389 protein-coding genes, 3 tRNA genes and 19 pseudogenes (2 of these 411 running past the window's edge) are annotated in these 461373 nt (G+C 56.3%); 257 read left to right on the forward strand and 154 right to left on the reverse strand.

The window, feature by feature from the left end:
• Positions 1–241, forward strand: the 3' portion of a protein-coding gene (locus ACWHYZ_RS08525; protein WP_447987542.1) for a tyrosine-type recombinase/integrase. It extends 44 nt beyond the left edge of the window; 241 of the gene's 285 nt are visible here — the last part of the coding sequence; its start codon lies off the left edge, out of view; the stop codon is at positions 239–241.
• Between the two features lie 38 nt (positions 242–279).
• Here ACWHYZ_RS08525 and ACWHYZ_RS08530 read toward each other — a convergent pair.
• The 3 genes from ACWHYZ_RS08530 to ACWHYZ_RS08540 all read right to left on the reverse strand — a co-directional run bounded on the left by ACWHYZ_RS08530 (position 280) and on the right by ACWHYZ_RS08540 (position 2632).
• A tRNA-Ser gene (locus ACWHYZ_RS08530) sits at positions 280–369 on the reverse strand.
• Positions 360–1568, reverse strand: coding sequence for a tyrosine-type recombinase/integrase (locus ACWHYZ_RS08535; RefSeq protein ID WP_447986852.1), 1209 nt, complete (start codon positions 1566–1568; stop codon positions 360–362). Before ACWHYZ_RS08535 ends, ACWHYZ_RS08530 begins: the two co-directional genes overlap by 10 nt.
• Before the next feature lie 326 nt (positions 1569–1894).
• Positions 1895–2632 (reverse strand): DUF3800 domain-containing protein, encoded by a 738-nt coding sequence (locus tag ACWHYZ_RS08540; RefSeq protein ID WP_447986853.1) that lies wholly within the window; start codon positions 2630–2632, stop codon positions 1895–1897.
• 205 nt (positions 2633–2837) lie between these two features.
• Here ACWHYZ_RS08540 and ACWHYZ_RS08545 point away from each other — a divergent pair, with 205 nt between their 5' ends.
• Complete coding sequence (locus tag ACWHYZ_RS08545) at positions 2838–3986, forward strand: hypothetical protein (protein ID WP_447986854.1); 1149 nt, start codon at positions 2838–2840, stop codon at positions 3984–3986.
• Positions 3987–5120: 1134 nt separating this feature from the next.
• Complete coding sequence (locus tag ACWHYZ_RS08550; protein ID WP_447986855.1) at positions 5121–5723, forward strand: recombinase family protein; 603 nt, start codon at positions 5121–5123, stop codon at positions 5721–5723.
• 297 nt (positions 5724–6020) lie between these two features.
• Here ACWHYZ_RS08550 and ACWHYZ_RS08555 read toward each other — a convergent pair whose 3' ends face one another.
• Positions 6021–8471: a family 16 glycoside hydrolase gene (locus ACWHYZ_RS08555; protein ID WP_447986856.1), complete on the reverse strand. Its 2451-nt coding sequence runs from the start codon at positions 8469–8471 to the stop codon at positions 6021–6023.
• Between the two features lie 279 nt (positions 8472–8750).
• On the opposite strand from ACWHYZ_RS08555, the pseudogene ACWHYZ_RS08560 reads away from it, so the two are divergent.
• Together ACWHYZ_RS08560 and ACWHYZ_RS08565 are read left to right on the forward strand one after the other, a co-directional pair.
• Positions 8751–8909 (forward strand): annotated as a pseudogene (locus ACWHYZ_RS08560) (efflux RND transporter permease subunit); the annotation flags it as partial.
• A gap of 3 nt (positions 8910–8912) precedes the next feature.
• The gene (locus ACWHYZ_RS08565; RefSeq protein ID WP_447986857.1) at positions 8913–9887 is read left to right on the forward strand and encodes a cation diffusion facilitator family transporter; all 975 of its coding nucleotides are present in this window, start codon (positions 8913–8915) and stop codon (positions 9885–9887) included.
• A gap of 15 nt (positions 9888–9902) precedes the next feature.
• On the opposite strand, the gene ACWHYZ_RS08570 is transcribed toward ACWHYZ_RS08565, so the two are convergent.
• The 3 genes from ACWHYZ_RS08570 to serS all read right to left on the reverse strand — a co-directional run bounded on the left by ACWHYZ_RS08570 (position 9903) and on the right by serS (position 13617).
• Entirely contained in the window at positions 9903–10589 is a 687-nt protein-coding gene (locus tag ACWHYZ_RS08570; RefSeq protein ID WP_447986858.1) for a hypothetical protein, read from the reverse strand.
• Complete coding sequence (locus tag ACWHYZ_RS08575; protein WP_447986859.1) at positions 10586–11488, reverse strand: DUF1259 domain-containing protein; 903 nt, start codon at positions 11486–11488, stop codon at positions 10586–10588. The genes ACWHYZ_RS08570 and ACWHYZ_RS08575 overlap by 4 nt, the downstream gene beginning before the upstream one ends.
• A gap of 839 nt (positions 11489–12327) precedes the next feature.
• Positions 12328–13617, reverse strand: coding sequence for a serine--tRNA ligase (gene serS / locus ACWHYZ_RS08580; RefSeq protein ID WP_447986860.1), 1290 nt, complete (start codon positions 13615–13617; stop codon positions 12328–12330).
• A 191-nt stretch (positions 13618–13808) separates the two neighbouring features.
• Here serS and ACWHYZ_RS08585 point away from each other — a divergent pair, with 191 nt between their 5' ends.
• The 3 genes from ACWHYZ_RS08585 to ACWHYZ_RS08595 all read left to right on the forward strand — a co-directional run bounded on the left by ACWHYZ_RS08585 (position 13809) and on the right by ACWHYZ_RS08595 (position 16367).
• Positions 13809–14843: a PA0069 family radical SAM protein gene (locus ACWHYZ_RS08585; RefSeq protein WP_447986861.1), complete on the forward strand. Its 1035-nt coding sequence runs from the start codon at positions 13809–13811 to the stop codon at positions 14841–14843.
• Positions 14844–14857: 14 nt separating this feature from the next.
• The gene (locus ACWHYZ_RS08590) at positions 14858–15229 is read left to right on the forward strand and encodes a rhodanese-like domain-containing protein (RefSeq protein WP_447986862.1); all 372 of its coding nucleotides are present in this window, start codon (positions 14858–14860) and stop codon (positions 15227–15229) included.
• Positions 15230–15305: 76 nt separating this feature from the next.
• On the forward strand, positions 15306–16367 hold the full coding sequence (locus tag ACWHYZ_RS08595) for a DUF362 domain-containing protein (RefSeq protein ID WP_447986863.1): 1062 nt from the start codon (positions 15306–15308) through the stop codon (positions 16365–16367).
• Between the two features lie 23 nt (positions 16368–16390).
• Here ACWHYZ_RS08595 and ACWHYZ_RS08600 read toward each other — a convergent pair whose 3' ends face one another.
• On the reverse strand, positions 16391–16960 hold the full coding sequence (locus ACWHYZ_RS08600) for an OmpH family outer membrane protein (protein ID WP_447986864.1): 570 nt from the start codon (positions 16958–16960) through the stop codon (positions 16391–16393).
• Between the two features lie 166 nt (positions 16961–17126).
• On the opposite strand from ACWHYZ_RS08600, the gene ACWHYZ_RS08605 reads away from it, so the two are divergent.
• Positions 17127–17528 carry a hypothetical protein gene (locus tag ACWHYZ_RS08605; protein WP_447986865.1) on the forward strand — a complete coding sequence of 134 codons (402 nt, stop codon included), beginning with the start codon at positions 17127–17129 and terminating at the stop codon, positions 17526–17528.
• A gap of 221 nt (positions 17529–17749) precedes the next feature.
• Here ACWHYZ_RS08605 and ACWHYZ_RS08610 read toward each other — a convergent pair whose 3' ends face one another.
• Entirely contained in the window at positions 17750–19276 is a 1527-nt protein-coding gene (locus ACWHYZ_RS08610; protein ID WP_447986866.1) for an HD-GYP domain-containing protein, read from the reverse strand.
• Entirely contained in the window at positions 19273–20949 is a 1677-nt protein-coding gene (locus tag ACWHYZ_RS08615) for a HEAT repeat domain-containing protein (RefSeq protein WP_447986867.1), read from the reverse strand. Before ACWHYZ_RS08615 ends, ACWHYZ_RS08610 begins: the two co-directional genes overlap by 4 nt.
• Before the next feature lie 276 nt (positions 20950–21225).
• Here ACWHYZ_RS08615 and ACWHYZ_RS08620 point away from each other — a divergent pair, with 276 nt between their 5' ends.
• From ACWHYZ_RS08620 to ACWHYZ_RS08630, 3 genes are all read left to right on the forward strand, one after another.
• The gene (locus tag ACWHYZ_RS08620; protein WP_447986868.1) at positions 21226–21858 is read left to right on the forward strand and encodes an SGNH/GDSL hydrolase family protein; all 633 of its coding nucleotides are present in this window, start codon (positions 21226–21228) and stop codon (positions 21856–21858) included.
• Positions 21859–21876: 18 nt separating this feature from the next.
• The gene (locus tag ACWHYZ_RS08625) at positions 21877–22191 is read left to right on the forward strand and encodes a thioredoxin family protein (RefSeq protein ID WP_447986869.1); all 315 of its coding nucleotides are present in this window, start codon (positions 21877–21879) and stop codon (positions 22189–22191) included.
• Between the two features lie 116 nt (positions 22192–22307).
• Positions 22308–23015 carry an OmpA family protein gene (locus tag ACWHYZ_RS08630; RefSeq protein WP_447986870.1) on the forward strand — a complete coding sequence of 236 codons (708 nt, stop codon included), beginning with the start codon at positions 22308–22310 and terminating at the stop codon, positions 23013–23015.
• A gap of 19 nt (positions 23016–23034) precedes the next feature.
• Here the strand turns inward: ACWHYZ_RS08630 and zwf (ACWHYZ_RS08635) are convergent, their stop codons facing one another.
• Together zwf (ACWHYZ_RS08635) and gnd (ACWHYZ_RS08640) are read right to left on the reverse strand one after the other, a co-directional pair.
• Positions 23035–24567, reverse strand: coding sequence for a glucose-6-phosphate dehydrogenase (zwf, locus tag ACWHYZ_RS08635; RefSeq protein WP_447986871.1), 1533 nt, complete (start codon positions 24565–24567; stop codon positions 23035–23037).
• Between the two features lie 23 nt (positions 24568–24590).
• Positions 24591–25487 (reverse strand): phosphogluconate dehydrogenase (NAD(+)-dependent, decarboxylating), encoded by an 897-nt coding sequence (gnd, locus tag ACWHYZ_RS08640; RefSeq protein WP_447986872.1) that lies wholly within the window; start codon positions 25485–25487, stop codon positions 24591–24593.
• Positions 25488–25829: 342 nt separating this feature from the next.
• Between gnd (ACWHYZ_RS08640) and ACWHYZ_RS08645 the strand changes: the two genes are divergently transcribed.
• Both ACWHYZ_RS08645 and ACWHYZ_RS08650 read left to right on the forward strand, forming a co-directional pair.
• Positions 25830–26825 (forward strand): FecR family protein, encoded by a 996-nt coding sequence (locus ACWHYZ_RS08645; protein ID WP_447986873.1) that lies wholly within the window; start codon positions 25830–25832, stop codon positions 26823–26825.
• 140 nt (positions 26826–26965) lie between these two features.
• The gene (locus ACWHYZ_RS08650) at positions 26966–29125 is read left to right on the forward strand and encodes a CHASE2 domain-containing protein (RefSeq protein ID WP_447986874.1); all 2160 of its coding nucleotides are present in this window, start codon (positions 26966–26968) and stop codon (positions 29123–29125) included.
• Positions 29126–29135: 10 nt separating this feature from the next.
• On the opposite strand, the gene ACWHYZ_RS08655 is transcribed toward ACWHYZ_RS08650, so the two are convergent.
• From ACWHYZ_RS08655 to ACWHYZ_RS08675, 5 genes are all read right to left on the reverse strand, one after another.
• Entirely contained in the window at positions 29136–29906 is a 771-nt protein-coding gene (locus ACWHYZ_RS08655) for a hypothetical protein (protein WP_447986875.1), read from the reverse strand.
• Between the two features lie 177 nt (positions 29907–30083).
• Complete coding sequence (locus ACWHYZ_RS08660) at positions 30084–32738, reverse strand: CBS domain-containing protein (protein WP_447987543.1); 2655 nt, start codon at positions 32736–32738, stop codon at positions 30084–30086.
• Between the two features lie 80 nt (positions 32739–32818).
• Positions 32819–33649, reverse strand: coding sequence for a hypothetical protein (locus tag ACWHYZ_RS08665; RefSeq protein WP_447986876.1), 831 nt, complete (start codon positions 33647–33649; stop codon positions 32819–32821).
• A 192-nt stretch (positions 33650–33841) separates the two neighbouring features.
• Positions 33842–34873, reverse strand: a complete 1032-nt coding sequence (gene ltaE, locus ACWHYZ_RS08670; protein ID WP_447986877.1) for a low-specificity L-threonine aldolase — start codon at positions 34871–34873, stop codon at positions 33842–33844.
• Positions 34874–34877: 4 nt separating this feature from the next.
• The gene (locus ACWHYZ_RS08675; protein ID WP_447986878.1) at positions 34878–36125 is read right to left on the reverse strand and encodes a hypothetical protein; all 1248 of its coding nucleotides are present in this window, start codon (positions 36123–36125) and stop codon (positions 34878–34880) included.
• A gap of 159 nt (positions 36126–36284) precedes the next feature.
• On the opposite strand from ACWHYZ_RS08675, the gene ACWHYZ_RS08680 reads away from it, so the two are divergent.
• The 4 genes from ACWHYZ_RS08680 (at position 36285) to ACWHYZ_RS08695 (ending at position 43077) form a co-directional block, all read left to right on the forward strand.
• A complete protein-coding gene (locus ACWHYZ_RS08680) occupies positions 36285–37646 on the forward strand; it encodes a glutamate-5-semialdehyde dehydrogenase (protein WP_447986879.1) in 1362 nt (453 codons plus the stop codon).
• 133 nt (positions 37647–37779) lie between these two features.
• Complete coding sequence (locus ACWHYZ_RS08685; RefSeq protein WP_447986880.1) at positions 37780–38994, forward strand: class I SAM-dependent methyltransferase; 1215 nt, start codon at positions 37780–37782, stop codon at positions 38992–38994.
• 96 nt (positions 38995–39090) lie between these two features.
• Positions 39091–40992, forward strand: a complete 1902-nt coding sequence (locus tag ACWHYZ_RS08690) for a B12-binding domain-containing radical SAM protein (protein ID WP_447986881.1) — start codon at positions 39091–39093, stop codon at positions 40990–40992.
• 102 nt (positions 40993–41094) lie between these two features.
• On the forward strand, positions 41095–43077 hold the full coding sequence (locus ACWHYZ_RS08695; protein ID WP_447986882.1) for a B12-binding domain-containing radical SAM protein: 1983 nt from the start codon (positions 41095–41097) through the stop codon (positions 43075–43077).
• 2 nt (positions 43078–43079) lie between these two features.
• Here ACWHYZ_RS08695 and ACWHYZ_RS08700 read toward each other — a convergent pair whose 3' ends face one another.
• On the reverse strand, positions 43080–43331 hold the full coding sequence (locus ACWHYZ_RS08700; protein WP_447986883.1) for a hypothetical protein: 252 nt from the start codon (positions 43329–43331) through the stop codon (positions 43080–43082).
• 76 nt (positions 43332–43407) lie between these two features.
• Between ACWHYZ_RS08700 and ACWHYZ_RS08705 the strand changes: the two genes are divergently transcribed.
• The 3 genes from ACWHYZ_RS08705 to ACWHYZ_RS08715 all read left to right on the forward strand — a co-directional run bounded on the left by ACWHYZ_RS08705 (position 43408) and on the right by ACWHYZ_RS08715 (position 46156).
• The gene (locus ACWHYZ_RS08705) at positions 43408–44652 is read left to right on the forward strand and encodes a hypothetical protein (protein ID WP_447986884.1); all 1245 of its coding nucleotides are present in this window, start codon (positions 43408–43410) and stop codon (positions 44650–44652) included.
• 69 nt (positions 44653–44721) lie between these two features.
• Entirely contained in the window at positions 44722–45657 is a 936-nt protein-coding gene (locus tag ACWHYZ_RS08710) for a PhzF family phenazine biosynthesis protein (protein ID WP_447986885.1), read from the forward strand.
• A 97-nt stretch (positions 45658–45754) separates the two neighbouring features.
• On the forward strand, positions 45755–46156 hold the full coding sequence (locus ACWHYZ_RS08715; RefSeq protein WP_447986886.1) for a CBS domain-containing protein: 402 nt from the start codon (positions 45755–45757) through the stop codon (positions 46154–46156).
• Between the two features lie 146 nt (positions 46157–46302).
• Here ACWHYZ_RS08715 and ACWHYZ_RS08720 read toward each other — a convergent pair whose 3' ends face one another.
• The 3 genes from ACWHYZ_RS08720 to ACWHYZ_RS08730 all read right to left on the reverse strand — a co-directional run bounded on the left by ACWHYZ_RS08720 (position 46303) and on the right by ACWHYZ_RS08730 (position 47713).
• A complete protein-coding gene (locus ACWHYZ_RS08720) occupies positions 46303–46836 on the reverse strand; it encodes a MogA/MoaB family molybdenum cofactor biosynthesis protein (protein WP_447986887.1) in 534 nt (177 codons plus the stop codon).
• A 1-nt stretch (position 46837) separates the two neighbouring features.
• On the reverse strand, positions 46838–47167 hold the full coding sequence (locus ACWHYZ_RS08725; RefSeq protein WP_447986888.1) for a (2Fe-2S) ferredoxin domain-containing protein: 330 nt from the start codon (positions 47165–47167) through the stop codon (positions 46838–46840).
• A 102-nt stretch (positions 47168–47269) separates the two neighbouring features.
• Positions 47270–47713 (reverse strand): gamma-glutamylcyclotransferase family protein, encoded by a 444-nt coding sequence (locus ACWHYZ_RS08730; RefSeq protein WP_447986889.1) that lies wholly within the window; start codon positions 47711–47713, stop codon positions 47270–47272.
• A gap of 198 nt (positions 47714–47911) precedes the next feature.
• Here ACWHYZ_RS08730 and ACWHYZ_RS08735 point away from each other — a divergent pair, with 198 nt between their 5' ends.
• Complete coding sequence (locus ACWHYZ_RS08735; protein ID WP_447986890.1) at positions 47912–48355, forward strand: hypothetical protein; 444 nt, start codon at positions 47912–47914, stop codon at positions 48353–48355.
• Here the strand turns inward: ACWHYZ_RS08735 and ACWHYZ_RS08740 are convergent.
• On the reverse strand, positions 48343–48693 hold the full coding sequence (locus ACWHYZ_RS08740; RefSeq protein WP_447986891.1) for a Rieske (2Fe-2S) protein: 351 nt from the start codon (positions 48691–48693) through the stop codon (positions 48343–48345). The two genes, ACWHYZ_RS08735 and ACWHYZ_RS08740, sit on opposite strands and share 13 nt — an antisense overlap.
• A 162-nt stretch (positions 48694–48855) precedes the next feature.
• On the opposite strand from ACWHYZ_RS08740, the gene ACWHYZ_RS08745 reads away from it, so the two are divergent.
• Positions 48856–49401: an HNH endonuclease gene (locus ACWHYZ_RS08745; RefSeq protein ID WP_447986892.1), complete on the forward strand. Its 546-nt coding sequence runs from the start codon at positions 48856–48858 to the stop codon at positions 49399–49401.
• Here ACWHYZ_RS08745 and ACWHYZ_RS08750 read toward each other — a convergent pair.
• Positions 49398–49850, reverse strand: coding sequence for a c-type cytochrome biogenesis protein CcmI/CycH (locus ACWHYZ_RS08750; protein WP_447986893.1), 453 nt, complete (start codon positions 49848–49850; stop codon positions 49398–49400). The genes ACWHYZ_RS08745 and ACWHYZ_RS08750 overlap by 4 nt on opposite strands.
• 143 nt (positions 49851–49993) lie before the next feature.
• On the opposite strand from ACWHYZ_RS08750, the gene ACWHYZ_RS08755 reads away from it, so the two are divergent.
• Together ACWHYZ_RS08755 and ACWHYZ_RS08760 are read left to right on the forward strand one after the other, a co-directional pair.
• Positions 49994–50623 carry a precorrin-2 dehydrogenase/sirohydrochlorin ferrochelatase family protein gene (locus ACWHYZ_RS08755; RefSeq protein WP_447986894.1) on the forward strand — a complete coding sequence of 210 codons (630 nt, stop codon included), beginning with the start codon at positions 49994–49996 and terminating at the stop codon, positions 50621–50623.
• A 72-nt stretch (positions 50624–50695) separates the two neighbouring features.
• Positions 50696–51004: an MTH1187 family thiamine-binding protein gene (locus ACWHYZ_RS08760; protein ID WP_447986895.1), complete on the forward strand. Its 309-nt coding sequence runs from the start codon at positions 50696–50698 to the stop codon at positions 51002–51004.
• A 110-nt stretch (positions 51005–51114) separates the two neighbouring features.
• On the opposite strand, the gene ACWHYZ_RS08765 is transcribed toward ACWHYZ_RS08760, so the two are convergent.
• From ACWHYZ_RS08765 to ACWHYZ_RS08840, 16 genes and pseudogenes are all read right to left on the reverse strand, one after another.
• A complete protein-coding gene (locus ACWHYZ_RS08765; protein ID WP_447986896.1) occupies positions 51115–52092 on the reverse strand; it encodes an MlaD family protein in 978 nt (325 codons plus the stop codon).
• A gap of 9 nt (positions 52093–52101) precedes the next feature.
• The gene (locus ACWHYZ_RS08770) at positions 52102–52890 is read right to left on the reverse strand and encodes an ABC transporter ATP-binding protein (RefSeq protein WP_447986897.1); all 789 of its coding nucleotides are present in this window, start codon (positions 52888–52890) and stop codon (positions 52102–52104) included.
• Complete coding sequence (locus ACWHYZ_RS08775) at positions 52887–53666, reverse strand: MlaE family ABC transporter permease (protein WP_447986898.1); 780 nt, start codon at positions 53664–53666, stop codon at positions 52887–52889. Before ACWHYZ_RS08775 ends, ACWHYZ_RS08770 begins: the two co-directional genes overlap by 4 nt.
• A gap of 83 nt (positions 53667–53749) precedes the next feature.
• Positions 53750–54907: an alanine racemase gene (gene alr / locus ACWHYZ_RS08780; RefSeq protein ID WP_447986899.1), complete on the reverse strand. Its 1158-nt coding sequence runs from the start codon at positions 54905–54907 to the stop codon at positions 53750–53752.
• A gap of 6 nt (positions 54908–54913) precedes the next feature.
• On the reverse strand, positions 54914–55471 hold the full coding sequence (gene frr / locus ACWHYZ_RS08785) for a ribosome recycling factor (RefSeq protein ID WP_447986900.1): 558 nt from the start codon (positions 55469–55471) through the stop codon (positions 54914–54916).
• Between the two features lie 13 nt (positions 55472–55484).
• A complete protein-coding gene (gene pyrH, locus ACWHYZ_RS08790) occupies positions 55485–56210 on the reverse strand; it encodes a UMP kinase (protein WP_447986901.1) in 726 nt (241 codons plus the stop codon).
• The gene (gene tsf / locus ACWHYZ_RS08795; protein ID WP_447986902.1) at positions 56207–56803 is read right to left on the reverse strand and encodes a translation elongation factor Ts; all 597 of its coding nucleotides are present in this window, start codon (positions 56801–56803) and stop codon (positions 56207–56209) included. The genes pyrH and tsf overlap by 4 nt, the downstream gene beginning before the upstream one ends.
• A 44-nt stretch (positions 56804–56847) precedes the next feature.
• Positions 56848–57624, reverse strand: a complete 777-nt coding sequence (rpsB, locus tag ACWHYZ_RS08800) for a 30S ribosomal protein S2 (RefSeq protein WP_447986903.1) — start codon at positions 57622–57624, stop codon at positions 56848–56850.
• A gap of 238 nt (positions 57625–57862) precedes the next feature.
• On the reverse strand, positions 57863–59068 hold the full coding sequence (gene argJ / locus ACWHYZ_RS08805) for a bifunctional glutamate N-acetyltransferase/amino-acid acetyltransferase ArgJ (RefSeq protein ID WP_447986904.1): 1206 nt from the start codon (positions 59066–59068) through the stop codon (positions 57863–57865).
• A 37-nt stretch (positions 59069–59105) separates the two neighbouring features.
• Positions 59106–60203 (reverse strand): N-acetyl-gamma-glutamyl-phosphate reductase, encoded by a 1098-nt coding sequence (argC, locus tag ACWHYZ_RS08810; RefSeq protein WP_447986905.1) that lies wholly within the window; start codon positions 60201–60203, stop codon positions 59106–59108.
• 93 nt (positions 60204–60296) lie between these two features.
• The gene (gene rpsI, locus ACWHYZ_RS08815; RefSeq protein WP_447986906.1) at positions 60297–60689 is read right to left on the reverse strand and encodes a 30S ribosomal protein S9; all 393 of its coding nucleotides are present in this window, start codon (positions 60687–60689) and stop codon (positions 60297–60299) included.
• Between the two features lie 58 nt (positions 60690–60747).
• Positions 60748–61176 (reverse strand): 50S ribosomal protein L13, encoded by a 429-nt coding sequence (rplM, locus tag ACWHYZ_RS08820; protein WP_447986907.1) that lies wholly within the window; start codon positions 61174–61176, stop codon positions 60748–60750.
• Between the two features lie 24 nt (positions 61177–61200).
• The gene (locus tag ACWHYZ_RS08825) at positions 61201–61680 is read right to left on the reverse strand and encodes a bifunctional nuclease family protein (RefSeq protein WP_447986908.1); all 480 of its coding nucleotides are present in this window, start codon (positions 61678–61680) and stop codon (positions 61201–61203) included.
• Between the two features lie 152 nt (positions 61681–61832).
• On the reverse strand, positions 61833–62288 hold the full coding sequence (locus tag ACWHYZ_RS08830) for a bifunctional nuclease family protein (protein ID WP_447986909.1): 456 nt from the start codon (positions 62286–62288) through the stop codon (positions 61833–61835).
• A 79-nt stretch (positions 62289–62367) separates the two neighbouring features.
• Positions 62368–63135: pseudogene (locus ACWHYZ_RS08835) on the reverse strand (SDR family NAD(P)-dependent oxidoreductase); the annotation flags it as partial.
• Positions 63136–63237: 102 nt separating this feature from the next.
• Positions 63238–63522, reverse strand: a complete 285-nt coding sequence (locus tag ACWHYZ_RS08840) for a Fe(2+)-trafficking protein (RefSeq protein ID WP_447986910.1) — start codon at positions 63520–63522, stop codon at positions 63238–63240.
• A 129-nt stretch (positions 63523–63651) separates the two neighbouring features.
• On the opposite strand from ACWHYZ_RS08840, the gene ACWHYZ_RS08845 reads away from it, so the two are divergent.
• The 3 genes from ACWHYZ_RS08845 to ACWHYZ_RS08855 all read left to right on the forward strand — a co-directional run bounded on the left by ACWHYZ_RS08845 (position 63652) and on the right by ACWHYZ_RS08855 (position 65042).
• Positions 63652–63738 (forward strand) — tRNA-Leu (locus ACWHYZ_RS08845).
• A 178-nt stretch (positions 63739–63916) separates the two neighbouring features.
• Positions 63917–64639: a hypothetical protein gene (locus tag ACWHYZ_RS08850; protein WP_447986911.1), complete on the forward strand. Its 723-nt coding sequence runs from the start codon at positions 63917–63919 to the stop codon at positions 64637–64639.
• Between the two features lie 130 nt (positions 64640–64769).
• Positions 64770–65042, forward strand: coding sequence for a sulfurtransferase TusA family protein (locus ACWHYZ_RS08855; RefSeq protein WP_447986912.1), 273 nt, complete (start codon positions 64770–64772; stop codon positions 65040–65042).
• Here the strand turns inward: ACWHYZ_RS08855 and rsmI are convergent.
• Complete coding sequence (gene rsmI / locus ACWHYZ_RS08860) at positions 65039–65749, reverse strand: 16S rRNA (cytidine(1402)-2'-O)-methyltransferase (RefSeq protein WP_447986913.1); 711 nt, start codon at positions 65747–65749, stop codon at positions 65039–65041. The genes ACWHYZ_RS08855 and rsmI overlap by 4 nt on opposite strands.
• Before the next feature lie 167 nt (positions 65750–65916).
• On the opposite strand from rsmI, the gene ACWHYZ_RS08865 reads away from it, so the two are divergent.
• From ACWHYZ_RS08865 to tyrS, 22 genes are all read left to right on the forward strand, one after another.
• The gene (locus ACWHYZ_RS08865) at positions 65917–66474 is read left to right on the forward strand and encodes an NUDIX domain-containing protein (protein ID WP_447986914.1); all 558 of its coding nucleotides are present in this window, start codon (positions 65917–65919) and stop codon (positions 66472–66474) included.
• Between the two features lie 75 nt (positions 66475–66549).
• On the forward strand, positions 66550–67353 hold the full coding sequence (gene ccsA / locus ACWHYZ_RS08870) for a cytochrome c biogenesis protein CcsA (protein ID WP_447986915.1): 804 nt from the start codon (positions 66550–66552) through the stop codon (positions 67351–67353).
• Positions 67354–67357: 4 nt separating this feature from the next.
• Positions 67358–68731, forward strand: a complete 1374-nt coding sequence (gene hemA, locus ACWHYZ_RS08875; protein WP_447986916.1) for a glutamyl-tRNA reductase — start codon at positions 67358–67360, stop codon at positions 68729–68731.
• A gap of 73 nt (positions 68732–68804) precedes the next feature.
• Entirely contained in the window at positions 68805–69110 is a 306-nt protein-coding gene (locus tag ACWHYZ_RS08880) for a hypothetical protein (protein WP_447986917.1), read from the forward strand.
• Positions 69111–69133: 23 nt separating this feature from the next.
• On the forward strand, positions 69134–70066 hold the full coding sequence (gene hemC / locus ACWHYZ_RS08885) for a hydroxymethylbilane synthase (protein ID WP_447987544.1): 933 nt from the start codon (positions 69134–69136) through the stop codon (positions 70064–70066).
• A gap of 6 nt (positions 70067–70072) precedes the next feature.
• Positions 70073–71617 carry a uroporphyrinogen-III C-methyltransferase gene (gene cobA / locus ACWHYZ_RS08890; RefSeq protein ID WP_447986918.1) on the forward strand — a complete coding sequence of 515 codons (1545 nt, stop codon included), beginning with the start codon at positions 70073–70075 and terminating at the stop codon, positions 71615–71617.
• Positions 71618–71628: 11 nt separating this feature from the next.
• On the forward strand, positions 71629–72021 hold the full coding sequence (locus tag ACWHYZ_RS08895) for a CBS domain-containing protein (protein ID WP_447986919.1): 393 nt from the start codon (positions 71629–71631) through the stop codon (positions 72019–72021).
• Between the two features lies 1 nt (position 72022).
• Positions 72023–72997 carry a porphobilinogen synthase gene (hemB, locus tag ACWHYZ_RS08900; protein WP_447986920.1) on the forward strand — a complete coding sequence of 325 codons (975 nt, stop codon included), beginning with the start codon at positions 72023–72025 and terminating at the stop codon, positions 72995–72997.
• Positions 72998–73004: 7 nt separating this feature from the next.
• Entirely contained in the window at positions 73005–73961 is a 957-nt protein-coding gene (locus ACWHYZ_RS08905; RefSeq protein WP_447986921.1) for a bifunctional riboflavin kinase/FAD synthetase, read from the forward strand.
• Positions 73962–73963: 2 nt separating this feature from the next.
• Positions 73964–75421, forward strand: coding sequence for a tRNA lysidine(34) synthetase TilS (tilS, locus tag ACWHYZ_RS08910; RefSeq protein ID WP_447986922.1), 1458 nt, complete (start codon positions 73964–73966; stop codon positions 75419–75421).
• Positions 75421–75969 (forward strand): hypoxanthine phosphoribosyltransferase, encoded by a 549-nt coding sequence (gene hpt / locus ACWHYZ_RS08915; protein ID WP_447986923.1) that lies wholly within the window; start codon positions 75421–75423, stop codon positions 75967–75969. The genes tilS and hpt overlap by 1 nt, the downstream gene beginning before the upstream one ends.
• Before the next feature lie 100 nt (positions 75970–76069).
• Positions 76070–77881: an ATP-dependent zinc metalloprotease FtsH gene (ftsH, locus tag ACWHYZ_RS08920; RefSeq protein ID WP_447986924.1), complete on the forward strand. Its 1812-nt coding sequence runs from the start codon at positions 76070–76072 to the stop codon at positions 77879–77881.
• Between the two features lie 105 nt (positions 77882–77986).
• Positions 77987–78874 (forward strand): dihydropteroate synthase, encoded by an 888-nt coding sequence (gene folP, locus ACWHYZ_RS08925; protein WP_447986925.1) that lies wholly within the window; start codon positions 77987–77989, stop codon positions 78872–78874.
• A 14-nt stretch (positions 78875–78888) separates the two neighbouring features.
• Positions 78889–80238, forward strand: coding sequence for a phosphoglucosamine mutase (gene glmM / locus ACWHYZ_RS08930; RefSeq protein WP_447986926.1), 1350 nt, complete (start codon positions 78889–78891; stop codon positions 80236–80238).
• A 22-nt stretch (positions 80239–80260) separates the two neighbouring features.
• The gene (locus tag ACWHYZ_RS08935; protein ID WP_447986927.1) at positions 80261–82789 is read left to right on the forward strand and encodes a DNA internalization-related competence protein ComEC/Rec2; all 2529 of its coding nucleotides are present in this window, start codon (positions 80261–80263) and stop codon (positions 82787–82789) included.
• Positions 82790–82854: 65 nt separating this feature from the next.
• Positions 82855–83883: an S-methyl-5-thioribose-1-phosphate isomerase gene (mtnA, locus tag ACWHYZ_RS08940; protein WP_447986928.1), complete on the forward strand. Its 1029-nt coding sequence runs from the start codon at positions 82855–82857 to the stop codon at positions 83881–83883.
• Positions 83884–84007: 124 nt separating this feature from the next.
• The gene (ndk, locus tag ACWHYZ_RS08945; protein WP_447987545.1) at positions 84008–84430 is read left to right on the forward strand and encodes a nucleoside-diphosphate kinase; all 423 of its coding nucleotides are present in this window, start codon (positions 84008–84010) and stop codon (positions 84428–84430) included.
• 37 nt (positions 84431–84467) lie between these two features.
• Positions 84468–85637 carry a hypothetical protein gene (locus ACWHYZ_RS08950; RefSeq protein WP_447986929.1) on the forward strand — a complete coding sequence of 390 codons (1170 nt, stop codon included), beginning with the start codon at positions 84468–84470 and terminating at the stop codon, positions 85635–85637.
• Positions 85638–85737: 100 nt separating this feature from the next.
• Positions 85738–86115 carry a glycine cleavage system protein GcvH gene (gcvH, locus tag ACWHYZ_RS08955; protein WP_447986930.1) on the forward strand — a complete coding sequence of 126 codons (378 nt, stop codon included), beginning with the start codon at positions 85738–85740 and terminating at the stop codon, positions 86113–86115.
• Positions 86116–86186: 71 nt separating this feature from the next.
• Complete coding sequence (gene lpdA, locus ACWHYZ_RS08960; protein WP_447986931.1) at positions 86187–87605, forward strand: dihydrolipoyl dehydrogenase; 1419 nt, start codon at positions 86187–86189, stop codon at positions 87603–87605.
• A gap of 39 nt (positions 87606–87644) precedes the next feature.
• A complete protein-coding gene (locus ACWHYZ_RS08965; RefSeq protein ID WP_447986932.1) occupies positions 87645–88139 on the forward strand; it encodes a ComEA family DNA-binding protein in 495 nt (164 codons plus the stop codon).
• 33 nt (positions 88140–88172) lie between these two features.
• A complete protein-coding gene (tyrS, locus tag ACWHYZ_RS08970; RefSeq protein ID WP_447987546.1) occupies positions 88173–89369 on the forward strand; it encodes a tyrosine--tRNA ligase in 1197 nt (398 codons plus the stop codon).
• Between the two features lie 74 nt (positions 89370–89443).
• Here tyrS and ACWHYZ_RS08975 read toward each other — a convergent pair whose 3' ends face one another.
• Positions 89444–90118 carry a DUF429 domain-containing protein gene (locus ACWHYZ_RS08975; protein WP_447986933.1) on the reverse strand — a complete coding sequence of 225 codons (675 nt, stop codon included), beginning with the start codon at positions 90116–90118 and terminating at the stop codon, positions 89444–89446.
• A 755-nt stretch (positions 90119–90873) separates the two neighbouring features.
• Between ACWHYZ_RS08975 and ACWHYZ_RS08980 the strand changes: the two genes are divergently transcribed.
• Positions 90874–91464, forward strand: coding sequence for a PAS domain-containing protein (locus tag ACWHYZ_RS08980; protein WP_447986934.1), 591 nt, complete (start codon positions 90874–90876; stop codon positions 91462–91464).
• Between the two features lie 70 nt (positions 91465–91534).
• Here the strand turns inward: ACWHYZ_RS08980 and ACWHYZ_RS08985 are convergent, their stop codons facing one another.
• The gene (locus ACWHYZ_RS08985; RefSeq protein ID WP_447986935.1) at positions 91535–92212 is read right to left on the reverse strand and encodes a response regulator; all 678 of its coding nucleotides are present in this window, start codon (positions 92210–92212) and stop codon (positions 91535–91537) included.
• Between the two features lie 304 nt (positions 92213–92516).
• Between ACWHYZ_RS08985 and ACWHYZ_RS08990 the strand changes: the two genes are divergently transcribed.
• From ACWHYZ_RS08990 to ACWHYZ_RS09030, 9 genes are all read left to right on the forward strand, one after another.
• Positions 92517–92591, forward strand: a tRNA-Gly gene (locus ACWHYZ_RS08990).
• A gap of 1429 nt (positions 92592–94020) precedes the next feature.
• Positions 94021–95757 carry a long-chain-fatty-acid--CoA ligase gene (locus tag ACWHYZ_RS08995; RefSeq protein WP_447986936.1) on the forward strand — a complete coding sequence of 579 codons (1737 nt, stop codon included), beginning with the start codon at positions 94021–94023 and terminating at the stop codon, positions 95755–95757.
• Entirely contained in the window at positions 95754–96944 is a 1191-nt protein-coding gene (locus ACWHYZ_RS09000) for a thiolase family protein (RefSeq protein ID WP_447986937.1), read from the forward strand. The genes ACWHYZ_RS08995 and ACWHYZ_RS09000 overlap by 4 nt, the downstream gene beginning before the upstream one ends.
• 29 nt (positions 96945–96973) lie before the next feature.
• Entirely contained in the window at positions 96974–98185 is a 1212-nt protein-coding gene (locus tag ACWHYZ_RS09005; RefSeq protein WP_447986938.1) for a 3-hydroxyacyl-CoA dehydrogenase, read from the forward strand.
• Positions 98186–98218: 33 nt separating this feature from the next.
• Positions 98219–99004 (forward strand): enoyl-CoA hydratase-related protein, encoded by a 786-nt coding sequence (locus ACWHYZ_RS09010; protein WP_447986939.1) that lies wholly within the window; start codon positions 98219–98221, stop codon positions 99002–99004.
• A gap of 25 nt (positions 99005–99029) precedes the next feature.
• The gene (locus tag ACWHYZ_RS09015; protein ID WP_447986940.1) at positions 99030–100208 is read left to right on the forward strand and encodes a patatin-like phospholipase family protein; all 1179 of its coding nucleotides are present in this window, start codon (positions 99030–99032) and stop codon (positions 100206–100208) included.
• 52 nt (positions 100209–100260) lie between these two features.
• Entirely contained in the window at positions 100261–102123 is a 1863-nt protein-coding gene (locus ACWHYZ_RS09020; RefSeq protein ID WP_447986941.1) for an acyl-CoA dehydrogenase family protein, read from the forward strand.
• Positions 102124–102221: 98 nt separating this feature from the next.
• Complete coding sequence (lhgO, locus tag ACWHYZ_RS09025) at positions 102222–103415, forward strand: L-2-hydroxyglutarate oxidase (RefSeq protein WP_447986942.1); 1194 nt, start codon at positions 102222–102224, stop codon at positions 103413–103415.
• Between the two features lie 112 nt (positions 103416–103527).
• Positions 103528–103692, forward strand: coding sequence for a hypothetical protein (locus tag ACWHYZ_RS09030; protein WP_447986943.1), 165 nt, complete (start codon positions 103528–103530; stop codon positions 103690–103692).
• Between the two features lie 109 nt (positions 103693–103801).
• Here ACWHYZ_RS09030 and ACWHYZ_RS09035 read toward each other — a convergent pair whose 3' ends face one another.
• Complete coding sequence (locus ACWHYZ_RS09035) at positions 103802–104293, reverse strand: hypothetical protein (protein ID WP_447986944.1); 492 nt, start codon at positions 104291–104293, stop codon at positions 103802–103804.
• A gap of 212 nt (positions 104294–104505) precedes the next feature.
• On the opposite strand from ACWHYZ_RS09035, the gene ACWHYZ_RS09040 reads away from it, so the two are divergent.
• Positions 104506–105063, forward strand: a complete 558-nt coding sequence (locus tag ACWHYZ_RS09040; protein ID WP_447986945.1) for a Slp family lipoprotein — start codon at positions 104506–104508, stop codon at positions 105061–105063.
• 126 nt (positions 105064–105189) lie between these two features.
• Positions 105190–105435, forward strand: coding sequence for a hypothetical protein (locus ACWHYZ_RS09045; protein WP_447986946.1), 246 nt, complete (start codon positions 105190–105192; stop codon positions 105433–105435).
• 10 nt (positions 105436–105445) lie between these two features.
• Here the strand turns inward: ACWHYZ_RS09045 and ACWHYZ_RS09050 are convergent, their stop codons facing one another.
• Together ACWHYZ_RS09050 and rpmB are read right to left on the reverse strand one after the other, a co-directional pair.
• The gene (locus tag ACWHYZ_RS09050) at positions 105446–105775 is read right to left on the reverse strand and encodes a hypothetical protein (RefSeq protein WP_447986947.1); all 330 of its coding nucleotides are present in this window, start codon (positions 105773–105775) and stop codon (positions 105446–105448) included.
• 545 nt (positions 105776–106320) lie between these two features.
• On the reverse strand, positions 106321–106512 hold the full coding sequence (gene rpmB, locus ACWHYZ_RS09055) for a 50S ribosomal protein L28 (protein WP_447986948.1): 192 nt from the start codon (positions 106510–106512) through the stop codon (positions 106321–106323).
• Positions 106513–106618: 106 nt separating this feature from the next.
• Between rpmB and recG the strand changes: the two genes are divergently transcribed.
• The 9 genes from recG to ACWHYZ_RS09100 all read left to right on the forward strand — a co-directional run bounded on the left by recG (position 106619) and on the right by ACWHYZ_RS09100 (position 118600).
• A complete protein-coding gene (gene recG, locus ACWHYZ_RS09060; protein WP_447986949.1) occupies positions 106619–109105 on the forward strand; it encodes an ATP-dependent DNA helicase RecG in 2487 nt (828 codons plus the stop codon).
• A gap of 69 nt (positions 109106–109174) precedes the next feature.
• Positions 109175–109504, forward strand: a complete 330-nt coding sequence (locus ACWHYZ_RS09065) for a hypothetical protein (RefSeq protein WP_447986950.1) — start codon at positions 109175–109177, stop codon at positions 109502–109504.
• Positions 109505–109590: 86 nt separating this feature from the next.
• A complete protein-coding gene (locus ACWHYZ_RS09070) occupies positions 109591–110544 on the forward strand; it encodes a Ppx/GppA phosphatase family protein (RefSeq protein WP_447986951.1) in 954 nt (317 codons plus the stop codon).
• 165 nt (positions 110545–110709) lie between these two features.
• Positions 110710–115416, forward strand: coding sequence for a PAS domain-containing sensor histidine kinase (locus ACWHYZ_RS09075; protein WP_447986952.1), 4707 nt, complete (start codon positions 110710–110712; stop codon positions 115414–115416).
• A complete protein-coding gene (locus ACWHYZ_RS09080) occupies positions 115413–116042 on the forward strand; it encodes a response regulator (protein WP_447986953.1) in 630 nt (209 codons plus the stop codon). Before ACWHYZ_RS09075 ends, ACWHYZ_RS09080 begins: the two co-directional genes overlap by 4 nt.
• Positions 116043–116502: 460 nt before the next feature.
• Positions 116503–116886 carry a response regulator gene (locus ACWHYZ_RS09085; RefSeq protein ID WP_447986954.1) on the forward strand — a complete coding sequence of 128 codons (384 nt, stop codon included), beginning with the start codon at positions 116503–116505 and terminating at the stop codon, positions 116884–116886.
• A 35-nt stretch (positions 116887–116921) separates the two neighbouring features.
• A complete protein-coding gene (locus tag ACWHYZ_RS09090) occupies positions 116922–117395 on the forward strand; it encodes a response regulator (RefSeq protein ID WP_447986955.1) in 474 nt (157 codons plus the stop codon).
• A gap of 201 nt (positions 117396–117596) precedes the next feature.
• Positions 117597–118100 (forward strand): DUF1264 domain-containing protein, encoded by a 504-nt coding sequence (locus ACWHYZ_RS09095; RefSeq protein ID WP_447986956.1) that lies wholly within the window; start codon positions 117597–117599, stop codon positions 118098–118100.
• A gap of 59 nt (positions 118101–118159) precedes the next feature.
• Positions 118160–118600, forward strand: a complete 441-nt coding sequence (locus ACWHYZ_RS09100) for a c-type cytochrome (protein WP_447986957.1) — start codon at positions 118160–118162, stop codon at positions 118598–118600.
• 12 nt (positions 118601–118612) lie between these two features.
• Here ACWHYZ_RS09100 and ACWHYZ_RS09105 read toward each other — a convergent pair whose 3' ends face one another.
• The gene (locus tag ACWHYZ_RS09105; protein ID WP_447986958.1) at positions 118613–118795 is read right to left on the reverse strand and encodes a hypothetical protein; all 183 of its coding nucleotides are present in this window, start codon (positions 118793–118795) and stop codon (positions 118613–118615) included.
• 133 nt (positions 118796–118928) lie between these two features.
• Between ACWHYZ_RS09105 and ACWHYZ_RS09110 the strand changes: the two genes are divergently transcribed.
• The gene (locus tag ACWHYZ_RS09110; RefSeq protein WP_447986959.1) at positions 118929–119288 is read left to right on the forward strand and encodes a DsrE family protein; all 360 of its coding nucleotides are present in this window, start codon (positions 118929–118931) and stop codon (positions 119286–119288) included.
• A 91-nt stretch (positions 119289–119379) separates the two neighbouring features.
• Here the strand turns inward: ACWHYZ_RS09110 and ACWHYZ_RS09115 are convergent, their stop codons facing one another.
• Positions 119380–120057, reverse strand: coding sequence for a nucleotidyltransferase domain-containing protein (locus ACWHYZ_RS09115; protein ID WP_447986960.1), 678 nt, complete (start codon positions 120055–120057; stop codon positions 119380–119382).
• Between the two features lie 321 nt (positions 120058–120378).
• Here ACWHYZ_RS09115 and ACWHYZ_RS09120 point away from each other — a divergent pair, with 321 nt between their 5' ends.
• Complete coding sequence (locus tag ACWHYZ_RS09120) at positions 120379–120828, forward strand: Hsp20/alpha crystallin family protein (protein ID WP_447986961.1); 450 nt, start codon at positions 120379–120381, stop codon at positions 120826–120828.
• 391 nt (positions 120829–121219) lie between these two features.
• On the opposite strand, the gene ACWHYZ_RS09125 is transcribed toward ACWHYZ_RS09120, so the two are convergent.
• From ACWHYZ_RS09125 to mtaB, 4 genes are all read right to left on the reverse strand, one after another.
• Complete coding sequence (locus tag ACWHYZ_RS09125) at positions 121220–121531, reverse strand: hypothetical protein (RefSeq protein WP_447986962.1); 312 nt, start codon at positions 121529–121531, stop codon at positions 121220–121222.
• Positions 121532–122012: 481 nt separating this feature from the next.
• A complete protein-coding gene (locus ACWHYZ_RS09130) occupies positions 122013–122993 on the reverse strand; it encodes a trypsin-like peptidase domain-containing protein (RefSeq protein ID WP_447986963.1) in 981 nt (326 codons plus the stop codon).
• Between the two features lie 96 nt (positions 122994–123089).
• Positions 123090–124532: a tRNA (N6-isopentenyl adenosine(37)-C2)-methylthiotransferase MiaB gene (miaB, locus tag ACWHYZ_RS09135; RefSeq protein ID WP_447986964.1), complete on the reverse strand. Its 1443-nt coding sequence runs from the start codon at positions 124530–124532 to the stop codon at positions 123090–123092.
• The gene (gene mtaB / locus ACWHYZ_RS09140; RefSeq protein ID WP_447986965.1) at positions 124529–125821 is read right to left on the reverse strand and encodes a tRNA (N(6)-L-threonylcarbamoyladenosine(37)-C(2))-methylthiotransferase MtaB; all 1293 of its coding nucleotides are present in this window, start codon (positions 125819–125821) and stop codon (positions 124529–124531) included. Before mtaB ends, miaB begins: the two co-directional genes overlap by 4 nt.
• Before the next feature lie 144 nt (positions 125822–125965).
• Between mtaB and ACWHYZ_RS09145 the strand changes: the two genes are divergently transcribed.
• Complete coding sequence (locus tag ACWHYZ_RS09145; protein WP_447986966.1) at positions 125966–126373, forward strand: hypothetical protein; 408 nt, start codon at positions 125966–125968, stop codon at positions 126371–126373.
• Positions 126374–126487: 114 nt separating this feature from the next.
• Positions 126488–127765 (forward strand): AmpG family muropeptide MFS transporter, encoded by a 1278-nt coding sequence (locus ACWHYZ_RS09150; RefSeq protein ID WP_447986967.1) that lies wholly within the window; start codon positions 126488–126490, stop codon positions 127763–127765.
• Positions 127766–128094: 329 nt separating this feature from the next.
• Here the strand turns inward: ACWHYZ_RS09150 and ACWHYZ_RS09155 are convergent, their stop codons facing one another.
• Positions 128095–128388, reverse strand: coding sequence for a hypothetical protein (locus tag ACWHYZ_RS09155; RefSeq protein ID WP_447986968.1), 294 nt, complete (start codon positions 128386–128388; stop codon positions 128095–128097).
• A gap of 335 nt (positions 128389–128723) precedes the next feature.
• On the opposite strand from ACWHYZ_RS09155, the gene ACWHYZ_RS09160 reads away from it, so the two are divergent.
• Positions 128724–129095 carry a DUF4359 domain-containing protein gene (locus ACWHYZ_RS09160; RefSeq protein ID WP_447986969.1) on the forward strand — a complete coding sequence of 124 codons (372 nt, stop codon included), beginning with the start codon at positions 128724–128726 and terminating at the stop codon, positions 129093–129095.
• 257 nt (positions 129096–129352) lie between these two features.
• Complete coding sequence (locus tag ACWHYZ_RS09165) at positions 129353–134005, forward strand: LAGLIDADG family homing endonuclease (protein ID WP_447986970.1); 4653 nt, start codon at positions 129353–129355, stop codon at positions 134003–134005.
• Between the two features lie 122 nt (positions 134006–134127).
• On the opposite strand, the pseudogene ACWHYZ_RS09170 reads toward ACWHYZ_RS09165, so the two are convergent.
• Positions 134128–135279: pseudogene (locus ACWHYZ_RS09170) on the reverse strand (IS30 family transposase).
• A gap of 496 nt (positions 135280–135775) precedes the next feature.
• On the opposite strand from ACWHYZ_RS09170, the gene ACWHYZ_RS09175 reads away from it, so the two are divergent.
• Positions 135776–136822 carry an IS110 family transposase gene (locus ACWHYZ_RS09175; protein WP_447982971.1) on the forward strand — a complete coding sequence of 349 codons (1047 nt, stop codon included), beginning with the start codon at positions 135776–135778 and terminating at the stop codon, positions 136820–136822.
• 513 nt (positions 136823–137335) lie between these two features.
• Positions 137336–137461 (forward strand): hypothetical protein, encoded by a 126-nt coding sequence (locus ACWHYZ_RS09180; protein ID WP_447986971.1) that lies wholly within the window; start codon positions 137336–137338, stop codon positions 137459–137461.
• 26 nt (positions 137462–137487) lie between these two features.
• On the opposite strand, the gene ACWHYZ_RS09185 is transcribed toward ACWHYZ_RS09180, so the two are convergent.
• From ACWHYZ_RS09185 to ACWHYZ_RS09200, 4 genes are all read right to left on the reverse strand, one after another.
• On the reverse strand, positions 137488–137628 hold the full coding sequence (locus ACWHYZ_RS09185) for a DUF5681 domain-containing protein (RefSeq protein ID WP_447986972.1): 141 nt from the start codon (positions 137626–137628) through the stop codon (positions 137488–137490).
• Positions 137625–139025, reverse strand: a complete 1401-nt coding sequence (sthA, locus tag ACWHYZ_RS09190) for a Si-specific NAD(P)(+) transhydrogenase (protein WP_447986973.1) — start codon at positions 139023–139025, stop codon at positions 137625–137627. Before sthA (ACWHYZ_RS09190) ends, ACWHYZ_RS09185 begins: the two co-directional genes overlap by 4 nt.
• 594 nt (positions 139026–139619) lie before the next feature.
• The gene (locus ACWHYZ_RS09195; protein ID WP_447986974.1) at positions 139620–140240 is read right to left on the reverse strand and encodes a S24 family peptidase; all 621 of its coding nucleotides are present in this window, start codon (positions 140238–140240) and stop codon (positions 139620–139622) included.
• Between the two features lie 558 nt (positions 140241–140798).
• Positions 140799–140963 (reverse strand): hypothetical protein, encoded by a 165-nt coding sequence (locus ACWHYZ_RS09200; protein WP_447986975.1) that lies wholly within the window; start codon positions 140961–140963, stop codon positions 140799–140801.
• A 185-nt stretch (positions 140964–141148) separates the two neighbouring features.
• Between ACWHYZ_RS09200 and ACWHYZ_RS09205 the strand changes: the two genes are divergently transcribed.
• The gene (locus ACWHYZ_RS09205; RefSeq protein ID WP_447986976.1) at positions 141149–141301 is read left to right on the forward strand and encodes a hypothetical protein; all 153 of its coding nucleotides are present in this window, start codon (positions 141149–141151) and stop codon (positions 141299–141301) included.
• Positions 141302–141867: 566 nt separating this feature from the next.
• Here the strand turns inward: ACWHYZ_RS09205 and ACWHYZ_RS09210 are convergent.
• From ACWHYZ_RS09210 to ACWHYZ_RS09225, 4 genes are all read right to left on the reverse strand, one after another.
• Complete coding sequence (locus ACWHYZ_RS09210; protein WP_447986977.1) at positions 141868–142308, reverse strand: hypothetical protein; 441 nt, start codon at positions 142306–142308, stop codon at positions 141868–141870.
• A 1003-nt stretch (positions 142309–143311) separates the two neighbouring features.
• Positions 143312–143713 (reverse strand): hypothetical protein, encoded by a 402-nt coding sequence (locus ACWHYZ_RS09215; protein ID WP_447986978.1) that lies wholly within the window; start codon positions 143711–143713, stop codon positions 143312–143314.
• A gap of 192 nt (positions 143714–143905) precedes the next feature.
• Entirely contained in the window at positions 143906–146608 is a 2703-nt protein-coding gene (locus ACWHYZ_RS09220; RefSeq protein WP_447986979.1) for a glycoside hydrolase family 15 protein, read from the reverse strand.
• Between the two features lie 595 nt (positions 146609–147203).
• Complete coding sequence (locus ACWHYZ_RS09225; protein ID WP_447986980.1) at positions 147204–147770, reverse strand: hypothetical protein; 567 nt, start codon at positions 147768–147770, stop codon at positions 147204–147206.
• Between the two features lie 977 nt (positions 147771–148747).
• On the opposite strand from ACWHYZ_RS09225, the gene ACWHYZ_RS09230 reads away from it, so the two are divergent.
• Together ACWHYZ_RS09230 and ACWHYZ_RS09235 are read left to right on the forward strand one after the other, a co-directional pair.
• A complete protein-coding gene (locus ACWHYZ_RS09230) occupies positions 148748–149581 on the forward strand; it encodes a TraC family protein (RefSeq protein WP_447986981.1) in 834 nt (277 codons plus the stop codon).
• A 439-nt stretch (positions 149582–150020) separates the two neighbouring features.
• Positions 150021–151013, forward strand: coding sequence for a M48 family metallopeptidase (locus ACWHYZ_RS09235; protein WP_447986982.1), 993 nt, complete (start codon positions 150021–150023; stop codon positions 151011–151013).
• 627 nt (positions 151014–151640) lie between these two features.
• On the opposite strand, the gene ACWHYZ_RS09240 is transcribed toward ACWHYZ_RS09235, so the two are convergent.
• From ACWHYZ_RS09240 to ACWHYZ_RS09250, 3 genes are all read right to left on the reverse strand, one after another.
• Positions 151641–152797, reverse strand: a protein-coding gene (locus ACWHYZ_RS09240; protein ID WP_447985459.1) for an IS3 family transposase whose coding sequence is annotated in 2 segments (ribosomal slippage) — positions 151641–152524 and positions 152524–152797 — 1158 coding nt in all. Because the reading frame shifts where the segments join, the coding sequence is not laid out codon by codon here.
• Positions 152798–153261: 464 nt separating this feature from the next.
• Positions 153262–153462 (reverse strand): hypothetical protein, encoded by a 201-nt coding sequence (locus ACWHYZ_RS09245; RefSeq protein WP_447986983.1) that lies wholly within the window; start codon positions 153460–153462, stop codon positions 153262–153264.
• The gene (locus tag ACWHYZ_RS09250) at positions 153459–153737 is read right to left on the reverse strand and encodes a hypothetical protein (RefSeq protein WP_447986984.1); all 279 of its coding nucleotides are present in this window, start codon (positions 153735–153737) and stop codon (positions 153459–153461) included. The genes ACWHYZ_RS09245 and ACWHYZ_RS09250 overlap by 4 nt, the downstream gene beginning before the upstream one ends.
• Positions 153738–153976: 239 nt before the next feature.
• Between ACWHYZ_RS09250 and ACWHYZ_RS09255 the strand changes: the two genes are divergently transcribed.
• A complete protein-coding gene (locus ACWHYZ_RS09255) occupies positions 153977–154597 on the forward strand; it encodes a hypothetical protein (protein WP_447986985.1) in 621 nt (206 codons plus the stop codon).
• 590 nt (positions 154598–155187) lie between these two features.
• Here the strand turns inward: ACWHYZ_RS09255 and ACWHYZ_RS09260 are convergent.
• The 3 genes from ACWHYZ_RS09260 to ACWHYZ_RS09270 are packed head-to-tail and all read right to left on the reverse strand — an operon-like array spanning position 155188 to position 156133.
• Positions 155188–155541 (reverse strand): chemotaxis protein CheB, encoded by a 354-nt coding sequence (locus tag ACWHYZ_RS09260; protein WP_447986986.1) that lies wholly within the window; start codon positions 155539–155541, stop codon positions 155188–155190.
• On the reverse strand, positions 155532–155810 hold the full coding sequence (locus ACWHYZ_RS09265) for a chemotaxis protein CheB (RefSeq protein WP_447986987.1): 279 nt from the start codon (positions 155808–155810) through the stop codon (positions 155532–155534). Before ACWHYZ_RS09265 ends, ACWHYZ_RS09260 begins: the two co-directional genes overlap by 10 nt.
• Positions 155807–156133, reverse strand: coding sequence for a hypothetical protein (locus tag ACWHYZ_RS09270; protein WP_447986988.1), 327 nt, complete (start codon positions 156131–156133; stop codon positions 155807–155809). The genes ACWHYZ_RS09265 and ACWHYZ_RS09270 overlap by 4 nt, the downstream gene beginning before the upstream one ends.
• Before the next feature lie 444 nt (positions 156134–156577).
• Between ACWHYZ_RS09270 and ACWHYZ_RS09275 the strand changes: the two genes are divergently transcribed.
• From ACWHYZ_RS09275 to ACWHYZ_RS09285, 3 genes are all read left to right on the forward strand, one after another.
• Positions 156578–156793, forward strand: coding sequence for a hypothetical protein (locus ACWHYZ_RS09275; protein WP_447986989.1), 216 nt, complete (start codon positions 156578–156580; stop codon positions 156791–156793).
• A 1417-nt stretch (positions 156794–158210) separates the two neighbouring features.
• Positions 158211–158924, forward strand: coding sequence for an MEDS domain-containing protein (locus ACWHYZ_RS09280; RefSeq protein WP_447986990.1), 714 nt, complete (start codon positions 158211–158213; stop codon positions 158922–158924).
• Positions 158925–160168: 1244 nt separating this feature from the next.
• Complete coding sequence (locus tag ACWHYZ_RS09285; protein WP_447986991.1) at positions 160169–161698, forward strand: hypothetical protein; 1530 nt, start codon at positions 160169–160171, stop codon at positions 161696–161698.
• Between the two features lie 648 nt (positions 161699–162346).
• Here ACWHYZ_RS09285 and ACWHYZ_RS09290 read toward each other — a convergent pair.
• Together ACWHYZ_RS09290 and ACWHYZ_RS09295 are read right to left on the reverse strand one after the other, a co-directional pair.
• Positions 162347–162727, reverse strand: a complete 381-nt coding sequence (locus tag ACWHYZ_RS09290) for an IS3 family transposase (protein WP_447986992.1) — start codon at positions 162725–162727, stop codon at positions 162347–162349.
• Positions 162724–163212 carry a DDE-type integrase/transposase/recombinase gene (locus tag ACWHYZ_RS09295; RefSeq protein ID WP_447986993.1) on the reverse strand — a complete coding sequence of 163 codons (489 nt, stop codon included), beginning with the start codon at positions 163210–163212 and terminating at the stop codon, positions 162724–162726. The genes ACWHYZ_RS09290 and ACWHYZ_RS09295 overlap by 4 nt, the downstream gene beginning before the upstream one ends.
• A gap of 997 nt (positions 163213–164209) precedes the next feature.
• Here ACWHYZ_RS09295 and ACWHYZ_RS09300 point away from each other — a divergent pair.
• Both ACWHYZ_RS09300 and ACWHYZ_RS09305 read left to right on the forward strand, forming a co-directional pair.
• Entirely contained in the window at positions 164210–164572 is a 363-nt protein-coding gene (locus tag ACWHYZ_RS09300; protein ID WP_447986994.1) for a response regulator transcription factor, read from the forward strand.
• A gap of 361 nt (positions 164573–164933) precedes the next feature.
• Positions 164934–165458, forward strand: a complete 525-nt coding sequence (locus tag ACWHYZ_RS09305) for a hypothetical protein (protein ID WP_447986995.1) — start codon at positions 164934–164936, stop codon at positions 165456–165458.
• A 279-nt stretch (positions 165459–165737) separates the two neighbouring features.
• Here ACWHYZ_RS09305 and ACWHYZ_RS09310 read toward each other — a convergent pair whose 3' ends face one another.
• From ACWHYZ_RS09310 to pepA (ACWHYZ_RS09325), 4 genes are all read right to left on the reverse strand, one after another.
• The gene (locus tag ACWHYZ_RS09310) at positions 165738–167045 is read right to left on the reverse strand and encodes a PhoPQ-activated pathogenicity-related family protein (RefSeq protein WP_447986996.1); all 1308 of its coding nucleotides are present in this window, start codon (positions 167043–167045) and stop codon (positions 165738–165740) included.
• A gap of 293 nt (positions 167046–167338) precedes the next feature.
• A protein-coding gene (locus ACWHYZ_RS09315) for an IS3 family transposase (protein WP_447986848.1) occupies positions 167339–168492 on the reverse strand; the annotation gives its coding sequence in 2 pieces (ribosomal slippage) (positions 167339–168234 and positions 168234–168492; 1155 coding nt in all).
• A 998-nt stretch (positions 168493–169490) separates the two neighbouring features.
• The gene (locus ACWHYZ_RS09320) at positions 169491–169769 is read right to left on the reverse strand and encodes a LuxR C-terminal-related transcriptional regulator (RefSeq protein ID WP_447986997.1); all 279 of its coding nucleotides are present in this window, start codon (positions 169767–169769) and stop codon (positions 169491–169493) included.
• A gap of 93 nt (positions 169770–169862) precedes the next feature.
• A complete protein-coding gene (gene pepA, locus ACWHYZ_RS09325) occupies positions 169863–170666 on the reverse strand; it encodes a flocculation-associated PEP-CTERM protein PepA (protein WP_447986998.1) in 804 nt (267 codons plus the stop codon).
• 732 nt (positions 170667–171398) lie between these two features.
• Here pepA (ACWHYZ_RS09325) and ACWHYZ_RS09330 point away from each other — a divergent pair.
• Complete coding sequence (locus ACWHYZ_RS09330; protein ID WP_447986999.1) at positions 171399–171746, forward strand: hypothetical protein; 348 nt, start codon at positions 171399–171401, stop codon at positions 171744–171746.
• A gap of 684 nt (positions 171747–172430) precedes the next feature.
• On the opposite strand, the gene ACWHYZ_RS09335 is transcribed toward ACWHYZ_RS09330, so the two are convergent.
• The 4 genes and pseudogenes from ACWHYZ_RS09335 to ACWHYZ_RS09350 all read right to left on the reverse strand — a co-directional run.
• Positions 172431–172631, reverse strand: a complete 201-nt coding sequence (locus tag ACWHYZ_RS09335) for a hypothetical protein (protein WP_447987000.1) — start codon at positions 172629–172631, stop codon at positions 172431–172433.
• Between the two features lie 69 nt (positions 172632–172700).
• Positions 172701–172895 carry a sugar phosphate nucleotidyltransferase gene (locus ACWHYZ_RS09340; protein WP_447987001.1) on the reverse strand — a complete coding sequence of 65 codons (195 nt, stop codon included), beginning with the start codon at positions 172893–172895 and terminating at the stop codon, positions 172701–172703.
• A complete protein-coding gene (locus tag ACWHYZ_RS09345) occupies positions 172882–173046 on the reverse strand; it encodes a hypothetical protein (RefSeq protein WP_447987547.1) in 165 nt (54 codons plus the stop codon). Before ACWHYZ_RS09345 ends, ACWHYZ_RS09340 begins: the two co-directional genes overlap by 14 nt.
• Before the next feature lie 87 nt (positions 173047–173133).
• Positions 173134–173353 (reverse strand): annotated as a pseudogene (locus tag ACWHYZ_RS09350) (macro domain-containing protein); the annotation flags it as partial.
• Positions 173354–173819: 466 nt separating this feature from the next.
• Between ACWHYZ_RS09350 and katE the strand changes: the two are divergent.
• Complete coding sequence (gene katE, locus ACWHYZ_RS09355) at positions 173820–175952, forward strand: catalase (RefSeq protein WP_447987002.1); 2133 nt, start codon at positions 173820–173822, stop codon at positions 175950–175952.
• Positions 175953–176581: 629 nt separating this feature from the next.
• Here the strand turns inward: katE and ACWHYZ_RS09360 are convergent.
• The 9 genes and pseudogenes from ACWHYZ_RS09360 to ACWHYZ_RS09400 all read right to left on the reverse strand — a co-directional run bounded on the left by ACWHYZ_RS09360 (position 176582) and on the right by ACWHYZ_RS09400 (position 184473).
• Positions 176582–177535: pseudogene (locus ACWHYZ_RS09360) on the reverse strand (YbgA family protein).
• A complete protein-coding gene (locus tag ACWHYZ_RS09365) occupies positions 177532–178977 on the reverse strand; it encodes a cryptochrome/photolyase family protein (RefSeq protein ID WP_447987003.1) in 1446 nt (481 codons plus the stop codon). The pseudogene ACWHYZ_RS09360 and the gene ACWHYZ_RS09365 overlap by 4 nt, the downstream one beginning before the upstream one ends.
• Before the next feature lie 610 nt (positions 178978–179587).
• Positions 179588–180052 carry a DUF4149 domain-containing protein gene (locus tag ACWHYZ_RS09370; RefSeq protein WP_447987004.1) on the reverse strand — a complete coding sequence of 155 codons (465 nt, stop codon included), beginning with the start codon at positions 180050–180052 and terminating at the stop codon, positions 179588–179590.
• Between the two features lie 13 nt (positions 180053–180065).
• Positions 180066–180788: pseudogene (locus ACWHYZ_RS09375) on the reverse strand (TIGR01777 family oxidoreductase); the annotation flags it as partial.
• 58 nt (positions 180789–180846) lie between these two features.
• Positions 180847–180957, reverse strand: a pseudogene (locus tag ACWHYZ_RS09380) (NAD-dependent epimerase/dehydratase family protein); the annotation flags it as partial.
• A 200-nt stretch (positions 180958–181157) separates the two neighbouring features.
• The gene (locus tag ACWHYZ_RS09385; protein WP_447987005.1) at positions 181158–182003 is read right to left on the reverse strand and encodes a formylglycine-generating enzyme family protein; all 846 of its coding nucleotides are present in this window, start codon (positions 182001–182003) and stop codon (positions 181158–181160) included.
• Entirely contained in the window at positions 182000–182368 is a 369-nt protein-coding gene (locus ACWHYZ_RS09390) for a hypothetical protein (RefSeq protein ID WP_447987006.1), read from the reverse strand. Before ACWHYZ_RS09390 ends, ACWHYZ_RS09385 begins: the two co-directional genes overlap by 4 nt.
• Before the next feature lie 23 nt (positions 182369–182391).
• Positions 182392–183450, reverse strand: coding sequence for a formylglycine-generating enzyme family protein (locus tag ACWHYZ_RS09395; protein WP_447987007.1), 1059 nt, complete (start codon positions 183448–183450; stop codon positions 182392–182394).
• A gap of 54 nt (positions 183451–183504) precedes the next feature.
• The gene (locus ACWHYZ_RS09400) at positions 183505–184473 is read right to left on the reverse strand and encodes a formylglycine-generating enzyme family protein (protein WP_447987008.1); all 969 of its coding nucleotides are present in this window, start codon (positions 184471–184473) and stop codon (positions 183505–183507) included.
• Positions 184474–185078: 605 nt separating this feature from the next.
• On the opposite strand from ACWHYZ_RS09400, the gene ACWHYZ_RS09405 reads away from it, so the two are divergent.
• On the forward strand, positions 185079–185996 hold the full coding sequence (locus ACWHYZ_RS09405; protein WP_447987009.1) for a MerR family transcriptional regulator: 918 nt from the start codon (positions 185079–185081) through the stop codon (positions 185994–185996).
• 1218 nt (positions 185997–187214) lie between these two features.
• Here ACWHYZ_RS09405 and ACWHYZ_RS09410 read toward each other — a convergent pair.
• Complete coding sequence (locus tag ACWHYZ_RS09410) at positions 187215–187625, reverse strand: AAA family ATPase (protein WP_447987548.1); 411 nt, start codon at positions 187623–187625, stop codon at positions 187215–187217.
• Between the two features lie 111 nt (positions 187626–187736).
• Between ACWHYZ_RS09410 and ACWHYZ_RS09415 the strand changes: the two are divergent.
• Positions 187737–188022 (forward strand): annotated as a pseudogene (locus tag ACWHYZ_RS09415) (integrase core domain-containing protein); the annotation flags it as partial.
• A gap of 90 nt (positions 188023–188112) precedes the next feature.
• Here the strand turns inward: ACWHYZ_RS09415 and ACWHYZ_RS09420 are convergent.
• Positions 188113–188757, reverse strand: a complete 645-nt coding sequence (locus ACWHYZ_RS09420; protein WP_447987010.1) for a hypothetical protein — start codon at positions 188755–188757, stop codon at positions 188113–188115.
• 456 nt (positions 188758–189213) lie between these two features.
• On the opposite strand from ACWHYZ_RS09420, the gene bluB reads away from it, so the two are divergent.
• The 7 genes from bluB to ACWHYZ_RS09455 all read left to right on the forward strand — a co-directional run bounded on the left by bluB (position 189214) and on the right by ACWHYZ_RS09455 (position 197508).
• On the forward strand, positions 189214–189855 hold the full coding sequence (gene bluB / locus ACWHYZ_RS09425; RefSeq protein WP_447987011.1) for a 5,6-dimethylbenzimidazole synthase: 642 nt from the start codon (positions 189214–189216) through the stop codon (positions 189853–189855).
• Between the two features lie 285 nt (positions 189856–190140).
• On the forward strand, positions 190141–190482 hold the full coding sequence (locus tag ACWHYZ_RS09430) for a hypothetical protein (RefSeq protein WP_447987012.1): 342 nt from the start codon (positions 190141–190143) through the stop codon (positions 190480–190482).
• Between the two features lie 82 nt (positions 190483–190564).
• Positions 190565–191005 carry a CBS domain-containing protein gene (locus ACWHYZ_RS09435; protein ID WP_447987013.1) on the forward strand — a complete coding sequence of 147 codons (441 nt, stop codon included), beginning with the start codon at positions 190565–190567 and terminating at the stop codon, positions 191003–191005.
• Positions 191006–194227: 3222 nt separating this feature from the next.
• The gene (locus ACWHYZ_RS09440) at positions 194228–194413 is read left to right on the forward strand and encodes a hypothetical protein (RefSeq protein ID WP_447987014.1); all 186 of its coding nucleotides are present in this window, start codon (positions 194228–194230) and stop codon (positions 194411–194413) included.
• 457 nt (positions 194414–194870) lie between these two features.
• The gene (locus ACWHYZ_RS09445) at positions 194871–195602 is read left to right on the forward strand and encodes a hypothetical protein (RefSeq protein ID WP_447987015.1); all 732 of its coding nucleotides are present in this window, start codon (positions 194871–194873) and stop codon (positions 195600–195602) included.
• 266 nt (positions 195603–195868) lie between these two features.
• A complete protein-coding gene (locus tag ACWHYZ_RS09450; RefSeq protein ID WP_447987016.1) occupies positions 195869–196228 on the forward strand; it encodes a hypothetical protein in 360 nt (119 codons plus the stop codon).
• Between the two features lie 617 nt (positions 196229–196845).
• Positions 196846–197508, forward strand: a complete 663-nt coding sequence (locus ACWHYZ_RS09455) for a sensor histidine kinase (protein WP_447987017.1) — start codon at positions 196846–196848, stop codon at positions 197506–197508.
• Here ACWHYZ_RS09455 and ACWHYZ_RS09460 read toward each other — a convergent pair.
• From ACWHYZ_RS09460 to ACWHYZ_RS09480, 5 genes are all read right to left on the reverse strand, one after another.
• Entirely contained in the window at positions 197453–197851 is a 399-nt protein-coding gene (locus ACWHYZ_RS09460; protein ID WP_447987018.1) for a response regulator, read from the reverse strand. The genes ACWHYZ_RS09455 and ACWHYZ_RS09460 overlap by 56 nt on opposite strands.
• A 326-nt stretch (positions 197852–198177) precedes the next feature.
• A complete protein-coding gene (locus tag ACWHYZ_RS09465) occupies positions 198178–199224 on the reverse strand; it encodes a S1C family serine protease (protein WP_447987019.1) in 1047 nt (348 codons plus the stop codon).
• 80 nt (positions 199225–199304) lie between these two features.
• The gene (locus ACWHYZ_RS09470; RefSeq protein WP_447987020.1) at positions 199305–200144 is read right to left on the reverse strand and encodes a hypothetical protein; all 840 of its coding nucleotides are present in this window, start codon (positions 200142–200144) and stop codon (positions 199305–199307) included.
• A gap of 158 nt (positions 200145–200302) precedes the next feature.
• The gene (locus tag ACWHYZ_RS09475; protein ID WP_447987021.1) at positions 200303–200704 is read right to left on the reverse strand and encodes an alcohol dehydrogenase catalytic domain-containing protein; all 402 of its coding nucleotides are present in this window, start codon (positions 200702–200704) and stop codon (positions 200303–200305) included.
• A 936-nt stretch (positions 200705–201640) separates the two neighbouring features.
• On the reverse strand, positions 201641–202066 hold the full coding sequence (locus ACWHYZ_RS09480) for a hypothetical protein (RefSeq protein WP_447987022.1): 426 nt from the start codon (positions 202064–202066) through the stop codon (positions 201641–201643).
• A gap of 603 nt (positions 202067–202669) precedes the next feature.
• On the opposite strand from ACWHYZ_RS09480, the gene ACWHYZ_RS09485 reads away from it, so the two are divergent.
• Complete coding sequence (locus ACWHYZ_RS09485; RefSeq protein WP_447987023.1) at positions 202670–202810, forward strand: hypothetical protein; 141 nt, start codon at positions 202670–202672, stop codon at positions 202808–202810.
• Between the two features lie 559 nt (positions 202811–203369).
• Positions 203370–203525: pseudogene (locus tag ACWHYZ_RS09490) on the forward strand (IS481 family transposase); the annotation flags it as partial.
• Between the two features lie 65 nt (positions 203526–203590).
• Here the strand turns inward: ACWHYZ_RS09490 and ACWHYZ_RS09495 are convergent.
• The 8 genes from ACWHYZ_RS09495 to ACWHYZ_RS09530 form a co-directional block, all read right to left on the reverse strand.
• Positions 203591–204034, reverse strand: a complete 444-nt coding sequence (locus tag ACWHYZ_RS09495) for a VanZ family protein (protein ID WP_447987024.1) — start codon at positions 204032–204034, stop codon at positions 203591–203593.
• A gap of 128 nt (positions 204035–204162) precedes the next feature.
• Complete coding sequence (locus ACWHYZ_RS09500) at positions 204163–204750, reverse strand: SRPBCC family protein (RefSeq protein WP_447987025.1); 588 nt, start codon at positions 204748–204750, stop codon at positions 204163–204165.
• A gap of 225 nt (positions 204751–204975) precedes the next feature.
• A complete protein-coding gene (locus ACWHYZ_RS09505) occupies positions 204976–205641 on the reverse strand; it encodes a c-type cytochrome (RefSeq protein WP_447987026.1) in 666 nt (221 codons plus the stop codon).
• A gap of 25 nt (positions 205642–205666) precedes the next feature.
• Positions 205667–206509, reverse strand: coding sequence for an SHOCT domain-containing protein (locus tag ACWHYZ_RS09510; protein ID WP_447987027.1), 843 nt, complete (start codon positions 206507–206509; stop codon positions 205667–205669).
• Between the two features lie 4 nt (positions 206510–206513).
• Positions 206514–206666: a hypothetical protein gene (locus ACWHYZ_RS09515; RefSeq protein WP_447987028.1), complete on the reverse strand. Its 153-nt coding sequence runs from the start codon at positions 206664–206666 to the stop codon at positions 206514–206516.
• A gap of 100 nt (positions 206667–206766) precedes the next feature.
• Positions 206767–208227 carry a hypothetical protein gene (locus ACWHYZ_RS09520; protein WP_447987029.1) on the reverse strand — a complete coding sequence of 487 codons (1461 nt, stop codon included), beginning with the start codon at positions 208225–208227 and terminating at the stop codon, positions 206767–206769.
• Between the two features lie 84 nt (positions 208228–208311).
• The gene (locus ACWHYZ_RS09525; protein WP_447987030.1) at positions 208312–209481 is read right to left on the reverse strand and encodes a TIGR03118 family protein; all 1170 of its coding nucleotides are present in this window, start codon (positions 209479–209481) and stop codon (positions 208312–208314) included.
• A gap of 120 nt (positions 209482–209601) precedes the next feature.
• Positions 209602–210348, reverse strand: a complete 747-nt coding sequence (locus tag ACWHYZ_RS09530; protein ID WP_447987031.1) for a Crp/Fnr family transcriptional regulator — start codon at positions 210346–210348, stop codon at positions 209602–209604.
• Positions 210349–211668: 1320 nt separating this feature from the next.
• Between ACWHYZ_RS09530 and ACWHYZ_RS09535 the strand changes: the two genes are divergently transcribed.
• Positions 211669–211809, forward strand: coding sequence for a hypothetical protein (locus ACWHYZ_RS09535; protein ID WP_447987032.1), 141 nt, complete (start codon positions 211669–211671; stop codon positions 211807–211809).
• Between the two features lie 1461 nt (positions 211810–213270).
• Here the strand turns inward: ACWHYZ_RS09535 and ACWHYZ_RS09540 are convergent.
• Complete coding sequence (locus tag ACWHYZ_RS09540; RefSeq protein WP_447987033.1) at positions 213271–214224, reverse strand: endonuclease/exonuclease/phosphatase family protein; 954 nt, start codon at positions 214222–214224, stop codon at positions 213271–213273.
• A 422-nt stretch (positions 214225–214646) separates the two neighbouring features.
• Here ACWHYZ_RS09540 and pgl point away from each other — a divergent pair, with 422 nt between their 5' ends.
• From pgl to sthA (ACWHYZ_RS09655), 23 genes and pseudogenes are all read left to right on the forward strand, one after another.
• The gene (pgl, locus tag ACWHYZ_RS09545) at positions 214647–215330 is read left to right on the forward strand and encodes a 6-phosphogluconolactonase (protein WP_447987034.1); all 684 of its coding nucleotides are present in this window, start codon (positions 214647–214649) and stop codon (positions 215328–215330) included.
• A gap of 119 nt (positions 215331–215449) precedes the next feature.
• Entirely contained in the window at positions 215450–215629 is a 180-nt protein-coding gene (locus ACWHYZ_RS09550) for an RpiB/LacA/LacB family sugar-phosphate isomerase (protein WP_447987035.1), read from the forward strand.
• Positions 215630–216858: 1229 nt separating this feature from the next.
• Entirely contained in the window at positions 216859–219009 is a 2151-nt protein-coding gene (gene tkt, locus ACWHYZ_RS09555) for a transketolase (protein WP_447987036.1), read from the forward strand.
• A complete protein-coding gene (locus tag ACWHYZ_RS09560; RefSeq protein WP_447987037.1) occupies positions 219006–221888 on the forward strand; it encodes a bifunctional transaldolase/phosoglucose isomerase in 2883 nt (960 codons plus the stop codon). Before tkt ends, ACWHYZ_RS09560 begins: the two co-directional genes overlap by 4 nt.
• Positions 221889–221990: 102 nt before the next feature.
• Positions 221991–223376: a glucose-6-phosphate dehydrogenase gene (gene zwf, locus ACWHYZ_RS09565; RefSeq protein ID WP_447987549.1), complete on the forward strand. Its 1386-nt coding sequence runs from the start codon at positions 221991–221993 to the stop codon at positions 223374–223376.
• A gap of 58 nt (positions 223377–223434) precedes the next feature.
• On the forward strand, positions 223435–224091 hold the full coding sequence (locus ACWHYZ_RS09570; RefSeq protein WP_447987038.1) for an ROK family protein: 657 nt from the start codon (positions 223435–223437) through the stop codon (positions 224089–224091).
• 206 nt (positions 224092–224297) lie between these two features.
• On the forward strand, positions 224298–225278 hold the full coding sequence (gene gnd, locus ACWHYZ_RS09575) for a phosphogluconate dehydrogenase (NAD(+)-dependent, decarboxylating) (RefSeq protein ID WP_447987039.1): 981 nt from the start codon (positions 224298–224300) through the stop codon (positions 225276–225278).
• A gap of 185 nt (positions 225279–225463) precedes the next feature.
• Entirely contained in the window at positions 225464–225775 is a 312-nt protein-coding gene (gene ndhC / locus ACWHYZ_RS09580; protein WP_447987550.1) for an NADH-quinone oxidoreductase subunit A, read from the forward strand.
• Between the two features lie 12 nt (positions 225776–225787).
• Positions 225788–226429: an NADH-quinone oxidoreductase subunit NuoB gene (gene nuoB / locus ACWHYZ_RS09585; RefSeq protein ID WP_447987040.1), complete on the forward strand. Its 642-nt coding sequence runs from the start codon at positions 225788–225790 to the stop codon at positions 226427–226429.
• On the forward strand, positions 226426–228171 hold the full coding sequence (nuoC, locus tag ACWHYZ_RS09590) for an NADH-quinone oxidoreductase subunit C/D (protein WP_447987041.1): 1746 nt from the start codon (positions 226426–226428) through the stop codon (positions 228169–228171). Before nuoB ends, nuoC begins: the two co-directional genes overlap by 4 nt.
• A 10-nt stretch (positions 228172–228181) precedes the next feature.
• A complete protein-coding gene (gene nuoE, locus ACWHYZ_RS09595; protein ID WP_447987042.1) occupies positions 228182–228646 on the forward strand; it encodes an NADH-quinone oxidoreductase subunit NuoE in 465 nt (154 codons plus the stop codon).
• Positions 228643–229932, forward strand: coding sequence for an NADH-quinone oxidoreductase subunit NuoF (gene nuoF, locus ACWHYZ_RS09600; RefSeq protein WP_447987043.1), 1290 nt, complete (start codon positions 228643–228645; stop codon positions 229930–229932). Before nuoE ends, nuoF begins: the two co-directional genes overlap by 4 nt.
• A gap of 2 nt (positions 229933–229934) precedes the next feature.
• Positions 229935–232553 carry an NADH-quinone oxidoreductase subunit NuoG gene (nuoG, locus tag ACWHYZ_RS09605; RefSeq protein WP_447987044.1) on the forward strand — a complete coding sequence of 873 codons (2619 nt, stop codon included), beginning with the start codon at positions 229935–229937 and terminating at the stop codon, positions 232551–232553.
• Complete coding sequence (gene nuoH, locus ACWHYZ_RS09610) at positions 232550–233500, forward strand: NADH-quinone oxidoreductase subunit NuoH (protein WP_447987045.1); 951 nt, start codon at positions 232550–232552, stop codon at positions 233498–233500. Before nuoG ends, nuoH begins: the two co-directional genes overlap by 4 nt.
• Positions 233501–233503: 3 nt before the next feature.
• Positions 233504–234019, forward strand: a complete 516-nt coding sequence (nuoI, locus tag ACWHYZ_RS09615; RefSeq protein ID WP_447987046.1) for an NADH-quinone oxidoreductase subunit NuoI — start codon at positions 233504–233506, stop codon at positions 234017–234019.
• Between the two features lie 7 nt (positions 234020–234026).
• Complete coding sequence (gene nuoJ / locus ACWHYZ_RS09620; RefSeq protein WP_447987047.1) at positions 234027–234620, forward strand: NADH-quinone oxidoreductase subunit J; 594 nt, start codon at positions 234027–234029, stop codon at positions 234618–234620.
• Positions 234535–234843, forward strand: coding sequence for an NADH-quinone oxidoreductase subunit NuoK (gene nuoK / locus ACWHYZ_RS09625; RefSeq protein ID WP_447987048.1), 309 nt, complete (start codon positions 234535–234537; stop codon positions 234841–234843). Before nuoJ ends, nuoK begins: the two co-directional genes overlap by 86 nt.
• Before the next feature lies 1 nt (position 234844).
• Entirely contained in the window at positions 234845–236713 is a 1869-nt protein-coding gene (nuoL, locus tag ACWHYZ_RS09630; protein WP_447987049.1) for an NADH-quinone oxidoreductase subunit L, read from the forward strand.
• Entirely contained in the window at positions 236710–238215 is a 1506-nt protein-coding gene (gene nuoM, locus ACWHYZ_RS09635; RefSeq protein ID WP_447987050.1) for an NADH-quinone oxidoreductase subunit M, read from the forward strand. The genes nuoL and nuoM overlap by 4 nt, the downstream gene beginning before the upstream one ends.
• Positions 238216–238219: 4 nt before the next feature.
• Positions 238220–239626 (forward strand): annotated as a pseudogene (locus ACWHYZ_RS09640) (NADH-quinone oxidoreductase subunit N); the annotation flags it as partial.
• A gap of 125 nt (positions 239627–239751) precedes the next feature.
• A pseudogene (locus ACWHYZ_RS09645) lies at positions 239752–242439 on the forward strand (MGH1-like glycoside hydrolase domain-containing protein).
• 752 nt (positions 242440–243191) lie between these two features.
• On the forward strand, positions 243192–246044 hold the full coding sequence (locus tag ACWHYZ_RS09650) for a bifunctional transaldolase/phosoglucose isomerase (RefSeq protein ID WP_447987051.1): 2853 nt from the start codon (positions 243192–243194) through the stop codon (positions 246042–246044).
• A 149-nt stretch (positions 246045–246193) separates the two neighbouring features.
• Positions 246194–247597: a Si-specific NAD(P)(+) transhydrogenase gene (sthA, locus tag ACWHYZ_RS09655; RefSeq protein ID WP_447987052.1), complete on the forward strand. Its 1404-nt coding sequence runs from the start codon at positions 246194–246196 to the stop codon at positions 247595–247597.
• A 275-nt stretch (positions 247598–247872) separates the two neighbouring features.
• Here sthA (ACWHYZ_RS09655) and ACWHYZ_RS09660 read toward each other — a convergent pair whose 3' ends face one another.
• The 4 genes from ACWHYZ_RS09660 to ACWHYZ_RS09675 all read right to left on the reverse strand — a co-directional run bounded on the left by ACWHYZ_RS09660 (position 247873) and on the right by ACWHYZ_RS09675 (position 251755).
• Positions 247873–249198 (reverse strand): cytochrome b N-terminal domain-containing protein, encoded by a 1326-nt coding sequence (locus tag ACWHYZ_RS09660; RefSeq protein WP_447987053.1) that lies wholly within the window; start codon positions 249196–249198, stop codon positions 247873–247875.
• A 177-nt stretch (positions 249199–249375) separates the two neighbouring features.
• Complete coding sequence (locus ACWHYZ_RS09665; RefSeq protein ID WP_447987054.1) at positions 249376–249927, reverse strand: QcrA and Rieske domain-containing protein; 552 nt, start codon at positions 249925–249927, stop codon at positions 249376–249378.
• 634 nt (positions 249928–250561) lie between these two features.
• Positions 250562–250849, reverse strand: a complete 288-nt coding sequence (locus tag ACWHYZ_RS09670; protein ID WP_447987055.1) for an HU family DNA-binding protein — start codon at positions 250847–250849, stop codon at positions 250562–250564.
• Positions 250850–251551: 702 nt separating this feature from the next.
• Positions 251552–251755: a LuxR C-terminal-related transcriptional regulator gene (locus ACWHYZ_RS09675; RefSeq protein ID WP_447987056.1), complete on the reverse strand. Its 204-nt coding sequence runs from the start codon at positions 251753–251755 to the stop codon at positions 251552–251554.
• Positions 251756–253167: 1412 nt separating this feature from the next.
• Between ACWHYZ_RS09675 and ACWHYZ_RS09680 the strand changes: the two genes are divergently transcribed.
• The 3 genes from ACWHYZ_RS09680 to pfp all read left to right on the forward strand — a co-directional run bounded on the left by ACWHYZ_RS09680 (position 253168) and on the right by pfp (position 257447).
• On the forward strand, positions 253168–254556 hold the full coding sequence (locus ACWHYZ_RS09680) for a sigma-54-dependent transcriptional regulator (protein WP_447987057.1): 1389 nt from the start codon (positions 253168–253170) through the stop codon (positions 254554–254556).
• A gap of 472 nt (positions 254557–255028) precedes the next feature.
• Entirely contained in the window at positions 255029–255322 is a 294-nt protein-coding gene (locus ACWHYZ_RS09685) for a hypothetical protein (RefSeq protein ID WP_447987058.1), read from the forward strand.
• Positions 255323–256184: 862 nt separating this feature from the next.
• On the forward strand, positions 256185–257447 hold the full coding sequence (pfp, locus tag ACWHYZ_RS09690) for a diphosphate--fructose-6-phosphate 1-phosphotransferase (RefSeq protein WP_447987059.1): 1263 nt from the start codon (positions 256185–256187) through the stop codon (positions 257445–257447).
• Between the two features lie 65 nt (positions 257448–257512).
• Here the strand turns inward: pfp and ACWHYZ_RS09695 are convergent, their stop codons facing one another.
• On the reverse strand, positions 257513–257950 hold the full coding sequence (locus tag ACWHYZ_RS09695; protein ID WP_447987060.1) for a hypothetical protein: 438 nt from the start codon (positions 257948–257950) through the stop codon (positions 257513–257515).
• Positions 257951–258703: 753 nt separating this feature from the next.
• Between ACWHYZ_RS09695 and ACWHYZ_RS09700 the strand changes: the two genes are divergently transcribed.
• From ACWHYZ_RS09700 to ACWHYZ_RS09725, 6 genes are all read left to right on the forward strand, one after another.
• Positions 258704–258883 (forward strand): hypothetical protein, encoded by a 180-nt coding sequence (locus tag ACWHYZ_RS09700; RefSeq protein ID WP_447987061.1) that lies wholly within the window; start codon positions 258704–258706, stop codon positions 258881–258883.
• Positions 258884–258910: 27 nt separating this feature from the next.
• A complete protein-coding gene (locus ACWHYZ_RS09705) occupies positions 258911–260836 on the forward strand; it encodes a cytochrome ubiquinol oxidase subunit I (protein WP_447987062.1) in 1926 nt (641 codons plus the stop codon).
• Positions 260837–261058: 222 nt separating this feature from the next.
• The gene (locus tag ACWHYZ_RS09710) at positions 261059–261451 is read left to right on the forward strand and encodes a response regulator (protein WP_447987063.1); all 393 of its coding nucleotides are present in this window, start codon (positions 261059–261061) and stop codon (positions 261449–261451) included.
• Between the two features lie 530 nt (positions 261452–261981).
• Positions 261982–262137, forward strand: a complete 156-nt coding sequence (locus tag ACWHYZ_RS09715) for an NAD(P)-binding domain-containing protein (RefSeq protein WP_447987551.1) — start codon at positions 261982–261984, stop codon at positions 262135–262137.
• A 449-nt stretch (positions 262138–262586) separates the two neighbouring features.
• Positions 262587–264428 (forward strand): glycoside hydrolase family 15 protein, encoded by a 1842-nt coding sequence (locus ACWHYZ_RS09720; protein ID WP_447987064.1) that lies wholly within the window; start codon positions 262587–262589, stop codon positions 264426–264428.
• Between the two features lie 810 nt (positions 264429–265238).
• Positions 265239–266789, forward strand: coding sequence for a sigma 54-interacting transcriptional regulator (locus ACWHYZ_RS09725; protein WP_447987065.1), 1551 nt, complete (start codon positions 265239–265241; stop codon positions 266787–266789).
• Between the two features lie 371 nt (positions 266790–267160).
• Here the strand turns inward: ACWHYZ_RS09725 and ACWHYZ_RS09730 are convergent, their stop codons facing one another.
• Complete coding sequence (locus ACWHYZ_RS09730) at positions 267161–268177, reverse strand: hypothetical protein (RefSeq protein ID WP_447987066.1); 1017 nt, start codon at positions 268175–268177, stop codon at positions 267161–267163.
• 1321 nt (positions 268178–269498) lie between these two features.
• Between ACWHYZ_RS09730 and ACWHYZ_RS09735 the strand changes: the two genes are divergently transcribed.
• Positions 269499–269882, forward strand: coding sequence for a hypothetical protein (locus ACWHYZ_RS09735; protein WP_447987067.1), 384 nt, complete (start codon positions 269499–269501; stop codon positions 269880–269882).
• Between the two features lie 1856 nt (positions 269883–271738).
• The gene (locus tag ACWHYZ_RS09740) at positions 271739–272275 is read left to right on the forward strand and encodes a hypothetical protein (protein WP_447987068.1); all 537 of its coding nucleotides are present in this window, start codon (positions 271739–271741) and stop codon (positions 272273–272275) included.
• A 489-nt stretch (positions 272276–272764) separates the two neighbouring features.
• Here the strand turns inward: ACWHYZ_RS09740 and ACWHYZ_RS09745 are convergent, their stop codons facing one another.
• The 7 genes from ACWHYZ_RS09745 to ACWHYZ_RS09775 form a co-directional block, all read right to left on the reverse strand.
• Complete coding sequence (locus tag ACWHYZ_RS09745) at positions 272765–272980, reverse strand: hypothetical protein (RefSeq protein WP_447987069.1); 216 nt, start codon at positions 272978–272980, stop codon at positions 272765–272767.
• Positions 272981–273241: 261 nt separating this feature from the next.
• Positions 273242–274426: an HlyD family efflux transporter periplasmic adaptor subunit gene (locus tag ACWHYZ_RS09750; protein ID WP_447987070.1), complete on the reverse strand. Its 1185-nt coding sequence runs from the start codon at positions 274424–274426 to the stop codon at positions 273242–273244.
• Positions 274423–275994 carry an efflux transporter outer membrane subunit gene (locus ACWHYZ_RS09755; protein ID WP_447987071.1) on the reverse strand — a complete coding sequence of 524 codons (1572 nt, stop codon included), beginning with the start codon at positions 275992–275994 and terminating at the stop codon, positions 274423–274425. Before ACWHYZ_RS09755 ends, ACWHYZ_RS09750 begins: the two co-directional genes overlap by 4 nt.
• Positions 275995–276200: 206 nt before the next feature.
• Positions 276201–277073, reverse strand: a complete 873-nt coding sequence (locus ACWHYZ_RS09760) for a formate/nitrite transporter family protein (RefSeq protein ID WP_447987072.1) — start codon at positions 277071–277073, stop codon at positions 276201–276203.
• Positions 277074–277529: 456 nt separating this feature from the next.
• Positions 277530–278117: an OmpA family protein gene (locus ACWHYZ_RS09765; RefSeq protein ID WP_447987073.1), complete on the reverse strand. Its 588-nt coding sequence runs from the start codon at positions 278115–278117 to the stop codon at positions 277530–277532.
• Positions 278114–278560 carry a thermonuclease family protein gene (locus tag ACWHYZ_RS09770; protein ID WP_447987074.1) on the reverse strand — a complete coding sequence of 149 codons (447 nt, stop codon included), beginning with the start codon at positions 278558–278560 and terminating at the stop codon, positions 278114–278116. Before ACWHYZ_RS09770 ends, ACWHYZ_RS09765 begins: the two co-directional genes overlap by 4 nt.
• Positions 278561–279611: 1051 nt before the next feature.
• Positions 279612–279854, reverse strand: a complete 243-nt coding sequence (locus tag ACWHYZ_RS09775; protein WP_447987075.1) for a type II toxin-antitoxin system RelE/ParE family toxin — start codon at positions 279852–279854, stop codon at positions 279612–279614.
• An 848-nt stretch (positions 279855–280702) separates the two neighbouring features.
• On the opposite strand from ACWHYZ_RS09775, the gene ACWHYZ_RS09780 reads away from it, so the two are divergent.
• The 6 genes from ACWHYZ_RS09780 to ACWHYZ_RS09805 all read left to right on the forward strand — a co-directional run bounded on the left by ACWHYZ_RS09780 (position 280703) and on the right by ACWHYZ_RS09805 (position 287017).
• Positions 280703–281062, forward strand: a complete 360-nt coding sequence (locus tag ACWHYZ_RS09780; protein WP_447987076.1) for a hypothetical protein — start codon at positions 280703–280705, stop codon at positions 281060–281062.
• Between the two features lie 407 nt (positions 281063–281469).
• On the forward strand, positions 281470–281853 hold the full coding sequence (locus ACWHYZ_RS09785) for an OB-fold nucleic acid binding domain-containing protein (protein WP_447987077.1): 384 nt from the start codon (positions 281470–281472) through the stop codon (positions 281851–281853).
• A gap of 913 nt (positions 281854–282766) precedes the next feature.
• Positions 282767–284119, forward strand: coding sequence for a dihydrolipoyl dehydrogenase family protein (locus ACWHYZ_RS09790; RefSeq protein WP_447987078.1), 1353 nt, complete (start codon positions 282767–282769; stop codon positions 284117–284119).
• A 637-nt stretch (positions 284120–284756) separates the two neighbouring features.
• Positions 284757–285572, forward strand: coding sequence for a flocculation-associated PEP-CTERM protein PepA (gene pepA / locus ACWHYZ_RS09795; protein WP_447987079.1), 816 nt, complete (start codon positions 284757–284759; stop codon positions 285570–285572).
• Between the two features lie 679 nt (positions 285573–286251).
• Complete coding sequence (locus ACWHYZ_RS09800; protein WP_447987080.1) at positions 286252–286458, forward strand: hypothetical protein; 207 nt, start codon at positions 286252–286254, stop codon at positions 286456–286458.
• A 13-nt stretch (positions 286459–286471) separates the two neighbouring features.
• Complete coding sequence (locus tag ACWHYZ_RS09805) at positions 286472–287017, forward strand: DUF2127 domain-containing protein (RefSeq protein WP_447987081.1); 546 nt, start codon at positions 286472–286474, stop codon at positions 287015–287017.
• Between the two features lie 492 nt (positions 287018–287509).
• Here ACWHYZ_RS09805 and ACWHYZ_RS09810 read toward each other — a convergent pair whose 3' ends face one another.
• From ACWHYZ_RS09810 to ACWHYZ_RS09825, 4 genes are all read right to left on the reverse strand, one after another.
• Positions 287510–287830 (reverse strand): hypothetical protein, encoded by a 321-nt coding sequence (locus tag ACWHYZ_RS09810; RefSeq protein ID WP_447987082.1) that lies wholly within the window; start codon positions 287828–287830, stop codon positions 287510–287512.
• A gap of 700 nt (positions 287831–288530) precedes the next feature.
• Positions 288531–289067 (reverse strand): TonB-dependent receptor domain-containing protein, encoded by a 537-nt coding sequence (locus ACWHYZ_RS09815; RefSeq protein ID WP_447987083.1) that lies wholly within the window; start codon positions 289065–289067, stop codon positions 288531–288533.
• A 242-nt stretch (positions 289068–289309) separates the two neighbouring features.
• Entirely contained in the window at positions 289310–289699 is a 390-nt protein-coding gene (locus ACWHYZ_RS09820) for a hypothetical protein (RefSeq protein WP_447987084.1), read from the reverse strand.
• A 361-nt stretch (positions 289700–290060) separates the two neighbouring features.
• Positions 290061–290318 (reverse strand): hypothetical protein, encoded by a 258-nt coding sequence (locus ACWHYZ_RS09825; protein ID WP_447987085.1) that lies wholly within the window; start codon positions 290316–290318, stop codon positions 290061–290063.
• A gap of 1724 nt (positions 290319–292042) precedes the next feature.
• Here ACWHYZ_RS09825 and ACWHYZ_RS09830 point away from each other — a divergent pair.
• Both ACWHYZ_RS09830 and ACWHYZ_RS09835 read left to right on the forward strand, forming a co-directional pair.
• On the forward strand, positions 292043–293104 hold the full coding sequence (locus ACWHYZ_RS09830) for an endonuclease/exonuclease/phosphatase family protein (RefSeq protein WP_447987086.1): 1062 nt from the start codon (positions 292043–292045) through the stop codon (positions 293102–293104).
• 1021 nt (positions 293105–294125) lie between these two features.
• Entirely contained in the window at positions 294126–294728 is a 603-nt protein-coding gene (locus tag ACWHYZ_RS09835; protein WP_447987087.1) for an MEDS domain-containing protein, read from the forward strand.
• A 525-nt stretch (positions 294729–295253) separates the two neighbouring features.
• Here the strand turns inward: ACWHYZ_RS09835 and ACWHYZ_RS09840 are convergent.
• Both ACWHYZ_RS09840 and ACWHYZ_RS09845 read right to left on the reverse strand, forming a co-directional pair.
• A complete protein-coding gene (locus tag ACWHYZ_RS09840) occupies positions 295254–295727 on the reverse strand; it encodes a hemerythrin domain-containing protein (protein ID WP_447987088.1) in 474 nt (157 codons plus the stop codon).
• 388 nt (positions 295728–296115) lie between these two features.
• Positions 296116–296445: a winged helix-turn-helix transcriptional regulator gene (locus tag ACWHYZ_RS09845; RefSeq protein ID WP_447987089.1), complete on the reverse strand. Its 330-nt coding sequence runs from the start codon at positions 296443–296445 to the stop codon at positions 296116–296118.
• Positions 296446–296605: 160 nt separating this feature from the next.
• On the opposite strand from ACWHYZ_RS09845, the gene ACWHYZ_RS09850 reads away from it, so the two are divergent.
• The 5 genes from ACWHYZ_RS09850 to ACWHYZ_RS09870 all read left to right on the forward strand — a co-directional run bounded on the left by ACWHYZ_RS09850 (position 296606) and on the right by ACWHYZ_RS09870 (position 301860).
• Positions 296606–297343 carry a pirin family protein gene (locus ACWHYZ_RS09850; RefSeq protein WP_447987090.1) on the forward strand — a complete coding sequence of 246 codons (738 nt, stop codon included), beginning with the start codon at positions 296606–296608 and terminating at the stop codon, positions 297341–297343.
• A gap of 38 nt (positions 297344–297381) precedes the next feature.
• Positions 297382–298446, forward strand: a complete 1065-nt coding sequence (locus ACWHYZ_RS09855; protein WP_447987091.1) for a maleylacetate reductase — start codon at positions 297382–297384, stop codon at positions 298444–298446.
• Positions 298447–298496: 50 nt separating this feature from the next.
• Positions 298497–299759, forward strand: a complete 1263-nt coding sequence (locus ACWHYZ_RS09860; RefSeq protein WP_447987092.1) for a dioxygenase family protein — start codon at positions 298497–298499, stop codon at positions 299757–299759.
• A 1244-nt stretch (positions 299760–301003) separates the two neighbouring features.
• Positions 301004–301498 (forward strand): NmrA family NAD(P)-binding protein, encoded by a 495-nt coding sequence (locus ACWHYZ_RS09865; protein ID WP_447987093.1) that lies wholly within the window; start codon positions 301004–301006, stop codon positions 301496–301498.
• Positions 301498–301860 (forward strand): NmrA family NAD(P)-binding protein, encoded by a 363-nt coding sequence (locus ACWHYZ_RS09870; RefSeq protein WP_447987094.1) that lies wholly within the window; start codon positions 301498–301500, stop codon positions 301858–301860. Before ACWHYZ_RS09865 ends, ACWHYZ_RS09870 begins: the two co-directional genes overlap by 1 nt.
• A 258-nt stretch (positions 301861–302118) precedes the next feature.
• On the opposite strand, the pseudogene ACWHYZ_RS09875 reads toward ACWHYZ_RS09870, so the two are convergent.
• A pseudogene (locus tag ACWHYZ_RS09875) lies at positions 302119–303286 on the reverse strand (IS3 family transposase).
• Between the two features lie 983 nt (positions 303287–304269).
• Between ACWHYZ_RS09875 and ACWHYZ_RS09880 the strand changes: the two are divergent.
• The 19 genes and pseudogenes from ACWHYZ_RS09880 (at position 304270) to ACWHYZ_RS09970 (ending at position 327090) form a co-directional block, all read left to right on the forward strand.
• Positions 304270–304632, forward strand: coding sequence for a hypothetical protein (locus ACWHYZ_RS09880; protein ID WP_447987095.1), 363 nt, complete (start codon positions 304270–304272; stop codon positions 304630–304632).
• Positions 304633–304863: 231 nt separating this feature from the next.
• Positions 304864–305097 (forward strand): hypothetical protein, encoded by a 234-nt coding sequence (locus tag ACWHYZ_RS09885; protein ID WP_447987096.1) that lies wholly within the window; start codon positions 304864–304866, stop codon positions 305095–305097.
• A gap of 961 nt (positions 305098–306058) precedes the next feature.
• A complete protein-coding gene (locus tag ACWHYZ_RS09890) occupies positions 306059–306742 on the forward strand; it encodes a response regulator (RefSeq protein WP_447987552.1) in 684 nt (227 codons plus the stop codon).
• Complete coding sequence (locus ACWHYZ_RS09895; RefSeq protein ID WP_447987097.1) at positions 306739–308184, forward strand: sensor histidine kinase; 1446 nt, start codon at positions 306739–306741, stop codon at positions 308182–308184. The genes ACWHYZ_RS09890 and ACWHYZ_RS09895 overlap by 4 nt, the downstream gene beginning before the upstream one ends.
• A gap of 1622 nt (positions 308185–309806) precedes the next feature.
• Positions 309807–310148, forward strand: coding sequence for a hypothetical protein (locus ACWHYZ_RS09900; protein WP_447987098.1), 342 nt, complete (start codon positions 309807–309809; stop codon positions 310146–310148).
• Between the two features lie 704 nt (positions 310149–310852).
• Positions 310853–311182 (forward strand): hypothetical protein, encoded by a 330-nt coding sequence (locus ACWHYZ_RS09905; protein WP_447987099.1) that lies wholly within the window; start codon positions 310853–310855, stop codon positions 311180–311182.
• A 181-nt stretch (positions 311183–311363) separates the two neighbouring features.
• A complete protein-coding gene (locus tag ACWHYZ_RS09910; RefSeq protein WP_447987100.1) occupies positions 311364–311765 on the forward strand; it encodes a response regulator in 402 nt (133 codons plus the stop codon).
• Between the two features lie 449 nt (positions 311766–312214).
• Positions 312215–314464: a response regulator gene (locus ACWHYZ_RS09915; protein ID WP_447987101.1), complete on the forward strand. Its 2250-nt coding sequence runs from the start codon at positions 312215–312217 to the stop codon at positions 314462–314464.
• 606 nt (positions 314465–315070) lie between these two features.
• Entirely contained in the window at positions 315071–317968 is a 2898-nt protein-coding gene (locus tag ACWHYZ_RS09920) for a cbb3-type cytochrome c oxidase subunit I (RefSeq protein WP_447987102.1), read from the forward strand.
• Complete coding sequence (locus ACWHYZ_RS09925; protein ID WP_447987103.1) at positions 317940–318137, forward strand: hypothetical protein; 198 nt, start codon at positions 317940–317942, stop codon at positions 318135–318137. The genes ACWHYZ_RS09920 and ACWHYZ_RS09925 overlap by 29 nt, the downstream gene beginning before the upstream one ends.
• Before the next feature lie 44 nt (positions 318138–318181).
• Entirely contained in the window at positions 318182–318541 is a 360-nt protein-coding gene (locus tag ACWHYZ_RS09930; protein ID WP_447987104.1) for a c-type cytochrome, read from the forward strand.
• Positions 318542–318669: 128 nt separating this feature from the next.
• Positions 318670–319308, forward strand: coding sequence for an HdeD family acid-resistance protein (locus ACWHYZ_RS09935; RefSeq protein ID WP_447987105.1), 639 nt, complete (start codon positions 318670–318672; stop codon positions 319306–319308).
• Positions 319309–319340: 32 nt separating this feature from the next.
• Entirely contained in the window at positions 319341–319907 is a 567-nt protein-coding gene (locus tag ACWHYZ_RS09940; RefSeq protein ID WP_447987106.1) for an NADPH-dependent FMN reductase, read from the forward strand.
• Between the two features lie 51 nt (positions 319908–319958).
• A complete protein-coding gene (locus ACWHYZ_RS09945; RefSeq protein WP_447987107.1) occupies positions 319959–320300 on the forward strand; it encodes a c-type cytochrome in 342 nt (113 codons plus the stop codon).
• A 14-nt stretch (positions 320301–320314) separates the two neighbouring features.
• Positions 320315–321184, forward strand: coding sequence for a hypothetical protein (locus ACWHYZ_RS09950; RefSeq protein ID WP_447987108.1), 870 nt, complete (start codon positions 320315–320317; stop codon positions 321182–321184).
• Positions 321185–321201: 17 nt separating this feature from the next.
• Positions 321202–322752: an FAD-binding oxidoreductase gene (locus ACWHYZ_RS09955; protein WP_447987109.1), complete on the forward strand. Its 1551-nt coding sequence runs from the start codon at positions 321202–321204 to the stop codon at positions 322750–322752.
• A 329-nt stretch (positions 322753–323081) separates the two neighbouring features.
• Positions 323082–324212, forward strand: a complete 1131-nt coding sequence (locus tag ACWHYZ_RS09960; protein ID WP_447987110.1) for an NAD(P)-dependent alcohol dehydrogenase — start codon at positions 323082–323084, stop codon at positions 324210–324212.
• A 34-nt stretch (positions 324213–324246) separates the two neighbouring features.
• Positions 324247–325748: pseudogene (locus ACWHYZ_RS09965) on the forward strand (aldehyde dehydrogenase family protein).
• Positions 325749–325878: 130 nt separating this feature from the next.
• Entirely contained in the window at positions 325879–327090 is a 1212-nt protein-coding gene (locus ACWHYZ_RS09970; protein ID WP_447987111.1) for a 4-hydroxybenzoate 3-monooxygenase, read from the forward strand.
• 299 nt (positions 327091–327389) lie between these two features.
• On the opposite strand, the gene pcaC is transcribed toward ACWHYZ_RS09970, so the two are convergent.
• From pcaC to pcaH, 5 genes are read right to left on the reverse strand one after another with little or no spacing between them, the layout of a single operon-like run.
• Complete coding sequence (pcaC, locus tag ACWHYZ_RS09975) at positions 327390–327794, reverse strand: 4-carboxymuconolactone decarboxylase (RefSeq protein WP_447987112.1); 405 nt, start codon at positions 327792–327794, stop codon at positions 327390–327392.
• The gene (locus ACWHYZ_RS09980; RefSeq protein WP_447987113.1) at positions 327781–328581 is read right to left on the reverse strand and encodes an alpha/beta fold hydrolase; all 801 of its coding nucleotides are present in this window, start codon (positions 328579–328581) and stop codon (positions 327781–327783) included. Before ACWHYZ_RS09980 ends, pcaC begins: the two co-directional genes overlap by 14 nt.
• On the reverse strand, positions 328578–329966 hold the full coding sequence (locus ACWHYZ_RS09985; RefSeq protein WP_447987114.1) for a lyase family protein: 1389 nt from the start codon (positions 329964–329966) through the stop codon (positions 328578–328580). The genes ACWHYZ_RS09980 and ACWHYZ_RS09985 overlap by 4 nt, the downstream gene beginning before the upstream one ends.
• Positions 329932–330513 carry a protocatechuate 3,4-dioxygenase subunit alpha gene (pcaG, locus tag ACWHYZ_RS09990; RefSeq protein ID WP_447987115.1) on the reverse strand — a complete coding sequence of 194 codons (582 nt, stop codon included), beginning with the start codon at positions 330511–330513 and terminating at the stop codon, positions 329932–329934. Before pcaG ends, ACWHYZ_RS09985 begins: the two co-directional genes overlap by 35 nt.
• A gap of 12 nt (positions 330514–330525) precedes the next feature.
• A complete protein-coding gene (gene pcaH, locus ACWHYZ_RS09995; protein ID WP_447987116.1) occupies positions 330526–331380 on the reverse strand; it encodes a protocatechuate 3,4-dioxygenase subunit beta in 855 nt (284 codons plus the stop codon).
• Between the two features lie 431 nt (positions 331381–331811).
• On the opposite strand from pcaH, the gene ACWHYZ_RS10000 reads away from it, so the two are divergent.
• The 19 genes from ACWHYZ_RS10000 to ACWHYZ_RS10090 all read left to right on the forward strand — a co-directional run bounded on the left by ACWHYZ_RS10000 (position 331812) and on the right by ACWHYZ_RS10090 (position 349139).
• Positions 331812–332753, forward strand: a complete 942-nt coding sequence (locus ACWHYZ_RS10000; RefSeq protein WP_447987117.1) for a 3-hydroxyacyl-CoA dehydrogenase NAD-binding domain-containing protein — start codon at positions 331812–331814, stop codon at positions 332751–332753.
• A 217-nt stretch (positions 332754–332970) separates the two neighbouring features.
• Positions 332971–333390, forward strand: coding sequence for a hypothetical protein (locus ACWHYZ_RS10005; RefSeq protein ID WP_447987118.1), 420 nt, complete (start codon positions 332971–332973; stop codon positions 333388–333390).
• 67 nt (positions 333391–333457) lie between these two features.
• Positions 333458–334606: an MlaE family lipid ABC transporter permease subunit gene (locus tag ACWHYZ_RS10010; protein ID WP_447987119.1), complete on the forward strand. Its 1149-nt coding sequence runs from the start codon at positions 333458–333460 to the stop codon at positions 334604–334606.
• Positions 334607–334610: 4 nt separating this feature from the next.
• Positions 334611–335402 carry an ABC transporter ATP-binding protein gene (locus tag ACWHYZ_RS10015; RefSeq protein ID WP_447987120.1) on the forward strand — a complete coding sequence of 264 codons (792 nt, stop codon included), beginning with the start codon at positions 334611–334613 and terminating at the stop codon, positions 335400–335402.
• Complete coding sequence (locus ACWHYZ_RS10020; protein WP_447987121.1) at positions 335399–336433, forward strand: MlaD family protein; 1035 nt, start codon at positions 335399–335401, stop codon at positions 336431–336433. The genes ACWHYZ_RS10015 and ACWHYZ_RS10020 overlap by 4 nt, the downstream gene beginning before the upstream one ends.
• A 23-nt stretch (positions 336434–336456) precedes the next feature.
• On the forward strand, positions 336457–337068 hold the full coding sequence (locus tag ACWHYZ_RS10025; protein WP_447987122.1) for an ABC-type transport auxiliary lipoprotein family protein: 612 nt from the start codon (positions 336457–336459) through the stop codon (positions 337066–337068).
• Between the two features lie 604 nt (positions 337069–337672).
• On the forward strand, positions 337673–338206 hold the full coding sequence (locus ACWHYZ_RS10030; protein ID WP_447987123.1) for a hypothetical protein: 534 nt from the start codon (positions 337673–337675) through the stop codon (positions 338204–338206).
• 237 nt (positions 338207–338443) lie between these two features.
• Positions 338444–339286: a hypothetical protein gene (locus ACWHYZ_RS10035; protein ID WP_447987124.1), complete on the forward strand. Its 843-nt coding sequence runs from the start codon at positions 338444–338446 to the stop codon at positions 339284–339286.
• Between the two features lie 497 nt (positions 339287–339783).
• Complete coding sequence (locus ACWHYZ_RS10040) at positions 339784–340302, forward strand: hypothetical protein (RefSeq protein ID WP_447987125.1); 519 nt, start codon at positions 339784–339786, stop codon at positions 340300–340302.
• A 229-nt stretch (positions 340303–340531) separates the two neighbouring features.
• Positions 340532–340876, forward strand: a complete 345-nt coding sequence (locus ACWHYZ_RS10045; RefSeq protein WP_447987126.1) for a hypothetical protein — start codon at positions 340532–340534, stop codon at positions 340874–340876.
• Between the two features lie 135 nt (positions 340877–341011).
• Positions 341012–341788 (forward strand): DUF1269 domain-containing protein, encoded by a 777-nt coding sequence (locus ACWHYZ_RS10050; RefSeq protein ID WP_447987127.1) that lies wholly within the window; start codon positions 341012–341014, stop codon positions 341786–341788.
• A gap of 247 nt (positions 341789–342035) precedes the next feature.
• On the forward strand, positions 342036–344453 hold the full coding sequence (locus ACWHYZ_RS10055; protein ID WP_447987128.1) for a glycoside hydrolase family 65 protein: 2418 nt from the start codon (positions 342036–342038) through the stop codon (positions 344451–344453).
• Entirely contained in the window at positions 344450–345340 is an 891-nt protein-coding gene (locus ACWHYZ_RS10060; RefSeq protein WP_447987129.1) for a universal stress protein, read from the forward strand. The genes ACWHYZ_RS10055 and ACWHYZ_RS10060 overlap by 4 nt, the downstream gene beginning before the upstream one ends.
• Positions 345341–345476: 136 nt before the next feature.
• Positions 345477–345848: a rhodanese-like domain-containing protein gene (locus ACWHYZ_RS10065; RefSeq protein ID WP_447987130.1), complete on the forward strand. Its 372-nt coding sequence runs from the start codon at positions 345477–345479 to the stop codon at positions 345846–345848.
• Between the two features lie 115 nt (positions 345849–345963).
• On the forward strand, positions 345964–346905 hold the full coding sequence (locus tag ACWHYZ_RS10070; protein WP_447987131.1) for an NADP-dependent oxidoreductase: 942 nt from the start codon (positions 345964–345966) through the stop codon (positions 346903–346905).
• 304 nt (positions 346906–347209) lie between these two features.
• Entirely contained in the window at positions 347210–347848 is a 639-nt protein-coding gene (locus ACWHYZ_RS10075) for an NADPH-dependent FMN reductase (RefSeq protein WP_447987132.1), read from the forward strand.
• A 31-nt stretch (positions 347849–347879) separates the two neighbouring features.
• Entirely contained in the window at positions 347880–348326 is a 447-nt protein-coding gene (locus tag ACWHYZ_RS10080) for a VOC family protein (RefSeq protein ID WP_447987133.1), read from the forward strand.
• Between the two features lie 31 nt (positions 348327–348357).
• Positions 348358–348594 (forward strand): hypothetical protein, encoded by a 237-nt coding sequence (locus ACWHYZ_RS10085; protein WP_447987134.1) that lies wholly within the window; start codon positions 348358–348360, stop codon positions 348592–348594.
• Between the two features lie 101 nt (positions 348595–348695).
• On the forward strand, positions 348696–349139 hold the full coding sequence (locus ACWHYZ_RS10090) for a glycoside hydrolase family 15 protein (RefSeq protein ID WP_447987135.1): 444 nt from the start codon (positions 348696–348698) through the stop codon (positions 349137–349139).
• 106 nt (positions 349140–349245) lie between these two features.
• On the opposite strand, the gene ACWHYZ_RS10095 is transcribed toward ACWHYZ_RS10090, so the two are convergent.
• The 3 genes from ACWHYZ_RS10095 to ACWHYZ_RS10105 all read right to left on the reverse strand — a co-directional run bounded on the left by ACWHYZ_RS10095 (position 349246) and on the right by ACWHYZ_RS10105 (position 351563).
• Positions 349246–350136 carry a pirin family protein gene (locus tag ACWHYZ_RS10095; RefSeq protein ID WP_447987553.1) on the reverse strand — a complete coding sequence of 297 codons (891 nt, stop codon included), beginning with the start codon at positions 350134–350136 and terminating at the stop codon, positions 349246–349248.
• A gap of 531 nt (positions 350137–350667) precedes the next feature.
• Positions 350668–351369 carry a 2OG-Fe(II) oxygenase gene (locus ACWHYZ_RS10100; protein ID WP_447987554.1) on the reverse strand — a complete coding sequence of 234 codons (702 nt, stop codon included), beginning with the start codon at positions 351367–351369 and terminating at the stop codon, positions 350668–350670.
• A 44-nt stretch (positions 351370–351413) separates the two neighbouring features.
• Entirely contained in the window at positions 351414–351563 is a 150-nt protein-coding gene (locus ACWHYZ_RS10105) for a hypothetical protein (protein WP_447987136.1), read from the reverse strand.
• A 679-nt stretch (positions 351564–352242) separates the two neighbouring features.
• Here ACWHYZ_RS10105 and ACWHYZ_RS10110 point away from each other — a divergent pair.
• The 3 genes from ACWHYZ_RS10110 (at position 352243) to ACWHYZ_RS10120 (ending at position 355097) form a co-directional block, all read left to right on the forward strand.
• Entirely contained in the window at positions 352243–352383 is a 141-nt protein-coding gene (locus tag ACWHYZ_RS10110) for a DUF1499 domain-containing protein (protein WP_447987555.1), read from the forward strand.
• A gap of 87 nt (positions 352384–352470) precedes the next feature.
• Entirely contained in the window at positions 352471–352641 is a 171-nt protein-coding gene (locus tag ACWHYZ_RS10115; RefSeq protein ID WP_447987137.1) for a hypothetical protein, read from the forward strand.
• Between the two features lie 59 nt (positions 352642–352700).
• Complete coding sequence (locus ACWHYZ_RS10120) at positions 352701–355097, forward strand: phosphoketolase family protein (RefSeq protein WP_447987138.1); 2397 nt, start codon at positions 352701–352703, stop codon at positions 355095–355097.
• A 108-nt stretch (positions 355098–355205) separates the two neighbouring features.
• Here ACWHYZ_RS10120 and ACWHYZ_RS10125 read toward each other — a convergent pair whose 3' ends face one another.
• Positions 355206–355649: a response regulator gene (locus ACWHYZ_RS10125; RefSeq protein ID WP_447987139.1), complete on the reverse strand. Its 444-nt coding sequence runs from the start codon at positions 355647–355649 to the stop codon at positions 355206–355208.
• A 659-nt stretch (positions 355650–356308) separates the two neighbouring features.
• Between ACWHYZ_RS10125 and ACWHYZ_RS10130 the strand changes: the two genes are divergently transcribed.
• The 5 genes and pseudogenes from ACWHYZ_RS10130 to ACWHYZ_RS10150 all read left to right on the forward strand — a co-directional run bounded on the left by ACWHYZ_RS10130 (position 356309) and on the right by ACWHYZ_RS10150 (position 360895).
• Positions 356309–356998: a helix-turn-helix transcriptional regulator gene (locus ACWHYZ_RS10130; protein WP_447987140.1), complete on the forward strand. Its 690-nt coding sequence runs from the start codon at positions 356309–356311 to the stop codon at positions 356996–356998.
• Between the two features lie 515 nt (positions 356999–357513).
• The gene (locus ACWHYZ_RS10135) at positions 357514–358182 is read left to right on the forward strand and encodes an HAD family hydrolase (RefSeq protein WP_447987141.1); all 669 of its coding nucleotides are present in this window, start codon (positions 357514–357516) and stop codon (positions 358180–358182) included.
• A 498-nt stretch (positions 358183–358680) separates the two neighbouring features.
• Positions 358681–359517 (forward strand): annotated as a pseudogene (locus ACWHYZ_RS10140) (SDR family oxidoreductase).
• A gap of 303 nt (positions 359518–359820) precedes the next feature.
• Positions 359821–360399, forward strand: a complete 579-nt coding sequence (locus ACWHYZ_RS10145; RefSeq protein ID WP_447987142.1) for a hypothetical protein — start codon at positions 359821–359823, stop codon at positions 360397–360399.
• Between the two features lie 133 nt (positions 360400–360532).
• Positions 360533–360895 (forward strand): TraR/DksA family transcriptional regulator, encoded by a 363-nt coding sequence (locus ACWHYZ_RS10150; RefSeq protein ID WP_447987143.1) that lies wholly within the window; start codon positions 360533–360535, stop codon positions 360893–360895.
• Positions 360896–361331: 436 nt separating this feature from the next.
• On the opposite strand, the gene ACWHYZ_RS10155 is transcribed toward ACWHYZ_RS10150, so the two are convergent.
• The 3 genes and pseudogenes from ACWHYZ_RS10155 to ACWHYZ_RS10165 form a co-directional block, all read right to left on the reverse strand.
• The gene (locus ACWHYZ_RS10155; RefSeq protein ID WP_447987144.1) at positions 361332–361667 is read right to left on the reverse strand and encodes a lipocalin-like domain-containing protein; all 336 of its coding nucleotides are present in this window, start codon (positions 361665–361667) and stop codon (positions 361332–361334) included.
• A gap of 219 nt (positions 361668–361886) precedes the next feature.
• Complete coding sequence (locus tag ACWHYZ_RS10160) at positions 361887–362246, reverse strand: hypothetical protein (RefSeq protein WP_447987145.1); 360 nt, start codon at positions 362244–362246, stop codon at positions 361887–361889.
• Between the two features lie 553 nt (positions 362247–362799).
• Positions 362800–364397: pseudogene (locus ACWHYZ_RS10165) on the reverse strand (MFS transporter).
• A gap of 446 nt (positions 364398–364843) precedes the next feature.
• Between ACWHYZ_RS10165 and ACWHYZ_RS10170 the strand changes: the two are divergent.
• The 45 genes and pseudogenes from ACWHYZ_RS10170 (at position 364844) to ACWHYZ_RS10390 (ending at position 416069) form a co-directional block, all read left to right on the forward strand.
• Entirely contained in the window at positions 364844–365689 is an 846-nt protein-coding gene (locus ACWHYZ_RS10170) for a RibD family protein (RefSeq protein ID WP_447987146.1), read from the forward strand.
• A 442-nt stretch (positions 365690–366131) separates the two neighbouring features.
• The gene (locus ACWHYZ_RS10175) at positions 366132–366731 is read left to right on the forward strand and encodes a Dps family protein (RefSeq protein ID WP_447987147.1); all 600 of its coding nucleotides are present in this window, start codon (positions 366132–366134) and stop codon (positions 366729–366731) included.
• 327 nt (positions 366732–367058) lie between these two features.
• Positions 367059–367322, forward strand: a complete 264-nt coding sequence (locus tag ACWHYZ_RS10180; RefSeq protein ID WP_447987148.1) for a ubiquitin carboxyl-terminal hydrolase 14 — start codon at positions 367059–367061, stop codon at positions 367320–367322.
• Between the two features lie 296 nt (positions 367323–367618).
• Entirely contained in the window at positions 367619–369454 is a 1836-nt protein-coding gene (locus tag ACWHYZ_RS10185; RefSeq protein ID WP_447987149.1) for a glycoside hydrolase family 15 protein, read from the forward strand.
• A gap of 107 nt (positions 369455–369561) precedes the next feature.
• Positions 369562–370122, forward strand: coding sequence for a hypothetical protein (locus ACWHYZ_RS10190; protein ID WP_447987150.1), 561 nt, complete (start codon positions 369562–369564; stop codon positions 370120–370122).
• A gap of 812 nt (positions 370123–370934) precedes the next feature.
• Positions 370935–372365, forward strand: coding sequence for a cardiolipin synthase (gene cls, locus ACWHYZ_RS10195; RefSeq protein WP_447987151.1), 1431 nt, complete (start codon positions 370935–370937; stop codon positions 372363–372365).
• A 244-nt stretch (positions 372366–372609) separates the two neighbouring features.
• A complete protein-coding gene (locus ACWHYZ_RS10200) occupies positions 372610–373014 on the forward strand; it encodes a PRC-barrel domain-containing protein (protein WP_447987152.1) in 405 nt (134 codons plus the stop codon).
• A 172-nt stretch (positions 373015–373186) separates the two neighbouring features.
• On the forward strand, positions 373187–373375 hold the full coding sequence (locus ACWHYZ_RS10205) for a hypothetical protein (RefSeq protein WP_447987153.1): 189 nt from the start codon (positions 373187–373189) through the stop codon (positions 373373–373375).
• Positions 373368–374932: pseudogene (locus ACWHYZ_RS10210) on the forward strand (phospholipase D family protein). Before ACWHYZ_RS10205 ends, ACWHYZ_RS10210 begins: the two are co-directional and overlap by 8 nt.
• A 19-nt stretch (positions 374933–374951) precedes the next feature.
• A pseudogene (locus tag ACWHYZ_RS10215) lies at positions 374952–375281 on the forward strand (LLM class flavin-dependent oxidoreductase); the annotation flags it as partial.
• Positions 375282–375591: 310 nt separating this feature from the next.
• Positions 375592–377685 (forward strand): VTT domain-containing protein, encoded by a 2094-nt coding sequence (locus ACWHYZ_RS10220; RefSeq protein WP_447987154.1) that lies wholly within the window; start codon positions 375592–375594, stop codon positions 377683–377685.
• Positions 377686–378369: 684 nt separating this feature from the next.
• Positions 378370–379140: a hypothetical protein gene (locus ACWHYZ_RS10225; protein WP_447987155.1), complete on the forward strand. Its 771-nt coding sequence runs from the start codon at positions 378370–378372 to the stop codon at positions 379138–379140.
• Positions 379141–379209: 69 nt separating this feature from the next.
• The gene (speB, locus tag ACWHYZ_RS10230; RefSeq protein ID WP_447987156.1) at positions 379210–380466 is read left to right on the forward strand and encodes an agmatinase; all 1257 of its coding nucleotides are present in this window, start codon (positions 379210–379212) and stop codon (positions 380464–380466) included.
• A gap of 631 nt (positions 380467–381097) precedes the next feature.
• Complete coding sequence (locus ACWHYZ_RS10235; protein WP_447987157.1) at positions 381098–382354, forward strand: agmatinase family protein; 1257 nt, start codon at positions 381098–381100, stop codon at positions 382352–382354.
• A 182-nt stretch (positions 382355–382536) separates the two neighbouring features.
• On the forward strand, positions 382537–382677 hold the full coding sequence (locus ACWHYZ_RS10240; protein WP_447987158.1) for a BON domain-containing protein: 141 nt from the start codon (positions 382537–382539) through the stop codon (positions 382675–382677).
• A 131-nt stretch (positions 382678–382808) separates the two neighbouring features.
• Complete coding sequence (locus ACWHYZ_RS10245) at positions 382809–384173, forward strand: alginate export family protein (RefSeq protein WP_447987556.1); 1365 nt, start codon at positions 382809–382811, stop codon at positions 384171–384173.
• Positions 384174–384301: 128 nt separating this feature from the next.
• A complete protein-coding gene (locus ACWHYZ_RS10250; RefSeq protein ID WP_447987557.1) occupies positions 384302–385924 on the forward strand; it encodes an arylsulfatase in 1623 nt (540 codons plus the stop codon).
• 423 nt (positions 385925–386347) lie between these two features.
• Positions 386348–386530 (forward strand): annotated as a pseudogene (locus tag ACWHYZ_RS10255) (SDR family NAD(P)-dependent oxidoreductase); the annotation flags it as partial.
• A 1158-nt stretch (positions 386531–387688) separates the two neighbouring features.
• Positions 387689–387967: a hypothetical protein gene (locus ACWHYZ_RS10260; protein WP_447987159.1), complete on the forward strand. Its 279-nt coding sequence runs from the start codon at positions 387689–387691 to the stop codon at positions 387965–387967.
• Positions 387968–388127: 160 nt separating this feature from the next.
• On the forward strand, positions 388128–389339 hold the full coding sequence (locus ACWHYZ_RS10265; protein ID WP_447987160.1) for an endonuclease/exonuclease/phosphatase family protein: 1212 nt from the start codon (positions 388128–388130) through the stop codon (positions 389337–389339).
• Between the two features lie 528 nt (positions 389340–389867).
• Positions 389868–391763 carry a Na+/H+ antiporter NhaA gene (gene nhaA, locus ACWHYZ_RS10270; RefSeq protein WP_447987161.1) on the forward strand — a complete coding sequence of 632 codons (1896 nt, stop codon included), beginning with the start codon at positions 389868–389870 and terminating at the stop codon, positions 391761–391763.
• A 204-nt stretch (positions 391764–391967) separates the two neighbouring features.
• Entirely contained in the window at positions 391968–392678 is a 711-nt protein-coding gene (locus tag ACWHYZ_RS10275; RefSeq protein WP_447987558.1) for an MgtC/SapB family protein, read from the forward strand.
• Positions 392679–393180: 502 nt separating this feature from the next.
• Entirely contained in the window at positions 393181–393579 is a 399-nt protein-coding gene (locus tag ACWHYZ_RS10280; RefSeq protein ID WP_447987162.1) for a GlcG/HbpS family heme-binding protein, read from the forward strand.
• A 24-nt stretch (positions 393580–393603) separates the two neighbouring features.
• Positions 393604–394794, forward strand: coding sequence for a formaldehyde dehydrogenase, glutathione-independent (fdhA, locus tag ACWHYZ_RS10285; RefSeq protein ID WP_447987163.1), 1191 nt, complete (start codon positions 393604–393606; stop codon positions 394792–394794).
• A gap of 190 nt (positions 394795–394984) precedes the next feature.
• Positions 394985–395614 (forward strand): aldo/keto reductase, encoded by a 630-nt coding sequence (locus ACWHYZ_RS10290; RefSeq protein WP_447987164.1) that lies wholly within the window; start codon positions 394985–394987, stop codon positions 395612–395614.
• Between the two features lie 128 nt (positions 395615–395742).
• On the forward strand, positions 395743–396345 hold the full coding sequence (locus tag ACWHYZ_RS10295; RefSeq protein WP_447987165.1) for a redoxin domain-containing protein: 603 nt from the start codon (positions 395743–395745) through the stop codon (positions 396343–396345).
• Between the two features lie 53 nt (positions 396346–396398).
• Complete coding sequence (locus tag ACWHYZ_RS10300; protein ID WP_447987559.1) at positions 396399–396983, forward strand: sugar O-acetyltransferase; 585 nt, start codon at positions 396399–396401, stop codon at positions 396981–396983.
• Positions 396984–397029: 46 nt separating this feature from the next.
• Positions 397030–397671, forward strand: a complete 642-nt coding sequence (locus ACWHYZ_RS10305; RefSeq protein ID WP_447987166.1) for an NAD(P)-dependent oxidoreductase — start codon at positions 397030–397032, stop codon at positions 397669–397671.
• A gap of 421 nt (positions 397672–398092) precedes the next feature.
• The gene (locus ACWHYZ_RS10310) at positions 398093–399115 is read left to right on the forward strand and encodes an SDR family oxidoreductase (RefSeq protein ID WP_447987167.1); all 1023 of its coding nucleotides are present in this window, start codon (positions 398093–398095) and stop codon (positions 399113–399115) included.
• A gap of 51 nt (positions 399116–399166) precedes the next feature.
• Complete coding sequence (gene uidA, locus ACWHYZ_RS10315; protein ID WP_447987168.1) at positions 399167–401152, forward strand: beta-glucuronidase; 1986 nt, start codon at positions 399167–399169, stop codon at positions 401150–401152.
• Positions 401153–401188: 36 nt separating this feature from the next.
• Complete coding sequence (locus ACWHYZ_RS10320; protein ID WP_447987169.1) at positions 401189–402208, forward strand: lactonase family protein; 1020 nt, start codon at positions 401189–401191, stop codon at positions 402206–402208.
• 125 nt (positions 402209–402333) lie between these two features.
• Positions 402334–402759 carry a CBS domain-containing protein gene (locus ACWHYZ_RS10325; protein WP_447987170.1) on the forward strand — a complete coding sequence of 142 codons (426 nt, stop codon included), beginning with the start codon at positions 402334–402336 and terminating at the stop codon, positions 402757–402759.
• Between the two features lie 272 nt (positions 402760–403031).
• Entirely contained in the window at positions 403032–404300 is a 1269-nt protein-coding gene (soxC, locus tag ACWHYZ_RS10330) for a sulfite dehydrogenase (RefSeq protein WP_447987171.1), read from the forward strand.
• A 7-nt stretch (positions 404301–404307) separates the two neighbouring features.
• A complete protein-coding gene (locus tag ACWHYZ_RS10335; RefSeq protein ID WP_447987560.1) occupies positions 404308–404838 on the forward strand; it encodes a c-type cytochrome in 531 nt (176 codons plus the stop codon).
• 157 nt (positions 404839–404995) lie between these two features.
• Positions 404996–406255: a hypothetical protein gene (locus ACWHYZ_RS10340; RefSeq protein ID WP_447987172.1), complete on the forward strand. Its 1260-nt coding sequence runs from the start codon at positions 404996–404998 to the stop codon at positions 406253–406255.
• Positions 406256–406482: 227 nt separating this feature from the next.
• Positions 406483–406749 carry a hypothetical protein gene (locus ACWHYZ_RS10345; protein ID WP_447987173.1) on the forward strand — a complete coding sequence of 89 codons (267 nt, stop codon included), beginning with the start codon at positions 406483–406485 and terminating at the stop codon, positions 406747–406749.
• A 340-nt stretch (positions 406750–407089) separates the two neighbouring features.
• Positions 407090–407515, forward strand: a complete 426-nt coding sequence (locus ACWHYZ_RS10350) for an OsmC family protein (RefSeq protein WP_447987174.1) — start codon at positions 407090–407092, stop codon at positions 407513–407515.
• A gap of 29 nt (positions 407516–407544) precedes the next feature.
• Positions 407545–408027 carry a hypothetical protein gene (locus ACWHYZ_RS10355; RefSeq protein ID WP_447987175.1) on the forward strand — a complete coding sequence of 161 codons (483 nt, stop codon included), beginning with the start codon at positions 407545–407547 and terminating at the stop codon, positions 408025–408027.
• 136 nt (positions 408028–408163) lie between these two features.
• Positions 408164–408622: a hypothetical protein gene (locus ACWHYZ_RS10360; protein WP_447987176.1), complete on the forward strand. Its 459-nt coding sequence runs from the start codon at positions 408164–408166 to the stop codon at positions 408620–408622.
• Between the two features lie 1053 nt (positions 408623–409675).
• On the forward strand, positions 409676–410932 hold the full coding sequence (locus tag ACWHYZ_RS10365; RefSeq protein ID WP_447987177.1) for an amidohydrolase: 1257 nt from the start codon (positions 409676–409678) through the stop codon (positions 410930–410932).
• Between the two features lie 105 nt (positions 410933–411037).
• The gene (locus ACWHYZ_RS10370; RefSeq protein WP_447987178.1) at positions 411038–411472 is read left to right on the forward strand and encodes an ester cyclase; all 435 of its coding nucleotides are present in this window, start codon (positions 411038–411040) and stop codon (positions 411470–411472) included.
• A 246-nt stretch (positions 411473–411718) separates the two neighbouring features.
• Positions 411719–412785, forward strand: a pseudogene (locus tag ACWHYZ_RS10375) (metal-dependent hydrolase family protein).
• A gap of 113 nt (positions 412786–412898) precedes the next feature.
• On the forward strand, positions 412899–413510 hold the full coding sequence (locus ACWHYZ_RS10380) for a trimeric intracellular cation channel family protein (RefSeq protein ID WP_447987179.1): 612 nt from the start codon (positions 412899–412901) through the stop codon (positions 413508–413510).
• Positions 413511–413530: 20 nt separating this feature from the next.
• Positions 413531–414550 carry a hypothetical protein gene (locus ACWHYZ_RS10385; protein WP_447987180.1) on the forward strand — a complete coding sequence of 340 codons (1020 nt, stop codon included), beginning with the start codon at positions 413531–413533 and terminating at the stop codon, positions 414548–414550.
• A 622-nt stretch (positions 414551–415172) separates the two neighbouring features.
• Positions 415173–416069: an alpha/beta hydrolase gene (locus ACWHYZ_RS10390; RefSeq protein ID WP_447987181.1), complete on the forward strand. Its 897-nt coding sequence runs from the start codon at positions 415173–415175 to the stop codon at positions 416067–416069.
• Between the two features lie 951 nt (positions 416070–417020).
• Here ACWHYZ_RS10390 and ACWHYZ_RS10395 read toward each other — a convergent pair.
• On the reverse strand, positions 417021–417272 hold the full coding sequence (locus ACWHYZ_RS10395) for a sensor histidine kinase (protein WP_447987182.1): 252 nt from the start codon (positions 417270–417272) through the stop codon (positions 417021–417023).
• A 370-nt stretch (positions 417273–417642) separates the two neighbouring features.
• On the opposite strand from ACWHYZ_RS10395, the gene ACWHYZ_RS10400 reads away from it, so the two are divergent.
• On the forward strand, positions 417643–418125 hold the full coding sequence (locus tag ACWHYZ_RS10400) for a DUF2231 domain-containing protein (protein WP_447987183.1): 483 nt from the start codon (positions 417643–417645) through the stop codon (positions 418123–418125).
• Between the two features lie 1040 nt (positions 418126–419165).
• Entirely contained in the window at positions 419166–420692 is a 1527-nt protein-coding gene (locus ACWHYZ_RS10405) for a hypothetical protein (protein WP_447987184.1), read from the forward strand.
• Positions 420693–421093: 401 nt separating this feature from the next.
• Here the strand turns inward: ACWHYZ_RS10405 and ACWHYZ_RS10410 are convergent, their stop codons facing one another.
• From ACWHYZ_RS10410 to ACWHYZ_RS10425, 4 genes are all read right to left on the reverse strand, one after another.
• Entirely contained in the window at positions 421094–421762 is a 669-nt protein-coding gene (locus tag ACWHYZ_RS10410; protein ID WP_447987185.1) for a hypothetical protein, read from the reverse strand.
• A 17-nt stretch (positions 421763–421779) separates the two neighbouring features.
• Positions 421780–422268 (reverse strand): universal stress protein, encoded by a 489-nt coding sequence (locus tag ACWHYZ_RS10415; RefSeq protein ID WP_447987186.1) that lies wholly within the window; start codon positions 422266–422268, stop codon positions 421780–421782.
• A gap of 338 nt (positions 422269–422606) precedes the next feature.
• The gene (locus tag ACWHYZ_RS10420) at positions 422607–422786 is read right to left on the reverse strand and encodes a hypothetical protein (protein ID WP_447987187.1); all 180 of its coding nucleotides are present in this window, start codon (positions 422784–422786) and stop codon (positions 422607–422609) included.
• A gap of 238 nt (positions 422787–423024) precedes the next feature.
• The gene (locus ACWHYZ_RS10425) at positions 423025–423573 is read right to left on the reverse strand and encodes a hypothetical protein (RefSeq protein ID WP_447987188.1); all 549 of its coding nucleotides are present in this window, start codon (positions 423571–423573) and stop codon (positions 423025–423027) included.
• A 317-nt stretch (positions 423574–423890) separates the two neighbouring features.
• Here ACWHYZ_RS10425 and ACWHYZ_RS10430 point away from each other — a divergent pair, with 317 nt between their 5' ends.
• Both ACWHYZ_RS10430 and ACWHYZ_RS10435 read left to right on the forward strand, forming a co-directional pair.
• Entirely contained in the window at positions 423891–424916 is a 1026-nt protein-coding gene (locus tag ACWHYZ_RS10430) for a glycosyltransferase family 4 protein (RefSeq protein WP_447987189.1), read from the forward strand.
• Between the two features lie 33 nt (positions 424917–424949).
• Entirely contained in the window at positions 424950–425204 is a 255-nt protein-coding gene (locus ACWHYZ_RS10435; protein WP_447987190.1) for a SemiSWEET transporter, read from the forward strand.
• A gap of 17 nt (positions 425205–425221) precedes the next feature.
• Here the strand turns inward: ACWHYZ_RS10435 and ACWHYZ_RS10440 are convergent, their stop codons facing one another.
• On the reverse strand, positions 425222–427387 hold the full coding sequence (locus ACWHYZ_RS10440) for an amylo-alpha-1,6-glucosidase (RefSeq protein ID WP_447987191.1): 2166 nt from the start codon (positions 427385–427387) through the stop codon (positions 425222–425224).
• 502 nt (positions 427388–427889) lie between these two features.
• Here ACWHYZ_RS10440 and ACWHYZ_RS10445 point away from each other — a divergent pair.
• The gene (locus ACWHYZ_RS10445; protein ID WP_447987192.1) at positions 427890–428078 is read left to right on the forward strand and encodes a hypothetical protein; all 189 of its coding nucleotides are present in this window, start codon (positions 427890–427892) and stop codon (positions 428076–428078) included.
• A gap of 37 nt (positions 428079–428115) precedes the next feature.
• Entirely contained in the window at positions 428116–428562 is a 447-nt protein-coding gene (locus tag ACWHYZ_RS10450) for a ribonuclease HI family protein (protein ID WP_447987193.1), read from the forward strand.
• Positions 428563–429200: 638 nt separating this feature from the next.
• Here the strand turns inward: ACWHYZ_RS10450 and ACWHYZ_RS10455 are convergent.
• Positions 429201–430268: a DsbA family protein gene (locus ACWHYZ_RS10455; protein ID WP_447987194.1), complete on the reverse strand. Its 1068-nt coding sequence runs from the start codon at positions 430266–430268 to the stop codon at positions 429201–429203.
• A 479-nt stretch (positions 430269–430747) separates the two neighbouring features.
• Here ACWHYZ_RS10455 and ACWHYZ_RS10460 point away from each other — a divergent pair, with 479 nt between their 5' ends.
• From ACWHYZ_RS10460 to ACWHYZ_RS10500, 9 genes are all read left to right on the forward strand, one after another.
• Positions 430748–432646 (forward strand): hypothetical protein, encoded by a 1899-nt coding sequence (locus ACWHYZ_RS10460; RefSeq protein ID WP_447987195.1) that lies wholly within the window; start codon positions 430748–430750, stop codon positions 432644–432646.
• The gene (locus ACWHYZ_RS10465; RefSeq protein WP_447987196.1) at positions 432643–434466 is read left to right on the forward strand and encodes a hypothetical protein; all 1824 of its coding nucleotides are present in this window, start codon (positions 432643–432645) and stop codon (positions 434464–434466) included. The genes ACWHYZ_RS10460 and ACWHYZ_RS10465 overlap by 4 nt, the downstream gene beginning before the upstream one ends.
• A gap of 26 nt (positions 434467–434492) precedes the next feature.
• Positions 434493–436439, forward strand: a complete 1947-nt coding sequence (locus ACWHYZ_RS10470; protein WP_447987197.1) for a hypothetical protein — start codon at positions 434493–434495, stop codon at positions 436437–436439.
• 28 nt (positions 436440–436467) lie between these two features.
• Entirely contained in the window at positions 436468–438489 is a 2022-nt protein-coding gene (locus ACWHYZ_RS10475; RefSeq protein WP_447987198.1) for a hypothetical protein, read from the forward strand.
• A 27-nt stretch (positions 438490–438516) separates the two neighbouring features.
• The gene (locus tag ACWHYZ_RS10480) at positions 438517–439203 is read left to right on the forward strand and encodes a hypothetical protein (RefSeq protein ID WP_447987199.1); all 687 of its coding nucleotides are present in this window, start codon (positions 438517–438519) and stop codon (positions 439201–439203) included.
• Positions 439204–439265: 62 nt separating this feature from the next.
• Positions 439266–440768: a hypothetical protein gene (locus ACWHYZ_RS10485; protein WP_447987200.1), complete on the forward strand. Its 1503-nt coding sequence runs from the start codon at positions 439266–439268 to the stop codon at positions 440766–440768.
• A gap of 18 nt (positions 440769–440786) precedes the next feature.
• Positions 440787–441428 carry a hypothetical protein gene (locus tag ACWHYZ_RS10490; RefSeq protein WP_447987201.1) on the forward strand — a complete coding sequence of 214 codons (642 nt, stop codon included), beginning with the start codon at positions 440787–440789 and terminating at the stop codon, positions 441426–441428.
• Between the two features lie 90 nt (positions 441429–441518).
• Positions 441519–443078: a hemopexin repeat-containing protein gene (locus tag ACWHYZ_RS10495; RefSeq protein ID WP_447987202.1), complete on the forward strand. Its 1560-nt coding sequence runs from the start codon at positions 441519–441521 to the stop codon at positions 443076–443078.
• Positions 443079–443149: 71 nt separating this feature from the next.
• A complete protein-coding gene (locus tag ACWHYZ_RS10500) occupies positions 443150–444349 on the forward strand; it encodes a hypothetical protein (protein ID WP_447987203.1) in 1200 nt (399 codons plus the stop codon).
• Between the two features lie 30 nt (positions 444350–444379).
• On the opposite strand, the gene ACWHYZ_RS10505 is transcribed toward ACWHYZ_RS10500, so the two are convergent.
• Positions 444380–445066 (reverse strand): response regulator, encoded by a 687-nt coding sequence (locus ACWHYZ_RS10505; RefSeq protein ID WP_447987204.1) that lies wholly within the window; start codon positions 445064–445066, stop codon positions 444380–444382.
• Positions 445067–445564: 498 nt separating this feature from the next.
• Here ACWHYZ_RS10505 and ACWHYZ_RS10510 point away from each other — a divergent pair, with 498 nt between their 5' ends.
• Positions 445565–446740, forward strand: a complete 1176-nt coding sequence (locus ACWHYZ_RS10510; protein WP_447987205.1) for a hypothetical protein — start codon at positions 445565–445567, stop codon at positions 446738–446740.
• A 226-nt stretch (positions 446741–446966) separates the two neighbouring features.
• Complete coding sequence (locus tag ACWHYZ_RS10515) at positions 446967–448070, forward strand: hypothetical protein (RefSeq protein WP_447987206.1); 1104 nt, start codon at positions 446967–446969, stop codon at positions 448068–448070.
• Between the two features lie 329 nt (positions 448071–448399).
• Here the strand turns inward: ACWHYZ_RS10515 and ACWHYZ_RS10520 are convergent, their stop codons facing one another.
• The 12 genes from ACWHYZ_RS10520 to ACWHYZ_RS10575 form a co-directional block, all read right to left on the reverse strand.
• Positions 448400–450361, reverse strand: coding sequence for an acyl-CoA dehydrogenase family protein (locus tag ACWHYZ_RS10520; RefSeq protein WP_447987207.1), 1962 nt, complete (start codon positions 450359–450361; stop codon positions 448400–448402).
• Positions 450362–450386: 25 nt separating this feature from the next.
• Positions 450387–452108, reverse strand: coding sequence for a class I adenylate-forming enzyme family protein (locus tag ACWHYZ_RS10525; protein ID WP_447987208.1), 1722 nt, complete (start codon positions 452106–452108; stop codon positions 450387–450389).
• Entirely contained in the window at positions 452083–453231 is a 1149-nt protein-coding gene (locus tag ACWHYZ_RS10530; RefSeq protein ID WP_447987209.1) for a citrate/2-methylcitrate synthase, read from the reverse strand. The genes ACWHYZ_RS10525 and ACWHYZ_RS10530 overlap by 26 nt, the downstream gene beginning before the upstream one ends.
• 16 nt (positions 453232–453247) lie before the next feature.
• Entirely contained in the window at positions 453248–454111 is an 864-nt protein-coding gene (prpB, locus tag ACWHYZ_RS10535; protein WP_447987210.1) for a methylisocitrate lyase, read from the reverse strand.
• A gap of 1 nt (position 454112) precedes the next feature.
• Positions 454113–455513 (reverse strand): MmgE/PrpD family protein, encoded by a 1401-nt coding sequence (locus ACWHYZ_RS10540; protein ID WP_447987211.1) that lies wholly within the window; start codon positions 455511–455513, stop codon positions 454113–454115.
• Positions 455514–455581: 68 nt separating this feature from the next.
• Entirely contained in the window at positions 455582–456349 is a 768-nt protein-coding gene (gene meaB / locus ACWHYZ_RS10545; protein ID WP_447987212.1) for a methylmalonyl Co-A mutase-associated GTPase MeaB, read from the reverse strand.
• 39 nt (positions 456350–456388) lie between these two features.
• On the reverse strand, positions 456389–457336 hold the full coding sequence (locus ACWHYZ_RS10550) for a hydroxymethylglutaryl-CoA lyase (RefSeq protein ID WP_447987213.1): 948 nt from the start codon (positions 457334–457336) through the stop codon (positions 456389–456391).
• Between the two features lie 9 nt (positions 457337–457345).
• A complete protein-coding gene (locus tag ACWHYZ_RS10555) occupies positions 457346–458161 on the reverse strand; it encodes an enoyl-CoA hydratase-related protein (protein WP_447987214.1) in 816 nt (271 codons plus the stop codon).
• A 6-nt stretch (positions 458162–458167) separates the two neighbouring features.
• A complete protein-coding gene (locus ACWHYZ_RS10560) occupies positions 458168–459772 on the reverse strand; it encodes a carboxyl transferase domain-containing protein (protein WP_447987215.1) in 1605 nt (534 codons plus the stop codon).
• A gap of 22 nt (positions 459773–459794) precedes the next feature.
• Entirely contained in the window at positions 459795–460190 is a 396-nt protein-coding gene (locus tag ACWHYZ_RS10565) for a cobalamin B12-binding domain-containing protein (RefSeq protein WP_447987216.1), read from the reverse strand.
• Positions 460187–461029 (reverse strand): MBL fold metallo-hydrolase, encoded by an 843-nt coding sequence (locus ACWHYZ_RS10570; protein ID WP_447987217.1) that lies wholly within the window; start codon positions 461027–461029, stop codon positions 460187–460189. The genes ACWHYZ_RS10565 and ACWHYZ_RS10570 overlap by 4 nt, the downstream gene beginning before the upstream one ends.
• Before the next feature lie 9 nt (positions 461030–461038).
• Positions 461039–461373, reverse strand: partial view of an acyl-CoA mutase large subunit family protein gene (locus ACWHYZ_RS10575; protein WP_447987218.1) — the end only. The gene runs 1261 nt beyond the window's last position; the window shows 335 of its 1596 coding nt (coding positions 1262–1596); its start codon lies off the right edge, out of view; its stop codon occupies positions 461039–461041.

Raw genomic sequence — 461373 nt, forward strand, 5'->3', positions numbered from 1 at the left:
GGCGGCCGGTATACCCGAACGGATTCCACATGACTTCCGGCGTACTGCCGCTCGGAACCTGAAGCGGGCCGCGGCGCCGCGTTCGGTGGCGATGAAGCTTACTGGGCACAAAAAGGAGGCGGTGTACCGGCGCTACGCGATTGTTTGTGAGGCGGACCTGACGGAGGGTCTCAAGAAGTTCATTGCACTAGAGGAAAACAGACAGGTGTGTGATACACCAACAGCCTTAGCCACAGTTTAGCCAGAATTCCAGAAAACCTCAAATTGTGCCGGAGAATATGGCGGAGGGGGCGAGATTTGAACTCGCGGTCCCCTTACGAGGACTCCGGTTTTCAAGACCGGCACGTTCGGCCGCTCCGTCACCCCTCCGCTACGGTTTTCAATGGCTTAAGTTCCACCACCTGGCCGAAAGATGGGGGATTCATACTGGGACTCATACCTTCGATTCGACGTTGCATGTAGGCAGCGACTTGTTGCCCGGCTTTCTCTAGGTTCTCTTCGTTCACGATGTTGTACCGGGAGAAGACAGAATCGGTCAGGTGGCCGCTGATGCTCTTCGCCGTATCCCGATCGACGCCCGCACTGATGAGATTGCGCAGGCCTGTGCGCCGCAGGTCGTGAAAGATGGGCCCGCGATACTGCTGCCATTCAAGGCGGTCCTCGTTCCAGGTGGCGGTACCCAAACCCATGCGCATACACGTCGTATTCCAAATCTTTTGCATGACCCCCATTGGGCGCCCGTGATACTGGCAGACGGACCGACAAGCGACCGCGCGGGTGTGTTCCCGCCAGGCCTTCAGCGTCTCATACAGGTCACCCGGCATGATCACTTGTCTGGGGTGGCCGTTCTTGGTGTTTCCTGTGAGCTGAATGCGGACCGTGCCGCGCCGCTCGTCGAACGTCACTTGGGACCACAGCAGCGCGACGATTTCACTATACCGCATGCCGGTCCAAAACCCGATGGTTGCCGGGATGCGGGCATAGGCGGGGAGTTCGCGCCGGATGAGCGCGAAGGTGTCCCATTCGAGAAACCCTGAGCGGGGGTCCGATTCTTTGAGCTTGGTCCACTTCGGCGCGGTGAACACAATCGGCGGATCCTGCTCCTTGCCGAGTCGATAGCCTTTCAGCAATTTACTCATCCGTCGATTCACGGTGGCGGCGCTGGTGCCCTTCGCCATCCATTCATCAGCCCAACTCCTGAGCATCGCCCCCGTGACGGTTGCCGCTTTCGTGTTGCCCTTGTAGCTCGTCCAAAAGCGGAGAAAGGCCTTGGCATCGTCCTGATGTTTGCGCCCATTGCGTCGATAGTCCTCGACGACGAGTCGCAAGAGATGGGCAATGGACGTGGCTTTCGCCTGCTTCGCTCGATACTTTTCGGAAAAAAAGGTCGCCTCATGCCCCTCATACCGCTCACCCCGGATCTTATCGCGAAGGGCGCGGGCGGCTGATTTCGTCTTGAAGCCTTGGCGCTGCCAAAGTCGTCCTTTAATCCGTAGTTTTACGCCGTAACGGGGGCCGTTGCGCGTGGGATAGGGACCGATGATGCCGAAGTCTTCCACCTTTTTCATTGGAGGGGTAGCTTAGGGGGCGTGAGGCGGGATGTCAACGGGCGGCATTCCGTACAATACCGAGAAGAATGGGCCCACGAATATTGTGTGACGGTCAATATTCTTTCTTTCTCTACGGCAATCAGGTGGCGCGGTGGTGGGGAAACCCAAATCAGGCGTCGCCCAGCTTTGGCTATAAGGTGAAAGATGATGAAACAGTAAGGCGAGGGGTCTCAAGGGGATACGTGGCCTCGGTGAGCATTGACAAGAGCCAGTGAGTGAAGTACTATATCGACATATTATTCGTCCTCATGGGCTGGGAGCTGCGTAGCGGACCCCGGCCCTTTTTATTTTCCGGGCAAAATAACCAACCCGATCCCCTCATAGACACCATTGCTGTTTTGCCTGAGCTTGGATTTCACTATTTCAAAATCTTCATGGGTTCGACGTCCCAGGACATGCCTACCAATCGGATTAACCACAAGATCGGCTAATTGTAACCCTGCAAGATTGTCTTTCTTCGGACGCGTTGTGAGTCCTATTATTTTTCTCTCTATTTCTCTTGCTGCTACGTAATGGGTACCTTTGATCCGAAGATTAAGCCATGCGATCTCAAGCTCATGGTCAAGCTCCGGGTTGCGTTTCTCCGCGATGATACTTCCTGATGTCGGCCTGTTGCCTATCTCAAAACAAAATCGCTCCACCAAAATGTCGAGGCTCAACATGTACGGGTCGAGTGCCGCCAAACCATATTCCTTTAGATGATCTTCCTTCATTATGACGCACGCGAGCACTCGGTACTCTAGCGATCGCATCAGCCTATTGAGCTCGACATAAAACTTGGCGCGGAATTCCCCTTCCTGGAGTCGTTCAAACCCGTTTCTGTTTCTATTGATGTCACTGGTATGGAGAATAATGTTGTCACGGCCGAATAAATCGATTTTAAATTGCCTGATACGTTGTTCCATCTCATTTTCGGCGTAGCTCTTCTTCACAATAACACCACCGAGCACGAAAACCGGGTAGTCGGGGTCTGAGCTTGAAAGATTATGCGTACCGGATTCATCTAGGAACATTACGTACATAGGGCTATTACCCCAATGATGTTAATTAAGCATTAAATTTAAACGTATTTATATCGCACCCAAATGAAACCAAGCAACTGACGTATGGGTGCGTTGCCATCATTCCCTCGCTCTTGCCTAGCCCCCTTTAGGGAATGACGGGCATCTCGGCCGCTAATTAAGCATTAAACCGGTTCCATAGCATTCTTGATTGAGATAAGGCTGTTTGCTACCGTCGTCGGGAATGGCCGGCAATTTCTTTATCGTTTCATATCCGGTTCTACGGAACATTGCTCGACAGACGCAGTGGGCTGAATGTCTCCTCGCCTATTTGGTGTTGGCCAAACACAAACAGTGGAACCGCAATATCACCTCCGCGGGAGCCTGGGCCATCGCGCAGAAGCTCCAAATGACGCGAGCGAAGGCAGACGAAATCGTTGAAACCCTGAAACGCGTATCGATCGGCGATAACGGGGAAAATGCCGTCATGGAGCCTGGTGATTGGTCGAAGATTAGCCGGGAGGAGGTAGCTTCGCGCGTTCGGACGTTTCCGGCAAAAGTGCTGCCGCCTTGCGGTGACGATACGGATATGGTTGCGTTACCCAACGTGTTAATCGATGGTCTTGGCAAAGGGATGAGTCAGCCGCCCGTCGTGAAAATGATCAAAATGGACAGGGATCACCGTCTTGATGCCGTCTCGCTCCTGCTTGCACTTTACCGGCATAACCGATACGCGGACTATGGTGGCATTAATCCGGCATGTCTCAGTGAGACATGGAATGCCGAAGGTGACGCCATCGATGGCTTGGTTTATCTCGGATTGAAGGGACGAAAGCGGGATAACGGGATAGATTGGCGATTTTGGGTGGTGTCACCAGAGGGTCGACTCCGTGCCAGCGATTCCTTCATTGAAGAAGCTACCCGTGGAAACGGCGACGCATTGGTACGAGCCCTCGAACATCTCAAAGACCTCAATTTGATCTACCGCGTTGCCATGGTTTATGACGGTGACCCATTGAAGTCGCCGCAAGTCGAACCCCTATACCCCCTGTTTGTCTATGACCGCCATATCCGTGAAAAAGCGAGGCAAGAAGGGTCTGGGCGGGGCGGTCTCGCATCGGAGGCACTAAACTGTCTTAATAGGTCTTGTATTGCCTCTGACGAAGACCCTAATTATGCAATTTTTAGTGAGCATCAAATTACAGGGTCGGGGAGCGGCCTTTTTGTCTATGCCGGGCAATGCGATGACTGCCACGTCTCTACTGTTTATCGCCTCCGCTATCAGCCACACACGCGAGATATTGTGATGGGAACCGAGGCCGAGCACGATCGACTTAGCGTATGGAAACAAAGGCTGCACAATGCGTTTCGTTAGCGAGAACACGGCGAGGATGAGCCTAAAAGCAATGCCTTAACGGATTATCGGCTACTTCAATGTTTCAAGTATTCAAGTATTCAAGGGTTCAAAGTTTTCACATAGCATCAGCCAGCGTGCGCTAGCCGATGCACAACCCGACCTTGTCGACATCACGAGGACTCGAAGACCCTCAGATTCGTAGGGTTTTTCTATCTGATGGTTGGGGGTTGTAATGCGGCCGTCATGAAAGGCGTAAAGTCCTAAAGGCCTGAAGTATCTGTGCCGACATCTAAGAGTGATCGGTACCACAGGGCTACGCGACGACCGCCACGGCGTGGCTTGGGAATTTCGATTTCTTTGCATTCCACCAAGCCATGGCTTTTGAGCACTCCTATCCCCCTGCGCAACCACCATGCGCATGTGTCTGCTCCAACGGAACGCAGTAGATCCTGATGGCTGACCGAAGGGCATTTATGCAGCACCCGACTAACCTCTACGATGTGCGGCCAAAGTCGATCCGGAGAAGGGTCCCGCGCGTGAGAACCTGCAAATAAGTCACGTCGAACGCCCTCTAGACGTGAAACGGACTTGGGTGCCTTCAAATACAACCGAAATGTAGCCAGATCAATTCCCAATCGCCTCACTATTGTGTTCCGGATGACAAGATCCGGCCCCTGTTCGTTGAACCAATCGGCGGCAAACTCAATAATCGTCGCCACGTCCGCAATCGGGGAGTCCGGTCTTAAAGTCTCTCGAATCAATACAAGGAACCCATGGGTGACGCTGTCTACGGGACATGCATTTAAGGCATGTGTTTCGGATGGCGAGAAGATAGGAAGGGGACCTGCGGGAAACATGCTTCTAACATCGTAAAGTGACGGGTCCGCACAAAACTTGTCTTGCATCACGTTGTCATCCGATTGAACGAGAGTCAGTACGCCCTACCATCCAAGGAGGCACTGGCGATTAGATATCACAATCGGCAACTGTGATCCATCGCGTTCCTGCCTATACGGAAATCCCCGCGGCGATCGGCTCTTTAATACGTTGAAAACAGGTGTTGTTATTTTCAGTCTTTTGCCATTCAGAAAACAATTGATTTCCGTATATCAGTGTGTCATCTTGCAGCAGGTCAATTACAGGAGGAAATACATGAAGTCCAAACGGGTCGCGATCTATGCAAGGGTCAGTACCGACGGACAAACAACGGAGAACCAGTTGAGGGAACTTCGGACTGCCGCGAAGCGATCAGGATGGGAGGTAGTAGAGGAGTATATCGACAAAGGAATCAGTGGAGCGAAGAAACTTGAAGCCCGGCCAGCCTTCGATGCTATGTGCAAGGCCATGGCCAGACGAGAGATTGATATTGTTGCTGCCTGGTCCGTTGATCGATTAGGGAGGTCGCTACAAGACCTAGTAGGCTTCCTTGGAGAAGCGCATGCAAAGCGTGTAGACCTGTATCTTCATCAGCAAGGCCTTGACACAACGACGCCAGCCGGGAAGGCCTTGTTCCAAATGATGGGCGTCTTCGCCGAGTTTGAACGGGCGATGATCGTGGAGCGCGTCAAGTCCGGCCTTGCCACGGCCATAGCGCAAGGGAAACGCCTTGGCAGGCCGCCAATCGATCAAAAAATGGAAGCGAAGATTAGTGCGCTACGAGGCGAAGGAAAGGGGATTATAAAAATTGCGAAGGAATTGGGCATTGGCGTGGGGACCGTTCAGAGGATTGTAGGTCAGGGCAGGAAAGCCGCGTAAGAATCTCCAATTTGACCCAACACCTACTCGGATTAGCAATCAGGAACCATCACATAGTCGCTGTTCCCGACCTCTTCTTAAATACGGTTTAAAATCCCTCGCCGAAAAGTCGTTCCACCCATTAATTTTATCTACCAATTGCATTTGCAGTCAGGTAGTACCGTTCACTCTCCCAAAAAAAGACATAGCATGGTCCCCGTGCTGATCACCATGCCGCCTAAGGGACTGGCGGCATGGTGGCATTGCAGTGAACTTGCCTCGTAAATTTACACCGCGTCCGACGCGCCTCGATTTTTGTCAGATCTCTCTCCACTGAATATGCCGAAACAGTACGTTCCCCGTGTGGGTTTGTAGGCCGATGAACCGGGGTTCTGCTGCACTTGACGGTAGACCGCGTTTCGGTGACTGCGCGTCGCCAGTGAAGTGAAATCGATTGATGACCTGTCCGTTCAGTGCGACTGTGAAATCGGGATGGCTAACAGTAATTTCGTACTGATTCCACTCTCCGAGCGGTCGGACCGTCACGGGTCCATCGCTTGGTCCCTTGAAGGCGTAGATTGCTCCGGTACGGTGAATGGGCGCATTATCCGGACGGCCAAGTTCATCGATCTGTATCTCGAAGCCGAGGTTAACGCCTACGTATGCTGTGTTATCGTAGCCTTGATTCTCCGGATTAGGGAAGGCAATGAACACACCCGAATTGTCGTCGGGCGACGTCGTCATCCACTGTAACCTCAGCACGAACCGCGGCGGGGTCGGACGGTCGAGCCATAGAAGGCCGAGATCGGTGCCTGGAAGCGCCTCAAAGGCACCTCGTCTAATGCGAAAAGTACCAGGATTGTCGCGTCCCGGCTGGTTTCGGATCGTCGACATCCTCCAATTCCCCACCGTTCTTCCGTCGAAAAGAGCCTCAAATTTATCATCGGCTATGAAGGGTGGGGGATTCATGATATGGTCGCCTGTGCGTCGGGCCAGCGCGATGCCAGTGAGCATAGGATTAGGCGATCCAATCCTGGGCAACAGACACGGGCCGGCGGCGTAAAGATTCTCGGTATGATGGAATCGGCCAGCATGATCAGTCACACTCTTGGTGGCGTCGGTTCCCATCCACAGCGTGCCGGTTTCGTGATGTGTTGAGCCCAAGCCATCGCGGTTCCTCTGTATCTCTTGCATTGGCTGCCCATCGGCGAAGATTGCAGCCACCTTGGCCATTGTGGTGTCCATCACGTCCCATAGGTCGTTATCGCGTTGACCCGTCGCAATTGTCACGGATGCACGGCGGACGCCGTACTCATCCGTGCGCGCGTCGAGTTCAACGCGGCTGGGATGCGCACCCGGATTATTGAAATCGGCTGGAGCCATTTCCCCAATGCCTCGGATCGCGATCGCAACGTGCGTATCGGTGGACGTCCGTAGTTGCTCAAAAAAATCGATGTCCGGCACTTTTCTGAAAAGCTCGTCTTCGGCCCCAGCCGTGTTGCCCCCCCCTGTCGCCGAAATCTGAAGATGAAAATACCCAAAGATGTTACCGTTTTTTTTGGCAGCGCACTTGAGGAACAGCGCAGAAGTCTGCAGTTCATTCGTGATCGGGGGCAGGTCCTTAATGGCCGCGCGTGGCACACGCACTACCAAATTAGACCGCAGATGAGCCATAAGGTTCTTCCCCATCAGGGGATACGTGGGGATGCCCGTGCCATCGAACGAGGCCAGTGCCAGCCGAGCACTTTCAATTGTGCCAAGCGCAACGACTGCCACTCCACCCGGGGCTAGCTCGATGAAGCCGTTGCTCGTGTCGACCCCGGTGACACGCCATGTGTTGGACGCCGTTGGTGTTTTGCGCAGTGATAACACGTGAGTGTTCGGCAGGACCATAAACTCTTTCGTCGCGTCATTACCGTTTGAATCGGAGAACGCCGTGCGGGCTGCCTTGATCAACAGCGGGATGGTGCTGAACTTATTCATTGGGAAAAAGCCCGCATGAGGCGGGCGCGCCTGCACTCCCAGTGGCGCTTCGAGCTTCAACATGTTTTTGAGGACGTCCTCCGAGAGGCCAGTCTTCGGATCTAAGCCGAGGAGTTTTGCCGGATCCTCTCCGGACTTTAGCAGCGGCGACGGGGGCAGCTTGTCCAACGGAATCGCGTCGGCTGCCGTGCCAAGCCCTTCAAATAGCTGCTTACGTAAGGCGGTATGTAACTCCCCGAAGATGAAGTCGTTGGTCGCATCTACTCCGATCTGCTTGGAACTTTCCTCAAAGTAAGTGTTGTCCAAGTCGGTCACGGTGTCAGGCGGCCAGGTCGTGAGCTCCTCTGGGAGGAGCTGTGGCGACCATCCGCCCCAATACACAGAACGGCCCCCGATGGCGTATGCGAGTCCCTTAAATGCAGTGGACGACTTCCATGGGACGCCCCATACCTCGTTGCGTGGAGGCTCAGGCTGCGGTGCGTTTTCGTTAAGAAAGAACCCATTTGCTGGGTCAGAGAACCCTTGAATGCCTGTATTCTGTACGTGTTCCGGGAGTGTGAAGGGGCCCGCTTCGATGACCAGCGTGCGAAGCCCGCCGCCCGTCTGCTTTTGCCTGAACCAAATATGTTCGGCAATCGCCGCCCCAAAGGTGCCTCCGCCGATCACGATCACGTCAAAGGGACGTCCACCGCTATTCTTCCACGCTTTTACCTCAGTGATATCGTTACAGAGGTAGCGACCTTGAATATCTTTCGTGAACGAAGTTGTCTCGGTGGTCTTTACCATGTGCACCTCCGGTATTGTGGTTTGACGTTACTATCAGCTGCGAAGCCGGTTATATCGTTGTACAAAGATTATTTCGTCAACATAACCGTGACTCTTCTAACATGCGAGCCCAAGATGGAATGTAGGACTCGGAAAACGGTTCCATTTGTAAACGGATCTAGTGCAAACACTTACATTATGCATACATATGCGAGGCTACATTTTCAACATGGCCTGTGCTACCTTCGAGATACTCAAATTGTCCGCCCCAGGCCACGTAATAGCGCGGCGGCACGGTACCCCCTTCCCCTGGCCACTGTAGTCATAGGAGGGCTAATCTCGTCGACGCTGCTCACCTTGTTCGTATTGCCGGCCCTGTACGCTCGGTCGCGATCCACGTCCCGTGATGCGCTAGACGTCACGATGCCCGGAACCACCATGGTGCCGAAGGAATCATGAACGATGCGTGATCATGTCCACGACCATACTCACGGAACGATCGATCCGGCGCTTCTCACCACCGAGCAGGGCATTGCGGCCATCAAGTGGTCTGCGGTCGCCTTAGTCGTAACCGCCCTGATTCAGGCTGCGGTCGTGCTCCTGTCCGGCAGCGTGGCGTTGCTCGCTGACACGCTTCATAATATGGCAGACGCCGCCTCTGGGCTGCCTTTGTGGCTAGCCTTTATCCTCGCACGCCAATCACCAACAAGTCGGTTTACGTATGGCTATGGTCGGGCGGAGGATTTCGCCGGCCTCCTCATCGTCCTCATGATTGTCGGAAGCGGGATTGTGGTGGCCTATGAATCGATGAGGCATCTGTGGGATCCAGCAACCGTTCAGCATTTGTGGGCTGTCGGAGTCGCCTCAGTGATTGGCTTTCTCGGCAATGAAGCGGTGGCCCGGTACCGCCTCAAAGTAGGTCATGAGATGGGCAGTGCGGCTCTCATTGCCGATGGACATCATGCGAGGACCGATGCCTTGTCCAGCTTGTCAGTCCTAGCCGCGACCCTTGGGGTCGGGCTAGGCATCCCCGTTGCCGATCCCCTGGTCGGCTTACTGATAGCCGCGGTGATCCTGAAGATCGGATGGGAGTCGGGTGCCTCGATCGTGATGCGCATGCTCGACGGCGTGGATCCAGAGGTCACTGGCGAAGTCATCCATGGGATTCATCACGTCCTCGGCGTGCAGGATGTAACCGAAGTCAGGATTCGATGGCTTGGCCATCGTCTCTTGGCAGAGGTCAATATCGGAGTGGATCCGTCGCTGTCGGTCGAAGCAGGCCATAACATTGCCGCGGAGGTGCAGCATCAGTTGTTACATCAGCTACGATACTTGTCCAATGTTGTGGTGCATGTTGACCCGTTGACGGCATCAGGAGAGCACCATCACCGGATCCCCGCGCATACCCACGGCGAATTCCCGACCCATTCCCATTAAGCTTGATGGTCGACCTTACTTCTGTATCACCAGCTGAAGATCATCGAAATAGCTGACCGCATCCGATTTTGTCCAGAGACCGATCTTGCCGACGGTCAGCGACTGGTCGCACTGATCAAAGACGTGTGCGTCATCGTAAAAGACTTGAATGTGGCAGCCGTGCATGAGCACTCGAAGGCGATGCCACTTTCTGACGTCAATGATCTGATCCTGATTCGCGATCATCTTCCGAACGCCTTTGTCGACTCGATACAAGCGGATGTTTTGTTCAAGGGGGTTCGCACGGGTGAGGTAGTAATTGCGATCATCCACGGCTCGCCATATGAGGCCCCCGCCCATGTCTCCTTTCCCACCGACGGCGCGAAAACTGACCGACAAGTCGACGTTGGAAGATTCGGTGCCGTCGATCAGGAACATCTTATAGGCGTGTTCAGCGCCTTTATCCGAGAGTTGCGCGAGGACATGCGGAGCACTGACCGCATCAGTCGTTTCAATCACCTGCCAATCACCGGCTGGACGCCCATCGTAAAGTCGGCCGAGCTTGAATCCGTCGGGCAACGTGCCCGGTGAGACCGTGTCAAAGTTCCAGCCTTTAGAGGTGTCACTGCCGGCGGCGGCGCAGGGAACGCCAGCGAACAGGAGCCCTAACGCGAGGATCATCTGAGCCAAAGAAATGGGCTGCGGCGATTGAAGCGTGATCATGGTGTTCCGTTCATGGCGTCAAGCCCAGCCCTCAGTCCCCGTGCGATACGATCGGGAGCATCATGTGCCCAAAAGTGCATAAAGTACAGGTCTGGAGAGGAATGGACCAGGTGATTGTGAAGCGCGGTAACTTGAATGCCATGCCGAGTTAATGCCGACGTCACGCGACTCACTTCCGGAGCCGCCAAAACAAAATCTCCTGTCGCGGCCACCTTACCGGGTCCGCCACCTTGAAGGTTGATAGCCGTGGCCATCCCCATACTTGGGGGCAGTTCCAGGTTGTGCATTGTGATCGTCTCCTTGCGCGGAACCGCAATTGATAACACGCCGTCCTTGACCGTGCCTTTCTCCCCGAGCACTTCCTGAATCCGGTGCGCCGGGAGGTCTTCTTCATTCTTCACCTCGCTGTTTTCTGCTCTGTTCGGTTTCCCGATGGGCGTCTTCGTTAGGGTAAGGGCCCGCCGTAAATTGATGGCCACTTGTTCCGCATCACCTTCCGCCCAAAAATGCAGGTACATGACTTTGGGACTTTCGCGAATAAGGTGATTGTGAAGCGCCGTCACGGTGATGTCATCCTGTTCGAGCCTCCGTATTACTGGCCCGACTTCATCCCCCACCAAGACGAGATCGCCGTGGGCGACGGCGGCGTCACCACGCGCCTTGAATGCGATCCAGCTGCCGAGGGCAAATCTTGGCTTCAATCTGACGTCGTCGACAAAAACAGACAGATCTGTGCGTGGCAGTGAAATCTTGTAAAGGTCTCCTTGCGCTTGCCCAGCGGTGCCCATCGCGGCGTCAATGGCGCTGGTGTTGAGACCGGAGTCGGCGTGCACCCTATCGATCCCGATTAGTAGTACGAAAGCCACCACCAATCTTCGAAACGTCATGAGATATGCCATAACGGTTCTCCTGGTTCACAGGTTAGGCTGCTATGCAAATCGTTGTTTGTTCAGTGCAGCAGGGTAGGAGGGACTGAGGGATAACGGGTCAGGCATTAGTGACCCTAGTCAGTTCAATAGTCAAAAATCAGATATCTGGAAATCGACTCATACTAACACTCATACTTCCAGTGGTTCTACGGACGCCCATAGGGACCGTTTATATATAACGAGGTGGCGTATTATCAATGGTTTAGATATATTGCTTGTGGGGTTGGGCGCCATGCGAAATCATTATTTAGGTTAAATTCGGGTTTTCAAGACCGGCACGTTCGGCCGCTCCGTCACCCCTCCCTAGGCTCATCCTTCTCATAAACCAATAACCTTTAGCAACCCCTTCTTGGGAGTGCCATTCTGGATTGCACCACGTGAACGATCCGAACGGATTTACCGAAACCATTCAGTTCTTTTCCGTAACCAATTCGCCATTGACGTCAGTCATTACCACTGCTCCATCGTCCGGGAGTTCTCCGCTGGCCTATACGGTAGCGGGTAATACAATACCCAGACGATTACGTTTCCCGACATTCGGTCTATCATTACCACGGACCCTTTCTACGTGAAACTGGTATTTGCATCAAAAGAGACATATTCGGGAACATACACGAACGCTTGAATATTTGACGCTGTCCCCTTTTTGCGGCGGATTATCGAGTGGTGTTCAATGCAAGACATGCCAAACAAGGCTTGCGTGCCGTCGCAGATCTTACTCTGCCCGTGCGCAGCGCTGCGTGGTCGGTCCGGGATCTCAAACCGGTTGGAAGTACTCTTCGGAAACGGCAATCGGTCGTTTTGATGGCTTATGATGCCTTCGTGATGTATTCCATGCCGCCAAGGTATGGTTTCAACGCATTAGGTATTCGCACGGACCCATCTGCCTGCTGGTAGTTCTCCAAGATCGCGACTACGGTACGTCCGACCGCGAGTCCAGAGCCGTTTAGTGTGTGGACGAAGTCGGTTTTGTGATCCGCCTTCCCTCCGGCACGTCTGTAGCGTATGTTGGCGCGTCGCGCCTGAAAACTTTCAAAATTGCTGCATGATGAAATTTCACGGAAATGCTGCTGCCCCGGCAGCCACACCTCCAAATCGTACGTCTTCGCTGCGGAGAACCCCAAATCTCCGGTGCAGAGCGCCGTCACACGATAGGGGAGTTCCAGCCCTTGCAAGACGGCCTCGGCTGCTCCCGTAAGAGTTTCCAATTCAGCATATGACTCGTCAGGTCGTACGAACGTCACCAGTTCCACCTTGTTGAATTGATGGAGTCGGATCAGTCCGCGCGTGTCTTTTCCGTATGAGCCGGCTTCGCGTCGGAAGCACGGCGTGTGGGCCGTATAGCGGATGGGAAGCTGCTCGTCCCGGATGATCTCTTCGCGGTGCAAATTCGTAATCGGCACTTCGGCTGTGGGGATGAGAAAATAATCATCGTCGCGAAGGCGGAAGAGATCTTCCTCAAATTTTGGAAGCTGTCCCGTACCCGTCATGGCGGCTCGATTCACCAGAGACGGTGGAAGCACTTCGCGATATCCATGTCGCACTGTATGCATATCGAGCATGTAATTGATCAGCGCGCGTTCGAGTCGCGCACCGATGCCCATCATGACGACAAATCGAGCGCCGGCAATTTTTGTGGCCCGCTCGAAGTCCAAGATGCCAAGCGACTCTCCCAGTTCCCAATGAGGTTTGGGGACAAAGGACATCGTTGGAGCGTCTCCCCATCGACGCACTTCCTTATTATCTTCCGAATCAGCGCCGACAGGAACGGACTCATGCGGAATGTTGGGAATGCGTAACGCTAATTCGACCAGGCGCTCCTCGAGTGTTCGGACCTGTGCGTCCATATCGCTGATACGGTCGCCGACGGCTTTCATCGTGGCCATCGCCTCTTCGGCCGGCTGCTTTTCACGCTTCAGTCGGGCAACTTCGGCGGAGCCGGTTTTTAACTGATGTCGAAGTTCATCGACCTGTGCCGTGAGGCCGCGTCGTTCTTGCAGCAGCTTATTCAGTTCATCCCAGGGAACATCCGCACCGCGAGGACCGAGTCGGTTTCGAACCGCATCCAGATTGTCTCGTAAATATCGCAGGTCGTGCATAGTCCCTATGGCCACAGGTGGATAGATGGGCGGGAATCTAGCACCTGACCTTGACCGAGTCAATCATGTCGAGCATTGCAATCAGCGATGTCGTAGCCACTCACCACTTGACGGAACGGCGCAGGGATGGTGCGAGAGGCGGTATTTCAACCTGACTTGACAATGTCGGAGAGGAATTGGACCATACGCGCATGCAAGCGATTTCCAATCCCCCGAATCCATTTGAGTCACGGCATCGCGAACTGCTCGAGCCCGCGGCCCAGACCAGAGTGGACGTGTTCGAGGATGCGACACGCGAGATTCTGAGTCGCAATGAAAGTCCCGATCTGCCGTTTCGGTGGAGCGTGAATCCCTACCGTGGCTGTTTTCACGCTTGCGCCTACTGCTATGCGCGGTCGTCCCATGAATATTGGGGCTTCGGTGCCGGAACTGATTTTGAATCGAAACTTATCGTCAAGCCGAATGCGGCTGATTTGCTTCGAAAGGCCTTTTTGAAACCATCCTGGAAAGGGGAAGTCATTCTCTTTTCCGGGAATACGGATTGTTATCAACCGTTGGAAGCGACCTATGGTCTGACGCGGGCGTGCCTTGAGGTCTGTGCGGAGTTTTGTAATCCTGTCCGGATCATCACGAAGTCGGTGCTCGTGATCAAAGATATCGATCTTCTGGTGGCGCTTCATCGGCAGGCGTCGGTCCGTGTCTTTTTCAGCATTCCCTTTTCAGATGCCGGGATGGCCCGTAAGGTCGAACCGCACGTGCCGTCCCCCGAGAAGCGATTTGCAGCGATGAAAACACTGGCTGATGCCGGCATTCCTACCGGCATTTCTATTGCGCCCGTCATTCCCGGCCTGAATGAGGACGATATTCCAGACTTGCTGATGCGGGCCAGGACGGCCGGGGCGGTGGACGCCGTGTACGTGTTGCTTCGGCTCTCCGGAAATGTGCAATCCGTCTTTCTAGAGCGTATGGCCGTCGCCTTTCCTGACCGCATCGGCAAGATCACGAATCGCACGCGTGAAGTTCGGGGCGGTCGTCTCTCGGAAGGTCAATTCTTCAAGCGGTACGAAGGACAAGGATCCCACTGGGAGCTCATTCAGCAGCTGTTCGAGGTGGGTCGGCGGAAAGCGGGGTTTCCGGATTCTCATGACGAGACTGCGGCCTCATCCACGTTCCGTCGGCCCGAGTCGTTGCCCCCGCTGCCCGTACAAACTATGTTATTTGAGTAAGGAGGAGAGGCAGGATGAAGCACAACCCAGGGTTCTTGAAACTCGTAGAAGAGGCCCGGCGACAGGTCAAGGAGTGCACGATTGAGCAGGTCAAAAGCAAGCTCGATCGCGGAGAAGTGTTCGAATTCCTCGACGTGCGAGAGGACAATGAATATGAAAAGGGTCATGCTCGCGGTGCGAGACATCTTGGACGAGGTGTTTTAGAGCGCGATATTGAGACGATCGTTCCGAACAAGCGGGCCGACATTGTGCTGTATTGTGGTGGCGGCTACCGATCGGCTCTTGCGGCCGACAGTCTTCGGCAGATGGGATATTCCAATGTCACATCGATGATCGGCGGCATCAAAGCCTGGCGGGACGGCGGCTATCCGATGGATCTGCAGTGAAGGCCAATGCAACAATTCATGCAATGGGCGGCAGTAAGTTTTCTATGTCCAGTGTTGCGTTGCGCCTGATGTTTCCATGACCCGCCGGGAACTCTTCAGCCGTTTGACATTCGGTGTGGCGTTTCTGTCCGCACTGGCTTTTGCGCCTCGTGCGCTCTTGTGGAATCTATTGTTCGAACCTGAGGCTTTGCTGGTTCCTCCCAAGCCGCTCCCTCCCAACCCGTTTCATCGGGATGGTAAGGCACTGGTGGCCATGATACATGGACGCGACCCGGCGGTCATGTTGAGCGAGGGGGTGGCTTTGCTTGGTGGACTCACGTCTCTTGCGGTCGCCGGGAAGCATGTGTTCATCAAGCCCAATGTCTTGAATAACCGCCCCCCGCCGAGTACGACCAGTTCAAGGCTCGTCTCGGCCGTGGTGCAATTAATCAGGGAGGCGGGAGGAGTCGTGACCGTCGGAGATAGTTCGGGCATGATTAGATTTCCGACCTCCGAGAACTTAGCAGAGACCGGTGTGCGACACGCTGCGGAATCGGCCGGAGCCGGCGTGCTGGCATTAGAAGAGCAAGCATGGGTCCGGGTGGAACCGTCCTTGGCAGTCGCGTCTCCGAGCTATCTGATCTCAAAGCCGGTCTACGATGCCGACATACTCGTCAATCTTCCGGTCGTGAAAACGCATCAGTTTGCCCATTATTCGTGCGGCTTAAAGAATCTGGTGGGCATTGTTCATCCGCGCTATCGGCCATCTATTCGATTTTTGTCAGGGCAGTGGCATGAGCAGATTGCGGACCTAAACCTTGCCGTTCATCCTCATCTGACGATTGCCGATGCGACGACGATGATGATTGCGGGAGGTCCAACCAGCGGGACGCCTGTTCAAGCGGATGTCTTATTGTTAAGCGGGGATCGGGTCGCATTGGATGCGGTCGCCGTGGCACTGATCCGATCGTACGGGGCGTGGCCCAAAGTACAGGGCACGCCGATTTGGGCTCAGCGGCAAATCAAAAGGGCCGGCGAACTCGGTCTTGGCGTGAAGGGACCAAGTGAGATGGAACTACTGGTCAAGTCGCTTGAACCGGAGGATGCTGAATTTGCCCGGCGAGCCGAGTTGGTTCGCCGGGACGTCATGATGCTCTAAAGGCGGTGGCGCACATTTGCCGCCTATTTATTCTGGCGATCGAATTCTTTGATGACCTGATCGGTCAGATCGAGGGTGTCCCGATGGTACAAGACGATTTTGAGGGTGCTTTCGCTGCCCTTATCGACGACGAGTGTGAAGCCACCCTTTTCCGCCACTGATTTCGTGGCCGTGCCGATCTTTTTCATGTACTCGTCGACTAATTCTTTTTGTTTTGCACCCAATTCCTGATTGAACTCTTGGGCGCGCCGCTGATAGTCCTGCAGTTTCGTGCGGAACTGGTTCTGCTTGTCGCGCTTCTGCTGTTCATTCAGAGAGGCATCTTGTTCCTTCAATTGCTTCTCGAGATTCTTCAGCTCTTCTTCATCACCGGCCAATAGCTTCTGGCGCGTGGCGGCGTACTCTTTCAAGGTATCCAGCGCCCGCTTGCCGGCCTTCGATTTTTCCAGGACGGTTTGAGGATCGACCACACCCATTTTAAAAGAGTCCGCCGCGCCTGATAAGGACGGTGTCACCGTGAGGACGACTGCCGCCAAGAGGGTCAATATCATTCCCTTTCGTGAAGCAGTGGTCCTCTCTTGTCTCACTTGCATAACCTCTCCTTTCGCATCGTGGAATTCATGCTCCTGAAGCGTGGGGAGGATAGGCCGTAGACCGTATGGCTGTCAAGCAATCCTCATCTGAGTTGTTCGTATGAAAGTGGGAGCGTAGAATATCCCTGCCGGCTGACACGGCAGGCTTTTGACCAGGAGGAGCGCGATGACGGATGACACGCGAAGCGATCATCTCCGGTTCGTGAAAGCACTACAGCACGAATCGCTCCTGTGTGGGAACGCTGGGTGTCCAGGCCCTGTCGAGGTGATCGACCAATCCCGACTCCGGGATCGCATCCGCACGTTTGAGGCCACCTGTTCCCGATGTCAATGGTATCGGCGGCTCAGCGGGTCGGAGTCATTAAGCCCACCCTGGGATGACGCCTCATTGCTGGCCATGGCGAATGAGCATTTGATGCACCAGCAGGCGATCTGTCCGTTTGATGAGACCCCCGTCATCTTTACGTCTCTTCCGAATCCTCGCCGAAAAGCCCGCTATCGTCTTTCTTGCTTTTATTGCGGCCGGCAGGCCGAAATGGACTGGCTTCCCTCGGAATGGAAACGATAGCCGACGTGCTGGCATGAATTCGTGAACGCCTGCTGCGGCAGCCGATCCTCGTTGCCCGGCGAAGGCTTTCTCGTTTGGACTCGTCATCGGACCCGGAGGACGTCTGAGTTGCCCTACATGGAAGAACCCGGGCTTCGGTCTCAACTGCCCCGACGTGTTTCTGAGGAATGCACGTGAGGTGTGTGCACAGGACAATGTGGCGAGCTATGAACCCTCTGGAACTAGACGAAATAACGGCCGGTGTCGAAGCGATATTCCGTATTGTCGACGAGCCTGACAACCCATCGCAGGTATTGACCGGATCCGTCCGTTTCAGCGAGATCTAATTCGGCTCCTTCTTCAAGAGGATTCCCTTGCGTATCGCTGATCACTTTCACGATCGGTTGGTTAGCAGCGGTCTTGTCGGGATTGGGCTGAAGCACGACGGCCAGCTCATTCGTATTCAGTAACACGAGACTGCCGATTGGAATGATACCGACACAATTGACAAACAATTTCAACAGAGTCGAATCGAAAGACTGGCCGCTCTTCGCAAACATAATTTTCAAGACCTTTTCCGGAGGGATCGGTTCACGTCGATACACCCGTGCGGAGGTCATGGCATCGTAACAATCGGCAATCGTGAGAATCCGTCCCGTCAGAGACTGCGACCATGGCACGGTCAACTTGGGGTACCCTGAAAAATCGAAATTCATATGATGCTCAAAGGATGCCGCCGCCATTCGTCCAGGCAGATTGGTAATGCCGCGTAAGCGAATTAAATTAACGACGCCTTCTGTGGGATGGCTTCGCATCATGCGCCAGTCGTCCTCCGTGAGCTCCGAGGGTTTATTCAGCACGTCCAGGGGAATAGAGGATTTTCCCGAATCATGGAAGAGCGCCGCCAGTCCTAGGTCGGCTAGGTCGACTTTCGAATAACCGGCACGGTTGGCTAACGCCAATGAGAGGACGCAGACATTGACGGAGTGGTTGTGCGTATATTCATCGTGACAGCGGAGGGTTGTGAGACCGAGAAGAATCGATTCATCATATTTCATGAGATCGACAAGGTTTTCGATGGCGCGTTTTGCCTGCTTGAAGTTGGGGGCCCGGCCGTCGCGCAAGCTGTTGGATAGGTTTTGAACGGCCCCTGCCGCTTGGGCATATCCGCTTTTTGCCAGGGACCGTGTCGCTGAGTGGCGGTCCGTCCGTTTTGGGCCGGCCGTTTTCGCCTCTTGCAATGTAATATTCTGGACGCCCCGCTCGTTCAACTGCAGTACGAAATCTTGAATAGTGATGGCGTTTGGATCGAGCGTGGCGAGCAGATACGCGAGTTCCCGCAGATCGTTGGCCTGCGTGGCGGGGGAGAATGAGATCGCGCCGATCTTCCAGGCGGCAAAGATATCCATTAATCCGGTGAAAACGGAGATTTGCTGGGCGTTCATTTTTAAATGCATGTCACCGAGGAAAAAGAAATCGTTTTGGAACCGGAGTGTGACTGCGCCGTCATGGGCCAGGGTCTTCACAATGGCTAAAATGGCATTGACGGGCTGGTTCAGGGCAGCATTGCCGCGATCATGGATACGCGCGGTTCTGAGTAACGAATACAGTTGGCTGACACACTGAGCGCCGAGCCAGAGAATCTGTTGATCCAGAATATCTCGTGCTTCGGATCCCATGGCGACTTTGGCAGACAAGGATTTTTCATGGGTAAGGAACGGTTGGTCTGCCGAAGGGGTCGATTCGAGGGCGAGCTTTACATCACTCATGAAGGTTGGTTTCCTATGGTGGCTCGTTTCATAGCTGACGCCAATGCCTCGGTACAGGCTTTCCGGATAGCTCGGTTCAAGCGGCGTTGGCCCGCCTTCAACACGACGATGGCTGCCGATGTTCCCAGGGCGCCGAGTGCTTCAGCGGCGAGGACACCGACTTCTTGGCGCTTTTTTCGATTCGTCCAGGAAGATTGCGTGACTAAGCGATTCCAGTATGGAATATTCTCTTCACCGGCAGTCTGGCGCATCGCCCGGAAGATGGCTTTTTTCTCGGGCACCGATCGGTCATGGAACGACTTGTGGTCTACGACCGGCATCCAGGCGTTGAATGTCGCAGTGTAGGTATCGTTCAGGAGCACTTTGAGCGCTAGTTGGCGTATGGATCCCTCGGCATCGTTGACAAACGGGATGAAGGGATCTGCGTTTCCTGAAGGCCGAATGATTCTCAGCGTCCGCAGGATTTCTTTGCGGACTCGGACGTCTTCATGAGAATGGATCGGTTCCAAATGTTTGACGAACTGCTCGTGTCCCAGTTTGCCAATGATATAAATCAGGTTGCGTACCACGTACCATCGTGAATCCGCCAGACCCCGTATTAAGAGAAGGGGATTCTGTTTCGCGTGGGTGGTCAGCACATCGCAGACCATCATGCGATGTGACTTGTGCTTCAAGTTCGCCATCAGTGTGCACAGCGGTTGAGCGGTACTGGGATTCAGCATCAGAAGCAGCGCTTGAACATCATCGATGCTCGTGCTCGAAGACGCATTCAACGCCGTTTCCATCGCGGTGATATTGCGCGGGTGTCCGAGTGAAGTGAAGAGGTCTGCCAGCTTGGCTTTATGTTGATTGGAGAGATTCGGGCACAATTCTTGTGCCTCATGCAGGAGACTGACAAACGTATTGAGCAATTTCCAGTTGCCGTCCCGTATGAGGGTTGCGAGGATGTCGCCAAAAAGTTCCAACAGTCTATTGAGCAAAGTGTCCGACGTTTCACTGGCCAGGATGGCCGTTAACATGTCGAGGAGATAGGTCGTATTGTCTCTGGCCGACTCGGAGTCGATTTCTTGGCGCAGTAGTTTCTGCTCCTCCGGAGAAATCTCATAGACGGCCTGTCCTCCTGCCCCTTGGCTTCCGGCAGAGCGAGGTGGCCCTTCTTGGGGGCGTGCGGACTCAGTGCGGGCAATATGACGAAGCTCTGAAGGAGGACTATTGAATGTGCCTGACTCTTGTGGGGTCAGCACGGTCATGACGTCTGATGATTTCACAATTTCTTCGGCCGTCACAAAGGAAATCGTGGATAAGTTCTTCTCCCACAAGCGCGTGACGATATCGTCATCTGAAGTATCGGAGTCGTATGTACCCCAGAGTGCTTCGAGGAAGTAGGCGAGGTCTTCCTGGCTCAACCCCTTATGAAAAGACAGTTCGCGGATTCCATCTGCGTGTAATTTGAGGGCGAGATTTTCGCTCGAGGAGGTTGATTGATAGACGGGCACACCTTTATAGAGGAGTTCCGAGCGCTGTGCCAGGAACTGCAACACATCATGTGCCGCTAATTGAATGGTCAGATATTCATAAAATTGTTGAAAGAATTTTTGCGCAACGGGATTATTGGGACCATACGTTCGCGTCGTTTTAAAGGTCTTGTCCAGCAATGCTAGGAGATGTTTCACGGCATGAAGCTCAGACGCTGCAACTCCGCCAAGGGAGTTTGAGGGGAACGCTAAGGGTGTAGGGTTGATCTCTGTCATGAGTTTGAAGCACTGTAAGGAGTCATCGAAAACGCTGCAGGCGCATTGTGTTGGTCATGAACAATACCTGGGCGGCTTAATGAGCCATAGCAATCCATGCCTGGACCAGACTTTGCTACAGTGAAAAGTGTCCTTGGTCTGGCACACTTTGTCAATTTTATACACGCCACTAGCTCATTAGAAATCTACGGTGACTTGATGCGGAACTCAAGTTCGACATCCATTGTTTGCTTTGGAGATAGCCTTACGGCTGGTTACCAATCTCCGACCCACAAGGTTCCCTACATTCGGGAAACCCCATACGGCTCGTTTCTCCAAGCGCGGTTAGGCTCACAGGCGATCGTGATGACTTCCGGGATGTGCGGGGAGCTGACCCGCGATATGGTGTTACGGTTCCGGCAAGACGTTCTGGTTCACCGCCCTCACTATGTCGTGATTCTGGGCGGCACCAACGATCTTGGATGGCATGTCACACCGGCCGAGATTTTTAGCAACCTCATATGCATGTATGAACAGGCCCTTGGCGCAGGAATACAGCCGGTGGCTGTCACCATCCCCTCGATCAGAATGGAGGTAGATCCTGCCGCCGGGCAGTGGCTGAAGGAGCTTGTGACGCAGCGGCAGCAGTTGAATAAATTGATTGCCGAGTATTGCGCCAAGAATGAGATCGCCTGTGTCGATCTGTTTGCCGCGACGGCGGAGGCAAATACGTTACTGCTCGCCGGCCCGTACTCTAACGATGGATTGCATCTTACCACGGAGGGATATCGGAAAATGGCGGATCTTCTCTATGAGCAGGTCTTTCAATCGGGCGTTCCCGGACAAAACTAAAGGACTCATGGCCGTCTCATGATTCAGGACATTCACGATCACAATTTTGACCGTACCGTTGAATGTGCAGGCGTCCCAGTGCTGGTGGAATTCTGGCAGCCCGGATGTGGAAGCTGTCGGGCGCTCATGCACGAGCTGGAGAAGCTTGATGCGGAATGCGGTGAACGCCTCCTGATTTTAAAAATGAATGTCCAAGAAAATTACCAAATACCGGCAGAACTTGAGGTTTCATCCCTTCCGGCCCTTGCTCTGTACATAAATGGACAATTTGAGCGTTTCATCGGCGGGCTAGGAAAAAAAGAAGAGCTTCGGAAACAACTCCCGCCTCTGTAGCCGCCCCCGGGACACTTCTGCCTGTCTTTGTCTCCAAACTGTTGTTTGACACCTCAGTAGTTTTTGTTACGGTTTGAACTGATGTTTCAATCAATCATTTCTATCGGGGTGGGCCTATGAATGCCAAAGCAAGGGCGCGGGCTGGAATACTATGCTGTGTCGGTCTCATGCTGCTGTTGGAATCAGGGTGCGCGCGCTGGATCGATGGTCATGCCGTGGAAAAAGGCATGCAATCGGGACGTGGAGAACACGGTGTGGAAGTCGAAGTGCCGTTGGAGCACGGGCAACGCAAAGCGGCAGAGGAGATGCCTTCTCTTTCTCGGTTTCAGCCATCGGATCCACTCAGCTTAGGCAGCAACCTAAGCGAAGAACGGATTCCAAATGATGTCGTCGTTATCTCGCCTCCAATGTCCTCCGCCAGCCGAGGAGGCGCGTATGGCGAAGGGTTGAGCGGTCAGGAGCGGCAACAGGGAGAACGGTTGGCGGCTCTCGCGGGGTTGGAGGACATCTTTTTTGGCTACGACAGTTCCACCGTGTCCAGCGCTGCCCGTGAACGATTGCTCTACGCTGCTCAGTGGCTGCAACGAGATCCAAGGAATAAGCTCACGATAGAAGGGCATTGCGACGAGCGGGGGTCGAATGACTACAACCTTGTCCTAGGAGAAAAGCGCGCACGTGCGGTGCTGAATTTCCTGCGGGATCAACATCTCGATGGGAGCCGGCTAATGGTCGTGTCTTATGGGAAGGAACGACCGTTTTGCCGTGCCCACGATGAAACGTGCTACCAGCAAAATCGACGAGGGCATCTGGTCGTTCGGCACTAACGTAAAAGTGACACCAACACTACATGGTGCGCCAAGCCCGGCCGTCCGCCTGAATTAAGCGGTCAGCTTCTGCGGGTCCCCAACTACCCGCCGGGTATTCAGGCAAGCGTCTTAACTTTTCTTCCTTCCAGCCGTGCAAAATGAGCGTGATCCAGGCCCACGATGCTTCGACGGCGTCACGACGCATAAAGAGGGAGGCGTCTCCGATCATGACATCGAGCAAAAGCCGTTCGTACGCTTCAGGGGTGCCTCCCGAAAAGGCATCATCGTAGTTGAAATTCATCTCGACGGGATGAGTCTGGGCTTTTGTGCCGGGCACTTTCGAGATCACTCTCAACGAGAACCCTTCCTTGGGCTGAATCCGCAGTGCCAAGACATTGGGGGCCTGTGGAACGGTCGGATCGGCATTGAACAGAATTTGTGGGATATCTTTAAACTGCACCGCGACTTCGCTTGCTCGTTTTGGCATAGCCTTTCCGGTTCTCAAGTAGAAGGGTACACCCGCCCAACGCCAATTCTCCACGAATAGCTTGAGCGCCACATAGGTCTCGGTTGTAGAATCCGGGTTCACTCCCGGCTCCTGGCGATATCCAGGCACTTCCGCCCCGCCGATTTTGCCGTGCCCGTACTGTGCCCGGACGGTCATCCGCTTCACATCTTCTCCATTAATAGGGCGGAGGCACCGCAACACGTTCATGCGTGCATCGCGGACGACATCGGCATCAAGCGAGTGGGGCGGCTCCATTGCCACGAGGCAGAGCAATTGCAAGATATGGTTTTGCATCATATCTCTTAGGGCGCCGATCTTGTCATAATATGCGGCGCGGGTGCCGACTCCTTCCGTTTCGCTGACCGCAATTTGGACATGGTCGATGTATTTGCTGTTCCAGATCGGCTCGAAAATGCTGTTGGCAAAACGCAGGACCATGAGATTCTGGACAGTCTCTTTGCCCAGATAATGATCGATCCGAAAGATCTGCGATTCATCGAAAACTTCTGCAAGCGCGGCATTGATCTGTCTTGCCGACTCAAGGTCGTGCCCAATCGGCTTTTCCACGATGATTCGACAGAGGGGCTTGTTGAGATCTGCCCGGTACGCCAATCCTGCCTGCTGCAAGCCTTGGCAGATGGGAGCAAATGCATCAGGAGGCACGGCCAGATAAAAAATACGGTTGCCAGGCAGGTGTTGATCGGCTTCCACCTGCGCTAACAGTACCTTCAACCCCTCATAGGTCCCCGGTTCCCAGATGGAGCCCCGATGATAGAAGAGCCGGGATTCGAAGGCAGACCATTTTGAAGGGTCCACGGGCCGGCGTGAATATGTCCCCACGCCTGCACGCATACCGGCGCGGAAGTCTTCATGCCGTAGCGCCTTACGGCCGTTCCCAACAACGGCAAAGCCAGAGGGCAGCATGCCGTCGAGCAACAAGTTATAGAGGGCTGGAATGAGTTTTCGTCGTGTCAGGTCGCCCGATGCACCGAAAATCACCACGGTACACGGCTCAATCGCAGTTTGTCGCCCGCGGTCTGAAGGCCGGCTGACTTGGACCATGGAACGCTTCTCCTCTTCGGTTTTCAGCGTTTGACCGCGTGTCCGCCGAACGCGTTACGCAATGCCGCCAGCATCTTTTCGGCAAATGACTCCGATTGTCGAGAACGGAACCGTGTGAATAAGGCGCTGGTCAGCGCCGGGACCGGGACATCTTTCTCAATGGCTTCGGCGATCATCCATCGCCCCTCACCGGAATCTTCGACATAGCCCTTCAGCTTCTCTAAACGAGGATCCTGAGCGAGGGCATCGGCTGCCAGTTCAAGCAGCCACGACCGCACGACGCTGCCATGCATCCACAGGTCGGCGATCTTTGGAAGGTTCAATTGATACTCGCTCTTTGCCATGAGTTCGAAGCCCTCCGCATAGGACTGCATCAGGCTGTATTCGATGCCATTGTGAACCATTTTCACATAATGACCGGATCCATGGGCGCCGACATGCGCCCATCCGGACGGGGGGGCCAGCGTCTCGAAGATTGGCGCCAGGCGTTTCACGGTACGCTCGTTGCCACCAACCATCAAGCAGTAGCCGACTTTTAGTCCCCATACACCGCCGCTGGTTCCTGCGTCGATGTACTCAATGCCTTTTTGGCGCAAGGTCGTCGCACGACGCACATCATCATGAAAGAGTGTGTTGCCTCCGTCAATCACGATATCATCCGATTGAAGGTGCTCGGCTAGGTTCCACACGGTTTCCTCTGTCGGATTTCCAGAAGGGACCATAATCCAAGCCGCTCGCGGCGGAGTCAGCTTGGCGGCCAAATCGGCGAGCGACATGGCCGCGATGCATCCCTGCTGTTGTTGGGCCCGCTGGACAAGTTCGGGGTTTCGATCGTACACCACCACTCGATGGCTGCCTTGGCGCAACCGTGTCACCATGTTCATGCCCATTTTGCCTAAGCCGACGAATCCGATCTCCATCACGACCTCTTCGAGAGTAGGTGAGCTGGTCTCTAATAGTGGATTGTAGCATAGTGCCGTTGCGGTATTGCCGTATTGTTCTGCACTGTCAGGTATACCGCCTTTCCACGTCGCACATCGACAAACGCCATCTGTCATTGTCATCATTGCTTATGATGCGCTCACTCGATGAGTAACTGATGTCTATTTCCTCAGTGGGATCCGACTTAGTTCACTCCTAACCCTTTGGGCGTGCCCGCTCGGCAGTTCACTATGAAACCGTTTTGACAGGACCTGTCCTGCTGAAATACACTTACGCCGCTCATAACCAACGTTTTCACTGCTGCCGACAAGAGAGGCCGGATGATTTCGACACAGCATGGTGTCACGCTCGCAGTCGGGATCATCGGCGTACTTCTTACGGTCACGGTCCAGGACACGCTGGCGGGAGAAATCGGTGTCATTACATTCGTGCAAGGATCGGTGACGCTCTCCCATCCCCGGGCGCCTGCCGCACCAGCCAAGTTTCGCGATGATGTACGCTTTCATGACGTCATCGAAACTCAGAAAGCATCCAGAACAAAAGCGCTGTTCCGGGATGACAGCATTCTGACGGTCGGAGAGCGCAGTCGGATTGAAATCACGGAATACGTGTTTAACCCCCATGAAAACGTCAGAAGTGTCATCATCAATCTGGTTACCGGCAAGTTGCGAGCCCTGGTGGGAAAGGTCTTTGCCGAATCGGGCTCACGCTTTGAAATCCACACGCCGTCGGCAGTGGCGGCCGCGCGAGGGACGTATTTTATCGTGTGGCTTGATGACACGGGGCGGACGGGGGTCGCGAACATCGGCGAGCATGGTCGTGTCGACTTTACGAGCCACGGCGTCACAGTTATTCTGGAATCAGGAGAATTCTCTGAGGAGAGGGAAGACGGTCCAGCCATGCCGATTCCGTTTAGTACGAATGGAGGCAACGTGTTCGCGAAGCGCCCAGCCGATATCAATACGCTCGTCTTCCTGCAGCGCACGATTCTGGATACAGATGTAAGAGAACTCCTGAGGGTGGAGGCCCATGGTGAATCAATTTCATCTGCTGGTGCCGGCCGGGCGTTAGGGCTGTTGACGTCACCACCGTCATTGCCCGGCGGCGGTACGCTGACGCCTCCTGCGGTTATTTCAGGGGCGGCCGCGCTAAGAGGCGGCGGGATACTGCTCGAAGGAGGCACCCTATCCGCAATTGGAGCGAGTGGAAACATTCCAGGTGGTGGCGGAGTGTCACCGCCTGCAGGTCCCCCGATCGTCACAAGTCCCATCGTGATTCCGACCCCGGGTACTCCTCGAAGCCAAGGAAGTCCATAGAAGTTGGAGCCTTTTTGCGCTCCCTCGCATGATTGCAGGAGGCGCATACCAGACGCCTGATGTATGCTGTCAATTACCTAATCCTGTCTCCCTCGCCAGACCCATTCAACATGTTTACGCCTCGGCATTTATAAGACCACATGTCTCACGTATGGCTTGGTAAAACACGCCTTATTCAGACAATCAGCGCCGGGGTGGCCGCAGGCACGACGGCCGTGATGCTGTTGCTCGGGTTGATCGAACCGGAGGTGTTGCGCCGGCTAGAGAATGCATCCGTGGATGGTCGGTTTATCTTGCGAGGGGCATGGCCGCCTGGTGCCGAGATTGTCCTCGTCGCGGTGGACGAACAGAGCTTGCATGAAGTTGGTCGCTGGCCATGGCCACGTGACACCCAGGCACGCTTGGTTCAAGCTATTAGTGCCGGCGGCGCCAAAGTCATCGGTCTCGATATTATCTATGCCGAGCCCGAGTCTGCCGATGCACGACGTGTCCTCGACGATGTCTATCGTGCTGCGATGGTGCCCGGCGCCGCCTCACCGGCTCTTCGAGGATTGTTAGAGCAGACGCTGACTCATGTCGACACGGACGGGCAATTTGCCGAAAGTCTGAGAACAGCCGGCAATACAATCTTAGCGCTGCCGTTCGTCGTGCCTGAAACCGACAGGCGAGACAATCCCAGCCATCCGGCTCCAGTCACCGGGGCGGTGTCTGTCCCGGAGTATCTCCAACGCAGTGCATTCATGCTGATTAGGCACAGTAGGAGCGGGTCAGCCTTGGAGCCATACATCGCGATCAATCAACATGGCCCCCTGAAGACATTTGCGCAGGAGGCGGTCGGCCTGGGACACGTCTACAGTGTTCCGGAAAAGGACGGCATCACGCGGTATGAAGCCCTTGTGATACGGTATGGGGACGAGTATTACCCTTGCTTCCCATTGGAAATAGTCCGCGCCTATCTCGAGATACACCGGGATCATATGGCCTTCATGCTGGGCGAGGGCGTGCAGCTTGGCGATCGGTTCATTCCCACCGACCAGAAAGCTCGTATCCTGATCAATTATCTTGGCCCCGAACGACACTTCCGCTACGTCTCTGCCACGGACGTGCTTCAACAGAGGGTCCCCCCCGGGACGTTTCGCGACAAGATCGTGATCGTCGGCACGGCCGCGCTCGGAACCTACGACCAGAAGGCGACCCCATTTTCCGCCAATGTCCCGGGAATCGAGAAAAATGCAACCGTCGTTGACAATATCCTTCGCGGAGCCTTCGTGCAGAAACCATGGTGGTCCAGGCCCCTGGACCTCGCCATGATTCTCGGGTTGGGGCTCGGATTGGGCTATGCCTTGCCGAAGATGCGAGCCATTCCTGCCGCCCTGCTCACCGGAGGTCTCGGGCTGGTGTACGCGGTGGCCGCGCACATGGTCTTTGTCTCGTATGGATTGTGGCTCGATATGGTCGCACCGGTTCTAACCATCGTGATCATTTTCATCTGCGTCACCGTGCTGCGGTTCATGATCGAAGAAAACCAAGCGAAGGAGGTGCGAGCTCTATTCTCGAGCTATGTGAGCCCGCAGATCGTCGACGAGTTGATTAAAGATCCGGGGAAGGCCACTGTCGGCGGGGATCGGCGGGAGTTGACAATGCTCTTTTCCGATGTGGTCGGCTTTACGAGCTTCAGCGAAAAGCATGCGGCAGAAGTGGTGGTGGCTCAATTGAATGAATATCTTGAAGCAATGACGGAAGTGATTTTTCGCTGGAACGGAACCCTGGATAAATTCGTGGGCGATTCCATTGTTGTGTTCTGGAACGCGCCGGTCGAACAGCCCGATCATGTCGAGTTGGCGGTGAAGTGCGCGCTGCACATGCGCAAGCGCCTGGAAGAATTACAGTCAAAGTGGAGAGCCGAGGGCCGGACGCCATTTGAAAACGGGATCGGGATCAATACGGGCGTGGCCGTGGTGGGCAACATCGGCGCGCAAGGCAAAAAAATGGACTATACGATGATCGGCGATTACGTGAACTTGACCGCGCGGGTGGAAGGCCTGACGCGCCATTTCAGCACGGGAATTGTGCTCACGGAATATACGGCCGCGCGCCTGAAAAGTTTGATTGCCGACGGAGAGCGCGTTGATAATCGAGGATGCCTGGGACACGTCGCGCTGCACAGGCTGGGGGCCGTGAAAGTCAAGGGCAAAGAGCTCGTCGTGGTGGTGTACGGCTTGAAATCGTTGGGACGGCATGAACCGTCGACGGTGAGTGAATCGCCATCCGTCGGCAGTTTGGAGATATTGGAGAAGTAGGCGCCGTGTCTTAAAGGCAGTGCGTCAAGCGTGCTTTCGTCTGGTCGATCGATGGTTTGACCCGCAGAGTCTGTTCCTTCTGCTTTTTACACGCGCGTTGTGCGATCGTCTCGGTCAGTCGCTTCACAGGAGGCGGCGATGGGGCGTACATCGCCGTTGCCGTGCCCGGGCTGGACTCCAGATTCGTTGTTTCCACGATCTCGCTGACGAACGGCTTGGCCACTTCTATCGCGATGGCCGGGACGGGCGTATGGTCGGGCGCCGTGGCGGACAGATTGCCTGGGGGAATGACCACGCTTCGTCCCATCGCACCGAAGGTCGCTTCGCCCCGGCTTCCGTGATTGATGACGCCAACCGACCGTATGATCGCACTACCCGGTTCTGCTGCCTCTTGTCCGTCGAAGTCTTCTTGAACCCAGAGCGTGACTTCTCCATGATGCGTTGTCGTGCTGGACCCGGCCGCACGAATTTCGACGGTCCATAGGTCTTCGTCATCTGAGGTCATCACGTTCATCCGAAGCGTGCCTCGTTCCAAGCCGATGATCGTACGCCGATCGTCGGCCGGCTGCTGAACTGTGAGCCGGGTGTTGGGTCCCAGCATAAGCCTTCCGTAGGGTAAAGAGATGCGCGCGCCCGATTGTGCCTGGGTTTCGATCACGTCGTCGGCGAAAATTGGATAGGACTGAATCACGGGTTCAGGATGCGTCAATTCAGCTCGTGCCAGAAAGACGTTTCCTTTGACGAGAGTAATCTCCCCCACCGGCTGCGGCCGCAATTCCATCAGGCATGCGGGCAAGGTCAATGCAATGCAGGATGCACATACGCCTAAAGTCAGGCGGAGGAAAGTCCGTTGGAAGCTAGCGGGCCGTCCGGCTTCAAGCATCATCACGCCGGAAGGGTAGCAGGACATAAGAGAAGGCGCTGTCAGGATGGAGAGGAAAGCGCGTAGGTAAAATGACTACCTACTTGGCTTGCGGACGGGGGCTCGTTGAGCCTCCTTGATCATCTGCATCACCAGAGTTCTCTCGTCGGCCTCTGATGTCAGATCCCCGTTCAACCGGCCGTCTAAGAGCCGGCTGAGAATAGTGGTGTAGATCGGTCCCGGCTTCACGCCAAGCGCTTGCAAATCGGTCCCCGTAATCGTGGATTTGACCTGCTGATACGTCGTAAAAAAGGCCGTGACTTGGCGCTTCACGGTCTCTGATCCGCTTTTCGCAAGCAAGAACAGCAGCGCTTCGTCCGGCAGTGTTTTCAGCATTCGGTACGATTCCGAAGGCCTGGGCGCAGGACGCCGTTCCAGCCGGCGGAGGAGTTCGGGCGCTTGAGCACGGGCCATGCGTACCCTTGTTGCATGACGTTCCGGGACGGTGAGACGTGTGAGTGTCTCTTCCATCGCATCAGCGGGCAAGACATCCATCAGCGCTATGAAGTACACCAGCCAGGCTTCGAGAGGACGATCCAGGTACAGCAGCCGGTACCAATTCAACGCGTCTTCAATCTGCTTGAGCATCGCGGTGGTTTGCGGCGTCGGCCTCAGCTTGGGATGTATAAACCGAAGGAGATCGAGTTGGCCGAGACGCGCAATCGCATGTCGAGGCTCTTCCTCCGACAGCAGCAAGACCAGTTCGGTCAACAACCGCGATCCTGAGAGGCGGTGAAATAAATCCATCTTCACCGCTCCCTTGATAAGGCTCAGCGTTTCCTTTCCCAGTCGATACCCGAAACGATGCTCAAATCGGACGGCCCGAAAGACGCGTGTCGGGTCTTCCACGAAACTCAGGCTATGCAAGACGCGGATGATGCCGTCTTTCAGATCGCGCTGCCCACCGTAAAAATCCAGCAGGACGCCGAATCGTTGCGGGTTGAGGGAAATGGCTAGCGTATTGATCGTGAAGTCACGGCGATACAGATCTTTTTTAATCGAGCTCCGTTCGACGGTCGGAAGAGCGGTCGGGTATTCGTAGTATTCGGTTCTGGCGGTCGCAATATCCAGTTTGCGGCCGCCTGGCAATGTGATCACCGCCGTTCCGAACCGGTTATGCGCCTCGACGGCGCCGTGTAGTTCACGGCTCAGCGCGCGAGCATAGGCGATCGCGTCGCCTTCAATCACCAGGTCGAGGTCCAAATTCGGTCGACCCAACAACAGATCCCGCACAAAACCACCGACCACATAGGCGGAAACATTCCGACGCTCAGCCAGTTCGCCGGCGGACGTCAAGAGTCTGTATGATTCGTCAGAGACGAGGGCTTTAAGCCGGCTTCGGACATTCCGTGTGTGCCGACTTACAGGCGGTTCATCGCCCCTTGAGCGCGCATGTGCGGCCGTGAGCACGTCGCGGTGGAGGGCGCGAAGAAGATCGGTCCGCGTAATCACGCCGATGACTTTGCTCCGATTCAAAATTGGCACAAATCGCTGGTTCCGCTCGAGCATATGAGATTCGACATCGCGAAAGGGCGTCTCTGACGACGCGATGTAGGCATCGGTCTGCATTAGGTCTTTGACCGGTGTATCGTGCAGATGGTGGAAGAGCGCTTTTTGGATCGTCTCACGGGTGATCAATCCGCGATAGCGCCGCCGGCCGTCAATCACCGGCATGGCGTTCACGCCATACTTGGTCAGGGCTGTTTCGACTTCAGCGGCGGTTGACGTGTCGGTCACTACTTTTGCCGGCACCGTCATGACATGAGCGGCAAGCAGATGCGGCTTCACATGTGCTGTGAGCCACTCCGTGAGCTGTTCTCGTATTTCGATTAACGTTTTGCCTTTCACCGTGGCCGCGGAGGCGACGGCATGCCCGCCGCCGCCGAACCGGCGTGCCAACTGTCCCACATCGATGTCAGCGCGGCGGCTCCGGCCGATCACTTGCACTTTGTCGTCCAACGCAATGGCGGCGATGACGGCATCAAGACCCTCAAGGTCAGCCAATTTATGAACGACCTCGGCATAGTCACCGCGATATCGATCATAGGTGCTCGTCGCCAGCAGGATTTTGCGTCCATCCACATACAGGGTCTCGCTGTTGTGAAGAAGATCGTTGAGCAGCGTGATTTGTTCGGGATCGAGCGGGCGTTTCAGTGTGTCGGTGACTGCGGTGAGGTCCGCTCCCATGCGAAGCACATAGGCGGCCGCCTCGAGGTCGCGAGGGGTAGTCGAGGAAAAGGCCATGAAGCCCGTTTCTTCATACAGTCCAGTCGCCAGGACCGTCGCTTCGAATGGACTGAGAGCCAGCCCTTTGGCCTTCAACTGCTCGATCAGGAGCGTGACGGTCGCACCGACCGAATCGGTGTGGGTGTATTCTGCTCGCGCTAGCCCCTCGCTCAGGGGATGATGATCGTAGATATGGACGAGTACCTTTCGATTGTCCCATAAGGTTTTCAATGGTCCAAGACGATCGGGTTCATGAGCGTCCATGACAATCAAGCGGGTGACCTGTGTGAGATCGAGGTCCTTGAGCCGGGTGATGCCTACATCATGGAGGGCGAGGAAGCTCCGGACCGGTTCTTGCGCACCCGCGGGCAAGACCAGTCTGGCGCCAGGGTAGAGTTTGCGACCCGCCACCATTGAAGCCAATCCGTCAAAGTCGGCATTGAGATGAGTCGTAATGACATCCATAGCGAACAAGGGCCGGTCGTCGGGATCATGATTCTATTCGATTGTAGCAGGCTGACGCGATGGAAAGAAAAAGGGATCGGCTAATCAACACGAGCGGGATTGGGGATGTCTTTAAAAATCAGCTGGCTCAATTCCTGACCCAAGGCCAGGCGTTCGGCGAGAGTAGGCGCTGTCATTGCGCGGTCGAATAATTCCCCGACGGCCGCATCGCGCGTCATGGTGAATCGAAGCAAGTCCGCCGGCGCCGTGAGCCAAAATCCCCTGAGGCGGAAAAACGCGTTCAGCAAGTGATCGAGAAACACGCCCAGCAGATACTGGGCGGTGGCAGGCTGATGCAGCATGTCCTGCGCCTTTCCGAGTCGATGCAGACAATCGGCCTTCAGTCGTATTCGTTCATTCATGCTGGCCGGTTTCGGACCCTGCCGAAAGCGCTGCGCAGCCTTTTCGACGAGTTTGGCGCCGATCATGTCATGATCGAACAGGACGCGCCCTTTGCGAAGCAGCGGGGGGAGTCGGGAGGCATGCGGCATTTCCTGCTCGACGGCCTTGTGGCTACGGTACCGGACATCAATTAACCGGTCGGCCACGCGGACGATTTCTTCCCCTTCATCCTGTCCCTTCACCAGCGCGATGAAATTGAGATCGCTGTGTAGCGTCAGACTCCGGCGCGCGCCGGAACCAACCAGGATAATGGACACCAGATCCGCGCCCCGCTTGCCACGTATGTACGTCAAGGCTTCAGCAATAATGCGATCGGTGCCCGGCGGCTGTGGCGGCAAAATCGCTTCGGGCGGTTCGGGTACCGGCAGCAGTTCGGCCTCGAGTTCTTCTCTGGTGGGGAGCGACGAAGTCGGGTCCAGCGAAGATGACGAATTGGGTTCCATGGGTTCCGTCGGGTCCATCAGATTCATGAGCGCCCGTCGCGCCCGGTCAGGAAGGTCCGGATCGGCATGTTAAGGAGTGCGGGGGACAAGGAGCGTGTCAGGCTGTGCAAATCATCCTCTTCGTCATCGTCCGTACGGCAGCAATCGCGCATTCTAGAGGTCACCACCGGGAACGTCAACTCGCGAGTGAAACGGGGCCCTTGATCTGCCTCACCGGCATTAGCGGGTGAGGACGGCCGCAAATAGGCGTCCGGCTTCTTCAATATCATCCGCGCTAATGTCCAGGTGAGTGACTGCTCGAAACTTGCGTCCGCCAATCGCATTGATCAGCAGGCCCTCTTGTTTCAACTCGCTGACGAGCTGGGCCGGAGAGCGCCCATTGTCCTTCACCTCAAACACGATGATATTGGTTTCGACGTGAGTCGGGTTCACCGATACGGACGGGATCGTGTGGAGGATTTGTGCCAGACGTTTGGCATGGTCGTGGTCTTCCTTGATCCGTGCAATGTTATGCTCCAACGCGTAAATGCCCGCCGCGGCCAAGATGCCGGCCTGACGCATAGCCCCCCCATACATACGCCGGAATCGACGCAACCTGCCGAGGAGTGCCGGATCGTTGGTGGCTATCAGCGATCCGACCGGCGCGCCCAGTCCCTTGGAGAGACACACGGAAACCGTTTCAAAGTGCCGGGCATAGTCTGCCGCCGGTATGCCGGTGGCCACCACGGCATTAAACAACCGGGCGCCATCCAGATGCAGCGGTATGCTGTGGCGTCGAGCGACAGACCGGATCGCTTCAATAGTGACAAGCGGGTAGATTGAGCCACCGCCGCTGTTGTGGGTGTTCTCAAGACAGATGAGCGCCGTGGGGATCGTATGAGGATCGTTGGGACGGATGGCCGTTTCGATCTGCTCGGGCGTCACAAGCCCACGTTCTCCACAGACCCAGTGAAGCTGCACGCCTGATAGGGCTGCAGCGGCTCCCTGTTCATATCGCACGATATGGGCCGTGCTCTCGACAATGACTTCTTGGCCGGGCTGAGTCTGCACACGAATGGAGAGCTGATTGGCCATCGTGCCGGAGGGAACAAAGATGGCATCCGTTTTCCCCAGTAGGGCGGCCGCTATTTCTTGTAACCGATTGACCGTCGGATCCTCGCCATAAACGTCATCACCCACCGGAGCGCCCGCCATCGCATCGCGCATGGCTTGAGACGGTTTCGTGACAGTGTCGCTGCGCAGGTCGATCATCGCCTCAACGCCCTTGTTCCAGTTTTCGCGCGTCTTCGAAGCGAAAGCCTTGCCAATTGAGCACGGGATAGACTGAGAAGATCGGGGTGTTATAAGGCACGACGGCTGCTTCAACACCCGGAAGGAGTTGCAGATGCATATTGATGAAATTAAAGCTGAGCCCGTCCTGCCACGGACGATGAGACGATGGCGCGTACGCCTGGACTCTTTCAGTCGCATAGGTGCGGGTCAGAAGCCCGGCCGCGCCTTCGAGGCCGTACTCATGGAGATCGGGCGCGCCTTGAATCAGGACAGACATCATCGACGCATCGAACCAGATTTTGAAATTGCAGACGATCTGAGCGTATGGTCCGAGCGTATTGATCCCATCAAGGAAGGCTCGAGCCAGCCCGATCTCTTGCGGGGCATCATCGGGGAGCGGGCGTTCAACTCGCCCCATGTCCGCTTCTTTCACCGGCGACGCTGAAACGAACAGGAGGTGAGGATCGTCCATCGGGATATCCAACACCTCATCATCGTAATAGCTGATGAGCTTGCCAAGGTCATAGCGTAGGGGGAAGGAGTAGCCCATCCTGGCGTACCAGATCCGTAATCCGGCCTCCAACGGATCATCCGGACGGCGACTGATTTTAAGATCGAATGGCAGCATGAGATGCAGTGCGCCCGTCCGCGCGCTCATGAACGGCGCACAGGCGCCGGCGAATTCTTTGTGCACGCTGGGATTGTCCGGTTCGAACTTCCGTCCGGGTCCGGCGAAGTGTTGTGCGGTCTTGGCTTCTTTTGTCAGCTTGAATTTCTGTTGATAATAGGACGACGCGCGTTTTTGCGCGGTCGTGAGAAAATAATCGGGGAGATCCGTCTCGACAATAATGTATTGTTTGTCGAGGCCGGCTGGTGCAACACCAGTGCGGGTCGCCCGCATGGCTTCGTTGTAGAGATCCCATTCGACGGATGTTTTCTGAATTTCGTGCATGAGCTGCCGGGCCAGCTCGGGATTCGCGTATTGGGTTCGGCGAAGAATATGGCTGGCCCTTTGCAGGCACTCCAACTTATGAATGTATCGTTTGGGCTCTGCCGCGAAGACCTCCGCCGTGGCCATGTAGAGATTGAACTGCTCCTCCGGCGTGAGTTCGATCTGGTCAAGGTCGTGTTCCTTCAGAAATGCAAATGCGAGCGGGCCGAAAGATTCCTCTTTGCGAATGCAGAGCGTGAGTAAATAGTTGTATTGGGCCCGAGCTTCCTCTGAAGTCATGTCGCATTCTAAGGGAATGACCGTGACAACGACAAGCTATGGCCTTTATAATTGGATGCTCCGATTTGACGCTGGCGGCGATGAATAATAAATGGTGCCCTTTCGTCCACTCGTAGGAAATCAACAAGACACCACGACTACAGAATAAGGACCGACAACATGGTTGAAGTTCCCGTCAAGCTGTACATGGATAGAGTGCTGAAAGCCGCCCGTCAGGCCGTCCGCCCGATGGCGCAGTTTTCGACCGTTGCAAAGAACAAGGTGTTGCTGGCAGTGGCTGACCGTTTGGCTGAACAGGAACAGGAAATTTTTGAAATCAACGAGCGCGATGTCAAGGCTGTCGGCAAGAGCCTGGAAGGGGAAAAGGATCGGATGAAAGAGGCGGTCGATCGCGTTCGCCTGAAGACAGACGATCTGAAGCAGATGTGTGAGGATCTGCGCCGCATTGCGGACCTGCCTGACCCCGTCGGGGAAGTGACGGCCATGCAACAGCGACCCAATGGTATGCAGGTTAGTCGCGTGCGGGGCCCTATCGGCGTCATCGCCATCATTTCCGAGTTCGGGCCGTCCATCATGACCGAATCCGTCGCTTTGTGCCTAAAGTCCGGCAACGTCTGTGTGTACCGTGGTGGGCCGGAGTGGTTACAGACAACGACCAAGCTGGCGGCCTTGTGGAGAGAAGCCGCAAAAGAGGCCGGACTTCCAGCAGATGGCCTGACTTTCGTCGAACGGTCGGAGAAAGAGGCCGCGATTGAAATGTTCCGGCAATCGAAATGGATCGACGGGCTTGTCGTGAAGGGGTATGCGTCGTTGCGCAAAGCGATTATCGAGCAAAGCCGAATCCCGATTCTCTGCCATGATTTCGGGGTGAGTGTCATGTACATTGATGCCGAGGCCGACCTTCCCTTGGCACAGAATCTCGTGGTGAATTCCAAAGTGCAGCAGGTGACGGCAGACAATTCGATTGATACACTGCTTGTGCATCAGGCTACCGCCCGTTCGCTGGTGCCCGCGCTGATTCGCCGGCTCTTGGATGAATTCAAAGTCGAAGTGCGGGCGTGTCCCAAGACAGTGTCGTTGATCGGTGCCCAGTCCTTTACGTCCTATAAAGTCGTACAGGAGGCGACGGACGAAGATTATGTGCAGCAGTTTCTCTCCCCCCTATTGGCCATTAAGGTGGTCAACACCTTCGATGAAGCACTGGACCACATTGCATACCATAGCCCGACACACACGGCCGCCATTGTCACGCGGGATTATGTGAACGCCATGCGATTTACGAGGGAAACCGATGCGGCGGCCGTTGTGGTGAACGCGTCGACACGATTGCATGACGGAGAGGAATTCGGCATGGGTGGGCAAATTGGCGTCAGCACCGGGCGGATGCATGCTCGTGGACCGCTGGCGCTGGAGCAACTGACGTGTGAAAAATGTGTTGTGATGGGGACGGGACAGCTGAAACACCCGCATCCGGTGCCGGTCACCTACGAAGACGCCATCATGCTCAAACGCCCTTCGTAGAATGTTGAAAATGGCCTTCAACTTCGTTCTCAGTCGTGAAACCCCTCAACGTACTTGTCCAGTACGCCTCGGGACCTTCACTCCCTGCGGCCTCGTTGGCCGACCTTTTTGAGCATCCTACACAGCTATTCCAGTGTCCGCTAATTTACTTCACGACGCTCTTGCCGAACACCTTGCCTGGTGGGGATTGCGCCGCTTTGACTCCGATCAGGCGTATTTCCAATGGCAGCGGGACATTATTCCAGCCGCCGATTTGGCTCGCCTCATCGAATTGGCTCAGAAAAAGTCTGCCAATGAAGGCGACGTCGCCGCTGAAGTCGCTTTTTATGACTTTTCGGTTGAATCGGGCGTGCTTCCTGCCCTGTATAGCCAACGCTATGATTACTACACGGCTGTAGGTCCTCTCATTGCGGATCGTATCGGGACTCCGCGAGTCGTCTTGGATTTCGGGTGTGGTCCCGGGATCCTGACGACCTTCTATGCTCGCCAGTTTCCACACGTTGACTTTGTGGGTCTTGACCGATCCGCTGCATCGGTCTCAACGGCTCAGGAACGTGCCAAAGAACTCGGCCTGAAAAATATTCGATTTGAGTGGGGTGATATCGATGTCACCACACCGGTCGGTTCGTACGACCTCATCGTCGCGACGCACGCCTTGTTACAAGCTGAGCACGATCCTGGTATTCCGAGCGCCGATTGGCAGAGCTTTGAGCGGCCCAAAGACGCCCGCCTGCAAAGTGAGTTCGAACGTCGGACCGGTCTGAGCCCAAGACTCGACCATCTCGTTTCGGCGCTAGCGCCGAAGGGCCGCTTGCTTGTTTTTGAAAAAACCAGGCCGCTAGCGAGACGGATTCCCTTCCAGCGTGCCCTTGCCGCACGCGGATGCATCCTTCTCGAGCCTTCGATGCCGATCGGTTACACCATCGTTGAAGAGGTAGCCGATGACGGTCCATTCTATGTCCTCGGTCCGGCCTCGATCGGCAGTACATCCAGCTGTGAATGGGATGAGTCGCCTGAAGGGGTGGGACGTCCGACGGTCGACATTCCACAACTCGGCCAACTGACCACGAGAATCGATGAACCGCTCTACGAGAATCATGACGCATCCGCGCACATTGTATGGGCACACCTCTCTGGCCGTCAGATCGTGCACGAGACGACCCGCGACGGTCCAGATGGTAAACAGTTGCACGTGGAGACAGGGCAGGCCCAAGGACTGTACTATCTGTTTTGTGCCAATACCTTCGACCAACGTCAATTAGTTCTCGTCAGGCCGGAACAGGCTGGAATGCTGGATGAGTATTACGAGGAAATAGTCCGGTCTATCGATGACCGGATGACCGGGTAGAACAGGCACCCCGGAGGTTGCTTGACCTTCCTCGGTGAGTCCACATAGAATGACCGATGCCGTGATTTTGAGGACTTCCTAAGGGGGACCGCGCTCATGAGAGTCGAGTATTCTAAGGGGGAACGGGCGAGCCGCGAGCTGATCCAACTCCACCGCCGAGAGTCGGAAGCGACGAGTGGGCGCAAGATGAAGGTCATGTTGGTCTTCCCACCCGACTGGTATCCTTCCGAACCGTACCTCAGTCTTCCCTCGCTCACCTCAGTCCTCAGGGCGGCCGGCCACCAGGTCATCCAAAAAGACATCAATCTGGAAATGTACGACTGGTATTTCAGTGAGGATTTTCTCAAGCGAGTCCTCCGGCGAGTACCGCAGCAACTTGATCGTCTGCGCAAGCTGTCCAAGAAACGGGAATTGGCGGATTGGGAGCGGGATGTTCAGCTCGCCTTGTGTGACCTGACTCGAGACTATGTTGCAGAACTTATCAAGAAAGCGGAGACCGCCAAGCATATCGTCAGAAGCCAGGAGTTCTACGAGGCCGATAAGCTCGAGTGGGCCATCAACGTGTTCCGCGAGGTGACCGGCGCGATCTCGCTCGTGTATGCACCGGCTCGCATTTGCATGCCGCCGATGGAGACCGATCTCTCATACAAGGTATTTGTCTCTTCGGAACTGCTGGATGCCGTCCAGGACACTCAGGTCAATGTGTACCGTGACGTATTCGAGCATCTTTTGAAGCCGGCCATCGAGGCTGCGCGTCCGGAGGTCATTGGTATTTCAATCGTGCTGCAGCAGCAATTGTTCTCCACGATGACCTTTTGCGCGCTCATTAAACAGTATTTCCCTCATATTCATGTCACGATCGGTGGGAATACCGTGACGCGGTTGCGCGATGTGCTGCCGGACAAGCCGGAAGTGTTTGCGCTCTTCGATAGCGCGGTGGTGTATGAAGGGGAGACGGCGTTCCTTCAGTTAGTCGAGGCAGTTGGGGCCGGCCGTTCGCTCACCAATGTGCCGAATGTGATCTATCGCGATGCGGCGGGTATCCATACGTCCCCCTTGAGCTTTGCCGAGGATATGGCGTCCTTACCTCCGCCCGATTTTGACGGCCTCCCCTTGGAAAAGTATTTCTTGCCGGAACGCATTCTGCCGTATCTGGCCACCCGAGGGTGCTATTGGGGACGTTGCGAATTTTGCGACCACGGCGAAGGCTATACGGCCGGATACCGTACCAAGAAAATCGATGAGATCATGCAAGAGATCCGGGGTCTGAGAGACAAGTATCAGACGCGTCATTTTCACTTCACGGACGAGTCATACCCTCCGGCGCTCTTTCGCAAGCTCACGCGTAAGTTGATCGAAACCAATATGGACATTGCCTGGACGACTCACATGCGGTTTGAAAAGAGCTTGCTCGACGACGCGGTGTGGAAAGATGCCGTCGACTCCGGGTGCCGGTACCTGCACTTCGGATACGAGTCCGGCAACGAGCGCGTATTGAAGCTCATGGATAAGGCGACAACCACCGAGGTCATCCATCGGAGTCTCGAGTTATCCGCAGGCGTCGGCATTTGGAACCATGTCATGGGATTTTTTGGTTTCCCTGGCGAGCGGCGTGAAGATGCGCTGGATTCGATTCGATTCCTGGAAGAGAATAAAGACCTCGTGCACTCCATTGGATTTGGAACCTTCGACTTGAGCAGACATACACCGGTCGCCAAGAACCCTGAAAAATTTGGTGTGACGGCGTACAAGAATCCGGAGTGGGACTTGGCCCTCGACTATTACTTCACGGTCAAGGACGGTCTCAGCGTGGAAGACGCCGAACGGGTATTTGAAGAGTTTGAGCGCAATCACCATCCAGGGTGGGACCTGCGGGTGTTCATCCGCGAATACATCTTCCTCTATGTCGCCCGCTTTGGCACGAATCGGCTGCCCGAACTGCAGTTCAAGCCGCGCTTCGATGATCCGGTTGGTTCCATCGCAGAAAAGGTGTGCTGACCTTGAAAGAAGCTAAGCAGCCATCAGCGGCGGCTTTCAGGGTGCCGTCTTCGGTTTTCTCTGGACTGACGGCTGAATGCTATAGCAGGCATCGATTACGCAATGGCTAGTGACCTTATTCATATTCGAAAAGCCGGTGACCCAGTAGCCGCCCTGCAACCCTCCGGTCGCAAGCTGAAGGCCATGCTGCTGTTTCCGCCGGAGTGGGTCCCTACGGCGCCCTATTTGGCCTTGCCCAGTCTCACGGCGGTGTTGCGTCAGAACGGGCATGCGGTCATACAAAAAGATGTGAACATCGAAATGTATGATCTATTTTTCACCGACACGTTTCTGATTTGGGTGAAAGCCAGGATGGGCATGCAGCTGCGTGCGCTGGAGGCCAAGGAAGCGGCCGGACTCCTGACTGAACAGGAAGTGGATCAAAAGGCTGTGCTCGCTCAAAAGGCCGATGTTGATGTGTTCGAGCTGGCTGATCACGCCATGGAAGCCAAACGCATCACTCGAAGCGAAGATTTTTACGCAGCCGATAAACTGGAATGGGCGCTCAACACCTTCCGTGAGGTGATGCAATACATTTCGGCGGCGTACTATCCCGCCTCCCTCGTCTTTTATCCCATGGAAAGCAATCTGGGATATCGGCCCGGGGTATCACATGAGGTGTTCGCGTGCCTCGAGGACGAGCAGGTGAATGTCTATCGCGATGTGTGTCGACAACTCGTATTGCCGGCCGTGAGCAAGGAGCGCCCGGATGTCGTCGGCGTGTCCATCGGCACGCAGATGCAGCTGATGGCAGGCCTAACCTTCTGCCGGATGATCAAGGAGGCGTTTCCCGAGATTCATATCACTGTCGGGGGCAACATCATCACGCGACTCCAAGAAGAGCTGCCCAAGCACGAGCGATTCTTCACCGAGATTTTCGATACGGCGATCATGTATGAGGGCGAGCATGCCTTACTGTGGCTCCTCGAAGCGGTCGCCGGCGATCGAGCCATCACGTCCATTCCAAATCTGATCTACCGGAATGAAGACGGTATTCATATGAACCCGGAGATCCACACGGAAAAGATGGCGTCCTTACCGCTGCCCGACTTCGAAGGTTTTCCACTGGACAGCTATTTTGTGCCGGTCAGGATTCTGCCGTATCTCGCGACCCGCGGCTGCTATTGGGGCCGTTGCACCTTTTGCGACCACGGGCAGGGCTACTTTGATCAATATCGCGGTCTGACCGCACAACAGGTCGTCCAACAAGTGAGGACGCTCAAAGAGAAGTACCAGGTGGAACATTTCCTATTCGCCGATGAATCGTATCCACCGGCCCTCCTTAAAAAAGTCGTCCCGCTGCTCATCGATCAGCAGGTCGGCATCAAATGGACGACGTTGATTCGATTCGAGGAAAGCTTGCAGGATCCGGCGCTCTGGCGTGACATCAAAAAGGCCGGCTGTTGCACGCTCTATTATGGGATGGAATCGGCGAACGAGCGCGTGTTGAATTTGATGGATAAGCACGTGAAACAACCGGTCATCGCGAGCAATCTCAAGCTCGCTTCTGAGGCCGACATTTGGAACCACGTGATGGCGTTTTATGGGTTCCCCGGAGAGACGCGGGACGAGGCGGAAGAGACGAGACAATTCCTACTCGACAACAAGGCCCATATCCATTCCGTGGAGTTGTTCTACTTCGTCGCCTATCGCCATACGCCGATGGTCCGTCATCCAGAAAAGTTCGGCATAACGATTCACAAGCAGGAAGAGTACGACCTTCCGTTGGACTACTATTACACGCTCAATGAGCCTGGAGGGGTCACCTGCCTGGAGGCCATGCAGCTCTGCGAAGAGTTCTACCAGAACAATTTCGAACCGTGGGCGGTGCGTGTGAATGCCCGCGAACATGTGTTTCTGTATATTTCCAAATTCGGGACCAATCGGTTGCCGCAGATTTATGCCCAACCTCACGGCGGAGCCGCAGTGGGTTCGATCGACAGTGTCTCCGGATTGGTGACCTGGCCGGTGGCGAGAGGGGATGCTGAGTCGTCCAAAGAAGGTGAACCTGCAATGGCGAGAGTCGTCAGCCACAGCGTTTCGTAGCGTCAGCCGTTCTGTCCCTCCAGCCAAGCCAGCAATACGTTGTAGGCCGCCTGTATCTCCTTCGTCATGACTTCCCCTTTTTTGTACATCTGCATATATCTTCGAGGGTTATTCGTTAGATTGGCATAGCGGTGGGGATGCCACATGGCCAAGAGCTCACGGCGTTTTTCATCTAACTGCTGTCGGCTGACAGGCGCAGTGAGAGAAAAGAGTGCTAATGCTTGATCGATCTGTTCCTGGTTCATCCTCAACATGTCCGTTCGTTGAAGCGCTCGCAATGCTCGTGTTCAGTGTGGCAAACTGTACTGCTTCCGGTCAATTGAGGATGTGATGCCGATTACCACGCCGCTGCCGATTCTCCAGCCAAGAAAACTCTTTGAAGGCAAAGACTATCGTGAAGTCCTGCGCCGGGAAATGGATGCAGGAAAAATTCCGCTGAGTCTTGGAAAAACGTGTCCGGTTCAATGCGAGTTCTGTTATGAACTGGATCATAGCTATCGTGAAACCCTCGAACCGCCGAAGACAAGCCAGGAAGACTGGCAGTTCATGCTCGAGTATATTAATCAGAAGCCGACGGACCCGCAGCAGTTCTGGTGCCTTGGCGGCAATGAATACATGGAATGGACCGATCTCTTTCTGCATCCCAAGGCAATGGAGTGGGTCGAGGATTTCCTTAAATATACCGACAAAAACCTGACCTTTTTCACCGTCGGATTTGTGCATGTTCCGAAGATCCATCAACTGGTCTCGCAATATCCCGGCCGCATCAATTTCGAGCTCTCCGTCATCACTCTCGGCCGTTATCGCCAGCAGCTCATGCCGCACGCGCCGGCCGTGAAGCATCTCATGAAAGTCCTTGATGGTCCGGCGGTATCCTCTGCGAATTTTTATGCCTTCGATCGCCATACGATGTCGGATGATGCGCGGGCGATTTCTCAGGTCAATCAAAAATGCGTGCTGTGGATGGGCTGCCTGACTCCCGTGCGTGGATTGAAGGATGAGACGGCTGCGCTCATGCGGCAGGGGCGGGCGTATTTACCCCAGGAAGCCCAGCGCGTGTACGACGCCGGCCTGCCGAATCTGCAGACCATCCATACGGAGGCGCCCATTACGGCGTTTCTCAATCGCAGGCGGATCGTCAGTCTCTTCGATTCGCTCGAGCTGGAGAAGAAAGATACCATCGTCATGGGGCGAAGCGTTCATAAGGTGCTCACCATGTACCGCAAAAATCGCGCAAAGTTTCTTATGGTTCCGAACGCCACGCTGGGCGGCGATTCCGATTGCTCGGTGCTATTGACGTTCGATGACATCGCGCGTGCCCTCAACGCTCACAAAACGATTCATGTTCCGAAGTGCGTGATGCAATCGGGAAGAGGATTGTATACGGACATTGCGGGGGTGACGCTGGAAGACTTCATGAAAAAGACCGGCGTGAAGGTCAAGGTGCTGCACAAGATCGATACGAAATTTGCCAATCAACGACTGTACCGCAGCGGCCTGCTGAAAAATTACGTCGAGGACTACGTTCAAAATCCGGTCGCGCAAGCGTATGAAGCCCTTTCCGTCTCAGCGTAGCGACCGGTGAGGTCGAGGGGGCGCAGGCAAGGCTTGACCTCTGTTCTTGGTTCCCCTAGAGTAGCCGCAATGATCGAAGGCGAGCGGCGCGTCCTCACGTTTTACCAGGCCGATGTGTTCACCACCCTTCCGTTCGGCGGCAATCCCATCGCCGTTATTCCGGACGCTCAGGGTCTTGCGGACCAAGAGCTACAACGGATTGCCCGAGAAATGAACCTCTCGGAAAGTGTCTTTGTCTTTCCTCCGACGGAGAGTGCCGCGGCGGCAAAGATCCGTATTTTTACCCCGACCCAAGAAATCCCTTTTGCCGGCCATCCGGTCATCGGCGCGTTTTATGTTCTCGGGAAGCTCAAGCGCATTCCTCTCCACGAGCCGCTGACACGCGTGTTGCAAGAGTGCAATATCGGCCTGTTTCCGATCGAATTACACGTGCGAAATGGGGAGATCACCCGAGTCGTCATGTCTCAACCCAAGCCTGAGTTCATAAGCTCGGTCGATGCCATTGAAGATCTCTATGAGGTGGCCAAGGCATTGGGACTGTCCAAAAGTTTCATCAGCGGAGCGAATCTTCCAATCCAGGTCGTGTCCACGGGATTGCCGGTGATGATCGTCCCCATCCGTAGTCTCACCGCAGTGAGATCTATTCTTCCCAACGCCACAGCGATCAACGAACTATGTGCGCGCCATGGCGCAAACGGGATGATGGTTTTTACGACGATTACCGTTGAAGAGTTATCGACCGTTCATACGCGCATGTTTGCCTCTCCCATCGGAGTCATGGAGGATCCTGCCACGGGTAGCGCGAGCGGCGCCTTAGGTGCCTATTTGGTGCACCACGGTGTCGTGGAGGTCCGGCCGGTGACGGACATCATTGCAGAACAGGGGTATGAAATGGATCGGCCATCCCTGATCCACATTCAGGTCGAATCGGACGATGATGAAATTCAGAGGGTCACGGTAGGCGGGCAGGCCGTGATGATGATTGAAGGCACGTTGAGGTTTTGACGAAGAAGCCATCAGTGGTCAGCTTTAAGATGACAAGCCTTCAGAGTTAAAAGCGGAAGGTGAGACCGGCGGTTACCAGCTCATGGAAGGAGGAGCAATGTCCACACTAGCTCAGGTCATGCAAAAAGAACTGAAGAACGTTCGGTACGACGTGTCAGTGAAAGACGCGGCCAAGCGCATGCGTGATGAAAAAGTGAGCTCCTTATTAGTCGAAAAAAATAATGACCTGGTGGGCATTATCACGGACACTGACGTGGTGAGGCGCGCTGTGGCAGAAGGCAGTGATCTTGCTAAAACGGCCGTACATACGATTATGACAAGCCCGATTGCTACGATCGAATCTGTCAGGACGATTCAAGATGCGCATGACATGATGGGAGATCTCAGTGTCCGGCATCTGGGCGTCACAGACAAAGGAAAGCTCGTTGGCGTGGTCTCAGTCCGTGACCTGCTGGTTTACTATAAGAGAGTCTCGGAACCGAAAATCGCCCAGGATTAAACAGATTTTCCTACCGGACGCTCAAAAATGTTTTTATCCCGCCCGCCTGCCCCAGGCGCGCCAAGACGCGCTCCTTCCCGGTGGGTACATTGAGGATTTCTTTGAGTGGAGAACGAAGTAGGGGATCGTTTTCAGCGCCCCCACGTTTATTTGGTGAGCTGCTGCACGATGTGGCCCAACTCAGGCAAGATGAGTGATTCCATGGCCAGACGGACCGCGCCTTCTGATCCCGGTGTAGAGAACACGATCCGTCCGCGAAAAACGCCGGCCGTCGCCCTCGTCATGATGGCGGACGAGCCGATATCCTTGTAGGTCAGATAGCGGAAGATCTCGCCGAAGCCGACCAATCGTTTTTCCAACATGCCATCGACCGCTTCGAATGTCGAATCCCGACTGGAAATTCCCGTCCCACCGTTCACGAGAATCGCCTGGACGGCTTCATCGGCGGTCGCCTCTTCGATCAGTCTTTGGATATGGTCCGGCTCATCCTTAATCACGTGGTAACCGGCTACGTCATGGCCGTGTTCTTTCAACAGGCGCATCATCAATTGGCCGCTGGTGTCGGTTTGAGCGTTGCGGGTATCGCTGCAGGTAATGACGACGCACGTCACGGTCTGGGGCGCATGAGCCTTGTGCTCTTCATGCGCATGACCTGACTGATGAGAGGGGTGCTTCAGCACCTTATCCCCACACGGAATTGGGTTTGAGCCGTTCAACTGGAGTGCCTTTGCCGATGTGCTCGTCCAGAATAGCGGGAACGTCCGCTTCCTTCACTTGGGAGTACCATGTTGCGTCGGGATAGACGACGACTGTCGGTCCTTGTTCACATGGACCCAAACAGGCCGAACTCGTGACGAGCACGTTGCCCGGCATAATGCCTCGTTCCATCAGACCCATGTTGAACGCCTGGAGAAGACCGGCGGAGCCGGCTGCGCCGCACGAAGGTTTGGGGTGGCCCGGGGGACGAGAATTCGTGCAGACCAGAATGTGGTATTTCGGCTTCGGCATCATGTCTCCTTAGGTTAAGCGGAACGTTCTCCGCCGTCAGCTACGGTATTCGGTTTCTTTATGAAAAGAACTAGAGCCTGATAACTGAGAGCTGACTGCTCACAGCTATTTCGGCGTAAATGATTTCCAGGTCTCCAGGCACTCCTGCGGCAACTTCCAATGGGCGACCCCTTTCATCACCCACTCAAGGTAATGGTCCTTAGGTTTGAACTTGCCGATCGGCGTCGCGACATGTGTCGTGACAAGTTCTTTTTCGCCATCTTCTTTGATGACGGTCACTTGAACGTGACGAAACGCATTTGGCGGCACCTCGTCTTCGAACGTGTCCAGAATCTTCAGGTCTTCATCAGTGACGTCGGCAATGATTCCCCAGACTCGTTCGCCAGGAGATGGGGTAACACTGGCGAGCCCGGACCTCCATTGGGAAGACCATCGGCAAAAGTGTATGGCATGATCAGGGAGATACGCCTTGGCGATGAATTGATGTTCAGGCGCACGGCGCTTGAATTGTGTCGGATTTAAGTTGTCCCCATAAAAGAAAAATTTCATAAAACTCACGCTGCATATGGTTGTGCGAGGGGTACTTGTACCATAGGGGATTGCCGCCTTGTCAAGGACCATGACCAGCTGAGGGCGCTTCACATTGACAGTGCTTCACTACGGCGGCTATGCTCCCTTCATGAGACTGCGTGCTTCATGGAGTCAATCTTCTGCTAGTTCTAGTGCTCCTCGCTGACTTTCCTCACTATGCCGGCCGAAACGAAATCGCTACCCTGGGTTAAGATCGCCCATTACGTCGTGTTTGGACTACTCGGAATCGGAGCCATAGCGTATGTGCTCTTCAGGCCTTCGTTTCTGGATCCCATGTCGGATCCTGAAGCGGCCGAAGCCATGGCGTTGGTCCAGACGCACCGTGCTCAGCAGTCGCCCACGATCCGACAAGCCATCACCGACCGCGTAAAAGGGCTCTCTGACAAAGGGCGCGGAGTGAATCTCAGGGAATGGCGAGTGGAACGTGAACCGTCAGGGACGTATCTCGTACGAGTCTCGATTCGGGAACAGGTGACTGTGGAATGGTTCGAACGAAACTACCTCTGGCGCGTCGATGTCGCGAAGCGGACAGTCGTGCCCTTAACCATCCCGGCGTCCACGCTGATGCCGCCAGAGGAAACCGGAAATCAACCGATGTAAGAGGGGTTGTGTGCCGAATGACCCGTGTCATCGTTCGGGAGAAGGACGTGAATGATGTCGTTCTCAACGTGGACTTGAAAGCAGCTCACCCTGATTTCAGGGTTTTCCGGTCGTTTGCCGGTTCGCACATTGTAACGCCAGCCATGCCAGGGACATTCGATCAGCTCCCCATCCAATGACCCTTCGCCCAGGGGGCCGCCGGCATGGGGGCAGGTGTTATCTACGATATACACGGTTCCGCCAACATTACAGACAGCCACACCAATTCCATCTGCTTCGACTGAACGGCATATTCCCGGCGGAACATCTGCCAATTTGGCGACAGGGACGATCTTCACCAGAGACTCCCGAAAAATCGAACAGCCAGTGTACTGAGAATAACGGGTGGCTTCAAGCCCCAGGCCGGGTCACAAGAATTTGAATTTATGTGATAAATGTGGCATATGTACGGGGACTCGGATGATAGAACTAAGCTATGCTAGGCTTATGAGAGAGGGGATATGGAGCTGACCTTACTCTTGAATTCGACCTACGAGCCGTTGAGGGTGCTGCATTGGCAAAAAGCGATCACGCTGCTGTGGCAAGGAAAGGTAGAGGTACTGGAGGTCTATGATCGTGAGATCCATGGCATCTCGATCTCTATCAAACTTCCGGCAGTCATGCGTCTGCTCAAAATGGTCAAGCTCAAAGACAGCCATCGCGCGGTCAAGTTTTCACGGATCAATATCTTCACCAGAGACGGCTACGCCTGTCAGTATTGCAATCACAAGTTCAAGACCGAAGATCTGACCTTCGATCATGTCGTTCCGATCGCCAAGGGTGGCAAAAAGACATGGGAAAATATTGTCACGGCGTGTTGGCGCTGCAATAACCGGAAAAGCGGACGCACCCCGGAGGAAGCGAACATGCGACTGGCCAGAAAACCGGTCAAGCCGCGCTGGAATCCGGTTATCACAATTACCATCGGGATCCGGAATGCGCCCGAAAGCTGGCGGGACTATCTTTATTGGAACATGGAGTTGGACACCGATCCGGCTGACGGCTAGAGTGCCTTATTAATGACGATCTCCACGTCCGTGGCTCCCGGCAGCGTCGGATTCTTTTCAAACCGACCTTCTAAATCTCCTGGTTGAGCCGGACCGGCCATCCCATCCTTATCCAGACGGGCAATGACGTCGACCATTCCCCTCAGTTCCGATCCTTCGACCATCATATCCTTATTCGTGATTTCAAATGCCACGGGGAACTGTGGATGATCAATCCGTTTGGCCGCAAGCGGGCGGGGTGCGCTTCCAGGACGTCTCACGATGATAAACAAGACATCGGTGGGTCCCACTTTGGAGGCCAATTCAGGATCAATGTTCACATGCCCGGCAATGACCCCGCTGCCTTGTGGTTGCTCACATCCATGCGCCAACCCCATCCATGCCGCAATTCCAGCGAGCAGAATAATTCCTCCAGCCATACTGAGCGTCCGAACCGTCTCCTGTGTCATGCAAACCTCTTTTTCAACAATTCAATCGCCCCGGTTGTAAGCGCCTGGCATTATACAGGGAGACCTGGCATGTTTGGAAAGAGCGTTTACGTGGAAAATCCTGGTGCTGTATGATACGGCCTGCTTTTAAGGAAAGGGGAACGATGGCAACCAATCCTGGGTTTCAAGTATCGATCGATGTGAAGGGCCGTCCATGCCTGGTGCTGGGAGGGGATGACGAAGCAGCGGACAAGGTGCAGCGGCTCCTCGATGCCGGTGCGAAGGTGACGGTGATTCACCCCACGTTGAACGACGCACTACGCCGATTGACGGCATCAGGCAAAATCATTCACCGTGTCAGGACGTTTCGAGCGCCCGATGCCGAAGGCGCCATGCTGGTCATCAATACGCTGAAAGGTGATCAACAATACACGCGATCCCTGTATGAATTGGCGCAGAAGGACAAGTTTCTCCTGTGCTCGGTCGATCAGCCGGAACTGTCAACCTGTATGATGCCGGCCCTGGTCAATCGCGGCCATCTTCGTCTCGCGGTCAGCACCAGCGGCGTGGCCCCTGCGTTAGCGAGCCGGCTTCGCCAAGATTTGGAAACGGTGTTCGATGCCGAGTTTCAATCGTTCTTGGAATGGCTCAGGCGGGTCCGTGAAGACGCTCAAGCGACAGAGGCGGAGGAAGAATGCCGGCGCGCGCTCCTACGCGAGGCGGTCGAGGGCTTCAAATTGTCGGCATCGGTGACCTATCCAAAGGCGTGGCTAGAGGAGCGCGGGAAGCGATGATAGGCGTGAAGTCACCTCCCGCGGTGTCATTCAGATCGAGTAATCACCGAATCATTTTGGGAAGGAGTGGCCATGGTTTTGCTGGAGTTCAGTATGTCGCCACTAGGCAAAGGGGAGAGCGTCGGGAAATACGTCTCACGATCGTTGGATATCATCGACAAGAGCGGTGTGGACTATCGGCTCAATCCCATGGGTACCGTCTTGGAAGGAGAGTGGGAGGACGTGATGGACATCGTCCGCCAATGCTACGACCGCATGAGGAAAGACTGTAACCGCGTCTCGTGCACGATTAAGATCGACTACCGTAAAAACCACAAGGGGCGCCTTGCAGGGAAAACGGCTAGCGTGGAGAAGCGACTGAAGAGGAAATTGAAGACGTGAACTCACTAAACTTTCAGGTCAGCTATCACTACACAGCTCCGGCAAGGGTTGAGGAACTTTTGCCATTCCATATGCTAAAAGCTGATGGCTGATCGCTGAGAGCGATTGCTTCAAAACAACGATAATTTCAAATACTTCCCCGGGTGCTGCTTGACATCGGCTACCAGCACTTCCAGTTCAGTGAGCAACTTATCGGCACGAGTGTAGAGTTCGTCCTGGTTGACGAGTTTACCGATCGTTCCTTCTCCATTTTGAATCTTGTTCAGCAGTTGTTCGCCGCGCGTCGTGAAGTCATCGAGGCGGCGATAGAGCGTCGGATCCGCGAGCTTCGCCAGCGTGCCATTTTGGTTATTCAATCTGCCGACAAGGTGCGAGAGATCATCCAATGCGCGATCGGCGCGCCGATAGAAATCTTCGCTTGAGACCAACTTGCCAACCGTCCCTTCACCCTTTTCCACTTTGCTCAAGACACCGATGCTTTTGTCGGCCACCGTCTCGAGCTTCTCCAGAGCTCTCTGCGAATGTTCGTATAAACTCGTGTCGCTGAGTAATTTCCCTGCCGTACCTTGGCCTTCGCCGACCTGAACGAGAATGCGCTGGAGGTCGCCGATGGCCCTATTCAGATGCTCCAACGTGTTCTCGGCACCGGATGCTAAGCCTGTCAGATCCGCTTCAGCCTGGCCATAGAGCACCTGATTTAATGGCAGCAGTGGCTTCGAAGCTGAACCGGGGGACAGATCCAGATATTTGTCGCCGAGGAGCCCCAATGGCCGAATGTGGACCCCGGCGTCTTGATGCAGGTGGCCGAGGACCGACCGCTGAATAGAAAAGAGGATTTCGACAGCATTGGAATCGTTCGCAATGTCGATGCGGCGGACATTTCCCACATCGACGCCGTTCAATCGCACCGGTCCTCCGACTTTCAAGCCATGTGTATGGTCCACCATCGCGCGAAGTTCGGCTTGGCGGCTAATGAAGCTCAGACCATGGCCCATGTTCAAGATGGCCATGATCAACATCACGAGTGCTACGGAGACGACGAGCCCAACTTTCAGTTCCGACCATTTCAGTTGGCTATAGCGTGTCATCCGTTTCTCCTACTCAACCGGGTGAGGGCCGCGTGAGTCCGTCGGGTTCTTCTTCATGTATGCCAGACAGTCAGGGTCGATGAATGCGCGGACGGCAGGATCATGTGAGCGCTTCAACGCTTCCGGGGTGCCTTCAAACACGACGCGGCCGCGTTGGATCATTAGGACGCTGTCCCCGACGCGTTCGGCCGTCGGGAGATCATGTGTCACGACAATCTGAGTGACCTGTTTGGCTTTGAGCTTCAGAATGAGCCGCGTGACCAGGCATGTGTTGATCGGGTCAAGCCCCGCGGTAGGCTCGTCATAGAGAATCACTTCGGCGCCGCTGGCCAGTGCTCTCGCGATTCCGACCCGCTTTCTCATGCCGCCGCTCAATTCAGCCGGCATCTTGTCGAGCACATCTTCGAGGCCGACGAAGGCAAGGCTTTCCTCGACAATCTTCTCGATGTCCGCGTCCGGTATGGTGCCGCGTTCCCAGAGGCGGTAGCCGACATTCTCACGCACCGTCAACGAATCGAACAGGGCGGCGTTTTGAAAAACCATGGCCATCCGCTCGCGGCAACAACGTTGCAGCTCATGTTCACTGAGTCGCGCAATGTTGCGTCCATCGATAAGGATCGATCCTCGATCGGGCCGAGTCAAGCCGAGTACCAACTTGAGAATGGTGGTCTTGCCCGATCCACTGGCCCCAAGAATCACTTTCGTCTCGCCTCGTTGTACGGGAAATGAGACGTCGTGAAGGACTTCACGGCCGCCCAATGTCAATGTGACGCCTGCAAGTTCCAGCAAGAGGGTCATGACCAGACCATGGAAAGCTTCGTCAGGAGAAAATCTGAGCCGAGCACGAGAATTGACGACGTCACCATCGACTGGGTCGTTGACCGGCCGACACCGACAGTCCCCCCTTTTGTTCGCAATCCGGTATAGCACGCGACCATGGCAATGAGAAATGCGAAGACCACCGGTTTGACTAAGCCGAGGGTCAGGTCTCGTGGCAGCAGCGCCTCTAGCGCCCAGGTCCAATAGAAGTAGGAATCAATGCTCAGCGTGACTGTCGCGATCAACCACCCGCCCACCATGCCGATTCCATCGGTCAGAATCGTCAGGATTGGGATCATCAGAATGCACGCGATCAGGCGAGTGCTGACCAGTTTCTGGATCGGATCGGTCCCTTCCGCGCGCATCGCATCGATCTGCTCGGTCACCTGCATGGAGGCCAGTTCAGAGGCAATGCCGGTGCCGACGCGGCCGGCGATCATGAGGGCGGCCAATACGGGCCCCAGTTCGCGGACGACCGACGTGCTCACCAGCCGTGAGACATAGATGGTCGCGCCATAAGGCTCCAATTGAATGGCTCCCTGAATCGTGAGCACCATACCGGTGAACAGCCCGGTAAGGATGACAATGAAGAGCGAGCCCACGCCGACGCGTTCGATTTGCAAGATGATTTCGGGGAGGTAGCTGCGGGACCCCGCCAGACCGGCGATAGCATGCGCACTGAGCAGCGTAAATTCCTGTATGACTAGGAGTGCGCCGATGACGGTATCTCGAAGTGCAAAGGATGGTGCGACCATTAGTGATGTACACAGAGGTGAACCGCTCCCGTCATTATAAGTGACGGATCCTGATCGAACAATCAGCGATTGCCTGATGGGACTTAGCGGTAGACTCGGCGTACTCGAGGACCAATGGCGCAAAGTACTTCGTAGGGGATCGTCTGGGACCATGCCGCGAGATGGGCTGCCGTAATTCGTAACCCCGCCTGTTGTCCTATCAAGACTGCTTCATCGCCGGCCACGACATTCGGGATGTCCGTGACGTCCACCATGGTCATATCCATACAGATGCGTCCGACGATTGGTGCACGGCGGCCTCTGATCAGCACCGCCCCTCGATCCGACAGAAGGCGGCTATAGCCGTCTGCATAGCCGATCCGGAGGACTGCAATCCGGGAAGGGCGGCAAGCGGTAAAGACGCGGTTATAGCTGACGCTTTCACCGGGAGCGATTGCCCGCACCTGCACGACACGGGTCACGAGGCTGAGAATGGGTCGAAGGTCGGGAGGACTGTTAAAATGCGTGACCGTATGATAGCCGTAGAGCATAATTCCCGGCCGCACCATTGTAAAATGGGCTGACGGGTGGAGCAAAATGGCTGCACTATTCGCGGCATGGATGAGGGGAATGTGTATGCCGGACGCCTTCAATCGATCGATGAGTGTGCGAAACAGTTCTATCTGCAGGGTTGTGAAGGCGGGGTCTTCACTGTCTGCGTCTGCGAGGTGAGTCATGAACCCTTCCGCCAACAACGTCTCGGGAAACGGGGAAGACTGAAGAAACGGAAGGACATCATTGTGGCACAGGCCCAGGCGCCCCATCCCTGTATCAACTTTTACATGGACCGGGTAGGGCCGGGCAGCGGAGGGTACCTCCTTCGCGAATTGTTCCGCGATATGACGATCATGGATGATTGGAGTGAGCCGATGGCCGATGACGGCTGCGTTGTGCTCCGGTCTCAGTGCTCCCATCACTAAAATGGGGTGTGGAAGACCGGACTGGCGAAGTTGAATGCCTTCCTCGACAGTCGCGACGCCGAACCGGCGGACGCCCATTCCGGCCAGTGCAGAGGCGATGGCGGCGTCACCATGGCCATAGGCATCAGCCTTGACGACGGCGAGGATGTCGCACCCCTTCGGGATCCGTTGGCGGACTTGGTCCAGATTGTGGCCTAGCGCGGAAAGGTCAATAATGGCGACTGATGAGGGTTCTACGGAATCGGCGTAAGAAGGGCTTTGAGGAAAAGGTGGATTGGACACGCGGGGTCAGATCTCGAGAATCTCCTCTTCCTTTTTCTTAAGAATCTGGTCGACCTTTTGCACGTATTGGTCCGTCAATTTCTGAATGTCGGCTTCTGCTTTTCGCAGATCGTCTTCCGTCAGTTTGGCGTCTTTCTGAAGACGCTTCAGCTCGTCATTCGTCTCGCGCCGAATGGTTCGCAGAGAGATCTTTGATTCTTCACCGTGTTTCTTCGCAAGTTTGATGATATCCTTGCGGCGTTCCTCGCTCAAGGGAGGGACGGGAATTCGAATCATTTTGCCGTCATTAGCGGGATTCAGTCCGAGCCCGGCTGCCGTGATAGCCTTCTCGATTTCTTTGATGAGTTGAGGTTCCCAAGGCTGGACGGTAATCAGGCGGCTTTCGGGAACTGCGACGTTGGCGATTTGCTTCAGCGGAGTTTGATTGCCGTAGTAATCCACCCTGATGCCATCCAGCAGGGCGGTGGAAGCGCGCCCCGTTCGGAGGCCGCCGAGTTCCCGCTTCAAATGGTCCATGGCGGCTTCCATCCGTTCCGTCGCTTTCTGTTTCATCGCAGTTGGCATGAGAGCACCTGTCTTAACGGCCTGAGGCGGTCACCAATGTTCCGATTTTATCGCCTTGCACGACGCGAAGCAAATTTCCCGCTTGTTTTAAATTAAAGACGATTAACGGCAGCTTGTTATCCATGCAGAGGGTAATGGCCGTCGAATCCATGACCTTGAGATTTTGATTCAAAATGGAGAGAAACGGCAATTCGGTGAATTTCTTTGCAGTTGGATGGGTGACAGGGTCCGCCTCGTAGATGCCGTCGACTTTCGTCCCCTTCATCACGACTTCAGCGCCGATCTCCATGGCGCGTAGGACAGCCGCCGTGTCCGTGGAGAAATAAGGGTTGCCGGTCCCGGCAGCGAAGATGACCACCCGTTTTTTTTCGAGATGGCGAATCGCGCGGCGCCGGATATACCCTTCGGCCAATTGGCGCATTTCAATCGCCGATTGCACGCGCGTGGTGATGCTTTTTCGCTCGAGGGCATTTTGCAACGCGAGAGCGTTCAAAATGGTTGCCAGCATGCCCATGTAATCTGCGGAGGCGCGCTCCATGCCGGTGGCACTAGCCGCGATGCCGCGAAAGATGTTTCCTCCGCCGATGACGACGGCAACCTCGACGCCGAGGGCCACCACGGACCCAATCTCACTGGAGACGTCATCCAGGACCTTGGGATGAATGCCATAACCCTGATCGCCGGCCAGCAGTTCACCGCTTATTTTGAGCAGTATCCGCTGGTATTTGGCAGCGGTCATTCGATCCCTAATTGGTAGCGAGTGAAGCGCCGAATGGCCATGTTTTCGCCAATCTTGGCAATCTTCTGCGTTAAGAGATCCTGAATCGTGACGGACGCGTCCCGAATGTACGGCTGCTCCAACAGGCAGGATTCTTGATAGAACCGTTCCAGCTTGCCTTCGACAATCTTCCCCAAGGCCGCTTCGGGTTTTCCCAATTCTTTGGCCTGCGCCTCATAGATGGCTTTTTCTTTCTCGATCACAGCGGCCGGAATATCTTCGCGCTTCACGTACGAGGGCTTGGACGCTGCGATTTGCAACGCGATATCTTTTACGAAGGCCTGAAATTCCTCGTTTCGCGCGACAAAATCCGTTTCGCAGTTCACCTCGACCAGGACGCCGATGCGGTTGCCGGGATGAATGTAGGCGGAGATGGTGCCTTCATTCGTTTCACGCCCGGCTTTCTTTTGCGCAGTGGCCAACCCCTTTTTCCGCAGGTGCTCGATGGCCTTTTCGACATCATTGTCGGACTCCTTTAAGGCATTCTGGCAGTCCATGATGCCGGCCCCTGTCTTTTCACGAAGCTCTTTCACCAGTGTGCTATTGCCTGCCATTCCAATCGCGCTCCTCTTCTGAAGAAAAACCTTGTCGTCAATACCTAAGCTGTAGCCGGCACGTTCTCGACCGCTGCACCGCGGGCCACGCGCATATCAGCCACAGGAAGAGCTTCCGTCTTTTCTCTCTCTTCTTGTAGAGCCCGGAGATGAGAGCCTTCAACGCATGCATCGGCCAAGCGCGAGACAATTAACTTGATGGACCGAATTGCATCATCATTCCCGGGGATCGGGTACGAGATGCCGTCCGGATCGCAGTTCGTGTCGAGGATGGCGATGACGGGGATACTCAAGCGGTTCGCTTCCTGTACCGCAATTCGCTCGATGCGCGTATCGAGGACAAAGATTGCGCCGGGAAGGCGGTTCATATTCTTGATGCCGCTGAGCGTCTTTTCGAGCTTGACGCGTTCTTTTTCCATGTGCCCGACTTCTTTTTTGGTCAAGCGTTGGTGCGTCCCGTCGGTGAGCGCATTTTCGAACTTCTTCAGTTTGTCGATGCTCTTGCGGATGGTCTGGAAGTTAGTCAGCATGCCGCCCAACCAGCGTTGGTTGACATAAAACATCTTCGCCCGTTTTGATTCTTCTTCGACGATATCGACGGCTTGACGTTTCGTGCCCACGAAGAGCACTGATTCGCCGGCCGCGACTGAATCGCGAATGAAGTCATAGGCTGCTTGAAACCGTTGGACAGTCTGCTGGAGATCGATGATATAGATGCCATTGCGCTCGCCGAAAATAAACTTCTTCATTTTCGGATTCCAGCGGTTCGTTTGATGGCCGAAGTGGACGCCTGCTTCCAGCAATTCTCGAATCGCGATCATACCGTCACCCCCCTTCCTCGGCTTGCGGAGCGCCTGCGCCAACAGGCGAGAGGTCTTACCCCTTATTCCCAAGCAAAGTGACGTGCATACACGCCAATGTGAATTTTGATAATTCGCCTGCCGATGGCAGGCGCGCTTCTAGAAAGCACCGAACGTAAAGCCTTGGGAAGTTAGCACAGCTGGACATGCAATGCAAGATGCAGAAAGCGCCGATCGTATAGGCATCGCAAAAAGTGGGTCATGAGCGATAGGAGGCGTTGATGTTGACATAGTCGTAGGACAGGTCGGTGGTCCACAGCCGAGCGAACGATGATCCTAGTCCAAGATCCAGCGTAATAGTAAATTCTTTCCGACGCACGATCCGGCTGATTTGCCGTTCGGCAGAGCGCCCGAGTCCTACGCCGTCCTTCACGATAGCCACCTTATCGAATGCCAAGGCCACACGATGGGGCTCGAGGGGAACTCCCGACCGGCCGAGCGCGGCAATGATCCGTCCCCAATTGGCGTCCTCGCCGAAGAGCGCTGTTTTGACCAGGCTCGATGTGCCGACGGTCCTGACAATCTGCTTCGCCTCCTCAGCGCTTTTTGCTCCTTTCACGACTATTTGGACGACTTTCGTAACCCCTTCGCCATCTCGGCACACTTTCATCGCCAGTGCAAAACAGATGTACTCCAACAGTCGCTGAAACGCCTTGGCGTCCGACGATCCCGCTTGGATCGGAGCATTTCCAGCCAAGCCGTTCGCAAGGCAGAGGACAGTATCGTTCGTGCTCGTATCGCCATCGACAGAAATGCAATTGAAAGACGCGTTCGTGCTTGTGACCAATGCCGCCTGCAGCGCCGGCTGTTCAATCGCCGCATCGGTCGTCAGGTAAGCGAGCATCGTCGCCATGTCGGGATGGATCATCCCTGACCCTTTGGCCATGCCCCCAACGGTGACGGTCCGACCTCCGATGCGGGTGCTGGCGGCCACTTCTTTTGTTTTCAGATCAGTGGTGAGGATGGCGCGCGCCGCCTCATGGCCGCCGGTTTGCCGCACGCGGGACATAATGGTCGGAATACCTTCTCGAATGCGTGCGATCGGAAGAGGTTGTCCGATCACGCCGGTTGAGCCGACAAAAATCTCCTGTGGATCGGCATCAAGACGGCGAGCCACGAGGGTGGCCATTTCTTCGGCATCGGCCATTCCCTGTGGGCCTGTGCAGGCATTGGCATTGCCGCTATTCACAATGATGGCCTGGCCCACACCACGTCGAAGATGCAATCGATCGAGGAGCACGGGAGCAGCGGGGAGGCGGTTGGTGGTAAAGACACCTGCGATGGGACCTGGCTGGGATGAGATTATTAGCGCGAGATCGAGGATTGACGCTTTTTTAATCCCGCAATGAATCCCGGCTGCCAGAAAACCGAGTGGAGCCGTGACACCGCCGCGAAGTAATTTCATAACGTTCGAGTGAGATGTGTCTGAACGTGCTGCCCGTTCATGGAAACACCCCTCCTCCGGTAAGTCCCATCTCTTCGGGGAATCCCAGCATGAGATTCATGGCTTGAAGCGCTTGTCCCGCCGCTCCCTTGATGAGATTATCCAATGCCGCCACTGTGACAACCCATCCAGCCCTCTTATCGACAAAGACATTCAGGTCGCAGAAGTTCGCGCCGCGTACGTGCCGTGGGTTGGGGGATGCGTCGCCTGCCGCAAATCGGATAAATCGCTCTCCTTTATAGAAGTCATGGTACACGGCACGAAGGTGCTCCTGCTCCATCGGTTCCCGCAGTCGGCAATAGGCCGTGCTCAGAATGCCACGGTTCATCGGGACGAGATGCGGCGTGAACATGACTTGAACCGCGCTGTCGTTTCCTGGGGCCACGTTCGAACCGTGCAGTGAGCGGGATCCAAGGAGCCGCAATTCCTGTTCGATCTCCGGAACGTGACGATGCCGGCCGATCTTATAGGCCTCGAGCGATTCATGGGCTTCAGGAAAATGGTACGCCAGTGCAGGACTGCGACCTGCTCCGGACACGCCCGATTTGGCATCGATGATGACGGAATCGGGATGGATCAACCCTCGTGCTGCCAGAGGCGCCAATTGAAGAATGGCCGCCGTCGGATAACAGCCGGGAGAGGCTACGAGTTTTGTTGTTTGAATGTCCTGCCGATAGACTTCGGGTAATCCATATACCGCCTCCTTCAACAATTCCTGATGCGTATGCGGGGTGCTGTACCAGCGTTCATAGTCAGCAGCGCTCTTGAGTCGGTAGTCAGCGCTGAGATCGACGACATGTTTCCCTGCTTTGGCAAAGGCTGCGACTGATGCCAAGGACTTGGTATGGGGTAAGGCTAAAAAGACGGCATCTGCGCGCGTGGCGATTTGGTCAATCTCGATGGGTTCCAACGTCAGAGGAGGCAATACCGAGGCGAGATAGGGGAAGACACTTGCGAGTGAAGCTCCAACCGATTTTTCCGCCGTCGCGGCGACAACCTCCATTCGGGGATGCCCAGCGATGAGTCGAAGCAGTTCTCCACCTGTATAACCGCTAGCCCCAAGGACGGCAATCTTGACTGTGTGGTTGGTGGACACGCGGTCCTCCTACATTCTGAACGGCAACATGAAAACGACATAAAAAAGGGAAGGCCCGACGGCCTTCCCTTTTCTGATGCACAGATTGGCCGATTACCGCTTTGAATACTGGAAGCGCTTTCTGGCGCCTTTTTGTCCGTACTTCTTCCGTTCTTTCACGCGCGAATCGCGTGTGAGGAACCCTTCCTTCTTCAAGGCCTCTCGAAAAGCCGGATTCAAGTCTATGAGGGCTTTGGCAATTGCATGCCTCAAGGCCCCCGCTTGTCCGGTGGTCCCGCCGCCGCTGACGGTCGCCAGCACGTTGCATTTGCCGGTCATGCCGGTGACTTCAACGGGAGACAAGATCAGCGTCCGGAGTGTCGGCCTCGGGAAATATTCTTCTAATGGTTTTGTATTGACCGTCATGTCGCCTGCGCCGGCTGAAACCCAAGCCCTCGCAATCGCGTATTTTCGTTTGCCGGTGGCGTAATGTGTGGCTGCTGCCATCTGGTATCTCCTTCTATCCTGCGAGTGTCGCTTTGCCGTGCTAATTAAATTGTCGAGCTTACATTGCGAGCGATTCAGGCGACTGAGCCTGATGTGGATGTTCCGATCCTGCGTATATTTTTAGCTTTCTGGCCATTTGTTTGCCCAATGGATTTTTAGGCAACATGCCTTTAATGGCTTTGTTGAGCAAATCCGTTGGATTTTTTTCGTGTAGCTGCTCCGCCGTCATGGTCTTAAACCCGCCCGGATAGCCGGTGTGGTGCGTATAGGTCTTTGTTTTCATCTTCTCGCCGGTCAAATGAATTTTCTCGGCATTGATGATGACGACGTGGTCCCCGGTGTCGACGTGGGGGGTAAACGTCGGCTTATGCTTGCCTCTCAACAAAATTGCCACGCGGGCTGCCAACCGGCCTAGCGTTTTGCCACTGGCATCGACCACATACCATTTCCGAACCACTTCCGCCGGCTTAGCCAAATACGTTTTCATACCGTTCTCCTCATGCTCCTCTGACTACACTTCATATTTGCCGAAATGCTTTGAATCGAGCTTTTCCAACCACGCATCCAACTTTCCGCCGCCGCGTTGCTTCAACACGTCTGCGGTCACATAGATCGGACTATGCGTCCGTAAGGCCAGGGCAATCGCGTCACTTGGTCGAGAGTCGACGGTCCGTTCAGAATCCTTTGAGATGAGAGAGATCGACGCATAGTAGGTGTTATGTTTGACGTCTGTAATGACCACTCGACTCACTTTCATGCCCAAATGCTCGGTAAAGCTCTTAATCAAATCGTGACTCATAGGGCGCGGTGTCACGATATCTTCCATAGCCAATCGAATCGCATTCCCTTCTGCGGTGCCGACCCAAATTGGAAGAACTTCGGTGTTCTGCTCGTCCCGCAGAATAACAATGTGCGTCTCCGTATTCGGATCCGCAACGACCCCGTGCACAGTTAGTTGAATGAGATCGTTGGATGGTTCGTTGTGTTCCATGCTGCCGCTCGATGTCGATCGAAGTCGTGCTTCATCTGCATCAACAATATAAAACCTCTGCTCGTCCCACGATGCCCCTCGAGCCGGACGGCCGAGGGGATGTGTCAAAGAGAAGAGAGATGCCGAGAGGAATGCCTATCTATGGTGCTGCGCTACGATTCGTATTTGCCGAAATCTTCCGGCTTCAAATTTTCCAACCATTGGTCAAGCTCTTCAGACGCTTGTTTACGAATGACATCCTCATTGGCAAAAATCGGCGCATTGGTTCTCAGTGCCAACGCGATGGCATCGCTAGGCCTGGAGTCGATGGAATACTCGCTGTCTTCGTACATCAGGTGGATCTTCGAGTAATACGTGTTGTCTTTCATATCGGTCACGACCACGCTGATGACTTTGGCATCCACCGTGTCCAACACGGCTTTCATGAGGTCATGGGTCATCGGCCGCGGCGTGGCGATATTTTCGAGCGCAAAACTAATGGAACTCGCCTCAGCCTTCCCCACCCAAATGGGCAACATATCAGAACGATCCTCATCGCGCAGAATAACGATATAGGCGTTATTATAGGGGTCGAACATCAGGCCCCTGACCTTCATCTGCGTAATCATAGTGGGACCCTATAGCGAAAGGTGACAGGAAAAATCACCCTAAAAAGCACGACAATCTATCATTGATTTTCTTTGTTTGTCAACGCTGACGAGAGGAATGGGCGATTACGGAAGGTTGCTCAGATCGAAGGCTACACCCAGAGAGATCAGGGGATAAATTGGCTGTTAATCGTAGAAGGGCGCGTGCGGCGTTACTGGAAGCGCGCACGGTGCCTGGATTCTCTGAAGGGTAGGCCTCGGCTCGCATCGCACTCTGCGTTACTCCAGGGTTGAACGTCACTATGCATACACCGGCGGGCCGGAGCTCATCGGCCATCACTTGACTGAGTCCTTCTGCACCGAAACTCGATGTCGCATAGGCACCCCATCGGGCTCGACCACGTCTGCCTACGGAAGAAGACAAGGTGATGATCGTACCCGCACCTTGTTCTGCCATAACAGAAGCGGCGGCCTGAGACACAAAACATGTCCCGCACAGATTGATGCGCAAGACCTGAACCCACTCTCGGTGCGGGTACTCTACAATGGGAACCGAGGTCCTAAAGATTCCGGCATTGTTGATGAGAATGTCCAGACGACCGTAGCGTTGAACGCGAGTCGCACCAGCGCCTCGGCTTCTCGTGCGATGCCAATGTCTGCTCCGCGCGCACTGGTCTGCCCGCCGGCCGATGCGATGGCCGATACGGTCTCCGCGAGCTGATCCTTTGTTCTCGAACACCGGACGACCTTCGCCCCTTCACGTGCAAACAACTCCGCGGTCGCACGGCCGATCCCGCGACCGGCGCCGGTGATCAATGCGACTTTGGAGCTCAGGCAGCCGCGTATCGGGAATTCGTCCATCGTGCAGGGTGCTCGTTCATGACTCGTGAATGAACACGGAGAGGCAAGATGCGGCGAGCATTGCAGCCCATTCAGCAACGCCAGCAACGTCGGAGAACGGGGCCATGGGCTATGATGACGGAGGTCGATAATTCTGTTCGATTTTAGCGGTATCGGCCGGCTGTCCCCCGAGATTGAGGAAAGCCTTCATCTGGTTTTTGACCAGCTCGCGACCGGTTTCCTCGCCCAGGTTGACCTGGTATTCATTGATGACCATGACTCGCATGCCTTCCCAGGCCTTCCAGCAGGTCTTGCAGACTTTTGATTTCACTTCGGCTTCCAGTCGCCCGAGAAACAACATGTCCGTGATAGCTTCTCCACTTTTTCCACATTTTACGCATTGCACTTCAGTCATCGCTCGCCTCCATCAGAAAACAGTAGCGCAATCATATCATGCATTTTTGAGTGATGAAAAGAGTAGACACGACATAATTGAAAGGTGGGGCGAAGTCGTGCTAGAAAGATCGAGTTACTTAAGAGCAGGGCCCGGATGGCGGAACTGGCAGACGCGCCGGACTCAAAATCCGGTTCTCGCAAGAGAGTGGGAGTTCGACCCTCCCTCTGGGCACCATGCTTTCTTTGTAAGAGAACGACGCAGATTTCTCTGTCCGTTACGTGCTAGAAATTGGCTTGACACGCCATACCGTTTGGCTTATATTTCGCCCGTCTATGGTAATTATTGGCTCAGTGTTCGTCTTGCAGTCTTGTTGTTCATCATCATACTTCTTCAACTTACAAGGAGGCAGCACATGCGTAAGTTCGTAGCATTGGGAGCAGGAATCCTGCTTGCAAGCTCCGTCGGAGTGGCCGGGGCTCAGGAACGCTTGCCGCAGCACTCCGGGTTCGGCACCGGAGTCGGTGAAAGCGCCGGCACTGGGACCCGTTCCCAGGTGTGGGACAAGAATGCGTTGCTGGAGCGGCTCTCGCAGCCGGAGACGATTTCAGGCCGGGTGCTGGCGATCGATCTTCCTGCCGGAAAGATTTTGTTGGAGACCGGTGGCAGTTCGCATGATGAAGGCCGGGCGGGAAGTGGAGCCATGTCGGCGCTCGTGGCGTATCTCGACGAGAAAACCAACATGGACAACGTCAAGGTCGTACAGACCGGCGATGATGTCATGATCACGGCGGTTGAGGCGACGAACGAAAAGCAGCCGTATGGAACCGGCAAAAAAATGGTTCGTGATATTACGGTCATTCGTGGAAACGAGAAGCTTGCCGGATTTGGTGGACTTGGTCAACGACCTGATCCACGGACGGAACGCGGCATCATCACGGAAAGCGGATCTAACCACGGTGGTGTCGTGGGACAGATTCTGCCTGGTGAGATCCAATCAGGCATTACCAGTTCAGTGGGAGAAATGACGGGTGCCGCACCGTGCTGGCAGTGTGAGCCTCAGCCAGGTTGGGGATTCGGCACGCAGAACCGTAGCGACTACGGGACAGGTGACAAGCCGAATCTCGTAAAGCAATAAGCGTCCCAGGACGCGTGAGTGGTGTTATAGCAGCTGAGGGCGGCCAAGCGGCCGCCCTTGGTGTTTTTGCGGTAGTGTGGGATCGCTTAGTCGATGTGATACAGTATTCATAACTCATTTTGCCGCAGCCATGGAATTGAAACAGAGCGAACAAGACAATCACAGTATACAGGCTGACGCAGAATTAGATCTGCGTGGTGTTATTTGCCCTTACAACTTTGTTAAGACGAAGCTGAAGTTGGAATCCATGGAGGCCGGGCAGACTCTTGCCGTTATTCTGGATGATGGCGACCCTATCAACAACGTCCCGCGAAGCGTGAGCGACGATGGCCATATGGTGCTAATCCAGGAACCATGGGCCAAGGCACATCGTGTCATTATTCAGAAACGCTTCGACGGTTAACGTGGCTGGCGGCTTTTCCGCTTCGGCCGTGTCGGTTTCTTTCCTTCAATAATCACTGTAACGTCTCCCTCCAACGGACTCTTGCTGAACATCTGAAGTAACTCAGGAACTCGGCCTCGAAACACTGTTTCGCGTCCGGTCGTCAGATTGCTGGCGGCGACAATCTTTCGCGTGCCGAGTACCGGACCGAACAGGTCAAGCGCCGTCCTAAGCTGCTTGACCGAAATAAAAAGGACGGCCGTGCGTGCTTCGTCGGCCAATGCCGCAACGAGTGTTCGACGCGCGGAGGATGCCTGCGGAAACAGTCCGAGGAACACGAACTCGTCGCATGGCAGACCTGATGCGGATACTGCCGCCACGACAGCGGAAGCGCCGGGCACAGGACTCACCGCAATGCCTGCCGCCAATGCTCTAGAAATGAGAAAGGCCCCCGGGTCTGCGATCACCGGTGTTCCTGCATCGCAGACTAAGGCCACATGATGGCCGTCTTGAAGACGATTGAGAATCACTGGCGTCTTCTCTTCTTTGTTGAGCTGATGATAGGTGGTTACCGGTGTGTCGATTGCATGATGATCGAGAAGCTTCCTGGTCACCTGGGGGGTTTCAGCCGCAATAAACTGCACATCACGTAAGATCTGAACGGCCCGAAACGTCAGATCGTCGAAATTTCCAATGGGGGTACTGACGAGGTAGAGTGTTCCCGGCATCAAGATTCAGCAGTGCAAGGCTAGTGGCCATGGTACAGAGGACAGACCGGAAAAGTCTATGTCGATCGGCGAGCTTCCATTAGGCTCCATGCCTCGGCGCTTTGCCCCTGCAAGCGGCTATGCTAAGATTTTGCGCCACCCTTCAGAATCGCGCCTTAGGATTGTTCATGGAATCGAATCTCGACATCAATGCCTCTTGCGAATGGACCAAGGCTGATTATTCGTTCTGTCCGAAATGCGGCGGTTCACTCTGCCGACGATCGATCAAAGCGGGTGAGCCGGATCGACTCGTGTGTCTCTCCTGTCAGTTCATCTTTTTTTTAGATCCGAAAGTCGCCGTCGGCACGATCATCCCTCATGACGGAGGGATTCTTCTGGTGAAGCGCGCGATCGAACCGGCCTACGGGAAATGGGTATTCCCCGGTGGGTTCGTAGACCGGGGCGAACGAGTGGACGAAGCGGCGGTTCGAGAAACACGAGAAGAAAGTTGTGTAGACGTGAAGATTTCGCAACTGCTCAACATCTACTCCTATACCAACCATCCAGTGATCATTATTGTCTATGTCGGCGAAATCATCGGAGGCCTCCCTGCGGCGGGCGATGAGACGTTGGATGTCGGTATTTTTCGCCCGGCCGACGTGCCGTGGGGCGAATTGGCATTCCCAAGTACGTCCCAAGCGCTGCATGACTACCTTGCGACCATACACCAAGCCAAGATTTCTTGACTGTCTTATTTTTAAGCGGCTATAATCCTCCGCTTGTCGCTTCATTTTTGATAGGAATTTTGCGAGGATAGATGAATGCCGGTCATGTTTCTTATGACCACCATCGTGCTGTATTTCGTCGGCACAGGGTTTTATCTGGCCTATCTTGTCCGTCGCTCCGAAGCGCTGTCGCGAGTGTCTTTGATCATCACGGGAGTCGGATTTCTCACTCATTCAGTGGCGCTGGCGGCAAGAATGGTTGCTGAACAGCAAGTCCCGCTCACTAGTTCGCATGATGCCATTTCATTCTTCTCATGGGCGCTGGTGCTGGTGTTTTTGATTGTCGAGCTTCGGCATGGGATCCATATCCTCGGCTCATTTATTCTTCCTTTGGCTCTGATTTCGTTAGTCTCCGCCGCGGCATTGCCTAAGGAAGTGCCGACGCTGGAGCCGGTGCTCAAAACTGTGTGGCTGCACGTGACGCTGAGCATTCTCGGTACGGTGGGCTTTGCCGTCGCGTTTGTCGCAGGGATCATGTACTTGATTCAAGATCGGCTCCTGAAGTCCAAGCGCTTCAATGTGCTGTACAGCAAATTGCCCCCATTGGATTTTCTCGACCACCTGAATCAGCAATCCATTGTACTGGGATTTCCGTTATTGACCTTGGGAATCATTGTCGGAGCAGTTTCCGCGGAGTTTGCCAAAGGATCGTTCGTGAGCTGGAATCCCGAACAAACATGGGCCTTGGTGACCTGGGTCTTTTATTTCGCTGTCCTCGTCGGTCGTTTGACCGTTGGATGGCGAGCCAAGCGTGCTGCCTATCTCACCATTATCGGATTTGCCGGGGTCATTCTGACCTTCATCGGTGTAGTAGTGAAGGGACACGGGCCGGGAGCCTGAGACCATGCATCTTATTGTGGTCGGACTCAGCCATAAAACCGCTCCCATTGAGGTGCGTGAAAAGTTAGCGGTGCCGGCCAGTCGGCTTGGAGAGGCCCTGCATCGACTTTGTGTATACCCGGGTATCAAGGAAGGCTTTTTACTCTCGACCTGTAACCGAGTCGAGGTCTATGCGGTGGTTGAAGAGATGGAGGCCGGATACGCCGGTGTGCAAAGCTTCTTGGCGGATACACATCTGGCGCTCACCTCGGATCAATTGACTCCGCATCTGTACCAGCATATTGATGATCGAGCGATCGGCCATCTTTTTCGAGTGGCGGCGAGTCTGGATTCGATGGTTGTGGGCGAACCGCAAATCCTCGGCCAACTGAAAGATGCCTTTGAAGCGGCGCTGACGCATAAAGCCAGCGGACTGATTCTGAACAAAGTGGTGAAAAAAGCCATCTCGGTCGCAAAGCGCGTGCGAACGGAAACCAAAATTGCAGAAGCCGCCGTGTCGGTCAGTTATGCCGCTGTGGAGTTGGCGAAGAAAATTTTTTCCAATCTGAGTGAAAAAACGGTTCTCCTGGTGGGGGCGGGAGAAATGGCGAAGTTGGCGGCTCAGCACCTCGTCAGCAACGGCATTAGGCGAGTCATGATCACCACTCGAGACTCCGTCAGTGCGATGGAATTGGCGAAGCGGTTCACCGGCACCGCGATTCCTTTTGAAGAGTTTCGTCATGCAATGGCGGAAGCCGACATCGTGCTCTGTTCCACGGGCGCATCGCATTACCTCATTCACACGGAGGACGTGCAGCGGGCGGTTCGCTTGCGCATGAACCGGCCCATCTTTCTGATCGATATTTCTGTGCCTCGTAATATCGATCCGGCCGTCAAGGATATCGATAATGCGTTTTTGTTCGATATCGATGACCTCGAAACGCGTGTCGAGCAGAACCGCGAAGACCGCCGGAGTGAGGCGGTGAAGGCCGAGTGCCTCGTCAATGAGGAGGTGGGTGTCATTCAACAATGGATCAAATCCCTTGAAGTCACGCCCCTCATTGTTGCCTTGCGCAAACGCGCCGATGAAATCAAGCAGGCGGAATTAGAAAAGACACTGACTAGGATGAAGCACCTCTCGCCACAGGACCGTGAAGCGATTGAAGCGCTGGCATCAGCCGTCGTGAATAAACTCTTGCACGGGTCACTCGTGACGCTCAAGGCGGAGGCGGATTCCGCAACGTGCGCCCTCTATCTAGAAGCGGCCCGGCGGTTCTTTAATCTGGTGGACAATGGAAGCACCAATCATGTGAGCGGGGCGGCGGACAGCGACGCGGACGACGAGACGAGCGACCTTATCGCCGTTCCGAAGGACCTGAGTCCCGAACACAAACACTAGAGATACAGCAGAGCGTTCCGGCACCATCGGCGACCGATGTTCAACTACTTACATTTGGTATGTGAAATAGTCAGTGCCAAAAGGCCCCAAGTTATATACCTGTCCGAAGTGCCGGCACACTTATCTCGGGCACGATCCCGTACCCGATTGTCCACGGTGCGGTTTTGACTATCGAAGCAAGGAAGGCTTTCGCTGGGACCTGCTCGCGTATTTTGCGGTCATCCTTGCATTGCTGAGCTTCTTTGTGATGTCGTTCTATTACCGGGATGTGGCGAGAATGCCGCAGCAGAATTCGAACACAAGCGGCAATGAGCACGAAAAATTGCCCGGTGCTCGAGACACCCCGTTTCAGAATCCTTATCAGGAGCGAGGCCAGTGACATTGACCGCAGCAATACCGACCATGTCCCGCTCATCCCTGGTCATTGGAACCCGGGGGAGTAGTCTCGCCATCTGGCAGGCCGAGTGGATCCAAGCTCGCCTGCGCGAAATCGCGCCCACTCTGACTGTGACATTACAGCGGATCAAGACATCGGGCGACAAGATTTTGGATGTTCCATTGGCGAAGATCGGCGGCAAAGGCCTCTTCGTTAAAGAGATTGAGGAGGCCCTGTTTCAAGGGGACATCGACCTCGCCGTCCACAGCATGAAAGATGTTCCGACCGTTCTGCCCGATCCTCTGGAAATTCTTTGTGTTCCCGCGCGCGAGGATGTACGGGATGCCTTGATCAGCCGTGAGGGGGTGACGCTGGACCGGTTGCCTCAAGGAGCACGCATCGGCACGAGTAGCCTGCGCCGCCAATCGCAATTGTTGCATTACAGGCCAGACCTGCACATTGCCATGCTCCGAGGCAACCTGGAGACTCGCCTGCGCAAATTGAAACACGGCGACTATGATGCGATTGTGTTGGCAGCGGCCGGCTTGCGCCGCATGGGGTGGGAGGGAGAGGTGACCGAATATCTCTCGTTGGATGTAAGTTTGCCGGCCATTGGGCAGGGGGCATTGGCGATCGAAGGGCGTCGGGACGATGAGTTCGTTCGCGCGCTCTTGTCCAAACTCAACGATCCGACGACCCATACAGCCGTGACCGCAGAGAGGGCGCTTTTGGATCGGCTGCAGGGCGGCTGCCAGGTCCCCATTGCAGCTCACGCGACGATTGAGCAGAATCGTCTCTCGGTGGCCGGTCTTGTCTCCAGCACGGACGGGAAGACGCTGATTCGCGATGCGATCGCCGGCGGCGTCTCCGAGCCCCGGGCCTTGGGCATTCGTTTGGCGGAGCAACTCTTAGCGGCGGGTGGCGATGTAATCTTGCGGGATATCTATAGCCAGGCGTAAACCAGGATGAAGGCGCTGGGAAAAGTCTATTTAGTGGGGGCGGGACCGGGAGATCCCGAGCTGTTGACCTTGCGCGGGAAAAGATGCTTGGAACAGGCCGATGTGGTGGTGTACGACTATCTAGCCAATCCCGCGCTGCTTGTGTATGCGCCAGAAAGAGCCGAACGTGTCTATGTCGGCCGGCGCGATCGGGGAGCCTATCAAGATCAGCAGGAGATCAATCATCTGCTGATCGGGAAAGCACGGGAAGGACACGTTGTGGTTCGCTTAAAAGGGGGCGACCCCTTTGTCTTTGGTCGCGGCGGAGAGGAAGCCGAGGCTGTGGCTGAGGCGGGGATCCCGTTTGAAGTTGTGCCCGGCGTCACGTCTGCCGTCGCGGTCCCCGCATATGCTGGCATTCCAGTGACGCATCGCACGCTGGCGTCGACGGTCGCCTTCGTGACGGGTCACGAAGACCCGACGAAAGGGACATCCAGCATGGAGTGGCCGCGCCTCGCGTCCGCGGACGGCACGCTTGTTTTTTTAATGGGAATGAAAAACCTGCCGGCTATCGTTGAGCGTTTGACAAAGGGGGGCAAGTCGATCGAGACGCCGGTCGCCTTGATTCGGTGGGGAACACGATCTCACCAGCGGACCGTGGTCGGCACCCTCGATGATATCGTCGAGAAAGCGGAACAGGCTCGAATGGAACCTCCGACGATTATTGTGGTGGGGCAGGTCGTACGGCTCAGAGACCAGTTGAACTGGTACGAGACTCGACCGCTCTTCGGGAGGCGCATTCTTGTCACGCGGGCACGCGAGCAGGCCGGAGAGTTGTCCGCGTTGCTTGCAGAATATGGCGCCGAACCCGTGGAGTATCCGGTCATCCAGATTGTTCCGCCGGAAAGTTGGCACGAACTCGATGATGCGCTCGTCGATTTGAGCCGTTATCATTGGCTGGTGTTCACCAGTGTGAACGGCATCCGTCCGTTTATGGAACGACTACAGAGTAAAGGGCAGGATGCGCGCGCGCTATCAGGTCTCCGGATCGGCTGCATCGGTCCGCGTACCGCGGAGGAATTGGCCCGCTATGGGCTGAACGCCGATCTTATTCCGGCGCAGTTTCAGGCGGAGGGACTCATTGAAGCTATGACGCGAGCAGGCGTGTCAGGCCGGCGTGTCCTCATCGCGCGTGCGGCGGTCGCGCGGGACATTTTGCCGGATGAACTGCGGGCCGCGGGTGCCGAGGTCCACGTCGTGACGGTCTATCGGACTATTCGACCTCTCGGTGAGGTGAAACAATTGAAGGACCAACTGGCAGCGCGTGACCTTCATATCATGACCTTTGCCAGTTCTTCCACCGTGCGCAATTTTTGCGCGCTGTTCTCGAACCGGGATGAGATGCGCAAACTGACATCGGGCGTGGCGGTCGCCTGCATAGGTCCGATTACAGCGCAAACCGCCGAAGAAGAAGGGTTGCCTGTGACAATTATGGCGAAAGACAATACCATTCCAGCGCTCGTCGAGGCGATCGTTCACGAGTTTCATCAATTGCCATCCAAACATACATAGGGAGATCACGTATGGTTCCTGTCAAATCATTCATGGTTCCAGCTGAAAAGTTCGTTACCGTGGACCGCGATACCGATGTCCGGAAGGCTGCTGAAATTATGCGGGACCGGAATATTGGAAGTTTGTTCGTGAGCCGCGGGAATGAAATTGTCGGTATTGTGACGGATACGGATATGGTGAGGAGAGTCGTCGCGGTGGGCGGCGACCCATCCCATAAGGTAATCGAGCAGATTATGTCGGCGCCTATCATGACTATCGAAGAAAGTAAGACTCTGCTGGATGCGAATGATTTGATGGCACGGGAGCATCTTCGTCATTTGGGCGTCACGCGGAACGGCAAATTGGTCGGCATGATATCCGTCAGGGACCTGGTGGTCTTCTTGACCAATCTTCCCAGGAAGTAGCATGGCCTTTCCTCGTCAACGATTGCGACGACTCCGGCAGAATGAGTCCTTGCGGCGGCTTGTTCGCGAGACAACGCTCTCCGTCTCGGATCTCATTTATCCGATGTTCGTGACGACCGGACGGGACCGGCGCGAGGAAATTAGCTCCATGCCAGGGCAATACCGCTGGTCGGTGGATCTGCTGGTGAAGGAAGCGACAGACGTCAAGTTGTTGGGCATCCCTGCCGTCATCCTGTTCGGCATTCCGGATCGAAAGGACGAGCGGGGCACCTCTGCGTATGATCCTCACGGGGTTGTGCAGGGCGCGATCCGGGCGATTAAGGATCACGTGCCCGACCTCCTCGTCATGACCGATGTGTGCATCGATGAATACACGTCGCATGGACACTGCGGTGTCGTGAAGGACGGGCGCATCGTGAACGATGACACGCTCGACTGTTTACGTGAAATGGCACGCACTCATGCTGAGGCGGGAGCGGACGTCGTGGCGCCGTCCGATATGATGGATGGCCGGGTGGGCGTCATTCGCGATGAACTGGATCGCCATGGGCATACCGAGATCCCGATCATGTCCTATGCGGCCAAGTACGCGTCCTGTTTTTATGCGCCGTTTCGCGAAGCCGCCGACTCGACCCCCAAGTTTGGTGATCGCCGGTCCTATCAGATGGATGTGGCGAACGCGCGGGAAGCGTTGCGCGAAATTGATCTGGATATCGAAGAGGGGGCCGATATCATCATGGTCAAGCCCGCTTTGCCGTTCCTGGACATTATTGCCGCCGCGCGCGCGCGCGGCGGGTTGCCGATCGCGGCCTATCAGGTCAGCGGGGAATACAGCATGATCAAAGCGGCGGCCCAAGCCGGATGGCTGGACGAGTCGCGAGCGATGATGGAGTCCTTGCTATCGATCAAGCGGGCCGGCGCCGATATGATTCTCACCTATTTCGCAAAAGAGGCCGCACGAGCATTGAATGATTGAGCATTGAATGAAGGTTACCAGAAGCCTGACGCATCATCACATCGCGACGTATCCTGTTCTGACGATCGGCAACTTTGACGGTCTTCATCGCGGACATCAGGCCCTTCTCAAGTCGGTCGTGCAGACGGCCGCCGACAAGAGGGGGACCGCCTCGGTCCTGACGTTTGATCCGCATCCCATCACCATCTTGTCTCCCGGTACGCCTCTCCGGCTCTTGACGACGATGGAAGACAAGTTGGCCCGTTTAGAAGAGGCGGGGGTCGAGCACGTCTTCTGTATTCCGTTCGACAAGGCGTTTGCGGCCCTCGCTCCTGAAGAGTTTGTCTTCAAGATATTGAGAGATCAGATCGGCGTGAGGGAGTTGTTCGTAGGGGAGCAGTTCGCCTTCGGCGCAGGCAGAAGTGGGCGTATGGCGGATCTGGTCCGATTGAGCCATACGGCTGGTTTTGTCGTGCATGCAGTCCCTCCCATTCGTGTCGACAGCGAAATCGTCAGCTCCACCCGCATTCGCATGATGGTGCAGGCAGGGGAGGTCTCCCGTGCGGCTCGGTTTCTTGGTCGACTGTATGATTTGGTCGGCACCGTTGTGCCCGGCGAACAACGAGGCCAATCCATGGGCTGGCCGACCGCCAACATCCGTTTACCGGACCATCGGGTGACCCCGGCGGATGGAGTCTATGCGACCACCGCAGTGTGGAAGGGCCGAAGTATCGATTCCGTCGCCTATATCGGCACGCGTCCTACATTCGGTAACGGCGAGCGTTTACTGGAAGTGTATCTGCTTGATGAGCGGATCGACCTCTACGGGCAAGAAATAGCAGTCCGCTTCGTGGAGCGACTCCGTGGGGACCGGTTATTTGCCACAGGTGAAGAGCTCTCACGGCAGATTGATGTCGATGTGCTGCGCGCGCGTGACGTGTTGAAAGCGGCCGCCAATCCGGTTGTAGATTCGCAGGTGTCTTAAGTATGGCGCCATCTGTTCATACGACTTCTCGGCAGGCAGGGTTTGTGCGCCGCGTGGCTGAGGCGGTTAAGAAACAGCGCCTCATGGAGCGTGGTGACCGGATCGTCGTCGCCGTGTCCGGCGGCCCTGACTCCGTGGCGCTGCTTTCGATCCTACATGCGCTGGCCCCGTCCTGGAACCTGTCTTTATGGGCGGCCCACTTCAATTACGGTCTTCGTGGCAGAGAGTCGGATGATGATCAGGGTTTTGTGGCGCGGCTGTGTGAACGCCATCACATCCCACTTATTTGTGAACGCCTGGCACTGACTGAAGAGGTGTGCAAGGGACGTTCATTACAAGAAGCGGCACGTGAGACGAGGTATGCGGCATTGTTGCGAGTGAGCGCATCTTGTGAGGCCAACAAGGTTGCCGTTGGCCATACGCGCGATGATCAAGCAGAGACGGTCGTCATGTGGTTGCTTCGAGGGTCGGGGGCTACAGGGCTTTCAGGCATGCCGTCCCTGCGCCTGCCGTTCATTCGCCCTTTGCTGGCTGTCGGCCGCACGGACGTACTTTCGTATTTGAGTGAGCAAGGGTTGGAGTTTCGGGATGACTCGAGTAATGCGAAGCCGATCTACCTCCGCAATCGGGTGCGACACGAAGTGCTGCCGTTGCTCAAGCAATTCAATCCGGCCATCCTCGATGTGTTGACCCGGCAGGCGGACATTCTTCGTGAGGACAGTCGCTGTCTTGATGACATGGCAGAGCAGCAGTGTGCTCGTGTAGCTCAAGAGGAGAACGACCATGGATGGGTTGTCGACCGTACCGAGCTGCTTTCCCTACATGTGGCCGTGCAGCGGCGTGTCGTTCGGAAACTCGTCCAGCGCACCACTGGGGTGACGCGCGGCCCATCCTATGCGGCCGTCTCCCTTCTCTTGGAGCGCGTGGTACACGGAGATTCCGGCTCCCGTGCAACGCTCAGACATGTAAATGTCAGCCGGGAATATGACAAAATCGTGTTTCAGCCTCTCGGCGGCATGCCGGGTGGGACGATAGGGACGCCGGCGCCATCAGCCGTGCTCCCCGTTCCCTTCACCGTGTCCTGGTCTCTCACCGGCCAAAGGCTTAAGGCGGATTTGGTACACTGCTCTCAATCGGAGCAGATGTGGTCGAGGTTATCACCGATGCAGGCCATGTTGGATGCTGATTCCTTGACGTTAAACCTTCAGGTGCGCGCGTGGAGACCGGGAGATCGTTTTCATCCCTTCGGCCTCGAAGGCCATCAGAAGAAGTTGCAAGATTTCTTGGTCGATCTTAAAGTGCCGAGGTCGGCGCGGCGGCGCATTCCGCTGGTCGTCGCTCCGGAAGGAATTGTATGGGTTGCAGGATATCGCACCGATCACCGGTTTCGCGTGATGGAGTCGACACGACGTGTCCTACGCCTCACGCTATTGGATGGCGAAGGTAGGGAGCTCGAATAATGGATCAAATATTCGGAAGGCCGATCGTCACCCAAGAACAGATGCGGATGCGCATACGGGAATTGGGTCGACAGATCACTATGGATTATGCCGGCAAGGATTTGATTCTCGTCGGGGTGCTGAAAGGGGCCTACGCATTCTATGCCGACTTGGCCAGAGCCATCCGGATCCCCATGCGCGTGGATTTTCTCGTCGTCACGAGTTATTCGGGAAAACCGAAAAGTTCGGGAAAAGTGAAAATGGTGACTGACTTAACCGAAGACATCGCGGGACGCGATGTGCTGTTGGTCGAGGACATCGTCGATTCCGGACTGACGGCTCAATATCTTGTCAGTACGCTGCTCAGGCGCAAACCGAAGTCAATTAAAATCTGCTCCCTGCTCAGCAAACCGGAACGTCGTGAAAAGAATGTGTCCATCGACTATGTGGGATTTGAGATTCCGAATAAGTATGTGGTGGGCTACGGCCTTGACTATCAACAGAAATATCGTAACCTTCCCTATTTGGCTGTGTTAGATACGGTGGATGATGACGGGGACGGTGAATAAGCCGTTCTTGTCACATTTTCAAACTGTATGTTAGAATCCTCTGTCATTTTGTCTCTAGCAAGGTTTACACCAGTCTGATAGGGCGTCGAGGAGGAGTTGGATGAATTCTCGGGTAAAAAATCTCCTATTCTGGGTGGTTGTAGGGCTCTTCATGATTTTGCTCTTCAACCTGTTTAGCGTCCCGACCCATGCACCCGAGGAAGAGGTGATTTTCAGCGATTTTATGGCGCAACTCGACAAGGGTGAGATCACCAAGGTCATCATTAAGGCCAGCCACATCAGTGGGATCCTGAAAGACGGGACACGGATCCGTACCTATTCGGCCGAATATCCTGACCTCGTCAAAGTGCTGCGCGAGCGGAACGTTCAAATTGAAGCGAAGCCGCCGGATGAAAGCCCCTGGTACATCACGTTTCTTGTGACGTGGGGACCGTTTATTTTGTTCTTGGGTCTATGGTTTTTCCTCATGCGGCAGATGCAAATCGGCGGAAACAAGGCGCTGTCGTTCGGCAAGAGTCGCGCTCGGATGCTGACGGAGGAGCGCAAGAAGATCACGTTTTCGGATGTAGCCGGAATCGACGAAGCGAAAGAAGAAGTGTCCGAGATCATCGATTTTCTCAAGGACCCGAGAAAGTTTCAGAAGCTCGGAGGGCGGATTCCGAAAGGAGTTCTCATTGTAGGACCTCCGGGAACAGGCAAGACATTGCTGGCGAAGGCGATTGCCGGTGAGGCCGGCGTACCTTTTTTCAGCATCAGCGGCTCTGATTTTGTGGAAATGTTCGTCGGCGTCGGAGCGTCTCGCGTCAGGGATCTCTTCGAGCAGGGGAAGAAACATGCCCCCTGCATCATCTTCATTGACGAAATCGACGCCGTCGGTCGGCTGCGCGGTGCCGGCCTTGGCGGAGGGCACGATGAGCGTGAGCAGACATTGAACCAGCTCCTAGTGGAGATGGATGGCTTCGATACGACCGAGGGGGTAATCCTGATAGCCGCCACTAATCGTCCGGACGTGCTCGATCCGGCGCTGCTGCGGCCTGGTCGTTTCGACCGTCAGATCGTCGTCAATCGCCCGGATCTCAAAGGGCGCACGGAAATTCTGAAAGTGCACACGAAGAAAGTGCCGGTGGCCGGCGACGTCGAACTCGAGAAGATCGCCCGCGGGACCCCCGGTTTTTCCGGAGCGGATCTTGAAAATCTGGTGAACGAGGCGGCTCTCTGGGCAGCCCGACATGATAAAAAGGTCGTCGAGATTGCCGACTTTGAAAATGCAAAAGACAAAGTGTTGATGGGCGCAGAGCGGAAAAGCATGGTGCTGACGGACGAGGAGAAACGGACCACGGCCTATCATGAGGCGGGCCATGCCCTAATGGCCAAACTGCTGCCCGGGACGGATCCCGTGCATAAAGTGACGATCATTCCGCGCGGCCGCGCGCTCGGCGTAACCATGCAATTACCGACCGATGATCGACACAACTATTCCAAAGACTTTCTCTATAACAATCTTGCCATTCTGCTGGGCGGCCGAGTAGCAGAAGAACTGGTTCTAAACCACGTCACGACAGGGGCCGGTAACGATATCGAGCGGGCAACCGATCTGGCCAGGAAGATGGTCTGTGAATGGGGAATGAGCGAGAAGCTCGGTCCACTGACGTTCGGCAAGAAAGATGAAGAGATTTTTCTGGGCCGTGAGATTGCCACACGACGCGATTTCAGCGAGCAGGTGGCGATTGAAATCGATCACGAAGTCAAACGATTGGTCGTCGAGAACTATGAGCGCGCTAAAAAGATGCTCACCGACCACATGGCGACTCTCAGGGCGCTGGCCGAGGCGCTGCTTGAAAAAGAAGTGCTTGATTCACCGGAGATTGACCTGATTATCAAGCAACACGCTCCACAAGTTGTTCCTATTTAAGAGTCTGAGTCACCGGGGCATTGAACGTTCCTGTTCTCTGCCAACGCTTCTCCATTATGCTTGCCCGGATGCACAGCGTCCGCACTCTCCTGCCATAGGACCGCCATGCCTACGGATACATCCGCTTCAGGAACCTTTGTGCTCAGTGGGCGCGTGTTGCCGCTTGCCGACCGCGTCCACATTATGGGCGTATTGAATGTGACCCCTGATTCTTTTTCTGATGGCGGGCGGTATGTCAATCTCGACGCCGCCGTCGCTCATGCATTCAGCATGGTCGAGCAAGGGGCGGACGTGCTTGACATTGGTGCAGAATCTACGAAGCCGGGTGCTGTACCGATCGATGAGGAAGAAGAACGCCGCCGATTGATTCCTATCGTACGGGCCATTTGTCGGCAGACAACCGTTCCCGTGTCGGTCGACACTACAAAAGCCTCAATTGCTCGGCAGGCGCTGGACGTGGGTGCCGCGTTGATCAACGATATTAGTGCCTTGCGTTTCGACGCGCGTATGGGCGACGTGGTGGCTAAATCCAGCGCGGGTCTGATCTTGATGCACATGCAGGGAAATCCTCAGACCATGCAGGACGCCGCGCAGTATACCAACGTGGTTGAGGAAGTCCGGCAGTTTTTGAAGACACGTTTGGATGCGGCGGAAGAAGCGGGCATTCATCCGAACAGAATTCTGCTTGACCCCGGCATTGGTTTCGGAAAGAATTGTCAGCATAACCTCGTATTGCTGGAGCGACTCCGCGCGTTCCACGCGCTCGGTCGTCCTCTTGTGGTTGGCGTCTCCCGCAAAGCGTTTATTGGAAAGATTCTAGGCCGACCAATCGAGGAACGGCTTATGGGCACGGCAGGCGCCGTGGCCGTCGCCGTGATGAACGGGGCACGGATGGTGAGGGTGCATGATGTCGCCCCAATTCGTGATGTCATCAAAATGATCGAAGCGATTCGAGAGCACCGGCAATCAGCCGGCGCGGACACTGAACGCTGACAGCCAGGAGAAACATGCGCAAACTATTTGGAACTGATGGGGTCCGGGGCGTCGCGAATCTCGAACCGATGACCAGCGAGACGGCGATGAAGTTGGGGCGAGCTGCCGCGCATCTCTTCAAGCGCCGTTCGGGCCGGCATCAAATTGTGATCGGGAAGGACACGCGGCTCTCGGGGTACATGTTGGAGTCGGCGTTGACCTCCGGAATCTGTTCTATGGGTGTTGACGTTCTCCTGGTCGGGCCGCTTCCTACACCTGCGATTGCATTCCTCACTCGAAGTCTACGAGCCGACGCCGGAGTCATGATTTCCGCATCCCACAATGCCTATCAGGATAACGGCATCAAGTTTTTTGCCAATGATGGATCGAAACTTCCAGACGACATTGAACTGCGCATCGAAGACCTCATCACATCAAATGAGATCGAACACCTGCGCCCCACGGCCGACGAAGTCGGAAAAGCGTTCCGTATTGATGATGCCGAAGGCCGGTATATAGAGTTTGTCAAGCGGTCGCTTCCCCGACAACTGGACTTCCAAGGATTGCGTGTCGTCGTTGATTGCGCGAACGGGGCGGCCTATAAGGTCGCACCCAAAGTGCTGCGCGAGCTCGGTGCCACAGTCTGGGTCATTGGCGATAAGCCGGATGGGACCAACATCAATGCCAAATGCGGCGCCGTCGACCCGCAATGTCTTCAGGAAGCCGTGGTTGAGCATGAGGCGCATATTGGCATTGCCCATGACGGCGATGCCGATCGTTCCGTCTTTGTCTGTGAACAGGGCAAAGTGATTGACGGTGATCATGCCATCGCGGCGCTTGCGTTGGATTTGCATCAATGCGGTCAACTCAAACGGCACACGTTGGTGGGGACCGTGATGAGCAATTTCGGCCTGGAATTGGCGATGGCCAAGGCGGGTATTACGTTGGTCCGGACTCCGGTCGGCGATCGATATATTTTAGAGCGGATGATGGCAGAAGGCTACAACCTCGGTGGCGAACAGTCCGGGCATCTCATCTTTCTTGACCACAACACCACCGGAGACGGTTTGATTTCCGCACTACAAGTGCTGTCGCTGATGAAACGGACCGGTCGTGCTCTATCCGATCTCGCCCGGTGCATGTCTGCTGTGCCCCAAGTATTGCTGGGGGTGCCGGTTAAGCAAAAGCCGGATCTTTCTACATTGCCGGACGTCCAGAATGCCATCAAGGCAGCGGAACTTAAACTCAATGGCACCGGCCGTGTCCTCGTCCGCTATTCCGGAACTGAGCCCCTGCTCCGAATCATGGTGGAAGGCGAACAAGATGCAATGATCCGGTCAGTAGCGGACGATCTCGTCGGAATCGTTCGCACTCATCTCGGCTGAGTCCACGGCTCGCCGACGCACCATGCTGCCTCCGCTCACTGCGGCTTTTCTCTCCGGACTGTTGTTAGGATCCTTCGTTCGTTACCTTCCTCTTCTGATCGTCTTCGTTCTCATGGTTGCCGGCGGTGTCTTGACGTACCTCGAAGGGAAAGGAAGGCTATCGTGCCGCCATGGGGCGCTGCTATATGGCAGTCTCTTAGGCGGAATCGTGTATTGGTCCGTCTTTCTGTGGCTGACGTCTCCTGGGTCCGTCGCACAGGTTGCCTCGAGCGATCCGATTGCGTATCAAGGCACCATTTGCGAACCCGTTCGCCATGGACCCAATCGGGCCGTCATCGTTCTGTGCGTGCCCGTACACGACGCGAATCAATTTCATGGGCGTGTGCGTCTCACGTGGAGAGACCCGGACCATTCTCTGGTTCAGGGAGAAAAGATTTCCGTCATCACCCGGCTCCGTGCTCCATCCGGAATGATGAATCCCGGCGGATTCGATTATGGCGCTTACCTGGAACGGGAGGGGATCGATGCCGTCGCGTCGGTATCCGGACCGGGCCGCATCACAGTGCTGGCTTCAACGACGGACGATCCACCTTGGGTGCCATGGCGAACGATCGATGAGTGGCGGGACCGGATTCGGCAAGGGGCGGTGGGTTCACTTCACGGCGCGGCGTTAGGATTGTACCTCGGCATGATTATTGGCGAACCCGATTATATTTCTCCAGAGATCCGCGATATCTTCATGGCGACCGGTACGGTACATATCTTGTCGATCTCGGGATCGCATCTAGGTCTCATTGCGCTGGGATCTTTCTTTGTCATTCGTCGTGGCTGTCGCTTGTTACCCTCGACCTGGCTGCTCAGTCTTTCTCGCTACACAACGCCGACTCGCTTGGCGGCTGCGCTCACCGTCCCACCCGTTGTCTTCTACACGCTCTTAGCAGGAGCACAGGTCGCCACCGTCCGATCACTGGTGATGATTCTGCTGTTTTTATTGGCGGTGTGGTTGGGCCGCGACAGCAACATGCTCCTGACATTGGCCGTCGCCGGCTGGCTCATTCTCTTGCACGATCCCCAAGCCCTCTTTGATATTTCATTCCAACTGTCGTTCCTGTCCATCTTGGCGATTGGGCTTGTTCTGCAAGGAACCCATCGCGATGAGGAAGATGATGCCGTGAGGCCTTGCCGCACCGACCGGTTCCGGAAGTGGCTACGAAGCTATTGCTGGATGACGGGCGGCGTGACGTTGGCGACGGTGCCCCTCGTCGCCTATTATTTTAACCAGGTCCCCTGGGTCGGTCTTCTTGGCAATTTCGTCGTCGTTCCGATTGCGGGATTTGTGCTGGTCCCAGTAGGATTAGCATCGGGGATCTGGTATGTGCTCACGGGTAGCGAAACCTTTCCGGCGAGCCACATCAATCAAACCATCGGAGACGTGTTATTTCGTGTGGTGGAGGTCCTGGCCGGCATTCCACACGCGGAATGGCATGTTGCTTCGCCGAGTCTTCCGGCTATGGTGATCTTTTACGTGTGCCTCGCCATAGCTATTTGGCCCCTCGCGGGTGTATGGCTGAAGCGCGTCGGTGCCGCCATGGCGGTGCTCATCTTAATCGGATGGATGTGGTCGCCACGCCCCTCGTCCGACGGGGACACCCTGCGAGTAACCTTTCTTGATGTGGGGCAAGGTGACGCCTGTCTGATTGAATTGCCGGATCGGAAGGTCATCTTAATAGACGGGGGCGCAACCTATGAGACGCTGGATATCGGGCGTGCGGTCGTCGCCCCCTATCTATGGGATCGAGGGATCACACACCTCGATCATGTCATCGGCACGCATCCACAGCTCGATCACATTGGGGGACTGGCTTGGACCGTCAGACAATTTGCCGTGAGTCGGTATTGGCACAATGGAACGGCTCGCGAGGAAGCCTTCTATGCAAGGTTGCAGGAAGAGCTTCACGCACATCATGTACCGGAACAGATTGCCGAGGAAGGACAGATGGTCGTCGACACAGGGCCGTGCCGCATGCAGGTGCTCAATCCTCCCCGATCAAGCACGCCGGTGGCGATCGCCGGCAATCCGAGCAGCGGCAGCGTGCTGAATAACCGTTCGGTCGTGACGAGATTGGATTGCGGCCCGCATTCCTTTCTCTTTACCGGTGATATTGAAACGGGTACGATTGCGCGACTGCAGCATGATCGAGCCTTCAGCGGACGAGTCATCAAGGTTCCTCACCATGGGGCGCGTAGTTCGTTACACGAGGGATGGATTGCGAGCGCGCCATCCGAGGTGGCCGTGATTTCAGTGGGCCGAGTCAATCCCTATGGCCACCCGACAGAGCCGGTATTAGATGCGTACCGGCGTCAGGGGACCCATGTGCTGCGCACCGATCGAGACGGCGCTATCCAAGTTATTGCCAGACTCTCATCGCCCGGTCTGTCTATTCGATCAGCTCGTGGAGAGGTCATTCAGCCGGTTCTATTTGGACCCTCCATGCTCGCCGCCGAGCAGAATAATCTCATTAGGTTGTGGGAGCAGTGGGCGACCATGTAACAAAGAGTCTCGTGCACAAGGAATCGGTTTACCAACATCGGAATAGCAGAGGGAAGAGGCGAACCATGATCCCAACGGTTGAATGGAAAGACGGTGCGGTCAGGCTGCTGGATCAGAGCCGATTGCCGGAGCATGTAGAATTTCTCGACTGTCGCAATTATCAGTCTGTGGCAACGGCGATTCGAGAACTGCGCGTGCGTGGCGCGCCTGCGATCGGCGTGACTGCGGCAATGGGCGTAGCCCTCGGCGCGCAAGCGATCGAGACGGCGGATTACGATGCCTTCGTCAAAGAGGTAGGCAGGATCTGCGACCACTTGGCCGCGACAAGGCCCACCGCCGTCAATCTATTCTGGGCCATCGAAAGGATGAAGCAGACCCTGGCCTCATCACGGGGACGAAGGGTCATGGAGGTGAAGTCCGCGCTGGTCAAAGAATCGCAAATCATTCTCGATGAAGACATTGCAATGAACAAGGCGATGGGCCGGCATGGCGCCGCACTGATTCAGGATGGCCAGACGATTCTCACCCATTGTAATGCCGGTGCTCTCGCGACTGCCGGGTATGGGACGGCTTTGGGTGTTGTTCGTGCTGCATGGGAGCAGGGCAAAAACATTCGCGTTATTGCCGATGAAACGCGACCCGTCCTCCAGGGTGCGCGCTTGACCGCCTGGGAACTCATGCAGGACAAGATTCCGGTCACGTTAATTACGGATAACATGGCCGGCTCGATCATGCGCCAGGGCTTGATTCATGTCTGCGTCGTGGGAGCCGATCGGATCGCGGCCAATGGCGACGTCGCGAACAAGATCGGGACGTATTCCGTAGCCGTGCTCGCCAAGGCGCACGACATTCCGTTTTATGTCGCCGCACCGTATTCGACGATTGATCTCGCCACGCCATCGGGCAAGGATATCCCGATCGAACAGCGCCGTCCGGAAGAAGTCACCGCCATCTTTAACGGACCTATGATTGCTCCCAAAGGAGTCACGGTCTTTAATCCCGCGTTCGATGTGACGCCGGCCGAATACATCACGGCCATTATTACAGAGCGAGGCATCTTCAAACCTCACGAACTGGCGCAGGGATTTTGCTAGTCGGTTCCACACAACACGGTGCGACCGCATCTGGCGCTATCGGAAACCCTTGAACCGCTACCGCCCGTGTTACTATAATGTGCGTTCTACCACCTGATTCCTTGAACATTGGAGGATGAGAAGAATCATGTCGGAACAGACACTTGCGATTATCAAGCCGGATGCGGTGAAAAAGGACGCGATCGGGGATATTATCAGTCGTTATGAGAAGGCCGGCTTAAAGCCGATCGCCATTCGAATGATGCGGATGTCGAAACCGGTTGCGGAAGGGTTCTACGCGGTCCATCGACAGAGACCGTTCTTTGATAGCCTGACCACATTCATGGCGTCCGCTCCCGTCGTTGTGCTGGTCCTTGAGGGCAAGGACGCTATTAAGCGGAACAGGGAGTTGATGGGGGCGACCGATCCGGCAAAGGCCGCTCCGGGCACTATCCGCGCTGCGCATGGAACCAATATTGAATTCAACGCTGTCCATGGTTCTGATTCGCCGGAAACCGCACGCGTCGAGATCAATTATTTCTTTTCGTCGATGGAGTTAGGAGTATAGGTTGAACGCCTTCCCGTCAGGTGGGCCCTGGCATCGTATGAGCGTGGGACTACTTGTCGGGTTGGTGATGGCATGCGAGGTCGGTTGCGCCGGCCAGGAACCGTCGACCTCACAAAATTCTTCTCATTCTCCCGCCCTCATTCGCGCACAGGCTACCCAATACGCTCCGCCCGCACCTTCTGTGGTCACGGCCGAATCGACCAAAACGTTCAGAAGCGTCACGGCTTTAACCGTTGCACCGGAGGATGTACCTCCACTAACTGAACTGGAACGGTGGGTTCAAAGCCTCATGCACGGGGATATCACCATGGTAGTGGTCGATATCGGAACCAGCGCCGGCTCCACCCGCATTGCGTCCGAAGACGGTCGCCGCGCGAGCGGCATCTATTTCCGGTCGCAATGGGCGGATACGATCAGAGATATCTTTGGCGAACTCCTCCCGCTGGCGCATCAGCAGGGACTGTCCGTGTTTGCCGCCGTGTCGCCTCGCCGGATCAACTGGATCGATCCGACGCTTGGGTGGCTGGATCGTTCCTACGACACGGTCCATCGTCAGTTGCGACTGTCACCGTATTTAGATCTGTTCCATCCTGCCTTTCAGGAATATCTGGTCGGTTTATTGACTGACCTGGCAGATACCGGTGTGGATGGCATTCTATTTCGGAACGACGTGTCGCTTGGACCCTATGATGGATTCAGCGCGTTCGCCGTTCGAGGGTTTGAGCGTGATTTTCACACTCGAATGGATCCGGGTCAGTTCTTCACCGGGACATCATCGCAGCCATTTTCCGCTGAATATTGGCGTTGGGCCGGTTGGAAAGCGCGTGAACGGGTGAAGATACTCGAACGGCTAAGCCGTGCGATGCGCTTGCACGGAAACACACGCCATGTAGCGGTAGAGGTGCATCCCGAAGCCGTCACAGACCCTCGTGCGGCGCTCGTCAGATATGGAGAAGACTTGCTCGAAGCCAAACGCCGGTTTCAGTATTTTCTGCTGCGAGCCGCTTCTCAGGCCTCATCGCCCGGAGCCAACGGACGCCAGACCTCTGTGATTGTCGAGCAGATGAAGGGACTTTTGGGGTCTTCGGACCGAATATGGACGACCATGTCAGTCTCAGCGGACGACGCGGAGCAAGTAGGCATTTCATCAAGGACGCACCGCGAGGAACTGGGTAAGGACATTGGCTTGATTTACCACAAGAACTGAAATAAGCTCCGCTCTCTAGACAGGTTGGGGCTCATGTTGGAGGCCGTGACGAAGCCCGAACCGAACCTCGCCCTGAACGTTAACCTTGAGGACATGACTTATGGAACCGACTGATCTTCGTTACCATGAGGAACACGAGTGGATTCGCATCGACGGGAAGCAAGCGACAATGGGTATTAGCAATTTTGCTCAGGACGCCCTGGGAGATATCGTCTTTATCGATATGCCGAAAGTAGGATCAACGGTGGTCGCCGGGCAACAGATCGGCGAGGTCGAATCGACGAAGACGACCTCAAGTCTTTATACTCCGGTGAGCGGAAAGATCGTGAAAATTAATACCGAGCTGAAAGATCATCCGGAAGTCGTCAATGCCGATCCCTATGGCAAGGGATGGCTTGCGGTGATCGAGTTGTCCGACCCTGGCCAGGTCAATGGTTTGATGACGGCGGAGCAGTACGAAGCCTTCTTAAAAAAATGATGGGAAGCGAGAGCCGCACTCTCGTTTCAACATCTTGTAATGACGACCATCTCTAAGTCGTTCAATCACATATGTCAAAACACATTATTATTATCGGCGCCGGCCCTGGAGGTTATGTCGCGGCGATTAGAGCGGCGCAGCTCGGCGCACGGGTTACCGTGGTCGAGAATCAGGCTCTTGGCGGCGTGTGCTTGAACTGGGGATGTATCCCGAGTAAAGCGCTCCTGTCGGTCGTCGAATTGGGCGATAAGGCTAAGAAGGCGGGGGATTTTGGCCTAACGTTCCAAGGATCCGTGGGCTATGACTTGGGACGAATGGTTGCTAGGAAAAATAAAGTTGTCGATGGACTGGTCAAAGGTATTACGAGCCTATTTAAAGCCTGGGGCATTCAGCATGCTGACGGCCGCGGAGAGATCGTCGGTCAGCGGACGGTCAAAATTACCGCGCGAGATGGAAGCGAAAGCCGACTCGAAGGGGATGCGATCATCGTCGCGACCGGATCCTCATGGCCAAATGTGCCCATGTTTCCGATTGATGGCCAACAGATTATCACAAGCAAAGAGGCGCTCGATACCACGTCCATTCCTGCCAGCTTGTTGATCGTCGGCGGTGGTGTGGAGGGCTGTGAATTCGCTGCGCTCTATAGTGGGATGGGAACACAGGTGACCATCGTTGAACTTCTTCCACGCCTTCTGCCATTGGAAGATGAAGAGATGTCATCCATGATGGCGCGTGAACTGGCGAAGCGGGGAGTCACCGTTCAGACCGGCACGACCGTAGAGAAAGTGGACCGCGGAGCCTGTGTCCGTGCGGCGTTAAAGGATGGAACGGTCGTCGAAGTCGAAAAACTTTTGGTATCGGTCGGGCGCGGGCTCAACTCAAAAGGTGTCGGGCTGGAAACGGTCGGCGTGCAGGTCGGCAGGCGAGGGGAAATTTTAGTGAATGCTCGTATGGAGACCAATGTGCCCGGCATCTATGCAATCGGCGATGTTGTGGGCAAAGGCATGCTTGCGCACGTGGCATCGGCGCAAGGCAAAGTGGCCGTGGAGAATATCCTGGAACATCCACGGCAGATCGATTACCGCGTCGTGCCGGCTGGGATTTTTACGCTGCCGGAAATCGGTCGGGTGGGGCTGACGGAGCGGCAGGCGAGGGAAGAGGCGCACGCACGCGGCGATAATCCCGAGACGGCCGTCAAGGTAGGGCGGTTCCGCTACGCCGGGTTAGGGAAGGCACAAGGAACCGGCGATACGACAGGGCTGTTTAAGATTGTGAGCGACGCCAAGACGGGTGAGATTCTCGGCGCGCATATCATGGGCGCCCATGCCACGGATGTCGTGCATGAAGTCGCACTGGCCATGCAGCTGCGAGCGAAGGCGATCGATATTGCGGATATGATCCATGCACATCCGACCTTCTCCGAAGGGATCATGGAAGCGGCCGAAGACGTGGATGGGATGGCTATTCACTTGGCGCGCAAGCGGCAATAATCGCGATCAGTTGTCAGTGAGGCTGACTGCTGAGAGCTGATGGCTGAGAGCTCTACCATGTTCAAATCCCTTGCCATCAAGGTCGGAATGCTGGTGGCCACCGTTGTCCTCGTCCTGTGGATTGGCTGGCCGATACAGCCCGAGCTAGTTGCGCCGCTCATTGTCCGGTCGGTCGAAAAAGGCGAGCAGACGGCCGTGCAACCGGTGACGTCTGTTCCCGCTCCTCAGCGCATAGTCACGACGCTGTCGACCGTTCCAACGGCTGGACACTCGCAGAGGACCCACGGGAAACTCGATCTCAACCGCGCCACGGCAGAGCAACTACAACATCTGCCCGGTATAGGACTGGTGCTGGCCCAGCGGGTGATCGAACAGCGAACGACCCATGGACGGTTTCACGCCGTTGACGATCTGAGAGAGGTGAAAGGGATCGGCAAGAAACGCATGGATCAATTGCGGCCGCTCATCATGGTAGATGAAGTCACGAAGGTGGAGACGAAACGAGATGCCGGACTCAAAGCAAAGGCGCTCTAATGAGGACAATCAGTGAGTGAACTGACTCGACAGATGGATTTGATTCTCCGCGGCGCCGTGGAGGTCATTCAACAATCTGAATTGGAATCGAAGCTGGCCCGCTCGCTCAAAGAGCAGCGTCCGTTGCGAGTGAAGGCGGGATTTGATCCCACGGCGGCCGATCTTCATCTCGGTCATACGGTATTGATCCACAAGCTGAAACATTTTCAGGATCTCGGGCACCAAGTGATCTTTCTCATTGGTGACTTTACGGGCATGATCGGCGATCCCACCGGCGTGTCGGACACTCGGGTCGCGCTGACGAAACAAAAAGTGCGCGAGAACGCCACAACCTACGAGCGACAGATTTTTAAGATTCTGGATCCGGCACGCACGACGGTGGAATTTAATAGTCGCTGGATGGGCACGATGACGGCGGAGGAATTGATTCAGGTCAGCGCCCATTACAATGTGGCGCGCATGCTGGAGCGCGAAGATTTCCACAAGCGCTATCATGAGCAGAAACCGATCAGCATCCACGAGTTTCTCTATCCGTTGATTCAAGGGTACGACTCCGTTGCGCTCAAGGCCGATGTGGAACTCGGAGGGACCGATCAAAAATTCAATCTGCTCGTCGGGCGCGATTTGCAGCGGGACTTTGGGCAGGAAGCGCAGGTCGTGCTGACGATGCCCTTGTTGGAAGGAACCGATGGCATTCGCAAGATGAGCAAGAGCCTCGGCAACTATATTGCGCTCGAAGATACCCCGGAAGATATGTTCGGAAAACTGATGTCCATCAGCGATGCGCTCATGCTGCGCTACTACGAGTTGTTGACGAGTGAGGACTTAGCTCATCTCAACGCCGTGCACCCGATGCAAGCGAAGCAGTCGTTGGCCGAACACATTGTCACGCGCTACCACGGAGCTACTGCAGGACAGCAGGCACGGACAAAATTTCAGCAAAAATTTCAAGAACGGGAATTTCCCGCCGAACCGGATGCACGCATCATCTTGCACCCGGCCGATGTGTCCGATCCCGCTTCACCAGCCATTGGATTGGTCGATCTCGTCGCCCGAACTAAACTAGTCCCCAGTAAGAGTGAAGCCCGTCGCTTAATTGTTCAAGGCGGCGTCGAGATTGATGAACAGAAACAGGCTGATCCGAATGCAAGCCTATCCCTCGAACCTAACCATCAGTATCGCGTAAGGATTGGCCGTCGCAAGTTCGCCGTGGTGCAATTCCAGCCCTAATAGGTATCTACTCCTAGCCGCCCTTCATGTATGCCGGCTCATGGTCAACATATAGCATTCGTTGCTATGTCACACTAGACGACGATCTCCGCTTTCAAGCCCTTACTATCCACTTCTGTGTCGGCCGTCAGTGATACCTCCTTGCCTTCTGCGATCCGTTTCGCGGTCCACAGGCAGGCATAGGCGTCGATGATATCTGTGCTCGCCCCACGGACTTCCCGCACATGCATCGGGATGTCGGGGAAGTGACGAAGAAGGAGGGTTAGCCGCTCCTTCTGACCTTGTTTCGTTCTCTTGTTGAATCTCATTGGCTTTCCCTGGTTCATCATGGCGAAGCACAGCTCTGGATGCGCTTCGCGCACCCGATGTTGACTCGACGGCGTCATTCCTTCATCGACCTCGCGGATCTTTGGCAGGATGCCGGCGACCTGTTTAGAGCATTTCTTGCCTTCCTGTGCAAACCGTCTACGGCATGCTTCTTCCCAGGTGCCGGCGTCCAGCATGCTACGGATGGGGGAGGGAAAGATACTGGTTCCCCGAGCGCGGCCTAAGAGACGGCGTGCCTCCACATCGCAGGTGCGGGCTCCATGGTCCAGGACCCCGATGGGGATATCGATGATGACCAATGCGAGCCTGCTATCATCTAGAAGGGCACTAAAGTTTGGATATGCTCTCACCACAGTTTTGCCGCGCCTTACTTCAATGGCCGCAACCCATCCGTTTTTGTACCCATCAATTCCAGCTAGCATGGTGTTTAGTCAATGCGTCTTCAGTGACCCGCTCATTTCTCATCCTCAGAACGAACAAAATGGTGTAACTCTTGCCGGCGGGCTACCAGTATCGTTTTCGCCTCGTTCCAACCGATTACTCAATTTGCCGTTCATTTGAATTCGGTTCTATTTGTCGCTCGTCTTTCCGTTTTGTCCCTTTCCTTAACACCCTAATAACACCGACGTTAGCACCTGTGCCACCCCCCAAAATGCTTCCTCGCTTGTCGCTTGGGATTCGTCCTAAAAGCGGACATGGATTTCCGGATGTTTGATGATTTAGGCCAGGGGGAGTGTACCGAATCGGTTTGATAGTTCCATCGCTGCATGGAGAAAGCCTTCGATCGCCATAGTCAGCCATCATTGTCGAAAGCCATGACAGGGCTCTTTACTGCTCATTGACAGATATAACAATTCGCATGAGGATCAACCGAGGTGTCGATTGGCGGGGCACGGGTGTGTCGGATTTGGATCGGCTGTTTCTTACGCAACCATTGCCAGAGACGTTGATCCTCGACAAGGGTCCCGAATTCGCGGGGACGGCCGCTTGAAACGCTTGGCGAGTAGACCGTTTTGGCAACCGTTCACCTTCCAATTGCTCAGGTATGGTGTTTTATTTCCTCTCTTTCTCCTTTAGAACGAGTCTGAAGGACACGAATCGTTTCCGCCTCCGTCTTACGGCACACCCGCCCTCATCCTGATATCCAGCTGGACCACAAGCGAATAACTATGGACGCATGGATGACATGGAGCTGCGCGGCAATTCAGAACTGTTTGATCTGCTCGTCAAGAACGTCAATGGGTTGGCGATTTTCACACTTGATGCTGAAGGCCGCGTAGCGAGCTGGAACGAATCTGCCGAACAGCTTCTAGGATATCAGGACAACGAAATTGTGGGCCAAAGGGCGGACCTGTTTTTTACCGCTGAAGACCGGGCGAAGCAGGAACCAGAGAAGGAACTGGCGACGGCTGTCGCAGTCGGGCAGGCCAGCGATGATCGCTGGATCGTACGAAAGGATCACTCGCAGTTTTGGTGCAGCGGCTTAACCATAGCGTTACAAGGGGGGACGCTTCGGGGATTCGCGAAGGTGATGCGCGATCAGACGGACATGAAGCAGGCACTCGACGAAGTCACCCGTTTAAACCACCAGCTACAGGACACGATACGTACCCTCAATCGGGCGCAAGAGACTCTTTACGACAAAGTCCGAGACTTGGAGAAGTTTGAAGAGGCCGTGGTGGGACGGGAGCTGGAAATGATTAAAATTAAGAAACGGCTTCATGATACCGAAACCGAATTAGAACGGCTCCAGAGAAAGGATTCGTAATCTCCTTTCTGCCCACCGTTCCTGTCCGCACGCGATGCCCCTCAGTGACAGCCTGTCGGCGATTCACCTATTAGCGGGAAGCCAGGCGCTTTAACACACCTTCACGGGACTCTTGTTGCTTCACCATTAAGCGATGGTGAGCGACGTCCAGACGCGCGTGGGCCATATTGGCATGTTTCCAGAGCCTGTCCAGCGAGCTTTCCAGGCTGGCGAGGCTCTTGTTGTTGAGTTGCCGCGATGTTGCTACGAGGCCTTCAATGCGCTTGATCGTGTTGGGCCGTAGATGACTGTCCGCGATGAGCCGCTTCAACTCTTCCACGCGCCGGCTGAGACGTTCGGTCATTAACCGACGTATTCGTACCTCTCTCGCGAGATCATAGGTGTTTAAGGCGAGCGTGAGGGCGGTCACCAACTCTTCACGATGAAACGGCTTCCCCAGCACATCGTCTGCCCCCATATTGATGGCCTGTGATGCCAGAGCCGCATCGACATGGGCGCTAAAGAGAATGACGGGCACATGGGGACGGAGCGCCTTCGCTTCCCGTAATAGGCCAAAGCCGTCCAGCTCGTTCATGTTGAGGTCCGTTACCATCGTCGAGACTTCGTGCTTCTCCAAGTGGTACAGAGCCAAGCGAGGCGATTCAAACGGATGGAGGCGGACATCGGGCAAATGTAACTCCATCAGGCCGCTCACGGCTGTCAGCAAGGTCGGATCATCGTCGACGACCATAATGGATGGATGTGGCATGTAGGGTTTAGCTTAAAACGATGTGTGTATAAGAGCAATGCAATGAAAGGCTTAGTGTATTCAAGGGGGGTGGTGTCGCTTTCGCCAGGGGATGTATCCGAGGCAAACTCTTTGGTAGCCGTACTTGCACAGCGGCAGCGGTAAGGCCATGGCGAAGTTCGCTGCATTCAGCAATCAGAATGCCAGCGCAACGCCTGGAGTGATACAGAGCGTTGGAAACGCTTCCTGACACCAACACCGTAATAACACTTCCTCTATTGCAACGCATTCGTTCAGATGCTAAGGTAGCGAGGTTGCAGCGAGAGCGGGCGTAGCTCAGTGGTAGAGTCCTAGCTTCCCAAGCTAGTTGTCGTGGGTTCAAATCCCATCGCCCGCTCCAAATCTTCCAACTACTTGCATCTGATCCACCGTCTGACAGTCTCCCTTCCTCCAATTCCATTTAAACCTTCGTCTCTTCAGGACTTTGTCGAGACAACTTTCGGCCTTTGGATGACAAAACCAAGCGATCTGGATGCCAGTCTATCCATTCGCATGATACTGAGAGGGACTGATCGGAGAATGTTCTGAATGATCTCTATTGCGCACAGAATTCAGCGCGCAATTGAGGAATCTGGCTCTCAGGTAAAAAGCGCAACGCCTGATATTTGCTGTGCGACTCCGCCTTTCCTAACGGGGAGTGCCCATACCTGGGCTATACAGATAAAGGAGCCGCTCTTGTTCCATGTTCTGTTGGAACGTTACTTCATCTTGTGGGACATACTCAAGAGGCTGGCTCAGCTCAGAGCTAAGACATGCCCGGTATTCCTTTTCAGGTAAAGCATGTCGATTTTCCCAACAAGAAGGCATGCTAGATGTACAGCCTTCAAGTAGGAGAACAGATAGTAGCATCAGCCTAGACATCGACCGAACGTTCTTCTCCGACCTTTGACAGTCGGACTCTCGGCGCATAATCGCTATCGATACCCAGGTCACTGTCACGATCAGCAGCAGTGCAGTTAAACCTATGATGAATATAATCGTAATCATCAAATGGATTATAAGGATGGGTACGACAGGGTCAAGTCGGGCAAAGGTCTGTAATGGGATAGAGCCATGGGGACATGATGAGTCTCTTTTTCCGTTCCGAGTTCAGTCACGGTTCCGTCCAAAAAATTACGGTGACCGGTGTGCAGGGTGGTCAACCGTAGTCACGAAGCGAGAGATCCTTGATCATCAATGCCTCCTCCGACGAAAATCCCGGTAAGGCATGGTTAATCTCAAATCCGCTTCCCAATCTCGTTATTAGAGAGGCTCAAATCCCCTTGCCCGCTCCAATCTTCCATTTGATTGCCAGGCACCTTCGTATCTGCTTCGGCTTTGGTGCCCTCCAGCACGGTGTTCGCCCTTCCCCTCTCCTAACTTGATGTGTCCTTCCTCATGAAATCGTCTGGCGAACATTGTAAGATGTAGCTAGCCTAGACCAATGGAAGAAGGGAAGTGCCTGCCATGATGAGGCCTGGGACTCGTAATCGCAGGGACTTGGTACCTGTCCATGGGGACACGCAAAAAGTGATAACACCTACCGGGCTTACAGTAAGGTTACGGACCTGCTGATAACAGACTTATTCCGACTGTTTTAAGATAGTCTGGCTGTGTGATTCAGAGGCATGGAGGCATACTTCGCAACATACTTGTTCAGTGATGCATCCGGCTCTCTATCTCATATTGACCATGCACACAGAAAGGAGGTGGGCGTTTCTCGATATTAATTAGCAGCGGCATTGCTGACACCTGAACCATTTCGACCATCGTACGTTGTGGAGTGGACCATGCAAAACCCTTGGGTTTGCCGCTACGATCGAGGTGTCCCGGTCGGCTGTACATATCCTCACTGCACCCTGCCTGACTTGCTCCGTGAGTCGGTTACCAAATTTCCCAACACGACAGCCCTTTTCTTTTACGGTCATCGCATCAGTTTCTTGGAACTCTATGATCTCGCGATGCGTTTTGCCGTCTATCTGGATTCGATCGGCGTGCGCCGGGGGGATCGCGTCGCAATCATGTTGCCCAATATCCCTCAAGCCATCATTGGCTATTACGGAGCTCTCTTGGCCGGGGCCACCGTCGTTCAAACCAACCCCCTGTACGTCGAGCATGAACTGGAAACGCAACTGCGTGACTCAGGTGCGCACACGATTCTTGCCCTCGATCTCTTTTATCCCCGCATCCATGCTATCCAGGAACAGACCGCGCTACGACAGGTCATCTTCACCAGCGTGCGTGACTTTCTCCCGTGGGGAAAGCGCCTGTTCTATCCAATTAAGGCCAGGTTGAGCGGGCGCTGGTTGAGCCTCAAGGAAGGCCCCTCGCTGTCTAACTTTAGCGAGACGTTGAAATACATTCCTCCGGACTCTGCCCGAACGTACTCGCTGCCATCGCTCTCTCCTGACGATCTTGCGCTCCTTCAGTACACCGGCGGTACGACGGGTACTCCCAAAGGGGTCATGCTGACCCATCGCAACGTGATTGCCAATGCGACACAGTGCCGTGCCTGGGTGCCTGACTTACAAGAAGGGTGCGAGGTGTTCCTCGGCGTCATCCCATTCTTTCATGTCTATGGTTTGAGCACGTGTCAGCACTTGGCCATGATGACCGGTTCCACATTGGTCTTGCTCCCCCGGTTTCAAGTGGCGGAGGTGTTACGAGCGATCCAGACGCATCGCGTCACGATTATGTCGGCGATACCGATGATGTTTATGAAGATGACCGAATTCCCGAAGGTGCACCGCTACAACCTCGGGTCGCTTCGCGTCTGTCTCAGTGGGGCCAGCCCGCTCCATGCGGAGGTGCAGGAGGCCTTCGAACGTTTGATAGGTGTGCGGATTACGGAAGGATATGGACTGACGGAGGCGGGGCCGGTCACTCATTGCAATCCCGTCTATGGCGAGCACCCGCCGGGCTCAATGGGAGTGCCGTTTCCCGATACCGAGACACGCGTGGTCGACCTTGAAACAGGCGAGCGCCTCTTGTCTGTTGGCGAAGTCGGCGAATTGACCGTTCGCGGTCCACAGATCATGCAAGGCTACTGGAATAACGAACAGGAAACATGCGAGGTCCTTCGGAACGGATGGCTGCATACCGGCGACATTGTCCAACAAAACGACCACGGATTCTTTTTTCTCCTCGATCGGAAGAAAGACATGATCAAAACACGCGGGGAGAGTGTCTATCCCAGGGAAGTGGAGGAAGTGTTATTCCGACATCCTGCCGTAAAAGACGTGGTGGTCGCCGGCGTCCCGGACTACCAGTTCGGAGAGGCGGTGAAGGCGTATGTCGTGCTGCATGACGGTCAGTCGGTGACCGAGTTGGAACTGATTGCCCATTGCCGGCGGTCCTTGGCGGTCTTCAAGGCGCCTTCAAGCATCGCTTTTCGTCATGAATTGCCGAGAACCATGGTGGGCAAGGTCTTGCGGCGGGCGTTGCAACATGAAGAGGCCGCCAAGACAGGCATCGATCCACAACCCTTGAGGCCTGATAAGCAACTGGCCGTTGGAGATGTACGATGAAAGACGTAGTCGTCATCGCAGGCGTGCGTACCCCGATCGGCAACTTTGGCGGAGCCTTGAAAGATATCCCGGCGCAGAAGTTAGGAGAGTTGGTCGTGCGGGAAGTCATGACGAGAACGGCGGTGGATCCCGCGCTGATTGACGAAGTGATCGTGGGATGCGTCGGACAGTTTACCGATGCCGCCAACATCGCCCGCGTGATTGCGCTGTTGGCCGGGCTTCCTGTCCGCATACCGGCCTATTCCGTGCAGCGTAACTGTTCATCCGGCCTCCAACCCTTCGTGAACGCATGCCAGAATATCCAAAGCCAGGACGCAGACGTTCAGATTGTCGGAGGCGTGGAAAGCATGAGCCGGGCGCCCTATGTGAACCGGGATTTGCGATGGGGAAAACGGCTCCGTCATTCAGAATTCAGCGATAGTCTGTGGGAAGGGCTCACCGATCCGGTGTGCGGGCAGATGATGGGGAGAACCGCTGAAAACCTGGCCGAAGAGTTTGGAATTAGGCGCGAAGAGCAGGATCAGTTTGCGGTCGAAAGCCATCGTCGAGCCTTCCGTGCGCTACGCGAAGGTCGGTTCAAAGATGAAACCATGCCCCTCACCATTCCCAAGTCGGTAGCCGGCCGGGATGTCGCGCCGGCGGTATTGACTCAGGATGAGGGGCCGAACGTCGGGTTATCGGAACAGCAGCTTGCCCTCTATCCACCCTTATTTAAAGAAGGCGGAACCGTGACGGCCGGTAATAGTTGTCCCTTGAACGATGGTGCGGCCGCCGCTCTTGTCATGTCCGGCGAGCGGGCTCGTCAACTCGGCCTCAAGCCCATGGGACGCGTCCGAGGCTATGCCTTTATCGGCGTCGAGCCGACACGGATGGGGATCGGACCCGCCGAAGCCCTTCCGTTGGCCCTGAAACGGGCCAACGTGGCCATGAACGACCTCGAACTGATTGAGCTGAACGAGGCGTTTGCCGCGCAATATCTAGCAGTAGAACGCGCGTTGGGGCTACAGCGGGACAGGGTCAACGTGAATGGAGGGGCGATCGCGTTGGGTCATCCCGTCGGAATGACCGGTACGCGATTGGTCATCACGCTGCTTCATGAGATGAAACGACGTGATGCCGCTCTGGGTGCGGTGACGATGTGTGTGGGAGGAGGACAAGGAGCGGCGCTCGTACTCGAGCGTCTATGACACATGATCACGAACGAAGTGAGGTCCCCATGTACATCTATAGAGTCGGGGTCGTCGGGGCAGGGACCATGGGCGCGCAAATCGCTCAAGTGGTCAGCTATGCCGGGCTTCCGGTCGTGCTGACCGATGTGACCATGGACCGGGCGCAGCGGGGAATAGAGACCGTGCGCCGGATCTATCAGGCCCGGGTCGAACGAGGCAAGATGACTCCCGAGCAGGCTGAGGAAAAAATGTTATTGGTTTCGGCTGGAGGTGACTTCGGTGCCTTGCAGGATGTGGATCTCGTTATTGAGGCGGTCTCGGAGAACCTTGCGCTCAAACGGCAGGTCTTCCATGACCTTGACGCCGGCTCCGCCCCCGGAGCGATGTTCGCGAGCAATACCTCCGCTCTCTCAATTTCCGCCTTGGGTGCGGTCACCCGCCGACCCGGCAAGGTCCTCGGGCTGCACTTCTTCAACCCTGCGTATGCGATGCCGCTTGTCGAAATCATTCCCGGACTCGCAACCGATCCTGAGACCGTGAATGACATCGTCAGTTTCGCCGAAAGTATCCGAAAGGTCCCAATCGTGGTCCGGGAATGTGCAGGGTTCCTGGTGAACCGCCTGCTCATGTCGTATCTGAACGAGGCGGTCTTTTGTGTGCAGGAAGCAGCCGCCTCCTGCAAAGACATCGAACATGACATGCTCGCGTTCGGGATGCCGGTCGGGCCCTTTACTCTGCTCGATACCGTCGGGCTCGACATTTCGTACGACGTAGCACGGATTCTCTTTGAGCACTATGGGCCTCGAATGGCGCCGGCTGAGCTTCTCGCTGAACTGGTAAAGGCCGAACGGTTTGGCGTCAAGAATGGACACGGGTTTTATCAATACGACGGACCGGATACGGGGATGCTCGAGCGGCTCATCGAGAAGGTCCGGCACGAGACGGGTCATTGCAACACACCGTGGAAGCCCACACGCCTCTTATTCGCCATGGTGAATGAGGCCGTTTTGGCCTTGCAAGAGGGGGTTGCCTCGGCACGGGACATCGATCTAGCGATGGTCGCGGGAATCGGATTTCCTAAAGAGAAGGAAGGACCATTGCATTATGCGGACGCGCTAGGCATCGACACGGTCTTAGCGGAACTCGAAGCATACTCTCAGACGCTGGGCACGCGGTTTTGGCCGGCTCCCATGCTGCGTCGGATGGTCGCGGCCGGATTTAGAGGGAGCGCTGCGGGGCGAGGCTTCTTTACCTATTGAACCATGTCAGGGCCTGCGGGCCGGAGGACGCCTATGACAACGACGACCGAATACCTGTCTTGCACCGTTGAGAACGGCGTGGCCACATTGGTGCTGAATCACCCGCCTGTCAATGCACTCACGTCTTCCATACTTGCACAGATTGAAGCCACGTTCGATGGTCTGGCAAAGGACGACGGCATCAAGGTGATCATCCTGACAGGCACCGGCCGCGTCTTCATTGCAGGGGCGGACATTAAGGTAATTGCAGCGATCACCTCGTCCCGTGAAGGCAACGAGATGGCGCTCCGCGGGCAAGCCGTGTTGAACAAGATTGAGTCGTGTGACAAACCCGTCATCGCGGCCATCAACGGCACCTGTCTTGGGGGAGGGTTGGAACTCGCATTGTGCTGCCACATCCGCCTGGCCGCCGAAGCGGCGCGTTTGGGTCAGCCCGAAATCAATCTGGGGATTATTCCCGGATTCGGGGGCACGCAGCGCCTGACCCGCCTCCTGGGTCCGTCCAAAGCTCTGGAGCTGATCCTCACGGGTGATGTGATCTCCGCCTCGGAAGCGAAGGCGCTGGGACTTGTCTCGCAAGTCATTTCTGCAGACGATCTACAGAGACAAGTGCAAGGCTTAGCGCGCCGGATCGCCTCAAAAGGACAACTGGCCGTCCGTGCAGCCATTCGCTCCGTTCGTGACGGTCTTGAACTTGGACTCCGAGAGGGATTAGCCCGGGAAGCGCAGTTGTTTGGTGATCTGTGCGACTCGGAAGACAAGCGCGAAGGGGTAGGGGCTTTTTTGGAGAAACGACAGCCGCAGTTCAGAGACCGCTAATACTGAAGTTGAGGGGAGTGCGCAGATGAGTGCACGATCCAGACTCGCTCTCGCGCTGTCAGGTGGAGGGTTTACCGGTTATTTATTCGAGATCGGAGCTCTTGCGGCTCTTGATGATATCTTTGAAGACGGCTTCAACGTCAATCATTTCGACTTTTACGTGGGTGTGAGCGCCGGTTCAGCCGCTGCCGCCCTGATCGCAAATGGAGTGACGCCGGAAGAGATTCTTCGTGCCAACTTAGTCAGGGAGCGCCCCTATTATTTCGAGCGCCGAGATATTTTTGTCCCCGCAATGGGAGAGGGCTTCAAAAGCATTCCCCGGGCCGTCCGGCAATTCAGTCAAGTGGCGAGACTCTATCTCAGCAATCGCCGCGACATGGGTCTCGTTGACCTGTTAGAAACGGCTCAACAATCGCTTCCGGGCGGGTTCTATACCCTGGACCCATTTGCCCGATACTTAGAGGCGACATTCGCGTCGAAAGGCCTGAGCAATGCCTTTGGCGCGTTGCGCCATCCGCTCTACATCCCGGCTATTGATCTGGACACCGGGCAGAGTGTCATCTTCGGCGAGGAGGAATGGCGCGAGGTGCCGATTTCGAAGGCCATTACTGCCTCATCTGCGGCGCCTGTTTATTTCTGCCCGGTTCGCATTGGAGGCCGCGAGTATATCGACGCCGGAATCGGCCGTATCCCTTGCTTCGATTTGGCGACTCAGAAGGCGGCTGATTTAATGGTCATCATTCACCCCAGTTCACAGACCGGGTTGCCGTCTGAAAGAATGCCGGATCCGAATCGTGACCCCGTAAACGCTCGGCATCGCGGCTTTCTCTCGATTGCGGACGTGGCCTCACGGATCAACCTGGAAGCCCGGTTAGGCTTGGCCCTCGATCTGTACCAACGTGAACATCCCGATAAGTTCTTTGTCATTACCCCTTGCGAAAGCTTGATGTTTGAACGGAGCTTCCTGAGCTTCCGAGATCGTATTCATCTACTGCGTTGCGGTTACCTTTCTGTCGTTCAAACGATCAAGAAGCACATCACGCAAATTGGCCCGGCATTTGCTCGCCATGGCATTTCGATTTCGGTGGCAAAGATAGAGGAACGGCTGAAAACGCGGACCGAACAACTGTCTGGAATGCCACCTGCTCCCTCTCACACGTTGGCGAGTTCGCCTGTCCGAGCCGGCTGGTCATCGACATTCTGAAGGCGAAGGGCGAGGTTGATCGGCCGGTATGCCGGCCGTGAAGGAGGCGAGCATGGGGAAGGCAGAGCAAGTCTTCAAGGGATCTCTGGCAGCCGCTGAAGCATCCCGAGATGCGACTTGCTATTCAGGGTTCATGTCCGGCCTCTTCCAGGGTGTTGTGCGCCAACATCTCTTTCGCGCCTACTCGCTGTCAGCCATGAGCCAGGACGCACAAGAGTTCGAAGACAAACTCCGTCTGGTGTTGATCGAGAAGGTGGACCCCGAGCGAATCGATCAAGAAGGAGAAATTACTGAGGATGTGTTCGCGGCTCTGCGTCAGATTGGCGCCTTCGGGATCAAGATCCCCAAAGCCTACGGCGGTCTCGGCCTGTCCCAAGCCGAATATCACACGGTGGCCACGCTGCTGGGGGGGCACGATGCCTCGAGCACCGTGCTGCTCTCGGCGCATAATTCTATCGGCGTGGCGGAGCCGCTCAAACTGGTGGGCGACGCGGCACAAAAGAAGAGATGGCTGCCACGCCTTGCCAGCGGTGAGATCTCAGGATTTGCCTTAACTGAAAAGGATGCCGGCTGTGATATCTGGGATATTAAGGCCTGTGCCATTCCCGTCAGAGAGAACGGCACACTCGTCGGCTATCGTGTCTCAGCCGACAAGCTGTACACCACGAATGCTCCGCGCGGCGACCATGCCTTTCTGGCTTCCCTGCTGATCGTCATTGCGCAGATTGTCGAAGCTCCTCATGAAGTTCATCGTTTGAAGGAGCAGCGGCAGTTCGGCGCGTTTGTGGTGGAGACGAATTCTGTAGGTTGTAGTTGTGGGCGCCTTCGCTTCATGGGCGTTCGTGGCATCTACAATGGAGAAGTGCATTTGCGCGATGTGTTTGTGCCCGTGGACAACCGACTTGGAGAAGAGGGCAAGGGCCTCCGGCGTGCCTTGGAAAGTCTAACGGTCGGCCGGCTCACGCTTCCCGCCGCCTGTTTAGGAGTCTTGAAGAAATGCCTCTGGTTTGCCCGGCTCCGCGCACAGAAGAGAGTCCAGTACGACCGCCCCATCGGTGAGCACACCGACATCGGCGCGAAGCTTGTCGCCATGGCATCACGGGTGCTGGCGCTTGAAGCTCTCGTCAAGATCAGCGGGTTATGGGCCGATGCCGAGGAAGACGTTCGTCTCGAGTCGGCGGCCATCAAAATCTTATCAACGGAATGGCTGCTGGAATCGTTGCTTGATTTGTTCCGCATATACGGCGGACGCGCCTTTGAAACGCCGGACTCATTGCGGCTGCGTGGAGAAATTCCGGTGCCGATAGAACGGATGATACGGGATTCGCTGATTAACGTAATTTGGGAGGGAACCAATGGCATTTTGAGTCTCTGGATCGGGAGGGAAGGTCTTGAGGAATACTTTCAGCAGGGCAAGGGTTTCCTCAATTTCCAATTCACAGAGATGCTTCGCGCCACGCCGTTTTTCATCACTGTTGCCTCCCGCTCCATGAACGCGCTTGGTTATGAAAAGAACGGTACGGCTGCCCCGTATGGAGGCTGGGAGCGTTTTGTGGCAGAGAAGAGTAGGGAACTGGCTCGAAAAACCCTTGCGGTCACCGCACGTTATCGTCAACGGCTCGTACCAAAGCAAATCCTAATGAAACGGTTTGTCAAAGCCAGTATGAACCTCTTGGCCATTGAAGCCGCGGTCTGGTACGCATCGCAGCCGGAAATCAAAGAACATAGTCTCTCCAAAAGCCTACTGGAGCATTTCTGTTCACAGATCAGAGACGAATTTGATCCTACGCCGTTGTTAGCCATGCAGGTGTCATGTTGCAACGATGACACGGCTGTCTACCGGCTTGCGAAAGAGATTATGGCAGGAAAAGCCGACTGGCTTGAAGATGGGATCATCAAAGTGTTGCCGACGTGACGGAGGTGCTGGCAGCCACACGGAATGCGGAACTGGATGGTCATGAATCATCGTTTCCGTAGGCGGTCGCATTCGGACAGAAGGACCTGAGCCACGACATGCCCCTATACGACGTCGCGATAGTTGGTGGGGGCATCATCGGTCTCTCGGTCGGATGGGCGATTACTCAAAGGCATCCCCGAGCCAAAATTCTGGTCTTGGAGAAGGAGCGTCGCTGGGGGCATCATCAGACCGGGAACAATAGCGGTGAGATTCACTCCGGCATCCATTACGAGCCGGGAAGCCTGAAAGCCACCTATTGTAGAAATGGCAACATCGCGCTGGTGCAGTTCTGCCGGACATATGATATTCCGTATGATGTATGCGGGAAGGTCGTGGTCGCAACCGATCGGAAAGAGCTGCCTCAACTGGAAGAGCTGTACCGGCGTGCCATGCGCAACCGCATTGAGGTTAAGAAAGTCTGTCCAGAGGAGCTTCGAGCATTGGAGCCGCATTGTGCGGGCGTAGCAGCTTTGCATGTGCCCAGCACCGGCATCGTGAACTACCGCCAGGTCGCTGAAAAATTCGCCGAGCTTATCCAGAAGGGCAACGGCGATCTGCGGCTTGGGGCGGAAGTGAAGTACATACAGGTCCTGCCATTCGGGCTTCAGATCGATTGCTCTTTGGCCTCATACCAAAGCCGGTTCCTGATCAACTGTGCCGGCTTGCACTGCGATCGCATTGCCAAACTCATGGGGGTTGACACCGGCATGCGTATCGTGCCGATCAAGGGTGAATATTATCATCTGACTCCGCAAAAACGGCATCTCGTCAAGACGGTGATCTATGCCCTTCCGAACCCTCGCTATCCGTTTTTAGGTGCACATTTTAATAAGCTCATCAACGGAGAGGTCAGGGCAGGGCCGAATGCCGTGCTGACCCTGAAGCGGGAGGGTTATTTTCGCAACTTCGATCTGCATGATTCGACTGAACTGTTCGGGTCGAGGGCATTTTGGATGTTCGCGGCATGCAATTGGGTTGAGGGCGGAAAGGAACTCCTTCGTTCATTGAGCAAAACGCTTTTTGCGAGCCATCTCCAACGGCTTGTGCCCGACCTATCTTCAGAGGACCTTGTCGCTGGGCATGCGGGTGTCCGAGCCCAAGCACTCATGGATGATGGACGGTTAATGGATGATTTTCTTCTCGTACAGGGCCCGCGATCCATACATGTGTGTAACGCTCCTTCGCCGGCCGCGACGGCGTCCATCCCTATAGGGAACGCTATCGTCGATAGTCTCGGAGACGTGCTATAAGGTTCTGAAGACTCCGGAACACCCTCCTTTTGTCGTAAGACCACGGCCCAATTGTTTATGGTGACCGCTTGCCCTACGCTGCCATTCTGGTCATTTCACCAAGGAGGCGGCGATGTCATGTCCTCGTTGTGCCGGCTTAATGATTACCGTCACGCTGGAAGATCGGGAGAGCACCTATGTGAAATACCCGGCGTTGAAGTGTGTGACGTGCGGGAACGTGCTGGATCCACTTATTGCCAAGCATCATGTGGATCGTCAGCCTGTCTACCGGAAATAGCGACGTGACGAAGAATCAGGTGTCGTTATCGTCCGCGTAGAAGCTCGTCCTCTCCAATGCAGGGGCAGACCACAGCTCACCAGCGGTCGTGCGTCCCCCAGATCAATATCTATTGTAACTGCGCGGCATCCATGGGAGGCGGTGGTGTCATTGTATTTTGGCCATCCGTCGCGCATACCCACCATGAATCTGGTCCACCTGCAATAAGTCCACAATCGCCGGGAACAAATGGTGGCGCCATGGAGAGGGTTCCAGTCGGCTGAGAGGTGAGCCGTTCAGGGTCTTCCTCCATGTAGGTTCGGCCATCTCTCGATAGACGCTTGATGGTGTGGATCGGGACCGTGCGATTACTGTTATCGATAATTCGTAATCCGGTAATGGCCTTGTCTTGGATGGACGCATTCAAGCGGTTACCATCCTTGGCATAGATCGTATGGTCACCATTCGACAGTTGTGATAGGTCTACTGCTACAGGCACGGCAGGCCGAAGTTGTGATTTGACTGGTTGCATGGCTGGGTCCGTGCCGTGAGTGCCACTACAACCGGCCACCAATGATCCACAGATACTGAAGGTGAACAGAGCCACAAATCGTCCTCGCATATGCCCTCCTTGCCACGCCGCATTCGGCATGATCAGACCATAGCAACAATATTCACTTATAAAATCGTACGGGCGTATTTACGATAACGCAATCATGCGTCTTACTTAAATGATCTACATCAGCGAGTTAACAACAGGTCTGCGCCGTAGATAGTGACGCGCCAATCAAGGTGGACTCAATTCGCCGTCTCTGCATCTGCTATAGTACAAGTATGAATGAACGCTCACTCATAGCGGCATGCAGCGCGTGTCTTTTCCTGCTGACGGCTTCCTGTGCATCACGCGAGTATGTGATCCCGGAACCCATTGCAAGTCAAATCGACACTTCCCTTGCGTTTGACCAACTCCACGCAGCTCCAACGTCTCATGTCGGCAAGATCGTAGTCTTGGGAGGGGAGGTGTTGAACGCAAAACGCTCGCCCGATGGGACCTCGATGGAAGTCCTCCAACTCCCTCTGGATGGCACCGAACCGTTGACGGACATACAGCAATCTCAGGGGCGATTCCTCGCGGTGCAGAAGGAATTCTTGGATCCCGCCACATTGTCCGGCAGGCCGCGCGTTACCATCGTCGGCGAAGTAAGCGGCGCCAAAACGCAGCGGCTTGATGACATCGACTATACATATCCTGTCCTTGCCGTCAGGCATATGAAAGTGTGGCAGGACGCCTTTGCCTACGGACCTCGCCCCGGACCACAATTCGGTGTCTCCATCGGCGGGGGCACCGGCGTGGGAATTGGGGGCGGTGGCGGCATTGGAATCGGATTCTAAGACATCCCCACGACTTCGTGTCGTTCTGTCAAAAGACATCATCCTTTCTGTGTGTTTCATCTTTCTCCTCGATTAGGTATCCTTCCATAGGTATCATAATAAGAATGCGGATCGCGGGAGGAGTGTATGAAATTCATGAGAGGGATCTGCACCATGGTCATGCTCTGGGGAACGATAGGGTGTCAGTATTACGAAGAGTATCGAGTAAAGAAGGGAACTGCGGATGTTCGCGAAGAGACAGCGGAGATGATGCGAGCCTATCGTTTATGTCTGCAACGGTACGAAGAGGATCCTCCTAAAGCGAAAGCGCACTGCGCTCCGTACACCCAGTCATTACGGGAAGTTGAGATTAGACGTGAAGTCGTCCGATAGAGGGGAAGCGTCACGTATTCGGGACGTCGCGCGACGGTTCCTGATGCGACGGCCGCCACGCGTGCATGTCGAGCGCGAGCGGTGCGTTCCGTACCAGGCGCTCAATCTCTCGCTCACAGCGCGACCACTCCCATGATGTGATCAGTTTTTCGGTGGAGTAATAGAACTGGCGAGTTTGGCCAGTCCGAGCTTTGAGATAAAGCGGAAAGCCGTGATTCAGTGCTTGGCGGACCGGAGTACGCGAATTCTTCCAGTTCATCCGCCGACAAATGGCGGTCAGTCCCCAGTACTCGATGACGGGCTGATGAGGCGCTTGGCTTTCGAACAATGATTTATTCATCACAGATGCTAGAGCGATCTCAGTCTCACCTTCGTCACGCAATCCTTGGGCCAATTTGTCGTTACTGCGTAAGTAGCCTTTATTATTCAGCAATTTTACATAGCGCTCTAACAGTGAGGCAAGGAAGTCGCCCGCGACTATTAAATTTGTCGACACCTACCAAGGCACGATAGCGTCGGAGTGTCGCCAGACGGGTTTTGCGATAATTGAAAACCAATTGAAGTTTTAAGCGCTTATACCAGAGCGAGAGCGGTCGCTGCTCGCGTTTGTATTCAAAGCGAAAGGCGTTAATGGTTGTAAAGTTTTTCGACACCTCTAGGCGGAAACGTCACAGCATGAGAATAAAGCGCTACGTCAGGTCCGACACCACGGAGGAGCATGTACGAAGATTTCTGAACACGAAGGAGAAGTTCCGCGAGTGTAAAGTTTATACGGAGACGAGACTGTTAAATTTTTCGACGCCGACTATCGAAGGACGGCCTTATGGCATGAGAGCGGCAAGGCGGGACCGAGAAATCATCTGAAGCGAGGAAAAGGCTGCGGCCTTAGACGGCCTTCTTGATCATCCCGGAACGGAGGCAGCGAGTGCACACACGAATACGTTTCGCGGCGCCATTAATCAACGCTCGGACAGTTTGAAGATTGGGCCTAAAGACGCGCTTGGTCTTATTGTTGGCATGGCTGACATTGTGCCCGGATTGGTGCCGCTTGTTACAGATCTCACATGCAAATGCCACGGTCTGTACTCCTTCTCATTCGTTGTATTGAAAACAGGACGCATGCTACCATAGCCACCTCTTGTCTGACAAGCCTTCCGTCAGAATGGCTTCGGCGCGCCTCTCCATGACAAGTCCTTTGGAGAGGCTTCACCAGCTGGTGCAGCGTCTGGCCGGTCCCATTGCGTTCGCAAGCCGCGATGCCTACGCGCATCTCTCTAGCGTAAAAAATCTCGGGCCGTTTGTGTCGCATCAGGTCGTTCAAGCGTTGGCCGATCATGTGTATCTGCCGCACATCGAAACAGAACTTCTGGCCTTGCGTGAATTGTTCGTCGATTTCAACCAGCAATCGGATGCGCTGGAACAGCAACGTCGTTTGACGACTGCAAAAAGCATTCTGACTCGCCTGAGCGCGGCCGAAAAATCCCACCCTCTGCGCGGTGGTGGGGGCAAGGTGCTCCCATCGTCTGGCGTCGCTCCGTCGCGGGTGGGTTCGCTCTGGAATCTGCCGGTGCAATTTGTCCGTGGTGTCGGGCCGAAGCGCGCCGCATTGCTCCAACCTCTAGGCATTGTTACGGTTGAAGATGCACTCTGGTTTCTGCCCTGGCGCTATGAAGATCGATCGGTCCTCACACCGATCGAGCGTCTTGCTCCTGGGATTGAATCGACGATCTGCGGAATTATACGCGCGTGCAATGTGACGCGCACCCACCGGCGCAGGATGACGCTTGTCCGCGTCCGTATTCAAGATGACACGGGGACCCTTCCGGTCGTGTATTTTAATCAGCCCTATCTTGAACGCATGTTCACCCCGGGTGCTCGCGTCATGATGAGTGGCCGCGTGACGGCTGCACGGGGCGGATGGACGGATCTTCAAATGGAGAACCCTCAGTACGAAGTGATCGGCGAAGCAGACGAGGCGGTTCTGCACGTAGGACGGATCGTTCCGATCTATCACGAGAGGAAGGGACTGACCTCTCGGCAGATCCGCAGTCTGATGAAAGTGGTGCTGGATGAGTATCTTTCAGCTGTAGAAGAACTGTTGCCCGCCGGCATGGAACGTAAGTATGGCCTTCCGGGGATCCACACCGCATTTGCCGACGTGCATTTCCCTCCGACCGGGACTGATCTGCTCGCGCTCGACCGTGGCACGACGCCGGCTCACCAGCGCCTCGCATTCGAAGAATGTCTGGTGCTGGAACTGGCGCTCGCCATGCGCCAACGATCCATGAAGGAGGACGTGAAGGGCATCCGGTTTCATGTCGATACGCCGCTGACTGCTGAACTTGGCAGGCGCCTTCCCTTTCAATTGACGGCGGCTCAGGCGCGTGTCCTCTCAGACATTCGAAAGGACATGGGGAGAGCCCGTCCGATGAATCGTCTGGTGCAGGGGGACGTGGGCTGCGGAAAAACAATCGTGGCTCTCCACGCTATGCTGCTGGCTTGTGGCTCCGGCTATCAAGCCGTGTTGATGGCGCCGACCGAAATCTTAGCCGAACAACATTATCTCAACCTACGTGATCTGATCCACGACCTCGGCCTCAGGAGTGTGCTATTAAAGAGCGGCGGACCGGCCAAAGCGAAGGCTGCCGTGCTGCAACAAATTCGGACCGGCGAGGCGCAGATCGTCGTCGGCACACATGCCGTCATTCAAAAGAACGTGCAATTCAATAAATTAGGGTTGGCCGTCGTAGACGAGCAACACAAATTTGGGGTGCTGCAACGCAAGACCTTGCTCGAAAAAGGGCTGCATCCGGACGTGCTGGTCCTCACAGCAACTCCGATCCCTAGGACGTTGGCTATGACCGTATACGGCGATTTGGATGTCTCGACCATTGATGCCTTGCCGCCAGGTCGAAGACCGGTTCAAACCTGGCTCTTTACGGGACCGCAGCGCCGGCGCGCGTACCAAATTGTTCACGATCAGCTAGCTGCCGGCCATCAAGGATATATTGTCTATCCGTTGATTGAAGAATCGGAGAAAACCGATTTAGCGGCGGCCGTCCAAGCGGCGGAGCGGCTACAGGCTTTCGATTTTTCGCAGTATCACGTCGGACTGCTTCACGGGCGGATGAAGTCCGAGGAAAAAGCACAGACGATGGCCGCGTTTAAGGCAGGCGAGATACAGGTGTTGGTGTCAACGACTGTGATTGAAGTCGGGGTTGATGTGCCGACCGCCACAGTCATGCTGATAGAGCATGCCGACCGATTCGGCATGGCCCAGTTACATCAACTCCGAGGCCGCATAGGTCGCGGGACAGAGGCATCGTATTGTCTGTTTGTCGTGGAGGGCGGCTGGCGGGAAGGCGCCAACCCGTCGATTGCTCGGGAACGGTTGGAAGCTCTGGTGCGCACAACAGACGGATTCGAGATTGCCGAAGAAGATCTGCGCATCCGTGGTCCAGGGGAATTCTTTGGCATACGCCAGTCGGGCATACCTGAATTTCGTGCGGCGCACCTCATCCGCGATCGTGTGTTACTGGAGCAGGCTCGAGCGGAGGCGTTTGCATTGATTCGGCGAGACCCACATCTCACGGCTCCAACCTCTCAGGCCTTGCGTGACGCGACGCTACGGCGGTGGAAGGAGACACTTGATTTGGGCGCGATCAGCTGAAGGAATGATCCTGAGGCCGAGCAGATGAATGGTTCAGCATCGCGCTCCTACGATTGATCACGGTGCTCTATGGGATTGTTTCAACGAGTGACACATGATCTGAAGGCCGGATTAGCGAGATTACGCTATGGAGCCGTGCATGCGGCGCACCGGGCGCTTGAGGAAACGGAGCTGCTCCAGCTCAGGCTTGAATGCCGCAAGTTGGAGAGCCGAATCAGTGATCTGTATGGGGACATCGGGGAACGCGCCCTGGATCTGCATGAACGTGGTGAACCGATGGAACGGATTCTGACGGATCCCGACGTGATGCGCGGTATCGAGCAGGCCCTGGCGCTAAGAACTGAACGATCAAAGCTGATGACCGACATGGATGATGTGCGGAGCGGTGATGAGAAATAAGAGGGTGCCACGATTCGTTTGTCGTGACCGGCTCAAGGAAAGTGAATGCTCCCCATTAATCTGTCTCATATAGCACAGAGTAAGCCATGATCCTTGCCGGTGTCGATATCGGCACATTGACGTGCCGTTTGCTGATTGCCGCTATTTCGACTGATGGTCAGTTAACCCAATTACGTACGGAGCGGCAGTTATTGCGACTCGGTGAGGGCGTGGACGAACATCGGAGATTGCAGCCTGCGGCCATGGCCAGGGTGATAGAAACTCTCAAGGACTGGCGTCAAATCATCAGCACCTATCCTGTGGATCGAGAAATCGCCGTTGCGACAAGCGCTGTCCGGGATGCCGCCAACCGAAACGAGTTCCTGTCTCTGATGTGGCGGGACACCGGATTTTCGGTGGAGGTCATTTCCGGAGAAGAGGAGGCCCGTCGAACGATGGTCGGCATTCGTTCGGGTCTTCCGCACGGGACCTCGGATGTGCTCGCCCTGGACATCGGAGGAGGCAGCACCGAATTTATCGTCGATCGTCCAGGATGTCCTCCGGTCGTCCGGTCCTTTGATATAGGCGTCGTTCGGCTCGCTGAACGATTCCTGAAACATGATCCGCCGACCTCCATGGAGGTGGAGGGGCTGCGAACCATGGTCCGAGTCAGTACCGCTGAGATGGAACCGCTTCTTCGGCATGTGCCGCGAATGACATGCGTCGGTACTGCCGGGACCATCACGACCTTGGCGGCGATGGCCCAACGCCTAGATAGGTTTGAACATCTCCGAATCCACAATTATCGATTGATGCTCGACGACATTGTGCAACTCGAGGCAGAACTTTTGTCTAGAACGCAGGCGGAACGGCGAGGGATGCCGGGATTGGAATTAGGGCGCGAAGAGGTGATCGTCTCCGGCGTCATTATTCTCAGTACCGTAATGGACAGCCTCGGAAGGTTTGAATGCCTGGTCAGCAATCTCGGTCTGCGGGAGGGACTTCTCCTTCACGCTGCCGCATGTAACGGCTGGATGCCACCCTCTAAGGCCGGATCATGAAAGATGATTAGGAAACCTTCTTGACAAGTCGCATTGCCCCTTTCTACACTTCGGCAACTTTGTCAGTTAGGATTGCAGAACCTCTGCGTACTATATTGGATAGTGGCGAAACGCAGCGTCTTTTCGTCCCACATCTCACAGACTTGACCGGTCACGGAGCCGATTATGTACAGCCTGGCCGACTTTTCTCTTCAGGACATGACGGCATGTTCGATAAGGCTTCGCAGACTCGGCACGGGTGTGAGGGGCATGGAGGACGTCGCCGATCGGGTCGTGCGATATCTGTATGAACACCTGATTGACGACAAGACGCGGAAGCCGGCCTGCGCACTGGTGCGCTGTTTCAGAACACAGACGTACAGTGACCTGTCCCTTGATCGCCAAGCCAGTGTCCAAAAGATCCTCAAGTCTGAACCGGCATTGCCCGAGACGAAGTGTTTGACCCTTGCCGGGACGGCTGGGGAGCGTCTCGAATGGAATCACATCGCCCACTCACAACTCTACAAAGCCATCCCGTTGGTCAGCGCTGAATTTCTTACACAGTTTCCGATGTTCTCTCAGTTGTTCATCCAGCTTGGCGTGGACCTGGACACGACGGTACGCATCGGTTCGAACCTGTTGCGTGATGCGGATGAACATACCTTCAACGTATTTCATGTGCCGCATGCACTAGGCAGTCCATTCGTGCCGGCTCAGCAGGACTTTGTCATTCCGTTCGGCATTAAATCTGTCCTAGGGTTCGGCGGCCTGTTACCTACGGGCAATCTGTTTGCAGTGATCCTGTTCTCAAAGGTATTTCTGTCCGGTGAAACGGCGGATCTTTTCAAGCCTCTGGGGCTGAGCACAAAATTGGCGCTGTTGCCGTTCGACGGCACCCCGGTTATTCAGGAAGGCGGTCCGAAAGGAAACGGCGATGCTCTACCCGAATGTTATGTTGCACAGGTCGCCGCGTTGGATCAGTTGCTGACGGTCCATGAAGAAGTGGTGATCACGTATGCCGCACAGCGGAAACGTGCGGAGGAGGCGCTGCAAGACAGCGAAGCGAGACTGACCGCCGTGGTGCATTCCACGAAAGATGTCGCCCTGTTTATCGATCATTGCGGCGTCATCAAATCATGGAACCGTTCCGCGGAGGTGCTGTTCGGATATTCCGCCCAAGAAGGCCATGGCAAACCGTGCACGATGCTTCTTACCAAAGGAAGTGAAGACGCGTTTGAGCGCGCCTTGCGAGTGGCTGCTACGGACCCCATGGAGGGTACGACCGGGACTACCTTTGAATCGGTCGGCCGGAAAAAGGACGGCAGCACCTTTCCGTTGGAGTTGAGCTTGGCCGCCTGGAAGACCAAGAGGAATCGGATTATCTTGGCGACCATTCGCGATATCGCAGAGCGTAAACGTGCGGAAGCCGCATTGGAGAAATCCGAAGCACGTCTTCGAAATGTGATTGACCATGCGCCTGATGCTATTTTCACCCTGTCTCATGATGGGTTAATCACTTCGCTGAATCCTGCATTCGAGACGATGACGCAGTGGTCCCGCAACGATCTAGTCGGAAAGCCTTTTGACATCCTCGTCCATCCGGGTGATCTGCCGATCGTACGCGATGCGATTGACTGTGTCTTGCACAACGCACGTCCGTTCACCTGCATGTTGCATATCCGTCCACGGCATGGGGAAGTCCGGGTGGGAGAGCTTGTGACGACGCCGCTCGTTGAAGAAGGGCAGATCGTCGGGCTCCTCGGCATGGCACGAGACGTTACGGAACGGAAAGTCATTGAAGAGGCACTCCGACAGAGCGAAGAACAGTTGCGGTCGGTGATGCAATCGACGCAGGATGCCATTGTCTCGTTGGATCATCGCGGCGTGGTTGTATTCTGGAATTATGGAGCCGAGCAGATGTTCGGCTATGCGATGGAGGATATGCTCAATCAACCGCTCACTAGCATCATTCCAGAACGATTGCGCGAGCGCCACGTACGAGGCATTCGAGAGGCGAGTGATGCCGTTCGTCTGATCCGACACCGGTTTGAATCGGTCGGCTTAAGGAAAGATGGGACCGAATTTCCAATAGAATTCAGTTTGGCGACGTGGCAAACATCGTCCGGATTCTTCTTTACCGGCATCATTCGAGATATTACACAACGGAAGCGGGCGGAAGAAGCGATCGGCGCTCTGGTTCAAGGTACCGCCTCGGTGACGGGCGAAGAGTTTTTCCCTGTCTTTGTTCGCCATCTGGCGGCTGCAGTGGAAGTCTCCTATGCGTTCGTGACAGAAATTGTTCCTGGAACTACGACGAAGTTAAGGATGTTGGCCAGCTGGGAGAAAACCACGTGGGGGAAGACCTTCGAATATGAAACCGCCAATACGCCCTGTGGAATCGTGCTTCGCGATGGGAAGGCGTATTATGCCAGGCACGTTCAGCACGCCTTTCCGGACGACCAGCATTTAATCGACCTAGCGGTTACCAGCTATTTAGGAATCGCGATGCTGAGCAGTTCCGGCGACATCATCGGGCATGTCTGCGTCATGGATGTCGGTCCATTGAAGAATGAACAACAAGCGGTTGACATCATGAATGTGTTTGCCGCGCGCGCCGCTGCTGAGCTTGAGCGCCTCCATGCCACAGCGGCTCTGCGCCAAAGCGAAGCGAGACAGGGACTCATCTTAAACTCCCTTCCCATTGCATTCTATACCGCGAATGTGCCGGGCGACTTTGTCACAACATGGGTAAGTGATAATCTCGAGCGTCTGACCGGTTTTGCATCGTTCAAATTCCTCGAAGACCGTAGATTCTGGCTCACACGGGTTCATCCCGAGGATCGGGAACGAGTTCTGCACGATCTCACGCGAGCACGTGACGCCGACACGGTGTCCACCGAGTATCGATGGCAGACCGCGGACGGATCTTATCGATGGTATTTGGACAATGCCGTCTATACGCGGGATATTTACGATAATCCCAAGGAACTGATCGGGGCCTGGATCGATATTACTCGCCGGAAACAGGCCGAGGAGGCGCTGCGGGAAAGTGAAAACCGGTTCAAAGCGTTTATGGATCATAATCCGGCGCTTATCTTTATCAAAGACGGGGAAGGTCGTCATGTCTACGTGAATCGCGAGTTCGAGCGTGTGTTGCAGGTAGGGAGGGAAGGCTGGCTCGGGAAAACGGATGCTGAGCTGTGGCCCCTTGAGGTGGCCGAACAGTTCCAAACGAATGACCAGGAGGTGCTCGGATCCAATGCCACCCTAGATGTCATTGTGGCTACGGTGAGCCGATCCGGGGAACGTCAGTATTGGCGTGTGATTACGTTTCCAATGAAAGACGTGGGCGGCAACCATTCTCTTGGTGGGATCGCGGTCGATGTGACGGGGCGTAAACTCGCCGAGGAAGGTCATAGACAGGCTGAGGAACGGTATCGAAGCATTTTTGAAAATGCGGTGGAAGGCATTTTCCAAACGACTCGGGAGGGTCGCTACCTCACGGTCAATCCTGCCCTCGCGCGGATTTATGGATATGCATCTCCGGAAGAGATGATGACCAGTGTGACGGACATAGGCCGCCAGGTCTATGTCGACTCCTTTCGACGTGCGGAATTTGTTCGATTGGTGGATAAGCACGGAGCCATCACGGGATTCGAATCACAGATGATGCGCAAGGATGGTAGCGTGATTTGGACATCGGAAAGCATGCACGCGATGCGCGATGCCGACGGTCGCTTCGTTGGATACGAAGGCACGGTGGAAAACATTACCGCCCGCAAGCAGGCCGAGGAGGCGTTGCGGGAAAGCCAGGAGCGGCTGACGCTTTGCATTCAAGGTTCACAGGCCGGCATCTGGGACTGGAATATTGGCACGCAGAAGGTATATTTTTCGCCGCGATGGAAACAGATGCTCGGATATCATGATCACGAGATTGAAAATCGTTTCGAGGAGTGGGAGATTCGTCTTCACCCTGATGATCATGAACGGGCTTTGAACACGCTCCACAGTTATTGTATTAATGGACAGGACTCACATTACCAATTGGAACATCGACTGCGGCATAAGGACGGATCGTACCGCTGGATGCTAGGGCATGGGGTATGTCTCCGAGATAAGGACGGCAATCCATACCGCTTGGCAGGTTCGAACATCGATATCACCAATTTGAAAAAGACCGAAGAGCAGTTGCAGTCGGCGCTCACTCGCCTACGGACACTATCTGGTCGTTTGGAGGTTGTTCGCGAAGAAGAACGCGGACGCATCGCCCGTGAATTGCACGATGAATTCGGCGTGGGATTGACCTGCCTGAAAATCGATCTTTCCCGGCTCAAAGCCTTGATCGGCAATACTGTAGGGATGGAAAAGCGACCGCCTATCGAAGACAAAATCCGTTCAATGGAGGAATTTATCGATACAACTATCGGAGGAGTACAGCGGATTGTAAGTGAATTGCGGCCCGCGATTCTCGATGACCTCGGATTGGTAGCGGCGATTGAATGGCAGGCACAGGATTTCCAGCGTCGAACCGGTATTGCCTGTACGGTACACGTGAATGAGGAACCTCTTGACATCGATTCGGAACGTGCCACGGTCGTGTTTCGAATTTGCCAAGAGGCCCTTACGAATGTCGCCCGCCATGCCAACGCAACAATTGTAAGGATTCGGTTGGAGGCACAAAACGGATCGGCGATTTTCGAGGTCACCGACAATGGGCAGGGCATTGCGGAAGAGAAGATTGACGATCCGCACGCATTCGGACTTCTTGGGATGCGGGAACGCGCAGAGCGATTCGGAGGATTCGTCACCATCGCCAGGGGTCCGGAAGGCGGAACCGTTGTGACGCTTCATGTTCGGTGTTCTCAGCCGTCCCGTGTTGTGGAGGGTTCATGATGCATATCCTTATTGTCGATGATCATCCGTCCTTCCGTCGTGGAGTGAAAGAGATTCTGACGGAGGAGTTGGATTCGGCGAAGATCGGTGAGGCAGGGGACGCGCAAGAAATGTTGGATCTGGTTCGGCGTAAGAAGTGGGACTTGGTGATTATGGACATTAGTATGCCGGGCCAGACCGGGCCGGAAGGACTTAAGGCGCTGAAGGAAGCGCATCCCTCCCTTCCCGTCCTGGTCTTGAGCATGCATCCAGAAGATCAATATGCCATCAGGATGTTTAAAGCCGGCGCCGACGGGTATCTCACGAAAGCCAGCGCGCCGTGTGAACTGGTCAGTGCGATTAAGAAAGTCATGGCCGGAGGGCAGTATGTCAGCCCCGCGCTTGGTGAAAAGCTCGCGGTCACGGTGAAAAGCGGCCTTGAACAGGCACTCCACGAACGCCTCTCGGATCGCGAGTACCAGGTCCTGTGCATGATCGCTTCCGGCAAGACAGTCAGTGAAATCGCCGAAACGATCCATCTCAGCATCACTACGATCAGCACCTATCGCGCTCGCATTCTGGAAAAGATGAGCATGAAAAACAATGCGGAACTGACACGCTATGCCATGCAGGAAGGATTAGTGTGACCGCCGATTATCCGCCCATCCCCTTCGCCTCCCTGGACCGTTTGTAGAAGAGTCCAGGACGATCTCACCACGGAACATACGACAATAAATTCAGACCCCGGTTGATAGCCTCCCAAGGCATGCTCCGGTACAACTCCGCAGGTGTCGTTGTGTCCGGTCTTCAACCTAGGATGAATGCTAAAAGCATGCCGTGGAGGATCCATGAATGGGTTGCCTCTGAGCTGTGATCGTTGTCAGGGACTGATGTGCCCGGTGCTCCTTCATGATCGAGACAGCGGGATAGGGCAGGACAATTGTCGGGCCTTGCGCTGTCTGGTGTGCGGAGAAATCATCGATGAGCTGATCCTGCGCAACCGTCTCAAGGCGCTCGTGCATAGGCGGCTGCCTACAAGAAGCCGAGCGCGGCACTCTTCGATTCTCAGGATATGACGAGCGATTAGTTTTAGTTAAGGGAGATGCGATGCCTCACGATGTTGTAACGGCTAGAAAGCGCGTGATCATTATCAGTTATGGGGCGAAATTCGGCTTGGATTTGGCAGATTGGCTGGCCTCGGACGGATACGAAGTGGCCATTGCCCGGCAAGCCGATGAGGCAGTCGAGCAACTATCCACCATACAACCCGACCGTATCGTCTTGGATCGTCATCTCCCGATTGCGGATGGATTGGAGGCGCTCCGGCTTATCAAATTGCAATGCCCTCAGGTTCCGGTTTTCACCATCACGGAGACGACGAGCCGCGTACACTCTTGCCTTAAGGCGGGCCCGGGAGATTCATCATTTTTTCTCACGCCGCTTCAGGGGTCCGTGATGGGCACGCTGCTCGATGCCCACGTTCGACGGTAGCCTAGGGCCCTCTTGTCCAGGCTATCGCGACGTCTATGCAAAGACGGCTCTTCAAAAAACATGAGAAAGGCACAATTAAGGTCTTTCAGTCGATGAGAGACAGCGACCAAATAGGGACGGAAGATGTGTCGACCGGAACGGAAACAATTCTCTTGGTGGACGATGAGGAGCCCGTTCAGTACCTGGTCCGGGAGATCCTTGAGCGACGTGGCTATCGGGTGTTGATTGCGCCTGACGGTCCATCGGCCTTCACAGTCAGCAGCAATTTCCAGGGCGATATTCATTTACTGTTGACGGATGTCATGTTGCGTGGAATGAGTGGGCTGGAAGTGGCTAAGTGTCTGGGCGCAGCGCGTCCATTGATGAAGGTCTTGTATATGTCAGGCCATCCGGAAACAGTGGTATCCGAACCAGCTCGTATGTTCCGCGGCCGCGATTTCTTAGGGAAACCCTTCCTGGCCTTGACGCTTACACGAAAGATCAGAGAAGTACTCGATGGTATAAACTGATAAAGTACTTATTTTGTAGTGCCTTATCGATGTAAGGCAATGTATCGCTTTAATAGCTGCTATCATCATCAACCTGAGTCGCAAGTCTCCTCAATCATTTTTGAATCTTCCACGACGATCCACTGCTCTAACGGCATAGCCAGAGAGCGTGGCGTGAATTCCTGAAGCTTAGAACGTTCATTCACTTTCAAGGAGGCTTCTATGTTAGATAAGCGAGGGGTGATCTTTGCCGTAAGCATCGGCCTGATGACCGTCGGTTCTGCATATGCTGAAGAGAAGAACGCGTCTCCTGCCGATGGATTCAACATTCATGTCATGGCGCCTCACAAGTTCGAGGACGGTACGGTCCACGGCCCATACCACCATTACTGCAAGGGCATCTCTGCGGAAGTCCTGCAATGCCTCCTGTTTGAATCAACCGATCCGAACGCCGTTCTTACGGACATCGAATACTTTGTCGCCAAGCCGATTGCACGGGAACTGCCGCTGAACGTCTGGAATCAGTTCTATCATGACCATGAAGTCGAGATTGCGACGGGTCGTGTCCAAGTGCTGGATTTACCTGAAGATAAGGCAAAAGAAGTCGCTGCGGCCGCGGCGCAAACGGACGGGATCATTTTTCATTTGTGGCCGAAAGGAAAGCCGGCGCCGACGGGTGAAGTGGGACATCCGCAATCGGTCGGACACAAGCCTCGGAACGAGTAGGCCGGGCGATGCGATGAGGATGCCGACACGGGGCCTGCAGCGCACTGTGCACGAGTAACATGCGCACGATGCAGATTCACCTTGTATGGCTAGCGGTTGTGTGTGGAACGCATAGCTCAGTGTCGGCCACTGACCCGGAGATTCTCCGCCCACGCGTACCGTCGGAGCAGCTGGCCGCGATGCGTGAGGTCACGAATCCACTCCCGGCTACAACGGTACACGTTGGGAAAGGGAAAGCCATTTTTTATGGGAAGGGATTCTGTGCGGCTTGCCATGGCCGGGACGGCAAAGGATTGGGAAAAGGCCTTGATCTCAAGGGCCCGCTGCCTCGTGATTTTACCGATCCTGAGTGGCAGGCCGCCAGAGCCGACGGGGAACTTTTCTGGATCTTGAAGAACGGCAGCCAAGGGACGGCGATGGCGCCGTTCATTCCGCTGGTGCTCACAGAAGAGGAAGCCTGGCAGGTGCTACTGTACGTCCGATCGCTTGCCGGCCAGTAGAATGCTCAACAATCACACACGTTTCTTGTCGGCTTGCCGACACGCTTGATTACGTCCCCCCGCTGAGGCCTTGCGTTGAGCATCTTCCGGATTTGTCGTATACGTGACATGAACGGTTAGCTCTTGATTGTTCTCTTTCTCTTGCGATGGCGAAGTATCGGGGTATTCGGGCTGGACCCATTGCCCTGGTCCCATCAGCACTCTTTGAGGGGCTCTACGTATGCGAACAAAGCAATAGTGATCATGGGATTCGCGGATGCAGCGGTGCTTCGTGACCTCACTGACACGATGACGTGATTGGGCTTGAATATCGAAGACGGAGGCAACAATGGCGACGTTCATCATTTCTGGAAGTCGGGGTACGGATGATTCGACCATGGCGACGCTTCCCTTCATGGCCGCGAAGACGGCAAAAGAGCAAGGTCATGACGTCATCCTATGGTTGTGGAATGAGGCTGTGACACTGAGCCGAAAGGGAACCGCTGACTATGTGACCGGTGTGAATCTCACGCCGCTGAAAGAGCTCGTGGCGGCGGTACAGGCGGCTGGGATCCCGGTTTGGGTGTGCGGCGCCTGCGCTGTCGCTCGGCAGATCGCTGCCGGGGATCTTATTGCCGGAGCGACGATTAAAGGCATGCCGGATTACATCCAGGCGCTCGCCGAGCGTGACCGAAGCGTCGTCTTCTAAGCGTGCTGCCGTGTAAGGCCACCGCTTTGGTGTCTGCATGTGGGACCGAGGGTGAGGTCACTCAGCTTGCTGAATGCCCTTCCTCATGTCCTCAGCCTAAGAATGCTTTTCGCAGCCGGATCAGGAAGTCGTCGACTGCAGCGAGGTCAGGCTCATGATTGCAGTCGGCAAGTCGGCGTGTGGCCTGGTCTGTCCAGTGTTCGGCCAGATCGATTACCTCACCGGTTCGAAACGCGCCGTCCTTCAACTTGGCAACAACGGCGCCGATTGGCGTGTCGACAATGCGCAATGTAAATGTGCCGGTCTCGAGCAGTTCGCAGAGGTGATAGAGGACACGAATATAAGTGGCCGCATATTTTGCGGGCCTCCCATCCTTCTTTTGCAAAAACTTGGTCCGCTGATTCAGGCCATAGCCGATGAAGGCATCATAGGCTTGCTGTGGACTCCAGATCGCCGGAAACAGCTTCTGCAATTCAGCGCCCCACCGATCAATAGCGATCGTTGGTGCGACCAACGTTTCAAGCACAAGCGGATGGCATTGAACGGCCAATGACAGGAATGGCCCGACTTCCCATGCTGTCTCATCTTCGCCAGACTTCGCCCAATGAGTTCCGGGCGGCTTAAAGCGAAGACGAAACATCTCCGTAGTGGGACGCACATAGACACGGCGAATATCTCTATCGCTTCCCAGTCCGGCGAGGCCGTGGGCATGTGATCCAACCAGGACTTTTAAGACGGTGTGGCCTGTGCTGAGAAGCGTATCCGTCATAGTTGCCGAGCGACTAACGGGGCCGATTAGGTTCACCAGTGTGATATGACGTCGCTACAGAGTCAACGCCGACCTTACTGTGATCCGCTGAGGCGATACCGAAACCATGTGTCGTCCGGCTGTAAACGGACTGGAATCGCCAGTCTGCTGCAGTTTCAATATACCTTCTCTAGATTGCGAGTAAGACGACAGGATGCCGAAGCTGTAAGAGCAATGGGATGATTGCGCAGCGGCGCCAAATATAAGAAATCTCCTCTTGACACTCGTTATTGGCGTATTACCTATCCCATAGGTGAAGGGAACCGAGCAAGGAGGTGTCGTATGAATCTCATGCGTTGGGATCCTGTCAGGGAATTAGAAGACATGTCGGAGCGGTTAAATCGAATGTTTGCCCGTCCAATGGCTCGTCGTGAGAATAGCAAGGAAACTTTAACGGTGGCAGATTGGATACCCACCGTGGATATCGAGGAGGGGGATCAGGAATATCACATCACCGCTGAACTGCCCGGCCTCAGAAAAGAGGACGTCAAGATTACTCTTCAGGACGGCGTGCTCACGCTGCAGGGAGAACGCAAGCAAGAGAGAGAAGAAGAAGGCAGGCGATTTCATCGGGTGGAACGTTCGTATGGCGCTTTCGTGCGAAGCTTCGCACTGCCCGATGTAGTGGATGAAGCGAAGGTTTCAGCTGAATTTAAGGATGGCGTTCTGCACATCCGACTGCCTAAATCCGAGAAAGCGAGGCCGAAGGCCATTGAAGTCAAAGTCGGATGAGGATGGCAGAAGGACAGCTGTTCAGGCTTCTAACTGTAATCGGAGCCCGCTCCTTGAGCGGGCTCCGATTTCATTGTGAAGGCGTCTTCGACCATAGCCCGACTCCTTCAGTATCTGACAAATCAAACTCCTTGATGAGTATTTCCAATCCCATGCTTCAGCTTCGATGTGCCCCTCTCAAATATTTGTCTGTAGCTCTTCAATGATTCCGCAAGGTGCGCTTACGGCTGCAGACCATGGTCATTGGATGCCGACCGGTTCCCAAGCACATCCATTCACTCTTGATCATGCCCCACCCTTACATGGGAGCAGCGTCCGGGATTGAAGTGAATCGCGTTGAGGGACTAAAGGACACATGTCGTATCGTTTAGCTTAGATGTTCCGGCAACGGTTATGCGCAGCCGATCCGTTTCCCCCATCGAATCATTCCTTCCTGATCGCCTACAAACAGTAGTCGGCAGGGTTGCGAGCGGGTGAGTGGCAGGAGTCCGTATTCATCCGCTTGGCCCGGCATCCGATCGATCGTCATGTCCCACATCATTTCCGTCTGTCCATCGGTAAGCTCTAGTGCATGGAGATTCGGCGGTCCAAGTTCGTAGTAGAGAGCCTCTTTTGACTTACGAATCCAGCGTGCGATGACGTCATCCCACGAGTCGTAAATACCCGATACGCCCGGCTGGGACGTGGAAGCACAGGATACCAACGGGGAGCATTGAGAGGACAAGTACGTGATGCCGCACTACAGAGAAGATTCGATACAGCAGCATGTTACTTGTGTTCGGGTAGCCCACGGACGACCAATAAGAGCACGCTGAGAAATCCGTCGTACGGGACGTATGCCCTCGACCTAGACGTTAGAAAGGATATCGATGACTATAAGCACGTCGCGACGATGACTCCGTGAACGGAGCCGCTACTGATGTCGTCCCGGTTCTTGGTCTGCGCAGCCATGCTATCAGCCGCGACCATGTCGGGAACGTGTTCTCTATCGCCGGCCCAATCCGAATGATCCGGATGAGCGTCAAGAGGACGAGCCGGCAAATCTTCCACGTATTGCTGGAATCATGCACTCTCAATCCCCTCGTGAGAGCGTCATCGCAGCCTGCCGTCGATAATCCGAAAATACCTAGACTGCATGGCGTGTGCGACCTCAAGGATGCTGTAATCCTCTCTGTCCGCGTCCGCTATCGATACCCCTTCATCTTCTCACGGCTTTCGGAGAGCAGGTCTTCCATCTCTTTCATCTGTTTCTGTCTCGTGTTCTGCAGCACCTGATCCATGTCATACGGGTGGGGTTCGGTTTTGATCTGTGGGGCAGTGGCGACCGGAGGCTTCATCGCAGGGGTTGACGTGGCTGCCGGGGTTTGAGGAGGAGCGGTCACAGCGGCTTGGCGTTCCGCCGATCTTGGAGTGGGAGCCGCGTCGGCATAGGCGATGTCGACCCCGTGTTGTTTCAACCATTCCCGGGCGACATTGGACTCGACCGCAAAGTTAACACTCATGATCGGTGTGCCGTCTTTTGCGACACGCGCCATGGCCGTGTTGATGCCGATCATCTGTCCGTGACGATCGAGTAACGGGCCGCCTGAATTGCCGCGGTTGAGTCCGGTATCGGTTTGAAAGACATGTTTGCCGGCCGTGCCATTGAAGTCTTCGAATTGAGCACTGATCAAACCGGCGGTCAGCGTCCACATGCCTCCCTGCTCGGGATGGCCGATGGCGAGCACGCGATCGCCGATGCGGACGGCGCCGGGATCTCCAAAGCTGATGGCAGGGAGCACGGGTGCGTGTTCGACCTGCAGCAAGGCCAAATCCAACGACTCGTTGCTGACGAGCACCCGAGCAGCGAAGCGTCGGGCCAAATCTGTTTTGGCGTTGCCGGTGACACGTTCCGGCTTTAAGAAAATCGAGATCTGTGAGTAGGGGCGATGATCCGTTGGATCGACAACCACATGGGCATTCGTCAGAATCAAACCGTCGGCACGGATGATCGAGCCGGTTCCGCCCACGCCGGTGCCGTGATCGGGCGTGGCGACGACGAAGACCACGGTGGGGGCAAGACGCTCGTAAATCTGTTGAGGCGTGGGATCAGCGGGTTGAGCTAGGCTAGTGGTCGGGACGGGAAAGAAGAAAGCAAGAAGGGTGACGACGACAAGCAGTGGCATAGGAACTCCCCGGTTTCCGCAAGTCTACCGACGAAGGATCGTAGTCGTCTACTGCCTAGCCAAAGCGTAGTGCGCTTGTGGGCAGGGATTCAGCCCTCAAGGCGCGACGGGATGCCCGAACAAGGTCGTCGCTGTCACATGTGTGACGGTAATCGGAACAAGCGCTCCCGGCTGGAGGGCCGCCGTGCCCTTGTCCCAGACGACGGTAATGCCGCCATCTGTTTTTCCCATCCACTGCGATGAGGATTTCTTGGCATCGCCTTCGACGAGGACGGGAAAGGTCTGACCGACTGCGTCGAGATTGTGTTGCAGGGAGATGGCCTTGAGGCGGTCAACGAGCCGGTTCAGCCGGTCGGTCTTGCTCTCTTCCGGTACATCGTCCGGGTACTTGCGTCCGGCAATGGTATTCTTGCGTTGCGAATACTTGAAGACGTACCCCATATGATAGCCGACCTCGTCCACCACGCGAACGGTGTCCATGAATTCGTCTTCAGTCTCCGTACAAAAGCCGCAGATGATATCGGTGGTCAGTACGATATCGGAGCGACGACGGCGGATGTCCTCCACCAGCGCAAGATACTCGTTCCGTGTGTACGTTCGATCCATCAGAGCCAAGATTCGGTCGTTACCGGACTGGAGCGGCAGATGGATATGCTTGCAGATCTTCGGATGGTCGGCGACCGCATCCAACAGAGCAGGCGGAAAGTCTTTGGGGTGCGGCGACGTGAACCGAACCCGTTCGATGCCCGGGACATCAGCCACCGCAGTGATCAGGCGCGCGAAATCCCAATTGTCAGCGCGATAGGAATTGACGTTCTGTCCCAGCAGGGTGATCTGTTTGTAGCCGTGAGCTGCAAGATGTTCGGCTTCGCGAATGATTCCCTGCGGATTGCGCGATCGCTCGCGTCCTCGCGTGTACGGGACGACGCAAAAGGTACAAAAGTTGTCGCAGCCGCGCATGACGGCGATCCATCCATTCAGGCCATCCAGCCGTTCGGGAAGAATATCGTCATAGGTTTCATATTCGGACAGATCGACCGAGACCCCTTTTCGGGTGAGGCCTCGTTCCTGCGATTCGATGGCTTGTGTGATCAGAGCGGGAAGGCGGCGATACCCGTCCGGGCCGACCAACACGTCCACGATGGATTTCGCCTCGATGAGGTCCTGCTTGAGATTCTGCGCCATGCATCCGAGCACACCGACGACAAGATTGCGCTGTCGTTTCAGCGGGTGGAGACGCGCCAGGTGTCCGTAGACTTTCGTGTGGGCGTTTTCGCGAATGGCACAGGTATTGAGTAGGACGACGTCCGCAGTTTCCTTATCGTCTGTAAAAGCAAACCCGGAGGTTTTCAGCAGCGATCGCACGAGCTCGGTATCATATTCATTCATCTGGCAGCCGAACGTTTCAATATGCACGCGGTAGGCACGGCCGTTGCCGGGAGCCAGAGCGTTCGGAATCGGGGACACGCTGGATGGCGGAACTACCTGATGGCACGAAGAGGACGGCGTGTCGATTACGACCAGTTCGGAAGACTTCATGCCACGCATTCTCCCACAGCCAGTTCATCCATGGCGCCGGTAATCGTGACTGTGCGGATGTCGTTTCGCAAATCACCCGGGCTGGCCACACCGACCCGCAAATAGTTGTGAGTAAGACCTGTCCAAAGCCCTTTGTCCTGTCCTTCAAAGAGCACGTCGAGGCTCCGTCCAGTATAGCCTTGGGCAAATGCCAAGCGTTTGGATCGAGACAGGACCGATAGGCTACGGCATCGAGCCCTGATGGTTGAGGGAGGGGGCACCGGCTTCATGCGGGTGGCCGCGGTGCCCGGGCGCTTGGAAAATCCGAACACGTGAAAGTAGGCGAAGGGAAGGTCTCGCGCCATCGCAACGGTGTTTGCAAACTCGGGCTCGCCTTCGCCCGGAAAGCCAACCAGAAGATCGGTGCCGAGGCCAAGATCTGAAACGCGTACCACGGCACGCTGGATCAAATCACTATAGTCCTTGATGCTGTATTGGCGATTCATGGCTTGTAGAATCCCGTCGTTCCCGCTCTGTAGCGGAATATGCAGATAGCGGCAGAGCTTGCGGGATGTCGCCATGTAGTCAAGCAGCTCGTCGGTAACCGTGGTCGGTTCAATAGAGGAAATGCGGATGCGATCGACTCCGGCAATGGTCTCCAGCCGTGTAATCAAATCCACCAACGATCGGCCATGATCGTTGTAGCGTCCGATATTCACACCGGTCAGCACGAGTTCACGGTGGCCTCGTGCCGCCAGGGCGTCCGCCTCTCTGATCACATCGTCGAATTGCCGGCTCCGTTCGTGTCCGCGCGCGAAGGGAATAATGCAGAAGGAGCACATGAAATTGCAGCCGTCCTGAATCTTGAGGTTAGCGCGGACGGACGTATAGTCACCGACGCCGGACATGACAAAGTCCTCACGGTCGATCGTGCGTGTATGCAGGAGTTCGGGAGCGGGCTGTTTGCACAACGTGTCGCGCGCCGGAAGATAGTCTGGAAGATTCATCTTGTATTGTCCGCCTACGATAAGATCGATGCCCGGGATTTGACGCAACGCGTGCGCTCCCGTCTGCGCATAGCAGCCAGTGACCGCCACGAAGGCGTGAGGGGAGAGCCGGAGCGTTCGGCGGATTTCGTAGCGACAGACGCGCTCCGCTTCATCGGTCACCGAGCAGGTGTTCAAGACGAACAAATCGGTCGGCTCACCGTGTGCCACGACGTCATAGCCCTGCGCCTTCAGCCGATCGGCAAGGACCGCCGTTTCCGCTTGGTTCAAGCGACAGCCGATCGTATGTAGTGATACGCGCATGGCCGGCATTATAGGAGACGCTTTGCGATCATCGCAAGGGAAGGCGGCGGTCTTCGACGCGTGCGTCCCACGCCGGCCGATTGACAGGATTTTCGGAGCCCTATATGATCCGTTTTACATGCCCACCATGTTTTGAGGTGTCGAATGCGACGAAGAGCCTGCTTTTTGCTCCTAGCCGTTTCCCTCATCGCGGCCTTTTCTTCCGACCTCGGTTTCGCGCGGGAATCGCTTCCGGTGGAGCCCGATGAGAACTCTCGACTGGATGAGCAATATGACCATGAATCCCGAATGCTCTATATGCTGTATTCGCTGAAAGGGAACGGCGAAGTGGACTATGTCACCGCACGGTCGGTGCAAGACTATTCCCGCAGCGCGTACGGGAATCCCGTCTACTACACCGAACGCTTTCCTATCCTCTACTACTGGAACCACACGATGTGGAACGATCCGGAGATGGACGGCGTGAATGGCAACGAACGGGTGTATCAGGAGAACATCGATTTCGATGCGACGCGCTTCAAACCGTGCACATTCAACGGCCAGCGTTGTTGAGCACACACAACGAAGCACGCTTTTCCTTCACTCATCTTTCCTTTTCTCCTTATCCTCCAACTATCCTGCGGCGAACAGCGGTGTTTCTTCACCATAAGGGAGCCGTAGGCTTTAATGGCACTGTCTGAATCATTGGCTCGCTTCAGGAATCGCCGGATCGCCGTGATGTTGCCGTTAGGATTTGCATCTGGGCTTCCGCTCGCCCTCACCGCCGGCACCTTGCAAGCGTGGCTGACAGTCGTGAACGTCGACCTTCGCACCATTGGCCTCTTCACGCTTGTCGGGATGCCCTATACGTTGAAATTTCTCTGGGCACCGATCATGGATCGCTTTGTTCCACCATGGCTGGGGCGTCGCCGCGGGTGGATGATTGTCACGCAACTCGCCCTTGTGGCAGCCATTGCGGCGATGGCTCTCGTTGACCCGACGCAGACGCCGCTGCTCTTAGCGGGTCTCGTGTTGCTGATCGCCATGACATCCGCCTCCCAAGATATCGTCTTCGACGCGTATCGCACGGATGTGCTGAAGCCGCCTGAGCGCGGCTTTGGCGCCGCCGTGTCCGTCACCGGTTATCGGATCGCCATGTTGGTCTCCGGAGCCGGCGCCCTTATCCTGTCGACCTATCTCGGTTGGTCGGAGACCTATGTGCTGATCGCCGCGCTCATGCTCATCGGCGTAGGTGCCACACTCCTCAGCCCCGAGCCGGCGTCCCCCGCCAACATCCCGCGCACGTTTGCTGAAGCCGTCTGGCAGCCGATCCAGGAATTCTTCTCCCGTTCATCCGCGTTGATTCTCCTGTCGCTCATCGTGCTCTACAAATTAGGCGATGCGTTTGCCGGGTCGTTGACCACGGCCTTTCTGATTCGCGGAATGGGCTTCGAGGCGGCTGAGGTCGGAGTAGTGAATAAAGGGTTGGGGATGGTGGCAACCATTGTCGGTGCATTAGCCGGTGGGGCATGGATGGCGCGCATGGGCCTCTTCCGATCGTTGCTGATCTTCGGTTCCCTGCAAGCCGTGTCGAACCTGTCGTTCATGCTGCTGGCGTGGGCCGGGAAGAGCTATCCGATCATGGTAACCGCGGTAGCATTCGAAAATTTGGCGGGAGGGATGGGCACCGCGGCCTTCGTGGCCCTCATGATGTCGTTGTGCGATCACCGCTATACGGCGACCCAATATGCCTTGTTATCGGCGATGGCGGCGTTGGGTCGCGTGTTCGTCGGGCCACCGTCAGGCTATGTCGTCGAAGCGGTCGGCTGGGTCTCGTTTTTCTTCATCACGTTTCTCGCGGCGCTACCCGGCCTCTGGTTGTTGTGGCGGCTCCGAGAGTATTTTACCACCGGCCGATCCCAGGCACTGAAAGACGAATCGCCGCTCCAAACCGAACCGGCATAGCGAATGTCCAAAAATCCTTTTACAGCATAAGGTTCCCGTTGTTTTTAGATCGACGAAGAGATGACTGCAACAAGATGCAGGATGTTCAACATGGCCATCTATTCCGATCCGCGCTCTCAGGCGCTCCAACACGGCCTCCTTCCCAAGCAAGGCAGCAGGCGAAGCAAGCGCCGGAGGCGTACCCTACCTCACCCGCCACGCCAAGCGCGACAAGATGCGCTTATCTTCCCGGGGGGTATGTGGAGGACGCTTGCGAGACGGGAACAAAGCCTGGGAAAGGGCGCGCCTGGGGTGGGGTGGGTGTAATGTGGGTTTTTCAACATCCTGTTTTACCGTTTGATTCGCCGTTGCATCGCTAACACGAACAGCATCAATGCCGGCAGAGGCGCGAAGAGAAACGGCACGGCCCATATGGCGAGATTCTTCCCGCGGACACGTGCCTGGTCGAACATCCAGACGCCAACCCAGATGATCAGACCGATGTAGTTTAAGATGATCCACCGTGTGGTGTGCATCTTCAAGCTGCTCGGGTCGCTGGGGGGAATCTCGAAGATAAACAGGACGAGCAGAATGGTAAATGCGCTCAATAACCCAATAACCAGTCGCTTGCTCCAAACGTACATGGCACCTCCTTTACGAGTAATCGATGGACTGCATGGGGCGGAACATAGGCGAGCGGTTACGTCATTGTCAACGCGCGCAGCGAGAGCTGTCAGCATTCAGCTATCAGCCGTCAGCTTCGAATTCCGAGAGAGCGGTAGAGTTAACTACTGCAAGAAGCTATCAATCGTTAACTTTCAGCACTCAGTGTCTGCGCAGACGTGATTACCGAAAAGAAGTGGTGGTTATTTTCTTGCCATGCTGCTTCGGCCCCGAGGGGTCCGGGAGAGCTGAAAGGTGAGAGCTGAATGCTAACAGCTTTAGGAACACAACTAATCATTGGGTCAACAGAGTGACCATGAGTAATCGTGCATTAATCGTCCTGGTCGGCTTGTTGGGCGTGTGCGTCGCCTTGGCGGCGACGAATCCCACCTCGAGCCAGTACGGTCGCTTCCTGGAAACGCAATTGACCCAGGCTCTGGCGCGCATGAACCCTGATGAAGGCACTTCACAGCAAAGGATCATGCGTGATATTCTGGCAACCCAAGGTAAGAAAGTAATCGAATCGTTAATTCGTTCGAATACCGCCCGCCGTGATTACGGACTGTTCAGCGTGTTCACCACGCGAGTCAAGCAAGTCGAAGTGGTCGTGATCGGGGTCGGTACTCAGTTCATTCCGCTCGAAAGCCAGGAAGACCTGATAAAAAAATTAGGCCGATTGATGCTCTAGACGAAAAAGCGACGCAAAAACCTCTCTCCCGTCCTACAATTTCTGTTGATAACTCCCATTGAAATTGCCCCGCCTCCGCTCCCTGAGCGCTGATTTGTTTATCCACAGGCTTTCCCCTGGATTCACCGGTAGACCACAATATTTAGCGTTGACAAAATATCCGAATAGCTATATCTAGTCGTTCACCTGAAATTGAAGCCCAAACCGCCTACCCATTCAATGACCGATTTTGCACGCCACCAACAGGAGGGATTGACGTGAGGATTGAACGCCGGTTCACGCGGAAAGGTCACAGTCCCTACGAAGGCATTACGTTCGTCAAGCGTTCTTCTGAAATCAAGAATCCTGACGGTTCGACAGTCTTCAAATTAGACAATATCGACGTTCCGGAACAGTGGTCGCAACTGGCGATCGACATCCTGGCGCAAAAGTATTTCCGCAAGGCCGGCATCCCGCAAGTTGATGCCAATGGGGCGCCTTTGATCGGGAGCAATGGAAAACCGGTGCTTGGGGGAGAGCGCGATGCCCGCCAAGTCTTCCACCGGTTGGCCGGATGCTGGATGCACTGGGGAAAGAGCCATTCCTATTTCAACACGGACGAGGATGCGCAGGCGTACTACGACGAAATGTGTCACATGCTGGCCCGGCAGATGGCCGCGCCCAATTCACCACAGTGGTTCAACACCGGACTGCATTTTGCGTACGGCCTGTCCGGTCCGGCGCAAGGCCATTATTACGTCGATCCCATGAGCCGCGAGATGGTCAAGGCCACCAACGCGTTCGAGCACCCGCAACCTCATGCATGTTTTATCCAATCCGTCGACGATGATCTCGTGAATGACGGTGGGATCATGGATCTCTGGACCCGCGAAGCGCGTTTGTTCAAGTATGGCTCGGGAACCGGGACCAACTTTTCCAGGTTGCGCGGCGATGCAGAGCCCCTCTCCGGTGGAGGCCGGTCCTCCGGGCTCATGTCGTTTCTGCGGATCGGCGATCGCGCGGCCGGTGCGATCAAGTCGGGGGGCACGACACGGCGCGCGGCGAAAATGGTCTGCCTCGATCTGGATCACCCGGATATCGAAGAGTTCATCGACTGGAAGGTCATCGAGGAGCAGAAGGTGGCCGCGATGGTCACGGGCTCGAAGATTTGTGCACAACGGCTCAATGCGGTGCTGAAGGCCTGCCATGTGCCGGATGGCAATGGGGGCATGAAGGCCGACACCGACCTGCGCACCAATCCAGAATTGAGAAAAGCCATCAGGGAGGCACGCCAGAGTTCAGTGCCGGAACCCTACATCCAACGGATGTTCTCGTACGCCAAAGAAGGGTTCACGCATTTTGATTTTCACGAATACGACACGAACTGGGACGGCAAGGCCTATCAGACGGTCTCCGGTCAGAATTCGAATAACAGCGTGCGCATGCCCAATAGTTTTTTCGACGTGCTCGACAAAGATGGCGACTGGCCGTTGACGCGCCGTGTCGACGGGAAAATCGTCAAGACAGTCAAGGCGCGCGAACTTTGGGACAAGATTGCCTGGGCAGCTTGGATTTGCGCCGATCCCGGCACGCAGTACGATACGACGATCAATGAGTGGCACACCTGCCCCGAGGATGGGCGTATCAATGCGTCAAATCCATGCGTCACCGGCGACACCCTGGTTGCCACTGCCAATGGCTGGCAACGGATCGACGAATTAGTCGGCAAGACTGCGGAGGTAATCGGATCGGATGGGCAACCACACACGGTTACGAACATCTTCCCGACGGGCCGAAAGCCCATCATGCTCCTGAGCACGCAATCCGGGTATCAGGTCCGGATTACCGGAGACCATCGTGTCTTGACGGCCGGACGAGGCGACATTGCAGTCAAGAATCTCACGTCTCTGGATCGAGTGTTTCTACAGGGCCCTGGCTTCGGCGATCAAACGTTGCCGGCGGAATCTGCTTTCGGCGTCGGAGTGGCGATCAGCGATCTCTGTTTTACCCGGTCGATCCAGCGTGAGAACCATGAAGAACTCATGATTCTCGTCATGCCGATCAAGGACGCCGATCTGCTCGCCTGTGTCGCCGCCGGCGTGAATGTCCACCAATCGGTCCTCGTGGCCGCCGGAGGCGCCGGTTCAATTGGTACGAGGGACACTGCGGTCGTGACCCGGGGAATGACGACCGCCCGTCTGGAAGTCGAGGCGCGATGCGCCATCGATCTGTTTCACCAGTTGACAGTGCTGGAGGAAGGTCTTGAACGGAAGCGATTTGCCCCGGCGGTCTATGAGCTCGACCGACCGGCGCTTGCCGCGCTCTTGCGCGGCCTCTTCACGGCCGATGGCACCGTTCAGGATGGCGCGGAAATCGTCCTCAGTTCGTGCTCGAAGGATCTGCTGCACCAAGTCCAACTGCTCTTGTTGTCGTTTGGGATCAAGTCGACGCTCGAGCACAATCACAAGAACGGCCTCGCAGCCATTCTCTCCGGCGAGGCCGATCCGCGGGATTACCGGATCGACGATGTCAGTGTCCTGAAAATCAGCGGGGCGTCCCGGAGACTATTCGAACGCGAGATTGGATTCGATCCGGACAGTGCCAAGGCGGCGGCGTTGGCTCATCTCAATGGGCAGATGACGGACGATCATGAAGAATTGACGGACGCGGTCGCTTCCATCGAACCGGCCGGCGAAGAAGACGTGTTCGATTTGACCGAGCAGGCAACACATCACTTCGTGGCCTCGGGGCTTGTCGTGCATAACTGTTCCGAGTATATGTTCCTTGACGATACTGCGTGCAATTTGGCCTCATTGAATCTCAACCAGTTCTACACATCTGACGGCACGTTCAATCTCGATGACTTCCGGCACGCCGTGCGCCTTTGGACGATCACCTTGGAAATCAGCGTCCTCATGGCGTCTTTCCCGAGCCGTGCGATTGCCGAGAAGAGTTTTGTGTACCGCACGCTCGGCCTCGGCTACGCCAACATGGGGACGATATTGATGCGGCTTGGGATTCCGTATGATTCCCCCAGAGGGCTGGCAATCTGCGGGGCGATTACGGCAATCATGACCGGAGAATCCTACGCCACTTCGGCTGAAATGGCGGCGGAACTCGGCCCCTTCGAAGGGTTTGCGCGGAATCGCGAGGCGATGTTGCGCGTCATCAAGAATCATCGGCGGGCGGCTTATCATGTACCAGGAGAAGAATATGAATCACTCACGATCAAACCGAAGGGCATTCAGGCGGATCAATGTCCACCGGATTTGCTGCTCGCGGCACGTCGCGCGTGGGACCGCGCGTTGGAACTCGGGACGGCGTACGGTTACCGGAATGCGCAGACGACGGTCATTGCCCCGACCGGGACAATCGGGCTGGTAATGGATTGCGATACCACCGGAATCGAGCCGGACTTCGCACTCGTGAAGTTCAAAAAGCTGGCCGGTGGCGGTTATTTCAAGATTATCAATCAAAGCTTGCCGCCGGCGCTCAAGACGCTGGGGTACACCGATCCGCAGATTCAGGAGATCGTCACCTACTGTTCGGGTCGAGGCACGCTCAAGGGCGCCCCCTATGTCAATCACACCTCGCTGGAATCAAAAGGATTCGACGGGGCCGCGTTGGATCGGCTGGAGGGCGGATTAGCGCAGGCCTTTGAAATTCAATTTGCCTTCAACAAGTGGTCGCTCGGGGAAGAATTCTGCCGGGAGAAGCTCGGCTTCACCGACGCGCAGATGAATGAACCAAATTTCAACATGCTCAAAGCCCTTGGCTATACCCAGGAAGAAATCGTTGCGGCCAACGATTACTGCTGCGGTACGATGACCGTAGAAGGCGCACCGCATCTCAAGGCGGAGCACTTGCCGGTATTCGACTGTGCCAACCGCTGCGGGCGGACCGGACAGCGGTACATTGCGGTCGATGCACACATTCGCATGATGGCGGCTGCGCAGCCGTTCATCAGCGGAGCCATCAGCAAGACGATCAATATGCCGGCCGATGCGACCATCGAGGACGTGAAAGCGGCGTATCTCCTCTCGTGGCGATGCATGGTCAAGGCGGTCGCACTCTATCGCGACGGTTCGAAACTCAGTCAGCCGCTCAATGCATCCTCGGACTCCGGCGAATTGTCCGATGTGAAGGAGAATCCGGATGTCATGCGGGCGGCCGAGAAGATTACCGAGCGCGTGATGGTGCGGTATCTTGCCAAGCGCCGGCGTATGCCGGATCGGCGAGGGGGTTACACGCAAAAGGCCATCATCGGCGGACACAAGCTGTATCTTCGAACGGGAGATTACGCCGACGGGACGCTGGGCGAAATCTTCCTCGACATGCACAAAGAAGGCGCGGCCTTCCGAAGTTTGATGAACTGTTTTGCGATCGCGATTTCGCTGGGCCTGCAGCACGGCGTGCCGCTGGAAGAATTTGTCGAGGCGTTTGTCTTCACACGGTTCGAGCCGAACGGCCCGGTGAAGTTGAACGACCGCATCAAAATGTCGACATCGATCATCGATTACATCTTCCGCGAACTCGCCATCACCTATTTGGGTCGCCATGATTTGGCGCAGGTGCAGCAGGAAGATCTGCGGATGGATTCGGTCAAGAAAGACGATCAGGACCCCGAATGCGACGACAGTGAACCCGCCGATCCTCAGACGCTGGCGACTCAGGCCATTAACACGGATGTCTTTCCGGCTCGCCGCAGCAACGGAAACGGAAACGGTAACGGACATGGGAATGGCAACGGCAGTGTGCACAAGGTCGAACTAAAACGCGAGACGGTGACCTATACGGCGACGGCGGTTCAGACGGCCCGACTGAAGGGCTATGAAGGCGATCCGTGTGTCGAATGCAAGCAGTTCACGCTTGTTCGTAACGGCACCTGTTTAAAATGCGAGACATGCGGCTCCACGAGCGGCTGTTCGTAGTGTGAAGGGGCAATTCATCCGTTCCCTGGAACAATAGTCGTTCCCTCAAGGGGCAATGGTTGTTCTCTAATGGGGCAACCGTTTTTGAAATGGTGAATTTTGTGCGAGAAGGACCGGCGAGTTCAACCGGTCGAGGCAACACTCGCCTGTAATCTATCCGCCGGGGGGTTCATAGCCCAATATCTTTCTGGGCCGCTGATTCAACGTCCTTGCAATCCTATTGAGCTCGGTTTGCGAATGGGCAGAGAGGTCCGTGCCACCCGGGTAAAAGAAGTCTCTTGGTATTTTTCGTTGGTGCCGCGTTGCCAGGGGCTTTTGGGATCGCAGAAATAGACCTGGGCGTCCGTCGCCAGGGTGAAGATCTTGTGGTCGGCGAGTTCCATGCCTCGATCCCAGGTCAACGATTGACGGAGCCGTTGAGGCAGCCTTCTGACTTGCGTGCTGAGGCCGTCACCACGCTCTTGGTGTCTTTGCCGTTGACTTTCACGCGCATCGTAAACCTGGAATGCCGCTCGACCAGCGTCGCGATGTGGGTATTGCCGCGTCCGGCCAGGAGGTCGCCCTCCCAATGCCCGGGAACGGCTCGGTCCTCGACCTCCGGGGACCGATTGGCAATCGGGACCCCATTGATAATTTGGCCGCGCCGCAGGCCGCGGATATTGCTGTGTCTCGACTGATGCAACACGCGCTGGGTCCGTAAGTGCTTCTGGAGCTCTTTTTTCAGCCCCCCGCGTCTGAATGAAGAGGGTTCGATAGATCGTCTCGTGAGACACGTGCAGGCTCTCATTGTCCAGATACGTCCGCTTGAGCCAGCCGGCGATCTGTTCCGGAGACCAGTCCAACGCTAGCTTGCTGGCCACTAGACACCGGAGCCGGCCATGGAGCGCGAGGCGACAGGGTTTTGGACGCCGGGCCCGGTCCCAGGCGGTCTCATCCGCCCGGTTCTCCCGATACCGCTGCCGATCGGTGTTTCGCGAGACCTCTCGACTGATTGTTGAAGCCGCACGATGAAGCTCCCGGGCAATCTGACGTAGAGAAATGCCGGCCGCGAGGCCCCGCGAGATCTCCTCGCGCTCGGCCAGCGTGAGCGCCCGGACGGCGCGGTGACGAACTGGCGGCGTTACCCCGCCGTGGAGACGCAATAGCCCGAAAATCGACGCGGGAAATTTGCCGACCGCACGACCAATGTCGCTCAGCGAACCCCCATTTCGCCAGCGACGCCAAATTTCGTCTTTCTGAGCATCCGTCATGCCGGGTCGTCCAACTCGTGCCATCTCACATTCCTCCAAATCTTGGATTAAACCATGTGGTGTTGCACTGACCAGTTGAATCTGCCCTCGCTTTCTAACAACTTCGTGACGTGTTGAGTAAGCGTTAACAACTAGCAAAGGAATGGTCCGAATGATACTACCGTCGTAAGAACTTCATTACGCTTGCAGATGATAGCGGGCATGAATGGTCGGCCAGGGAATGCCCGAGGGATAGAATCAAAGGCAACCGTCAGCAGCATGCCCAAGTTATTCGGGGGATGAGGGGCACGTAGAGTGCGTCGTCGGAAGCCCGGCTGACTTCAGGGACCGCCGTCAACGGTTAAGGGGATTGCGAACGTGTCGACAGCGTGCCACTGGAGAAGGAGAAAATCTAGCAGCGTAAACTCCGCAAGGAGTTGCTGTCTGTCAGTCACTATGCTCTGGAGAGAGTATTGCCTGCAGTGAGAAGGATCAGTACTTCCTGGAAGTCTTCGTTCTACTCATTATGATGGAGGCTTCTATGGCGACCAAGAAAAAGCAGCAGGACGTGGGGCAAGTGCTCTTTGTTGGCATTGATCTTCACCGAAAGAATTGGCATGTCACGGTCAGAACAACGGAGGTAGAACTCTTCCACGGCACGATTCCCGGTCGATGGGATGCGTTGCAGGCCCTCCTCAGTCGTTACCGCCGTGCCGTGCTGCACGTCGTCTACGAGGCGGGATATTTTGGGTACTGGCTTCACGATCGGCTGGTGGCGGTGGGCGCCACCTGTATCGTCACGCCGCCCAGCTTGATTCCTCAGGAGGCGGGCAATCGAGTGAAAACCGATCGGAAGGATAGCCGAAAACTGGCCCTGCTGTTAGCGAAGGGGCTGCTGAAGCAGGTCTGGGTACCAGACGAAGAGGGTCGGATGCACCGACAGGTCATTCGGCGGCGCCGCCAGCTCATTGGCGATCGTGTTCGCACGCAAAATCGCATTAAAGCGGAACTCCGATTCTACGGCATTGAGCTTCCTGAGCCCACAGGGCCATGGACCCGTATTTACCTACAGAACTTACAGCGTCTCCGGTTCTCTACCGCGTGGTTGCAGGACAGTTTTCAACGGCTCTTAGAGGAGTACGAATTCCTCACGGGTCAGATCGTCAAGCAGACCAAATTGCTCCGATCACTCGCAGAAACGGACCGCTATCGATCGCAGGTTCAATGGCTCCGAACCATTCCGGGCATTGGTCTCATTGCGGCGATGGAGTTGCTGTTAGAATTAGGCGACCTGCACCGATTCAGGCACGGCGATCAATTGGCGGCGTATGTTGGGCTGACGCCCTCACAGCACTCCAGTGCGGACAAGGTCCGTATGGGCCGCATTACCCGGTCCGGCAAAAATGCGCTCCGCGGGACGCTCATAGAAGCCGCGTGGCGGTTTCTCACAAAAGATCCCGGGATGCGATCCATTTATGACCGATTGAAACTACGAACAGGTGCGAAGCGCGCTGTGGTCGCTGTGGCCCGTCGTCTGCTCCTGCACGCCAGACGCGTGGTGATCCTCCGGCAGCCGTACCCTGCGTAAGTCCATGGCGCCGAGAAGCCAACTGTGGATTCAGAGGACGGAAGGAGCGTGACTTTATCTGCCTCGTCGGCAGTGACGGGGCGTCTGTCAGTATGCTCCTTCTTCTCATCGATATCCCTCGAATTGATGACCTGTGGTCGGCGTTCCGATCACGAATAGCAGATTGGGAGGGCTTCTCAGGGACCTTGACCTTTGACATAGCAGATGAAGTCTTGAGTTGTATGCTTAGTGGTGAATGTTCTGGGCAGTGAACCGTCAGTATCCAGGTGAGCTAATGAATGCAAAGCAGATGTGGATGGTTAGGGCAGGTGAAGGGTCACGTTTATAACCGAGTTTATAGAAGGATCAAAGATAGCCATTGGATGGGGAGAAATCGGGCCACTACAGAAGGGGGGTTAGCCGGGAGGAAACTAATAAAGCGTGTAAATCAGGTCTGGCCCGCTGACAACAAATTCAAGGCGGCAAACTCAGCCGGACAAGTTTATCGATTCATTAATGAGATCGTGATTGGAGATGAAGGGCGCCACGATTCCTCCCAAGATTGAGATCGGCTATGGCACTGAAGCGGACAAGCAGCGCTTTACCGTGACCGAGCCTGGAATCGTGACCATCCCGAAAGGTGCAAAACTGTCAGAGTAACGCCCCGAAGAGCCGGGCTGACTCATTCACCAGGCTTCCACGACGGGTCGCTCGATGGCCTCTCGGCCATGATTCCGAGCGAGATCCCGGACTTCTATCAAGACTTTCGGCCGACCACCGGGATTGCCACTCTGACCGGGTTTCCATGATGTTGACGGGTTACTCACAGGGCGAGCTTATTAAAGGCGTCTAAGGCAGCGACCTTGTAACATTCGGCCAGCGTAGGATAGTTGAAGACGGTCCGTAAGAAATATTGCAGCCCGCCTTTCAATTCCAGCACAGCTTGTCCAATATGGATGAGTTCTGTGGCATTCGTCCCGACGGCATGGACGCCCAGAAGCCGTTGGTCATCTCGATGGACGAGTAACTTGAGAAATCCGCTGTCATCGCCGAGGATTTGCCCGCGAGCAATCTCCCGGTATCGCGCGATGCCGGTTTCATATGGGATCTTCTTCTGCGTCAACTCATATTCCGGGGCGCCGATCGCTGAGATTTCCGGAATGGCATAGATACCGATGGGCAGGTACTCTGCCATCGGCTCTATTTCAACACCGAAGGCATAACACGCCGCCAGTCGACCCTGCAAAAATGATGTCGAGGCCAGGCTTGGATAGCCGATGACGTCTCCCGCGGCAAAAATATGCGGCACGTCGGTCCGAAACTGCTGATTGACGTTCAGTCGACCGCGGGCATCCGCTTTCAACCCGGCTGCCTCCAGGTTTAGCCGCTCGGTGGCTCCGATTCGCCCAACTGAAAACAAGACCTGATCGGAAAGCAGGCGTTTGCCAGACTCCAAGTGCACCACGACTTGCGGCACCGTACCGGTCGTCACCGCGAGCGTCTCGACTGCCTCGCCTAAGCGAAAGTGGACATTCCGGAGCCTCATTTGGTGCATCAGTTCGTCCACGACTTCACCATCGAGGAATTCCAACAGTCGTTCGCGCTTATCGACGAGAGTGACCTCGATTTGGAGCGCCGCAAACATCGAAGCATATTCGATTCCGATAATCCCCCCGCCGATGACCACCATCTTTTTGGGCAAATGCTTCAGCCGGACGATATCGTCGCTCGTTAGAATGAGATTTCCGTCCACCGGCACCCCGCGCGGTGGGGCCGGTACCGTGCCAACGGCAACGACAATGTAATCGGCCGTCAGGATGCGCTGGCCGTCATCCGACGTAATCAGCAGGGTATGAGCATCTGTAAACGATGCCTCTCCGACCATCCGATGAATCTCATTTCGCCAGAGCTGATTTTCGACCACATGCGTTTCCCGTTGCACCACCATCTCGACCCGCTCAAGGAGATCGGCCGCCGTGACATGATTTGTTGCGACGGGATGCCACGATTGCCCGAACTGGCCATGCGGGTGCGAAAAAGAAAGAACTGCTTCCCGGAACGTCTTACTTGGGATAGTCCCAGTATCTAGGCAGACACCCCCCATAGAGGGACGTTTTTCCACGACGGCAATCCGTTTCCCGAGCTTGGCGCCCTGGACCGCCGCCCGCTGGCCTGCCGGACCGCTGCCGATGCAGATCAGATCAAAATGAGCTCTTTCATCCACTAGAATCCTCGTTGCAGATACAAATTGAATTCGAGGATGCCATACGAAATCGTCACTGTAACGAGGGCCCAGGAGACGGACCGAATATCCGTCCGTTGCGATCTGAGTTATTCGTGAATCCCGGCAGCGAAGATCGAAGTCCACCGCGGCTCTTCACAAGTGAGAGCCACGCAGGCCGATTTGCGGTCCATGAAGGAGTCCGGACGAAAAAAGCCCTCCCGCTGAGAGGATCGGTTGCTGTAGTGAGTGTTCATGAATATCGCCGAACACGTGAGTCTCATGGACCGTGCCGTCTTACGTCGACGGCTGCATGGTGTGCGTCTGCGGTACGAGGGCGTTCAGGGGTGCTCAGTCGGCGTTGCGAACGCTGGCGGCGGCCCCAGATAACCGGACTCGGAGCCTATAGACGGAGGGTGGAGAGTACGCAAAGCTGAGATCAGGACGTTCGTATGGGAACATACGACTCCCGGCCTCAACCCTCGTGTGAAATCTCCAGTAATCCCATATTGCTGCTCCGACGTTGTCCTGAACAGAAACCGTCTTGACGAGCGGGATCGTCCCAGTGAGCATACCCTGCTCACATCCGTGACTACATCACAGGTCGACACGCACCCGAGCGACTTTTCCGAGAATCGTATCGTGCTCTGTTAACGGCGCGTCGGCATAGTGGGGACTCAAGGCATGAAGCACAGTTTGATTTCCAAGGACTTTGATCTGTCTAAGCACCACTTGCGCGGGATTCCCCCTTTTCACAAGAACGTATTGGTCAGCCTCCCAATCTATCCCCGGCTGGACGAAGATCTCCTTGCCGGTTTGAAACAGCGGCTCCATGGAGTCATCCGGTATGCAGACTGCGAACACCTGGTCGCCGGGCACATCAGTTTCGACCATCTCCTCTGAGCCATCAGGTCCTTTTCCTTCGAGGACTTGAGACCATAACAAGAGCGGCACAAGTCGGCGATTGACCACCTCATGGTCGGGATGGGGCGGCAAAAATGGACTGACAGTGGGCGACTGGAGCAGCTCGCCAAATCGGAGCGTGTCTTCGCTCATCTTGAAGTATGCTTTGAGCTTGTCCCATGTCACTTCATCGTCGGGTGCCTGTCCATTGAGGATGCTCTCCAGCGTCCGCACTGGGATGCCAATGGCCTCGGCCAGCTGAGCCTCCGATAGCCCCTCAGACAGTTCCTTTAGTATGAGTCGGTCCACGGCCATAGTGATATTCTACCCCATCAATGGACCGTTGCGCTGCTCATGGACGCCACACTTTGCACAGTGAGCCTTCGGAATTTCCGATCTTCCGTACGTCGTCCGCATAATACATGCGGTGGAGCAGCTGTCGAGAAAAGAATCCATACTGCCTCTTCAAAGGAAGGCGGGGAGGCCTATTATTTTGAAACATGCCCCAAAACGCGATAAGGAGAAGGATCGTTCTTGTGTCGGGGACAGGCTTGCAAACATGCCCTCAAGCCGAAACCTCTAGCACTAAGGCGTCTCCTTATTCGAGAGGCACTACTCCCTGATTGATCATCAGCGGCCCGATTTCCCAAGCGCAATTAACATTGACGGACCTACTGCCTACCCAGATTGTGATTGAAGCATCGCACCACGGCGTCATTGGTGTTTGGGAAACAGTTCTGATTAGTATTGGTGTAGAGGCAATGTTGCATGGATGCTAAAAATTGGGGCAGCGCCGGAGTAAAGACGTTAGGCCCGGCTTATGTCTCAACTCTTGTTCTGCACATTCCGAACGAGCGCCTGGCCCGATTTGGCTCACATTGACGTACTGAACGGTACCTGCTGCTGAACGCCTTGCCGCAGTTTCTGCAACGTCTGGAGTCCCTGTTGGAAGATCGACATGAACCGAGCGACAACGGTCAAATGCCTCGCTTGGGTCACGGAATCCGCCGGCTCCTTCGCGTGTGCGGCCTCTTCCATGGCGACTTTGTGCGCCGTCGCTAACTGGTGCGCCAACATTTTGTGGTGTAGCGGACGTACCGGGGGACTGTCCGATCGAGTGACGACTCTCGAAGCCCACGTCCGGACGGTGACGGCGGATCAGCAGCCCTTCCCCAGCGAACTTGAGACGTTTCGTGTGGAGTTCGAGGCGTTAGAGGACGAAGGTGAAACGACGGGGGCAACGGGTGCTGACGGAGCTGATGCAAGGGACAGCTGTCGATGAGATGCAGGCGCAACAACATCGGAACTTCTTCGCGTCGGCGGCATGGCTGTCCGGCTTGGCGCGACAGAATTCAGGAGACCGCATACGCCGCTAAGGTCGGCTGATCGCGTGAGGCGGTATGGCGCTGACGCCGAGAAGACTTTAATCTTCACCATCTCATCGACACCGAGTTAAGGCCGTCGTCACTGCTTCGGGCTCGGTGGGGGATCGAGAGCCCTCGCTCGAATGACGGCGAGGGGAATGGTAGAAAGCATCAAAGATGTCCTACTTGCCCTCCGCCCGTGTCCGATATCATCGATGGAGCACGGGTCCGCCGTAGACGCGGCTATATCGTGCCATGGCCCAGATACGTACGAAGCGGGACAAGACTTCAAGTAACAGGGGTGGTGGCTGGTGAGTAAGGCAAGTTACGGCCTCGGCAAGCGAGACATGCCGTAAGCCGATTCGCCCATACTTCCTGATAGAGTGATCCGGCTGCGGAACCGACGCTTCAGTGGAGCCCGCTCTTTGGCAGCGAATCATCCGGGTGAGTATCCCCGACCATAAAATCTCTGTCGACGCGGGTCTGATGGGCCGACGGGATTATTGCGAAGGAGTTTGTGCACAAACCAATTTTGCAGTTCCAGGGATGGTTTCTCTTCCCCTGGGTCCGGCGCCAAGTTACGGAGCCGCGGGCGAGGCGTTCGTACCCTCGGCCCTCCGGTCGTTCAAGGTCGAGGTGAGCGACTGTATCTGAGACGTAAGCGCATTCACCTTGTCATTGAGTTGCTTGAGCATTCTCAAGTTCATGGCTCCTTCATTGATCGTCACCTTCGGTGGCTCTTTGGCAACGGCTTTTGTTGGCGCAGCAGAGCATTTGTCTTTTTTGCTGTCGCAAACCAGGACCTGCCCATCCTTAAACGCGCACAACGAAAGACCACTTTTCGTCGGGGGGAAATACGCCCCGTCCTCGGCCTTGCAGAGTACATCGAGGCCTGTTTTATCAACTGGAGCGGCCGGCTTCGCTTCTACAATGGAAATGGATGCCAAGACAGGCATGCTGAACGCCGCGACTGAAATCGCGGTCTGCACGAAGGCACGACGGAATGTGAGCTTCGTCATCGCTGAACCTTCCTTTCTCTGTCTACACAATGGGCCACCGTACGGCCTCGAAGTCTAGCGATCTCCCGCTGGCACAGTCAATTCTGAATCCACGTGACTGGGCTCAACCTAATTTGGTCCGGCCGGAAATGAGACCGCCTGGCGACCACATGTTGCACTAAATCTTAAGTCGACACCGTTTCAGGCTATGGTGTCCCAAGAGGCGTCTTACTTCGAATGGCATCATAAAATGGCCGACAAGATTTTTGTAGTTCATAAAGTGGCCGTTGGCGTGTAAGTCGGCAAGCTTAACAGCACTGTGATGAGCGTGATGAATTAGCCCACAGCCATAGGCACAAGGTCGTCAATCCTTCATTACTCCCTATACTTAACTTAGCCGCGTGGCCATTTTATGATGTCTTCGAGCGGCCAAGAAATATGTCAAGTCACAGGTTATCTCCTTGGAGCTGCGTTCTCTCTTTCGTTCCTCTGCCTTAGTTCCTTCGTAATGTAATAAGGACATAGACCTGCGCCACGTCGTGATGAGGCTTCAGTACGGAGAGGTTCTATGTCCGCCATTGCGTATGCTTGTTTGGCCGCTACGCTGATTAATCCACATCTCCGTTACGTCTGGGCTGGCGTGGAAAGACTTGGTCCAATGTTTCACTTTGGTTGACATCGGGAGCAGTATAGATTTACTCCCTCCGTATGGTATTTCGGGGTCGCAGGCTGACTTCGAAATAGCGTGCGGCCGTTGAGCCGCGAGGCCCGAGGGGGACAATGACCACAAGATAGGCCTTAACTTGCCATGCTAAGACACGAGCGGCGGCAAGTAGCCATCCGAAGTAGCTTTGCCTGCCTTCGAGATCTCTTCAGAAAGAAGTGACATGCCCTTTGCTCCATCGTGACAGCTATCGGAGTGAACAGGCGTCTGCAGCGTTTGCGCGCTCTAAGAGGCCAGGTTGTGACCGCCGCCCCGAGTGTTGCCGGTCAAGCGCAAGACTAGGTTGTCTCACTCACCTCTCTAGGATGGGAACTGAAAGACGACGTAGTTAACGCGGAGCACTATGCCGTTTTGGCCACGTACGGCGAGATTAGCCGCTATTTCAAGATCTGCAGTTCCACTACCCCGATCTACGTTCACAAATCGATTAACTGAGGCGCTATCGACAGCCCAAAGAGCGTTGTTGACCGTTCCGTCGAAAGCGATACTCGCCAAGGAAACCACGCAGCTGGCACTCGGCGTGGCGCTCGAACCTAAGTTCACCCGTCCAACCGTAAAGGTCAACGTGTCCCGTGTGATGTCTCCGGATCCAGTGCCTTTAAATACACACTCCACGATTCCACTGAGGACCACCATGCCTCCCACGGCAAGCTGGGGAGGAATCGTTGGATTGGGATGCAGTGCGATCACTGTGATGGGCATCGGTTCCTCCAGGTCAGAGCAAGCATTGCCGTTCAGGACGATCAGTGTACTTAGATGCGAGATCCGATAAACTCAATTCTTCGGCTCGCTCTGGGGGCCGGAAAGGTTGACTAAAAAGGGTACCGAACGCGAGCCTTTGCCCCGGTCCCGCTCTCCTGGCCTTCTTAGGCACCATTTAAGAGAGCGCGAAGATTATTGCTCAATATTTCCGTAAATCCACGCCTCATCGCTCATACTCCACCGGTAGTGAATGAGCACCTTACCGGTTTCGTCCCAGCTGTCAGGAGTCGGCCCAGGGCCAGCGAGCGCGAGCACAACATACGCTTGGCCTGGACTGGGTTGTCCTGTGCTACTGACGGCAGAGAGTGGGATGGCCGCTTCGATTCGCCCCGTGGCGGGATCCCATTGAGGCGCGATTCCAGAGAGGGAAGATTGCGGGGACCATGCCCCATTACGGATTACCCAATGGCGGAACAGGTTGTCGTTACTCCGCCGTTCCACCAGAAAACTGACAGGCCGAGGCAATAGTCCCTTGTCGAGGCCCGCGGCCAGGCTGTCCTGAGTCACTTGAGAGATATCTTGAGTGTACACGCGTATCGCAAACAGCGGGTTCTGCTCGAAGACTGGAAGAGAGCCTGCGAGATTATCGATCCTGATATACAGATTTTGCTGATCATTGCACAGGTACACTCGCTTGATCGTTGTCATTGCTTGCGGATCGGCCTGCCATGTCCCAACAAAATAAGGGACGTTCGCCCATTGTGAGCCTTCGCTCAGCGGTTCCGTAATCGCCATCGCCTTAAAGGCCCCTGCATGGTACGACGGCGGAATGATCCGAAGATCATGCTCCTGCTGGTACATCAGGCTCGCCAGCATGAACGCTGATCCCGTGAGCGGCTCACACATGGAGCTGAGGACAGAAGAATGTGAGATGGCAGAGACAGCTTCCCCATGAGGCATATACCCCTTGCCTGAGGTGCTGACAATCCATTGCAATCGACGGAGAGCGTCTGCTTGTTGGCTCGCCAGTATTTCCCACACGGCGACCCAGACACTCATCTGCGGCCAGGGAGGTTCGGGTGCTTCGACCTCATCTCCGGCTGGATCATAGGGTTCGTTATAATAGTACTGGTCGCCTTTGTAGCGGGAGATGCCATACCGATCTTGGACTAAGGTTGTTTTAACAGTATTGACATGGTTCGACGCACGGCCCGATGCTGGATCAATCACACCGAGCGCTAATAGGATATTCGATGAACTATCGAGGCGCCCAAGGATTCCCGTGTCGAAGGTGATCGCACGATTGTAATAGCCTTGCGGATTCCACAAGCCAGGGGGATTCCAGTCAGGACCGCGCTGCAGGGCCGTGAGGATGGGCGCCACCCCGCCTGCATACCAATCACTCAACGCTGTATTGCCTTGAGCTTCCGCCAACTGCTGCATCGCGTAGAGTCCGGCGATATACCAGGCATGTGTAAACACGTTGTGTTCGCAAGGACGCGATCCCGGACAGGTGTCAGTCTCTTCCCAGATACTGTAATCAGGGGCGCTAAAGCCCGTGATCGGGGAGACGTTCTGGACGATCCAGTCGGCTGATCGTCTCAGTGCAGGCCATAAGGCTTGTAGAAATGCAGCGTCTGCCGTCGCCAGATAATGCCGGTACACGCCGTACAGGAATTGGCCGACGCTATCGTATTCCGGTTCGACGAATGACTCTTCGGCGCCGGTCCAGGGATTGTAGATCGTCCCCCATGTGCCGTCAGGATGCTGGACACTGGCCATCCACCTCCAATATTGCTCGGCCTCGCCGGGGTGACCGGTCGCATCGAGCGCCATGGCGGTAATCGCGCCATCTCGCACCCAATTGTGTCGGTATGCGAATGGATTCGTGCTTGCGGGAACGGTTCCCAGTTGAGGATTCTGAATGTTCTTGATGACCAGGAGTGACTTATCGTACAGGTCGTTCACTCCGGCATCAGTCGAGGCGACACGACGTCCCTTGTCACCATTCGAAAGCCAGTTCTTATAGCTAGCCGCGGTTTCATCGAACCAGTAACCCCCTGGCTGGGAGCGCGCCGTGTCGGCTGCCGCGGTCACGGAAGAGACGTCGCCAGCGAGGGCCAGATAGAAATAGAGGCTGGTGCGTTGTCCCGCGGCAAGGAGGACGCGCTTGCAAAAAGCCATGGAGATATCGGCAGCCTTCACCTGGTCATTGTTTTTCAAAGTTCCATCATGGTTAAAACTGTACCAACCTGAGACTGTGGGACTTGTCAGCGTGCTGTCTGCGTCATCGGCGACCTGATAGCCGTCCACGGCTTGAAAGGCGCCCAGAGCCACTGCCACCTCTCCAGAGGCCGCCATATCAGCTATCAAGGCGTTCGTCGCCGCATCATGCCAAGCTGAAATCTGTTGATTCGTGCCGGCCGGAGTGAGATGGACTTGCTCCAGTACGCTCACGACAAGGCTGGTTGGAGTTGGATTCACAAGATCATATCGGACGACTAAGAACGGGCAGTTCGGTACGAGTGCGTAGATCCGACTGAGCCGATATCGCGGCTGGATTACTGCTCCAGCATAAGACAGATAGTTCGTCGTCAATGTACCGGCCATGGTCTCCGCATTCTCGAGCCATCCCTCGGCCTCGAATAGGCGTAATTCCGTGTAGGCGTAAGGACCCTCCTCATCACGAAAGAACCCAGAGTAGTCCACCACCTGATTACGCGCCGCCAAGGAGGGAGAGCCGCCCAAGTAGTGAAGTTCCGTGATGCACGGGCCATGGTACGTAACCTCGGTCTGCGCCAGCTTCGTATTTCGCCAAATGCCGACGATGTCCTTCCAGTTCGAGAGGTAGATTGCAGGGGCAGAGACGACGCTTGGTTCTGTTCGGTCAGCCATCGGACTCAACCCCCTTTTCTTCTTTCATTATGAGATGCCATCCGCGATTCCTTGAACAATTCGGTACACGCCAGTGTTGTGACGCTCCGACAGCAACCCCTTAATGACATACTCTTCTCGTTTCATGGATCCCGAATTCCACTGGCACACAAACGCTGCTCAAAAAGAACGTTGCGAACTGTTGCAAGGTGTAATTACTGCTTTTCACCAAGACCTTTTCTAGTGACCTGTAACAGTTAATTGTGTACTGCTCGTGTGTTCACGGTCGCTATATTTGCACTTCGTCGATTTGCCCATGAGCTTTGGAGCGCAGTAATGTCTGTTAGAGGCCACTAGTAGCGATGTCATCCGTATATTTCTGTCAGCGAATGCGTAATGGAGGTCTTTTAAGTTTCTCTGGAACTGTAGGACCCTGGCGGCGTGCGATTTACCGTTTGGCCGAGGTTTCCTGGAGTTCTGTGCGCCAAGGCTGTTAAGTGATGAGGAAAACCATGGAGTAGGCCCGCATCGATTTGTCTCGATATTTGATGTCCCTAACTGAGCGAGACGCTCCGGCGCCCATGCGTCATCGGCTCTCGATGACCGCCAATGTCGCTCAAAAATGGACCCCTAAACCAAGAAAGACGCCATCGATGCCAGGGTTATGTTCTTTGGCCCCAAAAACATTCAGGCCAAGATCGTCTCCATTGGAATTGTGTTTGTAGCCAATTGAAAAATAATAGCGGTTTAGGACATATCTCAAAAAAAGGCCTAGGTCATACGTGGTTCGTGATTGGTTTGAATCAGGCCCCCCCGGACTCCCGATGACTTCTGTCGCATAGGCGAGTCCGACATTCACAAGAACTTCATAGCGGCCGAATCGGTATCCTGCCACTGCTCCTCCCGCGATCTGGGGCACATGGCCGCCGTCAAGGAGGGCGCCTTTGATGTAGGGGCCAAGTTCGAATACTCCACCGGGCAGGTTGCTGATGGGAAACAAACGGTCCGCAAACAGTTGCACCGTCGTCCTCGCTCGATGAGCGTCACATGTGCCGCAGAGATAATCTGCCCCCACTCGTATTTCGACATCGGTATGCGCTAAATACGGTTTACCAGCTGCGTTGGCTGTCGAAGTTATCGTCATGAGGAGAATCGCAGCAAAGCACAGGCCGATGCGTCGCATTCCTGCTATTAGAATGCATGAGGCCAGATTGAAGGACTGTTAGAATTACCAGTATTGAAACCGAGCTGAAGACTAACTTCTGGACTTACTTACGACGTGGATTGTGTGTGCTTTACAGCCGATGTCATTACTCCGTAAGAAACAAGTTGTGCGTTTGACACCCGCCTCCACGACCACGTTCAATGGCCGCATGGTTAACAAGAACACCCGTCCAGCGAGAGGGGGCGGACAGAGAGAGAAATATGGCCGAGATTGCTTCCGAAAGCCGACGCGACGGCGCTCTAGCATGCTGGCACCTGCTCCGTTGCGTGCTCCACCACTATCGTGGGTGCGCCTCTCGTCTGATAAGGCGACGCAACGATTGGCACCTTTGAACAGCGGTTGGCCGCATCCACACATTTCCGTCGTCATCCCAGCGCCCCTCTAGAAAAACACGCACGGTTGTTTGAACCGTGCTCTTTCCCCTAGACGGCTAACCCTTCAAATGGCTGTAAAGCCAGGGCTGTAGACCAATTTCCGCCGTTGCCCGTTCTCCTCATTTGCCAGCCTGATGTCGTTGCAGGGACTGCCAATAGGCGCGCAATCAACGCCGGTCGTGTCCTGCTCCAGGACGCGTCGTGCTGGAAGGGGTTTCGCTGAGGAAGTTTTATAGATGGAGTTGATTGGAAATCAATGAAATGGAGAAGAGCCGAAAACATCTTTCCCTAGTGCTTCAAGGATCAGTCTCAGTAATCACTACGGCAGCTAATCGCCGTTTCTGTCGCGGCCTTCTTTGCCGCGATGCCCACGGTACTCCTCTTCCGACAGTGATTCCATAATACCAAGAAGTATCTAACGTGTGAGGGAGGTAAGGATGAAGACTGAGCCAAGCCAGATGGTCGTACTCATGCTCGGTATGACCGCGATCCTGATCACCGGCTGCGGCAACTTTAAAAGTAAATGGGGCTGTAAGGGGCTATCCGGAAGCGAGTTCATGTTTGCCGGCCACGGAGGTCTACGACCGGCGGCACGAAGAGCTGGTCCATATGAAGGCGGATGGTAGCCACCAGGAAGAGATGAGCCTTGCTCCATCCCGGCACGCCGGCTTTAGTGGGCAGACCGGCATCGCCGGCCAAGCGGAAGTGCAATTAGGACGACCGATTGTCACCGCGCCGGAAGTGGGTGACTCCGCCACAGACTGGCTTAACCGCAGCCGCGGTCAAAGGGTTGACCGGGTTGTATGCGATGGATTTGCCGGAAGGCACCACGATCCAAGCGGCCATTCATGGCTCGCCGGTGATCGAACCGATCTTGGACCACTATGTGGGGCTCCGCAACGTGACCGGGCAGCAGTCCATTCCGTCTCGGGACGCGCAGCGTATGCAAGCTTTATCCGCGCGCGCGACACGCGTCTCATTACGAGTACGGGTCTGCGCCCGCGCGACTGTAACGTCTACTTTAGTGTGACGCTGCCCTTAGAGCAGGAAGCGCCGCAGGGAATGCCCTTGCATCTCGTGTACGAAAAATTCAACGGCATTGAAAAACTGTTTCAGACCTGTGGCTTCCCCGCTCGGCGCCTGATCGCTAATGATCTGCTCTGTCTGCTGCATACCCTCCTCAATCCGAGCCACACCTGGGAGCAACGGCCGGTCACGTACGATCCCACCCGGCTGCTCAAACAGCACGCCATCCGCTACGACAGCGCTCTGCCAAGTGAGCGACCGCGCGATCTATCTCGATCAACAGTTAGTTTCGTTATAAAATCTCTTCCAACCCTCATCTCTCTTAAGACACTTTACGATCATCTCGACCACAGCTTTGCCTGGTTTTGATCCAGGATCACCAGTAGCCAGTTAGCGAAATCTAGCGCAAGTTGAAGCTGAGCACTTGTGTCCGGATTCATTGCTGCGAGCACTTCGTGTTTTGCAATAAAATGCGCAAGTTGAGCTCCCGCCAGAATGATCACACCATAGTTTGCACGCCCAATACCGGTATTGGGTAAGTCCTATCGTTCCACCGCAACGCGGCAATTGACTGCCATCTCAATCCATGCCGCCCATGCGTCCAGCACTTCAGCTCTCACTTCCGCGTATGGGCCGACACATGGAAGGCTGGATTCACTTTTATGATCGGGATAGGTCTAGGTCGGGCATCGTGTTTTAGTCTTTCACTCCGCGCGATCTGTGTCCTGCCGCAATTTGCTTCAATCAGGGAAAAGCGCACGACGCACATAGGGGAATCTCGAAGTTACCATGGCGGTGGGGGAATGAGATGATGACCTTGATTTGTCCGACTCTCCTGCACTTGAATGACGGCTGTTCCTCTAGACCGGTGACGTATCAAGGGTCGACTATCAAGAATAGCTGTGGCCCTATTAAGGCGAATCTGCTGTCGCTGCAGGTGGCGCATTGGTGTAATACCGTGGTTAAACGTACTCACCGAAAAACCCTGTGTTGTCTTGCGGCCGCCATGGTCTTGCTATCCGCATGCACCAAAAATCCCTATACCGGTCGCTGGCAACTGGATTTTATTCCGGCCTCGAAAGAGCAGTCGATGGGGGGTCAAGCCTATAATCAACTGATGCATGATCCAAAGGTCAAAATGTCGCATGATCCTCGTGAAGTCGATCCGGTGCAGCGGGTCGCTCAGCGGATTATTCAAGCCGCGGAGGTGTCAAAATATGCCGAGACGGCGAAACAGTTCCACTGGGAAGTGACGGTGATTAAGGATGATCGGACGATGAATGCCTTTGCGCTGCCGGGAGGCAAGATCGCGGTGTACACCGGCATCTTTCCGGTGGCCAAAGATGAAGCAGGGCTCGCTGCGGTCCTGGGACATGAAGTGACGCATGCACTTGCGCGGCATGGCGCAGAACGGATGAGCCAGAGCGTGATGGCCGAAGCGGCTGTGGTCGTGGCGGGCGTGGGCGCGGCGGTGGAGGGAGTGAATCCGCAACTTGCTCAATTAGCGGGTGGCGCCTTGGCCAATTATGGCTTCATCCTACCGTATAGCCGAAAGCACGAAGCCGAAGCCGATCATATTGGGATTATTCTTATGGCCCAGGCAGGCTATGATCCGCACGAAGCTATCGGATTGTGGCAGCGAATGGAGCAGATGAGTCAAGGACAACCGCCCGAATTTCTTTCTACTCATCCAAGTCATGGTCATCGAATCGACCAAATTGAAAAATGGATGCCTGAAGCGATGTCGTATTATCATCCCGATCCGCCTCCTTCGAATGCGGAACTGCCGGCCCTGCCCTGATAAAGCGCTATCGTCGAAGTGCGATGAGACGGAGATGAAGGGAAGAGCCAGGAGAAGGGGAAAGATCGGGACAAGGACGACGACAAATAAGGGCACGACCCAAAATCACCGTGTCAGGGCCTTTCACTCAGAAGAAGCAGCAATTCTGATGCACCGGATCTGCCGAATTGACCGCGCCCGCTCACGGACTCATGCCTGGCTCGTGAGGGTACAACGCCGCAATCACATCCATCAGCGCTACTTCAGCGATCATCTCCATGGCGGGAAGCGTAACGCTTTGATGGCCGCGAAGGCGTACCGAGACACACTCACTCAGACGTTACCCGTACTCAGCCGAAAAGAATTCTGCACCATCCGCAAGAAGAACAATCGGTCAGGGGTATCTGGTATCAGTCGACATGAATCTGCAGGCCGTACCTCCAGTAGCCCGCGCCATGTTTTCTGGCTTGCACAATGGCCTATCGGCGGGGGGAAGGCGAAGAGGCGAAAATTCTCGGTGAAAAAGTACGGAGAGCGAGGGGCCTTTCTCCGAGCGTGCCGCGCCAGGAATCAGGCCCTCTTAGACCTGGGGAATCATCCTTTCCGAGACATTGCTACTGATCTTCCCCCGAATTCATGGACACCGAGTTAAGACCGTCTCGCCATCGCTTCGAACTCGGCGGGGGATCGATAACCGAGGGTCGAATGACGGCGAGCCCGATTGTAGAAAACTTCCAGCCACTCAAAGATGTCCTGCTTGGCCTCCGCCCGTGTCCGATACCGTCGATGGTGCACGAGCTCCGTTTTCAATGTATGAAAGAAGCTTTCAACGACGGCATTGTCCCAGCAGTTGGCGCGTCGGCTCATACTGACGGTGATGCCCTGGGTCGTGAGCCGCGCGCGGTAGGCGGTGGCGGCGTACTGCGCCCCGCGGTCGGTATGATGCAGGAGTCCTTCCGCGGGCTGTCGGTGCCCCAACGCCATCGTCAGCGCTTCATGGGCCAACGCCTCCGTGAGCCGGCTGCCCATCGCCCAGGCAATGGCCCGGCGCGAGTAGAGATCCAGCACAATGGCCAAATACAGCCAGCCCTCCTCGGTCCAGACATAGGTGATGTCCCCCGCCCAGACCCGATTAGGCGCGGCCACGGCAAACTGACGATTGAGCGTGTTCGGGGCCACGGGATGCGCATGAGCAGAATCCGTCGTGGCCCGCCACTTCTTCACCATCTTGGCGCGGATGGCGTGCGCCCGCATGAGCCGCGCGACCCGGTGTTCACCAACCCGGTGTCCGTGCGCTCGGAGCGTCGCATGGACCCGGGGGCTCCCGTACGTCTGCCGCGACTCGGCATGAATCACTCGGATCGCGGTTACCAGCTGCCGATTCTCCGCTCCGCGATGACTCTCCCGTCGAGACGCCCAGGCATAGTAGCCCGCAGACGAGATGGCCAGGGCCTGACACATCAACGTCACTGGAAAGCGGCCGGCATGCGCCCGAATGGCCCGGCATCTCATCGCGGGGCTTTCGCGAAGTATGCCGCCACACTTTTTAAAAAATCCCGCTCCTGCGTCACACGGGTGAGCTCCCGCGTGAGCCGCGCCAACTCCTCCTCGTGGGGCTTCCGACGCCCCTTCCCCGGAAAGGAGTCGGCCGGATCGCTGGCCAGTTCCTGCTTCCAGCGGCGCAGCACATTGGGCCGGAGGCCGAGGTCTCGCGCCACCTGGGCCACTGGATTCCGGCTCTCCGTCACGAGTTTGACGGCCTCGACCTTGAACTCTCGCGTAAATGATCGTCTGACTTTGCTCATCGTGCACACCTCAAAGGTTAGCATGATCCACCCTTTTCGAGGTGTCCACTAAATTGGGGGAAGATCGTACTGCGGCCGTGGCTGTGCGGGGCGTGAGGTGAATGGTCCCATACGTCATGATTGTTTTGAAGCAATAAGGTTCTTACTGCCTTAAGGAGTGGTTACAGGCCACACAAAGTCGTTAGCCCACCAGAGAGGAAAAGAATAAAGTCCTTACCAGCATCCGGGTCCAGGACGGTTCAAAGAGTTCTATGAGAAGGGCGATCCAGGTTTTGCAATCCGAGCAAGGAAGCATCTAATAGCTCTCACGTTTCATGGCCTAACGGCGCACGATTCAGTTCGTCGCGCGCGTCGGTCAAACCTTCTCGGACATCGCATAGTTCCGACTCGAGTCGGCGCAGAGGGCAGCACCGGGAAGCGGCGGGCCCGGCGGGGTGGCGACCAGGCGATGCGTTCAATCGCGGTTAAAACGATCGCTCAGCCTCCTCGCGCTGCCGCGCTCTCCGCTCTGCCCACTTCACGGCCTCCGGGTGTATTTTCCGATCACGAGCCAGGTCGTGATATCCGTACGGTTCGACGAGATAGGTGTACTCGCGTATTGCCCGGGCGGCCTTCTCAGAGATGCCGCCAATGCGGGCGTCCAGCTTATCGATAAACCGGTTCATCGCTTCATACTGTCCCGCCCAGTCGCCCCGTTCCCGAGCCCCTTCGCGGTCTGCAAGTCCGTAAAGTAGACCTGATAGTTTCCTTCTTTCGAGACGGCCTGCTGCATGAGGACATATTCCATAATCTTGTCGATCCAGTTCCCCGATGCCAGCCGGCCAGGCGCAGTCGTCGGGTCAAGTATGCCTCCCGCTCGTCGACCATCCATACTGGTTTGCTGAGCGCAGGATGTGAGCACACACAGCAACAGCGCCGTTGCCATTGATAGACGCCTCATACGATACCTCCTCGTCAGATTCGTCCAACCATTGACCCCGTCGTCACGCATCGTGCCACCATACTTCTTAGGCGACACTTCGAGGTAAAGAGCATCAACGCCAGCATGATCTCTACAGCGAACATCAGCGTCACCATCTTCGGCCTGTTATCCAAAAACCTGCTCTTCTATTCACGCAACCGTGTTAATCTTCGACCTCTCATGCGTCAAGAGGCGTGGCGATCCAAAGGCCATTGATTATGCATACGGCCCTACGCCAGTTTTCTCAGAGCCCCACCACCTGCCTGGAAGTCAGTGATCACCCCGAAAGCCTCTATCGGCTGCTGCAAGAAGTGTCCCCGACCGGATTAACGGATGGGGTTGGGTCTTGCAGTCGCGGCCTCCGTGGTTGTCAACCCCTGCAGCCGAACGTGCCGGTTGTCACCTCCGATTGGATGCGCACGTGGGCGCAAGATACGCTCATCGCCGGCTTCCTCGCTCGCCTCGAGCCGATCGTCACCCATCTGGCCGCGATCCCGGATGGAGCCTTCATTTTGCTCAGCGATGTCGAAACGGCCCTGACGACCGTGGCCGAGGAGGCGCGACGGTTACGGTTTCTGGACGGGCCGGAATCCATGCTCTGTGCGAGCGTCTCGTGGGACCGCCAGACGATCCGCAACGCGCTATCCCGGCGCGACAGTCCATGGGCTTCTGGCGTGTACAGGAAGATGTCAAATGGCGCGCATGGGTTGAACTCGTGCACGAGCGTCGTCAGCGCGTGCGCATTCCCCGAGGCGGTGTATGAAGAGCTTGATGCCCTGCCGTGGACTTTAGTCGACTCACATTGCGCTCGGTCGATCTCTCAAGCGATGCCGATGTAAGGAAAGCAAGCCGATCCTAGTACAATCGGCCCTATCGGTCTATCGCTATGAAGGCTAGGTAAAACGCTAATACCTTAAGCCCTCGTCATCCCTCCTATCTGTAGGTACTCGCCAGGCGCAGGGGGCGCCACCGCCTCTTGTTCCGTCTAACAGGCATGCGCACTGCCACACGCGGCTGCTTTGATGTTTAGGCCCTAGACCAGCGATGTACACCGTCGGTCTAATAGTTTTGTCCCTCAAGGGGCGGCATCATGCGCCGACGTTCAATGAAACGATTACGGGACAGGGAGGAATTCACCGTCATGTCACTCGGTCGGCGCAAAAGTGAAGGGCGTGGTAATTTCTGCACATGCGGCCATCCCCAAGCTGTGCATGAATCACGCAGAGGCTCGCAGCATCGTTCCTGCTACTTATGCGGCTGCGCCTCGTATGTTGATCCAAAAGTAAAGCGTCCCCCAGCGTTGAAGAGGCACGTCAGATCGGCGGAAAAAGATTCCGCTCAATGAAGATGGCAAGTCACACAAGTTCCGCCCGGACGTGAACCCCATTTCTTATCTGACCTCACATCCGGGCCAAGACGACCCTACAGCTCAATGCCAAGACACCGCTGGGGAGACAACTTGTTCTCCGGCCATCAGTGGAATAAGTATAGACGCCAGCTCGGTCAGCGGCAGCACGAGGTCCACATGATCGTAGAGCAAGGCGTTGATCGGCATGGAGGGCATCATCGCTTCGGAAGGGTCTTGAACTAGGGACAACCCACCAGCGCCCTTGATATGGATCAGGCCCCGAACGCCGTCGTCCCCGGCCCTCGACAGCAGAAGCCCAATGACACGCGGACCGTAGACTTCTGCCGCGCTACGGAACAGCGGATCGATGGCCGGGCGGGTGAAATGCTCCTTCGGGCCGCGATGTATCCCGATGCCGTTCTCAGTTAGCACCATATGGAGTCAGCCGGTGCAAGATAAATAGCTCCTAACTCGAACCGGCCTTCGTCAGATGCTTCGATGAGTGGTAGTGAGGTGGCTCGCCCTAACACTTCTCGTAAAGAGACATTGTTTAACGGGTGTCGATGCAGGACTACGGAAATGGCTCCGGGGAGTGGACACGGGAGCTTCTGAAAGAGGTTGATAAGTGCTTGCAGGCCGCCTGTTGATGCCCCAATCACAAGGATATCGCGCTTAATTAGGTTGGCATTGATCGTCTTAGTCATGGGGTAGACGTGCCAGGGATGGGTTCCACGTCGCCCACCGTCGGGCGGCGCGTTTGCTCTAGAAGACTTCTGAGTCCACGCCGTTGCTCTTCCGACTGTCTGAGTCTTGCCTCCAATGGTTCCTCTAAGAGTGTCAGTTTTCTTCGTCCGACTTCCTGCAAGAGGTCACCATAGATCAGTTCGGCGTGTGCCAGCAGATTCAGCACCGTCCAGACGGCATTCTCAATTTGCTCCTCCTTCGCCACCGCGATCTCTTGAACAGAGTAGGCATGGCCGATTTGGCAGACGTAGCGAAGGTGGCCGCTCTCAGCATCCCGATCCAACGAAACGACGCCCGAGCAGTCGGGGCAATTGACGGAGGGGGGTCTTGGGCCATGCTGACATCGTAACGTGTCCGCATGATGATAGGGGACTAGTGGCGGTGAAGTCGCCCGTCGGACATTGTGGCTACGTCGTATAGTCTTTGTCTTCCTGCAGCACACCGTCAGAGTGGTCAACCTGGCAAAAATGTCGGGGTGTGCGTAGCTGGTTCGGGTCACACCCTTTGGCCGGGTGCCTAGGGAGATATCGATTCAAAAGGCGATCCTTGACGACGTAACCGAAGCGGCCCTATCGATATAATTGGTCCTTTTGGTCTTCTGCGCAGACATTGTGCTCTCTGATGCGTTTTCTGCCCAAAACACAACTGCGGAAAGAGGCGGATTTCAGTTCCTTACCGGCGACGACACGTTGGCCCATGCCTTGCTTAGATCTTAGCGAGGCAAACGATGACACTGAAATCCCAACTTCTCGCGTCATCCTCCAGCCTCCGGTATACCTTTGGGAGTGCGAGCAATGCCATCGTCGCTGCTCCGATACCAGCCGACATGGGTGTCCCTATTGCAGGGGAGGTGCGCCCGTCTGGGAAGGTGACCTTCCGTGACGGGGATCAAAGCCGAATTGTCGCTCTGGGAGTCAGGAAACAGAGCAGAAAGGCAACGTGATCTCATGCGGCTCGCCAAGGCACCAGGAACATCCAAAGGGAACCCGTGGCACTGTGGGACTTCGGCTGAACTCTGAAACGAACGGAGAAAAACAAAAGTTGACGTGCCGTCTGGAGCAGGAAAAAGGAAAAGTCGGCTCCATGCAACGTGTGGGATCTTGTGATGCTGCTATATCGAAGTCATTCCGCGACAGGATCAGGCAGCTCGTTTGTTCTCTGCTCTTGATCAAATGAGAATAGATACGAGAGCAGTCCAGGTGAGAATAGCAATGTCGATATGTCTCACCATCGGACTTCTGGTGTGGGTGTGGCCTCCAATGGCGGTGAACGCAATAGACATGAAAAAGAATTATTACTTGTACGAGGCAGGTCAGCTACCATTCACCAAATGTTTAAGACACGATGGCTTGGGAAGCCGGGCTCCCCTCACGTTGTCCAGCGTAGCGAAAGGCTGCAAAGTTTTTCATTTTCGATCTGACGGAGCAATCCAAGCCACGGCTTCGACGACAGACCCTAAGCCATCAGAATGGTGCCTCGATGCAGCGAGCGGACTTGGCAATGATGGTGATGTGATCCAATTGCTTGAGTGTAACGGCAAGATTAGTCAAGTCTGGCATCTGACTGAAGGGCAGTTGAAGGGCATTAACGGCAAATGCATCATCCAGGGAACCGCCGATAGAGCAATCCTAGGGTCTTGTCAGCATGGCATTACGTGGCGTACAGAAGTATGGGAACGTGATTAGAGGCAATACATATAGCTAAACCGGTGCGAAACAAGACTGCCCTAGCCAATGGTCAGGCCTCAGCCGCTGACTGAAGGTACACGAACCGACCGAACGCTTGAATCATAGTCGGGGAAGATTGCGCCGCTGGCGCAGCGCCTGGGTCTGTAACAGCAAAGCGTGGCGATCTTCTCGTAACTCTCCCAACATCTCCACCCATCAAGATCAAAGTTGTCATACAGCTCGGCTGTCCTCTCGGCTATCACATCGACCACACGCTCCTCATTGGTTCGCACAATCTGTCTGCAGGCATGCGCATCTTGCTCTCTGAGCCGCTGCACACTCCCCCTGGCATCCCGGAGTCGAACCTGCCCCTCGCGATGAGACGGTCGACGTCACGGAAGATTTGGTGCCATGTCAATCGCGGACAGCTTATTACCAGCTCTCCCAGTTCCCATTCATCCTTTTCCGCTAAGTGTGAGGATGCTCTTTTCGTGCGCGCATTCCATCGCTGGCCTCCATGTTGTATCGGATGTCCTTGTTCCCCCTCCATCAGCCACTACACGTGCTCTCTCCGCCCCTTTGTAGGAACTCTCTTACGATAAAACAAGACAAAGACAGCTTTTTTGAGCCACCCTCACGTTATACGGTGATGTTTCTTTTCTTTTGACCAAAACCAATAGGAAGAAGACGACTATGAGTCAGGCATCGTCTCCCACACCGAAAAATTTCTCGCACCGGATGGCCTTGTTAAAACAGGGCGAGCATCTCTGTTCAGTTTACGGGGACACGGGAGAGCTGTTAACTCAGGCTGTACCTTATCTCAAAGCGGGGCTTCGCAATGGCGAACGGTGTGTTTATGTCGCGGATCAGCATAGTCCAGAAACTATTGTGCAGGCGCTCAAATTTTGGGGCGTCGATGCCGACCATGAAATGAACACGGGCCGCCTGATGTTTTGGACGCGACACGAGTATCGGCAACCGGGGTTCTTTGACCTCAACACGATGTTGAACTTCGTCACCCGAACCTTACATCAGGCGCAGGTAGATGGACATACGGGTATCCGACTGGCGGTCGAAATGACCTGGACCGTCAACAACGACATTCATGACGATGATCTCGTCAGGTGGGAAGACTTCATCAACACGATTTCATTCCCCGGCAGCAAAATTTCTTTCATTTGCCAGTACAATAGGCACTTGCTTCCCTCCCCTCTGATTGCCAGGGCGGTTCAGGTTCATCCAGTCGTGATCCTTGGGGAAGAGATCTGTCCTAATTCCCTTTGCCGGCCTGCACACGAGGTGTTGGTGGCCCAGGATAGTGACAGTTTGGATGCGATTCTCTCTGCGATCGCGCCCCACCGACCACAGACAAGTCAGGGTGCCCGGCCTGAGCCGACGGCCGGTTAAGGTTGACCCCCTCAATTATCTTTCCTCTGATCGCCTTAGGCGTCGACTGATTGTAAAAGGAAGACACACGGGCAACGCTATAGCGATCTCCCGAATTGTCCGGCATGACCTGGAGTGTTTAGACTCGGGACATAGCTAGAAATGACCCCGCCTCGATCTCGTTCGGCGCGGTTACCATTCCGGCCGACCTGGATACAGCCACGCGGTAACACGGTTGGTGAACCGATTAGGATAGGCCGGTACAACACTCAATGACACAGCCCGGCGTACTCCTACGCCTGTAACGCTGCGGCGGCGGGAATTGCGGTGGAGCGCCGGAAACCCAATCGCGGCCATGCGAACCTGATAAAGGACTGAATCACTTCAGCGCACCTCAGACAACTTTTCGTCAATAACAACCCCAACCCTCGGCACTGCGGCCACGCACGCTATTCCGACATAGGCATAGTCGGTTCTTTACATCACAATACGACTCCCACTGCCTGCAGTAGCCGTATCGAGACGACAGACTGCCCTTGATTGAAAGGAACGGAATAGCGAGCTAGCCATTGATCCTTATCATCGCCATCTTAACCGATGCCTCCTCGACCCATGAGGTGTTGCAAAGTGGCCGCTGTAGGATAGCGGCTTTAGCGTTCGGAGCGTGCACCATGACCGGTGCATCAAATGACGGGATGCCGCAGCAGAATCGGGAACGCACAACGAGATCACCAGAGGCCGGGCTGCTGGGATTTCTCAATCGCGGTAACAAAGGAAAACTGGAAAGGGTCATCTTGCACAGGAGCGCGGCGACAGTCTAGGCGGTCAAGACCTATGGCCGCGAGATGGAAGTAAAGTACATGCAGATGCTTCAGGAATCAGCAGGGATGCCACCTGCCATGGGGCGCAGACACAGTCACTCATCCACGATCATGACACGGCTATGCAAAAGCTCCAGCCTCGCTCCGTAGAAAGCAGTATAAAGGCCACACGTACCTACCGAAGGTCGTGCGGCCAATAATTGCCTTTCTGCATTTGGCCAGTTTTGGTATCCCAGTTCATATTTGAACTGCCTCCACCTCGGCATTCCGGTGACCGCTCTTGCACCTGGCGGCAGACCATATCACCTGGCATCTCATCAATTCCCGTGGCTTACTCGGCGGTCCTACTGGACTGGTCCATGCTGCGAGAGGTGGGCCTCATCCTTGCTACGCCCTCTGCTACGTAGGATGATTTCCACTTTTTGGGTAGGCCACATAGGAGGGATGATGAATAGTATTTCACGCATAGCGGCACTCGCCATGGTCGCGCTGCTCGGGACGGGAATACAGCAAGCCAATGCACAGTTAGTAGTTGAGTCACCAGCATCCCAAAGCCCGCATTGGTCGCATATCACCCTGTATGACTTTGGACGGGCCCTTTCCTACATCGGTGATCCGACAGCTAAGGCCTCAGCCTATGACTGGTTTACGCAGCACATTGATGCGGCCGAGTCGAATGGCAATACCACCGATCTGGTGACTCGAAATCCTACTCTCAAGACGTCCGTGTACAAACTCGATCTGTCGACCTTTGCCAGCACAGATACGGCCAACTTACCGGAAGCCTATTTCTTGCACTTCTCGGAAGATACCCAGCTTCGCTTCGTCAACATGGATGGATCAGAAAATGCCACCATTACTGTGACGGGGTGTCCGACCGAGACTCCGGCAACCTTAGCCTGCCGTGTGCAGACGTTTATTTGGACGAGCCGAAGATATGTTCACAACCTTGGCGATACTGCGTTCCGAACCTGGAAGGCGCAGGATCTGTTAACAGGGATTGGAAGCCGGGCCAACGAGGTCTTCCTCGATGAGCATGGCCCGGGCTTTGTGATCACGAGCAGCTGGGGCAATCAGGTGCGCGTCCTCTCCGGTGGCGCCATCCGAGAATTTAACAGTCAACGGGTCGTCACCACAGGGGACCCGGTGGATACCGCATACAATGACGCCATGGTCGGCTGGTTACGGTATTTAGCGCAGCAGTTTCAGCAGGCCGGAAAGCGCGTGGTGATCAATCCAGCTGCATACGGAACGGATCCTATGGTCATCCCCCAGATTCAGGCTGCAAACGGGGTCAGCACGGAGTTCATGCATCGTCCTGATAGCTGGGCCGGCGCCTATCAGTACCAGCAATTCCAGGACATGGTGAAATCTGTCGTGAACACGGGCGGTGTCGTCGACCTGCACGGGACATGGTGTTACGGGGGTCCAAGCGGGTATACCAGCGGAAACTATGGGTCGGCGATCGCTCGCTATCATATGTGGCAACTCGCCAGCTACTATCTCATGAAGGAGCCCATTGGTAGTCCTGCACTGGTGTACTTCGATCCCGGGTTTTGCTCCAACGTGACGGTTCAACCTCAGAATGACCCGTCCGAGTGGCTGGCAGCCTACCAAGTCAATATAGGGGATCCTGTCGGGCAGTCTGTTGTGGCGCAAGAAGGCACGGCCGGCGTAGCCTCTACTGATGGCCGTCCCTGTGCCTATAAAATCTGGTCACGCACGTATACAAAAGTGACCGTCTTTGTGCGACCCAAAGATATGTGGGATTGTACGGATTATAGCGATGGGTCTGCGGCGAGTGTGGCCCTCCCATCTCCTGGTCAGATGCTCAAAGAAGATGGGACAGTCGGACCCCAGACGTCTTCAATCTCACTGAGAAACGGGGAGGCCGTCATTGTTTATAATCTCACGGGGACGACGCCGCTTCCGAATGCCAAGCCGGGTAAGGGGAATGGGAGGGGAAGACGATAAGGTGGGGGCGACGCTAATGGGAAACGACGAAGAGGGGCATCGTTTCCTCTTCGTCGTTTCTCCGAGTCTTCTGTTACTGAGGCTCAGTTGCCCCTTAGGAACTGCCACCACGCTTTCACGTTCAGAACGAGAGCCGTAACCCACAGGATGATAAAGAGCGCCGGCAGGCCAAGCAGAAAGACCTACGCTTCACCTCGGGTCTCATACAGGCGGGAAGTTACTGTTCGCGTGTCCTGCCTTCGGACGATCCCGATCACTTCTGATTCTAAGGACGGCAGCAGCGAGAAGCGAGGATCCTTATTCTTCATGAGCCCTTGGTCGTCTTCATCTCGAGTCGGTGGCCCCCTTAGGATCGCACTGCGTCGGTCCTCATCATCGGGGCAAAGCGCATACTGGATGCTCGGTGGCAGGTGGTCTGCGAGGGTTTGAAGGACGTGCGCGGCTTCCTCCGCCTCAAGCCAACCCATCACACTTCGAAGCCGCTTACACCGGGGACACATGGTCACTGATTGGTGACTGTGAGCAACCCTTGGATCCAGCAAAGGCGTGAAGGCGTCGAGGTACTTCAACTACAGGCCGGGACTCGAATTCAACGCCATTCCCCTCTAAGGGACGCATTGAGCTAGCCCGGATTCCGTGGACACCAAGTTAAGGGTCACTGATCCGTCGCTCGAATGCCAGCGGACTGAGATACCCGAGGCTCTGGTGCAGCCGCTGGCGATTGTAGAACCCTTCGATGAACGCAAAGATATCGCGGCTTGCCTCCTCTCTCGTGTGATACGTCTGATGATGGACGAGTTCATTCTTCAGGGTACTGAAGAAGCTCTCCGCCACCGCATTATCGTAGCAATTGCCTTTGCGACTCATGCTTGGGATCATGCCAAGCGTCGTGAGTTGTCGTTGATACGCGAGAGCGCTGTATTGAGCGCCCTGATCTGAATGATGAATGAGGCCCGGTCGAATGCGCCGTTGACGGACGGCCATCGCGAGAGCATCCAGCGTCAGCTGTTGGTCCGGTTGGCTCTTCATGGCGCCCAGCCAATGACCCGCCGTGAATACAAATCCAGGAGGACTGCCACATAGAGCCACCCTGTCCGTATGGCGACCATGGTGAAATCTCCGACCCAGACGCGATTCAGCCCGGTCGTCGCAAAGCGCTGCTGTAAGACGTTGGGAGCGGGGGGCGGCAAGTGATGGTGTTCGACGATGACACGGAAGCGGCGCACCCGTTTGGCCTCCAGCCCGCCGAGCTTGCGCAGGCGCACGACCCGATGCCGCCCACACCGAAGGCCCCGGCGCGTGGCCTCTCGCCAGAGTTTGATCGCTCCATACTCTTCCCGCATCTCTTGATGGAGCTGGTGGAGAAGGGGGAGCAATCGCTGATCCGCGACGGCGCGCGCACTGGGGGCGCGGTCTCGCCAGGCGTAGTAGCCGCTCCGACTGACGGCCAGGGCCGCACAGAGCCGCGTTACCCCATGGTGCGGTTCCTGAGTCCGGATAAATGCATATCTCACGTGGACTCCCTCGCAAAGTACGCGGCGGCTTTTTTTAAAATGTCTCGCTCCTCCGTGACGCGCGCATCCCGCCGCACCAGCCTGAAGCCGTACTGGTCTTCTATATATGTGGCCAGCACAATCACCGGGAAGATGGAGGTGCCGCCTGGATAGGGCGTGTGAACATCGTGATGCCGCTCTGACCTGGCAGGCCGATGTCCACGAGCACAAGATCGGTCGCGAGGCGTGCTAGGCACCGCCACGTTCCTCACTGTTTGAAGCCTGCCCAATGATGCGAATGCACTTGTCTCAGACAACATAGCTCTCACGCGGCTCTGACTAGCGGATCATCGACAATGAGAGTGTTTAACCATCAAATCAGGTCCTGGCGTGTCGCATGAGATCACGTCGAGCTTCGCGCTCTGCTTCTCGGCTCACAGATTGCTGTTTGTGCTTGTTACTTGCCACGCTATGCGTAGCCTCCCTTTATGTGAGATTAATCTCTCTACGAGTCGATCCTTATGGAACCAGGGGAACCACTGTTGTGGTAGGCTCACACCGGTTCGCCTTTCCGGACTCATTCATCGTAGCGACGCTCCTCATCCAGGCCCATGCAATACAGGGGATGGAGTAGCAAGCCATGGACCATGATCCCCGCGCTAAGGGGCGGAATCTAAATAAGGCTTCAGCCGCCGCGCTCCACCGGGTCACCGTGTCATTAGCTTGAATGAGGCAAGCGGGGGATTGGTGGGGGACACACCCCGCGTCAATCGCCTTGCGGGCTTCTCCTGCAAGGCATAAGCAGTCAGCGTCACGAACGGCGTCGATCTTCTTGCCCGGTCTCTCTATTATAATGAAGCCGCTGGGTGGCTAGGCGATAGTGTCCTTGCCCTTTCGGCTTAAGACCCCATCGATTGATTACGTAATAGGTCATTCTATCCCGACATATTCTTCTGAGGTATGTGCCTATTATGAAGTCTATTGTAATACCCGGTGCTTCCACTACCATCCTCGTCCAATGCCCAACCGCTCTAACAAAGAAGATGTGGACCGTATCCTGATTGTTGACGACGATGAGGCCACCCTATTAGTCATCCCTGAGTTCATAGCAACGCATTTCCCCCATGTCATTATCCAAACAGCGATCAATGCGGATGTCGCACTCAGCTGGCTTCGTGACTACCGCTATCGGCTGATACTCCTCGATCTCCGTATGCCGGGCATGAATGGTTTGGCTCTTCTAGGGCAAGCCCAGGGATCACTCGGCGCAGCTCGCGTCATAGTCATGACCGGGTTATGTGACGATAATTTGAGAACACAGGCCCTAAAGGCTGGCGCGTATGCCGTCCTTCAGAAGCCCGTGTTGCCGGTGAGTCCATGAAAGATGGTCCTTGAGGAGGCACGTGTAGCGAGCCAACATAACGGAGCCTCGTATCGCTCGCCATGTCATTTCCCTCGGTCACAAGGCGATTTATGCGGAGACCGGGCAGACGCCTCGGCCTCCAGTGCCACCTCTTAGGTCCGATGAACTTAGGTCCGATGAACACGTCCGATGGAAAGACAACCACACAAACCTGACGCTTCATTTCCTTATAGATGTCGATCCCTCTCGCTTCGGCTACCGTCGTGTTCCATACTCTTCCATTCGGTCTGACGACGCGCTACGCGCCATACCTATTTTTATGCCTAGGCCAATAGGGGTATCTGTCTGTAGTCACGTGGCATGAATACGGAGGTGTATCATGGTCCTCTCATCTCGTTTTATGGTCGCTGGCCTCATCCTCGTATTCGGATTCCCGGGCTGCTCAACCAATTTCTATCGTACACAAAGCGAGGTCCTGCAGCTCCATACCCACCAGTTCCAGAGTTTTCTGCAGCGCGAGCAGGTAGAGGCGGCCATGCATGAAAATCACGCCATTGAGCTCATTGGTTTACAGCTAAAAGCCGGTCGAGTGCCAGGGAGTCGCACACTGAAGCCGGCGGATCTGGACCGACAAACCCGCCTCTTGGATGCCGTGAGAGAACAGTCGGCCATCAACTGGCTAGCGCTAGCGCAATACTTCGCGACCCGACAACAGTATGGGGCTGCCCAAAGGCTGTATCAACGGGTGGTCCAGTCGTATGCGAAAGGCGGGGATCGTCTGTATGCCGAGCATGCGAGACAAGCCTTGGCCGATATGGACATCTTAATGATTGGGCACGGCGCGCCGGATGTTGCCGTCGGAAGCCCCACCGTTTCGGCGCGACAAGACAATCGGCGTCCTTAATAGGCGCGGGGGATGAGACGGTTATAGGTTCGCTTCTGAGCTGGAGCACGTTGGCTTGCTACAGAATGGGATCCGTATAGCAAATGTGCATTCCTCGCAGTGCTTAAAGGACGCGAGAGCCTAATCCATCTCTGCACTGAGAGCCTTCATCCTCCAACAAAGCTGTGACCGGTACAGTGAAGTGAAGGCATTATGTGTCAGCCCGCTGGCTTTTGAGTCAGAAGGTGACCCCTGGCGCGTGTCTTGAGCGAATCGTCCCCGGGCGAGTTGTTCACTCATTCACTTCACATCATCGGGCAGGACCTGTACCTGCGTCGACAACTTGTAATCATGTCCAGTCGAAGCCGTAAACACCACTTCTCCCATAAAGGCGCGATACCCAGTTGCTGGCTTATCCACCACCACACGGGTTTCGCCGCTGCCCCGGTCGATCTCCAAAGGCTGAGAGCTCCACTCCGCCTTGCGGAAGTCACGTATGGCGGAATCAGCCGTCCAAAGATGAATAGCGTTGGCTTGCCGATTTACTTGGACGCTGAGCATGCCTACGTTGCCGTCTGTGAGCTGCCATTCCATTCTCGGAAGTTCCTCCTGATCGGCGATCATTTGGAAAAACGCGACTAGCGTGTCTGAGGCCTCCTTGCTAAGTCTGTGGCCACCATTGGGTGTTTGAAACACGAATTTGGGGTCCGGTAAATCATCCCAGTAATGCCGCAGCGAATCTACCGTCCAATACGGGTCATTCGTACCCAGCAACAGCAGCTTTGGCATGGTGTAGCGCGCGCGATACGTGTACGGATCAACCCAACTCCGCAGCTTCTGCATAGGCGGCGTGTCCATTTGTTGAACGAGATTAAGATCGGTGTAGTCGGAAACTTTGTCGCTTTGCCTACCGTAGACTTTCTGTGCCCATTCCGTCTGCGCTTTCATGTTCAGGACATCGATCACAATCGGGGCAATGGCGACGACACGTGAATCAATCGCGCCGGTGAGCCACGTTGTCCAACCTCGTTTTGACGCGCCCGCCACAACGAATTTTTCAATCTTCTGCAGTTGCTTCACGTTCGCCCATGCCTGCACCGTGTCCATGGCTCGGACAGCAGACTTGGTCATGGGGAACAACGCCGGCCACGTTTCATCGCCTGTGCGAAGATATTGGTCAAACGTATAGGCGATGAGCGCATCCTCTTTGCGTCCCTCCAATAAGGGCTGATTTGGCACGCGTGTCACTTCTACGACGACTGCACCGGCGCGGTCAGCCAGGGCCTGCAACATGAGTTCAGTACTTATGCCACTACTATCCCCGGTGATGAAGAGCAAGGCAATCTCCGGGTGGCGGACTCGTTCCGGACGAATAATCTTGAGATCATGGGTCCACCTGTGATCACGCCATGTTTGCGATGTCATCTTCACATGTGTCACGGCGAAATGGCTGATGGTCGTCTCGGACTGGACTTCCCAGGCAAAGGTGTTATCAGGTTGCTGAATATATGTTTCGAGTGCATTGGCGGCATGACCTCGAGGCGCCTCGATGAATACGAGCGTGGCCAGGACGACAAGGAAAAACGATCGATAAAGCGTTTTTGGCATGATTGATAACCTTTCCCTTCCATGAAGCTCGCAAGAGCAGTCTCAAGGCGACTCCGAAGAACAACCCCCCTCTATACGTCGAAATCGCCGCGCAATTCCGAAATCGCTCGTCTGCTTATCCTAAGTTGCGGTCGGGGTGGGTGTGCTAAAGCCGAAGACTTAGAGTTCCAATCTTTTCCATTCATCTCTCCTAAGGTCAAAGGAACTGTCCGGGATAACGCTTGTTACACTTAGTACTAAGTCTAGTGGCATTATTAAAGATTTGGCCTGCTGCCGGTTTGGTAGACACGCTCTTACGCTAATCCAGCCTGTTTTTCGAACTCCATCGGGCTGAGATAGCCCAACGTCGAATGCCGCCGCCGCGGATTGTAGAAGCACTCGATGTAATCAAACACATCGGCCTTGGCCTCGGCTCGTGTACGGTACATCTTCGCGGCCGTGCGTTCGGTCTTCAGCGAGGAGAAGAAGCTCTCCATCACCGCATTGTCCCAGACATTGCCTGCCCGACTCATGCTGCAGGTGACCCCGTGGTCGGCCAGGAGCCGTTGGAAGGGCTCACTGGTATACTGGCTCCCGCGATCGGAGTGATGCAGGACCGTGTGAGGCGTGCCCCGCCGCCAGATCGCCATCACGAGCGCATCGGTGACGAGCTGGGCCGTCATCGTCGCACTCATGGACCAGCCCACGACCCGCCGCGAGAAGAGATCGAGAACCGCCGCGACATAGAGCCAGCCTTCAGCGGTCCAGAGATAGGTGAAGTCGGCAACCCATTTGCGGTTCGCCGAGGCGGCATCAAACGTCCGGTTGAGCACATTGGCGGCGACGGCGTTCGTCGAGCGCATGCCGGTATCCGAGGGCATCCGTCGCCGTCGGGGGCGGGCGCGCAAAGCGGCGTGGCGCATGAGCCGCTCAATGCGATGGAGGCCGCAGGCGAGGCCCTCCACGAGCAGGTCGTGCCAGACCCGCCGCGCCCCGTAGGTGCGATCGCTGGTGTGGAAGCTGGCCCGCACGCGGATCAGTAACTGCTCGTTGGCCCGCGCCCGGACACTCGGCGACCGGGTCCGCCAGGCATAGAAGCCTGCGCGCGAGACACCGAGCGCCTCACATAACCATGCCGCCGGCCAAATTCCCCGGTGCTTCGCGATGAAGGCAAACTTCACAGCGCCTCCTGCGCGAAGTAGGCCGCGGCTTTTTTTAGGATGTCCCGCTCCGCTTTGAGCTTGATGACTTCACGACGGAGCCGGGCGAGTTCCGCCTGCTCAGGCTTCATCTGCCCCTGGCCCGGAAAAGCCTGCTGTGAATCGGCCCTGCACTCCTGCACCCATCGACGCAACACCGTCCCATGCACGCCCAAATCCCGAGCGGCTTGTGCCACAGTGACCCCGCGTTCTCGGATCAGCTTCACCGCCTCCAGCTTAAACTCTCTCGTAAACTTGCGTCGCTCCATGCCCTTACCTCCGGTTTCATTCATACACCTAACTGGGTGTCTTTAAAACCGGCAGCAGGCCAATTACTCGATACCTATGTCTGAGTTCGATGGCGAACGTGACGAAGCAACTTATTACCGGAGCTTCATTCTACGTTTGCCTGAATGTGAGGACTATAAACATCAGGTTTCTGAATCGTTAATTCAAGTCCATGAAATTGTCTTCGTTGACCCTCGACCTTCACGCTCGAAATACGGATTGAGCTATTAGCATCAGGGGCGGGGTAAATATATGTCCAAACATGAATTAACGAGCTTCGACATTGCGATCAAGGTTCTAGATGGTGCAGAGCCAATTGAAAGCTCCCAAGAATCCATATGGATAAATGTGCCCTCCGGCGACTCTATGCACTTTAGCGATAGTGTGTACTTTAGGTCTTCCCTTCCATGTATGCTGTGCTTGCGCGAATATCGATAGTGTCTCGTCCTCAACCTCCGACCATTCTGAGAGATTTCTGAGTGCATTACGTGCCCGTGGCGTGGCTGGAGGCCGGAACAACTTGATCCACGGCTCTCCACCTAATGAAGTTATGCAAGGCGCTTGGCGTTACGCGGAATGATCTGGTTAAGCAGCCGAGACGCAAGAGGGGAAAGTAATGAGTTAATGTAAAGCAATGGAAGCGTGGCTGGTGGCTCTTTGTTAATAACCAACGCAAGAGGATCGCTCGTCGATGGGCAGGGGTGAAGACGGCGACAAAACGGCCAAACACATTGCAGCACAGGTTCAGCGAGGCTGGCTCTAGGCCTATCTCCATTAGGAGATAGGAAGAGATCCGTTCCGACACTACAAGAGTATGCCACCGCATGGTTGAAGACTATGCCAGTGTGGCAGCAAGCTCTTTAATAATAGTCGCTTAGTCAGTTATACGTCCTTCGCCGAAAATGTGCGTGCTGAGGTCGAACGGCCCGTGTGAGAGGGAGGAAAAAGCGACTGATCTGCCCGTTTTCCCTCCCAACGGTCATACGATTGCCCTTGACATGCCCTGGTGCATGAACCCTCTGGGAAGATAGCGCAAAATGAGAGCCTGACGAATCAGTTGCGCCACATTCCGCACATTCAGCCGCCGCATGAGGTTAAATCGGTGCACCTCCACGGTTTGTAGACTGATCTTGAGTTGTGTCGCGATCTCTCGACTGGTATAGCCCGCGGTGATCAATTCTAAGATCTGCCGCTGCCGCGGTGTCAGCGCCGGCGCAGCGGACGTGCTGCCCTTCGTGTCCTTGACGGTCCTCCGCATACGAGCTCCACATTGCTCGGGTGTGCAACCTATTGTCCCTGTCGAAGACGATCCTTCCTTGATCGGTCTCAAGGAAGGATCAATGCGTCTCTGTTAGGCGCCGCGTGCCTGACGACGGACCCATCCCAGCGCCGCCAATCCAGAGCCCAACAGTAAGAGGGCTGAGGGCTCAGGCACCGCCGTCATGCTGAGATTGCCGGATCCGTCAATGCGTCCGGAGTTGAAGCTGCCCAAACTGAATCCCTGCAAACTGGTATTCACACCGTTAAAATCCGCGATGGTCAGATTCATGACGAAAGGGCCGCTGAGGAAGCCACCCACAGGCGACAAGCGCACTTGCACATCGAAGTCGCCATTAGCCAATCCAGGGAACGCGTGCGCCTCCCCAGCGATTAAGCCGGCCGACTGGCCCACGAGGATATCGTCAGCCGCACCGGCGATGCTGACGGTTCCCCCCACCGTGCCGACGGGAGAGGCTACGATGCTGCTGTTCTTGCTGGGATCAACATAGAGCTTGAGGGAAAAGTCGGTGAAGGTGGCGGTGATTCCACCCGGGGAGCCGACGGTCGGGGCCACTGTGCCGCTGCCGGTAAACACCGCGTACAGCTTATAGTCGGTATTAATCCCCGCATTGGTAACGACGTCGGCCAAGGTGGGAAACCGGTAGGAACTGAAAAACCCTGCCCCCTGTTCATTGAAGGTCCCGGTCCCATTGGTCGCTGTTTGATTGACCAGGGTCACATAACTAAAGTCGGCGTAGTTCGCCTGAACCGTGGGGCCGGTGATCCCGATCGCGCCTGGGTTGACGGTAAAGGTGTCGGCGGACGCGACGCTGGCCAGGGTGGACAGCACGAACCCGCCCGCCACAAGAGTACGAAGAACAGACCTAGTCAACATAACTAACCTCCTTAATAAGGTGAATGGTGAGACGGTCACAAACACCTCCTAGAGGAAGCATAGATAATGCCAGTACGTAACTTAACTAAACTCAGGTACTTTAACTACGCCTACGGTTTCGCCTGGGCCACTCGTGTCAAGGCGAGTTGCGTAGCTAAGACGGTACAGTGGACATACCTAGGTGTGAAGTTGCGGTGGGCAGTGTAGATAGGTCTCCCAACATGCCGCAGTCGAGGCGATTCCTCAGAGCACGGCCGTCAACTATTGCGGCGTTGGCTCTGAGAGCAGGGCATCGTGCCGCCTGCCGGCTATCGGAATACCATGCGCGACCCGACGCACCTGCCCCGAGACGAATAGCTGGCGGTATCACGTACATCGCGGTGTATGTATGTGCCAAGGATAGATCCATGAAGCATCCACTACTGGGAGACGGTCGAACGTAGGGCGAACGTTGACACGCGGCAGGCAGAGACTTCCGATGCCGTAGAACTGGACACTGATTCTGTAACCCGTCTCACGCGTCCACACTGCTTTTCCGCATCATGCCACGCAGTTATGGTTAGCCTCTTTAAAACAGAGCCCACGGAAAACCTGACACTCCGGTCCGCGGATTACATAACTCTGCCGATCCAGCAAGGCCATGCTGCATGGCAATACAGTTGCGTATGAAAAGAAGTGATGAGTACGTAATTAGGCTACCGGGCTACCATGAGTATCTGCTCGCGATACGTCATGATTGTGATCGAGGCCATGGCGTTGGCCCTAGTGGGAGCCTCTCAAGCAGCCGCGCTCGACCCGTTGTGGTCTACCGTGCTTTCCGACTCCGCGATGACCACCTCACAGTTGCGTCTTTCTCTCTTGGATATGGCGGGTGGAACAGGGCTTCAGCTCGTCACGGCTACAACGCTGGAGCACGGAGGAAAAGGTCTCCGATTTGGCCTAGGCTTTGATGAGATGGTCGCGACGTCCAAGAACCTGCTTGATGGTGTCAATCTGCCGGTCCCTATTTCCGAGCGGCTATTCCTCCTCACCACTCCTTGCGATAAGCGGCTCCAGTTCACCTTGCAGATCACATGGTAAGGAGGTGGCTGGCTTCCCATCCTCTTTCTAAAGGGGCAAATACCTGCATGAAAGCAGGAGCCGATCCGTGCCGATACGGACCTAGTGGAACGCCATCCACTCACCGCCATGCTTCTCTCATGCCGTACGTGTGGTCTTATACGGATATCCGACAACAATGCTGGGGCCCACGCGAGAGGAAAGGCCCATACCAGTCTGTCGGGACATCGGGATATCGAGTACTCTCTGATCCAAGCACCGGATCGCCGGACAGCCGTTGAAGCGTTTGAGCAAAAGAGTAGGAAGGCGGTGAGGGGATGTGTAGAAGGGGTACAGTAGAGGCTGCCCCGTGCGGGCCTGGAAACTCGGCATGCATGAGGAGATCCACATTGTCCATGCGCCATTAACCGGTTCATTAGCGAAGCGCAACCGGTTGAGATCCGATATGCGTGCAATACGCTCGTTCTTCCAATCATGGAACAAGCGCCTGTCGCGCCTTCTTCTGTCACAAAGGGGCAGATCATAATTCGGTCGAGTCAAACCGTAAGGGCTCATGCAGTTGACGGGCTAACGTCCCATGCGACACGCGGACTCAGGGCAGGGCAGAAGAAGGAAGCCGCGAATTAACTACCGCTATATCATTGTACGGACGGGATATCCCATCCCGCCCTTGCTCATGAAAGTTTGAGTTTATTCCGTCGCATCTTACTCGGGGATTCCTCCGGCTGGAGCAGGCGCCTCCCCTCGAAGTTCCTTCTTCGCCATTTCCACCTTCGTTCCCAATTCTTCCGCCTCTTGCTGCGTCGTTACTTCACGAGCGTGGCCAAATAATTCCTCCTCCGCCATCTTCATATGGCGGGTGGCTCGAGACCCTTTGATGGCTCGATGATCCTCCAGCGCTTGCATGGCACTATCTCGGGTGGTCTCAGACTGCTGAAAGACCGCACAGCGTCGGCCTGCATCGCGATCAAATACTCAAACATCAGCATAGTCCATCTTATAGATATGGTCTCCGGCCAAGATGAGCAGGTGGTCAGAGGGATCATTCTCTACGAGGAACAGATTTTGGTAGACCGCATCGGCCGTCCCTCGGTACCATTCCTCGCCCGTCCGCTGTTGCGCTGGAATGGATGCAATGTATTCGTCAATTCGCCGTTTAACACATTCCATGCTTGGCGAATTTGTCGGTCCAAGGAATAGGACTTGTACTGAATGAGGACGGCGATCTTGCGGAGCCCGAGTTCAGGCAGTTGCTTAGGGTGAAATCGATGATGCGATATCTGGCTCCGAAGGGGATGGCTGGTTTGTCCCGGTGTTGCATGAGCGGATAGAGCCGTTCCCCCTTTCCGCCCGTTAACACCACGCGGCAACAACTGCGCGTCGCGATGACGATGCGTGCCTCGCACCGCCCCACGGTATGGATGACATGCCGTGCGGGGAGTCGTCCTGCGGGTGTAATCACCGCCTCACCCGTCGGAAGGCCGTAGGGATAGCGGGTTCGTCCCGACTCCTGACAGGCCACTAAAATCTCAGGACCACCGGCTCGGTGAATCCCTCCATCCACGCCTCCGTCCACCGAGCAAGGTTCGATTCGCTGCGTTAACGATAGCATCCATGGCCTGGGACATGAGATCCCCGGTCAGCACCCGCACGCGACCATTGAGAAAGCGTGGTTCGTTCTGCTGCATGCAGTACTGTGACGATCTTCTCCAAAGAGGCGCGTTTGGTGTCATACGGAATGTTCGAAGGCGTCGGATACAAATACAGGTCGTATGGCCGATCATCTTCAACCCACTGTTGGAATGGACCTGGAGCACTATCATGCCACCTGTCAGTTTTCCTTCCGCCTACAATTCTTCATTCTTCGACATCGCGATGGAAGCCTCCCTGATACCTTAGGAAGGCTTCCGCTGTGCAGTATACAGCCCCGGCGATGATTGCCCTACAAATTCTGAGGAGCCGCTTGTGAATGAGACCCTATGGCAACAACATTGCCGTGGAACAATGTCGCCCAGCAGTGAAGAACGCGCCACGGGGCATGGTTACGATCCGGCGACTCAGGTTGCATAGTGCATTCATTTCCAAGGAGGAAGCATGAAAAAGAAAGACGCTTTACCATGCGATGACGCGAGCCAGACCAGACAGTACGCCGATCAGCCAGTGCAAACCGGCGCCGGCGGAGAGGTACATCAGACGGCCGGCGGTGACACGCCCGTGTTAACCACGCAGCAGGGCATCCCGGTTGCCGATGATCAGAACTCCCTCAAAGTAGGGGTCCGTGGCCCCACGGCCCTCGAAGACTTTCATTTCCGTGAGAAAATCTTTCATTTTGACCATGAGCGTATTCCGGAGCGGGTCGTGCATGCCCGCGGATTTGGGGCGCATGGGTACTTTGAGAATTACGAGTCGCTCGCCGACATCACTAGGGCCGACCTGTTTCAACGCCCCGGGGACAAGACGCCCGCCTTCGTGCGCTTCTCCACCGTGGCGGGCAACAAGGGATCGTCCGATCTGGCGCGAGACGTCCGTGGGTTTGCCGTAAAGCTTTACACGAAGCAAGGCAATTGGGACCTCGTCGGAAACAACATTCCGGTGTTCTTCATTCAAGACGCCATCAAGTTTCCAGACGTGGTCCACGCGGCCAAGCAGGAGCCGGATCGCGGCTTCCCCCAGGCGCAGACGGCGCACGACAATTTCTGGGATTTCATTTCACTGACCCCCGAGAGCATGCATATGGCATTGTGGATCATGTCTGATCGGGCAATTCCGCGCTCCTTCCGCTTTATGGAAGGCTTCGGGGTTCACACCTTTCGCCTGATTAATGCCGAGGGTAAGGTTACATTCGTGAAGTTTCACTGGAAGCCAAAACTGGGCCTCCAGTCTGTTGTCTGGAATGAAGCCGTCAAGATCAATGGCGCCGATCCGGATTTCCATCGCCGAGATCTCTGGACGGCGATCCAGAAGGGCGACTATCCCGAATGGGAACTGGGCTTGCAGCTCTTCGACGAGAAGTTTGCGGAGCGCTTTGACTTCGATGTGCTCGATGCCACAAAGATCATCCCTGAAGAGCAAGTGCCGATCCGCCGTGTCGGCCGACTCGTGCTTGATCGCTGTGTCGATAATTTCTTTGCCGAGACGGAGCAGGTCGCCTTCTGCACCCAAAACATCGTCCCGGGAATCGACTTTTCAAACGATCCGCTCCTGCAGGGCCGCAATTTCTCATACCTCGATACACAGCTTAAGCGTCTTGGCAGCCCGAACTTCACACACATTCCGATCAATGCGCCCAAATGTCCCTTCGCGCATTTTCAGCAGGACGGGCATATGGCCATGATGAATCCAAGAGGACGGGCCAACTACGAGCCGAATTCATGGGACGGCAAGGGCGGCGGTCCGCGCGAATCCCCTGAAATGGGGTTCCACTCATATCCCGCTCAGGAAGACGGGCCCAAAGTTCGCAGCCGCTCGGAAACCTTTGCGGACCATTACAGCCAGGCCCGGCAGTTTTATCTGAGTCAGACGGAGAGTGAACAAAAGCACATCGCGGACGCGTTTATCTTTGAGCTGAGCAAGTGCGAGCGGCTTGCCATTCGCACGCGCATGGTCTCGCATCTGCTTAACATTCACACGGATCTGGCCAAGCAGGTGGCCGACGGTCTGCGCCTGAAGTCACTGCCCGATCCGGCGGACGCCGCGAGGCCGACCCGGACGGATCTGAAAAAATCGCCGGCACTCAGCATCCTGCTCAACGGCCCGCAAAGTTTCAAGGGACGCAAGCTCGGCGTGCTTGTGACGGATGGCGTGGATATCGCCATCTTCAAATCGCTCAAAGCGGCTGTGGAAACGGAAGGGGCGATGCTGGAAATCGTCGCACCCCGCGTGGGCGGCGTGGAGGCGAGCGATGGCACTTGGATGGAAGCGGCGCAGAAACTGGGCGGCGGTCCATCGGTACTCTATGATGCGGTAGCACTGTTACCATCAGAGGACGGCGTCCAGATGCTCATCAATAACCCGGCCGCGCGTGATTTTGTCGCCGACGCCTTCGCCCACATGAAATTCATCGGATATGTCGAGGCGACATCGCCGCTGTTCACGAAGGCCGGAATCAACGAGAATCGAGACGATGGATTCATCGCACTCGAAGGATCGAAGGCGTGCACGGCATTCATTCAGAAGTGCCGGCAGCTTCGCTTCTGGGCGCGCGAGTCGGCAGTAACACAAGGATAAGATCAAGCCTCGACGTGATTCGTCAGCCGCATGCGCCATCAAACAAACCATGCTCAGTACCGGGTGTTACCTGCGATTCACCTGAACTTCCATGAGCCATCCGACGCAGGAGGGTCGCCAGTCCGGTTCCCAAAAGAGAGAGGTGGTGAGGTCCGAAGCGATGCTTGGAGCCGAGGTACCTTCGCTGAGCTGTGTCTCGGTCTCGAACAATGAAGTCGCCGACCCGGCGGCTTTATCGTTCCGCCCGCGCATAGCACGCATGCCGCGTTAATAGTCACAACGAGATCGAATGAGTCGTCGCGGGTGTCAAGGTTGATTGGCGAACTCCTGCCATGATGCGACATCCCAATACTGTTCCAGCAACGCACAGACGATACGTTGACTGATGTACACTTTCCGCTATGAGATGCGTGCGAGGGGGTTGGACATTATGGTCTATCTGGCGGATTTCTGAATCTGTCCATCAGTGCCTGGGCGGGTTGGCGAAGAATTTTCATTTCCTCATCCCGCCTGTTGCTTCAGCCAGATGCTTATTTGGAACGCCTCATATATGCCTTCAGCCATCGGCATTGCAAGCGTCATAGCACTGACGTACCTCGTATCCACAATGTTCATTCCGGCGGATGTCCTCACACGTGGTTCCGGAGCATGAGCTGTTTGGGGTACGGATTGAGGTAGACCTGATCGCGCAGGTAGCCGACATCGAAGATCCTGATATAGTGCCTGATCAGCGTCAGCGGCACGATCAAGGGTGTCAATCCACGATGATAGTCGTCGAGCACGCCTAGCAATTCAATTTTCTCTTGCACGCCAAGCTGCGCCTTAAAATATCCGAGCATGTGTTGCAGCACATTCGCATGTTTGCGTACCGTCGCTTTCATCGCAAGGGCCTTCATGAGCAGTTCGCCATACCGGAGGGCCAGGGCCTTGGGCGGATACCGCTCCGCCCGTCCAAACAAGTTGACCCAGCGCCTGATAGTGCGGCTGGCTATGAGCGAGCAGCAAATATTTGTGAATCGTATGGAATCTTACCACCGCCTGCCGCGTCACTCCACGGCTCAGGAGATCCTGATAGCGGCGATAAGAGAACACGCGTTCGATAAAGTTTTCCCTGAGCGGCGGATCGTGCAGCCGCCCTTCTTCCTCGACGGGAATCAGCGGGAACCGCTCGATAAACGCCCGTGCAAAGATCCCAATGCCCTTCCGAGCCGGCATCCCATGGTCATTGTAAATCCGGACCCGCTCGACGCCGCAGCTGGGTGACTCTTTCTTGTAGACGTAGCCGGACAAATCCATCTCCTTGAGCTCGTTGGTTCGATCGGCGGCCATGGTTTCCAACGCCTCAGTATGATCCTTCCCGCTCTTGACCGTCATCAGCCGCGGACGTTGCGCGTAGCCTACCAACCGCATCGCCTCGCGAGGAGTACCTAATCCAGCCTCAACTTCGGAGCACACGGGCACCCATTCCACATAGCGGCCCAAGAGATCGGTCAGAAACTCGTCCACTTGTGTCCGCTGTCGAACCGCACTTTGTCGCCGAGGAGGCAGCGACTGATCCCAAGGCGAAGTGGGGCGACCGTCATGAGATTCCCCGCTGTTTGCCAAACGCGAGATAGTCCTCTTTAACGCGCCGATGATCCACGATGGGCGCGGGGTACTCTATGCCGATACGACAGTTCGCGCGGACCTGCTCCTCGAACGTCATAAGGTGCGGCGTGTGAATGGATGTCGGTGGCACCCCAATCAACGCGGGCACATAGCGGCGGATATAGGCGCCGTCCGGATCGAACTTCGTGCTTTGCAGGACGGGATTAAAGATCCGGTACCCCGGCATGGCATCTGCGCCGGTCGCGGCGCACCACTGCCAGTTCCCGTTGTTGGCCGCCACATCGGCATCAAGCAAGTGGCGCATAAAATATTGCTCGCCGCTCTGCCAGTCGATCCACAGATCCTTAATCAGAAACGACGCGACGATCATCCGCACACGATTGGGCATCCAACCAGTCTGATTGAGCTGGCGCATACCGGCATCGACGATGGGAAAGCCAGTCTGTCCGTCGCACCAGGCCTGAAACAGACGGTCCCGCTCGGGGCCAGGGCGAAGCGACGGCGGAACCGGCACCCTCCGGAAAGGTTGCGCAGTGACATGCGGGAAGGCGGCTAAAACTTGTTGGAAGAATTCGCGCCAGATCAATTCATCGATCCAGGTGTGGACGTCCGAACGGGAGCAATCATTCCCCTTGGTCAAGACCTTCAGGGCACTGTGAATGGCCAGGCGAGGCGAGAGGGTGCCAAATCGAAAATGGGGAGAGAGTCGAGAACTTCCATCGAGAGCGGGACGTGTGCGACCATGGCCATAGTGGTTGATGGGACCGTTCAAAAACCAACGTAACCGTTCCTGGGCCCTGCGTTCACCCGGCTCAATCCACGGCATGACGTGGCTGTATCCGAGGTCACCGGCGGATGGAAGAGGAGATGGAAACGGAAGAGCTGGCGCCTTCGCGGCCGTCAATGTCTTGGGGACGGGAAGCACAGACGGGGTGGCCGCCTGCCATGTCCTCCACCACCGTGCCCGGTACGCGCTGTAGCGTTGCAACGGCTCCCCTGTTGCCCCTCTGATCTCTTCCGCTTCGAACACCACATGATCTTTGAAGGTCCGGACCTGAACGCTGTGTTCAGTAAGCTTGTGCTGGATGATCCGATCTCTCTCAATGGCGCCGGGTTCGTAGTCTCGATTCCAGTACACGGCTCCAACGTTCCAGTCCCGGGCTGCTGACACCACTTCCGTGACGGGGTCACCGTGCCTCCAGTGCAGCGGAAGCCCGCGTGTCCCTAACGTGCCGGCCAGTTCGCGAAGACAGCCAACCATGAAGCTGACGCAGGCCGGTCCGAATACCTGGGCCTGCAGTAACCGGTTGTCAAAGATAAAGAGTGGGATGATCTCGTCGCATTCCTCGGCGGCTGCCGTCAGCGCCGGCTGATCTGCGAGGCGCAGATCGCGTCTGAACCAGACGAGGCCCCGCATCAGTTACTCTCCTTCTGCCATCGATGCCGCCGGAATGGTCAAGGCGGATTGACCGATGACGAGATGCCGGAGGAGGAAGAAATAAAGTATGGACACCGGGCTGGTAGCCATGAGTACTTGACGAACGACAGGAAATCCGAATGCCACTTAGTTCATCGCCTCACTGATCGTCGCGAATCGACATACGGGAAACTGAGTTCCCGGGCCCACGGGCCTGGCATGGCCAACAACTGCTAGGCGTGCACCCCGAAGCAGCACGATAATGACCAGCCCACCATGCCGACGACCACGAAAACTCCGCGCAGAACTGAATATCGGTCCTAATCGGGTTGGGGCGCATCGTTCCCTGCTAATGAACCCATGTCGCCGGCGCACTATACCACCAGATAAACGGGATGCGCTGCCCGCCCTGTCGCTTGTTCCTTCCACAAGGAGCCGACTCGGCTTTGTCCAGTCGAGTGGCCATAGCCGCGCTACCATCCGACTGTTGCTGCGCGCTCATCTGAATCATCTCTTGGGCATACGAGCGAGCCCACCCGGAGGATTGACCATATCCTCAGTATGACGGTACGCAAGATTGAGATACGAGTGTCTTCCTTATCGTCATATATCAACGCACAAGCGCAATGAGAATACACCCGATCAACAGTACCATCGAGTTGAGAGAGACGGACCGTTGATGCAATCGATTCCACGCGGTCTGTAGGCCTCGATCAACTGCTCCCAATGATTGCTGCTCCTTCAGTCGATCTCTTATGGCATTACTCTGAGGCGTCAACGTTGAGCGACAGTAGGCTTCGGCCAACAGCACCAGGAGCCACATTCCGCCTGTGGTAAGGAGCGTGGCGCTGCTCCCGTAAAAGGCGATGAGTCCGCTCACGGCGATGAATCCCGCGACGGCGGTGCCCATGCCTAACCCATGGTAGGCGGGAAACAGCTGGCGAACCACCTTCCCGAAAGGCTCTCGTTCCAGATTCTTCGCGAGAATAGGAGCCACCACGAACGATAACAGGACGACTTTCCCGACAAGGACCGCACCAGCCAAGGTGTGAAGGTATACGATGAACGACGCCATCTTTCGGTTTCCTTCATGTCCGAATGAAAATTGCGCGTAAGGCCTGTTCGAGGAGCGGATAGTGGAACTGATAACCTGCGTGCGTCGCGATCGAGGGCGCGACTCGTTGCCCGGTCGTCATGACTGAGCTGAGTTCGCCGAGCGCCACCTTCAAGACGAACTCGGGAACGGGAACCCACGACGGCCGGTGTAACACTCGTCCGAGCGTCCGGCAGAAATCCGCCATTCTCACAGCATCCGGCGCGACGGCATTCACCGGGCCCGCGATGGTCGTATTCATCAATGCCCACTCAATTAGTCCGACCACATCATCACGATGAATCCAAGAGACCCATTGAGTTCCCGGCATCACCGGCCCACCCATATACAACCGAAAGGGAAGGGCGATACGCGGAAGCGCCCCACCGTCCCGCTCCAGGACTAGGCCGTTTCTCAGGCACACGACTCGCATCCCGTAAGATGCGGCGTGTCGTGCAGCGGCCTCCCATTGCACGCAGAGATCGGCGAGAAACCCCGTGCCGGGAACGCTGGTTTCATCGAGAACGTGATCGCCCTGAGCGCCGTAGTAGCCGATGCCCGACGCATTAATGAACACTTTTGGCTTCACCGCAAGGCGGGAGCAAGCCTGAATGAGATGCCGCGTGGACATAACTCTGTTCTCGGTGATGAGCCGCTTCTGGTCCTCGGTCCAGCGGGCCTCGGCGATGGGTGCTCCTGTCAGATTGATCACGGCATCTGCGCGGGTCTCGACCGTTCCATTCGATCGTTGTCATCGTCGGGCCGAATAATCGCGATGCCTCTTTTTGTCTTCTCGTCAGAACGGTGATCCGATGTCCTCCCTGAAGGAATGATTCGCACAATGGCCGACCGATAAATCCGGTTCCGCCGCTCACGACAATATGCATGGGCTCGTCTCCTCAGTCAGCTTTTCCACTGATTTAGTTCTGCCTTCACCGGGGTCGCAGGCTCGTCCCGACAGGGATCTGTCTGCCTCAGCGGGAGCGGCCGTGCCGGAGTCGCGGCGTGTCCCATACGGAAATGGAACGGATCGGCGTCCAGAAACGTGATAGACCCAGTCGCCTCTTTTCTTCTTTCCATGCAGATATTACTGTCCCACAGTTCCCGCTTGGAGCCCGCGCGCACAGCGAAAGCCTGTGCCATGGGTCTGTAGCGCAAACCCACCTCGGCCGCGAGCCGTTGTGGTGATGTCCGAGACGGGACTATGCCAGGAGCCGCCGCGTATCGATCGGACCACTCCCTTTTGGGCAGGCCCCTGAGGATTGCGATTCGGCGCCTGCGCGTAGTATTCCGGGTCGTACCAGTCCTGGACCCACTCACGCGCATTGCCGGCCATATCCTTCACTCCATAGGGGGAGTCCCCGGCGGACAGCGATCCGACAGGGTACAAGGTGTGCTCCACCTGCCATTCCCGGTCAAAGTTCGCCCGCGCCGCAGTCGCCGGCTCATTGCCCCACGGAAAGAGACGACCGTCGGTGCCGCGCGCAGCCTTTTCCCATTCCGCTTCGGTCGGAAGCCGCTTCTTGGCCCAACTACAATAGGCCTTGGCGTCGTACCAAGTCGTCTGCACGACCGGTAGCTGCTCAATGCCCTTCACGGAGACGAGCGCTCCACTGCCATAGGGATTGGGGGGATTTCGGTGTCCCGTGGCGGTGACAAAGGCCATATACCGTTCATTGGTGACTTCGACTTGATCAATGGCAAATGCGTCGATGTACACGGATCGCTGCGGCCGTTCATCGCCTCGTCCCATTCTTTCCGGGCTCCCCATCAAGAACTCACCAGCCGGGATCGTCACCATGGGCACCGGATCAAGTCCTAAAGCGGCAGGCGACGCCGATATGGTGGGCAAGGGCGCCACGGCCCACGCTGCGGCAACGATTAAGGGAATCAGTGTCCAGCGATTCGTTGACCTGCTCAGATCTGGCGTCATGGCTTCTGCTCCTTGCTTCCCTTGATCGCTTGGGACGTATGAATGTGAATTTGACGGACCAGGCGTTCCACCTGGCGCGCATTCTGCTGTTGAGACGCTTCTTGTACCTGCGTGATGAGCGTTCGTGCTTTGTGCAGGTGCTCTTCGATGTCGGCCTGCAGCCCCGGGGACGCCACGGTGCCGCCTAAGGCCGCGCGATGATATACTTCCCATGCGGCATCCACCGCCTGTTCGGCCGCATGGACCGCTCGCACGGTTTCCGGGAGCGGATGGCGGCCCGAATCGATGGGGCAAGCCCCAAGAGGCGAGGACCCAAGGAGTGCGCTGAATGAAACACCCAAAACGAACCGTTTGTAGCCAGTCATCGATGCCTCCGCGACGGCATTCCTTAGGGTTGCTTGATGGATTGTTGGATGAGCAGGCGTAGCTCGAGCAACTCGACGTTCTTGGGATCCAGCGCCAAGCCACGAGTCACCGTGTTATCCGCCTCCGTAAACCGTTCCCGTCCCATGTCCACGAGGGCCGCGATGTACGTGTCTCGAATCTTCTGGTCAATGTCGGCGGGCGCATTCATGGCGCAGCGAAACCCCAAGCCCACACCATAGCTGATATTCAGCGGGTGATTCCAAAAGCGATGGGTAGTTCTCACACTGCTTTCCGGCGCGATCCATGAGCCGCCACGAATGACCCGCTTTTCTCCGACCGTCAGTCGGTCCACATAGGTGCCCGTTCCACCCAGCCAGACGGCTTTAGCCGGGCCGGTTGGATTCACCATGGTTTCAAGCCGTCCGTAGTAGCGGGGATCGTACCAATCGGACACCCACTCGAAGACGTTGCCCCCCATGTTGAACACACCATAGTAACTGACACCCTGCGCATAAGAGTTCACGGGCATCGTAGCCGCGTGATGCTTGCCAAAGTTGACTTTAGCTGGATCAAACTCCTGACCCCAGGGATAGAGATTCCCCTTCGGACCACGGGCGGCCTTTTCCCATTCGGCTTCAGTCGGGAGGCGCTTGCCTCGAGACTCGCAGTACGACTTGGCCTCGTACCAATTCACGCCGACCACGGGCTGGTTGGGTTGATTGAGGCGTGGACCATGCCAGTAGGCAGGGGCAGGATGGCCGTGTGTTCTCATGAACTGGCCGTAGTGCTGGTTCGACACTTCGTACCGATCCATGAGAAACGAATCCAGGAACACCATATGGGCTGGACCTTCATCATGAAACGCCTCAGCCGACCATGGCGTCTTCATACGCTTGTCGTAAGCCGTCAGCGTCTTGCCAGAGTCAGCCGGTTCTTGCTTGTCCAGTCCCATCACGAACGGCCCGTCGCCGACGTACACCATCTCGTTGGGGATCACCGTCTCTTGCGCCTCACAAATTCCGCTAAACCACGCCAGGCCAGACATCAGCCCGACTACCATCCCCATTCTTCTCTTCATCATGGTAGACCTCCTGTCCCTCATTCCATACCGGTGTCGCCCCCGCCGCGCACTGTGCTATTTGTGTTGCTTCATGCTCTTCTTGATGAGATCCCGGGTCGCCTCGTATTCCTTGTTTCCCGGATCGGCCGCGAGCGCCTTATCGATGGCGGTCATCGCATCGCTGTGCTTTTCTGCCCCCATGGCTACCAATGCTTGAATGAAGGCATCGCGTCCCGCTTGCATGGCTTCATCGGAAACGCTCTGCGCCGACTTCGCGCAGCGGAATCCGAGGCCGACCCCGTAGGAGTTGTTCTCCGGCTGATTCCAGAACCGATGGCTTGTATGCAAGGACGTCTCTGGTGCCAGCCAGGACCCCCCGCGCAACACTCGGACCGGACCCTGATTCGCGAAGTTGTAGCCCTTTTCAGCGCCACGGGGATTCAGGGCCTGGCTGTCCTTGAAGTATTTTGCGTCATACCAATCTTGGACCCATTCAAAGACGTTGCCGGCCATGTTGTAGGCCCCATAGCCGCTCACGCCCTCGGGATACGAATCGACGGGCGTGGTATGGCCGACATTCTGTCCGTAATTGGCCTTCTTCGCGTCGAGCATATGGCCCCAGGGATAATGCTTATCACCGTCAGGCCCTTTGGCGGCTCGCTCCCATTCCGCTTCGGTCGGCAGGCGCTTGCCTTCCCACTTGCAGAACGCATCCGCGTCCGTCCAGCTCACCCCGACGACCGGCTGGTTCGCCTTGCTCAACCGAGGGTCGTCCCAATAGGCAGGGGCTGGATGCCCCGTGGCGTTCATGAATTGCTTGTAGCGCGCGTTTGAGGCCTCATACTTGTCGATAAGATAGGCATCGAGCACCACCTGGTGCCGTGCTTCATCGGCATGTTCACTGCTGCCCATGGTGAATTCCCCCTTTGGGATATTCACCATGTCTTTCTCCTCGCCGGGCCTATCCGCTGCCCATGACACAGAGAATGCGCTGGCGATGAATAGAACCGCGAATCCTGCTTGATGAACTGTTTGACTCCGCATCGGAAACCTCCTTTGGTGACGCACATCGAGTTGCTTCCCTAATTACAATCGGAAAACGTCAGGCTGTGATGCCTCATCACGGGACTGGTCCATGAGGCACCTGTCGCTGATATTTCTGCGCCAGCTCCCTCGGCGTTGAGCAGAGGCCAACAGGGCCTTTGCCCGAACGAGCAGAGGGTCTGATTCTCTCGGATGGTGTCCAGATTCGCCCGTGTACCGAGCTTCGAATTCGAATCGTTGGGCAAGTCACGAAGGTCCGTCGCCTGCCTTCGATAGGTCAGGACCACATTTCGAGCCTGGCCCTGACTCACCCGTGTGGTCTGTCGGGTCGTGAATTGTAAACCATCCGTTGCGCAACCGACCGTGAGCAGGAGCACAAGGAAGACCATAGGGTTGCTGAAGTGTCGAGGGTCCATGCGATTCCCCTTTCGGTCGATGGTGACCTTCGTTTGCAGGCCAGGAATCAAGGGCCCGCAGTCCGGTGCTTATGTTCAATGCTTGACCAGTGTATGTCTAATGTATAAGGCCATCATGACCAATGTGTCAAGTGTTATTTCGGAAAACATTTGACAGACATTAGTCATGAGTTTATTGTGTTGTTCGGTATGAACAAACATCGGATTCACCGGGTCGCCAAACTGACCGGACTATCGAAGGACCTCATACGGGTCTGGGAGCGACGGTATGGTGTTGTCCAACCTCTTCGTGGGGCTAACCGATACCGCTTGTATACGGACGATGATGTCGTGTTATTGCGTTATCTCAAGGCGGAGATTGAAAAGGGACAGTCGATTGGTGAGCTCGTGGCCCAAGGTCATGGCGAACTGCTTACCCGTGCGAAAGCGATTGATATGACGGCGGCGGAGCGACCAGCGCCGTATACAAGTCTGATTGGAGAGCTGACGGCGACGCTCGATCCGCTCGATCGTGAGGCGTTTGAACGACGGCTCAATGGGGCCGTTGCGGTGATACCCTTTGAAGATGCGCTTCACAGGATTTTGTTACCGCTTCAGGAACGGGTGGGACAACTGTGGCATGACGGACGACTCGGCGTGGCGACCGAACATTACGTCACTAAGCATGTGCAGCAGAAGGTCTTTGCGGCGACGAATCAGCTTCCAATGAACGAGTATGGGCCAAAAATTGTGGTGGCGTGCCCCTCCGATGAGCAGCATGAAATTGCTGCGCAAGCAGCGGCTTATCTGTGCAGCGCCCGAGGATGCCGCGTGTCCTATTTAGGAGCAAATGTGCCACTTGCCGCACTTGCTGCCTTCTGCGGCCTTGTTGAGCCCAAGCTGATCGTCCTATCACTCACGACGGTGCCCGCACCCAATAAGGCAGCCGACTTTGTGAAGGAGCTAAGAGCGCAGCTCAACAATCATGCTCTCATTGTCGTCGGGGGGGCTGCCGCTCAGGCACATGCAATGCTGTTCCAGCAGGCATACATTACGGTTCTCGACAGTGTGTTCGAGCTCGAGCGGCATCTGCCCCCACTTATCGCTTCCTCTGGGTCCGCACGATAATCAAGGTTCTTATTGGCGGAGGTTGTTGACAATGAAACGAGCCCGCGTCGAGGCACACTGATGTGCCCATCACACCTCTGGCGAAGAAGCGCTAGTGCGACCTGGCAGGGGACTCCTCTTCAAGAGAAGCGGACTTGACCATACGAAGAGCCCGAGCAGCCTAACTGCGATATGCATCACGCCGTGCTTCCGATTTACGAGGAAGAGGCCAAGAATATAGACGTCTCGCGTCGGCAGTGTCAGGGGTGCCCACGCATCCGTCACGGAGGCAGCCGTCAACGCAATCGTACCTCCAACGCAGTTCACGATTAGAAACGTCTGTCCGAATCAACTGCGTCGCTAGTGCCAGTTCCCGATCGTTTGCCGGCTTTCCGGCCGGTACCTCATCAAACGTACGGACTTCATCGGCGTAATACAGGGCGTGCAACATGAGTTTGTCGTCACTGACCGGACGGACCATCACGAGTTCTTCCTTCCCTCACTTCACAAACTGGGCGACGGCAGCTTGCCCCTCTTGGTGTATGGCCTGGCCAACAACCGATAGGGCTTGTCGCCCCCTTTATCCGGACCCAGATAGTAGGTCTTGGAGAAGTAGACGGGATCGACACAGTTCGTGGCACAAACTCTTGAATCTCGACACTGCGATTCGCCTCGGCTTCAAGCGCATCCAGTTCCTCGTTGGTCACATCGACGTATTTGCCTTTCAAGATCTCGCCAGGGTCGCATCCATCTCCGCGGCGTGACGGAAGGCCAGCTTCCCACTCAGGTGCCGGTTGCCTTCATCCCGTTTGGGCAGATACGCCTTCCAACGCTGGAGTCGCTCCGCGATGAGGGCCGGTAGGGGGAACTCGGGTTCACGAACCACACGGAGGCGCGGGTGGCGTCATGGCTTCGTCTTGCGGGATCTCGATCATGTGTGAGGAGTTGGAGGTGAAGGGCATGGTCCACTCGCCTGCGCGATACGGCTACCGGAGGGGGTCGTCATTGGAATGGTGTGGGTTCAGCGTCGGGACCGGCTCTTCCTTCAAGGCGGCTCTGCCGCGGCCTCCATCATGGGAAGCGGTGGACATGGATCGCTCCTTTCCATGGCAGAGTCGGCGGGAGGAAGGTGGACTCCAGTGGCTTGCGCCCTCAAGGGTTCAGGAGACCTTCCCAATGGCGAGCTTAATAAAGTTGGATTTATTCCTTAAGCCGTACTGTCGTTTGATGGCTCCCCGCTCATGTTCGATCGTACTCACGCTGAAACCCATCCCGGGTGGGCAGGGGAAAGAAGAAGGTGCCTAAGCCAAACCGCCGGCGCAGTTCCGGCGAGAGCGCCTGAATATTGTTGCAGGTGCCGATGAACAAGGTAGCATTATCCGAGATCGTGCTGATGATCTTGAGAGCTTGGCGAAGCTGCCTTTCCCATTCCCCCACCAACGAAGTTTTGACCGCCGAGAGATCGAAGAGAAGGGTCGGGATCCTGCCTTCGTTGCCGGCCGCCTTGGCAATCGCGCTCTTCGACGTGCCGTGTGGGCCGACGAACAGCATCCCGGTGGTCCGGGAATCTGGCATGAACGACAGCAAGGTGCCATGAAGCGATTGCGAGACGCCGCTGGAATCGCCGCCGGAGGACTGGGCGCCGGCCATCGCCTTTTCGACTTCGTCGAGGAAGACGATCGCGCGCGGGCGTGAGCGGCCGTTGAGCACACGGGAGATAAAACGCTTCACCTGCTCCACGCCACCGACGGAGGCAAAGGTCAAGGCGCGCAATATAGTAGCTTGGCGTACCGCCACCAGCTGACGACGCTCGGCACCACGCCGAGCATGAGTCGCAAGGGCAATTGCTACGATAATGCGGTGGCAGAGAGCTTCTTCAGTACCCTGAAGAATGAACTCGCCCATCATCAGACGTCTCACACGAGAGATGAGGCAAGCCGCGATATCTTTGCGTTCATCGAAGGCTTCTACAATCGCCAGCGGCTCGCATCAGAGTCTCGGGTATCTCAGTCCGCTGGCGTTCGAGCGTCGGATCAGTGACCCTTAGCTTGGTGTCTAGGAAGCCCCGGGGCGCCTCACTACGGCCCCAACAACAGGGAAGGCTCATCCACTAAATAGGCAAGGTAGGATGGGGCCGTTAGAGTGTCTCCCTACTGGGCATGTCTGACGCGGGCGCCTTAGATCCCTGTGTCGCTTCCTCAGCATAGGCATTGGGGAAGTGCTTCGGTCGGCACTCTGGACATATGCCATGACTGAAGTCTGCCTCGGATCGTGCCGCGATATACCGCTCGACTTGCTGCCAATACCCGCTGTCGTCCCGAATCTTCTTGCAGTAGGAACAGATGGGCAATAACCCCTGAAGTACCTTGACCTCTTCTTCCGTTCGTTTTCGCACCAGAGAAAGCGTCGCCGTGATACCGATCACGGTGATGGCAAGGACCTGGTTGGCAATGTCATACCATATCGGGCCTGGTGCGGACAGAAAAAAGCCCAGTACTGTTAGTAGTGCCGATACAATGGCGACCACAATGACCGGGGACGATTGTCCGGGCGTAGAGTAGATGGCAAGGAAAGCCAAAGGTACCACGTACAGAAAGGAGACGCCGATCCCAAGCGGCACGACTACATCAAATCCAAAAATAGTAAGGATAAGGATAAAGGCTGCGACGACGTGCGGGACGCGGAGCGTTTCACGGCGAGCAGGCAACGCTCCCCGTCGTCTGTCGGCGACCCGACTGTCACTGTCGGATCGTCTGTCTTCACTCCGAAGAAGTCGTGTCATCGGTACATATCTATATCAGGCCGTGCGCGTGGCCGGTATAGTCCATGTAGTACTAATAGCTAGGCAAATAGATCTAGTTTAGTCCTTATTGGGTATAAGTCAGGGCCAGTGTAGGAACCTATACGAGGCAGTAGGCGATGTGAGCCGTCATAGATTCTCAAATGTCCGAAAATCAGATTCCGCGTTTAGGAGGCATCCCAAACGACAAGTAAACACGAAGTGTGCTAATGCCAGATTGTCTCAATGAAGGGCTTCACCCCAGGATCTTGCGATAGTTCTACTCGACAGGTAAACATGCCGCAAGTCGATTTTTTTCGGCGTTTTGACGTATCCTTTCACCTGGTCAAAAAGAAATGTTTGTGATTTCTTCAAGCAGTCAGGGCAACGGTGGTGACCCTTTCCGTGTCGTCAACTGTTTCGTTGTCAACAGAAGCCGTGGAGTGGAGGGAGGGCCAAATGTCAGGTGTCCCTGAGTTCGATACCGCATTTAGGGAAAGGCTAAGAGAACTGTTTCTTTGGAGAAGAGATGTTCGTCAGTTCCGTCGAGATCCCATACCGGACGAAGTTTTGGACGAATTATTAACCACGGCCACACTCGCGCCTTCGGTGGGATTGAGCGAGCCTTGGCGATTTGTACTTGTTGAGGATGCTCATCGGCGAGCTGCGGTTCGAAACAGCTTTGTAAAGGCCAATGCAGATGCTCTGGCGGGCTATCGTGGGGAACGCGCTCGGCTTTATTCCAGTCTAAAGCTAGAAGGCCTCGACCAAGCTCCGCTTCACCTCGCAGTGTTTTGTGACGAACACACACCACAGGGGGATGGCTTGGGGCAACGAACGATGCCGGAGACACTATCATACTCCGTCGTCGCCTCGATCCAAACCCTTTGGCTGGCCGCCCGGGCGAATGGGATAGGCGTTGGTTGGGTGTCTATTCTCGATCCCTTAGAGGTAAAGAAAACCTTAGAAGTTCGGGAATGGTGGAGCCTGGTCGCCTATCTTTGTTTAGGGTATCCAGAAGCAGAATCACCTAAACCGAAGCTTGCGGAAGTTGGATGGGAATATCGTCGTAACATGGCCGAGTTTGTAATTCGGCGATGAGGTCTAGGTTAAATGTGATGTCTCATTACATGCGAATGGCTCTCTTAATGTGGGGAGTCTAAAAATTACGCAATGACTTAGCCGTGCAAGGTATATCGGTCTGACTCCCTAGCTGCTACGCCGCTGTGACGTCGATTTGACACGCCCTGACTTAAGGTCGCTTCATTCCATAATCCGAGTGAGATCTTTAGACGTACTCAGGTAGAGCTGAAACCGGAACTCACCGCAACGGCGAGTCAGGATCGGTCGCCTAAGCTGAAGGACATCGACCGGATCGTCCAAGACATGCAGGCGGCGGTTGCGCCGGCTGATCTTCGCGGAGAACCGGGGGGCATGGTGAGTTCAACCAAGGCCGAACCGCAGCCTTCACAAATGGCCTGTCTAAAGTGCGAGGTCCTACGAGGCGCCGTGCTGAACTTTGACAAAGACTCCCTATTGCTGAAGGATCAGAGCGGCAAGGAGGTGCGCCTCCATATCGACGCGACCACCGCAATGGGCCAGCAAGACCCTCGGTACCAGGGATTTAAACAAGGGGATCAGATTTCCGCCTATGTCACACCTGAGGGCCATGCGCAGTCGATCACCCTGTTGCGCCCAGCTTCCGGTCTGCCTGGGGGGGAGTTCTAAATAGGAAGGTGCATGGATTCAACTCATGCGGGTCGGATCCATGCACCGCCGCTTTTCCCGCTGAAACTAAGGAGGCGCAATCATGCGAATCCGAGAAGTGATGACTACGAGTCCCAGATGGTGCTTGCTGACAGATTCCGCATCAAAGGTCGCTGGCATTATGAAAGACATCAATGTCGGTATCATCCCGGTTGTGGAGAATGAGCAGGGCCGGAGGTTGATTGGAGTGGTAACCGATCGGGATCTGTGTCTGGCGGTCGTTGCGGAAAGCCGCGATCCCGCCACTGTCCCGGTCAAGGATTGTATGACGCGCATGTTGATCTGCTGTGCGCCCGAGGATGACGTGGGGAAGGCCATCGAGTTGATGCGTGACAATCAAGTTCGCCGCATTCCAGTCGTGGACCAACAGGGCACGCTTCAGGGAATTGTCTCGATGGTGGATCTGCTGCATCGTGCAGACATGCCATCAGGCCAGACTCACGAGACGATCAAGAAGGTCAGTGAGCCTTCCGAGCTCAAGTAAGCCGCGCTCACAGCAACTTAGGCAAAGCGCCTAGCGAGGAGCGGAGATAAGAGCGTGACACGTGCCCTCCCAGCCTGAGGTCACGATTTCTGTTATGGCCAAATGAATTGTGCCTCAAATTCATCGTCACTTCCCATTCCTTCCATCCGCTGCTCACCACCATGACATTCCTTCTCTGATACCACACAAGGATGGGCTAGGTAAGACCGATTAACCCTGATGGGTCATTGCACGACTCGATGGGCAGCAGGATAATTTATAGAGAAACCGTGGTGCCCAAATAATCCCCGCATCCAGGAACATGGGGCATTTTTCTGAAGCGCAATGGCGGGAGCAGCGGAAGCTTTCTTCCTCCCGTAATTCTTTCTATAGTCGAGAACTTTATACTCTAACTCTGACCGGCACACATTGGCTTTGGGAGGACGGTCATAACCGACAGAGGCATACCGTGAGCTTACAGAGTCTTCGTGGATCCGCTTCCCGTCAGGTTTACCTCCGCCGACTTGAGTCCCCTTGTCCGGCAGTTTAGTACTGCCGTATCGGCCGAACGTGCTCCGCGACTCACGGGGATATTTTTACGGTTTGGCTACGTCAAAATGGAGATCTCCGAGGCAGCCGACAACCTGTGCAAAAATCTACACAGTACAGTCGTTGAAGGCGTGAGTCTTACCGTCCTGCGGCTCAATGGCATGGAGACTCACGAGGACCAAGACACTTGCACCGGACCAACGTAAGACTCAATCGTGGCGGTCGTGATCGGGAAACGGTAAGAAGGGGAAACCATGAAACGTGAAAGGTTCAGCGTTTCACAAGTCGGTGAGGTGATCCCTACTGCGACGGTCACGATATTTCTCCCCCGTTAGGCTCGTTAAACGAGATGATATGGATCTTCAAAGGACTCAGCATTAGCTGGAATGGGGCTTCACTAGAAGACCCATTCAAGCCAGATGAGGTGAACCATGCCATCGGATCTGATGTCGCTAACTCTTCTTGTTGGCCTTGTGGGCAGCGCATTGTGGATAGTTGTGTTCGTTGTCGTCACAGTAGCGGGCAAAACATATTCATATGACAGGGAAGTAATCAATTCGCCACGTGACAAAGATTCACTGGAACACCAGGCAAAATCACACACTAGAACTAATGCGGCGTAAATGAGTTTGATTGATCGTTTGAGACCTAAGACGTGTTGTAGTTGTTGGCTGGTCGGTTGTTCAGCCGGGTGCCATGATCATCAGATAGTGCCGCGGCTAGCGTAGTTGTTCGTGCGTTGATCAGCTTTCGAGCATCCGCGAAGGAGATTCTATGAATAGGGGCCTGGTTGACAGTCGAGGGCAATACGGTGAGAAGCTATGTCTGTAGGAAGGCTCTTGACTGTCGGAGGAGTTCTTCGCGGGTGCCATGTTGGCAAGCGACACTGGGCCGACTGCCGGGTGCACCCTTGCAGCCCATAAGCATCGAGACGTGGTGGCTGCCGACCTAGGATCTTCGCTGTGTGTGATTAGAAACGATGCCAGCCATTGGCCTCCGGCCTGCTGGCGGGCACGCTCGACGAGGGAGACGTTGCGATCACAAGACGCAGTGGCCAAGTATGGAGCGCTGACTCGGAGGATCTCTCAGAGTGGGCAGGGGTATTTCGCCGAGGTGCGCCAAGGATACAATATCCAGTATCCCTGTTTCTTGCTTTCTGTGTCCTTAGATACGGTACACCCGCTCTACTCCGAAACCCAGTTCCCGGCTCGCGGTAACAAGCTGGATGGCGATTGACGCTAAGAGGCGGGATTTCCTCCGACCATGTGCTGATCAACTTCATGGGGTCGGGGGCGAACGTCCAGGGCGCAGCAAGCGGCGCCACACTTTCTGGGACCTTTCTGTTGCCCAACCTCGGCGTTCAGCTCAATAGCCTCACCATCGACGGTCATTTATTCGGGGGCGCCGCGGGGAAAAATTTCCGGTTTGTGTCGAACGCATTCATTCGACAGCCTTCTCTGACTCAACTCAGGTACCTGGCCTGCCTCCATCCTTCTTCTTGGGGCTGGGCTCACTGTTTTGCCGGGTGGCTTCGACGAATAGATGCCTGACCATCGGTGCTTCGGTTCTTGGATACCTGAGAAGACGCCAAGAGCGAGCAGGAGATTCGCCTTGCGCCTAAACAACAATTAAGAACCTTCCCTCCAAGACGGTTCTAACGACCAGGCCATACTTGCCTCCTTCTCTCGCATACTGCCATCTACCTTAAACCAATTCTATGAGTGGGCCGCAAACAAAAAAGAGGTCAAAGTCTTGTCAGTTTGAGTTTTCTCCCATCGTGAAGCTTTGACTTCAGGATGTGTAGAATTCCCTTTCCAACCCGGCTTTGGCCTCGTCACAACGATAACAGAACCGTATTTCTAGACCATCAAACGAACCACGAAAGTTTTGTCACAGTGGAGTCTACGCTTTAAGCACATCAAGCGGTGAGGATGGTGAGCGTCAATTCACAAAACTGTCTAGTACAATAACTCTGCTCCAAAAAGCTTCAAGGTTATTAATTTTCACCTCACCATTGTCACCATTTGGGCGCCTCTAAAGTCGCGGTCTTGATGTGCGCGGCCTGCAAATATGGCGCAGTCACTATAACTGGCCTGCGTCCTCTTAATCTGCCCTACGCCCGTGCGACATACTGCTTTTAGTCACCGCCTTTAGTCCAATTTACCAAACAGGAGACTTGGCATACCGTAGCGGCATGTCAGGTACAGCCAAAGCTGCAATAGTGATCATAGGGAGCCTGCTGACAATCGCAACACTCGGCGTTTACTGGACACGCACGCCACAATACGCCTTGCTCCGTGTTTTAGAGAAGCAGAGCGGTCCGGGGCAAGAACGACCCACGACCCACATAGCAAAACGAAATACAGGGAAGCAGCTGCAGCTGCTCCATCAGCGCACAGAACCGGTGACACAGTATCTTGCCTACTTCCAAAATAAAACGCTTGGACAGATGTACGGGTTGCGGCTTATAGAGGCACGCATAGAAGGGAAAAGGGCCGTGCTAACCGTAACGTTCAGGAAGACGGCGTATACCATCCCTTTTGATGAGCAGCCTGACGGCCACTGGGCACTTGACGAATTTCAGAACCGAGAGAAGTTCCTGAGGGAAGTATCGGAACGAAAGAAGCCGAGTCTTGTATCCATCATCGCACGGCTATAGCTCACTGCAACGAGTGATCACCGAGGAGGTAGGAAATGTACGCTGTCGTGAAAGACCAATCTCATCTCATTGGCAAAGTCATCGGCTTGTTGAAGATCGATTCGGACCGGATACTCTTACAAACCCTCTTCGCCATTGTTCTCTTGTGGATAGTATGGCCACTGGTTTTTCTTGGCTATCTGGCGACCGTATATGGCCCGCATATCCTCATTGGACGATAGACGCTTCTGCCGCCAAGAATATCATTACGAAGCGCGAAGTGCTGTGCGGGACATGCTAATGGAGCTTCCCTGCACCCCACAGTGTCCATGCCGCCGATTCGAACAACGCCACCATTCTCGCCAAGTATTCCCCGAATATAGATACGTAATTTTGCCTTAGTCCGGCATCGAGCCGCGAGTATCCCACTGGCTCGCAGTCGGCATTCATCCATCCGCAGCATTTGCTGAGTTTTCCAACAAACTCATTGAATATCCTCATCGTTGTCTCCCCTCTCAAGGCTCAAACATTCTCACGGCACCTAGCCTCCCACAAGGTCTTAGAGAATTGAAGGGCTCTTCGTTTCCTTTCCTGTCGTCTTCTCCGTAGTGTGTCGTCCGATGGCGAGGAATTGTCATAGGGCATATAAGTTTAAATACCGGAAAGAAACACGGGTCTATATGGGGCTCTTGTCGTGATATGGCTCGATGGAACTATGTCCCAGAGCATTTCGCGCATTTGTTGGACCCAGAGTTGCTAGGATATGTCAATGAGTACCGAAACCCGGTCACCGGGGAGTCCTTTCCTGTCGCGCCGTTCCAGTATCTGGAGTCGCACGATCACAAGCGCTTCATCAATGAATTCGGTGAACTCTCTCTTAGGGACCTGCTTGGCGAGCCATACGGGGACCGGGACCAATTCTATAAGGTGCAGCCTTATATTATTGCCTTGTATACCGCCAAGGGTATTCCGATGCTGTGGCAAGGCCAGGAATTTGGCGAGAATTGGGGGGTCCCCGGGGGAGGGCTCGGTCGCAATCTCTATGAGCGTCCGCTACATTGGGAATATTTTTATGATATGCCCGGCAAAGCACTCACGCGGCTTCACCGCATTATGGGCAACCTGCGACGCCAGCATCGGGCTCTAGGGAGTCGCGGCTATTTTTACTACTACAATAACCAACACCATCTGGGGCAGGGCGTAATAGCCTATTGCCGGAAGGCCGACGCCTCAGGATCCCAACTAGCAGAAGCCCTTATAGTCCTACTCAACTTCTCAGCGCAGGAGGCCGAAGTTTGGATTCCATTCCCCGCAATCGGCCGCTGGGTCGAGCAGATTGATGGGGTCGGATCCGTACAGGTAAGGCAGGCCGGCCAGTGGTTACCCGTCAGGATCCCTTCTCACTATGGTTCGGTCTACCTCCGCGAGTAGTCCCCGGTTTTAATCGAAAGGTCCGCATCTCATTTAAGCCGCTGTCCAGAAGTTCCTTATTTTCCGGAAGGAAGTGCGCCATGCAGGTGTCCGCTGAAGTAAAATGGGCAGTGATTGCAAGTCTCACGCACGGTCATATGTATTAGATTGATTCGTGACCCCTCTCTCCCTTAAACCAGATTGGCACTACATGTGAAGTGAGGTAGTGAGGTATTCGCCTACGCAACCTTGGTCGTTGGCCCCGATTGTGTTCCGATATGAGACCCGTGTTACGCCTATTGCTGATGTTCCTCCTGAGCCTGATTTCCGCCATGCCAAGTTGTGCGACGGGTCCGTCGTCTGGTGTGCAGGGGCCGTACCAGTCTTGGGATGAAGTCATTGCGCGGTGGATCGGCAAACCGAAAGAAGCCTTGTTTTATGAACTTGGTCCACCCAACGTACATCCCGTGGCTGCCGAAACAGACGGATTGACCGAACTGGTCTGGGATATGACGATCGATCGAATGCCGGGGCAGGCCGATGAGTACGGGCTCTTGCCGTTCACGCGGTCCGAGACGTGTCAGCTCTTTTTTCTGGCTGACTCCAAAGGCACCATCGTCTCCGGAAAACGCGAGGGTTGCGTCTAGGATGGAGCCTTTAGCAGAGCCGAGACGGTCTGGATGTCGTCGATGATCTGACCTTCAGTCTGGGAGGGGACCTAGGTTGGGAAAGACGGTTTCGGTCGCGAGAGACATGGATAGCTTTAAGCAAGTGGGTACATTTGCCGATGGGAGCTTTCTATCTGACCGCGCGCTTCAGTGATGCTGTGGCCGGATCGTATTCGTCGCTTGTAATCGTTCCGTCCTTGATTCGACGAACAGCCTCGTCGATCAGGAATAGCGGCATCAGGATCCATTCGCGAGGCACAACGGGATTTCTGAAACGACGTCATAGATAACGCGGAGCCTGCTACGGCGCCCGCCATATTCGGTTACGAAGCCTCACCGATTTTTGCCACATACGCAATCTGACTGCCGATGATGAACCACTGACCTTTCTGGATTTCGGCGATCGGTCAGCGCACCAAACTCAGCAACCAAAAATACATCCATTTCTTAGGGGTTGTAAGAGGTCTACGGACCATGTCAAACGCTGATGTCTGCTTATTACTACGGCCCAAATAGCTTACTGTGCAGACGTAACAGTTACGTTCCTTAGTCGTCAGAGGTACACAATGGCGGGCGAGCATGAGGGCCCAGAAAACGTGGCTGAACGAGTGCGAGCGGATGAACGCCATCGCCTTGGTCTCTACCTGCACGATCACGTCGCGCAAGTTCTCTCGCTTGCCAAGTTGCAACTTGGCCGTATTCAACAGGCTCTCCGAGAACCTCTTGATGCGGCGAAGCAAGCACGGCTTCAAACCATCGTGGATTCGTTGATCCCCGAGTTTGATGCGGCTATGCGAGCCGTACAAGAAGAGATGTTTCTTCTCAACCCGACTGGTCTCACCGAAGCCGGTCTCACTCCCGTGCTAGAACAGGAATGTGTGGCGTTTAGTCGACGTACAGGGATTCCGTGTGAACGACGCTGTGAACCTCTCGACGTGGACGCTGAACGCGGGATTTTAGTCGTGCTAATCGTACGTGAAGCCTTGGTGAACATTGCCCGACACTCCCGTGCCACTACTGCTGAAGTAACACTGCAACGATCCGGGGAACAGGGCATCCTGTCAGTCCGCGATAATGGGATCGGGATCGACCCAAGTCGCATAACAGCCGCCGAGAGCTTTGGTGTACGGGCAATGAAAGAGCGGACGCGGACACTACGAGGCGAGCTGACTTTCACAAGCAGACTCAATGAAGGCTGTCACATCACGTTATCGTTTCCACTGGCCCTGCATTCGGGAAATACTTCCCTCCCTGACTGAGAACCTTCACGGCCTCAAAAAGTTCGGTGCTGAGCGTGGCCTTTGAGACGAACCCGGAGGCACCCGCGTCTTGCCAGCACTTGGCGGGGATATCAGTCGCGAAGGAAATCGCCAGGATAGGGAGACTGGGATAGCGGCGACGCACCATTCGCACGGTTTGCAGTTTGCTGTGTTGAGGCAGGCAAAGATCAAGAATCAAGACATCCCATTCGTGGAGCCGTAGTTGGTCCCACAAGTCTTCCACGCTTGCCGCTTCGCCACATAAGACCTCCACCTCTCCGCAGTATTCCAGTAAAGCGGCACGAAGGAGTTGATGCATGACGGCGAGAAGGACACGAACCATAGCCAGCTCGCGCTCCAAGATCGGGCCAGTTGTACCTTGACCCTATTAGCTTGGATGTCAGTCAGGCGATCAAAACATAGGCCAAAAACGATTACCACAGGTGCTCTAGAACAATAATAGGGTAAGACTCTCTTTGACGACACGGTATGCGGAGATTTAGATGTTTTGGCAAGGCCGATGCGCTTCAAGAACCTGCAGCGGGCTCTTGTTGCATTTCGATCCGGCGTTGTTGGGCAACGTCGAGACGCGCTTGTGCAATGTTGGCATATTGCCAGAGCCGACCCAACGAGCTTTCCAAACCTGCGAGGCTTGTCGATAATGTTGTGCTACGAAGGACGGCGCAACTCTCGCCGCGCCGCTCCTTCTGGCACAATCTCGAGCGTGAGTGATTCTGTCTGCCGAAGAATCCTGATCCGAACCGGCACTCCGGTCCGTTCATCAGTCAACAATCGATGCAGACGATCGATGGCATCAATCACGTGGCCATCGAACTCCACGATAATATCACCCTGGTTTAAGCCAGCCTTGTCCGCAGGGCTCTTCGGTTCAACCGACGTTACCAACACGCCGGTCTCGGCCGAGAGGTGGTGAAATCGCACCACTCGTCGAGGCAGTGGCATGTTCTGACCGGCCACGCCGATATAGCTACGTCGCACCACCCCATCTCGAATTAAACGCCCCGCCACGAACTTGGCCGTATTGATCGCGATGGCAAAGCACAGCCCTTGTGCCGACTGAATTGTCGCAGTATTCACCCCCATGACCTCGCCGCGCGCATTCACTAGTGGCCCACCGGAATTACCGGGATTCAGGGCAGCATCAGTCTGAATGATATCGCCGATCAGCCGTCCTGAGAGAGACCGGAGCGACCGTCCTAACGCACTGACGACACCGGTTGTCACCGTGGCTTGAAAGCCATACGGATTGCCGATCGCGATGGCCAATTGGCCGACGCGAATGGCCTGAGAATCGCCGAACTGAACGGCCACCAGCGGCCAGGCATCGATGCGAATGACTGCGAGATCGGTGTCCGGATCTTCTCCGACTATGTGAGCCGGAAGACGCCGGCCATCAGCCAAGGTCACCTCCAGGCCGCTTCCGCCGTGCACGACATGACTATTGGTTAGAATGAAGCCATCTTGTGTAAAGATGAAGCCGGACCCATGACCGCTCGGCATGAGCGTCTGTCTGTGAGCGTGGTGAACCTCAATATTCACCACCGCCGGAGCTACCTTTTCGACTGCTCCCACCACTGCTTGGGAATAGGCATCCAGAAGCTCCACCTCCGCATCCGTACGTCGGTCATGTGACCCGCCCGGCGCTGCCTGCACTCCCTGACCATTCTCTGTGAGAAATTCCAGTAACTCGTCCATTTCAACCTCATCACTTCTGAGAAGGTTCAAGATAGTGCTAGATACAACGAAGTCAAGAACGGTGATACAAAAGCAATCGATTACGACGGTCGCTTCCCCACCGGGCGCGACAACAGATCTCTAAGGAACCGCTCCAAATATTCATTCACCAATGCGACTTGCGATTGCAGCATGTTGAACATCTGAGCCCTCGCCTGAAGGTCCTCAACGTTATAGTTACCCCCCTCTCCAAACAGGAGGGTGTTTCGGCGCTGCTCCAGGGCTGAACCTGGCTCGCCTAATCGACCGTCACGTCGCCATCGCGCAATAATCGCCGTCCGCAGGCTGGTGCTCGGGTCCTCTTCCAGCGGACGGTTAAGAAAACGCCAGATGACGTCGGGAAAAAGCACAGGATTGGGTGGACCCTCCCAGATTTCCCGCAGCAGATTACGCGGATGTCGAAACTCATACTCTTGTTGTTGAAAGAGTGCCGTTGAGCCAAATACCGTGGAGAGCGCCCCGCCTATGGTCACCGCCACACCTTCGGCCACGGCGTGGTCGGCGATTGCCAGGCCTCCCCCGATCATCCCCGCGACGCCGCCGGCCACGACGGCAAGCACGGTCAGAAGGCGAGCACGGCTGTCCTTTTGCTGCTGGAGATAGTCGGCCAGTTGCTGCGCTCGTGCGACTTCGCAGGCAATTTCTGCATTGACGCCATTGGCTTGAAACGACACGAGCAAAATCCGTTCAACAATCTGGCCGCGCACCTCCTGAAGTTCCGCCTTGGCTCCTTCGCGGCCCTCTGCCAGGGCTTGTTCCAATGCGGGCATTTGTTGAAGAAGCGGTAAGACATCAAACGCGTTGGCGGCCTCCACGCTGAGCGCAGAAAAGCCGGTGGCTGCGGACACCTCTGCGATTTCAGACGCACTGAGCTGCGGCACTTCGGACATGCTCGGGAAAAGCATCGTGCCCGGCACGTGCTCTACAGGTCGGCATCTACGTTCAAATTCAGCACGCTGGGATGCGGATTCGAGGGGTCGGTCCGAAGTCGTGGCGCACCCGTAGACAAAGAAACAGATCGTCAAAATAGCTCCATGGTTCACAGGTGCCATACCTTGGTGCCAAGCACCGTGACGCCTGCTGAGAAAGCCTCCGCCATGGTCAAGGTGTTTGGCTTTGGCCGAACGCCAGCGATCGGCACAACGATCTTTTCCGCATGAGACCCATCACGCGTAAATCCAATATCGCTTCCGCTCCCCCAGACTTCCTGACCGAGAAGATGCATGGGTCCCGTCATGACGACGCCATCGAAATCTCTGCCCGGCGTCCGGGGCAAGGTGGTGCCCACCATGCGCCCTTGAACGTTTTTGCTGTCGCCCGGGCTCAGGGACGTGGCGTGAATGTCCACCACCACCTCATCGGATCCGGGTGTGGGATCGGGCACATCCGCATACTGAAGCGCCGAAAAATCGTCGAAGTGATCAAACGCAGGGGGTTTCATATGAGCTTCATTACGCGGTGGCAAGTATTTGTGTAATGAGTCACTCCAACGCCACGAAGATAGATTTCCGCGGACGCCTGTCTACCGCACGACTGGCATAGCCGTGTCCCACAACGTCGCCGGTCCCGAACCGTCGAGTAGTCCCGTCTCCGACGGTGATCTCCATCTCTCCTTCAAGATTGATGATGTATTGCCGCCGAGGGGCATGGTGCCAACCATAGTCGTAGTCGCTCCGTCTCGTCCCAACGGCGAATGGCCGGGCTAATTAGATTTGTAGTGGGGACAGTACTAGCCATACATACGGTGTGGTATCGTCAATATATGAAACTAGAGTTCTGTTATCGGGACCATTTCATAACCCTTCTTTCTTCCCCGGTAGAGAACGGCTGGATTGCGAAATGTCAGATTCAACAACGGATAGGTGATCAAGACGTTGTGCATACCCTGAGCGATACTTCAAATACAACATATGGAACTCTTGAAGAGGCGAATCGATCTGCGGAGACTCTCGCTAAAGCATGGGTAGATGAAAAGGTAAGGACTTCGCCCGCGTGTAATTCTTGAAACCTCCGAAAATACGGATTCCGCGTTTAGGACGCATCCCAACGTAACGTAACGAGCCGATTTGGGTGCAATGTGATTGCTACGATCCAGGTGATCTATAGTAAGGAGGTCTGGTAGAGCCACCCTGGCAGTACAAACGAATCATCTCAAAACCTATGCACGCCTGCTATTTCAGCTCCGAAAGGGCCCATGGTCCTAGGCGCTTCTTTTCACCGACAGCCTAACAGCATCGATCGGGACGCCGGTTTATGACAAGCTTAGATTTCCTTGATGCGGCCTCGGAAGTGGAGCGATCAGCTTAGGACAATATAGACAATGGAGTTTTTCTGCTAGAAAAATCCGGACGGAAGGAGAACCCTCCGTCCGTAAAGCTCAGCGTTCTGAACCAGACAGCTGTTCACGTATGTCGTCAACCTTGGTCGAAGGCAGTGCAACTTCCGGTAGCTTTGGCAAAGCCTCGACTTTCACGACGGCCTCCGCATCCCCCGTCGAGGTGACCTGAGCCGCGACCTTATCGCCCTTCTTGAGAGGCGAATTCATTTTTGTGCCGTCGGTCACCTTGAGGCGCGTTTCCAGACCATCTGGCGTCTTGATCCAATACGCCTCCTCAATCCTGATAATCTCTCCTGTAACATTCTCACAAGGAGAGGATTTCGTACAGGCGCGTGACGGAGGGATAGCGGGGGCTACCACAGGCGAAGTTCCTATGACCTGTTCCTCCGCAACACTTCGTGAAGGGCTGGCCCCCAACACTATGCCCGTAGACAGTATGACCATAAGCGCAACTTGTTTTTTCATAATCTCCTCCCTAACCGCTCCAGTCTATGGCGCTCAGCCACGTCTGCCATTAAGAGCCCATGTTCCTGGATGCGGGACTCACTGTTAAGCAAATATGACATCGATCACGCCTACTCCTTTCTACATAAATTATCCTGCCGCTAAATCGCGTCGTGCAATTGCCCATATGGGTTACTCGGTCCTACGTAATCCAACCTCGTGTGGCGTTAGAGAAGAAAAGTCGTGGTGGAGGAGGATAGGTAAGGAACGGGGAATGACGATAACAGTATGAGGCTGTCGCCAACCGTCAAACCCCCGTCTACGCAGGCGATAGCTCACGGCCAGAGGAAAGCCGCAACCGTGCCTGCTATTGCGCTTGTGATAAATGCGAGCCTCGGAGCCAGGAACACGGGCTGCTACATTGATAATCATATGCATCTATCCCCGGCCTGTAGAGGAAGGATGGCCAACCGACACGAGGGGACGGTCAGACATCATATCCAGTAATGAGGCACCACCCCCTGAACGTCTAACTTGCTCTGACCAGTCTTATGTATGCCATTATACCTAGGTACAAATAGCCGGAAAATGAAGAAGTGAACCTGTCCCTACTATCGAGGATTCATGGAGCGTCGGGGGCCGGAAGTGAATTGGAACGGCCGTGTACTGCATCGAAAACTGCAGGCATTAGGGTTCGCCGGCCCCTATCAGCAAGTGCAGCGGGCGACCAAAGTCCAATCTTTGAAAGGCATTAATACCCAATGAAGAGAACATATGCGCTCCCGAAGTACCAGGGTACCTAATTCGAACCGCAGATCCTTGGGGAGGCGATTGTGTAAGTATCGCGCTGAAATAGTAGCCCAGCCTCGCTGATCTCACGTTCTCAGTGGTGGCGCTATAGTAACGTGTGTAACCCTTGACACCACCCTTATCTCAGGAGGGAGAGATGAAACTATTCTTAAATCTCACAATTGGGCTAGTCATGTGCACGTTCACCATGGCGTGCGCCGATCGATATGATAGGACCGGTCGGTCTTATCCGTCTAGGTCGTCTACATACTCAGAGCCAGATACGTCTTCCACCACTTCTGGAGCCGCCAGACAAGGGGTTCGTGAAGGCGTACGTGATGCCGTACGTGATGCCACGCCCTAGACTCATCAGGCTCAGAGGCATGCGGGCGATAGTGTACACGTCCGCATGCCAATTTACCTACAGACATGGTCTCTGACAGCCAAAACTAAAATCATGCTGGGGGAGTTAGGTGACATAAGGTGTGTGATTCGCACACATCGTTTCAATTAAACTGCCGAAATGGACTCTGAGATGCGCCGCTGGCTTTTGTGGGTGCAGCTCTATCAGGAAACGGGTGACGCTGGATTGGTATGTCGCCGGTGCGGGATCTTATATCCCACGCTTCGTAAACGGGTACGCCGGTATCGTAAAACTCGTGAGGCAGAGTTGAGTAGTCTCAGCCGCCGTCTCACGCAATCATAAGGATTGCACGTCCAGCACGAAACGATCAGAAAATGTGAAAGATGGCCGCATCAACGATGCGCCGCCAAAGCAAGCGGCTTCATTAGGCGCAGATAGCCGCCGAGGACCGCTCCCGTTACATTCATCACGACATCGCTCAGCGTAGGATAGCGTGAGGAATTAAAGAGCTGGCAAAGTTCCATTCCGGCCGAGAACAACAATGCCAGTGTGAAGACGGCGGTGAGAAGGAATCGACCTGATCTCCTTTGTAGGGGTCCTGCCCGGACGGCCAGATATCCAAATGGCAAGTACATAATCATATTTAATGCGATGTCGAAGAGAATCGATCCAAAGGAGCGTGTCGATGGGATCACACGGACATGCTCCCAGAACGGATGGAATTGAATCGTGCTCCATGGGACAGTGCTGCTAATAATAATTATGGCGACCCAGCATATTAATAATCCGCGTGATGTCACAGCTACACGTGCGCGGCCATGGTAACTGTTTTTCACATCGTAGATCTTCAGTATTATGGAGGGTTGACCGGTCTAGTCGTTATAGGCTGGTAGTGCTCATCTCTGATTTCGAACGAATTAAATTCGTCCTTCCTCTAAGCATAGCCACGCTCAGGACAACCTTTTTAGGAAACATATACCGGTATACCACAGTAGTACGACGCAGAGTCGTCGTGCAGGTCCTGTTCCAAGCCGTAGCGCACTAGCCACTGCGGCGCCCAGTGTTGTGGTTGCAGGACCAGCTCGAGGTCTGCGCGTGTCCGCTGTCCCCCGGGGAGTACCGTCAAGGTCCATCGTCGCCAAAACCGCTTGAGGTCTCCACGTACCAACTCCGCATCAATCTGCTCCGACCCGGAGACCCGTGTGCGAATGACGAGACGGATCGTTCCTGGCAGGACGGCACGTGGAATGTCCATTTCAGTGATGACACTGTCGGCCGAACGCTTAATCGCGATCATTCGCATGCCGTCACGAAAGAGTTGCGGCCAATGCTCATAATCGGTCAACACGCTTACGACGGTCTCACGGTTCGACGCCAGTTCTAAATGCCCGCGGACGTGGGCAGCAGCGCCCTCATCAACAATGATGTCCAGTGAAGAGGCGGACTCCGATGCCCCGGCGATGCTACTTTCAGCTGGGACAAGCGCCACTACACCATCGAAGAGGAGGCCAAGCAGGACATGCGAGAACTGGCATGGGCGATGGTGGGTCACGTTGAAGCCTCTCCAGGCCCATGTGGCTATCCGTCGAGACCGAGGCAGCGATGGAAGGGAGTTGCTCAGACTTCAATGCAGAGAAAATGGTTGGCGCTCAGCCTTACTGCACCTCAAGGCGGCCTTCCAGGCTACCATTTCACGCAATGAACCGACATTGACTCGACATCTCCAAGAAGAGGGTAGGGCGGCATGCCGACCGCAATCGTCCCCGCGCTCCCTCCACTATCGCGCGACCATATCATCGCGGCTTAGCGCCCGAACATATGTCAGCACGTCTCGCATTTCCTGTTTATTGAGCCACTCTCTAAAAGGCCGCATCCCTGTGCCTGGACGTCCGTCCCTGATCACCATATACAGCTCGGCATCCGACTTATCACGGGTATCGTGGCTCAAGAAGTTCGCCGCACGAGGAATGAGGTGGGGTCCCATGTTGCCTTGCCCATCCCCGGCCGCCCCGTGGCACACTGAACAATGGCGTTCGTACACCAGTTTGCCGTTTGTCGCGTTACCCGCAATGTTCTCAATCGCCGTCTTGTCCTGCTTCCCTACGACGGTGCCGTCGCTGCAATCGACATCGACGAGAACATGATGGCCGTCCTCTCTCACCACTTCGACAACCCATACCATCTTGCCGCGTTTTTCCACGACATCTAATTCACGAACGTATCCTGGGACTGTAGCGAGGGCGGCATTGATCGCCGCGTCGATGTTGGTTTTAAGCTCCGGCGCAGCGTGATGATGGTGCTCCCCAGCCCCGGCGTGTGCACCATGAGGTGAAGAGCCGGCCTTGTCTGTCGCTGCCGCCGCTTGCTCGATCTCGATCGAACCGGGAGCGGCCGCCAGAAAGATGACGCCACACAAGAGGACCAGGGAGTTCATGATTTTCATCTGGATACCTCGTCAGGCGTCGACGTTAGAATCGTTTTAAAAGCTCGCGTTTCTTGTCGAGATATTCTTCGTCGCTCAGGACGTGCTCATCGTGCAAGCGTTTCAATCGCCGTAGGCGATCGTCAATCGACACCTCGTCCTCCATGCGCTCTGGAGCGCTGGGCTGCGGCCCGGTGTCCGGAGGGCCGACGGCCGATTCCGATCGCACTGCTCCCAGCAACCCCCGATAAGCGATCCTCAGCGTGGGGCTCACTGCCCGCACCAAATTCGGCAATCCTCGGCTCTCTGGAAAAACAGATTCATACTCACCTGCCACAAAGTCGAACGCCGCACCTGGGCGGGCCATGAGCGGCTCCCGCCAGAGCGCGTCGCGAATCGTCGGCATGCTGACGACCACGCGAAAGTTGGGCAGGACGAGCCACAGCCTTCCGTCCGCATGAAACCATGCTCCTGTGGTGATGTCTTCCAATTCCGCTGATCGCGGCTCGCTCAGAACAAACACGGCCTGTTCATCTGGTCGAGCTTCTGCCAGCGTCTGACTGAGCGCCCTGCTTAAATACGTGATCTGTTCTTGCCGAAACGCCGGTTCAGACGCCCCTTTGACGGTCCACACAATCAACACGGACTGCTCTCGCTGCACCGCGATTGCTTGGAGGATGCGGGCCCAGTCCGCGGCAGGCAGGTCGAATGGATGGTCAAACGACTTCCGCTCAGCTCGGCTCTCGGCCGGGATGCGCTGAAGGCGGACGACATGGCTCGTACTGTGGCAATTCTCACACGCGGGCCGAGTTGCCGATTGCTTGCAAGCGGCAGCGCCGAGCCCGATGAGCAGCATAGCGAAGCCCATGACCACGGCCTCTCGAACCATCCTTTTACATTCCTTGCGGCTGTTCCGGCTGTTTCTCCGGCTCCCCTGGCTCTTCAGTGCAGACGGGCCGCCACGGCGCTTCGGTCCAGTGCCCTTTGATGACATAATCGGAAACCGACCGGTCTGCGGGTTTGCAGACGCCCTGGCGTGTCGTCATTTGGACCGAGCCTCAATCCAGAAGAACAGGTCGCCAGGCACTGTCGCCACGAATCCGAGGAACGCGAGCGCGTACAGCGCCATCATCAGGACCCCTGCGCTCAGAATGCGAAATCGAGGCCGAGCAACATCGTCTGGCCCAGCAAATCGCCGCCTCCCGTCCCGACGCCGCGCGTGCGGTACGTATTGTATTCCGCATGGGCGGCGATATCGGTGCGCGATGACTGGTGAATGTAATATCTGGCCATAAACGTGTGCGAGTCGACATTGTTGTAGACCTTCGCAAACGTCGGGTCCCCCTGGCGATCGTTTCGGATCAAATCGTACCGGTAGATCAAGAGCCACCCCGGCATGCGTGTGAACGGGAGGGCTGTGGGATACCAGTCCAATTCGACGAAGCCACCATACCAGGAAGCATTTTGCGCATTCGCGATGCCTTGTGAGAGAAACAAATTCTTGCTGTCGTCGCCGTGCATCACCGCTCCAAAGAGATTCCATTCATTCCCGAGCGTGAGACTCACATCGACGCCCACCCGGTTGAATGGTTGGCTGTTGCCCGCCACCGCCTCGCATGTTGGACAGGTCGGATTGACCAACGTGGGCGCTTGCCCGTACATGCCAAAGACGCCGATCCGTTGTCCCGTCACAATCCCATAGCCGCCGAACGATTGCGTGGCATGACCGTAAAAATTGACGTGGCGGCCCCCCGTCCCGCAGGTCGTGCCGGCCGGACATCCGGCTAAGTGGCCACCGAAGCTATTCGTGCTGAGCGCCGCCAGGCTGTATCGAAAATAGCCGTTGGTCGCTGCTGTTTTCGTAATGCCGGCCAGCTCGGTACCCGGCTGGTTGTCTCCGAGCATGAAGTCATTGGGATTGAGATACGAGCTGGTCGATGTCCCCGAGATCGTCGCAGTGTATGGCGTTCCCGGCAAGTAGTGATACATCACCATATTCGTATTGAGCGTTGGGCTGCGCTTTTCACTGAACGGCAGGTCAAGCTCGAACTTTCCCACGCGCACATTCAACAAATAGGTCGTCGGTTCGGGTTTAATTCCCACGAATTTCTCCAACCGCATCAATCGAACCCAGGCCGACTCGAGCTCACTCTCAGAGGGCCCCGTCCCGAACCCGGCGCTTTTTAGTCCAGGCGTGAACACCACCCCTAATGCAATGTCACGATACAGGATGCCGTAACTCAAGATGTCGAGCCCCGTGAATCCAAATCCGCCGGTGGTGATGCCACTGCCGTCGGTCCGGACACTGGCGAGCTGATAGCCGACCGTCGTTCGAAAGGACACGGGCCAAAAGCCCATCGTAATGGTCGGCGACTCCGGGATATCCATGTCGACGCCCATTTGATACCCTTGGTCGCGGAAAAGGTTTCCGAAGTCGTTGAGCTTGGGAAAGCCCGGGACGTGGCACACGTTACAGGCAAAGTTGTATTTTCTCGCGAACGCCGGAATGGCCGTCGCATCAGGAACGAGGGTTGACCAGGTATAGCTGAGTGCACAAATCAAGGCGATACAGGCGGCGGTGATCGTCCGGCGTCTGAGGGTTCGCATGCGCTGCGTCCTCCTGCACGCAGGTATTCGAAGCAGGAATAATAGATTCGTATCTGCCTGACAGAGAGAGGGAGGTAAGGAGTTTCACCTCTTCAACTTGCGCCGTAGCAGTAAAGGAAAAAGAACAATACTGAGCAGAGCAATGGAGCTAGGTTCTGGAACGGCCGTTAAACGACCAAACAAGCCGTGGTCCTCTATTGCTCCATTCTCCGGTATCCCGGCTGTAAAGAACAGACTATTGGAATCTGCACCCATCACACCATTTCCAAACCGGAGGCCCCAGAGCCCCTCGATCACTAACGGTTGCCCATTTCGATCCTTGAGCTGCCCCAGGAACTGACCGGTCACCGGATCGAATGCATTGATCGTCCCATCACCAAAGTTTCCCACCAGCAGGTCGTTGCTAAAGAGGCCCGAGTGACTGCTGGCCAGTGTCAATCCCCAGGGCGAGTTCAGAGGACCATTCGCAATGAAATGCCGCAGCAGTTGGCCATTGGGATTATAGACATCCACAAAGCCGTTGCCTGGGCCCGCCACATCGTCATGCAAGGCCGCATCCTGTTTGGCGTAGGTGACAAAGAGATTCCCACCCAAATTTTGAATATTGAACGGGGCAAAGCCCTGGGGAATTGAGGGATCCGTGAAGGCGCCCGGTATGGAGACGGACCCAAAATTGGCATTGAAAATATCGATTTTCCCACTATGGAAATTCGTCGCATAGAGCAATGAGCCCATGTCCGCAGTGGCCATGGCGATGCCTTTGTAGACGGCCGAGGAACTTGAGTTATCGACCTTCACGACCGCCTGCGTTCCATTGTTCCAGCCCGCGATCGTGCCGTCTTCCGTTGCAAAAAGGAACCGGGCGGGCTGACCTGGGGCGACGGCAAAGTCATTCGTTCCGTTAAAGACAGCACCCGTCGGAGCGGATGGCGGCATACCGCCTGCAGGGGGCGGAATCGTCACGACTAAGGGATTGTTCTGAGGAAACGCTTGACCCGTCCCATCGTACAGCGTAGCCACTCCCGTCTTATTGTCGGATGCCCAGAAGGGGCTGGTTGGGCTGGAGGCGAGGCCCCATGGGTTCATCAAGTTCGGATCCGTATGGGTTGCCAGGCCGGGAATATCGGACACGAGATTGTCTTGGACGAACTCGTCCCCATTTAATGCGGCCGACAGTGAAGAGAGCTGCAGACTTAGACCAACAATAGAGAGCGAAAGAACCAGGTTGGTACGGAAAAGCAAGGTCATCTTCATGGTTGGACCTCGTGATAAAAGAGTGGAAGCTTTTTCTGTGATATGGTGGATTCAGTCTGGTACGGTGAGACGGTAGCAGATCCGCAGAGCACGCACTGTTAGAAATCTAACACCCCGGGGCTATTTGCGGGTGGACGATGATAAAGGGGTGGTGTCCGTACCCAATTTAGTAGGCGGAGGCGGTATATGCTGGTAGGGCCCGAGCTTCAAGAGGTTCACGAGCAACTGACCACGACTCGCATAGTCAATACCGCCCATGGCGCGCAGTTGGTTCAGAAGCGTGGAGGTGACCTCACGTCGTGATCCAATCATCCGCGCCAAATCTTCCTGCGTGAGGTGAGGACGCAGCCTGATCCAATTTCCCGTGGGTTCGCCCATCTCTTCAGCAAGACGCAGCAGTGTCCGAACAAGCCGGGCCATAACCTTTTCCGAGGTCAATAATTGGATCTGCTCATAGGCATCAGCAAGATGATGCGAAATGGTTGCCAGAAAGGACGTGAGCGCCGGGGCATTTCCTTGGAGATGCCCAATCAGCACTGCAAAGGTGAGCTCGACCACTTCACTGTCTTCGAGCGCCAAGGCTTCCTCACAACGGGCCGCCGTGCAGAAGCACAATTCCCCGAATACCTCGCCAGGTTTGTAGATCCGTAGGATCTGCTCTTTGCCATCCTCCGTGACGAGGCAGGTCTTGATGAGTCCGGAGCGCAGGAAGTACACCGAGGCACTCGCGTCACCCTGCCAATAGACGCGCTGCCCTCGCTCGACCCTAACCCCGGCCCGGCTTGTCAAGCTGCTGCAGAGGTCGCCTCGAAAGAGCGTGGATAAAGCTTCACACCAGCTGTGGGTCTGGAATATTAGCATGACCATCGACTCTCTTTAGCAGAAGCATAATCGGACTGTCGGCGATAGCAAATTAACTCATGAGTCCATTTTTGTCTTGCTCTTTCATTAATCGCTCCTACTCAGCCCTCGGCTCTTCCCTCGCTTTAAGGCCATGTTGCCCCACTCGTTTGAGGTCGGTTGCCATGAAAATCAAAACTTGATGGAGCATCGAACTCTTGTCTTGAAAGTCTGTGAACCGGGTTCTCAGAAAACATAAGGCCCTCGCCTAAATTTACGAGGCGCGAATTGTGAACTGATGATTCAGAATAGTGGACAAGCAGGCGGGGGACGCGAAACGAGGGATGCTGAAGTCAGGGTGAACGTTGGACAGAAGGTAGTGCCTGAGAGATTAACTCGAACCTCGGAAGAAGCTGACGAATCACTATATTGAGCGATAAGGAGTTCATCCGAGGTATCGGATACAGGTCCTTTCTCATCAAGGACCTGGGGGTCTTTGCTTTCGACGATATTTTCCTGGGCAAAGTGGGTAGGAGTGAGATCACCAAGGAAGGCGACATCAACAATATACGGAATAGCGATGAAGGCTAATCCCAAAACAACGGAGTTAGTTGACTGACGAAATCCTCGGCTATGCCGCAATAGCATCTTCACAAAGTCACCCGGAGTCACTCGCTAATCATTTATTGCAATATCCAAAATGAAGTTTACCAAAATTAATGTCCGACAAAGGATGAAGTCATTGTAGGCCAATAGTGTTTGCGCTATCGTAAAGGAAACAACGGATTCTGACGATCTTGAGCCTTGATGAAAGTCTCGCCTTTGGTTGTTCCCGGTGATGAGGAGCGACCCTGCCCAGACCAGTTCCACATTCACCAAGGCACGCCGCCATCGGCGAACCCGCCTGCTCCGATGATTTCTTTTCGCGTTGCAGTGATTTGACTTGCCGCTCTAGTGCCATAAGACGCAGCTCAGGACGGGAAGTGGATGTCGTTATCGATTCCGCCGTCGGCCGGTGAAGGTGGCGGTTGATCGGAGGAGAGTCTCTTCATACCATCAGCCCATACAGTACCGAGATCAATCCCATCATAAACACGAGCAGTCGCTTGGCGAGATAAACACGGTAGAGCCGTCGCTGCCTTCGGACACGTTGGAGCCTGCTCGAGTACTGAAAAACTACCATACTGATACCGAATCCGGTCTCTGAAGATTGTACATCTGCACGACCGGACAACTTCTCTTCTGAAATTCCAGGTCATCTTGGAACGTCAAGACGGACCAGGGATCCGTCATGCGCCTCGGGATGATTAAAACTCTTGTGTCCGACCGGAAGATTCTGGAACCGCCATGCTAGGCTCACGAAGCAACGGCCTGGCGTCGTCCGGCACAGAGTCGGCGCCGGGCGATGACGGTTCAGAGCTGGGCAAGCCGGTCGAGCTGCGGATCGGTGAGGGCCTGACTGTAATCGCTGGGAACGAGACGCTGTAATGCGAGGTACTGGCGGGACGTGAACGGCATGAATGGTCCATTGTTGTGATGAGCGGTCACTCAAAAAGATACGCGGTGAGAGGCTAGAGAGACGTACTACGAATCGGGAGTGAGCATCGCTCCACTGACGGCTCACCCGTGTGATGCACGACCACGAGAGGGAGGGCAAAGACCTCTTGACTATTCAGCCGGCGCCCATGCTTGTCGCACGCCGGTGAGCTGATGGAAGAAGGCTGCATAAAATTCCTTCGGGCTCTCGGTGAATCCTTCCTCTGCGATCCCTGGGGGGGGACTGCGTGTGAGCCCATGTCGTCACGACCCGGTGGATGAGTCCGTCGACGTCTTTGCCGTCAATGAACTTGGCGCATTCATCGCATGCCAACCACTCAGTCCCTGCGATGTGGCCTATCCCTCGTACCGGATGAATGTCTTCCGTGGCGACATACGAACCCCCCCTCAATCGTGACGATCGGTGCGTCAGGACAAATATTGTCTTCCGCCGTAATGCCAAAGTCGTTGGTCTCATAGTGCCAGGAGATACGAGGAAGAGAGCAAAAGTCGCAAACTGATGGCATCGGGTAACCTCGCATTCCGGCGTTGATGTGCTATGTCGCAATCCATCGCGGGCGTTCCATCATTGCCGGGCCTCCAAAGGGAAGTGAAGAGTGGCAATGTGCCGGTCCCCTGCTGTTTCTCCTCAGGCACCTGGCCCTCGGGGGTGGAGCAGCAGGGAGGCTCCGCTTCCCCCAGCCAATAGAAGCATAACCTCAACAAAAGGAGTCAGCATGCCCCGACTGACCTTCACTTGATACGCTCATCAAGGCGCTGCCGTTCATCAGACCCCCGCCCTGCTGGGGAACCCAGTGCGAGAGTCGCTTCGTCTACGAGGCGCCCCGTCGGTGAGCGCTCGATGGGTTTGTGCTCGGCGGGTTCGTCAGCGTGAACGAAGATCGAATGATTGCGCCCTCAATGTAAAGCCTCCCTTCGGCGGCGTTTTGATTGCCATCCAAATGGATCAGCGTAATCGCCTCATTCGGCTCGTAAACACACGGGCGACCCTGTATTGCCTTTGCGAGTGTGTTAGTAAGCGAGGACAGCCGGTCTACCAACTCGGTGCGAACCCACACCGCCCCGTACTGACCATGAACCGTCGGAATCTGCCATCCAGATCGGAACATTCCGGCAACTGCAACCGGCCAGGACAAAGTTTGATTGCGACGTAAAGAGCTTTTTGGCCTACGTCGTCGCCTTGCATGAATGCAACCGGGTCGGCTCGAAGGCGGCGAAGGCAGGGTGGGTCTTATAGTCAATATGGTGCCTAAGTAGACGGCGGCTTCAGGCAGGCGGTTGTACTGGGAATGGCGAGGGATCACCGAGACCCCAGGTCCACGTCCGCGCGCGACCGCCAATGACCTGTTACGAAGACGGCTCCCTTTGAGCTCACTGTCCTGCATCGAGAGCCTAGCGGCCGGCTAGTGCGCGGTTGACGGGAAGGATGTCGAGGTCGGCCAAGACGCCGTAGTGATCGGACGGCCATAGGGAACTTCTGTTGGGTAACTGTCCCGGGCGATCCAGCACAATGCGGCTGGACCGGACTGTGACCGTCGATTTTCGGCCGTTCAGGAACAAAATGAAATCCACGCGTCGGGAGACCGTGGAGCGCGGTGCTTCAATACGCTGCCACACCGTAGGTCCCTGCTCTTCCGGGTTGGCGATGCGGAAGGCATCGACAAACCCTGCCTCGTTTGTGAGCGTGGTGAGCACTGTCGACGTCTCAGGTGTGTTGAAGTCACCCATCAGCAGCGAGGGACCAGCCCCGAGGCCGTCTCGCACGATCTCGCCGACCCGCTCCATCTGACAGTCCTCTCCGCGACCCGTATGCGTTGAGAAAACTTGAAGCGGCCCCCACGCCGTCGAGAGTTCGGCGCGCAACAGGATACGCCGGTCGATCCAGCTTTTGCAGCGCGGCAACTTGTACACCTGGGACGCCACGATGGGGAAGCGGCTCAGGATGGCAGGGCCTTCCTTAAATCCCAGCAGGCCGACGACCGCTCGGTCGAGCGACCACAGGCCGAACAGATGCTCCGTGGCCGGCGCGAAGACGACATGGAAACCAAGCGCGTGGGCGAGGCGCTCCGGCACATTGCCATGCCGCCGGCTGTCAGACGCCTCTTGCAGCGCGACGATGTCCGGATTGAGTGTCTGCAGCTCGCGGATCACCATCTCTAGCCGCTCTTCAAGATGAGTCTGGCCGTCGAGGAATCCTGAGCCGGCCCCGTCGTGCAGCAGATTGTAGGTAACGACGCGCAGCGGTTGGACGCCGCCTTCCGAACCGGCCGACGCTTGTCCAGCCGAGAGGCAGACCAGAAAACTGGCCATGAACGTTAGGGTCAATAGGAGGGTACGGTGAATCATGCCGTGGCCTGAAAACACCATGGTCTAAATCAGTTGTGAGCAAGTGCCAGAACGCGCTATGAACAATAACGCGAGATCTGGACCGTTCACAATCCGGTCATGAGAGCGTCATGCTGCGTCGCGCCTTTCGCCTCTCATATCTGTTGGCTTTGTTATGTTTTGGAGGACGCGACATCCTGCTTCCAGTAGGACTTGACCGAGACTGCGGAGATACCTTTGCCCGATAACTGAATGCTCAAGACGATCCAACATTGCATTCCCGACCGGGAGGTGGTCATGTTGGGTGTTCGGGAAGATTCAGCGCAAGCAGGTTCCGGATATGTCCGATTTCCGGTTTATCAGCACGGCTCCGTTGATGATCTTTGGCAACAAAAGGAGCCGTGTATACCGCCATCCGGATCGTCCAGATTAAAGGAGATCGCATGAACATCAAGGTCTCTCCCGATGCCGATGTAGTTGCCGAAGAGGCGGCCCGGATCATTGCCGCGGAGGCCCGGGCAGCGATCGCTGCACGTGGCTGCTTTGCCCTGGCTGTTAGTGGTGGCCACACGCCATGGATAATGTTGCGAGCCCTGGCGGGGGAAGATATCCCTTGGATGGGTGTACATGTTGTGCAGGTGGATGAGCGCGTGGCCCCGGATGGACATTCAGACCGAAACCTTACGCACTTGAGTGAAAGCTTGCTTCAACATGCCCCATTGCGCCCGGAACAGATCCACGCCATGCCGGTGGAGTCACTTGATCTGGGCGCGGGAGCCACCCAGTATGCCTTGGCCCTCCGGGAGGTTGTTGGATCGCCGCCGGTACTCGACCTCGTTCACCTCGGTCTTGGTGAGGACGGACACACTGCCTCTCTGGTGCCTGGTGATCCGGTACTTGACGTGACGGATGCGGACGTAGCGACCACCGGCGTCTATCAAGGCAGGCGCCGGATGACGTTGACCTATCCGATGCTTAATCGGGCTCGCCGGATACTGTGGGTTGTGACTGGGGGCGAGAAGGTAGAAATGCTTCGTCGTCTCCGTGACGGCGACGTGTCGATTCCCGCAGGGCGGGTGCATCGCGAGCAGGCTCTGCTGCTGGCCGACCGCGCAGCAGCGGGATAGGTAACCGCTGAATACACGGGAGGAGGAAAACATGCGGGTGGGAATTGCGACGGATCATGGTGGATTGGGTTTGAAGCAACAATTGGGTTGCTCATCTCCGCGAGGCGGGACATGAGGTCGTGGATTTTAGCGCGCATGACTTGAACCCGTGCAACGATTATCCCGACTTGGTGATCCGGCTCTCGCGTGCTGTGGCGGCGGGGACGGTCGAGCGCGGGGTGGCGGTCTGCGGCAGCGGCGTCGGCGCGTCAGTCTGCGCAAACAAAGATGCCAGGCGTTCGCGCTGGGCTGGTGCATGACCACTTCTCTGCCCGGCGCAAGCGGTGGATCATGGCCAGAAGAAAGCCGCAATCGTGCCTGCTATTGCGCTAGACACAAAGGCCAGCATGAGTCCGTGTTGCTGAATCGCGAGGATCATTGATAGTCATACAGGATCTATCCCGACCTGTAGAGGAAGGATGGCCAACCGACAGGAGGGGACGGTCAGCCATTACGTCAGGTGATGAGGCACTCACCCTGAACGTCTACTTCCTCTCATTAACCTTGTTATATGCCAGAATAGCTAAGTACAAATATCCGCAAATGAAGAAGTAAACCTGTCCCTACTTGGCCTACCTCAGGTGGTTAGCAAGCGGTCAGGTCAACGATCACCAGGACGCTATCCGAGCCTGCGATAGTTAGTCTCTATAAGCGTGATGAGTCCGCGAAGGTGCACGCCAGAGGACGGTAACGGCATAAGGGACTCGTACGCCGTCTCAGCGGCATGTTGACGAAGAAAAAAGAAAAGTCTTAGTCCTCTGTCACGTCGACCCACCCCATCAGCTTCGCCTCGAAACCATGGCTGCCCGTTGCTAAGCCACAATACTGCAGCCAGCGGCGACAATCATACGCTTCACCTGCCGTTTGTGCTCGAGGGCTTCGACGGCCGGACGGGGAAGGTGAGCTTTAACTCTGCCGTGGATAACATGCCATTCACGGATATCCTGAGATTACGCATAAGCCTTAGAGGGCCTCCTACTTAAATAATGTCGCAGTTCGTCGGTTGCTGCTTCGCGGCATTTGGATGGGCTTTACGAAGACCTACTTGCCAGCGGACTGGATGACCCAAGGGAGCAATCATAGCTATCGCAGGTAAGAAAGGAGAACCATGTTCATTCCGCAACCCGTCCACCGTGGCGCATGATCATGACTTTAACGGTTTACCATAAAATGTCACGTCGTATTGATGTGGCGCATGGTGCACCTGATTGGCTCAGCTCAATGAAAAGCTAGTGCCCTGCTTGATACCTCTCATTATTACGCCTCGTGTTCCAGGTCGAAGAGCCGATTTAGTAAGTATCCCTATTAAGCTCGGGCAAGCGTACTGCGACTGGTTTGATCTTTGCTTATAACGGCATCGAGTCACAAAATGCTTATTCTGGTGGGCAAAAGAACGACACACCCATAGGCGTCCATCGTTCTCACTTGAATAGCGATCGACGCATTAGAGTGAGGAGGGCACAGTGATGGAAGTAAAGTTGGGCTTTCGATGAAGACACAATCAATAGACACCCAATGCATCAACACGATTCGGACCTTATCGATGGATGCGGTGCAGCACGCGAATTCCGGACATCCCGGGACGGCCATGGCCCTGGCCCCGGTCGTGTACTGCTTGTGGCAGCGCTTCCTGAACTTTGATCCCACCGATCCCATCTGGCCGAATCGCGATCGGTTCGTCCTCTCGATCGGGCATGCCTCCATGCTGCTCTATTCTGTACTGCATCTCTGCCGAGTGCAGGCGGTCAATCCTGCCTACGAAACGGTCGGGCAACTCTCGGTCACACTGGATGACATCAAACGCTTCCGCCAGCTGGACAGTAAGTGTCCAGGCCATCCCGAATATCGATGGACGTCCGGTGTGGAAACGACGACCGGTCCGTTGGGGCAAGGCGTCGCCACAAGCGTGGGCATGGCCATGGCCAGTCGGTGGATGGGCGCCTATTTCAATCGTCCTGGATTTCCGATGATCGATTACGACGTTTACGCGCTGTGCGGCGACGGCTGCATGATGGAGGGCGTCACGGGTGAAGCGGCGTCGTTAGCCGGCCACCTCAAACTGTCCAATCTCTGTTGGATCTACGACAACAACCACATCACGATTGAAGGGCATACGGACTTGGCCTTCAGCGAGGATGTGGCGACCCGCTTCACGGCCTACGGGTGGAATGTGAGACGGGTCGGCGATGCCAATGATCTGGCGAGGCTCGACCGGGCGTTGACGGTCTTTCGGAATACGCAAGATCGGCCGACCTTGATCATTGTCGATAGCCATATCGCCTATGGGGCCCCGCATAAGCAGGATACGAGTGCGGCGCACGGGGAACCATTGGGCCACGAGGAAATCAAGCTGACGAAGCGCCAGTACGGGTGGCCGGAGCACGCGCAATTCCTTGTCCCGTCGGGCGTGGCGGAGCATTTTCAAACTGTCATGGGAGCGCGGGGACGTACGGCGCGCGAGCAGTGGATGGCGCGATTCATCGAATACAAAAAAACGTACCCCGAATTGGCAGACGCCCTGTCTCAGATGCAGCGCCGAGCGCTTCCCTCTGGCTGGGAGCAGGATCTGCCGACCTTTCCATCAGACCCGAAGGGCCTGGCCGGACGGGATGCCTCAGCCACGGTGTTGAACGCGGTGGCCTGCCGAGTGCCGTGGCTTATCGGGGGCTCGGCGGACCTCACGCCCTCCACCAAGACTCGACTCACCGGTGAGGGGGCCGGCGATTTCACTTCCGCCGACTACCGCGGCCGCAACCTGCACTTCGGGATTCGCGAACATGCGATGGGCGCGATCCTCAACGGGCTGTCCTTAGCGAAAGTGCGGCCCTTCGGGTCTGGCTTTTTGATCTTCAGCGACTACGCGAAGCCGGCTCTCAGGCTGAGCGCCATCATGGAACTTCCGGTCATTCATGTGTTCACGCATGACTCGATCGGCGTGGGGGAGGACGGACCGACTCATCAGCCCATTGAACAGCTGGCCTCCCTGCGAGCGATCCCCGGCCTGCTCGTCCTGCGGCCCGCCGATGCCAATGAGGTGGTCGAGGCGTGGCGCGTCATCATGCAGCTTCAGCATGAGCCGGCTGCACTCGTCCTCAGCCGACAGGCCCTTCCGACCCTGGACCGAACGGCCTACGCCCCGGCTTCCGGCCTGGCACGGGGGGCGTATGTGCTGGCCGAGGCGCCGAATGGCCACCCGGAGGTCTTGCTCCTGGCCACAGGAAGCGAAGTGTCGCTCTGCCTTGCCGCCTATGAGCGACTCATCACGGACGGCATCCAAGCCCGTGTGGTCAGCATGCCGTCATGGGAACTGTTCGAGCGCCAGAGTCAGGCCTATCGAGACCAGGTGCTTCCGCCGCACGTCACGGCTCGAGTGTCCGCCGAACAGGCCGCCACGACAGGCTGGGATCGCTATGTCGGCCTGGCGGGGGTAAGCATCGGGATGAACACCTTCGGGGCGTCGGCACCGCTGAAAGAGTTACAGAAGAAGTTCGGGTTTACTCCTGAACGCATCATCGCCGCGGTGAAGGAACAACTCGCGCGGAAAGAAGCGACGCGTTTGAGCGCAGACGGTCGTGTTCCGGCCGAACCCCAGCATGTCCCCTCGGAAACGACACGAACCCTGTTCAAGGAGATGACATGATGAAAGTCTCACATGCCCACACCGTCAATCCGGTGCTTGCCCTGCGAGTATTCGGACAATCAGTCTGGTTGGATGATATCCAGCGCCGCCTCATCGCGAGCGGAGACTTACAACGCCTAATCGTCGAAGACGGAGTGTGTGGCGTGACGTCGAACCCCACCATCTTCGAAAAAGCCATCACCGGCGGGTCGGACTATGCCGACGCCTTGCGCGCCCTGGGGCGGGAGCCTGGCCTGAGCGCGAAGGCGCGGTACGAACGGGTCGCCATCGAAGACATTCAAGCCGCGGCGGACATCCTGCAGCCCGTCTATGCCCGCACGAAGCGGCGTGATGGCTACGTGAGCTTGGAGGTCTCCCCCCATCTGGCCCGCGATACTCGGGGCACACTCGACGAAGCGCGTCGACTGTGGGACGCCGTCGGGCGCGACAACCTGATGATTAAAGTGCCGGCGACTGCCGAAGGGATCCCGGCGATCGTGCAATTGCTCAGTCGAGGGATCAATGTCAACGTGACGCTCATCTTCTCGCAGGAGACCTATGAGCGGGTCGCGGAAGCGTACCTCATGGGCTTAGAACAGCTGGCCGCCCGGGGTGGCGATGTCGGGAGCGTGGCCAGTGTGGCCAGCGTATTCGTCAGCCGCATTGATACGGCGGCAGAGGCCGCTCTTGCCGCGCACCTCAAGCCCTCAACGAACGAGAGGACGCAGGCGATGCTCGGGGCGCTCCAGGGGAAGATTGCCATTGCGAATGCCAAGCTGACCTATCAGCGGTACCAGGCGCGGTTCTCCGGTGCGCGATGGGACGGCCTGGCCAGACGCGGGGCGATGACCCAACGGCTGCTGTGGGCCAGTACCGGCACAAAAAATCAGCAGTATTCAGATGTGCGGTATGTGGAGGAACTGATCGGTCCTGACACGGTCACGACGATTCCTCCAGCGACGTTCGAGGCCTTTCGGGATCACGGACGCCCCGAGCGTCGGCTCACCGTCGGCGTCGACGAGGCAAAGCTCACCCTGCTTGCGCTCGAGCAGGCGGGTGTGTCGATGAAGGCGATCACCGACCGCTTGTTGGAAGAAGGATTGAAGGTGTTCAGGGATGCCTTCGACACCCTCCTTGACGCGGTCCAACATCACTCCAAGGGGAATGCCTCTGGTCGACTCAATAAATATTCCTACACTGTCTCGGCTCCCGTGGCTGCCGAGGTGCGATCCTCTCTTCAGGAATGGAGTGAGGGCCACAAGGTGCAACGGCTGTGGGGTCGCGATCCCTCCCTCTGGACCAATCGGGACGAAGGCCAATGGCTCGGCTGGCTGGGCATCACCGATGATCAATTGGCCCATCTCCAACCCTTGATCAACCTTGCCGAGGAAGCCAAGCGCGCAGGATTCACTCATGCCGTCGTCTTGGGAATGGGTGGCTCAAGCCTCTGTCCCGAAGTCCTGAAGATGACATTCGGCATGAAAGCCGGTTATCCAGAACTTCACATTCTCGATTCCACTGATCCAGCTCAGATCAAGGCGGTCGAGGGAAAAGTGAGCGTCGCGACGACGCTCTTCATCGTCTCGAGCAAGTCCGGGGGCACCCTTGAACCGAACATCTTCAAGCAATACTTCTTTGACCGTGTTCAGCGCATGGTGGGAGCGAGCCAGGCCGGGCAGCGGTTCATGGCGATCACGGATCCCGGATCGGCGCTGCAGCAGGTTGCCGAGGCGCACGGGTTTCGCCATCTCTACTTCGGGGTTCCCAGTATCGGAGGCCGATATTCTGCTCTGTCGAATTTCGGCATGGTCGTCGCAGCCATTATGGGCGTCGACGTCCCCAAGTTTCTCGACCATGCAGATGAAATGGTGCAGGCCTGCGCCTCCAGCGTCCCGGTGGAGGAGAACCCCGGCCTGGTGCTCGGCACGATCCTCGGTGTGCTTGCCAAACACGGCCGCGACAAACTGACGGTCATTGCGTCCCCCGGCGTGGCGGCATTGGGGGCTTGGCTTGAGCAGCTCCTTGCTGAGTCGACCGGCAAAGAAGGCAAGGGGATCATCCCGATCGATCGAGAGGTGGTCGGGACGCCGGGTGTCTATGGAGACGACCGTGTGTTCGTGTATATCCGGTTGCAGTCGGCGCCAGAGCAGAGCCAGGATGCCGCGGTCACCGCACTGGAGCGAGCGGGACAGCCGGTTGTCCGCATCTCGATGGCTGACATCTATGACCTGGGCCAAGAGTTCTTCCGCTGGGAGTTCGCCACAGCGGTCGCGGGGGCGATCATGGGCCTCAACCCGTTCGACCAGCCTGACGTGGAAGCCAGCAAAGTCGCGACCAAACACATAACGGCTCAGTATGAACATACCGGGGTCCTCACGGTCGACTCTCCGCTAATAGAAGAGCAAGGAATCAGATTGTATGCCGATCCCGCGTATGGCGAAATCCTCACGACGGTGACGGGCCAGTCTCCTTCGCTCAGGAAGTATCTGACCGCCCATCTGAACCAACTCGTAGCGGGCGATTACTTCGCGCTGTTGGCGTATATCGAGATGGATGCTGAGCATGCAGCACGACTCCAATGCATACGCCATATTGTCCGAGCCAGGAGACGTGTGGCCACGTGCCTGGGCTTCGGGCCTCGATTCCTTCACTCCACCGGGCAGGCCTACAAAGGGGGGCCGAACAGCGGGGTGTTTCTCCAGATCACGTGCGAAGACGCGATAGATCTGCCGGTCCCCGGACAGCGCTATACCTTTGGCGTCGTGAAGGCCGCGCAGGCACGCGGGGATTTTCAGGTCTTGGCGACCCGAGGCCGACGGGTGCTGCGGGTACATCTAGGCGCCGATGTTAAGACGGGGCTGGCGACCCTCCAGGCGGCCATGGAGCGGGCGTGGGTCTGAGAGGTCGCCGGTCTGTGCCACAGCGGTGAGTGGAGGCACTGTTCGGCCGTGCCGCGACACAAGAAGACGTATGGGCGTGCTTGATGCAATGGGGAGGGAATGATGACCGGCTTACACGCAGACGCGCTCGTGCTGTTCGGCGCTACCGGTGATTTGGCCTTCAAAAAGATCTTTCCCGCCCTTCAGGCCATGATCAAGCGGGATCACCTGACGGTGCCGGTGATCGGGGTGGCCAAAGCCAATCGAAGCGTCGCCGAGGTTCGAGAGCGCGTCCGGGAGAGCCTCACTCAATTCGGCGGGGGCGTTGATGAGGCGGCTTTTAGCAAGCTCGTGCAGCGGCTCCGGTTTATCGATGGCGACTACCGGGAGGATGAGACCTTTGTTCGTCTTCGCCAGGAACTCGGCGGAGCGCTACGCCCCCTATATTATCTGGCCATCCCACCCAGTATGTTTCCCACGGTCGTAGAGGGTCTTGGCAAGTCGGGCTGTTCTCGTGGCGCGCGTGTGGTCGTCGAAAAGCCGTTCGGACGGGATCTGGCTTCGGCCCAAGCGCTCAACCGGGCTCTGCACCGGGTGTTCGAGGAATCGGCGATCTTTCGCATCGACCATTATCTGGGGAAGGAGTCGATTCAAAACTTATTGTACTTTCGTTTTGCCAATTCCTTTCTCGAGCCGATCTGGAATCGTAGCTATGTGGAGAGTGTGCAAATCACGATGGCGGAACAGTTCGGCGTGTCCGGGCGAGGCAGCTTTTATGAAGAAACCGGGGCCCTCCGCGATGTGGTCCAGAATCACCTCTTGCAGGTCGTGGCGAATCTCGCCATGGAGCCACCCATCAGTGGAGCGGGAGAAGCGTTGCGCGACGAACGGATTAAGGTCTTTAAACGCATGCGGCCGCTCACGGCGCACACCTTGGTCCGTGGTCAGTTTCGGGGGTATCGCACCGAGTCCGGGGTGGCCCACGAGTCCCACGTGGAAACGTTTGCGTCACTCCGGATCGATCTCGATTCGTGGCGCTGGGCGGGGGTGCCGTTCTTTATCCGAGCCGGGAAGCAGTTGCCGATCACGGCCACGGAGGTCTTCGTGACCTTGAAGCGTCCGCCCCAGAATGTGTTTGGCGAGGCTGAGCACGCGCAACGCAATTACGTGCGCTTCCGGCTGGGCCCCGATCGGATGGCGGTGGCAATCGGGGCCCGAGCCAAAGTGCCAGGAGACAAGATGATCGGCAACGAGACGGAACTCTTTGTCTGTCACCAGCGCGGAGACGAGATGGAAGCCTACGAACGGCTGATCGGCGATGCGATGATCGGTGATGCATCACTCTTCGCGCGACAGGACGGCGTCGAAGCGACCTGGCGCGTGGTGGACCCGATTCTGACGATGTCCACGCCGGTACATGAGTATGAACCGGGAACCTGGGGGCCGAGTGAGTCGCATGCGCTGATCGCGCCGTTCGGGGGATGGCAGAGCCCAAAGGAGCACGAATGACTGCCAAGGCCGGCGGCATGGGGCAACAGACGGCGCAGGTCATTCCTGAGGACATTATATGAAAGTGCTGGTGGTGGACATTGGCGGCACAAGGGTCAAGATCCTGGTGTCCGGACAACAGAAGATTCGAACGTTTCGTTCCGGGCCAGAGTTGACGGCACAGCAGATGGTCTCCGGCGTGCTGAAGGCGACAAAGGGCTTAAGGTACAAGGTGGTGTCGATCGGGTATCCCGGCCCCGTGAGCTCCGGTGCCGTGTTGGCCGAACCAAAAAATTTGGGACCGGGTTGGGTGGGGTTCGATTTCAAGAAGGCCTTCGGATGTCCCGTCACCTTGATCAATGATGCCGCCATGCAGGCCTTGGGCGGCTATACGGGGGGCAGGATGCTGTTTCTTGGTCTGGGAACGGGTCTGGGGTCGGCATTGATTGCCGACCACGTCATCATGCCGATGGAATTGGCTCATTTGCCGTACAAGAAAGGCGGCACCTTCGAGGATTATGTGGGGCGCCGCGGGCTGGAGCGGCTCGGCCAAAAGAAATGGCGGCGCACCGTGGAAGATGTCGTGACTCGTCTGAAGGCTGCCCTCGTGGCCGATGATGTCCTCCTTGGCGGAGGCAACGCCAAGAAACTCAAGCGACTCCCGGACGGCGTTCGTCTTGGCGGAAATGCGCACGCGTTCATCGGCGGACAACGCCTCTGGAACAAAGCACAGTGAATCAACATTGGCAGACGGTGACTCGCGAAACGGGCCTGCAGTTGTCGAGAGCAAACAGGAGTCGGTCACTGGGCTGGGTCATAGCTAGGCCTTGTTGAACAAGAGCCAAGACAGAACTGTCAATGGCTCGGGTAGATATAGGTCTGGGGTGTCAGCGGTTCAGGGCGAAAGGCGACGGCTTGATCGATGAAGAGGGAGGACGACGTATGCAACTTGGAATGATCGGCTTGGGACGAATGGGGGCCAATATGGTGCGCCGGTTGATGCGCGGGGGGCATCAGTGTGTTGTGTTCGACCTGAATCGTGAGCACGTGCAGCAGTTGACGGATGAAGGAGCCGTTGGGGCGAGTTCTCTGGACGATTTGATCAGCCGATTGAGCCCACCGCGAGCGGTGTGGGTCATGGTGCCGGCGGGAGACGCAACCGAAACAACCATTGCGTCTCTTGCGCGCCGGCTGAGTTCGGATGACACCATCATTGATGGAGGAAACTCCTACTTCAAAGACGACGTCCGGCGGGCACAGACGCTGAAACCTCGGGGACTGCATTACGTCGATGTCGGCACGAGCGGGGGCACCTGGGGGTTGGACCGTGGCTACTGCTTGATGATTGGCGGTCCAGAGCCCGTCGTGAAACGCCTTGAGCCTCTCTTTAGAACCTTGGCCCCGGGACACGGTGACATTCCCCGGACAGCAGGCCGGGACACCATGAAGGGATCAGCAGAGGACGGGTACCTGTATTGCGGGCCGGCTGGAGCCGGACACTTCGTCAAGATGGTCCACAACGGTATTGAATACGGCCTGATGCAGGCCTATGCCGAAGGCTTCGACATCTGTCGTCATGCCAATTCGAAACACCTTCCTCCCGAAATGCGGTACGACCTGAACCTCGCGGACATCGCTGAAGTGTGGCGGCGTGGCAGCGTGGTGGGATCGTGGTTACTCGATTTAACGGCGACGGCGCTGGCCGAGAGTCCCGACCTGTCCCATTTTACCGGCTCCGTCCAGGACTCTGGTGAAGGGCGGTGGACGGTCATGGCGGCGATCGAGGAGGGGGTCCAAGCGGAAGTCCTATCCGCGTCTCTCTATACCCGATTCCGTTCGCGCCAAGACCACACCTTTGCCGAGAAGGTGCTCTCGGCCATGCGATACAAATTCGGCGGCCATGTCGAACCGCAGGCTGGATAACCTGGACGTGTGTGCCGGCTCGCGATTCAAGATTGGATTGTCATGACCGCCGGTTGAAGTCGTTCTTCAAATCATTACGGACTGAACGCTATGTGGATACGCACGGGCCGTCGGTGCAAAGGAACTAAACTGTGCTGTGCCCGCTGATCGTGTACTTCGGGTTGGTGGTCTGTGTGACCGCCACCATGCTTGGTTCCTATGTGCTGGGACAACGGCATTGGGCACCAGCTACCGGCACGCCGTACGAGTCCGGCATTGTCTCGGAAGGCTCCGCGCGTGTGCGCCTGTCGGCGCGCTTCTATCTCGTCGCCATGTTCTTTGTAGTGTTCGATCTGGAAGCCGTGTTTCTTTTTGCGTGGACCGTAGCGGCGCGTGAAGTTGGCTGGGCAGGGTATTGGGAAGTGGTGCTTTTTATCGGAGTGCTCCTGGCGTCATTGATATATCTCTGGGGGGTTGGCGCGCTCGATTGGGCCACGGAGCGGCCGAACCCTCGATAACGGAGGAACCACATGCAGTGGTCGCTGACAAAACCCGATATTACGGGGCTGGTGGCTCACCCGGACCACGAGCCATTCGAACAAGCCGTACGCCGCAGCGTCATCCTCTCGCGGCTTGAGGATCTGGTCGCGTGGGGCCGCAAGAACTCCATGTGGCCCTTCAACTTCGGGCTCTCCTGCTGTTATGTGGAGATGGCCACGAGCATTACGAGCAAGTTCGATGTCTCCCGCTTCGGTGCGGAAGTGATTCGCGGTACACCCCGCGAGGCGGATCTCATGGTGATCGCCGGGACTGTCTTTATCAAGATGGCGCCCATCGTCCAGCGGCTGTATGAGCAGATGATGGAGCCACGCTGGGTCATTTCCATGGGATCGTGTGCCAATTCCGGCGGCATGTACGACATCTATAGCGTGGTTCAGGGCGTGGACAAGTTTCTTCCCGTCGATGTGTATGTACCGGGATGCCCACCGCGGCCGGAAGCTTTTCTGGAGGGGCTTCTCCTCTTGCAGAAAGCCGTGGAAGTAGAACAGCGGCCGCTGAGCTGGGTGGTGGGCCCGCAGGGGACCACGCGGCCGCCGCTTCCTTCAATGCGCGACTTGATGCGGTCGACCCGGCAGGAGGCCACCGTGCTGCGGGAGCCGCACGAGGTATGATCGCAGCACGGGCCATCGTAGAGACCATCATCCAACGGCTCGGATCGGCGACTGTTCTCCAACACACCCGCGATCGCATCCCCACCGTTTGGGTCAAGAAAGACCAGGTGCATGCGCTGCTCAGGTACCTGAAACATGAGGTAGACCAGCCGTACAAAATGCTGTACGACCTCACCGCAATCGACGAGCGTATGCGCACGCATCGCGATGGCCTGCCTCCCAGCGATTTTACCGTCGTCTATCATCTCCTGTCGTTCGATCGCAACGAGTACCTACGCATCAAGGTGGCCCTCCCGGAAACCGGACTGTCGTTGCCGAGCATTGCGGACATCTGGCCCGCAGCGAATTGGTACGAGCGTGAAGTGTGGGACATGTTCGGCATCGTCTTTGACGGTCATCCGCGTCTCGAGCGCATTCTGATGCCGAAAAGCTGGGTGGGCCATCCGTTGCGTAAGGACCATCCCGCTCGCGCGACGGAGATGGGGCCGTATCAGTTGCCTCCGGACAAAGAACTGGCCGAGCAGGAGGCGCTGCGTTTCCGCCCCGAAGACTGGGGAATGAGCCGGGAGCGCGATGATGCCGATTTCGTGTTTCTCAATGTGGGCCCCCAGCACCCGGGCACGCACGGCGTGCTGCGCATCGCCCTGCAACTCGATGGTGAAGAGATCGTCGACGCGGTGCCCGACATTGGGTTCCATCATCGGGGCGCCGAAAAGATGGGGGAGCGCCAGTCCTGGCACACCTACATCCCCTACACGGATCGCATCGACTATCTCGGCGGCGTGATGAACAACCTGGCCTATCTGACGGTAGTGGAGAAGCTGGCCGGTATCGAGGTCCCGCCCCGAGCCCAGGTCATTCGCGTGATGCTGGCGGAGTTGTTTCGCATCAACAGCCACCTCGTCTGGTACGGCACTTTAGCTCAGGATCTTGGGCAGATGTCGCCGGTGTTCTATACGTTCAACGATCGCGAGCGGACGTTCGGGATCATCGAAGCCATCTGCGGCGCCCGCATGCATCCGGCATGGTTTCGAATCGGTGGCGTGGCCGCAGATTTGCCCAGAGGCTGGGAGAACATGTTTCGGGATTTCCTCACGTACCTTCCGCCCCGACTGCTTGAGTACGATCGGGCAGTGATGCAGAACCGCATCTTCAAAGGGCGGACAAAAGGGATCGGCCGGTACACTGCCGATGAGGCCATCGAGTGGGGCGTGACCGGCCCGAATCTTCGCGCCTGCGGTTTTGAATGGGACTTCCGCAAGCGACAACCGTACTCGGGCTATGAGCAATTCGAATTCGATATTCCCACCGCGCAGACCGGCGATTGCTACGGCCGCGCGCTCGTACGAGTGGAGGAGATGCGGCAGAGCCTGCGCATCATCGAGCAGTGCGTCCAAAACATGCCCGAAGGGCCGTACACGTCGAATCATTCCCTGGCCACGCCGCCGGTGAAAGCCCGAACGATGCACGACATCGAAACCCTCATCACCCATTTCTTGAGCGTGAGTTGGGGCCCCGTGATTCCGCCCGGGGAGGCGCTGAGCGCCATTGAAGGCACCAAAGGTAATAACGGCTACTACCTAGTGAGCGACGGCAGCACGGTGTCCTACCGCACGCGCATTCGTACGCCGTCGTTTCCTCACATGCAAATGCTGCCGCTGATCTGCCGGGGATTAATGGTGTCTGACCTGATTGCCATTTTAGGAGTGATGGATTTTGTGCTCGCCGATATTGATCGATGAGGAGGCTGCGATGTTGAGCCCTGATGAGATGAGCGAGATCGACCGTGAAGCCGCGAATTATCCAAAACGCGAAGCTGTCTGTATTGATGCAATGAGAATCGTGCAGCGGCACCGAGGCTGGGTCTCCGACGAAAGCATTCACGATATCGCTACACATCTCGGCATGTCGACCACGGACCTGGATAGTGTCGCGACCTTTTATAACCTCATTTTCCGCAAACCCGTGGGGCGCCATGTAATCATGATGTGCGACAGCGTGAGCTGCTGGATGATGGGCTACGACAGGATGCGGGCACACCTGCATGAGCGGCTTGGCATTGGCCTGGGGCAGACAACGCCGGACAAGCGGTTCACGCTGCTGCCGATCGTATGTCTCGGATGCTGTGATCGTGCTCCAGCCATGATGGTGGACGACGATCTGCACACCAACCTGAATCTCGACACACTCGACGCCGCCCTGGAGATATACAGATGACGCCTGTCACCGAAAAGCCGTTAACGCAGAACATTCGCCCGGATGGGTCGGCTGTCGACGTAAAAGCCTATGAGGCGGCCGGCGGGTATCAGGCAGCCCGCAAGGTCCTGCACGGCGGCATGACTTCGAAAGCCGTCACGGCTGTGGTGAAAGACGCGAACCTGCGCGGCCGAGGCGGCGCCGGTTTTCTAACGGGGCTGAAATGGTCGTTCGTTCCCCTTGGGACAGAGGTGCCTAATCCGACCTACCTCGTCGTCAACGCTGATGAGATGGAACCGGGCACATTCAAGGATCGGTTACTGATGGAGGGCGATCCCCATCAGCTCATCGAAGGCGTGATCATCTCGGGATTCGCCATCGAGGCTGATGTGGCGTACATCTTTCTGCGCGGCGAGTATGTGCTGGCGGCCGAGCGGCTCGCCCGGGCCATCGCGGAGGCGTATGCGGCACATTATCTCGGCAAGAATATTCTCGGATCTGGGTACAGTCTTGAATTGTATCTCCACCGAAGCGGTGGCCGTTACATGTGTGGTGAAGAAACCGGGTTGCTCAATGCGCTGGAAGGCAAGCGCGCCAACCCGAGGTCGAAGCCGCCGTTTCCGCCTGTGGTCGGTCTCTTCGGCAAGCCCACGGTGGTCAACAATGTCGAGACGCTGTGCTGCGTGCCTCACATCATCAACCGCGGCGCGCCATGGTTCCGTGCCTTGGGCCGGACAGTGGATGCGGGCACCAAGTTGTTTGGGGCGAGCGGGAAAGTAAAACGCCCCGGACTGTGGGAGTTGCCCATGGGAACGACCATTCGCGAAATTTTGGAAGAACATGCGGGCGGCATGCGCGACGGGCTGGTATTTCGTGGGCTGCTTCCGGGCGGCGTTTCAACCGACTTTGTCACAGAAGAGCACCTGGACACGCCCATGGACTTCACCGCAATGGCGAAAATCGGCAGCCGTATGGGCACCGGCACCATGATCGTGCTGGATGACCAAACGTGTCCCGTAGGCATGACCTGGAACCTGACACACTTTTTCGCGCAGGAATCCTGCGGCTGGTGCACGCCTTGCTGGAGCGGACTGGGATGGGCGGAGCGGATCCTGAAGTCCTTGGAAGACGGGCAGGGGCGGCCAGGCGATCTTGAAAAATTGGCAGGTCAAGCCAACATGTGGGGGCCTGGCGCTACGTTTTGCGCACTAGCGCCAGGTGCCGCCGCCCCGCTAGTAAGTGCCTTGAAGTACTTCCGCGAGGATTTCGAGCGGCACATTCGGGAGAAGCGATGTCCATGGAGGTAACTGTGGCAACGGTGCATGTTGATGGCAACTCGTATCAGATGAATGCAGCAGAGAATCTGCTGCATGGCTGTCTCTCGGCGGGGCTGAATCTGCCCTATTTCTGCTGGCATCCCGCGCTCGGATCTGTCGGCGCCTGCCGTCAGTGCGCCGTCAAGCAGTACAAGGACGAGCACGACACGCACGGAAAGATTGTAATGGCCTGCATGACGCCGGCTGCCGAGGGCACACGCATCGCAATCCACGATCCGGAGACGGTCGCCTTCCGCGCCGCCATCATCGAGGGCCTGATGCTGAATCATCCGCACGACTGCCCGGTGTGCGATGAAGGCGGGGAGTGTCATCTGCAGGACATGACGGTGATGACGGGTCACGATTACCGGCGCTACGAGTTCGACAAGCGCACGTTTCGCAACCAGAATCTCGGCCCGCTGGTGAATCATGAGATGAACCGGTGCATCCAGTGCTACCGCTGCGTGCGTTACTATCGGGACTACGCGGGCGGGCGGGACCTGAACGCGTTTGCGTCGCGGAATACCGTCTTCTTCGGCCGCCACGCAGATGGCGTGCTAGAAAATGAGTTCAGTGGCAACCTGGTCGAGATCTGCCCGACCGGCGTGTTCACGGACAAAACCCTCAGGCGGCACTACACGCGCAAGTGGGATCAGCAGTTTGCTCCTTCGATATGCGTGCATTGCGGGCTTGGGTGCAATACCGACGTCGGTGAGCGCTATGGCACGGTGCGGCGTATTACCAACCGCTACAACCACGACGTCAACGGCTATTTTCTCTGCGACCGCGGTCGGTTCGGTTATGAGTTCATCAATAGTGACCATCGTGTACGAGAGCCTCTGCTACACGGCAAGGCGGTGAGCGCTGAAGCGGCAAGCCGGCAGCTCCGTGAAACACTGGCCTCCGCCAAAGCCATCGGAATCGGCTCACCGCGGGCATCACTGGAATCTAACTTTGCCTTGCGCACCCTGCTGGGCCCGAACCGTTTCTATTCCGGTATGGCGGACCAGGAAGCAACGCTCATTGCGCTCATGATCGACATTCTTCGGGGCGACCCGATGCGGACACCTACACTACGCGAGGTAGAGGAGTGCGACGCCGTGTTTATCTTGGGTGAAGATGTGACGAACGTCGCGCCCCGCATGGCGCTTGCGCTACGCCAATCCGTGCGCCAGCAGCCCATCGAGATCGCGAAGCAATTGAATATTCCGCTGTGGATGGACCATGGCGTGCGGGACGCGATTCAGGAGAAGAAGGGCCCGCTGTATATCGCGACGCCGTATGCCACGCGGCTGGACGAGATTGCCACCGCCACGTTCCATGCAGCTCCCGACGATCTCGCACGCCTGGGCTTCGCCGTGGCGCACGCCCTCGATTCGCAGGCGCCCTCGCCTGGGGACTTCCCGCTAGCCGGTAAGATCGCCCGCGCGCTCAAAGACGCTAGGAAACCGTTGGTGATCTCCGGCCCGAGTTGCAACAGCGAGGCGATCATACGGGCAGCTGCCAATGTGGCGATGTCTCTGGAGGCAACGCTCAGCTTTACGGCGCCAGAGTGCAACAGCGTGGGTGCCATCCTGATGGGCGCGAAGCCTTTGAGCGCGGCGTTACAAGCCGTTAAGAACGGCGATGCCGACACGCTTGTCATTCTGGAAAATGATCTGTACCGGCGCGCGCCTCGCACTGACATTGATGCGCTCGTCAATGCGGCAGCGCATGTGATCGTGCTTGATCACCTCTTCAATCCAACGGTCGAAAAAGCCGAGCTTGTTCTGCCATCCGCGACGCTCGCGGAATCTGACGGCACGTTCATCAGCAGTGAAGGACGTGCCCAGCGGTTTTTCCAGGTCTTCATGCCGTCCGGCGACATGCAGGCCAGCTGGCGCTGGCTTGGACAGCCTTCTTGGGACCGTCTCGATGATGTGCTGGCCGCGATGGCGACGGCCTTGCCGCACCTGGCGCCGGCTCGCGATGCTGCACCCTCGGCCTCATTCCGGATCGCCGGGGCGAAAGTGCCGCGCTCGCCGCACCGATCAAGCGGCCGCACGGCGATGCTGGCCAACATCAACGTCTCGGAGCCCAAGCCGCCAGATGATCCTGACTCGCCGCTTTCGTTTTCCATGGAAGGCGCATCCAAGCACCCCCCAGGGCCACTCATTCCGTTTGTCTGGTCGCCTGGCTGGAACTCCATTCAGGCGACGAACACGTATCAGAAAGAGATTGGTGGCCCTCTGCGCGGAGGCGATCCAGGAGTGCGGATGTTCGAGCCCAGGCCGTGTAACGGCCGGTCTTATTTCAGCGGCATTCCTTCTGCCTTTGAGCCGCGGGAAGGGGAGTGGCTGCTGGTGCCGATGCATTACATCTTCGGCACGGAGGAACTAAGTCTCTCCGCGCCGGGAATTGCGGAACTCACAGCGACACCGCACGTTGCCGTCAATGCCAGTGAGTTGATGGAGGGTGAGGAGGTCGAAGTGCACTGTGCCGGCGGCACGTTCCGGCTGCCCGTTCGCATCCGGCCTGATCTGCCGCGCGGCGTGGCGGGTCTGCCTGCAGGAATGTCCCCTATCGTCGGGTTAGGGGAGTCGGCATGGGCGAAGATTGTGAGAATCACATGACCAGCCCGCACCCCATCCTTGCGATCCTCGGAATTCTCGTGGTCGCGCTCACCACCGCGGCCGGGCTCATCTGGCTCGAGCGGCGGCTGCTCGCTTTGTGGCAGGACCGGTACGGCCCGAATCGCGTCGGACCCTTCGGGCTGCTCCAGGTAGTGGCTGATGGCGTTAAGATCTTCATGAAGGAAGACTGGATTCCCCCGTTCGCGGACAAAGCCGTGTTCATTTTGGCTCCGGCCATCATCATGGTGACGGCGTTGATGTCGTTTGCCGTGCTTCCCGTGGCCCCGGGAATCATCATCAGCGACCTCAACATCGGGCTATTGTTTTTTCTCGCCCTGTCTTCGCTCGGCGTGTATAGCGTGGTGCTCGCCGGATGGTCTTCCAACAACAAGTATTCGCTCCTCGGGGGCCTGCGAGCGGCGGCTCAGATGGTCAGCTATGAAGTGTTCATGGGCCTGTCCCTGATGGGGGTGGTGCTGTTGGCGGGATCGTTTAGCCTGCCGGCTATCGTTGAAGCGCAACGCGAGATCTGGTTTGTCATTCCGCAATTTCTTGGCTTCGTCCTGTTTCTGATCGCCGGCCTGGCGGAAATGCGCCGCACCCCGTTCGACTTGCCGGAAGCGGAGAGTGAGTTGGTTGCCGGGTTTCACTCTGAATACTCTGGGATGAAGTTCGGCATGTTCTTTGTTGGTGAGTACCTTGGAGTGACGCTGATCTCGGCCATGATCACGGTGCTGTTCTTCGGAGGCTGGCTCGGCCCGGTACTCCCGCCGCTCGTCTGGTTTCTCCTCAAAACGTGTTTCTTTATTGCGTTGTTTATTTTGCTGCGGGCGGCGCTGCCGCGCCCACGATTCGATCAGCTCATGTCTTGGGGCTGGAAGGTGATGTTACCGCTGGCGTTGGTCAATTTACTCGTGACCGGTGCGGTGGTGCTTGCGTGGAGTTAGCGCATGCTTAGCATACTTCGAACAATCTGGGGCGTGTTCCTGCACACCTTTCAGAAGAGGGTGACGGTGCAGTATCCGGATGAAAAACCGTACCTGGCCCCGCGCTATCGGGGCCGAATCATCCTCTCGCGCGATCCTGACGGGGGGGAGCGCTGCGTCGCGTGTAATCTATGCGCCGTCGCCTGCCCGGTGGGCTGTATCGCACTCCAGGCCACGGAAGATGAGAAGGGACGGCGATACCCGGAGTTCTTCCGCATCAACTTCTCGCGGTGCATTTTCTGCGGGTATTGTGAGGAAGCTTGCCCGACGTACGCGATTCAACTGACGCCCGATGTCGAGATGGGCGAATTCCATCGCCACAACCTGGTGTATGAAAAGAAAGACCTGCTCATCAATGGACCCGGCAAATATCCCGACTATAACTTCTGGCGCATAGCCGGAGTGCAGATCGGCGGGAAGGACAAGGGGCAGGCCGCACACGAGGCGGCGCCGGTTGACCTTCACAGCCTGCTACCGTGAGGTGTTTATGGAAGTCGCGTTCTATATCGCAGCGGCGGTGGCCATCATCTCCACTGCTCTGATGCTGACGAGGCTGAATGTGGTCCATGCGTTGCTGTACTTGATTGTCTCGCTGCTGGCAGTCGCGGTGGTGTTTTACATGATCGGGGCTCCATTCGTCGCCGCGCTTGAGGTCATTATTTATGCGGGGGCCATCATGGTGTTGTTCGTGTTCGTGGTCATGATGCTCAACCTGGGCGAGCACGCCATTTCAATGGAGAAAGCATGGCTGACGCCAGGTATCTGGATTGGTCCCATGGTTCTGGCCGGCCTTCTGTGTGGTGAAGTCGCCTACCTGCTTGCACGAGGGGGCGGCGACCACATGGGAGCGGGGATGGTCGACCCCAAACAAGTCGGTATTGTTTTATTTGGACCGTATGTGATCGGCGTGGAGCTTGCTTCCATACTATTGCTCGCGGGCCTGGTGGGCGCCTACCACCTCGGATGTCGAACAACGCAAAGGGCGGAGATTCGAAATGCTCGAGATACCTCTGAGAGATGGGCTACTCCTAGCCGGGATCTTGTTCTCGCTGGGACTGATCGGCCTACTCGTACGCCGTAATCTGATTGTCGTGCTCATGTCGCTCGAGGTGATGCTCAACGCAGCAGGCCTGGCTTTCGTAGTCGCCGGGTCGCGATGGCAGCAGGCTGATGGACAGATTGTCTTTCTTTTTATCCTCGCCATGGCCGCGGCGGAAGTCGCGGTTGGATTGGCCTTGGTGCTGCAACTGTACCATCGGTTCAAATCTCTGGACGCGGATGCGCTCAGCGAGATGAGGGGGTAGCGTGACGGGGTTGTTGTGGTTAATCGTGGCGATACCCATAGCGAGCGCGCTCGTGCTTGCGGTGCTGGGTTCGCACTTCACGCACAGGGTCGTGACGGCTTTGGGCGTGGGCTCGATTGGCGCCTCGGCTGTGATCACCATTCTGGTAGCGGCCGGCTATGTGAGCGCCCCCCCTGCTGAGAATGCGTATACCGAGTTCCTCTGGACATGGATCAGCGTCGCAGGGTTCCAGCCGACAATCGGATTCTATCTGGACGCGCTTTCGCTGGTGATGATCCTTGTGGTCACCTTCGTCGGCTTTTGGATTCATCTCTACTCGGCTGAGTTCATGAGGCATGATGCAGGCTACAGCCGGTTCTTTGCCTACATGAACCTGTTCGTCGCCTCGATGCTCACGCTGCTGCTCGCGGACAACCTTCTCCTGCTGATTCTGGGCTGGGAGGGCGTGGGCCTCTGCAGCTATCTCTTGATCGGATTCTGGTATCGCGATCCGGCAAACGGGTCGGCGGCTCGCAAGGCGTTCATCGTCACGCGCGTCGGCGATACGGCGATGTTGCTAGGCGTGTTCCTGCTGTTCACGAGTTTAGGCACTGTGCAGATTCAAGACCTGATGTCCCGAGCGTCGGAACACTGGGCGGTGGGGTCCACGCTTGCCGTAGCGGCGGCGCTGCTGCTCCTGGGCGGCGCCGTGGGAAAGTCGGCTCAGTTTCCGCTTCAGGTCTGGTTGCCGGATGCCATGGCTGGCCCGACGCCGACCAGCGCTCTCATACATGCAGCCACGATGGTCACGGCCGGTGTCTATCTGATTGCGCGCACCCACGTGCTGTTTGCGCTCGCACCGGTCGCGCAATTTGCCGTGGCCGTCGTCGGGGCCGCCACGCTGTTGCTGGCCGGATGCAGCGCCCTCACGCAGCACGACATCAAGCGTGTCCTCGCGTACTCCACGGTGAGCCAGATCGGATACATGTTCCTCGCGCTGGGGGTCGGCGCGTGGTCTGCGGCTATTTTTCATTTCGTGACCCATGCATTCTTCAAGGCCCTGTTATTCCTCGGAGCCGGCGTGATCATTGAAGCGCTCCACCACGAGCACAGCATCTTCCGCATGGGTGGCCTGCGCAAGGACCTGCCGGTCCCGTTCTGGACATTTCTTATCGCCGGGTGCTCACTCGCCGGACTGCCCTTCATCACGGCCGGATTCTACAGTAAAGATCTCATCATCTGGGGAGCGTGGTCGGCAGAACAGGGGCACGCGGCCTTCTGGATCGTCGGCTTGGTAGGAGCGCTACTGACCTCGTTGTACACGTTCCGCCTGATCTTCCGCGTCTTCTTTGGTCCCATCCAGACGCCTGTCAGCAAGCGCCCGGGATACGCGATGACGGTGCCGCTCCTGATTTTGGCGTTCTTTGCCATCGTGGGAGGAGCTGTGAAGGAACCTTTGCTCGAGTTTCTCCACTCGACGTTGCCGACCAGGATCGACGCGGCCTCCGCTGGTATGACGGAGACGCTCTCGGAGGTCGTTGCCGCGCTGGCGTTCGTGAGCGGCGTCTACGGTGCGGCTCTGTTTCATCTGCAGAAGCGGAGCCTGGCGGAGCGGATCGTCGCGACCCGAGTCGGCCGTATCCTCCACGCATGGTGGTATGCGGGCTGGGGGTTTGACTGGCTCTACGACAAGGTAGGTGTCCAGCCCTTCCTGTGGGCGGCCCAGATCAATAAGAACGATTTCATTGACGCGTTCTATACCGGTCTCGCGAGCCTGACCGAAGCCTTGTACCGCGCTGTCCAGCACACACAGACGGGACTGATGCGCTGGTACGCTGCCGGTATTGCCGTCGGTTCGGTGCTGTTTCTGGCGATGGTGGTGTTCTCATGATTCTCGTCTGGCTCATCGTCATTCCGCTCGTCGCCGGCATCCTGGCGTGGCTCACCGCGCGCTGGAGCACGCAAGCACCGCGCTGGATTGCGCTTGCCGCTGTGGCGCTGGACTTCATTCTTGTACTGGCCATTTGGATTCGCGGCACGAGCCCCGGCGCTGCCGGTGCAACGACCGTCTGGCTCGCTGAGGTAGACTGGAACTGGGTGCCGCGCTTTGGCATTCACTTCCACCTCGGCGTCGATGGCCTCAGCCTGCTCATGCTCGTACTCACGTTTCTCCTGGGCATCATGTCTGTGCTGTGCTCATGGACGGAGATCCGCGAAAAGAGCGGCTTTTTTCACTTCAATCTCATGTGGATGATGGCGGGAATCGTAGGCGTGTTCCTTGCGCTCGACCTGTTCCTGTTTTATTTCACGTGGGAGCTGATGCTGATCCCGATGTATTTCCTGATCGCGATCTGGGGCCACGAGCGCAGGATTTACGCTGCCATCAAGTTTTTGCTGTTCACGCAGCTCAGCGGGTTGCTGATGCTGATTGCCATCCTGGCGCTGTATGTCATGCATCATCAGGCGACCGGCGTGTACACCTTTCAATACGGAGATCTGCTCAGCACGCACTTGATGCCCGAGGCCGAGCGTTGGATCATGCTCGGATTTATCATCGCATTCGCCGTGAAACTGCCGGTGTTCCCGCTGCATGCGTGGCTACCGGACGCGCACTCGGAAGCGCCGACGGCCGGAAGCGTCATCCTGGCCGGCCTGCTGCTGAAGACCGGTGCCTACGGGCTGCTGCGTTTTGTCGTGCCGCTCTTTCCGAACGCAGCCCAGGGGTTCACGCCCGTCGCGCTCGTGCTCGCCGTGCTGGGGATCGTCTATGGCGCGGTGATGGCCTTTGCGCAAACCGATCTCAAACGCCTGGTGGCGTATACCAGCGTGAGTCACCTCGGCTTTGTCCTACTCGGAATTTTTTCCTGGAACCCGCTCGGCCTGCAAGGCGCGGTCATGACGATGATCTGTCACGGCCTGAGCACAGGAGCGCTGTTCATCCTGGTTGGAGCTCTCCAAGAACGCACCCACACTCGCGACATGGGCCGGATGGGCGGGCTGTGGATCACAATCCCACGCCTCAGCGGAGCGGCGCTCTTCTTCGCTCTGGCTTCCCTGGGCTTGCCAGGGCTGGGTGATTTTGTCGGCGAGTTCCTGGTCTTGCTGGGCTCGTATCAAATCAGCGTTGGGATCACCGTCGTGGCAGCCCTCGGTATTCTAGCGTCGACGTTTTACGCCCTTCGCATGGTGCAGCGCGTCTTCCATGGGGAGAACACCCAGCGTTGGCAGCTTCCGGACCTCTCGCCGCGTGAAGCACTCATCCTCGCGCCCATGATCGTGGCTCTGCTGTGGCTGGGATTGTATCCCCAGCCTGTTTTGAACACCTTCGCGCCAGCTATGCACAATTTACAACGCGATGCCAATCTCCCGGCCGTGGTCTGGCAGAAGAGATGATTTCATGACGCGTGCGGACTGCCTTGCCCTATTACCACTCATCCTGATCGCCGGTACGTCGATTCTCGTCATGCTCGCCATCGCCTTCAACCGCCATCACGCGCTGGCGGCGGGGCTGGCGGTTGCAGGGCTGGTAACCGCTGTCATTTCCCTCGGGGCGGTCACCCCATACGTGCCACGGCACGTGACACCGCTGCTGATCCTGGATCGATATGCGTTGTTCTACATGGGCGTGATGATCGCGTCTGCGGTGGCCGTCGCGGTACTGTCATACCCATATTTCGAGAAGCAGGAGGGCCACCGTGAAGAGCTGTACGTGCTGCTGTTGCTCGCCACGCTGGGATGCGCGGTGCTCGTCGCCAGCAGCCACTTCGCGTCGTTCTTCTTGGGAGTGGAGATCCTGAGCGTCTCGCTCTACGGGATGATCGCCTATCTGAAAGAGCGCAAGCCGTCGCTCGAAGCCGGGATCAAATATCTGGTGTTGGCCGCGGCGTCCTCGGCCTTTCTCCTGTTTGGCATGGCGCTCGTTTACGCCGATCTCGGCACGATGGAGTTCTCGCGAGTCGCCGCCGCCGCGGTCGACACGGCAAACCTCGCACTTCTGCTTCCAGGGGTCGTCCTAATCATCACTGGGATTGGCTTTAAGCTTGCGGTGGTGCCGTTCCACTTATGGACGCCTGACGTCTACGAAGGCGCGCCAGCTCCGGTCACCGCATTCATTGCGACCGTCTCCAAGACCGCGATCGTTGCGGTGCTGTTACGCTTGTTTTACCACGCCGGCGTGCAACAGTATCCTTCGTTATTTGTCGTGTTTGTGATCATCGCGGTGGCCTCGATGATCGCCGGCAATCTGCTGGCGCTGCTGCAAACCAATGTGAAGCGCATTCTCGCCTACTCGTCCATCGCGCATTTCGGCTACATGTTGGTGGCGTTTGTGGCAGGTGGACTCATGGCCGTTGAGGCGGTGACCTTCTACCTCGTGGCCTACACAGTGACCACGCTCGGAGCCTTCGGCGTTGTGACGGTTCTCTCCGACTCCAATCGCGATGCTGACACACTTGAGGAGTACCGAGGGTTGTTCTGGCGCCGTCCGCTCATTGCCGGCATTTTCACCGTGATGCTCCTCTCGCTCGCCGGCATTCCGGCAACGATGGGGTTTCTCGCCAAGTTCTACGTGCTCGCGGCGGGAGCCTCGGCCACGAAATGGTCGTTCATTATCATCCTAGTCATAACCAGCACGATCGGTCTTTTCTACTATCTGCGCATCCTCGTGGCGCTCTACTCGGCCTCCTCCGAGCGCGAGGCATCCACCCAACCAGTCGTCCCCGCCAGTGGCTTCGTGTTGGGCGTGCTGACGGCATTGCTCATCTGGTTCGGCATCTATCCTACGCCGTTGCTGGACATGATCCAAAGAGAGACTGTGCTGCCCGTCGCCGGATTCCTGACCCCTGAGTCGGACGGGCCAAGCCGGCACACAGTGGCTCAGGAGGAGTTCACGTACAACGAACCCACCATCCCTCGTGCGGAAGGACTGTAATGAGGAAACCCTCTGGCCGCCTCACGGCTGAAGCGAAGCGGTTAGAAGAGAGCGCGAGTCGGAAGACCCACTGGAAGCGTTGGGGGCCCTATCTGAGCGAACGGGCGTGGGGCACCGTGCGCGAAGATTACAGTCCGTCCGGGACGGCATGGGAATATCTTCCCCATGACCATGCATGATCAAAAGCCTATCGCTGGAATGAAGATGGGCTCGCAGGCATCTCGGATCGCCATCAATTCATTTGCTTTGCGCTGGCCCTGTGGAATGGCCGAGACCCTATCCTGAAAGAGCGGCTCTTTGGGTTGACAGGCCCTGAAGGTAATCATGGCGAGGATGTGAAAGAGTATTACTTTTATCTCGACTCCACGCCCACTCATTCGTACATGAAGTACCTCTATAAGTATCCGCAGGCAGAATTTCCGTATGCTCGGTTGGTCGAGGAAAACCGGCGGCGCGGACGGCACGAGGCGGAGTTCGAGCTGCTCGATACAGGTGTCTTTGACCACGACCGGTATTTCGATGTGTTCGTCGAATACGCGAAAGCAGATACCGACGATCTGTTGATCCGGATCGATATCGCGAATCGTGGACCGGAGCCCGCGGAGCTGACGATACTGCCGACGATTTGGTTCCGCAACACGTGGTCCTGGGGCCTCGATGTGCGGCGCCCGCGGCTGCGGAAGGGCGACCCGGTGGAGGGCGTGCGTCATGGCGCCAGCGTGATCGAGATTGATCACGACTACTATGGCCGACGCCGGCTCCTGTGCGAAGGCCGGCCGACAGTCCTTTTTACGGAGAATAACACGAACTGCCGGAGGCTCTATGGCGTCGACAACAGTTCCGCCTATGTGAAAGACGGGATCAATGAGTACGTCGTGCGCGGACAGAAAGAATCGGTGAATCCCGATCATATCGGGTCGAAAGCCGCCGCCCAGTATGTGTTGACGATTGGGCCCGGCAAGACCGCCACGCTTCGGATGCGGCTGACGGACCGAGAGGCGAAGGCTGCGCTCTTGGGGCCGGAGTTCATGCGAACGTTCGCACAGCGTCGTCGGGAGGCGGATGAATTCTATCGAGAGTTAGAAGCGGACGATCTCTCGGATGATGCGCGACGCGTGCAGAGGCAAGCCTTCGCCGGTCTGTTGTGGAGCAAGCAGTTTTATCATTATGAAGTGAATCGGTGGCTGCGAGGCGATCCGGAAGACCGGGAACTCCCGCAGAGCCGAGTCCACGGACGGAACGCTGACTGGCCGCATCTCTACAATGCGGATGTCATCTCCATGCCCGATAAGTGGGAATATCCATGGTACGCCGCGTGGGATCTGGCGTTTCATTGTGTGCCGCTGGCACTGGTCGACTCGACTCTTGCCAAAGAGCAACTCATCCTGCTGCTCCGCGAATGGTACATGCATCCCAACGGCCAATTGCCGGCCTATGAATGGGCCTTGGGGGACGTCAATCCGCCGGTGCACGCCTGGGCGGCGTGGCGCGTGTACAAGATCGAGAAGAAGCGTCGAGGGGTGGGTGATCGCCGCTTTCTCGAACGTGTCTTTCAAAAGTTGCTGCTGAATTTCACCTGGTGGGTCAATCGCAAAGATGCCGAAGGAAGAAATATCTTCCAGGGCGGGTTTCTAGGTCTGGACAATATTGGTGTATTCGACCGCAGCAGGCCCCTGCCGACCGGAGGCCATATCGAGCAGTCGGACGGGACGAGTTGGATGGGCATGTATTGCCTCAACATGCTGACAATCGCCATGGAATTGGCCCGCGACAATAACGCCTATGAAGACATGGCGAGTAAGTTCTTCGAGCATTTCGTCTATATCTGCCACGCGATGAATCAAATCGGAGAAGACAAGCTGGAGCTGTGGAACCGGGAGGACGGATTTTTTTACGATGTGCTACATTTGCCCGACGGCCGTAACCAGCCGATGAAAGTCCGATCGATGGTCGGGCTCATCCCGCTCTTTGCCGTCGAAACCTTGGATCCCGAGTTGGTCGACAGCCTGCCAGGCTTCAAGCATCGCATGGAGTGGTTCATCGAAAACCGGCCGGATTTCGGTGTGCACGTGGAAACGCAGACGGGTGATCATGGAGTGCGTCGGTTTCTGTCCTTAGTGAGTTGCCAGCGCCTTCGCAAAGTGCTGCGGTACATGCTTGATGAACAAGAATTTCTGTCCCCGTACGGCATCCGGGCGCTCTCGCAATTCCACCGCGACCATCCGTACACGTTACAGGCCATGGGAGTGGAATATCGCGTGGACTACGAGCCGGCCGAATCGAGCACCGGTATGTTTGGAGGCAATTCGAATTGGCGAGGGCCCGTCTGGTTCCCCGCGAACTACTTGATCATCGAATCGCTCCAGAAGTTCCATTATTTCTTGGGCGACGACTATCAGGTGGAATGCCCCGTCGGTTCCAATCGCCTGATCCATTTGGGAGAGGTCGCGAACGAACTCTCGCGACGGCTCACGCGGATCTTTCTGCCGGGGCCGGACGGCCGCCGGCCAGTATTCGGCGGCACGGAGAAGTTTCAGTCGGATCCGCATTGGCGAGACCTACTCCTGTTTTACGAATACTTCCATGGTGATAACGGGGCGGGCATCGGCGCTAGTCATCAAACGGGATGGACCAGCCTGGTGGCGAAATGCATCGATATGCTGGCGAGAGGCGGTATGAAAGTCTGACCGCAGGCCTAGCGGCCGATCTGAGTTCCTTGATACTGTTGGGGCTGCCATTGAAGACCTTGAATATCTTTCTCTAAGGAGATCATTCTTTATCTCCTGGCCGACCACGACGTATGAAAATCCCTCAAGCCCACCGTTCTCTTTAAGCAGCGCCTCGTTCGCATTGCGCAGTTCTAACGTGTAATCGGCAACGCCCATCGCGAGATCCTGTTGGACCTTGTGCAGGGCCTCCTCGGTTCTGCCGAGGCTTCGTGTGAGTCTGAACAGCCAAGGAGTGGTTTGAGAAACTGTACACGGCACTGATGGCAACATCCGACCAAAAAGGAGAGCCATCCTTGCGGACGCGCCACGCGTCATCTTCCACGCGACCCTGAGCGCGGCGCTGTCGGGCAGCAGCCTTCGGCTGGTATCCCATCCGTCTTCGTCGGTATAGAAACACTCAAAGCTGTGGAACGAATCAGGCCATGGGAGATCATGACGATCCCACGCATGCCGTGACATATCGTGAGAGCCTTTGTAGGCATCCTATGCACCCCTATTGCATCAAGAACTTAGCGCACTGCAAGTCGGGCGCCGATCTTGCTGGGCAAGCGCTACCTGACAGCAGGGCCAATGGCATGACCTTGACACATCGCCGGTCTTGAATAGTGTCCTTCACCACGTCGCTGAGTCGGTCAGAGGCCGGGTCGTCCAAAACGATCTAGACGATGGCAAGATCGTCGACACGGCCTTCACCGCTTAAGAGGTATTGTATGAAACCAGCCGTTGCCCCGATCACCAGCCCCCTCATGCAACTTCAAACGTACGGACAGAGTCCTTGGTATGACTACATCCGGCGAGGGTTGATCACTTCTGGTGAGCTGCAAAGGCTGATTGAGGTAGATGGGCTATGTGGAGTTACCTCGAATCCCTCCATTTTTGAAAAAGCGATCGCCGGCAGCTCCGACTATGATTCCTACCTCAAACAGCTTACCAACCACATGGGTCATGCCAAAGAAATTTATGAAGCACTGGCTATTCGCGATGTGCAAGATGCGGCTGACCTCCTTTCTCCGATGTATAAGACCTCGCAGGGTCGGGATGGGTATGTCAGCTTTGAAGTCGATCCACATTTAGCTGACAACACGCAGGGAACGATTGAGGAAGCCATGCGTCTCCATCTTGCCATCAACCGTGAGAACGTCATGATCAAAGTTCCGGCGACGCCGCAGGGCATTCTGGCCATGGAGTTTTTAGTCAGCCAGGGCATCTGCGTGAACGTCACGCTCCTGTTTAGTGTCGAGGTCTATGAACGGGTGGCCTGGGCGTATATCCGCGGCCTGGAGGCTTTTCGAGCGAATGGTGGGAAGCTAGCGACGGTCGCTTCCGTCGCCAGCTTCTTCCTGAGCCGGATAGACACGGTTGTCGATCAGCGGCTTGAAACGATCATCCAGACGTCCACGGACCCCCTTCTCCAGGATTGCGCTCGCGCGCTCATGGGCAAGGTGGCTCTTGCCAATGCAAAAATCGCCTATATCAAGTTTCAACAATTGTGTGCACATCCTCGTTTTCTCAGATTACAAGGCGAGGGCGCCCAGGTCCAACGACTCCTCTGGGCCAGCACGGGAACCAAAAATCCACGATACCCAGACACGTACTATGTTGATGAGCTGATCGGTCCCGACACAGTCACAGCGATGCCAGCCGCCACCTTTACCGCTTATCGTCATCACGGGAAGCCTCATGCCAGCTTGATGACGGGTTTGACTGAAGCGAACGAGGCGTTGGCCCAGTTACCACGGTTTGGAATTCATTTGTCCAACGTCACCGAGTATCTGCTTTCGGACGGCACACGACTCTTCCGTGACGCGTTTGACGCACTCATGGAAGTGATCAACGAGAAACGGGTAGCACTCCTTGGTCCTAAGCTCGATACGCCGCGAGTCGCGCTCAATGGCTATCGCGAGGAGATCCATGCCACACTTGACCGCTTGCGCCAGGACGGGTTTCTCACGCGATTCTGGGCCAGAGATTCGACGCTCTGGAGTCAGGATCCTCAACACCAAGTCCTTATTCGTGATGCACTGGCTTGGCTCCATATTATTGAGCGCCAGGTCCACTCGATCGCCCAACTCACCGATTGGGTCAAAACCATCCAAGCCGATCATTTCAGACATTGCGTCCTGCTCGGTATGGGCGCTAACAGTATATGTCCTGATGTCTTCCGTCAGATGTTTGGCCCGGTGCCCGGCTATCCCGAGCTGCTCATCCTCAACAGCACGATTCCTGCGCAGATTCGCAGCATCGAAGATGCCATCGACCTTGACCACACCCTGTTCATTGTGTCCAGTAAATCAGGAGTTACGCTCGAGCTGCTCGTCTTATTCCAATATTTCTACGCGCAGGTCCGCCAAAGAAACCCGGAGCGTGCAGGCCAGCAGTTCATCGCCATCACGGACCCGGATTCACAGCTGGAGTCTCTGGCACGCACGCACTTATTTCGCCACATCTTTCCGGGCGTGCCGGAGATTGGCGGCCGCTACGCAGCCCTCTCGAACTTCGGCCTCGTACCCGGCGCTCTCATGGGACTCAACGTCACCGATCTGTTGTCTCGAGCGGAGCGGATGCGCCATAGCTGCGATTCCTGTGTCCCACCCGAAGATAATCCTGGCATCACATTAGGCGTGACATTGGCGACGCTCGCGAAGTATGGGCGCGACAAAGTCACACTCATCACCTCGCCATCTCTGCAGACGTTCGGGGCGTGGTTGGAACACTTGCTGGCTGAGTGCACGGGGAAGGACGGGAAGGGCTTGATTCCAATTGCTCACGAATTGCTGGGCACACCTGATACCTATTACCCCGATCGTATCTTTGTCTCTCTCAATCATCCTCCTGACGGCGGTCATCTGGATCTGACACCGTTCATTAAGGCCGGCCATCCCTGTATTGAGATCGATGTCCCGCACTTGATCAATATCGGAGAAGAATTCTTTCGATGGGAAGTGGCAACCGCTGTTGCAGGGGCGCTCTTACAGGTGGACCCCTTTGACGAACCCAATGTCCAGGAAAGCAATGACAACACGAAAGCACTATTGGAAATATATCAACGGATGAAAGCGCTTCCGGCTGAAGGGCATTGTCTCGTCCAACATGGTCTGCAAGTCTATCTTGATCCTGTCAATGCGCAACATCTCATGCAAAGCAATATCCGCGATGTCCTGATGGCCCATCTCGGGAGAATCGGGCCGGGCGATTACGTGGCATTAAACGTGTATCTCCCGCGAACTCACATCATTCATCACTTGTTGCAGACTATTCGACTCACTATTCGCAAGAAATACCGAGTCGCGACCACGCTGGGCTATGGCCCCCGATTCTTGCATTCAACGGGGCAGTTACATAAGGGCGACCCAGGGACCGGAGTCTTTTTCCATGTGACCGCTGATGACGAGGTGGACCTGGAGATTCCCGGCAAAGCGTATACCTTTGGGATGCTCACCACAGCCCAAGCTATGGAGGACTTTAGGAGTCTCGCCACCCGTCACCGTCGCCTTGTACATATCCATCTTGGCAAAGACACGATCACGGGACTGCAACGTCTTGCAGAGCTTATTGCATCATGACACTGCGGCGCTGCCAGCGCAGTGAAGACAATGACTTAGGCAACGCACAGACCGACACGGCCGGCCCGCTTGATGCTCTCAGGGGTATTGGCCCAGCCATGTAGCCACCATTGATTATTAAGTGAGCGACAAATGTTAGGCATTTCTTCATGAGTGGCCGTTTTGACTTTGAACTCATCTGTATCGGGAGCGGGCCAGCAGGCCAGCGGGCTGCCGTTCAGGCTGCCAAACTGGGGAAACGGGTGGCCATCATTGAAAAGCGTCCCAGTATGGGTGGCGTGTGTCTTGAGACGGGCACGATCCCCAGTAAGACGTTTCGCGAAGCCGTCCTCTCCGTTGCGCAAGTGAACGGTAGGTATGGTGGCGCCCGGCTCCCGCATCGCATGACGAATCACCCGACGGCGGCTGAGCTCCTGCAGCGCGTGGACACGGTCGTCCAACGCGAAGGGCAGGTCGTGGACAGTCAGCTCTGGCGCAATGAGATTCACTGCATTGTTGGCGAGGCTTCTTTTAAGGATCCCCACACTATCATCGTCGCGTCTGAGGAGAGCCAGCGGACGGTCACGGCCGAGCATATCGTGATCGCCGTTGGGACGGTTCCGGCGCCGTCTCGCGGTGTGCCGGTGGACGGAGACATTATCATCAACAGCGACGATATCGTCCAGCTCACGCGATTGCCCAAGAAGATGGTGGTGGTTGGAGGCGGGATCATCGGTATCGAATATGCGTCGATGCTTGGCGCACTTGAGGTTGATGTGACGCTGGTCGATAAGAGAGAGCGATTGCTGGAGTTTCTGGATTATGAAATCGTAGATGAACTCATGCATCAAATGAGAAACCGCCATGTGCGATTCCGTTTAGGGGAGGCGGTGGAGAGGGTGGATGTGATGGCGGGCGCACCCCAACAGGCGGTCGTGCACTTGGAGTCCGGAAAGCGACTCATGGCTGATCAGGTCCTGTTTTCAGTTGGCCGGATGGGAGCGACGGCTCGGCTCAATCTGGCGGCTGCCGGGCTCACATCCGATCCACGAGGACGAATAAAGGTGGATCAGCAATTTCGCACAGACGTGTCGCACATCTTTGCGGTGGGAGACGTGATCGGGTATCCGAGTTTAGCGTCGACCTCGTTCCTCCAGGGAAGACTGGCAGCGTGCTATGCCTTTGGCGTCGAGATCGGGCCGATGGTCGAGCATCTCCCCATCGGCATCTACGCCATTCCAGAACTCTCGGCCATCGGGCCCTCGGAACAGGAGTTGACGCAAAAGAAGATTCCCTATGAAACTGGGATCGCCCGATATCGCGAAATTGCGCGAGGGCAGATCCTCGGCGATGAGACTGGATTGCTCAAGTTGCTCGTCCACCGAGACGACCAACGGCTCCTGGGCGTCCATGCCGTCGGGACGAGTGCCACGGAACTCATCCATATCGGACAGGCGGTGTTGGAATTGGGGGGCGGGCTGCAGTATTTCTTACGGACCGTCTTCAACTATCCCACGCTGGCCGAATGTTACAAGGTCGCTGCCTTAAACGCCTTTAATAAACTGTCCCTGTGAAGGCAACACGACCAGTAATGGTGCATGCCTTTCTCCGGCGTGACGAACATTGGCATGACACGTCTATAATCGCGACCTCGCCACCAGTCTCGTGGTGTCTGAGTACCTAAAGATGTTAGTAGTGCGTGCGACGCTCAATAGGGCGTTGCAGAGCAAGAGAACGTGCAGGGGGAATTGTTACCAACTCTGCATCGTTGGCACTCGCCTCCCCGAACAGAACTTTTGTTCCAACACTGTGCGATCATCCAGTCAGCTATGGCATGGACTCAACTGAACTAAGTTGATCGTTTCAGGCTCAGCACGTAACTAGTTAGGTCGTTTAATTCCGGCTCGGTGAGCGGGAACTTCGGCATGATGGACCCGGGGGAGACGGACGGCGGATCGCGGAAGTGGCGTAGATGCCAGTCTCGGTCAGGACGATGATCTCCCTCATACGACAGATCAGGTCCGATCGCGCCCCCTTCTCCGTGAATCCGATGACAGCCCGCGCAACCAAAATGGGCGAAGAGTGCCTTGCCATGGGCGACACGCGGATCGGTCCGTTTCACGGCATAGAGGTTTTTGACCGAGACGCTCAGCAGGGAGAATACGAGGAGCAAGAAGAGGATTCCGGAGGCCATCGCGATGGGACGCGAGGCTGGGCTGCGTGATGTCCTCCGATCGATAAACGGCCACAGGAATAAGATGAGGATGAACACCCCCGGCAGGACCCAAGTGGCTAGTGGTTCTAGCGGGCCGTGGACGTGCTTCAGGAACTCATAATAAAAGAGAAAGTACCACTCGGGCACCGGAACGAAACTGGTATCGGAGGGATCGGCCTTGTCGGTGAGTGGAAAGGGTACCAGGACTGCCATGGCGACGAGGACAGCAAACACCGCTAGCATCACCATGGCATCCATATAAACCTGCCGTGGATAAAAAGCCTCGCGGCGGGCGGCCGCTTTGGCCTCATCCCAAGGCCCAGCTGGCCCGACCCGACGGAGAATAAACAGATGGAGTCCGACCCCGACCAAAATCACCGCGGGCAAGAAGAGGACATGGACGGCAAAAAACCGGGACAGGGTGAGCGCGCCCAGCGTGTCTCCGCCTCGCATCACCTTGACGAGAACGTCCCCCACGATGGGCACCGTGCCGACCATGTTGATTCCGACCTGCGTGGCCCAGTAGGCTGTCTGGTCCCACGGCAGCAGATAGCCAGTAAAGGCAAATGCCATGACCAGCAGGAGCAACCCCACGCCAACCATCCACATCAATTCCCGAGGTGGCTTATAGGCGCCATATAGGAAGACCTGGAGCATGTGCAGACCGACGGCCACGACCACGCCCGACGCGCCCCAGTGATGCAATCCTCGGACAAACCACCCGAAGGTCACCTGGGTCTCGATGAACTGCACGCTGTCGTACGCATGACCCGGCGTGGGGACATAATACACCGCGAGAAGCATGCCGGTGATGGCCTGAAGTCCGAACAAGAACAGCGTGGCCGATCCGAACACATAAATCCAACTCGCCCCGCCGGGGATTGGTTCATCGAGCAGCGTGCGTTCGACGGATTTGAGATTGAGCCGACGGTCGACCCATTCGTAAAGTCTAGACGCCACAGATTATCTCCTCCCTGCACACATGGCGGAATGGGACCATTTAATGGGATCTTTCGCCCGCACCACGATAACGTCGGCTAGAGATATGATCCCGTCCTCAGGATGAACACTGCGGCTACCCAAAAATGCTCGAAAGCCTCTGTGTCTGTCACTCATCTGACAGATTGCCTTCGACACTCATCGTTCCACCTGAGCAGCGATACCGACTTTAAATTCCTTATCGATCACCTGAAGCTGACCATTCTCAACCTTGGTCGGCAGTGCATCCAGCTGGCGAGGAGCTGGTCCTGCGAGAACCTTTCCTGACACATCGTAGACACTGCCATGACAGGGACACCGAAACTTCCGTTCCTCCCCATCCCAGTGATAACCGCACCCAAGATGCGTGCAGAGGGGTGAGAAGACGGTGATTTGGCCATCGGCTTGCTTTATCGCCCAGATTGCCTTATGAGCTTTCGTTTCCAGATACCCATCGTGAAGCGTTGTCATATAATCCAGCTGAGTCGGTTCCCCGAGCGGAAGGTCGTCGACGTTTCCGACAGCGACCCAGGGTTTCTCACGCCGTTTCAGTGCCGGAAATGTCAGGTATCCAATAAACGGAATGGCGAAACTGAATCCGATAAGGCCGGCCGCGGTTGCGGTTGCCCATTGGAAGAACGTCCGGCGCGAACCGAGTGCGGTGTCAAGGCCAAGCACTTTCGTATGCTTCGGCTCTTCATGAGATTTCATTAAATGCCCCTCTCAAATGCGCAAGGTTGCAGCTGCGTGAGGCGCCGGCAAGAAGACACGGTTTGCCAGAGACTCTCCCGGTTCAACGGTGAGGTAAGCAAACAGCGTTCCCAATTAAGGCGTGCTGATAGGCCCTGATTAATCACACAGAATGTGCACGATCACTTTCAATGCGGCGGGGCTAACTTCGGGGCCACGAGATCCACCACGACATCTCGTGGTTTTCCACATATAACGCTGCCTGTTCACCATCGAACGACCACCACGACCTATGATGCTCTTGAGCGGGTCAGTCGGGTCAGTTATCCCGATAGTGTTACCATAAGCATGACCTGTAACAATTTGGTGGACGGTGGGAAGCCAGAATGGCAGCGGGCCAGTTCAGGAGGGCTGACGAAGTGGACGTATTTCGATGGGGTAATCCTTACCGGTCCGCGTGGTTTCCGCCATTGGGGTTGGCCTCACACCACTGCGTGAACAGGCTCTATGAATGCAGGGGGGCACCGCGCCCTATGCTTGTGTCAAGGACATCTGGGCGAACCACGAATCATGCCATATGGCCCGGGAAAGAAGACGTGCCGTAGGGCAGCGGAGGACCCCCACCCGCCGTGCTGGCAATGCGTTGTGGGGATGATTATTTTTTCCCGAGGATCGCATCCTTGGCCGCCTTCGCGATCCGGAACTTGACCACTCGCTTGGCCGCGATCTTGATCGCTTCGCCGGTCTGCGGATTGCGCCCCATGCGCGCCTTACGGTTCATGAGCACGAGCTTCCCGATGCCTGGAATCGTAAACGTGTTTTTGGCTTCCTTATAGGCGAGTTCATTGAAGGCATCAAAAAAGTCACCGGCGACCTTTTTCGAGACGCCCGCTTTCTCGGCGAGATGGGTGAGGACTTGTGACTTAGTCATTGCTTTGGCCATACAACCTCCTGAATAGTTAAGAGAGCAGACAGTGATGCGCGCTCTCTTGTAGGGAGTTGCGTATCATCTGTCAAGCTCGATCCTGCTCGCAACTGAATCCGCTGCTATGTGGAACGTTTTTGCGCTGCCTGACTCAGATCTGTTTATCGGGGACCACTTCTTGGAGTTCTCCGTTCGTTTGAATGTCTTGATAGGCCAAGAGATAACAAACTCTCACCCTGCTTCGGCTTCTAGCATTTAGCTGTGGGCGCGCCGAGTTTGCGGATCGAATCAGTTGATCCGAGCGTGGGATACCATTGTTCGAATTGCGCACGGAAATCGTAAAATCATTCTCAGGTTCGGAGCTGAAGCAGTCCGTGTCTGATAGGATCGACCTGCCATAGACAGTGCATGTCTCCTAATGTTGAACGTATGATTCATTTCATTGCAGGTCGACATAGAGCATACATAAGCGTCCTGCATCTGCCGTATGATCTCTAGCTCCGGCTTTACCGCCTTTAGCCCAATTTACTGCCAACTGCAATCTTACTAAGCTACCTGTCCCTCGCTGAGGAGTGGGAGGATGTTTTGGGAAGCATTCGCGTCACCGTGCTCGTTCCGCGGCGTCCGGGATTAACGTCTTGTTTGGCCCAACTTCATCTGTTTCGAGCGGCTTCGTGCTGGAGTTGGCTTTATATGCCCTTGTTTCCACCGACTATTGTCTCAGAGCATCAGGCTCGTTTTCAGGGCCCGGGTGATCAATTGCGCCATATTCTTAACCGTTAATTTCTTCATCAAACTGAATCGGTGCGCTTCGACTGTTTGCACGGACAAGTTCAACTGTGTGGCGACTTCACGCGAGGTCGCGCCATTCACAATATATCTCAATACTTGGTGTTCTCGCTGAGTTAGATGTGTGGACGGCATGGAACTCCTATAATCAGGGACCCTGTCCGGATGGAACACCAGCCCACGGCAGAGAGAGACCGCATTAAGTACGAGCGCTGTGACGAATAAGCTTGAAGCTCCATCGCTCCATTCATGGAGCACAACGTCTCCATAGCGATTCCAGTGGCAGTGTATTACGAAGCCTCATCTTATGGCTAGGACAAAGCGACTACTATCACCACGGTGCCCGATCGGTAGGGATCGGTCTCAGCCCGACCCCGCCATACCCCATGCATCGCTGGCTCCTCAATCACAGAGAGCGTTAAACTATGGACGGAGCCTCCTCGTTATGCGATTTGAATATCTTAATGGGCAACGTGCTTGACCGATGGATCGTGCACATAAATCTAGGTATCTGGAAAGAGATGGCGGCGGTCAATAATGAGGCAGATGGCCAGCCTTCACTAAGTCATACGCAGCCCCACCCTTTGAGGTCGTCTCAGAATCCCGTATTGTCTTCTTCTCTGCTTTCGCCGACACGACCTAAAATGCATCCACGAAAGCGGTGCCGTTGGAGGTACAGCGTTCCCATTTGATGTGCTGAGAGCGTGAATCATAGCAACAGAATTACAATGTGGTCGCTTTTCATGCGGCGGGATTGATTTCGTGGTCCGTTATATTTCGTGGCTTTTCTCGATGCATGGCATCACGGTATGTACGCGTTCTGTAACACATCCTGGATTCGTATGCCTGGCGCGCCATGGTTTGGCGCCCCCTCGATTCCACCTGGACTTGCCCATCAGTGCCTCATAGCTGAATATGGCTAAACGGCTGGTTCGCGTTGCTCCTCCAACGTCAACTGCACTGGGGCGCATCCCAGCCATCACCGTTGCTCCTCCAACGTCAACTGCACTGGGGCGCATCCCAGCCATCACCGTCACGAATCAGCGGCCGACTCCGTTCCGACGGACCACAATCGCCCACGAAACGCTCGCCCAGCGTAGCTCCAGTTTGCCAGCCAACTTTGCCGAGAGAACACTGAGACTGCACGCTTAAGCGTTGGAGATGGCGAGGACATCCAATGCGGCCAGCGTGCGAGATGTGGTGGTCGGGCAGGCGAAGATCGTGTGCGATGCTATCGCCCTCAGAGGAACCTCACCGTTGATCGAATCCGGCCAGATTCGAAAGCAGGTCGCGGCAGGTCTGACCGTAGAGAATACATGGATGATCGCGACGCTTTACCAACAGGGGTCTGAACGACTGACAATCACGGAAAATACTTTGAGGCGTTGGCGAAACACTCGAAGCGGAATATCCATGAACATTCTGAGTGGCATTATTCTCGCATTGCTCTCTGTCGCAATATTATCGATGCGCATGCAGAGACCACCGCACGAATGTGGCTACCCTTACGGCAGCAGTCCCGACTCACGACGTTTTCATGGCAGACTATGCGCGCGACAATTTTCGTCACAGATGATGAACCAGCGATTCGATCCGCCGTCGTCAAACGGCTGATGCGACGACAGCATGTGGTATCCGGATTTGACTCCGGCGACACGCTGATTAGCGCACTCGACCATGACATCCCGGACCTCATCCTGCTCGATCTAAAAATGCCCGGCCTCTCGGGCCTCGATACGCTGAAAGCCATCTATCCCAAATCGCCGCAGTCGCTCGTCATCATGTTAACCGCCTATGGCACCGTGCAGGATGCGGTGGAAGCGATGAAGCTGGGCGCCTACGACTTCGTCATCAAGACGGTGGATCTGGAAGGCTTGGACCAAGTGGTCGACCGGGCACTCGAACTGCTCGCGCTGCGTCGGCGGCTGATGTACCAAATGGAGCGGGAAGGCGACCAGTATGCGATGGATCACCTCATCGCCGAAAGCGCTGCCATGCAACATCTCGTCGGTCAGATTCGCGAGTTGTCCCACAATCCCAAAAGCAACGTGCTGCTCCTGGGCGAGACGGGCACCGGAAAAGAATTCGTTGCGCGCGTCTTGCACCACAATGGCAGGCGAGCCTCGGCCCCGTTCATCGCCGTGTACTGTACGACGATCGCACGCGAGCTGTTTGAAAGCGAGCTGTTCGGACATGAACGCGGAGCCTTTACAGGCGCCCATCAGCGTAAGGTCGGCCTCCTGGATCGTGCCGAAAGTGGGACACTGTTTCTTGACGAGATCGGTGATCTCGATGTCGGGATGCAAGCGAAACTACTTCGCGTCCTGCAGGAACGGACATTTCGGCGCGTCGGAGGCACGGAAGACATTGCCGTGGATTTTCGCTTGATCGCAGCGACGAATCGGGACCTCAAAAAGGAAGTCGCCCGCGGGGCCTTTCGTGAAGATCTGTACTTCCGCCTTAATGTGGTCACATTTGAGCTGCCGCCGCTTCGAAAGCGTGTCGAGGATATCCTGCCGCTCTCGATGCGCGCCCTGGTTCATTATGGACGGGAATTCGGCAAGGAGGTGACCGAAATCGACGCGGAGGCGCGCGCCATTCTCGAACGCTATGCGTATCCCGGCAATATCCGGGAGCTACAAAACATTATCGAACGCGCCATGATTTTCTGCCATGGGCGCACATTAACCGCCAGCTATCTCCCGCGAGAGCTTCATGAAGCCGCCACGCATACGGCGGTGGCGGTGCCGCAAGGCGACCAGCAGATGGTTCGCGTCGAGATGGTCCTGGGCAAACAGACGCTCGCCGATATGGATATGGCCATTATCGAAGAAGTCTTGCGCGTCGCCGGCTACAACAAGAGCCTGGCGGCAAAACAGTTAGGCTTAACCAGATTTGCATTGATTCGCCGATTGAAAAGGGTCGGTAACGGGTAAGTCAGGCTCTCGTCGTTCGAGTGCTCACCCGATCCTTTTATGCCGCTGATGTGCGAGCGCGTGACGGGGACTCTTCCTTCATTCGAGTTCTTCCCCATGAGTGTCTCTTAGTCATCTTATTCGTCGTCCCATTTCACCAAATGCGATTCCACTGCTGCAGTGTCGCGCCCCCTGCCAGTCGGACGTCTGCCCCAACGTTTCCCACATTCCATTGGATGGCACTATGCTGACGTGTGCGGGCCCAACGCCTCGTGGAAAACCACGAGATCACACAGGCCTCAATGTGAGCACCCTCTGCATTGGAAGTGATCATACTGGCATTCTGTTGCTTTGCCAGTTGTTAGCCCACATCTAATAGGCACGGTGCTTGCTCCCTTACGACTGCGTGACTTTTGTGACCCCATAACAGGTTCAGTTGGTGTGGATCAGCAGACACCACACAGCGGCCTATGAGGACGAGAAGGGAACAATAATGAAACTACAAGCTCAGTCCGTTCAGACAATGAAGGCTCAACACACTTCGACTGTAATCTTGCAGGTCGGAGACTCACTCGTGAGACTGACTGCGCACCAAGCCCGTCGGTTAGCCTCGGTTCTCGTCGCCCAAGCAGATGCCGTCACGCTTACCGGGACAGAGTCGGCGGACGCGTTTCTTGTTGATGGATGGATCGCCAAGTCATCTCAACTCCGTCGCTCCCACACAAGAATGCTTCTGATTGCCTGCCGTCCATCGAAGGTAGTTCTCCGAGAAGCGAATCCGGTTTGATGCCTGTACGGGTGCCAGGCTGAGGATGATGGAGGATGTCCAGATCTCGCTGGCGGGGGCTGTTATCTTGCACGAGTCAACACTTCAACTCCGGTACTCTGAATCGAGTTCTCTCTGCTACTTATCTCAGGAATACTCTACTAGGTCACATACAGCAAGGTTCTGTGACATCTTCTCGAGAGATCACCCCCGCATCTGCACAGCTCGGCTCGAATCCTCAGGATCGTACCTCGAATCCTCAGGATCGTACGTAGCAGTATAAAAGACTTGACGTGGGCGCATGGCTTGGCTCGCGGTCTCCTTTTCTTCGTGACTATTCACTATTCTCATGAAGGTTCGAGGACGGTCACGACTTTACAGGCTACACATACCTTCGCTTCCGATGTTGCCCAACATGCTGAATGTTTTACGACTCACACCAGACTTCACGTGGCGCAATGAGAACTTTTCGGGCGTGGAGAGAAGTGGCATTAGAATTGTGTGTAGGTTTGAAGACCCATAGGAAGGGGCGAGCGGATCGCCGACAGGTTGAAGGGGGAGCAAACAGGTGAGGAATATCGCCCGAGCTAACAAGAGCGCACCCATGGAGAGAGAGGTCTAACAAGGCCGATCATCTGATGATGTCTGGTGGTTAGGAGACATGGCCTCGGCCTTGAGAGAACGAACTAGTGGTCAGTTCACAGGATCTAGGGCATCTCTCAAGGGCCGCTGAATGATTGGCTTGAAGCTGAACTCAAAGCCATGAGGCTCAAAAGAGTGCCACCCGTACCTATAAAAGTTCTAATGCATAGTCGACGACACAAGAATCATTAGATCTTCGGCATGACCCGAGCACCTACACATGAGGGGGACGGCTAACGCAATGACTACAGAACGAAAGCAAGGAATTATCGGCATCCTGGTTGGCGGGGGGCCGGCGCCAGGAATCAATAGCGTGATTGGAGCCGCGGTGATTCAAACCATCATGAACGGCCAGAGTGTCCTAGGGATACGAAACGGCTTCCGATCGATTATGGAAGGTGACACAAGTCAGGTGACACCGTTGTCCATTGATGAGGTGAGTCGGATCCATTTTCATGGCGGCTCGTATTTGGGTACGTCACGCGCCAATCCCACAAAGACAGCCGAGTCTCTTGAAAAGACCCTGAAAACATTACTGGCCTTGCGGCTCACCGGGCTCATTACGATCGGCGGGGACGACACGGCGTTTTCCGCGTTGAAACTCCAACAAATGGCGGGAGGGAGGCTGCAGATCGTGCACGTCCCAAAGACGATTGACAATGACCTGGAACTTCCTCACGGGATATCCACCTTTGGATTTCAAACGGCCCGCCATGACGGCGTCCACCTTCTAAAGAATCTGATGGTCGACGCACAAACTACGTCGCGGTGGTATTTCGTCGTGACTATGGGTCGCAAGGCTGGTCATTTGGCGCTCGGTGTCGGCAAGGCTGCAGGCGCAACACTGACGATCATTCCTGAAGAGTTTCGCATCAAACCGGTTCGACTCGGCACGCTCGCCGATATTTTAATCGGTGCCATTGCGAAACGGTTGACCTTGGGGCGTCCCGACGGTGTCGCAGTCTTGGCCGAGGGCCTGGCTGAACTGTTGGACCCGGATGAGCTATCCGGATTCGGAAGTATCACTGAGGACCCACATGGTCATCTGAGACTAGCGGAGGTGAATATCGGCGAGCTGCTGAAGTGTGAGGTGGAAAAACAGTTAGCCTCGTTCGGCATCGTGTGTACCATCGTTGAGAAAAGTATCGGGTATGAACTACGGTGCGCCGATCCAATCCCCTATGACATGGAGTACACCAGGGATCTCGGCTATTGCGCAGCCCAATTTCTCATGGACGGTGGCAACGCGGCGATGGTATCCATTCAAAATGGCCGCTTTACCCCAATTCCATTTGGCCGCATGTTAGATCCTGCAACAGGCCGAACACAAGTTCGGATGGTAGACATTGCATCGGAGTCCTATCACGTTGCCCGCCGGTTTATGGTTCGGCTCTCCTCTGAAGATTTCGAAAATCCAACGATGCTGGAGCGGCATGCCGCCACGGTTGGAATGACACCTCATGCATTTCGCGATCGGTTTGGATATCTGGTGACGGAGGCATGAAGGGAACGGTTCTGTTGCCTCTGTCATTCAGAAAGATGTTGCTCAAACGGCGTATGCTCTGAACGTCATCCGGCTCGGGCCGGAGCCTCACGTCCCCGCGCAGCAAGAGGTGCGGGCGGAGCTTCTTGTATTGCGGCTGGTGAACGGATCGCAGAACGTTCGGCTTTGAGCGGTATGATGAGTTTCGCGGACGTCCCATGTCCGGGACGAGAGTCGATCTCAAGGCGACCAGCGAGCGGCTCGACGCGTTCGCGCATGTTGAATGGAACGAATATCCCTTCCGCAGACGAGCGCCGGGTAGCCGACCTCTCGAAGCCCATCCCGCGGGTCCATTCCAACCGCTTCAAGGTAGTCCCCCGACCGTCGCAGGGACAGGTGGCTTCCATTGTTGGTGCATGTTTCAGGACATTCCATAGCAACTCCTGAATGGATTGGTACGTGATCGTGAGCGTCTCTTCATTGAGTACCTTCGGAGCCCCATCGTCTTGCACCGTGACGATCATCCCGTGCCGCTGCATTTTCTGAACGAGAATATTTGCTCGTGCCTTCTACTCTATTACCCGCATCGCAGCCTACGTCCCAGAGCCTAGCCCATTGCAGGAGAGGAGTTGTTGGAGCTTCTACGGTCTTTTGAATGCGATGACTGAGTGGGCCGTACTGTCTGGTTGCATGCTGTTGGTTAGTCCAGACTTTAAAGCACTGTCGCGGGAAATGTTCAAATTGCGTGGTGGTAAGCTGGTGCCATAACTCATGCTGACACACCGAGTTGCGTACAAGGATGGATTGTTAGGTGCAGACTCTGAAGCCGTCTTACCCAAACTGAAGAAATCACCACATTGGCTGGATGCCACCACAAACGGAGGAACGACGTAACGTCCTCCGTCTTGTCGTAGTGTTCAGCGGCCCAAGTGCATGGCCGATAGGTCAGCATCGCGCAATCCCCCATTGTCGTTCATCAGTCTCCTTCTCAGCTAAACCTTTTCGCAGCATCCCAACGGCGCCTGCGCGTTTTATCGTGGATTGTCGTTGCTTGCCACGGCGAGCCATCGCTCCGCACGTTATGGCCCATGTGGACCGCGCGCAATATCGCCTGAATTTCCAGGATATGGCGTGTGTGGTTCGTTCTACGGCTGAAGGGTATGAGGAATGCAGTGCACCCATATAGGGCGCCGGGGAAACCACAGTTTAATCGACCGAGGCAATGGAACACATACGGTTCGGCCAGAAGGAGTCGTTCTGAAACTGAGGAATACAAGATGATCATCGACGGTGCAACTTTTGAAACGATCTTTGCAGTGTTGTCCGCGCTAGGCGCAGTGATCCTAGGCATTGCCAATATTGCTCTGCTAAAGCCTCCAGTCAGTGTGACCGTGACCCCGCGCGCGCCTAAGACGACTATGCGCATCATCACGCGGCGGGTGCTCTGGTCTCGTTGACCATTAGGCCAGACAAAAGGAGAACCTATGGAACGGCAAAGGATGTCGATACTACTTTTAAAAGTAAGCCTTATGGCACTCGTCACGATCTGGTTTTTGGGTATGCCGGCGTTTGATGCACCGAGCGTCGCGGTGGTACAGGCCCAAGAACATGCCGCTGGCTCGGCGGATGAAAAGGTGGCGCCCGGCGATTCAAGCGAAAAGGCACGGGATGTGTACTATAAGACGGAAGGGATCGTCTCGGGTCCGCCGGCGCCAACCACAACGGATGGCACAAAGGACTATCCTCGCTATAATTTCGAAAGTCGCGTGCTCATATGGATTGCCAACCAACAACATCTGTACTACGGCAGTTTTGTGTTAGCCGTACCCATCTTTTGCATGATTATCGAATTCATCGGGATGGTGACGAAAGACCAGGGGCTCGCGAAGCGCTATGACCGCTTGGCGTACGATTTCATCAGAATCAGCCTGACGGCCTATTCGATTACCGCCATACTCGGCGGGATTCTCCTATTCACGTTTCTCGTGCTGTATCCGACGTTCTTCGGCTATCTCTCCGGCATTTTCCGGCCGGTCATGCACATCTACGCCCTGCTTTTTGTCGCCGAGAGCGGCACGCTGTATATCTACTACTATGGGTGGGACAAAATGCGGACCGGTTTGCTGAAATGGGTGCATCTCAGTATGTCAGTGATTCTCAACGTCATTGGCACGGTATTGATGTTTCTAGCGAATTCTTGGATTGCTTTCATGATGTCGCCGGCCGGAGTGGACGACCAAGGCCGGTATCTCGGAAACATCTGGCATGCCATCCATACTGCGCTCTGGAACCCGTTAAACCTCCATCGCGTCCTCGGCAATATGGCGTTTGGCGGGAGCGTTGTCGCCGCCTATGCGGCCTATAAGTTCGTGTCGGCAAAAGCCGAAGAAGAAAGGGCCCACTACGATTGGATGGGCTACGTCGCGATGTTCATCGCGGTGCTCTTTCTCATCCCGCTACCCTTTGCCGGCTATTGGTTGATGCGTGAGGTGTATGCCTATCGCCAGCAGATGGGCATCACCCTCATGGGTGGTCTGCTCGCATGGCTGTTCATCATCCAAGCCACCATGATTGGCGCGCTCTTTCTTACCTCCAGCTATTATCTGTGGCAGTGCATGGACCGGATGCCGGGGGCCGAAAAATACCAACGCTACATTAAGTACGTGATCTTCGTCATGGCGGTGAGCTTCCTGGTATTTATCACGCCGCATACCATGGTCATGACCCCGACCGAATTGAAAGCGATGGGCGGACAGCAGCATCCTGTGCTGGGCAATTACGGCGTGATGTCGGCAAAGAACGGCGGCGTTAATATGCTGATCGTGTGCACGATACTCAGCTTTATTTGGTACCAGCGTGGGAACAAAGTCCTCACTGTCTCATGGGCGAAGGCGGGCAACATCTTTATGGGCTGCTTCTTTGGCATGGCAGCGGTCAACATCATCTGGCTCGCTGTGTACGGTTATTACATCCCGGCCAACGTCCGGGTCGGGCTCTCCGTTCCGCAAGTTGCCACTACTCTCTCCTGCCTCCTACTCATGACGCCGTTGAACCTCGCGCTGCTGAAGGGCGCGAAACCAGGGCCGGTGCTGTGGGGCAAGATGTCGCGTCGTTCACAGTATGCATTGATCATGCTGGCAACGGAATTCACCTGGATGATGGCGCTCATGGGGTACATCCGATCGTCCGTCCGCCTGTTTTGGCACGTCAATGAAATCATGCGAGACAATTCTCCGTGGGCGTACACCCATACAGTAGGATTTGCTGCCAACATGATCTCCTTCAACGTGCTGTTCTTCTGGATCAGCATTCTGTTCGTCTTCTGGTTGGGAACTTTGGGAGCGAAGAAACTCGGGCAAGAAGACAAGGTGCCTTTGCCTGGTGCCGAGCCGGCTCCCGCTCGCACCTGACTCGGCCAGAGATCCATGAATGGGAGACCCACGCACACTCTCGAGCGAGCGGCTGCTTGGAGAAGAAACGATTGTTCATGCTATGTGAATATTTCAGTGGATGCAGAAATGAACGACCTGAATGGACTGACGTCTTTAATTTTGCCGTGCGGTTCAAAGCCCCCCACTTGTTTTCGTGACGGTTCGGAACCGCTCGTGCGGGACTGTTATTAAGCAGGTGTAATGGAAAACATGGTCGGGTCGAAAATTCGCATATTACTGGTCGATGATCATCAGATCATCCGCGAAGGGTTGCGGAGCATTATCGAAGAACAAGCTGATTTGGAGATTGTGGCAGAGGCCGCAGACGGTGAAATGGCGATCGAAGCGGCACGTCAATTCCGACCCGATGTCGTGATCATGGACGTGAACATGCCGCGGATGAATGGATTGGAGGCCACACGGCAGATCAAGGCTGAATTGCCACGGATCAGGGTCATTGGGCTCTCCATGCATGGGGATCAGCGCATGGCCGTTGCGATGCAGGAAACCGGGGGGTCGGCCTATCTCTCAAAGAGCGGCTCGGTCGATGTGCTCTGTAGCACCATCCGAAGCAGCATGGCGAAAGTCTCTTAATGCAATAGGTTCTCTCTAAAGCGTGTCGCGAGCGCCCCTAGTCATCTTAAATCTGAGGATGCGCAATGAATGCAGCTCCCTGACGAAGTTTCAGCTCGAACGCAAAAGCTTCCTGATATAGGAATGCCGCGACTTCTTGGCTTTACTGTCGGCCTGGAGCTTGCTGTTTGAATTCCGTACAGGATCCACGTCGGGCTCTGCTCATCGGAGGACACCTCCTTGCGATTAGGCCTAAGTGATGCTCGTCTTGACGAAGACATACGACATCGCCATGGCGGCTACTAAAAAAAGGTCATCAGTGATTGAGGGGGCACGAGATATCAGGCCTGGACCTTCAATGGTCAGTTTCCCTGCGCATGTGTCCGGTCATGAAAGACGATACGATCAAGTGAACGCTGACAAATCTCAGTAGAGGAAATCAAAGGCAACTGCCATCTATGTTCTGCCAGTCTGCAATCGTCGTGGCGCGATAAACCTGTGCGATACGAAACGAAAGGAGCCTGTCCATGCACTTCAAAATGATTGGACGAATGGGCAGTAACATGGTGAGTCGACTAATGAGGCACAGCCATGAGTGCATCGTCTACGAGCTTCACCGCCGTGCGGTAGATGATCTGGTACAGAAAGGATCGCTGGGTGCTATGTCGCTCGTCGCGCGGACGGGAGATGAAGGGCGGCCCGGCTGAGCAGTGATCTTTGCCTTGGGACGAAACGGCGCTGTATTTCGTCAAGAATGAGCTGATTAGTGCAGAGAGTGATGCAGGGTACGCGTGGCGCCGGACAAACACGATTACCATACGAGCGGAGGAGAGACCCCGAATTGAAGTCGAACATTATAGGATGAGCATACGCACCAACGCGAGCTGATTAAACGTGCGAATGCGAAACGCTGGGACATGGTCGTGCATAATCTCCAGCATTCATCCCTGATGTATGTGCTAGTCAACTGGGGTGATTCAATCCAAGGCGAGAAGCCCATTCGCGCATTCTAATTACGTCAGCTTGCCCCGTAAGGTAATGAGTAGGGAAAGGGCAACTACCACAAGTGATCGCGCGATTAACCTGCATTTACAACACCAAATCAGGACCTCCGAGTGAATACACCTAGTAATGGTAACAGGAGCTTTGCTTATTGATGGCCTATCACCCAATCCAAAATTATGGAATTATCGGCAATATGCGCACGGCCGCTCTCATTGGGCTCAATGGCTCGATTGATTGGTTTTGCTTTCCCCACTTCGATTCACCAAGTATCTTTGCGGCCCTTTTGGATGATACCAAGGGCGGCCATTTCCAAATTGCCCCCGCTCAAGAGGGTTCCGCCTCCAAACAGTTCTATTGGCCTGAGACTAATATTCTCATTACCCGGTTTCTCTCTCCGGGCGGGGTGGGCGAGATCCAGGATTTCATGCCCGCCGGGATCAGCGCGACATCGGAATGGCATCATCAACTGGTGCGTCGTGTGAAAGTGTCCCGGGGAAGTATCGTCTTCCAAATACGGTGTGCGCCTGCCTTCGACTATGCCCGGGCGCAGCATCAGACCCGAATGAGTAAACACGGCGTGAGCTTCCACACGCCCAATTTGAGCTTGAGTCTCGCCACGGAGGTCCCCTTGCACATAAAGGGACAAGGCGTGGAGGGGACGTTTACGTTAGAGGAGGGACAGAGCGTTATTTTCATCCTTCGACGCATCGACGCTGATGATGAGTGTGGACCCGGCCCGACAGAAGCCGAAGCCGAAGACTTATTCGAACATACCGTCCTCTTCTGGCAACGGTGGCTGGCCAAGTGTACGTATACCGGGCGCTGGCGCGAGATCGTGCATCGATCTGCGCTGCTCCTTAAGCTTCTGACCTTTGAACCGACGGGTGCCATTGTCGCCGCACCGACCTGCAGCTTGCCTGAGGCCATCGATGGCATCCGCAATTGGGATTATCGATACACCTGGATCCGGGATGCCGCCTTTACGGTATATGCCTTCCTGCGCATTGGCTTGACAGAAGAGGCAGCGGCCTTCATGCAATGGATGCAAACACCTAGCCCCGGGGAGGAAGACGCCCAATCACCACTTCAGATTGTCTACGGGCTGGACGGTCGCCGAGATCTGACAGAACAGGTCCTTGACCATCTTGATGGATACCGAGGAACTCGACCAGTCCGTATCGGCAATGGAGCCTATAGACAGTTGCAACTGGACATCTATGGGGAGTTGATTGACTCGCTCTACCTCTATGATAAGTACGGCTCACCCATTCCCTACGATGTCTGGGTGGTTATACGGCGACGGCTTGACTGGCTGTGTCAAAACTGGCAGCAGGAGGATGAAGGGATCTGGGAAGTGCGTGGCGCCCGGCGGCACTTCGTGTACTCGAAAGTCATGTGCTGGGTCGCCTTAGATCGCGGGCTCCGCATAGCGGCGAAGCGATCGTTCCCAGCAGATCACAATCACTGGCGGAAGGTCCGAGACACCATATACGACGAAATCATGACAAAAGGGTGGAGCCACGAACGGCAGGCATTTGTGCAGCACTATGGCAGCCAGTCCCTCGACGCGTCCAATCTGATCATGCCATTGGTCTATTTCATCTCACCGAACGACCCCAGGATGCTGAGCACCATCAATGCCATTAATCGCCCTTCGAGTGTCGGCGGACTTGTCTCGGATGGATTGTTATATCGGTACGATGCCGCCAAGGGAGACGATGGCCTCCATGGTGAAGAAGGCACGTTCAATATGTGTACATTTTGGCTAGTCGAAGCGTTGACTCGTGCCGGTCGGACAGATCCTCAGAAACTAAACGAAGCTCGGCTGCTCTTTGAGCGCATGCTAGGCTACGCCAACCATGTGGGACTCTATGCCGAGCAAACGGGAGCGAGTGGGGAAGCGTTGGGTAACTTCCCTCAGGCGTTCACGCACTTATCACTGATCAGCGCTGCCTTTAATCTCGATCGTATGCTCAATATCAGGCACAAATAGTCTAAGAGCTAGTGTAGTGTCATTGAAATGGCTAGGAGTAAGCCTCTACGTCCTGTAGACGATCGATAATCCCAGTTGTCATAAAGCTTGGATCGAAAATCGGCACAGAACATAAGTAGAAAAAAGTATCAAGGACTGGCGCGCTATGTTCAGGATAGTGGCTTGAGCCTCTGCGGACGATATCTAATACCATCTGATCTCCTGTAGAGGTAGCCGTTCCGCCGGGAGCCGCATGGATCGTCTCGTGTAGATAACGCGCCGATGTCTGAGTGAATGATTGAGGTGGCACGGCGGACTACTCCGGTGCCGTCCCTTCATGCCACTCGGTTCGTCCAAGCCCAGGGACCCTTCTGATAGAAGAATTCCGAATTGACGCGGGCCAGGACACTGATCGCCGCTCCTTGCTCTCACAAGAGCATTTCGCCGCCCAGCTCTTGCTCAAGTAAGTGCTGGCAGCGGGAAATGCTTAGACTAAGTAGAAGTGCGATTGCGCGCAGTTGGCACACATGAGTTCCGCACCTTTGCGATATTAACGGTTAGCTTATCAGTGGAGCGCGCAGTAGATAATGCCTTGTGAATGTCACGGACAACTTAAAGACAAGCGGCTCTCTAGTGTGATTGACGAAGATTGCGTGGTTTGATGCCTCTTGGCATCGCTGTTGCGTACTAGCGAGACCATAGAGAGTACAACCTAATGCGTGTTCGTCTGATATCGCGATACCGCTTCGCTCAAACAAGGTGACCCTCCGCTGAGGTTATGGCCACCATCTGCATGAGTGCCTGCTGCGGTACTTTATCTAGGAATACCTCATGAGCCGTGCCGAACTTAATTATGAGATCTTGCTTGAACTGACGAATCTACTCACGTCACAACGCGATACGGAGAGTCTATGGCAGGTCATTGCAGGGCATATTCACCGAGTCGTCCCTTGGGATCGGGCGGGGATTGTGTTGTATGACCCTGATGTGGATGCGTTTCGTTTCTATGCGGTGGTGACCAGTTCCGAGACGCCTGTCTTGAACCGCGACACGTTGATTCCGAACAAACAGAGTGCTGTGGGGTGGGTCTATGAACACCGCCAGATCCATGTCCGTCCGAATCTTCATTCGGAGCAAGTCTTCTTTGAAGACACGTACTATCTGCAAGAAGGATTGGGACGAATGATTAATCTCCCCCTCATCGTCCATGACACCTGCCTGGGTACTTTGAACATCGGCAGCGTGCAAACCGGTGAGCCGGACCCCGAGGACTTAAAATTTCTGCAGTTGGTGGCGACCCAAATCTCATTTGCCATTGACCACGTGCGTGCTTATGAGCGGATCAAACGCTTGAGTGATCAGCTCAGCCATGAGAATGAATATCTTGCCGAGGAGGTGAGGGTAAGCCGGAATCTTGGGACGATGGTCGGAGAGTCTCCGCTCTTTCAGCATGTCCTCACTCAGGTGAAGGCCGTCGCCCCCACCAATACGACCGTGCTCATCTTGGGGGAGACAGGAACTGGAAAAGAGCTCCTGGCCCGAGCCATTCATGATTTGAGTCCTCGACACGCGAAACCCTTTATACGGGTCAACTGCGCCGGCCTTCCAGCCGGATTGGTCGAAAGCGAGCTGTTCGGACATGAACGAGGGGCCTTTTCGGGTGCCGATCAACGGCGTATAGGCCGATTCGAGTTGGCGAACAAAGGCACGCTCTTCCTGGATGAGATCGGGGAGATGCCGCTGGAAGCGCAAGCGAAGTTGTTGCGGGTGTTGCAAGACGGACTGGTCGACCGCGTTGGCGGCACACAACCCGTGCCGGTGGACGTGCGCATTGTGGCTGCGACGAACGCTAATTTGAGCCATGCGATCGCCAAGGGGGGGTTCCGAGCGGACCTCTTTTATCGGTTGCATGTCTTTCCAGTATCGATTCCGCCTCTTCGCGAACGGCGCCAAGATATTCCTTTGCTGGCCCAGCATTTCCTGAGGCAGGCGGCGGTCAAGCTCAAACGACCCAATGTGATGCTGTCCCCGCTTTCACTTGATCGATTAGAGAGATATAAGTGGCCTGGCAATATACGAGAACTCCAGAGTGTTATTGAGCGAGCCGTGATCCTTTCGCCATCCAAGATCGTCGAAATGGACGAGCAGTTCCTGCCTCCTATAACCACTCTGGCCCAGCCCTTGCTCGAGCCATCGATGCGCACCCCTTCCCAAGGTACACCTCTCATTGAGGTTGAACGAGATCATATTATCTCGGTCCTCCAAAAGACTGCTTGGCGAATTTATGGCGTTCAAGGAGCCGCCAAGCAGCTCGGCCTCCATCCTGAGACACTTCGGAGCCGCCTCCGTAAGCTGGGCATTAAACGACCAACGTACTCTTAGCTGCACTTGCAACCAATGCCTTTGCCGAACTGTTACTAGGCGGAATAAATGGCCGGGTTGGCCATATTATGCGGCAAGGACTAAATGCAGGTTTATGCTTCCAATGGGATCGGGATGGCCTACTATTTCCATAGGAGTGTCAATACGCTGTGGCGGTTCGGTTTAATAGTCTGCTCATAGAAACAGGACCTTATCCTATTATCCCAATCACTTTCACTGATCGGCGTGCCATGCATGGTCCATTTACTAAAAGCCATGGCGGCTGTCGATGTTTCTGGGATGCGGCATCCTCTCTTAATAGACGGGCAATACCATGACCATTCTCACCCGTTGCGGGAGGGATTCGGCGTCGATATCCAGGATGTACGTACTTAATCACGAGAGGAGAAGGCTGTGCTGATTGTGAGGACGTCGAGCATGAATCGAAATCCATACGTGGGGCCGCAGTCGGTCTTGCCTAACACATCGTTCCATGTTTCAAACACGCCATAGGGAAAATGGAGCGCGATGGATCCAAAGCGGCGTTCAATGCCATGGCCGGTGGGCGTGACAAATAAGCCGGAATCGATGGTAGCGGCGAACTCTAGGGACCAGCGGGGCGACGTTCCGTTGCGTGAATCGTAGTCACCGATCGATATCGAGGCTTGGCCGAGATAGGACTGAGTGGCAATGAACGAGGCATGGTACGCGGATCCGCCGTAGAGACGGCTATATCGTCCCATGGCCGAGAAGCGTACGAAGCGAGAGAATACTTCAAGGAACGGGGCTGGTGACTGGTGGGTGAAGGAGCTCACGACCTCGGCAAGCGAGACATGCCGTAAGCCGATTCGGCCATAGATCTCCTGATAGAGGGATCCGGCGGCGGCACCCACGCTCAGAAATCCGGATGGTTCGCCACCAAAGAGCGCACTCCACCGGGTGAGTGATCCCCCGACCATAAAATCCCCGTCGACGCGTGTTTGATTGACTGGGACGGGATTATTGCCGATGAGTTTGTGCACAACCCCATTTTGCAGTTCCAGGGAGGGGTTCTCTCCCGTGGGTCCTGCGCCAACGGTCAGATTGCTGTTCCATCCTGGCAAGGCTTTGATGCGCTCGGTCCAGCTCACGGTGGCAAAATTGAAGCCGTCTGTTTGATGTAACGAATTAAATCGGGCGCCGCTTCCATTAAACTCGGTAAACCGATTCACGGTAAGCCCGGTAAGAAGCGTCCGATCGAGATCAGGATAGTCGATAGCGCCCCAGTGGACGCTTGGTGCAACGTTCTCCGCATGAGCCAATGGCCCAGACCAGAGAAGTGGAAAGATCAAACACCATTGGATGAGGAATTTGGCGGTGTCAGTGAGATTCCGCGATCGTCGTCGAGTCTGCTCGTTGCGTGGAGGCAAGATCGTCGTGATGAAGAGGTTCTGCTATCGCTTAACGTGCCTCAAGGATGATGGCTCAGCCAGAGGAGAGAACAGGGTTGACAGACCCCGTGGCTCACTTGTTCTGTGGAAAGGTTTGCCGGAGAGGCTGGTCGGAGAATCGTCTGACACCAGGCACAGATGACGAGTATGTTGGGAATAGTGGTGCTCGTTGGCTCATCAAGTGACATGTTTCTCACCGTTGTGTGTTGGCTTGGCCTTCTCTCGTGGAGCACCTTCAGCAAAGCGGATGCCAAGAGTGAAGTGCTTGGTGAGCGTTGATTCTGCGCCTGGATGAGGTGCCTTCGTCTCTCGTATGGTGGATGCATCGTGGGCAATCGTGGTCACCCGTGCTCTATTACGGTATGCCGGTCTTGCCTTAGAAGAATGGGAACAGGGGAGAGGAGAACTTACGCCAGCCAGCTGCCGGCAGTGCCTTTGTACTCGAGTGAACAAGGAATCCCGCGACTGATGTAGACCGCATCGCGATGGACAGGCAGAGGGACACAGTGATAGCCGGATGTTGATCAACCTCTTTGTCGGCGATCCAGCAATCCAGCAACCAACACTGTGGGGGATGGGGTCACTGGAGGGTCAGTACATAGCAACCGACCCAGGCACGGATTTGCTGTCGCGCTTCCTCAAATGTGGCAGTGATGCTGTCAGGCACATTCCTCTTTGAGGCTGCGAAAGAAGCGCTCGATGATGCCATTCTGCTCGCGCGCCTGTGTCTCCGAATACCAGGAATATTTCCATAGCCTTGTATAAATCGAAGCGCTACATCGACCGTGTTCAGAAGAAAGATAACTGCGGGGAGTGGAATGAAATCATGAAACCATTATGTTAAACGCATGACGTGCCATAGAACGGTGATCTTTGGATGGATCATCCTATGAACTCCTATTCCCTCAGGAAAGCATTGGGGCGCTGATTTTGCTAAACGAGTGCTGTGAACGACTTCAGTCGTGTTCGACCTTAAAGCGGTTTCCGGAGGCGCTGCTCACGATGCATGATGATACGTCACGTGCTGACCCTACTTCAGGGCACGTGTCTTCGGATGAAAGTCCATCTTCCCGAAGCGGATCGGATCGCTGAGGGTATGATCAGCTTCCGTCTCACGGGACGGATCTCCAAAGGTTAGAGAGACAACGTCATATGAGTTTCCGAGACGGCTTGGCGGGATTGGGTACTGGCGTGGATAAGTGACTGTCTCCTAATGAGACGAGCGGAGAATCATTTCGTTGCACAGTTGGACGAATTCCTAAAGATCTGACCGCACGGTGATACGCTATGGAGATGAGGAATGAGGATTAACGCGCTGCTGGTAGTGTTCGCGATACTGCTGATGCCTGCCCTAAGTGATGCACGATGCCGTACAGTGGGTGAGAGTGCGAGTGTCGCGACCGAATATGGTACCTTCCCGCTGTATCCTGCGGTACGCCTCGTCGAAGCGGGCCATGAACGCGACAGTATACCCTTACAATTGATCGGCTATGGCCTTTCGGTGCCGCTCTTTGTCATCGCAGCGCCTTTCGCCATGCTCGGTGCCGGTGTCGGCACTGTGCTTCATCCATGGAGCAAATGCATCGATACTGACCAGCATTTATCTGGGGGATCCATCGTTCCCGTGGAACCGGAACGATCAGACCGGTTCTCCAGACAAAACTCCAACGACGGTGAGAAGTGATAGCCTTAAGCCCCTCAATCTGGAAGATCTTGCGGCGGCCGGAGAGATTGCCGACGATTCAGCTTGGCCTTCACTTTCCCGGGATGAAGTGGCCCCAGTCGAACGGCAGTCCAGGCATGATATGCCCCACTTCATCAAAAGCGACCCAGGGAAGTTACTGGCCCTGATACGCGCCTTTATGGCAGCGACGAGCATTCCCGGATGATGAGCTCAACGCCTACCATCCCTACCAGAGCGTGAACTACATGACCTCTCATGATGGATCCTCTGCGATCTCGTCTCCTACAATGAGAAGTGCAACGAGGGGACTAGGCAGTATCCAATATGGCCTCATGCAGCTTATGCCAAAGGTTTCGCGATCCTCAAGCACAAGCATGAGTCTGACTTCGATCTGCACCACATTGCAGGAGTCTGGAGGCGGGGAGCGTGGTAAACCCTTGGCTCATACATCTTATCTTCGGCGCGCTGCTTGAAGATCCTGGCCTCACCGACATTGTCCTCTTTGCCGAAGATTCGGGAGAAAGCCGATGAACGGTGGCCGAAGGCATTGGTCTCAATACCCCCTCTCCGGTCATCACTCTGGCATTATTGCAACGACTCCGATCACGCGATGCCGAGTCCTTCTCTGACAGCGTCCTTGTGGCAATGCGACATCGGCCATACATCAAACGAGCGAGGTGAGCTGGAGCACGGCCAGGTAGCTGAGTCTTGCCGTTATCCGATGCTCAGATATTGGAAGTGCGTTTGCCGAAGAAGATCTTTTGGCCGAAGGCCGGGAGATTCACAAAAAGTGAAGCCGCGTTTTGTGTGCGCAGGAGCCACCATGGCTGCTCAGCTCTCAATGCGAATACCTACTTCATCAAGCCACTGAATTTCGACCGTCCACGCCTGCCGGGACGACTGTATGTCCGCTGTGCCTGTCCCAGGCTGGACAGATCCGTGTACAGCTCATTCGCATTCCAATTAATTGCGGTGCTCCTACTCGATTGGAGCCGACCTCAATGATCGCCTCATAGACTGAATCACCGAAACTGCCGCCCACTGTGATCGTGTCATCAATAAAGCACTCATTGCCTTCGCTAAAGAGATAATTTTACTCACCCCTTATTTGTGTTGCCGAAGAGCCAGCGCGTGACTGATTAAAGGCGACCCGATAGGGCACTAGACCCGATAGCCGCTCTCGGTGACCTCCAGTAAGCCTCTCTCTTGGTTTTCATCTTCATTGACCCATTTCCTAGCTTGAGCTGAGAGTGTAAATCCATTGTTCTGAGGTTGCGATCTGTTCATATGATCATGGCTCATTGGTTCAGTGCCTCGCACGCCTGCCAAGCGTTTACCTTAACGTTTCAGAGTCGGTCCCCGGCAGGCCAGCTTCTTGGTTAAAAACTATAATACCGCCTCCTCGACGGGGCGGTCGATAAGGGGTGAAGCGGTAATCGCACTCTCCCTCCATACCCGCAGGCTCTTTCTTGAATGGACCACATCGTGAAAAACACGAGATCTCACCAGCGCCCAACATGGCCACGCCGCATTGAAAGCGATCGTGTTGATGATTGCTGAGTAATTATCCTTGCTTGTCCAGGAGACGAAAGAGGAACGCTGTTTGCACACGTCCTCCAACTGCATCCCCTTTGTGATCATTACAGGATCGGGGAGGGTGGGTGAAGACGACAGCACCGGCCTTGTGATCATGATGGCGCGAGCCGGGTCTCCCCCACTGCGTTTTCCGCAGCAAGCAGGTCACATAAATGACCGGCAAAGAGATGAACGCTCGGGGTTGCCGCAGCACATCGAAGATAATTCGATGACAAGCCTACCCTCACGACCACGTGTCAGGGAGACGATGGAGGGATGTCATGACTACAGGGAAGATGATGAGAATACCACTCCTTCGGCTCTGTCTCATATCGATCATGATGCTTGCTGGATGCCAGAGCCCCCATGCAGCCGCGGATATGGCTACGCTTGGTGACGAGAGTTTCGATCGGTTGTGGCGAATCTATAGTCATTGCCGATCGAGCGTAGACCCCGATGAGATGCGCGAAGATCTGCGACATTTGAGTCGAGCCGTACACAACACGAGAGAGACGGGATATAGGCCCTGGTTTTTGCCACAGAGCCTCCACCATATGATCGAGAAGCCGCCGTTGCGTGTCTCAGTGGACCCGGGGGCCATGGCAATAGCCTGTGCGCTCTATGCGGGACAAGCGGCGCAGGCGGACGGACAGACCCAGATGGCTGCAGAGCTCTTCGACTTCGTCCTTTCGAAGGAACAAGAACCACCCTACATCTACTATGTGACTCAGGCCAGACTGGCCTTAATTCAGATACAGAGCCAGGCCGAACGAATCAGCGAGAGACTCGAACCGGTTATTAAGGTGGTAGCGCACTGAGTCGACGAATCACGAATCTCCACAGCGCTCGTAGCGTCCGTCCTGAGTCGATAACGAAAGTGGAGTTGGGGTGCCTCAATGGATGACGACAATGTGGAAGGTAGACGGAGCAATGCCAGTATCCGAGCTCAGGCAGGAAAAGAGCGAGAGGCAAATGTTTTGGCACGATCGAATGTGCACGGTCATAACGATGCTGGTCTTCTGGCTTTCCGTGGAGGCTCATGATGTCGTCAAACAAGGAACAATCGAACTCGGACTGGTCAGCGGATTTTGGCAGGTCCCGACCATCGTGGGGCATGCTTCTTCAGTACGGCCTTGGTCCTGCCCCGTCTAGGCCTTCGTGATGGATTCCTTGGGACCGGATGGTTAGAAAGCAATGTTGAAGTCCCCCTAAAACCGGTGTTTGGCCAGTTTACTCAACCGTTCACTGCCCAGGCAGCGGGAGGTGCTGAGGAAGACAGTAACCATGACCATGGTGGTGCGTTTTCCTCATATCTCGAACGCCGGGCCATTGGGAACCGGAATGCGGGGATCAACGCCTTCCTGTCCTATGTGGTGGTCTCCATCTTCCTGTTCCGATGAGAGGTCCACCGGTTGGAGCGCCACTAAAAAAGGAATCGCACTCATGCCGACGTAACGATCCAATAGGAGGAGGAGGATGGCCTGCAGACGTTGTGGAGGACTAACAGTTGTCGAGGAATTCATAGAAGAAAATGAGGAATTCCTAGAAGAGAATGGATCTAGGACGGGCTTCGAAGCTGAGCGCTGTCTGAATTGCGGGCATCTGGAGGACATGGTGATCCTTGTCAATCGCGGCAATAGCCTTGTGTCCTGTAAGTAAGTCCGCTCAATCGGTCGGACAGAGGCGGTGAGAATGCGTTGCGCAGCGCCCGGTGGCTCAAAGCCAAGTTTTACTTGCGGTGAAATAACGGCTTGGTGTTTACGCCACGGCTGCCCTGACGAGTGCTACTCCTTCGACACGATGTTGGCCAGAATGATGGCGTGCGCCATGGCTTCGCCGGTGGTCAGTTCATCCGCAAAGACGTCGGTCTGGTATTCTTCCGTGGAGGAGGATGCTAATGAGGTCCAGATAGATTGAGCGGGCGTGCTGATGTCGATCTCCGTCACAGTCGACAGTCCCGGCCGGATGGGATGCCTACGAATCTCTTCTCTCGGCAGCCCTATCCGGACCGGTACTCGCTCTACGATATGAATGAAATTACCGGTGGCATTGTCGGGAGGCAGCAGTGCAAAAGCACTTCCGGTGCCGGGGACCAACCCCTCAACCGTGCCATGATACGTCTGTTTCCGTCCGTGAAGGTCCACCGTGACTAGTGCGGACTGACCAGGTCGAATGTCACGCAGTTCCGTTTCGCGCAAGTTGGCCTCGACCCACAAATGCTCCAGAGGAACAATCGTCATCAACATGCTACCTGGCTGCACCTGGTCTCCCACCTGGGCCTTCCGCTTGGCCACATAGCCCGAGGCCGGTGCCCTAATTTGCTGCCGTTCGTATTCAAGAAACATGTCAATCAATTGATGCTTGGCAAACTCGACAGACGGATGCTCCATGACGCTCGTGCCTCCTACTTCCGCGGTGAGGGCGTCAAACTCAGCTTGTGTTTCCCGGACCTCCGCCTCAAGGGCCCGGAGCTGGTCGCTGGCATTCTGCAAGATTTGCTTGGAGACCGCACCGTGCGGAGAGGCGTGTTGATAGCGCGTGATATCGTGTCGAACGAGGTCTAGGCGCGCTGAACGGGACGACAATTTTTCGCCGAGTTGGCGTTGTCTAATGAATAGCGCGGCAATCCGGCGGACTGTCTCCCCGAGGTAACCTCGGGCACGCCCTAACGCAGTATAGGCTTGGTGCTCGTCGAGACGTAAAACAAGATCGCCCTTATTCACGAACTGTGTCTCCTCCGCCAATACATGTGTGATAATACCTGAGGCCTGCGCGGCCACGGGGATGAGATTGCCTGTCACGTAAGCATTATCGGTGCGTACATGGTAGCGGTCATATGACCACCAATAGACCCCATACAAAATGCCCGCTATGACGACCAGCAGGACCACCACTAACAACCGCCGCGTCCGGTGCCTCGAGGTCGCCTGAACGTGCATGGATGGCGTCTCAATAGCAGCCGTGGTCATGGGGTCGTCTCCTTCACCGCACCAGTCATGACGGGCTGTGGCCCAGGCCGCTTGGTCGTCTGCGGCAGATCCGGGTTATGGTAGCCGCCTCCCAGCGCTTCTATCAGATCGACCATCGCCACCAGCTTGTCGCTTTCCAAGGCTCGCAACGCATACTCTTGTTCCAGCACGGGCTGTCGGTGCCGCAGTACTTCCCGATCATCATCCAGGCCGCTGGCGAGACGGACCTTCGCCAGGCCCCAGTCCTCACGCAATGACGCCAGGAGTCGGTGGTGAGAGTCCAGCATACTACTGGTGGCTTGCCAGGCACTGAGGCTATCGGCCACCTCTCGCATGGCGTCCAGCAGCGTCTCATTGTAGAGTTCCACAGCCGCATCGTAGTGCCCACGTTGTGCGGCGAGTTCCCCACGAAGCCGCCCGCCTTCAAACCACGGCAGACGCAGGCCTGGCGCCACGCCATACGAAAAGCTCTGTCCGGAAAAGAGCAAGTTGGCGAGCTGGCTGGTGCCTTTCGTGAGCACGAGTGCGTTGAAGCCGGCAAACGCCGTGAGGTCAATGCTCGGGAGAAACTGCGCTTTGGCGACTTTGATCAGTCGCGCCGCGGCCTCGGTGCGATACAGGGCGGCCGCCAGGTCCGGGCGATGGGCCAAGAGGCCGATTGGGAGGTGCTCGGGTAAGGGAATTTCATGCGGCATCGTCATCGTGCGACTGGCAAACAACTCCCTCGCACTATCCGGGCCCTTCCCGATCAGCCGCGCCAGCAAATTCCGTTGCACATCTAAGTGATCCCGGACTCCTGCGTCCCGCTTACGGACAGCTTCCAACTCGGCGACCGCTTGTTTCACCGGAAGGTCATTATCCAGTCCGAAACGAGCACGGGTTTGGGCGAGTCGCAACAGGTCGTGACGGAGGCCCACGAGTTGCTGGACGATGTCGTATTGTTGGCGAAGAGCCAGGCCTCGCACGTACGCCCTGGCGATACCCGTAGTGAGCCGCAAGCGCACTTCCGCCTCCTCGGCTTCCTCGGCCGCAGCCTGCCCGAGTGCGGCTTCCATCATTGCGCGATTTTTCCCCCAGAAATCGAACTCATACCGGAAGCTCAAGGGATTGATGACCCCTAAGAGGAAGCGGGCGCCGGCCACTTCCTGATTCAGGGCCGCGAACACGCCGTGCTGTGAGAGCCGCTCATAGGTCAACGAGGCATCGGCATCGAGGAATGGCAATAACCGGGCCCCTTCGACTTTCACCACTCCTTGCGCCTCCCGCAACCGTGCTGCGGCGGCCTTCAGGCCAGGATTGTCCTTGAGCGCCAAGTCCATGAGGGCATCCAATTCTGGACTGTCGAATTGCACCCACCAGCGGTCGTTCGGCCATTGCGCCCGCGCGGCTCCAAAGCTGGCTGCCTCCTCGAGCGTGTACTCCATCGAGGAGGGCTCTAAAAACTCCGCCCGCTCTTTGTCTCCGGAGAGCCAGGCACAACTTCCGCACAGGAGCACGATGCTGAACGCTAGCACCGCTTTGATACTGGACTTGATGAAGAAGATTCCGCGCATCAGGGTTTGCTCCATCAGTTCCCTCCGAGATCGCCCGCGACATGCGGCAGGAAGGCGATATAGGAGGCCGCATTGAACAAGACGGCCATATGCGCTAGGCCCAGGACGAGATTGAACAGAAGAAAGTGCCAGCCTCGGAGGCGCGGGAGGGAATCTTCGGGCATCACTCGGGCCACACCATCGTTGTTATTTTATTCACAAGGTATACAAAGCTTTGGACATTAGAGGGAGGCAGGATATCCTTTAGTGTGCCCACTGGATTTCTCATGAGAAGCAGCTGCCAGATTCATGTCTGGGACAGTTGTCACATTCCTATGCGAGTAATAAATGGCGAGGCCGGTGAAAACCATGCCACCCACTAGGTTGCCCAGCGTGACAGGGATTTCATTCCAGAACCACCAGGTCGAAAGACTGACATGGGCCCCAAGCAGCATACCCATTGGGATCGCGAACATGTTTACGACCGAGTGTTCGAATCCTTGTGAGAAAAATAGTACCGTGGGTCCCCAGATCGCCAGCATCTTTCCGGAAAGAGAGGTTGAGGCATAGGCAAACACGACCGCCAGACTGACCATCCAGTTGCACAACATCGCTTTCGTGAAGACGGTCAGCAGTCCCGCCATGCCGTGCGCGGCATAGTAGGTCGTCTTGGCTTCGGCGATCTTGATGAGCTTGGTCCCCACTGCGGACAGGTCGCCCGTCCCCCCTGTCGTGAGCACGATGGCCAGGAGGACGGCATACAAGGTACTGCCAAGAAGATTACCTACAAAGACCCAACTCCAATTCGCCAGCACCCGGCTCGGGGTGGCGTTTTCCTTTCCCGCAACCGAGGCGCATGGCAGTAGCCCGAAACTGCTAGTGAGCAATTCCATCCCGAGCAAGATTGCCAGGCAGAGCCCAAACGGAAAGAGTAAGGAGCCCACGATCCATAGTCCCGTCTCAGTTGCTGCCGCAACTGCCAGACTCGTGGCGACTGCCAGGAAGCCGCCCGCGAGAGCTCCTCGCATCAATAACTGTGAAACGGGCAAGTTAAGCTTTAACTCCGCCGTGTGCAACATGCTCTTCACGACGTCTTGGGGCTTCACATAATCCATACGCCTCCTCCATAAATCTGTCTCAGCTGGCTTCCGTCCGGGCTAGCGCGCTATTGGCGTTTACGTCATGTGCTTGCTCTATGGCAAATTATCTGCCAGCCAACTGAGCGTTGGGGAAGGCGTTGATCGCAGCAATAACATTAAGAGGAGCGAAGATTAAAAGCCCGCCAGTCTGTTCATCGTTATCCCTAATGATGAAGAGTGAACGATTCCCCGTGAAATGTCATGTGGGGTCTCAAGCCTTAGAGCCTTTGTCGGTCTTGGGATTGATGAGAATTATGAGGCGCTCTAGACAGTGAAATAATGACCGACAGCTCGGTTATTCAAGCCCGAGCAGGGGCAGCGCTACCACAGCAGGCCTCTGATGGAGACGAAGCCCGTCGCTGCAGCGGGAGATTGGGGTAGTCTATTTCGACTCAGCGGAGCGGATCGAAATGCACGATTTGTGGTTGATACTCATCGCGACGCCTCCCGCGGCATCGGAGGGGCCGGCATGTCGACCAGATGAGCCCGTCGATTGAGCTGATAGCACTCCTCGTCCTTACGATGACAGACTAGCCGCAGGCTCCCGTATGACACGGTGACCAGCTGCTCGGGATTGAGGCCTAGATGAATGAGATACGTCTTCACCGCGACGGCGCGTCGCTCGCCAAGGACATAGTTGTAGTCTTGTGTGCCCCGCGGATCGGCCATGCCTTCAATACGCAATCCGGCAGTCGGCTGAGTGCGCATCCGGTTGGCATAGTGTTGGAGGATCGCTTGCGCCTGAGGCGATAAGAGCGCACTGTCAAACTCAAAGAAGATATCCCCCAAGGACGCGGAGTCGGTCTGTTCCTGAGAGACGCGGTTGCCGCGTGCGGCGAGGCTCACCGGTTCCTCAGAGATCCGCGGGACCGTGCTCTCTGCGAGAGAGTGGGCGGGGACCGCGGCGGTCAAGGATGGCGCGGTCTCGACGGTTCCGATTCCGATGGATTCATGGCGTCCAGTACAGCCGATGAGGAGAAGCAACAAGACCATGAGGGGGAATGTCGCGAATCGAGTCATGATGACGCTCCTTGTGTCAGTGTGTGAGGAATTGGTGGTGGCGAAAGGTCCAGGGCGCGACGGGGTGCGGGTCCTGCCAGAGACCGCGATGCTGGGCCTGGGCCTTCGCTTCTAAGCCGGATTCGATCGGTCGAATACTGCCGATACCACCACGCGTACCCGGCTTGAACCAGCGCCTGATTGACGACGAGGCCGTTGGGCAGGGTAACGACCCCGAGCCAGCGCCCGTAGCCATCCTGCTGTTCCGTATGGACGTGTACCTCTTTGCCGAAGGCCAAATCAGACGTGAAGCGTTTGGTGGCTTGGCCATAGGCTTGCCCATGTAATTCTGGCGCATCGACGTGTTGAAGTCGGATGTTGAAGCGCTGCCGATCCTGCAGGAGGGTGAGGGTATCACCATCGGCCACGCCGACGACGCGGCCCTCAAGGTCGAGGGCTGCCACGAGGCCTGGCGCGACGAGCAGGACGACGAAGAGGGAAAGACCGACGAGGCGAAGGCGGCTGGTCCTGGGTGCTCCTGCTCGTGAGAAGGCGGTGCGGTCGTCGGAATAGAAATCAGGGCGGTCACGTACAACCGGGCCGTACTGACCGGCACATCAAGGCGCCGTCTGAGCCACCAGGTGCCGGGTGGCGCTGAGGCGGGCGTGGAGCACGTGACGAGTGCCCAGGTGTCGGGATGCAGAAGGGTCGGGCTCTGAGCCCGGCGCCAGCGGAGATAATTGCCGAAGCGCAGCCAGAGACGAAGGGACCCCTGTCGAATTGTCGGCCATGGCGGTCCCTGAGTGTGGCCGATCTGAAGGCGCTGTGTGACTGTGGCGCCTGTTCCTGACATGGACCTCCTACCCCGCTGAACCCGATCGATCGTTGTGATGAGGTATTACGAGCCGCCTCAGTGCTCGAGTGACGATCCGTTCATGTAATGACATATAGTACCTAGGTGGAGAGTCGGTCTGCAATTGACGTGAAAGGGAATGCGGGCACGATGAGGTTTGGCGAGAAACACCCGCAAAAATGGAAAACGGATGAGACGGAGCGGCACCGGCGGCATTGCCGGATGTGGGGTCTGCAGGGATGGAAGACCCGGAAGCTACAGGGGGTTTTCGTGCTTCTGGTCACCTGTCTTGACAGCTGCGCGCGTTCACGCCTTCATCCTCGGAACGGTGTGGGTGGGGGACGAAGTGGCGGAGGGCAGAGACGCTCTGGGCGTCTTGCAATTCTGTCAGTAAGTGGACGAGCGGCTGCAAGTCGTGTCGGTGCGAAGACGGGGCCGTCAACATAGGATTCCTTAGAAAAACATCGCGGCATGGGAGAATCATGGTGATGAGGGACAAGCACGGACGACAGCGCGGTTGTCTCTTAACACGTGGGTCTGGGAGGGCTGATGAAGTTACTCAAACCGCAAGGCCGTCCGGAAGGTAGGGGCATAGAACACTCGGTTGGTCTACTGTTCTCGCACCCGTTCCGCCCAATAACCTGGCCGCCGCCGCAGATGCATCACCGCGAGGACGACAATGAGGGTTGGCTCGATGGTATAGAGGAGACCAAACGGAAAGCGTTTGAGTATTCTGCGTCGAATTCCGTCGGCGATGGTGCCGCATGCGGGGCACGCGAGACGGCGTGAACTGTCCGTTGAACTTCTTGCCTAAAGCGGGTGCCTAGTTCAGGTGACTGCTGATCGTAGTAGCGAGCCGCAGCACGGAGATCCTCCTCAGCCTGAGGAAGAAAGACGACGGTCATGTGGTGTGAAGGTCGCGAAACACATCGGTAGCGGGTCTTGCCGTGATGGTGCCTTCACGATACGCTTGATACCGCCGTTCGGCCTCACGAATCCATGTCTCTAGGGCTCGTGAGGGATGCCATGGCTCTTCAAGGAGGCAATGGACATAGCACACCGCACCTGCGGAGTGAGCAAGTGGAACAGGAGATCGCCGAGCTGCGTAACGAGGTACGTGACTTATCAGAAACCGTTCGCATGTTACAGAAAGATCTCGACGTCCTACGTCGGCTACTGTGGAAGTGATATCTTGCGACGCAGCCCATTCGCTTGCGCATGATGCAACGACCACCGCCATAAGCCCATGCTGCCGTATAAGGCTATTCCAGAGCGTTGTCTCATCAATCTCCTCAATGAACAATTACGAGGCCCATGGCCTAAAACAACTCTGCACAAGGATGCCGCTCGACCATCGTTTGGCAATTCACCGGTCTTCTAGGGAGTGCGCAATCGCCCAGTCCGCACGCCATGATAGGCGCATGATCGACAAACTTCGGATGGTAGAAATGGGCGTGCTGGGAAAAGCAGCACTAGTGCGAAATATAACCATCTTGGCGCAAGGACCAGTAAAAAATAACTCGTTATACGCCACTAGTGGTGATAACTGCTGTAGAGCAGGGCCTTGAATCGATTCCAGTGTAAACCGGGGGCCACTAGTTCTGCCCAGGCGCCATGCGAGCGCTCGACCCGTTTTACACGGATAGCGCAAGCTTGCGTGGAATCCGAGGGGACCTGTGTCCACGAGACAAAATGGCCATCGTGACGTATATTTTAACGAAGGATGAACAGGCCAACAGGATGAGGTGTATTGATGTTTGAATTGATCGTGGCTGCGGCCGCCCTGTGGGTGTGCCCAGGGGAACTCTATACGAATGAGCCAACAACTGGCTGTCGACCCCTTGAAGAATCCAGTAAGGAGGGGTTCAGTCGAATTCCTGAAGCGACGGAAGAAGGAAAGACCCAAGTTCCATCGACGATCGCTGAACGACCGTCCCAGCAGGCCACTTCAAACGAGACCGAGACTGCAACGCTCTGTTCGCTGTACAAGGAATACGTGGAGTTGGGCCTGAAGACGCAGGGTGGTTTCAAGAATGATTCAACAGATCAGATTGATCGTTGGCAAACGCTGCGCCGCATGTTTCAAGGTACGGCACCGCCTAATTGCCCTTGAATTGCAGCCTGACTCAGGTATCGGTCGGGCCACACGATATGCGTTGCCCAGGCATCGCCGTCAATCCTGCGTGATTGTGTTCTGTGAGGCCGACAATTGAAGTACCCGAGAACAACTCTCACCCAGGCCTCCGGTCATTACCGACACTGGAGGCCTGCAAGCCTTGCGGCTACGTAACAGGACTTGAAAGTTCCTTCCCTCCCATTAGGAATCCCGCTCTATCATGTGCTGATCAAGTAGAAGGTGTCACAAACTTTGATAAAACTGGAGAGTGAGATCGGGAGACTTTTCCGTGGCCAGAGGGCTCTACAACATACAGAGGACATCCATCATGGGCGGCCTCGGCGCAGTCACCTGTTCATCATCACCTGTGGGCGGAGGCGCATGGATTTGAGCCGGAGGACTCCATGACGCGTTTACGTGCATTCGTCTTCACCATGGCTCTGCTCGTGATCGCCACCGCTCAGGCAGCAGGTCAGGTTTCCATCAGCACCCTCCGCGCGTCTGCTGAGGCCTCTAATTTAGAACTGGTGACCATTCAAGGCATCGTCCATCTGACGCGATCACATCAGCAACAACTGGGCGGAACCTGTGGGGCAAGCGCCTTTACGTTGGTAGATGACACAGGCTCTATTGACGTGACTGTGCGTCGCGCCGGGCGACTGCTGGTACCGCTGCGAGAAGGAGCCCGTATACAGGTCACCGCGCAAGTGCATGTGTTTCGCAACAGTGTCCTGCTTCCTCTCCTTATCTGCGTCGACGCCACGGATATTGAGCACCTCCCAAACTAGTCCGGTTCCTACTCCGCACGGACTTACCATTATCACCGCGACGACATATCCGTTCCTTGCACGCGTCATCTGACGCAGACCAGTCTATGGGGATTCGTCAGCACGGGACCTCGAACCCGTCAGTCAGTCATATGTCTGGCTATGATCCGTCTCGCTGCTGGCGATTGGCAGCCATCATGCGACCACCGGGCACCAACTGTAAGTCTTCTGCTGAGACCTCTAGCAGGCACGATCTTTTCCTTGTGCCGTAGGTTGCAAATGGGTTTGGAGAGATTAAACATATTGATCTGTGACCGAAAAGAGAGCTGATCGTGTCGTTCATTGCGGGATACAGTAGGGGATCGGTAAAAATCGCGTGACACTAGCGTGAAAAAGTTATAAGGGGGTAGAACTCCTAGCGACTTCTCCAGCCATAGCAGCCGGTTCTCTGGGCCCCCCCACGGTTCTCACGAATCACAATTCAACAGCCTTAGTACTTCCTCAGATCGTCTCTCTAACTCTGATACATAGGATTTGCTGGTAGTCTGAGTCAGAGTTTTGGACCGTTGGCGTACCTCTTGAGCCTGTACCACGGTACAGGGTGTAGCATAGAGGTGATGAGGGGTGTGTATGGATTCAGAGTTGACGATAGGGCAACTCGGGAAGCACGTCCACGTTGAGACGGTGCGATATTATGAACGGCGTCAGTTGCCATGATGATGCAAGGATGCTCTGATGAAGAATGGGCGCTCAAAGCGTATGCGGCCTATAAGGACTATACGTGTGGAATTCGATCAACGGGAAATCTGAATTGTTGCGATCACTAACACTGCCGAATGAAACACGTTCTTTAATTGGGCCCGCCCGCATCATGGTGTACTAACGATTCGGAAGCCGAGCCGGTCACCGTCTCCTGACGATGAGGAGGGGCACGATGGGAAAAAAGCCATTTGACCTGGTGGTCATAGGAACCGGCGCAGCGGCAATGGCCGTGGCTTTTCCATGCCGCGCTGCGGGGTGGCAAATCGCTGTGGTTGATTCCCGTCCGTTCGGGGGGACCTGTGCGCTGCGAGGATGCGATCCGAAAAAAGTGCTGGTCAGTGCGGCCGAGGTACTCGACTGGACTGATCGCATGCAGCGCAAAGGTGTTCGATCCAACGGCGTAGGAATTGATTGGCAAGAGCTGATGCGCTTTAAGCGAACCTTTACAGATCCCGTGCCCCGACGGACAGAAGAGGGATTGGCGCAGGCTGGCATAGGCACCTTCCACGGCCGCGCTCACTTCGTCGGCCCCACCTCAGTCCAAGTTGGCGAGGACGTCCTGGAAGGTCGATACGTCGTCATCGCCACTGGCGCTAAGCCAATCCCCTTGTCCATCCCCGGTGCAGAATATCTGTCCACAAGTGATCAATTTTTGGAGGTAGATGAACTACCGGCACGCCTTACTTTCGTTGGGGGTGGATACATTTCCTTCGAGTTCACCCATGTGGCGGCTCGCGTTGGTGCCCACGTCACCATCCTGCATCGCGGCTCACGCCCACTCGAGCGCTTTGACCCCGATCTCGTCGAGCGGTTGGTACAACGGACCCGCGATCTGGGCGTCGAGGTTCGTCTTCACACCGAAGTAAAGGCCATCGAACGACAGGAGCGCGACCTGAGGGTGCATGCCTCACGGGACGGCCACCCCGAGGTATTCGAAGCAGAGATGGTCGTGCACGGAGCGGGTCGCGTTCCTGAAATTGCGGATCTCGATTTGGGCGTGGCAAATGTTGCATTCGGCAAGAACGGTGTCGAGGTCAATGAATATCAACAAAGCGTCTCGAATGCCTCGGTGTATGCGGCGGGAGACGCGGCAGCAGGAGGGTGTCCCTTGACGCCGGTCGCCGGCTTTGAAGGGAAGATCGTGGCTGCGAATCTCTTGCAAGGCAACCATCATCAGAGGAATTATGTCGGCATCCCCTCGGTGGTCTTTACCGTGCCACCGCTAGCGGCCGTTGGTGAGTTGGAGCAGACCGCGATAGAGAAAGGCTTGCAGTTTCGCGTCCATCATGAGGATACGTCTGATTGGAAGTCTTCGCGACGAGTAGGAGAGAGGTACTCTGCATTCAAAGTCCTGATCGAGGAAGGGAGTCAACGGATTCTGGGCGCTCATCTGCTGGGCCCTCATGCGGAAGAAGTCATTAACCTCTTCGCGCTGGCCATCAAGTATGGAATAAAGGCGCCAGAGCTCAGCGAGGTTATGTATGCCTACCCGACCCACAGCTCGGATCTCCCATACATGGTGTAGACGATGCGACGGTCGACGCTATGCGTGATCTCGGCATGGAGATCAGCTATCGCTGTTCGAAATACCCCAGCGAGTTTCCAGTCTTCTCTGCGCAACAGATTCCACATTGGAGTTGTGAGGACCGGGCTGCGGCATCTGAATCCGACGCTTCGCCGTATTCCGGCGGGTTAGCGATGAATCGCCGATGGAGTTTGCCAGTTCTCGTTGAAGAACGTCGGATGCTCCCTGGCGAAAACGATTTTTTGGAGCGAGAGGATCTAGCCGAAGTCAACGAAGACTTCACGGCGCCTACTGGGATTGTTTGTGGGCAGAGGAGGACGAAGAGCCTTGTCCTAAGACCTATAACGCCCGGGGTGCCGGTAGAATTCACACTGCAGAGAGGCCTCTCTCTTCTCGAAATGCTCTGTGTTAGCGTAAAAATGGCAATTACCTAAGTATTGCGACCTCTCCCTCACTGTTCCTGTTGGCGTGCCCCCGCAAGGCGACTTGACAGTGCTCCAAGACGCTCCTCATCTGTAATGCCTACATATCATTATTTGCATATACTTAGCACGTTGGCATGCCTCCTGCTTTTTATTCCTTACAGATGCGCGCGCGTCTTCCGTCATTACCTATCACCATTTTGTGAGGTTACACCATGTTGACCGCATTGATCCGAGGAAGTCTCCTAGCGGGAGGCTTACTCTTCTCCGTTATGAGCACGGCGGCGCTCGCCGACCCGACCACCTTTACGGTTAACCCAAGCGCCATCGGCGTTTCTGGGCCGACCGTGCCTAATGTCAACTTTGCCGATTTTAGTTATGTCGCGCTGGTGAACCAAACTGCGACAAACGGCACCGGAACCTTCAACGAGCAAGGCGCCGGGTTCTTCAGTTCCTACCGCTTTCCCCAACTCTCCGACGTACTACCCAACACCGGACTCAATACGAACTATAAGCTGTATGCGGTGTTTACCGGCAGCGGCACGGTGGCCCCGACAGTGGGCATTCCCGGCGGTGAAACGGCGACCTTTACCAGCTTTAATCTGAAGTTGTTCGTCGATCCGACCCTCACGACGAGTATTACTGCCTCACCGGTCGGCACGGTGGGCGGGACGGTCTCGGTCAATAATGCCGGGAGTTCCATTCTCGTCGGCGAATCCACGGGATTGATAGCCGGCGAAGCGCACGCGTTTCCTGGTCTGGCCAACGGCGATTTCAAGGTACTCGTGAATTTTAAGCCAGTCGGCGGCTTCCTCAGTGGCCCGATTACCATTGGCCTGAATATCGGTACGTTTGATGGCGTCAATACCACGCTGACCGGCTTCAGCTTGGGGAACTTCAATTCCGGGCGGATTGATGGTTCAGGCAATTTCAGTATGACCGCCGTGCCCGAACCGACTTCGCTCTTGCTGTTAGGGTCAGGGATGGCGGGAATCGCGTGGGGCCGACGGCGGCTCACTCGCGGAGCCTGAATAGATCGCAACTTCATGGCGCTGAATTGGACCTCCGGCGCCAGAACACGACGGAAGGAGGGTGCGACGTGCTCCCTCCTTCTTTCCCGCATTTCGATCATAGACCACATCAAACTCAGTAAGGCTGCTTTACGGAAAGGCTCAAAAGGGAATCAAGTAATCAAGCACTCCTGCCAGACAACAGTCCGTCCTCATCTTTAGATGGTGCTCGATGATCGGAAGCACTTCGGGACTGGATCATCCATGTCTGTCATCGTAGGGTACACCTGTACCACTACAGGACCCTCGCGCCTTCTTCCCAAAAACATCGTAGTGAATGATATCATCACCCACCAGATTGTATTTGATAGCCCGAATAACACCGACCCCATCACTGAGACGGTAAATTTCACGACGGCATCGGACCCCAGCGCAGTGGTCCTACTGTCGGCGCGGTTGTGATCGCCTTGGCGCTGCGCCGCCCCTGATCCGTCCGAATGCCCCGCAGATGTGGCTCATAGCGACGTGTTACAAGATGAGCCGGATCGCTCTAGAACGCCCTCGTAGCCATCTGTCTGATTCCCAAACACTGCGCCAATCACTACAGTGCTGTCGCTATACAATCCATCACCAACGGTGAGAGGGCAGATGATGTTGAGAGCGGCCATGGTCTTCATCGGTACTGAGTTTGATCCCAAGCGTGACCACTCAGGCCCTCGCGACAGGGCTCACGTTGGTCAGCGCCGTCCCCAGCAGCGATCGAGTGCACGTGTATTATAATTTCCGTCCTACGATTTTTGGGCAACCGAATTTGATCACACCAGCCGAAGAAGCCGTTGCGGTCCAAGCGCTTCAGCTCGGCTTTGGCCTTTGCGACCCTGTTCACCAGTTGTCATCCTATCGCTGACGGAGGCATCGCATTGCCGATCGCCTTGGTTCGCGATCATCCACTTGTCGCCGGCGTTGGAATGCTCCATCCTCAAGGCAATCCCTCTCTCTACATCCTATATCCGATGGGGCTGCAACTCATCATCTTGTGGAACCTCATCCGAGCCGTCCTGCTGATCGTTCTCGGCTCGGATTTGCTTCGACACCTGGATGCCGACCCGGCGCTTCTCATGACGCAATCGATTGAAACGTTTCGCCTCGATCCGCACAACCGGTACGTGCATGGCATGCTCGAGCAGTTGAATTGGGTCGACCGGCGGCGGCTGGAAGCTCTCAGTGTCGGCACCTTTTTCTACGCCGCTTTGCTGTTGCTGGAAGGCGGAGGATTGTGGTTCAAACAACGGTGGGCAGCGTATCTATCGGTGGTCGCGACCAGCGTGTTTATTCCGCTGGAACTCTTCGAGCTCACCCGCGGTGTAACCATTCCCAGAGTGATGGTCATGCTGTCAAATCTTGCGATCGTGGCTTATCTACTGTTGCGTGTCGTATATGGTGACAAGAAGGGTGGTATCGCTTAGTACTTGCCAGACCCTTCTAGGATGTCTGTGAGCCGCATGTGAGAGGTGATCGGGTCCTCTAGCGTACGTCCAAGAGCCCTTCCATGTCCTTCTCTTGGCGCCGGATCACCAATGCGATTATCACGACGGCGACTCCTGGGCCAAAACGCTAACTTTGCGCCGCTCTCTTGCGCCAGCAGCCTGGCAGATGGTCAACCAGCCCAATAGTCCGGCTTCGATGATCCACTATGAGCCTGTGATGGAAACCTTCGGCTGGTACAATGGTTGCGACCACCAGCGCCGCCTTGTTGATCCCGTACGGTGAAGTACTGGAATGCCTGGTGGAGGTATACGGGATCACCTGCTCATAGTTGACCACGATAGGCACAAAACAACACTCAGCCTCGCAACATTAGCTCAAGAGCCGAGTGTATTCTCCTCTTCTATCACTGACAGAGCCGGCAGGGTACGCCGGGGAGCGGACCTCCCCGGCGTACTGTAGTGAGAACCACCCTATTTCTTTTCGATGCGCTCCAGCGTCGTCACGTGGCCCTGCTCGGTGTGATAGGCTTTCACGCGATCTCCTGACATCACCTTATCCATCTTCGTACTGCTGTCGATGTGCAACTTCACTTCTTTCCCCTTCTCATCCCGAATTTTAATACTGTTGCTGTCAACCGTGAGGACGGTGCCCTTCACCGCATCTTCCATGATGCGTTCTTTCATCGAGGGGGAAGCCTCCTTGTTTGTCATTGGATCAGCCGCGTGGGCAGCGCCGACAGCGCCGGCGACTAAGACCGCTGCAACTGCAAGCATGCGCATCGCTCTGCTCATGGCATACCTCCTTGGTCAAGTACTCAGGAGCATTTCATCCTCTTTTCATTATCGAAGGACGGCAGGCGAAACACCATCGGTAAAGCGGCGTTCAAATGTCCTAGAGATGACTACAGCGAGGGCACCAGGAGAGAGTTTCCGAAGCGCAATACCAGCTTGCCAATCCAAGCGGGATACAGATCAGTTCCACAAACTTCTACCCTCCTGTGTTAGCTACATCGGTCACGAAGGGGAAAGATATGATTGTTATTAACAATGAAGAATTTTCAAAAACTATAAGGGTGGGAATAGCCATCAAAAGTCGCTCTGGCAACACTCTGCAGACACTTGTTAGTCACTTCGCCGCCCTTTTTAACCATAATGTCCCTCATCAATGAAGGTCTCTCCCTAACAGTTGGACTCGGTCCAAACAATTGCGAGGTAGACTCTAGTTAAACTCCAGTTTAATCTGCCCCATGAAGGCCAAAGGAGAGCGGGGGTTGGCACCAAATCCTCTATTACCGCCACCGTTCATGAAATACTGGGTATCGAGAAGATTCTGAATGTTCAATTGTGCTGAAGGTTGGTGCGGGGCAAGACTTCCCGTTTCCGATAATAAAGCGCCACATCGACTCGCATGAAGCCCGGGAGATAAAAGTCATCTTGCAGATCACCAGCACGTTTGCCTATGGCCAAGATACCGCCACCTATGCTTACGCCATTAAGTGTCCCTTGCTGGAAATCGTAGGTGCTCCAAATCCTCCCCATATTGCGCGGATGTTCGTAGTCGGGTTCCAATCGGGAAGGTCGTGTCTTCGGCATCTCGTGCATCCGTATATGCATAGCTTGCAATGACTTTCCAGCCAGACATCAGTTGCGCAGTGAGATCGTATTCGATGCCCTGGCTCCGTTGCCGGCCAATCTGCAAGCTGAGGGTTGGGTTCGTCGGATCCGTAACGAGCGCATTGTTGATCAGAAGGCGATAGATCGCGAGTGTACTCACCAATCGGCCAGGCGCGATGTCAGTCTTAATCCCAGCTTCAGATCCAGTCGCCGTCTGGGGGATAAAATTGTTGGTCGCAGATCCGCTCACACCGAAGACCGGCACAAAGGCCCGCGTCACATTGGCGTAAATAGCCACCGGCATCACTGGCTGATACGTCACACCGATGCGCGGACTGAACCCATAGTTTTCTGCTTTCGTGGTGACACCAAAGCTGTTGGTATTTTGATAAAAGTAATCCCCCGCGTGCGCCAATCAGGATATGTAGCTTGTCCATGACGTCCACCTGATCCTGAACATATCCGCCGGCCGCGTTCGCGAAGGAATGGACGAGAGTGGTGGTGGGGAGTGTAGCAGGTACCACTCCTGTGCCATAGACTGGTGCGAACATATTGATCGAGGTAAAGGCGGTTTGCCCGATCTGATTAGAATAGGTCTGGCGACCGAGTTCGACGCCGGTCAGAAACGTATGCTCAGCGAAATTCATCTTGCCTTGCCTATGAGATCGTTCCACCAATAATAACTTCCGAGGTCGGTCTGAAAGGCTTCCAACGTCCGCGTCGCGGTGATGTTGTCCGCTGCCACGCCTTGGTGAAGACAAACAGGGCGTTGTCACTTGCTTGCTCAGCTCGAAATCGGCTTTCCAGACGCCAGTTGTCGTTGAATCGTTGTGTTAGCACGACACCCGATCGATACTCTTGAATCTGTGTCGCATTGAACGCTTCACCAAGAAAACGGCTACTAGGTAGCGGTGCTATCCCCTGGCCAATTGCTGGCGGGCCAGAATCAAACGTCCGCTTGTCTCGGATGTATTCCCCTTCGAACGTGACTGGTGTTATGGCCGGCAGTCCATGCCATAACGGGTGAAACAAAATACCGTTTTCCATGGACAATGTCTCGAAAACTTTGAGAATTCTCGTAAGCTCCATTGATCCGGAAGTTAAGGTCCTTGTCCTTTGTAAGAGGACCAGAGACATCTATCATGGGCCGGTAGAGGCCAAAACTGCCGAAGATCGTGGTCAGCGATGCATAAGGAGTCGACAAGGGTTGCTTCGTCAAAATATTCACTACACCTGATGGTTGGCTTCTCCCATAGAGGACTGAAGGAGGGGCCCTTGAGTATCTCTATTCTCTCGATGTTGGCAATGTCCCGAAAGCTCAGGGTCTGTTCCTGACTATTGTTGCGGAGATAGTTCTTCCAGAACTCGCATTCGAACCCACGGCACAATGCTTTGTCATTAGTCTGATTCAAACTGCCCGATCCTCCAAAGAGGACCCGCTTATGTTTCCTGAAAGAGCCTGGGCCAGCCGGATCGCGCGCTGATCCTCAATGACCTTCTGCGTGACAACCTCCACGGACTGAGGCACTTGGATCAGCGGGGTGTCGGTGCGAGCTGCAGTATTCGATTCTTCGGCCACGCATGACTTTCCATCGTCGTCGCGTCGTATGACCTCTTTGACGATAATCTCTGGCACCGTGATAGGCTCATCGTCCTCTGGCACCACGACGGGCTCATCGTTGCCTTTCGGACGCAGAGAGAGATTGCCATTTTAGACGAGCGGATAGGTCGTTATGGAGTGTATCTTGTGGGATACAGCAATAATGGAACATGCTGATATTGTAGTGTTTATTCCTTCTTCTTTCATGTGGAAGTTCATGCTAAGCTACAGGCGTTTGGGAGTGAAATGATCCCAAACGCTGCTTTCTTCTCGTTAAGGGGACTCCCCCTTGCGAAGAAGATCTGGGGGAGGTGATGTGGCCGTCACCTCCCTCTTTTTTTGGTGTTCGGCCGTTCTTGCTGTTGGTCATCGATGTGGTCCGTCGGCACCAGATATTTACCACGACCAGAAATGAGTGTCCTCTAAGAGGATGCCATGTTCTCTAAGCCAGTGATGCGGCCACGGCGTGAGGCCATTCGGAATGGATGAAGAGGCTTGGCGATTCCGACAGTCTCACGTGTGAACGATTTGATGTATCGACTAGAGAACGGCCGAATTGTGGGGGGAGGAACAAGGAATGGAGGAGGCGATGTGGCCATCGCCTCCTCATCGTAGCGCCTACTTTTTTTTGGCGCCCTTCTTTGCGGGCTTCTTCGCTGCTGCTTTCTTCGTCGCCATCAGAACTCCACCTCCTTCCATGTTTGAAAGTTTGTGATCGTTAGGTTTTGGTATAGCAGAGATTGGACAACTAGTAAAATTTTTCTTGTCCTGCGATCTCTTTTTCCCGGTGCATGGCGGCACCTCCTGAGACCAGTGTCATAGATCTCCCTCCACCATTCACCGTACTGTTGAAAATTGACACCGAAGGTGGTCACTCATTATCAACAATAGCCCCATTAACTTCAAACTGGCCATCGGTTCAAGGACATCGGCCCGTATACGCACCAGTTTCATTTCCGCCTGAGCTAGTGATCGAGGGACAGAGAATTTCGCCAGTACACTACAATGCCGTGGTCCATCTGCTGCCCATCACGCTGCAGATGAGGTTAGTCGATCACGAGAAATGCACCTCCGACACGCAGCGAATTGGAGCAGACAACTATGCTAGTTCCAGACCGGCGGTTTACTTTAACCGGGGTCGATTTCAGAGCCTCCCTGTGCCTGACCAACCTCGAATATCCATCACTTCTGAAAAATCGACTCCGGATGAGGCTAAGTGATCTTTGCGGTAGGTTGTGTTGCCTACCGGTTTCGGAGAGATGGCTACAAAATTGGTTACACCACCGGCGGGTACAGCCTTGCGCCGAATCGAAAGGGCCGTAGGTACTGGGCTACGGTATTGAAGGTGTGTGCCTCTGGTAAAACATATGAGGCACTGAGGGGGCGGGGCGTAGGGTTGAATCCGACTAATAAATGGCGATGTCTCACGACTCGCATGGCAAACGGTGCTGACAGAGATACAAAGACCAAGAGGCTACAAGGATGAATCGCAAATTTGAGGGCCGGGAATGGAGTGGTGGGAAGACATTGTTCTTACCGTTCATCTTTGGCGCGAATGGCTCCTTGGCTTCTTGATTCTGATGTTTTTTGTCAGCCTTGCGGTTGCTCTCTTTGTTACCTGGAAGGCCGCAAAGAGGCCGCAGATTCACCGCTAAGGGGAAGAATCCGTTCCTTATTTCTTCGAAGGCAGTGTCATCGTCACAGCGAGATCGTGTTTAGTTCTTGTACACATGGAAGCCTACGAACACTGAGGGGTACAGATGGACCAACCATACAAGCCTAGGAGAGGGATGCCCAAGGGACGTCTGAACTATAGTCTGATTGTCATGTTCGGGCTCATCGTAGTCCTCCCAGGCTGTGCTTCCAAAGGCGGCCCAGTGTTATCGGCTGGATGCCCGGATATTGCGAAAACGGGGCAACTTAATGTGCTCAGCCTCAATACGCTGTTTGATGCGCCTGCCGCCATACGAGAGAAAAGCTGGACGGACATCGCGCAGTTTGCGGTCGCCAATAACGTCCATGTGCTGCTGCTACAGGAGGCCGTGCTCACCGATGTCGATCGGATACAGAAACTGCTCGGCACGTCTGACAGTGCACGGGACCTTCAGAGGGTCTTGAATCAGCGAAGTGCTGAACCGTACGACCTTCGCTTCGCCTGGGAAACCGGCGTGCCATTGGTACTGACGACAGCCAATGCGATTTTGAGCCGCTGCACCTTCACTCGCCACTTCTCAACCTTCTTACCCATCGAATCAGAAGTGGTCTTCGAGGGTGTCCAATTGAAAATAACGCGCAATGTCCAAGTGGGGCACATTGATATCCCCGGATATGGCAGTTTGCATGTCTACAACACACATCTGTGCTCCGCCTGCTCCGTCGACGCCCTTCGCCAACAAGTCGAGGCGTTATTGGCCTTCACGCAAAGCGCCGAGGGGAAGGTTCGCGGTAAACATGTCATGCTCGGTGGGGATTTCAATCTCGACATATCGAAAGGTGTAGCGGAGCAGGCGATCTACGAGACGATTACAAGGGCGGGCTTCCGCGATGTCTATGCCGAGTACCGCAAGACCAAGTTTGGCGACGCGCTCGAAAGCCTGTGCGGGAATGGCGTTCCTGACGCCCACTGCACGGACGGAGTGAGTTCGATCCAAGGGCTTATCGACCAGCAGACGGGGGCCGGGTTCTCAACGCCGGCGCGCATCGACTATCTCTTTCTTCACAGCGCGGACACGGTGTCACTGAGTAAAGTGGTGTTCGACCCTGGGAATGCGGCAACCGGTCCTATTAATTCTGCTGAACCAGCGGTGTCCGATCACAGTGCCATCTTTTCCCAAATCATGCTGACACACTGACATGATGCTGTCCCCGCGTCATGAGCCTTGGTGAGAATGGTGATCCTGCCTTACAAAAGACCTGTTGGAATAGAAGGACGCAAATGGATTTCGATGACAGAAGTCACCATCATCACCCCTAATCGCCCCTTCATTCATGACTTCGCATTTACTGGAATTTATCTTTAGCCGGGGGAATAGTCTTGTTCCAAAAAGAAAGGTGGCCCAGGTACTGCTCTATAGATAGTGAGTGTTCGAGGCGCCTATCAAAAACAGATTTGTCGAGCTATGGAAGCAGGCTCACATTCCTCTCTTCCTGCCATAAAGCCATGCGATTCCGGGGAACCCTGTGCCAAGCAGTAGAATCGTTGACGGTTTAGGTACTGGCGTAGCAGCGACACTGACCTGAAAGCCGCCTATACCGCCGGAGGTATTGTAAAGAATCTGCTCCCGCGCTCGTGGATGGCGCACCCCCTGCTGCCGTCATTGATGAGCCAGACACCGTGTACAAGCCATTCGAAAGAATCCCGACCTGCCCGTTCGACGGGGCTTACGGCACGCGTGCTTGGAAATGAAAGACGTAGACCTGCGATGCCCTCCGAAAAATTGATGCTGATGGAAGGGGAATAGAAGCCATTGCGCTGACCGTTGCACCGTTGGCGCCTGGAAAAGCACCCAGTACCATTTAATGTGTCGGTGACTGAAACCGTTGACGCAGCTCCTCTCGACGCAAGATTTCACCCATCACATCCGCGACACTACCGTGGATATGAATAAGCCAGAGTTCGGGGACGCCTTCGAAGTGGTCCTTTCTGAAGCGGCAGGTTCATTGTCGGTAGAGAATGTTGTGCTCTTCATTCTTCTCCTGGCGGACGTGCTCACCTCGCGGGGAATGCCGCGAGCGGAGTGCAGCCATTCTGTGCAGCTTGCCTTATAGTTGTTGGAAGCCCATCTCGTATCTTAGAATTAATGACGATTGATTGTGAAGCGATACCTGGCCCACGTGGACCGGCCAGAAACCGCGTAGCAGTCCACGCACGTCTTGAGTGATGAAGCGGTGGCGGGGCTTCGCAATGGCGAACGGTGTATTTATGTCGTGGATCAGCATAGTCCAGAAGCGATTGTGCAGGCGCTCAAATTTTGGGGCGTCGATGCCGACCATGAAATGAACACGGGCCGCCTGCTGTTTTGGACGCGCCACGAGTATCGGCAACCAGGGCTCTTTGACCTCAACACGATGTTGAACTTCGTCACCCGAACCTTACATCAGGCGCAGGTAGATGGACATACGGGTATCCGACTGGCGGTCGAAATGACCTGGACCGTCAACAACGACATTCATGACGATGATCTCGTCCGGTGGGAAGACTTCATTAACACGATTTCATTTCCCGGCAGCAAAATTTCTTTCATTTGCCAGTACAATAGGCACTTGCTTCCCTCCCCTCTGATTGCCAGGGCGGTTCAGGTTCATCCACTCGTGATCCTTGGGGAAGAGATCTGTCCTAATTCCCTTTGCCGGCCTGCACACGAGGTCTTGGTGAACCAGGATAGTAACAGTTTGGACACGATACTCTCTGCGATCAGCGTGCCCCACGGACCACAGACAAGTCAGCGTGCCGGCTCTGAGCCGACGGCCGTTTAAACTTGAACCCCTAAATTATCTTTCCTCTGATCGCCTCAGGCGTCGACCTGATTGTGAAAGGAAGACCACACTGGCAATGCTATAGCGATTTCTCTTCTCTGTCGGGACAGCGGGATATCGAGTACTCCCTGATCCACAAGCCGGATCGCCTGACAGCCGTTGAAGCGTTTGAGCAAAAGAGTAGGAAGCCGGTGAGGGGATGTGTAAAAGGGGCACAGTAGAGGCTGATCTGTACTGGCCTAGGATATGAGGGCAATCCGCTCGTTATTCCAATCATGGAAGAAGCCCCTGTCCGACGAGAGGCGTCTTCGAACTTCTGTCACAAAGGGGCAGATCACGATTCGGTCAAGTCAACCCGTACGGATGAGCTCATGCAGTTGACCGGCTAACGCCCCATGCGACACGCAGATTCGGGGCAGGGCAGAAGAAGGAAGCCGCCCATTAAACGAGGGCTATATCATTGTGCGGACGGGACATCCCATCCCGCCCTTGCTGATGGAAGTGTGAGTTTTATCCCCTCGCATCTTACTCGGGGATTCCTCCGGCTGGAGCAGGTGCCTCCCCTCGAAGTTCCTTCTTCGCCATCTCCACCTTCGTTCCCAATTCTTCCGTCTCTTGCTGTGTCATTACTTCGCGAGCGTGGCCAAATAATTCCTCCTCCTCCATCTTCATATGGCGGGTGGCTCGTTCGTACAGATCGTTGAACTTCGCTACCCACTGGAACCCGGAGGGCGGCATCCCGGCGAGACCTTCAAGGAGCTCTTTCATGGCTCGATGATCCTCCAGCGCTTGCCTGGCACTATCTCGGGTGGTCTCAGACTGCTGAAAGACCGGATAGACGTGGAGTTCTTCCACCCGCGCATGGAGCAGTAAGGCCTCTTTCAGTTGTTGGAACAGTTCAAGCCGCGCGGATGACTCGGCCTTTCCGAACTCCGCTTTGATACGGTGCATGAGGAGAGTGACGTGCTGATGATCATCTTGAAGTACCTGTAGCCCCATACGACACCTTTGGTTATGTGGATTCAGTCAAGTCGCGTCGTCTAGATTGTCACAGCAAGACTAAGATACAGAGATTCACGCGCCAAGTCGCGTGAGAGAAAACAGCAGGACAGGCACTCAGGTGAGATTGTGTCGGAGAATGACTGGTCATCGAGAAGAACGACCTCATAGACGGCCTTCCTGGAGCTTGCGTGAGGCTGATCTCGAATTCACTCATTGATAGCCTGACCGCTGCCCCTTGAGCCTTCGTGCTCGGGAGGCGTACGGCAGCACCAGTGTCATGGCGACCAGGCCGTGATTCGCCTCAGTCTGACAGCCTCGTGCCGTTCGAGATGGTGACGATGCCAGGCTTCGTCACGGTAAAGCGACGTTTGTGAAGCGGCTCAGGTTATGGCTGATCCGAACTCTTTTTGGGGACGTGTTCTGCTCCCCATTGATGCATGGCATCCACGACGGATTTGAGAGTCAAACCTAGCGGGGTGATTTCGTATTCCACTTTGGGTGGGACCTCAGGATAAACCGTCCGCTTGAGAAGTCCCTTTTTCTCCATGTCGCGCAGCTGATGCGTGAGCACTTTCTGTGTAATACCAGGGACAGCCCGTTGAAGATCGGAGAACCGTTGTATCCCTTGGAAGAGATACCATAAGAGCACAATCTTCCATCGGCCGCCGATCAACTCTGCAGTGAACTCAGCAGGACAGGCGAGGTGTTTTGCCATGGAACTCATCGAACTCCGTTTCACGATGAAGTATCCAATTGGTGCCTAGCGTACCACACGGTGCGCTCTTGTTTTCGCCGACCCCCGCCTTATACAGAAAGCGGTGAGTAAAACGATGGGCGATTTGTCACCACGGAATATGTAGAAAGGAGTTGCCGTCATGACCATTCAGCGCAATGATACCGTTGAGATCCGCCGCAAGGAAGACCGCTTTCAAACGTATGCGGGTTGGCTCCAGTCCCGACACAGCTTCAGCTTTGCGAATCATTATGATCCGACCAATACCCACCACGGGTTATTGCTGGTCCACAATGATGATGTGGTAAGACCGAACACGGGATTTCGGACGCATCCTCACCAGGATATGGAAATCGTGACATGGGTGTTAGACGGCGAACTGGAACATAAGGACTCGGAAGGCCATCATGGGATCCTTTACCCGGGGCTCGCGCAGCGCATGAGCGCGGGAACTGGCATCTGGCACTCCGAAATGAATCCCAAAAGCGACAAGCCGGTCCACTTCATCCAGATGTGGGTACCACCGGATACAGAACGGATTACGCCCGGCTATGAACAGTTGGATATTAACGGCCAACTGAACAAAGGCGGATTGGTCCCGTTGGCATCGGGCCGCGGACATGAGGCCGCCATCTCGATCAGACAGAACGGCGCCGTGCTCTGGGGCGGGAGACTGGGTTCCGGCGAGACTGTGACGGTACCGGATGCACCGTATGTCCATGTGTTCGTGGCAAAGGGATCCGCCCGTCTTGAAGATGTCGGTGTGCTGAGTGCTGGCGATGAAGCACGGCTGACGCGGGCAGGCGGGCGGTCGCTTGCAGCCGAGCACAATGGTGCAGAAGTGTTGATTTGGGAGACTACCCATAGTTTTGAACCGTAATGAGTCGCACTGGACCCCAGGGGGAGGCTCATGGGCACATGAACGACCAATGGAGCTTCTTCTACGAATCCCTGCCGACTCGTGTAGTCTTCGGCGTCGGATCATTACAACAACTGCCGGCGGAACTGGACCGTCTCGACTCACATCAGGCCCTGTTGTTGGGCGGTTCACGCAAGCCGTTAATCGACGATCTGATGCAGCGGCTTGGCCGCCGCATTGCGGACGTGTTTCTCGGCAGCGTGATGCATGTGCCGCTTGAAGTCGCTCAGAAGGCGCGAGCCCGGGCAGGACAATGCCGCGCTGATGGGTTGATTGCCATCGGTGGCGGGTCTGCGATCGGTCTCGCCAAAGCCGTGGCTCTCGAATCTGGATTGCCGATCATAGCCGTCCCAACGACGTATGCCGGATCTGAGATGACGCCGATCTGGGGCATCACTGCAGGTGCGGTCAAGCAGACCGGGCGGAACCTCAAGGTTTTGCCGAAAGTCGTCTTATATGATCCTTCGCTCACAAGAGACATGCCGCAGAGTGTCTTGGGCGCGAGCGGTATGAACGCCATCGCGCATTGTGTAGAAGGGCTCTATGCCGAACAGGCGAATCCAATTTCCTCATTGATGGCGGCAGAGGGGATCCGGCGCCTCGCCGACGGTATGCGAGCCATTGTGCGGGACCGTCACGATTTAGGCCGTCGCAGTGAGGCGCAGTATGGTGCGTGTCTTGCCGGGATCGTGCTTGGGACCGTCGGGATGGCGCTTCACCATAAGCTGGTGCATGTATTGGGCGGTACCTTCAATCTTCCTCATGCCGCTGTCCACGCCGTCCTTCTTCCTCATGTCGCACGATTCAATGCAGATGCCGCACCCAATGCGATGGCCAGGGTCGCCAACGCGTTGCATGCCGATCGCGCGCCGCAAGGTTTGTATGATTTGGCGGTTACGTTAGGGGTGCCGACCGCGCTGAAGGATATCGGAATGCATAAGGCGGATCTGGATCGGGCGACTGAGCTGGCGACCGCATCTGAGATGTTCAATCCACGTCCCTTTAACCGCGGCGATATCCGTCTCTTGTTGCAGGCCGCCTATGATGGGAGGCGACCACTATGATCTGATGCTGACGTTGTCGCTCATGACTTTAGTCACCCGAGGAGGAATCTATGGCACATCTGACGACGACCACCATTTCAGAGGCCGTGAAGAGCGCTGGTCGAGACAAAGCGACGAACCCACGACTACAGCAATGCGTGAACCGCCTAGTTGACTCGTTGCATGGCCTCATCAAAGAGCTGAAGCCAACTGAGGCAGAGATGATCAAGACCGTTGAGTTCTTAACAGAATTGGGCAGGAAGGATCAGATACAGATTTTGGCCGACGTACTCGGCCTATCGGCCCTCATGGATCTGGTGAATTATCCGAAGGTTGGCAGCGCAACGCCCACGGATGTTGAAGGACCGTATTATCGGGAGGACGCTCCGTTCCGGAAAAGCCCCGTGAAGCTGTATGAGCGGGACGAAGAAGACCCGTTGTTCATCAAAGGGAGGATAACCAACCACGAAGGAGTCCCACTCCCCGGCGCGGTCCTCGATGTGTGGCAAACAAACAGCCGCGGACTCTATGAGCACCAGGATCCCACACAACCGCCATACAACTTCCGTGGCCGTTTTCCGACCGACGCCCAGGGCAATTATGAATTTCAAACGGTCCAACCCGGTCCGTACCAGCTTCCCCATGATGGTGCGCTCGGGACATTTCTTGCACAGTTGGGGCGCCATCCCTGGCGGTCCGCGCATATCCATGTCAAAATTTCAAAGGACGGCTATGCCCCCCTGACAACTCAACTCTTTTTCCAAGGCGACCCCTATATCGATTCGGATGCGGTCTTTTCCGTCAAGGAGGAACTGATTCTCGATCCAATCAGAATCGAGGACCGGGCAGGCCGACGCGAGCGCGGGTTGGATCGTCCCTATTCCGAAGCGGAATTCAATTTTGGGCTCTGGCCGAAGGAGGTCGGCCAACCGGCATATCGGCTGGCGGCATCTCCCGCGGATCTGTCGAAAAACAAGGAGGGCATAACGGTTACGCGCCTGTATACAGGACCGGACGGAGAATCCCACTTCCAAGACATCGACACTCCTCTCACGTTGAAACAAGCGATCGGCAGACTGTCCGAGCCGATTCAGGCCACCAGCATTATTTTCCGAGAGACGGACGGGGACTACGACTATGGGTGGCACCATGCTCCTCGCCGGCAATACATCATCAATTTGGAGGGAGACGTGGAGATCACCGTCGGCGACGGGACGACACGGCGGTTTGGTACGGGCGACGTCATATTGGCGGAGGATCAGACGGGACGCGGCCATATCAGCCGTGCGATGAGCAAGCGCCCCCGAAAATCAGTCTTCGTGATGTTAGAGTGAGTCGTTGTACGAATACGATCTATCGTCGCATAGGCTGCAATCAAAAGCTTGAGGTTCGATCACTTTGGCGAGTTTTCGGCACTTGAGTATCGAGATGCGCCCGATCCCGCACCGGGCGCCGAGGCGGTGGTGGAGATTATTCCTGGCGTCGGGCATTCAGCGCGCATGAAATGCGTTATAGCGGGGATGATAGGAACGCTGCTCGAACTGGCTCGCTTTCCTTCATGCTTTGTGCGAACTGGTTGACGGCGTGGTGAGATGGAGATCACAGCGGATAACTCAAGCCCTGCGGCGGTGGACGTGTACGCGACAATCGACATGCCGTTTGCTCTAGGATGAAGTGGTGGTAACAAAGGGAACCCACATTGATCGATGTGATCCGCACCAAGGAATTACAAGTTTGGTTTCTCTCCGAACATCTCGTCGGATGTGCCACTGGTTCGAAAGGCTTGAAGCTAGGCGACTACGGTTCTGACCGCACGACGGAAGAGGAGCATGTTAATTTTCAAACCCCAAACAACGATCCACTGACAGTGAGACAGGCCACGGGCAACCAGTCTCGCGCATATTCATCGGTTTGTGGATGAGGAACACCGGGTATCTGAACAAGGTAGAGCGCGGAACCGGCGGAGAGTCGGAACCGGTGGAGACTAGACCGTTAGAGATTGACGCAGGTGCAAGGGGATTGGATTGTGCACTTGGGATCTGACCGCGGAATTCACGCCGTATATGAATATCTGTTACACGATTTTCTTTCCCCTCTTGCCTGGCTCAGCCAAAGTCCGCTGATCTTTCGTCACCTGTCGATAGGATGGCGCAGAACGCTTCGTCACTGTAGTCCTCCCTCACAATCAGACCCCCCAGGTTCGTCACCAACAACCCCTTTGTTTTTCATCCCTTGCGTCCTCAATCGTCGATCTTCTGTCGCATGGAACGGTCTATGCGAGACAGGTACGGGTAAAAGGATTTGAAGAGACCGAGGCGATAATTTTTTCACCATTTCGAAAGGAGGAAGCACCATGTCCTGGATACTCATCTTCATATCAACCTACGTCCCAATGGTGATCCTCGCTATCCTGGTCCTCGTGGACCGGCTACACCGTGAGCGTCAGTCAAGCCCGGCTCGTGCAGGCCTCAGGGGATGCTAAACGGAGATGAAGAAGCCGCCGGGGAGGAGTGATTTCTGCTGGTGTCAGGACAGCCACTTTATCTAATGGCAACCAATTCTTTGCACGAGGTGTCGCATGGCAACTCAAACGAATCTAATTCTGGTGACCGGCGCGACAGGACAGCAAGGGGGGGCAGTGGCCAAGGCCTTGATCAACAAGGGGCAGAAAATTCGCGTCATGACGAGACACCCGGAAAAAGCAGCCGGACTAGCAAAGGTGGGCGCCGAGGTGGTCAAAGGAGATTTGACCAACGAGGCCGATTTGCAGGCGGCATTGCGTGGGGTCTACGGAGTGTTTGCCATGTCCACTCCGTTCGAGGCTGGGATGGACGCAGAGGTACGCCAGGGGGTGCTGCTGGCCGATGCGGCGAAACAAGCCGCGGTGGCGCACTACGTCTATACGTCCGTGGGTAGCGCCCACCGTCATACGGGCATTCCACACTTTGAGAGCAAGTGGGAAGTGGAGCAACACATCACGAAGATTGCCTTGCCCGCGACCATCCTTCGCCCTGTCTTTTTTATGGAGAACTTTAGGCTTTTGCAAAGCCGTCTCCTGAGGGTGTGCTCATAATGCCAATGCGACCGGATAAAAAGCTTGCAATGGTCGCGCTCAGAGATATTGGACAATTCGGCGCGGCAGCATTCAGCCGTCCAAAGGACTTTCTCGGAGAGGCCATCGATCTGGCGGGGGATGAATTAACAATCCCGGAGGTGGCAGCGCTGTTAACGAAAGCCATGGGGCGATTAATCCGGTTCCAAGAGTTTCCACTGGACCAAGTGGAAGCCGCGATGGGCCACGATCTCGCCACGATGTTTCGCTGGTTTAACGACGTGGGATACGCGATCGATGTACCCGGACTGAGGCAGAAGTTCGGGATTCCGCTGACCTCTTTTACAGAATGGGTGAAGACGGTCGAGTGGTCGAAAGGCTGATCGTCCTTGTGAATGTACCGTCTAAAAAGACAAGCTCTTAGGAGCAGGATCACAACGCGCACGCGAAGGCAATTGCAGGACAATTTCCCCGAATCCCTGGGCACCAGCTAGGGGTCTCAAGAGCCTCTTTGATGACGGTCTGTTTCACAATGGTCTGACGAAGAAGTGGGTAGAGTTTGTGAACAATTTAGAAGCTATGCTGGTGCCAGGCGAAGGTGTTTCATGCTCGTGTTAGCGAGCGAGAGACTCGAGACGGTTCTATCCCGTTTCCACGGACGGTTGAGTTAAGAGTTTGTCCTCCTGTTGCTGGAACGCCAGGCGCCGCCGCTGCCGGGCATTGTGCCAGCGCTCGATGTAGTCAAAGATATCGGCTCGCGCCTCGGCCCTCGTCCGGTCCTGTCGCCGGTTCACCCGCTCCCGTTTGAGGAGGCCAAAGAAACTTTCGGCGGCCGCATTGTCGGCACAGCTGCCCACCGCACTCATGCTACAAATAATGTGGTGCGCCGCCAGGAACCGTTGATATGCTTCGGAAGTAAACTGACAGCCGCGATCTGAGTGCAGAATGACTGGCGTGCGGCCCGGCTGCTGCCACACCGCCATCAACACCGCCTGGACAACGAGTTGGCGGTCCTGCCGTGGACTCATCGACCAGCCCACCACCAGCCCGGAGTACAGATCCAGCACCACACAGAGATACACCCAGTGCTCGGCGGTTCGCACATAGGTGTCAGTGACCCATTTGGTATTGGGTGCGTGGGCGGTGAAGTCGCGGGCCAGTAATTGCGCGTCCCCGCAGGCGGAGTTCCAGAGCGCTTGGTGCGCCAGCGTCGCCGCTGGGGTACGCCCTGCAAGCCGGCTCGGCGCATGAGACGTGCCACGCGGTGGCGACCGCAGCGCTCGCCCGCATAGCGCAGGTCTTCCCAGAGCCGCGGACTGCCCACGATGCCGTCGTGCTCCGCATGGACCTGATGAATCCGCGCCAGCAATCTCGCATTCGCCTGGGCCCGCGCACTCGGTGGCCGCGGCACCCAGCCGTAATATCCGCTCGCCGAAACCCGCAAACAGCGACACATTAGTCGGATGGGAAAGGCATCGCGGCATCGCTGGATCATCCGATATTTCACTTCGACGCTCTCGCGAAGAACGCCGCCGCTTCTCGCAAACAATCCCGCTCCTTCGTCACGCAGGCCAACTCTCGACGCAGTTGGCTCAGCTCTTCCTCACGGGATCGTCCGTTGCCCACCAAGGCCTGATCGGGTTGGCGGCGCAGCTCGCGTCGCCAGCGCCCTAACACATTGACTCCAATCCCGAGTTCGCCGGCGATTTGGCTCACCGTCACCCCCGGTGCATCCAGCATCGCCACCGCTTCACGCTTGTACTCGGCCGAAAAGTCCGTCGTTGTCCCATGACACCCCTCCCGGTCCATGATGGACCTTAAGTCAGGTGTCCGTAAAATCGGGGCAGAACCCCCATCGGAAATGTCTCTTTAATTGCCCCGGTCTAAGACGAGCCCCATAAGAGCCCTTACGGGCTCTCCAAAGATCTGCTCCTGACGGCCGAACCCCTGTGCCATGCCCTTCCGTGTGCTTGTCCTAGGTCTGGTAAGATCGGGATCTGTAGCCCTCCTCCTCCTTGCCTTTCCAAAGTTGAGAAACCAATTGATGAAGAACAGTTCATGATTCATTAGTAGCCTATTCATTCTGTACGAGTAGAGTTTCTATTAATAATGAACAACCGATGGTGATGGCGATATGAAAGTATCGGAGAATGATCCAAAGAGCGCTACTAAATCTCAGAGATCATATGTATGTGGAGGAACGGAGAGGTGAGTCAGTTTGGATGCCGTACAAGACGTTGGTCGCGTACAGCATCATTGTTGGTTGTTCGGCCACTGTGGCAGTCGCTGTACTCCATAGAGGACTTGGCAAGTAAAACAAAGGCCGTAGCGTGCTCTAAGGGCCGCGTGTGGCCAGAACCTTAGAACTATTCGGCGATGTGGAGGAGACAAAGGTTACATGGGAAGTACATGAGCGAGGTGCTCAATTGGTTGGCCGGACACCTGAGGACGAGATTAAGGCGATAGCCAAGAAGAGATTTGCTATGGCAGCGGCGTAGAGAGCTAGGAGCTTGGATGAAAAAGTTGTTCTCAGCCGTAAGAGGACGTTGACGCTCACTCTGACGCCAGATAATGAACCCGCAGGAGCGCCTTGACCCATTAGCAGTGGGTCGACCATGGCGAGCAGACACCTTGTCCTAGAATGGAGGTGCATATGGTTTGTAGATCGAAAAGAGACCTGAGATGACTAACGATCTCATGGCAGTCCTTACGTTTTGACGACAGGCGTTAGATGCCCATTTGGAGTCACCCTCCATCAGGTCTGCATGTTTTGCCGGACAGAAAGGAGCGAGATGTTGAGGATCACGATTCAGCCAACTTCACACGGCACCACGTTTAAGCTGGAAGGGAATTTGGGCGGTCCTTGGGTTGAGAACCTGGAGCGACTCTGGCGACGTGTACGTGAAAACGCTACACATCGACCCGTGCACGTCGATCTAACCTCGCTTCACTTTATCGATGCAGATGGCAGGGCGGTACTGAAGTGGATGTACGAGGATGGGGTGGAGTTGACGGCAGAAGGTTCGTTCATGACTGCGCGTATACAGCAGGTGATTAATGAGAAAGAATCGGGCGAGAGAAATAGACAGCGGGTTGTAAGGGAACGAGCGGTAAGAGGAAGAGCAGCATTTGTACGTGGCAACAATTACGGCTGAAGAGGAAGACGTCATGAGTCTTTACTCAGTATTCGATTGGACAGCGTTCCGCCGGGAGAGTCTCCTAATAAGTCTCGAACATCCCGCGGAATAGAGTTTTCTGCTTCACGCGCAGCCTCTCGAAAGCACCCGCAGTAAGAGAGACGCATTCAGGTCGATGGTAGCGCCGAAAGAAATCGATATCTTAAGGGACCGTTGTTATTCATTACCAAAGTAAGGAGACGTTGAACGATGAAGAAAGAAGTTGGCATTTCAGTCTCACCCTTTGCCACGATATCGATTTGGGAGTGCGACCAATGCCGGCGTCAGTGGTCCGATACTCGCCGAAATGGGTGTCCCTATTGTATGGGCAAATATGAGGACCATCGATGGGACGATGTGAACGTGTCCGGGCAGGCGAAGTGTGAGTTGTCTACAGCAGCGGCCGTATCAGCGAGGGGCGATACAAGCATCAAATCTCAATAGTTCTCTGGCAGGAGATTCGACCTCGTAGTGAGCTTGATCTCTCGCAAAGGGAGGAAGCCGTGCTGCCCCATCACGACACGACTGATCATCAGAAGTCGCCTGCTCTGCTAACCATTTTCACCGGACGTAGGCTTCAAAGCGGGCACAGGTCATTATGCCGATGGATAACGATTAGGAAGGCCTGAAGTTTTTCGGATCCCGTTTGTAACATCCTTAGCAAGGCCTTCGATTCGTCACTAATGATCGCTCCGAAATTCTGGCACATTGCGCCTCCTCAGCGAAAACCGACTTCGATTGACACGCTGACTGACAACGTTCTGGCCGATCCGTTCTTATGATGCCTTCGTAGTTCATTAAACGAGCCATAAGGGACGACTGGGATTCGTGGTATGGACTATACACAGCCCGCCCCTGGGTCTGAATGTCCATCTCCCGCCTCCTTCTAGAAATCAATTGCAATCCATGTTTGTCACAACATCTCTCCACGACTCTTCGTAATTGCCATTCTAACTCCAAGATGGAAATGCGCATGTCAGATGAATAGCTTTTCATCGTTCCTTAGAGGCCGGTTCATGCAATTAAGTTACGATTCAGTGTGACAATTAGTTACTACAGGAAAGAGGCGCAAGGGGACTCTGAGATGGAATATAAAGGAGAAGAGAAACATGACAGAAAACATCTTCGCCGGGATTTACATGTTGTTGATCATTCTTTGTATGGTTGTCGTGATCATGTGGGGAGTTTCGATACTTGTGTGAGCTGAACAATCATCGGCCCCCTGTAAGACGGCGATCGATACGTTAACGCAATTATGTCTGAGCGACACCTGGTGAACCAGTCCTATCCTTAGAGGGCATCTGCCATGGCAGTATGTAACACGGATGTCGTGAAAAATGCTGAATGCCTCCAATCTCGACTGGGGTCGTTACGAGGCACGATTCCTCTGCTTGGAGAAGTCACCATGCGGATCCTCGTCGTTGAGGATGATACGGACCTGGGCACGTTTATTTGCAAAGGCCTCAGGGAGGAGCGCTATGCTGTAGACCTCGCTCGAGAAGGCGAAGAGGGATTACTGCTTGCTGGCGAAAATCCGTACCAGCTTATCATCCTCGACATCATGCTCCCAAAGCTCGATGGGCTCACGGTGTGCCGGCTCCTTCGAAATAGTCGTAGTGTGACCCCGATCCTGTTGCTGACTGCGCGCGACGCCATCGAGGATAGGGTCTCAGGGCTTGATGCTGGGGCCGATGATTATCTGACCAAGCCCTTTGCTTTCGTAGAGCTTCTCGCCCGAGTCCGCGCCCTTATGAGGCGCGGGGGCCCGCAGCATCTCGCTCGATTAAAGGCGGCTGATCTCGAATTGGATCCCGCGTCCCGTCGCGCGTGGCGGTCAGGACGAGAGGTGATCCTGACCAATAAAGAATATGCCCTTCTGGAATTTTTTTTACGGAACAAGAATCGCGTGCTCACACGAACCGCGATTATCCAGCACGTCTGGGATTTGAACTACGATCCAATGACGAATATTGTCGACGCGCATGTCCGCGCGCTTCGTGCCAAGATCGACCGCGACTTTTCGCCAGCGCTGATTACCACGGTCCGGGGCGCTGGTTACATGTTGGAAGAACCGGAAGCGCAGGCATGAAATCGTTGCGGGGTTTCGTTCGGCAATCCACCGTTGTATTGATAGCCGGCTTGATCCTGGTCTTCAGTCTACTTCTTTATTGGGGCTTTGAAACATTACTTCATCAGTATATTGACGGCCGTCTATTGGCACTTGCGAAAACGCTGGGTCGATTGATTCAGCAACGGCCGGAGCTCATTATGCTATTAAGTGATGATCTTATTTCTAAAGAGGAGGGAGTGGGCCGCAGTGAAGAGGAAAGCCGCGAACTACGGGAGGCGACACACTCGGTCCGCCTCTTATCATCGGACGGACGCGTAGTATGGAAGGGGTCAGAAGTCGTGTCGCGACCGGCGATGGACCTTCCATTAATTGAAGAGATGCGCCGCGGTGAAACGGTATACGATTCGCTGCGAGGTATGGAAGGTTCGTCGATCCGCCGAGTCTCATATCCGATCCTCATCCATGGCGATCTACAGTACATTTTGCAGGCCGAAGCGTCACTCCTGTTTTCTCAAAAGGCTCTCACTGGTCTCACCCTTCTGCTGATCGTGGTATCAGGCGGGGTGCTTGCGATGGCATGGATCAGTAGTGGGTGGCTGGCCGGCAAACTCCTCGTTCCGGTGCAGGCCTTGAGCGCCACAGCGGCGACCATCTCAGAGCCTGATGCCCGGAGTCGGTTCGTGCTCGATGCCCCGTATGAAGAATTTCAGCAACTAACCAAGGCCTTTAACGCCATGATGGATCGCCTGCAGACATCTCGGGAGAGCCAGGGACTGTTTGCCGACTATGCGGCCCATGAGCTGCAAACACCGTTGACTGTGTTGCAGGCCAACCTGGAAGTCACACTACATAAAGCCCGCACCATGGAGGAATATCGAGAGGCGCTGATCAATAACCTAGAACAGGTGGAGCGTTTGGTGACGCTGACCCGCGAATTGCTCACACTCACCCGACTTGCCGGTGATCGCACTCCAGTTCGCAAAGCGCCTCTCGATATGCAACCCTTGCTCAAGGAACTCATCGATGAATTACGCGTGCTCGCCGATGATCGTCAGATTGATCTCTCCTTGCACACTGAGCCGGTTCCCCTCGTACTCGGCGATGCTCAGTGGCTTAAGCAAGCGATAATCAACCTGCTTGACAATGCCATTCGATATACGCCCCGTGATGGAACAGTCACCATACGCCTCGGCTCGGCGGAAGAAACGGTCGCTGTCAGCATTCAGGATACTGGCCCCGGGATTGAACCGCAGCAGTTGCCCTACCTTTTCGAACGGTTTTATCGGACCGATTCCGCCCGTGCAAGAGATTCTGGAGGTACGGGCCTCGGCCTGCCCATTGTCAAGGGCATTGCTGAGGCGCATGGTGGGACAATCACGGTTCAAAGCCAGGTAGGGAAAGGCTCCATCTTTACCCTGATTCTTCCTGCTGGCGAAAATTCATTACCTTCTGTCCGATAGTTTCCTCCCAGTCTGTTGAGTACCATTATCTCCAAAATAGTCGCGGCTTAGTCTTCCGCTTTGAATCCAGTCAAGTATCCGGTCTTCAGAACGAAATGAACAACTTTTCATTTGGGGTTCGGCGTCAATTCATATCGCGAAGCTATGATGTTATGGAAACAGCGCACCGTTTAAGGAGTGCGGCGACTAGACTCATGCGCATGGCGGTGATCATACAGGTGCATAAAGCAAACTGAAGGCACACAGAAATGGTAAATCTCATCACTACGATTGGTAAAAACCTACAGCCCCATGATCGTGCTAGGTCCCGCAGAGGACCAATTCATATCGATGCTAGTAAACGGGTAAATAAAGATCGAGCTTTGCCACCCGCCAACCACAACAATCCTCGCAGCCGGAAGCGGGTAGAGGCATTGACCATCATCATCTTGTCCATGTATTTGGGCATAATGATACTCGGGCTCGCCCTGCTTGTCTTTTGGGTTCTGTCCCAGTTCACTCCGTTAAGCTAAAGACTACGGCAATTGCCGAGGTTCAAGTTTTGACATAGATTAGAAAGGCAATAGGGATGAATCATCCAGTGGTGCGATTAACCTATATTCGATGCCAAAACGTGCCGTGGATGAAGACCAGGTTGGCAGATATGGGAATACGAACCATCCCAGCCATTGTTGCAATCGTCGGTGATTACTAGGGCGCGTTCCATTGGGATGGGGCTACTGCGACCAAAGCGAGACCGGCATCGTCACTGTCCTCTGCATCGCCGTTTAATAAAAGGAGGAGCGATCCCGTCCGTGCCCCTTCATTAGTTGTTTCAATGCCAGGCTAACTGGATGCTCAGTACTCAGTCTGAAATCAAAGGCGATAAGAGGGCATCTTTTGCGGCGATTACTACTGGGAACAATGTGATACTTCTGGCTGATTGTTCTTTCCCGGTCTGTTAACCACCTTTCTAAAAATGCCTTGCGAGCTCTACGCTTTGAGCGCTAGTCGTCTACTCATATCGAGTTCAATGAACATCTTTTCATTTTGGGTTCATCGTCGGTTCATATATCGACGCTATGATCCCTTTCATACAAGGGAGTAAAAAGCGAAAAGAATACTGATTGGTTTACTCAAACGTATCCAAACCTGCACCTTAGGATGGTAAAGCGAAAGCCAACAACCTGAATTGTTGAAATAACAAATAGACGAGTCGCCGTAAGGAGAAAGGTAGAAATGTATGGCGGTTCTAACAGTCGTAGGGTTGACACTGGTTGAGTTGAGCGGTGCTGTGTGGCCTGTTCACTGATGGAGAGCCGCACCATTTGACCGCGAAGCAGCCTAACTAATCGATCTACTGCGGCTAGATTAGTAATGGCAAACAAAATCAAGAGGGCGCCGCAAGACAAATCCCTGGGTCGAACTCGAGGGCCCTTCGTTCTCGTTGTAGTGGAGAGCACTGCACGCTAAGCCCATCGTGTTGCAGAGAAGACCCCACCATTATTGGCCACGCCAAGAGGCATAGCTTGTTACAGACGAAGGAGCTGTGGTCAGGCTTACTCATAAGAATGACGATCGCGGGTGTATGCCTCATCCATTCTATAAGTCGTCTTACTAACTGGCTCGAGCCCCTCAACGCCATGTCTGCCGACAGCGGACCGACGATAGGGGGTTTCTTGGCCCTCTTCGGGACGGCTTTGGGAGGCGTCATGATGGCGTTGGGATTATATACTCGCTTTACGGGCCTAGCGCTGATCACCTTACTGCTCCTGGGACTCGGACCTCTTCACATGGCGATGGAGTGGCCGACTCAAGAACACATTATGACGGCAGAAGTTGACATTCTCCTTCTGGTGATGAATGGTGCTTTGGTGATCGATGGAGGAGGGAAGTGGTCCCTTGATGCACGCGCTGCTAGGCGAAATCGACATCGCTGGGAAGACATGTATCCATACCGAATCGTCGTGACAAGGATCGGATGAAGGCAGGACGCCAAGAGGTCATTATTTCCAATTCACCTTTCCTCGGGTAGGACGCCTTGCAAAAACTTGTGGTCTTATCAAAGGTCATTCCATGGTGGTCCAAACTTCTCATACAAGGGTTCCCCTGCCGTGACTCCAAACCGTAGTTCATGCCCTATATTGCGGTATTGTACGCTTACTCGTCTTCAAGCCCTTTAAAACAATAATTACCTCCACACTGATGAACAGGTTTTCATGATCGGTTCATGGTGCAATCCTATGCTTGGGCTACAGTGCCAGCATGGTTAGAGAGAAAGGAGAAAGGATGGTACGGTTGGCATGCTTTCGATTGCGTAGTGCGAAGCCTCGAGACAATCGGCACGGCCGACATGGACAGATGAGGTGATTTTCCGCTCACTCACTGAAGGGCGCTGGGGCGATAGGATGAAGCCCATACATAGCGCGAGTCAGCGATGGTGATCCTAGGATGAAGAACTTTTCACGGTCACTTTATCTTGACGCCATGTTATAGGCCTAAAATAGGCCTGAGCCCAAGCGTGAAAAGAATCCACGGTGCAAGAGGTGTCGAATGCGTAGATACATACCAAGCTTCCGAGCGACTTTTGCCGACGAGCGAGACGATGCAAGGGTCTGGGTGCCATCCAAGACATTGATAGGCTACAACCTTCCGAATCATCCGAGCATCGGTCCGCCTTCCGGAGGAAATGTATTGTATCGAAGAGTTCGGGAGCAAAGCGGAGGCCGTCAAGGAAGCGAAGCGACGGCCGTGGATCAGAATCTTAGAGCTATTCGGTTATGTCGAGCAAGCCGACATCGAGTGGCAAGTCGTGCACAAGCGGCGTCATACCTTCGTGATGCTCACACACGAAGATGCAAGTGAGGGAACTTGGGAGGAAATCGGTTCGCACCCCGCAGGGTGCGATCAATGCATCGGGGACTCGACCGTGGCGAACCGTATCCGGGCACGAATGTGTTGTCTGCCAACGGGGAAAGAGCAGCAGCAAAAAGACTCCACGCGTCGCCCGTATCCCTGAATTCCGTCGTAACGATGATCTGTGTATTGCGTCCGCTGATTCATCCTCCTGTGCTCATGACCTTTGCAATGGGCGTTCTCTCTTAATGAGAGAATCAAAACTTAGCCACGGTGCTTACCACTTTGGCAGCTTAAGCTAAATGAGCTCAATTGAGAGGTGCTTGGAACGCCAGAGGAGAGTTATGCAACAAAGCAGAGGCACAATTCTTATTGTCGAAGACGATCCGTACACGAGAGACATCGTCTATACAATCGTCAGCGAGGCCGGGCACACTGTTCATCTGGCGAAGGACGGTCTGGATGCGCTTACTCATCTTGAAAGACATCGTTACGATGTGCTTGTCACTGACCATACCATGCCGAACCTGAATGGGCTCTATCTCTTAACGATTATGAAAGCTCTGTGGCCTCAGATACCCGTTGTAATGGTGTCTGGAGATACCGGCCACGTCAAATGCCGTGCTATTGGCATGGGCGCCTATGCTTGGCTTGCGAAGCCCTATGGTCCAGCTGACCTCCTCAGTATCATCGGCGGCGCGATGGAATATTCATATACCTCAAAGATGCCATCCCAAGAGGGCTGATCCAGCGGAATGGCGATGTTGATGAAGCGGAGGTGCCATACGAGTCGAACAATTATTCCCCGCAGCGACACATTGGGTGTCGAACAGCCTCATGTAGATTAGTTACACCGGCTCTCATCTTCTTATTCTCTCTCCCGTTAAAATGCCGTGAACCCTCGTCTTCAATCACGACATGCCGCAATAGAATTCCATAATGGCACTTCATGAAAAAGCTTGGGATTGTGTTGCTTCACTGCGGGCCAAGTAAAACATACGGATGGAGGAGAACGATCAGTCCAGTTGTCTTAGTCTGACACTGGGATTGTCAGTGATGCGGTACAGCATCCTGAAGGAGTACGGCGGATTTTCTCTGGCCGGGCGTTAGTGATTCTTGCATTTCCTACAGGCACAAATTAGGGTAGTATATAGTCTGCATTCCTAACGGAAGGCAATCACACGCCGCCGTCGGCATGATACATCCACGCCCCACCGCCTTCCTGATTGATCCCCATCGTCGTTTGATGCTGCTCGTCCTCGGCTCCGTTGCGGCGGCCTTGCTCGTCGGAATCATTGTGCTCAAGGCCTTACGGGACGATTTAATTGTGCGCTCCGGAGAAAGTCTCGCGCTTGCCGCGGTCGGTATGTCCGGTAAGTTAGACCGTATCTTCTTTGAGCGCTATGGTGATATCGACACGTTTGCCCGTTCGGTTGGCCCTCAGATGGGCAATCGCGCAGAGCTTACGACGGCCCTACAACGGATGCAGAAGACGTATCACGTGTATCGCTGGCTCGGTGTTACTGATCCAACGGGCCGCATCATTGCCGCGACTGATCCGGCCACTGTGGGCGAAGGTCACGCGACATCAAGTTGGTTTCAGGCCGCGAAACAGGAGGGTCAAGTAATCAGCGAGGATGTCCAACCACGTGTGGAAATAGGAGGAGCCTGGGCCACATCCTTTGCCAGCCCTATTATGGATGTCTCCGGGCAATTTAAAGGCGTGGTCGCCGCCCTTGTCGGCCTTCCTGTTCTTGCGGAGATGATTGAACGAATGGAGAGCAGGCTGCAGGCTCTGCTAGGCGCGTCGTCATTCGAATATCTCGTCGTGACGCGTAACGGGGACGTCATCTTGGATTCTCTCCTCGGGCAGGAAGGCCAGGTCAATCTGAAGGGCCTCCCATCAGTTGAGCGGGTGAGCGCGTCGGACGCACCCGGTTATGTAGAGGAAGACTCGCGCCGGCGACAGGCGCGCATGGTCACGGGCTACGCCCGCATGCGGGGTTTTCAAGAATTCCCCGGATTCGGTTGGGGAGTGTTAGTCCGAGTCACGCGAGAGTCAGTGCTCGGACCGATTGCCAAGATCACCAGATCTGTCGCGATGGCTGGACTTGTGGTATTCCTCCCGATGTTTGGTCTCGCGCTGTGGACCGTGAATCGGCTACGGCTCACGGAAGATCAACTGCGCCATGCCCAAGCCGAGTTAGAAGAGCGTGTTGAGGCCCGCACTCAGGAGCTGCGACAGAGTGAAGCAGAACTACAGGCGCTCAATGCGACACTTGAAGTGCAGGTGACAGACCGCACCGCGGCCTTGCTTAGCAAGCAGCAAGAATTGCGGTCCTTGGCCATGGAACTGAGTCGAACAGAGGCGCGCGAGCGCAAGCGGCTGGCGACTGAGCTACACGACAATCTTGCTCAGACACTAGCCTTCTGCAAGATGAAGGTGGGTGCTGCCCTCACTGAGCCGGGGGACCGATTACCCGTGGTGCTCACCGAACTCAAGGACCACCTAGGTGAGGCGATTGCCTATACGCGGACCCTCATGCTAGACCTGCGCCCCATGCTCCTCGGAGATGAACACGATCTCTCCATCGCGATCTCTTGGGTTGTTCAAAAAATGCAGCGGTACGGGATGATCGTCACGGTGCAAGACGATGGGGCGCCGAAGGTACTCGATGAAGAGATGCTCACGATCACCTACCAATCCATTCAGGAATTGCTGTGGAATGTTCTAAAACATGCACAGACAATGGAAGCCACCCTGTCCCTGCGACGGTCGGGTGATTATCTTGAAGCGGTCGTAATGGACCGCGGGGTGGGCTTCGAGATGTCGGCTACCCGGCCCTCGTCAGAGGAAGGGATATTCGGTCTATTAAGCATTCGCGAACGCGTCGAGCCGCTCGGTGGTCGCCTTGACATCGACTCTCGTCCCGGACATGGGACGTCCGCGAAACTCATCATACCGCTCAAAGCGGAAAGTTCTGCGATCCGTTCACCAGCCGCAATACAGAAAGCTCCGTCCGCACCTCTTGCTGCGGAAGGGCATGTAGGTCCCGCCCGAACGACGGGCTCGAAGATTCGCATACTATTGGTCGATGATCATCAGATCATCCGCGAAGGGTTGCGGAGCATTATCGAGGAACAAGGTGATTTGGAAGTTGTGGCAGAGGCTGCAGATGGTGAAATGGCGGTCGAAGCGGCACGTCAATTCCGACCCGATGTCGTGATCATGGACGTGAACATGCCGAGGATGAATGGATTGGAGGCCACGCGGCAGATCAAGGCTGAATTTCCACAGATCACGGTCATTGGTCTCTCCATGCACGGAGATCAACAAATGGCGCTTGCGATGCAGGAAGCCGGGGTGTCGGCCTATCTCTCAAAAGGCGGCTCGTTTGACGTGCTGTGTAGCACCATCCGAAACAGCATAACGAAAGTCTTTTAATGGAGTCAGCCAACGAGACTAACTACACCTTTCAGCGATGAAGTCCAGCTCCCCGTGGAAAGACATTGGCCTAGAACGTTAGCTTTTCTTCAGAAGTTCGCTCGCCTGAGTATCAGCCCACCCCTGATCTTATTTTAGCGTGTCACAGAGCGTGGTCCGTCACGTTCGTCTGGAACGAAATTCGATTCGCGGACAGTGATGTGAGCTTCGATATACCGCTTCAGGTACTAGAATTGTTTATCTTGGCCGAGAAGACTGCTTAATCCACCGGCAAGAGGAGTCGGTTAAATGCGGAGAATGATGCTCAACCGATGACCAAGAGGAGCGCGTATGGAGGACAACAAAATTGGGCCATGGCCTATAGGCTAACTCGCAGTCTGTGAGGGAAGCTCTCATCCCACACGACGCAACATCACCGCCTCAGCGGGGCTCGGGTTACTTCAGCACCGGATTAAAAAGGTGAGGTCTTATCTCCAGTGCGAGGGAACCGGCAAAAAACACGGCAGCCGTGCGAAGGGTGTAATGCTATGGAGATCGTGACATCGAACTGGCCAGCTAATCGTCCCATAAGGGCTTTATGGCGTGGCGTGTGACGTGGAAGACACTATGCACGAGACTGATTTGATCAATAAGTCTCTGATAAGGGCATGGGCGTGGTGGGCGATCGTCTGGCTCACGGTATTCCCGTTCGTCGGCATTCTCGTCTCGATCCAATTCCATAATCCTGAATTCTTGGGCGGGATCTCGTGGTTTACGTTCGGGCGACTTCGCGCCGTACACCTCGACGGCGTCCTGTTCGGATCGTTTACCACGGGCTTCATTGGGCTCCTCTACTATTTTGTTCCACGTCTGTGCGGGACGCCTCTATACAAAGTCGAGTGGGGGCGGTGGCTTCTCTGGATCTGGAACGCGTTCCTGATAGTCGGCTCGCTGTCGCTGTTCCTGGGATATACGAGCGGCGTGGAATATGCCGAGTTCACCTGGCCCTTGAACATTCTGCGCTACGTCGTGATTGCGGGCGTGGCGATCCAGGTGATCGGCACCATCTTCCGGAGACGAGCGCCGAGATTCTATGTCTCCTTGTGGTATACGCTGGCTGCAGCAATCTGGATTCTCCTCAACCTCCCCTTGGGCGGCGTGCTGCTGTCGTACGGACCAATCGGCGGCGTCAACAGTGCGGCCATGCATGGCCTCTACATGCACAATCTGGTGGGACTCTGGATCACGCCTGCCGGGCTTGCGACCATTTACTATTTCCTGCCATTAAGCGCCAAAAACCCGCTCTATAGTCATAAGCTCTCGCTCCTCGGGTTCTGGACGCTGGCGCTCTTCTATCCCCTTACGGGTACGCATCATTATTTGTACAGCCCCATCCCTCACTGGACCCAGACACTCGCGGTCGTCCACAGCATGTGGATGATCATTCCCGTCTTCACCGTCATCGTCAATTTCTTCGGCACCATGCTGGGACGCTGGGGTGCCGTGCTCGGCGGCGGGGGAGCCGACAACTACGCAGCCAAGTTCTTGATGGTGGGTGTCGTCTATTACCTGATCGGCAGCTTTCAGGGATCGATCGAAAGCCTGCACCGCTTTCAGCAACTCACTCATTTCAACGATTTCGTCGTCGGCCATGCCCATCTGACGGTGTTCGGCTCGATGATCATGTGGGTGGTGGCCGGGCTTTATTACCTTTGGCCCCGGTTGACGGGCAGGCAGCTCTGGAGCGATCGCCTCGCCAGCTGGCACCTGTGGCTCACGATCACCGGGTTTACAACGATGGTGCTCGGATTGACCGCCCAGGGCTTTATTCAAGGGTCCATGCTGGAGAACGGCGCCGACTTCGTGGATTCAGTGAAAGAGATGCAACCCTGGTGGGTGGCTCGAACGATCGTCGGCACCATCATGGATGTCGCTCTGGGGTTCATGGCTTACAACTTCTACAAGACCGTGCGCGAGGGCGCTCCCTTCGAAGCGGACGAGCGAGAACCTCTGCCGCCGATTCAACCGACTCCCTCGGTGCCGCGCAAGAATTGGCTCGAAAACCCGTCGACGGTCGGCCTCCTCGGTGGCGTCGTCTTCTTCGTCGGGTCCGTCTTTCTCCTCGGCGGCTTTCCATGGCTTCAAGCCTCGACACGTTCCACTACGGTGACCGACGTCGTGACCGGCCTGCCGGTCCGCGTGAATACGTATTCCCCGCTCGAGGAGCGCGGCCGGCAGGTCTACCTTCGAGACGGCTGTTGGCAATGCCATTCCCAATTCATCCGTCCCGTGACGGGTGAATCGCTACGCTGGGGACCTGTCTCCCAGACCGGTGAATACGCCTATGACCGGCCTCATATGTTCAGCACACGCCGCATCGGGCCTGATCTCAGCCGGGTGGGGCGGAAGTATGGCGACGATTGGCACATCGCGCATCTCTGGAATCCGCAAGAGGTGGTTCCCGATTCAATGATGCCCGGATTCCCCTGGCTGTTCGCCCCGGGCCAGAATGGCGGGGCGCCGCAGCTGAACGACGATGGGAAGGCCGTCGTCGCCTACCTGCAACGGCTGGGAACCTCGATCGGCGACTGGCGTGAGAGCTTCGGATCCATACCGATTTCGACTGCGGTCGTGCTCCCCGCACCGCCGCAGGCCCAAGAGGAAGTGCTCTCCCTCGGCCGACAGGTTTATGAACGACGCTGTGCGGGATGCCACGGCGACAAAGGGGACGGGAAAGGCCCAGCGGCCCGGTTTCTCTCGCCGCAGGCGCGTGATTTCACCACCGGCATCTACAAGTTCAAGTCGACCACCGGGAAAGACGCGTTGCCGACGGACGGCGATCTGTATGTCAGTGTCACGCATGGACTATGGGGGACTTCCATGCCGTCTTGGCAAAACCTGTCTGACCGTGAGCGGTGGGCCGTGGTGCAGTATCTCAAGACCTTTTCGGAACGATGGCGGCGGGAATCCGTAGGGCAGCCCGTGTCGATCTCTTCAGAGCCGCCGGTGACCCCCGCGTCCATTGAAAAAGGGAAGACGCTGTTTGAGAGCAATTGCGCCATTTGTCACGGCTCCGAGGGTAAGGCGGACGGCCCTTTGGCAACTGCACTCCAGGATGACTGGGGACAGGCGATCAAGCCCTCGCATCTTGCGCTCCCTGCGGGCGCACCTGGAGGAGTCAAGTTAGGCCACGATAGCCGGCGCTTGTTTCAAAGCATCATGGCCGGTATCGGCGGAACCCCCATGCCTCCCTTTGAAGGAAGCGTGAGCCCAGCCGAGGGGTGGGACCTCGTCCATTATGTGCAATCCCTGCGGGCGTCGGCCCACGAGGCCGAGGTCGCCGCCGTCGGGCTCAAGGAGGAGGACCGGGCGGTCGCGAGAGACAGGATTTGGGCTTCGCTATCGGAGAGCACGCACGGTCAGCAAGCGGCGACGGCCGGCGACGCTCAGGAAGCTCAGGCGCCAGACATTGCAAGACACGACCAGCGAGGGAGCGATGACGAACCATCCCGCGCACGCCGATGACCTGCGTCGGCGGGAGCCACAATACACCGACGATCCGCAGATCTACGTGTATGAGCCGGCGGGGATACGGGAACGAAGCGGATATATTCCGATGTGGCTCAAAGCGGTCGCGGTGGGACTGATTGTCTGGGGGATTTTCTACGCGATCCGTTTCTGGAATTCCTACTAGACCGAGCAGACGCAGATTTCAATCATTCTTCCAAGGAGGGAACGATGACGGCACTCTTCAGGGGCACCACGGTGTTGACGTGCGCGGTGATGGCGATGATGTGGTCGTGTGGGCATCCCGCTCTTGCCGCCGGCGGAGATGCGGCCAAGGGGAAGTCAATCTATCAGTCGAAGTGCGTCACCTGTCATGGGCCGGGAGGCAAGGGCGATGGCCCGCTCGGGCAGAAGCTCAAGCCGCCGGCGGGTGATTTTCAGAGCGCTGAAAGCAAGAAAAAGTCACCGAAAGAATTGCGAGACATCATTGAAAACGGCGTGCCCAAGACGTCCATGGTGGCGTGGAAGACTCAGCTTTCGGAAAAGGAAATCGACGAGGTGCTGGCATACGTCGAGTCCCTGCGGAAGTAGCACGATGCGAGGAGATTGAGCGGAGCGTGGAAGAGCCAGGATGACGTTTTAGGACCATCCTGGCTTCCGAAGGGATCGCTTCGAGAACAAGGACGTGTAACTCTTTGGAAAGGTGGGAGGCAATCAACATGAACTACGATTCCACCATAAGTCGGGAAACCCTGTTGCAGACGAATCTCAATTCGATCCACGAAAATTGGAAATGGGTTCTCGCCTCCGGCATTGCCTTCGTCGTGTTCGGAGCCATCGCATTGGCCTATTCCGTTCTGGTGACGCTGGCCTCGGTGTTCCTATTCGGATGGCTTCTCGTATTCGGAGGCGTCTTCGAGGCGGTTCATGCCTTCAAAAACGCTCGATGGGGGGGATTCCTGCTGGAGCTGCTGACCAGCATCCTGTACGTGGTGGTCGGTGTTTTGATGGTGGTGAATCCGGGAGTCGGCGCTGTATCGCTGACACTCCTCATGGCCGCGTTTTTCCTGGTTGGCGGGATATTCCGAATTGTCGCCGCCGCGGCGCTCCGCCCCCCAAGGTGGGGCTGGCTGGTGGCAAGCGGCCTTATCACCCTGCTGCTCGGCATTCTGATTTGGAGCGAATGGCCGGTCTCGGGGTTGTGGATCATTGGTTTGTTCATCGGCATCGACATGGTGTTCAGCGGCACATGGCTGATCATGCTCGCCTTGGCCGCGCGAAGGCTGCCCGTTTCCGGAACGCAGGAAGACGTGGCTGCTCCCTCGGCGGATAGACGCCAGATGGGGCAGGCCGGGTGAACGGTGAAAGGACCAGTCAGGGAGGGAGAGGTATGACGGATCAGGTCAGATTACTCGGTATCGCGGGAAGTCTCCGACGAGGGTCTTACAACAGAGCTGCGTTACGAGTCGCGGTCGGACTTGTGCCCTCCGGCAGCACGCTGGAGATTTTTGACTTGGATGGGATTCCCCCCTTCAACCAGGATGATGAGAACGAACCGCCGCAACGAGTACGAGAGTTCAAAAGAAAGATCGCGGAGGCCGACGCGATCCTGATCGTGACCCCGGAATACAACTACTCCGTTCCGGGCGTGCTGAAGAACGCGATCGATTGGGCCTCGCGCCCCTATGAGGACAATGTATGGAATGGCAAACCCGTCGGGATCATGGGCGCCTCGATCGGAATGCTCGGGACAGGTCGAGCACAATATCACCTGCGTCAAATGTTTGTCTTTCTCAATATGTTGCCGCTGAACCAGCCGGAAGTCATGATCGCCCATGCCATCGAGAAGTTTGACGAGCACGGCAATTTGAAGGATGCCATGACGAGCCAAAAGATCAAGGAATTGCTGGAGGCGCTCACAGACTGGACGAAGAGTTTGAAAAAGGCGAGGGCCTGATACGTAAAGAAAAGCCGACAGGGAACTGCCGACATAGAGAGGAGGCGGGCTATGAAGGACGCAATGCCGATAAGCGCTCCTGCTGCACTGATTCTCACCGTAGCGGCGGCAGCCGCGCTTATGACAAGCGTGACATGGGCTGCCCCCAAAGAAACGGCCGCACCGGGCTTCGCATGGACGGATGGAGCCGAAATCTATGCGAAAGTCTGTGCCTTGTGTCATGAGACGTCCGTAGCTCCCGCCATCCGAGGCCTGGGCCACGATCCCCTATACATTCGCTTGATCGTGCGACACGGGAGCCGCGCCATGCCGGCCTTCCGCGTCGCCGAAATCGACGACGAATCGCTGGAGAAGCTGGCCGAATATGTATCGAAAGCAGGGGCCGACAAGTAAGGAGGGCCTATCACATGGAGATCGGCCGACGCAGTCTCATGAAAGGCATGCTGGCGGGCGGAGCTCTCCTGGCGCTCGGCACTCCTCCATGGGCGTTCGCGGACCAGCCTTCGCGAAGACCCAGACATTGCCTGCTATTGTTGGGCGACACCAGACCGGACCACATGTTCGAGAGCGGCGCACGGGGGGCCTGTGCCGGCATGGCATATAAGGATATGGAAACCGTGAAGCTGAAGGGCGGGTTGCTGGCCGGCACGGATAGGATGATCAAGCTGCTGGAGCAGTCCCGAGGGGCGAGATGGATTGCGGTCATGGACGATGCCGGTGCCGCGATCTTTCTTGAACTGGCGCGGACGGCCGGAGCCAGGCTGATCTCCATGGGGATGCACGCATGCTCGATGGATCATTCATCCCATGATTTAGCCACAGCATCTGCGGCTTGTAGTCCAGGAGGACGACTGGCGACCCAATTGAGCCGAGGACCCCACGGGTTTTCGATCAAAGAAACATTCCTCCACGCATTACCGGCTCAGGCTGCGTCGACTGGTTGGTCTGCGAAAGGATTCCTCTCCTACCGGCTGAATGGGGCGGAAGCCCTCCACATGCACTGTTCAGGGCTTTCGCTGTCCGAGGGATGCGAATTAATGAGCCTGCGTACCACAGATCACTGGATTCCCATTCCGCCGCAAGCAGGTCATCACGACTCGGTTACGTGGCAGACAGAGAACGGGGTGGAATCCGTAGGCTATGCCGCGATGGCGACGGCCCTGGGAGCGGACTCCGCCCCGGAATGCTGTGCCGGTCGCGCGTTCGTGCATCAGTCGAGCCGCGGAACGGGGGCGCAGCCGACGGAACGGTTCGCCTCATTCATCATGGACGTCTAGAGCGGGGAGGATAGAGCATGACCAGCCGATATGTCGCGTTGCCGAAGGGCGTCTCCGAACAGACGTTTGAGGCCGCCGTCAAGGAGTTTCGGCAGATCTTGGGCGACCGCAACGTACTGACGGAGGCGGAACAGCTTGCTCCCTATACGAAAGTCATGATGCCGGTCCCGGAGGAAGACCACACGCCGTCCGCGGCACTTTTGGCGACGACCGTGGAACAGATCCAGAAGATCGTGGCAACCTGCAATAAGCACAAGGTTCCCATCTGGACGATCTCAACCGGCAAGAATCTAGGCTACGGGTCCGCGGCCCCGGCCGAGCGTGGTCAGGTGGTGCTGGATCTGCATCGGATGAACCGGATCCTCGAGGTCGATGGCGACCTTTGCTACGCCCTCGTCGAGCCCGGCGTCACCTATCGGCAGCTTTACGATTACTTTCAGGAGCACAAGTTACCCTTGTGGTTGTCCGTTCCGGCGCCTTCCGCCATTGCCGGGCCGACCGGTAATACGCTGGATCGCGGAGTCGGCTACACGCCCTACGGCGAGCATTTTTTGAACGCCTGCGGCATGGAAGTCGTGCTCGCGAACGGCGAAGTCCTCCGCACGGCGATGGGCGGGTTGCCGAAATCCAACACGTGGCAGGTCTTCAAGTGGGGCTACGGCCCGTATCTCGACGGCATCTTCACGCAATCCAATTACGGCATCGTCACGAAATTCGGCTTTTGGCTCCAGCCGGCGCCGCCGGTATACAAACCGTTCCTGATTCAATATCAGGATGAAGAGGACGTTGTGGAGATCGTGGAGATCATGAGGCCGCTGCGTCTCAGTGGAGTCATTCCCAATTCAGGGGTGATCGCCCATGCCTTGTACGAAGCGCCGTTGAAGGCCAAGCGGAGTGACTACGTGTCTGGGCCCGGTTCGATTTCGGATGAAGCGGTGCGGCAATTGGTCAGGGATCATAACTTAGGCATGTGGAACGTCACGGCTGCGCTCTATGGCATAAAAAAGGAACAGGTGGACGTGAATTGGAAAATCGTGACCGACGCCTTCGGCAAGTCGGGCAAGGCCAAATTCCTGACGCAAGAGGATGCCGGCGATGATCCGCAATTCGGGTACCGGTCGGCCCTCATGCGCGGCGGGATGGATCTGAGAGAGTTCAATCTCTACAACTGGCGCGGAGGAGGCGGCTCTCTCTGGTTTGCGCCCGTGTGTCAAGCGCGGGGCAGCGAGACCCTCAAGCAGATGGCGATGGCCAAGCGCATCCTGACCAAGCACGGGTTGGATTACACCGGCGAGTTTATCGTCGGCATGCGGGACATGCATCACATCTTGGATATGTTGTTTGACCGGACGGATCCGGAGATGACCAAGGCGGCCTATCAGTGCTTCGATGAGCTCATCACGACATTTTCGGCCGAGGGATACGGATCGTACCGCACCAACACGGCATTTATGGACAAGGTTGCGAACACCTACGACCCTATTCAGCGGTCTGTCAATCGGACGTTGAAACGGGCACTCGACCCCAACGGCATCCTGGCGCCGGGCAAATCCGGCATCAGATTGTAACCGGTGCTTCCCCTCGGCGGCATAGTAGCATGGTTCGGCAGTGGGCAAGGCCACGGCGAGCTGGAACAGAACGCGGTAATCGAAGATCGGGAGAGATGGGAGAGACCCTATGGGTGCCACCAATGGAAGCGGCAGATTCAAAGGCAAGACGGGAACAACGCCATTCGTCGTTGGCATCAATATCTAGCAAAAGAAGGAAGGACTGATCGATGGCCATGCGGTTGGCCGAAGATGACTATTCGCTACCAGAGGACCAACCGGATATGAATCCAGGGCCTGATGCGAATGGACGGCGACCGTTGTCCTGTGACGAGTGAAAGGAGCCTGAAATGGTAACCGATAAGAAGACGCAGACTCGCGAGATCACAGCGGCGGTGGTCCGCAACAAAGGCGGGCCGTTTCAAATTGAAACGCTCAACCTGGAGGATCCTGGCCCGAATGAGGCGCTGATTCGTATCGTCGCAACCGGCATGTGCCACACTGACATGGTGGCGCGTGATCAGCTGTACGACGTGCCCCTGCCCATCGTTCTCGGTCACGAAGGGGCCGGCGTCGTCGAACGGGTGGGCAACAATGTCAAGAAAGTCGCAGCCGGCGACCATGTTGTGCTGACCTACATGTGGTGTGGCCATTGCGTACCTTGTCTGCGCGGCGATTTGACCTACTGCGCGAATTTCTACGCCTTGAACTTCGGCGGCGCTCGCGAGGACGGCAGTACGGCGACTCATGATAAGCAGGGAGCCGTGCACGATCACTTCTTTGGACAGTCGTCGTTCGGCACCTTTGCCCTGACCCATGAACGGAACGCCGTCAAAGTGTCCAGTCAGGTTCCACTGGATCTGCTCGGGCCGCTCGGCTGCGGTATTCAAACCGGCGCGGGCGCCGTCATGAACGCGTTGAAGGTCAGGCCTGGGAGCAGCTTCGCGACGTTCGGCGGTGGAGCGGTCGGTTTGAGCGCCGTGATGGCCGCGCGCGTGGCCGGTGCGACCACCATCATCGCAGCGGATGTGGTGCCGTCGCGTCTTGCGCTGGCCAAGAAGCTCGGCGCGACCCATGCCGTTAACAGCGGCGAGACCGATCCCGTCGAAGCGGTGCGCACGATCACCGGAGGCGGCGCCGATTTCACGCTCGAATCGAGCGGCAGACCTGCCGTTCTGCGTCAAGCCATCGACGCGCTGGCGATCCGAGGGACGTGCGGGATCGTGGGAGCGCCGGCGCTGGGGACCGAAGCGAGCCTCGATGTGAACGGGGTCATGACGGCGGGCAAGCGGATTATTGGGATCATCGAAGGCGACAGCATGCCGGATCTGTTTATCCCGACTCTCGTGGAACTCTACACACAAGGACGGTTTCCGTTCGACAAGCTGGTCAAATTCTACAGTTTCGATCAGATCAACCAAGCGGCGGAGGACAGCGAGAAAGGCGTCACCATCAAACCGATTGTCCGATCAGCATCATGAGTACCTATATGCAGCGGACGCCAGGAGGATGATCATGACTCAGACACTGTTATCAAACGACATCAGCGCGAAGCCGGTGGCCTACGACGGATTCAACCGCATGCCCTTGGGCAAGTCATGGCGCGAGGGACGGAGCGGGCGGAGCGCGGAAGACGGCGATCCCTACACGAACGAAATTCTCGTCCGCATTCCGCTCGCCGATGAGCGGGACCTGAATGAAGCGTACGGGGCCGCCAAACACGCGCAGCCTGACTGGGCGGCGATGTTGCCCGCAGAACGTGCCACTGTGCTTCGACAAGCCGCGGCGATCATGGAGGCGCGACGGGAGGAGATCATCGGCTGGCTCATTCGTGAATCAGGCAGCACCCGCTTGAAAGCGAACGTCGAATGGGACTCGGCCCACGCCATCATGCTCGAAGCGGCTTCAGTCCCGTACCGAGTACAAGGCCGTATTCTCCCCAGCGACATCGCCGGCAAAGAAAACCGCGTGTACCGGCAGCCGGCGGGGGTCGTCGGCGTGATCAGTCCGTGGAATTTTCCGTTGCACCTCAGCAACCGCTCGGTGGCGCCGGCTCTCGCGGTCGGGAACGCCGTCGTCATCAAGCCGGCCTCGGACACTCCGGTGACGGGCGGGCTCTTGCTCGCGAAGATCTATGAAGAGGCGGGTCTTCCGCCCGGTGTCCTCAGCGTGGTGGTCGGGCCGGGGAGTGTGATCGGGGTGCCTTCGTCCTTCATGCGGTGCCGCGCGTTATTTCGTTCACCGGATCGACGCCCGTCGGGCGACACATTGCCGAACTGGCTTCCAAAAGTCCCATTCTGAAACGAGTGGCCCTTGAACTGGGAGGGAACGGACCCTGCATCATCCTCGACGATGCCGATCTCGATCTGGCCGTCAACGCGGCCGTATTCGGCAAATTCCTTCACCAGGGACAGATTTGCATGATCACAAACCGGCTGATCGTGGATGCCACAATCTATGACCTGTTCGTCGAGCGCTTCTCGGTCCGCGTCCGTCAACTGAAGATCGGCAATCCCAATGACATCGATACGGCGATTGGACCGATCATCAACAAAGCGCAGTTCCAAGGGTTGATCACCCACATTGAGAACGCCCGATCGGCCGGCGCTCGGCAAACGGCAGGCGGAGAGCCGCACGGCCTCGTGTTGCCCCCTCATGTGTTTGCCGATGTCACACCCCAGATGCAAATTGCCCAGGACGAAATGTTCGGGCCGGTGGTCTCCATTATCAAGGTCAACGGCGAAGAAGAAGCGCTCCGCGTCGCGAACGACACAGAGTACGGCTTGTCGAGCGCAGTGTTCACCAGGGATATCGAGCGCGGCGTCCGAGTCGCGCTTCAGGTGAAGGCCGGCATGGCACATGTGAACGATTCGCCCGTGAACGATTTGCCGAACTGTCCGTTCGGCGGCGAGAAGAACAGCGGGCTCGGGCGATTCGGCGGGGACTGGATCATTGATGAGCTGACAACCGATCAGTGGATCAGCGTGCAGCACACGCCTCGACCGTACCCTTTCTGAGAGCCGTCGCTGTCGGTCCCGGGCCGGACGTACAGGCCGGCCCGGGAGAATGTCTCATTACAAGTACATGCGGCGAAGGACTTCTCAGCCCTCTTGGCGGCAACCGAGGCGATTCATCGCGGAGGGTGACATGAATGACAGAGCGACGGTGACGCGGACGCAGGTAGGGATCGTGGGAGGCGGACCGGCCGGCCTGATGCTCTCGCATCTGCTCGCCAAGTCCGGCATCGACTCCATTGTGCTGGAGCAGCGCAGTTACCAGGAGATCTACGAGACCAACCGCGCCGGGATCCTCGAGCCCGGCAGTGTCCGGATGCTCATCGATACCGGCGTGTCCGATCGTGTTCTGACCGACGGCGTCCGCCATGAGGCGGTCAATTTCCGCTTCGACGGCGAGAACCACCGGCTCGACTTCGCGGAGCTCCTGGGCCAGGCCGTGTGGGTGTATCCCCAGACGGAGGTCTGGAAGGACCTCGCGGATGTCCTCGCGCGGGAGGGAGGGGACGTGCGATTTCGGACCAGAGTTACGAGCATCGCCGACGTCACGATGAAGTCTCCAAGCATTCACGTTAGGGACCACGAGGGTCGCAGCGGCCAGATTCAGTGCGAGACCGTGATCGGTGCGGACGGCTCAAAAGGCCTATGCAAGGCAATCGTGCCCAAAGAGCACAGGACGGACTACTTTCACCGGTACCCGTTCGCCTGGTTCGCGATCATGGTGCAATCGCCGCCCAGCGCCAACGAGCTGATCTATACGAACTCCGACCACGGGTTCGCCCTGATTAGCCAGCGAACTGAGTCGCTCCAGCGGCTGTACTTCCAGTGCGATCCGGACGAAGACCCGGACACCTGGAGCGACGACCGGATCTGGATGGAGCTGCGAAGCCGGATGGCGGGAACGGACGGCTTCGAGCTACAGGGCGGCCCCATCCTCGAGAAGAACGTGCTGGGTTTCAACAGCTACGTCCGAGAACCGATGCAGTACGGTCGGATGTTCCTGGCAGGAGACGCGGCCCATGTCGTGCCGCCGACCGGCGCGAAAGGCCTGAATCTCGCCTTAGCCGACGTGAAGGTCCTCCATGAGGCGCTCGAATCGTTCTTCCGGAGCGGGTCGGAGAATTTGCTCGTCGAGTACAGCAACCGGGCGCTCGAGCGAGTCTGGCGAGCGCAGAACTTCTCGTACTGGATGACCGTTATCCTGCACCACTATCCGGACATGGACGCCTTCCAGAGACGTCGGCAACGGGCCGACCTGCACGCCAGGTTCGAATCTCGGGCGGGACGGACGTTCCTGGCCCACTCCTATACCGGCTGGCCGGCCCACGGGCTGGTCGCCGCTTAGCACGGATGTTGAAAAACGCTGCTAGCTTCGTTCTCGCATGGCTCAGGGAGTCAACCTAGACACAAGACTAGGCCTCCGCCGTTAAGACACCGCCTGCTCACCATTTCACGGGCGCGCATAAACTTGGCGCTCTTTATTCATCGCGCGGTGCGCCTCGCTGTGGCCTGCGCCTACCCGTTGCCGAATCGGCAATGAGGGCGCCGGCCTTTTTGAACATCCTGCCCTGGTTTCCCGTTGTCACCGGTGATGCGCTGAGCCGATTGTGCGTACAGGCTCCGAACCTGTATTTCAACAGCGTGCTAGCCTTCGGACTGCCGTTCCTCCCCGAAGACCCGCTGGGCCACCTCGAACGCAGAGTTCGCAGCCGGCACCCCGCAGTAGATGGCGGTCTGCAGAAGTACCTCGCCAATCTCGGCGCGAGTGAGCCCGTTCCGGAGCGCCGCCCGCAGGTGAATCGCAAGCTCGGCGTAATGGCCGTTGGCCACCAATGCCGTGATGGTGATGACGCTACGGGTCTTCCGATCGAGCCCGGGCCTCGTCCAAATGTCTCCCCAAGCGTAGCGCGTGATCAGGTCCTGATAGTCTGCGGTCGTGTCGTCGGCCTCGGCCGTCGCGCGATCCACGTGGTCCTCCCCGAGGACCGCCCGGCGGACCCGCATGCCGTTCTCGTAGATCTCTTGGCTCGTGCGGTCACGCGTCTTCATGGCGTCTCCTTTCCTGTTCAGCGGATCGGAAGAAATCGACCAGCGAGGCGGCGACCGCACCGGGTTGTTCCACCGGGGCGAGGTGCGCCGCCCCAGGAATCGCTCGTGCTGCGCTTTGCCGGACCTGGGCGGCAATGAACCGTGCCTCCGTAGCGCCGACGACCGTATCGTGTTCACCGTAGAGGGCGATCGTCGGCGCTCTGATCCCCGTCAAGTCGTTGCGGAGGTCGGAGGCCGCTAGGGCCTCACAGCAGCGCGCGTAGCTCTCAGCATCCACCGTGGACAGCTCATCCAGCAAGACGTTCGCCAGTTCCGGCTGCTTCTCGAGGAAGCCCGGGGCGAACCACCGCTGTGCCGATCCCTGCCGCATGACGGCCATACCATGGACGCGCACGGTGGCAGCCCGCTCGTGCCAGGCGCTGCTGTCGCCGATCTTTGCGCCGGAGCAGATCACCCCCAGACCCCTCACCCGCCCTGCATGCTGCAGGGCGAGGTGCAGCCCCACCTGACCGCCGAGGGAGTCCCCGGCATGGAACAGCTCCCCGAATCCTGCTCGATCGGCCATCGCGATCACACCCTCGGCCAGGTCCGCGACGCTGAACGGATGGGTGGTCGCCGGAGAGCGGCCGTGTCCGGGCAGGTCCCATGCCAGCAATGTGAACTGCGATGCGAGCAGTGCGGCCGCCCGCTTCCACAACAGGACGGTTGTCCCGAGGGAAGGCCCCAGGAGCAGGGGCGGTCCCCCCGCGCGTCCGAACCGGGTGCCGACGAGCGTGGGCACCGTCATCCCTTCAGCCCATGCGCAGCGAAGTCCTCAAGCACTCGGTCGACGAGATCGTCGGCGGCACCCAGATAGTTCAGAGGGTCGAGGCTCTTGGCGAGGTGCTCGTCCGTGATCGAGGTGAGGGCGGGCTCGGCACGGAGTTGTCGCGCCAGGTTCACCCCATGATCCTGCGCAGCCGCGTCGACCAGTTCCTGGAGCCTCGCCCTCCCGATGAGGGGGCCGAATTCCAGCATGAGACGTTCGGTGACTACCAGCGGCCCGTCCCGGAGCAGATTCATCCGCATCGCGTCCGCATTAACGATCAGGCCCGAGGTGAGCTCGGCCGCCAGGTGCGCTGAGCCCCCGGCCAGGCGGAGGGCTTCCCGGACCGCCGACCATTCGGCGTGCCAAGCGCCGTCCGGCCGCTCGTCGACCGCCACCGCACACTCATGCAGCGTTGCGGCGACTGCGGGGGCGCGACGAGCGGCGGCTTTGATGAGCACGCTCAGCACGGGGTTCCGCTTCTGGGGCATGGCCGAGGAGATACCCCGTCCGCCGGCCCGAGGCTCCTGCACCTCGTCAATCTCGGGGCGTGCGAGCACGACCACATCGCACGCGATCTTGCCGAGGGCGTCGGTCAGCTGTGTGGCCGCATCGCCCACGTCGGTGACGGGCGCGCGCTGGGTGTGCCACGGAATGAGCGCAGGACGGAGCCCGAGCTGGTCGGCGATCGTCTCCCCCATGGCGATCGCGGCCGCTCGCCGTCCGAGTACCGTGAACGACGCGAGCGTGCCTCCTGCCCCGCCCCACTGGACTGGTAGGGCTGTGCGGGTCCGAATCAGCCGCCGGCCGGCTTGCACGACGCCGTGCAGCCAGCCGGCGACTTTGAGGCCAAAGGTAGTTGGGACGCTGTGTTGTGTAAGCGTCCTGGCCACCATGATGGTACGTCGGTGATGATCGGCCAGGGCGGCCAGCGCCGTGCTGATCCGCTGCACATCCTCGAGCACGAGGTCGAGGCCGCCTCGGGCGGTCACCATCAGCGCGGTGTCGAGGATGTCCTGACTGGTCGCTCCGCGATGCACCCATGCGGCCGCGTCCGGATCCCGCGTCGCGACAGCCGCTCGCAACTGCCCCACGAGGGGTATCACTGGGTTGCCGCCGGCGGTGGCATGAGCAGCGAGCTCGGCGGGATCGATCGCCAGTGACCGGGCAGTCGCGCCCGCGGAGGCCGGGACTGACTCGGGGGCGAGCTGCAGCCGGGCGTAGGCCTGGAGCAGCGCGAGCTCGACCTCGACAAGGGCCGAGACGATTGCCTGGTCCGAGGTCGCCGCCGTGATCGGCGCCCCGGCCCAGAACGGGGAGAGCAGCCCGACGTCAGCGGTTCGCAAGTCCACGCGATCGTCTTTCATAAGCCAGGAACACCGTCTCATCCTTGCCTTGCAGGTGGATGTCGTGTCGCAGGACCCGCTCGGCTTCACGGGTGGCCACCAGCGTGGCGAGACGTACTGAGCCGAGGGGAGCGAGCACTGGGTCGGCTGCCAGAAGATGGCGGTGCTCGGGCAGGTAGATACGCGTGTGCAACTTGTGCAGCAGCCCGCGAGCGAAGATCGCGACGGCGATGAAGACGGGGCCGGCCCCCTCCTTCCCCAAGCCCGGCTCGACCGTCGTGAATTGATAGTGTCCAGCCGGATCGGTCGCCGTGCGGCCGAACCCGGTGAAGGTGTACCCGTCCCTCTGCAACGAGCCTGCGACCGCGGGGAGGTGGCCGTGCTCGTCGGCCTGCCAGATCTCGATCAGGGCGTCGGGCACCGGGTCTCCCGCGCCGTCGTAGACGATCCCATGCAATCGAGTAGCGGATGGGTGGCTGCGGTCGACCAGATCCGGGCCGCCGGCATACGGCAGCGCGAAGCCGAAGAAGGGGCCCGCGGTCTGTCCGGGCGTGGGGGCGAAGGTCACGAGGCCTCCTTGCTACCCATTGGTTCCTCTGGTTCCTCGACGCGGCTCTGCCGCAGGCAGCACGATGTCCCACCGGTACCCCAGAGCCCATTGAGGCGCGCTGAGGCCGTGATCGTACCGGGCGATCAGCCGCTCCCGGGCGGCGGGGTCGACGATCGATTGATAGATGGGGTCGAGCGGGAGCAATGGGTCGTCAGGAAAGTACATCTGTGTGACGAGGCGCTGCGTCCAGGTCTCTCCGAAGATCGAGAAATGAATGTGTGCCGGCCGCCAGGCGTTTCGATGATTGTGCCAGGGATAGGCGCCGGGCTTGATGGTCTGGAACCGATAGGTTCCGTCGGCGTCGGTGAGGCACCGTCCCACCCCTGTGAAGTTCTCGTCCAGGGGCGCTGGATGCGAGTCCCCCTGGTGGACGTACCGGCCTGCGGCATTCGCCTGCCAGATCTCAATGAGCCGATGTGGGATTGGACGGCCCTCCTCGTCGAGGACGCGGCCGGCGACGATGATCCGTTCCCCCAGCGGCTCGCCGACGTGCTGCCTGGTCAAGTCGCTCTCTTCCGGGCTGACCTCGTGGGACCCGAAGATGGGCGAGGTGAGCTCGATCGTCTCGGGATCGACAAGGTGCGGCGCGTGCCAGGGATATCGCCGCACGCTGCTGCGATACGGAGCGAAGTCGAGCTCCGGGTGGTATCGTGCCTCGCCGCTGGCTCGGCGTTCCTGGCCCTGCCGGTGCCAAGCCTCGATCTCCGCCGAGATGTCGTCTTGTGTCGGCCCGAGGTTATCCATGGCTGGGGCCGGATGGTCCCGAGGCTGTGGCGTGACCGTGGCGCCTTCCCTCAGACCCGATGGCTCGCCGTCTGGCCGCATCGGCTCGTTACTCCCGTCGTCATCCCGAAGAGGTCGGACCTGGAACCCGCTCTACATACTCGTTGCCGTACCGGATGAGCATCGTCTGGGGGATGAATTGCATGTGGGGGCAGGCTGAACGCCCCTGTCAGGCCTTCCTGAGTACTGGTCCAGCCGGGGAATTGCAGACGACGTCAGCGACAGGGGCAGGCGACTTCGTAGTGCGAGGTGAGACAGCCACGATCCGGATTTGTAGCGGCCATATTCGTCCCATTGCTGATAGCGCTCTTTCTCGCCGCTGGTCAATGATAACACCCGCGATAACAGTCGCGACGCTCGACCGTGGCCGACGTCGAACGAAAAAGTCATCAGGGACGTGCTCGGCCTAGGCGATGACGCCCGCTCGTGACTGTTGCGGGCTGGGCCAAGACCCTGTCCTCCCTCTCGGAGCCATGATGAGAGAGATCCGCACGATCGGTATCGTCTCCACCGGTGTGATCGGAGCCGGCTGGACGACCTACTTCCTCTCGCGTGGCTTCGACGTGGTCGCGACAGGGCGATCGGCCGGGGCCGAGGTGAGGCTTCGCGCTCGGGTGGCAGAGCAGTGGCGAGACGTCGAGGGGATGGGTCTGGCGGAAGGCGCGTCCCAGGCTCGTCTGCGCTTCGTCTCATCGCTGCCCGACGCCATCCGGGAGGCCGATTTCATCCAGGAGAACGGGCCCGAGCGGCTCGAAACCAAGCGCGCGATGATTGCGGCGATCGACGAGGCGGCACGGCCGGACGCCATCATCGCCAGCAGCTCGTCGGGTATCCCGATCAGCGAGGTGCAGTCGAGCTGCCGGCACCCGGCGCGCGTGCTCATCGGTCATCCATTCAACCCGCCCCATCTGATCCCGCTGGTCGAGGTAGTCGGGGGAAAGGCCACCTCCGCGGAGTCCGTCGAATCCGCCATGTGGTTCTACGGGGCGATCGGCAAGCGTCCGATCCGAGTCCGCAAGGAGATCAAGGGGCATATCGCCAACCGCCTGCAAGCGGCGCTCCGGCGGGAGGCCTACGGTCTCGTGGCACACGGCGTGGCGACCGTCGCCGATATCGACGTGGCCATCGCTCATGGTCCGGGCCTGAGGTGGTCGCTGCTCGGCCCCTTCCTCGTCCAGCACCTTGCGGGAGGTCGGGGAGGAATCTCGCATCACCTTGACCATCTCGGTCCTGCGATGGACGCCTGGTGGCAGGACCTGTATCAGACACGCTTAACGGCGGAGCTGAAGGAGAGGATCGTCGCCGGGGTCACGGACATGCTCGAGGGCTTGGACGTGGAGTCCACGGCCCGCGAGGCCCGCCATGCGTTGATCGAGCTCATGCAGCTCAAGGAGCGGTCGAAGCACCTGCCGTGAGTTAGCTCCGGTCACCGGCAAAGCAGCCCAACCACGGCTTCGCTCCCTACGGTCAGTTCTTCGCACAAAGGTAGAAATGGTCGGCGTCGGACTCCTTTTTTGTTTTTTGATCGAGAGTCACATGTCTCTCTCGGGCGCGCATACGCAGTGACCGATCATCCGTCGCTGAGCGCATGTTCAGAGAGGTTGTAAAGAAACCGACGGAAATGGTGGCGTGATGAAGAGCCTTAGGAAAGCAGCGATGCTGTTCACTGTGGCATGGCTTGCGGCCATCCTTGTCGGCTGTGGGGCATTGCACACCCATCCTGGTTCGACGATCGTTCCCATTTTCTCCTTCGACAAGGTGGCCGGAAAATGGGAAGGGCTGAGCAAACACGTACCGGACATGCATAAGCATGCTTGGGTTAGGTTGAATGTTGAAGAGAACGGAACGTTTACGGTGGTGAGTAATGAAGGCCGTGCAATCTTATTGGGAGCCGGCACCCTCACGCTCATAGAAGGTCACCTTTTCGGAAAGACGTCCAGGGGAAAGGGAACCTTTACACTGCACGACAGATCCGGCAAGGGCGTATTAGTGGTTGAAGCGGCCTTGAATGACGGCAATCACTATTATGTTGAATTGACGCGGGCCGGATAGCGAACACGCGTTCTTTTGATCGGCAGGCAAGCGCTCTAATACAACACGAGAACAGGGGCCTTGCATCATGACTCCGGCCGCGGTCGCTCAAGAAGGCGGTGCACTTCATGCCCGAGTCGCGGGCGATACTGCCACTCTGACGCTCATCCTATCGGGGCGTTTAGATATGAGCACGACCGGAAGCTTGTGGCGGGAAGCTCGGGGCATACTGCAAGGATCCCACCCGATCCATGTCGTCATCGATGCATCGGGAGTGTCCTATTGTGATGGAGCGGGTGTCGCCTTGATCATCAAGCTTCGTCAACATCAAACGAGTACAGGCGGCGATCTGGCGATTCATGGGTTACAGGAGAGATTCATGCGCCTCCTCGACACCTATGGAGAGCCGGCAATAGAACCAGCGACAGGACGTCGCCGCGCATCTCTGTCGATCATCGAACAGGTGGGGCGAGCGGCACTCCAAGTTTGGCACGACGTGAAGGTCCTGCTGGAGTTTGCCGGTGAACTGGCGATGGAACTCCTCCATGCCGCTCGCCATCCGCGTTCGATTCGGTGGTCCGATGCGTGGCTCACGACAGAACAGGCCGGAGTCGATGGGCTGCCGATCATTGCCCTGGTTGGGTTTCTCCTCGGACTGATCTTGGCCTTTGAGGCCGGGATGGCCATGCGGCGGTTTGGCGCCGAGATTTTCGTCGCTAACCTTCTCGGCATATCGATGCTCCGAGAGTTGGGGCCGCTGCTCACGGCCATTATCCTGGCAGGTCGGACCGGTTCGGCGTTCGCGGCCGAGCTCGGCACGATGAAGGTCGGGGAAGAATTTGATGCGCTGATCACCATGGGTCTCCAGCCGGTTCGATTTCTCGTCCTACCACGGGTGATGGCAGCCGTGGCCATGACGCCGCTTCTAACCGTCTTCGCGAATCTCTTCGGCTTGATCGGAGGCGCGGTCGTCATGCAGTCAATGGGATTTCCACTGGTTACCTATATCAACCAGATTCAGTCCGCCGTGCAGATGAAGGATTTTCTCCTGGGGCTGTTCAAATCCTTGGTCTACGGCGTCGTCGTGGCGGCAATTGGTTGCTTGCGTGGCTTGGAGACGACGACAGGCGCGAGTGCGGTCGGGCAGTCGACCACAAGCGCCGTGGTGAGCGGAATTATATTGATCGCCATTGTGGACGGCGTCTTTGCGGTCGTCGTGAACGCCTTGAGGCTGTAGGACTGTGACGGATACGCGGCCAAGCGAGAGGCCTATCGTTCAAGTGCAGCACCTCACGGCCGGCTACCCTGGCACGGTCGTGATCGACGACATTTCTTTCGACGTCTATCGCGGCGAAGTGTTGGTCATTGCGGGCCGCTCGGGGAGCGGGAAGAGCACATTACTGAAGCATATGATCGGCCTTTACCAACCTCTGGCCGGCCACGTTCTCATTGCCGGAAACGACATCGTCATGTCCTATGGAGAGCAACGCAGGAAGATTCTGAAAAGGATTGGCGTCGCGTACCAAAGGGGGGCCCTCTTCGGTTCCATGACCCTGTTGGAAAACGTCCGGCTGCCTTTGGATGAGTACACCGACCTCCCGCCCGATGCCATGGATTTGATCGTGCGCATGAAGCTCAAATTGGTCGGTTTGGAACCCTTCATGGAGTATATGCCGTCCGAGATCAGCGGAGGCATGCAAAAGCGCGCGGCTATCGCGCGCGCCATGGCGCTTGACCCGGAAATTCTTTTTCTGGATGAGCCGTCCGCGGGGCTCGATCCCATTACCTCCGCGGAACTCGACCAATTGATTTTGGGCCTCGTCCGCAATGTCAGGATTACGTTTGTCGTCGTCACGCATGAGTTGCCCAGTATCTATACCATTGCCGATCGCGTGATCATGTTGGACGGACAGGTCAAGAAGATCGTGGCGACCGGGCGGCCGCAGGAGCTGCGCGATAAGTCTCCCACTCCATGGGTGCGGCAATTCTTCAATCGCGAAGTCCAGTTCGGAGACTACGGGGTAAACGGATGAGCGCCAAGGCGGATTATTTCAAGATCGGGGCTTTCATCCTCTCGGCACTGGCCGTTACGGTCATCGCGATCGTGATGCTGGGTGGGGGAAAGTGGTTTAGGAAACATGTCGTATATTGGGAAAGCTATTTTGATGAATCGGTCCAGGGTCTCGCCGTGGGCGCGCCGATCAAGTATCGCGGCGTTCAGGTCGGCACGGTTGACGACATTGCCTTCGTAGGCGATGAATATGGCTCGAAGATGAACAAAGAAGATCTGTTGCGCTACGGTCGCTATGTGGTCGTCCGTGGTTCCGCGACCGACCTGGCGCCGCATCTTGCCGAGGAAGAAAAGAAGGCAGCGCGGTTGAGCAAGATCACCGCCGGTCTCCGGGTTCGGCTGGCGTCGCAAGGCGTGACCGGAGTGGTGTACCTGGAGGCGGATTATCTCGATCCAAAGGAATACCCGGTGATGGAGCCTCCCTGGAAGCCTCGGCATGAGTATGTGCCGTCCGCGCCCAGTACTGCGAGCCTGTTGGGTGCCGCCCTCCATAATATCGCCAGAACCCTGGAAAAGGCCGACATTGACAAGGTGACCCGTGATCTCGATACGCTCCTGCTCGATGCGACGACGTTAGTCAAGGAGACAAACCTGCAGCAGTTGACGAATGAGGCAGAGCACATGTTGTCTGAGTTTCAAGAGACGGCACGGCAGGCGCGGAGGCTTCTGGACAACCCGGAGTTCGGACCCATGATGTCCGATGCGGCGGCGACGGTCCTACAGACGAGGCACGTCCTGGACGACCTGTCGCAGGCCTCGAAACAGATCAAGAGCGGATCTGGAGCATTTCCCGATACCCTTAGCCGTTTGGACCGGACCGTGCAGCGAATAGACAGGATTGTTTCGAACAAAGGGCGGGACTTCGAAGAGACACTTGAGAATATGCGACTGATCTCAGAGAACCTTCGAGAATTAACCGACAATGCGAAACGCTATCCGGCCCAGGTATTCTTCGGCGAACCTCCGCCGCGTGCGGGGTCGACAAGGCGGTGAATCGTTCGAGATTGAAGGGATCGGTGATATGGACAGGCGTCGCCCTTCTTGCATTCGGCGGATGTGTCAACCTGAGTACGAACTACCCCGAAAAACACTATTATGCGCTCGAGGCGCCACGGGACGACGGCGCGTTCAGCCCAGTTTCTCACGCGCTCCTGAAGGTGCGCAAATTCCGCATCTCCCCTTCCTTCGAAGGAAAGGAATTCGTCTACCGCATCAGCGATGCACGATATGAAGCGGACTTTTACAATGAGTGGTTTGTCTCGCCGAATGCCATGCTGACGCAGCAGGTGCTGAACTGGCTGACAGAAGCCAATTTGTTTCAATATGTGATGGATTCAGCGGGCCCATTGCGTGCGACCCATAGCCTGGAAGGAAACGTGACCGCGCTGTATGGAGATTACCGTTCGACTCCATCGAAGGCGGTTCTGAGTCTGCAGGTCTTTCTCGTCCATGAGTCTTCGAGTCCCGCAGATATCCTCTTGCACCAGGAGTATCGGCAAGAAGTGGAGGTCGTGGAGAAGTCCCCCGAGGCGCTGGTCAATGGGTGGAATGCAGCTCTTCGATTGATCTTGACCGCCCTCGGCGAGGATCTCAACAGAACGCTTCGAGAAGCAGCGCAGCGCCGGTAATCGACATCAATCTCGTTCATTGCTATACCCGCTGATCATCCCCCGGAATACAACTACTCCGTGCCCGAAGTGCTGAAGAGCGCGATCTCTTTGCATTTCGCTGTCTCACAGGTTTGCTTTTCCGATCTTCACGGCCATCCGGTTGCCGGCGTTCCTATTCGTCTGAGGAAGATGAGGGCAATAGGTTTACATCGTTCCACGCCTCATGCTGATTCATCGCATAAGCAGTCGGCGTTAACCTTCGCACTTACGCAGCCATAACCGGCACGCAGAGAGCCGGTGTACGCATTGTCTAATGCTCGTTCGTGATGGACGGGATGTAAACTTCCACTGCGCACCGGCACGTGAAGAATAGCCCTCCGGATGGCGCTTCCGATGTTCCACTGGTCATCACAGAGTGATGAACGGGTGAGGACCCTGCGAGGCTCACAGAACCTTACCTGAACATCAAGCAAGGCTCTCACAGGAGAGCCAACGAAGTACCGGGGCGTAGGGTCGTTTTGCGCACGATCCGGGAGACTGAAGCGATGCACGAACCGGTGGACTATTGAGATAGAGGGCGCTGAGTGCGGCACTTTTGCAAGATCATGCGGAGGAGATGATCATGCTCGTTCTAATATTGAGTACGCTTGCAGCTGTCTCGCTGTTCACCCACACGGGACTATTCGACCATGTCGGCCGAGCTGAGGCAAAGACTATTGAAGCGGGCGAGGCCACAGCGAGCTGGAGCGGAAAAGGCGTGATCGATGAGCTCGGGGATGGTGAACGGGCCTTTAGTGGCGTGATAACCGGGACGATGTTTATTCGGCATCCGCAAGGCCAGGGACCGGCCCAGATCCATGCGGCCAAAATAGAATGCCAAACCGTGGCGCGTTTGACGCAGGATAAGAAAGAGCAACAGACCGCTCTCTGCGTGATCACGGCACACGAGGGCAAAGATACCGCGTATGGAGAAATGCGCTGCATCGGAAAGAAGGATGACTGCCAAGGTGAATATACCTTCACCTGGGGAAGCGGCGCGTTCAAGGGTATCACGGGGACGACGCCCTTCGTCGGCGGCATCAATATCGAGCGGAAAGAAGAAGGTCGGATATACGGCTATGCCGCATGGCCTCGCTTGACGTATTCGTTGCCCTAAACATTCAACGGCTTTTTAACGATCCAGGTTCGTCGCGCCGGAAGCTGTTGGATGCGAAGGGACTGGTCGGCATCGATCCCGAACCGTACCGCCGACAAAGAGAGGAGGTGAGATGTGCTCGTTTCCTCACTGCAATCGGTCAAGAGCAGAAGAGAAAGTCAGAAACGGTGGCGGACTGAATTAACAGTCTACACCGAACGGTTGTTAGCCTATCCTAGAGTTAAAGGAGGAAGTCCCATGACGACCATCAACGCGAGGCAAGCCTTCAGCCTGCTTGCAGTGTTCGGTCTTCTCTCTGCAGGGGCAGCATTCGCTCAGCGCAATCTTGAACCGGCGGGGAGTGAAGGGGGGATACCGAAGAACTATAAAACGCTTCCTGTTCCGCGTGGGCCGCTTGAATCAACGGAGAAAAACGGCATTGTGGGTAAGACGGTGAAGGACAAGCAAGGGAAGGAACTCGGCACCTTGGAAAAGGTGATTGTGGATACCGGCACCGGGAGAATCGAAGCGGGGGTGATCGGATATACGACTGCCAACAACACACTCGCTCTGCTTCCCGTCTCATGGAGGGATATGAAGATCGATCCCAAGAGCGGTGAAGTGAGCGTGATGAGGACGAGTGAAGAACTTCTTCCTGAGACGGTTAGTCGTGATACGAAGGATATCTCTCCTGACGTTCAGGCGCTCGTAAAGGATATGCAGCAGCAGATTGCTCAGGAGCCCCAACAGGAGATGAAGATAGAAGTCACGATGAAAGACAAAGAGTTTCATGTCCAAGGACACACGTTTCCCGGCGTTCTGACGTCGATCATCATTCGCAATCGGGATAACGTGACGCACGGGTTTAGCTCCAATCTCTTTAAACAAGTTCGGGTTCGGAAAGAGGGCGAGGCTGAAGAGGTAACCACGAAGCAGGGAACGAAGTCCTTCCATGTCGACCCAGGAAAGGTGGTCACGCTCTATTTCACCAAGGGCCGGGGCGGCGAAGGTGAGACCATACAATATCCATTCTGGTGCGATATCCATGGCAACATGAAGGACGAATTTCTCGTCGTCGAAACAAATGCCTTCGGAGTCTGAACCTGCTTGCAGCAGCTCATCATGAACGGTACATGACGCGAAGGTTGGAGGAGGGTCATTGGGGAGTCCGCAACAGCCAGACTCCCCATGACTGTAGTTCACCTCCATCGCGCGCCACTTTCATCCCCGCCGAGAGAAGACAGATCAGGGGGGAGAACGCCATGGCACAACGTCTGTCGGCTGAATACCCGATGATCTCGACTCCTTATGGTGATTCGAGCGGATGCCCTTGAACGGTCAGTGGCGCGGCGGACGCAACGGGCGCATCTCGGAAGATCGCCTCTCATGCCAATCGCCCAAGATGAAATGTTTGGACGGTGGTCTCTATTGATCAACTGATCAATTGGATCCAATTGGATATGCGTGCAGCATACGCCGCGCAGTCTTCGGCAGTGGGCAGATGGCGGTGGCGTACTGAGGCACGGGAGTTCAAAGGGAAGGCTCTATACCCTGCGATAGATCACACGGCGCCCATCAAACTTATGAAAGGAGACATCATGTCCACACGCCGGCAACAGGTGCTCGTACTCGCATTGATCGGAACCGTTATCATCCTTGCTCCTCAGATTTCTGCGGCGACCGAGACAGAAGGGCCGCCACGGGGTCATTTGAAAATCTCGGGTGTGGTCGTCGAAAAGGCTGGAACCCTCGCAGTAAATGGTCCGGGTGGAGCTACGTACCAGCTCAATCCGAACGTCTCCCAACGCCATGGGCATGAACCCCCCAAAGAGGGTGATGAAGTTACCATATTATTAAATACAAACAACGCGGTCATCGATCTCCACCCGAAAGGCCAGGAAGGAATACATCGTTTCGTGACGGGCAAGTTGATCTATGTCGGCAGAATGAAGCCAGAGATCAAGCTCGCGACATCAGACGGCGAGAGAGTGTTTCCAATTGAGCGCCAGGAGATTAAAACGGGTGATTTTCCAGAGGGTTCCTTGGTGACCGCAGAACTCAATGAGGCAGGTGTCCTGATCGATCTGCACCGGGCGAGCGGCAATGACAAACATTAACGGATGCAAAATGGCCACGGTATTGTCCACTCCGTTCAAACCGGCTCAAATGAGGAGAGCAAGATGAAGATTGCTTTGATTGACGCGACGGATTTTGTTGGGTCATCGATTTTGCAGGTGTGTTGAATCGTGGCCATGAGGTCACCGCCATTGTACGGCATCCAGAAAAAGTAGAACTACATGCCAGGCTGTATTCTCAGAGAAAGGTGATGTTGACCACGAAGATGAGGTGGCTCGTTTGGTGGCGCGCCATGATGTCATCATCTTGGAAATCAAGCCGGGTGTCGAGCCGGTAGATACCTCGGAGTTTCCGATGGAGTGGAAGCAGGGAGCGCTCGCCACCCGTGAAGCCTTCAACATGCTGTGTCAGGAGCTATCCCTCGAATGGTCCTACCTCTCCCTAGGCCGATCGCTTCCCGGGCCGGCGGACAGGAAGTTCCGGTTCGATATGGATCAGCTGCCGAAGGATGTCAACGGACACAGCCGCATTTTCGGGCGCGGATTGCGACACGGCGATGATCGACGAAGTAGAACCTCCGACGCATATCGGCAGCGCTTTCCGGTGGGTTGTTAAAAACTGCCTGTCGTACAACTTGCCGAAGCCGACCGTGGCATCGGATCGACATGCTGAGCATCACCGCCGCATGAACGCCAGATAGTTCGCGGGAGAAGGAGCCATCATTCATCTCTCATCGGAAAGGGCTAAACCATGGAAAAGATCATTGTGGTCGTCTTCGATACTGAGGAGAACGCCTACGACGGACGACTGGCCCTCATGCGGTTGGATGCCGAGGGCAGCATAGCCGTCCATGCCATGGCCGTGGTCACAAAGGGTTCGGATGGGGCCGTCAGTAAAAAACAACCGGACGACCTCGCGCCATTGGGAATGGTGTCGGGCGCGTTGTTGGGCAGTCTGATCGGTGTCCTTAGCGGCCCTGCCGGCTGGGCCGCCGGCGCTCTTACGGGTGGTTTTATCGGCGCCATCGCAGACCTGGAGGATTCCGGCATCAGTCCCGAGTTCGTGGACGAGATTTCGAAACTCCTCACTCCGGGTAAGACGGCACTGCTGGCTGAAGTCTATGAGCCATGGGTCACACCGATCGATACCGAAATGGAGAAACTCGGCGGCATCGTCTTGCGGAATGCCTGGGCCGAATATGTCAATGCCCGGCAGGAATTGACGATCGCTGCCAAGAAGGCCGAAATCGCGAAGCTGGAGGCGGAACGGGCGGAGGCCGGTGCAGAGCGCAAGGCAAAGCTGCAGGCCAGGATCGATGAGCTGAAAGGCAAGATGGAGAGTGCGATCAAACAGGCCAATGAAAAGGCCGAAACGGCCAAGCGGGAGCGTGATGCAAAGGTGAAAGCGCTGCAAGACAAAGCCGCCAAAGCCCAAGTTGACAAGAAGGGCAGGTATGACGAGTGGGTGGCGAATATCCGCGCCGAATACGAGGGGCGGGTCAAGAAACTGGCAAAAGCCTTCAGTTGAGGAACGGCTTTACGGTGAGCCAGGTCTCGCTCCTCAACGAGGAGACTGCAAAGGTCTGTCCTGCCGTATGGGGCCGGCGGCATGAGCCTTGATGGGCTGCAGACCCGGTTCCGATAAGCGTGAACGCCATGAGCACCCTCGCCGCCAGGCAGGTCCGTTCACCGCTGAGTCACTTTCTCACTCCATGGCTGGAGACGGTTTCTGCCGCTCGCTCGAATCGATGAGAGGGATGTGAAGGAGCATGTCGATGAAGGGAAACAAGCCCATCGTTCAGTCACCCGCTCGGGCTGAAGTAGGATTACAGCCGTCTGCTCACCTGCTTTCGGTCGATGCTGCACTCACCATCGATCCACACTGGGCGCTGATAGAAGAGGGATATTCGCCGGCGCGGGAGCATGAAATTGAATCGATCATGACGGTCGCGAATGGTTATGTGGGGACACGAGGTTCACTCGCCGAAGGCGTGGCCCTCTCGTCTCCGGCGACGTTCCTGGCCGGTGTATTCGATGCCGGGAATGAATCAGCGGCCTCCCTCGAACTGGTGACGCTGCCCGACTGGACTCAGCTTCGAATTATCGTAGAGCGAATTCCACTTTCGTTGGAAGACGGGGAAATCCTGGATCATCGACGGGTCCTCGATCTTCGTCACGGTGTTCTCGCTCGTCTATGGCGGCACCGAGATCGTACCGGCCGAGTGACGACTCTGCAATTCGTTCGTAGGGCTTCCCTCCACGACCGTCATCTCCTGCTGCAATCCGTGATCATCCGACCTGAAAATTACACCGGCGTCATCTCCATCGAGGCTTCAACTGAAGCGCCAGGCGGAAAGATACCGTGGGTTCCAAAGGCGGAGGACGAGGTCGCCATGATCCTAGGCACCACGGGAAGGGGAACGACGATCGCGACGGCGCATCGGAGCACGGTTCTCGGCGAGAAGGGAGAACGGGTGGCACGAGCGAGCGAGGTCCAGGGGGCACGACTCGTAGAACGCTGGACGTGCTCGGCGTCCATAGGCGAGGTCACCCGTTTTGCTCGGCGAGTCGCAGTCTATTCCTCACGGGATACGAAGGAGCCGACGAACGCCGCTCGGCAACAGCTGCGCGACGAGCGGAACGAAGGGATGGACGGAGCCATTCTGCGCCATACTCACGCATGGAAAGAACGCTGGCAAGATACCGGACTAACCGTAGTCGGCGACGACATGGCTCAACGCGCCCTGCGCTTTGCCGCCTACCATCTCATCAGCGTCGTGAATCCGAATGATGAGCGCACGTCCATCGGTGCGCGAGGCCTTACCGGCGCCGTGTATAAAGGGCACGTGTTCTGGGATACCGAAATTTATCTGCTGCCGTTCTACACGTTCACCGATCCGCCGGCCGCTCGAGCCCTGCTGATGTATCGCTTTCATACCTTGCCGGCTGCGCGGGATAAGGCCCGGCGGCTCGGATATCAGGGGGCGCTGTATGCGTGGGAGTCGGCCGACACCGGTGAAGACGTCACACCGGATTCGGCGGTCGCACCGGACGGTCGGGTGGTTCAGATTTTGACCGGAGCACAAGAACATCATATCAGCGCCGATATTGCCTATGCCGTGTGGCAGTATTGGCAGGCCACGGCCGACGAAGCTTTCTTGCTCAAGGCAGGAGCGGAGATCCTGATCGAGACGGCTCGGTTTTGGGCGACTCGCGGTCGCCTGGAGTCGGATGGACGGTATCGTATCCGCAAGGTCATCGGTCCCGACGAATACCACGAAACCATTGATGACAACGCCTTTACCAATGTAATGGCGCAATGGAATCTGGAACGTGCCGCCGACATCGTGGAATGGCTTCGCACGGAACGGCCTGATGAGTGGCATGGGATCGCTGATCGCTTGCAGGTCCAACCTGATGCGCCTGAGCTCTGGCGGCGAATTGCCGGAGCGATGGTGACCGGACTCGACGCGCGTACTCATCTCTTTGAACAATTCGCCGGCTTCTTTCAACTGGACGAGGTCGATCTCGATACGTATCGGGCCAGGACACTCCCCATCGATATCATTCTCGGATACGAGCGGACCCAACAATCGCAAGTGGTGAAGCAGGCAGACGTGATCGCCCTCAGCGCCTTATTGTGGGATCGCTTCCCCTATGCAGTCCATGAGGCGAACTTTCGGTACTATGAGCCGCGGACGGCTCATGGCAGTTCATTGAGCCCGTCCATACATGCGTTGGTTGCCGCGCGGCTGGGGGATACCGAATTGGCGGCGCAGTATTTTGGCCAGGCGGCAGAGATGGACTTAGCCGATCACATGGGGAATGCGGCGGGAGGGGTTCACATGGCCAACCTTGGCGGGCTGTGGCAGGCGGCCGTCTTCGGCATCGCAGGCATCAGTCTTCGGGACGATGGCCTGATCATTGACCCGCATCTTCCGACGACGTGGAATGAGTGGTCATTCCGGCTACAGTGGAGGGGTCGGAAATTAGCGATTGCGATCAATCGCCGGCCAGGGCAGGTAACCGTCGATCTTCAGACGGGCGGCCCCATGACGATCGAACTGGCCGGCGGGATGGTCATACAACTCGAGCCGGAGGGTCGTTACACTGCCAGCCGCCTGGGATCCCGCTGGGGCGAGTGGAAGGTATCGAAGGGTGAACGCCACGCTGAACACGAGGGTGAGTCGTGAACTACCAATATACATCGCTGAAGGCAGACTCTGAATCATGGAGTCTCCAGACATGGCAAGCATCGACGGTCATTGTGCCGCTTGATGGATCAGTCCAGGCGCTCGATGCGTTGCCTGTTGCGCGCGCGCTCGCGAAGGTGACCGATTCCGGCATCCGTCTCCTGCATATTCCCCCCGACAGTCTCACCACCAGGGAGATGTGTGACAAGCTGAAGCTCACGCCCGAGCACTTGTCGGGCTGTATTCTGGAGCAACAGACCGGCTACCCGGCGACGGCGATCATTCAAGAGGCGGAAAAGTGGCACAGTGGTCTGATCGTGATGTGCCCCTATACCGGGGCGAAGGCTGAAAGCGGTTTAGGGAGTACCGCATACGGTATCCTGACGAACACGCCATGCGCGATCGTCCTGGTTCCACCGGGACGGGGTCAAGGCCCTTGGTCGCTCCGACACCTGCTCCTGCCTCATGACGGCACGCCGAGAAGCGCGATCGCCATTCGCCCGATGGCGGATCTCGCCCGCCGCTCCAACGCCCGTGTGACGGTTCTCCATGTGGCGAGCGCTGCTGCCAGGCCGTCTGAGGAACCGGGAACGTTTGAGGCGCCCCGCTATCTGGATCAGCCGCAGCATGAATGGCCGGCATGGGGTCGGGAGTTTCTCCACCGTGCGTGGGCCGCAGGACAACCGCCGTCCGAGGTGACGCTGCAAACGGTGTTCTGTACCGAGGGTATCGGCGAAGCGATCATGCGGTTTGCTTCCGAGCACGAGACTGATCTCATCGCCCTGGCATGGCGCTGTCGCCTCGATCCGCAGAGAGCCTTGACCATACGGAGCATCATTCGACACGCGCGGTGTCCGGCATTGATTTACCCGGTCCGCGGACATTAAACAACGAGGGGAAGGTATTACCGTAACGTATACCGTTCGACGTCATCGAGGGAAGCAGTGACTCTACGTCTCCTGAAAGCAGTACAAAGTTGGAAGCCTTTTTCAACATCTCGCTAGAGAAGAAGGAGAATGAACCATGCCGACACAAGTCAAGATCAATGATCCGACAAAGGCAAGAGCATATTTCGAGGCGAAGATGGCGTTCACCACCGGACCCGTCGAGCTCGAACGCATGATGAAGAACAATGACGTGAACATCGTCGACGTCCGAGCCGCCGAGGATTACGCCGAAGGACACATTCCGGGCGCCGTCAATCTGCCGAAAGATCAGTGGCAAACGATGACAGGCTTGCGCAAGGACAAGACGAACGTGCTCTACTGTTATTCGATCGTGTGCCATCTCGCCGCGACCGCCGCCGTAGAATTTGCCGCGAAAGGCTATCCCGTGATGGAACTGGACGGGGGCTGGCGATGGTGGAAGGACGAGGGGTTCGAGATCGAGAAGTAATGGGCGGGACACATCCGGTTCCGGTCTGATCGGCCGCTGAAGATCGTGAGGGACTTTCTTGGACTGATGCAAGCAAGTGCTTGAGGGGCAACAAGGACGCCAGAAAGGGTTCCACATGAAAGCACTACAGATGAACCAATACGGTGGAAGGGATGTCTTGGAACTCAATCAGAATGCGACGAAGCCCGTAGCCGGCAAAGGACAGGTGCTGATCGAGGTGCATGCAGCAAGCATCAACCCGATCGATTGGAAAATCCGTGATGGGTATCTCAAAGAGCATCTGCCGCTGACGATGCCTGCGACGCTAGGCGGAGATGTTGCGGGCATCGTCGCCGAAGTCGGCGACTCCGCTTCCGGCAGCGTCGGTGAGCGCGTGTATGGCTACGCAAGCGTGGTGTCAGGAGGATCAGGTTCGTTCGCCGAATTCGCGGCAGCCGCAGTGCCGACCATCGCGCCTGCACCACAGAAGGTGAATGTGACTCAGGCCGCCGCCTTGCCGCTTGTGGGGTCCAGCGCGGTCCAGGCGGTAGAACAGCACATCAAACTTCAACGTGGCCAAAAGATTCTCATACATGGCGGCCCCGGCGGCATCGGCAGCATGGCAATCCAAATCGCGAAGTCGATCGGAGCCTATGTCGCGACCACTGCAACTGCCCAGGACCGATCGTACGTTCAGGAATTGGGCGCCGATGAAGTGATTGACTATCAAAAGGAACGCTTTGAAGAAAAGCTGACACACTTCGATGCGGTCTTTGACACAGTGGGAGGCGACACGGCCGAGAGATCGTTCAAGGTGCTCAGAAAAGGCGGCACCCTCGTGTCTATGCTTGGACAGCCGAATCCGACGCTTGCGCAAGAGCACGGGGTCACCTCTATTGGACAACAGACGCATGTCACGACGGAGGTCTTGAAGCGGCTCGCGCAACTCGTGGACAGCGGAACAATCAAGATTCACGTTGATAAGGTATTCCCGTTGGAGAAAGGCAAAGAGGGCTTCCAAGTTCTCGAAGAAGGACATGTTCGGGGCAAAGTCGTCTTGGAAGTGAAACGGGGATAACGGTTTGTAGCGGCAAGCGCTAGCCCGGATTATTCATGAATGCCGTCGCCCGCCATGGCTTCTCGCACGTGAGGTTGACACAGGCGAACTTGCGGTCTGTCGAGGAGACCGAACGAGAAAAGCCGCGCCGGGCGAGAGGATCGGCCGCTGTAGCAGGTACTCATGAATAATCCGGGCTAGGCTCATGCTGATCCGTTTGTTACGAAGGAACGCCGGCGGTACAACAGCCGGTGATGAGGAGGTTCTAGGGTTATCGCGATACCCTCGGCAGTCGCTGTGAAAGGGAGGAGACCAGCTGAGAGCTATGGCTGAGGTCGAGATCAAGGTTATAGGGCTCGGCGGCTCCCTTGCTCAACACTCGGCCAGCCTGGCGGCGCTCGCCATCGCGCTGAAGGGCGCGGAAGAAGCGGGTGCGCAGGTCGAGCTGTTCGATGTGCGCAAGCTCAACCTTCCGATGTACGACCCAGACGACAGCGAAGTGCCGGAGGCAGCTCGTCATCTTGCAGATGCGGTGGCCAGTGCGCGTGGTCTGCTCTTGAGCAGCCCGCTCTACCATGGATCGGTGAGCGGCGCGTTTAAGAACGCGCTCGACTGGCTGCAGCTCTTGAGTGACCGCGATCCTCCCTTCCTCACCCATAAGGTCGTGGGCCTCATCAGCGTAGCGGGAGGGGTGTACGGCCTGCAGGCGGTGAATACGATGGAGTTCGTCGTGCGGGCACTGCGCGGCTGGAGCGTCCCGCTGGTCATCCCGATTCCCCATGCGTGGGAAGTATTCGACGAAGAAGGCAAGGCCCGTGATGGAGGGATCGAGCGTCAGCTCCGTGCGCTGGGAGCGGAGGTCTGGCGCGCCGCGCGACAATTCGCGCTCGAAGGAGTCTGCGACTACGCGGAGGGAGAGGCTGCGCCGCAGGAAAAGCAGAACAAGAGCATGACGATCACGTAGACCTTGGGAGAAAGATACAAGAGGGGAAAATATGCCATCTAATCTGAATCCCCAGGATATAAGGGGGTTCCCGGCGCCGAGCGAAGGATTCGTGGTCACGCACCTGCTTATTGTGGCCGATCAAGACCGCTCACGGGAGTTCTATCGCAAGGTATTGGGCGCAGAAGTGATCCGCGAACGTGACCCCCTAGGGTTGCGCCTCAGCAACAGTTGGCTCATCATCAATACCGGCGGCGGTCCGACTGACGATAAGCCGGATGTCATCGCTGCGCCACCACAGAGCTCGCATGTACTCACCAGTGGTCTTAACATCCGGGTCGCCGATGTCAACGCAGTCTATCAGGAATGGAAGGCGCGCGGTGCCGAGTTCCTGACCGAACCCAAGGACCGTGGGCGTGAGATTCGCTGCTACCTACGCGACCCTGACGGGCATCTCATTGAAGTCGGGCAGTCCACCGGCATTCTCACACAGGCATAACGCCCGTCCTTCAGTCATGTCGAGGTTGGACATGATTCGGTTCCCTTTCGTCGCATATCCGGCAATCGAGGAACACGGCATGATCGGCGATCGGCGCACGGCTGCCCTCGGAATGATCTTCAAAATAGGAAAGGACCAACTCGCGGTCTGGGTCAGCAACAACGTCGACATGCGAGGCAGCGCGGCCTCGCAAGTCATGAATCTGCACCAGGCAGAGGAATTGTGGGCTGTGCCAGTATGGACCCATCCCGGGGGACTGGTCCTCTGAGCGACTGTCCAACGTGCTCGTGACAACGATGGAGTATTGGAAGCACTGGTCGGTCTTGCCTATTCGGGTCCACACATGCAAAGAGCTCGACGGTCGCTCTCTTGATCCATCTCTCAACGTTTGCCCCAACTGGTTCCGTCGTGGCTGCCCCAACGACATCGCTTCCCGAGTGCATTGGCGGCGATCTGAATTATGACTATCGCTTCGCGTGGATTCGTGATGCCTCGTTGGCGATGGCGATGATGGCGCTGCTCGGAGATACCCGATCGGCAGCCTACTTTATGGGGTGGCTTGCGCGGCGAAGTTCGTCGACGGATTCGCCCATTCAGATCATGTATCGCCTTTCGGGGGATACGGATGTGAGCCAGCATGAGCAGCAAGGGCTAAGGGGCTGGCAATCGCGGCATAACTGGTATAACGAGTATAAAGCTATAGTCCAGCGTTGCGTCCTCCATTGTAAACTGGAGGATGCGATCGCAGCGTATGTCAAACCGAAAACTTCCGGCTCACGCACACACTGCGACCCTCACCCACTGAAGAGCTAGGGTGAGCTTGACCCCTAGAGTCTCTGTGGCACCCGATGGATCAACGTCTGATTAAGCAGCCTGCTTTGACCGATGATCCTATCGATGTCCGTCCAGCAGATTGATCTCAAGTTTTCACTTCCTGGTGGACCGGACGGGCAATTTGCCCCATTCGACCGCTCTGGTAATCCAGAAACGCTTGCCGGATTTCGGCTTCGGTGTTCATCACAAAGGGTCCGTAGCCCACGATTGGTTCATTGAGCGGTTGCCCATTGAGGAAGAGGAGCCGTGTCGGCTCCAACGCTTGGATGGCAACCTGGTCACCCTCGCGCTCCAAGACGGCCAATTCCGCTTCATCCACAACCTCACCACCAGGCAGGCGGAGTCGGCCTTTCAAGACGAATAGGGCGGTGGTGTAGCCGCTTGGCACACGGAAGTCTGCATGGCGCTCCGCGTTCAACTGTACATCCCACACATTGATGGGACTGAACGTTTGCGCGGGCCCCGGCGTGCCCTCATGGTTTCCGGCGATCACGCGCACCGTACCGGCGTCGCCAGGAAGTGCCGCAGTCGGAATCTGTGCTTCTGTGAGGCCCTGATACCGTGCCGGCGCCATCTTGTCCTTCTTCGGCAAATTGACCCAGAGCTGGATCATCTCAAATGGGCCGCCGTGTGTCGCAAACTCGGCACTATGGAACTCTTCGTGCACGATGCCGGACGCCGCCGTCATCCATTGCACATCGCCCGGCCGGATGATTCCACCTCCGCCCGATGAGTCGCGATGTTCGACCTCGCCATGGTACACAATCGTGACGGTCTCGAATCCGCGGTGGGGATGCTCTCCTACTCCCAGCCGCTTCGTCGTCGGCGGAAAGCTCCTCGGTCCTGCATAGTCCAAAAGGAGAAAGGGAGACAGGTCCGCGGCGCGGTCGTTGTAGGAGAAAATACTCCGCACGGGGAAACCGTCCCCAACCCAATGCTGCTCACTACTGCGTTGCCTGAAGGATAGTTTCTTCATCATGTGAGCCCTCCCTGCGCTTGCCGGCGTGAATTATCCCTCTCATATCAAACAATAGCGGGCCTGTCATCAACCATTTGTCGCATGCAAAACCGTTCCATGAACCATAAGAGATAGTCTTAAATGAAACAAGGTCAAGGGTGAAGCAGCTCGTCAATGATTGTCCAATATTCCCCGGGTGAACACGGCTATTCCATGTACCCGGTCCGAAAAAAGTCGCCCAGACACCATATGCATTTCTATAACCGCACTCCGCGTCTTCCATCCGCTCCTGCGCAAAAAAAGATAAACTACCTTTCCAGCTGGCACGCCAATGATTGCCATTGGAATGGCTCCATTCCCAGTGGTAAGAATTCAGCACTCTACCTGACTGCCGGATCTCAATGAGAAAGTCTCGAATGAGGCTGTGCGTGCGGCGGATAAATACCGGCTGTAAGAGTCAAAGAGAGCGGGATAGGGTGGGCACTGATCCGAGTAAGATTGAAGATACTAGAGAGCGACGGTCCCCCTCGGTTTCATATTCGTCAACTCTCATTGGGCGTCATGGAAAATCACACCAAGCGTATGGCGATGTCCCGAGCGGATGCGGCTGACGCCGTGCCGAAGCGTGACCCGGTACACGCCTCGTGTGCCCTGCACCGGCCGCTGATTGACGGCAAAGACCACCGCATCGCCTTGCTGGAGCGGCACGACCTCCGGCCGAGATTGCATCCGCGGCCGCTGCTCCGTCGTCACGAACTCCCCGCCCGTGAAGTCGCGTCCGGGCTCGGACAACAGAAGGGTGAGCTGGAGCGGAAACACATGCTCACCGTACAGGTCTTGATGCAGGCAGTTGTAATCGTCCACGCCATACTGAAGCATGAGTGGAGTCGGTTTGATTTGCCCGGCTTGATGACAACGCTCGATGAACTCCGCATGCGTCGCCGGATAGCGCACCTCGATATCCATGGCCGTGTTCCAACGATTCGCGATGGGTGCGAGATACGGATACAGCGTTGTCCGGAGGCTTTCGATGAGATCGGGCAGCGGGTAATTAAAATACTTGTACTCTCCACGCCCGAAACCATGGCGCGCCATCACGACGCGGCTGCGGAAGATTTCATCCTGGGGGTACAGGGCGACCAATGTCTCGCATTCTTCCGGAGACAGCACTCGCTCACTCATCGCGCTCCCTTGTGCATCCAGCTCGTGGGATATCTGCTCCCAATCGATCGCTCTGATGCGTTCTGCCATCTTGTTCGGCGATGCGATCGGAGATGTGGTTTTGGTGAATACATTCATGTTCGTACCTCCGTTCGAGCAGCGCGCGTTTGCGGTCGAACCCCCCATCGGTATCCTGACAGCGCGTCTTCATTGCGTACCACACGGTGACATAGGAATCGCCACGGCGAAGGCAGTGGCGCAGCAGGCCCGCGCGACGCTCGCACAGACTTCGGCGAACCAATCCGATTCGCGATGTCGGTATAGCTTGTCTCGAGCCTCCCGGAATGTTCCGCAACGCTTGCCGGACACGCTCTTGAAACGCCGTGCCGCTCACGTCCAGCGACAGATCGAGTCCGCGTACCGGCGCTTCGACCAAGTCGACCACTTTAGCGATTGACTCTCTCGCAACGCGTCAGTCTTCGAGGTTTGCGCGTGCTCCGATTTGCAGCCGATCCGATCCTCTCTTTCAACCACATGCCTTTCGCCGATATGCTCATTCGGATGACGAGCGGCTTCTAAAGGGACCACATTCTAGGTTGGGAGACTGACGTAACATACGGAGACGAACCAGAATACAGATAATAAGAACAATGTAAAACGCCTTGTGCAACTACGTAACTGTCGACACCGACGATCCTCGTCACGTCGTCGACATTCTGGTATACAGAAAGGATGCTCCTAACTCTCTTGACTATGGCCGATCAAATATCGCGGCTCAGCACCACGCCGCATATCCCGACTTCGGTCCCTTCATGTTGAGTATGCCCCGCGGATCGCGGCTTTTGCACAGGCGCTATACTCCTCCGAAGCGACGGGATGGGACATCCTGGCGCTGAATCGGGCAGAAGGACGGATTCAGGCAACCGATACAACTTTCTGGCTTAGCTTCAAAGAGATATTATCATTCGAGTCCAGGGTCAGAACGATGGAAGCCGTCTCGATGTTCGGTCGATCTCTCGGGTCGGTAAAAGCGATGTGGGTATGAATGCGGGACGCATTCGTGCGTACGTAGGGAGGCTGGGCGAAGCCGCGCCCGTATCCTGAAAAGAATGCACACGCATCTTGATCGACATTCCATTTCGGCCTGGATCGGCGCGGATGAAAGGTTTACGTCCGATCGGGACGTGAGACGTGAGCGACCAGGATTTGCTGATCGTGGCCTATCTCATATTGAACGAGGCGCAAAAGGCCGCGTTGTGTCCGGCGCATTTGTCTCCGGGCACGTGGGTCCGGCTCCTCAAGCGGGTCGCCTCGATCGTCGAAGAAGGAGTCCTGGCGCTTGAATTCACGCAGGACTATTGAAAGGACAAGTAACGTCGAGGCTGATAAACGAAGATCTTCATTGAAAGGAAGGGGTACGTATGCTGAACACCGTAGTTGAAACGCCGCTCACTGAAAAGGAACTGCAGCTGATCGACGCCTACTGGAGAGCCGCCAACTACCTCTCAGTCGGCCAGATTTATCTCCTCGATAACCCGTTGCTCAAGGAGTCGCTGAGACTTGAACATATCAAGCCGCGGCTCCTGGGCCACTGGGGGACGACGCCAGGATTGAATTTTATCTATGTGCACCTCAATCGTGTGATCAAGAAATATGATCTGGACATGATCTACATCTGTGGTCCGGGCCATGGCGGCCCGGCAATTGTAGCCAATGTGTATCTCGAAGGCACCTATAGCGAAGTCTACCCCAACGTGTCGCAAGATACGGAAGGGATGAAGAGGCTGTTCCGGCAGTTTTCATTTCCAGGCGGTATCCCCAGCCATGTCGCGCCGGAGACGCCGGGTTCGATTCACGAAGGTGGAGAACTCGGGTACGCGGTGTCGCACGCATACGGGGCGGCCTTCGACAATCCGGATCTCATCGTCGCCTGTGTCGTCGGTGATGGAGAAGCCGAAACCGGCCCGCTTGCCGCATCCTGGCACTCGAACAAATTTCTCAATCCCGTTACCGACGGCGCGGTGTTGCCGATTTTGCATTTGAACGGGTACAAGATTGCCAATCCCACCGTGCTCGCGAGAATCAACCGTGACAAACTGAACAGCTTGTTCATCGGCTATGGCTACAAGCCCTATTATGTCGAAGGCTGCGATCCTGAGCTCGTGCATCCAACGATGGCGGCAACAGTGGACGCGGCCATTGCCGAGATCAAGGCCATTCAGCAAAAAGCCCGCAGCCGGCGTGATGGCGGCAACGGGTCGCTGGAGCCTCCCGAGTGGCCGATCATCATTCTGAGCACTCCCAAAGGATGGACCGGTCCCAAGGAGGTCGATGGCCATAAGGTAGAAGGGTCTTGGCGATCACACCAGGTTCCGCTGGCCGAAATGGCTTCGAAGCCCGAGCACATCAAGTTGCTTGAAGCATGGATGAAGAGCTACAAGCCAGAAGAACTCTTTGACACGAACGGCACGCTCAAGCCGGAACTGGCCGAGCTTGCCCCGAGGGGCACACGCCGAATGGGAGCCAACCCACACGCGAACGGCGGCTTGCTCCTCAGGGATCTTCGGTTCCCCGACTTCCGCAAGTATGCTGTCGAGGTCCCGACGCCCGGGACAGTGGTCGCCGAGGCCACTCGGGTGTCAGGGAGCTTTCTCCGCGATGTGATGAAGCAGAATCTGGGAAGCAAGAACTTTCGCGTGATGGCGCCCGACGAACTGACCTCGAACCGGCTTGGCGCAGTCCTCGAGGCCACCAACCGTACGTGGATGGCCGAGCGTCTGCCCGAGGACGATCACTTGGCCCCTGATGGCCATGCCATGGAAATTCTCAGCGAGCATACCTGTCAAGGTTGGTTGGAGGGCTATTTGCTCACCGGTCGCCATGGTCTATTCACGACCTATGAGGCATTCGTCCATATTGTCGATTCGATGTTCAATCAGCACGCCAAGTGGCTAAAGACGACGCACGAAATTTCCTGGCGTGCTCCGATTGCGTCCTTCAACTATTTGCTGACTTCCCATGTCTGGCGTCAAGATCACAACGGCTTTTCACATCAGGATCCCGGATTCATCGACCACGTCGTTAATAAGAAGGCGGATGTCATTCGCGTGTACCTTCCGCCTGATGCCAACACCCTGCTTTCCGTCATGGATCATTGCTTGCGAAGCCGCGACTACGTCAACGTGATCGTGGCGGGCAAGCAACCGGCCTTGCAATATCTGGACATGGACGCCGCGGTCAAGCACTGTACGGCCGGCATCGGCATTTGGCAATGGGCGAGCAACGACCAGGGGGGCGAGCCTGACGTGGTGATGGGATGCGCTGGCGATGTTCCCACGTTGGAGACACTTGCGGCTGTGCAGATCCTGCGGCAGTACGTGCCCGAATTGAAGATCCGGGTGGTCAATGTCGTGGATCTCATGAAGCTGCAGGACAAAAAGGAACATCCGCACGGCCTGCCCGACAAACACTTCGACACGTTCTTTACCACCGATAAACCCATTATCTTCGCCTACCACGGGTATCCCTGGTTGATTCATCGCCTGACATACCGCCGGACCAATCACAAGAATCTCCACGTCCGCGGCTACAAGGAAGAGGGCACGACCACGACGCCGTTCGACATGGTGTTTCTGAACGATATGGATCGTTTTCATCTTGCCGCAGATGTGATTGAGCGCGTGGGGTTAGGATCGGCCGCGGCTTACGCGAAGCAGGCGATTCGAGACAAGCGCATTGAACATCAGGAATATATCCGGCGGTACGGCGACGATATGCCGGAAATCCGTGACTGGAAATGGACGGGCGCGCAGACATGACGGGAAAACAGGCGTGATACGCCACGCCGAGTGAAGTGTGGAAGCCGACAAGAAGCTTCACGTGTCGAACAGGCCACTGCGCCGTCTTGTGAAACCGGTGGATGGCCGTTACGATGACCGCGATGTGCTATTGCGCATGGCAGGTTGTTCCTGCGCTCTTCCATCGCGGATCACCGCGCAGAGGTCCAGAAATGAGCCTTTGGAGAGATACGCTTCCGCGCCGGCTTGTCGCATGGCGCCGGAAATTTGGTGATCGTTGTATAACGATAGCCCGATTACCCGGATGTGAGGCAGCTCCGCTTTGATCTTCCTCGTAGCCTCCAACCCGTTCATTTTCGGCATGTTGACGTCCATCACGATTACATCCGGCTGAATCGCATGCGCAATGTTCACCGCCATGCACCCGTCGGACGCTTCTGCTACGACGATCATATCGATTTGTTCCTCGATGATACCGCGCAGTCCTTCGCGCATCCTCCGATGATCGTCGGCGAGGACGACGCGAATCTTCGAGGGGTCCGTCTTCGGAACCGAGTTACGACAGGGTATCATGCCGCGTGCAATCTTTATCAAAAGCTACCATGAAGTCCGGTAGGGAGCGGCTTTCGCCGCCCTTCGAAGTCTTCAGTTGTGCACCATTGCCCGTCCATGGCGCCATGAATGTCAGGCCTTTCACATCGATAGGTCTTCATCTCGTCGGCGGTCGTCGGAAAAGGTCTACTCACCCATGTCTTCCATGGCCGATTCAGCTCGAACCTCCTCAAGAGGTATGCTTTGATGCCAAAGCATGGATCCTATGCCGAGGAATGACGCTCGACTTTCGAGGAACGAAGTGATTGCTTGTTTTGGGTGGTACACAATACACCATCCATTTACGCTGCCTAGCTGCCCGCCAGCCCCCTGTCCACGAAGACATGGATACCATTCACTTTCTTGAGCGACCGAGAACCAACCTTGACTAGCAGGTTGTTGAAACAACGCTCTACTCTGACAAGAGCATCAAAAAACATGGAAGGCCGGATGACAGTCACCAGGGATAGCAGGATGTTCAAAAAGGCCTTCCAGCGCGGGCGCAGGAGCGAAGGAGCGAGGCGTACTCAGGGCAGTACGTTGAGTCCCTGAGCGACGTGAGAGCAAAGTTGGAAGCCTTTTTCAACATCCTGCTAGGGAACCGTTCTACGTCAGAGGAATAGTCATAAGGAGGCCGATCAGTGGCACAGGCTACCGTCAAATCAATCCAGGAATTCGCGGCCAGGTGCCGTTCACCCCGTCAGTTTAACCGGCTGCTCGAGGATCTGCGCTCGCTGATCCCATATCGAGGTCTCGTGTGTATTTCCTGTAACCCGGCAACACATCGAGTTGTTCAAATGGTGGATGTCGACTATCCACGTCATTATCTTGGCTGGTACCTCGCTACTGGAATGTGCCGGATAGATCCGGTCTTTCAGGAGAGCTTGCGAACGCAACAACCCCAAATCCGGTCCGATGTCATGCGTCGCTTGCCTGGTCGGCATAATGCGGAACAGGAAAAACGGATTAAGCGATTCAATCTTCAATATGAAATCGTAGGCTCAGCGGCCAACCCGGACCGGGAAGGAATCTTCTCTGTAATTCTTGATTCAGAGCAGGAGGCGAGGAGAAGTCTTCCAGCATTTGGCGAACTCCTTCCAGCACTCTTTCAAGCGCTTTCCACCTCTTATCGATACCCGGTGCTGACGGATCGTAAAAAGACCATTCTTTTGTGGCGTGCACAGGGAAAGCGTCCTAACATGATTGCTTCTGAACTCGGCATTTCTCAGCGCACGGTCAAAATGCACACGGAGGAACTCATCAGAAAGCTGTACGCCGTGGATTTGGTACACGCCGTATGGATTGCCGGTCAAATTGGGATCATCGGCTAAAAATGAAAACTTTTCTGTCGGCCTGAATTGGTTCTGTTCATCATGAAGGTCGGCTTGTCGGTGAAGGGTGCGGAGTAGCTGGCGCGGCTCACACGGTTCTTGGGGTTGCGTCGCAATACCTGCATCCTTAAGTCATCGTTTGCAGTTATCGTCCTGATACGAAACATGCCGCGTGTCCGGCTGAGCCGAAGGAAAGGCTGACCTAGGATGGCTAGTAACTATCGGACAGGAGACATGATGGCCTTCCGTACACCGATACTTGCCGTCGGGTCTGCTGAAGAGCGCTTTCATACATGGACGCCGTGGCTGGGCTCGCGCCATAGTGTTAGCTTCGGCAAGCACTACGATTCGGAGAACGCTCACCGCGGTCTGTCGCTCGTGAGCAATGACGATATTGTCGGACCCGGAACCAGGTTCATGACCCATCCACAGCGGAGGAGGTGTCGCTGTAAGATGGAAGAGGGCTTTGCATCTATACAGGATGCCGTATACCTAAAGAGAAGAGTAAGACCGAAATGACGCGCTCGCCGCCCGTTGATGCTATTGTCTTCGACCTCGATGGCGTGCTCATCGATTCCGAACCCATCTGGGATGCCGTGCGGCGTGAGCTCACGGAGGCTTGGGGTGGACACTGGCATGATTGCGCGCATCAGGAGATGATGGGGATGAGCGCTCCTGAATGGTCTCGATACATGCACGAACGCCTGGATCTTCCTCAGCCTCCTGAAGAGATCAATCAGGAAGTCGTGCGGCGCGTGGCGGAACACTACGAAAGAAATGTGCCGTTGCTGCCGAGCGCCGTGGAGTGCGTCCAGAGCCTGGCGCGTGAATGGCCGCTTGCCGTCGCGTCTTCGTCCAATCGATCCCTCATCGAGGCGGTTCTCAGAATCGCCAAATTACGGGACTGCTTTCGCGTCGTGCTATCGTCCGAGGAAGTGGTGAACGGGAAACCTCAGCCCGACGTGTACCTTGAAGCAGCACGCCGACTCGGGATCCAAGCGAGCCATTGTGCCGCAGTCGAAGACTCCGAGAACGGTATTCTGGCCGCGAAGGCGACAGGCATGCGTGTCATTGCTGTGCCAAACCCCCACTATCCTCCGAGTTCGTCAAGTCTACAAACGGTCGAAGCCGTGTTGTCGTCCTTACATGACCTCACGCCGGCTTTCATCCGCGGAGTGTTCTGACTGGCTGGTCCTGCCCTCCTCCCATTGTTTCATGAACGTGTGGTGACCATTGCTATCGCGAGAAGCGCGGAGCCTTTTGTCGACCTCCAGTGGACGGCGTTTCTTGTGCCTGCTCTGATGAAATTGGAACAGACACCACACTGTTGCTGCCGGACTCGCCAACAGACAGTAACAGTAGTTGAACGGCATGCTAGGAGTCTGTCCGAGTAATCCTTCGTTGCGAGGAAAAGGAAATGCAGATGCGAGGCCGCAGGTCCGAAAAAGCCGCAGGCGTAATCGCCGGAATACGTTGAGGATTGTTTCGGGCCGAGAACGACGCAGATGCCTGCAGATCGTTTGCCGAAGTAGAATGACATTACTCGCACAGATTCCTGGATTCGACACCGCTTGACCGCTCCGTCACGTCGGCAAGTCCATTTTGGGCCAGATGCTCTCTCTCGGCCAACTCCAACAAATGTTTAGTCGGCGACGGACCCATACCATCAGGGGAGAACGATCATGGTTATGGCAATAACGGGAGCAACCGGCCGTGTCGGTGGGCTCGTCGCCCGGCATCTGGCCGATGCGGGCGTAGAGCAGCGACTGCTGGTCAAAGACCGGGCGCGCGCCCCACAGCTTCCGGGCTCGAGAGCTATGACGTTCTTGGAGTACGGCGACCGGACTTCCTCGCTGAAGGCGCTGCAGGGGGTCGACGTGCTGTTCATGGTGTCGGCCTCGGAGAGTGCAGACCGGATCCAGCAGCATGAGACATTTGTCGACGCCGCAGCCGAGGAGGGTGTGATGCACCTCGTGTACCTCTCATTCTTGGGTGCGGCGCCCTATGTGACGTTCACGCTGGCTCGGAACCACTGGGCCACCGAGGAGCGGGTGCGCTCGACGGGAATGCGCTACACGTTTTTGCGCGACAGTATGTACTCGACTTCCTTCCAGAATTGGCTGGAGACGACGGCGTCATTCGCGGGCCCGCCGGTGACGGGCGTGTGGGCGCGGTCGCTCGGGCGGACGTGGCCCGCGTGGCCGCGACCGTGCTGCGGGATCCGGCCGCTCACCAAGACGCGACCTACCGACCTCACGGGCCGCGAGGCGCTTACGCTGGAGCAGGTGGCCCGCACCCTCACCGAGGTCACGGGCCGCCGGACGACGTATCACGAGGAGACGATCGAAGAGGCCTACGCATCGCGTGCACCGTACAATGCCCCGCAGTGGCAGCTGGACGCCTGGGTGTCAACCTACATCGCCAGCGCAAAGGGCGAACTCGCCGAAGTCAACGACACCGTCGAGTCGGTCACCGGTGTGCCGCCCATCACCTTGCGCGAGTTCCTCAAGCCACGCTGAACGACGAATAGAAACGGCATCGCCGATGGGGCAGTGCAGCAGTCCGTCCATGCCGGGCAACGAGTCACTTTTGACAGCAGACAGCTCTGCCCCTCAGGCCCGGCAGTGTACGGGCCTAAGTCGTCCGGCCGTAGAAAAGACATTGCGAGCAAACCGAGACGAACAGGGCGATAGGGGTATTAACGACAGAAGGCTGTCGCCTGGCTGACAGACAGTTGTTGACGGGCACGCTATGGTCCTTTGCTATCGATACCGCCGAATAGAGCCATTCGCAAGATCTCGAACCTACACGGCGTCCGGACTATGGGGTTCATTCTAATCCTTCTCGTATTCACTACAGGGGACAGCCTTCTGCAAGCGAGAGCCGCTCACGCCGGCGAGACACCGAGCGGTGAACGGGTGCTGCTGCCGGAAGATCGAATCGTCCGCGGAACGGTGCAGGATGTCAGATCGGGTTTCATGCAAGTCAATATCGGCGAGGTGGAACCGCTGTTTCTATCGGTTCAAGATGCGAGTGAAAGGGGAATATCATCGTTGAAGCCGGGTGAAAAACTCATGATTGTCGTGTCGGACCAAAACGAGGTCATCGACTTTCACCCGGCAGGTCAGCCCGGCTGGGACCGCGTGTTGAAGGCGCATCTTGCCCAACCACTGATCGGCGATCAGCGGTGGGCCGTCATTCGCACGGTCGAGGGCAAGCTTGAACCCTATGAAGTGACTGAAGGCGCGCGGCGGAAGGTCCTCAATATTCCGGTAGGAGTCCCGGCCATGTTCCTTGTGGATAAGGCCAACATCATCATTGATGCGACCTTCGGAAGTGAACGCGCTCTGTTGGAAACTCTGGCGCAGTGGTCGAAGGACCGGCAACGGATCATCCATTAGTGACCCGGGGTCTGGCGGAATCAAGAAGAGGACTGCCATGAGGTCATCAAGATAGTCTTGCAGAAGAATCGGGCCTGCTGTCGAAGCAAGCGAGAGCAATCCTTCATGAGGATCGTGCAACACGGAGGCAATCGTGAATATAGACGACTACAAGCGACGGTTGCAGCAACAGGAACAAGAGCTATCGACATGGATAAAACAAGCAGGGGCAAGTGCTCATGAACCGGCCGATGATGAGACCGCCGGTGGTGCAAGCGCAAGCGTCGAGAACGAACTCAAAGCGATGGAGCTCAGGCATGTCGATGCGGAGTCAACAGTACTGACCCAGGTGCGCGAAGCCCTCAAACGCATCGAGAACGGCACGTTCGGCAGATGCGTGGTAGATGGGGGACCGATCGAGGAGAAACGGCTGGAAACCATCCCGTGGACTCCGTATTGCCTGAAACATCAGCATGAACTAGAAGGGGCCAGGCCACCGCGAACGGCCACTCTATAGACACTCATCGGAACAACGAGAGAAACAGTGCTATCAGTCACTTTACTCCTTGGAAGCCCCCAGCAATCCTAATCCAAGCGAGCCTCGAATCACCGAGTGAACACTGGGGATAGTCAGTGCTCCTATTCGGCATGTCAGGGTACTCTGCGGGATCATCACCTTCTATAAATTGTTGACGAGATGCTGGTCGGGAAACGTTTTTTCAAAGGCAAGCGCTTACTGCTCATCAGCTTCTATTTCATACGCCGGCGGTTGGTTAAGCTATCGTACCACCAATCGTTGGCACGAGCGCTTACGAAACGTTGTAAGTTCCTTGGCGTTCCAGGAGTCATCCAGCCTCTTCATCAAGTGGAAGTTCTGTTCCGGGATCATAACTGCGTCATAACCGCTCCTTTCGTTCTCCTTCGTTACACAAATGTCTCCATCCATGCCATGCTCAGCCGGCCTCGGCCCGCTTCCAGGCGAGGTACGAGTTCGTCTCTTTTCCGCCGGATTTGATAGGAGCCGCCATGCTCAGGTGGAGCATGTCGCCCTCAATTTTCACAACGCGCGGCTGTGTCTGTCCCAGCCAGTTCGGGAAGAGCGATACGAACATCGAGTGTGTGAGGTGCTGCTTTTCTTCGTCCGCGTGGAAGGGGCCGGAATAGGCGATGTAGCCCAGCGCCTCCTCCTTGATCTCCTCGTCGGTGCCGCGAAACCAGTCGCCCGATGCGAAGGTAGGACGGCCGGGGCGCATGAGCTGCGCCGACATGTAGCCGTCGGGTGTATACATAATAATGCCCTGCGGCTGCTTTCCCAGCGGGGTCCGCGTCCTCGACAGCGGCTGTGGGACCGGCAATGCCGGCGTTGTTCACCAGCACATTGAGCCCGCCCAGCGCCTCGACAGAAGCGGGGACCATGCGTTCAATATCGTCACGCATCAGTGCCAATTTTAATGGCACTAACGACAGCATTGTCTACTCCACCCGATAATCACAATACCTGATAGATCCTATTTGAGAAGGCTGTTAGAGTGGCCACCAATGGGAGGTGGATTATGCAGCAACATTCTGTCCATCAGGCTCATGAGCATGCGCACGGCCCGGAGTGCGGACACAACACCATCATGCATGGCGATCATAACGACTATTTGCACGATGGTCACATGCACCATCTGCATGGCGACCATGTCGACGAGCATACGATTGACGTCGGCCCGAGTAATCCCATCGCGTGCACATCGGGCCACGCCTGCGAGGAGCACGAACGGGAGCATCGACATCATGCCCAATGTGGGCACCATGCCGTGCCTCATGGCGATCATGTCGACTACATTGTCAGTGGCCACCTTCATTATCAGCATGGCAGCCATTGTGATCATCATGGCTCGGTGACGATCCGCTAATCATTGCATGGGAACTGAGCTCTTACTTAAGAAGATTCCACGGATTCATCTGTGCATAAAGAAGGTCTAGTTTCAGGTTGCCATATTCACCTCGCACGGTGCGAGTAGTTCCGCGGGTCCGAGGCATTCTCTCCGGCGTGGCTATAACCAGGAGGGGACGTGATCAGCGACCTTACTCCATCGAAATAGATCCTCCCTCATCGGGAAACTTTCCCTCGCCATCCTTCTACGGATGGGCTCCTTGCCTGTGCTATTGCACAAAAGGATATTTCCTATAGACGCAAGGGCTGCTCTAGGCACGACGAGAGAAGCGAAGCGTGGGAGAACCTCTGATGAGGCAAGAAATTCTATACCGCCAAGGCAAGCGCTCATGCGCGGTTGGAAGGCTCTCTACCCAAGAGGGCCTTCCGATAGGTTGCACGCACTCTTCCAACGCCTGACAATCCTTTTCATCGGCCAGAAATTGCATGACACGCGCACTACTTATGTTGTGGTGCACAGGCTGCTCAGGACAATCCTCTCACGTCGTATCCTTCCTTGGCGTCGTAGCGTCGGCCGCGATCAGATGGGTGATCTTCGGCGCACCGTTTCGCAGAAAGTGATTCACGGTGGTCTGCAGTGCGAGGTCCGAGCGGGTCACACGGACATGTCCACGGAGGTGCTCCAGCCAGGAATCGGTCTGAAACGTCTCGACAAATCGGCCGGGGTGTGCCGGATCCTCGAACACTCCCCAGTCGTGAGCGCCGTCGCGAAGGCGCTCACGTGCCAATTTCCTGAGCGCGTTGAGGAATGGATCGCGGTATTCCGGCTCGATGTCATATTCCACGATGACCAGGACCGGGCCGCGATCCTGTCCGATGTCGCGCGTCATGATCGGTGTAGAACAGTCCATGGAGGGGGATAAGTCCAGCTCGGCGCCGGTCTGCAGTTTCCATCGCCACGTTAACGGTATGGCCATCAATGCCCCCGCCGCAGCGGTCACATGCGCGACAGGAAGGCCTGCGACGCTGGCCAGTTGGCCCCAAATCGCACTGCCGATCGCCATGGCACCATAGAAGACGGTGACGAACATGGCCAGTCCACGGCCGCGTACCCAGTCGGGCAAGGCGACCTGCGCCGAGACGTTGAGCGTCGATAACACCGCGATCCATGAGGCGCCGGCGATCAGGCTGGCCAGCAGGGCGAGGCCTAGATCGTGTGCCAGCGCGAACAGCGCCAAAGTAAGGGCTGTTGCAAGCGTACCGACGGCGACAAGCCGGTCGGGGCCAAGCGCCGCGTTCAAACGCCGCAAGGCAAACGCACCGCCGATCGCGCCGCCGCCGATTGCGCCGAGCAGGATCCCATAGATTTCCGGCCCGCCGGCAATCTGGCTGCGCTCAACCAGCAGCGGCAGCAATGCCCAGTACGCGCTGGCGAATAGGAAAAAGCCTGTTGTCCTCGCCAGTGTCGCACGCAGAGGGGTGTTGTACCGTGCATACCGCAGCCCTGTGCGAATAGCGTTTGTCAAATGTTCGGGTGGCAGCTGCGGTCTGTCCCGAAGCGGTTGGCGCCACCACAGAAGCGCCCCGACGACGCTGAGGTTGCTGACCGCATTGATCCAGAATGGCGCGGCAATGCCATAGACGGCAGTCAACGCACCGCCAAGCGCCGGGCCGATGGCGCGGCTGATATTGATGCCGACACTATTGGCCGCTATGGCCGGGGCGAGATCTGACATGGGGACCAGTTGCGGGACAACCGACTGCCAGGCGGGGGCGGTGATCGCGGCCCCCCGCCAACGAAGACCGTAAAAAACAACAGGCTTCCGGTGGTCACCAGCTGAAGCCAAACGAGCGCGGCAAATACTGCGGCGAAGACGGTCGTGGCCAGCTCACCGACGATGAGAAACTTGCGGCGGTCCACAATATCGACGATCGCGCCGGCCGGAAGTGCCAATAAGAACATCGGCAGGCTGCTTGCGACTTGAACCAACGAGACGATCAGGGGCGACGGATTGAGGCTGGTCATCAGCCAGCCGGATGCGGCACTGTACATCCACCAGCCGATGTTCGAGATGACAGTCGCCGTCCATATCACCGTGAACGATGTATGGCGGAACGGGCTTCCGGCAGAGCGCATCCCTTGGCTGGACGGACTCGCTGCAGGCACTCTGTCTTGGCGGCGCGTTGGCAAGGCGGCCCCCCTTCAATTTGTCGCGTAGGGCGGTCAGGCGCTCGAACCGACCCCCTCATGTATGCTCATTCTAAACCTCGGGGTCTGTGCGCGGACATTCCAGACGGCACTAAGATGATGAACTTTCCGGGAAGAAGAACCGGCGCGCACAAGCACACTTTGAAGATGAGCGTCTGAAGTATCGAATCCCTCCACCATCGCCCCGTAGAGCGCTCGGCGATGCAATCACTTCGATAAGTTGATTCGGGGGAACCGATTCGGGAATGATGGCTTGCTAGACCGATCCATTAATGCGTCCCCAGACCAAGCAATGCGGTGAGGATGAGGGCCAGGCCGGCCCATCCCTTTCAACAAGGTCAGGACACCGAGTAGAAGGGCCATAGGAACATCCGATGCACCTCGTCACCATATTTGACCGTACATTAGGGCAAGCACCCAACCTGTTATCCCACACGCTATCAAGTCTGTATGATGGCTCACTTGGTTTTCGCGCCAAGGAGGACGGGCGCCCGCTCATCATCGGCAACTTTGTCCAGACACTCGACGGAATCATTTCCTGGAAGATCCCTGGAGCGTCCGATGGAGGAGCGATCAGCGGCTTCAACGACGAAGACCGATTCATCATGGGTCTTCTTCGCTCATGTGCGGATGCGGTGATCGTAGGAGCCGGGACACTACGCGACGATACGGGACATATCTGGACGCCCGGGTTCATCTATCCGACACTCGAATTCGAATTTCTGCGTCTCCGACAACATCTCGGCAAACCCCACGGCAACCCTCTTACTGTCATTGTCAGCGGATCCGGTCGCGTCAACCTCCGGGAACGAGTGTTTTCAACCGAGGGAGTGAGGACCGTCATCCTGACTACTCACACCGGGAGCAAGCGGCTCGAGAATGACTATGGCCAAATGTTGCCACAGAACACTGAAATGCATGTTCTTCCAGGCCGGGCTGAATTGGACCCTCACGATATCACGTCGCTATTGCAGAGTGAGTACGGTGCGAAACTGATATTGAACGAAGGGGGCGCTCATTTGTTCAGCTCCTTTTTACGCGCACGCTTGGTTGATGAGCTCTTTTTGACCATAGCTCCGCAAATCGGAGGAAATGCGATGCACCGACCGCATTTTGCCGAGGAGATAAGCTTTGCTCCATCCGAGGCTCCATCCGGCCGCTTGATGACGGTGAAGCGGCCTGAACTCGGTAGCCACCTGTTCTGCCGATATCAATTCTGAAAAAAAGATCTCTCCTATCCGAAGACCTCTCCGTCTTTACGATATGGCACGAACCAAAAAATAATCGCTCGACCTCTCAAACGGCCGGTTTTCCGATCGCACCGGCAAAGTCAAAGGTTGAGGCTCACTCGGTGTCGGTCCCCTATGGATCGTGGCACAATCCTCGTGAAGGACGTACGAAGGGAACAGGTGATAAGCCCTCTGACACCGTGGCAGGTCGTTGGCCGATAGACCCGCCGTAAAGCCTGTTTTAGACTCCCTCGCTGAAAATGGTTTTGTATCTTTTACCCTACACTCGATTGTGCGCGATGGTCCTCTATCGTTGGAACACACCTTCGCGTAGCCTTTTGAGTCGCCCGCCAGTAGTGAGGCTGAGAGAAGAAAGAGAATCAGGCCGGCACCGGATGCACGGTATGAATATGGCATTGAGAGGAGGCGCAGCATGAAGGCCCACGGTATAAAGGAGCATAGCTTTCTTGATCGAGTCCGGCCGCTGACCGATCAACACGCCAGAGAACTTCAGCCGTATGGAACGATCGTCAAGCTTCCGATTGCATTGGAAGAGAGTGTCTGCAAGGCGAGCGTAGACAATCTGAATCAGCTGATCGCTGATACCATCACCCTCCGCGACCTATATAAGAAACACCATTGGCAGGTGGCCGGCGCCACGTTCTACCAACTGCATCTCCTGTACGATAAACACTACAAAGAACAGAGCGAACTCGTCGATCTCCTGGCCGAGCGAATTCAGACGCTCGGCGGGATCACCATCGCCATGGCGCACGATGTCGCGGAGACGACGATGCTTCCCCGAGTTCCGCGCGGTCGGCAGGAAGTGCCCGTGCAACTGGCCCGATTACTTCACGCGCATGAAGTCATTCTGCTCGAATCCCGAACGATGGCGAGACAGGCGGCCGAAGCCGGCGATGACGGTACCAATGATCTCCTGGTAAGCAATGTGATCCGCACGAACGAATTACAAGCGTGGTTTATCTCGGAGCATTTGGTCAACGTGCCGCTTGTGCAGGACAATGGAGCCTAAGAGTTTGTCCGAATCATGCCATGTGGCTCGCAACGAAGGATGACTCTGACAGACTCCTGCAATGTCTCGCCGTCGAGCCGCGGCACCGACCATTTCAATTCATCTACGGGCTCTCGGTCATCAGCCATGAATTGCGGGAATTCATCCTGCCGTACCATGCGGTCCAGACTGCTTGCCTTTTTGCACGTTACATAGGATGCAGCAGCCAGTTTGGCTTACTGGGACCGCGCTTCGTTGGAACCGCTTCTATGCGATAGTCCACGTCGACTTCATTGCACCGCAGGGCATGGTCGATCAAGACAACGGCCGCGAACAAAGGACACCATCATGGCAGCCATCTGTACTCATCTTGATCAAATCCGAGAAGTCATACCGAGCGCGCAAGGCTGTGAAGACTGTTTAAAGATAGGGGATACCTGGGTGCATCTTCGGCTGTGCCTCAGCTGCGGCCACGTCGGCTGTTGCGACTCGTCAAAGAACAAACACGCGACGAAACACTTTCATAACGCTGATCACCCGATTGTCCAGTCTTTCGAACCCGGCGAGGACTGGCGCTGGTGTTACGTCGATCAGTTGTTGATGCAGGGGTGATTCTTCGCTGATGGGTTGTTTCCCCTACCAGTGATCTACCTCCCTTGTGCCTGGATGTTGAATGAATGCCTATGCACTATGGGAGGCTCGGTGTCCCGTTGCGACTGTGCGAAGCCGACGATTCATCGACATGGCAGGCTGGCGCCACAGCACGATCCGACGAGGAGGATATCGTTTTCGAAACGGCCCCAGGGCTCATTAACGAAACGATAAGAACACAGTGTTTCCTTATTGCTGCATGACTGTGATCCAAGAGCTAATCATCCGACTAACTTCAACTTCGATCGGCTTCGCACATGGCCTATCAACCTATTGAGGACTACGGCATCATCGGTAACATGCGGACGGCGGCGCTCGTCGGCATAAATGGATCTATCGATTGGTTCTGTTTTCCGCATTTCGACTCACCGAGCGTTTTTGCCGCCATTTTGGATGACGACAAGGGAGGCCGGTTCGAGATCTCGCCCCATGGGACCGGAATCACCACCAAACAATTTTACTGGGTGGAAACGAATGTCCTCATCACGCGCTTCTTGTCGGCAGATGGAGTCGGGGAAATCGCTGATTTCATGCCGGCAGGACTACCCCGTGATTCGCCCTGGTCCGATCAATTGGTCCGGCGGGTAAGTGTCACACGAGGGGCCCTCGATTTTGAGATGCGATGCCACCCGGCGTTTGATTATGCACGCGCGCCGCATCGCACGACGATCACCAAACATGGAGCGAATTTTGAGTCGGCTGCCCTCAGGCTGGGACTGGCAACCGCTATCCCGCTGTCTGCCGATGATCGCGGTGTCCGCGCGAGGTTCGTCCTTCAGGAAGGGCAGACCGTGTCGTTCGTACTGGGGCGCCTCGAAGCCGGTGAGGCCTGTCCTCAAGGCCCCTCCCCAGAGGAAACGCGAGAGCTTTTCGAACGCACGGTGAACTATTGGCATCAATGGCTCTCCAAATGCACCTACACAGGCCGATGGCGGGAGGTGGTGTACCGCTCGGCGCTGACCCTGAAGTTGCTGACCTTTGAGCCGACGGGGGCCATTATTGCCGCACCGACGTGCAGCTTGCCGGAGACGCTGGGCGGGGTGCGGAATTGGGATTATCGATATACGTGGATCAGGGATGCGTCCTTCACGCTGTACGGCTTGCTCAGAATCGGATTCACCGAGGAGGCGGATCGTTTCATGGCATGGCTAGAGGCACGCGTCCTCGAAGTCAACGGCAACGGATCGTCGCAGATTGTCTATGGGATCGACGGACGCCACGAGTTGACGGAATGCATGCTCGACCATTTGGACGGCTATCGAGGATCTCGGCCCGTGCGGATCGGGAACGCCGCATATGGTCAGTTACAGTTGGACATCTATGGCGAGATGCTGGATTCCCTGTACCTGTACAATAAATATGTGATGCCTATTGGGTATGATGCCTGGGCCGGCATCCGCCGGCGTCTCGATTGGCTGTGTGACAATTGGCAACGGCCGGACGAAGGCATCTGGGAAGTGCGAAGCGGACGCCGGCACTTCGTCTATTCTAAACTGATGTGTTGGGTGGCGATGGACCGCGGTCTTCGATTGGCCGAGAAACGATCGTTTCCCGCAGATCGCGCCCGCTGGCTTCAGGTGAGGGATCAGATTTATGAGGAAATCATGGCGAAGGGATGGAGCGACGCCCGTCAGGCTTTCGTGCAGCATTACGACAGCCGGTCCTTGGATGCCTCGAATTTGATCATGCCGCTGGTTTTCTTTCTCTCTCCAAACGATCCGAGAATGCTCAAAACGCTGGAGGCCATCAACCGTTCGCCGAAGGACGGCGGGCTGGTCTCGGACGGTCTGGTGTATCGCTACGACAGCGAAACAGGGGAAGATGGCCTGCACGGACGAGAAGGCACCTTTAATATGTGCACCTTTTGGCTTGTCGAGGCGCTGACTCGGGCGGGGCGGGTTGATCGTGCGAGGCTGATGGAGGCCCGGCTGCTCTTTGAGCGTATGTTGGGGTATGCCAACCACCTGGGACTGTACGCAGAGGAAATCGGCGGCAGCGGCGAAGCGCTCGGCAACTTCCCCCAAGCGTTTACGCACGTGGCGCTCATCAGCGCCGCATTCAATCTCGATCGAGCGTATACCCAGAAGAAGTAACCGACCCACTGCTCGAGAAATGCATCGAACCGGCTTTTCCGCGCCGCCGCATGCAACCTAGTGTTCCGATCAGGACTGCATTTGCCACAGATCACGGAGGTGAACGTATGGCTGCAGATCATCCACAATACATTGAAGCCTGGCCGGAGGAGTCTCGAGAAGCCGCTCAACTCGTCATCGATGAGTACGGCAAGCCCGACGAGATCACGGAGACCCAGCTCATATGGCACAACCCAGGGCCATGGAAGCGGATGGTCGCCTCAAAGGCATTTTATCAGCACAACTTCCCGGCGCCGCATATCGATGCGGTCGAGTCGGTCATCGATTACCATGTGCCGGTAGAGAAATTTACGCCGGTCGCGGAATTCGATGGCAGCGTCGTGATCGAGCGGACCGCAGGGGAAGTGTCCGCTCGCTGTCACGACGAGGAGGCCAACTTCTTGGCGCTCAATCTCATGCATGACATTGTCACCGGGGCAAAGACGGCACAGGAGGCCAGGAACTATTACGCCAAGGAGTTCGCCGATTTCCGGCGCAAGAAGCCGACACCATACATGGAACGGCTCAGGTTTACGCCTGCGGACGGCGGCGCCGCCGATCCGGACACGCGAATGCTATCGGATGAAGATCTCAAGCAAGCCGCCAAGGAAGGGAAGGAGCGTGGCTAGCGCAGGGCGGCCACGCTGTACCATGACTGATCTTGTCCGTGCTCTCCCCGCACCAATTAGACTTCGGCAAGCACATCGAGTTGCTTGCGGTGCTTATACAGGAGCCGACTCGTCTGGGCTGGGAATGAGCAACTTCACCAGCACGTAGTTCGTGAGGAAGACGAGAAGGAATCACAACCAGGTCTTGCCGCCCGGCATTTTCATCTGTCCCGCACTCTTCGCGGGCAAGACGTATTACCGCCATTTGGAGTTCCCGTGGCGTTTTGGAATTGTTGTGGTCTCGTGTCTGCTCTCCCGCCAAGTTCATGGTTCCTCCTCTGGCGCTCGTTGCCTATTTGGTGCCGCCCTCATACACGTTCGCTCTTCACTGTCAGCTCAAATCGACTGCTCAATCCATTCGCACGGTCGAGTAGCACAGTACCGGAGCATCGCATAGCGGAGACGGGGATATCGGCGTGTATTGATATAGTGCACGCGGCCATCGGGGAATCGGGAACTGCATTCAGGATGAGCACCGGGATGGTGTTCCGAGAAGCCGCTGCCCAAAGAGCTTGTCATTGGGGTAACACTGAATTCGATATCCGATGCCGGGGACCCTGAGGACTTTCGAAGAACTGTACGCTTCCCAAACACGTATGCTAAATGTTTTTAAAGCTCAGGAAGCACTTAGGCAATGGGAGTTTGAGGGCCGTCTTCGTCAAGTACGATGGGATTACGGAGGTAGGCTGCACGAAGACCAGAGATTCAAGCCACTGCACGAATAGCTCCCGAGCCACTGCGAAACTATTGCGATGAGCCATCTGGATACGATCTTGACCACATCGCTTGCTCTCTATGCACTTGGCACGGGTGTGTTCCTCATTTTGGAGAACCGCCGCCCTCAAGCGACCTTGGCATGGATGCTCGTCTTTATCTTCGCCCCCGGAGTAGGGTTGGTGATCTATCTATTTTTCGGTCGAGATGTAAAAGCCTTCAGCAAAGAGAGTCGGCTTCTTCAGCAAGATCTTGAGGGGAATGCCCTTCCACTCCTGTCGCCCATGCTGTCACACCAGGATGCGGAAATCACCCGACTTGAGGGCGAGAGTGCCAGCCGCCGAAAGCTGATGAGACTCGTGAGGTGCAACTCCAATTCGGCGCTGACGAACCGGAATCATGTGGCGATCTTGCAAAACGCCGCCGAATTTTACCCCAGCCTCATGAGGGACATGAGGGCGGCGCGGCACTCTATTCATCTCCAGTACTTTACCTGGGGTGCGGACCCGTTCACCGAAGTCTTGAAGGACATCCTGACTGCACGGGCGAGGGCAGGCGTCAAGGTCAGGCTGCTGTATGATCCGATAGGCTCCCACGGGCATCTGAGCCGCGCCTATGTCAGAGCCATGCAAGCTGGGGGAGTCCATATGGCGGCCACCTCGCCCCTCTACCGGCTGCATACGATCGGCTACCGCAACCATCGGAAGATTACCGTCATCGACGGCGCGATAGGCTATACCGGTGGGATGAACATTGGGCAGGAGCACATAGACGGAGGGCGAGGATTCGACTCATGGCGCGATACTCAGTTGCGCATGGTCGGGGAAGGCGCGGCCCTGTTACAGGCGGTGTTCATGGTCGACTGGTACAACGCCGTTCGTGAAGACCTGTTTGCGCAGGCTTACTTCCCAAAGGAGGCGACGGAGTTGAGCAAGGGCGACGTGCCGGTTCAGATTCTCCCCTCGGGACCCGACTCGCAATGGGCGGCGATCAGGCAGCTCTACTCCTTCATGATCGTATCGGCCCAGCAGCACGTGTACATTCAGTCGCCCTTCTTTATTCCCGACGCCACGATTGCCGAAGCGCTGATGTCGGCCGCGCTCTCGGGGATCGACGTCAAACTGATGTTGAGCGCCAGGCCCTCCGGCAATAAGCTCCCTGCTTGGGCAGGCAACACATTTATGGCCGATATCGTCGCGAGCGGCGCGCGCGTCTTTCTCTATCAAAAGGGCTATCTGCACGCCAAGACGATCAGCATCGACTCCGAAATCTGCTCGATCGGCTCCGCGAATATCGACATCCGCAGCTTCAGCATTAATTACGAACTCAACGCGGTGCTCTACAGTAAGCAGCTGGCCAAAGAATTGGAGGAAGACTTTGAGCGGGACCTTGCTCATTGTACTCCATTCGATTTAGCCAGCTATCGGAAACGCAACGCCGCTGTTCGGTTCAGGGACTCGGTGGCGAGGCTGCTCTCTCCCTTGCTGTGAGTGACAGTGATCGGAAACGCTCGGCGTCGTGCCATTCCGAGAATCTGAGGTTCGAGATGCTCGCTTCTCATCCCTCATAATAGTTCTACATCACACTGTGGCATCCCTTGACATCCCGTTCCGCTTTGATCGGATAGCATGCCTCAACTTCTCGCTGTAATATCCCAAATACTATCGAGCAGCAGTGATTGAGCCGGCCGGTAGGATGCCGGCCTCCACGACAAACAGGAAAGGAGGCACCACGATGAAGGGAATCAGACTGATCATGATCATGCTGGGGATCATCGCGACAGTTCCAATGTCCGGACATGCGGTTGCCCAAGTGGCGGGATCGACGACCCTTGGTGTGGCGGCGGCGGAGATGCAGGGCATTATGAAGGGTTGGAGCGCCAAGAAACAGATTCTCGGTCAAACCCTGTACAACGAGAAGAATGAGAAGGTCGGCACGATCGATGACATCATCATCGCCCCTGACAAGGCTGTCTCCTACGCGATCGTCGGAGCCGGGGGGTTCATCGGTCTCGGGAAGCATGACGTGGCGATTCCCGTGGGACAGTTCAAGGAGGAAGGAGGCAAGTTCATCCTCCAGGGGGCCACTAAAGAGAGCATCAAGTCTATGCCGGAATTCGAATATGCAAAATCGCGATAGGCCGACGGGTGCGGCTACTGGCCATGCGAAAGCACGACAGGATGGATATGTCGTTGAGGAGCATCAGACATCGAATGCAACCGTAGCGGAAACGCGAGGGAGGTAACAGATACGAGATCTGATCATCGTCGGTTTCCATGAGAGGTATCAAGCGCGAGATGTACTGAATCAGTTGCGACGAAGGGAATTGGATTGGGTGATCGACCTCGACGATACCGTGGCGGTGAACCGCGATGCCATCAAACACATCAAGTCGGTGTCCGGCGTGAAAGATGTGATCGATGAGGTACACATCGGAAAAGTTCAACACAAGCAAGTTGAATTAGAGGAAGTGAGCGGGAGAGGGCCGGCGGATGCTTGACGCGATGAGCATGCGCAGAGGCATCGCAACTTGCATGTTGACTCTTTGCTTGGGCGCGGGCATGGGTGGGAAATGCGCTACTTTGCCGTCGCTGGAAAACCGCAGCATGTCCGTGGCCCTTGTCGACACCGGTGCCACCCAACTCGGGAGGGCGATCTCTCCGCTGGTCGACGAGCATCCTGGACACTCCGGCATTTACCCGCTGGTCGACGCGCGCGATGCGTTTGCCGCACGGGCTCTATTGGCGCAGGCCGCCGAGCGTTCTCTTGATGTGCAGTGTTACATCTGGAGAAAAGATCTGTCGGGTACCTTGCTGTTCGAGTCCCTCCGTGTCGCGGCCAATCGCGGTGTCCGTGTGAGGCTTTTGTTGGACGACAACAACACCGCCGGGCTCGACCCGACGCTCGCTGTACTCGATTCTCACCCGAACATCGAAGTTCGCCTTTTCAACCCATTGGCGATTCGCAACCCGCGCGCGCTCGGGTACGTGACAGACTTCTCTCGGGTCAATAGACGCATGCACAACAAGTCGTTTACCGCCGATAATCAAGCCACCATCATCGGAGGCCGCAATATAGGGGATGAGTACTTCGGCGCGACTGAGGTTGTCCTGTTTGTCGATCTCGACGTCCTTGCCGTGGGCCCCGTCGTACATGAGGTGTCACATGATTTTGACCGTTACTGGGCCAGCGAATCCTCATATCCCGTCGACCGCTTGTTACCACCCGCCACGTCCGCTCTCATCGTAGAACTCGCCTCGACTGCGCTGCTGGCCGAACGCCAGCCTGCATCCGTCGCGTACGTAAATGCGTTTCGCAAGTCTTCTTTTGTCCCTCAACTGGTTCAGGGGCGCTTGCCGCTGGAATGGGCCCACACCCGCATGGTCAGCGATGACCCTGCCAAAGGAATCGGCCTGGCTGCGCCTGAAGCCCTTTTGCCCAGAAGCTGAAGCTCATTATTGGCGAACCGACAACCGAGGTGGAACTGGTGTCGCCTTATTTCGTGCCCACCTCCGCGGGCGTTGACTCGTTTGTCGCTTTGACTCGACAGGACGTCAAAATCAGGGTGCTCACCAACTCGTTAGAGGCCACGGACGTGGCCACGGTTCATGCCGGCTATGCAAAGTCGCGCGTGCCGCTGCTTGAAGCCGGCATTACGCTTTACGAATTGCGCCGTTTGTCGCGGGATACCGGGGCAAATACAAGCGCCGGGCTGATGGGAAGCTCTGGTTCAAGCCTGCACGCAAAAACATTTTCGGTAGATCGTTCGCGAGTGTTCATTGGTTCGTTCAATTTCGATCCGCGGTCGGCGGAGCTGAACACCGAGATGGGCTTTGTGATCGAGAGTCCGGCACTAGCACGGCAAATCGAAGCCGCGTTCAACAGTAGCATTCCCGCTAATGCGTACGAAGTGCGCCTGGCGGACACCGGGCAGTTGTATTGGATCGAGCGTTGGGAAGGGGAGTTGGTGCGGCATGATACGGAGCCCGGCACGAGCTTTTGGCAACGTGCCGGGGTCTCGTTCATGTCGGTGTTACCGATCGAGTGGTTATTGTGATCTGAGTGCAACCGTTCAGATGCTCAGTGACCAGTTCCTGAAACCTACTATGCCTCTTTTCTCCATTCTCGATCTGGCATTTGTTTCGACAGGCCACACCCCGGCTGACGCATTGAGGCATTCGACAGACCTGGCGCAGCATGCCGAGCGCTGGGGATATCACCGGTTTTGGCTCGCCCAGCATCACAACCTGACCGGGATTGCGAGCGCGGCGACAGCGGTCGTGATCGGGTATATCGCGGGAGCGACGCGCACGATCCGCGTTGGCGCAGGCGGCATCATGCTGCCGAACCACGTGCCGTTGGTACAGCAGTTCACCAATCTCTTCCGCAGCACGCCCGGCCAGCTTCACGCACCCATCGATGACATCGAAACGTACTGGACGCCGCAGGAAAAGGCGCAGGCCTCTGCCATGCTCACGTATTCATTCGTCGGCTCGCGCCAAACCGTGCGCCACGGTTTACAGCAGTTCATCGAACAAACGTGTGTGGACGAAGTGATCGTCGTTTCGGCGATCTACGACCATCGGGGCGGCTTCACTCGTATGAAATCCTTGCAGACATCGTGTCTACCTGGCATCAAGCAGTGCATCCGACCGACACGTCCACTCGTGGCTCATGAATCGAGACGGTACACATGTGCCAGGCAGTCGGCTGCTTGTGCCTGGCCGGAACTGTTGGCGCATTGAGCGCGCGCATCGGCTCGCCTTTCTCATCGATGGTGCTGCGTATTTTGCCGCCGTGCGTTCCGCCATTGCACAGGCGAGACGCAGTGTGTTCATCCTTAGCTGGGACATCGACAGCCGAATTCGGCTCGTGCCCCAGGGCGCCAATGACGGTTATCCCGAAGCGCTCGGCGATTTTATCAGTGAAGTTGTCAGGCGGGAGCCCGACCTGCACGTGTACGTGCTCTCGTGGGACTTCGCGATGGTGTTTGCGATGGACCGCGAATGGATACCGCTTTACAAACTCGGCTGGCGCACGCACTCGCGCCCCCGACTGAGCTTTCGCCTCGACGACCGACATCCGGTCGGCGGTTCGCACCACCAGAAGGTTGTCGTCGTCGATGATGCGGTTGCGTTCGTCGGCGGACTCGATCTTACGCACGGCCGCTGGGATACACCTGAGCATCGCCGCGATGAGCCGCACCGACGCGATGCGCAAGGCATGCCGTCCCGGCCGTACCACGACGTGCGGGCGATCGTGGACGGGGCTGCGGCCCGCGCGCTCGGCGAACTCTGCCGCGATCGCTGGCACCGCGTGACCAGCCAACGAACACCTCCTGTCGATCAAGCGCCGGCTCACGATCCGTGGCCGCGCCTGCTCGTACCGGACATCACCGGCGTCGATGTCGCGATCGCGTGCACCGATCCCGGCTTCGTGACCGGGCGGCGCGTTGAAGAGATTCGCCACCTGTACGTCGACGCGATCTCATCGGCGACACGTTCGTTGTATCTTGAAAATCAATATTTCAGCTCGAGCGTCGTCGGGGCTGCGCTTGCGGCGCGTCTGCGTGCGGCCGACGGCCCCGAGGTGGTCGTCGTCTCCCGGTTGACGGAGGAAGGTTGGCTCGAAGAGCACACGATGGGAGTGCTGCGCGCGCTCCTGCACAAACGACTCCAAGACGCTGATGCGCATGGTCGTTACCGTCTGCTGTACCCGTATGTGCCGAATCCCCAGAAACCGAATCTGCTGAACGTGCACAGCAAGGTGCTCATCATGGATGATGAGCTGTGCAGCGTGAGTTCCGCCAACTTCAATAATCGCTCGATGGGATTCGACACCGAGTGCAATATCGTGATCGAAGCACGCGGCGAGGAGCGGACGAGGCGCGTGATTGCGGGTCTGCGCAACCGGTTGCTCGCGGAGCATCTGGGGACCAAGCCCGAGGAAGTTGCAGCGGAAATGATGCTCCGGAGCGGCAGCCTCATTCGGACGATCGATGCGCTGAGGCGTCCAGGCCGCACGCTTGAGCCGATCAACCCGGCGGTCTCTTCGGACATCGATCGTCTCGTGACCGCCGGCGCCCTCGTTGATCCGGAACGGCCCGCCGATCCCGAAGTGCTGGTCAAGGAATTCGTACCGCCGGACTTGAACAGACCCATAGCCGGCCGTATGGCACGCTTCGCCGCCGAATTGCTCGTGGTCGCTGCCGTGGCGGCGGTCTGGCGCTGGACGCCATGGCGAGACTGGATCTCGCCGCAATCGGTCGTCAGCGTCGCGGATTCGCCTTTGGCGGTTCTCGTCGTTCTCGCCGTCTACGTCGTGGCGGGGTTAATGGTCATTCCCATTACGATACTCGTCATCCTGACCGGCCTCATCTTCAGTCCGGCTCTCGGCAGCGTGTACGCTCTCAGCGGGGCATTGCTCAGCGCGGCCGTCACGTACTGGGCAGGCCGACGCCTGGGGCGTCACACGGTGCGTCGGCTCGCCGGAGCCCGGCTGAATCGCATCACACGCAGGCTTGCGAGGAAAGGCATGCTGGCTGTCGCGCTCACACGGCTGCTGCCGATCACGCCCTTCTCGATAGTCAATGCCGTCGCCGGCGCGTCGTACATCCGTCTGCGCGATTTCCTGCTCGGCACGGCGATAGGAGTGGCCCCTATGATCGCGCTGGCCGTCACGTTCGTGGCTTGCGTGAGGGCGGCGCTCGTCTATCCTGGTCCCGATACGTATGCCGAACTGGGGGCAGTCTCGGCGCTCGTCGCCTTCGCAGCCCTGTTCGTATGGCGTCGATTCGGGGCCGGCAATTGAACAACGCAGGTAGCGCGACGGGGCAAGATCGCGCTTGAAGTCAAATGATATTGTCAAACGATATTGAAGGATGCCGGCATTGTCGCGCGGCAAGCGTTACCGCCGTTTCAGCTATCCCACAAGATTCAGGACGCTCTCATCTCCGAGGCAACGTTCCTGATGATTCTCCTCTTTAGGCAGTCAAACGAGGTACGAGCACACGGCAGGCCTTTCATAAGAGGGCGAAGCCGCATCGCATGATTATCGCTCGCTGATACGACGATCACTTCGTCGCTCGTGCCACCGTTACCCACGATGGTGGATCCGGAAGAACTCGCCGATTGTGTCAGTGACGTGTTTTGAGCCAGTCCGGATCCGATCACGGCGGGCCCGTGAATCGTGCACTGTGCAGATGGCAGTCCATCGCATCTTAATAGGCAAAGGTTAAGACATACCGGTGATCTTGTCATGAGCGTTTCGACATTGCTCTCACCGTTTCTTGACATCTCATTTACCGTTTGCCGGATATCGTCTCCTCGACCTCTGACGATAATAAGCTCATGGACACCGAAGCACCAGGGGATGAAGTGCTCGTCATCCGGTCCGTCGCAAATAGAAGAGACTCGATCGACGGTCGATCGCACACCATCTTGAGAAGCGCCACGCGGCCGATACGGCATCGCTGCGTTTGGGGTTTCGAACGTCATGAGCATTCGACCTTGCGCCTTTCTTGACAGTCGTGGCTATCGATTGTGCCCTCTCTTTATCATATTCCTCTGCATAGGGGCGCTCCTGTGCGAACGAGCGGCCAAGGCAGAAGACAGGGATGACTGTCGCTTCATCTGCACGCCGTTACTCAGCGTGTTTCCCTCCGTCGTTCTCCAGGAGTTGTTTGTCCAACCGAGAGTGCGCTCGCTCATCACCGGCATGGAGCAAACCCTGAATCCCACCGCGCATTTTGGGACGATCTTCAACCTTCAAGTCCCGACCACGCTGCCACGGGTCAGTCTAGTCGGAAGAGTGGTCATTGTGTCCTTTGCAGACTCGGACACGAACCCCTTTACGGGCTATACAGCCAAAGATCTGGGGATCCAGTCGATTGACGAGAACGCACCGATCCTGGAGTACGGCGTCGGGCTGGACCTATTGAATAAACAGGAAACGAAGCAGTGGTTGGATCTCCAACTGAATATCCTGGCGCTCTTCGCTCCGGCATTTCAGCCGGGCGATTCGCGAGCGTACCACCACCAATTCGGTCCGGATCTCCTGGCGACATTCCACATCTTTCACTGGTTGCCCAAGGATAATTGGTTTAGAAACGTGAACTTTTATATGTTGCTCAAGTATCAGGCGACCGGATTGCCTCGGGCCGGTGATGTGGTGCCTAAGGACCAGTTGCTCTGGCTGAACAACGCCAGTCCTCTCGAACTCTGGATCGGCTTCGGGTTTCCGATCGCACCGTTATTTCCTCCCTAATGCAGGCCGGTTCCGTGCAAGTGGCGAGTCACCGTTCTGTCCACAATTCCGTAAACAGGAGGTGTCCCCATGCTCTTCTCCAGACGGCAATTCTTAAAGTTATCAGCCGGCACGGCGGCGGCCGCGGCGATGGCCGATGAAAGTCTGACGCTCGCGGCCGAGCGGGAGCGGGAAGGAGGCGAGGGTGCGCTCAACCGCGAGGGCGCATGGGCTCAGCAGGCCGAAGCTAACATCCCGGAGCGGCGACGGAAGGAGGCAACGGAACGCGGATTGGCGCATGGGCTGGAAGCGGCCCCATCGATTCGGGATCGCACCATCTCGACGTTCGCGCGCGGGGAATTGCCCTATTTCGCAGGCGAGAAAGGGACATTCCTCAAGTGTCCGTTCATGGACGACGTCCACCACGTCGGAGACGCCGAAGTCGTCATTTTGGGCGTCCCGCTCGACACCGGCACCACCTATCGACCCGGTGCGCGGTTCGGCCCCAGGGGCATTCGCCGGGCGACGAACGTGCTGACAACCTATGACTATGAATTGGGCGTGGATGTACGGGAACAGCTCAATGTAGTGGACATCGGGGATGTCTTCACGATTCCGGGGAACCTGGAGAAATCGTTCGATCAGATCAGCCGGGCTATGGATCACGTGGTCAAAGCCGGGGCGTTTCCGGTCGTGTTGGGAGGCGATCACTGCATCGGCTATCCGACCATTCGTGGGCTCGCACCCCACGTGTCGGGGAATGTTGGCATCATCCACTTCGACCGGCATAGCGATATGTCGGAATATGACCTGGACGAACGGATGCACACGACCCCCTTCTTTCATGCCACCAACATCCCGAATGCTCCTCCTGTCAATCTCGTGCAGATCGGGATCGGAGGCTGGCAAGGCTTTCGAGCCGGAGTCAATGTCAGCCGCAAGCGCCGTGCGACGGTCATCACTGTGGGGGATGTCGCGCGCGTGGGCATCGAGAAGATCGCCGAGATGGCGCTCGAGATCGCGTGGAGAGGGGCGAAAGCCGTGTATCTGTCCTTCGATATCGATGTCATTGACCCCGGATTTGCGCCCGGCACCGGCTTTCCTGGCCCCGGCGGCTTGTTGCCGCGAGAGGCGCTGGGATTGGTTCAACTCATCTCTCAGCCGGGCCTGGCCGGCATGGAGATCGTGGAATGCTCTCCACCGTATGATTGGGCCGAGCAGACCACATTAATCTCGGCGAACGTGGTCCTCGACTGCCTGGGCGTGCAGATCCGTTCGGGCAAGCTCGGCAAGAAGCCTTCGACGACCAAGCGGGAGGCATGGGGGCCTTATTCAAATAAAACGTGATCGCGAAGGCCGGAGAGCGCTCACCAGATGAACGCGATTCTCCTCGAGGAACAGGAGAAACAGAATAGCCGATCGCGATCGGGCCGGAGTCATCAAGTGCGAACGCTCCTTAAAGAAAGGGTAGCTGCAAGGAATCGATCTTCTGATATCGGTGATAGCGCAGAGCCTGTCTACTATTCAGGTAGAGCTCGGGATCCGTCGATTGACGAGAACGCACCGATCCTCGAGTAGGCTTCGCGCTGGACCAGTTGAAGAAGAGGAGACGAAGCAGTGGTTGGGTCTCCAACTGAATATCCTGACGCCCTTCGCTCTGGCCTTTCGACCGGGCGACCCGCGGGCGTAGAGGCACCAGTTAGGACCGGATCTCTTGGCGACAGTCCACATCTTCCACTGATTGCCGATGGACAATTGTTTCAGAAACGTGACCCTTTATTTATTGCTCAAGTATCACGCGACCGGATTGCCTCGGGCCGGCGACGTGATGCCCAAGGACCAGTTGCTCTGGCTCAGCAATGCCGGTCCTCTCGAACTCTGGATGGGCTTCGGGATTCCGATCGTTATTTCCTCCTTACCGCCTGGGCGCCACATCAAGTTCCAGTTACATACAGTTCGTTAACCAAGGAGGTGCACCATGCTTTTCTCACGACGACAGTTCTTAAAGCTATCAGCCGGCACGGCGGCGGCCGCAGCCATGGCCGATGAAAGTCTTACGCTCGCGGCGCAGCGGGAGCGGGAAGGGGGCGAGCGGGCGGTCAACCGTGAGGGTGCATGGGCTCAGCAGGCCGAAGCCGATATCCCCGAGCGGCGATTCAAGGAGGAAACGGAACGCGGGTTGGCGCAAGGACTGGAAGCTGCCCAGTCGATTCGGGATCGCACCATCTCGACCTTCGTGCGCGGGGAATTGCCGCATTTCGCGGGCGAGAAAGGGACGTTCCTCAAGTGTCCCTTCATGGAAGACGTGCACCACGTCGGAGACTCCGAGGTTGCCATTTTCGGCGTCCCGCTCGACACCGGCGCCACCTATCGACCCGGCACGCGGTTCGGCCCCAGAGGCATTCGCCGCGCGACAAATGTGTTTACACCGTATTCCTATGATCAAGGTGTGGATTTACGTGAGCAGCTCAATGTGGTGGACATCGGCGATGTCTTCACGATTCCGGGGAACCTCGAGAAATCGTTCGATCAGATCAGCCGGGCCATGGATCACGTGGTCAAAGCCGGGGCGTTTCCAGTCGTGTTGGGAGGCGATCACTCCATCGGCTATCCGACCATACGCGGTCTCGCGCCGCACATGTCCGGAAATGTCGGCATCGTTCACTTCGATCGGCATGTCGATACACAAGAATACGACCTCGACGAACGGATGCACACGACTCCGTTTTTTCACGCCACCAATATTCCGAATGCCCCCGCGGTCAATCTCGTCCAGATCGGGATCGGAGGGTGGCAGGCGCCCCGACCCGGCGTCAAGGTCGGCCGGAAGCGCGGCACGACGATTATCACCGTGGGGGACGTTGAGCGTGTCGGCATCGAGAAGATTGCGGAGATGGCATTGGAGATTGCATGGAAGGGCGCCAAGGCCGTGTATCTGTCCTTCGATATTGATGTTGTGGACTCGTGCTTTATCCCCGGCACGGGTTGGCCAGAGCCGGGCGGTTTGCTCCCGCGAGAGGCGCTCGGACTGGTCCGGCTCATCTCTCAGCCGGGCCTCGCCGGCATGGAGATCGTGGAATGCTCTCCTCCGTATGATTGGGCCGAGCAGACATCGCTAGTCTCGGCGCGCGTGATTCTCGACTCCCTTGCCTCGCAGTTACGCGCCGGCAAGCTCGGCAAAAAGCCTTCGACGACCAAGCGGGAGGCGTGGGGGCCTTATCCGAGTAAGATGTGACGGCCAAGGCCGGAGAGCGGTCACAATCGAACCACCGATTATTTGTCGGAAGAACACGAGAAACAGAGTTTCTGACCGCGATCCGGCCGGAGTCCTCGCAAGGTGAGAGCTGTGCTGCGATGTCGACCGTGAAAGAGGCGTAAGGCACGCCCCGGATGTGCGGACTGTTGATGTGGTGATCTTTGTCTCCGGCGGGCGTCGTCACTCTGAGGGCGACTGTATCGACTTCTCATCAGCGGTCTCGAGCCGAACAGCTGGCATCCGAAGTAGAAGGCGTCACCGCTGTCGTCAACGAGATCGTGGTGTCGAACGTCAGACCGTGAGACCATATTGGCCCATTCGGAAAGGTGAGAGAGGGCCATGGCGTGTTCATCGTGTAAAACAAGGACATTGTCGACAACCTGCCGGTCAACGCATGTTCCCGATACGCTATCGATCGAGGGTCCTTTTGATTGTGCTTTTGAGCCTCGCGGCGGCACTCGAAGCCAGGAGCCAAGAATTACTTCGTGAGGAGGAGAAGAATGGCAACTCCAAAGTCAAATACAATCTCGGCCTGTACGAACCGGCTTACGGAATCTATGACGAAATCCTGCAGCGAACGGAACCCGGGCCGGAGTCGCTGCGCGAGGTGCTGAGGCTCCCGACATGGCTCATTGTGGGCGGACAGCAGCGCACCCGGTATGAAACCCTCAACGGACGCTGGCGGGCGGGCGAACAGGGGTCCGACCAGCAGGTGGCGCTGCGGACGAGGCTCTTCTTTGCCGTCAAGGATATCTTCGATCCGGTGCGGTTCACCTTCGAGCTGCAAGACTCGCGGGCGATCTTAACCGATACCGGCTCGTTTACGAGTGACGCCGTCAACAAGACCGATATCCAGCAACTCCACCTCGATCTCGTCTCCACCAATTTTTTGGGAACCGGACAACCTACCATCCTCAGCATTGGACGCATCAACATGGACATCGGCCGCCGCCGATGGGTGGCGAGGAATACGTTCCGGAATACCACCCAAGCCTTTGATGGCGTGCACTGGCGATTGGGCGACGAGAAGCGATGGCATGTCAGAGCCTTCTTGGTCGAGCCGGTTGACATTCTGCCGGAACGATTGGATAAGGCGGCACCGGCGCAACGCAATACCCTATGGGGTCTCTATGTAGAATCACGCCGGCTGCCGTGGTTCCATACGGCCTTCCAGTACTTCGGCCATCGCAGCGCTGGCCCTCACCGAGATTTCGACATGCTCGGTCTGCGGCTGTTTCGCCCCGGCGAGGCGGGCACGTTTCAATACGAGATCGAGTCATCGTACCAATTCGGGGATATCAGTTCGGCCGCGAAGTTTGCCTATTTTCAACATGGTGAAATCGGGTACACCTTCGAGGCGACGTGGACGCCGCAAGTGTTGGTGCGATTCGATTACGCCTCCAATGGCTTCGATACATTGTACGGGGCGCGCGCGTTCGAATTGATTCCGACCGGCATTTTCGGCCCCTTCGAACGCAGCAATATCGTCTCACCCGGCTACCGAATCATGGTCACGCCGACGGAGCGCATGAGCCTCTTTGTGCAGCATCGCGCGTGGTGGCTGGCCAATGACGAGGGACCATGGGTCGGCACCGGCCTTCAGGATCCAACCGGCCGATCAGGCCGTTTCCTCGGACAGACGGTAGAATTGCGCGCCCGTTGGGGTTTGATTGAAAACGTCTATATGCAGGCCGGCTATGTTCACTTTGCATACGGGTCCTATCCGAGACAGGTTCCGGGCGGGCCAACTCAGGATCATGCCGACTATGCTTACGTGCAGGCCGAGCTTATGTTCTGATGAACACCCCATGCTCTCTTTGCCTGCCGGCATGAGATCGCAAGGAGCATCCACGAGAAGGACTTTCGCTTCGGGTCTTAGACAAATAAAGGAGATTAGCCATGCGTACAATTCTATGCCTGGCGCTTATGGTGATAGGTTCGCTTTTCGCTCAGTGGGAGCGGGCCGAAGCTCGAGACGCGCGGCCGAACATTCTCGTGATCGTGACGGACGACATGGGCTTCTCCGACTGGGGTGCGTTCGGGGGCGAGATCCACACGCCGAACCTCGACCGGCTTGCGGCCGAGGGAGTCAGAATCACGAATTTTTACACGGCGCCGACCTGCTCGCCCACGCGCGCCATGCTGCTGACCGGCATCGATCACCATCTGGTGGGATTAGGCACGATGGGAGAAATATTGCAGCCTAACCAAAAGGGCAAGCCCGGCTACGAGGGTTACCTGAACGATCGAGCGGTCACGCTGCCCGAGCTTCTTATCGATGCCGGCTATGCCACCATGATGTCGGGAAAATGGCATCTGGGCGAGGCCATCGAGCAGGATCCCTCCCGGAGGGGCTTTGCACACGCCTTTACGATGCTGGAAGGCGGCGCCAGCCACTTTGCAGATGAGTGGATGCTCTATCGCGACTACACGCCGGTCTATCGAGAGGACGGTCGGCGGATTCATCTGCCCGTGGGATTTTATTCCTCTGATTTCTATACGAGCAAGATAAGGGAGTGGCTCAAAGCGAAACAGGACAACCGTCCATTTTTCGCCTATCTTGCCTTTACTGCTCCGCATGATCCCCTCCACATTCCCGATGATCGATTGGGAGACTATGCGGGGGTCTACAACGCCGGCTACGATGTGTTAGCACGCGCCCGCTTAGCCCGGATGAAAGCGCTTGGTATCGTCCGAGACGACGTTGTCCCGTCTCCGCGCCCTTCTTTCATTCCCGCCTGGGACGCGCTCACCTCGCAACAGCAGGCGATTTCCTCCCGGGCCATGGAAATCTATGCCTCGATGATCAAGACGGTCGACGACAATGTCGGACGCCTCGTTGAGACCTTAAGAGAGCTGGATGTCTACGACAACACGCTCATTATCGCGTTTTCGGACAATGGCGCAAACGGACATGCCATGACGGATTATGTGGACACAGACGCAGCCTGGCTTGAACGGAATTCCGACAATCGGTTTGACAACCTCGGGAGGCGTGCATCACGGGTCTCCGTAGGGCCAGGCTGGGCACTCGCCGGCATGGCGCCCTTTCGGATGTTCAAGGGCTATGTCAGTGAGGGTGGCATGCGTTCGCCGCTGATCGTGAAGGGTCCGGGCGTGGCACGTAACGGTGAGATCAGCCACACGGTGGCCGATGTCCGCGATATCATGCCGACCGTCCTAGATTACGCCGGTGTTCCGCATGCCGGCACGTATAAGGGACGCGAGGTCCTTCCCATGCAGGGCCGATCAATGGCGTCTTTTCTGGAAGCGAAAGTACAGACGGTGCATGACCCAGATCACGTGTTCGGCTTCGAGCTATTCGGATGGCGCGGGGTTCGCCAAGGTCCCTGGAAGGCCACGTGGATTGGGCCGCCTGTCGGTCCTTCGGACTGGCAACTGTTCAATCTGGATCAGGACCCAGGAGAAACACGGGATCTTGCACACGAGCAGCCGGATCGACTGATGAAGCTCACGGCTCTTTGGAAGAAGTATGCGGACGAGGTGGGACTCGTGCTCCCTGAAAAACCATCATTCACGGCGCGTTAGCCCGCATCACACGAGAGGGTGATAATCCTAACGATGGCCTCAGGTATGAGCGGGGTTAGAGTAGAACACAATGCCGGCTTTAACCCTGTTCGCGATTCTCGAGCAGTAATGCCTAATCAACGAGTCCACATCGCCCTTTTCCATCAGTCGACATTCCATTCAGCTTTCGCCCGATACTGATAGATCAAACTCTCTCTTCATAATCAATTCCGACGTGACTTTCGTGACTTTGCTGGAGTCCCGGTTTCGGTAAAAGTTCGGGTGCTGGTGCATGCAAGGGGAGACAGTTCCATCTCCACACAGAACTCTGTGATGCCGATGATCGACGAGAGTCAACGGCGAACTCCTATCCGAAAACGATCCACTGCGAAGCTCGAATCCACAATGCCAATAGACGCACGAGCGTCGAAATAAGGAGTCCGTATGGAGATCACACTCAAGCCGATCAATGAGCAGGTGGTCGTGATCACGGGTGCATCGAGCGGCATCGGGCGTGAGACCGCGCTACAGTTCGCTGCACGTGGAGCAAAGGTCGTCGCCGCGGCGAACGGGGAAGCGGCGCTGCAGTCGTTGGTCCGTCAAATCGAGCAACTCGGCGGCGAAGCCCATTGGAAGAAAAAGCACCCCTTGTGCCGAGCGGCCTAATGGAATGTCCAAGACCGATGTCGCGACACGGCTACATCTGCAGCGGCCTCCTCCGTCGGCACGCCCTTACAATCCATGCTATGCGCCATCCACAACAAAGTGCTGTCCTCCCCGATAGCGACGGCAGACGCTTCCTCGTAGGCTGATTTTCGAAGCATCATCGCTCCTGTCGCGGCCAAGGGACCGAAGCAAGAAAAAACACTAGGAGGATCTCGAAAAAGGCTTCCAACTTTGTTCTCGCGTTGCTCAGGGACTCAACGTACTGCCCTGAGTACGCCTCGCCCCTTCGTTCGCTGCGGCCGCGTTAGAAGTCCTTTTTGAACATCCTGCGTTCCCTGGTGACCCTGTCGGTGCAGACCGTACTCTCAACCTACTAGCCCGAATTATTGATGAGTACCTGCTGCAGCGGCCGATCCTCTCGCCCGGCGCGGCTTTTCTCGTTCTGTTTCCTCGACGGACCGCACGTCCGCCTGTGTCCATCTCACGTGCGAGAAGCCTATGGGAAGGGACGCGTCTTGGCGGGTCTGGGGTGGGCGGGTGAAATGAGGGACTTCGGTCTCGGCCGCTTCGCGGCGGCATTCATAAATAATCCGGGCTAGTGGCTCATGAATCGCGACGGTACACATGTGCCACGCAGAGGACTGCTTGTTCTCAAGACTTATCCTCGACGGTTTCGTCGTTTGAGCAACGGGATGATGTTCTAGTTGACTGTGGTTCGATCTGAACTAAGGCCCGCCTGACCGGGCGTCGACAAGACGTGGCATTGTCTCTACAAGTCCCTACCGCTTGGACGACAGAAAGAAGACTACGCTTCCGATTGGGGGCAGGATATCTCTGTGTCACGCTATGTCCGCAGATAATGGATGGGCTTGCAGCGACGAATGCCCTCGACGAGGTGTGTGACTGCACGATAACAACATCGGAAAGGACGCTTCCGTGAGTGGCATGCCTCGTCGGGAAGGCAATCGTACAATCACACCCTGTAGGGCGCGTCTCCCCGCTGTCGCACTTCTCCTCTTGTTTTCAACCTGTACGAATGTGGGTCCTCATCCATCCCCTCAATGGTCACAAGTCGGTATTTCGGACTTCACGAGTATTGCGGGACGTTGGGAAGGCACGATGCAAAGAAGCCCGCAGAGCCCACGAATCGTTGGCGATGACTGGGTCCAAGTCGTGATCCGACAGGATGGTAAGTATGCCTTCCAGAATTACCGACTCATTGGCGTGTTCAAAGGGCAAGGCAAACTGACCATAGCAGATGGAAAGGCGACGGCTCGGACGGAGGAAGGGGGAGTGTCCTTCATGTTATTTGAGGCAGATGGAACACGGATGCTACGAGCGCATGGAGTGTCGAACGACGGGATTGAATATTCGTCCGATCTGAGGCCGGGGAGGTAGCGTGCGGACCTACAGCGTCATCGCCATGGTTCGGTGAGACCCTACATTATGATGTTGACCTATGTTCATATGGTGATGCGGCGGCAGTGCTGAGCGATAAAACGAAGACAACGCGATGGTCATGCCGCCAAGCGCTGGTGTTATGGCGACCGACTCCTGCATGAAACGATGTATGCATGTCGGTGTCGCGGTGATCATTGTTTGCTCTTTCTCGACAGCCTGCGCGCATTCCGATTATCACTTTCTTGGTGAAGGGGTTCCAGGCCCAACTCCGATGGAGCACTTTAGAATATTGACTTACAACGTCCTGCACGGGTTCGAAGTAAGCGATTCCTCTATCACACCGATCGAATCGGAAGAGGCCCGGGCGGCACGGTTCAATCTCCAAACTCAACAATTATCTCTGGTTCAACCTGATGTGATGCTCCTTCAGGAGGTCAACCCATTACCTGGAGAGGCCCAAGCGTATGTCACTGCGCTGAAGAAGGTTGGGCTAGCGTACACCGAGGTGCATCAAGCGGATGCCTGCGGCATTCGCCTATTCGGGTGGGGAATTGTTCCAGGCTTGAATAACGGTCTGGCCGTTCTAGCCAAAACCCCGCTGCGGGTGCGCAAGCTGAAAGGGCTCAAGCTGAGTGGTGGAATCGGACGCTGCGGTGATTGTTTTGGTCTGCAGTTGAGTGAGCTTCGATACGCGCTCATCGCGGAGGTTGAGAATCCCGCAACGGGGAATAGATTGCTGGTCGTCAGCCTGCACTTGCATTCCGGCATCGAAAGAGCTTCCTATTTTCTCCGGAGAGTGGCTGAAGTCGAGGAACACGGAGGATTTCCGCGCGAGGAGTTGCAAGACTTCGTTGCGGCTGTTGAACAGGGCAAAAACAGACGACTGCAGGAGATACGCGTGTTAGTGAAGGAATTGTCAAGGCTTCTAGCCGAGGAGACGTATCTCGGAGCGATCGTCGGAGGGGATTTCAACTTTGAACCGGACTCCCGGGAGTATCGCGAGCTGCGGCGTGTGGGGCTGAGAGATACCTACACAATCCCAGGTCTCAGCAGTTATGAATACAGCTATGATCCGGTGCGCAACCCGCTCGCCGGACAAGAAAACGAACTCACCTTGCCGCCCTCGCTTCGCCGGGCCATGACGAGTCTTTCAGAAGATGAACAACAGAGGATTGTCGAAGGCTACCGGGAAGTCATGGGCCAGGGGAGACGGATTGATTATTTGTTCCACATGGGGAGGCCCCCGAACAATCCTCGTAGATGTCTACGGCAGGAACTGTTTGGAACACCTACGACTGTCGTTGCTCAACCTGGGTCCGATCACTACGGCGTCCTGAATACGTACATCGCCGATCCATCGGAGTGTTGACCATATTCCATGCGACGTCGGCCGTTCTTCTCCTAGGAGTCTGCCCGAGTCATGCCATTCTATTGCGGCAAACGATCTGCAGGCATCCGCGTCGTTCTCGGCCCGAAAAAATCCTCAACGTATTCCCTCGGGAAGGAGCGTGTCTTGGCACGCTTGGGGCGGGTGGGTGTAGTAATAAGCTACGCCTGCGGTTTTTCGCACCCGGGCCTCGCATCTGCCAGGCATCTCTTTTTCCTCGCAACGAAGGATTACTCGGACAGACTCCTAGCTTCCACTCTTTTTGTGAGACAACGGACCATGCTCAAGATGGTCATCATCATTGGAAACAGACGACAGGGGCGTCAGGATGAGACCCTTGTCTGCCGGGTATTGACCTCGCGACGCCCCGATACCGAGTGCCAAAGAGGCTGCGGAGCAAGGATACGGGGTCTCGCATTCTGCTTGTTCACTGTGTCCCGCGGCGTAACCGCAATTGAGCCGAATCGAAGCACGCGCGTGGAGAAAGGACCGTGGGTTTGATGGTGCTGCATGGCCGATAAACGACCCGTCACACTCGATCGTCCGGTCGATGTGCGCCGCGATCACGTCTTGGGAAATTCCGAGGCCGACATGACACTGGTTGAGTACGGCAGCTACGCCTGCCGGCGGTGTCATGCCGTCCATGAAATGGTCTCGAATCTACGGGACCGATTTGGAGACCGACTGCGGTACGTCTTTCGGCATCGCCCCGACGCCGATAGCGACGATGCGTCACGAGCCGCCGAGCTTGCGGAATACGCCTTCGAGGCGACCGGCCGGTTCTGGGCTATTCACGATGCCCTGATGAAACGCGGGCCGACGCTCACCTCCGACGACTTCGCTCAGATCGCCGCCGAGTTCAGTGTGCCGGACCGGGACGAGAATGCGCCTGCATGGCGAGCGGCTCAACACAAAGTGCGGGACGATGCCGAGAGCGCACGGCGCAGCGGCGCCCTCGTGACGCCGACCTTCTTTATCAACGATCGTCGCTATGAGGGGCCGTGGGATGAGAGTTCGGTGGCCGAGGCGCTGTTGGGCTCGCTCGGGCATCGGATGCAAACTGCGGCCCTGGACTTCGGACGATGGGGGCCATCGGCCGGGTTGCTCCTCCTGATCATGTCGGTGCTCGCCATCGTGCTCACCAACTCGCCCATCGGCCCGGCGTTCGAATTGTGGTGGAGCCGGCCGTTTGGGATTCAAGTTGGCGGCAGGGCGTTCACCCTGCCGCTCGTGAATTGGATCAACGACGGGCTCCTATCCATCTTTTTCCTGGTCGTCGGACTGGAAATCAAGCGCGAGCTCACCGTCGGCCACCTGGCCACGCGACAAACGGCTGCGCTTCCGGTGATTGCCGCGGCCGGCGGTATCATCGTACCGGCACTCGTCTACCTCCTGGTGGTGCCATCCGGACCGCTCATGGCAGGATGGGCGATTCCCACGTTGACCGACACCGCGTTTGCGGTCGCCCTGATCGTGTTGCTCGGCGACCGCGTCCCGGTCGAGCTTCGGGTGTTCCTGACCGCGGCCGTCATTCTCGATGATTTGGTGGCGATCATAATCATCGCCCTGTTCTACTCGGGTGAGCTCCATATGGGTTACCTGCTCGCTTCGGCGGCCGCAACCGGTCTGCTGATGGCGCTCAACCACTGGGGCGTGTATCGCCCGTTGCCGTACGCCGTCCTCGGAGTGCTCCTGTGGGTGTGCGTACACAAGGGGGGGCTCCACGCGACGCTTGCAGGGGTGATTCTGGCCGCTGTTACGCCGACGCGGCCCCCAGCGAATTTGCGTGCACTGCTGGCGCAGGCCGAAACAGTGATACAGGCGGAAATGAGGCGCAACGGGGACGCCGTGATGCGACATGGCCCGTCCGAACCGGCCCTGCGGGCGTTGGATGCGATTCATGACCGTATCGATTCGCCCGCGAACAAACTGCTTCGCTCGGTGGAACCCTGGTCCAGCTATGCCGTGTTGCCGGTTTTTGCTCTAGCCAATGCCGGCGTCCTCTGGTCCTCCGAGGTATTCGAAGGGCACGGGCGCCTGATCCTGGCGATCATCCTGGCACTGGTTCTCGGAAAACCGCTCGGGATCGGCGTGTTCGCGTGGATTGCGGTGCACAGTGGCATTGCCGTGAAGCCTGAAGTGTATACATGGCGCCAGTTGTTCGGCGCCGGCGCGCTCGCTGGAATCGGCTTCACGATGTCGCTCTTCATCGCAGGGCAGGCGTTTCCGGATCCCGCGGATTACGCCGCCGCAAAGATCGCGATCTTCCTCGCTTCCTTCGTGGCAGGAGGAGTCGGGGCAGCGATTCTATGGCCGAGAAGGGCAGACGGACATGCCGCTCCGGATTCCGACCGTGCGGGCGATCAAGCGGAGTCCATGGGAACCCTCAAACGAACGCCGGCGTGATGACCCTGCTCGGGGCCGGTCATAGAAGCGGACGTTCGGCTCGTTGAACCTCCGTCCTTTTCACGACCCATCGAAACGCTGCCCACAAAGACTAGGACGCAGCGATCCCGTCGTCGACACTGCTATATCGCCCGCACGTAACCACGTATTGAAGTGCGGCACATCGGTCGCTTGGCAGATGGAGCCGGCGGGAAGAACGAGATGATCATGTGGCTTGAATTGGTCCCCCCGTTGGGCATCGCCCTATTGCTTGGGGCGGCAATTGGATTCGAACGGCAATGGCGACAACGAGGGGCCGGTCTCCGAACGAACGCGTTGGTCGCATTAGGCGCCGCTGCCTTCGTGACATTGCCGAGGCTTATCGGCGAAGAGCAAATGCCTACTCGGATGGCTGCACAAGTCGTGTCTGGAATCGGCTTCTTGGGTGGCGGCGTCATTCTCCGGGAGGGCTTAAACGTCAGAGGGCTCAATACCGCCGCCACACTGTGGTGCTCAGGTGCGGTGGGGACGCTGGCGGGTTCAGGGTTCCTGCCCGCCGCGACACTCGTGGCCGGTCTCGTCGTCACCGCCAATGTCCTTTTGCGGCCCATTGGGCAGCTGATCAACCGGCAGCCGTTAGAGAGTTCCGAAGTCGAGGTGACCTATCGGTTGCAAGTGACCTGTCTGGATCGAGAGGAGCAACATATTCGTATGCTGCTCCTGCAAGCGGTCGCGCGCGATGTGTTCATACTCAAGGCCTTGCGCAGTGCGGACATTGCCGAGGGCAACCTCGTCAGCGTGGTGGCCGAGGTTGTCACGGTTGGACGGAGTGATCACGCGGTTGAACAAATTATGGAGCGACTCAGCTTGGAGCCGGGAACCAAAACCATCAGCTGGGAAATCGTCGCGCAGGACGAAAAGGACACCACAGTATAGACCGAGTGCATCCTACCTGCTCGTATCTCTCGTGCCTTCCACACGGGTGGGGTTTCATGCTTCAGACGTCTTGGATCGTGTTTCCTTCATCTTGCGCACATGGAATCCGAAACGGGGCACATAAAATATCCGGCTCATACCGTGCCTGGTCGTAGGTCGAACCATACTTATGGGCGGACTCAATCGTTTTAGTCTTTGCTTAGGGCAACGTGGGACGAGATCAGTTCGTAATCGCCCCCTCGTCAACGGCTCAAACCTGATCGCGACCCAATCCTATCGCGTCACTGACAGACGAGTTGCGACCGGTACGCTACGCTTCGTTCATTCACCGCACCGAATAGAACAAGCCACAGACAGTGTCGATGTGGAGAGCGATGCACTCCAAGGCGCAGGATCGCTCGTTGGGGAACCGAGATGCCGAGCTCGTTCAACGAATGTATTCCCCTCTTCGACGGGCGAAATTGCACGTTCGAGCGCAGAGTGGATAATCGAGGAGGTCGACATGGTTACGCTTGATGATGCCAGGAAGGTCATTGCCGCAGCAGAGAAAAAAGCCACGGAAATAGGCCAGCCCATGAATATCGCCGTCGCCGACGGCGGAGGCAATCTTGTCGCTCACGTGAGAATGGACGGGGCCTGGATCGGCAGCATCGATATTTCGATCAAGAAGGCCTTCACCTCCCGTGCGTTCGACATCGCCACGAAAGACTTGGCGAAATACTCACAGCCGGGTGCGCAGTTCTTCGGGATCCATGCGTCCAACGACGGCCGCGTCATGATTTTTGCGGGCGGCATCCCCCTCAAACGAGAGGGAAAAGTGGTCGGCGCGATCGGCGTGAGTGGTGGATCCGGCGAGCAGGATCAAACGGTGGCCGAAGCCGGCGCCGGCGCTTTCAAGTGAAGTGTGAAGAAGGAGGAACAAACCATGGCCAGTAATCGTGGGGTTGCCTATGAGGGGCCTGGAAAGGTCGACGTGAAAGGTATCGAGTTTCCAAAGTTGGTTGGTCCCGGCGGGAGAAAATGCGATCACGGCGTGATCCTGAAGATCGTGGCCACTAATATCTGTGGAAGCGATCAACACATGGTGAGGGGACGGACCACAGCCCCGATAGGACTCATTTTGGGGCATGAAATCACGGGTGAAGTGATCGAGGCCGGACGCGATGTAGAGTTCATCAAAGTCGGGGATCTCGTCTCGGTTCCGTTCAACATCGCCTGCGGCCGTTGCCGGAACTGTAAAGAGCGCTACACGGGCGTCTGTCTAAACGTCAATCCGTCACGTGCCGGGGCCGCGTACGGGTACGTCGATATGGGCGGATGGATCGGTGGGCAAGCCGAATACGTCATGGTGCCTTATGCCGATTTCAATCTCCTCAAGTTCCCGGACAAGGCTCAGGCGATGGCAAAGATCAGTGACCTGACATGCCTATCGGACATCCTACCCACGGGATACCACGGGTGCGTCACCGCCGGGGTGACCACCGGCTCGACTGTCCTGATCTCCGGGGCCGGACCGGTAGGCCTGGCCGCTGGGGCGGCCGCGTTCCTTCTTGGCGCCGCTGTCGTCATCGTGACCGATTTCAATAAGGAACGTCTTGCGCAGGCTCGCACGTTCGGATGTGAGACGATCGATCTGTCGCAGAGCGGCACGATCACTGAGCGAATCGAGGAGATCCTGGGAGTGCCCGAAGTGGACTGCGCGGTCGATTGCGTGGGGTTCGAAGCGAAGGGACAGGGCGGGGCGGATCAACCTGCAGTCGTGCTGAACCAATTGATGGAAGTGACGCGCGCACCGGGCGCGATCGGTATCCCGGGGTTGTATGTCACCGAGGACCCGGGAGCCAAGGACAGTGCCGCAAAAACCGGCAATCTGATTCTTCGGTTCGGATTGGGATGGGCCAAGTCGCATTCGTTTTTCACCGGCCAGGCGCCGGTCATGAAATACAACCGCGGCTTGATGATGGCCATCCTCCACGATCGGATCCAGATTGCGAAAGTGGTCAACGTGCAGGTCATCACGCTGGATCAGGCTCCCCAAGGCTATAAGGACTTCGATAAAGGGGCCGCCAAAAAATTCCTCATCGACCCCCATGGCAGCCTGAAGAAGGCCGCATAGGAGACCACGCTGACTGGAAGCAGTTCAATTGTCGCTTGAAGGCCACTACTCGCAACCCACGTCGTGGATCGCCATGATGTAGCGACACGATTCGGGACAACAGGATCGGCAGCGTCACGACCACGGTCGAGCGTGACGCTGCTTGAAGTGCGCTGCTTGAAAGGAGAAGCAATGGAAACACACAGAAACGATGGGCAACGTTATTCGTGAAGGAAAGATTCACGGCTGGGGGCAATCGCAAGCGATCGCCGAACAAATCCGCCGTGCGCACGCAGTCAGTCAGCTGACTGCAGTGCAAAACGAATACTCGATGATGGAGCGCATGTTTGAACGTGATGTCATTCCACTCTGCAACGAACTTCGCATCGGGTTCGTGGCGTTTTCGCCGCTCGCCGGCGGCTTTCTTTCCCGCAGAGTGCGCGCCGACAATCAATGTCACGGCGACGATGTGACACGTGTGATAACCCGGTTCGACAAAGCGAATATCGTTGCGAATCAGCCGCTCGTTGACCTGCTGCATCGCTTTGCTGACGAAAAAGGCGCTACGCCGCCCAGATTTCACTCGCCTGGATGCTCGCAAAGGAAGACTTTATTGCTCCCATTCCGGTGCTCCCGTAAACGTCGAAAAAGGGGCTTCAAAGTGGCAAGAGCGGGAGAGGATTGCTTGCGCTTCCATCTGACAGACAACCTCTTCTCAGCGAGCCGGAGGAAGAGCCGATGCACAGTCGTGCTACGTCCTCCTCATACGACGCAACAAGGCCCCATCCCTCACAACAAAATCGGCGCATGGACGATAGAGCCATGGCAGCTGCCGCGATGATGATGTACTCCAGATGACGCCCCTGCGGCTCTCCACCTGCCGTTTGTGGGGCTCTGGGCGGATCGATGTTCTCGATGTGACGATCAACCCCGGGATACATGGATGATGACGGAGGTCATGGAGAGATCATGAAACCAGGCATACACATCGGGGCGGCATTCCCGGATTATGAACTGTCGGATCACACGGGCACCAAGAGAACACTGTCCGATCTCCAAGGCATGGACCCCATGATCCTCCTGCTATCCCGGGGCCATTACTGCCCGAAGGATCGTCGGCAGCTTCGGCAGTTGGTCGATTTCTATCCGGAATTAAAAGTCGGCTATGCGCGCATCGTGACGATCTCCACAGACAATCTGCTGCAAACGAACGAGTTTAGGGATGGGCTCGGGGCGCAATGGTCCTTTCTTTCCGATCCAGGCCGTAAGGTTCAGAAAGATCTGGACATCGCCGAATACACGGACCCGGATCACGATCCGATGATTCCCCACACTTTGGTGCTCGAGCCGGGATTAAAAATTTTCAAGATCTACAACGGCTACTGGTACTGGGGGCGTCCCACCATTGAAGAGCTTCGACACGATTTGAGAGAGATCACGCGGAGGATCCGTCCCGATTGGGATATCACCACACCCGACCTGCGCGAAGCCTGGCAGCGGGACGACAGGCGAGCGGAATTGTTTTATCCCTATGGGAAAACATTGGCTGAAGTGTTCAAGTCGGCGGAATGATCATGCCGCGCAAGGCGATGGCACAGGTCGTCGATTCAATGAGCGCAATATCGATGAGCCCAAAGAGTGAAAAAGAGAAGATGCTGACCGGTGAACTCTACCGCCCAGCCGACCCTGAACTCTTCGCAGACCATCAACGGGCACAGTGTCTGTTAGCACAGTGCAATATGACCTCTCCCGATGAGATGGACGATCGAATGAGGCTCTTGGGCCGACTAGTAGGCTCATTAGGCGACGGCACCGTCATCAAACCAATCTTTGCGTGCGACTATGGCTATAACATCCGGCTTGGACGAAACTGTTTCATCAATTATCACTGCGTCTTTCTCGACTGTGCGCTGATCGAGATCGGGGACAATCTCCAAATGGGACCAGCCGTGCAGCTCTACACCGCCACCCATCCCATCGATGCGGAGGTGCGACGATCGGGTCTCGAATATGCTCGTCCCATTCGCATCGGCAACGACGTCTGGGTCGGAGGCGGCGCGATCGTTCTTCCGGGCGTGACGATCGGAGATAGGAGCGTGGTCGGCGCCGGTACCGTCGTCGTACATGACATTCCACCGGCCAGCGTCGTTGTCGGTAACCCGGCCCGCATCGTTCGCGTTGTGGACGGCGACGTTAGTCGTACGGTGTAGAGGAGTTTCAGCTGACGCAGAATGTGCCTCCTGGAAGGAGGGAAGGATGAGAATCGCATTGATCGGCGCGACCGGATTTGTCGGATCAGCCATTTCGCAGGAAGCGTTGAGTCGTGGCCATGAGGTGACGGCGATCGTCCGGTATCCGGAGAAATTACGCCCGCATGCGAACCTTCATCCCAAGACAGGAGACATCTATAACGAAGATGAGATGGCTCGCTTGGTGGCCGGTCAGGATGCTGTCATCAGCGCCTTCAGCCCTAGTAAAACCGATCCTGACATCAGAAAGAAACACGTGCAAGGCATCAAATCGATCATCGCCGCCATGAAACGGGTCGGTCTCAAGCGGTTGCTGGTAGTGGGCGGGGCCGGGAGCCTCGAGGTCAAGGCTGGCCTTCGCGTAATCGATACTCCAGACTTTCCTGAACAGTGGAAAGGGACTGCTCGTGCGACTGCGGATGTCCTTGATCTGCTACGTGGCGAACACGAGATCGAATGGACCTGCCTAAGCCCGGCCGCGATGCTGCAACCGGGTCCACGCACGGGGAAATTTCGACTGGGAACGGATCAGTTGCTGGTGGATGCCAATGGACAGAGTCACATTTCGACGCAGGATTATGCCGCCGCCATGATCGACGAACTGGAACGTCCGGCGCATATCCGGCAGCGCTTCACCGTGGGATACTGAACGGCGCTTCGCGGTCTTATGATCATGCTCCCATTCGCATGGGGGCCCTGACGATCGAAACCAGCGGTACATCTGGACGCAAGCCGATGCCGTCTTGTGTCATGCCTGTGAATGCGGTTGATGGTGACGGCCGTCGCGATCGACGATCTTGTCGCAGCATATCGTTCGAGCGGCAAGGGAATTATTGCGTCGGAGTATAGTGGTATCCTCGGTGCGCCCGCGTTGTTCAGGCACGAACACGTTACGACACTCGCGGCGCTCAATGGAGCAGCGGGCGCACAACACATGATCGCCGCTCACAGGTTAGACATTGTGAGCCTGCCGTTTCCAATGGGGACTACAGAGGTGGACACGCCGGAGGACGACTTGGAACTGCAACAAGGAGGGCGTGCTCGCAGGAAGCGACGTGAGGAGAGGAAGTATGGAACACAAGGACTCATTCAAGCTTTCACGACGTCAGATGCTGGGCGGGATAACGACAGGTTTTGTCGCAGCAGTCACGGCTCCGACACTCGCACAACTGGCACCTGACTCGGTCGAGACACGGCAGACAGGCAAGAAGACGGTCGAGCGGAAGCCTGTGACCCAATATCCGAAGGCGCCCTTCCCTCGGCAGCCACAGGAGCCGCCAGGCCTCGCGAGCAAAATGATCCCACGGCCCGATCATGGGGAGGCGAGTTATCAGGGAACCGGCCGCCTCGTGGGCCGCAAGGCCCTCGTCACGGGAGGGGATTCTGGCATTGGGCGGGCGGCTGCAATCGGCTTCGCCCGTGAGGGCGCCGATGTCGCAATCAACTATCTGCCCGTCGAGGAGCCGGATGCCCGCGAGGTCATCCAACTCATCCGTGCAGCAGGACGGAAGGCGGTCGCGCTCGCCGGCGATATTCGGGACGAAGCCTTCTGCAGGACACTCGTCGCCGATGCAGTGCGTGAGCTCGACGGGCTGGACATTCTGGTGAACAATGCCGCCAAGCAACACTCCGTCGACTCGATCCTCGATCTCACGACCGAACAGTTCGATGCGACCTTCAGAACGAACGTCTACGCGATGTTCTGGATCACCAAAGCGGCCATGCCGCACCTTACTGCCGGTGCGAGCATCATCAACACCGCTTCGGTCCAGGCCTACGATCCTTCCCCGAACCTCCTTGACTACGCGCAGACGAAGTCGGCGATGATCGCGTTTACCAAGTCACTTGCCAAGCAGGTGGCCTCGAAGGGTATTCGCGTGAACGCAGTTGCGCCCGGCCCGTTTTGGACGCCGCTGCAAGTCAGCGGGGGTCAGCCGCAGAGCGCCCTCGAAACGTTCGGCAACAACGAGCCCATGGGACGTCCCGGCCAGCCGGCCGAGCTGGCCTCGGTGTATGTGCTGCTTGCCTCTGATGAGTCGAGTTACGCCACCGGCCAAGTATATGGCGCGTCGGGTGGAAAGGGAAATCCTTAATGACTTCGTGCGGAGGCCGATCGTTCCGATAGATCGAGGCATTTCTTTCGTATGAAAGAAGGCGGACAGAACATCAACCGTCGAAAGTTTTTGCAGAGAAGCGCCTCTGTCCTCGCTGCAGGAACCGGCGCCATAGTCCTGCCGCTCGATGTCGTCGGTCGGATGAAGGCGGTCTTCGGCCCGAGCCTTGACGAGCAATATGCCGCCGCACAAGAGGGGGCCGGTGTCTCCTCTCCTCAGCCGACGAACGGGGTTGCAGCCGGTGGTTTACTGTACCCACAGCAGAACCAGGCGCGCAACGTTCTGGATCTCTCCGGGCTCTGGCAGTTTCAACTTGACCCAAAGGAAGAGGGCGAAGCGCAAGCCTGGTTTAACACGTTGCCCGCACCGCGTGCCATTGCCGTGCCCTGCAGTTGGAACGACCTGTTTGATGATGCACGGGATTATCTGGGCCTCGCCTGGTATCGACAAGAACTGTGGATTCCATCGGGCTGGTTCGGGCAGCGCGTCTTTTTGCGCATCGGCTCGGCGAACTATGCGGCCAAGGTATGGGTCAACGGCACTCTCGCGGTCGAGCACCTCGGCGGACATCTTCCGTTCGTCGCCGACATCACCAGTCACCTCATGTGCGATCGGAAGACCGTCATTGCCATCAACGTCGAGAACACGCAACTCCCCGAGCGCGTACCGCCTGGAATTCCCGCCGGCAGGCTGGATGGGATGTTCAGCGGGTTTCCCGCGACAACATATGATTTCTTCCCCTATGCGGGCTTGCACCGGCCGGTCGTGCTCTATTCCGTCCCGGCGGCCGCGCACATCGAAGACGTCACGGTAGTCACGACGACCGACGGCGCCGACGGCATCATGACCGTCACGGTGCAGAGTTTCGGCGAATATGCCGGCAGAGGAAAAATTCAGTTGCGCGACATCGAGGCCGACATCACCTTCCGCGGAGGCTCAGCCCAAGCCACCGTGCGAATCCCCTCGGCTCGGTTCTGGAGCCCTCGCGATCCCTACCTTTATCCGTTCACGATCACACTGACCGAAGGGCAGCGCGTCACCGATGCGTATACGCTCGACATCGGCATCCGTACCATCGCGGTGAACGGAGACCGGTTGCTGCTCAATGGACAGCCGCTCACGCTCAAGGGGTTCGGTAAGCACGAAGACTTTCCCCTCAGCGGTCGCGGTCTGAACCTGCCGGTATGGATTCGGGATTATGAGCTGCTCAGGGGTTTGGGTGCGAACTCCTATCGCACATCGCACTACCCCTACGCCGAAGAGGCGATGCAGCTTGCCGACCGCCTCGGCGTGTTAGTGATTAATGAAATCCCCGCGGTCGGCCTGAACTTCGAAGGTATCGAGGTTCCGACCGCGGAGCGTCTAGCGCAGTGCCGGCAGCAACTCCGCGAATTGATCGCGCGTGACAAGAACCACCCGAGCACGATCATGTGGAGCGTGGCGAACGAGCCGACGGCAGGACCCATCCTCGGTGAGAATGCATCCGAACCAAGGGCCGTTGAGGCGGGTATGCGCTTCTTCGGGCAACTGTACACAGAGGCGAGTCGCCTGGATAAGACCCGCCCCGTCACGCTCGCCGGTGTACAGGGTGGTCCGAAGGAATGGCTTGGTCCCTTCGATGTGGTCTGTATCAATCGCTATTATGGGTGGTACTCTCAGGCCGGCCGACTCGACGAGGCGGCGCAGACGCTGGCGCGCGAACTCGACGACCTGCACCGGTCGTTCGGCAAACCGATCATCATGACCGAGTTCGGCGCCGACGCCATCCCCGGAACGCATAGCACGCCGTCTGAGATGTGGACGGAGGAATATCAGGTTGAGCTTCTGCGCCTTTATCTCGACGTTGCGGCGCAGCGGCCATTCATGGCCGGGCTGCATGTCTGGGCCTTCGCCGATTTCAAAACACGTCAGAGTATCGGCCGCGCTGCCGGAATGAACTTCAAGGGCGTGTTTACCCGCAACCGGCGGCCGAAGATGGCTGCGCATTTTCTGCGTTCGCGCTGGGCCGAAGCCTGATAGAGACGCCGGACGGTCGACGGGAAGTAAACGTGTATGAGGAATGTGCGCACGATCGCATATATCTCGAACGCCGACAGCCGTGAAATCTCTGTCCTCGGACTGGACGAGCACGGCAATGTGAAAATCATCGAGACAGTGGCGGTTGCCGGGAACGTCATGCCGCTGGCGATAGATCCCGCCCGCAAGCATCTGTATGCGTCGCTGCGGTCGGAGCCGTATTCCGTGAGTACTTGGGCCATTGATCCGGACACCGGGAGGCTACGGCCGATGCAAACCGTTCCCCTGGCCGATAATATGACGTATCTCTCGACAGACCGCAGTGGCCGATATCTGTTCGGCGCGTCCTATTCCGGTCACAAAATTTCCGTCAACTCTATCGGCGCTCAAGGCGAGGTCAATGCGAAGCCGCTGCAGGTCATCTCGACCGGCAAACACCCGCATTGTATTGTGATTGATTCATCCAATAGGTTTCTACTCGTCCCCAATTTGGGGGACGATCTCATCATGCAATACCGCTTCAACGAGGTCGGCGGCGGGATAGCGCCTAACAGCCCGCCGGCTGTCGCCACCAAGAAGGGCGCCGGCCCACGCCATGTCGCGTTTCACCCGGATGGTCGTTTCGTCTTCTGCACCAACGAACTCGACGGCACCGTCGCCATGTATGCCTTCCACGAGTCGGGCACGCTGACACCGCACGGGTCGATGTCCATCATGCCGGCCGGGTTCACCGCTAAGCCGTGGACCGCCGACATTCACCTGACTCCGGACGGGAGGTTCCTGTATGCGTCTGAGCGCAGCTCGAACACGATCGCGGCATGTCGAGTCAACGGCGACAGCGGCAAACTGACGCTGATCGGCAACTATGCGACCGAGATGCAGCCGCGCGGGTTCAATATTGATCCCGGAGGGAAATACCTTCTCGCCGTCGGTGAAAAATCCCATGGCTTGACCATCTACGCGATCCATCAAAAAACCGGCGTGTTGCGGAAACTGTCGCACATGGACGTCGGCAAGGGTCCGAACTGGGTCGAGATCATCGCACTGTCCCAGTGACCAGGAGGTGCCACTATAAGTCATCACCCGAGATTCTCGACCAATACTACTTGGACTATCCCCACGCAATGCACACGTTGTCGATGGGGCAGCCGTGGCTGCTCGATGTTGCAAAGGAGACGAACATGGCAATACAGGGCGTACCACCCGCTGGGTTTACGAAGATCGGGCAAATCGATGGAACGCATTCGTTACGTTTCCATGCGAAGCAAAGTGCATTGGCCATAGCCGTCGAACTGCTCTCATCCCATACCTCCGGGGCGCCCATTGTGGATGACGCAGGTCGGTTCATGGGATTCGTTAGTGAGTTTGATCTGTTGACCGCGATTGAAACAGGTCAGAATTTGAGCCAGGTGACCGCCGACCAAATTATGAACAAGGATCATTTTGTCGCTGATGAATCGACGACTATTAGCAGTGCCATCGGCATCATGAAAGAAAAGCATTTGCTGGTGCTGCCGGTCATCAAGCAAGGCAAGGTCGCATATTCGGTCACCCGTCATGACCTTCTGCGAGCCCGCATAGGACTGGGATTGGGTATTGAATTATGAGAACAAGCGTTGAGAATTCTCGTGCGCGAGAACTCGGAGGAGTGCGCCTCTTCGAGCCGGTGACGGCGACGCCGTGATGGTGAAGACCGAAAGCCTGTCAGTTCGCTTTCTGTTGGTCTCCTGTGATGAACACCGAAGAAGAGATCGAATAGACGTTATCGGAGTTCTTCGAAAGAACCTTCGTCGCGACATGAGAATCTGAGCGACGCAGGTATCGGGCTCGTTACCATCTCAAGTTCTCACTGCGAAGGTCTCGTCCAAGGAGGCTTCATATGAAGGAGGATATGCGGAATATGGACCGACGAAAGTTTTTACGACGCAGCGCCTCTGTCCTGGCTGTAGGAGCCGCCGGTCTTGTCCTGCCCCGTGTGCATGCGGAAGAGTCCGAAACAGCCAGGGACCCGATGCGCGTACCGGGAACGTTGCCTCGTCCGTATGGGGAAAGATCGCCGTTTGAAAAGCAGACCAGATTGGGCGGAGCCGGACCAGGGGCGCCTCATGGCTGGGGCGTCAATGCCCCGAATAACTTCAACTCGCTCACGCCGCTTCATGAACTACACGGCATCATCACCCCGTCCTCGCTCCACTTTGAGCGACACCATAACGGCGTTCCGGCCATTGATCCGGCGCGCCATCGCCTGCTGGTTCATGGGTTGGTCGAGCGGCCCCTCATCTTTACCATGAAGGATTTGGAACGGTTGCCCTCCATCTCGCGGATCGCATTTCTGGAATGTTCGGGTAATACGTGGGACGGTTGGCGTGAGGCGCAGGACTTGACGGTTCAGGATATCCACGGATTGACCAGTACGAGCGAGTGGACCGGAGTTAAACTCTCAACGGTGTTGGAGGCTGTCGGTGCTCGACGTGAGGCGACATGGATGTTGGCGGAAGGCGGTGATGCGGCCGGATTGGACCGCAGTGTTCCACTTACGGAAGAAGTCTTGAACGAGGCCATGATTTGTTATGGACAAAACGGGGAGGCGTTACGCCCTGAACAGGGCTATCCTCTGCGGCTTTTCTTGCCCGGCTTCGAAGGCAATATCAACGTGAAATGGCTTCGGCGGCTCAAGCTCGGATCGGCCCCTTTTATGACCCGCTGGGAAACTGCCAAATATACAGACCTCCTGCCGGATGGAAAGGCCTATCAATTTACGCTCGTCATGGAAGCCAAGTCGGTGATCACCTATCCGTCCGGCCAACAGCGTATTCAGCCCGGGTTTCAGGAGATCAGCGGATTAGCATGGAGCGGCCGCGGACGGGTGACAAAAGTGGAAGTGAGCGTAGATGGAGGACGCACATGGCAAGGCGCTCACCTTCAGGATCCGGTGCTTCCCAAATGCCATACCCGCTTTCAGTTCCCTTGGCGGTGGAATGGACAAGAGGCCATTTTGCAAAGCCGGTGCCTCGATGAGACGGGGTATCTTCAACCGACACGTCAGGATCTTGTGAAGGTGCGCGGTACCAGTTCGGTCTATCACTACAATGCCATTCAAAGCTGGAGGGTTGAACGAGATGGACGGGTGCGCAACATATACGCATAAATATGTGATGGCACTCATTGGCGCAGCCGCTCTAGCGCTGGGCAGTGTGTGGGCAGCCTCGTCTGCAGAAGAAAGCGATTATGGAGTGGGCCGGGTTGCGACAGAGGCTGACATCCGTGCATGGAACATCGATGTGTCACCGGCCGGTGAAGGGCTGCCTCCGGGACAAGGAACGGTGAAGCAGGGAGGACAGGTCTATGCGCATAAATGCGCCGCCTGCCATGGGCCCACCGGGATTGAAGGGCCGAAAGACAAACTGGTCGGGGGCCACAATACACTGACGACTTCCAAGCCGATCAGGACCATCGGCAGTTACTGGCCCTACGCGACGACGCTGTACGACTATATAAACCGCGCGATGCCGTTTAACGCGCCGCAGTCGCTGACCCCGGATGAGACTTACTCCGTCATCGCTTGGCTCTTATTCCAGAATCAGGTCATCGAAGAGGATGCGGTGATCAATGCGCAGACGCTGCCGAAAGTGTCAATGCCGAATCGGAACGGCTTTATTCCGGACCCACGGCCCGATGTGCGGTAGCCCATAGAACAGGACGCAGGATCAAATACAAGCAGAATGGACGACACAGGAGGAGAAAATATAGCAGTTCGTAGAACGCGCATGTGGATGCTGGTGCGGTTTGGCACTCGGGTCCGCTATTAAGCGGACTGATGCTGATGCAGTGGGAGATCACCGTATGAACAATTCGGGGAAAACAGTCTCCACCGCTACTGAACTGATTGCCGCAACGCAGGATGCGAGTGTCCGACGGATCATCATCCGCGGCGACTTAACCGACGCGCCGTCTGTTCGTCTTTCTCCTGGCCAGTCTCTCCAAGGTGAAGGCGGTCACAGCGGGATTACCTTCGCCAGTGGGACCGACGGTCTTCAGAGTTCGTCCGATAATCGGATTCAAAACGTTCGCCTTCTCGCATCTTCCGAGAAGCGCGCGATCTTCAACGACACTAGCGTGGATAGTCTTGGACGGATCGAACTTTGCGAGGTCACGACGACCGGTCGGGTTCAGATTCTCGCGCGCGACAACGTGCGCGGGGGCCATCTTGAGGTGAACGGGCTCGTTATCATGGCAGCTAATGCGCGCAGCGAGCGCGAACGGCCTCACGGCTACGGCGTCTCTGTCGTCCAAGGCGCGTTCACCCTCTGGAACATGCAGGCTCAGGATGGCGTTGTCGTCAGTGCGGACTTGGTGGGCCTATCGGTCGGTCGAAACGGTGCACCCGTTCTGGGCAGCGGCGTGCTCGTGAGCGGTGCTGGTGACAAGGGCGGCCGCCTTGTCGTGCGGCGCCTGGAGACCAATGCGGTTTCCAGCGACGGCAAACTCGTTCCCGGAACGCCGGACCAAATCACCGGGGGAGTCTTCACGGTCTATGGCGCTCATGTCGACACGGTTCGGAATCGCGGCCCGGTCGTGACCTATGGCGCAAACGACATGGCGCTGGACAATTGGGGTGTCGTCGATCGTTGGATCGCCGAAGAGAAGATCACGTCATACGGTCCGAGCGGCATCGGGTTCGTCAACTTCGGAACCGTCAATGAGCTGAGGGTCCGCGCCCCGATCGAAACCTTTGGTGTGGGCGCTCGTGGCTTCAACGTCTATACCGGAACAGTAAACTTTGTCGAGTTCGATCGCGTGACCACCCACGCGGACGGCGCAGTAGGCATCCAAATCAGCCAACCGGTCGGCCGGATCGTGGTGCGTCGCGGCATCGAGACCTTCGGCGGCACCGGTCAATCGTTGGTCAAAGGGGTTGTGATGACTCTTTCCGCTGTTGCACTGAGCATCAAACCCGGTGGTTCCGCGCGTGAAATAGATATTAACGGCGGCCTCAAGACAAACGGCCCCGGTGTCCCTCCCATTGAGGACCATGGGACGATCGAATCGTTTCGGGTTGCCGGCGGTTGCGTTGCGGCTGGCGGGGGCTTCGATAAAATCTAATGGGATATTGTTCGACGCGGCTCACGTGAAATAGCCGAAACAGAGCAACAGACTTCGAGCCGAAAGGATCGGGGTTAAAGAGTCCCGAGAAAGGAGCCTCTCTATGAATGAAGAGAATGAGAACATGGATGGGCGAAAGTTTCTCCAGCACGGCGCGTCTCTCGTGGCTGTAGGCGCCGATGGTTTCGTGACGCTGACATAGAACACGACGCATGAGGAGGAGCGTGATGCCTGCGATCACGACGCGGGTTGGCCGTTCGGCACTTCTGCTTGCCGTCAATTCTGCCGTGGCTGCCATCCTGGTGGGATTCGGCAACCGGACCAGGTGGTGGCATTTTCGAACGGGCTCTCAGATGTTGACCTGGGCCGCGTATGGGGGATTAGCCGATGCAACGCAAACTGAGTGTGGCCGAGTCGACATCCTGAGGCGTTGTGGGTGTCGCCGAGCTATGATGCTGGTTCAGAAAATGCGCCGGTGGAACAATGCCTGGTGAACCGATGGCCCGCCAGGCCGCTGAAGGGGGTGATGAGGGCACGAATGACCGGCTCGTGAGCGACCTAATCAGGACGAATGAATTGCAAGTCTGGTTCATTTCGGAACATTGAGTGGACGTGCCGCTTGTTCGGGACAATGGAGCCCGGGTTGCCCCAGCGACATTGAGTTCCAGCAGGCACCCCGCTCCGGCCGCGATGCTTAACCGCGCAGGCGCACAAGGAGGTTCGTCCAGTCGATTGATCTGCCACGCCGGTGAGCGGTTGCAACAATCAAGTGAAAGAATGGGGTATCTCAGCAGGTCGCGATCTTGACACCGTTCAACATGATATGGAGGAACTATGAAACGCAAGGCTTCGGCAGTTTGGCAGGGTGATCTGAAGACCGGGAAAGGCGCCGTATCCACGGAAAGCGGCGTGCTGTCGCAGACGCAGTACTCGTTCACGACACGATTCGAGAGCGGCAAGGGCACGAATCCGGAAGAATTGGTTGCGGCGGCGCATGCGGGGTGCTTTACGATGGCCCTCTCTGCGCAATTGGGCGAGGCCGGATTGGTGCCGGAGAAGCTGGAGACCGCCGCGACGATCACCTTTGAGAAGGTCGATGCCGGCTGGACAGTCACGCAGATTCATCTGGATGTAAAGGGCAAGGTCCCGAAAGCCGATACGGCAGCCTGGGAGAAGGCGGCCAACGCAGCGAAGACCGGCTGCCCGATCTCGCGATTGCTCAATACCAACATCACGATGGATGCGCGGCTGGAGGGCTGACGAATCAAAGATACGATGACGCCCAAGAGGTGGCGAGGCAACCGTATGAACCGGCCCTAAGCCTTACGGACCGCCTCTTGCTTGCCGCCATCTTTGTGTGGGCGTACGTCCGGATTGGATCGGGTGCGATCGGCCAGGACCCGCAGGCGGGCATGCCGAGCGATGAGGATATCCTCGAGCCGTATCGATCCGGCTGGCGCTTGCCGGACGCACGTGTGAACGAGGAGGGGTACCTGAAGGCGGCTGAGAAAGTCCAAGAAGCCTACAAGTATCCGGAATCATCCCGCGACGTCGACCTAGGATTTGATCTTGAAGAAGCGCGTCGCTTTACCTCACACAAGGGCACCATCCTGCTCGCGGATCGCCAGGTCGGTGTGAGTCGCCTTGCGTTTCAATTCAGGCAACGTTCTGCATCCAGGTATCTTTGCTCGGCCGTCATCAGCGGACCTAGTTCGCGCGGCAAAACCATGGTACTCCACAAAAAGAAAAATCGCGGAAGTCCGTCGATGTAGTCCACAGCCCCAGCGACTGCCAGTCGAGTAGGTCTACAGACGGTTACCGGGTGCCTGATAGATGACCTGTCATTTCTCCGTTAGGTTGTTCAAGCAATAAAGAACTCCGCTGCTTGGGTTTGTTCCGAGGATGCTCATGGGCACAGTACAGAGGCGAGTTGAGGATACAGAAACGATCGAGCGGCTGCCGACACCCGGGCGTTCGCCTGCTGGCAATGAAGAATTGGGGGAGACTGTCGGCGAGATCGGCGCAGCGGCGTTAGTTGCGGCCTTTGCCCTTTTAGCCCGTCGGGGCATGGGGCCTCTCGCGTGGACCGCATTCTTTCGGCACGATCCCATCGCCTTTCTTTTAGATACCACCAGTGATGCTATCAACCTGTGGAGGTCGAGCGGAGAACTACTGTATCGAAACCGTGCGGCTGAGCGATTGAAGATCGGCGGCCCTGAAGAATCAGCGAGAGAGGTCTGGTGGCCAAGAGGTCGGCGATTCGAACGTCGATGTTGCCGGTTTCGATGTGGCAGTGAGGAATACATGATCGAGGTCATTGGGAGAGGAGCGGAGTCGATCGATGCCACAAGATTTGGCCGGGAATGAGGCTCCAATCGGACAATAAAGGTGAGAGGTCTGGCCGCTAAGTATGGCCGTTAGCGAGCAGATCATGTCGGGTACCACTTGGTGTGGCAACACATCCCTGCAGGAAAAGATTCTCCACGTAACCCGCGATTCTTCTGCCATCTCTCTAGCAACGAGTGAACGGCTGGCCCTGAGCTCTAGTCAACGTAATGCGACCAAGCCCGTTCACGCAACAACACTGGTTCTGGCACCGAGCTAATGTTGCGTTCACGCAGAGCGAAGAACAGCAGCAATTGAATGATAAACAATAATTGCTCGACCCGCCTCAATCACCAATTTGTAGCAAGCGATGAACTTCACTTGACCCTGCTCTCCGCACCGGCGCTGGAGCGCACCTCTCCACTTGGGACCCAGTGGCTAATCGGCTCTCCAACTCCGTAAAGACCGGATCTTTGGCTTGCAGCCACGTTTCTGCCAGTGCGAGATAGGTTCTCTTCTTTTATGTCGACGTGACATTTACTGGTATGAAACAGATGGCGCCAAGGCCGTCAGTAGCGAATAGTGATAGGTGTTTTTCCAAAACTCAAAAGCTGGCATAACGCGACGCGATTAATGAAACCATGCGTTTCTCAGGTCAGGTGCTGCTTGATAAACCTCTGGGAATATTTGGAATTGTCTCGACCAGCTTCTGAAGGAAACAAGCAAACTCTTGCCGCTTCGATGGCATCCAACGTCGAATGGAGTTGGACATAACTTTCCGTCTTCGGCTGATGCAACTGCATGGTTAATAGTTCGATGATATACCCACAGAACCGAAGTGTCCTCCGAATTGGGGGCAAACTTGAACGATGAATGACATGAGTCCAAACGCAAGTAGCGTTGAAAGAGACTCAATCCTACGGATGCCTCGCACGAGAGGCTGTGGAGCGCTGTGCAAGTTGGGGTTAATGCAAGAAGCGCTAACTTGGAATGAACAGGCTGTATCCGTTGTCGTCGTACGTTTCAGAGTGGAAAACCCCTGGCGTTACCTGGATCGAATGGTCGTAAATCCATCAGTTGAAAGGATTTCGACATATGGACGCGATAACTTCCGCCACTGCACTCGCAAATCTCGGCAATTGGCTTCCTGGCTTGGAGTCCGTCTACAAAGACTTGCATGCTCATCCCGAACTGTCGATGCAGGAAACACGGACGGCTGGCATCGCGGCGGACCGTCTTCGTGCCGCCGGCTATGAAGTAACAACGGGGGTTGGCAAAACCGGTGTCGTGGGCGTGCTCCGCAACGGCAATGGGCCGACGGTCATGCTGCGAGCCGATATGGATGCGCTGCCTGTCGAAGAGGCGACAGGCCTGCCGTATGCCAGCAAGGCGACGGCCGATCGAGAAGGCAAGACCGTGCCGGTCGCGCATATGTGTGGCCACGACATGCATGTGACTTGGCTTGCGGGTGCGACACAATTATTGGCCGAGTCACGCTCGACATGGCGCGGCACGTTGATGGCGGTCTTCCAGCCCGGAGAAGAGACAGCGGAAGGTGCACAGGCTATGATCGACGACGGTCTTTTCAAGCGCTTTCCCAAGCCGGACGTGGTACTCGGCCAGCACGTCATGGTGGGGCCATCGGGCACCGTTGCCGGACGCGCGGGTGCGATCACCTCCGCGGCGGATAGCTTGCAGATTCGTTTGTTCGGTCGCGGCGCGCATGGATCGATGCCGCAGGCCAGCATCGATCCCGTCGTCATGGCGGCCGCAACCGTGATGCGGCTTCAAACTGTTGTCTCGCGTGAGGTGGCCGCCGCCGAGGCTGCCGTTGTGACCGTGGGTGCGCTGCAGGTCGGCACGAAAGAGAATGTCATTCCCGACGAAGCCATCATTAAACTCAACGTGCGGACGTTTGATGCGGGCGTTCGGACACGCGTGCTGGGTGCGATTGAACGGATTGTCAACGCCGAGGCTGCAGCCTCGGGAGCTCCGCGCAAACCTGAAATCACGACGTTGGATCATTATCCGCTGAATGTGAATGACCGGGACGCAAGCAAGCGGGTGGTCGACGCTTTCCGGGGGCATTTCGGCGCAGAGCGGGTTCGTGAAACGGGGCCGGCGCCGGCGAGTGAAGATTTCGGATCGTTCGGATCCGAGTGGCACTCCCCATCAGTATTTTGGTTCGTCGGCGGCACGGACCCAAATATCTATGCGAAGGCCAAAGAGGCCAATCGACTGAACGAGCTTCCGGTCAACCACAGCCCGAAGTTTGCGCCGGTCATCCATCCCACGTTGCGAACTGGGGTTGAGGCGCTGGTCGTCGCGACAAGAGCGTGGCTACCCGCGTAGAAGATGTCGCGATTGAGGGGCCTTTTTAGATAGGGCGTAGGTTGCGCAGCATTAGACCGTGGGCAAACGCTGAGGAATAAACATTCAACATAGTAGGTGAACAATATGAGCGGTGAAAAAAATATGGAGTTGATGCAGACTCTGGATGATGCCTGGAATAACCAAGACTGGGAGACCTTCAACAAGCGCCATACTGCCGACACGGCGGTGTATTGGCCGGGGCAGCCCAAGCCAACGAGGGGGCGGGACAATCATCGGACGGAATCAATCGAGTTTTTCAAGACATTCCCTGACAACCATATCGACAACCGCCCTTACAAGGTGCTCTTCGGTCAGGGCGATTGGACCTGCTCCATAGCTAGATTTACGGGCACAATGAAGGGGCCAATGAAAGGGCCTGACGGCAGAGAGATTCCACCCACGAACAAGTGCTTCGAGGTCGAGTTCTGCACGGTTGCACGTTGGAAGGACGGCGAGATCGTCGAGGAGAAACTCTTCTACGACCAAGTGGGATTGATGAAGCAGATCGGCGCGATGTGAGGCAACCGCTTGTCATCATCCGCGTAACCAGCAGAGATACGGTGAGGCAACGCGTGTCGGCCGAGTGGCGCGAGGTCATTCATGTCGAAGACGGTGCTTATATGTGAGAGACTTTTCGATGGGGTAAGCGATACACTCGCCGGGCCGGCCGAGATCTTGATCGACAACGGTGTCATTGCCGAGATTGCGCAAGCGGTCGCTCGTTCAGCCTCGGCGACCGTGATTGATCTGGGCGATCGGACGGTCATGCCCGGATTTATTGATACTCATGTCCATCTCTGTCTAGACGGACTCAATCTCCGACAGCAGATCCTTGAATGCTCCGCGACCAAAGCGCTGAGAGGACTGCATCTTGCGCAACAATACATGCGCTACGGCTTTACGACCTTGCGCGATATGGGAACGCTGGATCCGGACTGGCCGACCATTAACTTGCGCGATGCGATCGACAACGGCCTCATTCACGGTCCACGCCTAATCGTTGCCGCACATATGATCAGCGCAACCGGCGGGCACGGCGACATGCAGGGCGCATTTCCATGTCGAGGCCATCTCGAGCTCTCGAAGGTCGCGGATTCACCCGGCAGGATTCGTGAGCTGGTTCGCGCGGAACATGCGTTCGGCGGCGACTGGATCAAGACGATGAACACGGGCGGATACATGAGCTTCGGCGACGATCCGGCGACGGTGACGTGGTTCGAGGACGAGATGCAGTGTCTGGGAGAAACCGCGCGTCAGCTTAGGATGCCTGTCGCGGTGCATACGGGCGCAGCGGAGGATGCAAGCAGGCATTGCGCGCCGGCGTCCGCAGTCTGGAACACTGCTACCTGATTGATGATGAAGGCATCGCCATGGCAGAGCAAAGCGAAGCCTTTCTCGTTCCGACCATGCAAATGACGCGTGAAGACAACGCCATGCTAAAGACGGGACAATTGCCGATGCAGGCAACCTGGAAGTTTCAGCGCGATGTAGCTGAGATCGAACGCGCGCAGAAACGCATTGTGACGAGCAAGGCACCTGTGGCTTATGGGACCGACTGCGGCATGTTTCCGTTCAGTCACGGAATACTCGAGTTTCAGGCGATGGTCGCGGCAGGGCTGGCACCGCTCCGTGCATTGAAAGCTGCAACCAGTGTAGCAGCAAGCCTCTTGCAACGGGACGACATTGGCGTGCTTGCATTCGGCAAACAGGCCGATATCGTCGCGATGCCGGGCGACCCCATTACCGATATCGCCGCCACCGAAAAGGTGGATTTTGTCATGAGAGCCGGACGTATCTACCGGCATCAGTCATTTGACCTTTTTCAGTCCTGACGTCTCCGTGGCGATCCAACCAACTTTGCACACAGGCTCGGAGGCGCTCGTGGAGGCCGGTCAGGGCTGGCTAACCGACATAAAGGGCAATGGTTGTCGGCTGATATATCCTCGTGAATACGCTGCTGGTGGCTTTCGATCTTAGTGGCACCTTCGTGTTCGCGCTCAGCGGCGCGACGGCCGGGGTCAAGCACAGGCTCGATCTTTTCGGAGTTCTCGTTTTGTCGTTCGCCGCGGGTAACTCCGGTGGGATCGCCCGCGACGTGATGATTGGGGCGCTTCCCCCCGCGGCCATCAGCGACTGGCGATACATCACTGTCTCAATCCTTGCCGGACTGATTACGTTCTATTGGTATGGAATCATCAACCAACTGAGTAGCCCTGTGCTGGTGTTCGACGCTGCCGGACTGGCGCTCTTTGCGGTTTCTGGCGCGAGTAAGGCCATGGCGTTTCAGGCCGGGCCGACTGCGGCTATGTTGCTCGGCATGCTGACAGGAATCGGCGGCGGCATTGTACGGGATGTGCTGGTGAGGGAAATCCCCACCGTGTTGCGCACCGAGCTTTACGCGGTCGCGGCCTTCGTTGGCGCGGCTGTGGTAGTAATTGGAAGGATGCTGCATCTCCCATCATTCGGGGCGGCTGTAGCCGGCGCAATCCTCTGCTTTGGACTTCGATTTATGGCCATGCGTCGAGGTTGGCACCTTCCGATCGCACGCTCGCCGTAACAAGCCAATTAAGAAACCGAATGCTAATTGATCAAACGGACACGCAGTGTCTTCTCCGCGCTGGGTTGTCTGTTCTCACTGTGGTTGTTGCTTGCTGTGCCTTGCCAAACATCGTGCGCGGGGATGGCTCGGAGGACCGCGGATCGATACTTGAGCATACAGCCTTTACAGGAACGCTCCTGACGACCCGGGGAAGTACGGTCAGCCAGGGCAATCTGATGATCATGCCGTACTTCTACTCTACGCGATACGGTGGCCTCTATAACAACAATTGGCGGCTCCAATCAGCGACCGTGACGCGCACCAATATCCAGCAAACCCTCCTGGTCTATGGGTTGACAAGCCGAATCGATGTTGAGATCGCGCCGCAATGGGTCGGCAATCATGCCGAAGGCAAATCGTTTGTCGCATTCGGCGATTTTCCCCTTCAAGTTGGCTTTCAGGCTCTGCGCGAACGGTTCGATACTTGGCTCCCCAATGTCCGACTATGGGTGCAAGAGACTTTTCCTACGGGGCACTATACTGAACTGAGTCCAACGAGCGAGGCCGTCGCGGCGACCGGCGGCGGATCGTTTGCCACCACCCTAGGCCTCGGCGCGCAAAAACTCTTCTGGTGGACCGAGGACCACGTGTTACGTACGCGCCTCAACGTGACCTATGGTTTTTACTCGCCAGTCAAGGTCCAAGGATTCAATGCATACGGCGGCGGGTTTGGCACTCAGGGCACGGTTGAGCCGGGGTCAGTCACGACTGTGATCGTTGCTGGCGAGTATACCCTCACGCGCCATGTTGCCCTTTCACTCGATATCGGTTTACAGGTGACCAACGCGACGCATTTTTCGGGTACGACTGGTGTCGGCCTGAGCGGCCAACCGGTGACCATCGGTGGCGGCTATAAGGAAGTCATCGCGGTCGCCCCGGGCGTTGAATACAATTGGAACGAGCGCCTCGGCGTCATTGTCGGCCCATGGTTCAGCCTGACGGGTCGAAACACGTCTGAATTCTTCGGAGTAGTGGCGGCACTCTACTTGGTTAGATAGGATGACGCGCGCATACCCGACATGCTGAGAATGAATGGATCCAGTTTCTGAGCGACCAACAGCTACTCCAATACACCAGGATAGATGTGTCGTTCACCATCTCGCTGCTTCCTGTGCGGTAAGATGCTTTGGCCTCTTCATTGCCTCTTTCATTCTTGAAATGCATTAGTGCAATCAGGCGTTGTGTGGCCTGTGGACCCTGATCCGGGGCAAGGTTCCGGATTTCTGCCGACACCTTTGGCCGACGCCGGGTGGCCGCCTTGACCTGATTTCCAGGCGGACATACACCGGGACGCAGATAGGATAAGAAAAAGCCGATCACAGTCCCGCATGCCGACGTCTCATGTACTGAACGGCAACGGTACTATAGCCCGCGGTGTAGTGCTCCGCATTTGCCATCACGCCTGGCGAACTTTTTATGCAAGTTTCTTCACGTCAAAAAAAGACTGAATACGTCTCAATTTCACAAACACGGTCAGCATCCGGCTCGAATTCGGCATTATCCGGTCTTTATAATATGTGAGCAGTGATCGCTTGCCGGAAGCACCGTGCTTTCCGACGCTCGATACCAGGGTTTATCTGATTCAGGTATATCCCACGATCGCGTCGTGCGAGGAGGGTCATGGCCGACCAAGAAATCGATGCCATCCGTGCGTTCCTGCTGGCCAAGCCTCGGCCGAATGAGCTCAGCGAACGGCGGAAGCGCCTAGATGCTCTAGGAATCCAATATGAGATCGCCACCGACGTGCGTATCGAGTCCATCGACGCAAACGGCGTCAGAGCGGAATGGTCTTCGACTCCGGATGCCGACCCTGCATGCGTGATCCTATTCCTGCATGGGGGTGGCTACGTGTCTGGTTCGCTCGATAGTCATCGGGCATTGGTCGCGGAGATCGGCCGAGTGTCCGCAGCTCGCACGCTGGCGCTGGGATACCGGCTGGCACCCGAGTATCCGTTCCCAGCGGCGCTCGACGACGCACTGACCGGGTATCGTTTTCTGCTGTCCTGCGGCATCCACCCACGTCACATCGCGGTGGCAGGCGACAGCGCCGGCGGTGGCCTGACCGTGGCGCTGATGGTCTCCGCCCGCGATGGGCGCCTGCCGCAGCCAGCCTGCGGTTGGTGTATCTCCCCGTGGGTAGATTTGGAATGCCTCGGGGCAAGCATGACCAGCAAGGCTGAGGTCGACCCGTTGATTCAGAAACCCTACCTGAAGGAGTTGGCTGCGGCGTATCTCAATGGCGCCGATCCCCGCTCCGCGCTGGCTGCGCCACTATATGCCAATCTGAAGGGCTTGGCGCCACTTCTGATTCAGGTCGGCTCGGCAGAGACGCTCCTCGACGACGCAGTTCGTCTCGCTAATGTCGCTGGGGCCGCTGACGTGGCGGTGACACTTGAGGTATGGCCGGACATGATTCACGCGTGGCATCTGTTCCATCAGCAGGTCGCGGCCGGCAGACATGCGATCAGCCGCGCCGGAAACTTCATCCGCGGCAGGCGATCATGGGATCCTGGCTGAGCAGTCTCTTTTGAGTTTCCGAAAATCGTATGACGCTATTCTTCTGTGTGATGGAGCTGCTTCTCCTCGAGTTTTCGTCAATGTCGTGATTTCTGCTCGAGGGGTCAGGGTGCCAAGCTGTCTCGACCGTAAGAACGCCCGGTACCCTCTTTGCAAATCTGCCGCTCTATCGGACAAAGCCGCTCCGAGCCCACTTACTGCTCATTGCCTTCCGCACTGATTGTGTGCGCCTTCAATCAGGTCGCACACTACCAGGGTGAATCTGGTACATGTATACATTATCTTCCTAATCCTCGCACCCATCCTCGGCTTAGCGTTATGGGTCTACGATGTCGTGAATGAGCGGCGCCGGATTAGGCGAGACACCCTGCCAGAAGCAACGGCGCCACCATTAGAGCCGCCTTCAAAGTCGATACAACGTCCAGCAGCCTGACCGCCGGCTCATCAGTACCCTTTCCCTTGAGAAAGGGCTCGGTCAGTTGCCGCCGTGTTTCGGCCGCGTAGACTGTCTGGCAAGGAAAGCGATTCCGATGGGGTAGGGGAACGCGAAGAGATGTACCCCTTGCTGCGGAGATCCATTGATTTGCAAAGTATCGGGGGCCACGATAGTGCACCCGGACTAACTGTCTGGAGCTACCGCCGTCGTAAACCAAACTTCAACGATTTGGCTCAGGACCTCAATATTAAACGGCTTTAGAAGATAAGCTTGGGCACCTGCCTGCATGGCACGGATCCGGCTTGTTCAACGAAGTACCCCTTTGCCGATAGTCGATCACAAGAAGCTGTCGAATATCGGGATCATCATCGACGACCAGCATACGTTTACGTTGCGACAAATCCCACACGCGCCCTTCTTTCCACTTTGGACGCGGGAGGGTGAAATGGAATTCGGTGCCGTTATTCTCTTTACTGGTCACCGAAACGTCGCCACCGTGGAGTTCGATAAGGTTTTTACAATTGAAAGCCTATGCCAAGGCCTTTGACTTGTGTCTTCCCCTGCAGACCTATATGGAAGACCGGCTTAAACAACTTGGGGAGCGCATCAGACGAAATGCCTGGTCCTGTGTCATGCACCGAGACGCGGGCCCGCGTCTCGGTCTCCAGTCGAACAAACACGGTGATGGCGCCGCCTTGGGGGCTGTACTTAATGGCGTTATCGACAAGGTTTGTGACGATCTGATGGATTTTATCCGCGGATATCATCGCGCTGAGCGGCAGCGATGAGATCTACAGTCCTTTTCGGCTCTAAATACAGGACCTGCTGTATTGTTGGGGTCCTAAAAACAAAAGTAGGTTAGACCATCGAGGTGACCACGACATGCCGATGCGCCAAGATGGATCTTCGGTGAGGTCGCCTGCCTTAAGGTCCAATCGAGGAGGATGCGCTCAAGATAGCGAAGCGGATCCGTTGTATGCGCCGGGTATGTAGGGGGAGAGATCTGTGCTGGAGTGAGCGTAGATAACGCTCCGTTACACAACGACTCCCGCACTTGCATGCTCTGTGTAACAGTTGGATTCTGGATCGATGAAGCCTTCGCAGTCGGAATGACCGCTTGATGAAAGGAAAATAGTGATGGCTACACCAGCGAGTATTCACAAACATCCCATCCACCCGATGTTGGTGCCTTTCCCCATTGCACTGTGGATATTCTCTCTGTTCTGCGACATCGTGTATGGAATGGGATGGGGAGCGAGTATTTGGAAAGATATGGCGTTCTACACCATGATCGGAGGCATAGGAGGCGCGTTGCTTGCTGCGATTCCGGGACTCCTCGATTATCGGTCCTTGACGGACTCGCAAGTTAAACGAGTGGCTTGGTGGCACATGACCATCAATCTCTGTACGGTGGTGCTGTTTAGTCTGAACGCGTGGTTGCGCACGGGGGACCAACCGGACTCATATGCGCCTATTTTCTTGTCGGTGGTGGGCATCGCCCTATTAAGCATATCGGGATGGCTGGGCGGCGAGTTGGTCTATGTGCATGGTGTGGCCGTTGAACGGGATGAGACTTCACGAAGTACAAAGAGGGAAGAACATCGGGCTGCACATTTTTAGCCTAGTCACCGTCCCTCCTCGCTGGTGCCCTAGCGGCTCTCTGCCACCGTAGCCTAAGGGGTGCCCGGAATCTACCGCAGTACTCGCTCGCGCATCCGTGCGGACGAGCGGCCCCTGCAGGGTCCTACCGCCTCATACTCCTGCCCGAACTCCTGGAACACCTGTTGTGTCTTGTGATTCCCAGAAGTCGCAATCAGGCGCAACAACGAAAAACCCGGTGGTGCAGGCTTGCACCATCAATCCCCAACCTGCCCATAAGGGATGTTCAGCGTAGGGCTGGCAAACGACGCACAATCACAAACAGAAGAAGGCCCACTGCGTTGAGGGGGAAGTCCTCATCGTGGCGTCCCTGATACCGGTGATGTCCTTGTCGAGAGTTGGCCCCTCGTATTGATTATTGAACCGCTTCCTGCCGACCTCACTGCCGCACAATTCGCGAAACACCGAGAGTTGTAGGTAGGGACACCGCTTTTGGGATCGGATACGCCGTCCGTTTGTGGGTGCCATCGTATTGGCACCATTTACTACACGAAGACGGTCGCGGCCCACTTCGGCGCTCTCGTCTTCGGATACATCCATCAGATGCACGACTTGACCAGCACTTTCTGCTCAAAGGTCAACATGAAGGTTTCTTATCCATGGTAGCCGGTACCGCGTCTATGGCTCGACAGATTCTTCGTCGTCTTCGCCTCATCTAGAGCGCACAAACCCTTGCCTTTACATTGCACGCGTTCTGTCTGTGACAAAACCCTCCGCCCTTTTTAAGTAGGCCTTCCGGGTACCTCGAACAGACCGACTAGCCCGATACATTCAGCAGCAGGAGGCCTGCACGAGTATTTCACTACCATGCTAAAGCTAAGGAACCCTTGACAATGGCCAAGAACCGATATTAAAAATAGTTCTCATAATCACTTTACCGCTGAGCATAGGGTTCGAGTCGGCTCTCAATGGGGAAGCATCCAAGATCATTCGCTGTTCGAGATTGAAGGCGGGCACGTCGCTTTTCACACCGGGTTTTCACATAACAGGAGGGGGGAGAAATGAAGAGGTGGCTCGTATTTGCGGCTAGTGCATTGCATCTAACGCTGATACTTCCAGTATGGGCACAAGACGCGACTTTTGACGAGCGGCTGAAGCGGCTCGAGCGAGGCTATCAGGAATTGGAGGACAAAGAAAAGCGTGAACGAGAAGGGACCAGGCCGGACGTCGTCAGGCCGGAGATCCTCCGGCCTGACGAACCGCCACCCCAAGCCGGTATTGGATCATTACCGGATGTGGCGAGAGATCTTCGGAGACAACAGCAGGCCCCTTTGTCCTTCGGTTCAACCGGATCCGGCCGATTAGTCTATGCCAAGCCTTTTGTCTCTGCGCCGAAGGCTATCCTCGGCGGCTACATGGATATCCTGTACACCAACTTCTTTAACAAGGCCAGCATCGATAACGGCTATAGCAATATTACGGGCCGTGGCATCCACAGTAGTTACGACCAGCAGCGCTTCGTGCCGTTTATCTACGCTGATATTACCGAACACGTGAAGATGGCCGCTGAATTGGAAATCGAACACGGTATTCGGGAAACGTCGGAGAATGAACTGGAGTTCGGCTTGGAGTTTGCTCACATCGACTACTTGGTGCATGAGAGATTTAATTTACGCGCAGGCATCATTCTGCTTCCCGTCGGAAAGTTTAACCTCCTGCACGATTCTCCATTGAATGATTTGCCGGATCGCCCCTTAGTCAGCCAATTCATCATTCCCACGACGATGTCCGAGACCGGTGCGGGTTTCTACGGCACGTTCTATCCCAGTCGCAGATCCAAGCTCGACTACGAATTCTATGTCACGACAGGTCCCTGCGGGAACGACAAAACGGGCGCACCGACCGTCAATGAAGTCGATGGGACGCGGGGGTCTCGGCAACGAAAGTGTTTGACCACTGATGGATTGGATATTAATGATAATAAGGCGGTCGTCGGTCGTATGGCCTTTAGCCCCTTCCTCGGTGTGGAAATCGCCGGATCCGGTTACCGAGGCGCATACGATCCATTCGGCAAACGACCAATGAGCATTTGGGCCGTCGATTGGACATTCCAGCGCGGGCCATGGGAGTTAATCGGCGAAGCCGCGTGGGCGTATATTCAGGATAACTCGCGAGCATTGATGAATAATTCGATTCCCTCTCCACCCGGTCCGTTTGCTCCCGGCAGCCTTCTCACCGGCCTGGGTGGGAACAGCGGCCAGGGCATCCCTCCTCAACGGATGAGCGGCTATTACATTCAAGGGAACTATCATTTTATGCCCGAATTTCTCACCCGTCTTGCGCCGAAACGGTTTGGAGAAGGCTCCACCTTCACCGGCGTCCTGCGCTGGGACCGAGTCAACACGAACCTGGACCACCCGGGTGGACTCGGCGATCTGGAGCGCTTGACCTTGGGCCTGAACTTCCGGCCGGTCGAAGATACGGTGTTCAAATTCGCCTATTTCTTCGATCTGAAAAGCACCAACGCGGTGACGGAAGAACGCATTCATAACAACGGTATCATGGCGATGGCCGCCACTTACTTCTAAAGTGATCCCGGAGGCCAGGCCCGATCAGCAAATAACCGTTTCGCATCCAAGTAACTCCTTCGGATCCGGTTAAATGTTGCCCCCCTCATCGAGATGGGGGGTGGCTCCTCCAGGATTTTTAAGGTAAACAATTGATAGACCTTCAGATAACATCGTGGGCGCTTTGTAGATCTATGAGGACGAACGATATAGATAGCTAAAGAAGTCTCAAGTGATGGAGCCACTCGGAGTTAGAGTGTTAACCTAGCGTATATCGATCATTAATCGACGGCAGGTGGAGGAGCGATCTCGGCGCACCGATCACTTAGGCGGGGACGTGCATTGCTGTTTTACTTTCCATCTGTTCGATCTGTATCTGTCCGGTCGGACTGAAGCGATTACGCCATGGCGAGTGTCCAACATTACGATGTCCTGCGGATGAGCGCCAGTTCATCATTGAGCATGGCCGCGTGTGCCTCGCGGAGGAGTTGAGGTATGAGAATGATGATGAAGGCCCTGCCAAAGGCAAGGGGAGTAGACACGCGATTCTTCTCTTCCTGGAGCAGATCACACAGGCGATTCCAGTGATCCAGGTCGAACCCTTCGATGACGGACTCGAATATCTGCTTCAAGGTAGATTGGGTATCCGGAGGAATTGGCCACAGCCACCCCTCGCGTAGTCCGACCTCGCAGTAGACTCGTTTAAAAAGGACGCTTTGACCACCTTCGGTGTTGAGCCCGAGTTCCTGACAGATTTCAACGAGGACCTCCGCGCTATAGTTGTTCAAATAGAAAATAGTTTGCCGATGGACGCTTTCGGCCGCCAAGGCGAGGCCTCGTCGGTGTTCTCGTAAGCGGGCAAGTTTGTGCTCAACTGTCCCGGTGAACGGCAGACCCAGATCTGCCAACCAGCGAGAGAGCTCGTTAGAAATCGACAGGTTGATATAACACTCAAGAAGCTCCTCAGGGCTGCCTACCAACTGATCCGAGCTCGTTTTCAGTGCGTCATCGCTTAGAGGCTCGCTGCCTCTGCTGATAACCTCGGATCCATCGGCATCATGGTGATGATATTCGTTTAGTGAGGATTCCATGATAAAACTCCAGCGTCTTATCCCACAATCCAGAGCGTGAAACCGCTTCCTTCGTGAAGCAAATGGTCGGTAATGCTGCTACGCCAGAGCCGCTTCATACCTGAACGCCCGTCCCGGCTGACCACAACTGTCCCATACGCCCCGGCGCGAGCCTCCTCCAGAATATTTCTGCCCACATCGTCTTCGTGTCCGAATTTAAGAGTGACACGGTCGATCGGGAATCCGGTATGCGCCACAGCTTCAAGCGCTTTCACCAAGATCGGATATTCAACAGCGCTTTCAGCTTTGACCCATTCCTCCTGCTCCGTCCGTAAGTGTCTGCTCAGTCCCGCCTCAACATGTGGATTTTCAGATCCTCCATGTTCCAACAATTCGCGCGGGAGAGGTTTGAGAACGTGAAACAGCGTGAGCTGTACATCGCGCGTCTCGCGGAGCAACCCACCCACATAGGTCACGGCTTCCTGTGAACACTCGGATCCGTCTACGGCCACCAGTATTCGTGTCACAGAATGAATCTTCCTCCTGTGAGAAGTGATTGAGCCTGAACGTGGTGACCATCGGCCTATAGGACTGAAGCAGGAGATGCTGCACCAGAACCATCTTTATCCTGTTCTGGCGCAGTGAATCCCTCCCATGTCCCGTCACCGCTTCAATTACACACTTGCTGGCCGGCTAGAATGTACAGCAGGCGGGAAAAGATCACGATTCGCCAAACGGGCGATATCATCTCCCCTGTTTGGGTGATAGGCCACAATGACGTTCAAATCATCGAGCTTTCGGCAGACCAGCACGCCACAGCATTGGACATTTCAAAATCACCGTACGGGAAGTTATACCGGACTCCTCATTGATGTCCAATACCACCTGGCGTATGCATCCCATCCGTGGAGGAGGATAAACTCATTTTCTTTCTGCCCCGAAGGTTCGCGTTCGCTCCATGCACCCCTTCGTCGAAGACTACTTTGTCATCCTTGAACCGGTGTTTGGCATGATCGATGGCGCGCTTGTTTAGTTTCATCGCCATACCACTACCTCGGTCGATCATGAGAAATAGGGCTCGAACAGAGGGCACGGCTCCTGTTGATCATCTTCCAGTTCTCGCATTGCATGTGGCGGGAGCTGGCTTCGGTAAACAGTAGGATCACGCAATCTTGACTGGCAGTATTGACTCGATACTCCCCGGCAGCAGGAGGAGTAGGGGCAGTCCTTGAGTTCGGGGGAAGACGGCCTTCCCCCGAGAGAAGAACAAGTCCTGCCCGGGCTCATCGGGCTTTCGGCTTGATAATTTCGCTTCTGTCTATAAAGTCAGACACAGAATCAGAAAGCGGCGCTAGGGCTCCACTCGATTCATGGACTTGAGCCCGAGACTGGCCCATCTGACTGTGTTTTCCGGACAGTTGCGTCCGGATCGCATGCAGCTTGCGTAGGCCATCTTGATGAATGTTCTCTTGGGCGTCAAGAAGCAAGAGCAGCTGATCATCCTTATTTTGAGCAGCGAGCCGTACCGCAGCCACTTCTTCGCTCAACACCAGCTGCTGATCAAGCGACCGTTTCATAGCTGACTCGAGGGCGTCTAATCGACCCTCCTGAGCTTGCATGGAGGTGATCTGTTTCTCCTGCGCTTCCACCTTTTTCTTCGTGTCCTCCAGTGAGCTCAAACGGCTCTGCATCTGTTGTCGATTGTGCATAAGCGAGTTGTTCACGTGAGTCCGGAGCGCCTCTAGGTCGCTCTCCGTGGCACAACCTGGCAAGATCAGCAGACCGGTCACGAGCAAAGTTCGGCTTACCATTGATGGGCGTCCTCCATTCATGGCACACCTCCTTGTTACATAGAGCTGGCTCACACGGAGATGATACACCTCTTCTCAATCAACTTCACGTGACCACGTGCTTCTCCCGTGGTTCGGCGAATCCGACATATTGTGTCAGGCTGCCACGCCTGAAGACCGTCCGAATCGGCGGAAGGGACCATTGACGGTTAACCATAGGATAAAATCTTACGGCGATATTTGAGGATCACTTTACGGATGGGTCCATGTAAGATGAGGCGAAAAGAGACCGCGGGGAGGCCGCCGAATGGTGTAGACTTCGCGTGTCGGTCGGGCGTCAGACTCATTCAGATAATAGTATGCGTATTGCTCAAGTGGCGCATTTGACAGAGAGCGTGCCGCCGAAGATGTATGGGGGGAGTGAACGCATTATTGCGTATTTGACCGACGAACTCGTTCACTTGGGACATGACGTGACGCTATTTGCGAGCGCAGATAGTTCTACGACCGCCCGATTGGAGTCCGTGTGTGGGGAGGCCGTTCGCAGTCCTGAAACGCCGACGGAGCGCATGGCTCGATTGATATTATTGCAAGAGCGAGTACTCCAACTTTCGACACAGTACGATATCATTCACGCCCATCTCGACTTCTTGGCCTTTCCCCTCGCGCGCCGGTCGAAGACCCCGGTTGTGACCACGGTGCATGGCAAGCTCAATCTTCCGGAATTGCAAACCGTCTACCGGGAATTTTCGGAGGTGCCTTTAATCTCCGTGTCAGACGCTCAACGCCTACCATGCCGGTGGGCCAACTGGAAGGCGACCATTCATCATGGGCTGCCGCGCGATCTCTATCGCTTCAATACCGGCCCTGGTGGATACTTGGCCTTTCTCGGACGTCTCTCCCCAGAAAAGGGACCGGTCGAAGCCATCGAGGTGGCAAAACGGGTCGGTCTCCCACTACGCATCGCGGCGAAACTCGATGTCGCGGATGTGACGTATTATGAAGAAGTCATCAAGCCGCTCTTGACCGACGGATCGATCGAGTATGTCGGAGAGCTGACGGACCGCGAGAAAAATACATTCCTTGGAGACGCAGTCGCCCTGCTTTGCCCGTTTTGGCCGGAATCTTTCGGGTTAGTGCTCATTGAGTCCCTCGCCTGTGGCACGCCGGTCTTGGTGTATAACCATGGTTCTTTCCCAGAGATTATTGAACATGGCAGGACGGGATTTCTCTGTGCACATGTCGATGATATGGTAAAGGCGATTGAAAACGTTGCTGGTATTGATCGTGCCCGATGCCGTCAGTCCTTCGAGGAACGCTTTACGGCCGGACGCATGACGCGTGAGTATGTGCAAGTGTACGATGACATCGTTCGCGGGCATTGATCGGTGAAGACCTCTGGCGGCGATAGGATGAGCATGGATGCGATTACCATGATCGGGCTCTTGGCGGGCACGTTGACCACCATTGCCTTTCTCCCCCAATTGACCAAGACATGGAGGTCCAAATCTGCGAAGGATGTTTCGCTGGGCATGTTTTTGATTTTTTGCAGCGGCGTCTTACTCTGGTTAGTCTACGGGGTCTTGATCAATGCCGTCCCGATCATCCTGGCGAACGCGGTCACGTTGATTCTGTCCGGCGCCATTCTCGTGCTGAAATTGAAATACGGCTGAGCGAGGGACACTGAGGGCTATCGCGTGATGATCACGTCCAGATGCCCGTGCTTTTTCAACACTTCCACCCCGACCGAATGATCCTGCCGCCGTTCGAATCGAAGATCCACTTCCGCATGGCCCACCCGAAGCCGCTGAACCTCTACCTCATCCACAAAGTCCGGGAGTACCGGGCGACGCACCAGGAGTTGGTGCTCGAATGCCGCGGGGGTGAGACCCAGGAGTATCTGCACCATATAGGGAATGGCCCCGGCTGCCCATGCCTGCGGGTGGTTTGCGGCAGGGTAAGAAACCGGCGTGTCATATTCGGTGTCGCTAAAGCCTGAAAACAACTCCGGCATCTGATAACTCCTAAAATGACTAGCCGCTTTGACAAGGCCTTCAAACACGCGGGCGGCGTGGTGGTCGAACCCATATTGACGCAATCCTCCGGCAATCAAGGACGTATCGTGCGGCCACACGCTTCCTAGATGATACCCAAGAGGATTGTATGCAGTTTCCTTTTCGGACAGAGTACGAATGCCCCACCCACTAAACATATCCGTACTCATGAGACGGGTTGCCGTCAGTAACGCTTTATCGTGATCCGCAATGCCGGTCCATAACGCATGCCCGGGATTGGAAGAGATGACAGTGACCTGCTTTCCATCCTTCTCAAGGGCCAAGGCATAATACCCGCTGTCGGACATCCAAAAGTCCTTGTTAAAGCGGTGACGCAATCCAACGGCATCGCGGCGGAGTTGCTGGGCCCGGAAATCGTCCCCCGCTCGCCCATACAGGTCCGCCATACTCATGAGTGCCTGATATGCATAGCCTTGTACCTCGACCAGCGCGATCGGTGCCGTGGCCAGGGCGCCGTCTTTGTTGACAATTGCATCACCCGAATCTTTCCAGCCTTGGTTCTCCAGTGCTTTGTCAGTGCCATTGGCATAGGTGAGATACTTGCCGGCATTGATGCCTCCATAGTGCGACATCCATTCAAGGGCCCGTTCGATAGGTTCATGCAGCTCATGAAATAAGGCGAGACTTCCCGTCCAGGCTGCATGGCGACCAATCAACATTAAAAAAAGCGGGGTAGCATCGATCGATCCATAATACGGCGTATGAGGGATCAGACCGAGGTGCGCAGCCTCTCCCACCCGCAGTTCATGCAAAATCTTGCCGGGCTGTTCATCCCGCCATTCATCCACGCGTCGGCCTTGATAAGAGGCTAAAAGCCTGAGGGTATGAGCGCTGATACTGGGATCATACGCGAGCATTTGCCACGCCGTAATGAGACTATCCCGACCGAAGAGCGTGGCAAACCACGGCACGCCGGCGGCAAAGAAAAATTGGTCATGAAGCTTCATCCGTAGAACTCGGAGGTCGCGGAGTGAGCGATCGATCATTTCCTCCAGGAGCTCACTATCACTGAAAATATCTGTGGCGGAGGCGAGCCACTTGTCGGAGGCATCCTGCAGCTTGGCTTCAAGGTCCAGCACGTCCGGCTGGCGGTACGTCGGCATTGACGCGTCCCGTTCGGGGCTTTCCTGAATGACGAGCGAGAGCCGCACCTGTGTTCGCTCCCGGGGGGCCAGACGAAAGCGGTACTGCACGCTGGCGCCATCGATCAGGTCAGGGGACGGGGCGAAATGGACGGATAGCCGGCGATGCAGACCGTCTTTACCGTCATAGCGAAACTGCAACATGCCGTCCTTCCAGCGGGGCTCCTGCACCAGTTCCGGAAAAGGAGGAAGCGCGCCTCTGACCGCATACACGTCTTCAAAATCAGCGCGAAACATGAGCGCCAGCGACAATTCCGCGGGCTGCCGCGAAAAGTTCTGCACGGTGAGCATGTCATCGAGAGCCGGTATTTGACTGTCGAGAATCCGATGCCATCGCACTTCGATTTCTTCACGTTGGAGAACGTGGCCATTCGTGGCCTTCATTTTCAGATTCGCGAGCTCGAATTTGGCCATGAATCCTCGGGAGGCAGTCGCGGCCAACGGAGTCAACCGCATTCCTCCCAGACGCATTTCATAACCATTCAGGTATCGGCAGTCATGATAATAGAGACCGAGACCGTGCCCTTCTTCCAGTGGAACCGTGCCATCAGGATTGGTGAGAAAGAAGAGGTCCGCGTCCTTGATCACAATGGCATCGGCTAGTCCGCTCGTCTGTGATGGCCGACGGGGTGGCGGCATCTGCAACTTGCGGTTCTTGCGATCTTGAGCGGGTACGACAAGATCCAAGGTAGAGGTGTCACGCTCGAAGAATGGCCAGCGAAGGAAAAACGGCAGGAGGAGAAAACTGCGACGTGAAAGCCAAATCCTCAGATAAAGTCTCCTTATGCCGGGGAGGGCAGGCCGTTATGTGGATGTGCTTTAGGAGATGTGGTTTGTGTCGACATCCTTACCATGCTGCCCATATCCATTCAGGTCCATACAGTACTATGGCAGCTGCGTTATGGGATGTCAGTCACGGTTGCCAGGCTTGTCGTTAAAACAGGACGGTGCTAAGGCAAGGTTGATGGACGTCATGGCCATGAGGGAACCCTTGTGTAACAAGCTTCACTTCTCAATTACCACTTAATCATGCTGCCTGCTCTCTAAACCCGATACCACGACTCAAAGAGGTGGACATTCAGGACTTCTTCGGGGTAGGTTCGGTGAGGCGGTCTGGAGCCCGCCATGAAAGCGAGGTCGTATGGTCCGTCTCTTAGTCTTCGAAAGTCGCATCCTAAACATCGATCTGATGACCCACTGCGAAATGGACTCGGATGGATCCGGCAAACTGCATGTCCATTTCTGTGACCAGACTGAATTGACGCTCGAAGGCCAGGAGGCAAAGGCCTTTTGGACATCGCTGCAGGCGGAGGGGTTTAAAGCGGGATGATGGTTGGCAGGACGCTAAAGAAGGAAAGGGCGGTCCATTGATCAATGATGCGTGCAGTTATGAGATCAGCCTCTACACCGACGGCGGTTGTCGGGGCAATCCAGGCCCCGGGGCAATCGGGATTGTAATTTGTGATGCGGCGAGCACCGTGCTGTATGAGCACGCGGAATGTATCGGGCACACCACGAACAACCAGGCTGAATATAGGGCGCTGATTAAAGGGTTGGACTTATGCGCTCGATACACGCGGGGCCGTGTCTCGTGTTATAGCGATAGCCAGATTGTGATTAAACAGGTGACCGGAGTGTATCGATTAAAGAACGAGGCATTACGTCCACTCTTCGACGAAGTCAAACGAAAAGTACAACAGTTTCGCGCCGTCGTGTTTCAGCACGTCCGCCGAGAGAATCCGCTGATTGCGAAAGCCGACCGCATCTTGAATGAGGCGTTTGATGGCTGCGCGCGGTCACGCGCCTATCAGTAATCTCGGTATTTTAACGATCTCACCCTCGGTCCACGAAAACAACCTGCACTGAATGCGTTTCCCCGCGACTGCGGCATCACCTCATGTCAAGATCACCGACATCCTTTCCATTCTTCTAGCCGTTGATCGGTATCAAATCGCGCATCTTGGCTCGTTCCTGCTTGAGGTGGTACGGTCTTCAACTTCCTCTTGGCTTGGAGTCAGTTCCAGGAGTTCACAGCAGCATTCCATTGGTGTCTGGCTGTTCAATGTGCTGTGCGGGCGATGCCAATTATAAAAGAACTGCCACTCTTCAAGCGGGTTAGGCACTGCCTGATCCTCCATGTCCAGGGTAGAATTAAGTTCCACTTAATCGGTTTCCTGTGACCGTTCGACCTTGCTGTTGGTATGGGGACCCGGGGGCGGTTCGGGTGAAATTTTAAAGTCGTGGCATTGAACGGCTACTACCGCAACGGCGACACACCGAGTCGGCATCGTTCGTTTCAGTATAAAGCTGAACCCACACCCCCTCGGCGACGTACCTCATCTTGATATCTATTCACCAAGACGAAATATACATTAGGTCATTGAAAGGAGGAGTGCGATCTCGGCAGCGCATGGAGCCGTACTCTCATTGTGTCGCACGAAACAAAGGTGTCCTATCGGCGGCTTGTTTTCTCGGCGCCTCCTGCGCCGTGTTGTTCGCGCGCCAGTTCGTCGTCGATAAGCTGGACAAAGGTCTCCAGTAGCTGGGCGCCTACGAGTTGTCGGCCATTGATAAAGAAGGCCGGCGTTCCTGTCACGCCCAGCCGTGTCCCTTCCTCCACATCCTGCTGGACGATGGTCTTGTATTTTCCGCTGCTCAGGCACTGCTCAAACGCCGATACGTCGAGCTCCACTTCCTGCGCATAGGTCTTCAAGTTCTCGAGACTCGTCTTCGGCGCCTGCGAATAGACTACATCGTGATACGGCCAGAACCTGCCTTGCTCATCAGCGCAGCGGGCCGCCTCATGCGCTCGTCGGGCTTCCGGATGAATTCCGTCGAGCGGGAAATCCCTGTGAACCACCTTGACCTGATCGCCATACTTCGCCAGGAGTGCGGTAAAGGTGGCCTGGACGCGCTGACAGTAGTGGCAGTGGAAGTCTTCGAACTTCACGATGGTGACCGGCGCCGTCGGTGATCCCTTGAACGGTGCGCCCTCCACGCTCACCGTCGCCCGAAAAACCGGTGGGGACTTGAGGTGTACGCTCACGACGGCCTGGGATCGAAGTGTATTAAGAAACGTCTCCCGCTGCGCGGCCAGCTTCTGTCTTTGGAGCTGAGCACGGATCTGTTCCCGGGCCGTTACCTCGTCGCCTGTTATCTGATTCTTATGGGAGTTGTAAATGATCTCGATCTCCTGCTCCGTTACAAGCCCGACTTTGGCGGTCACTTCAGCGTCGAGAAGAGCCGCCGTGGTGATCCCGCGTTTGTCCGCTTCACCCGCCAAGAGCGCGTCGTTCACAAATATGTCAAGCATCTGTCGCTTCATAGCATAGACCTGCTCCTGCAACTTCGCGAGCGGAGCGCCCAGGGCTTTCTCCACCTCGTCGTTGTTAATGGCGACACCATTCACGTGGGCGAGCGCCTCGCCGGCCTCGGCAGGCGCCGCCGGTTTCATCATTAGCATCAGCAACGGTATGGACGAGAGAAAGATGATGACTGTTTTAGAACGGAGTTGATGCATGTTGTGTCCTCTTCCTTTCGATACGAAACGCACTTACCTAAAACTGCGGGCCCATTATTGATTAGTTGCTGACTGATCACAAGGGCAGGTCTGTGGTGTTCTTGGGCAGTGGCTCTTGTTGATAGAGGCGCGCGTTCGCTGCTTCACCGCTCACGGGCAAGCGGCCCTCTCCGATTTACGGCCGTTTGAGCCTAGGCATATACGGCTATACGTACTCTATCGATGGCGCTCAAATATGTACACGAATCGCTTTAGATACGCGAGGGTATCTGATTGAGTACAAGACCCACAGTCAAGAGGAGTATACGTACATTTACAGTATGATCATGAGCTTTGATTGAATTCACGGTTGCTTCGTGGGCGAATCGTGATTCTCGACAGAAGAATTTTTCATGGCATGCCGAATGCTAACTCGACCATTGCCATGCGACTGGAAAAAAGAAAAACCATGACGGCATGGCGATGCCATGGAGGTCGACATGAAATATGCCCGCATCGCTCTCGCAACGTTCCTGTGTGTCTTCCTGTGTCCCTATAGCAGCCGTGCGCTCGTGAACTACGACCAGGGGCAACGCCAAATCAAAGGCGTGCAGCTCCTTCAGGACTTCAACGATCCGACAGCCTATTACTATGTGCCGCAGTTTCCGCGATTGGCGACGAAAGAAGACGGGACGTTTGAAATTGTGTGTCTGAAGTTCGTAGATACCAAGGAGGACGGGGCCAGCGGCGGTCTCTTCCATGCTCTTATCGAATTCAGTCTTCCGCCTGAATTGCTCCAGGAGATCGAAAAGGAGCTCAAAAAGCAGGTTCCGAATGCCCGGATCGCCGGCGCCGTTCCGCTCATGCAGAGTACCGAGAAGAACGAGAAAGGGGATGACGGCACGGGGGCATTCCAAATCGTATCTTCCGTTCTGCGCGATCGAGGCGACAAAGCATTCACCCGCACACTGGTGACGTCAGGACGTGCGCCGCTGACACCGGGCTCAAAAGCCGTTGTCGCGGCCGTGCTCAATCAGCAAGGTGCGACGCTGCTTTGGGATTCCCTGACCGGGCCCACCTCCGATGTGTCGGTGGCCATTCAGGCGTATTACGAAGCCGCGGTCCAAGGCTATAACGCCAAAGTGACGGCAGACATGACGACGGTCTACAAGCACTTCAGTACGACCAGCAGCCAACAAAAGGAATACACAAAGCGGCAGGTCAGGAAAGCGGTGGATGACCTTCAGCGGGATGGGACACTCAAAGTAGAAGTGTTCGATCGGTCAAAGAGCTTGGGCATCGACGCCAAAGAGATGGACGCGGTGCTTCAAACCGTCACGGATAAACTGACTGAACTGATGTTCGATCATACCAGCGGATGGGCAGCGGACCCGCCTCGAGAAGCGGCGGTCGAAGCCAACCAAATTCAAGGTCGGCAAGAGCGCGGTTGGTTTTCGAGCGTCTTCGGCGGAGCGCAGGATACGCCGTATTTCACCGACGATCAGTACGTGCTGAAGGATCGGAAAGACATCCGTCACAATACGTTTTCATTAACCCTTACGAAAGGCACCACCATCAAAGTGCCGGTCGATACGGCCGGTAATCTCGGCGGTCTCTACAAGGCCATGGGAAAGGATGAGCGGTACTTCCGGATCGTCAATCTCAACGATCCTGCCTTCCAATTCCGAACGGTTCACTTTCAAGTCGATGGCTCTTACATCGACTCCTTTCAAGACACGATCAATTTTGCATCCGTGAACATGCGCAAGATGTACAAGGACCAACCGTCCTTTGCCAAATCACTTCATTACACCAAGGAAGAGATCAAGGCGGGCAAGATGACCCAACAGATCGCCTATCCCCGGCTCGCCGTCGACGGTGACGACTGGCAGGAATACGAGTATCAGATCCGTTGGAGCGTGCGGAACGGGGCCACTATTGCAGTGCCCGCGGATGAAACGAAATGGATCCGTTCACGCGACGCCGCAGTCTCGTTGGTCCCGCCGTTTGAACGTCGGACCGTCGTGATCGAGGCAGATCGGCAGTTGTTTGCCCAGCGTGGAATGGTAACGGCAGTCATCGAATCCGGCAGCTATTTGGCGGGCAAGAAGCAATTGGAGCGCAAAGCTATCCTCCGCGCAAAGGATCCGAGTGCCAGCCAGGAGCTTTCGATCTATCACGATCGTGATACCCCGATTGCGGTCCGAGTCTCGTGGTTTAGTCCGAACGGTAAAGAAGGCCAGCAGCAGATGGTGCTGGAGCAGGATTTCATAGCTCTCGCTCCTCCGCAGTCATCCACACCCGTTGCACCTACCGCCCCTGTCGTTCCGTCTTCCTCTCCGACCGGGCCGATCGACGCCAAACCGATGGTGCCGCCCGCGGCAGGAGGTATCCGATGATTCGCCTCGTCTTTCTATCAATCCTGCTGTGCGGGACCGTCCTTGGAGCGGAATTCGGATGGGCGCAGCAGATCTTGCTCGATCAGGGGATGCGAGTCGGTGGACTCTGGTGTTTTCCCACTTTCGCGAACGCGCGCGAGTATGTGTACTTGCCGTATAGCGCGCGCCTCGCCGCTGATGATGCCGGCCGGCCGCAATTCTCCTTCGTCCGGTACGTCATCACGGCCCCGAAGACTGCTGCCACGGGCCAAAACACGGACCGTGTCGCCTCGGACGGCAATACGATTACCGACGCCGATGGCGGCGGCATTCTTCATTTCCTCGTGCTTCTCGATACTCCGCAATCCATGGTGGACGACGCGCAAGCGGAGCTACGCAAGAAGCTGAAGGATAAAGACATTGTGTTAAGGGGACCGCTTGTGTTTCAGGACGGACGATACCTGCTGGTGTCCTCGATTGTGAATCCGGCATCCGCGACGGCCGAGCGCAAGCTGCTGGCGTCCGGGCGGGCCCCCGTTCTCGAAGGCAATCGCCTCGCCTTGTCGTTCGATCTCAAACCCCAAGAAGCCACCTTGTTGATGGAAAGCTTTCGCATGAATACCCCGGACATCTCGTTGGTGTTCGACATGAGTTTTCTGGGATTGAGTGAAGCCTATGACGCCGACCTCCTGATCGACTGGTCGGAGGTTCACAACAGCAAAGCCTTTGGAGCCGGAGGAAGTGTCTATTTCGTCAGCGCGGACGTGAAATCAGCCTTTGACGAACTGCGACGGACCAATGCCATTCAATTGCACTCACGAGGTAGCGACAGCGCCATGGAAGGCTTGCTGACGAGTGTCTACAGCAAACTCCTCGATCTGCTGTTCCGTCCGGTGGAACCGGAAAAAGTGCCGCCCGATAAACGCGGCGGGCTCATGCAGGCCATCACTGCGCTGACAGATCCCGAGGACGGCCCCCTCTCGAGTCGAAATACCACCGGGTTCGGCGCGTATGTGGGATATCAACTGAAGGACATGAAATCGTCCGGCACTTCGATACTGAATTTCAATCATCGGGCCTCGGTGGAGCGGCACAGTTTGATCACGTTCAATATCGGGGATTTTTACAAGCGGTTTGGAAAGGACGAGAACTATTTTCGCGATGTGAATCTGGCCGATCCGATGTTTCAGCAGCGAGAAGTGCACGTCAAGCTGGATGGGGCCCTTTTGCCGGACTTCGACCGCTACATCAACACGGTGACTGTCACCATGCGGAAGGAACATCAGAATGGGCAGCACACGTTACGGGAAGTCGTCCTCAACCGGCAGTCCATCACCGAGAGTGCCGGCGGCTTCCGCATGTTCTATGGGTGGAATGGAGATCAAGACCGTCAGGCCTGGCTGCAGTACGACTATCGCACACGATGGAGTTTTAAAGGCGGCGGGACGTATGAGACGGAGTGGAAACGTATCGATGCCCCGATGATCGACGTGTTTGTTCCTTATGAACGGAGGGTCGTGCAGCTTGTCGGGAACAACGGAGACCTTCAGCGGAAAGGCGTACGAGCCGTCGTGGTGCAAGTGGAATATCCCTTCTTCAGCGAACGGCGTCGCCATCAGCTGGTCCTGAGGCCTGACAAACAGACCGACGAGCCGCAAGTGTCCATCACGCTCCCGCTTGGACAGTTCGATTATGAGTACACCATTACCTGGCAGATGACCAACGACCGTCGTCTGACGGATCATCGGCGCGACTCCACCGGATTGGTGTTCATCGACGAGTTGCCGGATGGCTCCGCCACCATTCTGTCTCCGCCCGGCAGTGCACAATCACCATTGTAGGCAATTGGATTGTAAAGGAGGTTCTTATGTCTCATTCAAGATTTCAACAAATCGTCTGGTCCGGTGTCATGGTGGTGGCATTCTGTGCCATCGCCCTCCTGACGCCGGATCGTGCCGCAGCTGTCCGGCTTGATGACGATAATAAAGTCGATATCGTTCTGAAGGACGGACTGACGGTCACCCTCTATGGGGAAGCGACCGATTCCGGAGCGAAAAGCAACAAATACTATTATCTCCCGATGAACCTCCATCTGTCGCAACGACCTGATGGCACCCCGGAATTTCTGTTTCTCAAATTCACCACGGAGGCGAGTGGAGGAGTCAGCGGCGCCTTGATGCATTTTCTCATGACGTGGGATCTATCGCCGGCCCAGGAGCAGGAATTGAGAAGCAAACTGAAAGCCCAGGTGCGCAACGCGGAACTCGCCGGAGCGGTCCCGCTCACGCAGGATACCGCGAACGGGGGGTCGTTCCAAATCGTGTCCGCCACATTGAGCGATAAGGGATTGGCGCAATCGGTCGTCACCTCCGGCAAAGCGCCGTTGGTTCCGGGAGGGAAAGCGGCGGCCGCATCGAGGTTGTCGGCCGATGGCGCACAGTTGTTGGCCGCCACATTCGAGAAAGCGCGCTCCATCACGGATCTCTCCATTGCCTTGAATTATGGCTACGAAACGATTGCGCCGGCCGCGAAGGGCACCATCACGTTCGACTGGTCAAAACTGGAACAGGAATCGGAATCGTTGCGCGCCGAATACACCCGAAAGAAAACCGGCACGCGGAACACTTCGGACTGTTTCATGATTTTTTGCGCGTCGTCGAGCCGTCCGACCTACTCCTATTCGTATGACGAAGTCCGCAACCAATACAAATTTCTCGAAGAGAAACAGATCGTGAAGCTGGACTGGATGGAATCGAAAAACGATGAGCGATTAGCAAAAGTCCGCGAAGCCTTTTTCCAGTTCTTCCTGACCTCCATGACAGAAAAGACGCAACAAGCTCAGGAAGCTCCGCCCCCGGCTGCGGAGAAGAAAGATGAGAAGGCTCCGGATATTCGCCAGGGTGACGGCTATCGCTTCAGCCAGAGCTCGTTCAAGAAAAACCTGCAGAAGAAAACGCAGGTTATGAGTCTGAGCGCCCGCATGGCATACAAATCGGAGTTCCAGATCGTCGGGAACCTGGCCAGCTGGTACAACGGCGTCCGGGACAATCCCAAATGCGTCGCCGCCGTGAACCTCAACGATCGCTTTTTCCAACATCGCGACATTCATTTCATTCTCGATCTCGACGGCAAGGAGATGTTCGATGAAGCCGTCAATTATGTCACGGTCAACGTCCGGAAACTGCGCGACCAGGGAACGCCTTTCGAGGACCGCGTGACGATCGATGCCAAGTACATCAAGGAGAAAGGCATCAACGCCACTGTGACCTATGCGCGTGGAGAGGATAAGAATCCAGACAGCTATCAGTGGATGGCGCAATGGAGTCTCAAGGGCGGCAAGGTCTATCCGGAGAAGCCGGAATGGGTCAACGGCACATTTGAAGGCGTCACGCTCAAGCCGCCCGTCGTTCCCCGCGTTATTGAAGTGGAAGGAGATCTGGAGCAGATGAAAGCCAGCGACGTGAGCCGCGTGACCGTGCAAGTCCACTATCCTCAATTCGGCCAGGAAGCAGAGGAGAACATTGCAATTTCTCCGGCACAGAATCAGCCCTTGATGTCGCGCAAAATCTTTACGGATCGCGAGAGCAAGGGGTACGTGTATCGATTGGTCATCAATCACAAAAACGATGGGAAACTTGTCCTGAAGTGGAGTGATCCCATGACCGACAACTACATTTACGCCAAGATTCCGGATGAGGTCCTCAAGGATGCGACCGCGAAAAACGAAGCAAAGGAAGCCGGGAAGACTATCAGTACCTCTTCCACAGAAAAGGTCCTGGACGATCTGTTATCGGGACCGGCGGAGCCCAAGTGATAAAGGTGAGAACAGAAGGAGCAGAAGCATGAAGTCCAAGACATGGAATCTGGTCATATGTGCGATCGGATTGTCACTCGCCGTCGCACTCCCCGCGCAGGCGCAGCAAGTGCTGCTGGACAAGCCCGTCAAGGCCGGTGAATTGACGGTCTTTCCGGATCTGAACGATGAAACCGTCTACTACTACGTGTCTGACAAGCCCCGATTGTCCATCGATGCCAACGGCCAGCCGCAGTTTTCATTTCTGCGATATGTGGACAATGTGCGGACGGGAGCCGATCAGCCTGAAGCCCGTGAAGGGGACGGTGGCGGCATCGTCCATGCGCTCGTGAGCCTGTCGGTCTCGCCGGATCAAATCCGGGATGCGCAACGCGCGCTTCAACGGCTCAAGCCCGGCGCAAAAATTAATGGTCCGGTTGTGTTCCGATCCGGCAAGTTCGGCCTTGTATCCTCTTTCAAAGATCCGGATGGAAAGCTGTCGACGAGGGTAGTCGGTCTTGGGAATGCGCCGATTCTCGATGGAGAAAAGGCCGCTGTGTCGATGCAGCTGACCAAACAAGGAGCCAAGATTCTCTGGGAATCATTTCACACGGCGGCGCCGGACATCAGCTTTAGCTTCGAGATGGATATGGCCGGCTATCGCTCACCGCAACGAGCGGTCGTCGAAGCGAACTTCGATCAGATCTACGAACATCAAGCATTTGGGGCGGGAGTTGCCTCGACCTATCTCGCCGCGGAAATCAAGGGGGCGTTTGACGATCTGAAGCGGCAGGGGGCCATCAAGCTGACCCAGGTAGGGGAAAACGAAAAGTTAGAGGCGTTGATCACGACGGCTTACAACAAGATCGCCGACTTGATGTTCAGTCCTCTAGGTGGAACGGGAACGCCTTCGCTGGACAGTATGACTGCAGCGACAAGCGGACAGGGAAGTCTGCTGGATCGAGCGACCACGTTGTTGCAACAAAGCCGCCAGGATGCCCGGACAGAGAATGAGCGCATCCGGGCGGAAAACGAGCGAATCCGGGCGGAGAAGAAAAAAGCTGAGCAGGAGCGGCGGGCCGCGGAAGCGACCCGCCGGCCTCAGACTCCTGTCGCCGCTACCACTGAAAAACCACCTGCCAACGCTGAACAGGATCGACCGGCAGCCACTGTCGATACCCCTCCACATTTAGTCGGCACTCATCCCTTCGGGGCACGTCCTGGCGATCCGGTTGATGAGCCGCGGGCGGAAAAAGAAGAAGTCCCTGTCCCTTCCTTTGCAGTCGTAGCGGCGTTTGAGATGAAGAAGGTGCACCAGCAGGGCGTGTTCAAAGTTGATCTTAATAAATATACGGCAGACCACATCACGCTGCGCTTTGACGAGAATATCGGAGATCTTCGCCAATATCTAGATAAGCCGGACATCTTTCGCGACGTCAATCTGGATGATCCCTTGTACCGTCAACGCGAGATCGTCGTCTCGTTGGACGGTTTGAATGGGCCCGACTTCGGGAAGTATGTGAACTTTGTCTCCGTCCAAATGCGCAAACAGCACGCGGAAGGTGCCGTGACCACGGATGAGGTACGGATCGATCGGGTCAACTACACGAAAGAGGGCAACCAGTTCAAACTGCTGTATGGGTGGAAAGGCGACAATGATCGGCGCCGGTGGGAAGAATTCGAGTACCGGCCGGTATGGAGCTTTTTCGGAGGAGGGACAATCGAAGAAAAATGGCAGAAGTGGACTGCGAACGGCATTGCCGTGAAACCCCCCTATACCCGTCGGCAGGTGGACATACAAGGAGATCCCAAGGCCGTTGCGGATGCGGGCATTCGTTCCATTACGGTCCGCCTGTTCTATGACTTAGCCGGGAAGCAGCAGGTCAAACAAGTCACGTTGAATGTCTCGAAGGGGCAGTTGTCGGAGCAAGTCGAATTTATGACTCCTCCCGACACGACAGAGTACGACTATGAAATCGTCTGGCAACTGAAGGGGAATCGGACCGTGTCATCGGGCCGTAAAACAAACTCGACGGGATTGTTGTTCGTCGATGAGTTGCCGACGAGTTGAGCACAGACAGGGAGGAGGGAAAGGACTATGAACGAACCAAGACGACGCTTACTCATGGCCCTGTTGCTCATGGGTACGGGTATGGTGCTGTGCGCGGCGTTGGACGGCCGCGCACAAAATTTCAGCGGTCTGAACGGACAAGAGCTGCAGGCGAGGAAGAATACCGAAGCCGATTTAGGCGTTCTGCTCGGAGGTCTCTTCAATAAAGGCAATAAGGTCTCCGGGAATATTACGCGAGTCGTGGTTAAGCATGATAGCGAACGACAACTGGTGCTGTCGGTAAGCTCCTCGCAATTGGACAATAAAGTGTTGTGGGGTGAGTTGCGTGATCAGGATGGAAAGCGCCAGACGCAGATTCTCACCTCCTCGACGGTCGTCCCCGCCGGGTCGACCTCAACAGACCTTGTCTTCAATCTCGATGAGAAATTGCCCAAAGAAACACAACTGAACTCGGCGTCGGTTCAGCTCTACGTTGCAAGTTCCTCGAACTCCCCGCCGGGACTGGTTCGCTCCTATGACATTGCCAAAAAATGGCAAATGGAAATCCGACCCGAAAACATCGTGACGATCATCGCGCCGCAGCCGATCGAAGAGGCGGCTCAGCTCACTGAACGTCCTGTCATCACCGTCATGCCGGCGAAGAAACTCAGTCCCCAAGTCATGAGAGAAGGCGCGCTGCTCATGCCGAAGCTCATGCTTCCGGATCGGAGATAAGAACACGTTCGTCGCAGCTCTTTGAAGCGGCACACAGGGCTGGATAGAGAAGGAGGAGGGTCATGTTCGGACTTTTGTGGTTACCTGCGCTGATGATGGCCACGATGGGGCTCACCGTTGTGGAGGTGGTGGCGGCCCAGGTTCAGAAGGACAGGGCCGTGATGATGCGGCCGGAGAGGGTTCAGTTGAAACCGGACGTGGTGAACCCGCGAACGTTACAGGTGGTGTCACCCTTCGTCTATGGACTGCGAAAAGAAATTACCGACAACAGCGGCCAAGGGCCGAATTTCGATAAACCCATTACATTGATCAGTACGATCAGCACAAGCCGTTCTATCGATCTCGAACTGAAAGACGTCCTGAATATCTTCGAGGATGTGTACCCGGACAAGAATCCCAATAGCGGACTGTTTTACTTTCTCCCGCGCCTCTATCGGCTCGACTGGGAAGCGGACCAGGGGTATGGCATGCGTATGATGTACAACGCCGCTGCCAAGGAAGGCCAGGCCGGCGAGGTCCTCATCACGGCACGATTAACGGCCAGTGTGGATGCCGCCGAGATACAGCTCGCACGGGATTTGCTCGTCGCGGCTGGTCAGCAGGTCAAGGCATTGCGAGCGGTGCCGCTCGCCGGACCGCCGGAAGTGTCTCTATCTGGCGGGCTGAAAACCCTCTTTAACGTTCCCTCGGAGAAGATTAGCACCAATCCGACATCCGAGGCGCTGGGAGAGATTGACATTGCGTGGGTCACGGATACGGTCACAAAAGAAAATATCGAATTGGCCCTGACCGAACAGGTGGGCATCAGCGGCACACTGACGTTTACGCCGGCCGGCGCGGCCACCCGCAAGCCTCAGATTCCCATTAAGATCACGATTGCGGATGCCGATACGCTGGGCCGCTTTCGTTGGACCCGGGACCAGAACTGGCGGAACGGCGCGCCGTATCCGCTTCGCTTGAAATATCTGCATGCCCTGATTCTGAAAGACAATAAGGTGCCCATCATTTATTCCTGGGGCCTTGGCAATGCCGCAATCATCCCGACGGCGCAGGTCCAATGGGACGCGAAACGGATCCCTTCGTGGGTTGAGAAAGAAGCCAAGCGCGTATGGATCGACTATGCCGTCATGCCGGGGTGTGAGGAGTGCGATAAACACGTGGTGGCGAGCATCACCAGCGGGGTCAGCAACATCAAGGCGTCCACGATTGTCTTTGAGACGATTACCCCGTTGGCCGATACCGGCGCCTACAAACTACTTGTGGCCGTGCGGTCCTCCTATCTGAACCCGCGCGCTCAGGAGCTACAAGTCTTGCCGGATCTGTCCCTGAGCAAGGACGAACAGGAGTATCGCAGCGGCGCCGTATATCTGGAAAATCGCTCAGAAAGCGCTTCAAGCCCATCCGATCCCATTTTCGAGTATCAGCTCTCGGTCGTCATGCGAGACGGGGTTGTGCATCAATCAACGCGATGGATCCCGAGCCAAAGCCTTCGTGTGCTCATCGGATCCGCGCAAATCAAAGCAGCGTTGGGATTTGTACCTGGGAAGGAACCATCACAGCCGTAATGGCGGAAGGAGGATATCATGAACGTTCGCACAGCACTCAGCATGGCGCGTCTCTCGCTGGCCGTACTCGCTCTGGCCGGCTTAGGCGGATGCGCGGACCTGACTCTAGACCAAGTCGTTGACGTATTGACGCGTCGCCCACCTGCGGGGACACAAGGTACGCCCGCGGCACCGCCAAGCGCGCCGCCGCCCACGACGGCAGGTGTCCCCACACCATCGCCGGCGAGCACGCCGACGCCTTCCAACACGGCGACATCGCCCGCGGAACCGGCGACCACCGCCATGGACGACCTTCTCGGCACGTGGATGAATATGGATGCCAATACACGCGGCATGACGAAGCTCGTAATCACGAAAGTCGACAATCAGATAGTCGGTCTGCGTGGCTACGGCAAATGCTCGCCGAGCGACTGTGATTGGGGCGCGATTACGACGTCCCTGTCACAGCCATGGACGGTCGGCCTGTATCAGTTTGGTTTCAAGGAGACTCGGATTTCTTTCAGACGTACAGGTGACCAGCTGCAAGTCCAAATGAACGACCATTATACGGACCGGAGTGGACGTCAGGATCGAAGTGAGCAGTATACGTTTGCCCGAACGCCGGACAGGAAGATTCGCCCTCAGATCTTGATGGCTCCCAGGGTGTTGTCTCCCAAGTGAAGAGTAGATAGTCGTGCTTTCAGTCGTAAGAGAGCGTGCGGTGTGTGCTTTCGCTCTGTGTGTGCTGTGACTATCACAAGGAGACCTCACGTGCGACATTATCAATTACTAGTCCTGTGTCTGTTCATTGCCGTATCGCCTTTGGCCTATGCCGGGGACACGCTCGAGGAGTACGCGCAGAAATGTGATGCGGCCATCGGCGTGACCGTCCCCGATTTTAGCTGTGATGATGGAACGAAAGTTCCGACGACACATCATACGAATGCCGATGGGAGTCCGGCCTCGTATCGGCCGCAGCGACCATGTGATCGGCCCAACCAGCTCAATCAAGAATGCGATCCGGGTAGCCGATTTCAGGTGTTGAGCAGCGATGCAAAATCCTATGTGGTCGCCCATTGCCGGAAGCAAGGCCATGCTGCCGATGATGGGAAATATAAAGACATCGCGGTCATCCAGCACAATCTCGAGAATGGCGCAACCTGTTTCTATCAGGCGCTTGCAGAGGATCTCAATGGGAAGGACGTCAAGGCTCCTTCCAAGGGAATTGGGGCATGGCCCTGGAAGACGCCCGCACAAACGGCGGGCATTGGCTGTGGAGGCTGCCACGACAACGGGGCCATTCTTCGGTCCCCGTATTTGTCTCAGGTCAAGGGGGCGGATGGCCGGCCACTTCTTCCCGGTGCAGGAGAGGCATACACGTTCAACAGTCCCGGTGACCCCTATTACTTTGTCGGAAAGGATTTCGCATCATGGAAGGCCTATACGATCGAAGTCGGCGGCAACAAGTGTAACGAGTGCCATCGCATGGGCGTCAATAATCTTAATCTCCCGGATGCCAAAGGCACCGCTCGGGATTTCGGTCTCCGTGCCACGGCTGCGACACTCCCGAACAAGAACCCCCTGTCTGCTGCTTCACCGATGTGGATGCTTCCTGGCCAAACCACCCATGACGCGGCTCATGCCGCCGCCGCTCAGGCGATCAAAGACTGCGCAGATAAATTCAAGGCTAATTCACCTTTGCCGAACTCGGACGCCTGCAGCATTACTCAATTCGCCGGCGCATGGAAAATCGCGGCAGTCCGGTGGCAAGGCAATACCGCTTACTTTTTCAAGGGGGACCGATATATTTCCTACGATGTCAAGACCAATACAGTCAGTGCCGGCGATCCAAAGTCAATCGCCAGTGACTGGTCGGGATTGTGGTCTGGCGGTATTGATGCCGCACTGATGTGGGGGAATGGGAAGGCCTATATTTTTAAAGGACCCATGTATGTTCGATATGACATGAACGCGAAGAAAGTTGATCCCGGTTATCCGAAGCCTATCGCGCCGGCCTGGTCCGGTGTGTGGGCTGATGGAGTCGATGCGGCCGTTCCCTGGACCAACGGCAAGGTCTATTTCTTTAAAGGCGATCAGTACATTCGGTACGACGTGAAGGCTGACAAAGCCGATGCGGGCTATCCAAAGCCTATTAAAGACAGTTGGCCGGGCGTGTGGGAAGACGGGATCGATGCGGCCGTGCTGTGGAATGCCGACAAAGCATACTTTTTTAAGGGCGAACAATATATGCGATACGATCTGAAAGCCAACAAAGTCGATGCCGGTTACCCGAAGCCGATCAAGGGGAATTGGCCGGGAGTCAAATGGTAAACGAGGATGGTGCTGCACGATCTACGATCCGCTGCAGTGAGAACTACATTCTAGGTAAACCGAGGAAGCGAGTGAACGAGATACGAGGCCGCGCGCCGCAGTGGATATTATGGCTTCTAACCGTGGTTCTGACTGCAAGCAGCTCGTCGGTATTTGCCCAGCCTGATCTGAAAACCGGCAGACAGGCGGGTTCCCTCACCGTGTATGGAGACGACCGCCGTCCGGGGCTCTATTATTATGCGCCGAACGAGTTGAGCCTCGCTGAGCTCTTACCGGGTCAACCCGATCTGCACTTTCTTCAAATGCGCTACACGGGGACCATGGCGGCCGGCGATCAGGGCAACATGGTGTACCGGAGTCTGCTACAGTTCCGCGTCGTGATGCCCCCGATCGGAGCCCAGGAGCTCCAAGCGGTGAAGCGCATGCTGGCGACGAAGAACGGCAGCGTCGAATTACGCCCCCTTCCGATTCGCCGCATAGAGGCAGTCTTGGTCTATGCTCCTCTGACGCGCGACGCGCAACAATCGACCGCCCAACAACTCCCCGCCGGACACTTTCAGGAGGCGGAAGACGAAAAGGAGGCCCGGTCGGACGTCTATTGGACCGAACGAATCTACACGCTGGCTCTCGATAATGACACGTCACAATTATTCTGGTCGGCCTTGCAGCAGGGACAGGTGGTTTTGAGTGTCGGCTATGCCTTCATGGCGGATGGAGTCGCGAATGAACCGCTACAGGTAAAACTGACAGGACCGGCCGAACTCGCCGATGCTTTGCGCGCTCGTATTGACACCGGATCGACGGATCCTCGGCAGATGCCCGCGTTTGCCATTCGGGCCGGGGCGTTCGCCGTCACGGTCGATGCTATAAAGTGGCCGGATCTCTTCAAACGAGTGGATATTAATGAACGCATGCCTCCTGGCTATGCCGCGCTCGACGTCTACTGCTATGATTTTCAGAAGCAAGAGGCAGGCATTTATGAAAAGCGTGTCGACATTGAAGCGGATGGAGTCGGAGGGCGTCCAGTGAGTATCCAGGCGAGGTTTCAGCGTAAACAGCCTGATATCTATGCGAGGAGCCTCCGGTTTCCTTTTGCTGTCCGATTAGATCGTCCATACCGGTATCGAGTGGTGACGATCTTGAGCGATGGCCTGATTCAGGAAACACCGTGGCAGGTCCGGACAAGTTGGACGCAATTGCTCGATGTCACCGCAACAATGGAAGGCCATGTCGACGATGATTCCGATCGTCAGCGCGGAGCGAGCCACTAGAGGGGAGAGGGTCTCATCACACGGAAAGAGTTATAGACCTGCTGCACGTTGACGAGCGAAGAGGCGAGCCTGGGCATACGCTGATTGAATATCGGCAGTTGTCCCATTTGCCTTAGCTTGCAGGAGATGGATATGCGCTTTCAGCCGCTCCAGAGACATTTTTAATTCGGTGACGGTCAAGCGTTTGAGATGTCTCGGCCCCACAATGCGTTTCGCAAGGACGGGATTCTGGATCGGAACGGGACGGCCTTGTGCATTGTCCAGGATCTGTTGCATCACCACCATTTGCCTGCGCGCTCGGGCGATGAGTAGCTGACGCGCCTTGATGCGCCGCAGGCAGCGATGGATGATGAGCGCCTGTCGAATCCGCTCCGCCAAGAAGGTCGGACTTAGCGGTTTTAAGATCACATCATAAGCCCCGGCGCTTAGAGCATTCAGCACACCAGGAGGGTCCAAGTATCCCGATATTAGCAGCACGGGCGTATCGGGATATCGAGTGGTGACGGTCTGTAACAATTGCCATCCGTCCATGATGGGCATACGAACGTCGCTCATGATGACACCATACCGGCGCATGGCTAACTCCGAGAGGGCGGCTGAGGCGGAATTCACCACTTCGATCGGAACGTGTGGCAGCCGTCTCTGCAACAGCGGTGGCAGGGCTTCCAGCAGACTCGGATCGTCGTCAATCAGCATAATCGGGCGTTCGTGATTCATGCGACGGCACTATAGGGATCACCCGCTTTGCCGACTATCCTAATTTATTCGACACGTCAAATGGCTCTGAATGTCTAGAGCTGAATCGGCATATGTATAAATCTGAAAAATGTAGTGTTATCAACTTTATCCGTACGAGATAGATTATCATGACCCTAGTTTTACTAGAGCCATAAAATTTATCGTTGGTGCGGTGACCTCAACAGGATTGTAGCCGGCTAGCAAGACGGACGATGTTACCAAACCGTAAGTCACCACTGGACGTCCCACTTCGCATCACCTATCCAGACGTGCCGACAATTCCATTGACTTCCTTTTCCTCATGACTCTATTCCACACACTAACGACAAAATTTGTCGCTTCCTACGATAGCAGAAGACCCCCTCGCAGCGCGTTCGCCTTGATTACACGCGCCGGTGGGCTCTCGTGAGAGTCTGTGGCGGTTGGCATGGCATATGCGTAGGAAATAAACCTACATATCCTTTACCGGACGTCACTATGCCATTTTCGCTTCCCTTCCAGGCACCGGCACGTCGGACTGTTATCCTTACCATGATGGTGATGTTCCTGAGCCCTGTTCCCACGCACGCTCAGCAGGCGTCACCTGATAACATTACAAGCCATACGATTACTCGCGTTGGAGAGTTCCTTGCGCTTCAGACAACCATCAAGCAGCCGCAAGGGGTTCTGACTCCGTTTCAACCCCTGTTTGCCGGCCATGTAGATACGCAACCCGTGGTGGGCATGCGCCTGAACAGCTCTTTTCTCGATGGAAACCTCAAAGGGGAAGCAGAACTTCAAGACAACAATCAAGGCACCTCGAAAATTTCAAACCAATGGGACCATCGTAACGTGCGGGTCAACCTCACTGGACAAGAGGGTGCGTGGCGATATGGGGCCAACTACCGGACAACGGGAGCCGCCTTCGGCCAGCTTCCAGATCAGGGGCTTCAAGAAGTATGGTCAGAATGGTCGTCGACAATTCTCAAAGTGAGGAGTGGTATCACTCAACGGTGGGATAACCTGCTCAAAGATCCGACCCGCCCGCGCAACAATACGTTGGAGCACAGGACCGGCATTACGTTGGCCAAGCCAGATTGGCCGCAGCTCAACCTTTCCTATATCCACGACGACTATGGAACCTCACTCATTCCGGAGAACACTGCCCGCACCCGCACAGGCGTCGATCGGTATGAAACCTCGCTGCAGTTCACCCGTCACGCTTGGTCGGGCAAGATCACGTCATCCTACTTTACGGCTACCGATCTTCAACAGGCGATGCGAACCAGTGGGCAGACGTATGCGCTTCAGATTGACTATCGTCCCTCGGACCGTCTGGCCATCACTCCCATTGTTAGCCTACGCCAAGATTATCGACCTTCAAGCGCGGCGCTCGTCAACACGCAATCCGCTTCTCTCAACGTATCCTACGGAGTTATGCGAGGTGTACAATGGAATACAGGAGGCAGCTTTGCCAGCATGACGAGCGATAATCAAACGATCAAAGGGGAATCGTCGCGAGTCAAGACATCGTTGACATGGCTGTGGAAGGAGACCGCCACCGCTCGGACCACTCTGACCCTCGATGCAGGATTCAGTGAGGATGTCGATCGCGTGACGAGTATTGTCACGACTAAGGGTGAGGCGCTCTTCCGACTGCAAATCTTCTCCTGATCACTAGTCGTAATGTGACGGCGTCTGGGCGCTCATCCCTCCCATATCATCTTATTCGCCGCTGGATCCCACTCAGTCGTCCGTTCCAGCAACGTCCTGTCGCCGTCTCCACTGTTGCAAAGTATCATCGGAATACGATGCAGCGCTCTGTTACAATCAATTATAGTCACTGAGATGCTCACTCAAGCGCTCCTCCGACGCGTCCCAGATTAAGGCACGGACAGCGATGGAAAACACGTTCACGTTGAGCGTGATGAAAGGGACGTGTTACGCGTTGTTTGCTTACGATATCGGTCTCTCCATCAATCTGGACGAGGCTGAACGTCACATCACCGCGATCAAGCAACGCAGCCGTATCCGCCATAAGCGTCGAGCGCCACAGTACTTTGACTATCGCCCCGCCCCCTTGCGCGTGACCCAGGGAGTCGAACCGCTCGCGCTTGCTGAATTTCGTACCGCGACAAGCGTCGATCTGGTTATCTACGACTTCGGGTCCGTATCCGTCATCTATAGCATCCCGCTTGAAGGGCCGTTTCCACGAGTCCTGGCATTAAGCCAAGTGCTCTATGAGAATGTCCTGTTGTTGGCCGACTCCCGCCAGCGCGTGGAAGACCTCCAGAAAACGATCGAAAGTATGATCGAGCGGCCGACGATCTCCGACTCCGTCGAGGACTATGTGATCTACCATCTGGACGCGCTCCCACCGGCTGATCTGGACCAATATTCTGAAGATATTGCACGCGTGCTCCGTTCCGAAGAAAGTACGTTGTCCGAGCAGGAGGTCCGCGAAGCCACGTCCTGCTGGGTCTCGTTCGGGAAGGAGGATGCGGCGATTATCGATTGGAACGCCTCATTGCTGTTCGGGGCCGACATGGAGGATGTGCAGGCGGTCTTAGAGTTTGCCAATGTAGAGTTGTTGGAAATGCGTTTGCTCGACCAACAATTGGATGATGCCCTCGATCAGGCATATGACGCGTTGTCCAAGCGAATGGAACGCCGCTTCAAGAGACCTGGAGCTTTTGAAGCGGACCTCCGCCTTGTTGCGCAGCTTCAGGTCGACAGTGCCATTATGTTTGAACGGGTCACAAACACGCTGAAGCTGATCGGCGATCAATATCTCGCCCGCGTTTACCGTGTGGCGTCGGACCGGTTCCACCTGGCGGCCTGGGATGCAGGGATTCACCGCAAACTGCAAACGCTGGATAGTATCTATGGAAAGATGGCGGACCGCGCAGCCACACGACGGATGGAAGTACTGGAGTGGATCATCATCGTGTTGATTGCCGTTTCTATCACCATTTCATTGCTCCCCGGATTATCCAGCCATTAAATGCTTGTCCGGCACGGCTTCCTGACTTCGAATTTAACGAGAGTTAACTTGGCTGCAACGTGTCTGAAACACGCATGCGCTACAGTGCAAAGTAGATGAGAAGCAGCTAGGAGTAGGATCGGTCTACATCAAACACGAACCGGAGGAGACCATGGAAGTCGTTCATGCCGGGACTGTGAGGATTCTGGACATCTTGGAGGAGAAAGGACATGTGAGTTGGATGAGTTTATCTTATTGTGTTCGCAGTTTGGGTGGCCTGACATCTTTCGGGAGGTGGACCGCCTCCGCCGTGAAGGTCACATTCGACTGATCGCAAAAGGGTGCGGCATTTATGTCGTCAGCTTACAGACTGATGGCTCGCCTTTGGCTTCCGTGCACTGACGAGCAGAACTTGCCTTAGGCTCATAATCACTAAGGGTGCGGACGATGATCCCAGCGGAGAGAAAAGGATAGTTGTTGCTGAGGGCTCTTCTGCCGATGTCGGTCGACCTTATATCTTGATTGCGCACAATTTCTTGAGCCGTCCTTTCGAAGTGTGCTCGAGCACTGCAAAAGATGTCGTTGGCGAGCTCCCACACTTCCGGAGAACCTAACTTTCGTTCCTCCTTCTCGGCATACCAGGCGGTGGCTGCAATCGTGAGGAGAAGTTCGCCGGCCGTCTCGATCCGGTTTTGCCGGCCTTGATCGTCTCGCAACGCTTCCCTGTGGATGGCCATCGCATACGCAATGGCCCGTGCCAGTCGGCGGCTGGCGTGTTCGATATACCGTAGCTTGGAGCGGAGTTCGCGGTGTTGCCATTTCGGTCTGGATGGCAAGGGCGTGCGCTTCCAGAGTCGGATGTACCAAGGAACATAGAACCGGAGCAGCGTCCACACTTCCTTGATGCGCCTCCGGCCGGTTATGCGTTCATCAACATATTTCTGAACGCGCTCAAGATGGGGGTTCAGGCCTTCACGGGCCACGAACGGCCGTAAGACATCGGTGGCGCCCTCTCCGATGCGATACATCTCGGCATCGCGTACCAGTTGTTCGATGCCAAAGCCGGCTGCCCCGCGAAGACGTTTGGACTCGGCCGTCTCATAACCCATCCCGCCGAAAATAATTTGTGCATCTTTCAAAAATTGGATGGTGCGTTCAGAGCAGAACAGTTTCGCGATGGCGGCTTCCATGCGGATGTCATAGCGGTGTTCATCCGCGAGGTGCCAAACAAGTTGTGCAAGGGATTCCATCGCGAAAAGGTCGGCCGCCATACGCCCGATCCGCATTTGCTGTGTCTGCCGCTCGGCCAGGGGTTTCTCAAACGTGTACCGGGTGTTGGCCCGATCGAGAGTCGGCTGCCATGCCTGCTTGGCCATGCCGAGACAGATAGCTGGGATACTGACCGCCCGCCCGATATTGAGAATCGTCAGCGCATACTTTAATCCTTTACCAATGTCACCGATCACCGTGTCGGTGGGGATGCGGACGTTCTGGAACGTCATGTAGGCATTTTCGATCCCGCGACAGCCTTCGAATTGGCATCGCTGTCGGATCTGTACCCCCGGCGTGGACATGTCGAGGATAAAGGCCGAATGCACGTGGTCTTCGGCCACTTCGCCCTGACGGACGGGCGCCCACATAGATTTGCCGTCTCGTTGAACACGCTTGGCCGGCACTCGGGCGATCAATGTCACGAAGCGGGCGATGGGTCCGTTGGTGCACCACAGTTTGTCGCCGTTAATGACGAACGCCTGCCCCGTTGAATCGAGGACGGCCTCGGTTTGAATATGCGCGGCATCGGAACCCGTCATCGGCTCTGTAAGGGCAAAGGCGGACATGTCTTCGCGTGCAACACGCGGCAGATAGCGCTTCTTTTGTTCCTCGCTCCCAAACAGCAGAATCGGCATGGCAATGCCGATAGACTGAGGGACTGCGACAGTTAAGGCGAGGATATTGCTCCAACTCGCGATCAAGGTAAGCACACGGCCGTAGTTCCTATAGGAAAATCCCAACCCTCCGTACTCTTTCGGAATCTTCATTCCAAAGGCTCCGAGCTGGAACAGAGTTTTCAAGATATATTCCGGGATCTTGGCGGTTCGCTCGATTTCGTCTGGATCAACGTGGGCAATGAGAAAGGAACGAATGGTGTCGCAATAGGCCTCCCCGGCTGCACGTTCTTCCGGAGGTTCTTCGGCGGGAAACAATAGGGTAAAGTCAGGCCTGCCATCATAGAGGCCCGCCATGAAACTTGCACCGGTCGGGCGCTCCCGGGCCTCTTCGATTCGCTCCAACCCTTTAAACAGTTGAGACATGGTGTTCCTTCACATCGGGATGTCCTTATCCGCCTTCTTTGAACTGGTGCTCTCGATAGGCGGCGAGCAGCGGGACAAGCCGACTTTTCAATTCCAAGCGCTTGGGTTTGCCGGTCGACGTGTATGGAACCTCCTCGCCGAAAAGGATCACTTTAGGACGCTTCGAAAACGGAAGTCGCAATCGGCAAAAGTCCAGTACGTCAGCAGAGGTCAAAGAGGCCTCGCCGTTTCGCGGGACCACGTACGCCGCGATTTCCTCTCCGTAGTACCGATTCTCAAAAGGCACAGTCATGGCAAATTTCACACCGGGATGACGCTTCAAGAGGTCGTCGATCTCGAGTGGTGAAATATTGACGCCTCCGCGAATGATGAGTTCCTTGAGCCGACCCGAGATAAAGAAAAATGGTCTTCCATGGTCGTCATAGGTGTAAAATCCCTCGTCCCCCGAGCGAAACCAACCCCAGTTGAACGCGGCGTCATTCGCGTCGTCCCGCTTGAAATAGCCGGCACAGACGGTCCGCCCCCGAATACAGATCTCTCCACGAGCCATCGCCGCTAGTGGCTTACCGTCCTCGTTAAGGATCGCCATTTCGTTATGGGGCAACGGGACACCGATCGAGGGGCACTCGTACTCAGTCAACCAATGACGATGCTCATCCGTCGACAGATCATTGGGAAGAAAGCAGGAGTAGCATGTCGTCTCGGACAGTCCATAGCCATGTCGGATTGGCACATGAAACCGTTCCTCGAAGCGCGCCGCGGTGTCTTTCAGCAGGGGCCCCGCGCCGCAGATACATCCCCCAAGGCGATCGAGTGCGTACGAGGTCATATCCTCATTCGCGTCGAGGAGAAATTCCAGCAATGTCGGGACCACACTGACGAGCGTGATCTGTTCGTGATGCAACAGCCGCCAAAACGCGGCCGTTTTGAACTTTCTATTGAGCACTACGCTGCCCTTGCAATAGAAGGGAGTCACCAACGTCACCACGGTGCCATTGACATGGTGAATCGGAAGTACACACATCAGCCGATCCTCGGGCCCCAAACTGTGCCACGTGGCAATCCCGTCGGCATCAACCAGAAGATTGTAAACACTGAGTATGACACCCTTCGGTGGCCCGGTTGTGCCGGAGGTATAGACAATCAAGGCTTCATCATCCAGGTCGGAGCCATGAGGGCTCCGGCAAGACGGGACAGACATTGGTTCCTCCCGGTCTTCTGACCCCTGTCCTTTCTCCTCACTCAATCCTTCGTCCGTCACCGTGATGACATGGTGAAGAGTCGGCAAGTCCTGTTGGAGGCTCCGGACTTCTTCGAGATAGTCAGGCCAGCAACAGACTGCCACGGCCTCTGAATGCTCAAGAATGTAGCGCTTCTTGTCTGCCGGCTCCTCGACGTTGATGGGCACGACCGCGATTCCCAAGGTCCACGCGGCGAAGTAGAGGGCCACGGTCTGATCATGGTTGAACAGCACGGTGACGATGCGGTCTCCACTTGTGAGACCGAGTCGATGATGAAGGAAGGTCGCGGCTAGCTCGACCATTCTGCCAAACTGGCCATAGGTGTAACTGCGATGGATGTCCCGGTCGTCATCGTAATACGTGAGAAAAGGGCGATCGGACACGGCGGGATGATGGACACGGGTGCTGAAGAATTCGGCAAAGGAATGGCACGGGGGCGTCCACGGTGGACCCGCCATCTGCCTGGCCTGCTGAATGCTGTCATGCGCGTCGGTCAATAGCGACATAGGCTTGTGGTGGCGGCCCCGTGTACAGGGCGCGTGGACGAATCAAACGGTTGTGGTCCTGCTGTTCGATCACATGCGCACACCATCCTGCGATGCGTGAACAGACGAACATCGGCGTATACAGCTCGCGTGGAATGTCCATCAGGAGATAGGCCACGGCGGTATAAAAATCGAGGTTAGGGAACAGCCCCTTTTCTTCCTGCATGATGCTGTCTATGGTGGTGGCCATTTCATACCATCGAGTGTCCTCACACATTCGGCTGAGTGCCTCGGCATGCCGTTGAATGATCAGCGAGCGAGAGTCACCTTGTTTCAGGACCCGGTGGCCGAATCCCATCACCCGACGCTTGGTCGCCAATGCGTTCCTGACCCAACGTTCAGCTCGATCCGGGGTGTCGATCTCACAGAACATAGCGGCCACAGCTTCATTGGCCCCCCCATGAAGCGGACCTTTGAGCGTGCCGATCGCCGAGGTGATCGCCGAATGCAGGTCGGTCATCGTCGAAGCGGTGACCCGGGCAGCGAATGTCGAGGCATTGAATTCATGTTCGGCATACAAAATCAGAGAGACATTCAGCAGCTGTCCCATGGCTTTGCTGGTCCAATCCCCGTGACGATCCGTGAGAAGCCAGAGGAGATTGTCGGCCACGCTCAGCCCGGGCTTCGGCCACACCATCTCCTTGCCGTGAATGCGGCGGTACGCGGATGCCATCACGAGCGGAATCTGAGCCAAGAGTCGGATGGCTTTGCGCAGGTTCCCATCGTGCGAATGATCGGCGGCGTCCGGATCGGTCATGCCCAGAACCGACACACCCGTTCGCAGAATATCCATGGGATGCGCATCCGGAGGCACGTCGCGGAGGAACCCCTGCACAGGATGAGGCAGCTCCCAGCCGGCGACGATCTGCTCATTGAAGCGATCGAGCTCCTTTTGGGTCGGCAGCGTACCGAAAAGAAGCAGATAGGCCACTTCTTCAAAGCCGGCGCTGTTGGCCAGATCTTCTATGGCATATCCTCGATAACGCAGGCCGCTCTCGCCCTCATCCACCTGGCAGAGGGCTGACTCGCCCGCGAACACGCCTTCGAGGCCGGGACTATAACTCTTCTCATCAATCAGGCTCATGGCATTCCTTGCTCCGCTATTCATATTGGTCGTATCGCAGCAGGTCGTACAGTTGTTGCCGGGTCTGCATCTGTTCTAAGAGGGTGTGTTGAGAGCCCGCTGATTTAAGCTCGGTCAGCATGGTCTCAATCGCCTTAGTCGCCATGCGCAACGCGGTGACGGGGAAGAGCACGACACGATAGCCAAGACGCTGGAAGTCGCTCACGCGTAGATAGGGCGTCTTGCCGAACTCGGTCATGTTGGCAACCAACGGCACCTTGAGGCCGGTCTTGGCGAATTGTCGAGCGAACATTTCAAACTCCTCGGCCGATTCCAACGCCTCGGGAAAGATGGCGTCAGCGCCGGCATCGACGTAGGCCTGTGCACGTTCCACGGCCGCGGCGACTCCTTCAACCGCCCGGGCGTCGGTTCGAGCCACAATGACAAAATCCGGGTCCAGCCTTGCTTCGACAGCCGCCTTGATCTTGGCGACCATCTCGCCTCGCGACACCAGCCGCTTTCCCGCGAGATGCCCGCACTTTTTCGGCATGTCCTGATCTTCCAGTTGAATCGCCGACACTCCCGCGCGCTCCAACTCGCGGACTGTCCGCATCACCGTGAGGGGAGGTCCAAAGCCCGTGTCGGCATCACCTAACGCGGGAATGGCCACCGCATTGGCAATCGTTGCGGCATCCGAGACGACTTCGGTCATGGATAAGAGACCAATATCCGGTAGACCTCGTGACGCCGCGAGCGCTGCCCCGGACACATAGACAGCATCGAAACCGGCCCGCTCGATCTGCATGGCCGAGAGCGCATTGAACGCTCCTGGCAGCACCACCGTTCGCTTGGCAATCAGTTCCCGCAAACGGCGGGGTTTCGTTAACGTATGGTCGCGCATGCTAAGTCCTTCGCCTGACCTTCAAGAGGGGCATTAAGACGCTCATATCCTTTACCCTGTCCAGATTCCAGATGACGTCCATGATCTTTCTGGTCTGAGCAGGTTCCAAGCGGCCGGCCGTCAGTAGAGAGAATTTCTCTTCAACCTCGCGGTCGGACATCGCATGTCTGGGATGCCCCAAGGGATATTCTCGTTGCGACACATAGTCCTTGCCGGATGCGGTTGTCACGGTGAGGCGCGTGGGCATGGCGCTGGGATACCGGCCGATAAATTCCGGTTGCTGAACGACACGCACTTTATGCATGAGAGCCTGGAGGATCGGATCGTCCATTCGCTTCTCGTCGAATGATCGCAATGTTACCGTTCCGTCCAGCAGGGCGACGGCCACGCAATACGGAAAACTATGGTCGGCGGTTTCTCTAGTCTGAGGATGCCACTTTTCGGGATCACGCCCGATGATCTCGATCGCGACATCGTAGCTGCCGATTTCCACTCCCGAGATGCCCGCTAGCCCCTGCGTCCCTTCCGACTTCAACAGTTCAGCTCTCACGTCGACGGCAGCTTCCACAGCGGTTTGCGCGTGATATTCCACAGGGTAATGTTTGATGTAGGTCTCCATGATCTTGAAGTCCGCGTGCTCCTGGAACTCCTCTTTCTCGCCTCCGAACGCAGGAAGGTCAAAAGATCCGGAGACCAGTTTCATGAACCCTTTTTCACCTTCGAAGATCGGGGAAGGCCCGGTCATCCCTTGCTGCGCCAACATGGCGGCAAAGACCCCATTGCGCGCGGCATTCGAAAAGGCGCAGGCCTTCCACATCGAAAGGTCTCCGACACGGGTTTGCCGAAGCGCGACATTGGCGACGCCGGACAGATTGACCGCTTGAAGGCTCTTGGCTGCAGACAAGTTTAAGATCTTTGCCGCAGCAAGCGCCGACGAGAATGGTCCATAGGTCACATGATCCCAGCCGCGGGGACGCAAGGCTGCGGCGTCACACAGACGACAGTGAATTTCATAGGCGAGCGCAGTGGCCAGAATGACTTCTCGTCCTGAGGCATGTCGGGTTTCGGCGACTGCGAACACCGCCGCGATATTGTCCGATGGGTGAGCCGGCTCTTTTGCCAGATACGTATCGTTGAAATCGAGATAACGGACCAGGGCGCCATTGGCGAAGGTCGCTAGGTCGGGGAGTGTCCGGTGGGTCGTCCCCCACACGGTCGCGCCGTCTACCACCTTTACGGATTGCGCAAGGCGCCGCGCAATGCGGCAAGGCGGGGCATCAAACGCGCTAATAGCACAACCGATACTGTCCAGCACACGTCGTTTGACCTCATGTATCGCAGCAGGGGAGAGGTCCCCATAGCGGAGGGACTGGGCATATCCAGCGAGCCGTGCAGCGATCACAAACGTGCTCCCTCAATAGTTAGAGGTCGGGACCCGTCCTTCGGGGACAGGACAATCCTCTCTATTCGTCACTGGACTCCTCGCGCGTCATTGCTCGGCGAAACTGTTCTCGGCAAGAGATCACCTTGCTGATGGGCAGTAATCGCCGCCATGACGTCTGAAATGCCCGTGCCGTTCACGGAGACCGTGCCGAGAACCTGCGGATACCATTCGCGCAAATCCCGCAACGTTGCCTCCGCCCCTGGGTGGTCCGCCTTGTTGACGACGATAATATGAGCGACTTCCAAGAGGCCGGCTTTCATGGCCTGAATGTCGTCTCCCAGACCCGGTGCCACGATGGCCAGGACTGTATCCGCCACATCGAGGACATCCAGGTCACCTTGTCCGACGCCGATTGTTTCAACCAGCACGACGTCGAAGCGGGCTGCGTCAAGCACTATCAGGGCCTCGCGCGTAGCGCGTGCCAATCCGCCTCGCTGCCCGCGCGTCGCCATGCTTCGGATGTAGACTCCGGTATCCAATGTATGTGTTTGCATGCGAATGCGATCGCCTAACAGCGCGCCTCCCGTGCACGGGCTGCTGATATCGATCGCCAAGACACCGACCGTCTTGTCTTGTTGGCGGTAGGCGGTGATGAGCTGATCGATGATGGTACTCTTGCCGGCCCCGGGATAGCCTGTCACGCCGATGACAGTCGAATGGTGCAAAATAGGTTCGAGTGCTTTGAGCATGGCAAGACCGTCGGAACTCAGATCCTCGAGCAAGGTAATCGCACGGGATACGGCGCGGACATTCCCGGCCTTTACCTGGGCCGCCAAGACATCCGTGTCCACCATGTCTCTTCGTATTCGATCACTCACGAAGATACCCATCCGTTAGACCACCAGTGTCGAAGGACTTCTCTCCACCTGAGACAGGCGCGAGGCGAACGGGCGTTCCAGATAGCCGCCGATCTGTCGACACGCGGCCATGATCTTCGCTTCATCGACCGGGATGGCGGCGCCTGATGCTTTGAGCGCAAAGACGAGGTCTTCGGTCGCCACATTGCCGGAGGCTCCCCGTGCATAGGGACAGCCTCCCAGTCCACCGGCTGAACTATCGAAGGCCTCGATCCCATATTCCCACCATGCCGTCAGTGCATTGGCTATGGCCATGCCATAGGTATCGTGGCAATGCAGCGATACGGGTTCGCCTGCCATGTGGGGCAACAGAATATCCAACAACTTCCGGATATCTGACGGCGAGGCCTTGCCGACCGTATCGCCAAGCGAGATCTCATCTACCCCAAGCTCCAACAGCCGCTCCATCACCTCCGCGACGCGCATCGGCGCGATCCGCCCTTCATACGGACAGTAGACCACTGTCGAGATATAGCCACGCACGGCCATGCCGTCCCGTTTGGCCCCGGCGACCACCGGTCTGAACCGTTCGATCGACTCGCGCATCGTGGCGTGGATGTTGCGTTGCGTGAAAGTCTCCGAAGCTGCCGTGAAGACGGCGATCTTCTGCGCCGCAACTGTGCGTGCGCGCTCGAGGCCGCGCTCGTTCGGCACCAGTGCCGAATAGATGACGTCGGGCATCCGCTCGATCTTCCGAAACACTTCTTCCGAATCCGCGAGCTGCGGCACGGCCTTGGGCGAGACAAATGCACCGGCTTCGATCTCCATCACGCCCGTTCTTGACAGTGCGTTGACGAACGCAATCTTATGCTCCGTTGGAATGACGCCCGGCTCATTCTGCAGTCCGTCCCTCGGCCCGACTTCGATGATCCGGACGGGTCGGTCTTTCAGTCTGTCCTGGCTATGCTCGACAATCTGCGACATCGTGCGGCCTCAACGTTCTCTTGTTGAAGTATCCTGGTCCCGTGGCACCCAGGCAGGAGAACGCTTTTCCTGAAAGGCTCGAACCCCTTCACCGGCTTCAACCGAAAGTCTGGCCTGCGCGTTCGCCTCTACGCTTACCGATCGGCGATCCGCTTCGGCGAGCGACCAGAGTCTTCGAAGGAGAACTTTGGTGTCCTTCGCTGCCTGCGGCGCGACTTGTAAGATTTCCTTGATGAGTTCAAAGATCCTCGTGTCCAGCCTCTCTTCCTCGACGATGTCATGAACGAGATTGAACTGCCTGGCCACCGATGCGGAGAAGACCTCACCGGTGAGGCAGTAGCGCCGCAGAAAGGATTCCCCTGCTTTGCGAAGCAAAAATGGAGAAATCACTGCCGGGACTAGTCCCCACCGGGTTTCACTCAGCGCGAAGCTGGCATCTTGTATCGCCACAACGATGTCACAGACTGCGATCAACCCAACGCCACCTCCGAAGGCGGGACCATTCACACGTCCGATCACGGGACAGGGACATTCGTCGATGGCTCGGTACATGGCGCCGAGCTGATCCGCGTCTGTACGCGCCTGCGTATCCGAAACCGATGATGGGGGCATCACCCATCGCAAGTCTGCCCCCGCGCAAAAGGCCGCACCGGTCCCCGTCAGGACGACGGCCCGAATGGAATGGTCCTTCCCAATCTGCTCAAAGGCTCTGTATAGCGCAGCGATCAGAAGGCCATCGTACGCGTTTCGCCGGTCCGGCCGATTCAACGTGACGTAAGCCACCGCGTGCTTCAATTCCACGATGATTGAAGAGAGTGTCTTCATCTGGCCTCACATCCGGTACACGGGGGCGCGGCTCTCGCGCAGAGGAACGGCCATGGCCACGTCCAGGCATAGGCCCAATACTTGTCGCGTATCGACTGGATCGATAATCCCGTCATCCCACAGACGGGCCGTGCCGAAGTAGGGATTACCTTCCTGCTCATACTGGGTCAGTGTTGCATCCACGATCCGGCGCCGCTCTTCCTCCGAAAATGCCCCTTGTTCTCGCTCCCGCTGTTGTTGCTTGACGGTTGTCAGCACGTGTGCGGCCTGCTGAGCCCCCATGACCGAGATGCGCGCATGAGGCCACGTGAAGAGGAAGCGGGGTCCGTACCCGCGCCCGCACATGGCATAGTTGCCCGCCCCGTGTGAGGCGCCGATGATGATGGTGAACTTCGGGACTTCCGCTGTGGCCACTGCCTGGACCATCTTGGCGCCATCTTTGATGATCCCTCGCGCCTCATATTCTCTTCCGACCATAAAGCCCGTAATGTTTTGCAGGAAGATGAGAGGGATGCGGCGTTGCGAGCAAAGCTGAACGAAGTGCGCTCCTTTTAGGGCACTGTCCGAAAAGAGGACGCCGTTGCTCGCGACGATTCCCACCTGATGTCCCATCCAGTGCGCGAAGCCGCAGACGAGCGTCTGGCCATACCGTGCTTTGAACTCATGGAATCGGCTGCCATCTACAAGTCGCATGATGACTTCCCGAACTTCGAACGTCTGTCGGGGATTGTTGGGGATGAGACCGTACAGGTCACTGGCGGGGTACAGCGGCTCTTCGATCTCGATGCGGCGAGCCTTCATTGGTTTTCGTCCCAGCGTGGCGATGATGGAGCGACAGATTTCCAGTGCATCCCGGTCGTCCTCCGCCAGATGATCGCTCACGCCGGAGAGCCGTGTGTGCACATCCGCTCCTCCCAGCGCCTCCGCCGTGACCTCTTCGCCGGTCGCCGCCTTCACCAGCGGAGGTCCGGCCAAATAAATGGTTCCCGTGTTCTTCACGATAATGTTCTCGTCGCACATGGCCGGCACATACGCGCCGCCGGCGGTACACATGCCCATGACAGCTGCAATTTGCGGTATGCCGGAGGCGGACATGCGCGCTTGATTGTAGAAGATGCGTCCGAAGTGGTCCCGGTCGGCAAATGTCTCGGCCTGCATGGGCAAAAAGACGCCGCCTGAGTCGACGAGATAGATAGCCGGCAGTCGGTTCTCCAGCGATATTTCTTGGGCCCGGAGATGTTTCTTGATCGTCATCGGGAAATATGTTCCACCTTTGACGGTGGCGTCATTGGCGGCGATGATGCAGGGACGACCGGACACGTATCCAATGCCGGTGATCAGACCGGCGGACGGCACCTGGTCTTCGTACATCCCGAACGCGGCGAGGGGACTGAGCTCCAGCCAGGCAGAATCCGGATCGAGTAGCGCACTGACGCGCTCGCGGGCGGTCAGTTTGCCGCGCTTCTTGTGGAGCGTGACCGCGTCGGCCGGTCCACCGGCTTGCACGTGGGCCAGGTACTTTTTCAGATCGGCGACCCGGCTTTCGTAGTGAGTGTGATGACGCTCGAACTCGTTGGAAGTGGTGACCAGCGACGTCTTCAGCACGCGCATGGGAGCATCCTCACTGTCGAGCCTAGATTCCTTTGACGAAGTCGACGATCTCGCTCACGGGGGTGCCCGGTCTGAACAATGCTCGGACACCGGCCGCTTGGAGCGTTGGACGATCGTCATCGGGGATGATGCCGCCGCCGAACACGACGATGTCTTCCGCCGCCTGCTCTTTGAGCAGTTCCAGGACGCGGATGAACAGCGTATTGTGCGCTCCCGACAGGACACTCAGACCGATGGCATCGACATCTTCTTGAATGGCCGCACTGACGACCTGTTCAGGTGTCTGATGGAGGCCGGTATAGACGATTTCCATGCCCGCATCGCGAAGGGCGCGAGCCACGAGTTTCACTCCGCGGTCGTGCCCATCGAGCCCCACTTTTCCGATCAACACGCGAATCGGTTTACTCGCGACGGTCATACGGTCACCTCCTCCAAAAAATACTTTCCGTCTGCGTGTTGCCGGACGCGCCCGGCTTGCACCTTGGGATCATGTTCAAAGAGCAGCAACCATTTCTCTTCAAAGGCGCGATCCAACACTCGCCGTTTCGTCTCGAGTGTCTGGATGGGATAGAGGTCGTAGCCCATGATGTACGGGAGCGGCAGATGGCACACGGTCGGGATCAGATCGCCAAGGTAGAACGCGGCCTGTCCCTCCGATTCGATCTTAATGCCTTGATGGTAACGGGTGTGGCCTTGCGTGACCACGGCTGTGATCCCGGGCAGCAGTTCGGTGTCGCCGTCCAGCAATTCCCAACGATGGAGGTCTTCGATGGGCGTGAAGTTTTCCTGCCGATAACTCGCTTGAGTCCGTTCATTGGCTCGAACGGCATCCTCATATTCACCGCGCTGAACGACATACCGAGCCTTCGGGAAGGCCGGGCTTAGTGTGCCGCCCCCGTTTGTTATCGTATTGCCACCGGCATGATCGAAATGTAGATGGGTATTAATGACCAGATGGATGTCCTCGCGAGATAAACCGTGACGTTTCAGGGAACGGTCCAAGGACACACTGCGGTCCACCGCAAACATCTCCTTGAATGCGAGGTCCTCCTTACTGCCTAATCCGGTGTCCACGAGGATGTTCTTGCCGTGCGCCCGGATCAGCAAACAGGTGAGATTCAGCGGGATACGGTTCAGCTCATCGGCCATACAACAGCGCTCCCACAATACTTTGGGAACGACCCCGAACATGGCGCCTCCGTCCAATCGGAACGATCCGTCCGAGAGAGGATAGAGTTCACAATTCCCAAGTTTCATGTGCGCCTCTCACAAGACGACCGGGTCTCGATAGGTGCCAAAAATTTCCTTGAGGGCTGCACAAATCTCCCCCACCGTTGCCTTGGCCTTCACCGCTGCAATCAGATAGGGCATCAGATTCTCGCTGCATGAGGCAGCTTCCTGCAGCTCTTCCAGGGCGCCGGCCATTTTGAACGGATCTCGGGACTTCCTCAGGTCGGCAAGGCGCGCGACCTGATCCTGTTCCACCGTCCGTCCGATTTTCAAAGTCGGAATCGAGTGCGATTCCTGCTCGTTGAACTCATTGATGCCGACGACGACCCGTTCCTTGCGTTCGACTTCACGTTGATAACGTAGAGAGGCGT

Source organism: Nitrospira sp. Nam74, from assembly GCF_965152615.1.

Coding starts and splice junctions, on each gene's coding strand:
- ACWHYZ_RS08695 (WP_447986882.1), top strand. CDS start 41,095: ATGGCTAGTGACCTTATTCATATTCGAAAAGCCGGTGACCCAGTAGCC.
- ACWHYZ_RS09895 (WP_447987097.1), top strand. CDS start 306,739: ATGAAATCGTTGCGGGGTTTCGTTCGGCAATCCACCGTTGTATTGATA.
- ACWHYZ_RS09925 (WP_447987103.1), top strand. CDS start 317,940: ATGACGAACCATCCCGCGCACGCCGATGACCTGCGTCGGCGGGAGCCA.
- ACWHYZ_RS08645 (WP_447986873.1), top strand. CDS start 25,830: ATGATTTCGACACAGCATGGTGTCACGCTCGCAGTCGGGATCATCGGC.
- ACWHYZ_RS09760 (WP_447987072.1), bottom strand. CDS start 277,073: ATGGATTATGTGAAGCCCCAAGACGTCGTGAAGAGCATGTTGCACACG.
- ACWHYZ_RS08555 (WP_447986856.1), bottom strand. CDS start 8,471: ATGGTAAAGACCACCGAGACAACTTCGTTCACGAAAGATATTCAAGGT.
- ACWHYZ_RS09735 (WP_447987067.1), top strand. CDS start 269,499: ATGAGGATTAACGCGCTGCTGGTAGTGTTCGCGATACTGCTGATGCCT.
- meaB (WP_447987212.1), bottom strand. CDS start 456,349: ATGGTGGACACGGATGTCTTGGCGGCCCAGGTAAAGGCCGGGAATGTC.
- ACWHYZ_RS08745 (WP_447986892.1), top strand. CDS start 48,856: ATGGAGCTGACCTTACTCTTGAATTCGACCTACGAGCCGTTGAGGGTG.
- ACWHYZ_RS10505 (WP_447987204.1), bottom strand. CDS start 445,066: ATGAATCACGAACGCCCGATTATGCTGATTGACGACGATCCGAGTCTG.
- ACWHYZ_RS09810 (WP_447987082.1), bottom strand. CDS start 287,830: ATGAGCAGAGCGATGCGCATGCTTGCAGTTGCAGCGGTCTTAGTCGCC.
- ACWHYZ_RS08760 (WP_447986895.1), top strand. CDS start 50,696: ATGGTTTTGCTGGAGTTCAGTATGTCGCCACTAGGCAAAGGGGAGAGC.
- ACWHYZ_RS10260 (WP_447987159.1), top strand. CDS start 387,689: ATGCAAAGAAGCCCGCAGAGCCCACGAATCGTTGGCGATGACTGGGTC.
- ACWHYZ_RS09845 (WP_447987089.1), bottom strand. CDS start 296,445: ATGGCAAAACACCTCGCCTGTCCTGCTGAGTTCACTGCAGAGTTGATC.
- argJ (WP_447986904.1), bottom strand. CDS start 59,068: ATGAAATTACTTCGCGGCGGTGTCACGGCTCCACTCGGTTTTCTGGCA.
- ACWHYZ_RS08665 (WP_447986876.1), bottom strand. CDS start 33,649: ATGAATCTGATGGACCCGACGGAACCCATGGAACCCAATTCGTCATCT.
- ACWHYZ_RS08655 (WP_447986875.1), bottom strand. CDS start 29,906: ATGGAATTGCGGCCGCAGCCGGTGGGGGAGATTACTCTCGTCAAAGGA.
- ACWHYZ_RS09460 (WP_447987018.1), bottom strand. CDS start 197,851: ATGGTTCGTGTCCTTCTCGCCGTCATGCATCAACTCCTTCGTGCCGCT.
- ACWHYZ_RS09880 (WP_447987095.1), top strand. CDS start 304,270: ATGTTGAGGATCACGATTCAGCCAACTTCACACGGCACCACGTTTAAG.
- ACWHYZ_RS08895 (WP_447986919.1), top strand. CDS start 71,629: ATGGTTCCTGTCAAATCATTCATGGTTCCAGCTGAAAAGTTCGTTACC.
- ACWHYZ_RS10510 (WP_447987205.1), top strand. CDS start 445,565: ATGCCATTTTCGCTTCCCTTCCAGGCACCGGCACGTCGGACTGTTATC.
- ACWHYZ_RS10405 (WP_447987184.1), top strand. CDS start 419,166: ATGAAGAGGTGGCTCGTATTTGCGGCTAGTGCATTGCATCTAACGCTG.
- ACWHYZ_RS10385 (WP_447987180.1), top strand. CDS start 413,531: ATGCTAATTGATCAAACGGACACGCAGTGTCTTCTCCGCGCTGGGTTG.
- ACWHYZ_RS08660 (WP_447987543.1), bottom strand. CDS start 32,738: ATGGATGTCATTACGACTCATCTCAATGCCGACTTTGACGGATTGGCT.
- fdhA (WP_447987163.1), top strand. CDS start 393,604: ATGGCCAGTAATCGTGGGGTTGCCTATGAGGGGCCTGGAAAGGTCGAC.
- ACWHYZ_RS10345 (WP_447987173.1), top strand. CDS start 406,483: ATGCCTGCGATCACGACGCGGGTTGGCCGTTCGGCACTTCTGCTTGCC.
- ACWHYZ_RS09430 (WP_447987012.1), top strand. CDS start 190,141: ATGCAGGCGGCGGTTGCGCCGGCTGATCTTCGCGGAGAACCGGGGGGC.
- ACWHYZ_RS10000 (WP_447987117.1), top strand. CDS start 331,812: ATGATGAGAGAGATCCGCACGATCGGTATCGTCTCCACCGGTGTGATC.
- ACWHYZ_RS08630 (WP_447986870.1), top strand. CDS start 22,308: ATGAATGCCAAAGCAAGGGCGCGGGCTGGAATACTATGCTGTGTCGGT.
- ACWHYZ_RS10560 (WP_447987215.1), bottom strand. CDS start 459,772: ATGCGCGTGCTGAAGACGTCGCTGGTCACCACTTCCAACGAGTTCGAG.
- ACWHYZ_RS09180 (WP_447986971.1), top strand. CDS start 137,336: ATGAAGGGCGCCACGATTCCTCCCAAGATTGAGATCGGCTATGGCACT.
- ACWHYZ_RS09745 (WP_447987069.1), bottom strand. CDS start 272,980: ATGAATTCCTCGACAACTGTTAGTCCTCCACAACGTCTGCAGGCCATC.
- ACWHYZ_RS10030 (WP_447987123.1), top strand. CDS start 337,673: ATGCTCGTTCTAATATTGAGTACGCTTGCAGCTGTCTCGCTGTTCACC.
- ACWHYZ_RS08570 (WP_447986858.1), bottom strand. CDS start 10,589: ATGATCACGCTTCAATCGCCGCAGCCCATTTCTTTGGCTCAGATGATC.
- gnd (WP_447987039.1), top strand. CDS start 224,298: ATGCAACTTGGAATGATCGGCTTGGGACGAATGGGGGCCAATATGGTG.
- ACWHYZ_RS09475 (WP_447987021.1), bottom strand. CDS start 200,704: ATGAAACCCCCTGCGTTTGATCACTTCGACGATTTTTCGGCGCTTCAG.
- ACWHYZ_RS09010 (WP_447986939.1), top strand. CDS start 98,219: ATGACAACGACGACCGAATACCTGTCTTGCACCGTTGAGAACGGCGTG.
- ACWHYZ_RS08690 (WP_447986881.1), top strand. CDS start 39,091: ATGAGAGTCGAGTATTCTAAGGGGGAACGGGCGAGCCGCGAGCTGATC.
- ACWHYZ_RS10080 (WP_447987133.1), top strand. CDS start 347,880: ATGCCATCTAATCTGAATCCCCAGGATATAAGGGGGTTCCCGGCGCCG.
- ACWHYZ_RS09440 (WP_447987014.1), top strand. CDS start 194,228: ATGTACGCTGTCGTGAAAGACCAATCTCATCTCATTGGCAAAGTCATC.
- ACWHYZ_RS10475 (WP_447987198.1), top strand. CDS start 436,468: ATGAAGTCCAAGACATGGAATCTGGTCATATGTGCGATCGGATTGTCA.
- ACWHYZ_RS09840 (WP_447987088.1), bottom strand. CDS start 295,727: ATGGGGCTACAGGTACTTCAAGATGATCATCAGCACGTCACTCTCCTC.
- rsmI (WP_447986913.1), bottom strand. CDS start 65,749: ATGCCGGGAACACTCTACCTCGTCAGTACCCCCATTGGAAATTTCGAC.
- ACWHYZ_RS09275 (WP_447986989.1), top strand. CDS start 156,578: ATGACACTGAAATCCCAACTTCTCGCGTCATCCTCCAGCCTCCGGTAT.
- ACWHYZ_RS09290 (WP_447986992.1), bottom strand. CDS start 162,727: ATGAAGAGCCAACCGGACCAACAGCTGACGCTGGATGCTCTCGCGATG.
- ACWHYZ_RS10305 (WP_447987166.1), top strand. CDS start 397,030: ATGAGAATCGCATTGATCGGCGCGACCGGATTTGTCGGATCAGCCATT.
- ACWHYZ_RS10395 (WP_447987182.1), bottom strand. CDS start 417,272: ATGATATCCGCGGATAAAATCCATCAGATCGTCACAAACCTTGTCGAT.
- ACWHYZ_RS09260 (WP_447986986.1), bottom strand. CDS start 155,541: ATGGTGCTAACTGAGAACGGCATCGGGATACATCGCGGCCCGAAGGAG.
- ACWHYZ_RS08710 (WP_447986885.1), top strand. CDS start 44,722: ATGATCGAAGGCGAGCGGCGCGTCCTCACGTTTTACCAGGCCGATGTG.
- ACWHYZ_RS10430 (WP_447987189.1), top strand. CDS start 423,891: ATGCGTATTGCTCAAGTGGCGCATTTGACAGAGAGCGTGCCGCCGAAG.
- ACWHYZ_RS10370 (WP_447987178.1), top strand. CDS start 411,038: ATGAGCGGTGAAAAAAATATGGAGTTGATGCAGACTCTGGATGATGCC.
- ACWHYZ_RS09075 (WP_447986952.1), top strand. CDS start 110,710: ATGTACAGCCTGGCCGACTTTTCTCTTCAGGACATGACGGCATGTTCG.
- ACWHYZ_RS10460 (WP_447987195.1), top strand. CDS start 430,748: ATGAAATATGCCCGCATCGCTCTCGCAACGTTCCTGTGTGTCTTCCTG.
- ACWHYZ_RS09150 (WP_447986967.1), top strand. CDS start 126,488: ATGGCACTGTCTGAATCATTGGCTCGCTTCAGGAATCGCCGGATCGCC.
- ACWHYZ_RS09105 (WP_447986958.1), bottom strand. CDS start 118,795: ATGGGACCAGGGCAATGGGTCCAGCCCGAATACCCCGATACTTCGCCA.
- ACWHYZ_RS10020 (WP_447987121.1), top strand. CDS start 335,399: ATGAGCGCCAAGGCGGATTATTTCAAGATCGGGGCTTTCATCCTCTCG.
- nuoC (WP_447987041.1), top strand. CDS start 226,426: ATGATCGCAGCACGGGCCATCGTAGAGACCATCATCCAACGGCTCGGA.
- ACWHYZ_RS08935 (WP_447986927.1), top strand. CDS start 80,261: ATGCTGCCTCCGCTCACTGCGGCTTTTCTCTCCGGACTGTTGTTAGGA.
- ACWHYZ_RS09225 (WP_447986980.1), bottom strand. CDS start 147,770: ATGCGACGCATCGGCCTGTGCTTTGCTGCGATTCTCCTCATGACGATA.
- ACWHYZ_RS10225 (WP_447987155.1), top strand. CDS start 378,370: ATGAGCATTCGACCTTGCGCCTTTCTTGACAGTCGTGGCTATCGATTG.
- lpdA (WP_447986931.1), top strand. CDS start 86,187: ATGTCAAAACACATTATTATTATCGGCGCCGGCCCTGGAGGTTATGTC.
- ACWHYZ_RS10490 (WP_447987201.1), top strand. CDS start 440,787: ATGAACGTTCGCACAGCACTCAGCATGGCGCGTCTCTCGCTGGCCGTA.
- pgl (WP_447987034.1), top strand. CDS start 214,647: ATGAACATCAAGGTCTCTCCCGATGCCGATGTAGTTGCCGAAGAGGCG.
- ACWHYZ_RS10290 (WP_447987164.1), top strand. CDS start 394,985: ATGGGCAACGTTATTCGTGAAGGAAAGATTCACGGCTGGGGGCAATCG.
- ACWHYZ_RS08715 (WP_447986886.1), top strand. CDS start 45,755: ATGTCCACACTAGCTCAGGTCATGCAAAAAGAACTGAAGAACGTTCGG.
- rpsB (WP_447986903.1), bottom strand. CDS start 57,624: ATGATCGCGATTCGAGAATTGCTGGAAGCAGGCGTCCACTTCGGCCAT.
- ACWHYZ_RS08730 (WP_447986889.1), bottom strand. CDS start 47,713: ATGAAATTTTTCTTTTATGGGGACAACTTAAATCCGACACAATTCAAG.
- glmM (WP_447986926.1), top strand. CDS start 78,889: ATGCGCAAACTATTTGGAACTGATGGGGTCCGGGGCGTCGCGAATCTC.
- ACWHYZ_RS09070 (WP_447986951.1), top strand. CDS start 109,591: ATGATCCTTGCCGGTGTCGATATCGGCACATTGACGTGCCGTTTGCTG.
- hemC (WP_447987544.1), top strand. CDS start 69,134: ATGTCCCGCTCATCCCTGGTCATTGGAACCCGGGGGAGTAGTCTCGCC.
- frr (WP_447986900.1), bottom strand. CDS start 55,471: ATGCCAACTGCGATGAAACAGAAAGCGACGGAACGGATGGAAGCCGCC.
- ACWHYZ_RS10120 (WP_447987138.1), top strand. CDS start 352,701: ATGCTGAACACCGTAGTTGAAACGCCGCTCACTGAAAAGGAACTGCAG.
- ACWHYZ_RS10010 (WP_447987119.1), top strand. CDS start 333,458: ATGACTCCGGCCGCGGTCGCTCAAGAAGGCGGTGCACTTCATGCCCGA.
- ACWHYZ_RS10455 (WP_447987194.1), bottom strand. CDS start 430,268: ATGCATCAACTCCGTTCTAAAACAGTCATCATCTTTCTCTCGTCCATA.
- ACWHYZ_RS08765 (WP_447986896.1), bottom strand. CDS start 52,092: ATGACACGCTATAGCCAACTGAAATGGTCGGAACTGAAAGTTGGGCTC.
- ACWHYZ_RS08550 (WP_447986855.1), top strand. CDS start 5,121: ATGAAGTCCAAACGGGTCGCGATCTATGCAAGGGTCAGTACCGACGGA.
- ACWHYZ_RS09390 (WP_447987006.1), bottom strand. CDS start 182,368: ATGACTGGCTACAAACGGTTCGTTTTGGGTGTTTCATTCAGCGCACTC.
- gnd (WP_447986872.1), bottom strand. CDS start 25,487: ATGGAGATCGGATTCGTCGGCTTAGGCAAAATGGGCATGAACATGGTG.
- ACWHYZ_RS10145 (WP_447987142.1), top strand. CDS start 359,821: ATGGGGTTCATTCTAATCCTTCTCGTATTCACTACAGGGGACAGCCTT.
- ACWHYZ_RS08625 (WP_447986869.1), top strand. CDS start 21,877: ATGATTCAGGACATTCACGATCACAATTTTGACCGTACCGTTGAATGT.
- ACWHYZ_RS09085 (WP_447986954.1), top strand. CDS start 116,503: ATGCCTCACGATGTTGTAACGGCTAGAAAGCGCGTGATCATTATCAGT.
- ACWHYZ_RS10325 (WP_447987170.1), top strand. CDS start 402,334: ATGGCAATACAGGGCGTACCACCCGCTGGGTTTACGAAGATCGGGCAA.
- ACWHYZ_RS09910 (WP_447987100.1), top strand. CDS start 311,364: ATGCAACAAAGCAGAGGCACAATTCTTATTGTCGAAGACGATCCGTAC.
- ACWHYZ_RS09365 (WP_447987003.1), bottom strand. CDS start 178,977: ATGCGGGGCCTCGTCTGGTTCAGACGCGATCTGCGCCTCGCAGATCAG.
- hemB (WP_447986920.1), top strand. CDS start 72,023: ATGGCCTTTCCTCGTCAACGATTGCGACGACTCCGGCAGAATGAGTCC.
- ACWHYZ_RS08700 (WP_447986883.1), bottom strand. CDS start 43,331: ATGTTGAGGATGAACCAGGAACAGATCGATCAAGCATTAGCACTCTTT.
- ACWHYZ_RS09705 (WP_447987062.1), top strand. CDS start 258,911: ATGGAACGGCAAAGGATGTCGATACTACTTTTAAAAGTAAGCCTTATG.
- ACWHYZ_RS09335 (WP_447987000.1), bottom strand. CDS start 172,631: ATGCAAGCGCTGGAGGATCATCGAGCCATCAAAGGGTCTCGAGCCACC.
- tyrS (WP_447987546.1), top strand. CDS start 88,173: ATGGATTTGATTCTCCGCGGCGCCGTGGAGGTCATTCAACAATCTGAA.
- ACWHYZ_RS09780 (WP_447987076.1), top strand. CDS start 280,703: ATGTTTGAATTGATCGTGGCTGCGGCCGCCCTGTGGGTGTGCCCAGGG.
- ACWHYZ_RS10440 (WP_447987191.1), bottom strand. CDS start 427,387: ATGCCGCCACCCCGTCGGCCATCACAGACGAGCGGACTAGCCGATGCC.
- pfp (WP_447987059.1), top strand. CDS start 256,185: ATGACTACAGAACGAAAGCAAGGAATTATCGGCATCCTGGTTGGCGGG.
- ACWHYZ_RS08610 (WP_447986866.1), bottom strand. CDS start 19,276: ATGAGTGATGTAAAGCTCGCCCTCGAATCGACCCCTTCGGCAGACCAA.
- zwf (WP_447986871.1), bottom strand. CDS start 24,567: ATGGTCCAAGTCAGCCGGCCTTCAGACCGCGGGCGACAAACTGCGATT.
- ACWHYZ_RS09830 (WP_447987086.1), top strand. CDS start 292,043: ATGCCCAAGGGACGTCTGAACTATAGTCTGATTGTCATGTTCGGGCTC.
- ltaE (WP_447986877.1), bottom strand. CDS start 34,873: ATGATCGACCTGCGCAGCGACACTGTCACGAAACCGTCTCAAGCCATG.
- soxC (WP_447987171.1), top strand. CDS start 403,032: ATGAAGGAGGATATGCGGAATATGGACCGACGAAAGTTTTTACGACGC.
- folP (WP_447986925.1), top strand. CDS start 77,987: ATGCCTACGGATACATCCGCTTCAGGAACCTTTGTGCTCAGTGGGCGC.
- ACWHYZ_RS08675 (WP_447986878.1), bottom strand. CDS start 36,125: ATGACTTCAGAGGAAGCTCGGGCCCAATACAACTATTTACTCACGCTC.
- ccsA (WP_447986915.1), top strand. CDS start 66,550: ATGCCGGTCATGTTTCTTATGACCACCATCGTGCTGTATTTCGTCGGC.
- ACWHYZ_RS09395 (WP_447987007.1), bottom strand. CDS start 183,450: ATGATGAAGAGAAGAATGGGGATGGTAGTCGGGCTGATGTCTGGCCTG.
- ACWHYZ_RS09775 (WP_447987075.1), bottom strand. CDS start 279,854: ATGACCGTCGTCTTTCTTCCTCAGGCTGAGGAGGATCTCCGTGCTGCG.
- hpt (WP_447986923.1), top strand. CDS start 75,421: ATGGATCAAATATTCGGAAGGCCGATCGTCACCCAAGAACAGATGCGG.
- ACWHYZ_RS09720 (WP_447987064.1), top strand. CDS start 262,587: ATGGCCTATCACCCAATCCAAAATTATGGAATTATCGGCAATATGCGC.
- ACWHYZ_RS09320 (WP_447986997.1), bottom strand. CDS start 169,769: ATGCGGAGGACCGTCAAGGACACGAAGGGCAGCACGTCCGCTGCGCCG.
- ACWHYZ_RS10360 (WP_447987176.1), top strand. CDS start 408,164: ATGGGCACAGTACAGAGGCGAGTTGAGGATACAGAAACGATCGAGCGG.
- ACWHYZ_RS08725 (WP_447986888.1), bottom strand. CDS start 47,167: ATGATGCCGAAGCCGAAATACCACATTCTGGTCTGCACGAATTCTCGT.
- ACWHYZ_RS08840 (WP_447986910.1), bottom strand. CDS start 63,522: ATGACTGAAGTGCAATGCGTAAAATGTGGAAAAAGTGGAGAAGCTATC.
- ACWHYZ_RS08605 (WP_447986865.1), top strand. CDS start 17,127: ATGACGGATGACACGCGAAGCGATCATCTCCGGTTCGTGAAAGCACTA.
- nuoE (WP_447987042.1), top strand. CDS start 228,182: ATGTTGAGCCCTGATGAGATGAGCGAGATCGACCGTGAAGCCGCGAAT.
- rplM (WP_447986907.1), bottom strand. CDS start 61,176: ATGAAAACGTATTTGGCTAAGCCGGCGGAAGTGGTTCGGAAATGGTAT.
- ACWHYZ_RS09710 (WP_447987063.1), top strand. CDS start 261,059: ATGGAAAACATGGTCGGGTCGAAAATTCGCATATTACTGGTCGATGAT.
- ACWHYZ_RS08650 (WP_447986874.1), top strand. CDS start 26,966: ATGTCTCACGTATGGCTTGGTAAAACACGCCTTATTCAGACAATCAGC.
- serS (WP_447986860.1), bottom strand. CDS start 13,617: ATGCACGACCTGCGATATTTACGAGACAATCTGGATGCGGTTCGAAAC.
- ACWHYZ_RS08980 (WP_447986934.1), top strand. CDS start 90,874: ATGGATGACATGGAGCTGCGCGGCAATTCAGAACTGTTTGATCTGCTC.
- miaB (WP_447986964.1), bottom strand. CDS start 124,532: ATGAAGTCTTCCGAACTGGTCGTAATCGACACGCCGTCCTCTTCGTGC.
- mtaB (WP_447986965.1), bottom strand. CDS start 125,821: ATGCGCGTATCACTACATACGATCGGCTGTCGCTTGAACCAAGCGGAA.
- ACWHYZ_RS09330 (WP_447986999.1), top strand. CDS start 171,399: ATGATTGTGATCGAGGCCATGGCGTTGGCCCTAGTGGGAGCCTCTCAA.
- ACWHYZ_RS09675 (WP_447987056.1), bottom strand. CDS start 251,755: ATGCCGTCCACACATCTAACTCAGCGAGAACACCAAGTATTGAGATAT.
- ACWHYZ_RS08565 (WP_447986857.1), top strand. CDS start 8,913: ATGCGTGATCATGTCCACGACCATACTCACGGAACGATCGATCCGGCG.
- pepA (WP_447986998.1), bottom strand. CDS start 170,666: ATGTTGACTAGGTCTGTTCTTCGTACTCTTGTGGCGGGCGGGTTCGTG.
- ACWHYZ_RS09865 (WP_447987093.1), top strand. CDS start 301,004: ATGGCAACTCAAACGAATCTAATTCTGGTGACCGGCGCGACAGGACAG.
- nuoK (WP_447987048.1), top strand. CDS start 234,535: ATGCTCGAGATACCTCTGAGAGATGGGCTACTCCTAGCCGGGATCTTG.
- ACWHYZ_RS09300 (WP_447986994.1), top strand. CDS start 164,210: ATGCCCAACCGCTCTAACAAAGAAGATGTGGACCGTATCCTGATTGTT.
- ACWHYZ_RS10200 (WP_447987152.1), top strand. CDS start 372,610: ATGAAGGGAATCAGACTGATCATGATCATGCTGGGGATCATCGCGACA.
- ACWHYZ_RS09110 (WP_447986959.1), top strand. CDS start 118,929: ATGGCGACGTTCATCATTTCTGGAAGTCGGGGTACGGATGATTCGACC.
- ACWHYZ_RS09530 (WP_447987031.1), bottom strand. CDS start 210,348: ATGGTCATGCTAATATTCCAGACCCACAGCTGGTGTGAAGCTTTATCC.
- ACWHYZ_RS10335 (WP_447987560.1), top strand. CDS start 404,308: ATGGCACTCATTGGCGCAGCCGCTCTAGCGCTGGGCAGTGTGTGGGCA.
- nuoH (WP_447987045.1), top strand. CDS start 232,550: ATGACCAGCCCGCACCCCATCCTTGCGATCCTCGGAATTCTCGTGGTC.
- ACWHYZ_RS09465 (WP_447987019.1), bottom strand. CDS start 199,224: ATGGACGAGTTACTGGAATTTCTCACAGAGAATGGTCAGGGAGTGCAG.
- ACWHYZ_RS09310 (WP_447986996.1), bottom strand. CDS start 167,045: ATGCCAAAAACGCTTTATCGATCGTTTTTCCTTGTCGTCCTGGCCACG.
- ACWHYZ_RS09045 (WP_447986946.1), top strand. CDS start 105,190: ATGAAATTCATGAGAGGGATCTGCACCATGGTCATGCTCTGGGGAACG.
- ACWHYZ_RS09535 (WP_447987032.1), top strand. CDS start 211,669: ATGCTAGGCTCACGAAGCAACGGCCTGGCGTCGTCCGGCACAGAGTCG.
- ACWHYZ_RS10485 (WP_447987200.1), top strand. CDS start 439,266: ATGTTCGGACTTTTGTGGTTACCTGCGCTGATGATGGCCACGATGGGG.
- nhaA (WP_447987161.1), top strand. CDS start 389,868: ATGGCCGATAAACGACCCGTCACACTCGATCGTCCGGTCGATGTGCGC.
- ACWHYZ_RS09100 (WP_447986957.1), top strand. CDS start 118,160: ATGCGCACGATGCAGATTCACCTTGTATGGCTAGCGGTTGTGTGTGGA.
- ACWHYZ_RS10035 (WP_447987124.1), top strand. CDS start 338,444: ATGACGACCATCAACGCGAGGCAAGCCTTCAGCCTGCTTGCAGTGTTC.
- ACWHYZ_RS09515 (WP_447987028.1), bottom strand. CDS start 206,666: ATGACGACACGCCAGGGCGTCTGCAAACCCGCAGACCGGTCGGTTTCC.
- katE (WP_447987002.1), top strand. CDS start 173,820: ATGAAAAAGAAAGACGCTTTACCATGCGATGACGCGAGCCAGACCAGA.
- ACWHYZ_RS10125 (WP_447987139.1), bottom strand. CDS start 355,649: ATGATACCCTGTCGTAACTCGGTTCCGAAGACGGACCCCTCGAAGATT.
- ACWHYZ_RS08535 (WP_447986852.1), bottom strand. CDS start 1,568: ATGAAAAAGGTGGAAGACTTCGGCATCATCGGTCCCTATCCCACGCGC.
- ACWHYZ_RS09145 (WP_447986966.1), top strand. CDS start 125,966: ATGCGACGAAGAGCCTGCTTTTTGCTCCTAGCCGTTTCCCTCATCGCG.
- ACWHYZ_RS10410 (WP_447987185.1), bottom strand. CDS start 421,762: ATGGAATCCTCACTAAACGAATATCATCACCATGATGCCGATGGATCC.
- ACWHYZ_RS09095 (WP_447986956.1), top strand. CDS start 117,597: ATGTTAGATAAGCGAGGGGTGATCTTTGCCGTAAGCATCGGCCTGATG.
- ACWHYZ_RS09120 (WP_447986961.1), top strand. CDS start 120,379: ATGAATCTCATGCGTTGGGATCCTGTCAGGGAATTAGAAGACATGTCG.
- ACWHYZ_RS08905 (WP_447986921.1), top strand. CDS start 73,005: ATGAAGGTTACCAGAAGCCTGACGCATCATCACATCGCGACGTATCCT.
- hemA (WP_447986916.1), top strand. CDS start 67,358: ATGCATCTTATTGTGGTCGGACTCAGCCATAAAACCGCTCCCATTGAG.
- ACWHYZ_RS09540 (WP_447987033.1), bottom strand. CDS start 214,224: ATGATTCACCGTACCCTCCTATTGACCCTAACGTTCATGGCCAGTTTT.
- ACWHYZ_RS09160 (WP_447986969.1), top strand. CDS start 128,724: ATGAGTAATCGTGCATTAATCGTCCTGGTCGGCTTGTTGGGCGTGTGC.
- ACWHYZ_RS10340 (WP_447987172.1), top strand. CDS start 404,996: ATGAACAATTCGGGGAAAACAGTCTCCACCGCTACTGAACTGATTGCC.
- ACWHYZ_RS09820 (WP_447987084.1), bottom strand. CDS start 289,699: ATGGAAAACGGTATTTTGTTTCACCCGTTATGGCATGGACTGCCGGCC.
- ACWHYZ_RS10310 (WP_447987167.1), top strand. CDS start 398,093: ATGGAACACAAGGACTCATTCAAGCTTTCACGACGTCAGATGCTGGGC.
- ACWHYZ_RS09685 (WP_447987058.1), top strand. CDS start 255,029: ATGAAACTACAAGCTCAGTCCGTTCAGACAATGAAGGCTCAACACACT.
- ACWHYZ_RS08825 (WP_447986908.1), bottom strand. CDS start 61,680: ATGGAACACAACGAACCATCCAACGATCTCATTCAACTAACTGTGCAC.
- ACWHYZ_RS10400 (WP_447987183.1), top strand. CDS start 417,643: ATGGCTACACCAGCGAGTATTCACAAACATCCCATCCACCCGATGTTG.
- ACWHYZ_RS09250 (WP_447986984.1), bottom strand. CDS start 153,737: ATGAGGCGTCTATCAATGGCAACGGCGCTGTTGCTGTGTGTGCTCACA.
- ACWHYZ_RS10190 (WP_447987150.1), top strand. CDS start 369,562: ATGGCTGCAGATCATCCACAATACATTGAAGCCTGGCCGGAGGAGTCT.
- ACWHYZ_RS09090 (WP_447986955.1), top strand. CDS start 116,922: ATGCAAAGACGGCTCTTCAAAAAACATGAGAAAGGCACAATTAAGGTC.
- ACWHYZ_RS09985 (WP_447987114.1), bottom strand. CDS start 329,966: ATGAAAGACGATCGCGTGGACTTGCGAACCGCTGACGTCGGGCTGCTC.
- ACWHYZ_RS10550 (WP_447987213.1), bottom strand. CDS start 457,336: ATGTCGCAGATTGTCGAGCATAGCCAGGACAGACTGAAAGACCGACCC.
- ACWHYZ_RS10155 (WP_447987144.1), bottom strand. CDS start 361,667: ATGTATACACCCGACGGCTACATGTCGGCGCAGCTCATGCGCCCCGGC.
- speB (WP_447987156.1), top strand. CDS start 379,210: ATGCTCTTCTCCAGACGGCAATTCTTAAAGTTATCAGCCGGCACGGCG.
- ACWHYZ_RS09970 (WP_447987111.1), top strand. CDS start 325,879: ATGAATGACAGAGCGACGGTGACGCGGACGCAGGTAGGGATCGTGGGA.
- ACWHYZ_RS10365 (WP_447987177.1), top strand. CDS start 409,676: ATGGACGCGATAACTTCCGCCACTGCACTCGCAAATCTCGGCAATTGG.
- ACWHYZ_RS09520 (WP_447987029.1), bottom strand. CDS start 208,227: ATGCGAACCCTCAGACGCCGGACGATCACCGCCGCCTGTATCGCCTTG.
- sthA (WP_447987052.1), top strand. CDS start 246,194: ATGAGTGGCCGTTTTGACTTTGAACTCATCTGTATCGGGAGCGGGCCA.
- ACWHYZ_RS09345 (WP_447987547.1), bottom strand. CDS start 173,046: ATGCAACACCGGGACAAACCAGCCATCCCCTTCGGAGCCAGATATCGC.
- ACWHYZ_RS09930 (WP_447987104.1), top strand. CDS start 318,182: ATGACGGCACTCTTCAGGGGCACCACGGTGTTGACGTGCGCGGTGATG.
- ACWHYZ_RS10070 (WP_447987131.1), top strand. CDS start 345,964: ATGAAAGCACTACAGATGAACCAATACGGTGGAAGGGATGTCTTGGAA.
- ACWHYZ_RS09960 (WP_447987110.1), top strand. CDS start 323,082: ATGGTAACCGATAAGAAGACGCAGACTCGCGAGATCACAGCGGCGGTG.
- ACWHYZ_RS09680 (WP_447987057.1), top strand. CDS start 253,168: ATGCGCGCGACAATTTTCGTCACAGATGATGAACCAGCGATTCGATCC.
- ACWHYZ_RS10445 (WP_447987192.1), top strand. CDS start 427,890: ATGGTCCGTCTCTTAGTCTTCGAAAGTCGCATCCTAAACATCGATCTG.
- ACWHYZ_RS09480 (WP_447987022.1), bottom strand. CDS start 202,066: ATGAAAAAACAAGTTGCGCTTATGGTCATACTGTCTACGGGCATAGTG.
- ACWHYZ_RS10280 (WP_447987162.1), top strand. CDS start 393,181: ATGGTTACGCTTGATGATGCCAGGAAGGTCATTGCCGCAGCAGAGAAA.
- ACWHYZ_RS08975 (WP_447986933.1), bottom strand. CDS start 90,118: ATGCTAGCTGGAATTGATGGGTACAAAAACGGATGGGTTGCGGCCATT.
- ACWHYZ_RS09305 (WP_447986995.1), top strand. CDS start 164,934: ATGGTCCTCTCATCTCGTTTTATGGTCGCTGGCCTCATCCTCGTATTC.
- ACWHYZ_RS09115 (WP_447986960.1), bottom strand. CDS start 120,057: ATGACGGATACGCTTCTCAGCACAGGCCACACCGTCTTAAAAGTCCTG.
- ACWHYZ_RS09855 (WP_447987091.1), top strand. CDS start 297,382: ATGAACGACCAATGGAGCTTCTTCTACGAATCCCTGCCGACTCGTGTA.
- ACWHYZ_RS08595 (WP_447986863.1), top strand. CDS start 15,306: ATGACCCGCCGGGAACTCTTCAGCCGTTTGACATTCGGTGTGGCGTTT.
- ACWHYZ_RS10265 (WP_447987160.1), top strand. CDS start 388,128: ATGAAACGATGTATGCATGTCGGTGTCGCGGTGATCATTGTTTGCTCT.
- ACWHYZ_RS10515 (WP_447987206.1), top strand. CDS start 446,967: ATGGAAAACACGTTCACGTTGAGCGTGATGAAAGGGACGTGTTACGCG.
- ACWHYZ_RS09210 (WP_447986977.1), bottom strand. CDS start 142,308: ATGACGAAGCTCACATTCCGTCGTGCCTTCGTGCAGACCGCGATTTCA.
- ACWHYZ_RS10235 (WP_447987157.1), top strand. CDS start 381,098: ATGCTTTTCTCACGACGACAGTTCTTAAAGCTATCAGCCGGCACGGCG.
- ACWHYZ_RS09485 (WP_447987023.1), top strand. CDS start 202,670: ATGGAGCGTCGGGGGCCGGAAGTGAATTGGAACGGCCGTGTACTGCAT.
- ACWHYZ_RS09420 (WP_447987010.1), bottom strand. CDS start 188,757: ATGACACGACTTCTTCGGAGTGAAGACAGACGATCCGACAGTGACAGT.
- ACWHYZ_RS10425 (WP_447987188.1), bottom strand. CDS start 423,573: ATGAATGGAGGACGCCCATCAATGGTAAGCCGAACTTTGCTCGTGACC.
- ACWHYZ_RS09945 (WP_447987107.1), top strand. CDS start 319,959: ATGAAGGACGCAATGCCGATAAGCGCTCCTGCTGCACTGATTCTCACC.
- tkt (WP_447987036.1), top strand. CDS start 216,859: ATGAAGACACAATCAATAGACACCCAATGCATCAACACGATTCGGACC.
- ACWHYZ_RS10005 (WP_447987118.1), top strand. CDS start 332,971: ATGAAGAGCCTTAGGAAAGCAGCGATGCTGTTCACTGTGGCATGGCTT.
- ACWHYZ_RS09510 (WP_447987027.1), bottom strand. CDS start 206,509: ATGGTTCGAGAGGCCGTGGTCATGGGCTTCGCTATGCTGCTCATCGGG.
- ACWHYZ_RS08830 (WP_447986909.1), bottom strand. CDS start 62,288: ATGATTACGCAGATGAAGGTCAGGGGCCTGATGTTCGACCCCTATAAT.
- ACWHYZ_RS08995 (WP_447986936.1), top strand. CDS start 94,021: ATGCAAAACCCTTGGGTTTGCCGCTACGATCGAGGTGTCCCGGTCGGC.
- ACWHYZ_RS09410 (WP_447987548.1), bottom strand. CDS start 187,625: ATGGCCGGCGCCCAGTCCTCCGGCGGCGATTCCAGCGGCGTCTCGCAA.
- ACWHYZ_RS08620 (WP_447986868.1), top strand. CDS start 21,226: ATGCGGAACTCAAGTTCGACATCCATTGTTTGCTTTGGAGATAGCCTT.
- ACWHYZ_RS09570 (WP_447987038.1), top strand. CDS start 223,435: ATGAAAGTGCTGGTGGTGGACATTGGCGGCACAAGGGTCAAGATCCTG.
- ACWHYZ_RS10250 (WP_447987557.1), top strand. CDS start 384,302: ATGGTGATAGGTTCGCTTTTCGCTCAGTGGGAGCGGGCCGAAGCTCGA.
- ACWHYZ_RS10295 (WP_447987165.1), top strand. CDS start 395,743: ATGAAACCAGGCATACACATCGGGGCGGCATTCCCGGATTATGAACTG.
- recG (WP_447986949.1), top strand. CDS start 106,619: ATGACAAGTCCTTTGGAGAGGCTTCACCAGCTGGTGCAGCGTCTGGCC.
- ACWHYZ_RS10100 (WP_447987554.1), bottom strand. CDS start 351,369: ATGGCAGAACGCATCAGAGCGATCGATTGGGAGCAGATATCCCACGAG.
- ACWHYZ_RS09235 (WP_447986982.1), top strand. CDS start 150,021: ATGATGACCTTGATTTGTCCGACTCTCCTGCACTTGAATGACGGCTGT.
- nuoM (WP_447987050.1), top strand. CDS start 236,710: ATGATTCTCGTCTGGCTCATCGTCATTCCGCTCGTCGCCGGCATCCTG.
- pyrH (WP_447986901.1), bottom strand. CDS start 56,210: ATGACCGCTGCCAAATACCAGCGGATACTGCTCAAAATAAGCGGTGAA.
- nuoI (WP_447987046.1), top strand. CDS start 233,504: ATGCTTAGCATACTTCGAACAATCTGGGGCGTGTTCCTGCACACCTTT.
- ACWHYZ_RS09980 (WP_447987113.1), bottom strand. CDS start 328,581: ATGACGGTGCCCACGCTCGTCGGCACCCGGTTCGGACGCGCGGGGGGA.
- tsf (WP_447986902.1), bottom strand. CDS start 56,803: ATGGCAGGCAATAGCACACTGGTGAAAGAGCTTCGTGAAAAGACAGGG.
- ACWHYZ_RS09020 (WP_447986941.1), top strand. CDS start 100,261: ATGGGGAAGGCAGAGCAAGTCTTCAAGGGATCTCTGGCAGCCGCTGAA.
- ACWHYZ_RS09285 (WP_447986991.1), top strand. CDS start 160,169: ATGATGAATAGTATTTCACGCATAGCGGCACTCGCCATGGTCGCGCTG.
- ACWHYZ_RS10470 (WP_447987197.1), top strand. CDS start 434,493: ATGTCTCATTCAAGATTTCAACAAATCGTCTGGTCCGGTGTCATGGTG.
- ACWHYZ_RS08770 (WP_447986897.1), bottom strand. CDS start 52,890: ATGACCCTCTTGCTGGAACTTGCAGGCGTCACATTGACATTGGGCGGC.
- ACWHYZ_RS09940 (WP_447987106.1), top strand. CDS start 319,341: ATGACGGATCAGGTCAGATTACTCGGTATCGCGGGAAGTCTCCGACGA.
- ACWHYZ_RS10480 (WP_447987199.1), top strand. CDS start 438,517: ATGAACGAACCAAGACGACGCTTACTCATGGCCCTGTTGCTCATGGGT.
- ACWHYZ_RS09175 (WP_447982971.1), top strand. CDS start 135,776: ATGGCGACCAAGAAAAAGCAGCAGGACGTGGGGCAAGTGCTCTTTGTT.
- ACWHYZ_RS09790 (WP_447987078.1), top strand. CDS start 282,767: ATGGGAAAAAAGCCATTTGACCTGGTGGTCATAGGAACCGGCGCAGCG.
- ACWHYZ_RS10530 (WP_447987209.1), bottom strand. CDS start 453,231: ATGAGCCTGATTGATGAGAAGAGTTATAGTCCCGGCCTCGAAGGCGTG.
- ACWHYZ_RS09065 (WP_447986950.1), top strand. CDS start 109,175: ATGGGATTGTTTCAACGAGTGACACATGATCTGAAGGCCGGATTAGCG.
- ACWHYZ_RS09080 (WP_447986953.1), top strand. CDS start 115,413: ATGATGCATATCCTTATTGTCGATGATCATCCGTCCTTCCGTCGTGGA.
- ACWHYZ_RS08855 (WP_447986912.1), top strand. CDS start 64,770: ATGGAATTGAAACAGAGCGAACAAGACAATCACAGTATACAGGCTGAC.
- nuoJ (WP_447987047.1), top strand. CDS start 234,027: ATGGAAGTCGCGTTCTATATCGCAGCGGCGGTGGCCATCATCTCCACT.
- ftsH (WP_447986924.1), top strand. CDS start 76,070: ATGAATTCTCGGGTAAAAAATCTCCTATTCTGGGTGGTTGTAGGGCTC.
- ACWHYZ_RS09765 (WP_447987073.1), bottom strand. CDS start 278,117: ATGACTCGATTCGCGACATTCCCCCTCATGGTCTTGTTGCTTCTCCTC.
- ACWHYZ_RS10065 (WP_447987130.1), top strand. CDS start 345,477: ATGCCGACACAAGTCAAGATCAATGATCCGACAAAGGCAAGAGCATAT.
- ACWHYZ_RS10420 (WP_447987187.1), bottom strand. CDS start 422,786: ATGGCGATGAAACTAAACAAGCGCGCCATCGATCATGCCAAACACCGG.
- cobA (WP_447986918.1), top strand. CDS start 70,073: ATGAAGGCGCTGGGAAAAGTCTATTTAGTGGGGGCGGGACCGGGAGAT.
- ACWHYZ_RS09870 (WP_447987094.1), top strand. CDS start 301,498: ATGCCAATGCGACCGGATAAAAAGCTTGCAATGGTCGCGCTCAGAGAT.
- ACWHYZ_RS09005 (WP_447986938.1), top strand. CDS start 96,974: ATGTACATCTATAGAGTCGGGGTCGTCGGGGCAGGGACCATGGGCGCG.
- bluB (WP_447987011.1), top strand. CDS start 189,214: ATGTCAGGTGTCCCTGAGTTCGATACCGCATTTAGGGAAAGGCTAAGA.
- ACWHYZ_RS10390 (WP_447987181.1), top strand. CDS start 415,173: ATGGCCGACCAAGAAATCGATGCCATCCGTGCGTTCCTGCTGGCCAAG.
- ACWHYZ_RS09400 (WP_447987008.1), bottom strand. CDS start 184,473: ATGCGGAGTCAAACAGTTCATCAAGCAGGATTCGCGGTTCTATTCATC.
- ACWHYZ_RS10565 (WP_447987216.1), bottom strand. CDS start 460,190: ATGACCGTCGCGAGTAAACCGATTCGCGTGTTGATCGGAAAAGTGGGG.
- ACWHYZ_RS09885 (WP_447987096.1), top strand. CDS start 304,864: ATGAAGAAAGAAGTTGGCATTTCAGTCTCACCCTTTGCCACGATATCG.
- ACWHYZ_RS10135 (WP_447987141.1), top strand. CDS start 357,514: ATGACGCGCTCGCCGCCCGTTGATGCTATTGTCTTCGACCTCGATGGC.
- ACWHYZ_RS09505 (WP_447987026.1), bottom strand. CDS start 205,641: ATGAAAATCATGAACTCCCTGGTCCTCTTGTGTGGCGTCATCTTTCTG.
- ACWHYZ_RS08750 (WP_447986893.1), bottom strand. CDS start 49,850: ATGACACAGGAGACGGTTCGGACGCTCAGTATGGCTGGAGGAATTATT.
- ACWHYZ_RS09850 (WP_447987090.1), top strand. CDS start 296,606: ATGACCATTCAGCGCAATGATACCGTTGAGATCCGCCGCAAGGAAGAC.
- ACWHYZ_RS09280 (WP_447986990.1), top strand. CDS start 158,211: ATGAGTCAGGCATCGTCTCCCACACCGAAAAATTTCTCGCACCGGATG.
- ACWHYZ_RS08540 (WP_447986853.1), bottom strand. CDS start 2,632: ATGTACGTAATGTTCCTAGATGAATCCGGTACGCATAATCTTTCAAGC.
- ACWHYZ_RS08985 (WP_447986935.1), bottom strand. CDS start 92,212: ATGCCACATCCATCCATTATGGTCGTCGACGATGATCCGACCTTGCTG.
- ACWHYZ_RS09725 (WP_447987065.1), top strand. CDS start 265,239: ATGAGCCGTGCCGAACTTAATTATGAGATCTTGCTTGAACTGACGAAT.
- ACWHYZ_RS10075 (WP_447987132.1), top strand. CDS start 347,210: ATGGCTGAGGTCGAGATCAAGGTTATAGGGCTCGGCGGCTCCCTTGCT.
- ACWHYZ_RS10525 (WP_447987208.1), bottom strand. CDS start 452,108: ATGTCGCTATTGACCGACGCGCATGACAGCATTCAGCAGGCCAGGCAG.
- ACWHYZ_RS08850 (WP_447986911.1), top strand. CDS start 63,917: ATGCGTAAGTTCGTAGCATTGGGAGCAGGAATCCTGCTTGCAAGCTCC.
- ACWHYZ_RS09525 (WP_447987030.1), bottom strand. CDS start 209,481: ATGAAGATGACCTTGCTTTTCCGTACCAACCTGGTTCTTTCGCTCTCT.
- lhgO (WP_447986942.1), top strand. CDS start 102,222: ATGCCCCTATACGACGTCGCGATAGTTGGTGGGGGCATCATCGGTCTC.
- rpsI (WP_447986906.1), bottom strand. CDS start 60,689: ATGGCAGCAGCCACACATTACGCCACCGGCAAACGAAAATACGCGATT.
- ACWHYZ_RS10175 (WP_447987147.1), top strand. CDS start 366,132: ATGAAGGCCCACGGTATAAAGGAGCATAGCTTTCTTGATCGAGTCCGG.
- ACWHYZ_RS09905 (WP_447987099.1), top strand. CDS start 310,853: ATGTATTGTATCGAAGAGTTCGGGAGCAAAGCGGAGGCCGTCAAGGAA.
- ACWHYZ_RS09405 (WP_447987009.1), top strand. CDS start 185,079: ATGAACAAACATCGGATTCACCGGGTCGCCAAACTGACCGGACTATCG.
- ACWHYZ_RS08705 (WP_447986884.1), top strand. CDS start 43,408: ATGCCGATTACCACGCCGCTGCCGATTCTCCAGCCAAGAAAACTCTTT.
- ACWHYZ_RS09860 (WP_447987092.1), top strand. CDS start 298,497: ATGGCACATCTGACGACGACCACCATTTCAGAGGCCGTGAAGAGCGCT.
- ACWHYZ_RS09785 (WP_447987077.1), top strand. CDS start 281,470: ATGACGCGTTTACGTGCATTCGTCTTCACCATGGCTCTGCTCGTGATC.
- ACWHYZ_RS09040 (WP_447986945.1), top strand. CDS start 104,506: ATGAATGAACGCTCACTCATAGCGGCATGCAGCGCGTGTCTTTTCCTG.
- prpB (WP_447987210.1), bottom strand. CDS start 454,111: ATGCGCGACCATACGTTAACGAAACCCCGCCGTTTGCGGGAACTGATT.
- tilS (WP_447986922.1), top strand. CDS start 73,964: ATGGCGCCATCTGTTCATACGACTTCTCGGCAGGCAGGGTTTGTGCGC.
- ACWHYZ_RS09155 (WP_447986968.1), bottom strand. CDS start 128,388: ATGTACGTTTGGAGCAAGCGACTGGTTATTGGGTTATTGAGCGCATTT.
- ACWHYZ_RS09015 (WP_447986940.1), top strand. CDS start 99,030: ATGAGTGCACGATCCAGACTCGCTCTCGCGCTGTCAGGTGGAGGGTTT.
- nuoF (WP_447987043.1), top strand. CDS start 228,643: ATGACGCCTGTCACCGAAAAGCCGTTAACGCAGAACATTCGCCCGGAT.
- ACWHYZ_RS09035 (WP_447986944.1), bottom strand. CDS start 104,293: ATGCGAGGACGATTTGTGGCTCTGTTCACCTTCAGTATCTGTGGATCA.
- ACWHYZ_RS09130 (WP_447986963.1), bottom strand. CDS start 122,993: ATGCCACTGCTTGTCGTCGTCACCCTTCTTGCTTTCTTCTTTCCCGTC.
- mtnA (WP_447986928.1), top strand. CDS start 82,855: ATGATCCCAACGGTTGAATGGAAAGACGGTGCGGTCAGGCTGCTGGAT.
- ACWHYZ_RS10320 (WP_447987169.1), top strand. CDS start 401,189: ATGAGGAATGTGCGCACGATCGCATATATCTCGAACGCCGACAGCCGT.
- ACWHYZ_RS09950 (WP_447987108.1), top strand. CDS start 320,315: ATGGAGATCGGCCGACGCAGTCTCATGAAAGGCATGCTGGCGGGCGGA.
- ACWHYZ_RS08600 (WP_447986864.1), bottom strand. CDS start 16,960: ATGCAAGTGAGACAAGAGAGGACCACTGCTTCACGAAAGGGAATGATA.
- ACWHYZ_RS09445 (WP_447987015.1), top strand. CDS start 194,871: ATGGCTCGATGGAACTATGTCCCAGAGCATTTCGCGCATTTGTTGGAC.
- ACWHYZ_RS10180 (WP_447987148.1), top strand. CDS start 367,059: ATGGCAGCCATCTGTACTCATCTTGATCAAATCCGAGAAGTCATACCG.
- ACWHYZ_RS08950 (WP_447986929.1), top strand. CDS start 84,468: ATGAGCGTGGGACTACTTGTCGGGTTGGTGATGGCATGCGAGGTCGGT.
- ACWHYZ_RS09560 (WP_447987037.1), top strand. CDS start 219,006: ATGATGAAAGTCTCACATGCCCACACCGTCAATCCGGTGCTTGCCCTG.
- ACWHYZ_RS09255 (WP_447986985.1), top strand. CDS start 153,977: ATGCATACGGCCCTACGCCAGTTTTCTCAGAGCCCCACCACCTGCCTG.
- ACWHYZ_RS10435 (WP_447987190.1), top strand. CDS start 424,950: ATGGATGCGATTACCATGATCGGGCTCTTGGCGGGCACGTTGACCACC.
- ACWHYZ_RS10050 (WP_447987127.1), top strand. CDS start 341,012: ATGGAAAAGATCATTGTGGTCGTCTTCGATACTGAGGAGAACGCCTAC.
- ACWHYZ_RS08755 (WP_447986894.1), top strand. CDS start 49,994: ATGGCAACCAATCCTGGGTTTCAAGTATCGATCGATGTGAAGGGCCGT.
- ACWHYZ_RS09700 (WP_447987061.1), top strand. CDS start 258,704: ATGATCATCGACGGTGCAACTTTTGAAACGATCTTTGCAGTGTTGTCC.
- ACWHYZ_RS08775 (WP_447986898.1), bottom strand. CDS start 53,666: ATGGTCGCACCATCCTTTGCACTTCGAGATACCGTCATCGGCGCACTC.
- ACWHYZ_RS10095 (WP_447987553.1), bottom strand. CDS start 350,136: ATGAAGAAACTATCCTTCAGGCAACGCAGTAGTGAGCAGCATTGGGTT.
- pepA (WP_447987079.1), top strand. CDS start 284,757: ATGTTGACCGCATTGATCCGAGGAAGTCTCCTAGCGGGAGGCTTACTC.
- ACWHYZ_RS10350 (WP_447987174.1), top strand. CDS start 407,090: ATGAAACGCAAGGCTTCGGCAGTTTGGCAGGGTGATCTGAAGACCGGG.
- ACWHYZ_RS09195 (WP_447986974.1), bottom strand. CDS start 140,240: ATGGCCGTGGACCGACTCATACTAAAGGAACTGTCTGAGGGGCTATCG.
- ACWHYZ_RS09200 (WP_447986975.1), bottom strand. CDS start 140,963: ATGGAAGAGGCCGCACACGCGAAGGAGCCGGCGGATTCCGTGACCCAA.
- ACWHYZ_RS09665 (WP_447987054.1), bottom strand. CDS start 249,927: ATGAAATCTCATGAAGAGCCGAAGCATACGAAAGTGCTTGGCCTTGAC.
- ACWHYZ_RS08585 (WP_447986861.1), top strand. CDS start 13,809: ATGCAAGCGATTTCCAATCCCCCGAATCCATTTGAGTCACGGCATCGC.
- ACWHYZ_RS09915 (WP_447987101.1), top strand. CDS start 312,215: ATGATACATCCACGCCCCACCGCCTTCCTGATTGATCCCCATCGTCGT.
- ACWHYZ_RS09920 (WP_447987102.1), top strand. CDS start 315,071: ATGCACGAGACTGATTTGATCAATAAGTCTCTGATAAGGGCATGGGCG.
- ACWHYZ_RS10185 (WP_447987149.1), top strand. CDS start 367,619: ATGGCCTATCAACCTATTGAGGACTACGGCATCATCGGTAACATGCGG.
- ACWHYZ_RS09670 (WP_447987055.1), bottom strand. CDS start 250,849: ATGGCCAAAGCAATGACTAAGTCACAAGTCCTCACCCATCTCGCCGAG.
- ACWHYZ_RS09955 (WP_447987109.1), top strand. CDS start 321,202: ATGACCAGCCGATATGTCGCGTTGCCGAAGGGCGTCTCCGAACAGACG.
- pcaH (WP_447987116.1), bottom strand. CDS start 331,380: ATGCGGCCAGACGGCGAGCCATCGGGTCTGAGGGAAGGCGCCACGGTC.
- ACWHYZ_RS08575 (WP_447986859.1), bottom strand. CDS start 11,488: ATGGCATATCTCATGACGTTTCGAAGATTGGTGGTGGCTTTCGTACTA.
- ACWHYZ_RS10555 (WP_447987214.1), bottom strand. CDS start 458,161: ATGAAGACACTCTCTTCAATCATCGTGGAATTGAAGCACGCGGTGGCT.
- ACWHYZ_RS09740 (WP_447987068.1), top strand. CDS start 271,739: ATGACTACAGGGAAGATGATGAGAATACCACTCCTTCGGCTCTGTCTC.
- ACWHYZ_RS09265 (WP_447986987.1), bottom strand. CDS start 155,810: ATGACTAAGACGATCAATGCCAACCTAATTAAGCGCGATATCCTTGTG.
- ACWHYZ_RS09385 (WP_447987005.1), bottom strand. CDS start 182,003: ATGACGCCAGATCTGAGCAGGTCAACGAATCGCTGGACACTGATTCCC.
- ACWHYZ_RS09755 (WP_447987071.1), bottom strand. CDS start 275,994: ATGGAGCAAACCCTGATGCGCGGAATCTTCTTCATCAAGTCCAGTATC.
- ACWHYZ_RS09030 (WP_447986943.1), top strand. CDS start 103,528: ATGTCATGTCCTCGTTGTGCCGGCTTAATGATTACCGTCACGCTGGAA.
- ndhC (WP_447987550.1), top strand. CDS start 225,464: ATGCTTGGTTCCTATGTGCTGGGACAACGGCATTGGGCACCAGCTACC.
- ACWHYZ_RS10465 (WP_447987196.1), top strand. CDS start 432,643: ATGATTCGCCTCGTCTTTCTATCAATCCTGCTGTGCGGGACCGTCCTT.
- ACWHYZ_RS09000 (WP_447986937.1), top strand. CDS start 95,754: ATGAAAGACGTAGTCGTCATCGCAGGCGTGCGTACCCCGATCGGCAAC.
- ACWHYZ_RS08735 (WP_447986890.1), top strand. CDS start 47,912: ATGCCGGCCGAAACGAAATCGCTACCCTGGGTTAAGATCGCCCATTAC.
- ACWHYZ_RS10300 (WP_447987559.1), top strand. CDS start 396,399: ATGAGCCCAAAGAGTGAAAAAGAGAAGATGCTGACCGGTGAACTCTAC.
- ACWHYZ_RS09900 (WP_447987098.1), top strand. CDS start 309,807: ATGTCTGCCGACAGCGGACCGACGATAGGGGGTTTCTTGGCCCTCTTC.
- ACWHYZ_RS09435 (WP_447987013.1), top strand. CDS start 190,565: ATGCGAATCCGAGAAGTGATGACTACGAGTCCCAGATGGTGCTTGCTG.
- ACWHYZ_RS08680 (WP_447986879.1), top strand. CDS start 36,285: ATGGTTGAAGTTCCCGTCAAGCTGTACATGGATAGAGTGCTGAAAGCC.
- ACWHYZ_RS09715 (WP_447987551.1), top strand. CDS start 261,982: ATGGGCAGTAACATGGTGAGTCGACTAATGAGGCACAGCCATGAGTGC.
- uidA (WP_447987168.1), top strand. CDS start 399,167: ATGAAAGAAGGCGGACAGAACATCAACCGTCGAAAGTTTTTGCAGAGA.
- ACWHYZ_RS10085 (WP_447987134.1), top strand. CDS start 348,358: ATGATTCGGTTCCCTTTCGTCGCATATCCGGCAATCGAGGAACACGGC.
- ACWHYZ_RS09935 (WP_447987105.1), top strand. CDS start 318,670: ATGAACTACGATTCCACCATAAGTCGGGAAACCCTGTTGCAGACGAAT.
- ACWHYZ_RS10170 (WP_447987146.1), top strand. CDS start 364,844: ATGCACCTCGTCACCATATTTGACCGTACATTAGGGCAAGCACCCAAC.
- gcvH (WP_447986930.1), top strand. CDS start 85,738: ATGGAACCGACTGATCTTCGTTACCATGAGGAACACGAGTGGATTCGC.
- ACWHYZ_RS09215 (WP_447986978.1), bottom strand. CDS start 143,713: ATGCCCATCACAGTGATCGCACTGCATCCCAATCCAACGATTCCTCCC.
- pcaC (WP_447987112.1), bottom strand. CDS start 327,794: ATGAAGACGCGTGACCGCACGAGCCAAGAGATCTACGAGAACGGCATG.
- ACWHYZ_RS08865 (WP_447986914.1), top strand. CDS start 65,917: ATGGAATCGAATCTCGACATCAATGCCTCTTGCGAATGGACCAAGGCT.
- nuoB (WP_447987040.1), top strand. CDS start 225,788: ATGCAGTGGTCGCTGACAAAACCCGATATTACGGGGCTGGTGGCTCAC.
- ACWHYZ_RS09890 (WP_447987552.1), top strand. CDS start 306,059: ATGCGGATCCTCGTCGTTGAGGATGATACGGACCTGGGCACGTTTATT.
- ACWHYZ_RS09340 (WP_447987001.1), bottom strand. CDS start 172,895: ATGGAATGTGTTAAACGGCGAATTGACGAATACATTGCATCCATTCCA.
- ACWHYZ_RS09370 (WP_447987004.1), bottom strand. CDS start 180,052: ATGGCGTCGTTCATCGTATACCTTCACACCTTGGCTGGTGCGGTCCTT.
- ACWHYZ_RS10570 (WP_447987217.1), bottom strand. CDS start 461,029: ATGAAACTTGGGAATTGTGAACTCTATCCTCTCTCGGACGGATCGTTC.
- ACWHYZ_RS09050 (WP_447986947.1), bottom strand. CDS start 105,775: ATGAATAAATCATTGTTCGAAAGCCAAGCGCCTCATCAGCCCGTCATC.
- ACWHYZ_RS10055 (WP_447987128.1), top strand. CDS start 342,036: ATGAAGGGAAACAAGCCCATCGTTCAGTCACCCGCTCGGGCTGAAGTA.
- ACWHYZ_RS09245 (WP_447986983.1), bottom strand. CDS start 153,462: ATGAACCGGTTTATCGATAAGCTGGACGCCCGCATTGGCGGCATCTCT.
- ACWHYZ_RS10160 (WP_447987145.1), bottom strand. CDS start 362,246: ATGGCTGCCATGCTGATAATGAAGGTGGCCACTGACAATGTAGTCGAC.
- ACWHYZ_RS09695 (WP_447987060.1), bottom strand. CDS start 257,950: ATGATCGTCACGGTGCAAGACGATGGGGCTCCGAAGGTACTCAATGAA.
- ACWHYZ_RS09220 (WP_447986979.1), bottom strand. CDS start 146,608: ATGGCTGACCGAACAGAACCAAGCGTCGTCTCTGCCCCTGCAATCTAC.
- ACWHYZ_RS09650 (WP_447987051.1), top strand. CDS start 243,192: ATGAAACCAGCCGTTGCCCCGATCACCAGCCCCCTCATGCAACTTCAA.
- ACWHYZ_RS10520 (WP_447987207.1), bottom strand. CDS start 450,361: ATGTCTCAACTGTTTAAAGGGTTGGAGCGAATCGAAGAGGCCCGGGAG.
- ACWHYZ_RS10040 (WP_447987125.1), top strand. CDS start 339,784: ATGTCCACACGCCGGCAACAGGTGCTCGTACTCGCATTGATCGGAACC.
- ACWHYZ_RS08590 (WP_447986862.1), top strand. CDS start 14,858: ATGAAGCACAACCCAGGGTTCTTGAAACTCGTAGAAGAGGCCCGGCGA.
- ACWHYZ_RS08965 (WP_447986932.1), top strand. CDS start 87,645: ATGGCTGAGAGCTCTACCATGTTCAAATCCCTTGCCATCAAGGTCGGA.
- ACWHYZ_RS09750 (WP_447987070.1), bottom strand. CDS start 274,426: ATGACCACGGCTGCTATTGAGACGCCATCCATGCACGTTCAGGCGACC.
- zwf (WP_447987549.1), top strand. CDS start 221,991: ATGACCGGCTTACACGCAGACGCGCTCGTGCTGTTCGGCGCTACCGGT.